This is a genomic window from Bordetella sp. 02P26C-1 (assembly GCF_009763255.1).
In the GTDB taxonomy this organism is placed as follows: domain Bacteria; phylum Pseudomonadota; class Gammaproteobacteria; order Burkholderiales; family Burkholderiaceae_B; genus Bordetella_A.
In genome coordinates this window covers 1-461,373 of record NZ_WSJB01000022.1, presented here as the reverse complement: position 1 = coordinate 461,373, position 461,373 = coordinate 1, and the positions used below count along the sequence as shown (strand labels likewise).

Genomic DNA, 461,373 nt, shown 5'->3' with positions numbered 1-461,373 from the left:
GCATGACGCCGCCAAGCCTGAGGCCGTATGCCCGAATACTCCGTATAAAATTCGCCCTAAGGACTGACATTCCTTAGGGCGTTTCTGCATCGTCACCTGTCCTCAGGCAGGTTTCGCTTTTTTTTTCTTTGCAGTGCCGTTTGCCTGCAATACGTCAGCGAACTCTTGCCACGTGAAAGTTTTGTAGTTCACCTTGCCCGATTTATTCCACCATTCGACAGATCCTTGGCTAAACACCAGTTTGCCAATGCCTTGGATGGTGATTGTGCTATCGGCGCGCTCAATTTCGACAGGCTTACCGAGCTGAAGCTTGATTTGCGGCACGTGAAGGCTCCTCCAGAAGTTACGGAACTTAACGGTATCACGATTTTGATACAGGTGAGGGTGTGAAATCTGGAGCGCTTTCGGGGCGCGCAGTGACCGGACAGGCGCTCGGCATGAATATTCCTGCTACGACATTTGCTTTAGCCGCTCAACCGAAGCAGGTTCTGCTGAGCAATACCACGGCGGTATATCCGGGGGCGGGCCTTCGGAGGGCTAGCGGGTACGCGCGCCTTGGCATAGCGTCGGGCCGTGACTCTCGTGCATCGTCAAAGCGTATCCTGGATGCCCTTGTGGATACCGGGTCAATTCAGGTGAACAGTCGGGCGATGACGCATAGGGTCGTACTAAGAGAACCTCCCGCAGTTCCTTTGTGACAGGTTGACTGCCAAAATGTCCACCGTTTGATTTCTGTCGCTGGCCAACTTTTTCACTGTAATATCTGTGGAATGTGAATTGCGAGCGGACTAATGGCGAAGTTTCAAATTTACAACGTGCAGGTCTTGCCCATTAAGGATGGGGTTAAAGAGATTGGCGTAGCCGGTTATAAAAGACTTTTCCGTTTGCTCGAGTCTTTCAACTTCAAGCATTTGAAGTCAGGGTCCGAGGGCAGCATCCATTTCAGATTGTCCAGTGACGTGTTTATTGGGCCGGACAAAATTAAAACTGCAGCAGGTGTAGTCTACGGAAATTTCGTTCGCTATCGAAAGACGGAAAAGGTAAGAGAACTTGCCTCAAAGAGAACGCTCTATAAGGCAGGCGCAAAAACCGCAGTCTCCGATGCCAACGAATTGGCTTTTGTATTTGACCCACAAAACCATTTGCTTGCAATTGAGGTGGGCGGGAGATTCCCACCCGCAGAGAAATTTTCGGACTGGCTCGCGAACATTCTGACGGGTTCGGCTGGAGATAATTGGCCTGATCACGAGTTGACGGTCAATGTGGTCTCAAATAGTGCGGCGTTGGACGAAGTGTTCAAGACCGCCAAGGCATATAAATATGCTGACATCGAACTTACGTTCTTGAACGGCAGCGACGTCGAAGATATTTTGGACTCGATGAGAGCAGATAGGGTCAGAAAGCTCGAGCTTAAGGCATCAGCCGGGAAATCGGGGACCATGCCTGACCTGCCACCGCTTGTGAAGAGTTTTCTCAAGTATGCCGCAGAAGGTTTAGGAACTGCGATCGTAAGCTTTTTTGTTGAAAGCAAAGCTGGCGATGAGACCAAATTGAGAAAGAAAAAATACGACTCGCGGCAGTCCCCTCTGACCTTTCAAGTTAACAGAACCTCCGCTGACCAGGATCCGACTGACTTTGCCGAGCGAGTGAAGAAGAAGATGCGCTCGGTGTCATCGATTGCTATCCACACGGAGAACCCTTGAGCAACGAGAAAAAAAAATGTTTCAGCGCCTCCTGAGGGTACCGATTCTTAAGACGGTACTTAGAATCGCGAACGCCTATTTCCTTCGAGGTGATTTTGCTTCGAACAAGCGTTTTTCGGGCTTTCGAGCTATCGTCCGGGCGTTGTGGGTGCAAGTCCTTATCTGCGTGACGTTATCGTGTATCGTGAATTGGGACTATTTGCGGGCTCGTTACGACGGAGGTGCCGCAACATTCGTCAAAGAGTCGTTTAGCGCGAAACCCGGCGAACTAATCTTAACAGTGTTGCCTAGTCTACTCGGGTTTGGAATTGGCGTTTATGCTCTCGTGTTCGCACTTACAGCGAAGCTCGTGAGTGAGTTAGGGGCGCGGATTGAAGATGAGAAAAAGCGCGGGAAGTTGAGCTTTGGTTCCGCTTTAGCCCTCAATGCCGACCTAGCATATCCATTACTAGTCTTAGCTCTGACTATTGGCCTTGGAGTCGTCCAACGAGCCATTCCTGATTCCGGGGCTCTTATGCTAGCTTCTTGGATGATGTTCTGGTATTCGCTGATCATGTTGATCGAAATCATCGGCGTGCTTTTTGGGCTTGGCGAGAACTCGCTCTTGGACAAGATGCTCGAGTGTGAGGATGAGTCCACGTAATTCTTTGTGGGCACCTGCTTCAATCAGAATAGCAACCCTTGCGCGACCCGCGTTGCGTTTGCCCCGAAGCTGTGTCCCACTTACTGGGGCATGTCCATCAACAAGTGACAGGAGGTGGGCCAATACGCGCGGGCCATTGGGCCTTGATGAAATGCAGCCTGGTAGCCGGAAGGTCCGCAGGCTTTTATTTGGTATTACTCGGATATGTGCTGGTATTTCACTGAGCCGGGGTCTATGCCAAATGTTCGGAGGCGCGCATCGATATTTTCAAGCTCCCCATGAGGCTCATCAACAATTAGCAACTCAAGCTTGTATGCCAGTTCACGCTTGGCCTGAAGGTCGCTAGAAATCGAGCCGTTGACAAGAGCCATACCTTTATCGCCGTTTAGCTTTGTATAGCTGATTTGAGTCTTCACGTTTTCCTCCGGTTTTGCGGGAGATCCGCATTTCAAACGTAGCACATTCAGCTTTATAGGCTGGATCGATCGCTGCGCGCTGGCGTGTCGATTGCCCAGATCGGCCCACATCGGACATCCAAACCGCCAGGTCGCCGGCCACACCGTGCGCCACTGCCCAGTCAAGCCGGTAAGTCGCCTAGAGTACTCTGGTGGCGTTCCAAATCGTTGCCCATATCGCTGGAGGCTAACTCATGTTGATAAGGGCGTGCCCGAATTATCGATGTGAATCTCGGGGAGGTCGGGAAAAGTTGTCTTCGTGTGGCCGGGACCGCCCTGCGACATAAAACGCCTCTTGTTCATCACCGTCTCAGGGTATGCGGAGACGGGGGCAATGCCCGCCAGACTATTTGAGCAGGTCTGAAGGCCCAACCCGGTCAACCTAAGCATTTGCGTTGCGCCGATTTTTCGAGTTTTCTCAAGCCAACCCATCTTAAGCCAGTAGCCGACCGCACTTGGACTCATGAGTGCAGTTAGCACGTCTCGGCGCATTTCTGAGCCATCTAGGTTGTCTGTGTTTCCTTGAGCCAGATGAAACGCTGCAAGTGTGCGCGCTCTTCCATCGGGGGTCAGGTGCTTCTCGTACTTCCCGGGCATGAAAAAAGTCGGCATTAATCGCTCCTGAGGCGAGTCGGTAACGAGAACAATTTAGCCTAATTGGATTACTTATGGCGCTAAACAACAAACAGCGCCGTTTCGTGGAAGAGTATCTCGTTGATCTCAACGCCACGCAAGCGGCGATAAGGGCGGGGTATTCCCCTAAGACTGCGGGGCAAATCGGGGACGAAAACCTTAAAAAACCTCAGATTGCTGCCGCCGTCCAAGAAGCCCAGGCTGAGCGCTCGAAGCGCACCGAAATCACCCAGGACATGGTGTTGCGTGAGCTGGCCAAGATCGGCTTCAGCGATATCCGCAAACTAGTCCGGTGGGGGAAAACCGAGCTACGGGTGGCTGGCGCCGAGGAAGACGGAGCGACGGAGGTGCATCACGGGCTGGCGCTGGTCAGCGTTGACGATATAGACGACGACACAGCCGCCGCGATTGCCGAGATCTCCGAAGGGCGGGAAGGATTGAAGGTGAAGCTCCACGACAAGAAGGGCGCGCTGGTCGATATCGGACGCCACCTTGGCATGTTCAAGGATCGCATTGAGCATTCTGGCCCGAATGGAGGCCCGATTCCGATAGCAGAAATGACAGATGAGCAACTCGCAGCTATCGCCGCAGGAGGCCGCGCGTGAATTGTTGATTCGTAGGCGGGCGCGATCCAGCATCTTGGATTATGCGAACGCCATCGATGTCCCTGGCAAACCCGTCGACGGAGAGGACCCGGACACGGAGTTTTTCCGACCCATCGAAACGACGATGGCGGACCATCACCGTCTGCTGCTGACTAAGCTGAAAGAAACCAGCGAGCGCCGGCATGGTCGCATGATGGTTTTCATGCCGCCTGGCTCTGCTAAGAGCACCTATGCATCGGTCGTCTTCCCATCCGCCTTCCTAGGCGAGAAGGGCAACCGGCGGTTGATCCTGGCGAGCTATGGGGACGACCTCGCCCGCAAGATGGGCCGCCGCACGCGAGCGATCGTTAAGCAGCCGCGGTACCGAGGGATCTGGGGAGCAGGCCTGACGAGCGAGTCCTCGGCCGCCCAAGAGTTCGCCCTATCAAACGGTAGCGAGTACATCGCCTGCGGCATCTTGGGTGGCGTTACCGGCAACCGGGCCCACGGAATCATCATCGACGACCCGATCAAGGGCCGTGAGCAAGCTAACTCTGAGACGATCCGCAAAAAGACGTGGGATGCGTATGAGGACGACTTAAAGACGCGGCTGATTCCCGGCGGCTGGATCGTGATCATCCAAACCCGCTGGCACGAGGACGACCTTTCGGGGCGGATCTTGCCTGACGGCTGGGCAGGCGAGAGCGGTCTGATCCGCTGCAAAGACGGCAATGACTGGGAGGTCTTGTGCCTGCAGGCGCGCTGTGAGGTCGATTGTGACCCGCTTGGACGAAAAAGGGGTGAATACCTCTGGCCCGAATGGTTCGATCTCCAGCATTGGGCGCAGTTCGAGAGCAACGCGCGCACGTGGTCGTCGCTGTACCAACAGCGGCCGACGCCGCTAGACGGCGACCTCTTCAGGCCCGATCAGATACAGGTAATCGACGCGCTCCCCGCTGCTCGCATTGACTGGGTGCGCGGGTGGGACTTCGCCAGTACCGAGGGTGACGGCGATTACACCGCCGGCGCTAGGCTCGGGCGACTGCCGACGGGCCAGTACGTGATTGGCGATATGGTGCGCGGCCAGTGGGGGCCCGATCGCCGCGATAAGGCACTCGTGAACACCGCAGGGCTGGATGGCCGACAGGTGCGCATCAGCATCCCGCAAGACCCTGGGCAGGCCGGCAAGACACAGGCGCTGTACCTGACCCGGCAACTGGCCGGGTACCGCGTCCATACCTCGCCTGAATCGGGGGACAAGGTGACGCGCGCCGAGCCGTTCGCCGCGCAGGTGAACGTGGGCAACGTGCTCATGGTGCGCGGAGCGTGGAACAGCGCCCTGGTGGAAGAGCTGCGCACGTTCCCGAACGGCACGTTCGATGACCAAGTGGACGCGCTATCGCGCGCCTTTAGCGAACTGATAACCCGACCCTCTATGAAGATCAGCGCCAGTGCGCTGAGTAAAGCATGAGCAAACACACTACCGAACAATCCCCGGCGCACATGCGAATTTCGATGATGGCGCTGGCGCTGGCGGCGCAATCGGCTGGTGTCGATCTCATGCGCAAGGCGGCGCGCCCCAAGCTGCTGCCTGGGGTGGTGCCAGAGAGTGTCGCCATGGCTCAAGACACCGCGCTGTTGCCGGTCTACGACTACGCGAACACCGCCGGTTCTGGTGTGGGCTTCATCGGCTACCCGGAACTGTCAGCCCTGGCGCAGCGCCCAGAGTATCGCAAGATGTCGGAGGTCATCGCCAAGGAAATGACCCGCAAGTGGATCGTGCTGGAGTCCACCGGCGACGATGACAAATCGGACAAGATCAACGCGATCGAAGCCGAAATGCGCCGGTTGCGCCTGCGCCGCGTGTTCCGCGAGGCAGCCGAGTTGGATGGCCAATTCGGACGCGCCCAGGTGTACATCGAGGTCAAGAAGTCAGATGGCACCCTGGCCAGCACCGACCCGGCAGAGCTACAGGCGCCGCTGATCCGCTCCCCCGCCAAGATCGGCAAGGGCGCTCTGGTCGGCTTCAAGGTGATCGAACCCGTCTGGACATCCCCGAACGACTACAACACCGACAACCCCATGTCGGCGCACTTCTACCGGCCAACGTCTTGGTTCGTGCTGGGCAAGCTGGTCAACCATAGCCGTCTGCTCAACTTCGTCGGCCGGCAGGTGCCTGACCTGCTGAAGCCGGCCTACAACTTTGGCGGACTGTCTCTCACACAGATGGCCCTGCCGTATGTGGAGAACTGGTTGCGCACGCGGCAGAGCGTGAGCGATCTGATTGCTGGCTTCTCGGTGCCGGTGCTGAAGACCAACCTGACCTCCATCCTGGGTGGCGACGACGGTAGCGATGTTTTTCAGCGCCTGGAATTGTTCAACCGGATGCGCAACAACCGGGGCGCCTGGGCGATCGACAACGACACCGAGGAATTTAATTTCGAGAACGTTCCGCTGTCCGGGCTGGATGCGCTGCAGGCGCAATCGCAGGAGCAGATGGCGTCCGTGTCGGGCATTCCGCTGGTCAAACTGCTGGGGATCACCCCGGCGGGCCTGAACGCCAACAGTGATGGCGAAATTCGCGTCTTCTACGACTACATCGAAAGCCTGCAAGAAGATGTGTTCCGCGACAACTTGCAGACGTGCCTCGAAGTCATCCAGCTCTCGCTCTACGGCGAAATCGACCCAGACATCAGCTTTTCCTTCGCGCCGCTGTACCAGCTTTCCGATCTGGAGCGCGCGCAGGTGCGCAAGACCGACGCCGACACGGACGCCGTGTATGTCGGTGCCAACGTTCTCTCGCCCGATGAGGTGCGCGGTCGGCTGGTCAACGACCCCGGCAACAACTATCACTCGCTAGAGGATAACTCTGATTGCGATGACGAGGACGAAGAGGACGATGACCTACTCGACCTGAGCGACGCACGATGACCGAGCCACGCAAGCGCCTGACTTCACCGTCTGGCAAGGACATCGTGCTGACCGCGGTTCGACCCAATGCGGGGGTAGCGGCCCTGTACACAAAGCGTTTGACCAAGATGGTAGATGGCATGCACCGGGCCGTTTTACGCAGTGTGCGGGCCATCTACGAGGCTCTGCCACCCGAATTGGCCCAGGATGAAAGCCCGGCAATGGCCTTGGCCAACGAAATGCGCCGACTCGCTCGGAAATGGCTCGGGCGTTTTGAAGAGGAAGGCCCAAAGCAAGCACGGCGATTCGCCCGCGAGGCGCAGCGCAGCACCGACGCTTCCATGGCCGCACGGCTGCGCGATCAAGGCTTCTCGGTGCAGTTCAAGGTGACCGCCGAAATGAACGACGCCTATCAGGCGGTCGTCGCGGAGAACGTCGGGCTGATCCGATCCATCGCGGAGCAACACCTTCAGCGCGTCCAAGGCTCGGTCATGCGATCGGTGTCCACCGGGCGCGACCTGGAGACGCTGGCGAAGGACATCGAGAAGCGGTACCGACTGACGCGCAAGCGAGCCGGGTTCATCGCCAGGGATCAGAACAACAAGGCTACCGCTGTCATCACGCGAGTTCGGCAGGAGGGACTGGGGATCACCCATGCCCGATGGCGGCACTCACGCGCGGGCAAACAGCCGCGCAAATCCCATCTGCAAGCGGATGGGGAGATTTATGAGGTGGCTCGCGGCATGTTCCTTGATGGGAAGTGGATACGACCCGGCGAGGAACCAAACTGCCGCTGCGTTTCGCAAAGCATCATTCCAGGGTTCGAGTGAACATGAAGCATAAAAGCCAGGAGGGGTTGGCGTTTGACCGCGCGAGTGTTCGCACGGTCGATCAGGACGGGCGGCTGCATGTCGCCATCACCAACATCAGCAAGGCCACTGTTAACCCGTACCGCGGCAGTGAAATCCCTGACTGGGAGCAGTTGGGCCTGCATCCTGATCGCATTTATCAACTGCTGCGCGACCCGAAAGAACTGGAGGCCGCCGCCTCAACATTCAACAACATTCCGCTGTTGAACCGACACGTTCCAGTTTCGGTGGATGAGCCGCAACACGATCTGGTTGTCGGCTCCACAGGTACGGATGCGGTATTTGAAGCGCCATATCTGAAGAATTCCCTCGTCGTTTGGGACGCCGTAGCGATTGCCGGCATCGACACCGCGCAGCAAAAGGAACTGTCCTGCGCCTATCGGTACCGGGCCGACATGACCCCCGGCGTCTATGAGGGCACCCCTTATGACGGGGTGATGCGTGACCTTCGCGGCAACCACGTCGCGTTGGTTGAGGTGGGGCGAGCGGGCCCCGATGTCGTCGTCAGCGACAGCAATCCATTCCACAACTCGGAGTATCCGAACATGAAACACAGCAAGACAGCCATTGCAGTCGCTGGCGCACTTCGGGCCTACCTTCGCCCGAAGCTTGCTCAGGACGCAAAGATTGGCGACCTAGGCCCTATCGTTCGCGGATTGACACCCAAGAACATCAGCATCGAGAAGCCGCGCTTGCTCCGTGCAGTGCAGTCCCGTATGCAAGGCAAGTTGGCCCAAGACGCCGATCTCGAAGACTTGGCCCAGGTGATCGACACCTTCTGCGATGAGAAGGAAGACACGACCCTGGCCGGTGACGATGAGGCCGACGTCGATCCCGCCGACCCTCAAAAAGAAGCCCTGGCCACGGACGACGAGTTGATGGGCAAGCTGCGCGAACTGATCGCCGCCAAGCTAGGTGAGGAAGAAGCTGAGCGCGTGATGACCGCGCTGGGCGAACCCACCTCGGCCAATGACTCCGACCCCGACCCGGACAACCCGAAGGACCCTGAAATGGTATCCAAGACCGCCATGGACGCAGCCCTCAAGAAGGCTGCCGACGAGGCAACCGTCGCCGCTGTGCAGCGCCTGCAGGCCATGCACACCGCCGAGAAGGAAGTTCGCTCCCTGGTTGGTGAAGTCGCCGCCATGGACTCGGCTGAGGCCGTGTACAAGTTCGCACTGGACTCTCGGGGCGTCGATCTGACCGGCGTTCACCCCTCGGCTTTCCGTTCGCTGGTCAAGATGCTGGTCAGCCAGGAAAGCACCCCCTCTAAACCCGCTGTTGCCATGGACTCCGCTGTCGTGAAGACCTACGACGCGAAGTACAACGCCAACCGCCTGATTCGGAGCTAAGAACATGGGATTCCAACAAATCGTTTACGACGAACCGGCAGCCGCTGTTGAAGGCGACTTCGCAAGCAGCAACCCGCGCTTCGTGGCCTTGGCTGGCCCCGAGGGTTTCGTCTCGGGCGGCAACGCCGGCGGCGGTACCTCTGGCTGCGTGGTGGGCCGTTTCGCCTGGGCGAACGCCGCGGGCGTGGTCACCAATGGCGGTACCGGCGCACCGACTGGCTTCGTTCACCGGGAACAGCAAGCCGTGATTACGGCGTGGCTGAATGAATCCACGATGGTCATCCCAGCCGGTCTGCCGGTCACGGTCTACTCGGGCGGTGACTTCTGGGCCAAGACGGAGACAGTCGCCACTGTTGGCCAGAAGGTGTTTGCGTCCAACACGACGGGCGCCATCAAGACCGGAGCGGCTGGCGCAACCGTCTCCGGCCACACCGAAACTCGCTGGGTCGTCTGCACGGCAGGGGCAGCCAACTCCCTCATCAAGATTTCCTCGAACACGCAGGGGTAATACATGCGTAACCAAGAACTTTCTCTGCTGGAGCGCGACTTCGGCATCGTCCTCAATGGCGTCGTCGACTTCGTTCCTGAAGAAGTCCGTCGCGGCGGTCTGGCCATGGACGCGGCTGGCCCACTCGTTACGGTCAGCAACTCGGGCATTCCCGCGTATCTGGCCAACTACGTTGACCCGGAGCTGGTGCGCGTGTTGGTCACGCCCATGAAGGCTGCCGAAATCATCGGTGAGTCGAAGAAGGGCGACTGGACGACTCTGACTACGACTTTCCCTGTGGTCGAGTCCACCGGCGAAGTCAGCGGCTACGGCGACTACAACACCAACGGTCGCTCGGGTGCCAACCTGAACTTCCCGCAACGCCAGTCCTACCACTACCAGACCATCACCGAATGGGGCGAGCGTGAGTTGGAAATGGCAGGTCTGGCCCGCGTGAACTGGGCCGGCGAACTGAATGTGGCTTCGGCCCTGGTACTCAACAAGTTCCAGAATGCCAGCTACTTCTTCGGCATCGCGGGCTTGCAGAACTATGGCCTCCTGAACGACCCGAACCTGAACGCGGCGATTTCGCCGGACGCCGCCGGCACCAGCAACGGCACGACCTGGGCAACCAAGGACGCCACGGCGATCTTCGGTGATGTGAAGAAGCTGTTCGGCAAGCTTCAGACTCAAATGGGCGGCAACGTGGACATGCAAAGCAAGATGACGCTGTGCATGTCGCCCACGACCGAGGTTCACCTGACGACGACGAACCAATACAACGTCAACGTCTACGACCTGCTGAAGAAGAACTTCCCGAACCTGCGCATCGAAACCGCTGTTCAGTACAGCACCGCCAGCGGCGAACTGGTGCAGTTGATCGCTGACGAGGTGGACGGCACCACGACCGCCTTCGCGGCCTTCACCGAGAAGCTGCGCGCTCACGCCATCGTGCGCGAAACCAGCAGCTTCAAGCAGAAGAAGTCGCAAGGCACCTGGGGCGCGATCATCCGTCGCCCTGCCGCCATCGCCCAACTTCTCGGCGTCTAACCGCGGGGCAATACCCACAACACGGCCCGCTTCGGCGGGTCGTTTCATTTCAGGATCAAAGAATGGCTACCGTTAACGTCGCTTGCAAACTGCCCCACGGCCTGATTATCGAACTGCCGGGACACCCAGCCGTGGAACTGGCTGGGGCTAACTCGCGCTCCGCTGTTGCCGGCTTCGGCATGACGAAGGTGGACAAGGAATTCTTCGACCGCTGGGCCAAGGCATATGCCGACTTCCCGCCGGTCAAGCGCGGTCTGATCTTCGCTCAGGAGCGTGAGGAATCCGCACGCAAAGAGGCCGCCGAGAAGGAAAAGGAAAAATCCGGTTTCGAGGGCATTGATCCCGAGAGGCCCGCGCCCGGCATCAAGGCCGAGAACTACGAAGGCAAGAGCAAATAAGCTATGGCTATCGTCACATTCTCACCGGTGGATTTTCGTGCGGCGTATCCGGGCTTCGCCACGCTCTCTGATGCGCAGTTGAACAACGCTTTCCTGCTCTCGACGCTGTACCTGCGCAACACGGACAGCAGCCCGGTTTCGGATGTGACGATTCGCGCAACGCTGCTCAATCTTCTGACCGCGCACATTGCCGCGCTTAACTACGGCGAGAACGGGGCGCCGCCCAAAGACCTCGCGGGTCGCGTCAGTTCGGCGAGCCAGGGATCGGTAAGCGTAACCCTGGATCCGCTGCCTTCAAGCCCTGGAATCGGCTGGTTTTACCAAACCCGGTACGGCGCTCAGTACTGGGAGGCAACCGCGCCTTACCGCGTGGCCCGGTACGTGCCCGGGCGACTGACTCGGAGCTACTGACATGGCATCGTTTACCGGAGGCCGTGCGCTCGAAGCAAAGCTCGAGGAAATTGCGCGGAAGGTCAGCAGCGCCGGGACGCTGCGGGTGGGATTTCTGGAGGGGGCCACCTATCCAGACGGAACGCCCGTGCCGTACATCGCCGCGCTCAACGAGTTTGGTGACCTGGCACACAACCAGCCGCCGCGGCCATTCTTCCGGAACATGATTGAGGAAAAGTCCCGCAGCTGGGGCGGCGCGTTCGGCAAGATCGCCAAGGCGAGCGACTACGACATGGACGCGACCCTTGGCCAGATGGGCGAGGGCATCAAAGGACAGTTGCAACAGTCGATCACTGATCTGACGACGCCAGCCCTGGCACCCAGCACTGTCCGGGCCAAGGGCTTTGACAAGCCGCTGATCGACACCGGCCACATGCAGAACAGCGTCGATTATGAGGTGAACCAATGAACCTTCTCGGAGCGGCTTTCCCGCTGGTGTCGTTGGTCAACAGGCCGGTCACGGCAACGGTCAAGTACAGCACTGGCTATCGGATGGGGCCGGGCGCTCGGCAGGTGCCGGAGTACGCCACGGTCGAGGGCGTCCGGGTGGATGTCCAGCCGCTTTCCAGTAGCGACCTGAAGCTGTTGGATGGCCTGAATATCCAGGGCGTCCAGCGGGCGATCTATATGTATGGCGACACCCAAGGCGTTGACCGACCTGCCTCAAAGGGTGGCGACCTCATCGTGATCGGCGCGGATACGTGGAAAGTGGTGGCCGTGCTGGAAACCTGGGCCAACTGGTGCAAGGTCGGCGTGACTAAGCAGATGGATACCCCATGACGATCAGCGTCACCGAAGATCAGATGATGGATGCCCTCGCAGCCTTTCTGCGCGGCATCACAGGCCTGTCGGAGGGGCATGTCGTGCGGGGGTTGGCCAACAGGGTGGCAACACCCAAGGGCGACCACATCGTTGTCACACCGATCCGGGCCGATCAACTTTCTACAGCGCGAACGACCTACAACGACCCCTGGCCAGCCAGTGCGGGCACGATGACCGTGCATCGTCCCGTTCGATGGTCGGCCCAGGTGGATTGCTATGGGGTCGCCGCGCACGATCACGCTGTCGCGGCCGCGATGATGCTGCGAACGGACTACGCCTGTCAGCAGTTTGCATCGCTGGCCGCGCAGCCGCTGGACGCCTCCGATCCGCTCATGACGCCGTTTCAAAGTGGGGAGCATGAGCATGTGGAGCGGTGGACTTTCAACGCCACGTTCCAGGCAAATATGGCCCTGACAGTGGCGCAACAGTTTGCCGACACCCTGGCGGTGGGCGTCATCAACGTAGATGTCGCCCATCCGCCCGCTGCTTAACCCCTCCCATCCCATTCCGGTTCCACAGCCTGCCACCCAGCGGGCTGGGAACGCTCATGGAGCAATGTAATGTCTATCCCTGCCTCGCAAATCGTATCGGTCATCCCCGGCGTCATCGGTGCCGGTGGCATGGCCTTGGATATGAACGGCCTGATCCTGACCGGCAATACCGCCGTTCCTGTCGGGACTGTTCAGAAATTCTCCACGCCTGAAGATGTGGCCGACTTCTTCGGAGCGACTTCGGACGAAGCCGCCTTGGCCAACGTCTACTTCAATGGCTTCAACAACTCGACCAAGCGCCCTGGCGCTCTGCTGTTCGCTCAATACCCGGATGCCGCGGTAAGTGGCTATCTGCGCGGCGGCTCGCTGCGATCGATGACCCTGACCCAGTTGAAGGTGCTGACCGGCACACTGACGGTTTCTGTGGATGGCGCTTCTGTCACCTCCAGCACGATCAAGCTGACCTCGGCAACCAGCTTTTCGGCTGCGGCAACCGCGATTCAATCTGCCTTCTCGGGCAACGCGCTGACGGTGACGTACGACGCCCAGCGCGCGGCCTTCGTGATCGCATCCAAGACCACCGGCGCGGCGAGCTTGGTTTCCTTCGCTACGGGCACGCTGGCGGCGCAGCTGCGCTTGACGCAAGACACTGGCGCTGTGGTCTCGGCTGGTGCGCCCGCCGCGACGCCTGCCGCCGCGATGAATGCCATCGAACGCATTACTCAGAACTGGGTTGCATTCACCACGCTGTTCCCGCTGGACACGGCTGGCCACATGGGATTCTCCGAGTGGGTCAACGCGAAGGGCGACCGCTACGTGTACGCCGGCTGGGACAACGACATTCAGGCCGAGGCCCAAGGCAGCACGACCACCTGGGGCGCACAACTGAAGGCGGGCAAGTACAGCGGCTCGGTGCCGTGCTACTACCCGAACGCGCAACTCTCAGCCTTCGTACTGGGCGCGATCGCCAGTATCGACTTCATGCGCCGCAATGGTCGTATCACCCTGGCTTTCAAGGGGCAGGATGGCTTTGTGCCGAACGTGACCGACGCAACTGTGGCCACGACCCTGAAGGACAACGGCTACAACTTCTACGGCGACTACGCGACCGCGAACGACCAGTTCCAGTTCTTCTACCCCGGCCAGATCAGCGGCAAGTGGCAGTGGATCGACACCTACGTCAACCAAGTCTGGTTGAACAACGCGCTGCAACTGGCGCTGGTGTCGTTGCTGACGAGCGTGAACAGCATTCCGTACAACACCGAGGGCCGCGCGCTGATCGACGCTTCCTGCTTAGATCCGATTCAGGATGCCGTGAACTTCGGCGCGATGCGGGCAGGCGTGCGGCTGTCGAACTCGCAGAAGTCGCAGATCAACTCGGCTGCCGGCCTGGACATCTCCAACGTTCTCCAGACTCAGGGCTATTACCTGCAAGTGCTTGATGCCACGCCGCAGGTACGCGCTGCGCGAGGCACCCCGCCCATGACCCTCTGGTACATGGATGGCGGTTCCGTCCACAACATCAACCTGGCCTCTATCGCCGTTCAGTAAGGAAAGACCATGGCAACTATCACTAGCGCCAACTCGGTACTCATGCTTGCCATCAGCAGCGTGTACCCGGCACCTCAGAAGATAGAGGGCTATGCGACTGACGACGCCTTTGCTTCGGACGCCGTGACCCCGGCAGTTGCTGTTATGGGCGTGGACGGTCGCCTGTCGGCGGGCTACACCCCGGTACCGACCGTGCAGACGATCACGCTGCAAGCCGACTCGCCTTCGCTCTTTCTGTTTGAAACGTGGGCGTCAGCTATGGAGGCCGCGAAGGAAGTCTTCTTCGCCAGCGGCACCCTGTACCTGCCGTCGATTGACCGTAAGTTCACGCTCATCAACGGCGTTCTCACGCAGCTCCAGCGTTTCCCCTCGGCTCGCAAGACTCTCGAGCCGATGGCCTACCAAATCACCTGGGAAAGCGTGATCCCCACGCCTGCACAATAAGATGGCCCGCAAAGAACAGACCATAACCATCACAGCCGAAGGCAGGGACAAGGGTAAAACCTTCGTGATTACTGAGCTTTCGGCCTACGACGCAGAGGATTGGGCGGGCCGCGCATTGTTCACGCTGATGAATTCGGGGGTGGAGATCCCCGATTCGATCGCGTCTGCCGGCCTAGCCGGTGTCGCGGCGGTCGGCCTGAAGACGCTGGCCAAAGTCCCCTACGAAGCGGCTAAACCGCTGCTCGATCGAATGATGGACTGCATCGAAATCCAGCCAAGCCCCAAGGTGCGTCGCGCCTTGGTGCCGGACGACATTGAGGAAGTAGCCACGCTGCTCACGCTGCGCAAAGCTGTCCTGAGCCTGCACCTGGATTTTTTTACAGCCGCCGCCGGATCGACTTCGGAGTAAGGCCACCCCTGTCGGGCGGTGGCGGCCTCATCCAGTGCGCCAATGTCCCGGCGAGCATCGCGGCAGTCCTCATTCGACATCCCGCGATGCTCTACGACCTGCAAACCCGCTATGGCGCAGAGGATTTGTACAACCTGTTGGAAGTGATGTCCGTGGACGCTCACAACCAACGGGTCCTTCATGAGAGAAAACCTTAAATGGCGACCGTCATAGACGCGCTGGTTGTCACCCTCGGACTAGACGCCAAGGCATTCAAACAGGATCAGCGCGAAGCGACTGCATCCCTGAAGCACACCGCGACCGACGCGGCTAAGGCGGCCAGGGATATCGAGGCGCGTGGCAGGCAAGCCACGGCTACCTTCGGCTCCTGGCGCAGGGAAGTGGTAGGGCTGCTCGCGCTGTTTACGGCGGGCGTCGGCATCCAACAGTTCACTAAGAACACGTTGGCCAGCGCCATTTCGCTCGGGCGTATGTCCTCCAACCTGGGCGTGGGCGTCGACCAACTGCAGGCGTGGCAACGCGCCGCAGAGCGGGCGGGCCTGTCGGTTGGTGGGATGAACGCCTTGCTGCACGACACGGCCAGCGCGGTCAACCAGCTTCGGCTTGGCCAAGGTCTGAACGAGCAAGCGCGGCAATTCCTGCTGGCTGGTGGCTCGGTGGAGGATTTGCGCGACGCCAACGCCTACCTGACCGCCCGCGCCAAGATCGTTCGGGAGTTCTACCAGCGCGACCCATCCAAGGCGCTGTACGTCGCGCAGCAACTTGGCATCACCGAGGAACAGTTCAACCTGCTCAAGCAAGGGCCGAGCGCGATTCAGGCGCTGGTGGAGGCGCAGAAGCAGCGTTTAGCCATCACCCGCGAGGACGCCGAACAAGCCACACGGCTTAACAACCTGTGGCTCGACCTGCGCGACACCTATACGGCGGTCGGCACGAAGGTCGTGATCGCGCTGATCCCGGTCTTCGAGCGGCTGATCGAGAAGGGCAAGCAACTCGGGGACAAGGTGTTGGCCAACCGCGACGCCATCGTGGCCTGGGTGGATCGGGCGGTCGATGCGATCGGAAAATTCGTGACCATGGCCGACAGGGCTGCCGACTCGGTTGGCGGCTGGCAGAACGTGCTGATCGCGCTGGCTGGCCTAAAAATCCTGTCCATGGTCGGGCCTTTGCTGTCCGTCGCTGGCGCTTTGGCGCAGATCGGCGCGGCACTGGTCACGCTCGGCGGCTCAGCCGCGTCGGCGGGCATCGCGGCGCTGGGCGCGGCGGGCGCGGCTGTGGTGGGCGGCGTGGCACTGGCCACCTACAGCAGCAGCCTCAACGATGGCGAGAGCGAGACAGTCGCCGCGCTGAATGGTGGGGCCAACCCGAAAGGGGCCGACATGGTTCGCGCCATGGAGGGCATGGGCTACAAGCGCGAACATGCTGTTGGCATCGTGGCCAACCTAGTGGCTGAAAGCTCGCTGAACCCGGCGGCTGTTGGCGACGGTGGCCGTGCCTACGGCCTGGCGCAATGGCACCCTGACCGGCAGGCGAATTTCAAGCGCGTGTTCGGGAAGGACATCAAAGGCTCAACAGTGGAGGAACAACTCAAGTTCATCGACTGGGAGCTGCGCAACACCGAGCGCAAAGCCCGCGAGAAGCTGCTCGCGGCCACCACGCCGCAACAGGCAGCCGATGCCTTCCGCGTCCACTACGAGCGGCCCGACCCGAAGAATGCCGCGCGCGATGGAGCGATCCGACGCGGGCAGGCTGGCGCATTGCACAGCGAGCTATACCGCGACGATCTGGATCGGACAGGCAATTACACCGACCGGCTCACACCGACCTCGGGAATGATCCCGATTGGCCCGCCCACCACGACCAACACGACCAACACAGAGACCAACATTACCGGCCCCATCACGATCAACACGCAGGCGACCGATGCCCAAGGCATCATGCGCGACCTGCAAGTGATGATGCCGGGACGCAACCTCAACGCTGCGCAGGCAAACTCAGGCTTGCGATAAACCATGCCCCTGATTCAGTTTCCTGACGTTCCGAAAGTGCCGGGCGTCTCATCGGTGCTGCGTAGCGCAACCCTCGCTGTTGCTGCGACCGACCCGGCGGCTGCACTCGCGGCCATCGTTGACCTTGTGCTTGGTGGGCAGACCTGGGGCATCTTCGACCGGAACGGCCAAGTCGCGCTCGAGTTCGATTCGTTCCTGGACATCCGGCACCAAAGCTTTGCGCGGATCGCCACCCATCCGGTGGAGGACGGCGGTTTCGTCAGCTACAACAAGGTGTCGCTGCCGAGTCGGAACGGGGTGCGTATTTCGCACTCGGGAACCAAGTCGTCTCGCGAGGCGCTGCTGACCGCTGTTGATGCGCTGGTCAAGAGTGTTGAGCTCTATTCCATTGTCACCCCGGAAGTGACGTACGCCTCGGTCAACCTGACAGGCTACGCCTACGAGCGCACGACGCACAACGGCGTCAGCCTGTTGGTAATTGACCTGCATTTTGAGGAAGTCCGTACCGTGGCCTCGGCTCTGTTCACGCAGACCGTAGACCCGAGTGGCGCGAGGGAGGTGAGTAACGGTCAGGTTCAGGCGTTCCCGATTCCAGACAGCACGATCACGACGCGGGAGTTGCTATGAGACAGATTCCTCTCAGCCTGGATCCGAACCAATCCCTCGGCGTGGTGCTAGGCGGCCAAAACTGCAAGATTCGCCTCGCCCAGCGATCCACTGGGCTTTACCTCGACCTCTTCGTAAACGACGCGCCGGTGGTGCAGAGCGTCCTGTGTCGGGATCGGGTCAAAATCGTCCGTGGCGAGCATTTGGGCTTCGTTGGTGAATTGGTATTCATCGACCGATTTGGACGCTTAGACCCCGATTACTCAGGTCTTACGGGGCGCTTCGCGTTGGTTTATATCGAGGCGCATGAGCTATGACCACCCTGGAGAAGCGACGCATCCAAACGACGATCACCCTGGGCGAAGGCCAGTTCGGGGAGGGCAAAGGCAGCGAGGTCGTGCTGAGCGGGTACCGGGCGACTGTCTTGGTGGAGCAGATTTCCACCGACAAGCAGGCGTCCCTTCAGATGGTCATTTACGGCCTGCCTTTGGACATGATGAACCGGCTGACCTGCATCGGTCCAGTGATGTCCCAGGTTCGATTCAACGGGATCACTGTCACCGCCGGTACCGACGGTGCCATCCTTGGCACTGTCTACCAGGGCACCATCACGCAGGCGTGGGCCGATCTGTCCGCAATGCCGGATTCCAAGCTGAACATCGTGGCCCAGGCCGCGTACATCGACGCGATCAAGCCGGTACCAGCGTCCAGCTTCAAGGGTGCGGTTGCGGTTGATCAGATCATGTCCGGCCTTGCCGCGCAGATGGGGCTGGCCTTCGAGAACAACGGCGTCTCGGTCAAGCTGTCCAACCCGTATTTCCCCGGCACTGCCTACGATCAGGTTCGCGCCTGCGCCAAAGCTGCCGGGATCAGCTTCATCATCGACCGCGGCGTATTGGCCATCTGGCCGATGAACAGCGCCCGCGCAGAAGGCCCGATCCGCGTGGCGCCGGACACCAACCTTGTTGGCTTCCCGGCATTCACGGCCAGCGGCATCGTCCTGACCACCTTCTTCGAGCCAAACATCGCGGTAGGCAAGCGCGTCGAAGTCGATTCAGCGCTGCAAGTCGCTGCCGGCGAGTGGATTGTCTACAACTGTTACCACTACCTTGAATCGGAGACCCCGGGTGGGAAGTGGTTCACCCAAATGATCTGTCAGCGACCTTATGGCAAATGAACAATTCGGCTATGCGGGGCATCAGCAGCCATTCAGCGGAGCCGACGACTTCACGGCGATGATGTTCGTGATCTGGCAGCAGTTGTCGCGGGTGGGGACATCCATGCCCGTTCGAGTGGAGGCTGTCACCAACAGTGGCGGTCTGTCGCCGGTCGGCTTCGTGGACATCCTGCCCCTGGTTCATCAGGTGGATGGGGAGGGCAATGCCACACCGCACGGCACGATCCACCACGTTCCGTACCTGCGCGTCCAAGGCGGCACCGACGCCGTAATCATTGACCCGAAGGTGGGCGACCTCGGCATCGCCGTTTTCGCCAGCCGCGACATTTCATCGGTCAAGGCCAACAAAGGGCCGTCGACCCCTGGATCGCGGCGGCTGTTCGACATGGCCGATGGCATGTACCTGGGCGGCATCCTGAACGGGACACCCGCGCAGTACGTGCGCTTCCACAGCGGCGGCATAGAAGTCCACTCGCCATCGAAGGTGAGCGTCACCGCACCCACCATCGAACTGGTGGCGGATAACAAGGTTCTGCTGTCCGCGCCCATGGTGGAGATTGATGGCCAGCTCTCGCAAGGCAACGGCCCGAACGGCGGCGACGCTTCGATGAACGGCCCGCTGCGAGTGACCGAGGATGTCATCGCCAAGGGTGTCAGCACGGCGCACCACGATCACGGCGGCATTCAACCCGGCAGTAGCGACACCAACCCACCGAACCCGATATGAGAACCCTTCTACTAGACCGCACCGCCTGGGACTTGGTTTTGGATTCGTCGGGCAACATCGCCCTAGCGACCGAGCCATACGCCTGCGCTCAAGATGTCGCCAGTGCCATCCGACTGTTCGCCGGGGAAATGTATTACGACACCGCCAAAGGCGTCCCATATTGGATGGAGATTCTGGGGCACAGACCTTCCTTGTCGCTCGCGGCGGCGCACATCGTCAAGGCAGCCGAGGCTGTCCCTGGTGTGCGCTCGGCTGTTTGCACCTTCACCGAGTTTACGGATCGCGCCCTGAAGGGCCGTGTCGTAATAACCCTGGATGACGGGACGACGCAAGTTGTCTCGTTCTGAGTCATGACCACACAGGTACCTGCAATCCAATGGACAAACACCGGGCTGGTTCTCCCGTCCGAGGCTGAAATTTTGGCCGGCGTACAGGCCGATCAGGACAGAGCTTTCGGCGGCGGACTGAATCACGACCTTGAGACGCCCCAGGGCCAGCTTGCGACCAGCGCGGCAGCCATCATCGCGGCCAAGAACAGCGAAATCGCCAACCTTGCGAATCAGGTTGATCCAGCCAACGCCGCCGGTCGAATGCAAGACGGCATTGGGCGCATCTACTTTATCGAGCGCAAGGCCGGCACCCCGACAGTGGTGATGGCCTCCTGCGGCGGGTTGGAGGGCACCGTGATCCCACTGGGCGCGCGCGCTCAGGACACGGATGGCAACCTGTACCTATGCACCCAGCCGGGCACGATCCCCGCGTCGGGCTGCATTGATCTGCCGTTCGCTTGCTCCGTGCATGGGCCAACGCCCTGCGCACCGGGCGCGTTGAACCAGATTTATCAGGCGCTTCCTGGCTGGGAGTCGATCACCAACGCCAACGCGGGCACCCCCGGCAGCGATGTTGAGTCGCGGGCAGACTTCGAAGTGCGCCGGCGCGAGTCGGTCGCCAAGAACGGGCAGAGTCTCGTCGGGTCGATCTACGCCAACATCATGAGCATTGACGGCGTGACCGATGCGTATGTGACCGAGAACCCGACTTCGGCCTCCGTCACGACCGGCGGCTATACGCTGCTGCCCAACTCGCTGTACGTGGCTGTTATTGGCGGGACTGCCGATGAGATTGCCCGCGCCATCTGGAAAAAGAAATCTCTGGGTTGCAACTACAACGGCACGACCAGCTACACCATTCAGGACATCGAGAACTACCAGCCCCCATACCCGGCGTACACCGTGAAATGGGTGACGCCATCGGCCCTGGCAGTCAAGTTCAATGTCCAGATCGCAAGCAACCCCATCATGCCTGCCGACATCATGCCGCGGGTGAAGCAAGCAATCATCAGCGCGTTCAACGGCGCCGACGGTGGTTCAAGGGTGCGGATCGGCTCGACCGTCTACGCGAGCCGGTTTTATGCGCCCATTTCCAACATCAGCGACGCGGTTTCGATCCTCTCGCTCACGCTGGGGTCGTCGACTCCGAGCGGTACCAGCCTGTTCATCCCCATCAACCGCCGCCCGGTCGTGTCCGAGGCTGACATCACGGTGACGATCGTATGAACGAGGTGACTCCAAACTACGGCGTCCCGATGAGGACGATCATCAGCCAGTACCGGAACAGTCCGACACTGGTGGCGCTCATCAACAGCCTGGACGAGAGCGTATGCCCTCGCGCCGACCTGGAGCAGTTCATCGAACTGGTCTGGGACGTGCAGACCGCGAACGACTTCGGGCTGGAGATTTGGGGTCGAATTGTCGGAATCGGCCGTTACCTGACAGTCCCGGGCGAGCAGGTGTACCTGGGTTTTGCAGAGGCATACACCTACGAGCTGGACGACCGAGGCACACAGCCGTTCGGCTTCGGCCCGTTCTATGACGGAATTGTGGTCACGCAAACTTTCCGGATGGACACCGAAGCCTACCGGATGCTGATCTTGGCCAAGGCTGCGGCGAACATCTCCGATGGCACAGCGCCCAGCCTAAACAACATTCTCCTGACGCTATTCGGCACCTATGGCCGCTGCTATGTGGCCGACTGGAGCCAGATGCGGATGGGCCTGGTGTTCGAGTTTCAGCTTGAGCCGTGGCAGAGGGCAATCATCAAACAGTCGGATCTGATCCCTAGGCCCGCAGGCGTCCTGATGTCCCTGGCCGAAGTCCCTGCGGACTCCACCTTTGGGTTTGCCGAAGCTGGCGTCACCAGCTCCCCTTTTAGCAATGGATCGTTTTTCCCTGGAGTAGTCGATGCTTCTCAGTAACCTACCGTCCGTGTCACCCACAGTTTTTGCAACTGGCGGCACCCGTAACACCATCCCCAACACGCCGCCCAGCACTGTTGGCCGCGCTTCGTTCCAACAGGGTTTCCCTGCCGCCACCATGACGCCGCTCGCGTCCGGCGGTGTGCCGCCCAGCGGGGCAGACTTCAACGGCATCCTGCACTTCCTAAGCGACGCAGTACGCTGGAACCAGGCAGGCGGAAGCTATCCATTCAACGCAGCCTTCGCCTCGGCCATCGGCGGCTATCCCAAGGGTGCGACGATCCTCTCGGCTGACGGCTATGGCCACTGGATGAGTACGGTCGATGGCAACGCTTCCAACCCAGATAACGGAGGCCCCGGCTGGGTCTATGTCGATCCCACCAACGCCAGTTTCGTTTCCCGGTCGGAGTTCAATGGCCCTGGCCGGCAATTGCTTGGTGTCTCGGGCTACCAGCGTCTCCCCGGTGGGTTGGTTCTTCAGTGGGGACGAGGCGTGACCTCCACTGATACCGATTACACCTACGTCTACTGGCCGATCGCTTGGCCAACCGCAGCGTTTCAGGTGGTGGTTGGGGAGCAAAACGCTATCGGCTGGCTGATGCCGCCCAAGCCGACGGTGTACGCCCCTGTGGATATCGATCTAGGCGTGGATCGTTTCCGCATCTACGGCTGCCGGATCAACGGCGCTGTGCAGATGATGGAGGCAGGTCTTGCGTTCCGCTGGATCGCCATTGGCCACTAAGATTGGAGCAGGCATGAGCACGATTCTTTACTCTCCCAGCACTGGCGCGTTCTACGACACTGCCTTTAATTCGCCCGCACAGATTCCCGGCGACGTAAAACAGATCAGCCACGAAACCCACGCGGAGCTAATTAACGCTCAGGGTGACGGTTATCAGATCGTGCCCGGAGAGGACGGGCTACCCACGCTGCAGGCCCCAAAGCCGCCAAGCGAGGCAGAGTTGCGCCGCCGCGCGCTGTTCGAGCGTGATGGATATTTGCGCACTGCCACGCTGCGCATGGAACCGTTGCAGGACGCCATTGACCTGGGCGAAGCCACCAAGGCTGAGAAAGACGCCATGGTCGAATGGAAGCGGTACCGACTGGCACTGAATCGCATCGAGCAGGTGGAGGGCTTCCCCACGGATTTTGAGTGGCCGCAACCTCCCCAGGCATAACCCAGTCGCTTTGCACGCCCGCAATCGCGGGCTTTTTTATTGGAGCCGCGATTCCGGCGCACTCGTCTATAGCGGTGTCCCCTGAGTCAGCACAGCAATTCTTCCACACGGACATACCCCGGCTCCTCCGCTGTCACGCCACTTTACGGTGGCGTTTTTTATTTTGGGGAACACATGACTGAACCTTCAAGCGTAGCGGCGTCTGTTGCGACCTATAGCGGTGTCGCAATAGCGGCCGCCATGCCTGGTGTCAACGGCGACGCACTGATTGGCGCGTTCGCGGGCGCCGTGGTCTTTGCGATCCACGCGAAAGACCTCTCCATCGGCAAACGCGTGGCATACCTGATCGTGTCGATCCTGGTGGGCTACTTGGCCGAGGACGAGGTGACCCGGTGGACGCACATTCAGAACTCGGCGCTGGCCGCTTTCGTCGCCTCGGCCTTCGTCGTCACCGCGGCGCTGTCTGGCATCGACTGGCTGCGCAAGTTAGACATCACGTCTTTCATCAAGAGGTGATCGTATGGAAATGGCTATCCCTGTACTCACCGTCGTCGCCCATCTTCTAGCGACCGGCCGGTTGATCTGCTATCGGCGCGGGTGCGCTCGATATCGACCGTTCATGTCCGTCCTGGCGTATCTGCTCATCGTCTTCAGTGGCGGGCAAGCGCTGGACATCATCTTCAATGCTGCCCCGGTTACGCCCTGGGATGCAGGCTTATCAGTGGTGATCGCTGCCTTGGTGTGGCGCTCGCGCGGCAATGTCTCGGCGCTGTTGAGAGGGAAATATGCGTGACTTCATCAACCGCCTGCTGAATATCCTGCCCGCATTGAGACGGCCCAAACCGCAAGAGGTGAAGGCGTCCGATCCTGTTGCGATAACGATGGGCTCGGAAGGGCTCGCGGTGCTCAAACACTATGAAGGATGCAAGCTGACCGCCTACAGGGACTCGGTAGGGGTCTGGACGATCGGCTACGGTCACACTGGGCCAGAGGTGCGTGCCGGCCTTGTCTGGACACAGCAGCAAGCCGAGGACGCGTTGCGCGACCGGCTGGCTCGGGAGTTTGTGCCCGGCGTTCTGAAGGTGATCAAGCGCAGCATGCGTCAGTGCGAGCTCGATGCGATGGTTGACCTTGCCTACAACATTGGCGTCGGGGCATTCCATGGCTCGACCCTGGTCCGCCTGGTCAATGCGGGCGACACCGTAGGCGCGGCGGATGAGTTCCTGCGCTGGGTGAATGCCGGCGGCAAGCCGCTGCTGGGCCTTCGTCGGAGACGCACTGCGGATAGGGCGTTGTTCCTTGGCGCGACTGCGCAGGAGGCGATCAAGACCGGGAGTGCCGTGACATGAGCTGGCTGCAAACTCTCATCAGCCGCGTCTGGCCCTATCTGGCCGCCATTGGCGCCGCATTCGCCGCGGCGCTGGCTATCCGACAATCAGGAAAGGCGGCGGGCAAGCAGGAGGCCCGTATCGATCAAATGGAGGCCGACAGTTCGGCCAGAGAGGAAGCACGTGAAGCAGCTGCTGAAATTGAGCGTCTGGATGATGTTGCTGTTCGTGATCGGGCTCGCGAGCGGATGCGCCGGGACCAAGCCCGGTAACTACTGCCAGATTGCGCAGCGGCCGTTTGAGTGGCGGTCTGATGAGGAAATTAACGCCACACCTATAAGGCCCCTGAGGTGGATCGAGACCGAGGCGGCGACGTGGAAAAAATTGTGCCCGCGGTAACGAACAACCAAGCACGCATGGCTGGCGTGCAAAGAGCCTTATGTTGCTTGCACCTGCTTAGCAATCCTGTTTTTTCAGCGGTGTGAACGCGCCAACCGAAATTGACTACGCGAAGCTGTATATGGCTGCGCTGGATTGGATAGAAGCGGCAAGGGGGGAGAACCTCAACGGGCGGCGTGAAAATTTTAATTTTCTGACGAAGGAAGGCGCGCGGACCTTCAAGATTCTATTTGTCACCGCAACGGCGCTCCTGTCATTTGCGCTAAAAAATTCTGCAGGGAGCGTAGACGTGATCAGGCTTGGTTCGATTGTTGTGGCTGCGCATTTATATCTGGTATGCGGGTACATGGTGCGCCGAGTTCTGGATGCCATTGCTGTGCCTGCGATCTATAACGAGCCTAAAAACCTGATGTATCGGGGACACTCCCGATGCGAACTGCAGATAGCAGAACTGGATGCTATCAAACGCCGGATTATCAAAGCAACGAAACTCAATCGGGAGCGAGCGAGGTTTGTTCGACGTGCGAGGGTTGCGGCAATGTGCAGCCCCTTAATATCGGGATGGCACCGCTTGTCGGCTATTGCCAAGGACTGACGTGGGCATAGCCTATTCGCCAAGCTCATCTTCCGGTTGGTTAAGAACAGGGATCCTTAGTGGTCGGCGGCTTAGACTTTTCAGATCCGCCGGCATCTTCTTGGTTCTTTGTGGCCATTACGCTTATCATGCCCCCATATATAGGCGCAACGTAACCTGGGCGGGCTTGGGAACCAAGTTCAGGTGGAGTGGTGGGCGGCAGGATAGACGGACTGTTTGCCAGTGCTGCAGCTCAGCTAAGCGGTTGGTGCGCAAGCCGCCGGCCGGTCGGTAGGTCTTGAGTTCTGCACGCTGGCTAGGCTAATCTATGTGGATGAAGACGACCAGCTCACCGACCTGATGGTGCACGCCTTTCGTTGGAATTATATTTGCTGTTCCTATAGGTTGCGGGCGTTATGAGCACAAGAGCTTCGTCAAGCAAGAAAATTGTGCGCCGCGAAGGCCTGTGTAAGCTGACAGGGCGTTATGGTAGGTATGTAAACGCACATATTTATCCGCGCGCATTGACCTTCATAGGAGAGGGTGGAGGTAAAGTTCTCGAAATGAGGGTGGGCGGTCGCGTAATTTCTAGGCCGCCGACTTGGTACGACAATCAGCTAGTAATCCGAGAGGGGGAGAATATCCTCGAGGAAATTGATACGAAGGGCATTGAATCGCTCCGAAGGAATATGCTCGTTTGGAGCGCGTTTTCAGTTGATATGCCTTTCGCGGGACACGAGTTACTGCCGTTGGGACCCGACTTCGGCTATCGGAGAATAGCGGTCGGGAGCGCAAATGAACTCCGCCTGTTTTTTATCAGTGTCGTATGGCGCGCGGCGGCTTCAGATCGCCCCGAGTTTGCAGATGTCAATTTGCCACCCTTTATAACTGAGGATCTGCGGTCTCGCGTTCTGGCATCCGATCCTGGGGAAGCGTTCGATTTTCCGATAATACTCGACCAGATCGTGAAGAGAGGCGTTCGACTAAATCGAACTCCCTTTGTTGAAGAACTTATGATTCCTACAGAAGCGGGGGAGATGGCTCCAGCTCCATGTGTTCGAATGTACTTCGACGGACTTGTGGCTAAATGCATATTAGGGAGGATGGACTCCCTCTGGTCTGCACCTAATCTTGTTTTGGGCGCCTGCCCTGAGACGTGGGTGGCTGCTCGCGAGTACGAGGGGTCGCGGACGGCCGAGGATGCCGACGAGGTGATGCTAGATAATTGGCGACGCGGTTACCGCACCCCTTAAAACCACACAAGATTGACTGCGATAGTGTCTACTCCGCGCGTGTGGCTATGTATTGTTCTGCCACGTATCGGTGCCATCAGTGTAGCCATTGGGATCCCGGCCCTGGCGCCCACGCGGCAAGTGGCCACCTTTCTTCGAATCCACCCGTTGTAACCACTCCCACCCTGACCGCGCCGAGTAGCTGCAGCTGCTGTAGGTCCCCTGTTGCCTTGCGCGCCCATTGCTCGATCATGAACTCTGCCGACGGCTCGTTCACATGGTCGCCAAGCTCCGGTGCAATGTCCGTGAGGTACAGGAGTGCGACTACCCGGTCCTCGAGTATGGAAGCCACGGCCCACTCGGCACCATCGTGGCTGTCTTGAAGGTATTCGGGGATAGGGTAAATCGCCATGGCGAAATGATAACCAGGATTTCACCTGCTGGCTTGGTGTAAGCGACTTTCACTTGGGGCGGGGGCGGATGCAGTATCGACGCACCCCCATTCAGCCGTGGGGGTGTTTCGAGCCGGGAGCAGAAACTCACGTCCTGATTGGGCGCCGGTATGGCCTAATTTTCAGTCGTCAGTACGGCGTAGCCGGATTTCCCAGCGTAGAACTGGAAGCGCATGTTGTGCGTCAACGCCCAATCTTGGGCCGTCTTTTCATAGTTTGGGCCAAAGATGGCGAGTAGCTGGTCGAGGCCCACGCGCGCGCTTCCACCATCCATATTCTCAGCGATCATGTCGAGTACGGTCGTGTCCATCGATGTCTCTCTGTGTGTAAGTGGTTGAGCTTGCAGCGGCGCTTGGTCAGATCATACGCACAAGAGGGATCACACAGCAATTGCCCTGACTGCCACCCAAAACCAGTGGCTATGCTTGCCATGCTTAGCCCGCTGCCGCTTGTAATAGATCCGGACGCGCCCGGCGTGGCCAGCCTCGATTTCCACCGCGTGCTCGCCATCCTCGGCTAGCTCGGGCGGGGGTAGGGTATGTGAGGCTTGGGCCACGAATTGGCCGGGCACGCGGGCGAGGATTCCATTGTATTCTTCCATGGATTCGGTCTACGACGCCGCCCGCAGCGGTGTCACGTTCCACTCCTTGCCTGAAGAGCAGCTTTCGAGGAATGCGGCCCAATGTTCCAGCGCCGACCGTCGCTCGGGGATATCGTCACGGACGTCATAGATTGCCTCCATCCCCTTGAGCTTGTGGTTCAGCGCGAGTTCCGATATCTCATTGCTGACGCCCAGGTTTCGCATGTGACCTTTCGCTGTGCTCCGGGTGTCGTGCGGGGTGAACCGGCGGACGTCCAGATCGCCTCGGGCGAATGCACGTTGGATCGCAGCCCATAAGGTCGTCGACCCGACGGGGGCGTCTCCGCCAAGGTTGCGCCGGCGGCGCTCCTGGCGCGCGGGCAGGACCCACTGCGACGTGCCGGCGAGCACCTTCAACTGCCGGAACCACTCAGCTACAGTTGGCGTCAAGGGCACAGTAAAGCCCCTACGCACCTTTACATTTTCCTCGGGCACCCACCATGTTCCGCGCTCCAGATCGACATGCTCCCATCGAGCCTTCGCCAGTTCGACAGAACGCACGCAGGTGGCAAACAGGATACGCAGGGCTAGCGCATTTTCGGTCCCCAAGTCCTCTACATTCGTCAGCACGGTCCGCAATTCCTGCTCAGTTAGCATCACCCGACGCTTGATCGGCGGACGCGGCCCCATGAGCGCGACCAGATCCACGCCGTCCGCAGGGTTAACGTTGACCAGACGAAGGCCGCATGCGTGCGCAAATAATTGCCGCGCCGTCGTCAACACCCGCTTGGTGATCGTCCAAGAACGCTTGGCACCAAGGAGCGCGTGCACCACATCTGACGCCGCTACGTCTTCGACGGGCAGGGCGCCCAGCTTCGGTATCACTATCTTATCCAAATCCCAGTTGCGGTACCGCACCGTGGCGGGGGCGAGGCCAGTCAGTTTCTTAAGCCTGAAATCCTCCGCCAGCTGGCGAACCGTCGTGATCTTCTGGTCTCGGGCCCGGGCGCGCTTTTTCTCCACTGCCGGATCTTGGCCTCGGTCGATGGCGGCGCGCAGTTCTCGCGCAGCCTTCCTTGCGGCGGCTAACGAGATATCTGGGTAATTTCCTATCGTCACCTCTTTCTGCGGACCACCTTTGCGGTAACGCAGCACCCACGTTGCCGTACCCGCGGCCGACAGGGTGAAGGTAAGGCCATCGCCGTCGCTGCGCGCGAGCTTTTCGCCGGCGCTTATCCAGCGGCGGAGCTGGAGGTCATCCAATAGATTCTTGCCACGCTTGGCCACACATCTCTCCCAAAATGAGTAGCTAGCCACTCTAGCTACTCATCTAGCTACTCATTTACCTGTCGCTTGCAAGGTACTACAAGAATCGCCAGGAAACAAAAAGCCCGCATTTACGCGGGCTAGCGGGCAGGTCTTGGATCGTAAGGAAACAGCAAAGCACCCCTATTAAGCTTGCAGGTGGCTAACTTCATTCGTGCATTCTTCTTTTATCCGCGAATTGGCGTGATGTCTGACGCAGTGGGTCGACGGGCGACTCGATGGCCAGACGCCGCTCCGTCATGGATACGGTGGACCAAGTGAAGAGGGGATGATACCCCGCAAGACAGAATCATTCTCGGTCTCAGGCCAGGAACCCCGCCTAAGCCAAAAAACGAAGTTAGCCAGCGTCCTTTGCGTCGTCGCAGAGTCGGGGAATTCCCTAGGCCTGCAAGGCGTCGCCCGGCCCCAAAACCAATCAGGTTAACGCTTTGCGGCAGGCTTCCAATAAAGGCAACGATGTCTGAGAAATATTGATATGGATTGAACGCTCTTCGCCTACCTAGAATACCTGGCGACTCGCTCCACGTCGGGTGGTAGGGCAATTCGGGTGGCCGTCAGGAGGTTCTTCTGCCGCGCCTCGACTAGAAAAAAGGAAAACAATGCTTTCGTACGCATTGCGACGGCTTCTGATGACTTTTCCGGTCATGCTGGTCGTTGCGCTATTTGTGTTCGGCTTGCTGGACTTGGCACCAGGTGACCCTGCTGCCTTGCTGGCGGGAGAAGATGCGACGCCAGAAGACATTCTGCGCATCCGAGCCACATTGGGCTTAGATCAACCGTTCATGCAACGCTTTGGCGTCTGGAGCTGGAACGTGCTGCACGGAGATTTGGGCGTCTCCTTGTTCACCGGTCAGCCGGTGCAACACATGATCAGCCAGCGGCTTGCGCCGACGTTCTCGCTGATGGTGATGACCTTGATCGTTTCCGTTGTCATCGCTATTCCGATCGGCGCCTTGGCGGCATGGAAGCACAACCGCCTGCAGGATCGCACCATCATGGTCCTGGCAGTGTTCAGTTTCTCCGTGCCTTCGTTTGCCGTGGGTTACTTGCTGGCCTGGTATTTCGGACTGCAGCTGCGATGGTTCCCTGTGCAGGGCTATGTTCCGCTATCGCAAGGATTCTGGGCCTCCATACACACTTTGGTCTTACCGGCGTTAGCGTTAGGTAGTGTTTATGTCGCTTTGATCACTCGAATCACGCGCGCCACGCTGTTGGAAACCTTGAGCCAAGACTATGTTCGCACCGCTCGTGCGAAAGGGGTGAACAATCGCGGGCTGCTCTTTCGCCATGCATTGAAGAATGCCGCCGTCCCCATCGTCACGGTTATCGGCAGTGGGGTGGCGTTATTGATCAGCGGCACGGTGGTGATCGAAACCGTGTTTTCTATCCCAGGGCTGGGGCGACTGGTGGTCGACGCTATTCTGCGGCGCGACTACCCGATCATCCAGGGCGTCATTTTGCTCTTCAGTTTTATGTACGTATTGGTCAACCTGCTGGTCGACCTGCTGTATCGCGCCTTCGATCCGAGGATCAAGTACTAATGAATACGTTAATCGGTTTCTTGAAGCGGCATCCGACCACAGCCGTTGGTGGTCTGCTGCTATTAGGGCTCTTTTTCATCGCGATTTTTGCGCCTTATCTGGCGACGGTAGATCCCACGGCGCTATCACCCATTCATCGCACCAGGGCGCCCAGTGCACAGTTCTGGTTCGGCACCGATTTGCTGGGGCGTGATGTGTACTCTCGCGTGATCTATGGCGCGCGCATATCGTTGTTCGTCGGATTCACGGTCGCGGCGCTATCAACTTTGATTGGTGTCGTCATTGGCTTGGCAGCGGGATTCGTACGGTGGGTCGATGCCGTGGTGATGCGGATCATGGACGGACTCATGTCCATCCCTACCATTCTGTTGGCGATTGCCTTGATCGCGCTCACCCGCGCGTCGTTGCAGAACGTGATCATCGCGATCACGATCGCGGAAGTCCCGCGTGTCGTACGGTTAGTGCGGGGATTGGTGCTGTCGTTGCGTGAGCAGCCTTACGTAGAGGCTGCGGTAGCCGCCGGAGCGAGCCGGCTGCGTATCGTGTCGCGCCATATCTTTCCGAACACCTTGGCGGCGTTGATGGTGCAGGCGACCTATATCTGCGGCGTGGCTATTTTGGCTGAAGCCAGTCTGTCGTTTATTGGCGCGGGCGTCCCGCCTTCGCTTCCTTCGTGGGGCAACATCATGGCTGAGGGCCGTGCGCTGTGGCAGATCAAGCCGCACTTGATCGCTTTCCCAGCGATATTCCTTTCAATCACGATCCTCGCTATCAACATGCTGGGCGACGGACTGCGTGACGCGGTCGATCCGCGCATGGCCAAAAGGATTTGACGATGGATGCACGTACCTCAAAAAACCGACGCGTCCTCGAAGTCGAGGGCTTGTCGGTCGCCTTCGGCTCTGGCGAAAACACCTTCCGCGCCGTTAAGTCGCTCGACTTGCACGTGGATCGTGGCGAAACCTTGGCTATCGTGGGCGAATCCGGCTCCGGAAAGTCGGTCACGTCCTTGGCAGTGATGCGCTTGGTGGAGTTTGGTGGCGGGCGCATCGAAAGCGGTCGCATAACGCTTCATCGTGCTTCGGGCGAGGCCGTGGATATCGTGGCTGCGTCGGAAGACAGTATGCGGGCCATGCGGGGCAATGATCTTGGCATGATTTTCCAGGAGCCCATGACCTCGTTGAATCCCGTGTTCACGGTAGGGGCGCAGATCATAGAAGCCATACGACTGCATCAGCCAGGCGATGTGGCGACGGCTCGTGCGCAAGCCATCCGGATTTTGGATCAGGTTCGAATCCCAGGTGCCAGCGCCATGTTGGGCCGCTATCCCCATGAGTTGTCTGGGGGCATGCGCCAACGCGTCATGATCGCCATGGCATTGTCATGCAAGCCCACCTTGTTGATCGCGGATGAACCCACTACCGCGCTGGACGTCACGATTCAGGCGCAGATCCTGCAGCTTATTCGTGAGTTGCAGCACGAAATGGACATGGGGGTCATTTTTATTACCCACGATATGGGCGTTGTCGCGGAAGTCGCCGACAGGGTGATGGTGATGCGCAAGGGGGATGTGGTCGAGAACAATGATGTCCATGGCTTGTTCAAGGCCCCAAAGCATCCTTATACGAAAGCGCTGATGGCTGCGGTGCCGCGTCTGGGCGCGATGCGAGGAACCACCTTGCCCGCGCGGTTTCCGCTGTTGTCGGATACCGAACAGAAAGAGCCGCCGCCTGCAGTGGCGGCCAAACCAGACGTCGTGCTAAGTGTGCGCGACCTCACGACTAGGTTCGACGTGCGGGGCGGGATGTTCGCACGCGTCAAGAAACGCGTTCATGCTGTGGAACAGGTGAGCTTCGATCTGCACGCGGGTGAGACGCTGGCATTGGTGGGTGAGTCAGGTTGCGGCAAAACATCCACCGGTCGGTCGTTATTGCGTTTGGCCAAAACCACGCGAGGCACGATTGTTTTTGAGGGCAGAGCAGTCAATCCCGACGATGCCGCTGGGCTGCGGCTGCTACGCCGACATATGCAGTTCGTATTCCAGGATCCTTTTGCGTCCTTGAATCCGCGCATGCGTGTGGGCGATTGCGTGAAAGAGCCGATGATCATCCAGGGCCTATACCATGGGGCCGAGGCAGACCGTCGCGCGGCCGAGCTGTTCGAGCGGGTGGGGCTGGATGCGTCGATGCTACGCCGCTGGCCGCACGAATTCTCGGGTGGCCAACGGCAGCGCATTTGTATCGCTCGCGCATTGTCGGTGAACCCTAAGGTATTGATTGCTGACGAATCCGTGTCCGCATTGGATGTCTCTATCCAGGCGCAGATTGTGAATCTGCTCATTGATCTGCAGCGCGACCTCGGGATCAGCCTGCTGTTTATCTCCCATGACATGGCTGTGGTGGAACGCATCAGCCATCGCGTTGCCGTCATGTATTTGGGCCAGATCGTCGAGATCGGCCCCCGTCAGGCCATATTCGAGAATCCTCAGCATGCGTATACCCGCAAGCTGATGCAGGCGGTGCCTATCGCCGATCCTGGCGCACGTCGCGGCGGCAGCCTGGAATTAACCGAGTTGCCGAGCCCGGTGCGTGCCGTGGGCGACGAGCCCGAGGTGCTGCCCCTTGTACAGGTCGGCGAAGGTCATTTTGTTGCGAGGCACCGTATTGGCGGTGCGTACTGAGCGTTTGTCCTTTTGTTCTGGAGATCGAAATGGATCGTAGAAGTTTCCTCTTGGCCTCTTCGGCCTCGGCGTTTGCGTGGGCAATGCCTGGTATGTCATTCGCACAATCGGGCAAGCCCATTTTCCGGTGGGTGCCGCAAGCGGACCTGACCTTGCTGGACCCGGTGTTCACGACGGCAGCAGTCACACAACAGCATGGCCAATTGGTCTTCGACACCTTGTATGGCCTGGACAACGACTACCAGCCCAGCCCGCAAATGGTGGCCAGTCACGTCAGCGAGAACGACGGTTTGCTATGGCGGCTTACGCTGCGTGACGGCTTGGTGTTTCACGATGGATCACCGGTTCGTGCGCAGGATGCCGTAGCCAGTATCCTGCGTTGGGCCAAGAAAGATCTGATGGGAAGGTCCTTGATGCAGTCGACGGAATCGTTGAAGGCGTTGGACGACAAGACGATCGAATTCAAGCTGAGCAAACCCTTTCCCCTCATTCTGAATGCGCTCGGACGTCAATCGGGCAATATGGCTTGCATCATGCCGGAGCGTTTGGCGCAAACGTCCGAAACGGCAGCCATCAAGGAGGTGGTGGGGAGCGGCCCCTTCAAGTTCGTGCCCGAAAAATGGATGTCTGGCTCGCGCGTGGTCTACGAAAAATTCGCTGGCTATGTACCACGCGAGGATGATCGCAAGCCGGAGTTCACAGCGGGGCCCAAGGTGGCACACGTGAACGAAGTCCATTGGCACATCATTCCTGATCGAGCCACGGCGATTGCCGCGCTGCAGGCGGGCGAAGTCGATGGTGTCGAGATGGTCGACAACGATTTTCTGCCCATTCTGACGGCGGACCCCAACATCCATCTGGTCAAGCGCAGTCTGCCCACCATTGGCGTCATGCGTCTGAACCACTTGCACGCGCCCTTCGACAATCCTGCGATTCGCCGAGCCGTACTCAGTGCGGTGAACCAAACCGAGTACATGACGGCCATGAACGGCGCTGATTTTCCAGAATACTGGAGCGACAAATGCGGCGTTTTTGTGCCGGGCTCGCCCATGGACAGCGATGCCGGCATGGAAAAGCTCACTGGCAAGCGGGATATCGCTGGCGCTCGCGACGCAATCAAGGCGGCCGGTTATAAGGGTGAAAAAGTCGTGCTGCTGGATCCGGTGGATTTCCCCACCTGGCATGCCGCGGCGCTGGTGACTGCCGATCTGTTCAAACGGCTGGGGTTCAACGTCGACGTGCAGACGATGGATTGGGGCACGGCTGTGCAGCGCCGCAATAACCAGGATCCCCCTGACGCGGGCGGTTGGAGCGTCGCCTTCACGGGCAACACAGGTCCGAATAACCTGGATCCTGCAGGTCATCTGGCGCTGCGCGGCAATGGCAAACAAGCCTGGTTCGGGTGGCCGACCAGCGAACGCATCGAAAAACTGCGGCTGGATTGGTTTAATGCGCCGGACTTGGAAACGCAAAAGCAGATATGCCGCGAGATTCAGTTGCAGGTGTTTGAGGACGTGCCCTACATCCCGCTAGGCGCGAGCTATCCCGTAAGCGCGTTGCGCAAGGAATGGAAAGACTTCCAGCCTCAGATGTCCTTGTTCTACACCGTGCGCAACAGCTAGGGACAAGGAGGTCCATATGCGTAGCAATACACCGAAAGTGGCTGTACTAGGCTTTCATCTGGAGGCCAACGCTTTTTCTCCGCTTTCGGTAGAAGAAGACTTTCGCGCCCAATGTTGGGAAGAGGGTGACGTGATTACCGAACTGGCACGCGGCGTGAGCCGTTTGCCGAGTGAAGTGACGGGATTCTATGCCCGAATGGATGAGCTCGGGCCATGGCGGCCTGCGCCGTTGATCGTGGTCGGCGCGCCGCCGGGAGGACCTGCCTCTGTGGAGGTATGGTCCACTTTCCTGGCCGAGGTTGAACGGCGCCTGCGGGCCGCCATGCCAGTGGACGCCGTGTATGTGGCCAATCATGGCGCCTCGTCGGCGGATGGCGTAGACGATACCGAAGGCGTTTTGGCACAACGTCTACGCGAGATGGTAGGGCCAGACGTGCCCATCGTTGCGACGCATGACCTTCACTGCAATGTGTCAGAGCAAACGGTAGAAGCGCTGGACGCGATGATCGCTTACCGAACCAATCCGCATGTCGATCAGCGTGAGCGTGCTGCTGACGCAGCCGACCTGATTCTCGAGATGTTGGACGGAACGCGCATGGAAACGGCCTACATACGGCTTCCGTTGACGCCTCCCTCGGTCACGTTGTCGACAGCCAGCGGTCCCTACGCCGATATGGTCACGATGGGTACGAGTTTGATCGACAAGCGCGGTGAGGGGCCCATCGCCAACGTTTCTGTTTGCGCTGGCTTCGTGTTTTCCGACCTGCCTAAATGCGGCGTCACTGTCACCGTTACGTCACGCGGGGACCTGCATGCCGCACGCCGGGCGGCGCTTCGTGTGGCACGTGCAGGTTGGTCAGACCGGTGGCGTTACGTGGCCAACACCATCGATGTTGAGCGCGCCGTGGCTCTGGCGCGCGAGGCGTCTGAGCCGCTGTTGTTCGCCGATGTCGCAGACAATCCCGGAGGCGGGGGCCGAGGCAACACCTCCTGGCTGTTGAAGGCCTTCGACGAGGCACGTATCCCCAATGTGGTCCTTGGGGTTTTCGTCGATCCGCTCCTGGTCGCCGAAGCGGGCGCGTTGGGCGTCGGCGCGGAGTTTGACGCGGTGTTCAACCGTGAGGAAAGTGCTTATTCGAGGCGCTATACGTCGCGCGCCCGAGTGTTGAAACTGACGGACGGCGAGGGCATGGGCAGGCGCGGCATCCTGCGAGGGCGGCGGTTTTCATTGGGGCCCACCTGTCTTTTGCAGTTGGTCGAATCAGGGATGCTTGTGGTGGTAGGCTCCCTGCGGCGTCAGCTTGCCGAGCCAGCGATCCTGGAGATGCATGGCATAGACATCGCGCAAGCGGGTCATGTGATCGTCAAAAGCCGTGGACACTATCGAGCCGGATTTGATGAGTTCTTCCCGAACGAACGCATCCATGACGTCGATAGTCCCGGATTAACGACGCCCAATTTGAAACAGGTCGCCTTCAAGCGTCTGCCGCGTCCAGTATGGCCATTGGATGATGACGCCGTCTGGCATGAGCCTGCGTGGGCAGCAGATGTGATGGCCTAGCGATTCGTATCGCTTTGGATAGCGGCCATCTGCCATGCAGGATGGTTATAGGCCGCCTCCATGTGTTCGCGCAGCAAATTCAAGAAGCGGACCACGCTCACGGGCAGATGGCGGTCAGCCATGGTTTGAATATGGCAATTGCGTTGGTGCAGGCTGGGGTTAGATAACGGAACGGCGACAAGCTCGCCCCGTTCCGTGAGTCCCCGGACCGTCAGGTCACTGGAAAAGCCAATCGCCCCGCCGTCCATACAGCTGGTGTGTATGCCTTCTTGGTTGTTGCAGGTGAGCGCCACATTAAGCTTGATATTCTCATGCATGCAGCAGAGTTCGACCATAAAGCGTATGGTGCTTCCCGGCCCCATCAGCGCCACGGGGTAGTCCTTTATGTCGCTCAGTGACAGGACTTTGTGCTGCGCCAGGGGGTGAGAAGGGGACATGATGGCGAAGACGGGCATTTTTCGGGCGTATTGGACCGTGACCCCTTGCGGGGGCGAAAGGTTATAGCTGACACCGATATCGTCTTCGCCCTCGCGCACACGGCGATTGACCTCCAATGATTGCAGGCAGGTCAGCTCAAAACGCAGGGAGGGTTCGATGGAGAGTGACCGGGCAATGACCCGAGGTAGTAGTTCGCGGCCGAATGCCTGGTTGGCGGAAATTCGGATGAGCTTCTGCCCGACTTTGTTAAGTTCACGGATTTCTGCCCGGGCACGTTCCGACTCCAGGGTTGCACGGCGCGCGTAGGCTTTGAGCAGTTGCCCTGCCTCTGTCAACACCATGCCGCGAGCATGGCGCTCGAACAACAGCGTCTGGTGTTCTTCTTCCAGTTTACGGATCATGCGGCTGACAGCGGAGGGCGCGACATGCAAGGTCTGCGCCGCCCGTGTCAGTGAACCAGTATCTACGACTTCCAAGAAATACTGTAAAGCGGTGTTTAGCATGAGCTCGGGGCCAACAGCAGGGGGCGATCAATTGGTCAGGGCCTAATACTACTTCGACTGCATCAACCGCCGGTCGCGAGCTTCATCGCATTGGCGCAGCATCGCTCCATCGGGAGGCTCTCAGCTCTGCATTCGCGTCCGCGAACTGAGCCGTGAGTGGGTCGGAATACAGCTGTCCGAATTGCTCCAAGGGTACCGTACGGGTGATGCTCCTGTTGCCGATCCAAACCGTCACACCCGCGTATGCCGAATCGTCGCGAGCACTCTGAGTTTGATGGGCATGTACGTCCTCCGGCTGTTCGGACGTCGAGGGCTCATTTTGGTGAGGGCCGTTAGCTGAGGTATTCAAGGTGGTCATGCTGTCTCCTGATAGCATGGGCGCTGCACGACGCGATTGCACCCAATGCCGCATTGAGTGGGAGGAAACCGGTAGTGGTTCCCTTTTGTTGCAATTTCCCAGGGTCAGTACCAAGCTTTTACCGGTCTTTCTATGCGTTCATCTATGGCACATGGTGGCATCGGGTCAAGGTGGCGGGGTTAAGACGAGTCCGAAATGTGGAATTCGTAGTTGTGTTAATTAGTAACATCCATATACTTTGCTACGGTTGTAGAACATAGTGCGTGTAGAGGCACGTTGTCTCTACTATTACTAGGATCTACATTGAAGACAGAAATCGGTATCGTGAAGTGGTTCAACAACGACAAAGGCTTTGGCTTTATCATGCCGGAGCAGGGCGGTAAGGATCTCTTCGCGCACTACAGCGAAATTCAGGGCAGCGGCCACAAGTCTCTCGAAGAAAACCAACGAGTGTCGTTTGTGGCTGGTCAGGGCGCCAAGGGCCCCTGCGCCACGCAAATCACCGTGCTGTAAAGAGTCTGCGCGCCCGTAACCGGGCGTCTGCAGCACCGCACGCGAGGTCGGTTCCTCTGAAACAGAGGGCCGGCCTTTTTGTTTTGACCCTCGATACGCTCATGCCAGCTTTGTGCCGCCTCAGCGGACTGGGCACATAGACCGAACGCTGGCGTCGGTGTTACCGGATGCGCAGCAAACGCAGGCCGTTGGCCACGACCAGCAGGCTCGCGCCCACATCCGCGAAGACGGCCATCCACAGCGTGGCGTGGCCGGTAATAGCCAAAGCCAGGAAGACGGCTTTGATACCTAGCGCCAGGCCGATGTTCTGCATCAGGACGCGGTGAGTCGCGCGCGACAGCCCCACGAACTGTGCGATTTTTCGCAGGTCGTCATCCATCAGCGCCACATCCGCCGTTTCAATGGCAGTGCCCGTGCCGGCGGCACCCATGGCGAAGCCGATATCGGCGCGCGCGAGCGCTGGCGCATCGTTGATGCCATCGCCCACCATGCCGACTTGATCACGATCGCTCAGTTTCTCTTCGACGGCACGTTGTTTGTCCTCGGGCAGGAGCTCCCCGTGGGCCTCGTCGATCCCCGCCTGTTCGGCGATGGCGCGTGCCGCGCGGTTGTTGTCGCCCGTCAGCATCAGCGTGCGTACGCCGAGGCGGTGCAGGTCGGTGATGGCTTCGCGGGTGCTGGCTTTCAGCGTATCGGCCACGGCAGCGACAGCGAGTATCCGTGCGCCATCGGTCAGCGCGATCGCGGTCTTGCCCTCGGCTTCATAGCCTTCGATCTGCGCCTTTAAAGCGGGCGTGTCTACGCCCAGCTCGCGCATCAAGCGCAGATTGCCTAGATGCAGCTGCTGTTCATCTACACGACCCCGTACGCCCCGGCCGGGCAGGGCGGCAAAGTCCTGAACCTCCGGCAGGCCGACATTTGCCCGTCCCGCAGTGTACGCTTGGGCGACGGCTTTGGAGACCGGGTGATCGGAGCGTGCGGCCAAAGCGGCTGCCAGGAGCGCGGCGGGAGCGTTCAACGCGTCATCCAAGGAGGAACCGCCGTCGGCAGCCAGCCCATCGGTAAAGTCGGTGCACACCGGTTTGCCGTGCGTCAATGTCCCCGTTTTATCGAGTGCCAGCCAGGTCAGCTTGCGCCCTTGTTCCAGGTAAATCCCGCCTTTAATCAGAATGCCGCGACGCGCAGCGGCCGTCAGTCCGCTGACTACGGTGACTGGTGTGGAGATCACCAAAGCGCAGGGGCACGCGATGATTAACAGTGCCAGCGCGCGGTAGATCGCATCCATCCATGACTGGCCCCATAGCAGGGGCGGCACGACGGCCACCAGCACCGCCACCAACACAACCACTGGCGTATATACCCGCGAGAAGCGGTCGATGAATCGTTGCGTGGGTGCCCGCGCGCCTTGCGCCTGTTCGACCGCATGGATAATCCGGGCCAGCGTGCTGTCCCCCGAAGCGGCAGTGACGCGGTAGTCGAAGGCGCCGGTCGTGTTGACCGTCCCTGCGTACACGACGTCACCAACCGTCTTGTCCACGGGCAGACTTTCCCCGGTGATCGCCGATTGATCGATCGCGGACGTGCCCTCGGCGATAACGCCATCGGCGGCGATGCGTTCCCCGGGGCGCACGCGGACCCAGTCCTCGATACGCAGCTCGGAAACCGGTACGGTCTTCCAGGATCCGTCGGGCTGACGTGTGGTCGCGGTCTGGGGCGTCAACGCCAGCAGGTCACGAACCGCGTTACGGGCGCGATCCAGGGCGCGCGCTTCGATCAGCTCGGCGATATTGAATAGCACCATGACCATGGCCGCCTCGGGCCACTGGCCAATCAGCACCGCGCCGGTCACGGCAATGCTCATCAGCGCGTTAATGTTCAGATTGCCATTGCGCAGGGCGATCCAGCCTTTACGGTAGGTGCCCAGACCGCAAGTCAAAATGGCGGCCACGGCGAGTACAGCCGAGATGGCGACGGGCAAACTGGCAAAATGCGCGGCTTCCGACAACGCGGCCAATACGCCGCCCACGGCTAGCAGAATGCCGGTACGCGACGAAGGTGCTTCCTGCGGAGCAGGGCCGTCGGCGTCCTTGTCGGATAGCACCTCGGGCGTCATGTCCAGCGATTTGATCGCCGCAACGACGGGGTCCAACGCGCCATCGTCGTGAACAACGGTCAGGATGCGCTGCATGAGGTTGAAGTGCACCTCATGAACCCCCGACAGTTTGTCCAGCTTCCTGCGGATCAAGGTTTCCTCGGTAGGGCAATCCATTTGCCCGATGCGCAGACGAGTCAGTTGCTGGCCGGGGCCGGCGCGCAGCGTGGCGTTTTCAGCCGAGGGGAAGGGTGTGCAGCATTCCTGTTCCGCATGTTCGTGGGCGTGACCATGGTGATGCCCGGCGCAGGCATGCCCGTCGGCGTGTTCATGGTGATGCCCCTCGCGGACATGCGCGTCCAATGCCTCGTGGTCATGATGCGAGTGATCGTGGCCATTCTGCTCGCCATGGGCGTGGTCGGTATGCGCGTGGCCATCGGTTTGATTACGCAGCAGAGTCATAGGACGGAATCCCGCGATGTGGTGACAATGCGCGCATTTCACACCCTAGAGTTACTATAGGGTCAACCCCCCTTGCCAGATTTCGCGGCATGCCGCGCAGCGATTCGAGGAGAACGCCATGAAAATCGGTGAATTAGCCAAAACCGCCGGCACGACCGTCGAAACCGTGCGCTATTACGAAAAAGAAGGCCTGCTGCCCGAGCCTGAGCGTACCCTCAGCAACTACCGCAGTTACGGCGCGGCGCATCTGGAGCGTCTGCGCTTGATTCGCAATTGCCGCGCACTGGATATGACGCATGAAGAAATCCGCACCATTCTGCAGTTGGCGGACGACCATCAAGCCGGCTGCGGACCCATCAATGAACTCTTCGAGGCGCATATTGCCCACGTAGAGGTTCGAATCAAAGAGCTGACTCAATTAAAGACGCAGCTCACGGAGCTACGTCGCCGCTGTTTGTCGGCACGGGCTGATACCGATGACTGTGGCATTCTGCATGGGCTATCGGAGATGGAGGTCAATGACCGGCCGACGCGGCATACCCATTTGGGCTGAGGTGGAACTGCGAGGTTTAGTGGGGCGCTCAAGTATGATGAGAATGTTTCTCGAATGACTTTTATGAGATTGGTTTGCCCATGACTGCTGTTTCCCCTTTGCATGCGTTGGCCTCGCGCCGCTCGATGAAGTTCCTGCGTGCGCCCGCGCCAAAGCAGGAAGAGCTGGACGAGATCCTGCAAGCCGCGATGAGCGCGCCGGACCATGGAAAGCTGCGTCCCTGGCGCTTTGTGTTGATCCGTGGCGAGGCTATCGGCCGCCTGGCCGATTTGGCGCTCGACGCGGTCAAGCGTAGCGGCGACCCGCGCATGACTCCCGAAAAAGAAAAATCGGTGCGTCAGTGGATGAGCGAGGTGCCGCTGTTCATTGGTCTGGCTCATCAGATTCATCACGACAACCCCAAGGTGCCGGAGCAGGAACAGCTGCTGGCCACGGGCGCGGCCGTCATGAACATCTTGAACGGTGTCCACGCACTCGGCTACGGCGCGTTCTGGAGCACCGGCATGGGGACGTACCTCGAAGAGGTGCAAGAAGCCTTGGGCTTTGATCCGCTGGAGTATCGTTTCTTGGGATATTTGGCGGTGGGTACGCCGGGATGCGCGATTCCGCCGGTGGAACGTCCCGATTTCCGGCAATTCGTCACGGAATGGACGGGCGAGTAATCGTTCAGGGGTATCGTGCGAGACCTGCAGTCAGGGTGTAAAGCCTGACTGCAGGCCAGCATCAAGCGGCGCCGGGCACCGGCGCCGGATGCGACTTAGCTCTGCGCCGTTTCTTCGAGTACACGACGCGCCTCTTCCGCAACACGTTCCGGGGCGGTGCCGCCGATGTGATTACGCGCGGCCACCGAGCCTTCCAGGGTCAGCACCTGATGCACGTCATCGCCGATGCTGTCGTGGTAGGCCTTGAGCTCAGCCGTCGACAAATCCGCCAGATCGCAACCGCGCTGTTCGCAATCGCGCACGGCGTGCGCCACGACCTCGTGAGCATCACGGAACGGCACGCCGCGTTTGACCAGATAGTCGGCCAGGTCCGTTGCCGTGGCAAAGCCTTGCAGCGCGGCTGCACGCATGTTGTCGGCCTTGACCTTGATTCCGGCCGCCATGTCGGCAAAGATCGTCAGCGTGTCGCGCAGCGTGTCCACCGTGTCGAACAGGCCTTCTTTGTCTTCCTGATTGTCCTTGTTGTAGGCCAAGGGCTGGCCCTTCATCAGGGTCAGCAGCGCCATCAGGTGACCATTGACGCGGCCGGTCTTGCCACGGGCAAGCTCGGGCACGTCCGGGTTTTTCTTCTGCGGCATGATCGAACTGCCGGTGCAGAAACGGTCGGCCAGATCGATAAAGCCCACGCGCGGGCTCATCCAGAGGACGAGTTCCTCGGACAGACGCGATACGTGCGTCATGATGAGCGCTCCAGCGGCGCAGAATTCAATGGCGAAGTCGCGGTCGGAAACGGCATCGAGCGAGTTACGGCATACGCCGTCAAAGCCCAGCGTACGGGCCACGCGTTCGCGATCGATGGGATACGAGGTGCCAGCCAACGCAGCCGCGCCCAGCGGCAGACGGTTAACGCGACGGCGGCAGTCGGCCAGCCGCTCGGCATCGCGGCCGAACATTTCAGCGTAGGCCAACAGGTGGTGACCGAAGGTCACGGGCTGCGCCACCTGCAAATGTGTAAAGCCGGGCATGATCGTCCCGGCGTTTTCCAGGGCGACCGTGGCCAGCGCATGGCGCAGTTGGCGCAGCAAGTCGATCAGGTGATCGATCTCGGCGCGCAGCCACAGGCGGATATCGGTGGCCACCTGATCGTTACGCGAGCGGCCCGTGTGCAGGCGCTTGCCAGCATCGCCCACCAGCTCGACCAGACGCTTTTCGATATTAAGGTGCACGTCTTCCAGATCGAGCAGCCATTGGAATTGGCCGGCATCGATTTCGGACAGGATCTGCGCCATGCCGCGCTGAATATCGGATAGATCCGAGGCAGCAATGATGCCTTGCGCGGCTAGCATGTCGGCGTGCGCCAGCGAGCCCTGGATGTCGTATCGCGCCAGGCGCTTATCAAAATCGACGGACGCGGTATAGCGTTTGACGAGATCGGAAACCGGCTCGGAGAACCGGGCGGACCAGGCTTGCGCCTTATTGGCGAACTGGTTTTGATCGGAGGTGGAGTTTTTTGCCATGATGGCCGGGATTATAGAGCCCCGCCAACTGGTGGCGATACCCCCTGGGCAGTGCGCACATCGTAGATAATTGGCCGGCAGGGCGACGAGTGGGGATCTTGCCCCGGCAATACGACGGAGTCAGAGCTTGTTTATGGACTGGAATCGCTTGGTGGAGCAGTTCGGGGATTACGTCCCCCATGCGCCGTGGGCACAAACGTTGGTCGGCATTGGGATACTGCTGCTGGTCGCGTTGATTGCCCAGTGGGTGGGCGCGCGCATTGTGCTGTTCTGCGCGCACCGGCTTTTGATTCTGACGGGTCGGAAAAACTGGGACCATGCGCTGCGGCGCCGGCGGGCATATCAGAACCTTTGGTATGCCGTTCCATTCGCCATCGTTTCCATGGGCGTGGGCTTGGTGCCGCATATGGACCGCGTCGTCAGCGTTGTGGGGCGCATCGCCCATGGCGCGGCGTGGATCTGCGTGTTCACCGCCGTGGCCGGCATGCTCAACGCGTTACAGGACGCGTATGCGGCCACGCCGCGCGCGCAAACGCGCTCGATCAAGGGTTATATCCAGATCGGCAAGCTGATGCTTGTTGTGATCTGCACGGTGTTGGTGCTTTCCATCCTACTGGATCGGTCACCCCTGTGGATGATCTCCGGTCTGGGCGCGGTGTCCGCGATTTTGTTGTTGGTGTTCAAGGACACACTGCTGTCCTTCGTGGCCAGTACGCAGCTCACCTCGAACGATATGCTGCGCATTGGCGACTGGATCGAGATGCCTCAGGCGAACGCGGACGGGTTTGTACGCGATATCGCGCTGCACACCGTGAAGGTACAGAACTGGGACAACACAGTCACCACGGTTCCCACATACAAACTGTTTTCCGAGAGTTATCGCAATTACCGTCAGATGTTTGAATCGGGGGGGCGGCGGATCAAGCGCACCTTGCGCGTGGATGCCTCGACTGTGCGGTTTCTGTCGGATGACGAGGCGAAACAGCTGATGCGGTTTCGGCTGCTGCACGATTATCTGACGGCCAAGACCACGGTGTTACAGCAGGCCAATAGCCAATTAGGCGAAGACATCGCGCAGGTGCCGGCCAATCGCCGCCGCTTGACCAATATCGGAACATTGCGGGCCTACGCCTTGGCGTATTTGAAGCAAAATCCAGAAATCCGTCAGGACATGTCCATGATGGTGCGGATGATGGAGCCGCAGTCAGATGGGATCCCTATCGAGGTGTACTGTTTCGCGGCATTGACGGCTTGGGTGGAATACGAGCGCATTCAAGGCGATGTGTTCGACCATCTGTTGGCTATCCTGCCAGAACTGGGGTTGCGTCTTTATCAGCAGCCGTCGGGTGCCGATGTGGGCGCGGTCGGACAGGGGCTGGCCGGCGCTTTGCAGCGTGAATTGGCACGCGAGCGGGCCGCCTATGGCGATTCTGTGCAAACCGAGGTCGGCTGGGACCCGTCTGGCGATACAGGCGTGCGATAATTTTTGTTTCGTCGTCAACCGCCTGGGAAGTCCCATTTTGGAATTGTCGTCTAGCCGTGCCGTCCGCGTCGGGATCGCGCAAATCAATGCTCACGTGGGCGATCTCGCCGGCAATGCCGCCCGCGTCCTCCAAGCCGCCCGCTCGGCACACGAGCAAGGCGCCGATATTCTGGTCACGCCTGAACTCGCATTGACGGGTTATCCGCCCGAGGACCTGCTATTGCGCCCGTCGTTTGTGCAACGGCAGCAAGCCGTGCTGGATCAGCTGCGCGCTGACTGTGCCGGGTTGACTGGCTTGCACCTCATTGTGGGGCATGTGCTGGCCGATGAAGGACATCTCTATAACGCGGCCAGCGTGATTTGCGACGGCCGTGTGGTGGGCGTGTATCGGAAACGAGAACTTCCGAATTACTCTGTGTTCGATGAGCGTCGCTATTTCGCCTCGGCCGACCAAGCGCTGGTATTTGAGGTCAAAGGCGTGAAGTTCGGGGTCAATATCTGCGAAGACATCTGGTTCGAGCACGCCCCGCGTGCGGCTGCGCAGGCCGGCGCGCAGGTGCTGCTGGTACCCAATGCTTCGCCTTTTAGTGTCGGCAAACAGGAAGAACGTCTGGCCGTGGCACGTCGTTGCGTGCAAAACACCGGCTGTGCCGTCGTGTATGCGAACCTCGTGGGCGGCCAGGATGAGTTGATTTTCGACGGAGCTTCGTTTGCGTTGAACGCGCAAGGCGAATGCGCCGCGCGACTGGCCGACTATGTCGAGGGTGTGAGCCTGATCGATGTCGACGGCGAGGGATCCGTGCATCCAGAGACCGCGCAAGCCGACGCGAGCCCCGTTTGTCTCGAAGAGCAGGTATGGAACGCGCTGGTGTTGGGCGTGCGCGATTATCTGGGGAAAAACGGTTTTCCGGGCGCACTTATCGGGCTGTCTGGCGGGATCGATTCGGCGGTGGTGTTGGCGGTCGCCGTCGACGCCTTGGGCGCCGAGAACGTGCGCACCGTGATGATGCCCTCGCGTTACACCGCCGGCATTTCCCAGACGGATGCCACCGACATGGCGCAGCGTCTGGGCGTGCGTCATGACGAAATCGCCATCGCGCCGGCTTTCGAGGCCTTCGAGGGCATGCTCGCGCCGCAATTCGAGGGCTTGCCGGTCGATGCGACCGAAGAAAACATCCAGGCGCGCGTGCGCGGCACGCTCTTGATGGCGCTGTCGAACAAAACCGGCTATCTGGTGCTGACCACGGGTAATAAATCCGAACTGGCGACCGGCTACTGCACGCTGTACGGTGACATGGCAGGCGGCTTCGCGGTGATCAAAGACGTGCCGAAGACGCTCGTCTACCGTCTGGCTGAATGGCGTAACCGCGAAACCGAGGTGATTCCGCGCCGTATCATCACGCGCCCGCCCTCGGCCGAACTGCGGCCTGATCAGACCGATCAGGACAGCTTGCCACCGTATGACGTCCTCGATGGCATTATGGAGCGCCATCTCGAACACAACGAATCGGCCGCGCAGATCGTCGCGGCGGGCTATGCGCAGCCGGCCGTCGAGCAAATTCTGCGGCTCATCCGAATCAATGAATATAAACGCCGGCAGGCGCCTCCGGGACCGCGCATCACCACGCGCGCGTTCGGTCGGGATTGGCGCTATCCTGTCACCAACGGGTACCGGGAAACGGTTTAGTCTTTTATCAGGGTCAGAATAACGTGAAACAAGTCACCGCCATCATCAAACCGTTCAAGCTGGACGAAGTCCGTGAGGCGCTCGCCGAGGTGGGCGTCAGTGGCCTGACGGTGACCGAAGTCAAGGGCTTCGGTCGTCAAAAAGGGCATACGGAGCTATATCGTGGCGCCGAGTATGTCGTGGATTTCCTGCCGAAGATTCGCGTCGAGGTGGTCTTGCCCGAGGATATGGTAGACCCGGCCATCGAGGCGATCATCAAGGCGGCGCGTACTGGCAAGATTGGCGATGGAAAGATTTTCGTCACGCCGGTTGAACAGGCGATCCGCATTCGTACGGGCGAAAACGGCGATCAGGCGCTTTAAGCGCGGTGCAGTCGGACCGGAATCATCCGACAGTTTGTGCATGACCACGCGCTTGAAACAGCTCCAGGCACTGGGCGCAGATCTCGCGCGTGATCGTTTGACGGGCGTGGTCCCGGCGTTCGACCATGCCGATACTGCGGCTGGGCTGGCCGACTTCATCGGGTAAACGGATTATCCGCAGGTCGGGACTGCTTAGCCAGTTGGAGCCATTTAATAATGGCAATAGTGTGACGCCGACCTCCTGCCGCACTAGTTCCACCAGCGTTTCGATCGCGTTCAGCTCCAGAAACTCCTCTGGGTGCATGCCTAATCTTCTCAATACCCGGTCGATCTGCCGGCCGGTTCTCTGCGTACGATCGAATCGTAAAAAGGGGTTGGCCGATAGTACGGCCGCCGCCGATTGCGCTTTCACAGCAGCCGGGGCGACGACGACCAGCGGCTCCTGATATAGCGGTGTCCATTGCATGCTCGCCACCTTGCGCGTGCCTTCTACGACAAACGCCGCGTCCAGGTCGCCGGCTTCCACCTTGCTAGCCAGTTCGCTTGCCTTGCCCGACAACACGCGCACATCCAGTGACGGATGCTGTCGCTTGAGTTGAGAAACGACCTTCGATAGCGTTCCCATGCAGGACACGATGGCGCCGATGGATACCGCACCGGCCAACTCCCCGGGCGAAGTACGCGGCCGTTTTAGCCGGTCGTAGAACTCGACCAGCTGCTTGATCTCGGGCAGCAGTTCACGGCCTGCCGCATTCAAAATAGCCAGCCGCCCGGTACGATCGAATAATTCCCGCCCCAAATCGGTTTCCAGTGCGCGCATCTGAAAGCTGATGGCGGCTTGCGTCAGCGCCATATGTTCGGCCGCCTCGGAAAACGAGCCGTGATGGGCGACCGCCAGAAAGCTGCGTAGGAATCGAATACTACTCATAAAAATATTTTTTACGAGAAATCAATTATTCAAATTGATTTAATTAAAGCACAATAGTAAGTTGATCGGCTGTACAGAATTTTCTTTTCTGTTTCTCTTGAGCGTAGAGCTTTCATGAAAAATTTCGATTGGCACAACCCTTATCCCTCGCACCGCATTCCGCAGTTTGCTCGCAATGTCGTGTCGACCTCGCATCCGCTGGCGGCTCAGGCTGGCCTGCGCATGCTGCTCAAGGGAGGCAATGCCATTGACGCCGCGATTGCCGCCGCCGCCACGATTACCCTGGTTGAGCCCGTATCCTGCGGGCTGGGCAGTGACTGCTTTGCCATCCTTTGGGATGGCAAGGAGCTGCACGGTTTGAACTCCTCGGGCGTCGCGCCTGCGGCGTGGAACGTGGAGTATTTCAAGGCCAAATACGGCACCGACGCTAATGGCCTGGCAAATCAGCCCAAGCGCGGCTGGGACGCCGTGACCGTGCCTGGCGTGGTCGCTGGCTGGGCAGCCCTGCATGAGAAATTCGGCAAGCTGCCGTTTGCGGACCTGTTCGAGCCCGCCATCGAAATCGCCGAGCGTGGCTACGCCGTGCCGCCCGTCGTGGCGCACAAGTGGGCCGCCGCGATTGACGACCTGCGCGATCAGCCGGGCTACGCCCAAACGTTCATGCCGAATGGCCGCGCGCCCAAGCCGGGCGAGCACTTCCGTATTCCCGAGGCCGCCTACACGCTGCGTCGCATCGCCGCTACCGGTGGCCGCGACTACTACGAAGGCGAGATCGCCGAGAAGATCGTCGCCTTCGCCAAGGAATGCGGCGGCGCGATGACCCTGGACGATCTGCGCAACTACAAACCGGATTGGGTCAAGCCGATCTCCAAATCCTACGGCGGCTATGAGCTGCACGAGATCCCGCCGAACGGGCAGGGCATTGCCGCGCTGATGGCGCTGGGCATCTGCTCGCACTTCGATCTGGCCAACATGAAGGTCGATTCGATCGAGTCGCAGCACGTGCAAATCGAAGCCATGAAGCTGGCGTTCTCGGACCTGTACCGTTACGTGTCCGATCCGCGCACCATGGACGTCACGCCCGAGCAGATGCTGTCGGACGCCTATCTGCAAAGCCGCGCCAAGCTCATCCGTCTGGATCGCGCCACGCAGTTCGAGGCTGGCCGTCCGCATGCTGGCGGCACGATCTATCTGACCGCGGCCGACGAAAACGGCATGATGATCTCGTTTATCCAATCGAACTACATGGGCTTTGGCTCTGGCGTGGTCGTGCCGGGTACCGGTATCAGCCTGCAAAACCGTGGCGTGGGCTTCTCGATGGATCCCAAGTCGCCCAACGTCGTTCAAGGCGGCAAGCGTCCGTTCCATACGATCATCCCGGGCTTCCTGACCCGTGGCGGCAAGCCGGTGATGAGCTTTGGCGTGATGGGTGGCGATATGCAGCCGCAAGGGCACCTGCAGACCGTTATCCGGATGCTCGACTACCATCAGCAACCGCAGGCGGCTTGCGATGCGCCGCGTTGGAAGGTCAACCGCGATTTCACGCTGGATATCGAGTCCACCATGAACCGCGCGACGGTCGACGGCCTGCAAGCCTTGGGCCACAAGCTGAAGTCGGTTGACGATCCCTATATGGATTTCGGCGCCGGTCAGTTTATCTGGCGCATGCACGAAAGCGACAACGAGCTGGGCTACGTCGCAGCCAGCGATCCGCGTCGCGATGGTCAAGCGGTTGGTTTCTAAGCCACAATAGGTTCACGACCCGGCCCGGTCTCTCACCGACACGGGTCGGGCGTCTATTACATCGACAAGGGAAAAAACATGAAGCGTCAGGCATTTAAGCTGGGTGTATGCGCTGCGGTCTTCGCCGCAGCCGCGGGTAGTGCGTTCGCGCAAGAGATCCGCATCGGGTTGCAAGAGGATCCCGATGTCCTCGATCCGCATCGTGCTCGTACTTATGTTGGCCGCATTGTCTTTACGTCGTTGTGCGACAAGCTGATCGACGTTAATGACAAGCTGGAATTCGTGCCGCAGTTGGCCGAGTCCTGGTCATGGAATGACGACAATACCGAATTGACGTTCAAGCTGCGCAAGGATGCCGTCTTTCACGACGGCACGCCGTTCGATGCCGCTGCCGCCAAGGCTAATATCGAGCGTGCCATGAAGCTGCCCGACAGCATGCGCAAGAGCGAGCTCACCTCGGTGCAGGAAGTCTCCGCGCCGGATGCCGAGACCCTGGTATTGAAATTGAAGTCGCCCGACGCGACACTGCTTGCGTCCTTGTCAGATCGGTCGGGGATGATGCTGTCGCCCAAGACGTTTACCGACGATACAGCCGCGGTCGGTCGCAAGCCCATCTGCTCGGGTCCTTATCAGTTTGTCCAGCGCGTGCAGAACGATCGCATCGTGCTGGAGAAGTTCGACAAGCACTACAACGCCGGCGATTATGCCTTCAAACGCGTGACGTTCTTGCCGATTCCTGATTCGACCGTACGCTTGTCGAATCTGCGTGCTGGCGGCCTCGATATTCTGGAGCGCATGAATCCTTCGGACGCGCAACAGGTCAAAAGCGATCCTTCGCTGCAGTTCGCTAACGTTTCCGGTCTGGGATACCAGCAGTTCTACTTCAATGTAGGCAATGGCAAGCGCGCCGAGACGAACCCGTTCAAGGATGCCCGCGTACGTCGCGCCTTTGAGCTTTCGTTGGATCGTAATGTGATCAACGAGGTGGTCGGCGGTGGGATTTTCGAACCGGCGAATCAGCCGTTCCCGCCCGCGAGCCCCTATCACAGTAATAAATTTCCCATCCCCGCACGCGATGTGGCTAAGGCAAAGGCCTTGCTGAAAGAGGCCGGCAAGGAAACGGTCAAGGCTGAACTGGCCTTTGGCAACAACACCACGACATCCGCCATCGCGGAGATGGTGCAAGCCATGGCTGCCGAGGCTGGCTTTCAACTGAGCCTGCGTCCGACGGAATATGCGGCGCTGTTGAGCGAAGCGCAGGGCGGCAACTTTGAACTGCTCATGCGTGGCTGGTCGGGCCGCGTCGACCCGGATGGCAATATCCATCAGTTCGTCACTTGCAAGGGCGGCCAGAACGACGGCCGTTATTGCAACCCCGAGGTCGACAAGCTGCTTAATGAAGCGCGCAAGGTGCCCGACGTCGAGAAGCGTCGCGAGATCTACGATCAGGCGCAGAAGATCATGCAGGACGAAACGCAGGCAGTGTATTTGTACTATCAGCCCTGGCCCTTCGTCTTGTCCAAGAAGGTGAAGGGGTTTCATCCCTCGCCTGACGGCATGATTCGCCTCAAAGGCGTGAGTTTCGCGCAGTAAGCGCGCCTCGCCGGTCGCCAGCCAAACAACGGGCCGTGACATAAGCACGGCCCGTGCCTCCTTTTGTCGTTAGGCGTGGCGTCGGCGTTTTACGGGTTGTTCTATGTTCAAAATCATCTTGCGCCGCGTGCTCGTGGCCATACCGACACTGATCCTCGTGTCGATGATTGTTTTCCTTTTGCAAAAGCTCTTGCCGGGCGATGCCGTGCTGACCATGGCCGGTGAGGAACGCGATCCCGCCGTTATTGAGTTTTTGCGAGAGAAATACAAACTCAATGCTTCCTGGCCTGTTCAGTATTGGGCCTGGGTGACCAACGTCCTGCAGGGCGACCTGGGAAGCTCCCTGCGTACCGATGTGCCCGTCACTCAACTGATCGCGCAAAAACTTCCGGTCACGTTGCAACTGGCCCTCATGGCGATGTTCTTTGCCATTATCGTCGGCGTGCCCATGGGCATCATCGCCGCTGTGCGCAAGGGCACATTGACCGAGATGGGCGCCAACGTGGCGGCACTCTCGGGGATGTCGATTCCAAATTTCTGGCTGGGCATTCTGCTCATCATGTTGGTGTCCGTGCAATGGCGCCTGCTGCCCGCATCGGGGTATGTGTCGCCGTTCGAGGATTTCTGGCTGTCGATGAAGACGATGCTGATGCCGGCCTTGGTGCTCTCGACCGCGATTGCCGCCTACTTGATGCGTCATACGCGTTCCGCGATGCTGGAAGCGCTCAACGCTGACTACGTGCGTACCGCACGTGCGAAGGGTGTATCGGCGCGCCGCGTTGTGTTGCGCCACGCACTACGCAATGCCTTGATGCCTATCGTGACCCTGGTCACCTTGTTGTTCGGCGAGCTGATGGCCGGGGCCGTGCTGACCGAGCAAGTTTTCACCATTCCAGGATTCGGCAAGCTGATTGTCGACGCGGTGTTTACCCGCGACTACGCGGTGGTGCAGGGGGTGGTCCTGTGCGTCGCGGTCGGGTTCATTGTGATGAATCTCCTGGCCGACATTCTGTACATCCTGGTTAATCCACGTCTGAGGCACGCATGACTGCTACGACTGCTACGGCTGTTAATGCCGCACCGCCCCGCAGCCGCAATCGCGCCTGGGGTAAATTCAAACGTAATCGCGTCGCTCTGTTTGGCGCAGCCATTGTGCTGGCGATGGTCATCGTGGCGATCTTTGCCCCGATGCTGGCGACCTACGATCCTTTTCAAACCAGCTTCATGGCCATACGCAAGGCCCCGTCGGCGGCGCATTGGCTAGGCACCGACGAGTTGGGTCGCGATATCTACAGCCGCATGCTGTATGGCGCGCGTGCCTCGCTCATGGCCGGTGTCGTGTCCGTTGCCATTGCGGTGCTCATTGGCGTGCCCTTGGGGTTGATATCCGGGTACTTCGGTGGGTGGATCGACAGCGTGATCTCCCGGTTCACCGAGGCGCTGCTGGCCATTCCGTTTTTGATTTTGGCCATCGCACTGGCTGCCTTTCTGGAGCCTAGCCTGACCAACGCCATGATTGCCATTGGCGTGTCTGCCGCGCCGAAATTCGTGCGCCTGGCGCGCGGGCAGGTGCTGGCCGTGAAAAGCGAGGATTATGTGCAAAGTTCGCGCGCATTAGGTGCATCGGATGCACGCATCATTCTGCGCCATATCCTGCCCAACATCATGCCACCGCTCATCGTACAGGCAACCATCACGATTGCCACCGCCATCATCGCCGAGGCCAGCTTGTCGTTCTTGGGCTTGGGTTTGCAGCCGCCAAATCCCTCGTGGGGCTCCATGCTCAATACGGGCAAGAACTTTATGGTGCAGGCTCCGTGGATGTCGATTTTCCCCGGGACGGCAATTTTCCTGGTGGTGCTGGGCTTTAACCTGCTGGGCGACGGTTTGCGCGATGCGCTCGATCCGCGGCAAGACAAATGAGCGCGATGACAAACATGGATGCAAAACGAGTCGTAGAGGTCAGCGGGCTGACCGTGCAATTCAAAACGCCGGACCGTGTGGTTCAAGCCGTGCGCGATGTGTCGTTTCACGTCGATCGCGGCGAGACGCTGGCCATTGTCGGCGAATCGGGCTCCGGTAAATCGGTGACGTCACTAGCTATCATGCGGCTGGTCGAATTTGGTGGCGGCCGCATCGTCAACGGCGATATGCGTTTGCGTCGCCGGGACGGCAGCGTGCTGGATCTGCGCCAGGCAGACGAACGCGTCCTGGAACGCGTGCGCGGCGCCGATGTCGCAATGATCTTCCAAGAGCCGATGACCTCGCTCAATCCCAGTTTCACCGCTGGCGCGCAAATCGCCGAAGCGTTGCAGCTGCATCAGGGCCTGGATGGCAATGCCTCCCGCGCCGAGGCGCTGCGCATGCTGGAACGTGTGCGTATTCCCGATGCGCGGTCGATTCTGGATCGCTATCCGCATCAGCTCTCGGGCGGTATGCGCCAGCGCGTGATGATCGCGATGGCGCTGTCGTGCAAGCCCCAGCTGCTGATCGCCGACGAACCCACCACCGCGCTGGATGTGACGATTCAGGCGCAGATCTTGCAGCTTATCCGTCAGCTGCAGGAAGAAATGGACATGGGGGTGATCTTCATCACGCACGATATGGGCGTGGTTGCAGAGGTCGCCGACCGGGTTCTTGTCATGTATCGCGGCGACAAGGTAGAAGAGGGTGGGGCGGATGAGATTTTCGCCTCGCCGAAGCACCCCTATACGCGCGCGCTGCTCTCGGCCGTACCACGGCTGGGTGCCATGAAGGGCACCGATGAACCGGCGCCCTTTCCCTTGTTGAAGGTCAGTGAAGCCCAGGCCGAGAACACAACGGCTCATCTTGACGATCCCATCATGCTACCCAGTACGGTGCGTCGTGATCAGGGGCCGGTGTTGCGCGTCAAGGATCTGATCACGCGCTTCGACATCACGGGTGGCATCCTGGGGCGTGTGCAGAAACGCGTGCATGCTGTTGAACGCGTGAGCTTCGACCTATATCCGGGCGAAACCTTGTCGCTGGTGGGGGAGTCTGGCTGCGGCAAAACCACGACCGGCCGTTCCTTATTGCAGCTGGTCAAGAGCCAAGGCGGTAGCATCGAATTCGATGGGCAGAACATCGGCAGCCTGCGCGGTGCCGCCATGCAGACGCTGCGCCGCCATATCCAGTTCATCTTCCAGGATCCGTTCGCGTCCCTGGACCCGCGTATGACCGTGGGTCATTCCATTATGGAACCGCTCTTGATTCACAACGTGGCGCGGGGCGCGCAAGCTCAGGAGCGTGTGCGTTGGCTGATGGATAAATGTGGCCTGCTGCCGGAAATGGTAGACCGTTATCCCCACGAGTTCTCCGGAGGGCAGCGTCAGCGCATCTCCATTGCGCGCGCCCTCGCACTGAATCCCAAAGTGATTGTGGCCGACGAATCTGTCTCCGCACTCGACGTGTCGATTCAGGCGCAGATCGTGAACTTGCTTCTCGATTTGCAACGTGAGCTGGGCATTGCATTGCTGTTCATCTCGCACGATATGGCTGTGGTGGAACGCATCAGCCATCGCGTGGCGGTGATGTACCTGGGCCAGATCGTTGAAATAGGCCCAAGACGTGCCATTTTCGAGAATCCGCAACACCCGTATACCCGCAAGTTGATGGACGCTGTACCCATCGCCGATCCCCAGCGCAGACATCGCGCCAGGTCGCTGCTCGTCGATGAAATCCCCAGTCCTGTGCGCAAGGTGGGCGACGATCCGGTCGTCGCACCGCTAGTGCAGGTGGGCGAGGGTCATTTCGTCGCGCGTCATCCGGTGGGGGTGTACGCGGGGTAGCAGTCAGCTGGCTCTAACTCGGCCTGAGTTACGTGGCTCAACGCCACGAGGTCACTGGTCCGTAGTGGGAAGTCACAAAAAGGGAGCCGCTTGTCGGCTCCTTTTTTCATGGAAATTCTAGATTGAAGTGAAATCTAAAATTTCCTTTAGTCCGATATTTGCGACAAATGAGTTCTATAACTTCAATCTGAAATTTATTAATTCATCATGCCCGCGTTCTAGACCTTCATAGGAATGCGACAGCATGACCACGACGACTGTTACGGCGAAATCTGCCGGCCAGGCCTCTCCGCGCCGTTCATTCACATTTCCCGCCCGGTTCCCATACAAGACTTTTCGCGCGGCAATACTGGCGTTGGCTATTCCGTGTTCAGCGTCCGCCTATGCGCAGAATAAGACGCTCGCGCTGCGCCCTGCGGCGCTCCAGGAACAGACGACTACTGATGGCTGGTTCTCTTATTCCTCTCTCGCCAACACCGTCAATCAAGCGGCCAAGATGTCCTCGTCTGCTTGGTCCACTGTCGCCGCGGACGCTATTCCATATGGCCTGGGTGTAGTGACAGGGGGCGCCGTGGCGTGGGGCAAGGACAAACTCGGTAGCCTGATCAGCACAGCCGTGCAAGCCGATCCAGTGACCGCCGGCGTCTCCGCGCTGGTCGCAATCGCCGCTACTGCCGCCGCCCGCCAGTTTGAGCAGGGTGTCTACATCACCGATCAGATCGCCGCTCTGCCCGAAACGGTCACCGAGACCGTAAGTCAGTACATGCCGACGGCTTTTAATACGGGCGTCACGCACGGATATAACGCCGGGACCGTCGGTCTTTTTCTGAACGACTTAAATAATTTGCGTCTCGCTCACCATGCTCAGGCTGACGTGATAGCGGCACAGCAGGCTGCTGCCGCAGCCCAGGCGAAGCTCTTGAAAGACGTCGATAACGCCAATCTGAGGGGCACAATCGCAGCCGCTTTCGGTATGCAATTACCAAAAAATTTAGACCATGCCGAGCTGCAAAAGCACGTCGCCGAGTTGAAGTCTAAGATCGAGGGGCTCGATGCCTCGCAATTGAACAAGGCGTTGGCGCAACTGCAGCGCATGCACCACACCTGTGGTTGGATAGTCAGAGAGACTGTGCGACAGGTGGTCGATGCGAAATCCGCCACCGCGACGGCTGCGAAGGGCTACCGCGCTGTCATGAAATCCGATGAGGTCCAGGAGGCGGTCTCGCGCCTGTGGGACACGGCGTCGGAATATTGGGAGGGCGGGGAGCCGCAGGCCGAGCCGAATGGGGTTGGGGATATTGCATTCGAGAACGCCTCGATTGGGTACGCCGCTACTGCTAACGCGCCGGCCAAGAGCTCGGTTGGGCAACAGGTCACACCTTGGGTGAATCAGAATCCCGCGCCATTAGCCACTATAAAAGAGGAATCTGCTGATGTGGCCACCGGTAGCTGGTCCAGCGTTGCCACTGAAGCGCTTCCATATGGTCTAGGTGTCGTGACGGGGGGCGCCGTGGCGTGGGGTAAAGACAAACTCGATAACCTTATCGGTGCGGTCGCGGAAGCGGCTCCTGTGGCCGCTGGCGTCACTGCCCTTGCCGCGATCACTGCCACTGCCGCGGCACGCCGTTTTGAGCAAGGCGTCTACATTACCGATCAAATCGCCGCGCTGCCCGAAAAGCTCACGGAGACAGTAAGCCAGTACATGCCGGCGGCGTTTACCACCGGTTTAACGCACGGGCAGAGCGTCGCGACGGTTACCCTTTTTCTGAATGACTTGAACAATCTGCGTGTTACACGCGATGCTCAGGGTGACTTGGCAGCCGCCCAGCAGGCCGCAGCGGCTGCTCAGGCGAAGCTATTAACCGATGTCGATAACCCGAAGTTAAGGCCCACTATCGGAGCAGCGGTCGGTATGCCCGTACCGAAAAATCTACATCCAGCCGAGCTGCAAGATTTAGTTGGGGAAATGAAATCCAAGATTGAGGGGCTTGGTCCGTCGGAATTGAACAGTGCATTGAGGAATCTCCAACGCTTGAACCACCCCACGGGTCGGATGGTCAGGGAGGCTGTGCATCAGCTGGCCGATGCGAAATCGGCCGCCACAGTGGCTGCGAAGACGTACCGCACTGTTATGAAATCCGATGATGTCCAGGGGGCGGTCTCAAATTTATGGGATTCGGCGCTTGAATATTGGGATGGCGGGGGCTCGCAGGGGGGCTCGAACGGAATGTTGGATATGGCTTCCGATAGAGCCTCTATCGCACAGCAGGCCGTTGCGCCGAGGACCCGACCTGAGCTGGTAAGCACCACGGATAATCAATTGGTTGTTTGGAATTCGACAGGTTCGCAGCCCGCCGACCCGGTGGTTTCCAAGCGTTTGGCTCTACCCGATGCGCCAAGTCAGCCAAGCGCTGACCCCGGCATGAATGACCGGGCTCTTGTCGTATGGCAACCATCGGTCCAGTCCGTCGTTGCTGATGAATCATCAGGCAACCAGCTCGTGCCGTGGACGCCCGTCGAGCAGCCGTCCGACCCGGTCGTCCCCGTGAGCGGGCAGTTGGCTCTACCTGCTCCTGCTCAACAGGCGGCGCCTACCGGCACCTCCGCCGGCGAGCCTGGCGCTAATAGCCGAGCGCTCGTCGTCGCGAACGCCGCCGACGGGACTGATCCACAACAGGAACTTGCGCGGGCCCCGGTGTTGTCGTTGGACGCGGAATCGAAGCCCGCTCTCCCAGCGGTATCGGCGCCTGCGCCGGAACCCGGGATGGATCCATCGTCTTCTGAAATCCCAGAGTCCGCTGGTAAGTCGGAAATCTTCGTCATGGACGTGGCAGAAGAAGAGGAGCAGGAGGACGATGCTACGGAAAACGATGCTGCGGAGGACGATGCTGCGGAGGATGACATTGAAGCGGACGTCGACACGGAGCAATCCGATGAGGCCGAGACCCCTTTAGAACAGGTCGCACCGCCAGTCGTAACCATGCCCCCACCACCGAGCGCACAGGATATGGCTATACGCCCCGAGGCTGGTGCCTACAACGGCAATGCCCGCGCAGCGAATACGATGTTCCAGATGAGCTTGAGCGATCGCCTGGGTAGCTACAATCCCAACGCCGCTGGTTCCCAGCGCGGCAATGCCTGGGTTCGCTATAGCGGTTCGCGCAGTCAGTCGCAAGACAGCACCGGCCAGCTGAAAACCACGGGCGATCAGAACACGGTCATGATGGGCGTTGACATGCTCAAACAATCCAACCACACCGGCAATCAGTTCACCGCCGGAGTGATGGGCGGGTATGGCCACTATGCCGGTGAAACACGTTCGAATCGTCTGAACAGCTCGGCCTCGGGCAAGGTGGACGGTCATGGCTTTGGCCTGTATGGCACCTTTCAGCAGAACACGGGCGCTGGCCAAGGCATCTACGCAGACAGCTGGCTGATGTGGAACCGCTTCGACAACCGTGCGAAAGGCGCGAACGCGCCCGCGCAAAAGTACGACGCGCAAGGCGTCACGGGGTCGGTGGAGGTGGGCTACAACGTCAAATTGGCGGAGCGGGCCAATGTGAAGTACTTGATCCAGCCGCGCACGCAAGCCATTTATCAGAACGTGCGTTCAAAGAACCTGCATCAAGCTGATGGAACCAACGTCAAATTCGAAAACAGCTCACGCGTGCAAACGACGGTCGCCGTGCGCGCTGCGGCGCAAATCCGCACGGGTCTGACGACCATGGTTACGCCGCATATCGAAGCCAGCTGGTTACACACGAGCAAGGGCTACGGCGTGAAAACGGACGAGGCCAAAGTGAATACGAATAGCGGTCGCAAGGTCGGTCAGCTGAAGCTAGGCGTGCAAGGCGAGGTTAACCGCAACGTGTCCTTAAACGCGGGCTTGTTTCATAGCCGAGGCAATGACCGTTATCGCGAGACGGGCGGCAACGTATCACTGACGTATCGCTATTGAGGAATCTGCGGAAGCTCGGTTTCTCTGATTCGCCCGTCAGTTTGATCGGTCAGGCGAGTTCCACGCCAAAGCGCCGCACTGCGTTGCATGATGACTGGGTGAGCTTACGGCCGACCTCGGGGTCTCGGCCGCTGCGATACCAGAGCAGCATGTTACCGTCATGCCGGGCGATGTTGGCCAGGACCGTGGTCTCAATATCCAGCGTGCGAGAGAGCTCGCCTTTCTTCACGCCTTCGCTGAAGATTTCAGTCAATACCTCTGTCATGACACCGTAGTACGCGCGAACCGATTGCCTGGCCGGCGTGTCGGTTTCGCGGAACTGCAGACTGGTGAGGATCAGTATGACGAGGTCGTCGGGATTCTTGGCCGCCCAGATCGCCTGCTGCTGTACGAACGCCACCAGCTTGTCTACCGCAGTGCCGGTGTGCGCACGCAGATAATCTTGCGTGCGCAAAATGGAGCGTTCGCGGATGCGATCCAACAAGTACACCAGCAAGGCTTCTTTTGTTTTGAAGTAGTAGTAGACCGCGCCCTTGGTGAATCCGGCCTCGTCGGCCACCTGCTCGAGGCTGGTTTCCGTATAGCCATAGCGCGCGAACAACATCAAGGCCGCACGTTCAATTTTCTCTACGCTTGCTTCTTTGTCTTGCTTTTTCTTTGCCATTGCTCAACCAGTTGAAAAAATACCTGGGCGACGCGCCCTCATCCCACCTCTGTAGCCGGGGGGGATACCGCGAGATCGCGCAGCGCAACGCCGGCACGTTTACGATCCCATAGTTCGGTGCGGCAAGCCTGTTCCTTGACGAGGGCACGCTGTAGTTTTCCCGTGACAGTGCGCGGCATGGCCGGGAGCTGACACAGATAGCGCGGCATCATGAAATGGGGCAGCTCACGCATCAAAAAGCGCAGGAGCTCGATGTGGTTCAGCGCGGCGCCAGCCCGAGGGACAACGCAGAGCAATATATCATCATCGCCTTCATAGCCCGACTCCACGCCAACGGCGGCCGCTTCTTTGATATCCGGGTGCAGCAGCGCCGCAGCCTCGATATCACCTGCCGAGATGTTTTCGGCACGCCGGCGGATACGCTCTTTGGCGCGGTCCACGAAGTACACATAGCCGTCCTCATCAACATAGCCACAATCGCCGGTGTGGAACCAAAGATTGCGCCATGCCGCGACCGTTTTATCCGGCATACCGAGATAGCCCTGCATGACGATCCAAGGCTGGCGCGGACGTATCGCGAATTCGCCTATCTGGCCGGCGGGCAAAGCCTGGTCACGCGGGTCGAGCACGGCGAACTCAAAATGTTCCGTATCGACTTTGCCGCATGAACCCACGCGCAGGGGTTCACGATAATCTGTCCAGCAGGGGATGCCGATCTCCGTCAGGCCCCAGACCTCCATTCCGCGTACTCCAAAGCGGGCCTCGAATTGAGCCGCTATGCGCTTTGGAAAGGGTGCGGTTCGGATGAGCCGCAGCTGGTGCTGCCGATCGCCCGGGCCCGGCGGCTGCGCATAGACCATTTCAAGCATGGGCCCATGGGCGGCCGTCACCGTGGCGCCATAATCGCGAATACGAGTGAGCCATTGCGAGGGATCGAAACCGCTATCGAGCACCACCTTGCCGCCAGCCACCATGGTGGCAAGTACCGACATGAATTTGCCGGCCATGTGGTACATCGGGTAGAAAGAAAAGAAGACATCATCCTGCGTGAGGTCCATCTTCCGCGCGGCGCTTGTCGCCAGCAGCGCAATCTGCGCATGGGGAATCATCACACCCTTAGCCGGGCCGCTGGTCCCGGAGGTGTAGATGATCGAGCCAATGTCGGAGGGAGCGGCTGCGATAGAGTCGTCGCATGATCCGGATGTCACATCGGCACATCGCAGTACCTCCAGCTTACCTGTGTCCAGCGATCGGCTCGCCACACTGTCGTCGAGCAGCACGATGGTGCGCAAATGCGTGAGCTGTTCGCTTGACTGCAGAATCACCTCCAGATACGGGGCCGTGGTAAGCAGTATCCTGGCCTCGCTCAGATTCGCCGCGTGCTCGAGGCTTTTGCCCTTATATCCCGTGTTGATCCCGACATCGACCGCGTTGAGCCGATTGGTCGCTAACCAGGCGTGGACCGCGTGTAATGAATTGGGCAGCATGCTTAGCACGCGATCGCCGGGTCGTACGCCCAATCCAAACAGGCGGCCGGCCAGGTCCGCCACACGCTGGCCCATCTCGGCATAGGTTTCGCACACGTCGCCGGCGAGTTCCAGAAAGGGCCGCGATGCGAATTGGGCTACGGCCTGGGCCAGGATCGCGGGCACGGTCCATTGGTCCATGGCAGGGTCGGAAAAGGGCGCGCAGCCGGCTTGATTGTCTCTATCCACCATCATTTATTCGTATGAAAGCTTTGGGGAAGCGATAGTGTACGGGCCTGTCGCCGCCCCGGGAATGCGCGCGTGCCCTCAATCCCCGCTTTTTTCTATGATCTCCGTGCGGTGAGCATTTAGCGCCGGGGGACCACGTCTGACCGTTGCGGGGGTGCGAGATAGTTTGACGGGGCTACCAATAAAGCGCATGTCCTCCTGGCCGGACACGGGGACGGTGGCGATCAATTCATTCGCGGCGACTTGGGGATGTGCCAGCACCTGATTGAAATCCAGAATAGGTGCGGCGAGGACACCGGCGCCTTGAAGTTGTTCTACGCTCTGCGCGACTGTAAGCGGGAGAAAATGCGGGCGCAGGACTTCTGCAATGGCCTCTTTGTTAGCCGCCTGGCCGTGTTTGTCTGTCCATCCAGGCGTGGTCGATAAATCCTCGATACCCAGTCCCTTGCAGATAAGCTGCAGTGGGTTATCCCGAAAAAATCCGATGACGGTCAACCAGCCATCGCTGGCTTGCGCGGTGAAATTCAAGGCGCGCTCGAACCAGCGTGTCTCGTAGTCGTAATTCAAAGCGGTAGCGGCCTCCAGGCTTTGCATGGCGATCAGCGCATTGAAAAGCGAGACGTTCACCTGCTGGCCTAGGCCCGAGCGCTGGCGTTCAAGGATGGCGAGCAGAATGCCTTGGGCCAACAACAAGCCCGAGGTGTAGTCCGCGATAGGAACGTTGATGAACGTGGGTGCGTTAGCCGCCGCGGTGGTCTTCCACGCGATGCCGCTGATGGATTGAATCAGAAAGTCTTGTCCCGCCATGCCCGATAGCGGGCCGCTCTCGCCGAATCCGCTGGCCCCGGCATAGATGATGCGCGGATTGATCTTCTGCACTTCCGCATAGCTAAAGCCCATCCGCTCGAGTACGCCGGGCCGGTAGTTGTGCATCAGCACGTCTGCCTCTTGCAACAGGCGCCGGAAGTGTTCCTGGTCGTCCGGGCTTTTCAGGTCCAGACAGATCGATCGCTTATTGCGATTCACGGCGCCGAAGTAGCTGCCCATCTTGCCGTGAGCGTTGGCGACCGTATCGCTGTGGCGTAGCGAATCGCCACGCCCCGGGCGTTCGATCTTCAGCACATCGGCGCCAAAGTCGCCAAGGATCTGACCGGCCAGCGGCCCCTGAAAGACCTCGCATAACTCGAGAACTTTCACGCCTTCTAATACCGAGGACATGGTCTTCTCCTTAGCGCTTGTAGACATCTTTAGCGATCATCAGGCGCTGAATCTGGTTGGTGCCTTCCCAGATCTGCGTCACCTTGGCATCGCGCAGCATGCGCTCGACGGGGTAGTCCTTCAGGAACCCATAGCCGCCGTGTAGTTGCACCGCATCTGTCGCCACGGACATCGCCGCATCCGTGCAAAGCACCTTGGCCATAGAGGCATATTTCTTGGCGTCGGGCAGTTGGTTGACGACCAGCGTGGCGGCATGCATCAGCATCGTTCGGCCAGCCTCGACCTTCATCGCCATGTCAGCGACCATGCCCTTGATCATCTGAAAATCCGCGATGGGACGGCCGAACTGCTCGCGCTGTTGGGTATAAGCGATCGCTTCGTCCAGCGCGCCTTGTGCGATGCCCAAGCCATGCGCTGCGTATTTCAGCCGCGATGCCAGCAGGCCTGCGCGAATGTAATCGCCGCCTTTTGCCGGATCGCCGATGACACGGTCCAAAGGGATTTCGCAGTTCTCGAGGATGACATCGGAAGTAGGGCTGCCGCGCAGGCCCATCTTGCGTTCCGGCGCGCCAAATGACACGCCAGCGTCGTCTTTGCTGACCAGGAAGATGCCAAATTTATCGGCCTCTGTTCGCGCGAAGATCAAGTACCAGTCCGCCCAGCCCCCGTTGGTGATGAAGCGCTTGGTACCGTTAAGCAACCATCCGGTCTCGGTGCGCTTCGCGCTCGTCACCACGCCCATCAGATCAGAGCCGCCTTTAGGTTCCGTCAATCCCCAGGCTGAACGGTGTTCACCGCGAACCACGGGAGGGATGATCATCTCTTTTTGCGCGTCGGTGCCGAACCGTTGCACGAGCATCATGATCCAGCAGGTCGAAATGGTAGTGGCGGTCGATGCGCACACCCGGGCGAGCTCTTCTACCGTGATGATCTGGGTAAAGACGTCGCCTTCTTGTCCGCCAAACGCCTCGCTAAAGGGCAGGCCGGGCAAGCCCAGATCAAGGCTGGCCTGATATGCCTCAAGGGGAGGGCGGGCTTCGTCGTCCACCTTGGCGGCGAAGGGGGCGACTTTCTCCTTTGCGAAACGGCGTACCTGTTCGCGAAAACTCGCGTATGTATCGTCATACTGGGAAATCAGCATGTGAGTCTCCTGTCCACGCGATTCGCGCGATTATTCCGTTGCTGTCATCTTGGGCGGCCAGGTGCGCGACGGTATGCGGTTGCGCTCCGATTCCGGGCTGGCCAATGCGATCTCCTCGGCAGTCAATCCGACGGCGGCAAGGATCTCATCCGACCGATCGGTGGTATCGGTGGCGGGCGGGGTAAAGGGTTCCGCGCCAAAACGCGGGATGACGGGCACGCTTAAAGCGTTGGAAGTCGCATGACGCGCCGTGATATGAGGTTGATTCCAGACTTCCTCCGGGCTGAACACCGGCATGATGCAGGCGTCTTTGCCGATGAACATCTCGGCCCATTCGTCACGCGTCTTCTCCCGGAACCGGGCCGTGAATCGCTCGCGTATTTCTGGCCACAGACGCATGTCCATGTGGTCGGGAGGTTCGGTGTCGAACAACACCTTCCATAAGTTGACAAAGAACTGGTGTTCGAGCGCGCCAACGGACACATACTTGCCGTCCGCGCATTCATAACATCGATAGTAGGGCGCGCCGCCCGCCAACAGACCCTGGCCGCGCTCGGGCAATATCGGGGTCTGCCATACCGGCCAATGCATGGCCATCAATGATAAACAGCCGTCAATCATGGCGGCGTCGACGTATTGACCCTTGCCCGTGCGGGTCCGATCGAACAGCGCAGCCACGATGCCCAAGGCCGCTATAAAGCTGCCGGCGGCGAAATCGGCCAGCAGATTCAATGGCACAGAGGGTGGCCCATCTGCCGGACCGATGGCGCCGAGCACACCGGTCAAAGCCAGATACGAGATATCGTGGCCCGCCTCCTGAGCCAGCGGGCCCTTTTGCCCGTAGCCAGTGACGGAGCAGTAGACCAGACGGGGATTCTCTTTACTAAGGGCTTCGTAGCCTGCGCCTAGCCTGTCGCATACACCCGGGCGGAAACTCTCGACGAACACGTCCGCGGTCTGGCACAAGCGCTGCAGCGCGCGCTGTCCGGCTTCGGACTTCAGATCCAATTTGATGAAGTGTTTGCCGCGCGAGAAGGTGGCGATGGGGTTGCCCGCACGGCCACCGCCGACGACGATGACTTCGGCGCCTAAATCGGCCAGCAACATCGTGCAATAAGGGCCGGGCGCGAGCCGCGACATATCGATGATACGCACGCCCTCGAGGGGCTTGCGGGGCGCGGCGTTGGTGGAGCCAGTGGAGGCGTGATTGACCATGATCAAACCTCCATATCCGTCAAGTGCTCGCGCAGGGCATGCGCGGCCAACAGAAAAAAGCCCTGGCCAAAGAGCGTCCACCCAAAGGGCACACCGGGACCGCCGGGCACCATAGCGACGCCTGGCACCTTGCCATTGGGTTCAACGCTGCCCGCGGCCACAATAAAGGCCTTGAGTGCGCGTTCCCGCAACGCGTCAGCCGAGTGGCCCTCGACGCGGATACCGAGCTCGACGGCGCGCTGCGCGGCATAGGCATACATCAGCGTGGCCGAGGCCTCGAGGTTAGACAAGGGGTCATCGAGTACGTGAAAGAAGTAGCCCGAGGCATCCTGCATCGACGACATCGCGCCGAGCACACGCGCGTAGGTCTCGCGTACAAAGCCGGCTTCGGGATGCTCGGGCGCCAGCGTCAGCAGCTCCGCGCAGCACGCCAACAGCCAGCCGTTGCCGCGCGCCCAGAATGTGGATTGGGGAAAATGATTGGGCTTCTCGCACCAGGCGTGACGGGCCAGATGGAATTCGGGATCCACTAGTCGCCGTACATGGACTCGGAACTGCTTGAACGCCTCGTCCACCGGGCCGGAGTCGTTGGTAAGTTTGCCGTAGTGCGCCATGAATGGGCACATCAAATACGTGAAATCGATCCACAGCTCGGGCCCTTCACCACGCGACCAGATGCCTCCCTCACTGGTACGGGGCGCATCAAGCAGCGCCTGATATTGACGCGCCGCGCTCGCGAGATAGCGCTCATCGCGACTGCGTTCGAATAACTGCAGCATCGGCGCGCCCACCGCCGCAGTTTCGCTCGCCAGGGGGGTGAAGGAACGAATATGTCCGCCGCTGGATGTGTGCCAGTCGCCATAGCTCAGGTTGCCGTCGGACTTCTGCGTCGCCACGGCGCGGTCTATCCAACGCTTGGCCAGCGGTCGGAATGCTTCCTGATCCCATATCAGTAAACCCGACAGTGCCGGCGCTTTCTGCCAACAATCACGCTCGTTGGGGTTGTCCCGAATAAAGCCGCTCACGCGCTGAACCAACTCCTCCAAACCCATATTGACTTCTCCTTTTCGGATACATACTATGTGGCCGGTATGTTATGGACCGTGTGGGTGGCTGTCAAGCGAACAGGCAGGCTTGTCTGACCTCAGCGGACGCAAGGCATCCCGACTCAAAAATCTCAAAGGAGCTTCGCATGAATGGTTCGGAAGCAATGGTTCGCACCCTGCTCAACCATGGCGTTTCAGTCTGTTTTGCCAATCCCGGCACTTCGGAAATGCACTTTGTCTCGGCGCTCGATCGCCTGCCGCAAATGCGCTGTGTGTTGGGCTTGTTCGAAGGCGTTGTCACCGGCGCGGCCGATGGTTACTACCGGATGACGCGTCGGCCTGCGGCGACGCTGTTGCACCTGGGATCCGGGCTGGGTAACGGCATCGCGAACTTGCACAATGCCAAACGCGCGCGTTCGGGCATCGTCAATATCATCGGCGAGCATGCTCAGGACCATATTGCCAATGATGCGCCGTTGACGTCGGATATTCAGGCGCTGGCGCGCCCGGTATCGCATTGGGTACGTACTTGCGCTTCGGCTGTCACGGCTCCAGCCGACACGGCAGAGGCCGTGCGCGTGGCCAGCGGCTCGCCGGGCCGTGTAGCGTCGTTGATCTTGCCTGCCAACGCGTCGTGGGAAGACAGTCCCGCGGGCGCTGTTGAAAGGACTCACGGTACGCGTCCGTCGCCATGCACCGCGAGCAGCGTGGTGGACGATGTCGCCAAGGCCCTGCGCGCCGCACAGGTGCGGCCGGATCAGATGGCTTTGCTATTGGGCGGGCGCGCCATGTTGGGTGAAGGCCCGCGTTTGGCCGCGCAGATCGCCGCGCGTGTCGGTTGCAAGCTCTATGCGGAAACCAAGAATGCCCGTTCATTACGCGGCGCGGGCCGCGTCAATATTCCCCAGATTCCTTATCCCTTGAATGGCGCTTTGGAGGCGCTGGATGACATTCGCTTGTTGGTCTTGGTCGATGCCGTAGCGCCCGTCGCCTTCTTCGGCTACCCGGGCAAGCCACGTTTTCTGACACACCCCGGGTGCCGGATCGAAACCCTGGTGTCCGCAGAGGAGGATGTCGAGAGCGCATTGCAAGCCTTGAGCGATGCCGTCGGCGGCAAGCCTGGCGAGTTGGTGTATGTGAGCGACGGTACGCAGCGGCTTGCCTGGGACGCACAGGCTCGACCCAATTCACAGGATATGGGAAGAGTACTCGCCGCGCTGTTACCCGAGAACGCGATTGTGGTCGACGAAGCCATCACCACTGGCAGGCAACTGCAGTCAGGCGCGGCGGCCGGTCGGCCGCATGATTGGCTCGAGATCACCGGGGGCGCGATTGGATATGGGTTGCCGTGCGCCACGGGTGCAGCGGTCGCATCGCCCGGGCGAAAAGTTGTGGCCATCATCGGGGATGGCAGCGCGATGTACACGTTGCAGTCGCTGTGGACGATGGCACGGGAAGGCTTGGACGTCACCGTTGTGATCTGCGCGAACCGCAAATATCAGATCTTGCAAGGTGAACTCGCCGCCATGGGGGGGCCACCGCCTGCGGCCAACGCCACGCGCATGTTGTCACTCGAGCAGCCGCATCTGGACTGGGTCAAGCTGGCCGAGGGGCAGGGCGTAAGTGGTAAGCGCGTGGACAACATGGACGCGTTTGCAAAAGCCCTGGCGGCCGGGCTGGCGAGTGGGGGGCCGAATTTGATCGAAGTTTTGCTCTGAGTCGTGTAGCGGCCTCGGCCGCGCATGCTCATTCCAAAGACACCGCATAGGAAACCAACAGGAGACAATCATCGTGCTGAATAAAAATTCCTTGCTTCACGTCAAACGCATGCTGGGCGCTATGGTCGGCGTCGCCGCGGCGTGGGCACCCTTGTCGGCGAGTCAGGCCGCGTACCCGGATAAGCCCATCACCGTCGTCGTCCCTTTTGCGCCGGGTGGCTCTACCGATCAGATCGGCCGCATTGTGGCCGAGCATCTGCAAAAGCGCTTCAAGACACCTGTCGTGGTCGAGAACAAACCGGGCGCAAATGGCACGGTCGGGAACGCTTACGTCGCGCGCACCAAGGCTGACGGCTACACGCTGCTGATCGGCGGCACCGATATCGCGGCCAGTCCTTACCTCTATAAGAATCTGCCCTTCGATCCGAAGGACTTCATTCCCATCGGATTGGTCGCTGAGTTTCCGTTCGTGATGCTAACCAATAAGAGCAAGGGCTTCACCACGGTGCAGCAATTCGTGGACTACGCGAAGAAGAATCCGGACAAGGTCAGTTTCTCTTCCGCCGGCCTGGGCAATTCGACACACCTGGCGGGCGAAACCTTCAAGAAGGCCGCCGGTCTTGACGGCATGGTGCATGTGCCGTACAACGGCAGCGCGCCGGCGTTGGCGGCTGTACTGGGCAACCAGGTAGACACGGTGTTTGATACCGCAATCACTGCCGTGCCCTTGGCCACAGGCGGGCAAGCGACAGCGCTTGCCGTCATCGCGCAACAGCGTCTTGCGCAACTGCCCGATGTCCCGACCATGACCGAACTTAACTACAACGAATATTCAAAACTGGTGCCTTGGTCTTGGAAGGGCGTATTCGCGCCGGCTGGTACGCCGCCCGAGGTCGTTGCTACGCTGCGCTCATCATTGGCCGATCTGGCGTCAGACCCTGCCTTCAAGCAACGTATCGAAAACGCCGCCTCTCTGCCCGTACCGCCGAAAACCCCAGAGCAATTGGAGCAGTTCCTCGCTGATCAACGCGCGGGCTGGAAACGCGTGATCGAGGAGGCGCAAGTTCAACCGCAGTAACCCCAAGGGAATGATGTAGTAAGCAATGCCTGGCTGTTCATACTAATAAAGTGAAGGAGACTCACCCATGAAACGCAGAACTTTGCTGAGCGTAGCGCTAGCCGCCTGCGCGCTTTTCCCGCTCGGCGCCATGAGCGCCGAGCCAACCTGGCCGTCCAAGCCTGTCAAACTCATCGTCGCGTATCCACCCGGAGGGGCCACCGATACCCAGGCTCGCATCGTCGCCAAGCGCCTGTCGGAGAAGTGGGGACAACCGGTCATTGTTGAAAACAAACCCGGCGGCAACACCGTCATCGCGACCGACCCGGTGGCCAAGGCAAATCCGGATGGTTATACATTGCTGCTGACGGCGATGCCTGTGCTTCTGAATCCCATTCTGATGGAGAAGCTGCCGTACGACGCGGACAAGGATCTGGTGCCGGTAACCACGCTGACATCGATTTCAAATATCCTCGTCGCGGCGCCTGATTTTGGGGTCAAGAACGTGCCCGAACTCATCGCCAAAGTGAAGGCGAATCCGGGCTCCGTGTCCTTCGCCTCTGCTGGAGTCGCCACCTCCACGCATTTGTCCGCCGAACAGTTTGCGAGCATGACGGGCACCAAGATGACGCACGTTCCGTACAAAGGCAGCAGCCCCGCGCATCAGGATCTGATTTCCGGACGTGTGCAAATCATGTTTGATAACGGCGCGCTACAGCTGGTGAAGGCAGGCCGCGTCGTGCCGCTGGGCGTCACGTCGGCCAAGCGCCTGCCATGGTTGCCCGACGTGCCCACGATCGCGGAGCAGGGGGTGCCGGGCTACGAGGCATCCGCCTGGTACGGCATCTTCGCGCCGGGCGGCACGGACCCCCAAATCGTTGATAAGCTCGCGAAGGATATCACTGAGGTGGTCCGCGCTCCCGACCTGCAGCCGCAGTGGGAGGCCATGGGCGCGATGGCCGGGGGCGGAACGCCGCAGGAATTCCGCGATTATTTGAAGAAAGAAAAGGCGCGATGGGAAAAGGTTATCCGGGAGCAGAACATTAAGTACTGAAGTTGATGGCTGCGCGGCGTGGCGCCCGCCCGCGCCTCACGCCGTCTGCGCGGCAGCCATCCGTATTAAATGATCCAACAGCAGCTTGGACGCACCGGACAGCGTCTCCTTGCTACGCACACACAGCTTCAACTGCCGTTGCGCCCAAGCATCCGTGAGCGGAATAATCGCCAGATCTTCGACCACGTGCATCGACAATGCCTTGGTAGGCAGAATCCCCAACCCCAACCCCGCTCGCACCATGGCAACCAAGGCATCATACGAGGTGACTTGAAAGCGCAAGCGCAAGCTGCGGTTCATCCCTGCAGCTTCGCGCGTGAACAGATAGTTGGCAGCGCTGCCACGATGCATGCCTACGTGGTCATAGTCCAACGTCTCGGCAAAGTCCACTTGATCGCGGCCTGCCAATGCATGTCCCCGTGGCACCACCACCGACATCACGTCGCGATGGTAGGGGAATAGGTCCAGTCCTTGCTCGTCATCTGATTGGGTGTAGACGCCGATGTCGGCCGCATTGTCGAGCACCGCGCGCGTGACGCCCGCACTGACGGATTCTTCCAGATCGATTTGCACATTGGGGTGCTGATCCATGAAGCGACGCAGTTCGGTGGGAAGGAACTGCGCAATGGACGACAGGTTGGCGGCAACGCGCACCCGGCCACGCAGGCCCACGGAATACTCCCGGATTTCGGCCGCCAAATCCTGGGTCTGGTGCAACAGGGCCCGGGCCCGTCGCGCTAACGCACGCGCGGCGCTAGTGGGCTCGACGCCGCGCGCGTGGCGTTGAAACAGCGTCACGTCCAGCGTACGTTCCAAATCTGCTAATCGTTTCGACAACGCCGAAGGCGCAATGTGTTCGCGCGCGGAGGCGCTGGCAATGCTGCCTTCTTCCAGGACGGCGAGAAACACTTGCAGCGAGTACAAATCCAGGCGGGTCGTCATGCTCTCAGTGCGCTTTCAAAACCATTCCGATTAAGGCGGATAGCTTACTTCATAGACAGCTTGGAAAAGAGCGTCGCTTTGCGCCCGACCGTCTGCGCGAACGGCGGCGTCACGCCGGAAGCCATAACGATGTCCTCTACAATGCTGCGTTATGCCGCACTCGCAATGAGGTGGCCCGCAGCAAAGAGTAGTATGGCCAGCAAGAAGAAATCGACCTCCAGTAAGAAACGTTCCAGCTCCTCCAGCAAGGCTGCGTCCTCCAGCCGTTTCGCCAAGTTTTTAGGGACTTTTTTCGTCTTCGTGGCGACCGGTTTTGGTATCGGCACCTATGGGCTTAATCCGCAGTGGCGAATGCCCGACATGGCGAGCCTGCCGGTCTGGGCGCAGGATGTCGCGCAACGCCTGCAGGGCCTTTTGCCGTCGTTTTCTGGTGTTGACGGCTACGCGCCGTCCGTACATGCCACCGGCGAGACGGTCCAGACCCAATTCTTCGCCTGCCCGCAATTTTTTCCCGGTCAAGCGCCGGTCGTTCCCGCCACGCAGAAGCTGCGCGAGCTCTGTTTTTCGGGATTTGCGGTTCTGCATAGCGGACAGACCAAGACGCCTGTCTTTGTGGCTGAGCGCTTGAACAGGCAATTGCTCGCGCAAGGGCAGGGCTTGCAGCGCACCGACAAATTCTATGCAGACGCCCGCCTGCCCGCGACAGAACGGGCCGAGCTCGCCGACTACAAAGGATCGGGCTATTCGCGGGGGCACATGGCGCCGGCGGCGGACATGTACAACGCCGACGCCATGGCGCAAAGTTTTTCGCTGGCCAATATGGTGCCTCAAGACCAGACGCATAATGCGGGTCCCTGGAGCAAGATAGAACAGGACACGCGTAAATTTGTCGAGCGTGCCACTGGTGATGTGTATATCTTTACCGGTCCTGTCTACGACGAGCGGCCCAAAACCATCGGTAGCGGCGTGGCCGTGCCCAGTCATTTGTTCAAGCTGGTGTATGACGAGGCGACCGGCAGGGCGTGGGTACACTGGCAGGCCAACCGCGCTGAGACAAAAGTTGGTGCGCCAATCAGCTACGAGGAATTCGTTAAACGCACGGGCTTACGTCTTTTGCCCGCTGCGCGCTGATCTCGACGGAATCGCTGAGCCAGTGGGTCGCTACATCTCAGCGGACTTAGTCCGATTATGCAGTGCATGGCGACTTCCTCCACATCATCCAAGCGCACGCGATCTAAAGTGCTCGCGATGATCTTGTACTCGCTACGGCCCCCTGTCTTGTCAAACATTGCGTTTCGGACTGCTCACGGGCCGGTATCTCAAGGTCATCGTCCACCCAGCCCCCGTCCAACCATCGTTGTTCGGATTCACCCCTATTCGAGGAATCATGCGATCATTAATTGCAATAGAGTTGACCCATGTCGCGGCAGGCTTAGGTATGAATGACGGCGGCGTTTACTTGACCCACCCATCGGGTAAGACGTCTTGGTGTGGGCTTACCGGCCATGGGTACGGTTGCGACTTTGCTCGCTGGAGCGTTGGCCCGGTAGGAGGGACACTGATAAATAACCGCCTCCGGACTTCTGACAAAAAGAAAGATTGATCCCGAAAAACTTTGGAGTCTCCCCAGTAGGTGAATCCATACGTATGACGGCGCCCAAACTGGGCGCCGTTGCTTTTCAGGTCGAAGCGTGCTGCTTACTTTCCACCCGTGTTTGGCATTTTTGGCTCGTTCGTGCCCGGCTCAGCGCGGTTTGGCACCTGGTTCTCGGTCGTCGGCAGGCCCGTCTGACTACCGGGGGTGCCGGTGCTCGTGCCAGTAGCGTGATTCGGCTGCGAGCCCAGGGTGCCTTGGCTGCCTTGCGACGGATTGGTGTTCACCGGAGGCGGAATTTGTCCGGGAGGCACCGGGGTGTTGGGCGGCACTGCCGTGCCATCATTCGGAGTGGTCGAGGGCGACGTACTCGACGGCACGCCGGTATCCGGAGTGCTTTGGGCGTAAGCACCTCCAGCCAAAGCGCCCATTACAGTCATCGCGGCAGTCCAGGTCAGCAGTTCACGTTTCATGTCAGTCTCCAGGTGATGAGATATGGACTTACCCTTCAGCAACTGGCGTGCCTGGACTAGGGGTTACTCCTAGCCCCTAGAATTGACTGGTAGCGTGAGTATGACGCTAAGCCCCGGCTGCGCGTCGGAGAAAACGATGGTGCCGCCATGCAGTTCCACAATGCTCAATACGCTGGTCAGGCCAAGGCCGTGGCCTTCCAGGGAGGGGTCCAATCGATAAAAATGCTTGCCTAGGTGCTCATACTGGTCAGCGGGGACGCCCGGCCCATCGTCGCTGATCACGACGCGCCCGGATTGCCCGGAACGGAATACTGCTACGCGGATTTCTCGAGACGCATACTTGACAGCGTTGTCCACGAGATTCGCCAAAGCGCTGGCCAGCAGATTGGCATCGCCGTGAACGTTGACCGGCTCCGAGTGAGTCAATGTCATAGATACGTTTTTGTCTTCGGCCAGCGTGGTGTACATCTCCACGACATCGCCCACAATCGTATGCAGCTCGCACGCCTTGAATGAACGCCGCTGAATGCCTGCTTGCATCTCCGAGATCTGCAAAAGCTTTTCCAACATCACGCTCAGGCGCTCGATCTCTTCGACCGCACGCTGATTGGCCTGCAGTACCTGCTGCGGCGAGGCCGAGGGTTGCTGTGCCGCGCGTAGTCCTCCCACAATGCGGGTCAGTGGCGTACGCAAGTTATGGGCGATCGTGTCGGAGATATGCCGGGCGCTTTTCATCAAGAGCTCTATACGATCCAGCATCGAATTGATATCGCGATTGAGCAGAGCGAATTCGTCATCGCTTTCCGCCGTCGAGACGCGCTTCGATAATTGCCCTGCCGCGATCTGCTGCGTTGTACGGCGGATGTGGCTGACCCGATAGGCCAATTCGCCGCGGAAGATGTACGTGCCGATAATGACCAGCAAAGCCGCCAGAACAAAGGCCGCCACGATGGCCTGCCAGATCATCGCGCTAATGTCACCCATCTCGCTCAGATCGTGCCCGACCACTAGTGTTTCGCCACCCGCTAGCGTTTGGATCTGCAGATGGCCGCGCGTCGGGATACCGTCTTGAAGCACTTCGCCTTCGAATACCCCGACATAGGAATCGTGCGCAGCAGGAGGGCGGTCCAGATTGCCGGCAATCTTGTTGCCTTTTTCGTCCAGCAAAAGGTATATCTCGCGACCCGAATCGATACGGTCAGCCAAGGTCAGCTCCAGCGCGGCGGCTAGTGCGGTGCGCCCGCCTTCCTCATAGGCAGCAGACAAACGTTTCGCCGAAGCCGTGATCTGACGGGTGTACTCGGTCCGTAATGCGCCAATCACCTCGTAGTAAAGAAAAGCGATCAGAATGAGTGTCGTCAGGATCGCCAATATCCCGTAGTTCAATGTCAGGCGAAACGAGATCGAGCGCCAATGATTCCTCAGGAACGGCATCATAAGATCGCGGCGGCACCGTCCGGCTCGGGCAGATCGGCAAGCGTGTATCCGGCGCCACGTACGGTATGAATCAAAGGCCTGACTGCTCCCGCATCGATCTTGCGACGCAGTCGGCTGACTTGGACGTCAATCACATTCGATTGTGGATCGAAGTTGTAGCCCCAGATGGTCTCCAGCAGCATCGTACGGGTCACGGTTCTGCCCGTGTTCAGCATCAGATAGACCAATAGACGAAACTCCTGCGGCTGCAGCGTAATCGGCGTGCCAGCACGCTGAACCTTCTGAGTGGCGACGTTGACCGCCAGATCCGCGATACGCAGCTCCTTGATCTCCTGATTCGGGCGCATGCGTCGCACAAGCGCGTCCATCCGGGCAACAAGCTCCGAGAAGGAAAAGGGTTTTACGAGATAATCGTCTCCGCCGGCGCGCAATCCATCCACCCGATCATCCACGGCCGAAAGCGCACTCAATACCAGCACAGGCGTGGTCTTGCCCAGCGCACGAATCGTCGACAGAATCGACAGGCCATCGACATGGTTCGGCAAAATCCTATCCAGTACGATGATGTCCCAGTGCTCCTTCATCGCGCTATCCAGGCCCGTCACGCCGTCTGAGCAAACGTTCACTGCGTGACCCAATTCAGTCAAACCATTCGCAAGATAACGCGCGTTCTCTTTGTCGTCTTCAATAATCAAACACTGCCACATACCGGTACCTAAGCAAGTTCAGCGCGAACAGGGACCTGGTCAATATAGCCGACGAAAAACCTCGCTCGCACCAGAACCGGGCATTCTTACGAAATGGTAAGACTGTCGTAATACAGCCTCCAAACGATATGGCTAACATGTTTTCGGCTATGGCCAAGCGTGAAGCCATTTAGATTTGAGGTGTCGAATTGAGCATTTATCTCAGTCCCGATCTGGACCCGAACCAGCCCATTTGCAGATTGATCAGCTTCTACGACTTGGTCGAGCTTACGACGTGTGGCAAGCTGTTTTTTGACGAGCAAAGTGATGCCATGCCGGACTCGGTCGCTTTGCCGCGAAAGGCCGGGCAGGGGCAATACCTTGACGCGGGCCAGCAGGGGCGCACCGAGCGGTGGGCATTGGAAAGCATGCTACGACCGTCCCAGCGTGCCCCCGTGCGATATCAGTCGTGGTCGATAGTGGGCGATGACGCTTTTCTGAACTTTCCCGTACACGAGGTCGAATCTTCGTCATCGGTCTACGTATTCGCCAGCATTCAACGACTGGTCGACTCGTTATTTGTCAGGGATGACGTCGATGTGATCGTCAGCCCTTATGGAGAAAAGGGCCTGCAAAGTGATGTCCCAGACCGCGGCTCGTCGACGATCAAAAGCCTGATGGTGGCGTTACGCACCGCCGTGACTGGCTCCGATTACCGGCAAATCGCCCTGGATCTGAGAATGTTCCTATCGGGTGTCGTCGTGCCCCCGACCGCGTCAGCACGGTTTGTCAAAGTCGTCTCGGATCTCGTGCAACGAATAACCGATGCGCCCGTGTCACGTTTGGCGCTGCGCTGATGGATGCCCCTTGGTGGGGTAGAGCCGAAATCGTCGAGCAAAACAAAAGGCCCACAATTGCTTGTGGGCCTTGATATTCTTGGTGGCGCATCCCTGATTCGAACAGGGGACCTGCGGATTATGATTCGCTCGCCTAGGCGATAGTTTAGAGGGTAAACCTAAGAAAATCAATGGTTTATCATCATTGTGCATTAACTAAATCACTGTAAATAGTGTCGCTTCAAAAAAGAAGTGCCACCATTTTTGCCACTACTGCAATCCTGTTCTATTGAGAATAAATAGGCCTAGGGGCTCATTCTTCACAATGGGATCGTGGCTCTAGAATTATCATGAATATTTTGCGCTCTCGTAGCTTGAGGAAGTATCAACCACTGAATCCGTCGAGCCTGGCGCTCGAAATCATAGCCAGTTGCTGTCCACCGTAGCAGTGATGGCAAAAGGTGCGCATCGCGTTGTTCAGAGCTGCGGCGCTGTGAGTGTCTATTCGTCGAGCAATGTCGTTTGCTTCGGCTTCGCTTTTACCTTCGCCCCTTGCGGCAAGGAATACGTAGGCCTGAACAGCTTTTTTTCCTCTAGACATGGAAAAAAAGATCAGAGCGATAATTACGATCACGGTGAGGATAGCAATTTCCATATCGATCTCCGTATTAGATGCCTAGTTCGGCCCGGCGCCGTAGTTTCTGAGGTTTTAACGAGCTGTATAAGTGCAGGCTTGGTCAAACAACTCGGTCATCTTATCCTCTTCTTCCTGACCGACGTTCATGAGTAACTCTTGGTTCTTATAGTCTCCCCAAGCATATTTTCTTCCCGAAAGGTATTGGTTGTGAGAATAAGTATTTTGCGCTTCGAGATCTGGATATGTTGAATAGCGTTTATCCCGACAATTGATCATCACCGTTTTTACGTTCGGATCCTTGATGAGTTCTCCCGATTCGTCAAATGGAGTAACGTCTGTTGACGACCAGAACACATCCAGCGGGATTAAGTGCAACTCAACGGTGTTTCTACTTTTTGTCACTACACCAGCACTCAGGTAAGCGCTGCCTGAGGTGGAGCCTGCCGACCAGAATATAAGTTTGCCGAGAACATCGTTCAGGTTAGTTTCTTTTGCGTGAACAATGCCGCCCTCAGTAGCAATGCTCATGACGATGAAAATTGCGGGAAGTATCTTCTTTGTGAGCATAATTGGTAATAGAAACTGAGAATATTTAGTGCGACAAACCATTTGCTGTTACATGAAGTGACAGCCTTGTATTTGTCATTACGTTTATATCACGTCCGATATATATATGGGTGCGTAAGCGCACTGGCACTCCTGAGGCTCCTTCATGCGGCATCCATCAAAACAGGCTCCGCCGCACGTCAGGAGCCTTTACGTTTTTCAAGTTGTTGAAGGCCAGACGCGGAGTGAGCGGGTCGCGTTGCCAATCTCTATAGGGCCGGTAATTAAACGACCGATTTATTACCGTCGCTGGCACGTCTAGAATGATGGTAATAAAGCCATTGAATCTTATTGTTTACCACGGCATAATTCTTTCCACGATTATTTACCAGGAAGCATCATGCCGCGCCACTTTTTGTACGCCCGCGTCTCGACCGTGGACCAGACCACCGACAACCAAGTGCTTGAGGCTGCGCAAGCTGGATTCCAGTTCGAGCCGCGTCGAGTCGTTGCCGAGACCATCTCGGGCCGTGTTCCGGCTGCAAAACGTCCTGGGTTCGCCAAATTGCTGGACCGCCTAGAGCCTGGGGACACCCTGGTTGTGACCAAGCTCGATAGGCTTGGCCGCGACACGAGCGACGTGGTAGACACTGTAAGCAAGCTTGACTCAATGGGTGTACATGTGCATTGCTTGGCGCTGGCCGGTGCTGACCTGACCAGTGCGGCGGGAAAGTTGCACATGACCATCCTGGCCGCCGTTGCCTCGTTTGAAAGGGACATCCTGATTGAACGTACTCATGCGGGGCTCGCGAGGGCGAAGGCTGATGGCAAGCGTCTAGGCCGCAAGGCTAGCCTGACCGACGTCCAAGTGACCGAGATACGCGCCAAGTTGGCCGCTGGCGCAACGGCCAGGGGTTTGGCGAAAGAATATAAGGTGAGCCACCCAACTATCCTAAAGGCGGTTTCCGACTGCTGACCTGGGGTTAGCGTCTGGCAGGGAACCGCCAGCTTGCTGGTGGGGCTGGCAAGCCCGGGGGTCGGGTCGGCCCGGCCAGGGGGGCAGAGCCCCCGCCGACTGGTAAAAAGAAAGATGAGGCTCGCGTCTATTGCGGATGCGGGCCGTTTTTCTTTATTCCTGAAATTTCAGGAATTCGACGGCTGCGCGGATGTGGAAAAAAATCGGCTGGATGAGCATTAACGTGAATGAATGCCCCTCTGATGCCCGCCGCCCCTCACCGCGGAGTTCTCGATTCCGGCGGGATTTTTGCTGCAGAGCATAAGTGCGGTAATGCCAAAATTGAGCAAGATCGGGCCGAAGGTCGGTTGTCCTTGCCGGTGTCCATGAGCATGATCGACGGTTTTGCGCAATCCGGAACAAATAAAGATGCTGCCAATCATAACGGCGAAAACGCCACTGATGGGCGCAATATGGGATTACGCCGATGCTGTTAACTCGGCTGACACATCGCTTATTGAGTCCATTTCGGCATGTCGTTGTAATTGTTTAGTCAGCGTCGATCAGTTTGCTGCGACCATAGAACCTGTACAAAGGTCGGGAAGGCACCAACACCGGTGGTGCGTCCCGCCGAACCTCGTACGCAGGCGTCGGCGGGGGTAACTCGCGGGCCTCGCCCACGTCCCGGCCTCCGGCGTTTTTGGGTGAAAGTAGGTCGAGCGGATCGACAATATCCGTGGCTTCATAACCGGCAAGCGGCAGTCCGAGGAATTCGAGCGTCAGGAAAGCCTCCCGCCCGTTGCGCTCCATTGGTTGGGGGTCAGCACAGTTCCAAGTGTCGGCCAGCTTGTCCAGCAAGACTTGATCCGGCTGCGGAAGTGGGAACCCTCGGCCAAATTGAAGCCATACGCTCAAACGTGCAGCGCCTGCAATCGGGTCCGGATGCATGATCGATGCGCCCAACTCGATGACTTTTTGATGATCGTCCGTGTTTAATTTGCGGCCTGCATCAAGTCCTCCGGTAATCGGGAACAGACGCATTAACCTGAGCGTGAACGCGTCCCTACTGATAGTGCGTTGTGCCGGGGTGGATGCTGGCATCGGTGCTGCTGTCAGTGCCTGTTCGGGCGTTGGCGAGACAGCCCGCGGGCGTCGGTAAATCGTTACCATGATTAAGCCTCCTCCTGGGGGGAGCCGCCGCCGAGTGCATCAATGAGTCCGTGCAATTCCATCGTTGCTGTCACTTCCGGCTTCCGAGCAACGATCATTCGGTACTCACCTCCGGAATCCAGCGCGATGAATACAGTGCCGACACCATCGATAATGTCGAGATAAATTGAGTGGATGTTAGCGACATTGATCCATTCGTCATGTTGGCTTTCGTCTCTCCAGGCACGAAGAAACGAGTTGTGCAGAGCGGCTTCAAAAGTTTCGGGCATTTTCATAATGATCTCCAGATAAATAGATAAAGACGTGACGAAAAATTAGGGGCGATGCTTGCGGCGTTGGTGCCGCTGATTGCGGCGCTTCATGCCGCCGCTGCCGAGGCCCTGAATGCCTCTAATACCAGCCATTGGGGATACGAGTTTTGATGCTTTATCACCGATCGCTGGATCGATCTTGCTGCCAAAATGAACCGCCCGAGCGCCGCCTTCGATTGCTGCCGCGCCCGCGATGATGGCGACGGTGCCAGCCGTTTCTCCGCTTGTTTGGGAGTTGGGTTTTTGCTGCTGTGACTTTTTGAGGTGCCTAACCATGTTGTCACCCTCCCGCGATGTGGTGATGGAAACTGACGTATCTGATTCGAGCGGGCCGGGGAGTTTTAGACCGGCGGCTTCGCCGCTGGTGCCTGCGGCACTGGTAGCCGGGTCGAGAGCTGCTCCCATCGGGGCTGCTGAAGCGGCGTTTTTCAGGGCTTTGCCGGTGAGCCTTTCAAAGCGTTTTAGGCCTGCTGACACGGTCTGAGAGAGCATGTCTTGCGTCTGCCCAGGCGTCACGTCCAAGCCAGCGGTCTGGACGGCCTGGGCATATTGGTCGAAGGTCGGGCCTTCCTTGGAGGGGTAGCGGTGATATGTTGGCGGGTCGGTCCAATTGAATCGACGGCGAAGCTCGGGTAGCGATGCGCCCACGACCTTGCCCGCAACCTTAGGCCCACCTTGCATTTGCACACGCACGCCAGTAACCGGGGCGCCTTTGCCTCCCTTGGCACGTACCCACTCAATTGATAAAGAGTGGTCGCGGGCGAGCATGCGAATGGCTTCAGGGTCGTTGATGCCTGCACGTTTCGCGAGGGTCAGCACGCGATTAACGAGCGTGCGCGTCAAGGCTTCGGGGCCAAGCGTTCCCGCTTGTACATCTCTATTGTGTTGCTCAGCGGCGCGCCGTTGCTCGCTCTTGGATTTAGTGCGCCAAAGGTTGGTTGAATTGCCTTCTTTGCGCGTAGGGTCGCGACCATAGTTTTCAGCGACGAACAAGACGTCTCCCCGCGCCATAGCGGCATCGACTTGGGCGGGTAAAGTCTTGTTCCCGTGTCGCCAACGTTCGGCTAAATGATGGTCTACGCCAGCATCGCGGAGTGCATCTGCACAGAGCGCAGCAACCACTTCGCGCATATCTTTTATGAACGTTGGCCGGGGTGGCAATCCCGCATCTTTGCGCTGGTTATAGCGCTGGAAATCAGGCAGCTTATTGCCCAAACGAAAGCCGCCTTTACCATCGGTCAGAACCTCGCGCAATGGATACGATGGGTGGACATGCCAGTTTCGATTTCCGTCATGCGGTTCGTGGGTGGCTGTGTAGATTGGTACGCCGAGACGGTCACGATATGCATCGGCAATGTCGCGCACCAACTTGTGCCGTTGCTCTTTCGTGAGTTCGTGTGGTAGCGATATTTCACCGTGACCCATGATGTGAGCATTGTTGTTTGCTCGTTTGGCTAATGACCGCTCACATGCCTGGGCCATAAGTAATGGGTCAAGCGCATTTGTTGGCGTGCCGTCTGGGGCACTGACGTACACGTAATCTAAGCGCGATATCTCAGTTTCTTTGCGCTTGAGCTCGTAGTCATAGTTGACTTTATTGATTGCTGATTTTGGCGATTTGCGCGACCCGGCACGATTACTAAAGTTTGTATATGCGTGGTACTTCGAGGATGACGGCGGCGCCATTGGGATACGCCCGCGATTCTTGTTCTGCCCACGACCGATCGCCCGCGTTTTTTGGTCTGCTTCGCGACCGGCGCGATTCGCCTCGGCACGAACCCGTGATGCCACATACGTTATAGCGAGAGACGCGCCATTGCGGGCTGAGTCGGATGGTCGGCTCATGACGACTACTCGTTAAACGGGAACCGTCTGCGGAGCAGATGGGGCGAAGCCCACCGCCCAGGCGGTGTTAAGCTGGTCCAGGGCGCAGCACCGGCAAACGTTCCTCATCGTCCAGATGAGGTCAAGTGCGCCGTCCCGGAGCCCGTCAATCGCCCGGGAGGCTCTCCACACCAGTTTCATTGCTGCACCTGCTCGGACGGATGCGCACCTTGGACGCTGCCGCGCAACTCGTTCAGGAAGCCCGCGAGCACATCGGCATCCTGCTCGCGCAGATGCGTCTCGCCAATGCGGTTTAGCAGGGCGCGCTTGACCCGCTCATCGTCGCGCAGCCAGCTAATTAACAGGCCGCCGAGCACGATTTTCTGGCGCGTGTCGGTAGCGCGCTGACGCGCCTGGGCGCGGGCCAGCATTTGACGCGCTGCTTCGATTTGTTCGGCGGGGGATTTGCGATTTGCCATCTGATTTTCTCCTTAGCCAATTGATGGATAGGAGTAAATCAACAAGTGATTAAAAACTGCAACGTGGCGACAACGGGCGACAGTAGACGACAGCTTTTTTTGCCGTGCTGGTAGCTGGGTTTAACGGGGATTCGAAAACGAGAATTTTGGCCGATGCCGTCGCTTCGGCGGCGGGCCTGTCGCGGGTTCGGGCTGAGTTTCGGTCGCTGGTGTAGCTGAGTCCAGAGGAGTTGGATTTAGTGGATATATATGTACCCACCAGCACGAACCAACCGGTAGGGGGATCAGTGCTTGGAACTGCTCCACGTTGTTAATGCTGATCTGCAAGTTTCCATTTGGTTGAGAAAAGCAAACAAGATGGGTCATTGGGAAGTCCTGATTCTCACGACCAACCATTACCCGTAGGTGGACTGGCGTGGACGCATGAGTGATGCGCAGCCAGGAACGATAGTCACCGCTAGCTGCTGCACTCCAAGCTGCTTGCACCTCCTCCGGGTACGCGCCCACCTCCATTGTCTGAGGATGCAATCGACGGAACCGCTGCCATTTGCCACCATCGCGCAGGCCCCACAAGTCAAATTGTCGGATTCCCCCAAAGCTTGCACCATGAGCGATCATCGTGCGGCAAGACCGAGGCGCTCTCGTTTGGGAGTACGTTCTTCAGCGCATAACTCACAGCCTCGCCAATGTTGGTCACGGCCTGGGAAACGATGGATTGTTGAGTGACAGCAAAGCCCCCAGGCTGGCGCAGCAAGCGACCATAGCGAGCGGCTACGTGGGCATATGCCGCCCGTAGGGCTGCGTCGAATGCGTTAGCGTCTGCGTCAGAAGCAAATGCCAGTATGAGATTGATATGCGGGGTTCCCGATTCGTGAGCCTCCACAGTTTTAGGCCCGATCGGCGTGAGTCCCAGCCGTTGGCACTTACGGCGAGTGATCGACAGTAGGGTACGTAGGAAATTATTGGCGCGTGCGGGCGATGGTCGGCCTAATGAAATCCAAGCCGGGTTGATATCACCGCCGACGTGACATGCATGAAACGCCTGCGGGCAAGTAATGAACCATCGACGGCAAACGTATCCAAGGTCACTTACGGCCCACGTAATCGAGCCGTGAGCGCGAGCATGAAACGATCCAATGCTGGCACGCTCACTCGCTGCGGCCTTAGCCATCATCGAGCGCTGAAAGATTCCAACACGGGCGTTACGCAGTACGTTAGCAATGTGGGTCTCATGATGACGCCAAGCATCTTTTCCAAGCGCTGTAACGCGCTCCTGCCCTTTCAGTCGGTGAATCATCAGTTCTTGCCCCACGCACTCGATTGAGCGTGTGTGGAACTTGATCAGCCGCCCCAGGCTGGGCAGTCGCGAATGAAGTTCAGGATGTGCATAATAGGCACGTCGCAACTGTGCCAGACTGCTGCGCATATGCAGTCCCAGAGCCGGAACATACTTGCACCATTGCAGTGTTTTAAATAGGCGCTCCTGAAAACCCTGGATGCCGCCCCGGCGTAGTGCAGTTATTGCGATCTGCTTAGCCCGCGACCACCATTCATAGGGCAGATGGTCGAGCGCGCCGACAGCGGCATCCAGATCGCCCAGCGCAGCTATATGTGCAGGCAGGATTTCGCGTAACTCGTTGGCAAACGAGCGGCGACCCGATAAGTTCGGTAACTGGAAACCCATGTTGTACTCTGCCCCAAGCGGAACCCCGAAAGGCCCGCGTCTGCTACAACGTGGGCCATTGTTTTTTGGGTTGGATTAGTGCTTGACGATGGTTCTGTCGAACCGCGCTTCAGGCGCGTGCGTGTTGAGCCAATTAGTAAAGGTGCCAACGCGGTAGAAATTACGCCCGCGAATCTGGATCGGTTCTGGAAATTCTTCTTTGTGAATCCAGTCATAGAGAGTTGCTCGATGGATCCCCAGCATATCTGCTACTTGCTGGAATTTGAGCAGTCCATCGCCGGTCAGGTTGACGGCGGGGATGGCGGTATTCATGGCTGTCACCTCACGCGGACGTAACTTGTGACGCGGCTTTGCGTGGGCGGCCGCGACCGCGTTTGGCCGGGTTCGGCACCTGCTGGGCCAGGCGCTGTGATTGGTGCTCAGCAATCCATTTCTTGAACTCTCCAACCAGCACGCGTGGGCGGGAGTGTGGCGGCTGGAAAAAGGGGGGCAGACTGTTTGAAGGAATCCGGCCTTGTCTGATCAGGAATGCTCGTTGGTTCAAATTGCCTACGGTCGTCCCGAGCTGATTTGCGAGCCAGTTAAGGTCCATCAGGTCATAATCGTCGAGTTCGCTGAGCTTCACAATAATTTCTCCAAAAAATAATAAGACGATTAATGGTCTCATCGAAAATATTATTTGTGAAGGCAGAATGGGTGAAATTTCTATTTATTTTTCAAAGCGGTAGAAGTCGATGTGTCGTTCTACCTTATTGAGGTGTCTGATAATGATTTAAATTGATTTTGAATCAATTAAATAATGCTTAGATAATAAAAACCGCCGGTTTGATGGCGGCGGTGTCTGTGTTAAGCAACGAGTCGGAGGTGTGGCGACCGCGGTGTAGGTGGAGTGGCCGCTACGGTTGCCGGCGGCTGCTCTGGGAGCCCCTCCAATGCTGCGATTGCAGCTTGTTTGCGTGCCTCCGCTGCAGGTGCTGACTCAGGTACGGGCGGCGGGGGCGCGGCGCCGGTAGCTTCATCGCGCTCGAAACGATCATGGATTGAGTCCGTTGCGATGTGTGTGTAGCGTTTCAAAGAAAGAATGCTTTTGTGCCCAGACACTCGCTGAATTTGAAACACTGACCAGCCGAGGTCGGCGAGGCGAGAGCATGCCTCGTGCCGTAGGTCGTGCCAATGGAGGTTCGAGATGCCGAGCGCTGCGCATGCAGTCTGCAGCAGCCGCCCAGCGCGGTCGGCAAGCAAGGGACCGAACACTTTTTCATCTTGAGCCTCGCCAATGCGCGCAATAGGGCGTCCGTGTTCGTCCGTACCATTCAGTTCCAAGAATATGCGGCGCAGGCCCGGGGACGCTGCGAGGCGGCTAGGTACCCGCTTATTTTTAGGACCACGCAACTGGCTAGGAATTATGATGTCGGCTTTATGGTCCGGTCTCCAAAGTATCCACGACCACTGCATCTCGAACATTTTCTCCCGGCGCATCGCGGATTCAACGGCAGCCAGGAAGGCAGCTTTGATATATAGAAGCGATGAATGTGGAGGTACAAATAATGGTGACTTCCCGGGTATGTTGATTTCGATATGTTTTTTGCTGCCGGTGTCTTGAGCAGCTAACTGTCCGTCATGCATTTGAGTGAAAACGTCCAATAGCGCATTTTCTTCCCCCGGTTCGAGCCGGCGGTCGCGATCTTCTGACTGCTGCAATTCTCGTGCTTGGCAAGCGGCTTTGACCGGATTATCAATTGCCCAGCCCCATCCTGTGGGGGCATCCGGCAGGCTTGCGGCGCGGGCGTGCCGGAGCAGTCCATGCAGGTGGTAAAGTTTGGTCCTGATGGTCTGTTCTGCGTAATCCTGTTCTCGTTGCTCGTCGATGAATTGTTCCAGGGTCAGTTGCGTAACATCGCGCAGCAACATATCAGCGAGCCGGTGTCCGAGCCAAAATGTTTTAAGCGTTTTGTCTTTTTTTAGACGTCGCTTGAGTACCGCTCGGGCGTCAATGCTGCGCGATGAGTCGTCGTCATTCGCGTACTCTTCCATCGCGGTCCACCAGAGCTTGAGAGCTTCGCCCAATGTGATGTTGGTGGGGAGCATGCGGCCGTTTAGTTTTACGAGCTTGAGCTGATCTTCTGTGGTTGCAGCCCACTCCTTGGCCTCTTTCATGGTGTCGAAAGTGCGCGTGATACGTAAGGGCTTTTGCCCTTTTCGTTGTTGCCGGATCTCTGCCTTTACAGTACCGGCCTTCATGTGTGTGAATGTAGCCATGTGGGAAATTCTCTCCTTCAATTTGCGAAAAGTGAAGGCGAAACGACCCATATTGGGAATTTTCTTGATTTTCCCGTTACCGCTGGTGGGGTGGCACCTGCCATCATTTTTGCCACCAAAACCCAAAATATTCACATCATTTATTGGCTAGGCCGGAAATGAAAAACGCCGCAAACCCTTGAATTTACTGGGTTTGCGGCGTTTGAATCTTTGGTGGCGCATCCCTGATTCGAACAGGGGACCTGCGGATTATGATTCCGTCGCTCTAACCGGCTGAGCTAATGCGCCTAAACATCAACAAGCAAGCTTGTCTTTGTTTTTTGCTAGGGTGCGTTCCCTGGCAAGAACAAAATTCTAGCACGGTTTTTTTTCGCAATGCAAGCGTCCGGCGAAAATTTTTTAGCAAATATCTCGCGCCAACCGGATTCCCGAAAATTGCCAGCGTGCCTCGGGTGGGAAGAAATTGCGATAGGTCGCCCGGATATGGCTGGCAGGCGTGGCAAACGAGCCCCCTCGCAATACATACTGATTGCACATGAACTTCCCGTTGTACTCACCCACAGCCCCAGGCGGAGGTGTAAACCCGGGATAAGCCTCATATGGGCTGCAAGTCCATTCCCACGCATCGCCATAAAGCTGGAGCAGGCGAGGGGCCGTGCTGGATGGGGCCCGTGCCGCTAATGCGCTCAGGTGTCTTTGTTCGAGCATATTTGCATGCGCGGCAAGACGGCAATCGTCACCGGCGACTGCTCTTAACTGCCGCGCCGCATGCTCCCATTCCGCTTCGCGTGGCAAACGGGCGCCGGCCCACCGGGCGTAGGCATCGGCCTCGAAATAACTCACATGCGTCACCGGCGCATCCGGGTCTAACGGCTGCAACCCGTGCAAGGTGAAAACCTGCCACGTATCGTCGTCGCGTTCCCAATACAGCGGCGCTTGCCAATGCTCCGCGCAGACGCGATCCCAGCCCAAGGACAGCCATAGGTCTGGGCGTTCATAGCCTCCATCTTGCATGAACGCCAGATACTCCCCCTGAGTCACCAACCGGTTTGCAAGGCTGAAAGGCTGCAAAAGGACCTCGTGAGCCGGCCCTTCGTTGTCAAAGGCAAAAACATCATGAGAGTCATGTCCCAACCGGGTACGGCCCCCATCGTAATCCAGCCAGTTGAGTGCGATGGTTGCTACGGCATTCGACCGCGCATCCGAGGCATAGGCGGGCTTGATCGGATTCATCGACAAGGCATGCTTGATATCGGTGAGGATCAACTCCTGATGCTGTTGTTCATGATTGAGTCCAAGCTCCACCAGCTCCTCGAACGCACTATCCGAACCCGCAAGCCGCCCGATAAGCGCCAGCATGGCGGCATCGACCGCCTCGCGATAACGCCAGATGTCCGCAAGCGGCGGGCGAGACAACAGTCCTCGCTGAGGCCGGGGATGTCGGGCTCCTACCGCGTTGTAGTAGGAGTTGAACAGCATCCGATACTGGGGATGAAAGGGTTGCCATCCCGTATCGAACCGGCTCAACACAAAGGTCTCAAAAAACCAGGTCGTATGAGCCAGATGCCACTTGACCGGGCTGCAGTCGGGCATGGATTGCAGCTGGCAATCCTCGTCGCTCAGCGGCGCGGCAAGCGCGTGCGTCTGTTGACGCACCTCGCGAAAGCGTTGGCCCAGCGTCTCGGAGCGGGCTTTCGTAGACGGGTGCGTGAGCAGACAGACAGGATCCATGTGTGGTGCGCTCCGTGAAGGATTCGTTTAATGGCGCGATTCGGGCGAGCGTGCGCTGTAGACGGAAAACCAACCGCGGCTATCCGTCCAATGCTGAATCTGCGTAAAGCCCGCGCTCATCAGCAGCTGGGTGAAATTCTCGGGCGTGTATTTGTAGGAGTTCTCTGTGTGAATCCGTTCGCCTCGACTGAATGAGCGCTGGCCGCCCGGCCAGTTCACGACCACATCTGCCTGCGCCTGCAGGAACATCTGTATGCGCGAATGTGCCTCATCGTAGACCGCCACATGCTTCCAATCCTGCACGTCAAAGTCACTGCCCAACTGCAGATTGACGTGCCGTAAGAGATTCAAATTGAATGCGGCAGTCAGGTGCAAGGCATCATCGTAGGCAGGTTCCAGAATGTCGCGCGACTTGACACGGTCTACCCCGATGAGCAAGCCTCCGCCCGGACATAATGAACACACTTGCGAGAGGAGGAGTTGCGCCTGAGCAGGATCCAGATTACCGATGCTCGAGCCCGGGTAAAAGAACAACCTGCCGCGCGAGGCGATATGCTCTGGCAGACTCAGCGCCTGTTGATGAAAGTCTTGACCGACAGGATGTATCCGGATCGAGGGATGCCGATGACGCAAGCGTTCCACGGCCGCCAACAAGAAATCAACCGAGATGTCGATCGGCACGTAGCTTTCAGGACGCAGCAGCGGAAAGAGTTTTTCCGCCTTATCGCAGTCGCCCGCGCCTAGATCGATCAAGGCCTGCACCTGCCCCACATGTCGGGCGATCTCATCAGCATGATCTTGCAGGATTTCCGCCTCGCATCGCGTGGGGTAGTATTCCGGTAACTGCGTGATCGCGGTGAAGAGGCTCGAACCTAGCGTGTCGTAAAGATACTTTGGCACGATATGCGCGGGTTGATCTAACAGCCCCGCTTGAAGTGCATCGTCGAGATCGGCGGGCCTGTCCTCTTTATCGGACGCCAGCGCGTGTGGAGGTATAAGGGATTCCACCGGGGTGGAGGCGAGCATGCTGCGGGGCTGAACCATGGGCGGTTTCCTTGCAGATTTGCGTGGCACGGATCCTATTGTGGGCATTAGTGCCTTTGTGTTGTCAAGCGCGAAGAGCGCGGCGCGCAGGATCTGTAGCCGTGGCGAGGCAGATGCAACCGCGTGAGTGCAGGCTGCGACAAGAATGCAAATTTTGTTAACCAGACGCAGCGAATCATTAGAAATCGCGCTTTCTCGCTGCTAGCCGGAAATAACGCTTTACCGGTGGTTGCCAACCAGAGAGGACAAGCCGACACGCACCGCGCAGAATACGCTCGTGCTTCCTGTCTGGGTCCCTGTATGTCCCTCATGATTGTTGCGCGTTTTGATAGTCTTCCCTCGGCAAAGAGCGCAGCGCACGCTCTGGTCGCGGAGGGAATCCCTGAAGAGTCCGTACGCCTGTTTCGTCGCGCGCGGCAAACCGCGCGACCCACGCCATTTCGTCAATGGTCGACCCGCTTTCGGCTGGCTTGGCGCGCGGCGCTCTTGGCTGCTTTTGGAACGCTGGTCGCTACTTTCGTCGCGTTGGTAGCGGGCGGCACGGACGTTACGTTGGTGTTTGCCGCCGTCATAGGCGCCTGTATGGGCGCGTCGATGGGCGCTTGGTGGGCCGGAAGATGGTTGGCGGCATGGCGCATGGCGTGGCTGCAACGCGTGCGCGAGTCGGGGCAGGGGGCGCTACTAGCGGTGCAGGTCAGCCATGCGCGCGAGGATGCGGTGCTCGCATTGCTGCGCGACGCTGGCGGATTTCAAATCGATCTTGAATATGGCGCGTGGTGCGACGGGCGGTGGGTAGAGCGCGGCCCTGGACGACGCGAGAAGCCGCATCCGCGTGCTGCGGCCCCGCGCATGACTCAATGGCAGCTTTAATTTCGCCCGATTATGATCAGCTATCTGGCGCAGTTCAACTGGCCTGAGGCGCCACGGCGTGGAACCCTCCTGACTGTACCTTATGCAACGCGGCTAACGCGGTAGTCACATCCTGCAGAGGCTTAAACGAATCTGCACTCGCCATCGCCCATCCCACCTGATATAGATTGTGCCGGAACACGCCTTTGAGGAGCTCACCGGGTTCCAGTTGCGGATACAACGCGGATAACAGCCTGACTTCACTGGGTGAAATGCGGCGCGCAATATGATGCGGGCGCAATTGCCCGGGATGGGTCAGCCCGGCGGCTTGCAGGAGTTCCGCCAAGGCATGCAGCGTGTTGCGATGAAAGTTGGCGACGCGTTTCGCTTTATCCGGCACCACCAAGGCACGCTGGCGGCGTGGATCCTGCGTGGCTACACCAGTGGGGCATTTGTCGGTGTGACAAGCTTGTGCCTGAACGCAGCCCACGGCAAACATAAAGCCGCGCCCAGCGTTGCACCAATCAGCGCCCATCGCCATGGCGCGCGCCATATCGAAGGCCGTGATGATCTTGCCGGCCGCCCCGATCCGAATACGGTCGCGCAGATTGACGCCGATCAGTGTGTTATGAACCAGGCGCAAGGCTTCCCGCAATGGCGTGCCCACGTGATCGACAAACTCTACCGGTGCCGCACCTGTGCCGCCCTCGGCGCCATCCACCACGATGAAATCGGGCGTGATGCCGGTTTCGAGCATGGCCTTGACCATCGCGAACCATTCCCACGGGTGGCCCATACAGAACTTGAATCCTACCGGCTTACCGCCCGATAGCCTGCGCAGGCGAGCCACGAAATGCATGAGTCCGATAGGCGAGTCGAAGGCGCTGTGACTGGATGGCGAGTTGCAGTCTTTGCCCGGCGCGACCCCGCGCGCCTCCGCGATTTCCAGCGTTACCTTGGCGCCGGGCAAGATCCCGCCATGGCCGGGTTTTGCCCCTTGAGACAACTTGATTTCGATCATCTTGACCTGCGGTGTGCAGGCGTTGCGCACGAAGGCTTCCTCGGAAAAGGCGCCGTTCTCATCGCGACATCCAAAATAGCCCGAGCCGATATTCCAAACCAATGACCCGCCGGGCTCACGATGGTAGCGACTAATGCCGCCTTCGCCTGTGTCGTGAGCGAAGTTGCCTTGGCGCGCTCCCTCATTAAGTGCGAGCACGGCGTTAGCCGACAGCGCGCCGAAACTCATGGCCGAGATGTTAAACGCGGACATCGAATACGGCTGTGTACATTCCGGGCCGCCAACGGTCACGCGGAAGTCCGGATCGGCGATTTGAGAGGGCACCAATGAATGATTGATCCATTCATAGCGGTCGCCGTAGACGTCTTCCTGCGTGCCAAACGGCCGCTTGTCGATATCCTGTTTCGCGCGTTGATAGACGATCGATCGCTGCGCGCGGGAAAAGGGTGCGGCATTGGTGTCGTCTTCGAGGAAATATTGACGGATCTCGGGCCGAATGAATTCGAACAGATAGCGCAGATTCCCGATGACCGGATAATTGCGTCGTATCGAGTGGCGCGTCTGGATCAGGTCATAGACGCCCAGGATGGACAGCGCGATCAGCGGCACCGCCGCCCATAGCCACCTGAGCGTCTCCACGCGCGCCAGGACCAGCGCGGCGATGGCGGCGATGATAATCAATGCAAACGCCGTGTATCGGCCAAAAATCCAACTCATGCAGGCGTCTCCGGGAAAATCGATGGTGGGCAAACCATAGCAGGGTTCTACGCCGACACGCCAGTCACCGCGCGTAGGTCGCTTGAATTCTTTCTCCGCTGGCCGGCACCAACGCCTACTGTAGACGCCAAGCCAAGGCCGAGAGCGTCACGACTAGCACCGGCAATGTCAGAACAATGCCGACCTTGAAGTAATAGCCCCACGTGATCCGCAGACCCTTGCGCGCCAAAATATGCAGCCACAGCAATGTGGCGAGGCTGCCTATCGGCGTTATTTTCGGCCCGAGGTCCGTGCCGATGACATTCGCGTAAATCATCGCGTCCCGGATGACCTCTGTCGTCGATGTGTCGGCGATCGCAAGCGCACCTACCAGCACCGCCGGCAGATTGTTCAGTATCGATGCCAGGATGGCCATCACCAGACCCGTGCCGAGCGACGCGGCCCAAAGCCCCGCCTGCGCAAACATCTCCAGCGCCTGCGTCAGATATGCAGTCAGACCCGCGTTACGCAGGCCATAGACCACCAAATACATTCCTAGCGAAAACACCACGATATGCCATGGCGCTTCCCGCATCACGCGGCGCGTACCAATGATGTGTTGCTGGCCGGCGACCAGCAACAATACCGCCGCGCCCGCTGCCGCAATCGCACTGACGGGGATTCCCATTGGCTCGAGAATAAAAAACCCTGCCAAGAGCAGAATCAGTACGGCCATCCCGACCCTGAACGTGATCGGATCGACAATCGCCGAGCTGGGCGGCGGCAGCTGGGTGGCATCGTAGCGCGCAGGAATTTGCCGCCGGAAATACCAGAAGAGAATCGCCAACGACGCCGCCACCGCCGCCATATTCACTGGCACCATGACAGAGGCGTAACGGCCAAAGCCTATGTCAAAGAAGTCCGCCGAGACGATGTTGACCAGGTTGGAGACGACCAGCGGTGTACTTGCCGTATCCGCGATGAATCCTGCCGCCATCACAAAGGCCAGAGTTGCGCCTACGCCGAATCCCAGCGCCAGTAGCATTTCCATAACGATAGGCGTCAGAATCAGGGCCGCCCCATCATTGGCGAACAAGGCTGACACCGCCGCACCGAGCAAGACAATCAACGCAAATAGCCAATGACCCCGTCCGCCGCCCCAGCGAGCGACATGCAACGCCGCCCATTTAAAGAATCCGGCGGCGTCCAGAATCAGGCTGGTGATGATGATGGCGATAAAGGTCGCCGTGGCGTTCCATACGATGTCCCAGACAGCGACGACATCGCTCGGCTGCACGACGCCGGTTACGAGCGCCACCAGCGCACCCGCCGAGGCGCTCCAGCCTATATTCAGGCCGCGCGGCTGCCAGATGACGAATATCAGGGTGACGATAAAAATCGCGGCGGGCAGCAGCATGATGTTCTGATTGTTCTTTAAGACAGATGTTGTTGACCTATCCATGCCACGAGCATCGAAACCGTGACTGCGGACAAGAGGGTCGAAATCAAGATTGCGCGCGACGCCGTGCGAGCGTCGCGCCCATACAGTTGCGCCAGCATGAATGGCCCCGTCCCGATGGGCAATGCGCACATCAGCACCGCGGTCCAGGCCCATAGCGGCGGAGCCGGGAATACAACGAACACAAACAAGGCCGTTGAAGCGGGATGGAGCAGCAGCTTGCCGACGACAAGCCGGCCGACCGCCTTATGATCGCCGCCCGGTTCTGCTTGGGCGAGGAACAAGCCGATCGTGACCAGCGCGCAAGGGCTGGCAGACCCGCCCAACAGCTCGACATAACGGTCAATGCCCACGGGCACGGATATGCCCGAAAGCGAGCAAGCCAATCCCGCCAGCGGTGAAATTAAAAGTGGATTACGCAGGAGGGCCTTGACCACCTTGCCCAGCGTAGACGCGAGACTACGGTTGCGATGCTGATCGAACTCGATCAGTGCGATTGACGCACTAAACAGCACACACGCCGTCATTAGCGTGCAAATAATCGCCGGCGCGAGGCTGGCGGGCCCCAGCAGCGCGAGACATAAAGGGATGCCCATATATCCGGCGTTCGCGTACGAAGCCGCCAGGCCTTGAATGCTCAAATCCGTTAACCGCACGCCACGACGACGCGACAGCACCGCGCCCGCGATAAAGGTAATCGCCATGCCGCTTGCTATCGACAACACGAAATACCCGGACATCAAACTTAGATCCGCCGTGGCCATGGCGCGAAACAGCAAAGCGGGCAGCGACAGATAAGCGACGTAGCGATTCAGCGCATCGGTCGCAGTCGGCCCCAGCACGCCCCAACGCGCGGCCAGCCAGCCCGTCAAAATGAGGGCGAATACTGGCAGTGCGGTAGAGACAACGGCGTCCATGACGGGGGGCAATAGGAGGGAGCGCACATTCTACTGCGGCTGTACGATTGCACGGCCGTCAGCTCACTGGCTGACGCTTTGTCATGGATTCTTAGTGGGAGATCTACATGTCTGCATCAATGCCCGTTCGTATCGTCTTGGGATCCTGGGAGCAACTGCGCGATGACGCGTATCCCGTGCGGCATGAGGTGTTTGTGGTTGAACAGAACGTGCCCGTGGAATTGGAGCTCGACGATGACGATCCTGTGTCCTTGCACGCGGTGGCATATGGGCCGGATGGCACGGCGGTGGCGACGGGACGATTATTGCCGGACGGGCATATCGGTCGCATGGCCGTGCGTGAGGCTGCGCGAGGCAAGGGTGTGGGAGGGCAGGTGCTTGAGGCACTGGTTGAGCGCGGCCAAGCCGCTGGACACGCCGTGTTAGCACTGAACGCCCAGGTACATGCGCGCGGGTTCTACGAAGCGCATGGTTTTTCGGCCGAAGGTGCCGAATTCATGGATGCTGGCATTCTTCATGTTGCCATGCTCCGAGGGACACGTAGATAGGCTATGACGGCTCTCGAGCGTGGTCAGCCATCGGTTCTAGTTCGCCCGGCCGCTTACAGCGACTCTACTCACCACTAATGGAAATAAATAAAAATGTAGTGAAATAAAAATAAAAAATCACTATATTTGAGAGATATTCAGGCATCAGTTTCCGGGCGGGGACTGCTATGGATGGCTTTGGTCTCGCCCGGCTTGGATCTTCCAACACGCCGCCCCTGCCGGGCATCGATACATAGAGGGCATCAAAATGGCTGACTATGCGGATTTCGTGGTGCGCATTAACAGCGCAGTAGAGCAAATCACGCCGCACTCCGGGTTTCAAGAGGATCGGGGTGCGGTATCGGAATTGCATTCTGTTGTAGTTGAGGCTTCGGACTCCATGGATCCAGTGTGGAGCGCGTCGCTGATGGCGTACGCGCGGGACCAACTGGACAACATCACGGCACTTGTCGATGCGAAATACATCACGCAGGCGGCGGAGAGGCTCGAGTTGACCCGCTCGATCGCCGCTACTCGAGCGTTCATTGATTCCGGGGGGGCTCCTGTCTGCTTCACTCAAGGTACCTGTATCGATACGTCAAGTGGACCGGTTCCAATTGAGCAACTAACAGCGGGCGCGCAAGTTATGACGCCCGGCGGCGCACGCGCCGTGAAATGGATAGGCAGGCGAAATCTCAAAGCGTTGCAGCGCCTGCCGGAAGACGCCAGACGAACGCATTACCCCGTTCACTTCGCTGCGGGCGCGCTCGGCGGCGGTTTGCCCACGCAAAGATTGTCGGTATCCCCCGGGCATCACCTCTATATCGATGGTGTTCTGATTCGGGCGGTCGATTTAATCAACGGCGTCAGCATCTTTCAAGACCCTGTCGTTGACAGCGTGCAGTATCTGCATATCGAACTAGAGACCTTCGATGTGATCCGCGCGCATGGCGTGTACTCAGAGTCGTGGGCGGATGGCGGCAACCGCAGCTTTTTCGACAATGCCGATGTGGTATGTCTGCGACCACAAGATCTAAAGCGCCGACGCGCGCCTCGTCCTGGTTTCGAGGTCGTGCGTCCGACAGGCAAGGGCAGTGAAAAATTGCGTGCGATCCAACGTCGGCTTGCTGAGTTGGCTGGGACGCTTGATACAGCGCTGCTCAGAGCGGCCAGTACGGAGTTGACCGAAACGCCGATTGGCTCGCCTGCCATGAACGGCGAAGCCGCCGCAGCTTGACAGCTGGTTGCACGGTCAGCCTTGCCACTGGCACGCCACTGCTAATGCCGCTGAACGCTGGTTAAACACTGTCGACGCCATGGCGTCGGCAATAAACGCTGGCATTCAGCGCAGTTAAAAATAAAAAACCCCGAAGCTCTAGAGCAATCGGGGTTTTTCGGCGCACCGCGAAGGCAAGTCGCAGTGTAGTAATTGGTGCCCAGGAGAGGACTCGAACCTCCACACCTTGCGGCACATGGACCTGAACCATGCGCGTCTACCAATTCCGCCACCTGGGCATTGAGTCTTACGCGTTTATTTCTAAATGCGTTTGAACATCAGAGGACGCGAATTATGCACGCTTTTTTTGAAGTGTGCAAATCGGATATCAATTTAATGTAAAAATTGTGGGCTGGTCTGGCCAAGTCGGACGAACCACGTATTCATAGGCGCCGGTTTCATGGGAATTTCTTTTTCAAAAGCACGCGACGCAGACGCGCGTGATGCAACGGCAGCCAGTGGTCGTGCAGCGGGTGGCGATGCGGCGAGCAGTAATGACGCTAGCCGCGCCGCCACGGGCAACGTCGTCGTGCGCAAGCGCGTTATGTGCGAGCGCTGTCAACGGCCCGCAACCCACTGTCTATGTAGCTTGATCCCTGCGCTCGATAGCCGCACACGAGTCGTGGTGTTGCAGCATCCCGATGAATCGCGTCATGCCTTGAATACGGCACGACTCGCCGTCTTGGGATTAAAAAACGCGCAGCTGCATGTCGGGACGGAATTTGATTCAGCGTTGTGGCAAGTTGAGGGCTATTGCCCGCGCCTGCTGTTTCCTGGGGAAGCGGCCACCGTGTTGACCCGCGACTCGGCCATCGAGTACGCCTGCGACCCAACATTGCTTGTCGTGCCCGACGGGACTTGGCGTCATGCGCGGCAGTTGCTGTCACATCATCCGGCATTGGCGGCTTTGCCGCGTGTGACCTTGCCGGTGGGCACGCTGACGCGCTACCGGATACGTCATGCAGAGGACGCGAGCGCGCTGTCAACAATAGAGGCCATTGCGCTGTCCCTCAACGCACTCGAATCCACACAAAATTTTGATGCGCTCCTCGCGCCATTTGACGCGTTGATTGCCGCGCAAATCGCCGCGATGGGGCAAGAGCGTTATCTAAAGCATCACGTATTGCGCGAAGGGAGCAGGGCGCGCATCCAACACGAGGAGTGATCAATGAATCGCGCGCGCCAGTGGGCAAGCATTTCGGGAGGATGAGGAATAAGCGGGGGTCCTGTAAATTCAAGATCGCAATCTTGATCGCCAAACACCCGCCAACAAAAACAACCCCCCGGGAACCACGAAGGCTGCCGGGGGAGTGCGACGATCAGATCGTCTGAATTCCGTGGTGCCCAGGAGAGGACTCGAACCTCCACACCTTGCGGCACATGGACCTGAACCATGCGCGTCTACCAATTCCGCCACCTGGGCACTGCGCAAAACTAAGTGGGTTTGTATGATACGCTTCAAACAAATAGAGACGTATCAGAAGCCCAACCAAATTAGTACTTTGAGATACTGCTTAGGTTTGCTACAGTGATCAGCCTCGGGCAGACCACAGAAGCAAAAGATTATATACAGGATTTTTAATTTTGGCAAAACGATCGAAGAAAGACTCCAATAACAATTACAACGGCAGATCGGGACCCGCTTTGCCCGAAACGCCACCTGATTTCGATCCGGATGTGCCCAGTCGCGAGGCCATCCTTGATGCGCTGCGCTCGGCGGGCGCGCCTTTGTCGCCGGCCGAGCTAGCCGAGGGCATGGGGGTGGTACGCCCCGAAACGATGGTGGGTTTCGAACGTCGCTTGAACGCCATGGAGCGTGACGGCCAGCTCTTGCCTAATCGCAAAGGCGTGCTACTGCTGGCAACCAAGCTGGACTTTGTTGCAGGAAAGGTACACGGCCATCGCGATGGCTTCGGATTTTTGTTGCGCGACGATGGCGGCCAGGATCTGTTCTTGTCGCCGCGCGAAATGCTCAAGGTTCTGCATGGCGATCGGGTGCTGGTCAAGCCATCTGGCGAATACCGCGGCAAACCCGAGGGCGTGATCGTCGAAGTGCTGGAACGGCGCACCAACAAACTCGTTGGTCGATTTTTGCAGGAACACGGTTTGTCCATCGTGGTGCCCGAGGACCAGCGCATCAAGCACGACATCTTGATCCCTCCCGGCGACACGAACGGCGCCCAGCATGGGCAGGTCGTATCGGTCGAGATCATGGAACAGCCGACGCGCCATACCCAGCCCATGGGTCGCGTGTATGAAGTGTTGGGTGAAATCGACGACCCCGGTATGGAAATCGAGATCGCCGTGCGCAAGTTCGACGTGCCGGTGGAATTCTCCGAGGCTGCCGCCAAGCAAGCCAGCCGCTTGCCCGATGTGGTGCGCAAGGCGGATCTGAAAGAGCGCTTTGATTTGCGCGATGTGCCGTTCATCACGATCGATGGCGAAGACGCGCGTGACTTTGACGACGCGGTTTATTGCGAGCCTGTCGAGTTGGGCACCGGTCAACGCAAGCGTCCGGGCTGGCGCTTGTTGGTCGCGATCGCGGACGTTAGTCACTATGTGACGCCAAATAGCGCCTTGGATGAGGACGCGCTGGAGCGTGGCACCAGCGTGTATTTCCCGCGTCGCGTGATACCCATGCTGCCGGAGTCGTTATCGAACGGCTTGTGTTCGCTGAATCCCCACGTGGACCGGCTGGTGTTGGTTTGCGACATGGTGATCCCCGCCAGTGGCGCGAAGGCCGGCACCATTACGGCCTATCAGTTCTACAACGCCGTCATCCACTCGCACGCGCGCACGACTTACACCCAGATCTGGGAAGCGCTGCAGCAGCCGACGGGCCCCGTCGCGAACAGCCTCGGCGACATCATGCCGAACGTGCGGTATCTGCATGAGCTATATCAGTTGCTCGTGCAGCAGCGTAAAAAACGTGGGGCCATTGATTTCGACACGGTCGAAACCAAGATACTGTGCAACGAACTCGGCCGCATCGAGCAGATCGTGGGCGTGGTGCGCAACGATGCTCACAAGCTGATCGAGGAATGCATGCTGGCCGCAAACACCTGCGCGGCAGACTTCATGACCCGCAGCAAGCATCCGGGTTTGTATCGCATCCACGAGGGCCCTACGCCAGAGCGCCTGACATCGCTGCGCGAATTCTTGCGCACGCTGGGTCTGTCGCTCGGCGGCGGCGATGATCCCACGGCTAAAGACTATGGCGAATTCCTCGATTCCGTACGGGGACGGCCAGATTTTCAATTGCTTCAAACGATGTGCCTGCGTTCCATGCAGCAGGCCATCTACAGTCCCGAGAATGTCGGCCACTTTGGTCTGGCGTATCCCGGCTATAGCCATTTCACTTCGCCGATTCGTCGCTATCCCGATTTGCTCACGCATCGCGTGATCAAGGCGTTGTTGGCTGGCGAGCGTTATGTCCCCGGCCTGGAAGACCAGCCGCTGGTGATCGGACGCACTCAGCGTGAACATGAGCATGCGACCTGGGAAAAATTGGGTCTGCTCCTGTCGGCCAGTGAGCGTCGCGCCGACGAAGCCTCTCGCGATGTCGAGGCCTGGCTCAAATGCTGGTTCGTCAAAGAGCGCGTGGGCGAGGACTTCAGCGGTACCGTGACTGGCGTGGCGAGCTTTGGCATTTTCGTCACGCTCGACACGCTGCACGTCGAGGGGCTGGTGCACGTGTCCGAATTGGGAGGGGAGTACTTCCAATTTAACGAGGCACTGCATGAGCTGCGTGGCGAACGCACGGGCATGCGCTATCGCTTGACCGATAAGGTGCAAGTGCAGGTCGCGCGTGTGGACCTGGAAGCGCGCCGCATCGAGTTCCGCCTGGTGCAGGGTACGAGTTTCGATGCGCTGCGCAAGGCAGCCGCACGTAACCCGGACGAACCGCGCAAGTTCAAGAAAGCCGCCGCACCCAAGCCAGCCGCGCTCAAGGGACAGACATCCAAGCAGCGTCGCGCCGAGGCAAAACGGGCGGCCAAGGTTGCTACCCCGGCGAAAAAACGGTCTCCTGCGAAAAAAACGTCCCCTCGCGGCCGCCGCTAAACGGGGTCTCGCCTCGCACGAGGGCGGCTGGCGCAGTAACATGACGTCTGAGCCGGCAGTCGGGTGAACCGCTGCCGGCCGGCGGGCGCCTGATGTCCGCCGGTTTCTATGCAAAATAAGGTGATTTTTCATGGCGTCAGCCCAAGTTCTGGCGGGATTCCACGCGGTCGTCGCGCGACTGCGGCATGCGCCGGATTCCATTAAAGATATTTACGTCGAGGCGTCGCGCCGCGATAAGCGGATGCAAGGCCTCATCGAGCAGGCCGAGCGGGCGGGTCGCAAAGTCCATCCCGTCACCATGGAACGCCTGGACGGGCTGGCGCGTGGCACCCGGCATCAAGGCGTGGTCGCTCTGGCCGAAGAACGCTTGCTGGCCGTCGATGTGGATGAGGTGCTGGACACCATCGAAGGGCCTGCGTTGTTGCTCGTGCTCGATGGCGTCACCGACCCGCATAACCTGGGCGCATGTCTGCGCACGGCCGATGCGGCAGGCGTGCATGCCGTCATTGCGCCACGCGATCGCGCGGTAGGGCTCAATAGCACCGTGCAGCGTGTCGCTTGCGGGGCTGCCGATACGGTTCCCTACATCACGGTCACCAATCTGGCGCGCACCCTGCGCAAGTTGAAAGAGCGCGATGTGTGGCTGGTGGGCACGGATGATCAGGCCACGGAAAGCATGCACGCCGTGGATGCGCGCCGCTCGATGGCGTGGGTCATGGGCGCGGAAGGCGAGGGCATGCGCCGCTTGACCCGCGAGACCTGCGACCAATTGGTGACGATTCCCATGCTGGGTTCGGTCGAAAGCCTGAACGTCAGTGTGGCGAGCGCCGTGTGTCTTTATGAATCGGTGCGCCAGCGTCAAGCCTGACCGCGACGCGCTTGCGTTTAGTGCCCCGGCTGCGGCGATACAGGTCGCCAATCCGGCACGCTAAACGACCTAATTACTTATTCAGTTGCCCATCATGCACAAGAACGGCTTCACAACTACGATCCTCCATTCCGACCGCCATCAAACCGTCGAGCACGGCGCGGTGCATAAGCCCATCCATACCTCTTCCGAGTTCGCCTATGCGGACGCTCGTGAGCTGGCTGCCGTGTTTCAAGGCAAGGCAGGCTACACCTATGGCCGTCAGGGCACGCCGACGACGGCCGCGCTCGAAGCCAAGATCACTCAGATGGAAGGCGGTGTCGCCAGCGTGAGCTTCGCGACGGGGATGGCATCGCTGGCGGCGGTGTTTACGACGCTGTTGCGCAAGGGCGATCATTTGTTGTCGAGCCAGTATGTGTTCGGCAATACCAACAGCCTGTTCTTGACGCTGATGGAGCTCGGCGTGGAAGTCACCTACGTCGATCCGACCGATATAGAACAGGTTCGCGCGGCCGTGCAGCCCAATACGCGCATGGTCTTTACGGAAACCATCGCCAACCCCGGCACGCAGATCGCCGATCTCGCCGGCATCGGGGAGCTGTGCCGCGAGCGCGGGCTGGTGTATGTGATTGATAATACCTTGACCTCGCCGTGGTTGTTCCAAGGGCGCTCGGTGGGAGCGTCGCTGGTGATGAATTCGCTATCGAAGTATGTGAGTGGCCATGGCGATGCGCTGGGCGGCGCGATCACCGATACCGGTCTGTATGACTGGGCCAGCTACCCCAACATCTACGATAGCTATCGCAAGGGCGCGTCCACGGGCTGGGGTCTATTGCAGATCAAGAAGAAGGGCCTGCGCGATATGGGCGGCACGTTGTCAGCGGATGCCGCGCACCGTATCGCCGTCGGTGCCGAGACCTTGGCTCTGCGCATGGCGGCGCATTGCAGCAACGCGCTGGCTCTGGCGAAGATGCTCGATGCGCACCCGGGCGTGACCAAGGTACATTACCCCGGTCTGCCCACTCACCCCCAACACACGCGTGCCGCGCAGCTGTTTAACAATCGGTTCGGCGGTCTGCTGGGCATAGAGCTGGCCGATGGCATCGACTGCTTTGATTTTCTGAATCGATTGCAGATCGTGCTGATGGCGACGCACCTGGGAGACACCCGTAGTCTGGCATTGCCGGCGGCGCACACCATCTATTACGAAATGGGCGCGGAGCGGCGTGCGCAAATGGGGATTGCAGATAGTCTGATCCGCGTTTCGGTGGGTATCGAAGATCAGGCCGATTTGTTGCACGATTTCGATCAAGCGTTGCAAGGATGTCGTAGCTAGGTTCTTGTCGCCATTGATCTATTGCGATTCGTGGCGACGCGCCTGCCGGATTGTTGCGGAAATCCATCGTTGCGCCATCGGGCTGTGATGGCCCAAGAGCTAATATCCACGCGGGTTACAGGCCGGATGTCCTCTTGACGGCGTCGCGACCCGGGGCCTAATATGTTCTGGCGTCGCTGATGTGCGCGTGCCTTTTTCGGTACGGGCGCCTCCGCGACGTAGCAATTTCGCCCTGACGTCTGGCGGGGGCGCCGATATGCGCGGCACCCCAGATGGCGTATCTTCCTCGTGGCTGGCGCCCGGCTGTTCTGGTGTTAGCGCGCATCCAACAGAACCAATACCTTGTGAGGGGTAATCCTGAATGAACAAAACCGAACTCATCGATCATATCGCCAGCAAGGCCGACATCTCCAAGGCTGCTGCCGGCCGTTCGCTGGATGCGCTGATCGGTGCCGTCAAGACCACGCTCAAGAAGGGTGGCACGGTGACGCTGGTAGGCTTTGGCACGTTCGCGGTGTCGGCGCGCGCAGCCCGTACGGGCCGCAACCCCCGTACCGGTGAGACGATCAAGATCAAAAAGGCCAAAGTGCCGAAGTTCCGTCCGGGCAAGGCCCTGAAGGACGCCGTCAACTGATTGATGGTTGCGTATATAACAAAAAAGGCACCTGGATAATCCGGTGCCTTTTTTATTGGCCTTTACGCTAGAAGCGTAACGCTTGATTCGGGGTTTTGGTGGGTGCTACAGGGGTCGAACCTGTGACCTACGCCTTGTAAGGGCGCCGCTCTACCAGCTGAGCTAAGCACCCCCGAATGCTGCGTGATGTTTTGCATCACGATCAACGAGGACGGCAGTATACCCGAGCAATTCAGATGAGGCAAATGCCGTTAGTCGTTGTTCGTGATGCATGACATTCACGCCGACATTACATGCCCGGCATCATGTTCGCGTTCATGTTGTGCAGCACCCAGAGCGAGCCCAGCACGATGATCGCGATCACGAACAAAGCAAAGATGAACGACTGCAGATTGTCGCGTTGCGACTTGGACGTGCCCATGTGCAGGAAGAACACGAGCTGTACGAAGAGCTGCGCTACGCACAGAATCATGATGCCCGGAACGATCCACTGCCGGGGTACGCCTTCGACCATCAGCAAGCCGAACGATCCCAAGGTCAGGATGAGCGACAGGATGAAGCCAACGATGTAGGACTTCACCGAACCGTGGTTGGCGTGGTCATGGTCGTGATCATGACCATGGCCTGCGATAGAGGTCGTGTGGTGCGACATCAGAGCGCTCCCAGGAGATAGACGAAGGTAAACACGCAGATCCAGACGATGTCCAGGAAGTGCCAGAACAGGCTCAGGCACGCCATGCGACGCTTGGTGACCGGATTCAGGCCGTAGCGGCGCACCATGTCGATCATGACGATGATCCAGATCAGACCGAAGGTGACGTGCAGACCGTGCGTGCCGACCAGCGTGAAGAACGCCGACAGGAACGCGCTGCGATCCGGGCCAGCGCCGATGTGGATGAAATGGAGGAACTCATAGATTTCCATTCCAATAAACCCGGCGCCAAACAGACCCGTTACAACCAGCCAGCCGATCAGCTTGCCCTTGTTGCCGGCGTACATGTTCAGCATGGCGATGCCGAACGTGAAGCTACTGATCAACAGCAGCATGGTCTCGACCAGCACGAAGGGCAGTTCGAACAGGTCTTTGGCGGTCGGACCGCCGGCCGTGGCATTGCCCAGAACAGCGTAAGTGGCGAACAGCACCGCGAAGATGAGCAAATCGCTCATCAGGTAGATCCAGAACCCCATTGTGGTTTTGGATCCGTCATCGTGATGCTCGTCATGGTGTCCGGCGTGTGCGCCCGACCCGTGGGTATGAACAGTTGCAGCGTGACTCATGGCTCAGACGGCCTTTTGAACATTGGCGAAATGGGCGGATTCGATGCGCTCGACTTCCTTGGCGGGTACGTAGTAGTCCACGTCACGGTCATAGGCACGTGCGATGAACGAACCGATCATGCCGACGAAACCGACGATGGCCAACCACCAGATGTGCCACACCAGACCGAAGCTCATCACCAGGCCGAAGAAACCGATGAAGACGCCGGCGCCAGTGTTACGCGGCATATGGATGTCTTCGTAGTGCGTCGGACGCTGGTAGGCCTTGCCGGTTTCCTTGTCTTCCCACCACTGATCCAGGTGATCGACCTTGGGCAGATGGGCGAAGTTGTAGAAGGGCGCGGGCGAGGAAATCGACCACTCCAGCGTACGGCCACCCCAGGGGTCGCCAGTGAGGTCCATGTTCTGCTTGCGATCGCGGATACTGACAAAGATCTGCAGCAACAGGAAGCCAATACCAGCCGCGATAAAGCAGGCGCCGATGAAGGCCACGATCAGGTACGGCTGCCACGTCGGATCTTCGATGTGGTTCAGACGACGCGTCATGCCCTTCAGACCCATGATGTACAGCGGCATGAAGGCCAGGTAGAAGCCGATCAGCCAGCACCAGAACGAGTACTTGCCCAGACGCTCGTTCAGCTTGAACCCGAACGCTTTCGGGAACCAGTAGGTCATGGCGGCGATACAACCGAACACCACACCACCGATGATCACGTTGTGGAAGTGAGCAATCAGGAACACCGAGTTGTGCAGCACGAACGACACACCGGGGATAGCCATCATCACGCCGGTCATGCCGCCGATCACGAAGGTCACCATGAAACCGATGGTCCACAGCACGGGCGTGGTCATTTCGACGCGGCCGCGATACATGGTGAACAACCAGTTAAACACCTTGGCGCCAGTCGGGATCGAGATGATCATCGTGGCAATACCGAAGAATGCGTTGACGTCAGCGCCCGCGCCCATGGTGAAGAAGTGGTGCAGCCAGACCAGGAACGACAGGATACCGATGGCGGACGTGGCGTACACCATGGACTTGTAGCCGAACAGCGGCTTCTTCGAGAAGGTGGCGATGATTTCCGAGAACGCGCCGAACACGGGCAGGATCAGGATGTAAACCTCCGGGTGACCCCAGATCCAGATCAGGTTCACGTACATCATGACGTTGCCGCCAAGATCGTTCGTGAAGAAGTGCATGCCCAGGTAGCGGTCAGCGGTCAGCAGCGCGAGCGTAGCGGCCAGCACGGGGAAGGCAGCGACGATCAGGATGTTGGTGACCAGCGCGGTCCACGTGAAGACGGGCATCTTCATCAGCGTCATGCCCGGCGTACGCATACGCAGGATGGTGACGATGAAGTTGATACCGCTTAACGTTGTGCCGACCCCGGATATCTGGAGTGCCCAGATGTAGTAGTCAACCCCTACGCCCGGACTGCCTTCCAGCCCGGACAGCGGCGGATAAGCCAGCCAGCCGGTCGCGGCGAATTCACCGACGAACAGCGACAGCATCATCAACACGACGCCCACACAGAACAGCCAGAAGCTCAGCGAGTTCAGGAACGGGTAGGCCACGTCGCGCGCACCGATTTGCAGGGGCACGACGATGTTCATCAGGCCCGTGATGAAGGGCATCGCCATGAAGAAGATCATGATGACGCCGTGGGCCGTAAAGACCTGGTCGTAGTGGTGCGGCGGCAGGAAACCGGCCGAATCCGCCACCGCGACGGCTTGTTGGCCACGCATCATGATGGCGTCGGCAAAGCCGCGCAGCAGCATGACCAGCGCAACGATGATGTACATCACGCCAATGCGCTTATGGTCCACAGAGGTGAACCATTCGGTCCACAGGTATTTCCACTTTCCGAAGTAGGTGAGGGTGCCTAGTAGTGCGATACCGCCCAAGACCACCGCGCAAAACGTTCCCAGAATAATGGGATCGTGAAACGGAAAGGACTCAAGAGAGAGTTTGCCTAACATCAGTTATTTCCTGCGATCAAATTCTTGGACGTGGGCGTGCAGCTTGCCGGATCCACGCCAGCAATCTTGCTCATCGTGCTGTGCATGATGTTGTCGAACATGCCTGCAGGAGCGCTGGAGTAGAAGGTAACGGGCACGTTCTCGCTGGGCTTACGCAAGGCTTCGTACGTTTGGGGCGTGAGCGGGTTGTTGGTCGCGCGCGCCTTTTCGATCCATTCCTGGAAGCCTTCGTTGGTCGTGGCAATCGCTTTGAAGCGCATGCCCGAGAAGCCCGCGCCGCTGTAGTTGGCCGAGATGCCGGCGTAGGTGCCAGCTTCGGTCGCGTTCAGGTGCAGCTTGGTTTCCATGCCGGCCATCGAGTAGATCATGCTGCCGAGCTGGGGAATAAAGAACGCGTTCATCATGTCGGAGGACGTGATGCGGAAGTTCACGGGCGTATCGACCGGGAATGCGATCTCGTTAATGGTGGCGATGTCGTGATCGGGGTAGATGAACAGCCACTTCCAGTCCATCGAGACGACGTCGATATTGATCGGCTTGACCTCCGACTGGAGGGGACGATACGGATCCAGCGCGTGCGTAGAGCGATACGTCAGCACGGCCAGAATGGCCACGATGATCAGCGGAATGGTCCAGACCACCAATTCGATGCGCGTCGAGTGCGACCAGCGCGGCATATAGACCGCTTTCGTATTGGTCGACCGGTATTTCCAGGCGAAATACAGCGTCATGAATATGACGGGGACCACGACGAGCAGCATAAGTGCCGTGGCAGTGATCAACAGGGTCTTTTCTTGGGCTCCGATGTCGCCTTTGGGCGCAAGCACTTCCAACGTGCAACCGCTGAGCAGCATAAGCGCACCAATACCGAGCGTTCGCCCGACTGTGGTGAAGTGGGGGTGTTTCACGTACAACCTTGTGGGGTTAACTGCCGAAACCGGCAAGAAATGCAGCCTGCGTGGTGTGACGACGCAGGTTGCGGTGAAGCCGCAATGCTAGTCTTTTGATGCAACACAAAGGTGCGACTAAAGGTCGCATCGCGGAAAAAGCGGCGGTATTGTAAACGCCTGTGACCCTTAGGGGCCAGCCGAATTCATTGCGGCAAACCGGGTGCGACAATTCGTCGCAGGGTAATCAAAGCATTCGCTTTGAAAGGAGCCGAATGTGATGGAAAACGTCAACATTCGTCTTCCAACGCGTTCCGTGGCTTCGTGCGTGTGTGTCCGGCACGTGGACGCGGTCTGTGGCTTCAGGGTTCCTAGCATACAGCACTCGCCGCGTGAACGACAGCTTCAATCGACCAACATATCGCGTTCCGGTCCCGGCTTTTTCGCGAGCTTGCGTTGAAGAGAACGCCGGTGCATGCCAAGCAGACGCGCAGCCGCCGACACATTGCCGCCGCTTTCGTGCAACGCCTGTTGAATGTGTTCCCATTCCAGACGATGCAAGGGCGTCATCGTTGTTTCGATCGCGGCCGATTCCGGCTTGGTCAGGCCGAGCGCGCGCAAAATCATGGGCGCGGTAGCAGGCTTGGGTAAATAATCATCGGCACCGCGTTTGATGGCTTCTACCGCGGTGGCCACGCTGGCGTATCCGGTGACCAGCAGAATCCGCATATCCGCGCGCAAGGCGCGCAGCGGACGGATGAGCGTGAGGCCGGAATCTTCGCCCAGGCGCAAATCCACCAGCGCAAACGAGGGCAGGGTCTCTTCGGCGACGCGCAGCGCTTCGGCGATGCTGGTGGCGATACGCGTTTCCAGGTTGTGGCGCGCAAGGCTGCGCTGCAGCGTACGCAGATAGAGTTCGTCGTCATCGATCAGCAGACCGACTTCTGAGGTGTTCATGCAGTAACTCCGGTGCCCCGTGTCGCCAGCGGCGTCAGGGGCAGGTGAAAGCGGATACGCGTGCCGCCGCCTTCGGCAGGGGTCATGGTCATTTCACCGCCGAGCTGTTCGACGGTGGCGTGAGACAACGCCAGTCCCACACCCAGACCGCCCGGCTTCTCGCTATTGAACAGACTGGTCGCGGGCAAAAGTGAATGATCGGGATCGAATCCATGACCATGATCGCGCACTTCGCCTTCCAGTGCGCCGTCGCGATATTCCAGATGCAGGTCCACGCGCGGGTTGCCGGCGGCTTCGCCGGCATCGGCGGCGTTATTCAGCAATGCCTGTATTAAATGAGAGATAGCGGGCTCGATGCGCAGCGTGCTGGGCAAGTCGCCCGTGCGATTCAGTTCGATGGTCGGGCGCACGAGACGCCACTGGCTGACCTCGCGCACCAGATCGACTTCGGTGGGTACTGCCAGATTGCGTATACGTTCACGGCAAAGCGCGAGCAATTGGCCGAGCAGCTCGGCATCGGCGCGCAATTCGTCGGTCTCGACCTCGGCCGCGATTTCGTCAGCCAACAGCGTCATCGTGGCCAACGGGGTATTGAGTTCATGCGCCATGGCTGCAGCGTGCGTGGCCAGGGCGACGATGCCTTCGTTGCGGGTAAAGCGTTCACGCAGCGCCGCCAGCTCGCGTTCGCGGCTGCGCAGATCAGCGGCCAGACGCGTCGAAAAAACCAGCACGACCATCGCCGAGATCAGGAAACTGGCGGCGATGCCCGAGACGATAAGGGAATAGGGGTTGTGGTAGCCCACCAGAGGCTGACCGAACAGTCCCGAGATCAAATACCCCGTCAGGCAAGCCATGGCGGCCGCCAGGGCCCAGCCGCGCGGCAGCGCCAGTGCAGCCAGTGCGATCAGGATCAGGAACATCAGCCCAAACGGGTTGTGGATGCCGCCGCTCCAGCCGAGCATCCAGGCCAGCACCGAGATGTCAACCAGCAGATGGGCGAATGCAATGCCGGGGCTGACCTCGGCGCGATTACGATGCACCCGAAGCGTGGCGTAGAGATTGAACGTCACCAACACGCCGATGCCCGCCCATAATGGACCTTGCGGCAGGCTCAGATCCAACAGGTAGCTGGCGACCAGCACGGTCGCCGCCTGGCCGGCAATGGCGAGCCATCGCAGCATGCAGAGCGAACGCAGGAAAGAATTAGCGGAACTACCAGGCATGACAGCAAACAGGGCAGGGAATTGGCGCACTAGCCAAGCCCCCGGGGCGCGGCACAAGCGACGACGATGCGCCTCGACGGCGCAGAACGAATGTTCCCCAAACTGCCGGCGGAACGCTCTCTATTGTATTGTGATTCCGCTGCCGGTGCTGCGCTGCAAGATGCTGGGGTGGCCGATGGGGCAGGCGCGCGCGCGGGCCCGCTAATCATGATGCCGCGGGTCATCGATGCACCGCTGGCTAGGAGATTGACAACATGACGGATACGAATCGTCCTAAAGTGACTATTACTTATTGCACGCAGTGCCAGTGGCTGCTGCGGGCCGCGTGGATGGCGCAGGAGCTGCTATCTACCTTCAGTACCGATCTCGGTGGCGTGACGCTAGTGCCCGGCACGGGAGGCGTATTTCGCATTTACTGTGACGAGCGACTGATATGGGACCGCCAAAACGATGGAGGGTTCCCCGATGCCAAGGCATTGAAGCAACGGGTGCGCGACAGAATCGATCCGGGCCGGGATATGGGTCATATTGACCGCAAACACAAGAAGGACGATAACGAGGAATCGTAAGCGTTAGCGTGGGCGTGCGCTGACACGGTAGATGTCCATATTCAGAAACAAATGCCCAAAAGTATGTGCGAATCATTCGCATTTGCTATATGATGACGGACTTGGAATTTGCCGGTATCGGCGTTTCCGGCGTGGTGCCGGTGGCGTAGTCGGCGCACACTCTGACGCTTTTTGGCTGATTCATGCCTCGTCTTCAACACGGTTGGTCTTCTGGTCCGCAGTCCTCCACAGCTTTACGCATAGGCGCCGGTCTCACGGTGCTGGCAGTGCATATGGCGGTTCTGGGAGCGATATTTTGGATGCCAGAGGAGACGAAACCGGAGTTGACCGAACCTGAGACCATTATGGTCAGCGTGATCGAGGCGCCTGTGCCCGAAATCGCCAAGGCCGAGCCCGCCGAAGAGCCACAGCCAGAACCGCAGACGGAGCCCGTACCGCCCGAGCCGGAGCCCGAGGTGGTGCCGCCGGATCCCGAACCCGAGCCCATCGTCGAGCCGGAACCTGAGCCCGAACCCGTCGTCGAGCCCGAGCCAGAACCCGTGGTCGAGCCTGAACCGGAGCCGGAACCCGAGCCGGTCATTCCGCCGCCGCCTGTGCCGGAGCCCGCACCTAAGCCCAAGCCAAAGCCTCAGCCCAAGCCGAAGCCAAAGGTCGAGAAACCGGTAGAAAAACCGAAACCGCCAAAGCCTGCCCCTGCGCCGAAACCCGCGCCGACCCCGCCCGTGGCGCCGCCCTCCGGCACGCCCGAGGGTGGCAAGGTGAACCAGGCGCCGGTTCAAGGTCCGCCGCCGGATCAACCTATCATGGTCTCCAGCGTGGAATACGTGGGTCGTCGGCCAATGCCGGAGTACCCCAGCATGTCGCGTCGTTTCCGTGAAGAGGGGCGGGTGATTATTCTGGTGGAGATCAATACCAGCGGCATCGTGCAAAAAGCCACAATCGATAAGAGCTCGGGTTTCCCCCGTCTCGATGAGTCCGCGTTGACGGCCGCGCGTAAAGCGCGGTTCAAACCCTTGATGCGCAATGGCGTGGCGTACCCCGCCAAGGCCAAATTACCGTTCGATTTCGTGATGAGGAACTGAGATGTCCAACGCTATGCAAAACGCCATTCTGGTGGCGCAGGCGAGCACCACGCCGGCAGCGCCTGCTGCCTCCAGTGCCGCGCCAGCGGCAGGCGGGGCGATTGATTCTGCCGTGTCTAATGCGGCTGCCGGCACGCAGCTGGCCAGCGACGCGCTGCAGCAGTCCGGGCCTGCGTTGTCGCAGGCAGGCAATACCCTGCAGTCAGCGGCTGCCGGGATGCAGGGCGCGGCGCCGGATATGGGTTTTATGCACTTTATCGCGCAAAGCGATTTTGTCGGCAAAGGCCTGTTTTTTATCCTGATCGTCATGTCGCTGGTGACCTGGTACCTGATCCTGGTCAAGTTCATCAGCAATGTGCGCATGCGCCGCCGCTCGTACGAATTTCTGAACAAGTTTTGGAATTCCAGCTCGTTGGAGCAGGTTGAAAATGAAATCGTCACGCACGGCGCGAACGATCCTTTCTCGCATTTGACCAGTCATGCCATGCATGCGCAAAAGCATCATGCGAAGTTTGGCGCCACCAAGCTGGAAGAATCCGGCGGCAACGGCGAATTCGTTACCCGCACCATGCGCAAGGTCATCGACGAGGAAACGGCGAAACTCGAGAACGGCTTGACCGTTCTGGCCTCGGTGGGCTCGACTGCGCCGTTCGTTGGGTTGTTCGGTACGGTGTGGGGCGTGTATCACGCACTGGTGGGTATTGGTCTGGCCGATGGCGTGACGATTAATCGTATCGCGGGCCCGGTGGGCGAAGCGCTGATCATGACCGGCCTGGGCCTGGCCGTGGCCATCCCAGCGGTGCTGGCCTATAACGCCTTTGTTCGTAATAACCGTGTGTTCCTCTCGCGCTTGGACGCTTTCGCGCACGACCTGTTTGCCTTTTTGAGCACGGGTCAGCAGGTAGAGTTGTCGGATGGTAAGGTGCGTGCGCTGCGTCGCCACGCCCAAAATGGGAACGGCCGGGGAGCGCAATAATGGCTTTTGGCAGCTTCGACAGCAAGGGTCCCGGCGGCCACACCGTGTCGGAAATCAACATGGTGCCGCTGATCGACGTCATGCTGGTGCTGCTGGTGATTTTCATCATCACGGCGCCTTTGATGGCGCATTCGGTGCGCATCAATATGCCGCAGGTCAGCTCGGAGCCGATTGAGCAGGAGCCCAAGAGCGTGGATCTGGCGATCGATGCGGCGGGCGCCTTGTTCTGGGACGATCAGCCGGTGGCCATTGACGATCTGCCCAATCGATTCCTGACCATGGCGCAGAACAAGCCGCAACCTGAGCTGCGCATTCGCGCCGATCTGAATACGCGGTATGAGGTGTTGGCGAAAGTGATGGCTGCCGCGCGGCGGTCTGGCCTGGCCAAGATCGGTTTCATTACGACGCCGGCACCGGATGGCGGTGCGCCTGCGGCTGCCGCGGGTCAGCCCTCAGCGGTGACGCCGCCTGCCGCTCAGCCGGCCGCGCCTGCCCCGGCACAGTAAGGCCGCGAGGACCGGCTCCTCTGCATCACTACGCCAGCTGTGGTGCGCCATGTGCGTCGCCAGAGCTGGCGTAGTGCTTTTGTAGTGAGGCGGTGCGATCTTTTGGTTTCTTCCCTTTTCCCCTTCGCGCTAGAATGCCGCCATGCGAGTACTTGTTATTGAAGACGACACCACCCTGGGCCATGCGCTTCAGGAGTTCCTGGCCGATCAGGGGTATGCGGTCGACTGGCTGACGGACGGGGATAAGGTCATCGGCGCGCTCGCCGGACAGGCCTATGACCTGCTGTTGCTGGATTTGAACTTGCCCGGACGCAGTGGTCTGGATGTATTGCGGCAATTGCGACAGGACGGCAATCAGGTGCCGGTGTTGATCGTGACGGCGCGCGATGGTCTGGAAGACCGCGTCGCCGGGCTGGACGCCGGCGCGGACGACTACGTCACCAAGCCTTTTGACCTGCCTGAACTGGCCGCGCGCGTGCGCGTTTTTGGCCGTCGTAGGGCGGGGCAGGTACAGCCACTGATCGAAGTCGGTCCCTTGAGCTTCGATACCGTCGGGCGCGAGGTGCGCGCCAATGGGCAGCGTCTGTCGCTGTCGGTGCGTGAACTGTCGGTGCTGGAAATGTTGATGGCCCGCGCCGGCCGTGTAGTGACGAAGCGCCAGATCGTAAATTCCTTATCGGCGTGGGATGCCGACTTCAGCGAGAACGCAGTGGAGGTCTATGTGTACCGTCTGCGTAAACGTCTTGAGGGCACGGGCGCCAGTATTCTGACAGTGCGTGGCTTCGGTTATATGCTGGAGACGCAGTCCGCGTGAACATCTCGCGTCGGCCCGAGCCTCATGGTGCGAAAGTGCCACCTCAGTCGTCGGCCTCGAGTTCATCTCCTGGCAGTGCGCCGGGCAACGAGCGTTGGGCGTTTCCACGAGGGTCACTGGCGCGCTACCTGGTAAAACGGCTGCTGCCGCCTATCCTTGTCCTCGTCGTTCTGGATCTGATCGCTACCTGGGTCATCAGTCATAAGCTGGATATGGCCGGGTGGATGCTGGAGGACTTCTTTTGGCTGATGGTCGGCGGACAAGCTGTGCTGGTCGCCGTCTTTGCCTTTGTGATCGTGCAGGGCGTGCGCTCCGGCCTGCGGTCGGTCAACCATCTGTCCGAAGAAATCCGTCAGCGTTCGATCGACGATATGCAGCCCTTGGAAGTCGCTGGCGTGCCGGCGGAGATCGAGCCGCTCGTGCGGCATACCAATGACCTCTTGTTGAGGCTGGACGCATCGCTTGCCGCGCAACGTCGATTCATCGGCCACGCGGCCCATCAACTGCGCACCCCGTTAAGCGGGCTGCGCATGGAATCCGAGCTCATGCTCTCACGGCCGCTGCCCGACGATGTTCGCGTGCGCGCGCAGCGCATCAAGGCGGTCAGCGATCGCATGATCCGATTGGGTCAGCAGTTGCTGGTGTTGGCGCGCGCCGACCCCAATGCGCGCCCTCAGGATAGTTTTGTCCGTATCGATCTCTGCGATTGGGTGAGGGCGAGCGGCGCGGAATGGATCCCTCATGCCCACGCCGAGCATTTCGCAATCGATCTGGTAGCGCCTGATCATCCGGTGTGGATCGATGGCGATCCGTTGCTGTTGGACGAGTTGCTGGGCAATCTGATCGACAATGCCGTGCGCTACGGCAACGATACGGGCCGCATCACGCTGACCGTGGGCGAGAATCCGCCGACCTTGGTCGTCGAGGACGATGGCCCGGGCATACCGCCCGAGGAACGCGAGCGGGTCTTCGAGGCCTTTTATCGTTCGCCGGGCAATGGCGCGGGCGGGTCCGGACTGGGCCTGGCGATCGTGCGCGAGATCGCCCACGCCCATGGCGCCTGGTGGAAGCTGACAAGCCGGCCCGAGTACGCGGGCACGCGTTTATCCGTGGTGTTTCCGGGGCCCCGCAAAGGGGCGCAGTTGACTCGGCAGGATCGTACATCCTGAGCGATTGGAGGTCCGATGAGTTCGACTGGGCAGGATCCCGCGGTGTCCACCGCGCATGCGTCGACTAAGCACGCCGCGCTGATGCTGGGTGCGCTTGGCGTGGTTTATGGTGATATCGGCACCAGTCCACTCTATACCCTGCGCGCGTGTCTGGCCGGCTTCGATCGGGTCGAGCCACATCATGTACTCGGTGTGCTGTCGATCTTGTTCTGGCTGCTCATGCTGGTCGTGTCGTTCAAGTATGTGATGCTGGTGCTGCGAGCCGATAACCGGGGCGAAGGCGGCACCTTGGCGCTATTGGAGCTGGCGGTGCGTGGACGGGCAGGGCGCGCGCGTTTGCTGCTCGTGGTCTTGGGTATTTTTGGTGCGGCGCTGTTCTACGGCGACAGCATCATCACGCCGGCCATATCGGTGTTATCCGCACTGGAGGGCATAGGCGTCGTGTCGCACAGGCTGGATCCGTGGGTCGTGCCGCTAGCGTTGCTTGTGTTGCTGGTTTTATTTTTGATACAGCACCAAGGTACAGGTGCGATGGGGCGGCTGTTCGGGCCGGTGATGGCGGTGTGGTTCGCGACGATGGCTGCGCTGGGTCTGAGGCAAATTGTGCATGCCCCGCAGGTATTGGAAGCGTTGAATCCCCTGATCGGCCTGCAGTTCATTGCAGAGTTCCCAGGACGCAGCTTTGTGCTGCTCGGTGCCGTGGTGCTGGCCTTGACCGGCGCCGAAGCCTTGTACGCGGATATGGGTCATTTTGGCAGGCAGGCAATCCGACGCGCCTGGTTCTCGATGGTGTTGCCGGCGTTGGGGCTTTGCTATTTTGGGCAGGGCGCATTGCTGCTGCAGGACCCGACGGCGATACGCAATCCCTTTTTTCTGATGGCGCCGCAGTGGGCGTTGGTGCCCTTGGTGATGCTGGCGACGGTAGCCACCGTCGTCGCGGCGCAGGCGGTGATTTCCGGGGCGTTCTCGGTAACGCGTCAGGCGATCCAACTCGGGTATTGGCCACGCATGCAGATTCTGCACACCTCTGCCGCAGAGAAGGGGCAGATCTATCTGCCGCAAGTGAACGCGTGGCTCCTGGTGTCGGTGTTGATTCTTGTGCTGGTGTTCCAGAGTTCTGAAAATCTCGCCGCAGCCTATGGCTTTGCCGTGACCGGGACGATGCTCACGACTACCCTGCTGGCGTTTACGGTGTTGCCGCGCGGCTCGACTGGCATGCGACGCGCGTTGTGGCTGAGCGCGCTTGGCGTTTTCCTGCTGGTGGATCTATTGCTCTTCAGCGCGAATGCGGCAAAGATTCACGAAGGCGGATGGCTACCCTTGATGGTGGGCATCGTGATGTTTTCCTTGATGATGACCTGGCGCCGCGGGCGACAGCTTTTAGCCTTGCGACACCAGCGCGATCAGGAAGCGCTACCCGCGTTTCTGGAGCAGTTGCAGCAGCATCCGCCGGCGCGTGTACCAGGGACGGCAGTCTTCTTGACGATGACGCCTGGCAGGGTGCCCGCCGCCTTGCTGCATAATCTGAAGCACAACAAGGTGCTGCACGAATACACGGTATTTCTCACGCTGGAAGTCGTGGACGTGCCCTACGTGTCGGATGAAGAGCGATTCCTGGTCGAGCCTGTGGGCATGGATAGCTGGCAGATCGCCGTGCACTATGGCTTTAAGGAAGACCCGAACGTGCCGCATGTGCTCAGACTGATCTCCGAGGCGTATCCGGAAATCGACCTGGAGCCGATGCGTACCTCGTATTTCTTATCGCGCCAGACGATTGTGGCCGCGCGTCAGCCGGCCATGGGGCGCTGGCGCATGGGTGTATTCTCGTTCATGGCACGTAATGCCATGCGCAGCACACTGTTCTTCAAGATCCCGCCCAATCGCGTGGTGGAAATGGGCATGCAGGTTGAGATCTGAAGCGAGTCTGCGGGTAAGAGACCAACGATCGCCCTGACGCTGTAAAACAAACGGCCGCTCACCCGAAGGTGGCGGCCGTTATGTCTGCGCTTGTGAGCTTGCGCGTTTACTTCTTGCCAGAGTCCTTCAACTGAGGCAGCGCCGTGCCCGACGAGGCGAGCAAGCCAGTCTGCACGTACGTGAAGAGCTTGGCGCGCGTGTCGGTAATGTCCAGGTTACGCATCGTCAGCTGGCCGATACGGTCGGCCGGCGTGAAGGGTGCGTTCTCGACTTTTTCCATCGACAGGCGCTCGGGCGCGTAGGTCAGGTTGGGCGATTCGGTGTTCAACAACGAATAGTCGTTGCCCCGGCGCAGTTCCAGCGTGACTTCGCCCGTGACCGCGCGCGCGACCCAACGCTGAGCGGTTTCGCGCAGCATGATGGCTTGCGGATCGAACCAGCGGCCTTGGTACAGCAGACGGCCCAGCTTGCGGCCGTTGTCGCGGTATTGCTCGATGGTGTCTTCGTTATGGATGCCCGTGACCAAGCGCTCGTAGGCGATGAACAGCAGCGCCATGCCCGGGGCTTCGTAGATGCCGCGGCTCTTGGCTTCGATGATGCGGTTCTCGATCTGGTCGCTCATGCCCAGGCCATGACGGCCGCCGATGCGGTTGGCTTCGAGCATCAGTTCGACCGGGTCGGCGTATTCGACGCCGTTGAGGGCGACCGGTTGGCCTTCCTCGAAGCGGATGGTGACTTCCTCGGCCTTGACCTCGACGTCATCGCGCCAGAATGCCACGCCCATGATGGGCTTGACGATGCGGATGCCGGAGTTCAGGTGTTCTAGGTCCTTGGCTTCGTGGGTCGCGCCCAGCAGGTTCGAATCGGTCGAGTAGGCTTTTTCGGCCGACATCTTGTAGTCGAAGCCCGCCTGACGCATGTACTCGGACATCTCGGAACGGCCGCCGAGTTCGTCGATGAAGCGCTGGTCGAGCCAGGGCTTGTAGATCTGCAGGTTGGGGTTGGTGAGCAAACCGTAGCGATAGAAGCGCTCGATGTCGTTGCCCTTGAACGTGCTGCCGTCGCCCCAGATGTTGACGTCGTCTTCTTTCATGGCGGCCACGAGCATGGTGCCCGTGACGGCGCGGCCGATAGGCGTGGTGTTGAAGTACGTCAGGCCGCCGGTCGAGACGTGGAAGGCGCCTGCCTGCAAGGCGGCGATGCCTTCGGCCACGAGCTGTGCGCGGCAGTCGATCAAACGGGCTTTTTCAGCGCCGTAGGCCAGGGCCTTGCGCGGGATCTCGTCGTAATCGGATTCGTCAGGTTGACCGAGGTTGGCAGTGTAGGCGTAGGGGATGACGCCATTGTTGCGCATCCACAGCAGGGCCGCGCTGGTATCCAGGCCGCCCGAAAAGGCGATGCCGACTTTCTGGCCGAGGGGCAGATTGGGAAGAATTGTGGTCATGGTGTGATCTAAAGCGCCTACGGGGACGTATAGGACGAAACAAAAGGGCGACGGAGAGGCAAGGCCAGAGGCCCACGAAGGGCCGGGCATCGCTGCCGAATCGGCCATTTTAGCGCGTTTGCATGCGCATCGCGGGCACCGTCATGCCATGCCCGCGCGCTGCGTCGATTAATCGATCTTGCCGAGCAGCAAGAATTCCATGAGGGCTTTTTGCACGTGGAGGCGGTTTTCGGCTTCGTCCCAGACCACGCTTTGCGGGCCGTCGATGACTTCGCCGGTGACTTCTTCGCCGCGATGGGCGGGCAGGCAGTGCATGAATACCGCGCTCGGATCGGCCACGGCCATCATTTCGGCATCGACGCACCAGTCGGCGAAGGCCGCGCGGCGGGCTTCGTTTTCGGCTTCGTAGCCCATGCTGGTCCAGACGTCCGTCGTCACAAGATGCGCGCCACGGCAGGCCTCGACCGGGTCGGAGAACTGGCGCAGCACCGTTTCCGGCGGATTGCCGATACGGTTGGCCTCCAGCTCGTAGCCGGGCGGGGTGGAGACGTGCAGCGTAAAGCCCAACATCTCGGCTGCTTGCAGCCAGGTGTAGGACATGTTGTTGGCGTCACCGATCCATGCCACCGTCTTGCCGGCGATGGACCCGCGATGCTCGATAAACGTGAAAATATCGGCCAGGATCTGGCAGGGGTGGTACTCGTTGGTCAGGCCGTTGATGACCGGCACGCGCGAATGCGCGGCGAAACGCTCGATTCGGGTCTGCTCGAACGTGCGGATCATGACGATGTCGACCATGCGCGAGATCACGCGCGCCGTGTCTTCGATCGGCTCGGAGCGGCCCAACTGCGAGTCATTTGAGGTAAGGTTGATGACCGAGCCGCCCATTTGATACATGCCGGCCTCGAACGACACGCGGGTACGCGTGCTGGCTTTTTCGAACACCATCGCGAGGGTGCGATCGTGTAGCGGCATATGAGGCTCGTAGCGTTTGAACTTGTCCTTGATCAGGCGAGCGCGATCGAGCACATAGGCGATTTCGCTAGGGGAAAAATCCCGAAACTGCAGGAAGTGCCGCAAGGGGCCGGTCTGGTGCGAAGGCAATGTCATGGTGCAAGAGGGCAAGGCCAAAACATCAATCATATACAATTCGCGGCGCGGGTCACATCTTTGTCGTTAGTCCCATCTGATGCTGCACACGGGGTCCGCGGTGAAAAATTCATGACAGATCGCGTCAAACAATTCGTTATTCATGGCGTCACAGAGAGTGGCGCCCGTTTCCGACCCAGTGATTGGGCCGAGCGCCTGGCCGGCGTCATGGCCCAGTTTCGGCCGCCTGGCACGACCGGCAGTCACCTGACCTACTCGCCTTATGTGCTGCCAACCTTGATCGATGGGGTGCGGGGTATCGTGGTCGATCAGCGGCTGCGCGAACTGGAGCCGCTGGCATATAAATTCGTCGTGGACTTCGCTCGCGACAACAATCTGAAAACCGAAGAGCGCGAGGTCTGAGTTCCAGACGGGGCTCCTCGTCATTTGTTGCCCTGGGTGAGGGGCGCAGCGCACCTGCACGCCCTTGGCGAATGCGAATTTTTTCCGTGATGCGATAGCTCTTGGCGAGCTATCGCATGTCGTGGCAATTATTCGACCGGCGTGACCAGTTTGCCGCTCTGGAAGAATGACGCCAGGTTTTCCAGCATCAGGTCTTCCATCGCCATGCGGGTCTCGTAGCTTGCGCTGCCGATATGCGGCAAGAGCACCGTGTTATCGCTGTCGATGAGTGCTTCGGGCACGTTGGGCTCGAACTCGAATACGTCCAAGGCGGCGCCGCCGAGCTTGCCGCTTTCGAGTGCAGCGATCATCGCTTGTTCATCAATCACAGGACCGCGCGCGATATTGACGATGATGCCCTTGGGGCCTAGCGCTTCGAGGACGTCTTTGTTGACCAAGTGGCGGGTCTCGGGGCCGCCGACCGTGGCGACGACGAGGAAATCCGCCCATGCGGCGAGGTCAACCAGCGATGCCTCATAGCCGTAGGGCACGTCGGTGCGCTCGCGACGGTTGTGATAGCGCACGTCCATGTTGAACCCTTTGCCGCGTTCGGCAATGGCTTGGCCGATACGGCCCAGACCGACAATGCCCAGTTTCTTGCCGCTGACGCGGATGCCCAGCGGAATCGAGCCATGCACCTGGCCCCAGCGGCCCGCGCGCACGAAACGGTCGCCCTGACTCATGCGGCGGGCGCCCGCGATCATCAGACCCCAGGCGAGATCGGCCACGCAATCGGTCAACACGTCCGGCGTGTTGCTGACCACCACGCCACGCGCTTGCGCGGCCTTCAGGTCGATGGTCTCGTAGCCAACGCCCCAGCTGCAGATCGCCTTGAGATCGGGTAGCGCATTGATTAGCTCAGCGTTTGCGCCCATGTTGGCGGAGGTCACCATGGCGGTGATGCCCCGACCGTGCTCGGCCAGCGCGGCCAAGGCCGCGCTGCGATCGCCGTAGCTCCAAAACTCAAACACGTCGTAATCTTTGGCCAACCGTTGGTTGGCAGAGGGGGAGCCGGACAGAGAGCCGACCTGAAGAATGCGTGGCTTGGTGGTCATGTCGTTGCGGTTAAGGGTCGAAAAAGTCAATGCTACTGGATTATTGGCGCATTACTGCAATTCAATGCCGCCGTCTTTGATTACCTTTTTCCAGCGGGCGACTTCTTCTTTTTGGAAGGCGGCGAACTCCTCGGGGGTGTTCGCGACCACCTCAAAGCCCAGGCCTTGGAGCGTCTTGGTCACGCCGGGTTCTTGCAGCGTTTCGCGCAATGCGCTGGACAATTTGTTCACGACAGGTTCGGGCGTGTCCTTGGGCACGGCAAATCCTTGCCAGGAATAGACCACCATGTCTTTAACGCCAGCTTCCCCGAGGGTGGGCACGTCGGGCAGTTCGGGCGAGCGTTTTTCGCCGGTGATGGCCAATGCTTTGAGCTTGCCGGCCTGCACGTGTTTCTGGACCGCGCCCAAATTCTGGAACGACACGTTGACCTGTCCGCCCATCAGGTCGGCAATCGCCGCGCCGCCGCCGCGATAGGGCACGTCTACGCCAGTGGTGCCGGTGCGTTGACGGAAGAGGATGGCGGAAAGGTGATCCGATGAGCCGGTGCCCGAGGAGGCGTAGGAAACCGCCCCGGGATTTTTCTTGGCGTATTCGACTAGTTCGGCAACCGTGTTGGGAGGAAAGGAAGGCGGAGCAACAAGGATGTTGGGGTTGCGCACGGCCTGCGTGAGATACGTGAAGTCTTTGCTGGGGTTGTACGACAGCTCTTTGTAGAGGGCCTCGTTGATCGCGAACGTGCCGATAGAGCCCACCATCATGGTGTAGCCATCGGGCGTGGAACGCGCCAACGCCTGCGCGCCGATGGCGCTATTGGCCCCGGGCTTGTTCTCGGCGACAAAGGTCTGCCCCAGCCGTTTCTGCATGCCCGGCAATACCGCGCGGGCGGTAATGTCGGAAGAGCCGCCCGGCACGAATGGCACGATGACGGTGACGGGCTTATTGGGATAGTCGTCCGCGTGAACGGTGGCGGTGCCGAGCAGGGTGACGCCAGCCGTGGCCAGCGCGAGGATGGTTTTTTTCATAGTGTCTCCGGGAGCGCGCGCATTGCGCATCTTGTTAAACAAACACGATCATTGAAGGTATGCTTGTCAACCAAGTATACTTTTTTGATCGGATAACGTGGGCGTTGCGCGGTAGGATTTTGGCAGTACATACCCTAGTGTGAGTCGATACTCGCAACCGAATAACAATACGTGGAGACAGTGGGATGAAGACCAATTTTGGACAGGCGGATGCCAATTCGGCTCGCGAGCCAAGGGATCATGCCGATGCGGGTGTGATCGATCCGAATCGACGTAAATGGTTAGCAGGCGCGGGTGCCGTGGCGGTGACTTTTCCGACATTCGCGCGCGCCTGGCAGCCCGCGCAAGCGTATCCCGATCCCGCAATTGAAATACTGGACCCGGCATTTGAGTCCTATCGTCTCTTTAACGCGGGCATCGAGCGTATCGCCACGGGCATGCGTTGGAATGAGGGCCCGGTATGGTTCGGTGATGGACGTTTCCTGTTGTGGAGCGATATTCCGAACGATCGCATCATGAAGTGGGAAGCCTCCACGGGTGCGGTCAGCGAATTCCGCAAGCCTTCTAACTTCGCGAATGGGAATACGCGGGATCGTCAGGGTCGTCTGGTGACTTGCGAGCATCTGACCCGTCGCGTCACGCGTACGGAATACGACGGCTCGATCACAGTATTGATGGACAGCTATGACGGCAAGCCGCTGAATTCGCCCAACGACGTGATTTGTCATTCCGATGGATCAATCTGGTTCACGGACCCGCCATTCGGGATTGGCGGCTACTACGAGGGCCGCAAGGCGACAGCAGAATTGCCGCATTCGGTGTATCGCATCGACGCGGAAACGGGCAAGGGCGAGGCGATTATCACGGACCTGAAAGGGCCCAATGGATTATGTTTTTCGCCCGATGAGTCGTTGTTGTATGTGGTCGAAGGCCGCGCCACGCCGAATCGTTTGATTCACGTGTATGACGTGCTCGAAGGTGGTAAAAATCTGGGCAATCGTCGCGTCTTCCTTGACGCTCAGGGCGGCACGATAGACGGCATGCGTTGTGACGTGGATGGCAATTTATGGTTGGGCTGGGGCATGGGCGAGGGTAAAGACGGCGTGATGGTGGTATCGCCGCAGGGCAAACGCATCGGTCATATCCATCTGCCCGAGCGCTGCGCCAATCTGTGTTTTGGCGGCGAGCATCGCAATCGTTTATTCATGGCATCGTCGCATTCGATATATGCCTTATACGTGAACACGCAAGGCGTGGCGGGTGGCTGAAAAAACAATGTCGACCAAGCGCAAACCCACGCAAACCGCCGCTGACGCGGCCACGAAGCCGACGCAGGCCGATGCGGTAGTAGGCGTCGCGGCGCTCGATCGTGGCCACCGCGTGCGTTTGGCCGACCAGCTCTACGGCAGGATCTTCGAACAGATTGTCGAGGGCCATTTGAATGTGGGTGACAAGCTGCCCTCGGAACATGAAATCTGCGACCGGTTTAGCGTTTCGCGGCCGGTGGTGCGCGAGGCATTGCTACGGCTGCGCGCCGATGGCTTGATCACGGCGCATCAAGGACTGGGCACCTTCGTCAGTCATCAGCCGGCGCCGCGCCTGAAAACTTTTAGCGATGTGGGCAATGTCAGCGCGTATTTGCGCGCGCAGGAGATCCGTGTGGCGTTGGAGGGCGATGCTGCGCGGCTGGCGGCCTTGCGACGTACCGATGACGAACTGCACCACATTGCCGAGGCGCATGAGGCGTTTTTAGAAGAACTGGAGCATGGGCATGTGTCCGCGAGTACGGATCTGGCGTTTCATGCCAGCATCGCCCAAGCGACAGGCAACGATTATTACTTGGGCGTGCTCGTATCGATACACGAATCCATCAGCGGGTTCATGCGGCTGACGCTGAATCTCACGCGCACGGGGTCGCGCCAGCGTGCGCAACGGGTGGCCGACGAGCACAGCGCCATCCTTGCCGCGATACGCGAGCAGGACGGCGAGCGCGCGCGCATCGCGATGCAGTTCCATTTGGGGCAAGCGCGTCATCGGCTGGTGGATCGGGAGCGGGATCAATAATCAAGGCCGTGCGTGCAATCGCAGGTCGGCGTTTTAGACGACATAGAGCGGACGATGCGTCCGGAGGAGAGGAGTGTGCAGGTTGATAGTCGTCAGGTGAAGCATGTGCCGGTCGAGCGCGTGCGATTACAGATTTACCGCGTGCTGACACAGTGGGGCATGCCCGAGGATTTGGCCGGGACCACGGCCGATCTCATGGCGGAAACGGATTTGCTGGGGATAGATTCGCACGGCATTTCGATGTTGCCTGCGTATGAAAACAAGCTGCGCGCAGGCACCTTGCAGATTGGTTCGCGACCGCGTGTGGTGCGCGATAGTCTGTGCACGGCGGTGCTCGATGGTATGGCGGGTTTAGGCTATCCCGTATCTGCCCAAGCCATGAATCTCGCGGTCGACAAGGCGCTCGAACATGGCGTAGGCGCGGTCTCGGTGCGAAATTCTCATCACTTTGGCGCAGCGGGCGTCTATGCGCGCATCGCGGTGCGGCGGGGTGTCGTGGGTCTGGTGACCAGTAGCGCAACGACGCTCATCATGGTGCCGACGCATGGCGCGGCGCCCATGCTTGGCACCAACCCGATTGCGTTTGCCGCACCCACGGCGCGCCACGAGCCTTTCGTGCTCGACATGGCCACCACGACCGTGGCGGCCAACAAAGTGAAGGTCTACGATTTTCATGGCAAGACCTTGCCCGAGGGCTGGGCGGTGGACGACAAGGGGCGCAGCGTCACCAACGCGGCCGAAGCCATGGGCTATATCTTCGAGCAGCGCGGCGGCGGTTTGACGCCGCTGGGTGGCACGCCGGCGATGAGTAGTCATAAAGGCTATGGCTTGGCCATGATGGCGCAGATTCTTGGCGGCACGCTCAGCGGCAGCGCCTTGGCCGCTAGCCAAATGGCTACCCGCAAGCCTGGGGACCCGGACGACATAGGCCATTTTTTCCTGGCGCTCAATCCCGAGGCGTTCCGTGATTCCGGTTCCTTCACCGAGGAGCTTGACGACGCTATCGATACGCTGCACAAGACGCCGCGAGCCGATCCCGCCAAACCCGTGCAGGTGGCTGGTGAGGTCGAGGCGCAAGAGCGCGCGCGGCGCGAGAACGAGGGGATTCCGATTCCACCGGCGCTGGAGGCCAAGCTGCGCGCGATCTGCGAACGCAGTGGCGTGGAGTATGTGCTGTCGGGCGATTGATCGCCCCGGCCCCGACAACAACGAGGGCGAATCCAGCTCTCGATAATTAAGGAGATGACATCATGAAAATGAATAAGAAAGCGTTCCACCCGAGCCGTCGTGCGGCAATTTCCGTCATGGGACGTGGGCTGGGCGCAGCCGCCCTGGCGCTGTCGATGACGGCGCTGGGTACGGGTGCGGCATTCGCGCAGGACTGGCCGAACAAGCCCGTGCGCCTCGTCGTGCCATTCCCGGCTGGCGGCAGCACCGACGCGGTCGGCCGCCTGTTGGCCGCGGAGCTGGCGAAAGACCTCGGTCAGAACGTTATCGTGGAGAACAAAGGTGGCGCCAACGGAAACATCGGCTCGGATGCCGTGGCGAAATCCGAAGGCGATGGCTATACCCTGCTGCTCTCCGGCGTAGGCTCGAACGCCATCAATTATTCGATCTACAAGTCCATGCCGTATAGCGACAAGGACTTCAAGCACGTGTCCTTGCTGGCTCGCGGGCCTAATGTCTTGGTGGCAAATCCCGAGTTTCCGGCCAAGACGTTCAAGGAATTTATCGAGCTGGCCAAAGCCGAACCGGGTAAATACACGCACGCCAGCTCGGGCAGTGGCTCATCGGGTCACCTGGCGATGGAAATGCTCAAGCAAGCCGCCGGCATCGACTTGATGCACGTGCCATACAAGGGAGGCGCCGCCGCGATTACCGACACGATTGGGGGCCGCGTTTCGGTGCTGTTTTTGAACCAGGACAACCTGCTGCCGCAGGTGCAATCCGGCAAGCTGCGCGCCCTGGCGGTGGCCAGCGAGAAGCGCAACCCCGCCTATCCGGATACGCCCACCATCGCGGAATCGGGTTACCCGGGTTTCGCGGCGGAGTCCTGGTTTGGACTGTCTGCCCCGGCTGGTACGCCTGACGCGGTGGTCGACCGCTTGAATAAGGCGACCGTCAAAGCCTTGTCGAACCCGGAACTGCGTAACAAGCTCGAAAGCGTGGGCTTTGTCATCGTCGCCAGCAATCCGCAGGAATTTTCTACCTTTGTCTCGAACGAGATCGATAAATGGGGCAAGGCGGCCAAAGAATCGGGCGCAACGCTCGATTAACGCCAAGTCCAACCGTTTCAAGGAATCAACATGACTTCACCCGTGCCTAATCGTTTTCGCCAGCAAATCCTGGCGCGCGAGCGGCTGATCGGTTTTTGGATGTGTATGTCTAACCACCTGACCGCAGAGTTGGCGGGCCTGGCGGGTTACGACTGGCTGTTGGTGGATGGGGAACATTCACCTAACGAAATCTCGCTGATGATGCAGCAGTTGCAAGCGCTGCAGGGTAGTAACAGCGCAGCGGTCGGGCGGCCGTCGTGGAACGATCCGGTCGAGATCAAGCGGATGCTGGACATCGGGTTTTACAACCTGCTCATCCCCTTCATCGAGTCCGGCGACGATGCGCGCCGTGCCGTGGCCGCTACGCGCTACCCGCCGCAAGGTATGCGCGGTGTGGCGGGCATGCAGCGTAGCAACCGCTACGGCACGGTGCCTGATTATCTGCACACCATTAACGACAATATCTGCGTGCTGCTGCAGATCGAAAGCCGCGCTGGTGTCGAGGCGGTGGACGATATTGCATCGGTGGAAGGGGTGGATGGCGTCTTTATCGGCCCTTCGGACCTGGCCGCTGGTCTGGGGCATATCGGTAATCCGGGGCATCCAGAGGTTCAGGAGGCAATTCGCCATCTGTACGAGCGCATCACCGCCCATGGCAAGGCTGTGGGTACCTTGGCGCCAGTGCCGGCGGACGCCCGCCGCTACCTGGACATGGGTATGCACTTCGTGGCCGTAGGCACCGATCTGGGTGTGTTCAAGCAAGCCACGTTCGCATTACGCGAATCGTTCGCGAAGTAAGCGAGGACGCTCCCGGCTCATGTGGGCCGGGGGCGATAGGTCCTGGGCTCTGAAAGCCGCAAAAAAACCTACGCAGCAATAACAAAAGGATGCCCAAAGGCATCCTTTTGTTTTGCCGTATTCATGCAGCCCTGCGGAGCAGGGACAGCAGAATGGCTTAAGCCAGCGCCTTGATGGCAGCGGCCAGGCGGCTCTTGTGGCGAGCAGCCTTGTTCTTGTGGATGATGTTCTTGTCAGCCACGCGGTCGATCACGCTGGTGGCTTTCTGGAACACCTCACTAGCCGCCGCCTTGTCGCCGGCTTCGATCGATTGGCGTACGCGCTTGATGGCGGTGCGCAGCATCGAGCGCAGGCTGGAGTTGTGCTTGTTACGCTCGACGGATTGACGAGCGCGCTTGCGGGCTTGGGCGGTATTGGCCATGTGTGAATAAATTAAGTGAATTCGGCAAAGTCCAACATTTTAGCAACTTTACCGGGGATTGCAAGAGGGTTCACTCGGTCTAGGGCGTTTGGCGGCGCGACGAGCACTTTCGCGCGCGCTCAATAGACGCCATTAAGACGTCGACACCGAAATCGTCGTCAACCAGCGAGTGTAACGCTGTATTGAGATCGGAAGTTGCTCGGCCATCGTTTGTAGCGTCCCCTCGACGTCGTCCAACGAATACTCGCCGAACACCGGCAGTCCGCCCGCCGAGGTGGTGACGCGCAGCGCGCCGAAGTAGTAGGGACGTAGGGCGTTGAGGACTTCGCTTAAGGTCGCGCCTTGGGCGATGATTCGTCCTTGCTCCCAGGCGGCACGATTCGCCAGCTCGCGGCTCGGTTCGCCCAGGCGCTCGCTGTCGAACCGTATGCCCATCCCTGGCTCTAGCACAGTGCGCATGCCAGAAAGCGTCTCCACGGCTATCGGTGCATTGTGGGCGACCACCAGCGTGCGAAACGTCTGCTTGCGCACCATGTACCGGGCGCCTCCCGAGCGAATCATGCCCTCGGGCGTAATCGTGAGGAAGGGGCGCGCTTCATCGACCGCCGACACGGCGACCGCGCCGCTTTGCAAGGTCAGCTGCCGCAAAGACTGGGTGAAATTCAAATCGACCGCACTGCGTGCATCCAGGAGCAGATGGCTGCCGTCAGACAGCGTGTAGCGACGGCGTTCGCCAAAACCGGTAGAGGCGTCCGACAGCAAATTGCGCAACGGATAGATTTCGTTGCCCGCATAGGCGGCTGCCCCCACGACGGAGCAAGCGGCCGCGGCAGCAAGGAAACGACGGCGACTTCTCTCGGGGCGAACCGCGTCCGCCACGGAGCCGAAGCCGTCGTGGATCTGTTCGAAACTGGAGCCGTCCACGCGCATAGCCAGGTTTTTCCAGGCTTGCAGATGCGCGGGATCGGCATCACGCCATGCACGGAATGCCGCGTAGTCCTGCTCTGTAGCCTGACCCGAGCGCAGCAAAGAGAGCCAATGATTAGCTTGGTTCGCCAGCATGGATGTACTGCTAAAGGGAGGAGGAAGTCCCATAAGCGATCCGTAACTGGGGTTTATTCGTAAAATTTTGAAGCAGTTTACTCGGATTATGTACCAGAGTATGAATCCAGTTAGAAATATTTATTTTTGCGGTGTGGCGCGGCGTCGGGCGAAGTCACGCGGCCGGAATCCGCAGACAAATAGGGCACCGAAATAGGCGATGCCACTGGCGCCCAGCACCATGGCGAGCCACATTGCCCGCTGACCGGGCGCGGCTTGCAGCGCGATCCAATTGAGATGTTGATCGGCGTACCACAGGACGAGCGCCAGGGCGGCCAGTGCGGGTATCAGCCGCAGACCAAAGGCCGTCCAGCCGCTGCCTGGGCGATACGTGCCGCGCCGCAGCAATCCGATCAGCAATGCCAGTGCGTTGATGGTGGCGCCCAGCCCGATCGCCAGCGCCAGGCCGGCGTGAGCCAACACTGGTACCAGCACCAGGTTGAGCAACTGCGTCACGATCAGCACCATGATCGCGATCTTGACCGGTGTGCGGATGTCTTGTTGCGCGTAAAAACCCGGCGCCAAGATTTTGACACTCAAAATGCCGATCAAACCGACCGAGTACGCCATGACCGCCAGCCGCGTCTGCGCGACGTCCTGCGCCTGGAAAGCGCCGTAATGAAAGAGCGTGGCGACCAAGCCGTCGGACAACATGGCCAAGCCCACGGCAGCCGGCAGGCCCAGCAAAATGGTCAGGCGCAAGCCCCAATCCAACAACGCCGAATAGTGGGCTTGGTCCTTTTGCGCATGCGCGGCCGACAGGCTCGGTAACAGTACCGTGCCTAATGCGACGCCGAGCAGGGCGGTGGGAAACTCCATCAGGCGATCCGCGAACGACAGCCAGGTCACGCTGCCCGGGGTCAACCAGGTCGCGATGTTGGTGTTGATCAACAGCGAAATCTGCGCGACGGAAACACCCAGCGTCGCAGGCCCCATCTGTTTCAGGATACGGCGCACGGTGGCATCGCGCCATGCATCACGCAGATTCGTGCGCAAACGGGGAGTTAATCCCAGACGGGCGAGCGCCGCCCACTGTACCGCCAGCTGTGCAATGCCACCTGCCATGACCCCGATCGCCAGCGCGTAAATAGGCACTTCTACGCGCGGGCTCAGCCACAGGCAGGCGCTGATCATCGACACATTCAACAGCACGGGCGTGAACGCCGGCACGGCGAATCGGCGCCACGTATTAAGCACCCCGGAGGCGAAAGCGACAAGCGACATGCAGACGATGTACGGGAACATCACCCGCGTCATCCACACAGCGGCGTCAAATTCGGCAGCGCGGCTGGCGTCGCGCATGCCGCTGGCCATGGCGGTGACCACCCACGGCGCGGCAAGTATGCCTATCAACGTGACAGTCATCAGCGTCAGCGTCAGTAGCAGAGCGACCCGATCCAGCAAGGTACGTACTTCGTCTTCGCTGCGTTCCGTGCGGGCGGCGCCCAGGATCGGCACGAATGCCTGGGCGAAGGCGCCTTCGGCAAACAGGCGGCGCAGCAAATTAGGGATGCGAAAAGCCACCCAGAAAGCGTCGGTTAACGGCCCCGCGCCAAAAGCGCGCGCTACCAGAATATCGCGTACCAGACCCGTGATGCGCGACAACAGCGTAAAGGAACTGACGGTGGCGGCGGAACGAAACAGACTCATGGCTTCAGACAAAAAAGGCCCCAAAGCAAGGTGCTAGGGGCCGGGTAAACCTCAGGCAGTGCGAACCCGGCACGCAGTGTGCAGCCGAGGCGCGCGCGACGAGTTTACTTGGGCGGCATACGGATGGCGCCGTCCAGGCGGATGGTTTCACCGTTGAGCATCTCGTTGGTGACAATGCTGTAGACGAGCTTGGCGTAGTCTTCCGGACGACCCAGGCGGGCGGGGAAGGGGATGCTGGCAGCCAGTGAGTCCTGCACTTCTTGCGGCATACCGAAGATCATCGGCGTGCCGAAGATGCCCGGGGCAATCGTCATGCAGCGGATGCCGGTCTTGGCCAAATCGCGCGCGATGGGCAGCGTCATGCCGGCAACACCCGCCTTGGACGCCGAATAGGCCGCTTGGCCGATCTGGCCGTCGAAAGCAGCCACGGAAGCGGTGTTGATCAGCACACCACGCTCGCCGGTGGGCTCGGGCGTATTGGCGCTCATGGCCGCTGCGGCCAAACGCATCATGTTGAAGCTGCCGATCAGATTGATCGAGATGACCTTCTGGAACAGATCGAGAGGATGCGCGCCGTTTTTACCGACGATCTTGGCGGCGGGCGCGACACCCGCGCAGTTCACCAGGCCAAACAGGGCGCCGAGTTCTTGCGCGGCGGCGACGGCACGCTGGCCGTCGGCTTCCTGCGTGACATCGCAGTGCACGTAGCGCTGACCCAGCTCTTTAGCCAAGGCCTCGCCCGGCTCGTCCTGCACGTCTGCGATCACGACTTTCGCGCCATTCTCGACCAACATGCGCACAGTGCCAGCGCCCAGGCCGGACGCCCCGCCAGTCACAATGAATACCTTATTTGCGATTTCCATACGGCTTCAGAAAGGGTAAAGGTTCAATAGAAGCGCCGTGGCGAACCACGGCGCAGGGTGCGGAGTGTCCGCGTCAGCCCGATCAGCTGGCCAATGCCGCGAACAAGCGTTGTTTGATTTCGTCGACGGCGCCCACGCCTTCGATTTTGCGATACTTCGGCGCGTTCTGGTCGCCGGATTCGGCCCACGAGGAGTAGTAGTCAACCAGCGGACGAGTCTGGTTCTGATAGATCTCCAGACGGTTGCGTACCGTGGCTTCGCTATCATCATCACGTTGCACCAGGGGTTCGCCCGTCACGTCGTCCACGCCCGCGACTTTCGGCGGGTTGAAACGCACGTGGTAGCTACGGCCGCTGGGCGGATGCACGCGGCGACCGCTGATGCGTTCGATGATGTCTTGTTCAGGCACCACGATCTCGACGACGTAGTCCAAGGCGACGCCCGCGCTTTTCAGGGCGTCGGCTTGCGGGATCGTGCGGGGGAAACCGTCGAACAGGTAGCCGTTGGCGCAGTCGGGCTGCTTCAGACGGTCTTGAACGAGGCCAATAATGATGTCGTCGGAGACCAGTCCACCTGCGTCCATCACCTTCTTGGCTTCCAGGCCGAGAGGCGTGCCAGCTTTAACGGCCGCGCGCAGCATATCGCCCGTGGAAATCTGCGGGATGGAAAACTGCTGGGTGACGAAGGCAGCTTGTGTGCCTTTGCCGGCGCCGGGCGGACCGAGCAGAATGAGACGCATGGAAGGAACTCCTGAATGGAAAAATGAAATATTTACGACTGGGGTCGATTATGCCGCAACCCAATGTTGTACGTGGATAGCCGAATCAGGGAAAACCCGCTATTGCGGGTGATCGGCGTACCACGCGCGCACGCGCTCCAAGTCGGCTGGTGTGTCCACGCCCGCCATGGGCGGTCGCGAGGTTCGGTGTACGACGATATTGCATCCATGCTCTAGCGCGCGCAGTTGCTCTAATGCCTCAAAGCGCTCGAGAGTGCCCTGGGGCAAACGCGGGAAGCGGCGCAGAAAACTGACGCGATAGGCGTAGAGTCCGATGTGATGCAATGCTGGCAAACCCGGCGCTAACAGGCGCTCGCCGCCTGCCAGCGCGTCGCGTGCCCAGGGAATCGGCGCACGCGAAAAGTACAGCGCGCGATCGTCCGACCCGCAGACGACTTTGACGACGTTCGGGTTAAACAGCGATTCGGCGTCGGCGAGCGGGCAAGCGCAAGTCGCGATGTCGGCTTCCGGGTGACGTTTTAGCAAATCCGCGACCGCATCGATCAGCTCGGGGTCGATCAGCGGCTCGTCTCCCTGGACGTTAACGACAATGCCGTCGTCGGGGAGGTCGAGTTTTCCGGCCGCCTCGGACAGGCGATCCGTGCCGGTAGGGTGGTCGGCCCGGGTCAGGACGCAAGACACGCCATGTTCGGTGGCGGCCGCATGGACGCGCTCATCGTCCGTCGCGATGGTCACGCTCGCGGCCCCTGAGGCGGCGGCCCGGCGCGCGACGCGCACGACCATGGGCAGGCCCGCAATATCGGCCAACGGCTTGTTGGGCAGGCGCGTTGACGCCATGCGGGCCGGGATTAAGGCAATAAAGCTCACAGTGCAGCCGTGTCGGGACGCGGCGTGTCCATAGAGCGCGCCTCGGATTCAAGCATAACGGGGATGCCGTCGCGTACGGGGTAAGCGAGGCGGTCGGCGCGGCAGGTCAGTTCGGCCTGCTCGCGGTTGTAGTCGAGGCGGCCCTTGCAAAGGGGGCACACGAGCGTATCTAGTAGGCGGGATTCCATGGCGTCATTCTAAAGCAGTTGATGGCCCGGCGGGCGCGAAAACGCGCAACATTTGTTCCGATCAGTGCGGTCTTGGCGTTGCATCAACGCGTCGTGGCACGCCCTCGTAGCGCCACGTCGATCTGGTCGAAAAGGTTCGGATCGGAGAACCGCGCCTGCACGGGGACTTCCCATAGGCGTGTGTCCGGCGCACGACGACACTTGATGCCGTCCTTGGCGGTGATGAATATGACTTCCCCTGGCACCGTGTCGAACGGCGACTGGCGGTAGTCAAAGTGATCGGGAAGCGCCAGACAAGGGTCGGGGTTGATACCGGCGGCTCGCAGTGTCGAGAAAAACCGTTCGGGATTGCCTATGCCCGCAGCCGCCGCAATGCGGCGGGTCTGCTGTGCGCCGGCGAAATCGGTAAGCGGACGCTCGACGCCTGTGGCGAGGTGACGCGCCATATCGGGTTGCAGCCACATATCGACATGGTGCGCGCCGCGCGACGTTGGATTCGTGTTCGGCCGCTCGTCATTGGCACGATTGGTGATGACATAGTGCACGTTGTCCAGTCGGGACGCCGGCTCGCGCAACGGCCCGGCTGGCAGCAGTCGCCCGTTGCCTACCCCACGTCCGTCCTGGACGACGATTTCGATATCGCGGGCCAAGGCGAGATGCTGCAATCCGTCATCGGAGACGATGACATTCGTGTGCGGATATGCCTTTAGCAATGCCTCCACGGCCAGCGCGCGACGCGGATGCACCGCGACGGGCACCTGGGCGGTGTGCGCGATCAGGGCGGGCTCGTCGCCGAATGCCGCGGGATCCAGCTCACCCACGCCTACGCGTGGCTCGGCGCCGACCTTCACGCCATATCCCCTGCTGATGACACCCGGGGTCCAGCCTCGCGTGCGCAGTGCTTGGACGGTCGCGATAACCACGGGTGTCTTGCCTGTGCCGCCTACAAAGATATTTCCGATCACGATCACCGGGACGGGTGCGCGGTAAACGGGTTTTTCGCCCGCCGCATACTGTGCGCGTCGTCGGGCAACGTGTCTGGCCGTCAACGCCGCCAGTGGGCGCATGAAGGTGGCGAACCAGCCATCGTGCTGCCACTGACGCTGTAACCACGACGTCAGGGCAGCGCCGCGAGAACGAGATTGCGAGTCAGGGCGCGTCACGAGTCCCGCCTATCGCGCATTTTGCGCGGCGAAATTCACGCGGGAAATACCGGCCAGACGCGCCGCTTCCATCACGTTGACCACGGATTGGTGCGCGGCCTGCGCGTCCGCGTTGATCAAGATTATCGGGGCGTCTTTACCAGCGGCGGCCATGGACAGGTTGTCGGCCAGGTCGGCCGTGCTGGGCGCATCGATGAGGGTGCCGTTGATCGCGTAACGCCCGTCGCGGCTGATATCGATCGTGATTGCCGGCGGCGTGTCGCGTTCGATGGCGGCCTCGGGCAAAGTCACCTCGAGCTGGGTGTAACGCGCGAACGATGTCGTGGCCGCCAAGAATATCAGTATCACCAGCAGCACATCGATCAACGGAATCAGGTTGATCTCCAATTCCTCGCGGTCGGCGCGTCGATGTCGAAAATTCATGACGAGGCTCGGGACGGTACCGTCGGGCGCGTCAGTCGCGCCACGCGCGCGGCCGCTTGTTCCATCTCGTTCAACAAATTATCGGCCCGGCTGCGCAAGTATCGATGCGCGATCATGGCGGGAATGGCAATCAGAATCCCAAAAGCGGTGTTGTACAACGCGATAGAGATGCCATGAGCCAGCTGCGCGGGGTCACCACCGGCCGGCGTGTAAGACGCAAAAATTTCGATCATGCCCACCACGGTGCCAAACAAGCCGAGCAGGGGAGCCACCACGGCGACGGTGCCCAGCGCCGGGATAAAGCGATTCAGATCGTGGGCGACCGCACGACCGACGTCTTCGACGGCGGCGCGCTGGACTTCGCGTGGTTGGTTGCGGTGACGCAGCACCTCGGCGAGCACGCGTCCCATCGGGGAATGCTGCTCCAGGCGGCTAAGCGCCTCGGGACCGTCTTGCGCATTGCGCTGCATCTCTAGCACCTGGTCAGGCAAACCGGGCGGCACGATGAGCCGCCGCCGCAACGACAGCAGGCGCTCGACGATTAACGCCAGACCCAGGACAGAGGTAATCAGCAGCGGCCAAATCGGCCAGCCGGCTTCACGGATGATGGACAGCAAAAGAGTGGCTCCGGACGTGGCGGCAATGCGAAGAGGGCGATTTTAGCGCGGGCCGTGAGTCGGGAGGGCGGGGTGGCCGCGCCGACCGTCTCCGCGCAAAGCTATCCACAGAATCTGTGGATAATTCTGTGTAAAACTATGCGGAAATGCCTGGAAATGCAGGGTTTGAGCTGGGTTGCTCTTTTTCTTGTCATTTTGTTGAAGCAAAATAGTTCTTAAAGATCAATGGCTTGCTACGTATTTATTGGCGTTGCGGGCCGTTCTGCACGGATTTGCGACTTGATGTATCATCGCGGCCCTTCGGCCGCGTCCTGTGGACAGCCAACTCTCCGGAAAGCCTTATGACAGCTGAGTTTCCCGTCAAAGATGACCTATTTACGCGGGATATCCTGACAGTCGCGCAGCTAAACCAATCAGTAAGCCAGTTGCTGGAGCGCAGCGTTCCGGCGCTGTGGGTGCGAGGCGAGGTTTCGAATTTCACGCAGGCCGCTTCCGGGCATTGGTATTTCACGCTGAAGGACAGCCGCGCCGCCGTTCGGGCCGTCATGTTCCGTAGCCGGGCCAGTTCGGTCGGGTTCGTTCCCCGGGCGGGGGATCAGGTAGAGATTCGTGCTCGCGTGTCTTTGTACGAGCCCAGGGGCGACTTTCAGCTACAGGCCGACGCGATGCGCCGTGCCGGGCTGGGCAATTTGTACGAGGCCTTCCTGCGGTTAAAGACGCAGCTCGCCTCGGAAGGCTTGTTCGACGAGGATGCGAAACGGCGACCGGTGGCGTTGCCGCGCGCCATTGGCGTGGTGACCTCGTTGCACGCGGCCGCCTTGCGGGATGTGTTGTCGGCGCTGGCGCGTCGCGCGCCGCAGGTTCCGGTGATTATTTATCCCGCGCCGGTTCAAGGCGCGGACGCCGCCGCCAAACTCGCCGCCCAGGTGCTTTTAGCGAATGAGCGCCAGGAAGTCGATACGCTGTTGCTCGTGCGCGGCGGTGGCAGCATCGAAGACCTGTGGAGTTTCAACGACGAGGCGCTGGCTCGGGTCGTCGCCGCCAGCGCGATCCCGGTCATCAGCGGCGTCGGGCACGAAACGGATTTCACCATCGCGGATTTTGTTGCCGATGTGCGCGCGCCCACGCCTACCGCCGCGGCAGAGTTAGCCTGTGTGCCGCGCGCGGATCTGCTTGCCCGACTCGACCAAACGGCGCGCCGGCTCGTGCGCGCCCAGGAGCGCCGTATCGAGCAAGCGGCTCAGCGGCTGGATCGAGCTGCCGCGCAGCTCGTTTCGCCCGCGCGGCGGCTCGCTCATCAGGCGGAGCGGCTCAATACACTGCGGCATCGTCTGCTTGCCGCTTGGCAAGGCCCCCACGGCCGGCGCACGGCGCGGGTCGGCATGCTGACGCAAAGACTGAACCACGCCGCGCCGGATACGGGCCGCGCGCAAGAACGCGTGGCGGCCCTGGCGCGGCGGCTGCACCAATCGCACGAACGTCAGCTCGCCACGCGTCAGGCGCGTCTTGCCGCAGTCAGTACCCATCTGCGCGCGGTCAACCCGCAGCACACCCTTGAACGTGGGTATGCCATCGTGCGCGACGCCGAAGGCAATATCGTGCGCGATGCCGCGCGACTGCATGACGGGCAAGCGCTGGCGCTGACCTTTGCCAAGGGCGGGGCGCGTGTGGAGGTGTTCGATACTGGTGATGCGAGCTGAATGGCTCGCGCGTGGCGGCAGTCTGCTGCGTTGAAAAAGGAGGGCATTTCAGCCCCCAAGACGCGTTCTTAAGACTGATTCTCCTTTCGCGTAACCCCGCATTGCGCTGGGTTACCGCCAAGTTGGCCTCAAAGTGCCGATACAATCACTGTCGCTTGATTGTGCAATCAACCTAGAAGGAACTCACATGGCATTTACGCTTCCCCCCCTGCCTTACGCGCAAGACGCTCTGGCTCCGCACATCTCGAAAGAAACCCTCGAGTTTCACTACGGCAAGCACCATCAGACCTACGTCACGAACCTGAACAACCTGGTCGCCGGCACCGAATTCGAAAACGCTTCGCTCGAAGAAATCATCAAGAAGTCTTCGGGTGGTGTGTTCAACAACGCCGCTCAAGTCTGGAACCACACGTTCTACTGGAACAGCCTGGCTCCCAACGCCGGCGGCGCACCCTCGGGCGCGCTGGCTGACGCCATCAACGCCAAGTGGGGCAGCTTCGACGCGTTCAAAGAAGCGTTCAACAAGTCCGCCGCCGGTAACTTCGGTTCGGGCTGGACCTGGCTGGTCAAGAAGACCGACGGTTCGCTGGACATCGTGAACACCAGCAACGCCGCCACGCCGCTGACCACCGAAGACAAGCCGCTGTTGACCTGTGACGTGTGGGAACACGCCTACTACATCGACTACCGTAACGCCCGTCCGAAGTACCTGGAAAACTTCTGGGCGCTGGTGAACTGGGACTTCGCTGCGAAGAACTTCGCCTAAGTCTCAGCGATACGCCTGATTCGTCAGGATAAATAAAGCTCAGCCGCGGCTGAGCTTTTTTGTTGGGTGGCGCGCTCGGCTGTCGAGCCGGGCGCAGGTCGTCAAGCCAGTCCCGTGCGTTCTTCCGGGTTCACCGTTCTTGGCTTGACACCGCTTTGCGCGAGCGTACGTTCCAATAGCTGCTCGTAAATCGGCTTGCCGCCGATCCATTGCGCGGTCAGATTCGCAGCCAGGCAGGTGGCGATCAGCGGCATGGTCAAACCATGCGAGCCCGTGAGCTCGAGCGTCAGCACCACGCCCACGATGGGCGCTCGGACGCAGGCGGTAAACAGGCCGCCCATCGCGGCAATGGCAAACGCCAAAGACGCATCAGGCGCCTGCGGAATCATGCTGTCGAGCACACCGCCAAAGGCCAAGCCGACGCAGGTGGCCAGCGCCAGAATCGGTGCAAAAATCCCGCCAGGGACGCCGCTGGAGTAGCTACCCACCATGGTGATAAAGCGCAGACATGCCAGGCCCAGCAACACCAGCACAGCGGGATTCGCATTCGTCAATTGTTTGATGACCAGATCGCCGCCCGTAACTGCTTGGGGAACTAACGTGAACAAGGCGCCGACGATCAGCCCGATCAACGCCGGATAGACATAGGGCACGCGTGCATGCATACGCGTTGCCAGCGTACCGGCCGCCAGCAGGCTTTTGTTCAAGCCCACGCCAACGAATCCGAGCACGCAGCCCAATGCGACGAAAGCAGGCAATTGAGAAAGCGTAGGCGTGATAGAAGGCATCGACAAATCCGGCGCCGTCCCGCCAATGACCTGCGTCATCACAGTCGAGAGCAGGGCAGCGGCAATCACCCCCATATAGGTGCGCAGCGTATAGGGAAATTGCTTGTGCGTTTCCTCGATCACGAACAGCACCGCCGCCAGGGGCGCATTGAACGCGCAAGCCAGACCTGCCGCGGCACCGGCCGCGAGCAGCCCGCGACGTTCGGGAATGCTGTTCTTGAAAAAGTCGTTGATGGCCGCGCCAAGCGACGCGCCGATATGAATAGTGGGGCCTTCTCGTCCTAGCACCAGCCCCGAGGATATCGAGATGACGCCGGCGACAAGTTTCACCGGCAATACGCGGCGCCAGTGCACCGTGCGCAATCCTTCCATCGCGCCCTCGATTTCCTGCACGCCGCTGCCGCCCGCCTCGGGCGCGACACGCTTGACGATAAAGGCGCAGACGACGGTGCAGACCATGGTGATCAGCGCGACGACGACCACTAGCGGTGCGCCGCTCAGGCGCTGGGCAATCCACTGCGGCCAGCTGATGAGGGTATCGATCAGCATGTGAAAATAGGACCCGACTATGCCGGTCAATAACCCCGTGGCGCACGCCAGCGCGATGAAACGGGCCTGCGCTCGCCCATCACCGGCATTGCCCAGCAGCTTCACCACGTCGTCAAGTGGTGGTGGCGAAGGGTCGCCTTTACTCGCCTCGCCGGACAAAGCTTCCTTTTTATTCACTGCAACCCCTTCTTTTCCTTCGGCTTATAGGCAGCCGAATGGAGATAACTTTATTGATCGGCGCATGGGCCGGGTGTCGTAAGAAGTGTATCAATATTCATACCATCGCCCTTGCCAACATGGCAGTCCATCGGGCAGCGGCACGTCCAGCCAATGGACTGTGTCTACGAGATGGACGCTAACAAGACGCGGCGCTGTCAGAGCCGGGCGCGTTGTCGTAAGATCGACGGCGATTCATCTATCACCCATTCTACGAGCTACCATCCATGACCGTTCACGCTTACATTTGTGATGCCATTCGTACCCCTTTCGGCCGTTATGGCGGTGCCCTGGCATCCGTCCGGGCCGATGATCTCGCGGCATTGCCGATCAAGGCGCTGATGGCGCGCAACCCCGGCGTGAATTGGGAAGAGATCACGGATGTGATCATGGGCTGCGCCAACCAGGCCGGCGAAGACAACCGCAACGTCGCACGCATGGCGGCGCTGCTGGCCGGCTTGCCGGTCGAAGTTCCCGGTGGCACGGTGAACCGTCTGTGCGGTTCGGGCCTGGACGCGGTGGGTACGGCGGCGCGCGCCATTCGCGCAGGCGAGGCGGGCTTGATGTTGGCCGGCGGCGTCGAAAGCATGAGTCGTGCGCCCTTTGTCATGGGCAAGGCTGACACGGCTTTCTCGCGTAATGCCGCGATCTACGACACCACGATCGGCTGGCGTTTCGTCAACAAGCTGATGAAAACGCAGTACGGCGTGGACTCCATGCCCGAGACCGCTGAAAACGTCGCCGACGACTTCAAGATCAGCCGCGAGGACCAGGACAAGTTCGCCCTGGCCAGCCAGTCGAAAACCGCCCGCGCGCAGCGAGAAGGTTATTTCGACGCGGAAATCACGCCCGTCACGATTCCGCAACGTAAGGGCGATCCCATCATCGTCGACAAAGACGAACACCCGCGTGAAACCAGCCTGGAAGCGCTGGCACGCTTGAAGGGCGTCGTGCGCGAGGGCGGTTCGGTGACCGCGGGCAACGCCTCGGGCGTGAATGATGGCGCGGCCGCGCTGCTGCTGGCTGACGAAGCCAGCGCCGCGCGCCATGGCTTGACGCCACGCGCACGCGTGGTGGGCATGGCGACTGCTGGCGTGGCACCGCGCATCATGGGTATGGGCCCGGCACCGGCCACGCGCAAGGTGTTGCAGCTCACCGGTTTGACCTTGGATCAGATGGACGTGATCGAGCTGAACGAAGCGTTCGCCGCTCAGGGTCTGGCGGTACTTCGCGATCTGGGTATTGCCGATGACGATGCGCGCGTGAATCCGAACGGCGGCGCGATCGCGCTGGGTCATCCCTTGGGCGCCAGTGGCGCTCGTCTGGCGACCACGGCCGTGAATCAGTTGCACCGCACCAATGGCCGCTACGCGCTTTGCACGATGTGCATCGGTGTGGGCCAGGGTATCGCGGTCATCCTCGAGCGCGTGTAAATCACCGCCAAGTCTGCGCCGATCGCACGGGTGCATCGGCGCTGCTTTGTTGCGCGGCCAGCCTGTACTGATTAGAGGCGGACTTCATAGAGGCGGACTTCATCGACGTGTTGCGACGAGTCCCGCTTATTCAGTCTGGGGCCAAGGTTCCTACGAGCGTGCTCGCCCTTTATTAACGGGGTAACCCGGCGATGCGTTGCCCGGCTTGCACGCCGCGCATGTCGAACCAGCCCTGGGCCATTTCCAGCGCATAGCGTACCGGCTTTGCCGAACAATGCGTGTCGTCCGTTTGGGGCGCCATGTCGTCGATATTCACGATGGTTCCGTCATCGGCGATAAATGCGATTGATAAGGGCAGGGGCGTGTTCCGCATCCAGAAACATTGGACCTCCGGCGCGTCGAAGACGAACAGCATGCCATCGTTATCGGGCAGAGCATCGCGGAACATGAGCCCGGTGCGTCGGGTGGATTCGGTATCGGCCACCTCCGCGCGAATCACGTGGATGCCTGCGGTCAGCTTGGCCACAGGCAGGCCGGTCTGGGCGCTTGTGGTCGTTTGCGCATGCGCGGGAGCGGCCCAGACAAGCATCAGGGCTGCCAGCGATTGGCACGCGCGTTGCAGCGCACGGCGACGGGAAAACATCCCAGTCATGAGACGGCAAAACGAAATCGGACGGATGGACCGCAGAGCAAGACGAGTCAACATAAGGCGTAGCAAGCAGCAAACAACAATAAGGCGGGGCATTATGCCCCGCCAGACTACCACGCCGCCTTTGAAACAGATTGACCTGAGGTCGGGATCAGTTATTGTCCGGCGCAATCACCCCACTGATTATGCCGAGGTGATGTTTAATGCTTGTTTGCCTTTCGGTCCCTGTATTATTTCGAAAGCCACTTTTTGGCCTTCTTTCAGGGTCTTGAATCCGTTCATCTGGATCGACGAAAAATGTGCGAAGAGGTCTTCTCCGCCATCATCGGGTGTAATAAAGCCAAAACCCTTTGCGTCGTTGAACCATTTGACGGTGCCAGTCGATTTGGGATTATCCCCTTGGACGGCGGTTGCGCTCGTATCAGACATGCGGACTGCCTCATTTGAATCGTATGTTTGACAGAAAGCATTCGGCCATGCCGGTTGCCCTCCGGCTTCCGGAGGGGCTAACAAGTACTAGGCCGTCTCCGAATGCCCTGATAATGCGCTGCTTTCGTTTCGCCCGTCAAGTGTGGAAATTACCCATCCGCACGTGTAATGTTGAGCTAACTGCGGCTTGCCGCTTATTGTTTCAAATCGATTCCGCCATATGAGTTCGACCCCCGATACACAGCATGATCTTGTCGTCGAGAAAGAGACCGCCCGCACGGCTCCGCCTCCCATGTACCAGGTCGTGCTGCTCAATGACGATTACACGCCCATGGAATTCGTGGTGAAGGTGCTGCAGAAATTCTTCCGCAAAAACCAGGAAGAGGCTACGCGCATCATGCTGCAGGTCCATCACGAAGGGCGTGGCGTTTGCGGTGTATACCCACGCGATATCGCGGCGACACGTATTTCGCAGGTGGCCCAATACGCCCGCCAACGTCAGCATCCGTTGCAATGCATTATGGAACCCGCCTGATGCGATCCTGTCAGCGGTAAAGAATTGTAGGAAATAGCCCCGTCATACCCGCCCCCCGTCCATGGGCAAGGCTTCCCAAGTTAGGTATAGTCCCGGCGCGTCCGACAGCTTTTGCGGCGCTCGGGGCGCGACGTGCGCACCGGCAACGGTGGATGAGGCGGTGCTATGGGTAAAAAGGGCAGCGTGATCGGCATCGCGGCAGTCGTCATTGCCGCCGCGATTGGGGCAGGGGTGTGGCTGGCGCGCAGTAATGATGCGGATGGCGGTTCGGCTGCGGTCCAGGCGCCTGCGTCTGCCCCGGCGATTGCTACGACCACCAAGGGCAACAGCGCTCCGTCTACGAGCGCCCCGGGTGGCAGCCAGTCCGATTCCAATCTCCCGGACACGGCGCTCGTCGGGCAGGCCGATCCGTTCGGCATGCTGGACTGCAAACCCCGCCAATTCCAGGACGCCATGGCGCTGGCGATCACCTTTACCCAGCCGGTGGACCGGAAAAGCGATCTAAGCCGCTATATCACCGTGCTCGACCAGGGTCCGGCGCCGACCGAAGAAGGCGACGATGACGAACACAGTAACGCCAACGCGCATTCCAGCTCCAAGGCTGGCGATGAGCGTGCTGGCACCACGGCTGCCACGGGCAAAGTCGTAGAAGGCGCCTGGAGCATTGGCGAGAACCCGCGCATTGTCTATTTCCCCTATGTGCAGCCGCAGCGATCGTACGCTTTGCGCATGCGCGCCGATCTGCCCGGTGCGGGTGGCGCGACTTTAGGCGGCGATCGTGAATGCCAAGTCCATACCGAGGCCATGCCGCCTTCGTTCTACTTTGCCAGTCGCGGGGTGGTGCTGCCGGCCGGGCAAAACGGCGGGCTGCCTATTGCCACCGTCAACATGCCCGAGGTGGATGTGCAGTTCTTGCGCGTGCCGCCCGAGCAATTACCGGCGTTTTACGACAACGTGCTGGGTCTGGTGGGGACGTCGGTTTCAGACGAAGAGAACGAGTGGCGCTATGCGGATAACCGCAGCCTGAAGGGGCTTGTCAGCACCTGGGACCTGGACCGGCTGCATAGTCTGGCTAAAAGCGTTTACCAAGGCCGCTTCCTCACCGACGACAAACCCAACCGCCGTCACGTGACATTCCTGCCCGTCGAGAAGATCGCGGAGTTGCAACAACCCGGTATTTACGTCGCGATCATGAGCGAGCCCGGCCGGTTTCGCTATGAATATCAAGTGTCCTATTTCTACATCAGCGACATGGGCTTGCATGTGCGACGCTATAGCGATCGCACCGAGGCTTATGTGATCTCGCTGAAATCCGGTCAGCCGGTGGGCGAGGTGCAGGTCGAGCTGGTCGATGGCGCCGGAAAGGTGCTGGCCAAGGCGGCGACCGACAAAAACGGCCATGTGCGATTCGATGGAGACGCCTCGCGGGCACGCGTGATTCGCGCCGTGAGAGGTGGCGAGCTGACGCTGCTGTCCTTGGGGGAGCCGGCCTTGGATCTGTCCGAGTTTGATATTGGCGGACATGTCGCGCGGCCTAACAATTTATTCGTCTATGCCGGCCGGAATCTTTATCGTCCCGGCGAGACGTTCCAGGTCTCCGTGCTGCCGCGTGACCTCGACGGCAAACCCATTGCCGCCGTGCCGTTGACAGCGGTGTTAAAGCGCCCTGACGGGCGTGTGGTACGCAGCGAGTTATGGCAGCCCGATGAAAAGGTCGCGCACTACGTGCAGCACGCCATCAGTTTGCCGGTCGATGCGCAGACGGGGAAATGGCTGCTGGAGCTGCGCGTCGATCCCGCCTCCAAGCTGCCTGACGCGAGCTGGTGGTTCCAGACCGAAGAGTTTTTGCCGGAACGCATGAAACTGCATCTGGACACGGACCAGGCGACCTTGGCGCCGGACGATGATTGGACCGTGGACGTACAGGGCGATTATCTCTATGGCGCGCCCGCGGCCGGCAATCGCCTCTTGGCGAGCTTCCAGGTCAAGCGCGAGCGATACCCATTGGCGCAGCAATGGCCGGGCTTCGTCTTCGGTGATGTGGCCGATGACACGCTGCGTCATTACGAAGAGCTGCCCGAAACCACACTGGACGATAAAGGCATGGCTCGGCTGATCGTGGATCCGCAGTCCGCCGGTGCCGCGAAATCGCCGGTGAGCGTGCGTTTGTCGGCGAGCCTGCTGGAATCTGGCGGCCGCCCCGTGGTGCGTTCGCTTGAGCGCACGATATGGCCGGCGGACAAGCTCATCGCGGTGCGTCCACTATTCAACAATGACGTCACACACGAGGGGGCGCCGGCCGGTTTCGAACTCGTTCGTGTGAATACGAAGGGCGAAGTCGTGCCTCTGCCTGAGGCGCAGTTGCGACTGTTCCGCGAGCGGCGCGATTATTACTGGCGTTATGACGATCAGCGCGGTTGGAATAGCGGCTATACGGAAACCGAGGATCTGGAGGATTCTCGTACCGTGGCACTGCCCGATCGCACGTCGCTGACGCTGCCGGTAGACTGGGGCCGCTATCGCTTGGAAGTCACCGACCCGGAAACCGGCCAAGTCATGCGCTATCGGTTTTATGCGGGCTGGGACGCCCAAGATGCGGATACCATGGGCAATCGTCCTGATCGCGTCCAAATGAAGCTGGAAGGCGCACCCGCGCGTCCCGGGGATACCGTCAAACTCACGGTCACCCCGCCTCACGATGGTCAGGCGCTGATTGCGGTCGAAGGCGATCGCATGCTGTGGTCCAAGTGGGTCGCGGTCAAGGCGACCGGTACGCAGATCGACATCCCGGTGGATGCCTCCTGGAAACGCCACGATCTCTATGTGTCCGCCGTGGTGTTCAGACCCGGCAGTGCCGGCGAGCGTATTACACCCGCACGCGCGGTGGGGTTGACCTATCTGCCCATTGCTAACGCCGACCGTCGCCTGGATGTCTCGCTGTCGGCTCCGGCCAAAGTCGAACCGGAAAAGCCGACGACGGTGCGGGTCAAAGTCGAGGGCGCGCGGGACCAGGCTGCCCATGTGACGTTGTCTGCGGTGGATGTTGGGATTCTCAACATCAACCAGTACGCGACACCGGACCCGATGGATTTCTTTTTCGGCAAGCATCGTTATGACGCGGAACTGCGTGATATGTATGGCAAGCTGATCGAGAAAATGGACGGCACGCAGGGCCGCTTGAAGTGGGGCGGTGATGCCGCGATGCGCGGCGACAGCCGCAGCCTGCCGAAAAAGGTCAAGCTGGTAGATCTTTTCTCTGGTCCGGTCGTGTTGAATGACAAAGGCGAGGGCGAGATCACGCTGAATCTGCCGGATTTCAACGGAACCCTGCGCTTGATGGCCGTGGCGTTTACCGACGCAAATTATGGTCACGCCGAGCAGGAGATGGTGGTGGCCGCACCCATCGTCGCCGAGTTGAACATGCCGCGCTTCATCTCGCCGGGCGACCGTGCGACGGTGGCAGTCGATGTGGCGAATCTCAGCGGCGCGACTCAGCAAGTCAAGCTCAATCTGGATGCGCTGGACCCGCTGTCTATCGCCGATGGAGGCACGCGCACGCTGACGCTGCGAGACAAGCAGCGCACGACCGTACGATTTACGGCGACGCCGACGGGGTCTTACGGCCCGGGACTGATGCGTCTGACCGTGGAGGGTCAGGGCGGACCGAAGCCGATTCACATCGAACGCGAGGCGATGCTGCAAGTCCAGCCCGCGTACGCGGCAGAACAGATAGTGCGACGCGTGCGCCTGGATGCGGGTGAGACGTTCGCACCCGGCGAGCAGGCGACGACAGGCTATTACCCGGATTCGGTCACGGCCAACATTACCCTGTCGAATCGACCGCCGATCAACGTATCGCGCTTGGTCCAAGACCTGTTGCGTTATCCCTATGGCTGCACGGAACAGACCATTAGCGCCGTGATACCGTGGGTGTTGCTCGACGAGCAGGATGTTAAACGGTTCGGTTTGACGGTGCCGGACAAACAACAGCGGGCGGACAAGATCTCCGCTGCGATTAGTCGTCTGGCGGGAATGCGTTCGTCGGCCGGGGCCTATTCGCTCTGGGGTAACGAAGGTTCGGCCAGGGATGTGTGGCTGACCGCCTATGCGGTGGGCTTTTTGCAGGATGCGCGCGAGCAGGGCTTCGAGGTGCCCGAGACGGCTTTCGCGCGGTCGCGCCAGTGGCTGCAAGAACAGCTGCAGCAAAGCTTGGGTGCTTTTGGCACATGGCCAGAAGTGTTGCGTCGCTCGCTGCAAAACGGCAATGTCGATAGCAGCTATCTCGAACTGATGCGCAACGATCATCGCCGTTTCGCCGGTTATGCGTCGGCCGCGTTGGTGCTTGCCCGCGATAAGCAGGCCTCCCTTGCGACGCTGCGTCAGCTGTTTGACCGTTATCAGGAACGTGCGTTGTCGCCGTTGCCGCTGATTCAGATGGCCGCCGCTTTTGAGCTGATGGGCGATACCGCACGCATGAACAAGGCCATGGAACTCGCCTATGCGCGGCCCTATGGCTATCCCATACGGGGGCGCTATCAGCAAAACGCGTGGTTAGGCGACTATGGTAGCCCGGTGCGGGACTATGCGCTGGGATACGCCATCGCCAGCCAATACGGCCTGGCACCGGCACAGCGCGAGTCCCTGCTGTCGCAGCTGGATGGACTGCTGCGCGGCCGCGCGTATTTCTCCACTCAGGAGCAGATGGCCTTGGTGCTGGCCGCGCGTGCCGCCGGCGGCGACGCCGACAAGCCGTGGAATGCCAATATCCAGATGGCCACGGGTGGACGCGCTGTAAGCAAGGCCTCGGATGAAACGATCGCTTTGTCGGCAGATGTGCTGCCGACTCTGCAAGTCACCAATACCGGTGCGGCGCCCCTGTTCATCGAGTACGACATGCAGGGCACGCGCACGGAAGCGCCCGCGCCGCGCGGTGATGCGATTAAGCTGCAGCGTCGCTGGTACACCCCTGACGGCAAACCCTGGGATGGTGGCGTATTGCGCACCGGCGATATGCTGGTGGTGAGATTGACGGCGGCGGCCAACCAAACCATTCCGGACGCGCTGATCGTGGATCGCGTACCGGCCGGGCTGGAGATCGAGAACCTGAATCTTTCGCAAAGCCCCGAGATGCGCGATTGGGAAATCGACGGAGTCAACGTCGCTGACGCCATGTCGAATCCGGCGATCAAGCACCGCGAGTTCCGTGATGACCGTTACGTGGCTGCCACGGCGTTGGGCGGCGAAGCCATCGAGATCTTTTATATGGCGCGCGTCGTCACGCCGGGGCGCTATGTGGTGCCATCGACGGTGGCGGAAGATATGTATCGGCCCGAACTGCGAGGCGTAGGCGAGCGATGGAGCCCGATCGAGGTTCGCGACCGCGTGGCAGCGCGATAAGGCAGGCCGCGCGCGCAGTCGCGGGGCGGTTGGGGCGCAGTGCCGACGCCCCACGTAGCGGTACGACTGCTATCCGGTGGGCGAGGGCGATGCTCATCGCAGTCGCGCTGTTGGCCGCGATCGGCGTCACCTTGGATCGCCTGTTTCCACCGCCCACGCCGGGTGTTGGGGGCGCGTCCGTCGTCGTCGCGGCTGATGGCACCCTGCTGCGCTCTTATCCCAGCCGTGATGGCGTCTGGCGGTATCCGGTCACGCCCGATCAGGTGTCGCCGCATTATTTAGAGACGCTGCTCGGTTATGAAGATCGCTGGTTTTATTGGCACCCGGGGATCAACCCGGTAGCATTGACCCGGGCGGCGTGGCAATGGTTGGTGCACGGACGTATCGTGTCTGGGGGCTCCACCATCACGATGCAAGTCGCCCGTTTGCTTGATCCTCAACTGGCCGGGCAGCCTTCTCGCAGCTTGGCGGCCAAATTGCGCCAGATGGCGCGCGCATTGCAATTGGAGCTGCACTACACCAAGGACGAAATTCTAGGCCTGTATCTCACGCATGCGCCCATGGGCGGCATCGTGGAAGGCGTCGAGATGGCGTCGCGGATGTGGCTGGGTAAATCCGCAATGGACCTAAGCCCCGCCGAAGCCGCCCTGTTGACCGCGCTGCCGCAATCGCCTTCGCGCTTGCGTCCCGACCGCCATCCGCAAGCCGCCGAGCTTGCCCGCAATAAAGTGCTGGATCGCATGGCGGCGCTGGGCGTCTGGAGCGCTGATGCCGTGGCCGACGCCAAAATCGAAAATGTACTTGCTCCCCCCTTGCGCGCGCGATGGCTGGCGCCGTTAGCCGCAGAGCGCTTGCAGAGCGAGCAACGCCGTCGCGGCCAGCGTGCCACGATTGTGTCTTCCACGCTGGACGCGGAGATCCAGACGGTCGCCGAGCAAATGCTGCTCGATCGCATCGACGCGTTGCCGGCGCGTGTATCGATGGCCATCCTGGTGATGGACAACGATAGCCTGGAGATCAAGGCATATGCCGGCTCGGCCGACTTCTCCGACGAAAGCCGGTATGCCCATGTCGATATGGTGCGCGCCGTCCGTTCGCCGGGATCGACGCTTAAGCCATTCCTGTACGCGCAGGCACTGGAGGACGGGCTGATCCATTCGGAGAGCATGCTGCTCGATGCGCCACTGTCGTTTGGTGGCTATGCCCCTGGCAATTTTCAGGCGGCGTTTTCGGGGCCGGTGAGCGTGTCGCAAGCGTTGCAGCGGTCTTTGAACGTCCCGGCGGTCGATCTGCTCGACCGCGTCGGGCCCGCGCGTTTCGCCGGCCGGCTCGCCACGGGCGGCATCCATTTGCGCATGCCGGCTGGCGCGACGCCAAATTTAAGCTTGATTTTGGGCGGGGGCGGCACCACATTAGAAGAGCTGGTCGGTGCTTATCGCGCTTTTGCCCGCGATGGTGTCGCGGGCGTGCCCCGGCTCACACCGGATCAACCTCGGGTGGAATGGCGCATGATGAGTCCGGGCGCGGCCTGGATTGTGCGCGATATTCTCGAAGGTGGCGGCCATCCGGACCGGCCGTTGGAGCAAACGGGCCGTCGTCTCGCGTGGAAAACTGGCACAAGTTTTGGTTTTCGTGATGCCTGGGCCGTTGGCGTGACGGACACCTGGACCATCGGTGTGTGGGTGGGCCGCCCGGACGGTACGCCCAATCCCGGATTTTTCGGCGCCAACGTCGCCGCGCCTTTGCTTCAAGATCTAGTAGCCGTATTGCCTGCAGGGCCTTTTTCAGCGCGCAACCGTCCATTTAGTGTAAAACGGGTGGTGACGTGCTGGCCGCACGGTTGGGAACAGGGCAGTCGCCAAGCCCAGGCCTGCGACCAGCCACGGGCGGCGTGGGCGCTGGACGAAACGGTTCCCCCAACGTTCGCCGGTTATGCCGATCCAGCAGGTGCGCTGTTGCGGGTGCAAGGGCTGGCCGATGGCGCAGTATTGCGACCCGTACCCGGCAGTCGCGCGGTCGCCCTCGAAGTCAGTGCCCGTGGCGCGAGAGGTCAGGTATGGTGGTTGCTAGATGGGCAAGTGCGGCAACAGGGCGAGGCAACGGAATGGATGAAACTATCTTTAGTGCACAATGGTCGGTATACATTGACGGTCATGGACGAACAGGGCCGACACGACCGCGTAGTGTTTGAAATCGCTGGTGTTACGCCCTGATCGGCATAGAATATGAAACGTGTTTTTCGATCGCTTCAATGCGTTATGGAGGAAGCGTGATTTCCCAAGAGCTCGAAGTCAGCCTGCATATGGCCTTCGTCGAGGCCCGCTCGGCCCGACATGAATTTATAACCGTCGAGCATCTGCTTTTGTCGCTGCTCGACAATGCTTCCGCCGTCGAAGTCCTGCGTGCCTGCTCGACCAATCTGGACGAGTTGCGCCGCAACCTGCGCCAATTCGTCACAGAAAATACGCCGGTGATTCCCAATGGCGCGGAAGTCGACACGCAACCCACGCTGGGTTTCCAACGGGTGATTCAGCGCGCGATCATGCATGTGTCCGCCGGCGGGACTGGCAAAAAGCCGGTCACGGGTGCCAACGTGCTGGTAGCCATTTTTGGCGAAAAGGATTCGCACGCGGTCTACTACCTGCAGCAGCAAGGCGTGACGCGTTTGGACGTCGTTAACTATCTCTCCCACGGCATCACCAAGCAACCGCAGGATGAGGCAGCCGCCGCAATGCCCAAAGAACCGACGAGTTCCGAAGAGTCTGGCGAATCACGTCAATCCCCGCTCGATCAGTATGCGACCGATCTGAACGCCGCTGCGCTCGCGGGTCGTATCGATCCGCTGATCGGTCGTGAGCATGAGGTCGAACGCGTCATCCAGGTGCTGTGCCGTCGCCGCAAGAACAACCCCTTGTTGGTGGGCGAAGCCGGTGTCGGTAAAACCGCGATCGCCGAGGGCCTGGCATGGCGCATTACGCGCGGCGAAGTGCCCGAGGTCTTGCAGACCGCGCAGGTCTACGCCTTGGATATGGGCGCGCTCTTGGCTGGCACGAAATATCGTGGGGATTTCGAACAACGTCTAAAAGGCGTGTTGAAGCAGATTCGCGGCAATCCCGACGCTATCCTGTTCATCGATGAAATCCACACGCTGATCGGCGCGGGTTCCGCGTCGGGCGGCACGCTGGACGCATCGAATCTGCTCAAGCCGGCGTTGTCGTCGGGCCAACTGAAATGCATCGGGGCGACGACCTACACCGAGTTCCGTGGCGTCTTCGAAAAAGACCATGCGCTTTCGCGTCGATTCCAAAAAATCGACGTGCCCGAACCGAGCGTGGAGCAGACCGTGCAGATTTTGCGCGGACTCAAGAGCCGTTTCGAAGAGCATCATAGCGTGCGTTATTCCGCAGCGGCACTGACCGCGGCGGCGGAGTTGTCGGCTCGCTATATCAATGACCGTCATCTTCCTGACAAGGCAATCGATGTGATCGATGAGGCGGGCGCCGCTCAGCGTCTGTTGCCGCGTTCCCGGCAGAAGAAGGTCATCGGCAAGGTCGACATCGAGAACATCGTCTCCAAGATTGCGCGTATTCCGCCGCAGTCGGTGTCCAACGACGACCGCAGCAAGCTCGCCACGCTGGAGCGTGACCTGAAGACTGTCGTGTTCGGGCAGGATAACGCGATCGAAGCGCTTGCCGCGTCGATCAAGATGGCGCGTTCCGGCTTGGGCAAGCCCGATCGCCCGATTGGCTCGTTCCTGTTCTCTGGTCCCACGGGCGTTGGCAAAACCGAAGTCGCGCGTCAGCTGGCATTCACCTTGGGTGTGGAGCTGCTGCGCTTCGACATGTCGGAGTATATGGAACGCCATGCCGTATCGCGCCTGATCGGCGCGCCGCCGGGATATGTGGGCTTTGACCAGGGTGGTTTGCTGACGGAGGCTATCACCAAGCAACCGCACTGCGTGCTCCTGCTCGACGAAATCGAGAAGGCGCACCCGGATGTCTTCAACATCCTGCTGCAAGTGATGGACCATGGCACGCTGACCGACAACAACGGCCGAAAAGCGGACTTCCGTAATGTCATCATCATCATGACGACGAACGCGGGCGCCGAGGCCTTGAGTCGTCCCTCGATCGGCTTTGCCAATAGCAAGGTCGTGGGCGATGAAATGGCCGAGATCCGGCGGATGTTCACGCCGGAATTCCGCAACCGGCTCGACGCCATTATTCCGTTCTCGGCGTTGTCGCGCGAAATCATTCTGCGCGTGGTGGACAAGTTCCTCATGCAGCTGGAGGATCAGTTGCACGAACGCCGTGTCGAGGTGGTGTTCACGGAAGCGCTCCGCGCGCATCTCGCCAAAGAAGGCTTCGATCCGCTCATGGGTGCGCGGCCGATGCAACGCCTCATCCAGGACACGATTCGCCGTGCTCTGGCCGATGAGTTGCTGTTCGGTAAGCTCGCCGATGGGGGCACCGTGACCGTCGATTTGGATGCGGAGGGCAAGGTTCAGCTGACCTTCGATACTCCGGGCAAATCGTCGGATAGTGGCGCCAAGGACCGTCAGGAAGTTGAGTTGGTCGATTGAGCATCCCGCCCGAGCCGTTAATTGCGTGTGAGCACTGCGGCGCGATCTTCCGACGACACATGCTGCAGCGTGGTGAGCGGGCGCTATGCGACCGCTGTGGCACCACGCTGTGGCGCTATTCCGGCATCACGTTGTCAGGCTGGCTGGCGCTCTGTCTGGCAGCGTTGATATGCTTCACCGTCGCTAACATTTATCCCGTCGTGAGTATGTCGGTCGGGGGGATGACCCGACAGGCATCGATGCTCGATGCGGTTGGGATGACGTGGGATCAGGGCTATTACGCCACCGCGTTGATGACCGGGTTGTCGGGATTCGGCGTGCCGCTCGTGCAGTTGCTGCTGCTGTTGTGGGTGCTGGGCCCGCTCACCTTTGGCCGCGCGCCACCAGGGTTCGCAGGTGTGGTTCGCGCCTACGGACTACTGCGTCCGTGGAGCATGGTGTCAGTCTTTCTATTGGGCGTGCTCGTCGCGGTGGTGAAGCTGGCGGGCATGGCATCCGTCAGTCCAGAGCCAGGCCTTTTCGCGTTTGGTGCGCTGACGGTTCTTATCACCATGCTTGACCGTCTGTCGCCGCATGCATTGTGGAGATTCGCGGAGCATTCCGCGATTGTTCCCGTGCATGTACCCAAACATGTGCCGGGACGGGCGTTAACCGGCTGCCATGTGTGCGGCCAGGTGCAGGCGGTGCGTCCCAACCGCGCAACGCCAGGCAATATCGAAGAAGAAATCGACGAACTGCTGGACGACACGCCCCACTGTGTACGTTGCGATGCGGTCCTGCATGAACGCAAGCCTGCTAGCCTGACACGGACTTGGGCGCTGCTGATCGCCGCCGCCGCGCTGTACGTGCCCGCCAATGTGTTGCCGATCATGAATATCCGCTCGGTGATCTTCGGTGATAGCGGGCATACGATTTTGGGCGGCGTCGTGGAGTTATGGCAGACCGGATCCTGGGACATCGCCGTGATCGTGTTTGTCGCGAGTATCGTGGTGCCCCTGACCAAGATGTTGGCGCTGGCCGTGCTGGCCACCAGTCTGCAAAGCGGCAGCCAGTTCACGCTGCGCCAACGTACTCGCATGTACGAGATGATTGAGTTCATCGGCCAGTGGTCGATGCTGGACGTCTTTGTCGTGATTCTGTTGGCCGCATTGGCACAATTCGAAGGTTTTCTGCAAATTTCCGCGGGGCCGGCGGCAGGCTCTTTCGGGATGGTCGTCATCCTCACCATGCTATCGGCCATGAGTTTCGATCCCCGCATCGCGTGGGATAAAGAGCTGAGCCGAGAATCTGGTAATGTCTCGCCCGAGCCGCAGGCCCGTCGCTTGCGACAACCTGCGCCAGACGAATCACGCGATGGGGGCTCTGTCGCAGTTTCGACGAACTCCGTGCAAGACTCCGCATAGCAAAGACCCTACGCGCTTACCCTCGAACATGGCCGAAGAAAACATTTCATCCCGCGACGACAGCATCAACGCCCCGGCGGTGGTACGAAAAAAGGAGCGCCGCATCAGCTGGATCTGGCTGGTGCCGGTGCTCGCGGCGGTCGTTGCGGCATCGCTCGTCTTACGCACGTGGCTCCTGCAAGGGCCAGAAGTCTCCATCGTCTTCGACACCGCTGAAGGCTTGGAGGTGAAAAAGACCCAGGTTCGCTATAAAGACGTGGTTGTTGGCCTGGTTGATGACATCCACTTCAATGAAGACCGTTCCAAGGTGATCGTGGACGTGCGGCTGTCGCGAGATGCGGCCGGATTAGCCGCGCCTGGGACAAACTTCTGGGTCGTGCGCCCGCGTCTGGGCCTGAACGGCGTGTCGGGTCTAGGGACCTTGTTATCCGGCGCCTATATCGATGTGGATGCGCCGGATGGCGCGGGAGCAGAGACCAAGGCCACCCAGTTCGAGTTTGTCGGCCTCGAGACTCCGCCAGCCGTCACGCACGATCGCGCGGGCAAGCGTTATATGCTCAAGGCGCATGACTTGGGCTCTTTGGACATCGGTTCGCCGGTTTATTATCGACGCATCAACGTGGGCCGCGTGATCAGCTACGCGCTCGATGAAAGTGGGGATGCGGTCAACGTCGAAGTTTTCGTTGACGCTCCCAATGATCGATTCGTGACGGAGGGCACGCGCTTCTGGAACGCCAGCGGCATTGACGTCCAGGTCGATACCAATGGCCTGAAAGTCCATACCCAGTCGCTGGTGTCCCTGGCGATCGGCGGCGTCGCATTTGCCCACGTGAACCCCGGCCTGACGCAGGAAGCCAAAGCGGGCGCTACATTCGAGCTGTATCGCAGCGAGAGCGACGCAAAGGCGAACCCCGATGGCGATCCGTTCCATATCCGTATGCGCTTTGATCAATCGATCCGTGGCTTGGCGGTAGGCGCGACGGTCGATTTCCAAGGTATTACGTTGGGCGAGGTCACGAAGATCAGTATCGACTTCGACAACGAGAACAAACGCTTCTTTGCGTTGGTGGACGCCGTGCTGTATCCGGAGCGCCTGGGCCCCGTGTACGACAGGATGCGGGCGCGTGCCGAGGCCGAGCGCGACAACACTGGCGGCCGTTTGATCGCCACGATGATCCGGTACGGCCTCAGGGCGCAACTGCGCACCTCGAACCTGCTGACAGGACAACTTTATATCGTTCTGGAGAACTTCCCCAAAGCCAAGCCGGTCGATTTGGAGCCCTCCGAGCCGGTGATGATCCCCACCGTGCAGGGCAACCTGGAACAGCTTCAGCAGCAGATCACCAATATCGTCGATAAGATCGACAAGATCCCGTTCGACCAGATTGGCAAAGACTTGCGCGAAACCTTATCCTCGACCTCGCGTCTCTTGAAGAACCTCGACAAGAGCGTGGCGCCGGAAGTCAGCAAGACGTTGCAAGCGGCGCGTAAATCGTTGGATAACATCAATGAACTACTGGCTCGAGACGGCTCGTTGCCGGCCAATGCCGATCTCGCGCTGACCGAGCTGGGACGCGCGGCGCGGTCGCTGCGCAGTCTGGCCGATTACCTGCAAGTCCATCCCGAAGCCCTGATTCGCGGCCGAGGGGATGACCCGATTCCGGGCCAACTCAGGAAATAAGCTATGAGTGTCGTGTCACGCAAACTGATTCTTCCCGCGCTGGCCATGGCGGTCTTGCTGACGGGCTGCGGGGGTTCACCCAACGCTCGGTATTACACCTTGCAGTCCAGTTCGCAAGCGATACCCGCAGCGCCCGCGCGTATCGAATACCAGATCGAAGTAGCGCCAGTCTCCGTGCCCGAACAAGCCGATCAGCCGCAGCTGATGCTGCGCGATGGGCCGGGCGAGGGCGAGCTAATGCCCATGTATTCAGATCGTTGGAGCGCGCCGCTGGGCAACGAGATCCGCAGCGCGCTGGCTGACACGCTCACCGCGAAACTGGGGGCGCTAGATGTGAACTCGCTCGCACCGGCGAGAGATGTGCCCGTATGGCGCGTCCAAGCCAACGTACAACGATTCGACATGATCGTGGGCGGCCCGGTTCGATTGGATGCGACTTGGCGCGTGCGCCCCATCAAGGTGAGCGGAGCCGCTCCCTTGTTATGCAGAACGGTGATCGAATTGCCGGCGCAGGGCAATGCCGTGGTGGGTTCTCTGGTCGAGGCACAGCAACAAGCCGTGGCGCTACTTGGGCAGACCATCGCCTCTGCAATCGAGAGTGGTGGGGCACGAGCGCTGCCAGCTTCCGCCGACGTCCGGCTCCTAGGCTGCGCGTGATCAACGCGGCTGAAGTGACGAGTACTGAGGGTTAACCCCTAAAAGTTAACCCTAGTTTCAATGTTGGTGCAACTTCCTTAGTATTCGCGGTGATTGATCGCGGCCATCCCGTTCGCGGTCGTGCGCCTGCCGAATAGGAATTGCCCCACCATGAGCACCACCACACTGGGCGTCAAAGTAGACAACGCGCTGCGCGACCGGCTAAAGGCGGCCGCTCAGAAACTCAATTGCACGCCGCACTGGCTGCACAAGCAGGCGCTACTGGCTTACCTCGAACGCATTGAGCGCGGCCAATTGCCTGCTGAGATCGTTCATCTCGCGGGCGATGAAGCCATTGCATCCGAATCCTCGGCATCTCCGTTCGTACCGCCGTTTTTTGAATTCGGCCAGGAAGTGCAGCCTCAATCGGTCCTGCGGGCGGCAATCACGGCGGCCTATCGCCGTCCCGAACCCGAGTGCGTGCCATTGTTGTTGGGGCAAGCTCGCATGCCGCATCGAGACAAGATCCAAGACCTGGCCACGCGGCTGGTGCAAGCCTTGCGGGACAAGCGGGGCGGTGGCGGCGTCGAAGCCCTGATCCAGGAGTTTTCGCTGTCCAGCCAAGAAGGCGTGGCGCTGATGTGTCTGGCCGAGGCGTTGTTGCGCATCCCGGACCGTGCCACGCGCGACGCATTGATCCGCGACAAAATTTCCCGTGGCGATTGGCGCGCACATTTGGGCGGATCACAATCCCTGTTTGTGAACGCCGCGACGTGGGGCCTGATGCTTACGGGCAAACTCGTGGCCGTCAATAGCGAACAGTCCTTATCCAAGGCATTGACCCGTCTGATTGGCAAAGGTGGCGAGCCCCTGGTGCGCAGGGGCGTCAACATGGCGATGCGCATGATGGGTGAGCAGTTCGTGTCGGGCCAAACGATCTCCGAGGCGCTCGCGAATAACCGGAAATTGGAGGCCAAGGGCTTTCGTTATTCCTACGATATGCTGGGCGAGGCGGCGACCACCAGCGAGGATGCCGAGCGGTATTACGCCTCTTACGAGCAGGCTATTCATGCGATTGGCAAGGCGGCTCAAGGTGCCGGAATCTACGAGGGCCCTGGCATTTCGATCAAGCTGTCGGCGCTGCATCCGACCTACTCGCGCGCGCAGCGCGAACGCGTCATGCAGGAATTGCTGCCTCGCGTCCGAGCATTGACTATCTTGGCCCGACAATACGACATTGGTCTGAATATCGATGCCGAGGAAGCCGATCGTCTCGAGATTTCGCTGGATCTGCTTGAGTCGCTTTGCGTGACGCCTGAACTCGATGGCTGGAATGGCATCGGTTTTGTCGTGCAGGCATATCAAAAACGCGCGCCCTTTGTTCTCGATTACATCGTTGATCTGGCCCGCCGAACGCAGCATCGCATCATGGTACGGCTGGTCAAAGGCGCCTATTGGGACACCGAGATCAAGCGCGCGCAGGTCGATGGCCTGGAAGGCTATCCGGTCTATACGCGCAAGGTCTACACCGATGTATCGTACCTCGCGTGTGCGCGCAAGCTGCTCGCCGCGCCGGATGCCGTATATCCGCAATTCGCGACCCACAATGCCTACACGCTCGCGGCCGTCTATCATTTGGCCGGGCAGAACTATTATCCGGGTCAATACGAATTCCAATGCTTGCACGGCATGGGCGAGCCCTTGTACGAAGAGGTCGTTGGTTCTGTTTCGCAGGGCAAGTTAAACCGTCCCTGTCGGATCTATGCGCCGGTTGGTACCCATGAAACCTTGTTGGCTTATCTGGTGCGCCGCCTGCTGGAAAATGGGGCGAATACCTCATTCGTGAATTTAATCGGCGATAAGAGCGTCTCCATCGAGACCTTGGTCGCCGATCCTGTCGATGTCGCGATGCGCATTGCGCCGCTGGGCGCGCCGCACGAACAGATCCCCTTGCCCAGAGAGCTATACGGTTCGCCGTTCAAGGGCGCGCGACTGAACTCTGCTGGTCTGGATCTGAGCAACGAGCACCGACTGGGCTCACTTGCCGCTGCGCTGCTCAATACCGCCGCCACGCCGTGGCGTGCCATGCCGATGCTGGGGGAAGCGGAGCGGCCGTGGGATCCGGCGCGAGCCATTGATGTGCGCAATCCCGCCGATCACCGCGATGTCGTCGGGCAATTGCTCGAAGCGCAGACCGACGACGTCGAGCACGCCATACGCGTGGCAAAGAACGCCGCCCCCATCTGGCAATCCACCCCGGTTGCCGAGCGCGCGCACTGCCTGCGCCGCGCGGCCCAGATGTTAGAAGAAGGCATGCAGCCGCTGTTGGGATTGATCGTGCGCGAAGCGGGCAAATCTTTGCCCAACGCCATCGCGGAGGTGCGCGAAGCGGTGGACTTTTTGCGCTATTACGCCGATCAAGCTGAGCGAGAATTCAACAACGACACTCACCGCCCATTGGGTACGGTGCTATGCATCAGTCCGTGGAACTTTCCGCTCGCGATATTCATGGGGCAAGTCGCCGCCGCGCTGGTCACTGGCAATAGCGTCATCGCCAAGCCCGCTGAACAGACATGCCTGATCGCCGCGCAAGCCATACAGATCCTGCGCAATGCCGGCGTGCCGGCCGGTGCCGCGCAGCTTGTGCCCGGGCGAGGTGAAACGGTGGGTGCGCAATTGGTCCGGGATGCGTCCATCGACGGTGTGATGTTCACGGGATCGACGGATGTGGCACGCTTGATCGCGCGCACGCTAGCGAGGCGCTTGGATCGCCATGGCCATAGCATTCCCTTGATCGCGGAAACGGGCGGTCAGAACGCCATGATCGTCGATTCCTCCGCCCTGGCCGAACAGGTCGTCGCGGACGTCCTGAACTCGGCTTACGACTCCGCCGGTCAGCGTTGTTCCGCTTTGCGCGTCCTTTGTTTGCAGGAGGACAATGCGGACCACATCCTGCATATGCTACGTGGCGCAATGCGCGAATTGCGCGTCGGGAAGCCTGATCACCTGGCCACCAATGTCGGCCCGGTCATCGATGTCGAAGCCCGCGACAACATCACGCTTCATATCGATGCAATGCGTGAAGCCGGTCACCGTGTTCATCAAGTGGATCTACGGCAAGAGTGTCTATACGGCACCTATGTTTCGCCCACGCTCATCGAAATTGACGACATCGGTGCTTTGACGCGCGAGGTGTTCGGGCCCGTGCTGCATGTCGTACGCTACCGGCGCGACGATCTGGATAAACTCATTGAACAGATCAATGCGACCGGCTATGGCCTCACTTTCGGTGTGCATAGCCGTATTGATGAAACCATACGCTATGTCACGGACCGCGTGCATGCGGGCAATATGTACGTCAACCGCAACATCGTCGGCGCGGTGGTCGGCGTGCAGCCATTTGGCGGCGAGGGTCTTTCCGGCACGGGGCCAAAAGCGGGCGGGCCGCTTTATCTGTACCGACTGCTTGCTATGCGCCCGCCCGGCTTGCCCCCCGGTGTCGAAGGCGCGACCGTCCCTGGCGTCCTGATCCTGCCCGGGCCTACCGGTGAGCAAAACACATACCTCCTCCGTCCACGTGGCGCGTTGCTCTGCGTGGCTGCCACGGCCGCCGGTGCACGCGCACAATATGAGGTCGCGAAGTCTACGGGTAATAAGCCCTTGTTTCTGGACGGCCCGGCAGTACGCGAATGGCGCGAGAGCGTCGGGGCCGACCTGACCGTTCTTGGTAACGAAGATATCGACACTGCGGTCTTTGACGGCGTGCTTTTCGAAGGCGATGGCGATGATCTGCGCGCGTGGAACGAACGCATTGCCTCGCGCGATGGCCCGATAGTGATCGTGCAGGGCCTCACACCCGATGCCATAGCAACCGGTGCCACGTATGCGCCCGAGTTACTGCTGGCGGAACGCTCGGTCAGCGTGAATACGGCGGCAGCCGGAGGTAACGCCAGTTTGATGACGATTGCTTAAGCGAGGGCGATAACTTTCGATTTGGGTAACCCTCATGACTGCGCCTTCCCCGGCCGGTCATCGCGGCCACCTGGGCAGGTGATCCCTATTCTCGCGAGCGCCGCTGCGCCTCCGGGCGCGTCAGACACGTCTTGTTCTCCCTCCTTTGCGTCTCGAAAACCTCGATTCGCGGTCAAGCTCGGCTTTGATAACAACCGCCATGCCGGGGCCTCCGTGCCCTGTTGGCGGCCCTACGAAGCCCGACAGCCGGCCGCTTTCCTTATGGTTGGAGAACGAAGTAATGAAAAGATCAAGCAAGGTAGGATGGCGTGGCCAACGGAATGCCCGGATGAGCTTTAGGCCGCGCGGGCGCCGCGGTGGTGCGGGGCGGATGGTGGGTAGCGTGTGCGCGGGTGTCTTGATGCACGCCGCCGCGATGGGACAGGCGCCCACACCCCCCCGAGAAAACGGAAAACCTATTTACACGCTGAACACAAAGCAAGACGGGCGATCAGGGCAGCCGATGATCGACTTCGGCAATTCGAGCGTGATCGTCGAGACACACCTGTCAGAGTCGGGTCGGCCGGCCATCGCTACGCCCGGTATGCGTACCGCGGATCATTTCTTGGTGACTGAAGTGCGTTTACGTGCCGATGCCGGGGGTCAGCTTATCAAGCGGGGCGACGCTCCGCTACTGATCTCCAGGCCACAACCGGATTTCAAGGGCAGTGTTGTCGTCGAAGAGGGCTCGTTTCGGATCCATGACCTTGATGGTCCACAGTGGAACGAGGCAAAACAATTCACCGTCAAAAGCGGAGCGACTCTGATCGGTCACACGCGCGATGCGCCTGACCTGTCGGTTAAACCTGGCCGTCACACGCATATCCAGATCGAACCGCGAGGCACGTTGGCACTTGGCACGCCGCGCTCTTATCCCCATTACCTGCCCAGCGTGTTCGTCGTGCCGGGAGATCTGATCAGCGAGGGAACTGTGCGTGTACGCCGCAAGGGCATTAGCGGCAACACGCTATACGTATTGCGCGATTACCGTGCCGGTGTAGACAGCGCGCTACATCTATCTGCCGTGATTAACCCCGTCTCGGATAACACGGGTGGCTCCATCGCGGATAGCGTCAAGGTCGAGGGAGACCTCGTCGGATCGGCCACTGTCTCCATACGCCTGGTGGGGGAGGGAGCGCCACTTCCCTATACCGGGTCGCCACTCAAACTTATCGAAGTGGCCGGTGCTTCGGATGCGAAACTTACCCTCGTCGGGGACACTTCGTTAGGCGGTTTTGACTACTTCCTGGTGCAGGGCAATGAGAGTTTTGTCGACAAGGACGCCGTAAAGAATTGGTACTTGGTCTCGCTGCCGAAGTCGGGTGGTGCTTCGTCCATACTCGAAGAAAAGAACGATGCCCACGTACTGGAACTAAAACCAGAAATTGAAGAGATAACCGAGTATCTCTCGGCCGGGACACCGATCTCAATCTCGCAGCCTTCCCCGCCGGGCAATGACATCAAACCGGCCCCGCTCAACACGACCATCGAGATCAGGCAGTTCGTCTCGCCCTCGTCGATCGACAAGAATACACCACCGAAGCACGGCGTCCCGCCAACACCATCGCCAACGCCTCCGCCTTCGCCGCCGGTCGAGTCGCCGGTGTCTTTTTCGAGTTCCGCACCGCTCCCCCCGCGCAATCCTACGACGTCCCCGACGTCCGCGGATTCCAATAGCCCTTCGCATTCATCGACGCCACAGGGAAAATCGCAAACTGTCGCGGCCGAGGAGGTGACGATCACGACGAGCGGCCAGAACAATGAGTCCGCGGCTAGCCGCACAATAGTACCAACGCGAACGCCATTGCTCCCGTGGGAAACAACGCCCGTAAAGTTGAAGTCAGAGGCGGTGGTCGCCAAAACGCAAAGCCCGTCACACGTGTCGCATTCGCAGCGTCCCTCATCGAATGCACCAAATGAGGCTCTGAGCATCCCTGTGTCGACGTCATCTACCGTTCCGGCTCAGCCGTCGTCAAGCGTGTCCCCATCGGGGTCGGACAGCCTATCCGTATCGAGGTCGCCTAGCGTATCCGCATCGACGTCACCCGGCGCCTCCGTAACGACATTACAAAGCCAGCCTGTATCGCCGTCACCGAACACGCGCGTCCCTCCATCGCCGAGCCTTATTCCTCCAGCGGATGGCGAAGAATCGCATGCTTCCAATGGTGATGCAGCATCGGAATCTCAATCGGCCGTGACCGCCGATGATCATCTCAACGATGATTCAGATCCAGATCCCGGGTCAGATCCCGGGGCGGGCTCAGATCCCGAAGCGGGTCCAAATTCTGACCCTGGGGCGAACCTCGAAGTAAAACCAGAGCCGAAACCCTTAACTGTTCCTGTGTCGGACGAGCAGACAGCGGGCACTTCGCCGAACGAAGAGCCGCTCGAGCAAAATACCGATGATGAGGATGACAGCCAAGGAGCCACTAGCACACAGCAGCACGAATCCGAAACTGAGACCATCCAGGAGGAACCCTCGCTCATCGAGCATCGCCTGCCAGAGCTCCTGCATGCGAGAACCGCGATTCGGCCCGCGATCGGCTCATACCTGGCGAACGCCCATGCGGCGAATACGATGTTTCAGTTGACGCATAGCGACCGGGGCAATAGCTATGTCATGAATGAGGGGATAGCAGATTCGCCTACAGCGTGGATTCACTACAACGGATCGAAGTTGCATCTGAATGCCGCTGCGGGGCAATTACGTACACGCGGCGACAAGAACGTGGTCATCATGGGTGTTGATCTGGTCAGCCATGTGAATCGCCTTGACGAAAAGGTGGCGCTGGGGGTCATGTGGGGATATGGTCACTTCACCGGCCATACTCGGGCTCGGATGGCGGCTAACACGAGCATCGGCAGGGTCGACGGCCATGGCGTCGGTATCTATGGCACATACGGGCAAAGCCGCGGATCACAAAACGGGCTGTACGCGGATAGCTGGTTCCTATGGAATCACTTTAAGAACCGTGTCAGTGGCCCAAACTTCGGCTCCGATAAATATGATTCAAAGGGCATCACAGCGGCCGTTGAGCTTGGCTATGACGCCCCCCTCGGACAAGTCGGCCATGGCCAGTTCGTTCTGCAGCCGCATGCTCAAGTGATTTACCAAAACGTTCGATCGCCGAGCGGGCATCATGCGCACGACACGCAGATTGCATTGCAAAATCATGCGCGTACGCAATCCCTGCTGGGCCTGCGCGCGGCCTTGCGCATTCCCACTGGTGTCAGCTCCACGCTAAACCCGTATATCGAAGCGAACTGGGTCCATGCCAGCCGGGGTTATGCCGCGCGCGTGGACGATAAAACCGTCCACGCTAACAGCGGCCGCAGCGTCGGCCAATTAAAGCTCGGTATTGATGGCGCCCTTAATCCGCGTCTTTCCCTGAGCGCCGCGTTCTTTCATCAGAAGGGCAGCGGGGGATATCACGAAACGGGTGGCAACCTGGCTGTGCAGTATCGATACTAGGCGCCAATAAAAAACCACCGATGCTTGCGCATCGGTGGCTTCCCCTTGGGGTAGTTTGCTCATTCCGCGATGAGACACCGCGGTGGCAGCCCCTTTCGTTTTTAGCTGTGGTACGCCGATTCGCCGTGCGTCGTGACGTCCAGACCTTCGCGTTCCTGATCTTCCGGTACACGCAGGCCGCAGAGCATGTTGGCAATCTTGTAGGCGATCCAGGCCACCACGCCAGACCAGACGATCGTGATCAACACGCCTTCAAGCTGCACCCACACTTGGCCCAGGATCAAACCCGTGCTGTCGAGGCCGGGGCCGCCGAGCGCTTGTGCATTGAACACACCGGTCAGCAGGGCACCCACAATACCGCCCACACCGTGCACGCCGAATACGTCGAGCGAATCGTCAGCACGCAGCATACGCTTGAGACCATTCACACCCCACACGCAGATGCAGCCTGCAGCGATACCGATGATGAAGGCGCCGACGGGGCCGACCAGACCAGCGGCCGGGGTGATACCCACCAGACCCGCCACTGCACCCGATGCGGCACCCAGCATCGACGGCTTACCCTTGACGGCCCATTCGGTGATCATCCACGCCAACACAGCACCGGCGGTTGCAATCATGGTGTTGAAGAAAGCCAGGGTTGCATCGCCGTTAGCAGCCAGTGCGGAACCCGCGTTAAAGCCGAACCAACCCACCCACAGCAAGGCAGCACCGATAAAGGTCATCGGCAGGTTGTGCGGTTGCATGGCTTCACGGCCCCAGCCGACACGCTTGCCCACAACATAAGCACCGACCAGACCGGCCACACCGGCGTTGATGTGCACGACGGTACCACCAGCGAAGTCCAGCGCGCCGCGAGCATTCAGGAAGCCAGGGGCGACATCGGACGCGAACCAGACCATATGGGCGATCGGCAGATACGCAAACGTGAACCAGATGGCAGTAAAGACCAACACCGCCGAGAAACGAACACGTTCAGCGAAGCTGCCCACGATCAGTGCGCAGGTGATCCCCGCGAAAGTCGCTTGGAACGAGGCAAACAGCAGTTCCGTGATCGATCCGGACATAGCGTATTCACCGTCGGCCGGGGTGAACATGCCAGAGAAGAACGTGCGGGAGAAACCGCCGAAAAATGCGTTGCCTTCCGTGAATGCGAGCGAGTAACCGTAGATGAACCACAGCACCAAGCCCAGGGCAAATGTGCAAAGCACCTGCATCAACACCGACAGCACGTTCTTACTGCGAACCATGCCGCCGTAGAACAGGGCCAGACCCGGCACTGCCATCATCAGGACCAACAGGGTAGAGACAAGTAGCCAGGAAATATCCGCTTTATCCATTATTCATGCTCCCATGCATGCATTTTGTCGTTGTGTGTTTACAGTGCGGCTTCGCCAGATTCGCCGGTCCGGATGCGGACGACCTGTTCCAGCGGTGCGGTAAAGATCTTGCCGTCGCCGATCTTGCCGGTGCGGGCGGCTTGCTCGATGACTTCGACGACCTGGTCAACCAGGTGATCGGGCACTGCGGCTTCAACGCGCAGCTTGGGCAAAAAATCGACGGCGTATTCAGCGCCGCGATACAGTTCGGTATGTCCTTTCTGGCGTCCGAAGCCTTTGACTTCGGTCACGGTCAGGCCCTGAACGCCAATGCCGGACAGCGCTACCCGGACTTCGTCGAGCTTGAACGGCTTGATAATGGCGATAATCAGTTTCATGGCAGTTCCTATGAGGGTTGCATTCACGCCTGATCACTTAAGCAATAGGTGTGCCAACTTTTAGGCATGCTGGGGAACTCGAGTTTTTCCCCGTAGCAATGGGTTTGCGGCGTCTGGCAGCGAACGTGCATTGAGGCTTCGGCCCCAATGTGGTGCAACGCACCGAAATCGATCTGCCCCAAAGTGGTGCAACGCACCAGCGCGGCGCTTCTGAAACTAAATATGTGCGAAAGGGCTGTCTTGTATCGAATTGATGCGACTCTTTCGTCGCGTCTCAGCATTCCGTCAAATACTATGAAACTACGGTTTACATGACGTGCCTGTTCAGTTCCTTAGGCGTCAGAGAGAATGACTACGCCCGGATGCAAAACGATAGGCGCTCGCGAGAGGGCCGTGTTGCTAGGCAACGGGCGCGTTTCTATTTCTCCTGTGCTTTGAGGCGGTGCCGTTTCGGCCCGCCCATTTTTTTGTTGGCTACCGGAGGCCACCACGATTCATTCGCCGCGGTGGCCATCATTCCACCTGGTATCGAAGCGCGAAGCGGGTCATAACGGCGAACATCCTGGAATCCCAGACGGGTCCGATGGCCATTGCCCTTGAGGTCTATATCCAGACCCGTTAAAATCGATCTCAACACGGCCCACCCCTCTGCGTCGAAAGATGTACGGGTGGGTTTTCTTTTGTGCCGACCATGTCTACGTACAACAAGCCCTACCTCACCTGCGAGCAGCAGCTGTCCCTACTGAAGGACTGTGGTTTGGACGTTACCGACGAGGCCGCAGCGCTAGCGTGCTTGCGCCGCATTGGCTACTACCGGCTGAGTGCGTATTGGTATCCGCTGCGCCAGACTGTGCTGTTGCAAACTGCTGGGTCGCCGAAGGTTGCCGTGCAGCGGGCTGACGCGTTCCGCCCAGGCAGTAGCTTCGAGCAGGTCCTGGCCCTTTATGTCTTCGATAAACGACTTCGCCTGCTAGTCCTTGATGCTATCGAGCGCATCGAGGTGGCCTTGCGAGTGGATGTGTCTTACCGTCTGGGTGAACGTGACCCCTTCGCACATATGAACCCTGCCATGCTGCATGGGAACTTCGCCAAGAAAGTACATCCGGCAACGGGTCGCACAGCCCATCAAAATTGGTTGGATAAGCACCAACAGATGGTGGCGCGCTCACGGGAGGATTTCGTCAGGCACTATAAGCAAAAGTACGGCGAGCCATTTCCCGTCTGGGTAAGCGTTGAACTATGGGACTTCGGCATGTTGGCCACCTTTTACCAAGGCATGCGGGTGGATGATCGAGATGCGATCGCCGAGCGCTACGGCTTACCCGACGGCCAGCTTTTGCAAAGCTGGCTCAGAGCATTGAATTTCGTGCGCAATGTTGCGGCTCACCACAGCCGTTTGTGGAACAAGAATCTGGTGGATCAGCCGAAGTTGCCGCGTGCGGGGGTGATGCCGGCCTTCGACCTCGTGATCGGCCAGCCGGCCGTCGCCTCACGCTTGTTCGTGATGCTGTGCATTTTGCTGCACCTGATGCGCGTCGTCAGCCCGAATTCGACGTGGCCTGCGCGGTTGCGGCGATTGCTCGATGACTTCCCGGCGGTGTCCGGCTTGTCGGTGGCTGATATGGGGTTTACTCCAGGTTGGGAAAATCACCCGCTTTGGCAGGAGCGGCCGGAGACGTCTTGCTTCCATGTTCCTTAATTGGCATCGTCAATGCACTTATGCTAGTTCTGATGGCGAGTGTTACCTCCGAAAAACGCAATCCCATCGAGCTCGTAACTGGCTGTCCATAAATGCCTTTTAATTCACATCGAGCTTCATCAGAAATCGCAGGCCGACGTTTTTTATTTGCGCGGTAACGGTCTACACTGTGCATATCGAGAATCACCATGCGAGGACGTATGAACCGCAATCAGTGGATTGAAGATCTACAGAAGAATGTGTCGGACTTAATTGCGCGCAGCCCGGCGGCCGATCTTGAACGCAACGTCAAGGCCGTGATGAGCCAGGCGTTCACGCGCATGGATTTGATTACGCGCGAGGAGTTCGACGTCCAGACCGATCTGCTGGCCCGTGCGCGCGAGCGCGTCGACCAGTTGGCTGCACAAGTGCAACTGCTGGAGACCCGCATCGTGGCGCTTGAAAGCAAGTCCGCGCAGGGGCAAAGTACAACATCGACGCAAGGCGCCGTACAGACGCCAAGTTCAACCCCCACTCCAGGCCCGACGCCTGAGCAGCTATAAGCCTGCTCCGATGTGCCCGGCACCTTGCTTGATGCCGGGCGCGCGGCAACTGGCGCGCTGTCAATTTATGGCTCTCCGCCACTTTCCATCGCCACGCGAGACGGGTCGAGGCTTATCGAAGCAAATCGAATTCCAGCTTGACAAACTTCGTTGGGAATTCGAGGCGCGCGAAGTAAATCAGCCAATGTGCGTCGCAGGCATAGCGGCGCACCTCCGCCACGCTCTCACCGACATTCAAATTCAGCGCGCGGGCGGACTGAATCCCCGCGCCCGCGATGGTGATTTTCTGACGTGCCTCGTGCAGTGTCAGGTCGGGGATACGGGCGATCACCGATGCAGCGGCAGAGTTTAAGAATTCGCCGCGATGCGCGCTGAATAGTTCATCGTCAATATAGACTTCACTAAAGCAGTAAGGCACGTTGTCCTTGACATGCAGGCGGCATAAATAGCGATACGCGGGAGCGTACGCCCCCTCGTAGTGCATCCCCAGGTCCGGCAACTGTTCGACCGCGTCCTCGCGGTCCACGATGCTTTCCGTGCCGAGCACATCGCTTAACGCTACGGTCTCTTCCCAGTTCGACGGGATCTGCAATTCCGTCACGCTGGGAATTTTCGCTTCGACAAAGGTGCCGATCCCGCGGCCGCGACGGATATAGCCCTCGTCCTCGAGAATGCCAATCGCGTTGCGCAGCGTCATGCGCGCCACGCGATACTGCGCCATGAGCTCTTCCAGCGAGGGTATCTGCGCGCCCGGCGCCCACACCCCCTGCGCGATATTGCGACGGAACTCCGAGGCCAGTTGCAGATAAATCGGTTGTTTACTGCGCGAGAGCACCTCGGAAGCGTGCATTTTGGACAGGGTAGGGAGGCTAGGGCGTCGTGGCATAGGCGCGTATTCTACGATCGTCGGTTTAAAGTCCGTCCAACAGTTCCTGAGCGGCGCGTCGAAGTTCGTGCTTTTGCACTTTGTTCGAGTTGGCGCTTTGAACCGTCGGGAACTCGTCTACGAACACCACGCGTACCGGTACCTTGAACTTTGCCATCGAGCTTGCACATGCGGCGATGATGGCTTGCTCGGTCACGTCGCCATCCTGCGCGCGGATGACGAATGCCACGGGCACCGTTTTGCCGGCCTGTTCCGCGCCCACGATCTGAACGGCTTGTACGCCTTCCAGACCGCGGATGAATGACTCGATCTCCATCGGGTTGACCAGAAAGCCGGCTAAGCGCAGGTGCTCGCCATCTCTACCTTGGAAGATGAAGCTGTGCTCGTCCAGCGTATAGCCCAGATCGCCCGTGCAGAAATATCCATCGGGGCGCACCGCTTTGAGCGTGGCTTCCGGATTGTCCAGGTATTCCGACATCAGGCTGGGCGCTTTGATTTCGATCTGCCCGATGGCGCCGTGTGGCAGAATTTTGCCTGTGTCCGGATCGACGGCACGCACCCGGCCATCTGGCGAGGCCAGTGTCCCACCCGCGATGCGACGATGCTGCCATTCCGCGTCTAATCGGTGTCCCGCGACCAGCGCCTGCAACTCGCTGGATCCGTATAACCCGGCGATAGGGACCCCCGCAGCGCGCGCCCGCTCAGGCAAATCATCCAGCGATGGGGCGAAGCTTGCAAACCCTACATAGCGCAGGCTGGGAAACGGATTTGTCTGGGAGGGTGCTTCTTTCAGCACCAGGTCCAGCCATTCGTTGTTGGCATGCGTGTGCGTCACGCCGTGCTCAATGATTTGCCGACAGGTGGTTTTCGCATCGAACACCGCCAATGACACCAGCGTGGCGCCCGGCACCAGGCCGCTTAACATGGTCGAAAAGCCAAATGCTCCGCAAAGCGGCGCGGCAATCAGCACCACGCTGTGCTCGTCAACGCCATAGGCACGCGCCGCGATGGCGCCGTGCATGGTCAAGCCTTTTTGACGATGCAGTACCAGCTTGGGCGCCGACGTGGTGCCAGACGTGGTGTAGACCAGCGCGCCATCGTCTTGCTCGCCGGGTTCGGCGATTTCGTCTGACACGCTCGCTGCGTCGCCATAGGCGATGAGGTCGGCGCCGGACACGACATGACGCAGCTGTTCATTGACCGACGCATCGCCCGCTACGACCAACACGCCGCGTAGCTGGCCAAGTATGGCCGGCTGCACGCGGTTCAAGATATCGATGAAGGGCAAGCCCTTGAACCCTGGCCAGCAGGCCAGCCATTTGCAGCGCCCGCGTTCCAACAGCTGGCCGACTTCGTGCTCTTTAAACCGCGTGTTGACCGCGATGACCGTCATGCCGAGCCGTGCGCAGGCCAAAAACGTCGTCAACCACTCGACGCAGTTCGGCATCCACAGGGCGAGCCGGTCGCCGCGACGCGCACCGCGTGATTGCAATAGCGCCGCCAGGCGATCCACCTCGGCCAGCAGGTTAGCGTAGTCGACTGCCCGGTCCTTATCCTGAAAGGCGATGCGCTGCGGCGCGCTGCGGGCATGCTGAGTCAGCAGCGAGTAAAAATCCATGTGCCGCTCCTTAGATCGTGGCGATAGGCGTCACCGGTGATCCCACCGCGCCCGGCAGGCGCAGCGGCGGAGCGGTCAACAAGAACCGGTTGCGCTTGGCTGCATGCAGTGCTTCTGCCAGGTCTTTCAGATACCACAACTCGGCCAGCGGCAGGCCCAGCTTAAATAAGCAATGGTGGTGCAGTGGCAGCAGCGATTTCTTGCCTTCGCGATCGCGCGCCGGATAGGCTTCTACGGCGTAGTTATCAGCGCAGATCGCGACAATGCCGCTATCGGTGATCCATTGCTGTAGCTGCTCATCCGCACCATCCAGCACACTGCAGGCGCCGTGCAGGACTTCGGAATCGGGCTCGCCAGCCATTTCCATGATGAGTTCGGCAAAGCCGGTACGCAGCACCAGCATGTCGCCGCGTTCGACGATCACACCGTCTTTTTCCATGACCGACATCAGTTCCCGATAGCCGATCAATTGACGGTTGCGGCCATAGTGGCGTGTGAAATCCACCAGCACGCCGCGGCCTTGCATTCCCTTTACCGCAAAATTTTCGATTCCCAGCTTTTGCGCGCCCATCGCGTGCGTGCCGCTGCCGCAGCAATCGCCATGATCCTCGCCATGCGGGGCGTCGAGAATATCCTTGCCTGCTGCATAACCGTTGTAATAGACCTTGCGAAGCGTACCGTTGCCATCGGCATCAAACTGCGCGCCGACATGGGCCAGTGCATCCCATTGCGTCGAATACTGCAACGACATCAACACCTGATCGTCGCTCAGCACGTCGATGGACGACGCATCCAGGTTTTCCATGGGGAAATTCATGTAGGGTACGCCATCGCGTTCGGTGCCCGACAGGCGCGGCGGTTTACGACGCGGGTTCAACGCCATGCCGCCCGGCAGATCCAACGGCAGCGACAGGCAGAATGCGCGTCCTTCGCGTACCTCGCTCACGCCTTTCAGGATCTGCTCGGGGCCCAGCAGGTTAACGCGCCCGAGTTGATCGTCCTCGCCAAAGTCGCCCCAAGTCGAACCTTCGGGTCGTTTCGTCCAACGCTTCATATCGTGTCTCTTTTTAATTGATGGAATGTTGAAGAGGCAGGGCTTGATGTCTGCCGTATTCGTCTAGGGAATGGTTTGTACGTTGAGTCAGGCCGCGCCGATGGACACACCACCGCAGACCAGATGGGTTTGCCCGGTCACAAAGCTGCATCGCTCGTCGAGGAAATACGCGATCGCGTGCGCAACTTCCTCAGGCCGGCCCATGCGGCCGACGGGGATGCCTGACAGCAGTGACTGGGTGCGGGCGTCGTCGGGATCGTTCACGCCAGCAAAGAATTCGGTGGCGATAGGCCCCGGCGCCACGGCGTTTACCGTCACGCCGTAGGGGGCGAGTTCGAGCGCCCAGGTGCGCGTCATGCCGATCAACCCGGCCTTGGTCATGCTGTAGACCGTGCGCCCCGGTTTGCCGAGCGCGGCGCGCGAGGAGATATTGATAATGCGCCCTTGGCGTGCCGTCTTCATCCCGGGCGCCAGATGTTTCGTGAAGCGAAGCGCGACTTCGACATTGAGCTGTACCGCGCGATAGAGGTCCTCGATCTGGACGTCTTCCAGATTGTCCGTGGGCACGAGGCCCACGTTGTTGACCAGCCCGTAAAAAGGCTGATGCACGGCTAGCGCGAGAAAGGCCTCGACCGCCTTGGAATCCGCCAAATCCACCGTATGGAATTCCATGTCGGCTGGCAGGTCCGCGGGCCGCGTCCGCGCGACACCCACCACCGAGTAGCCATCCTCATGCAGGCGCTGGCATATCGCCCGGCCGATTCCTTTGCTGGCACCCGTGACCAGCACGCGCTTTGTACTCAATGTCGTCTCCTTCGCGGTCAGATTCAGTTTGGGCTGCAGCGTAGCGCATCGTGTCCAGCCAGATCTATTAGTACAAACATCTATATATGTGACTGTTTAGGTGTGCAAAATTACGGTCGTCCAATGGACGGCGGCCGGGTGAGTGAATGCCGGTCAGGCCGTAAGCAAACTACAAGGAGACACGTATGAAAATGGCATCCCTATGTCGTCTGGCGTTCGCGGTGAGCGCGACGCTTGGTGCAACCGCAGTGGCGCAGGCTGCTGACTACCCTCAGAATCCCATTTCCCTGGTCGTGGGCTACGGTGCCGGCGGCGGCACCGACGTCTGCAATCGCGCGCTCGCCGTCGATGTGGGCAAACGCCTTGGTCAGACGGTCGTGGTGGAAAACCGCCCGGGGGCAGGCTCTTCGTTGTCGGTCAGCTATATCATCCGTCAGCGCCCCGACGGCTATAACATCGCGTCGCTGTCGACTGGCGGACTACTGAATCAGGTTCTCACACCCAGCACCAAATATGACGTCACCACCGACCTGACGCCTGTCGCCATGGTGGCCCAGTATCAGGTCGGTCTGCTGGTGCGCGCCGACTCGCCCTACAAATCGGTAGAGGAGCTATTGAAAGCGGCACAGAAAAAGGGCGAGTTGAGCTACAGCACGGCCGGCGTTGGTACGCCTCAACACCTGACGTCCGAGCGCCTGGCGCAGGAAACCAAAACGCGCTTGACGCATATTCCCTACAAGAGCGGCCCCGAGGCGATTACGGCATTGCTGCGTGGCGATGTGGATTTCATGGCCCAGACCGCGGAATGGGTGCCCTACGTACGTGACGGCCGTCTGCGCCTGTTGGCCGTCTACACCGATGAGCGGATGAAGGGGTTCGATGCGCCTACGCTAAAGGAACTCGGCTACGACCTCGTCGCACCCAGCTTGCTCGGTATTGCCGGGCCGAAGGGCATGGACCCCGCAGTGGTCAGTAAGCTTCAAGACGCCTTTGAACAAGCCACCAAGACCCCCGAATTCGCGAACTGCTCGGATCAGTTCGGTCTGAAAGTGGATTTCAAGGGCTCCAAGGAATTCGGCGACTATCTCAAGAACACGTTGACGACCTGGCGCCCCTTGCTCGAACAGTACGCGGCAAAGGAGTAATGAAGGATGAGTTCGACCCATTCCCTATCTTGGCTCGAATGGCCGTTCCTGGACCACACGCATCGCGAGCTGGCGATACGGCTGCGCGACTGGTGCGGCGAGCGTGAACTTCCCAGCGAAGACGTTTCCCCGGAGCAAGCTTGCCGGGAATGGGTCGCGGCGTTAGGCGCGGCGGGCTGGCTGCGCTATAGCGTGCCAGCCGGCCCAGACGGGGCCTATGGCGGCGCGTTGGACGAATTGGATTCGCGCAGCCTTTGCATTTTGCGCGAGACGCTGGCTGGCCACCATGCCTTGGCCGATTTCGCTTTCGCCATGCAGGGTCTGGGCAGTGGCGCAATCTCGCTCGCGGGCAGCGACGCGCAAAAGCGCGCCTACCTGCCGGCCGTGGCGCGGGGAGAAAAAATCGCCGCGTTCGCGCTGTCGGAGCCCGAGGCCGGATCGGATGTCGCCGCCTTGTCTTGCGCCGCGGTAAAGGAGGGCGACGAGTACGTTCTGAATGGTGAAAAAACCTGGATATCCAATGGAGGCATCGCGGATTTTTATTGCGTCTTTGTTCGCACCGACCCCGATGCTGGCGCACGGGGCGTTTCCGCTTTTATCGTGGACACCGATACGCCGGGCCTCGAAATCGCAGAGATGATCGACGTCATTTCCCCGCACCCCTTGGCGACGCTGCGCTTTACCAACTGCCGCGTGCCGGCCAACCAGATGCTAGGTGGGTTGAATCAAGGCTTCAAGCTCGCGATGCAGACCTTGGATGTGTTTCGCACCTCCGTCGCCGCCGCCGCCGTGGGCTTTGCCCGCAAGGCATTGGATGCCGCTTTGCATCACGCCGCATCCCGGCGCATGTTTGGCGGCACGCTCGCCGATATGCAGCTTACCCAGGCCGCCCTGGGCGACGCGGCGACTGATATCGACCAAAGCGCCTTATTGACCTATCGCGCCGCCTGGGTGCGTGACGTTCAAAAACGTCCCCCGACCATTGAAACCGCGATGGCAAAAATGGCTGCCACCGAAAGTGCCCAACGTGTGATCGATCGTATGCAGCAAATGTTTGGCGGGCTGGGGGTCAAGCGCAATCATCCGCTGGAACAACTCTATCGGGACATCCGGGCGTTGCGCATTTACGAGGGCGCCACAGAAGTGCAAAAGCTGATCATCAGCCGCGGGTTATTGAAATCGCTGTCGTAGGCCAACGGACCTGACCCGGATATCGCGCAACGGGCGGGTACGTTAATCGACCGTCGTGGAGCGTGACATTATGGTCACGCTTTGACCCATTGCGAGTGGAGTCTTTGTTCATACTATTGCCTCCTATCTATTTGGGGGCGATATGACGCTCGCAATTCTCGCCAGCCGAGCGCTGGCGGGTGCCGATGCGCCCGCCGTGCGAGTCGAGACTCACCTGGGCGTCGGCTTGCCTGCTTTTACCGTAGTCGGCCTGCCAGATACCGAGGTGCGTGAAAGTCGTGAGCGCGTGCGCGCGGCGATCGTCAATAGCGGCTTTGAGTTCCCCAACGGCCGCATTACCGTCAATCTGTCGCCGGCTGACTTGCCAAAAGCCTCGGCCCGTTTCGATTTACCCATTGCGCTGAGCGTGCTACTGGCATCGGGCCAGATCGCGATTGACGATGGCAAGGGCGAGGTCGTCCCGTTAGCTTTGCAGAACATGGTGTTCGCCGGCGAGCTTTCCTTGACAGGAGCCCTGGTGCCGGTGAGGGCGGCTTTAGTGCTGGCAATGGCCGTGTCACGAGAGCAGCCCGGCGCTACCATGATTCTGCCCTCGGCGAACGCCGCGGAGGCCGCATGGGTGCCCGATTTGAATGTGCTGGCGGCCAATACACTGGCGGAAGTCGCCGCGCACCTTATGGGTAATGCCCGACTACCGAAGGGCGAGCCTCGGGCATGGAATCAGATGGACGCTCCCCCGTGTCTGTCCGATGTGCGCGGACAACCCATGGCGCGGCGCGCGCTGGAGGTAGCCGCCGCAGGTGGGCACAGCATGTTAATGGTCGGGCCGCCCGGCGCGGGCAAGAGTATGCTCGCTCAACGTTTGCCCGGGTTGCTGCCCCCGCTCACGCGGGTGCAAGCGCTGGAATCGGCCGCGATATCTAGCCTGACCGGTCAGCCGGCCACGGCCTTGCATCGTCAGCCTCCGTTTCGCGCGCCGCACCATGGGGCTTCCGCCGTGGCGTTGATTGGGGGTGGCGCCGTTCCCCGTCCGGGGGAAATCAGTCTTGCCCATCATGGCGTGCTGTTTCTGGACGAATTGCCGGAATTCACTCGAAAATCGCTGGAATCATTACGCGAACCGCTCGAGACGGGCAGGGTAGCGATTGCGCGCGCCCGACATGCCGTCGAGTATCCGGCACGGTTTCAGCTCATCTCGGCCATGAACCCTTGTCCCTGCGGCTGGCGCGGTCACCCCAAACGCCCCTGTGCCTGTACGCCTGACCAAGTGGCGAGATATGTCAGCCGCTTGTCGGGGCCGTTGTTGGATCGGCTGGATTTGCTGATTGAGCTGCCGGCGACCGGGACAGATTGCCTGGAACTGCCGCCGGGAGAGCCGTCCGAGGCCGTGCGAGAGCGCGTCGCGCGTTGCCGGGCATTGCAGCAAGAGAGGCAAGGGGGCGTCAATGCCAGACTAGAAGGCGCCGCTATCGATGCGCACTGTGAACTGGAAACGGACGCACAGCAACTGCTGGTCAAGGCGATCCAGCGCCTGCACGGTTCGGCCCGGGTCACGCACCGTGTGCTACGGGTTGCGCGTACGGTGGCGGATCTCGATGCCCAGCCGCGCATCCAGGCTCGTCATGTGGCCGAGGCCCTTCAGTATCGATGTCGGCTCGGATGAGCGACCGGGGGACGGGCTATCCCGGTTGGTGATAAGACGAGCGAGGGATTGGGTCGGACAGCAGCGTCGCGCAGTGTCCATTACCCATCCTCTTGTACGAAGTGGCAACCGAATTAGACAACCGGACCAAAATCACCATATAATCAAAGGCTTTCCTGGTTGCGCCAGGGAAAAACCAGAAGTGAATCCAGGTCCGGCAAGTCTTGCCGTGGCGGTAGGGCGGTAGCTCTTCCGTGCGACAGGCACCTGTGTATTCATATTAAATCAACATATGTAGGAATCATCATGCCCAAGATGAAGACCAAGAAAAGCGCTTCCAAGCGCTTTCAGGTTCGCGGCAGCGGATCCATCAAGCGTGGCCAGGCTTTCAAGCGCCACATCCTGACCAAGAAGACCACCAAGAACAAGCGCCAGCTGCGCGGTTCGGCGGCGGTTCATGAAACCAACGTGGCCTCCGTCAAGGCCATGATGCCTTTCGCTTGATAACGGAGATCTAATATGCCTCGCGTAAAACGCGGCGTTACCGCCCGCGCTCGTCACAAAAAAGTCATTGCCGCCGCCAAGGGTTACCGTGGCCGCCGCGGTAATGTATTCCGCATCGCCAAACAGGCGGTCATGCGTGCTGGTCAATATGCTTACCGCGACCGCCGCAACAAAAAGCGCACCTTCCGCGCTCTGTGGATCACGCGTATCAACGCAGCTGTGCGTGAGCATGGCATGAGCTACAGCGTGTTCATCGCTGGTCTGAAGAAGGCTTCGATCGAACTCGACCGCAAGGTTCTGTCCGATTTGGCCGTGCGCGACAAGGCTGGCTTTGCCGCCATCGTGCAACAGGCCAAGGCAGCACTGGCTGCCTAACGTGCGCTGATCGCATCGCGCATTACCGCAAACGGGGCTTTTTGGCCCCGTTTGCGTTTTGTTCGGGGCCGTTCCTGGTAGAACACCCAAGACAGAATTCGTGTCGGGACGACCTTGTGGTTCGGCCCGACAGCTCCCTAGGCAGACTTCCCTAGGGGGTTGCTCCGGTCCGAGCCCCTGGTGGGGACGGGCCGGGCAGCAGCCCGACTGGTGCGGCGTGGGGGTACTTTTTATGGCACTGATTCCATGACTTTAATGGCTGAAGACCTGGTCACCCAGGCCAAAGAACGATTCGCCGAGGCCACCGACGCCGCGGCGCTGGAGAATGCGAAGGCACGCTTTCTGGGTAAAGACGGCGCATTGACCGCGATGCTCAAAGGCTTGGGCAAACTCGATCCCGAGCAAAAACGCGAGATGGGCGGGCGCATCAACCAGGCCAAACAGCAGATCGAGGTCTTGCTGAATCAACGCCGCGCCGAACTGGCTCAGGCCGAGCTCGATGCTCGTCTGGCTGCCGAAACAATTGACGTGACCTTGCCCGGCCGTGGCCGCGCGATGGGCGGTATTCACCCCGTTGCCCGCAGCTGGGAACGCGTCGAGGAAATCTTCCGCTCTATCGGTTTCGATGTGGCCGACGGCCCCGAGATCGAAAACGACTGGACCAATTTCACCGCGCTGAACAATCCGCTGGATCACCCGGCGCGCTCCATGCAGGATACGTTTTACGTCGATCTAAAAGATGGCGACGGCCTGCCGCTTTTGCTGCGTACTCACACCAGCCCCATGCAGGTGCGTTACGCCCGCATGAACAAGCCGCCCATCAAGGTCATCGCCCCGGGTCGCACTTACCGCGTCGATAGCGACGCGACGCACTCGCCGATGTTCCATCAGGTCGAAGGCTTGTGGATCGCCGAGGACATCTCCTTTGCCGATCTGAAGGGCGTCTACACTGATTTTCTGCGTCGCTTCTTTGAAAGCGACGATCTGGTCGTGCGATTCCGTCCGTCGTTCTTCCCGTTTACCGAGCCCTCGGCCGAGATCGACATGATGTTTACGTCGGGCCCCAACCGTGGCCGCTGGCTGGAGATTTCCGGTTCTGGTCAAGTGCATCCTCAAGTGGTGCGCAACTTCGGCCTCGACCCCGAGCGTTACATCGGCTTTGCGTTCGGCTCCGGCCTGGAGCGCCTGACGATGTTGCGCTATGGCGTGAACGATTTGCGCCAATTCTACGAAGGTGACCTGCGTTTCCTGCGCCAGTTCAACGAATAACCGACGGCTGATCATGCAATTTCCTGAATCCTGGCTTCGTGCCCTGGTCAATCCCACGATCACTACTGACGAACTGGCGCATCGGCTCACCATGGCCGGCCTCGAAGTCGAAGAAACCGCGCCCGCCGCACCGCCTTTCTCGGGCGTAGTCGTCGCGCATATCGTCGACATCGCGCCGCACCCCGACGCCGACAAGCTGCGTGTGTGTCAGGTCGATGATGGCTCGGGCGAGCCGCTGCAGATTGTCTGCGGCGCACCCAATGCCGCGAAAGGACTGACGATTCCCTTGGCTCGCGTGGGCGCCGAACTGCCTGGCGGCATCAAGATCGGCGTGGCCAAAATGCGCGGCGTCGCGTCCTCGGGCATGCTGTGCTCGGCGCGCGAATTGGGTCTGTCGCAAGACCACGCCGGCCTGCTTGAACTGTCGAACGAACTCAAACCCGGCACGCCCATCCGCGAGGCGCTGGATCTGGACGACACGCTGTTCACGCTCAAACTCACGCCTAACCGTGCCGATTGTCTGTCGATCCTGGGTGTGGCGCGCGAAGTCGCTGCGCTTACGGGCGCGCCTTTGTCGGTACCGACGGCCGTCGCCGTCCCGGTCGCATTGCAAGACCGTTTACCCGTAAAGGTCTCCGCGCCGGATCTTTGCGGCCGATTCGCGGGCCGCGTCATTCGTGGCGTCAATGCGCGCGCAGCGACACCCGAGTGGATGAAAACGCGACTGGAGCGGGCAGGGCAGCGCTCGATCTCCGCACTGGTCGATATCTCCAACTACGTGATGCTGGAACTCGGCCGTCCCTCCCACATTTTCGATCTGGATAAGATCGGTGGCGACGTCGAGGTCCGCTGGGCATGCGAAGGCGAGACCCTGGAGTTGCTCAATGGACAGACGGTAGAACTCAATCCCAAGGTTGGCGTCGTAGCAGCCGGCGATCAGGTGGAAAGCCTGGCCGGCATCATGGGCGGCGAAGCGACCGCCGTGACGCTGGACACGACCAACATCTACGTGGAAGCCGCGTTCTGGTGGCCCGAAGCCATCGCTGGCCGCGCCCGCCGCTACAAGTTCAGCTCCGAAGCCAGCCATCGCTTCGAGCGCGGCGTGGATTACGCGAGCATCCCCGAACACTTGGAATTCATCTCGCGCCTGATCCTGGATATCTGCGGCGGTCAGGCAGGCCCCATCGACGATCAAGTCGTCAATCTGCCCGAGCGCAAGCCGGTGCGCATGCGCCTGTCGCGCTGCCACCGCGTGCTGGGTGTCGCGGTGTCGCAAGCCGATGTCGCGCAGATCTTTACGAACCTGGGTTTGTCTTTCAAGTTGGACGGCGAGGACTTCATTGTCGATCCGCCTTCCTACCGTTTCGACCTCGAAATCGAGGAAGACCTGATCGAGGAAGTCGCCCGCATCTACGGTTTCGAGCGTCTGCCCGACGTGCCGCCGGTTGCGCGCGCGCAGATGTTCTCGCAACCTGAAGTGCGTCGTGGCCCGCATACGCTGCGCCGTCTCGCGGCCGCTCAGGATTACCAGGAAGTCGTCAACTACAGCTTTGTGGAAGCCGACTGGGAACGCGATTACGCCGGCAACGACAATCCGGTGCGTCTGCTCAACCCCATCGCCAGCCATCTGTCGGTGATGCGTTCGAGCCTGATCGCCGGCCTCGTGGCGAACATCCGCTACAACGCCAACCGCAAGCAATCGCGGGTGCGCGTCTTTGAACTGGGTCGCGTATTCCTGCGCGATGAGGCGCAACAAGATGGCCCGCTGTCAGTGGCCGGTGTGAATCAACCTCTGCGTCTGGCTGGGGCCGCCTGGGGCCCAGCCGTCGAAGAACAGTGGGGTGTGAGCACGCGTCAGGTCGATTTCTACGATGTCAAAATGGATGTCGAGGCGCTATTCGGCGCGCGCGCCAAACAGCTGCGATTCGTCGTGGCGCAGCATCCTGCGCTGCACCCGGGACGCAGCGCGCGCATCGATCTAGACGGCCGCGCTGTCGGCTGGATCGGCGAACTCCACCCGCGCTGGGCGCAGCAATCCGATCTGGCGCATGCACCCGTCGTGTTCGAGCTGGATGTCGAAGCCTTGTCCGAAGGTCAGCTCCCGAAGGTGCGCGAATTGTCCCGCCAGCCGGTCGTGGTACGCGACCTGGCGCTTTGGGTCGATCTGCAAGTTTCCGCGCAGGCGATGCTGGACACCGTGGCGGCCGCCATCGCCGCGGATGCTACATTGTCGGTTGTGCAAGACGTCAGCCTCTTTGACGTCTGGCGCGATAAGGCTCAAGACGGCAAGCCCGTCACGGAGAAGAGCCTGGCGTTCCGCTTCTGGCTGCAGGACACGGAAGTTACACTGGATGAAGCCCGCGTGGCCGATTGTCTGGCCCGAATTACGCAAGCTCTGGTTAGCGCCCATGGCGCGCGCCAGCGTACTTGATCATGGGGATAGCTATGCTCGCCGAGCCGCGTACCTTAACCAAAGCCGAGCTGGCCGAAATGTTGTTCGAGCGGGTCGGCTTGAATAAGCGCGAGGCCAAGGATATCGTCGATACGTTTTTCGAAGAAATCCGCGACGCCCTCGCTCGCGGCGAGGCGGTGAAGCTCTCGGGCTTCGGGAATTTCCAGGTGCGTAACAAGCCGCCGCGTCCTGGACGCAATCCGAAGACCGGCGAGACGATTCCCATTGCCGCAAGGCGGGTGGTCACGTTTCATGCCAGCCAGAAGCTCAAGAGCATCGTCGAGAACGTCGAGCCCAACGGCCTCGACGAGAGCGAGGAGTGATACGCTTTGTCGGCAATTGTCATCGGCACCCCGATCATCACGGCTTAAAATTTACCCATGACTCGTCCTGAACCTGCTGTGGCGCTTCCGCCCATTCCCGCCAAACGCTACTTCACCATCGGTGAAGTCAGCGACCTGTGTCTCGTCAAGCCTCATGTGCTGCGGTATTGGGAACAAGAGTTCACGCAGCTCAGTCCGGTAAAGCGTCGTGGTAACCGTCGCTATTATCAGCACCACGAAGTCTTGCTGATCCGTCGCATCCGGTCGCTGCTGTATGAGCAAGGCTTCACGATCAGCGGTGCTCGCAACCGCTTGGGCGACAACCGCGATATGCCGCACGATCAGGATGCGGCTGTCCGGTTGAGCGGCGCGGAACTACAGGCCTTGCGTAGCGAGCTTGGGAATATCTCAGCCATGTTGGGCGAGGTGTTAAAGCCGGTCGTTGACGTAGCAACTAACGACGCGACTCGCGGCTAACGCGGGTCGATTCGGCTCAGTCTGACTATGCGCCAAAAAATTTTCGTGTTTTTATAAAAAAAGGCCTGCAATTCTCTGCAGGCCTTTTTTTCTCTGCTATAATCTTTTTCTCTTCGGGGCGTAGCGCAGCCTGGTAGCGCACTTGCATGGGGTGCAAGGGGTCGCGAGTTCGAATCCCGCCGTCCCGACCAGCAATACCAAAAGGGCTTACAGAGTCTTCTCTGTAAGCCCTTTTTCTTTTGTGCCTCGGCTTCGCCATCAGGTGGCGAGATTGCGCAAAGGTTCCGTAGTTCCGTCTTATTTTTTTTGTAAGACGAAACTATTCTGGGACAGAGGACATCATTGCGGGGTGTTTTAACTCTCCTTGCTTGTCCATCGTCGTTCAGACTGATGGACATGCCTTCCTGAGGAACGCATCTCCCTTTCCTCTGTCTTGTTTCACCTGATATGAACGTCGATTTTTTGTCCCGTACCTGGGCCGCTGCCTTGGCGCGAGACGCGCATTCCGCCTCAGACCCATTCACCCCACAATCCACTAAAGTCCCCGGCAGCACGCAGGCTACCGAAGCCGACTCTTGCCCAGATCGTGTGGCGCGATTGTTGCGTGAGGCAAAAGGAGACCTTGAGACTGCCTTGATTGAAGCCGCGCTACTGGGCGATGTAGAGTGCGTGAGGGCGCTTGTCCTAGCTGGTGCGGATCTGAACGCGGCGCTTTGTGGACTCGCACAACGCGAAGCCGTTGAGCCGGCGGGTCTGCTTATCAAGGTGGGGGCAGATCCTTCTGTCGCGCTGCTGGACGAAGTGAGTCGCCAGCTCCACACTGCTGAGCCATACTCTCATACCATCAAGGTGCTAGTATTTCTTGGAGCTAATCTTTCTGTCGCGCTCACATCGGCAGTGGCCAGTGATGCCACCGTGCAGGCGCGCGCACTGCTGCTAATGGGAGCAGATGGCGAGGCCGTCATGATGTCTGTATTGCAGAATAATGACGCAGCGGGGGCACGATGTTTGATCGACGCGGGCATGGATGTCACGGCAGCGTTGCAACGGCTGGCACAGCAGGGTGATGTCGCCCGCGTGAAGCTGTTGATTGGTGCACAGGCCAAGGCAACTCAGGCATTCGTTGCGCTGGCTGCCAGCGGCAACGTCAAGGCCGCCAGCGTGTTGCATGCTGCCGGAGCAAACGCGACGCCAGCGTATCAGCGTTTGCTCGGTGCGCGTGACGTGCGTGCCGTGAAATGTTTGGTCGAATCCGGCGCAGATACGTCAACGGTACTATGTGATTGTCTGTCGGCACGGGATCATGCAGCTTTAGCGTTGCTGATCGCAGTGGGCGCGAACGCAAAGACGGAACTCATCGCTGCCGCAGGTAGTGCACGTTGGCTGGATATGATCCAGTTGATTGTAGCCGGGGCGGATACTGGCACCAGGATGACGGCCACGAAGGGCAGCGCGATTTCTCAAAATCTGGATCGAGCTACCTTTGAGGCGGTGGAGCTGCTGTCGCGTTTGGGCGACGCAGCGGACGAGGACGTCATTGCCAGCGTGTTCAAGGTGGCCGATCGCCTGGTGCGTTTGGGCCCCGACGCCTGCCGTCGGATGATGTTCAGAATCAGACAGCCGGCTCCAAACGATTTCTTTGAGCTCTTCACGTTGCGTCTGAGCTCGCGAAACTGGTGCAACGCCAAGACGTTGATTGAGAAACCGCGCGGAGACGAGTCGGCGGGCATGCTGTTGACCATGGCGGTGAAACAGAACGACCGTGCGGCGCTGGAGCTGATTCTGGCCGCCGGCGCGAGTCCAGAGGTGCATTTCCAGGCGGCGCTTAATCGTGATGATTTGACGCAGGCAGCAATGCTGCTTCGCGCTGGCATGGATAAGGTTCAGGCGTTTCGGATGCTGGTTCTCAATGGCAAATTTGAGCTCCTGGGACGCCTGGTAGACATGGGGCGCTTGGATGAAATCGAGGTGTTGTGCGAGATGCAGCCAGACGAACTGGCTGATGTCCTCAAGATACTGATCCCCCGGGGGGGCGATGGCAGCAGTCTGTTATGTATGGCGTATGTCCGTGGAGAAAAGGCGCTCTTTAGCGCACTGCTCGCCGCGGGTGCTGACCGTTCCCGCGCGTTGGTGTACGCCATTGATGCCGCGGAAATCTCAACGACTCGTGCGTTAATCGACGCTGGGGTCAACCTGCATACTGCATTGATGCATGCAATCAACACGGACAGTCCCTCCGCGGCGACGTTGATATTACTCGGAGCCGACCCGTCGATAGCCCTTATGCAGGCTGTGGAAACCGGGCAGACCAAACTTGGCGCGCTGCGCGGGGGTGCGCGGGTTCCCGATACACGCGGCACGGGTGCCGCAAAGCCTACTAGTACAACTGCCAGCGCGCCGGTTAGCAATGCGCCGACGCGTGCGGTGTTGGAGAGCCTCGCAAAAGACGAAGAAGGCGTCGCTGTTTTGGCCTCCCTGATCGCGGGAGGGGTCTATACCGTGGACGCGCTCATCGACGTGGCAAAAGACGGCGACGTGCGGCTAGCCCGGACCTTAATCCAAGCAGGCGCGGATTCGGTCATGGCGCTCATGGATGCGGTGATCACCCGCAACCGTCAGGCTGCTGCGGTGTTGATTGCTGCGGGGGCTGAGGCCCACTTGGTCTTGAATGCAACCGCCCATAGAAAGCGGCGCGCTGCTCAAGCCTTTATAACTGAGGCTCAGCGCGAGGCGGCCAGCGTATTGCGGCGGGCGCACCATTATCCCGTTGACGCGTGAATGGACGACCCGCGATCCGCCTTCATGTTAAGACGCTTGATACGCGGGCATGGCGCGCCGCCCTAAGTAAAAACCCTAGGATCGTGCTATCGTATAGGTCTGCGTCACCATTCTTCAACGACGTCGCTATGCCACGTATCAATGTAAAGCAGGGCGAACTCGCTCATTGGCTGCAGCTTATCGCCGCCGAGCGCGACACCGGTCTGGCCCCGGATGCCGTTCCGTCCAACGTCCGGGAAGGCCTGATCCTCCTGTCATGTGTGACCGAAAGCGAACAGGGCAGGCTGATGGTCACCGAAAAAGGCAGGCTCTCATTGCGTATGGCGGGGCCTGACGCAATTCATTTGTCTTAGTTCGCGGACAACGCCGTCTTTATTAGTTCCATGCCCCGATATGACCGCTGATTCGATTCAGGTGGGATTGTCGGGTATTGCTCTGTCTTTAGCACACACCCGTCGCTGACTTGCCAGTACATACCAGCGCAGCAGTGTTGCAAGCCATTAGGGAATCTCCCAGCAGGTTTCGTCACGATTCCTTATGGTTTGAGCGCGGTCATGACCAACTTAACCGGTAAGATGAACTTGCGTGACTAAGACGAGTCCAATTTTTGTATGCCTGGATCCCGCCGAAGTCGCGCGTGGATTCACGCGTTTGGATAACCGACTGGGAGGAAGCATGCAGCATCATGACCAGGAAGTCCTGATCGACGTATCCACGGCAGCCATGGATACCGGCGGATATGGAGTACTGCTGACGGTAACGGCTGAGGGAGGCACCGAAGTGGATGCCGCCTTTTCCTATTTGGGCGACTGCGCATCGTTGCATGAAGCACGAGACCGCGCAGAGATTTTTGCCCAAGATTGGCTAGAAGAAAATCTGGTTCGTTAATGTAGGCATTCGGCAGGGGGCGGCTAGCACGCATAAGTAGTAGTGACTTTGAGTCTGACAACGTTGACTTGTGTGCATCTGAGTTATCGTTGCTACTTTGTGATTTATTGCGCGCGCAGCACGCACCCCTGGCCCGATGGTCAATTCCTTATCCGCAGAGCTTTCCCGTACGATGTCCTCGCTGCGTCGTCATTTCGACGACGTGATTCTGCCTATGTGGACGGGCTCTGGTTTCAATTCAAGTCTGGGGCTGCCCTACGAGTCGCTCAGCGGCGATGTGCGTGAGCCGTTGCCGGTGCAACGGTATCGGGCGATGGCATGTGCCAGACAGCTCTATGTGTACGCCACCGCGCGAGGTGAGGACTATCACGCGCATGCGGCGAGACTCTTCGACGCACTCTTGCATTATTTCCGCGACGTCAAGCACGGCGGCTGGCGATATAGCGTCGATGCCGAAGGACGTCCCTTGGACGAGAGGCAAGACCTCTACACACACGCGTTCATCGTATTTGCCTGCGCTGCGTATTTTGACCGCTGTCACCGCGCCGACGCGCGGCAAGTCATGCTGCAGACCGCGCAGCAGATCGAGGGCCAATTTCGCACGGCCGATGGCACTTATCAAGCGGCGATGTCGGCGGATTGGACACAAGTCATGGCCGGCCCGGCGCAGAATCCCATCATGCACTTGACCGAGGCCTATCTGGCTGCTGCAAGGGTTGCCGAACCGGCTTGGTTTGCTCAGAAACTGCGCAGAACCGCGCAAGAGGTGGCGGATACCTTTCTGCATGCCTCGGCCTTATGCATTACCGAAGCTCCAACACGAGCCGTCGATAATGCTATCGAACCCGGCCATCAGTTCGAATGGTATGCGCTTCTTGCGAACGCACCCGAAGTCTTCGCCGACCTCGTGTTGCCGGTGACACTGCCGCGTGGATGCATTTGGGCACGCGAGCGGGGCGTGATGCCTAAGAGTTCGGGCGTATGCGCGGCCCTGCGCGAAGACGGAAGCATTAGCGACCCAACACAACGAATCTGGGCACAGGCGGAATATGCGCGCTATCTGGCCGTGCTGGGTGATTGGTCGGCGCTGTCCATACACTTGACCCAATTCCAACAGCGTTTCCTGCATGCCGGCGGCTGGCATGAATGCCTGGACTCTGAGGGGCAACTCGTCCGTGCCGATATGCCTGCCACGACGCCTTATCACTTGGCGACGTGCTATGCGGCGCTGCCCGAATCGCAATGACGCCCGGCTAATAATCGACGGAACCTGTCAATAATTGGGAGGATCGCTTACACTTTGCCAATTACGGTAAAGAGGTTGGTATGAGCATTATGTGTCCAGCGTGCCAGGCGATTATGCCGGGCCTGTCCGGAATCAAACCACATGCCGATCTGGGGCATCAGGGCTTTATCTATTCTTCACAGCGAGGGCGTGAAGGCTGTCGGGAAGACCGTTATCGTTGCCTGGCCTGTGAATCCAAATGGCTGCGGGAAACCGATAAATGGGGTACGGACCTGGGGTTTAAACTCGCGCCTTGATGCGCGTGTGCGATCGCTCTGCTGGCGGAAACCACCAATAGCGAACAATCAACGCAAGTAGCGCGCTAAAGGATAGCCAAGACGCCCAGTGCCAGAGGCCTGTTCCCAATAAAGCCGCAAGCAGTCCAAAAATGCTGAGCAACCCCAACGCGATGGGCCATCCCCACACAAACCAAAATCGACGATGCGTACTCATGTGGCGGACGACTGCGCGGCAGTGAGTTGATGACGGCGGATCAGTTCGGCGACGCGGGCGTTATTCGCCTTGCGACGCGCGATCCAGAGGTAAAGACCGCTGCCGAGCACGACGATTGTGATCAGATCGAGCAACGCCCACAGAATTTTTAGCGGCATGCCGCCATAGTCGCCAAAGTGCAGCGGGCGTGATATCTCCAGTGCGGTCAGATACCAAGGCATGCGCGCGACCGCACTGAGTTCGCCATTGACGCCATCGACCAGCACGGGGGTGTTGAGTTTGGATGTCAGCGGCGTGTTGCCTTTGAGCCAAACCACGTAATGATGCGGGCTGCCATAGAGATTACCGGGATAAGCGATGAAGGACACTTCGCGACCGGGCAGCGCGGTTAATGCCGTATCGGCAGCGCTTTGCACCGATGCGACTTCCGTAGGTACGCTGCGGCCTTGATAGGGGGCAAGAATACGCGGCAGTTCTGTCGACTGCCACAGGCGGAATAACGGCGTGGACAGTTCGTTGATGACCCCGGTAAGCCCGACCACGAACGCCCACACCAGCGTGACGATGCCGAGCAGATTATGCAGGTCCAGCCACTTTAATCGGGTGGATCGCGCAGCCCGGACGGTCCCGAATTCCAACTTCTTCATGAACGGACCGTACAGCACGACGCCCGATACGATCGCGATCACAAAGAGCAGGCCCATGAATCCCAGGAACAGCTCGCCCGCCAGACCCGCATATAAATCCACATGCAGCGCGAGCATGATCCCCATAAAGGAGAAACGATCCTCGGAATAGGGCGGGGCGTCATGCAGCACCTCGGCCGTGCGGGCATCGACGCGCACGGCATGGCCCTTTTCCACGGCGGTCCCGAGTTCGGGCACAAAGCCCACCCAAACCTGCGGCTCGTGGTCGTCCAGGTAGACGTAATCCACATATTCCTTGGGATACAGCGCCCTGGCGGCTGTGACGACCTTATCCAGACTGGCGCGTGGCGTGTCGGCAGGCAGCTCGGCAACGGGCTTGCCATCGTCGAACAGATCCTCAATCTCGTGATGGAAAATCAGCGGCAGGCCGGTCAAACAAATGACCAGCAAGAACACCGTGCAGACGAGGCTGGTCCATTTGTGGATGAGGTACCAGGTTTTGATCGTGGCGGCGGCCGGCATGCGCGTTATGGTTCGTAGAGACCCAAAAACGCAAAGATAGCACGAATAATACTTATTCTTATCAAGACTCCGTCAGGGGTTGGTAACGGAATGCACAGGAGCGCCGCCTAGTTCATCGCGCCGGAGGAGGTGCCTGCGGAATGGGGATCGCCAAGGCTTCGTTCCGCACCCCTGGTGGAAGATGATTCTCGCGGCTTGGCTGGCTATCAGCGGGGGCGACCGGGGGGCTCGCGGGTGCCACAGCGACCGGCGCAGCGGGATGAACTTGCGCCGATGGAGGCTGCGGCACCGTGCCGGCAAGCGGCACTTGGTTCCCAGCGGAGGGCGGAGCGACCTGCGACATACCGTTTTCTCCGCCTTCCATTGGTCGAACCTGGGTGGGGCTATTGTCGGCAGGTCGCATGTTGTTCAGGAAATCCGTCAGTTGATCGCCCGTGGGCAGATCCAGAGCCGCAACGGCCTGTCCGGGAGGGAATTCGGTGAAATAGTATTCGCCATCTGCCACCAGTAGTCCGTCTGGACGGGCGCGGCGGGGTTGCTCTGGCATGTTTTTCAGTACGGGCTTGGAATAATCCAGCCATGTCGACAATGCCAGACCGCTCCCGAACGCGTTGCTGCCTAGCGACTTCGGTTGGTCGAATCCCATCCACACCGCGGTCGCCAGTTCGGGCGTATAGCCGGCGAACCAGACGTCCACAGCGTCGTTGGTGGTGCCTGTCTTGCCGCCTAGATCGCTGCGTTTTAGCGTGCGCCCCGCGCGCGCGCCGGTGCCTTTGCTCGCCACTCCGCGCAACATATCGTCCATCACCCAGGCCGTGCGTGGGTCGATTGCGCGCGCGGTTTCATCGCCCGCGGTGACGGGTTGCGCCTGCATCAATACATTGCCCGCACGGTCGGTCACTTTGGAGATCAGGTAGGGCGGCACATGGTAGCCCCCGTTGGCGAAGACCGCATAGGCATCAGCGACCTGCAGCGGGGTGGCCCCGCCCGCGCCCAGTGCCAGTGGCAACACGGCCGGCCAGCGATTTTTCTCGAATCCAAATCGGGTCAGATAATCTTGCGCATACTGCGGCGTGATGGCCTGCAAGATACGGATAGACACCATGTTCTTGGATCGATACAGCGCTTGGCGCAGCGTCTGCATGGGCTGATAGTCGTTGCCATCGTTCTTGGGCGCCCAGGTACGCGAGCCGTTCGTCAGGACAAAGGGCTGATCGGAGATCTGCGTCGCTGGCGTCAGCCCCCGCTCCAGGGCAGCGGCATAGACGAACGGCTTGATCGTGGAGCCCGGCTGACGAAACGCCTGCGTGGCACGGTTGAACGATCCGCTATAGAAGTCAAACCCCCCGATCATGGCGCGGATGGCGCCGTCTTGGGGAGCGAGCGAGACCAGTGCGGCCTGCACCGTGGGGGTATTGAGGATTTCCCAATGATCACCCGTCTGATGCAGACGCACGATGGACCCACGCTGAATCCGCAGTTGCTCTTTGGCGCGCGGCGAAAGCGCGCGGGCGATGACGGCCAAGGATTTCTTGTCGGAAACCTTGACGATGTCTTTGGCGCTACGCGCAACGACCACCTCACTGGGGCTGGCGGACAGAACGACGCCGGTGAGCAAATCGGCCCGGTCGGGGTGCTCGTCCTGCACATTGTCGAGCACCTCTTCGAATGCTTGCACATCTTCTTCAATGCCGGGCGGCAGCTCGACTTGCCCCTCGGGCCCGGGATACGCCGCGCGACGCGTATAGTCCAGCACGCCCTCACGTACAGCTTGATAGGCGGCGCGCTGGGCTTTGGAATCTATGGTCGTGTAGACGTCGATGCCTCGGGTATAGGCGCCGTCTTGAAACAGATCGTAGATAATCTGTCGGGCCAATTCAGCGGGATATTCGCCACGCGCGTTGAGTTCGTTGTCCCCGGCGCCCTCACTGCCACGGATCTTCAGCGGTTGCTCGCGCGCTTGCTGCGCTTGCTCGGGCGTCAGATAGCCTAACGCCTGCATGCGGCCCAGGACATAGTGTTGCCGGGTCACCGCGCGGTCCAGGTTCGTAATCGGGTTCGAGCGCGAAGGCGCCTTGGGGATGCCGGCCAACAATGCGGCTTCCGCGGGCGTTACTTCGGCCAGCGGCTTGCCCAGGTAAGTGCGAGAAGCAGCCTCAAATCCGTACGAACGATGCCCCAGGTAGATCTGGTTCATGTAGAGCTCCAGGATCTGGTCCTTGGTGAGCTCTGATTCAATCTTGAAAGTCAGCAGCAGTTCATAGAACTTGCGCAAATACGTCTTTTCGGAAGACAGATAAAAATTGCGCGCCGCCTGCATGGTGATGGTGCTGGCGCCCTGCGATTTGGACATGTGCAGCAAATTGGTCACCATGGCGCGCGCCATACCCATCCAGTCGATGCCGCCATGCTCGTAAAAATCGTCGTCTTCGGCCGCCAAAAGCGCGTGCTTCATGACGTCAGGGATTTCGTTGAACGGCACGACATTACGGTGCTCTTGGCCGAATTCGCCGATCAACTCGCCGTCGGCCGTGTAGATGCGCAGCGGCACGCTAGGACGGTAATCCGTCATCGCGTGCAACGCGGGCAGGTTGGGCCACGTGAGGGCCACAGCCAGACCGATCAATACCGCGCCGCACACGCACAAACCCGCCAAACCCACGGCGATCTGGGCCACGATGCGTTGGCGGAAAAATTGCTTGATGCCACGCCGAGGCGTGGGCTTGGAATTCTCAGGGGTAGTCATTGCTGCTGATTCTAGGCCAGAAGCCTATAGACACGTCCTTGCTCAGTTTGGTTTCCGTAACCAAACGTGGCAGGGCGGTCAGGCCCCGCTGGCGCTCTGGCCTGGCTCAGCTATTGTATGTCCGTGGCTGCGTCCCCACTTTCTGCGTGAAGCACGCTTTCGGTGTCTGGCTTGAGGTGCATGCGCAAGAATGCCTCCATCGCCGCATAGAACTCGAATCTGTTCTCTTCGTTTTGGAAGCCGTGACCCTCGTTGTCTTTGATCAGATATTGCACTTCGACACCTCGCGCGTTTAGCGCTTGCACCACCTGATCGCTTTCGGCTTTGTTTACCCGAGGATCGTTCGCGCCCTGCGCGATCAGCAATGGGGTGCGGATACGGTCCACATGCAACGCCGGCGAGGTGGCCGCCAGACGTTCCCGATCACGTTCCGGGTGTCCGACCATAACGTGCATTTTGTCCAGCATCGGCTTCCAGTAGGGAGGAATCGTGTTCATGAAGGTGAACAGATTGGATACGCCTACGTAGTCCACGGCTGCGGCGTACAGATCGGGGGTGAATGTAATCCCCGCCAGCGTGGCGTAGCCGCCGTAGCTGCCACCATAAATACCGATGCGAGCGGGGTCGGCGATGCCTTGATCGATCAACCAGCGCACGCCATCGGTGATGTCATCCTGCATCGCCCGGCCCCATTGGCCGAAACTGGCTTCCCAGAATTTGCGGCCGTAGCCGGTGGACCCGCGAAAATTCATCTGCAGCACGCAGAGCCCACGGTTGGCGAGGAACTGGACTTCGGCGTCATAGCCCCAGTAGTCACGCTCCCACGGGCCGCCATGCGGATGGATGACACACGGCAGGTTGCGCGGCGTGCGGCCCGCCGGCAAGGTGAGGTAGCCGTGAATATCCAGGCCGTCGCGGCTGACATAACGTATTGGCGCAACGGGCGCCATATCCACCTCGCGGATGGCCGGATTGATGTCACCAAGTTTGTACAGCGCGCCCGTAGTCGCCTGGAATACATAGCGCGCGCCGGGTGTGCGGTCGTTATAGGTGGCGACGATATAAGTATCTTCTTCGCGGTTCTCGCTGATCAGAGCGATATGGTAGCCAGGCAATTTTTGTTCTAGCTGCCGGTACTGCGACTCGGTCTCGTGGTCGACAAAGTGACGATGTGGTTTATCGGTGTGGTAGCTAACGTGGGTGAGCTTGCGCTGCTTGGGCGAATATCCCACCCCACCTAAGTCGACCTCGTCGATGGCAAAGACGATGGTTTCTTCCTCAGGCTGCGCGGGATCGATGATGACCAGCGCAAGCTTGTCGCGCCCGCGGTTGCTAAGCGCATAGAGCTTGCGATTATCAGGGGTGAACAGGTGGGGTTGGATGCTGGTGCGGTAATCGGTAGTGATCAGAGGGGTGAACTCAGTGGCTTCATCTTCTCGATAAAGCAAAGTGGTATTCAAACCATCGCTGGAAACTCCGGCGCGAACCTTGCCCGCATGGTCTGTGACCCAGCCGATGACATCGCCGGGATTTTGTGCCACGAGGTCAGAGGCACCGGTGTGGACGTTCACGCGGTAGACATCAAAAACTTGCGGATCGCGATGATTATGTTGGATCAACACATGGTCAGGGTGATCGGGCAGATCATCTATGATCACTGCGCTGGCGCCGTCATACGGCGTGAGGTCCTGCACCGCGCCACTGCGCACGTTGACCGCGACTACATGAAAGTTTTCGTCGCCGCCGAAGTCCTTTTGATAAAGGACTATATCGTTGCCTTTCCAGAAAAAGAAGCTGATATCGCGCGCCGTCTCGCTGGTGAGCCGGCGAGCCTCGCCAACCGGTTTTGCGTTTTCCAGTGCCTGAACGAAGATGTTCATCCTCGCTGGCTGCCCATCCAGTGACACGGGCTGCATGTATCCCAGCGTCTTGCCGTCGTCGGCCAGCTGGAAGAAGTCGCGCTCGGGATTGCGGAAAAAATCCTGTAGCGGGTAGATTTTGGGGACAGGCGCGCTGCCCGCCTCGTAGAGCGCGGCATCATGACCAGGCTCGCCCGGTCGTGGGTCCACCGCCGCGTGTAGCGTAGCTACATTGGCGCAAACAAGGACAGCACCCATCCCGATCCGGGCCGCAATGCGCCGACCCATCCATGAAGCGCTGCCACGCCTGGGCGTGGATTTAACATACTGAGACGTGGTCATCGATGCTTATTCCGTGGGAACCGTCAGGCCGGTTCAGGGCCTGAGGTGTGTGACAAAGAATGCTTCCATTGCTTCGTAGAACTCGAACTTGTTCTCGTCGTTATGGAAACCATGGCCCTCGTTTTCTTTAACGAGATACTGCACTTCGACACCGCGATCTCGCAGCGCCTGCACGACCTGATCGCTCTCGGCTTTGTTGACACGGGGGTCTTGCGCGCCTTGCGCAATCAGCAAAGGTGTACGGATCCGATCCACATGCAGGGCGGGCGAGGTCGCCTCCAGGCGCTCGCGATCGCGTTCGGGGTGCCCGACCATATCGTGCATTTTGTCCAGCAGCGGCTTCCAGTAGGGGGGAATCGTATTCATGAAGGTGAACAGATTCGATACGCCCACGTAGTCCACGGCTGCGGCATATAGATCGGGCGTGAACGTAATCCCCGCCAGCGTGGCGTAACCACCGTAGCTGCCGCCATAAATGCCGATGCGAGCCGGGTCGGCAATGCCTTGCTCGATCAACCAGCGCACGCCATCGGTGATGTCGTCCTGCATCGCCAGGCCCCACTGGCCAAAGCTCGCTTCCCAGAATTTGCGGCCGTAGCCGGTGGAGCCGCGAAAATTCATCTGCAGCACGGCAAAACCGCGATTCGCCAGGAACTGCACCTCCGGGTTATAGCCCCAGCCGTCGCGCGCCCAAGGGCCGCCGTGCGGATTAACGATGCACGGCAGATTGCGGGGTTCGCGTCCCGCGGGCAGCGTGAGATAACCGTTAATCTCCAGCCCGTCTCGGCTGACATAACGCACCGGCTGCACCGGCGACATATCCGCCTCGGGAATCGCCGGATTGATCTCAGCGAGTTTATGCAGCGCGCCCGTAGTGGCCTGGAATACATAGCGCGCGCCGGGTGTACGGTCGTTGTAGGCAGCCACGATAAAGGTGTCTTCCTCGCGGTTCATGCCCTGGATGGCCACATCGTAGCCGGGCAGTTTCGCTTCCAGTTGCCGGTACAGCGCTTCCGTTTCGGCGTCGAAATAGTGGCGTTTTGGCTTATCGGTCTGGTAGCCCGCGACCGTCAGCACGCGGCGTTTATGTGAATACCCCACAGCGTCCAGGTCCACCTCGTCGGTGGCAAAGACCACGGTTTCCTCGTCAGGCCGCGCCGGGTCGATGGTCACCAGCGCGAGCTTGTCGCGACCGCGATTGCTCAGCGCATAGAGCTTGCGATCATCGAAGGTGAACAATGCCGGGCTCACGCTGGTGCGATAGTCGGTCGTGATCAAAGGCACAAAATCAGACGATTCCTCGTCGCGGTAGAGCAGGGTCGTCTCCAATCCGTCGCTGGTAATGGCCGCGCGGACCTTGCCTGCATGGTCGGTTTGCCAGCCCACGACATTGCCGGGATTCTCCGCGACCAATTCGGACGCACCGGTGTGGACATTGACGCGGTAGACATCGAACACCTGCGGATCGCGGTGGTTATGGCTGATCAACACGTGGTCCGGGTCATCGGGCAGGTCGTCCTCGATGCCAGCGCGCACATGATCAAACAAGGTCAGATCACGCACCACGCCCGTACGAGCGTTGACGGCCAGGACGTGGAAATTTTCATCGCCGCCAAAGTCCTTCTGATAGAGGACGATGTCGTTGCCTTTCCAGAAAAAATTGCTGATATCCCGCGCGGTCTCGCTGGTCAGCCGGCGTGCCTCGCCAATGGGCTCGGCATCGTTCAGCGCCTGCACGAAAATATTCATACGCGCGGGCTGGCCATCCAGCGACACGGGTTGCATGAATCCCAAGGTTTTGCCGTCGTCAGCCAGGCGGAAAAAACCGCGTTCGGGGTTGCGGAAAAAGTCTTGCAACGGATACTTTTTCGGCACGCGCGGGGCCGATTCGACTTGCGCGTTGAAGGTTTGCTTGCGGGTGTTCGACAATTCGGATCTCCTGGTCGCCTGGGCCTAAACGGGACTGATCGATCATGCCATAGCCGGGCACAGGCGTCGAACTGGCGGGGAATGGGGCGATTGCGGGATAATCGCAGCCACGATATGGGAGCGATCATGATGAGATTTGCAGTAGCCGCATTGGCGGTGGCGACCCTTGCCGCTTGCTCGACCGGGCTTTCTTCCGGGGGCAATACGCCAAGCGACAGTGTGACGGTGCAGTCGGACTACCGTTCGGTGTATCAGGCCGTGACCGAGCAGGCGGAGCGTTGTCTACGGGGTAAAGGGCAAGCCTATACGGTGCATGGCACGGTGGACGACGCGAGCCGCACAGCCTTGGTCCGCGTCGAGGCGCCGTTTACGGGCGACGATGTCGCGCGGATGAACATCAAGGGCGAGGGCGACCGTCAGACGCGAGTCGATATCGCGATGTGGGGGCGCGGTATCTGGAATGCGGGCGCGGTGCGTGCCATGCGCGCCGCAGCGATCTATCAGGTGCCGTCGTGCTCGACTTACATGCCGAGCGACCCTGTGCCCGAAGAACGCTCGAAACGTTAGGCGGGTGCTCTAGGAGGCGACAATTCACAGGCAGCGGCCCCGCGAGGCCGCGCCTGTCGTGGGGAACGTTCAATCCCCACCCGGGTGACTTTTCAACACCTTGAAGGAAGCCGAAGCCTTGGCTACCAATTCGCCCGCGGTGTTGCGAATTTCGCCCTCGCAGAACGCAATCGACGCACCGACGCGCAACGCCCGGGCCTCGATGATGAGATCACCTTCGCCGGGCGCGAGAAAACTGGTGGTCATATCGATGGTGGCCATGCCCAGGTCCGGCTGATGCCCACGCGCGGCCGCGCTCATCGTGAAATCCAGCACGCTCATCATGGTGCCGCCGTGCACGACGCCCCGGCTGTTGGTCAGTTCCGGGCGCATCGGCAGGCGGGTACGGGCATGACCAGGCGCTATGGTTTCGGGGATCAACCCCATCAGTTCCATCAGCGGGATCGTAAAGCCAAAATAATCAGTTTTCTGTGCAGTCATGGTTCTTCGTTACGGATTTACTCTGACATCGTCAGGTCATGTGCATGATATTCTGATTTGCATATCCGTTTGCTGACCGCTTTATCGCTTTTGTCATGTCTTCCCCTACGCGCAAGATCGTCCACGTCGACATGGATGCGTTTTACGCGTCGGTCGAGCAGCGCGACAATCCCTCGCTCAAGGGTTTGCCGGTCGTGGTCGCCTGGAACGGGCCGCGCTCGGTGGTCTGCGCGGCATCCTACGAGGCGCGCAAATTTGGCGTGCATTCCGCGATGTCGGTGGCGCGCGCGCAGCGGCTGTGCCCGAATGCGGTCTACGTGCCGCCCGACTTCAATCGTTATCGCGAAGTCTCCCGCCAGGTGCGGCAGATATTCGCGCGTCACACGGAGTTGGTGGAGCCTCTGTCGCTTGACGAAGCCTATCTGGACGTCACGGAAAATAAGCTGGGGTTCCCGTCTGCCACCGAGGTGGCGCAGGCCATCCGCCGGGAGATTTTCGAGCAAACGCGGCTGACCGCCTCAGCCGGTGTGGCGCCGAACAAGTTTCTCGCCAAGATCGCCTCCGATTGGAATAAGCCCAATGGGCAGTTCGTGATCAAGCCATCCCAGGTGCTGGCATTTTTGCAGCCATTGCCGGTGCGCAAGGTGCCTGGCGTCGGCAAGGTCATGCAGACGAAGCTGGAGTCGATCGGCGTGCAGACCGTGGGCGACCTGACGCGTTTCAGCGCCGCCGAGCTGGAGCATCATTTCGGGCGCTATGGCGTGCGGCTGTACGAATTATCGCAAGGGATCGATGAACGACCGGTGCAGCCGGATGCACCCCGGCAGCAGATATCGGCCGAAACGACGTTGATGGTCGACCAGCATCTGGATCAGATGGGCGAGGTGCTGGACCGGCTGGCCGATAAGGTATGGGCCGAAGGCGTGAAGAAGGGCGCGATCGGCCGTACCGTGGTGCTGAAACTGAAAACCGATGGCTTCCGCATCCTGACGCGCACCTTGACGCTGGCGCGCATGCCTGCGTCCGCGCGCGATCTTGCCATCGTGGCCCGGCAACTATGCAGCCGGGTGGATCTGCCCGCATCGACCCTTTATCGTCTGGCGGGCATAGGCATGAGCAACTTCGAAGACGTCGCCGAACAGGCCCGGCAAGCCAGTCTGGACCTGTTCGATGACGAGGTGATGGCGGGGTCGAGCTGATGCCGGTTGTGGCGACACGCATCGCGTCCGGCAGCCGCGATGCGTGGGGCGTGTCGGTATGACGGGGTTTAGCCGTTCAGGCGCTCTTTGACCTGTTTGGACACTTCGGCCATGTCGGCGCGGCCCGCCAAGGCAGGCTTGAGGATCGCCATGATCTTGCCCATCGCGGCGCCACCAGAGAGACCTTGCCCCGTCACATCGGCAATCGCGGCGGCAATCGCGGCGTCCACTTCCTCGGGCGCGGCGGCCTGGGGCAGGAACTCGCGCAGCACTTCCAGTTCGGCCATCTCCTGCGCGGCGGTTTCGAGGCGACCTGCCTGCTCAAATGCGGCGATCGATTCGCGGCGCTGCTTGACCTGTTTTTCGATGATGGCCGTGACCTCGGCATCGCTCAGTTCTTTGCGTTCGTCGACTTCTTTCTGCTTGACGGCGGCGACCAGGAATCGCAGTGTGGCCAGACGGGCGGTATCGCGCGCACGCATGGCGTCTTTGACGGCGTCGGACAGGCGGGTTTTGAGCGTAGAAGTGCTCATGCTGAAACCTTTGTATGAGTACAGGAACAAACCTTAAGTGTAAACCTTGCGGTTTTGACTCAGACGGTCTGGCCCAGGCATAAACCTTAGGTTATGGTTGCCCGATAGCTTGATATTTGTCGGTAAAGGGTTCCGGTTTCAGAATAGAGCTTTCGATCGCTGTGTAATAAGGGTAGGTCCATGAAAGTATGCGTGATTGGCGCCGGTGTGATTGGCGTGACGTCGGCCTATTTTTTGGCAAGGCAGGGTCATGATGTCGTGCTGGTCGACAGCCGCGCGCAGCCGGCCATGGTGTCCAGTTATGCCAATGGCGGGCAGCTGAGCTATAGCTATGTGGCGCCTCTGGCCGGCCCCGGTGTGCTGCCGAGCGTGCCGGGTTGGCTGCTGCGCGCGGATTCGCCGCTGCGTTTTCACCCGCGTCTGGACCCGCATCAATGGCGTTGGTGCCTGGAGTTCGCGCTGGCTTGCCGCGCGTCGGTAGCGCAGACTTCGACCGCACAGCTGCAGTCCCTGTCGTATTTGAGCCGGGACGTGCTGCACCGCTTGCTGGCGGATGAGCCTATCGAGTTCGGTCACGTGCTTAATGGCAAACTGATCGCTTATCGCAGTCCGGAACTGCTGGAAAAAGCCCGTCGCCTGGTGGCCTATCAGGCCGAGTTGGGTGCCGAGCAGCGCGTGCTGGACGCGAGTGAAACGCTCGCGTTGGAGCCGGCGCTGGCCGGGCTGGGCAGCAATCTGGCGGGGGCGGTCTACACACCCAGCGAAGAGGCGGGCGATTGCCGTCAATTTACGGATGGCCTGTTTCAGCGCCTGAAAGCCCTGGGCAACGTCGAGGTGCAGATGTCGAACCCGGTACGGCGTTTACGCCGTCAGGGGCGCAAGATTGTGGCCGTGGAGACCGCCAAAGGCGATATCAAGGTCGATGCCGTCGTGCTGGCAGCGGGTGTGGGTTCGCGTGAACTCATCAAGCCGCTGGGCGGGGATGTGCCCTTGTATCCGCTCAAAGGGTATAGCCTGAGCGTGCCGATGGCCGAGGGCGACGAGACCGCGCCTCAGATCAGCGTCACGGATTATGAGCGTCGTATCGTGTATGCGCGCATTGGCAAGATTCTGCGCATCGCGGCGATGGTGGACATTGGCAGCCCCAACGCCGATATCGACCCGGCGCGTATCTCGTTGCTGAAGCAACAAGTCAATGAAGCCTTCCCGCAGCTGGATTTGTCAAAAGCCGAGCCTTGGGCGGGCCTGCGTCCGGCCACGCCGACGGGCAAGCCGCTGATTGGTGAAAGTCGGGTCGCGGATAACCTGTGGCTGAATCTGGGGCAGGGGGCGCTGGGCTTTACGCTGGCCTGTGGTAGTGCGGCACTGTTGACGGCTCAGATGTCCGGGTTGCCGTTGCCGATCGACGCAACGCCGTTCAGGCCTTGATGCGGCCGTAGTGCCGCGAATCGCCGGGATGATGTGGGTCGTTTGAGCCGCGCGTACCTGTCCTCAATGAAAATCCCGGCTGCGCGCGGCCAATCCGCCGAGTAAGGACGAAAGATCCACAAGTCTTTGCGCGATGAGATGGCGGATGCCTTGCACGTTCTGCCACGTGCCATATACCCCTAACAGCGTAGCGCCCAGCAATTCGCGGCGTTGACGCTCCATCAGTTCGGCCCGTACCACCACGTTGATCGGGCCGGTCTCGTCTTCCAGTGTCACGAATACCGTGCCCTTCGCCGTTTGGGGGCGCTGGCGCGTGGTCACCAGCCCGCAGGCGCGTGCCAATCGGCGATCGGGATAGGTGTTGAGTACTGCCGCGGTCTCAAAGCGCAGGCTTTGCAGATGTTGGCGCAGCAACGCCAGCGGATGACCGCGCAGGCTTAAGCGCAGGCTGCGATAGTCATCGATGATGGATTGCCCGTCGGTGGGTTCGGGTAGTGCTGGCGTGTCGGGTTCGATGATGTCGGCGTGCCGCAGCAAATCGCGGCTGGTGATGCTGGCGCTGGCCTCCCAGCTGGCCAGCCGGCGCGGACCCACCAGCGTGTGCAGCGCGTCGCCATGCGCCAGGGCGTCCATTTCATGACGATTGAGGTTTGCCCGGCGCGCGAGGTCCTGAGCATGCGCGAATGGCTCCATAGCCCGCGCCTGGACGATACGCCGGGCGGCCGCCTCGGATAAGCCCTGTATTTGATTGAATCCTAAACGAACGGCGGGGCGAGGCATGGTCTGGCTGTCGCGCGATGCCGTGGGTTCCGATGTTGGAGCGATCCCCTCGGCAGGCGATCCAGGTAGAGCCGATTCCAACGTAGCTTCCCAATCGCTCACCATCACATCGACGGGCAACACTTGCACCCCATGCCGGCGCGCGTCTTGCACCAGTTGTGCCGGGGCATAAAACCCCATGGGTTGAGAGTTGAGCAATGCCGCCAGAAATGCCTCGGGCTCATGACATTTCAGCCATGCGCTGTCATAGGCCAGGAGGGCAAAGCTCGCGGCATGGCTTTCCGGAAACCCGTATTCGCCAAAGCCCTCGATCTGTCGGATGATCGAGGCGGCGAACTCCTCGGTATAGCCATTGCGCAGCAAGCCATTGATAAGCTTTTGATTGAACTTGTCGATGCCCCCTTTACGGCGCCATGCCGCCATGGAACGCCGCAGTTCGTCGGCTTCACCCGGTGTGAAATCGGCCGCCACCATGGCGATCTGCATCACTTGCTCTTGAAAAATAGGCACGCCCATCGTGCGCTTGAGCACTTCGCGCACGGCTTCGCTGGGATAGCTCTCGGCCTCGAGACTCTGGCGCCGTCGCAGATAGGGATGCACCATGCCCCCCTGAATGGGGCCCGGGCGCACGATGGCGACTTGAACGACCAGATCGTAGTATTCGCGTGGCCTGAGTCTGGGCAGCATGCTCATCTGCGCACGCGATTCGATCTGAAATACGCCCACGGTATCGGCCGCGCAGATCATGTCATAGGTAGCGGGGTCTTCCTTGGGGATATCAGGCAGCGTCCATGTCTGTCCGCGCCGCAGGCTCACCAGATCGAGCGCGCGACGCAGCACGGACAACATGCCCAAGGCCAGCACATCGACCTTCAGCAAACCCAGCGCATCCAGATCGTCCTTGTCCCATTGCACCACGCTGCGATCGGGCATGGCGGCGTTTTCAATGGGTACCAGCCGCGCCAGATTGTCCCGCGCGATCACAAAGCCGCCCGGATGCTGAGACAAATGGCGAGGAAAGTTGATCAGCGTTTCGGCCAGGATGGCCCAGTGCTTGGCCACCGTCGATTCCGGATCCAGGCCACAGCCGCCCAGCGTGCGCAGCAAGCCTTTTTTGCTATCCCACCATTGGTGTGCACGCGCGACAGCATCGATCACACCCGGGTCGATTCCTAGCGCGCGTCCGGTATCACGCAGTACGCTGCGCGGTCGATAGGAAATAACCACGCCGGTCAACGCCGCGCGGCGCCGACCGTATTTGCGGTAGATGTACTGGATCACCTCTTCGCGGCGCTGATGTTCGAAATCAACGTCGATGTCGGGCGGCTCGTTGCGTTCTTTGCTGATGAACCGTTCAAACAAGGTCTGGCTACGTTCCGGGTCCACCGCGGTGATGCCCAGGTAATAGCACACGGCGGAGTTCGCAGCCGAGCCGCGCCCCTGACACAAAATATGATGATCGCGGGCATACCGTACGATGTCGTAGACGGTCAGGAAATAGGGCTCATACTGCATCTCGGCGATCAAGGACAATTCTTTTTCGATCTGATCGCGGATGGCGATAGGGATACCGTTGGGGAACCGACGCTTGGCACCCGCATACACCTCTTTACGCAGATAGCTGGTGGGCGTTTCTCCCTCGGATACGATCTCGTTCGGATACTCGTAGCGCAGCGAGCGCAGCGTAAACGTGCAGCGCCGCGCGATGGCCACGGTTTCGGTCAGCATCTCGGCGGGATAAAGCGAGGCCAATCGCAGGCGGCTGCGCAGATGTTGTTCGGCATTGGCCTGCAGGGCATAGCCGCATTGTGCGACCGTGCGTTTAAGTCGTATCGCGGTCAGCGTATCGTGCAGAGGTTTGCGTGAACGCACATGCATATGCACATGACCCAGCGCTGTGACCGGCAAACCGGTGCGCTGGGATGCCTGCTGCACCGCCTGACGATGCAGATCGTCGCGGGCTTCATGCAGCAATGTCAGGCCAAGCCAGGCGCGGCCCGGAAAAACCTCAGCGAGCCATTGCGCATGCCGTGCGATGCGTTCGGCGGGCGTCCCATGCTCGGGCGCCAGGATGGCCAGGCAATCGGGCATATTGCGTAAATGCGCATACTCGGGTCCCGGCGCGGTGATATCGTCCAGCAGCAATCGATACGAGCCCTTTTCAGCGCGGGAGCGGCCCAGCGTGATGAGCTCCGACAGGTTGCCATAGCCCTCGCGCGTCTGCGCCAGCAAGACCAGCGACAGGGTGGGAGCATGCGGCGAGGTGCCGGTTTGCAGGCGCAGCGTGCTGCCAACGATCAGCGGGATCTCTTGTTTTTCGGCTTCTATCAATGCGCGCACGACGCCTGCCACGGAGCACTCGTCCGTGATCGCAATCGCCGAATAGCCCAATTGTGCGGCCTGAGTGACCAGCTCCTCGGGGTGCGAGGCGCCTTGCAAAAAGGAAAAATTCGACAGGCACTGCAGCTCCGCATACGCGGGCAGTCCATACGTGGCTTCAACCATAGCGCCCATGCAAAAACCAGCGCGCGTTCTCCGTATCGCGCTCGCGATAAATCCAGTATCTGGCACCCGCCTCGTCTTCGGCCACGAAATAGTCGCGCAGCGTCAGTGCCGCATCCCACCAGCCGCTTTCGATGCGTTCCGGACCCCGCACCAGACGCAAAGTCTGGCCGGCATACACGGGGCGATGATGACGCACCTGGAGCGCGAGTGCGGGCTCTAACAGCCAGAACGGTCGATCCATCAGATCAAAGCGGGGTTGGGACGCGGTGGGCAGAGCGGCCCAGGTATCGATGTGGCCAAGAGGATGGTTGCTAGCCCGGGACACGCCGCCCGCGCCGATTATCGAGCGGCCGGGCGGTACGGGGGTTCCTCGCGCCGACTTCGCGGATACCCGTTTCTGGCGCGAGGCCGTAGCCGGGGCATCCGCTTCTTGCGCAGGCCCCCATCGATTCGCTACCTCCGGCCGATGGTCGGCGACCGGGCGTGGCTGCAGTACGCGCTCGCGCCCCAGGCGCGCGCTCAACAAATCCAGCAGGCGCGCATGATCGGCCAGCGAACCGCCGGGTTCCGGAAACAGGCTGGTGCTGGCCTCGGGCTGTTCCACGGTTTCGTCGACCTGCAGGCATAGCGCGATCGCGGGGGCCTCGAGAGGCAGCCGGCCCAATCGTTCGCGCAGCAGGTTCAACAAGTGATGCGCCTGCCATGCCGGTTGAGCGAGCCGGATAAGCAAGGCGGTGGGCGGCCGGGCGTGGCGGCCGCGTTCATGTTCGATCGACAGCGTGATGTGCTGTACCGCCAGGCGTCGCGCCGTGAGCCAGCCGCAGAGCGGCTCGATCAGTCTTTGTGCCCAGGACAATATCGCCTCGGCATGTTCGATGTAGTCGGGCAGCTCCAGTCGTTGCTGAAAACGCGCGGGGGGCGTGATCCAGAGATGGCATTCGGGTACGGCGCCGTAGGCGGTATCCATGGCCTGCATCAGCTCGGGCCCGCAACGCCGCTGCAACCCCGCGCGCGGCAAACGGCGCAGCGCTCCTAACGTGCGGCATCCGATACTGTGCAGCCATTCCAGCCGCGCTGCGGCGGATGGCAAGAGCGCGCAAGGCAAGGCATCGAGCTGACGCGTGAGCGTCGCGATGCGCAGCGCGCGACGCGGCCCCCGGGCACGCGGCTGCCGTGCCAATAACCAGGCGCCTTGAGCCGTGGGCGCCATGCCGAGTCGGGCATGCAGATTCATGCCGCGCAACGTCTCGGCAACGCGCCGTTGCAACCGGCGCGGTCCGCCGAAATACGTCAAACTGGCATCCACCTTTAGCAGCAAGGTATCGGGTTCGGCCACGGCGATCTCGGGGGTGTATTGCAGCAAGGCGAGCGCGGCTTCCTGCAGCAGTTGCTCCTCCGCGACCGGATCACGCGCCAGCAACGGTACGTCTGGCGCAATCGCCGCCGCACCCGCGCGACGCATGCCCGCTTGGATCCCGGCCTGCGCGGCCGCCGGCGTCAGTGCGAGCACCCGCATCTGATCCAAGACCGCGAAAGCCATATCAAGAGACCAGTGAGGGCGCGTCGCGTCTAAGGGCAGGCTGTGTAGATGGGTGGCGATCCACAGAGGCATGATCAGAGGACTCGAAAACCAAAAGCAGCGGTTGCGCCACGGCGGGGCCACGCCGTTTCAGAATCTGCACGGATAAACCGCCCGGCGCGGGCGATAGCGCCAGGCGCAAAGGCGCGGGCGAGGCTTGTTGTGCCGCCGTGGCCGGCCGCATGACAAAGCACAAGGTCTCGGCCGCCTGCGCGGCCAGATGCAGGCGGCGCAGCGACTCCACCCGCACGCGTGGCAACCAGCACAGCAGCGCGCCGCAACTGCCATGTTTAAGGATCTGCTCGGCCGCCCAGAGCGCATCCATCGGCCGCTCGGGCGCCACCCACAACAGCTGGGAAGGATTCAAGCGCCATCCCTGCCAGCAGGCCACATGCGGCATATGCGGCGGCTGCACCAGGGCGATAGGATGATCCCGGTCTAATTGCGCCAAAGCAGGCTGCAGCAGACGGATTTCGCCTATTCCCGCATGCGGCAGGAGCAATTCGATCAACGCGCCCGCAGGCCACCCGCCACCGGGCAATTGGGCCGACAGGGCCGCATAGCCGGTAGCCACGCCACGGGTGGCGCTGCGCGCCAGTTGCGTGGCGCGCCAGAGGGAAGGGTGGATGTGCTCGGGCGCTAACATGGTAATTCCAAAAGACTGTGTAAATATACAGTATTTTGGAATTGCCGCAGGAGCAGAACCCTTCGAAAAAAGCGCGTTCGTCATTAATGCAGTAGGCTTGCTCTGAGCCCCGGCATTAACGGGGCTGTCACAGATCACCTATTGCTGGAGCATATTTATGAGCGAGCCCGAAGGCCTGGAGTTTCTGCCCGAGGCGGACACCGACATCAAGCTGTTGTTTGTCCTGTTGCATGGCGTGGGCGGGACACCTCAGCATCTGGTGCCCCTGGCAGAGGCCTTGCGAGCCGCGTTTCCCGCAGCGGCCATTCTGGTGCCAGCCGGCTTTGAGCCGTATGACAGTGCGCCTTCGGGACGTCAGTGGTTTTCGGCGCGCGGCATCGACGAGGACAATCGCCCCGCGCGTGTCGCTCAGGCAATGCCTGCATTGGTGGAATACGTGCGCGCGGCACAAGCTCGCTTCGGGTTGCTGCAGTCCGACACCGCGTTGGCGGGCTTTTCGCAAGGCGCCATCATGGCGTTGGAAGCCGTGCAGGCGCACGATGGCCTGGCCGGGCGCGTACTGGCCTTTTCGGGCCGTTATGCACGTCTGCCCAAGGTCGCACCGCACTACACGACGATTCATCTGTTGCATGGCGCCGATGATGCGGTAATGAACGTGAGCTACGCGCAAACTGCACAGGCTTGGTTAGATTCCCTGCATGGCGATTGCACCATCGATGTGGCCAGCAAGGTCGGCCACGAACTGCACCCGGCGCTGGTGCAACGCGCGATCGAGCGGCTGCAGACTTGCGTGCCCTTGCGCAGCTGGGAAGCCGCGCTAGGCTTGAATCAAACGCCGCCTTCGGGCGAAACGCTCCATTGAGCCACGGTAGCAACCTTCTGCCAGCCGACGCGCGACCTCAGCCCTCGAAATCCGCCCAGCAGTTCGGCGTTTCGTACAGGCGCACCCGGCTCAGGCGCAGCGAGGCACCGTAATGCCCGTGATAGTGGGGCGCCAGGCTGCGGTAGATCACCTGGGCCAGGTTCTCGGCTGTGGGGATGCAGTCCAGCACCACGGTCTTGTGTCCTGGCAAGGTCTCCAGGAAACCGCGCACGGTCTCATCGCCGCGATACACCAGAAAGGCATGATCCCAAACATCGACGATATGCTGTTTGGCGATGGATTTGATTTCGGAGAAATCCATCACCATGCCGTTATCCGATTCACCGGGCGCATCGACGACGTCGCCCGTTAATGTGATTTCCAGGACATAACGGTGCCCATGCAAATTGCGGCACTGACTGCGGTGATCGGGGATGCGATGCCCGGCATCGAATTCCAGCTTGCGCGTCACGGAAATCATCGCGTGCCTCGCAAGGGGTGGGACGTCATCATTACGGAATGCCTATGTATTTATGAGTCTGCAGGCTCAAGCGCCATTGCGGATGCTGCAGGCAGTACTGCACGGCTTGCTCGGTATGGGCGGCGCGCGCTGGTCCATCCATGGGCTGCAGGAAAAAGTGTTCGAAATCGAGATGCGCGAATCGTTCGGGCAGCGCGTTGGTCTGGGGATAGACGAGCTTAAGCTCGCTGCCGCGCTCGATCACTACAGGCGCGGTTCCTTTGGGGCTGACGCATATCCAATCGATACCCGGGGGCGGCTTGAGTGTGCCATTGGTCTCGATCGCAATGGTAAAACCATGCGCGTGCACGGCCTCGATCAAGGCTTCATCGAGCTGCAGCAACGGCTCGCCGCCGGTAAAGACGACGTAACGGTTAGCCGTGTCGGCCCCCCACGTTTGGGCGATGGTGTCCGCCAGCAAGTCGGCGGTGGCGAACTTGCCCCCGCCCATACCGTCGACCCCGACAAAATCGGTGTCGCAAAATGTGCAGGCGGCACTCGCGCGATCGGCCTCGCGACCAGACCAGAGGTTGCACCCGGCAAAACGGCAGAACACAGCTGCGCGCCCAGCGTGCGCGCCTTCGCCTTGCAGGGTCTTGAAGATTTCTTTGGCGGAATAAGTCATGGAAAATGCGTTGCGCCATGGGGCGTTGCGCCATTCGGCGTGCCCCGGCAGGGGTGTTCCTGACGGGAATCGACTATTTTACCGGGATGTAGCCCCGAATCGGTGCGCGCGGGGTGTTTTCACAGTGTCGCAGCCCGCATAAGGTATCCTGCTCCATGCAGTGACCAACAAGGCGCCGTCACGGCGCGGCAGCTATGTACCATATCCAAAATGACCTCTACCTGGACGAGCAGGAGGTCGAATTCAGCATGATACGGGCGCAAGGCGCGGGCGGCCAGAACGTCAACAAAGTGTCCAGCGCCGTGCATCTGCGCTTCGACGTGCACGCCTCCAGCTTGCCGGAGGCCATCAAGACTGCGCTATGCGAGGCGTCCGATCGCCGCGTGTCCAAGGACGGCATCATCGTCATCAAGGCGCAGACCTACCGCAGCCAGGATAAAAACCGCGCCGAGGCGCTGGAACGTCTGGCCGAACTGATCCGTTCCGTCTCTAAACCCGTCAAACCCAGACGGCCAACACGCCCCACGCGCGCGTCGCAGCGGCGCCGGGTCGAAGGTAAAGTTCAACGGGGCGACACGAAACGGCTGCGCGGTAAGGTAGTCGCCGACTAAGGTGTGCCGTCACGCCCGCCACGCAAACGTCAAATCACTATCGCCGACTGCCTCCCCGGCAGCGTTGAATTGCCGCTCATGCAACTCGCCGCGTCCGTCCGCATGTAGCGCCAGTACGGTAGATGCTCTGGTGCCATAGTCCGGGCTGACGATGAACGGACTGCTCAGCAAGCGTTCGCGCGCGAGCGGGATGCCGGTACATGGCAGTTCCGAGTCTATAGCAGGCGTACGGTCGGCCAGCATGGCATACAGGCCCGTCAGATCCGGCTGAACGGTGCCCCCAAGCAGGCGCACGAATGCCGAGCGGGTTCGACGCAGTTTGGGCCAAGGGGTGTCCAGTAAATGATTCGATACCGCGTAAACGCCCGGCGGCAGCTGGCGTGGAATGCCTTCGTGATTACTGTAGTAAGCCGCCTGCTCCGGGTCGCCCACAATCAGGTTAAAGCCGTTGTAGCGCGCGCCGCGTGCGTGTACGTCGGCCAGATACGCCATGGGATCCAGATCGCCGCGCAAAAACGTTTCGACCAGTGCGCCCCGGGACGGGGCGTCGACCAGCAAGCGACGCGGGTCCCGGACGTTGGTGAGAATCGCATAGCGCCCGAATTCGTTGACGCCCATCCACGTGCCGCCGCCGCGTAAATCGCGTCCAGCGTAAAGACGTGGCTGCCCTGGCCAAGCCCCGGCCGCCTGCGCGGGCCGCGCATGAAACTCGTCCCGGTTGGCGGCGATCAGTACCGGCACACCGGGTACATGACGAACAGCGAATACAGCTAAACACATAAGTGATCCAAATCATCTTGCCGCGAGTCGCTACTTACACCTCAGTACGCTCAGTGCCGGCCAAACGAAAAATAAACCGCATCTTACGCCGTCACTGACTGAAGGAGCGCACCCTCCACGCGTTGCAAAATAATTGAGATTTAGAGGAACTAAGTGAAATTATAAGTCACAAAATGGAGGTTGAATAGCGCATTTTCTTTAAAGGAGTTGGCATGCTGACTAATGTGGACCCGCGTGCGGTCCTAAGGAAATTCGGTCAAGGCATCGGTCTCACCGACCTCGCACTTGACGCCGAGGGCCACTGCTACCTCAGCTTTGATGAGATGGTGGTTGAAATCAGGCTTCACGAGGAAGCAGGGCGCTTTACCGCCTCTTCTCAGATCGCAACCCTACCGCCGAAAGCCGGGGAACTCCTGTTGACGCGTTATCACGCGTTGAACTACCTGGGCCTTGTCATGGGTAGCGGCGCGATCGGCGCAGATCCCTCCACCCTCGCGGTCCATTATCTGCAGCACATTCCCCTGCGCGGTCTCGATGAAACCATCTTCAGCAAAGCAATGACCATGATGGTCAACCGCGTCGAAAAACTGACCCACTGGCTCGCAACGGAACCCCCGGAAGCAGCGGTATCCAGCGAAAACGAACGCATGAACGCTTTCATGCTGTCTCTACACGCTTAATCAAGCTAGGAACATGCCATGACAATTACCGTGCAGGCCTTTTGGGACGCGGCCAGAGGGACGTCCGGAGACATCTTACTCACCAAGGACAAGAGCGGGCTCCAAAGTCAATACTCCGGCTTCCTAGGAAGGATCGTATCCTGGTTCCGCGGCATCGGTGCCGAAGAACATCGTGCCGTGAGGGACCATTTTGCCGCCGCGCTGAAACGCGAATACGGCGAGCAGGTGATGGACCATCCGCAAGTGCAAGCTATGTTGGGCGGTACGAACTCCGACGGTAAGCCGCTGGCTGCTCGCGTCGTTCGAGATGTAACGCAGTTCGCCGATACGGAACGCAAGAGTAGATATAAACAACAAAATCTGGCGCTAGCGGCTCTTGGGAAAGGCGGTGAGTCGATAGAAGTGAGCGCGCCGTACAAGGACCTTCGCGCCCTCAAACAGGCGGCAGCGAACTTCAATCGCTACATCGACGCCGCAGGAAAAAGTTCGCGACTTATCAACGCTATGGCGGACTTTGTCAATAAGCCTGACTCTGAACCATTAAAAACGCTCGCGGGCGCAGACGGTACGGCATATGTAAATTTCGTCGACGCGTTCAGGTCCGCCGGTGGTGGCGAGGATGTCGCCAAGGCTGCGTCTAGCGAGCGACTACAAGCCAACTGCGCCAAGTACGCGCCGAACGATTCACCCACTACGATTCGCGATGCCGCGCAGTTTGCATCGTCGCAGGTGCTTAGTGAACTCAAGCAGCACTGCGATCAGTTGCTCTCGGCGAAGCCCGCCGAACTCGCCAGCGTTGCGAAGAATACAATCGCGCACACCCGGGACCGACAGGACGGTATGTTCGAGGCGTATCGAATGCTGTCGAAGCCGGGAATACTTGAGGGCCTTCCCCAATCGGATGTTGCCCTGTTGCGCGGGCTCAAAATGGATCTGGAGACTCGTCTGTTACAGATGAGGAACCCCGATGGGCCCTATCAGCAGCTCATTGCTTTTGCGGCCATGGCTGTCCAGGACCCCTCGAGGTTCCGATCCAGGCTAAATCCGCTGGCAGGCGGCAACATCCCCATACGGTTGCCTCGCGCGGGTAATGAAAACAACAAGCTGCTGGTTATCTCTTCTTCTTATCCAGACCTCGATTCGATGAAAGTGGCGGCTGGAAAATTCAGCCGTTTTATCGATTTTGCAGGCAAAAAGGCGCCGCTTGTCGCCGATATGACCAACTATATAAACCGGCCGGATGCGGACTTATTAAGCCGCTTGCGCGAGAGCGAGCCATCGCTAGGCCGTTTCGTGCAGGCGTTCGACGACGGTCTTAGCGACCCGCGCTTCTCGCAGGCGGCGCTAAATGACACCGTCAGGACGAACTGCATCAAATTGCGCATAGACCCGATGGGCGCGGCGGTTGAGAACGCCCTGGTGGCCGCTACGGTGCAAATCCCGACCCGTTTCAAAATGCTTTGTGACGAACTGATCGCGGCCGATCCGCAAAATACGGGATTCGCGCAGGGCAAGAGCGCCGAAATCCTCAGCGTCGCCGCTGCGCAGATAGCAACGATAGAAAACGGCATCAAAGTGCTTTCGAATCCGCGTGTCTATCAAGCGTTGCCCGATAACCGACTGCCGGCGGTATCCAACGCGGACCGCGCGATCCTGGCAGAGCTGAAGGGCGGGCTAGAGGAACGGCTTGAGCAGATGAAAGACCCCGAAGGGCCGTTTCAGCAATTCATCGCCTTTGCGGCGATGGTCGCTCAGGACCCGGCGGGCTATTTGTCATCTCTCCCCGCTGCGACAGAGACCACTGAAATTTAGTGGAACAAAAATCTTTTCTGTAGTCACTCATTGCGTGAGAGAGACATTAATCCTAAGGACTAACCATGCTGACACTTGCGAACCCTAATGACATATTGACCAACTTTGGCAAGAGCATTGGTATTGCGGATATCGCCTTCGACGAGGACGGCCATTGCTGTCTAGGATTCGACGATCTGGTCGTGGACATCGCGATTAGTGAAGACAACGAACACCTCATTATTTCATCAAAGATCGCGACCGTACCTGTTGACGCGCCTGTATCCGTACTGACGGGATATCTTTCGCTGAACTACATCGCGCTGTCGATGGGCATTGGCGCTATCGGTCTGGACATCACCAAGCGCATCGTTCGATATGTCGATCGCATCTCAATGCATGATCTGGATGACGAGGCCTTTCTCGGCGAGATGACGCGATTCGTTAATCGGACCGAGAAGCTGGTGTCGTGGTTGTCGGCGGAGCATTTCGATAATGCCGCGTCTAGCGGTGCGGAAAAGATCACCGACTTTATTAAGTCTCTCTGATATTAACAATACAGTATAGGGAGTCATCGAAATGGCTATCAGTTTGGAAGCTTTCCGCAACGTCGCGACTAACGACACGAACGTTCTTCAAATCAAAAACAACAATACGACGGTCCAAAAACAAGGGACCTTGTCAGCGTTGTTTGGGAAAGTGGTCTCGTGGCTGACGGGCTCCGACCAGCTTGCTGAGCATAAGGCCGTCAAGCAAGAGTTTGTCAATGCCCTGCGGAATCATTATGGTGCAAGGGTGCTGGAAACCGATGGGATGCGCAAGCTGTTGGAGCAATTGATGGCCCCCGACGACAAACCGTTGACCGCGTACAGAGCGCGTAACATCATGGCCAGTGCCGACTTCCATGCCAAACCCCTTCATCATCAGAAGCCGCTGTCAGTGATCAGCAGCACTCTCAAGGGAGCGTCGTCGTATGAGCACATCGGCGAATTGTACGAAGCGGCAACTCAATTTGGCGGCCAGGTCGATTTTCGGAACAAGAAGGCGCTGGTGCTCGAAGCTATCGCACAACACGTGGCGAACCCTGATCCCAAGGGGTTAAGAGAATTGAGCGAAGCTGCAGGACCGCACTATGCGCGTTTTGCGGGTATTTTCGGACGCAACGACATAAAGGAAGACGTGCTCAAGTCTCTTCAGAACAAACTGCTAAAAACCGATGACGCCGTGAAAGCCGAGGAGCATATCGCGGCTGTTATGAAGGCATATGGCAGGGCTAAAACTGACGTCGTGAAGAATATGTCGAATCTCACTAGTGAATTGCTTCAAGCAGAGAATCGCGGCGACGTCGAACTAGTGAGTGAACGACTTATGAGAACAATGACCCAACAATGCCAGGATATATGGGAAGGGGAGAAGGCGCTGAAGGAGCTGATTAATACAAAGGGGCTGCCGCAGCGTGACGTGCAGGCGCTCAGGGATTTGAAGAGTGCGCTGGTAAATCGGCTGGACGAAATTAGCCACCCCGAAGGGCCTTTCCAACAACTTATCGCGTTCGCCGCGATGGCGGCTCAAGCCCCTGAAGAATTCTTGGTTCCGTTGCATAGCGAGGCCCCGAAACCCATCGTACGCGGCACTGTCAGCTTAGAGGCCGGGGGCGCGGATGGTGATAGGACGGTGCGTTCGGCGTATGAAGATATCGACGCGCTAAGGACGGCGGCGGCCAATTTTCGTGAAAAAATTGGCTTTAAGAATGGGAAGTTCGAGGCGTTGAGCGACCTGTTGCAGTATATCAACCAGCCTGACGAAAAGGGCCTTAAGCGGTTGCGTCAGGTCGGTGGGGAAAAATTGGTGCAGCTCGGCGAAGCCTTCAAAGCACATGAAAACGATGGACGAAGGGTCGAGGTAGCGCAAAAAACGCGGGTAAAGGAAAACGCAGTTGCCTACTTGAACGGCTTGCGAGAAAAACCGAGCGAGTCGCCGGCCACAGTCTGGAGCACCTTTGTCGGCTCGGTCCCTCAAACGTTTGTACAACATCAAATAACGATAGCGGAATTACTCCGTGCGCGTGACGTGAAGACCGTCGAAAACATAAGTCGCGAGTTAGTAGGCAGAATGCAAAACCAAATGATCCGCACGCAGTACGGTGTCGCAGCACTCGCGGATGCCTCTTTATACGAGGGTCTTTCGCTGGACGATAAAGTACAACTTCGAGGCTTGCATAGCGCAATGGAGGGGCGACTGGAAGCGATGGGTGATCCCGAGGGGTTCTATCAGCAGCTTTTCGCTTATGCCGCCACGATCTTGGAGAACCCCGAAGCATTTTTCGCCCAACTCCCGGCCGCGGCTCCTCGCGAGGCCGAGGCCGCGCCTCGTCCTAATTAAAGCCCCTGGACTCAGGCGAGCCGGTAATGCGCAGCCGTCTTCTCGAAATCAGCGAGCGTGGCTCGTTGCCACTCCGCACCGAGGCTAAGTTCCTCCCCAAGGATGCGCGCTACCTCCGGGGCAGCAAGTATCGCCGCCTCGCTATCGAGAAACAGCGCCCGATTACGCCGTGCCAGCACATCCTCGACGCTGTGGGCCAGTTCATGTCGTGCAGCGTACCGCACGTGCGCTTCTGTCAGGCAACTGGCTTTGACCAGCACATGATCCAAGCCGGGTAGGGCACGCAAGGTCTCCAGGTCCGTGCCGTAGTAACTATCTGGCGTGCCGTGCGCGATCGCGCTTTTGGCAGCGTCTTTGGGTGCGCCATGCAATGCCAGATCCGCCGTGCGGCAATGCGCCTGTGGCAGTAGCTGGTTCTGGATGGCCGTGTCGATCACGTCCTGAGCCATCTTGCGATAAGTGGTCCACTTGCCGCCGGTTACCGTAACCAGGCCATGTTGCGACACCAGAATCGTATGCTCGCGCGACAGCGATTTCGTGGACGCGGCGCCCGTTGCTTTCACGAGCGGGCGTAACCCCGCCCAGACGCTGGTCACATCGGCACGCGTCGGTCTGCGGCTGAGATAACGGCCAGCGGTTTTCAGAATAAAGTCGATTTCGGCGTCGCCCGCGCGTGGGTCCATCGGGAGGTCATCGCGCGGTGTGTCGGTGGTGCCGACGATGGTATGTCCATTCCATGGCACGACAAACAGCACGCGTCCGTCATCGGTCTTTGGAATCAGGATGGCCTTGTCGCCCGGCAGGAATTCGCGTGGCAAGGTCAGGTGCACGCCTTGACTCGGCGCCACCATGGTGGGTGCTTGCGCATCCTCCATGCGTCGTACGCTGTCGACCCATACCCCCGTGGCATTGACCACGCAGCGACCCCGCACGGGGATTTCGGCGCCGCTCAGCACGTCCTGCATGACCACGCCTTCGATCGCGTCTTTGCCATTGTGCATGGTGGTGCCGCGCAGCAGGCCCGTGACGCGCGCGTAGTTGATCGCCGTGCCACCCAGGTCGAACAAAGTGCGCATCAAGGCCACCGCCAGCCGCGCATCGTCGAACTGGCCGTCGTAGTACAAGATCCCGCCACGCAGATTGCGTCCGCCGACCGACGGTGCCACGGTGCTGGCCTCGGCCAGCGTTTCACGTTTAGACAGCCAGCGGCTGGGCGACAAGTTCAGCTTGCCGGCCAGCATGTCATACATCTTCAGACCCACGCCATAGAAGGGCTGATCGAACATGCCATAAGCCGGCACCACAAACCCCAGCGGCCATACCAGATGGGGGGCGTTGCGATTGAGCACACCACGCTCGTGCAGGGCCTCGCGCACCAGACTGATATTGCCTTGGGCCAGATAGCGCACACCACCATGGACGAGCTTGGTGGCTTTACTCGATGTGCCTTTCGCGAAATCCTCGCCCTCCACAAGCAGCGTACGATAGCCGCGAGCGGCCGCATCTACCGCCGTTCCCAAGCCGGTGGCACCGCCACCGATCACGATCACATCCCAGGTCGTGTTGTCGTTTAGCGTGTGGAGCAGCGCGCTGCGGGTTGGGATCGCTGAGGCGGTAGAAGTTGAGGTCATGGCAAGTGGGGTAAAAATCCCTCGACGTATCGGTGCAGAGTCGTTCCAGCCCGATTACGGTCGCGAGAAAGGGTTAAATTCCGCCGCGGATTGGTGCGCAGCTTGCGGTTCCAGCCTCGTGTCGTCAGCATCCGGCGTCACCGCGGGCTCGGCCACCACACATCGCACGCCTGCATCTTGCAAGGCTTGTGCCAGGGGCGCCGGCGGCTGGGCGTCGGTAAAAAAGCGGTTGATCTGCGAGATATGCGCGAGTTCCACCATCGCCTGGCGCTCGAATTTGCTGCTGTCGGCGGCCAGCCAGACCTCGCGCGATTGTTCGATGATGCAGCGCGCGACGCGCACCTCGCGGAAATCGTAATCGCGCAGGGTGCCGTCGGTCTCGATGCCGGAAATACCGATCAGTCCGATGTCGACTTTGAATTGGCGGATAAAGTCGATCGTCGCTTCCCCGACAATGCCGCGATCGCGCGAACGCACGACGCCACCGGCCAGGATCACCTCGCAATCAGGGTTGTCGGCCAAAATGTCCGCGACATGCAGATTATTGGTAATCACGCGCAGCCCTCGGTGGCGCATCAACGCACGCGCGATGGCTTCAGTGGTCGTACCAATATTGAGAATGAGAGAGCAGCCATCAGGAACCGCGTCGGCGACGGCTTGGGCAATGCGCTGCTTGGCTTCGGCATGCAGACCTTGGCGCTTGCGGTAGGCGATGTTCTCGATTGTCGAGGATTCGATCCGTACTCCGCCATGAAAACGCGATAGCAATCCTGCGTCGGCAAGCAAATTGACGTCGCGTCGCACGGTCTGCAACGTGACATCGAAGTGGCGAGCCAAGGACTCGATACTGGCCGATCCCTGGGATCGGACCATTTCCACAAGTGCGCTTTGACGAGGGTTCAGGATCATATTAGTAGTTTAAAACAACAAAAGCGAAAAAAGAACGGATAGCCGTAAGTTTGTTTGTTTTCGTTTTGACTAAAAATCGCAAAGAGACGTCACCAGAGCGTTGCGTGCCTGGTGGCGCGATGGCGACAGAGCTAGAAACCGAGAAGAAGGCCGTAGCGTAATACCGTGCGGGTTACGCCCGGGCAGATGGCATCTGCAACTTGCTTATAACGGCTGACGTCTGAACAACTGGGCCAGGGATTCGGCGTCCATGACAGCGATTTTGTTCGCTTCGGCGTACGCGCGTGCCGCTGGCGACAGTTCACCGAGCGTGACATAAACCGCCTCGGTGGCTCCTGCCGCGGTGCGCGCGGATTGCAAGCGTTGCAGAGGTTCGACCCCGGTATGGGCCGCCTTCCAACGACGAGCGGATAGCACGGCGCGCCCGGCGCCCGGCCGGGCGAGGTCAAAGTCCGCCGCGCCGCCTGTGATGGGTTGGACCTGACAGCCATCCGCTTTTAGCGCCGTTTGTAAACGAGTGGCGAATTCAGACCAGGACAGCGCGGCCAGCGTTTGCGTGGTCCGTTCAACGCGCGCGGCGGAGGGGCGATTGCGCTGTTTCCATGCCGCGATCGCGGCGATCACCAAAAAAGGCACCGCGCCGAAGAGGGGAAATAGCGCATACGCGGGGGGCGTTACCGCGATGCCAATGAACACCAGCGCGGCAGCCACCAACAGACTCGCCCACCAGCGCGAGCGCAGCAGGATGCCGAAAAGGGAATTCCGAGCCATCAACTTCATACGATCCGCCGGTACTTATAAAGGTTTGTGGCCGTCTGCCGGTTCCCCGGTTGCAGGTGCCGAGGTCGATACAGGCGCGGCGGCCGATACTGAAGCGGAAGGCGCCGCCGCCGCGGAGGTGGAAATCGATACTGGCGCCGGAGCAGGCGTCGGAGTCTCCGTCGTATCCGGAGAGGAAGCAGGAGCCGCAGTCTCAGTGGGTTCCGGTGACGGAGCAGGGGCCGGGGGAGGGGTATAAGGTTCTCCCGGGGCGCGCGCCATCCACGCGATGAGCGAAGCCCGCATGGCTTCTTCCACCGACATATCGATGGGCTGCACCCATTCGGCCGGCACAAAGACGGTGTATCCACCAATCATGTAACCCATGGGCAGGTACACGGCCACTCGTTCGCCTTGCATAAACCCCTCGGGTAGCCCTTCGGTATTGCGTCGCGTGATCAGGCCGACGAGTTCAAGCGGCTGGCCAGGAATACGCAGCACCACCACATGCTGCGTGTCCGATTTTGCATTGGGCGTAAAGTAATCGGCGAAGCTCTTGAGCGAGGAATAAATGCTTTTCACGACGGGAATATTCGTGAAAGGCATCTCCAGGAAGTAAAAGATACGTTGAACGCGCTCTTTAGAGACCAAGTATCCGATCAACAGAATACCGAGCACTCCCAGCGCCAGCCCCATGCCCGGAATATAAAACCCGCCAATGAACGGACCCAAGAACGCCAAGGCCGCGCGCTCCGTCCAGGCCAGGAAAATAAACAGCACATACAGCGTCAGGACAATCGGCAGGGCCGTGATCAGGCCGAGGAAAAAATACCGCGACAACCGTGCCATAAAGGGATACTTTTTGGGTTGCATACAGGGGTGAGGCCTCTAGTGACCCGCCACAGGCAGGGATAAGGTTTCCTTGATCTCTTCCATGACCACATAGCTGTGGGACTCGGCCGAGGCAGGCAGTCGCTTCAGAATATCGCCGAGCAGGCGGCGATATTCGTTCATCTCTGTCAGACGCGCCTTGACCAGATAATCGAACTCGCCCGACACCAGATGGCATTCCATCACCTCTGGTACATAAAGCAGCTCTTGTTTGACCTTGTCGAAAACATCGCCCGATTTGGCCGATAGCCTGATCTCGAGAAACACCAGCAGATTCAGGCCCAGCGCCGAGGGATTGACGCGCGCATGATAGCCGGTAATGACACCCTCGCGCTCTAACCGCTTGACGCGTTCCGAACACGGCGTGGCCGACAGGCTGATGCGCTCGGCAAGCTCCGTGATGGAAATACGGCCCTCGCGCTGCAGAATATCCAGGATTTTCAGGTCAATACGATCGAGCTCGCGCATTTCACTTTAGGTGGGCTTAATTCCCTACCTGCCTTAGCAAAAACACCAAAATGGTCGCTGGATTTTAGTGCTTTTCACTAGCGCTGCACGCCTAGACTATGCGTTTGTTTATATGACACCTGTTATATAGGGGAAAACATGCACGTCATCGTCTTGGGTAGTGGCGTCATTGGCACCACGACGGCGTATTACCTCGCCCAACAGGGCGCGACAGTCACCGTGATTGACCGTCAGCCGACCAGCGCCGGCGAAACCAGTTACGGCAATGCGGGCCAAGTGTCACCGGGCTACTCTACACCCTGGGCTGCGCCGGGCATTCCGTTCAAGGCACTGAAGTGGATGTTTCAGAAAGAGCACGCGCCCCTGGCGATCCGGCCCGATGGCACGCTATATCAATGGCGTTGGCTCGCTGCCATGCTGGCCAATTGCTCCGCCAGCCGCTACGCCGTTAACAAGGCGCGCATGTTGCGCCTGGCCGAATACAGCCGCGATTGCCTGAAGGCCCTGCGCGAGGACACCGGCATCGTGTACGAGGCGCGCACGCGCGGGACGCTGCAGCTTTTTCGCACGCGCGACCAATATGAAGCGGCCCAGCGCGATATCGAGGTGTTGGAGTCCTGCGGCGTTCCCTACGAGTTGCTCGACAGCGCAAGCCTGCACAGCGCCGAACCGGCCCTGGCCAATGTGGCGCATAAACTGACCGGTGGCTTGCGCCTGCCTAATGACGAAACCGGCGACTGCCGCCTGTTTACCGAACGACTTGCGCAACTGGCCGCCTCTCAGGGTGTGCGGTTCCGCTATGGGCAGGTTGTCTCTGGCCTCAACTTTGCGCACGGGCAGATCACTGGCGTGCGGGTCGGCGAGGAGGTGTTGACCGCTGACCGGTATGTGGCGGCCTTTGGCAGCTATACGCGCGACTTCCTTGCGCCACTGGGGCTGGATCTGCCCGTGTATCCGGTCAAGGGTTATTCGTTGACCATCCCGTTGACCAACGAGCAGGCCGGCCCGGTGTCCACCGTATTGGACGAAACCTACAAGGTCGCCGTCACACGATTCGATGATCGTATCCGCGTCGGCGGCATGGCCGAGCTGGCAGGGTTTGACTTGCGGCTGAATCCCGAGCGGCGCCGCACGCTGGAATTCGTGGTCAACGATCTGTATCCCGGCTCGGGTGATGTGGCGAGCGCCGAATTTTGGACCGGACTGCGGCCGATGACGCCGGACGGTACACCGATTATCGGCGCGACGCGTTATTCGAACCTTTATCTCAATACGGGGCATGGCACGCTTGGCTGGACCATGTCTTGCGGATCAGCCAAGCTGCTGGCCGATCTGATTACCGGGCAGGCTCCGGCGATACGGGCCGACGATCTGGCCATATCGCGATATGCCAAGACGCGTTCGCCCGCATCAGGCACCCGGCTAGGTGAAGGGCAGCGTACCTCCGGCCAGCCCGCATCGAGTTAATAGACGTATCCTCGTTATCCCTGATGTTGTGCCACAATCCCGCCATGATGCAGGCACACTCAGGGATCTCGTGACACATATCATCCATACCGCCGACTGGCAGATCGGGCGGCAATACGGCCAGTTTGATGGGGACGATGCGGCCATGCTGGCCGAGGCGCGCTACGAGGTCGTCGGCCGGATCGCGACGCTGGCGGCCGAGCGACGCGCGGATGCCGTGCTGGTCGCGGGCGATGTGTTCGACACGCAGGCCGTGTCGGATCGAAGTATCCGGCGTGTGTTCGATGCCATGTCCGCGTATGCGGGGCCATGGGTCATGATCGCGGGTAATCATGACGCAGCGCTGATCGATAGCGTGTGGTCGCGTGCCCACCAGCTTGGGTGCATCGGGCATAACGTTCATATCCCGATGTGTCCGGGGGTGATCGACCTGCCACAACAGAATCTCGCGGTGTTGGCCGCGCCCCTTACGCAGCGTCATACCTATGACGACACCACGGCGGTCTTTGATGGCATGGAAACGCCGCCGGGTCGCGTTCGCGTTGGCTTGGCGCATGGCAGCGTGACAGGTCGTCTGCCAGACAGTATTGACTCCGCCAACCCCATCGCCGCCGATCGCGCCAGCCGCGCGCAGCTGCAGTATCTGGCCTTGGGCGATTGGCATGGCACGCTGCAAATCGATGCCCGTATCTGGTACGCCGGCACGCCGGAGCCAGATCGATTCCGGTCCAACGATAACGGCAATGTGCTGGATGTGCGGATACACGGTGTCGGCGCCGCACCCGAAGTACAGATTGTGCCCGTGGGGCGCTATCGGTGGTCGCTGTGGAGCGAGGCGTTGACTTTGGACTCGGATGCCGAAGTGCTTGCGCACCGATTGCAAGAGATCGGCGCTCAGGACGTCCTGCGTTTGGAATTGAGCGGCCATTTGCCGCTGCACGCCTGGGATGCGCTGCAAGAAGCCATCGAGCGCGCCGCCGCGCGCAGTCGTGCGGTGCTGCTCGACAGCGAACAGCTGTCGTTGATGCCCGGCGAGGCGGATTTATCGGCGTTGGGCGCGAGCGGCTATGTCGCCGAGGTGGCGGCTCAGCTGCAAGCCCTACAGGAAGATCCCGTGCAGGCGCACACCGCGCGGCATGCGTTAAGACTGCTGGTGCAGTTCCAGCGCGAGCATTCGGAGGCCGCATGAGGCTGCACCGAATCGCTATCGAGGAATTCCGCAAGTTTCGCGAGCCTGTCGTTCTGGACGATCTGGCCGAAGGCCTGAACGTCATTGCGGGTCCCAATGAGGCGGGCAAAAGCACATTTGCCACCGCCATCCGCGCCGCCTTTCTTGAACGTTATAAGACCACCAAGGTTGCGGATCTGGCGCCGTGGGGGTCAAGCGGGGCGCGTCCTTCCGTGGAAATTGCATTCGCCCATGATGGGCGTGAGTATGTGCTGCGCAAGACGTTCCTGAGCCGGGCGCGCTGCGAATTGCTGATCGATGGTGGCGCCGAGCGTCACGAGGGAGAATCCGCCGAGAATGCGTTGGCGGGGCTGTTGGGATTTGAATTTTCCGCCAAAGGCAATAGTCGGCCCGAGCACGGCGGCATCCCCGGTTTACTCTGGATTTCGCAGGGCGAGGGGCAGAACTTGCTGGATCCCGTCGCTCACGCACAACTGCATGTCAGAGAAGCGCTCACCCGGTTGACCGGCGAGTTGAGCGCGGTCGATGGCGATTCACTTTTCGCGCGGGTCGAGGCCGAGAGGGGCGCGCTGCGCGATGGGCGCAGTGGTCGTCCCAAGGGCGCGTACAAGGACGCGGAAGACGCGTTGGCGCGGGCCGAGCAATTGGTGCTCACGCTCACGGCGGACAAGCAGGCGCTCGATGCCGATGTCGATCGTCTGGCCGCGCTGCGGCGCGATTATGACAAGGCCGAGCAAGAACAGCCTTGGCTGGCGCTGGAGCGACGGGCGTCAGAGGCCCGCGCGCGATTGGCGGAAATCGGCCGGGAACGCGAGGCGTTGGCCACATTGCAGCGCGAGTTAGCCCAGGCCAACGATACGTTGACCTTGTTGCGCGAGCAGGTCGAGCGCGATCAACGGGATGAGGCTGCCTTGAAGGCACTGTGCGTCGAGGCCGAAGCGGCGGCGGCCGCTCTGGCTCCGACCGCAGAGCGTCTGGAACGGGCGTTGCGCGAGCAAGAAGTCGCGGCTGAACAACTAGCTCGGGCCCAGGCGCGCGTGGTCGCTGCCCAGCAGGTCGCGCAACGTCAAGAGTGCGCGACGCAGATCGCCTTTCTAGATAAGCAATCGAACACTGCCCGCGAGGCCATCGCGCAAGCCGAACGCTTGACGGAGCAGGTACAAGCGCTACAGGCGCAGGCCACGCAGGTTCATATCGACGACAAAGTCGTGCGTGCGCTGCGAGCCGTCGAACAGCGTCTTGCGCAACTGCATATCCAACGTAACGCGGGTGCAACCCGGGTCGTTCATCGACTGGCGCCGGGTCAAGCATTGCAGCTGGCGGGGCAGGAACGCACGGGCGAGGGCGAGGTGCTGATTAGCGAACCCGCCGACATACCCATCCCAGGCGTGGGGACGCTGCGCATCGAGCCCGGCGGTAGTGATTTGCCGGGGATTCTGGCCGCGATCGAGGGCACGGAGATCGAACGCAACGCCTTGTTGGCACAAGCGGGCGTGGAATCGCTGGCGCAGGCGGAGGTGCGCGCGGCGGCTTACGAACAAGTGCTACGCGATCTGGACATGGCCCGCCGCGCATTGCGCGTCCAGGCGCCGGATGGTGTGCAAAGCCTGCGTGATGACTTGGAGCAGACCCAAGATCGACTGGCTCAGCAGCGCGCACGGTTGGTCAGTTTGCCCGAGGATCAGGCGGATCTGGATTTGCCTGAAGCCCAGCGTAAGCTGCAAGCCGCTCAGGCCGAAGCCGAACACCTCACGCGCGCCGTCACGGCCGCGCGCACAGCGCGCGATACGCAGCAAGCACAGGCGCAGCTTTTGCAGTCGCAATACGAGGCCCGCCAGGCGGACTTCGACGCGCCCGCACGCGCCGAACAGCGCGGCCAGCGCGGCGCGCGGCTGGTCCAGGCGCTCGCGACGCGCGACACCTTGGCGCATCGGTGCGAGGCGGCGCAGGCAGCATTGCAGGCCTTGCAGCCGGACTTGATCGAACAGGACGCCCGCCGCTTCGAGCAGTCTGCCCGATTGTTGCGCGACGAGCAGCAGCGGCGCCATGGGGAACTGCTGCAACTGCAGGGAAAACTCGAACAGGCGCAAGCACACGGAGTAGGGGAGCGGCTCGCGCAAGCACAGGCCGAGGCGCAACGCCTGACGCGCCGGCGCGATGAGTTCGCTGCGCGGGCGCAAGCGTTGGACTTGCTCTGGCAATTATTGAGAGAGCGCCGCGACGATGCGACACGCCGTTTATTGGAGCCGTTGTCGCAACGTTTGCGCCATTACGTAGGTCTCTTGTTCCCGGGTGCGCAGTGGCGGCTGGACGACAGCCTGCGGCCAGACGCGCTGGTACGCGCAGCACACGCCGACGCTGCTCAACCATTGGACGCATTGAGCTTTGGCACGCGCGAACAGTTGGGCGTACTGGCCCGATTCGCGTATGCCGATCTGCTGCAGCAAGCCGGGCGTCCGACCTTATTGGTGTTGGACGACACCTTGGTCCACGCGGACTCTGAACGGCGCGATCTGATGAAGCGAGCCCTGTACGACGTTGCGTCTCGCCACCAAGTGCTGCTCTTTACCTGCCATCGCGAGGCATGGCAAGACATGGGAGTAGCGATACGAGATGTTCCGTTGGTACGGACGGCGTGACGTTCGGTTACCTCTAAACTGGTCCGAAATTCCGCCGAAATCTCCACTTTGGCGCTCAAATTCAGCAAAATTCGCTTATGTCGTCATGCGCAGATTACTAGAATCTGATATTTTTCCGGGTGGATGCGCGGTCGTGCGGCGAAGGCGGCCTCGACACGTCTCAAGGTGTCTTGCCATGCCCGTCCGATCCTGTATCTTCGTACTGTCTCTCCGGCTACAAATCTGGTGCGCGATTGCGAACCGGGCTGCCGGATCTCCCGGAACACCATGTCGCTGATTCTGATTCTCGCGCTACCTTTCGCAGGCAGCCTGTGTGCCGCGCTGTTGCCTGCTAACGCACGCAACGCCGAAGCCTGGCTCGCCGGTGCCACGGCGTTAGCCTCATTCCTCTTGGTCGCCAGCCTGTACCCTCAGGTCGCCGATGGCGGCGTGGTGCGTATGGATATGGCGTGGGCGCCGGCCTTGGGATTGCAGTTCGCGTTGCGCATGGACGGCTATGCTTGGCTGTTCGCGTTGATCGTTTCGGGCATGGGCGCGTTGGTGGTGCTGTACGCCCGGTATTACATGTCGCCGGAAGACCCCGTCCCGCGGTTTTTCTCGTTTTTCCAGGCCTTCATGGCCGCCATGCTGGGCGTGGTGCTGTCGGGCAATCTGATCCAGCTCGTGCTCTTCTGGGAAATGACGAGCCTCGCTTCCTTTATGTTGATTGCTTATTGGCATCACCGTCAGGATGCGCGACGCGGGGCGAGGATGGCGCTGACGATCACCGGCGCGGGCGGTCTCTGTTTGCTGGCCGGGGTGCTGATCCTCGGGCATATCGTCGGCAGCTACGACATGGACAAGGTCCTCGCGGCGGGCGATGTGGTCCGCGCCAATCCTTGGTATCCCGCGGTCCTGATATTGGTGGCATTGGGCGCGCTGACCAAGAGCGCGCAGTTCCCATTTCAATTCTGGTTGCCCAACGCGATGGCCGCGCCAACGCCGGTGTCGGCGTATTTGCACTCGGCCACGATGGTCAAGGCCGGGGTATTTTTGCTCGCGCGATTTTGGCCAGTGCTGGCTGGTACGGACGAATGGTTCTGGATTGTCGGTGGCCTTGGTCTGTGTTCGCTTGTGCTGGGGGCTTATGCGGCGATCTTCCAGCAGGACATGAAAGGCGTGCTGGCGTATTCGACGATCAGTCACCTGGGTCTGATCACGCTGCTGTTGGGGATGAATAGCTCGCTCGGTCTCGTGGCGGCCATCTTTCATATGGTCAACCACGCGACGTTCAAGGCCTCGCTGTTCATGGCTGCGGGCATTGTCGATCACGAGACCGGCACACGGGATCTGGGGCGTTTGAGCGGTTTGCGCCGCGCGATGCCGATCACCGCGACGCTGGCGGTGGTGGCGGCCGCGGCGATGGCGGGCGTGCCCCTGCTCAATGGCTTCTTGTCCAAGGAAATGTTCTTTGCCGAAACCACATTCGTGAGCGGCGATCCGATGATTCAATACGGCCTGCCCGCGATGGCGGTGGTGGCCAGCGCCTTTAGCGTGGCGTATTCCTTGCGCTTTATCTTGCAGGTATTTTTTGGACCTCCGGCCGAAGACTTGCCGCGTGCGCCGCATGAGCCGCCGCTCTTCATGCTGGTGCCTAGCGGGTTGTTGGTGCTGCTGTGCCTGTTGGTGGGTATCATCCCCGGGCTGACTGTGGGCCCGTTCCTGCATACAGCTGCTTTCAGTATTTTGGGCGCGGATATGCCCGAGTACAGCCTGTCAGTCTGGCACGGCGTGAATCTGCCGTTGGTGATGAGCGTGGTGGCGATGGTGGCGGGGATACTGCTGTATCTGGCGCTGCGCGCGCGTCAGCGCAGGCATCCCGGGCGTGTTCCGTTTATCTACCATTTTGACGGCCGGCGCACGTTTGAATTCCTGATCGATTATTCGTCGGTCGTCGCCAGCTGGGTCCTCGATCGCGTGTCCTCACCGCGGATGCAGGTGCAGATGGTGCTGATCGTGCTCGGCGCGCTGTTCGTAGCGTGGCTGCCGTTACATGGCGGGGAATGGAATGATGCGCCTTCGGCATTGACGCCGATTGACCCGGCGTTTGTGTTGCTGTGGATTGTCGGCGCGATCTGCGCGGTTGGCGCTGCGTATCAGGCGAAATTCCACCGTCTGGCGGCCTTGATCTTGTCCGGTGGCGCCGGCCTGGTGACGTGTCTGACGTTCGTATGGTTTTCGGCGCCGGACCTGGCGCTGACGCAGCTCGCCGTGGAGGTCGTCACGGTCGTGTTGCTGTTGCTCGGCCTGCGCTGGTTGCCGCGCCGTATCGAAGGTGGCGACAAGGATGGCAGTCTGCGCGCGCGCTCGCGGCGGGTGCGAGATCTGGCGATTGCCGCTGTCTCGGGCACCGCGCTGGCGGCGTTGGCATATGCGATCCTGACTAGACCCCCCGGTGAAACGGTCGCATCATTCTTCGTGGAAAAAGCGCTGCCCGAAGGCGGCGGCACCAACGTTGTTAACGTCATTTTGGTGGATTTCCGGGGCTTTGACACGATGGGTGAGATCACGGTCGTGGGTATCGTGGCGCTGACGGTGTATGCCTTGCTGCGTCGATTCCGTCCGCCAGCCGAGAGCATTGCCTTGCCGCGTCAGCAACGTGACCAGGACGAAGCCGTCGCCTCGCCCGATGTTCACGCGCTGTTGCCCGATAACGCCTTGGCCTTGCCCGCGGTGTTGGTGCGGTTCCTGTTGCCGATCGCCGGGCTGATTTCGATTTACTTGTTATTGCGGGGGCATAACTCTCCGGGCGGCGGCTTTGTCGGCGGGCTGGTGATGGCGACCGCCGTGATCTTGCAGTACATGGTCGGTGGCGTGTATTGGGTCGAGTCGCGCAGCCGCCTCAACCCGCAGCACTGGATCGCGCTCGGGCTATTGTGTGCGGGGCTGACGGCCTTGTCGGCTTGGTTTTTCGCGCGTCCGTTCCTCTCTGCGATCGCGTGGGACATTCATTTACCCGTCGTGGGCCATGTGCACTTATCCAGTGTGCTGTTCTTCGATCTCGGGGTCTATATGTTGGTGGTTGGCGGCACGGTGCTCATCTTGCTCGCGCTGGCTCACCAATCCTTGCGCGCGCAACGTAAAGCGGCCGCCGAAGCACAGGCAGCCGCCGAATCCGGGAGTCCTGCTTAATGGAAGTCATCTACGCCATCGCCATCGGCGTGTTGGCCGGATCGGGCGTGTGGCTGATCCTGCGCCCACGCACGTTCCAGGTCATCATGGGCCTGACCTTGATGTCTTATGCCGTGAACCTTTTCATCTTTGGCATGGGCCGTCTGACCGTGGGACGCCCGCCTGTCATTGATCCCTCGGTGACGCCTGACCCGGCCGCGATGGCAGACCCCGTGCCACAGGCACTGGTGTTGACCGCCATTGTGATTGGTTTTGCCACCACCGCTTTGTTTCTTGTCGTATTGCTGGCTTCTCGCGGGTTGACTGGCACCGACCACGTTGATGGCAGGGAGTCGGAATCTTGATCGATTGGTTGCAACATGCGCCCATGTATCCCATCGCCATCCCGCTTATCGCGGGGGCGGCGATGTTGTTATTGGCGGATAAGCGTCGATGGACGCGCGCGGGCATTGCTTTAGTTTCAAATATCGCGCAACTCGCGGCAGCCATTTTGCTGCTCGCGTTGGCCGACGGTGCCTGGGGGGTATGGCCCAACGGAGTGGGGGTCTATCTGGCGGGCGACTGGGCCGCGCCATTTGGCATCGTGCTGGCGGTCGACCGTCTGTCGGCCATTATGCTGACGCTGACGGCGGTGCTGGGGCTTGCCTCGTTGATTTACTCGTTAGCCCGCTGGGATCGACTCGGGGTGCATTTTCACTCACTGTTTCAGTTCCTGTTGATGGGTCTGAACGGCGCGTTTTTGACGGGTGATCTGTTTAACCTGTTTGTGTTTTTCGAGGTACTGCTGGCCGCGTCTTACGGGCTGATACTGCACGGTTCGGGTGTGGCGCGAGTCAGTGCGGGACTGCAGTACATCGCCGTTAACCTCGTGGCGTCGTTCCTGTTGCTGATCAGTATCGCGCTCATTTACGGTGTGACGGGGACGTTGAATCTTGCTGATCTGGCTGTCCGGGCAGGCACGCTGACGGGCAGTGGCCGGCTGTTGTTCGAGGCCGGAGCGGCAGTGCTGGGTCTGGCTTTCCTGGTCAAGGCCGGCGCATGGCCGTTGAACTTCTGGCTGGTGCGCGGGTATAGCGCTGCGAGTGCGCCGGTAGCAGCGGTGTTTTCCGTCATGACCAAGGTGGGCATCTATGCGCTGTTGCGCATCGGCTCCTTGCTGCTGCCTACCGGGGCACCGGCGGCCTTTAGTCTGGACTGGATGTTTGCTGCGGGGTTGGCAACATTGATTTTTGGCTCGATCGGGTTGGTGGCGACGCAGCGTTTGGATCAGCAGGTCAGCTATTGCGTCATCATCTCGGCGGGCACGCTGCTGACCGCGCTGGGCATGCCGGGTGTGCGGTTGACGGGGCCGGCGCTCTTTTATCTGATCAGCTCCGTGCTGACGACCGGAGCGTTCTTCATGCTGGTGGAGCTGGTCGAACGTACTCAGACTTTTGGGGCGAATGTGTTGGCGGTGACGCTGGACTTGTTCGATCTGGATGATCCCGAGACCCCGAATCGCTCGGACGACGTGGTCGGTGTGGCGATTCCCGCGGCGATGGCGTTCCTGGGGCTGGCGTTTGTGTCTTGTTCCTTGCTTGTGACCGGGCTGCCGCCATTGTCTGGCTTTGTCGCGAAATTCTCCTTGTTATCGGCCGCGGTGGCCGAGGCCAATAGCTCGCCGCAACCGGCGGATGCCTGGATACTGGTGGCGGCTGTGCTCGCTGCCGGACTGGCCGGGATCGTGGCATTGGGTCGCACCGGTATCCGGATTTTCTGGGGCAGCGACGAGCGCACGACGCCGCGCCTGCGCGTTTTGGAAGCTGGGCCCGTGGCGTTGTTGATCCTGCTGTGCGTGGCGCTGGTCGCGGCGGCTAACCCGGTGTCGGACTATCTGGATGACGCGGCACGCTCGCTGGACGAGCCTTCGCTCTATATCGACGCCGTCATGTCGGCCCAGCCGGCGCGCGCAGTAGGAGGCCACTGATGCGACGTTGGTACAAGGTTCTGCTGCCGACCGTATTGTTCGTCCTATGGCTATTGCTCAACGAGTCCATGTCGGCCGGGCAAGTCGTGGTGGGCCTGGTGTTGGCACTCTGGCTGGGCTATGCCTCCAGCCGCCTCCGGCCCTTGCGCAGCCGGCCTCATAAGCTGTGGCTCTTGTTTGGTCTGGCGCGCCGGGTGGTGGTCGACATCATTCGCTCGAATTTCGAGGTCGCTCGGCTGATACTGGCGCGTCGGCGTCCGTATACGCCGGGTTATGTGCACATTCCGCTTGATTTACACGACCCGCATGGCCGCGCCCTGTTGGGCTGCATTTTGACCTACACCCCCGGGACGGTGTGGGTGGACGTCTCGAACAACGTTTTAACGCTGCATGTGCTGGATTTGGAAAATGAAGAATTCTGGATCGAGCTGGTCAAGACGCGGTACGAGCGCACGCTGATGGAGGTTTTCCAATGAACCAGGTTTTGTATTGGGCGGCGAGCTTTGCGCTGCTGTGCTTTGTGTTGGGAATGGCTTGCGCGACGGTGCGCCTGGTACGCGGGCCGACGGCACAGGATCGTGTGCTTGCGCTGGATGCCTTTTATGTCAATGGCATGTTGACCATGCTGGCTTTCGGCATACGTTCGGGCACCTCGGTGTACTTTGACGTCGCGTTGTTGATTGCCTTGTTCGGCTTTGTCGGGTCCACGGCCATGTCGAAATTCCTGCTGCGCGGGGAGGTGATCGAGCCATGATGCCGGAAATCCCGTTGTGGGCCGCCGTCCCCGCCAGCTTGCTGCTGGTATTTGGCGCGGCAATTTCGCTGATCGGATCATTCGGGCTGCTGCGGTTCGAGGACTTTAAATCGCGCATTCATGCGCCGACCTTGGGTAATACGCTCGGGGCGGCTTGTGTGCTGGTGGCCTCGATACTGGTGTTTTCCGCTAGCCAGCATCGGTTTGTGATCCACGAGATTCTGATTACCTTGCTGCTTTTCACGTCCTCGCCCGTCACCGCGATGCTGCTGATGCGCGCCGCCATCTATCGTCGTCGCCGGGAACAGGGCGAATTCGATCGGAACTGAGGAATCGTATCGGGGTGCTACGTCACCCCGGGTTCATTAACCGCCAGATGGGTTTGTAACATTTGGGTCGCGCCTGGGGTCCAGCCTTTCGCATAAGGTAAAACCCTGACTGGGCATGCCACCGCCCAGCATAGCTGAAGGAGCGGAATATGAACCTACGACGTATGCAAAACCGGTATTGCACGCTGGCATTCGCCGCGTTGAGCGCCTGCGCAGGCTTGGGAGCTGTTTCTGCGGTCAGCGCTGCCCAAACCAAAACGCCGGCCGATATCCAGGCACAGTACGAGCGCGATGTCCAGCGCTGCAACAACGGCCAAACGCATCAAAGTCGCGACGTATGCCTGCAAGAGGCTGGCGCCGCGCGGGACGAAGCCCGTCGCCAACGTCTGGATGACGGCCAAGCGGGCAATTATGGCAATAACGCCATGGATCGCTGCAACAAGCTGCCTCAAGCGCAGCGCGAAGATTGCATGATTCAGATGCAGCAACCTTCCCAAGTTAGTGGTAGCGTCGAAGGCGGCGGCGTGTTGCGCGAGACCGTCATCCAGGTCCCGCCGGGGACGCCGGGCGCGACCACCACACCGGGAACGGTGCCGGGCGCTGCGACGCCCGCTGCACCAATGACGCCTCCGGTGGCGCCGGTGGCACCCGCCGTCACGCCCGGCACGCCGGTCTCTCCCGTGACGCCTGCGCCGTCGTCAACCATGCCGGCGCCCGCGGCCCCCGTGCCAGTGCGTTGATAAAGTCGGCAAGCGCCTAGCGCGAGCCGTTCACGGGCTGTGAACGGCTCGGCGCAGGGGGCTCACCCGGGGCCGGATTTGGGTCATCTGGGACCAGCCCCAGCGTTAACCGAAAGACGCCGCAGTCGGGATCAGGCAAAATGTCGCCTGTTCCCGACTTTTTGTCATTCCATGTCCGACGTCATCGCCCTCATATTCGATTTCGACGATACGCTGGCGCCTGACAGCACCTCCGGCTTTTTGACCAGCATCGGGGTGGACACGGCGGCCTTCTGGAAGGATAAGGTCGAGCCCCTGCTGGCACACGAAGACTGGGACCCGGTTCCCGCATATCTACACGAGATGATTCAGCTCTCTCGTGGCGGCGAACATGGCCTGATCACGCAGCAACGGTTGCAGCAATGGGGCGCAACCCTTCCGCTACACGACGGGGTGGCAACGTTGTTCCAACGCCTGCGTGCCGCGGTCAATGCCGAGCATCCTCAGGTGCGCCTGGAGTTCTATCTGATTTCCAGCGGCATTGGCGATGTCGTGCGTTCCACGCCAATCGCCCACGAATTCACCGAGATCTGGGCATCCGAGTTCGTGTATGGCGACGATGGCGGCATCGCGTTTCCCCGGCGCCTCGTGAGCTTCACCGACAAGACCCGTTATCTCTTCCATATTCAAAAAGGCATCATCGGGCGCGAGTTTCGCAATAAGCCTTTCGAAGTCAATCGCAAGGTGCCCGAGGACAAACTGCGCGTCCCGTTCGATCAGATGATCTTCGTGGGCGATGGCTATACCGATATTCCTTGTTTTTCCCTCATCCGGCGTGCCGGTGGCTATGCGTTTGGTGTGTGGGACCCAAAGCATCGTGACAAACGCAGCCGCGCGTGGGGGTTCATCGAAGAAGGCCGGGTGTCGAATTTGAATCAGGCACGCTATGGAGAAGATGCCGAACTCTATCAATGGCTGGAAGAGGCCGTGACCAGTCTCGCCGCGCGCGTGGCGTTGAAATCGCGGGTGTATCGTGGTTGACGAACTGTTGACCAGCGTGCCCCCCGACACCTATTTCATGTCCCTGGCGCTAGAGCAGGCCGAAGCCGCGTGGCGGCTGGGCGAAGTCCCCGTGGGCGCGGTGGTCGTCGATGCGCAAGGTCAGGTGTTGGGCGCCGGATGCAATCGCACCATCATCGACAGCGATCCCACCGCCCACGCAGAAATCGTCGCACTGCGCGCGGCCGCCAAACATCTGGAAAATTATCGTCTTCCTGGAATCACGCTGTACGTGACGCTCGAGCCTTGTGTCATGTGCATCGGTGCGATGCTGCATGCGCGTCTGGCCCGTGTGGTCTACGGCGCCAGTGATCCCAAGACAGGCGCCTGTGGCAGCGTGCTCAATGTCGGCGCGCTGGCGCAGTTAAATCACCACACGACAGTCACCGGTGGCGTTCTGGCGGAACCTTGCGGCGATGTGCTGCGCAGGTTTTTCCGTGAGCGTCGTCAAAAGGAAACCATTAAATGAAAAAATCCACCCAAGCCGCGCACGGTCACGCGGGCCATGATTGCGCCGAGGGGTGCGACCACGAGCATCACCATCACCATGCGCGGCCAGCGGCCGGGGGCATTTATTTGATCTCGCCTTCGTCAGCGGTACGCGACCCGGCCACTGTCGCGCTGGCATGCGAACGGTTGGAACAGGAAGGCTTCAAGACCAAGGTCGACCGTGCCGCGCTCGCCGTGAACCAGCGATTCGCGGGGACCGAAAAGCAACGCCTCGCGGGCATCGAACGCGCATTGAAGCAGAAATACCCCATCGTCATGGCGACGCGCGGCGGCTATGGCTTAAGCCGCCTCTTGCCGCTGATTGACTGGCGCGCGGTGGCCGATAGCGGCAAGCGCTTTGTCGGCCTGAGCGACTTCACGGCATTCAATCTGGCGCTGTTGGCGCAAACCGGCGCGGTCAGCTATTCCGGTCCCACCGCGGTCGCCGACTTCGGCGGCAAAAAAGTCGATGACCTCACCGCCGCATTGTTCTGCGAACTGATGCGCGGCGAACTGGAGATCCTGAGCTTTGAAACCTCGGATGCGGATCCGGTGGATGCGCGCGGTGTGCTGTGGGGCGGCAATCTGGCGACGATGATGTCGCTGCTGGGCACGCCCTATATGCCCAAGATTCGTGGTGGGATTCTGTTCCTGGAAGACGTGGCCGAACATCCTTACCGTGTGGAGCGTATGCTGGCCCAGCTGTGGCAGGCCGGGATTTTGCAAAAGCAGAAGGCCATCGTGTTCGGCCATTTCACCGAATACCGGCTCGCCCCGCATGACGCCGGCTACGACATGCCCGCCGTGATCAAATGGTTGCGCAGCGTGGTGAAAGTGCCGGTCATAACCGGATTGCCGTATGGGCATATCCGTAGCAAGGCGACGCTACCCATCGGCAAGAAGGTTGGCATCGCGACCGAGGCTGGCATGGTGCACCTCGTGATTGACGAGCACGAGCATTAATGAAGTGAGCCTGGGCCTGTCTTGCGGGAGAGGGTCTGGCGGCTTTGCCGTGACCATTTTGGTGCGCGAGGGCAAGGCCGGGCATCCGCAGCTGTTATTCGGCGGTCGGGGTCGCTACCCAAGCAGGCTTTCTTTTTTCCAAGAAGGCCGCGACACCTTCCTTGCCATCCGCGCTGGCTCGTAGTTGAGCGAGCCGCCGCGCGGTGTCGGCGAGCAGCGCGGCATCTATCGGCTGCCCGGCGACCTCGTGAATCAAGCGCTTGGATTCACGCAATGCATTGGGAGATCCCAGCAGCACATTTTCCAGGATGCCGTTGATATGCGTGTCGAGATCCTCCACCTCGCACACATCGTGGATCAGACCCATGCGCAATGCTTGGGCAGCGTCGAAGACTTCGGCAGTCAAGAACCATCTGCTCGCCTCACGCGGCCCGATCGCGCGCAATACATACGGCGAAATCATCGAGGGAATCAGGCCTAGTCGCGTTTCCGTCAGCGCGAATCGGGTGTCGCGGCTCGCGATAGCCACGTCGCACGCAGTCGCCAACCCCAGGCCACCCGCCATGCAGGCGCCATGCAGGCGCGCGATGGTGGGTTTGGGGCAGGTATAGATCGTATGGAGCAGGGTGGCCAGACGCATCGCATCGGTTTGGTTTTGCGCTTCGCTGGCTTGGGCGCTGGCGCGCATGGCGGTCAGGTCGGCCCCTGCGCAAAAGACCTTGCCACGCCCGGCCAGCACGATAGCGCGCACGTTGTCATCGGCCGCTAATGTTGTGAACGTTTCCATCAACTCATCGATCAAGCGCGCGTCGAGGGCATTGCGCACGTCGGGACGAGACAGCCAGACCACGGCAGTTTGCGATCCATAACCGACTTCCAGGGTTTGCAGCATGCGGGGCTTCCTTTAGGTCTACAGGGCAAGATCATGATGCGGCGCTACGCCCGACAAGCAGGAGCGTCCGAAATTGGCGTTCCCGCGCAGACGCGGCCGACGATCACGGTGTTCATATATAGCAGGAAAACACCCGTCCACGCGGCTCGCGCACACCGTCTCTGCCAGTCGCGCCCGGTCTTGGTACACTATCCGGTTTAGCCCCGCGCTTCTCGCGGGCGATCCCTGCCTATACATCGCCGTGATATCTACCGCCAATCTCACTATCCAGTTCGGTCCCAAACCTCTATTCGAAAACGTCAGCGTCAAGTTTGGAGAGGGCAACCGCTATGGTTTGATCGGGGCCAACGGCTCGGGCAAATCGACCTTCATGAAAATCATCGGCGGCGACCTCGAAGCCTCCGCCGGGAATGTATCGCTCGAGCCCGGCGTGCGCCTGGGTAAGTTGCGTCAGGACCAATTTGCGTTCGAGGACTACCGCGTGCTGGACGTGGTCATGATGGGCCACACCGAAATGTGGGCCGCGATGACCGAGCGCGACGCGATCTACGCGAACCCCGAAGCCACCGAAGACGACTACATGCGCGCCGCCGAACTCGAGGCGAAATTCGCCGAGTACGACGGTTATACCGCTGAAGCCCGTGCTGGCGAACTGCTGCTGGGCCTGGAATTCGCCGTGGATCAGCACCAGCTGCCCATGCGCGAAATCGCGCCGGGTTGGAAACTGCGCGTGCTGCTGGCGCAGGCCCTGTTCTCGAACCCCGATGTGCTGTTGCTGGACGAACCGACGAACAACCTCGACATCAACACCATCCGCTGGCTGGAGACCGTGCTCAACGGTTATCAGAGCACGATGATCATCATCAGCCACGATCGACACTTCTTGAACGAGGTGTGTACCCACATGGCTGACCTGGACTACGGCGAGATCCGTATTTATCCGGGCAACTATGATGATTACATGCTGGCCTCCACGCAGGCCCGCGAGCGTCTGGTGGCCAATAACGCCAAGGCCAAGGAACGCGTGGCCGAATTGCAGGACTTTGTGCGCCGTTTTGCCGCGAACAAATCCAAGTCGCGTCAGGCAACGTCGCGTCTGAAGCAGATCGATCGCATCAAGGCCGAGCAAGTCGTGGTCAAGCCTTCCTCGCGCCAGAACCCTTTTATCCGCTTCGAGCAGAACAAGGTCATGCACCGTCTGGCCATGACGGCGGAGAAGTTGTCCAAGTCCTACGATGCGCCGGTCATTCGCGATTTCTCGGCCATGATCGATGCGGGCGAGAAGATCGCCATCATCGGGGCGAACGGTGTGGGTAAGACGACGCTGTTGCGCATGTTGGCGGGCGACCTGGCGCCGGATTCCGGCAGCCTGAAATGGTCGGACAATGCCGATATGGGCTACATGGCCCAGGACGTCTCCGATCAGTTCCAGCAGACCGACGTGAATCTGTTCGACTGGATGAGCAACTATCGTCAGCCGGGCGACGACGATCAATCGATTCGTTCCGTGTTGGGTCGCCTGCTGTTCTCGGCGGACGATCTGCCCAAGGCGCCGAAGGTGCTGTCGGGCGGCGAGAAAAACCGCATGACCTTCGGTCGCTTGATGCTGGGTCGGCACAACGTACTGCTGCTGGACGAACCGACCAACCACTTGGACATGGAATCGATCGAGTCGCTGCAGTTTGCGCTTGAAAAATACCAGGGCACGCTGATTTTCGTGTCGCACGACCGCGAATTCGTTTCGGGTCTGGCCACGCGCGTGCTCGAGGTGCTGCCAGGCGGCGAGGTGGTTGACTATCGCGGTGGGTATGAGGACTATCTGGCTTCGCGCGGCATTGAGGGCTAATAGTAGATAGCGCACAACGACCACACAGCGCGGTCACCCTGCGGGGTGGCCCGCCAGGCGCGCAGACAGGCGACCGGGGCAACCCAGTCGCCTGTTTTATTTTCCAGCGCACGTTTTATATCTCTAAAAGTTATGTTGGAATTATTAAATAATAGTTGGTGATTATAAAGAGCGTTGGTAGATTGGATTCTGTCCTGAATCCCATGCCTGATTGCGCGCTCTATCATGAAGCTGACCTTTGAAAACGTCCACAAGACTTTCGGTGCCCTGAACGTGGTGGACGGGTTTTCGAGCGAATTCGACACAGGCGAGCTGGTCGCGCTGGTAGGCCCCTCGGGTTGCGGGAAATCGACACTATTGCACATGGCCGCTGGCCTGGAGTTTCCGACACAGGGTCGCGTCCTCGCCGATGGTCAGCCGGTGAAGGGGCCTCATCCCAGCCGCACGCTGGTTTTCCAGGAACATGCGCTGTACCCATGGTTGACCTTACGCGATAACGTATCGCTGGCCCTGGAATTTCAGAACGTTCCCAAGGCGCAGGCGCGCGAGAAAGCCGTAGCTTGGCTGGCGCGCGTGGGTCTCGCGGGATTCGAAAACTATTTTCCGCAGCAGGTATCGGGTGGCATGCGCCAACGCGCCGCGCTGGCGCGTGCCTTCATTGCGCAGCCCCAGACGATGTTGATGGATGAACCCTTCGGCGCGCTGGACGCGCTGACCCGGCTCAGCCTGCAAGATGTCTTGCTGCAGCTAATCAAGCAGGAACGGCCGACCGTGCTGCTGGTGACGCACGATGTGGACGAGGCATTGTTCCTCGCCGACCGGATCGTCGTCTTTAGCGCTCGCCCGGCACGGGTGCTACGCGAGTTCAACCTGACGCACAGGCGCAAGTCTCACGATCTGTCAGATCTGGCGGCCGAAAAACGCGAGATTCTGAGCTTGTTGGGCATCAATGTGGCAACCCACACGGACCAAGACACCACTGAAGTGACGGGCCAGCCCTGAAATCGGGCCGTTACACCTGAATCCGAAGACCGTCGGTCGCGGTTGCGAAAGCATTCTCACCCGCAGCGTCGCGCGCCCGACACCGAACGCTATCACTCATATAAAACGAATCTAGGAGCCTTTCATGAAACTGAAGCAATGGCTGTCTTTGCCGCTCGCAGCGGCGCTTATCGCCGCGGCGCCGGCCATGGCCGCGGAGAAATTCCGCGTCGGTTATCTGCGCGTGATGGACGACGCGCAGGCCATCGTCGCGCAGGAAGGCGATTACTACAAGAATGCCGGCCTGGACACCGAGCTGATCGAATTCAAGTCGGGCACCGACCTGATCAAGGCTATCGTTGGCGGTCAGGCCGACATCGGCGTGCTTGGCTTTACCAACGCGGTGGCCTGGGCATCCAAGGGCGCGGACCTGAAAGTCGTGGGCGGCGCGCAGCAGGGCTATCACTCGCTCGTCGTGCGCGATGACTCGGGTATCAACTCGATCGCCGATCTGAAAGGCAAGGTGCTGGCCTCGCAGCAAGAGGGCAGCACGGCCGATGTGGTGCTCAAGGGCGTCGTGCTCAAGGAAGGCAACCTGCAGCCGTCGGATGTCAACATCATGGGCGTGAGCCCGGCCGTGGCGGTGCAGTCGCTGGTGGGCAAGCGTGCGGACGCCGCTTTCCTGTTTGAGCCGTACGATCGCATCGCTCAGCTGGTCTCGCCGGTTAAACAGATCTACGAGGTGGGTCAGTCCTGGCCGTTCCCCTGCATGGTGGTGATCACCTCCGGCGAAGTGCTGGAAAAGCGCAAGAATGATGTCTGGGCCGCCCTGGACGCACAAAAAGAGGCCATCGATCTGCTCAAGAACGATCCCGAGAAGGCCTCCAAGCTCATCGCCTCCTACTTCATCGCGGAACCGACGCTCAAGACCTTAAAGCATGGCGAGATGCCGCGCGAGCAAGTCATTACCGACGCCATCAAGACGCAGGTCTTCACCGCCAAGCTGACCGACAAAGACGCGGCGCGCATGCAGGAAATCGCCGACATCTTGCAAGCGCAAGGCTCGCTCAAGACGCGCGATGGTAAGCCATACGATGTTTCCGGCATCATTGATTTGTCCTGGCAAGAGGCGCGTCAACTTTGAGTAACTCAACGCGTGTTACAGGGATGCGCAAGCACCTCGCCGGTGTGCTTGGCGTGGTGTTCATCCTGTTGTTGTGGCAGACGGCAGCCTGGGTATTGCCAGACTTTCTTATGCCGGGCGTGCCGGCAGTTTTAGAACGCTTGTATAGCGAGATTGGCGAGACCTCGTTTCACCAGGCGCTATTCGGTACGCTGAGCCGGCTGGGCGCAGGGTATGGCCTTGCATTGCTGGCCGGTGTGGGATTTGGCCTGGTCGCGGCGGTGTTGACCTTCTTCCGAGAAGTGTTGCGCAGCGCGATCGTGATTCTGCAGTCGATTCCGTCGATCGCCTGGGTGCCGTTGTTTCTGATCCTGATGGGCTTTGGTAGTACGCCCATCATCGTGGTCGTTGCGCTCTCGGCGTTTTTCCCGGCAGCGCTGAGCGTCATGAACGCGACGGAATCGGTGCAGCGGGTGCATGTGTCGGCGGCGCGGGTGATGGGCGCCACGCGTTGGGGCTTGATCAAACGCGTTTATCTGCCGGCCGTCATGCCCGAACTCATCACCGGCGCGCAGCTGGCCTTTGGCAACGCGTGGCGTGCTTTGATTTCGGCGGAGATGTTGATCGGGTTTGGCAAAGGCCTTGGTCGCTCGCTCGCCTATTCGGGCGAGATCGCGGATATGACCGGGGTCATGGCGAATATTCTGGTCATCGCTATCCTGGCTGCGCTGATCGATCAACTGATTCTAGAGAATCTCAAGCATCGGTTATTGCGTTATCAATACGTGTGAGTCCCAGGCGAGCGGCGCGTGGTGCGTTGCTTGCCGCTAACCTTGCGTTCATGATTGCTATGTTCCCCCAGTCCTGGCTCGCCGTTCTACGCATTGCGCTATGTGTTGCGCTGTCTGCCGGCATGTCGGTCAACGCTGCGCCCGCAGCGCAGGACAGCGGCGCGCCGACTGGCGTTTTTGCGCAAGCGCAAGCGCGTGGTGAGCTCATTGTGGGAATCCCGTATTTGCCTCCCGAGCCCGGTGCAGGAGCCAAGATTCGGTCGCCCGAACGCCTCGACGAGGCCATGGCACGGCGGCTTGGACAGCAGTTGAATCTGCCGGTGAAGTTGGTGCAGGTTGATCCGACAGGCCGCGCCGCGGCGCTCGCCAGCGGACGCGTTGATCTCGTGCTTGCCGATCGGTTGGCCGCACCGCCGGCAAATGCCTTGGTTCATGAGCAGGTGTTAACCGCAGCGGTTCCGGGGACGGTGGCAGTCGCTACCGGTTATCGCGCGCGTCCCAAGGCAGTGATCCGCAGCGACACCACGCTGCGCCATTGGCGCGATGTTCAAGGCAAGACTGTTTGCATGTCCACGGCGGCGTTTCAGGCGCAGGCGCTGGCTCGACAATGGGGAGCGGAGGTACGCACCTACCGCGTGCCCTCGGACGCACTGGTGGCGGTGCGCGAAGGCGATTGCGACGTCGGCGTGATCGACGACGTAACCTGGCAGCCTTTGATGGAATTCCCCGAATGGAAGAAATTTTCTTCCACCTTGGCACCCGAAGGCGCGCATAGCGAACGCGTGTGGCTCTTAGCGGAAAACTCGGCTACCCAGGCATGGCTGGACTCTGCCATGCAGCAATGGCGTCGGGCCAAAGTGGTGCCGGCCATGATCGATCAATGGGCGCGCGATGTCGCGTTCGACGTTTATCTGGATCAAGAAGTCCCCGACTGCCACGGCGGTTAAAACGCGCGTAGGGCACGACAATGCGGCCAAGTGAGTGCAGCCGATGATGCCAGCGCGAGGCGATACACAGACACCAATTACCGCGCTCGCCTACAATCACGGCCATGAGCGACACATTGAGCGCCCCGTGCGCCTACGAAGAAGAGATCAAGAAAAGCCGCTTTGCAGCCTATGCGGCCCCCGTGGCGACTATCGAGGAAGCCATGGCGTTTTTCGCCCGGCATAGTGATCCCACGGCGACTCACAATTGCTGGGCTTATCGTATCGGCCAGCTGTATCGCTTCAATGACGATGGCGAGCCCGGCGGGACTGCGGGCAGGCCAATACTACAGGCCATTGAGGGCCAGGATCTGGATCGCGTGGCGGTCCTGGTGGTGCGTTGGTTTGGTGGGGTCAAGCTCGGCGCGGGCGGCTTGGTCCGCGCCTATGGCGGCTGCGCCGCTCAGTGTCTGCGTCTGGGCCCACGTATGCCCATTATCGAGACGAGGCAGGTAATATGCCGATGCGCGTATAGCGAGTTGCCCCTCCTCAAGTCGCGTATTCAGCAAGCTGGAGCGTCCGTCGAAGCCGAGACATTCGACGGGGACGGAGCATGTTTGCAGTTACGTGTACCGTGCGCGGCGTTGAAATCCCTTGAGCGCACGGTGGCGGATATCACGCGCGGCCGCTCACCCTGGGACGTGAGTTAGGGTGTTTGGCAGGAGCTTCAGCGGCGCATCTACCCCTGCCATCCGGACATCATTCTTGCGCTTACACTGCAGTGTGCCATCGGTCAGTATCGATACGTCGCAACGATATTTCCGCCGGTTTCCTTGAACCCGCGCTGACCGATCATATGGAACGCCCCGAGGTCCACCGACAAGTTGCGTGTGAGTTGACCTTGGACGCCGAGCTTTAACTGAGCGATATTGCGGCCGCTGTTCATCTGAGTCGTTGCGTCTTCCATACGCACCCGGTAGCCTTTGGTGGTGTGCCAAAAGCTCGCCTCGACGTGAGGGGTCACGGCGATCGCATATCCAGTATGGACTCGTGCGGCGGCACGAACGGCGATCAGGGTTTGCCAGCGCGAGTCATTGTCGATCTCTACGGGGGTGCCGTCTGTGCCGTGCGTCCCCGGCGCGCGCACGTTTTGATAAATCAATTGCGCACGGGGCTGCAGCATAAAGCTCACGTTGTTGCGCTCTGCCAGCTTGATCCGCCAGCCTAGCTCGGTCGAGGCGGTGAATCCTTTCGAATGATAGCGATCCGAGATCGCGTCGCCACCGCGCACCCGATTGTCGAACCGGTTCCACAGGACCCAATTGTCCAGATACAGTCCGTGATGGGACGCAGGATTATTGACGTAGGCTGCATATGCACCCACACCGTGACCGTCTACACGTCCCCGACTGGTGTATGCGACATCGCTTGAGCGCGTCAGACCGTAATAATGACCGTACCCACCGAATAAACCCGCCTTGAACTGGCCGCCCGGCGTGTTGCGCGTCATCAGATCAAACCCCATTAACACCGACTTTTTGTCGCCTTGGGTCGCCAACTTGCCGGAATCGTCTCGAAGACGCCCACGTGAGCCCGCATACATCGCCCACGCGCCGTTCGATTGCCCGCCCAAGCTGCCCACACGTGCGGCTTCAGAGCGGCCGAGCAACGTCATTTGGAACATGGTGTTCGCGGCCCAGGCGTTGGAAACATACGTCCCGGCCTGCGGGTAGACGACAACGGGCCGCGAAGCGACCGGCGGCTCATTGGCCAGCAACGACGCGTGGGTTGGCTCGGCCTCGTATTGCGCGGTTTGTTCGGTTTCTTCGCTTGGGGGGACTGGTTCGCTTTGCTCGGCAAGGTCTTTGGACGTATCCGGGTCCTCTTCGTTTTCAGACGGCTTCAGGTTTTCTGTGACATGAGGGTACGCCTGCTGATTGGGTTGGCCAGCCTGATCCGATGTCGTGCCTGCACCAGCATCCGGATCCGGCTCTGAGCCAGCCTCGGAGCCGTCCTCGGGCAGACTGCCATCGTCTTCCGAAGGACTTATGTCGTCGTGCCCCGGCGGCATGGATGGCGGGGACGGCGGGGATGGATTCTGCGAAGCATTCGGCGATGGCGCGTCCGATGGGCCAGCGGGACAAGTGTCATTGCCCTGATCAAGGAACTGGGACAGATGCCTGGATTCCGCAAGCCTGATATGGGTACTGGGTGACATTGAAGGGTCGGGCGCATTATCTTGGGCCTGCGCTTGCGACTCCAACGGTTCGATGCTCTGCGGTGCCCCGTCCGATTCGGCGGCGGATGGCGTATCCTGCGGCGTCGTGTCCTTGATTCCCCCGGTCGCCGGTGAATTTACGGAGGGTGCCAACGGACTGTCCCATAAGCCCCGGGCTCTGGACCAGGCGTCCGAGGCGCCTTGGGCGATATAACCGCCCATGGACGTTTCGGTTGCCACCACATAAGCCGTGGTCAAGGCCGCGCCATAAACGAGCCATCGCTCTTGATTACCATGCGCTGCTGCCAACGCACCCAGGCTTCCCAGTATCCGGCCATTCAAGGCGCCGGCCGCGCCTCCCGCGCCGTTATCGACAGAGTCCATGGCGTGAGTTTGCTGATCGTTGACCATGCTGGGTTCGACATAGGGCGGGGCTTGTGCCGGGAGTGGAGAGTTATCGGCAACACCGGCATCGTCAGCGTCGTCATCCGGGCCGTCGGCGCCACGGTTGGGTCCGAATGGGCCCGCGCCCGTCAGCGCCGGCCCGGGTCCAGCGTCATCGGGTCCGGAGGCAGAGGTTGTGACTTCAATGGTGGGGCGTTGGGCAGCGACCGTCGCACGTATTGACGCTTCGGCGTCGGGCGGCGAGGCGTCGGGGTCGAGTATGTTATTAGACGCGAGTATCCGGTCTATTCGCTCCTGCAGTTCTGCTCGGCGCTTTGCTTGGTAGGCCAACTGCTCCTGTGTCAAGGTCGGAGGTTGCGGCGGGGGGCTTAAGAGTTGGCCCAGCTTGGCAAACATGTGGTGCTCTCGCGCCATCGCGTACTTCACGTGTGCGTCGATTCTCTGTTCGTCATTCGTAGTATTCGGCAAGGCGGCCGGGGAGTAAGGCATGGCAAGGTGGCGTGTGCTACGCTCCGCCTCACGAATCAGCGCGTCAAATGTCTTCGGCAGCTGCCCGTGCGTTTTAGTGGTATGGGTGCTTGACGGTGTAGAGACCTGGTGAGGCCGAGCCGCGGGGGGAGTTTGCGGAGACACGTGCGCCGCATCGGCTGTATCGGGTTCCGATGGTGAGGACCCAGATGTGGAAGGCGTAGCGATGAGGCTTTGCAGCGTAGAGAAAAGTCCGTGGTCGTGCGCTATCGCGTTGAGCGCGGGATCATCAGCGGCTGGTTGCTGAACACTCAAGTAACGCGGCAGCGGCTGGGCATCGTCCCGCCTTTCCGCTACGTCCGACAATGAAGGCAAGCTTCGTCCCGCATGGCGTTGCCGCTTTGCCTCGGGAAGTGGATCGGACGTCAAGTTACCCCGGGGAGAGGGTGTTGTCTCGCCTTCTGGCTCAGGATCGAGGAGGCCCCAGTCTCTATTCAGGCCTCCGCGTACTTCACGCAAGCGCCAGTGCAGCGGTGCGGACGAGGTATGAGCCGCAGGAGAGTCAGCAGGCTTGGATAGCTGTTCGATTTCTTCCTCTTTTTCGGGATTCCCGCCCATTGCGTTCGGCGGGAACGAAAGAGGCGCAAGCGCGCTGATCAAGACGGATATTGTCAATGGCGCGCGACGGCCCGCGCCTCTGCGGTCGACCGTTCTCGCGCCACGTCGCGCGCAAGCGGTGTGAGTCTTATGGTGCATGTTTGCTCCTCGCATCCAGTGCCTGGTAAGTACCGGGGGAGAGGAGAGCGTTCCTGTAAAACAGGGTCGTTACGTCCGATTCGGCGAGGCAAACAAAATCCCCGCTACATCAAAGCACCTTAGTGCTCATGCAGCGGGGATCGATGCGACTCCAGACTGCCGTAACACTCAGCGCGTCACGGTCTCGCCGGGCTTACTGTGCCTCGGCGCCGCCATTGCCAGCGCCTTGCGCGGCGGCGATTTCCTGGTGAACCTTTTCCATATCCAGGCCTTTTACCTTTTCCATCAGCTCGGACAGCTGGCCAGCCGACAGCGCGCCCGGTTGGGAAAAGAGCAGCACTTGTTCGCGGAACACCATGATGGTGGGAATGGAACGAATGCCCAACGCGCCGGCCAGCTCCTGCTCGACGTCGGTGTTGACCTTGGCAAACGTCACATCCGGATGCTCGGCTGCGACTTGCTCGAACACGGGAGCGAAGCCCTTGCAGGGGCCGCACCAGGGTGCCCAAAAATCGATGATGACGGTGTTGTCGGCCTTGATCGATTCCTGGAACGTGGCTTGGGTGAGTTCGACGATATTGCTCATATCGGTATCCTTTACAGTAGGGTTTCAGGAAGCGACGCTACCTGTTTTCAGTGAGGCCAGTATTTCGTAAGAGCGCAAACGGTCTTCATGCCGATAAAAATCGGACACGATCATGACCTCGTCAGCCTGAGTACGCGCAATTAAGGTTTCCAGCCCCTGTTTGACGGTCTCCGGACCGCCGACGATGGACGCGGCCAGTTTTTGGTGCACAGCCTGCCGCTCCCATTCGTTCCACAGACCGTCCATGCTTTCGACGGGCGGCTGCAGGGGCAGGCGGTTGCCGCGTATCAACGATAGAAATTTCATTTGCTGGGTCGTCGCCAGCATGCGAGCCCGTTCGTCAGTATCGGCCGCGATAATCGGTACGCCTATCATGGCATACGGCCGCGACAACGTGGCCGAAGGCTTGAACAGGTGCCGGTACAGGCGCATGGCTTCCATGCCCTCCGGCGAGAAATGCCCTGCAAAAGAGAAGGGCAGGCCCAGCTCTGCCGCGAGGCGAGCGCTGAAATCGCTCGATCCCAGCAACCAGATTGGAATATCCAGCCCCGCGCCGGGGATCGCCCGAACGGCTTGCTCCGGGCGCGCGGGAGCAAGGAATGCGCGCAGCTCGGCCAATAATTCCGGGAAATCATAGCCGCTGCGCGGGCCACGGCCCAGCGCGCGCTGGGTGGCGCCGTCGCTGCCCGGTGCGCGTCCCAGACCGAGATCGATACGACCGGGGAACAGACTTTCCAGCGTGCCGAACTGTTCGGCAATAATTAACGGCGCATGGTTAGGCAGCATCACCCCGCCAGAACCCACGCGCAGCGTTTTGGTGTGCGCGGCGACTTGGCCTATCAGCACCGCCGTGGCGCTACTGGCAATGCCAGTGATGTTGTGGTGTTCCGCTAACCAGAACCGGTTATAGCCCCAACCCTCGACATGTTGGGCCAGATCCACCGTATTGCGAAACGCACCAGCGGCGTCGCCCCCTTGAACAATCGGGGCAAGATCCAGAACGGAAAACGGCACGCGGGCCAGTTCACTCATACAGCGGTCTCCGGAAAACACTGCGCTAAAAAGGAAGCGATCTACAAATAGATCGCCATAGCCCAAGTGTATAGGCGAAATCAAAAGGGGGCGCGAGCAACCGTGTCGTCGATCAGGTTGATAGTCGGAATCAATGGCGATGGGCGCGCAAGCGTCGTGCCCGCTGCGGTTCATGCACTTTGTCCATCGCCATAAGGCGAGGGCCGGGACGGATGCGGCGCCGTCGTCGCGGCCATCGCCCTGACGGCTTGCCTTAACCCATCGCGGGCTTGAGCAGATCCCCAAGCAGCGCGTACGCGAACCCGAAATAGATGAACATGCCGAGCAAATCCATGATGGATGTGATCAGCGGCGAAGACAGCGTCGCGGGGTCAGTGCCGATACGGCGCGCGATAAAGGGCAAGAGCGCCCCGATCACGCCGCCGACAGCCGTACACGTGAACATGGACAGGCCCACCACCAGCAACACATCCATCCCGACACCTTTGGAAAAGTACGCCAGCACTGCCTCGAGAATCGCGATGGACACGCCCAGCATCACCGTCACGGGCAGCTCACGCTTGATGACGAACCACACGTCGCGCCAGCGCAGTTTCAAGTCGCCCAGCGCCATGGCGCGTATCACCAGGGCGGCAGACTGGCTTCCGGTGTTCCCGCCCATGTCGATGATGGGGGCGATAAAAGCCGCAAGCACGATGACCTCCGAGAGTATCTCCTCTTGCGCCGCCACAAAGGTACTGGTGATGATGCCAAAGATCGTCAGGATCGCCAGCCAGAACACACGCACCTTGAACATTTGCTTGAAGGGCGACGCGATCATGTCCAGGTCTGGACCGCCTAGCGACGACGTGCCGCCAAAGCGCGCGAGCTGCGTGGCATCCTGTTCGCGTTCAATATCCATCGCATCGTCCACAGTGACGATACCGATCATCCTTTCGCCGCCGTTGATGACGGGCAATGCCAACAGGTCATAGTCGCGGATCATCTCCGCGGCCTGCTCGCGTGGCCATTCGGCACGGGCGAACACCGGCTCGGCGCGCATCGTTGCGCTGATCAGGGCTTTTTCGTCGGCCAGCACTAATTCGCGCAGCGACACGGTACCGCATAGGCGTTGCTCGCTGTCGACCACGTAGATGACGTAAATCGTCTCTTTATTCGGGGCAGTGGCGCGCACATGCGCGAGCGCTTCGGCCACGCTCATGTCTGGCGATACGTATACATAGTCCGAGTTGGTGACCGAGCCCACCGTGCCTTCGTGATAGGACGCCAGCTTGAGAATGTCGTCGCGTTCGACCTTTGCCAGCGCCGGCAGGAGTTTCTGCTTGGCTTCTTCGCTCAGGCGGTTAAATAGGTCGGCGCGATCATCCGATGGCATCTGCTCGAAGAGCTGCACGATCGAATCCCGGGGCATCGCGCGCAGCAGGACATCCTGGCGGTGATCTGGGAAATGCGAAAACAGCTCGGCGCGATCTTGCGCGGGCAGCTTCATCAGCAGTTCGACGATTTCCTCGTTGGGGAGCACGTCCAGCGCTTCGACCAGATCCGTGGGGTGAGTGTGCCGAATGGTATCGACCAGCGCCGTCGCGTCGAGAGACTGGGCCAGAGTCTTTAGGGTCATCAGCAGTTTTTCGCGGTTCATTTTTTCTTCTCCTTTTCTGTGATGATGCGCATGCAAACGCAGGGGCAAGTACGAGGGTTGTCCTGCGTGGCCAAGCGAGACGCGGCTTCAACGTCTGGGTGCCGTGATTGCGGACCTACCGTTGACCGGACGCAAAAAGGAAAAGTTCCCGAAATTCTAAGGGTTAACCCGAAATTTTTGAAAAGGTACAACCCACCACGCCCGCTTTCGAAGCGGTGAGCGATCATGGAGGGGGTGGGGGAAGAAAAACGCGGCGCGGAAGAGGGGCGTTATGACCCATGCGCTGAGGAAGACGAGGAAAGCCAATGGAGGCGAAGCGCGCTCAGAGCTACGGCGAGCCTCCATGGCGGAGGCTGGGAGGCGTCACGACATTGCGTCGCGGGCGCCCCAGCCCAGGAGCCGTTAACCCGGGAAAAACGCGTAACGGATGACGAAGAGCGCGGCCACCAGCCAGGTCGCCGCGTGAATCATGCGGAACTTGCCCGTGAAGGTCTTGAGCACCACGTAGCTGATAAAGCCGAACGCCAGGCCATTGGCGATCGAGTACGTAAACGGCATGACCAGCGTGGTCAGCGCGGCCGGCGTCGCCTCGGACACGTCGTCCCAATTAATGTCGATCAGTTCGCGCATCATCAGGCCCGCGACATACAGCAGGGCAGGCGCAGTCGCATAAGCCGGCACCGAGCCCGCCAGGGGCGAAATAAACAGAGCGGCAAGAAAGAGGACACCGACCACCAAGGCCGTCATGCCGGTACGGCCGCCAGCCTGCACGCCCGAGGCGCTTTCAACATACGCCGTGGTGCTGCTCGTACCCAACATCGAGCCAGCCACAATCGCCGTGCTGTCGGCGAAAAGCGCACGTCCCAGGCGGCTAGGGCGATTTTCCTGCACAAGTCCGGCGCGCTTGGCCACACCCATCAAGGTCCCCGTCGCATCGAACACCTCCACCAGGACAAACACCAGAATCACATGCACGAAACCCGTGTGCAGCGCGCCCACGATGTCCATTTGCATGAACGTCGGCGCCAAGGTCGGCGGGGGCGAAATAATGCCGTGGAAGGAATTGTGACCCGTCAGCATCGACAGCACGGTAACGGCGATGATGCCGATCAAAATCGCCCCACGCACGCGCAAAGCGTCCAGCACCGCGATAATGAAAAACCCGAGGATGGCGAAGAGCGGCGCGGGCTCGCGCAGGTCGCCCAGCGTCACCATCGTCGCTGGATGCGGCACCACGATTTTGGCCGAGGACAGTGCGATGATGGCCAGGAACAGGCCGATGCCGGCAGCGATCGCGCTACGTAATGAATGCGGAATCCCCTTGATCAGCCATGCGCGGATACCGGTCATCGTCAGCACAAGGAAGATCACGCCGGAGATAAATACCGCGCCCAGCGCCTGCTGCCATGTATACCCCATGGTCTGAACGACGGTGAACGCGAAGAACGCGTTTAACCCCATGCCGGGCGCCATGCCGATGGGCCAGTTCGCCACGAAGGCCATGATGAACGAACCCAGCGCCGCCGCCAGACACGTCGCGACGAAAACCGCATCGCGATCCATCCCGGTAGAGGACAGAATATTGGGGTTGACGAAGATGATGTACGACATCGTCAAGAACGTCGTCAGGCCAGCGACGATCTCGGTACGCGCATTCGTACCGTGTTCGCGCAGGTTGAATAGCTTCTCCAGCATGGCAGGGGTTCCCGGTTAAGGTTTTTGTAGGATCAACAATCCGACATTTTCGCACCAGATGTAAACTCGCGACCATGATCATTCTAGGTTTTGAAAGCTCGTGCGATGAAACGGGGGTTGCAGCCGTATGCACCGAGCGCGGACTGCTTTCGCACGCCCTGCATTCGCAAATCGCCATGCACCAGGAGTATGGGGGCGTGGTGCCCGAGCTCGCATCGCGGGACCACATACGGCGCGCCGTGCCATTGGCGCGCCAGGTGTTGGAAGAAGCCGGCCTGACCCTCGACGATATCGACGCGGTGGCCTATACGGCAGGGCCGGGCTTGGCTGGCGCTCTGCTGGTTGGTGCGAGCGTCGCCCAGGCTTTCGCGTGGTCGCGCGGACTGCCAGCGATTCCGGTTCATCACCTGGAGGGGCATTTGCTCTCTCCCTTGCTGGACACGCCGCGGCCGGAGTTCCCGTTCGTCGCGCTCCTGGTTTCGGGTGGGCATACCCAGCTCATGCGCGTCGATGGCGTGGGCCGCTACGAATTATTGGGCGAGACGCTCGACGACGCGGCGGGCGAGGCCTTCGATAAATCGGCCAAGCTGTTGGGTCTGGGATACCCCGGCGGCCCAGCGTTGTCTCGCATGGCCGAGCAAGGCGATGTGCGGCGGTTTACCTTGCCGCGCCCCATGCTGCATAGCGGAGATCTGGATTTCAGCTTTAGCGGCCTGAAAACCGCTGTGCTGACCAAGGTCAAGGAAGCCGAACGGGCAGGGCAGTCGCTCGACGATCAAACCCGCGCCGATTTGGCTGCCGCGACGCAAGCCGCGATCGTTGACGTGCTGGTCGCGAAGGCGATCAAGGCATTGCGCAGAACGGGGCTCAAGCGTCTGGTCGTGGCCGGTGGCGTGGGCGCCAATCAGCTGTTGCGTGCGCAGTTGGCCGATGCCTTGCGTCCGTTGCGGGGCAAGGCGTATTTCCCGCCATTGGCCTTATGCACCGACAATGGTGCGATGATTGCCTTCGCCGCTGCCGAGCGCGTCAAGGCGGGCCTGGTGGATCTGAAAACCGGTGTTCATGCGTTTACCGTGCGCCCACGCTGGGATCTGGCCGACGTCTGCGTGCCATCCTGACGGATCGCCACGGTGCTTATTTCTTTTTAGACCCGATCCGGCTTTCCGTGCCTGACATCAAGCGGCCAATGTTGGCGCGGTGACGATAGAACAGCAACACGGTAATCAGAACCAACGCAGCGCCTACGGGCGCCTGCGCATACCAGGCTACGCCTGAGCCGAACACGTAGTAGACCGGCGCAAAGAATGCCGCCACCAGGGCCGCGAGCGAAGAATAGCGGCTGAACACCGCGACGATGATCCAGGTGGCCGCCGTGGCCAATGCCAGCATCGGGTGCACCGCCAGCAGCACACCCAGCGCTGTCGCGACGCCCTTGCCCCCCTTAAAGCCTAAAAAGATCGGGTACAGGTGCCCCAGGAAAACGGCCAGGGCCACCAGCGCGTACACCGTCCACGACAGTCCCGGCGCGAGCGTTTGCGCCAGCCAGAGCGCAAACCAGCCCTTTGCCGCATCACCGATTAACGTCAATGCCGCCGCTGCCTTGTTGCCAGAGCGCAATACATTGGTCGCGCCCGGATTGCCCGAGCCGTACTTGCGGGGGTCCTGCAGTCCCATGACTTTGCTTACCACCACGGCGAACGGAATCGAACCGATCAGGTAGGCCAGGCCAATCAACGCGGCGCAGAGCAGGGTGGAAGGGGCAGTGTGCACCATGAGAGAGCATCCGTTGCATAGAGTGTCGTGGCTGCGGATTCTACCGCGCGCGGCGTCTGGACGCGTCCCGGGTTATCCATGGGGCGCGGGATTTCGGATCATCGGCGGTACAATCGACCGCGTTTTCCTTGCTGTGTTAATTCTGGGTGCCCAATGCGAATACTGGTGTCGAACGACGATGGCTACACTGCTCCAGGCCTCGAAGCGCTGGTAGAAGCCCTGCAAGGGCTGGGCGACATCACCGTCGTGGCCCCAGAAACGAATCATAGTGGGGCGTCGAACTCGTTGACTCTGAACCGGCCGCTGACGGTGAGAACCGCCGCGAACGGCTTTGTGTGCGTGAATGGCACGCCCTCCGACTGCGTCCACGTGGCGCTCACCGGCTTGATGGAATCCCGCCCCGACTTGGTCGTGTCTGGCATCAATAATGGTGCCAATATGGGCGACGACACGCTGTATTCCGGCACGGTGGCCGCGGCTGCCGAAGCTTACTTGTTTGGAATCCCCGCGATTGCGTTTTCCCTGGTCGAAAAGGGCTGGGAACATATCGATGCCGCCGCGCGTATCGCCCGGCAGGTCGTCGAACGCCAGATCGCGCAGCCCCTGGCTCCCCCGGTCTTGCTGAACGTCAATATCCCTTGTCTGCCCTATGAGCAGATCGATGGGTGGCAAGTGACACGCCTGGGTAAGCGTCATCCTTCCGAGCCGGTTGTACGCTCCACCACGCCCTATGGCGACACGGTGTATTGGATCGGGCCGGTGGGGCTGGCCGCGGACGCTTCGCCGGGCACGGACTTTCATGCCATCTCGCAGCGCAAAGTCTCGCTTACGCCGTTGCGTCTCGATTTGACGCAGCACAGCCAGCTGGATGAATTGCGCGAATGGGCGGATCCATTATGCGCAAACCCGTAAATCCCTTTGGGTCCGTGCCTGCGCCGGACCGCCGCCGAACCTCGGGCGGCGTGACGTCCGTCGCAGGCTTTACGCCCACCAATAGCAATACCCGCATTTCGCCCGCGGTCCTCACGCGGCCGGCGCCAACCAGCATGCCGGCTAACCCCGCCGCGAATCCAGGCTTGAGTTCGGATCGTCTGCGGCAGGCTATGGTGCAGCGGCTGCGCACGCAGGGCATCAGCGACGAGCGAGTACTGGACGCGATGGCGGCGGTGCCGCGCCATTTGTTTGTGGACGAGGCACTGGCAAGTCGCGCTTATGAAGATGCGGCCCTGCCTATTGGGCATTCGCAGACGATCTCGCAGCCCTGGGTCGTGGCCCGTATGATTGCCGCCGTGTGCGAAGACCGCACGCCTGCGCGCGTGCTCGAAGTCGGCGCGGGCTGCGGCTATCAGGCTGCCGTGTTAGCTCAACTCATCCGCGAAGTGCATGCCATCGAGCGTATCCGCGGTTTGTTCGAAATGGCGCGCACGAACCTGCGCGCCTTACGTCTGGCGACCCGAGTACGGCTCATCCATGGCGATGGCATGGTAGGCTTGCCGAGTTTGGCGCCGTTCGATGCTATCGTTGTGGCTGCCGCTGGGCTGGCGATTCCGCAAGCACTGCTGGCGCAGTTAGCACCCGGCGGACGCTTGATCGCGCCCGAGGGCGACACGCATCAGCGTCTGGTATTGATCGAGCGCACCGGCGCTTCCAGTTGGAAGCGCACCGAATTAGAAGCAGTACGGTTCGTGCCTTTGCGAGCCGGCATTCAAACTTGAGCGACAGGAGAATTACATGCTCAACGGGCAGTTGCCACTGACCACGTTTGCTATACCCCGGATGTCGTCGTCCCGACGCGTTTTGTTGGTGTCCGGTGTCCTGGGTCTGGCACTGATCACCGGTTGCTCGTCGACGCCCAACAGCCGCGCGCCGGTGGTGGATTTGTCCAAGCAGCCGCCGACCAGCGGTACGGCCGCTCCTGGCGGTACGTATGTCGTCAAGCCTGGGGATACGCTTTTTCAGATCGCACGTAACCATGGCGTGAGCATTCAGAACTTGCGCCAATGGAACAACATCAGTGACGCCAATCAGCTGAACGTGGGACAAGTGCTCCGGCTGGGACCCGGCGCCAGCACCGGCACCGTCGCCGGCGCGACCTCCGGCGCGTCGACATCGGGCCCGGCGGCCACGCCATCGCCTGTCGTGCCGCCCACTACGCCGTCCACGGGCTCCGCGACCGATACGACGCCTCCTGCTGGCGGCACGACCGCACCGACCGGCAACACCGCCACGACGCCCACGGCGACCATTCCGGCGCCCGCGACACCGTCCAAGCCGCGCGCTGCCGACGCCAATCTCATTAGCTGGGGTTGGCCGGCCAACGGCCCGATTATTCAGACGTTCACCACGGCGAACAAAGGTATCGATATCGGTGGGGCGCTGGGCGCTCCGGTCGTCGCCGCCGCCGATGGCAAAGTCATGTATAGCGGCAATGGCGTGCGTGGCCTGGGCAACCTGATCATCGTGAATCACGATAACGGCTTTATCACGGCCTACGCGCATAACCAGACCTTGCTCGTAAAAACCGGTGAAGCGGTCAAGCGCGGCACCAAGATCGCCGAGATCGGCCAAAGCGACACCACCTCGCCACGGCTGCATTTCGAGATCCGCCGCCAAGGTACGCCTGTAGACCCGCTGCAGTATCTGCCTGCGCGATGACACCGACGCTGGTCTTTGACCTGGAAACGCTCCCCGATGTCGATGGGCTGCGCAAGCTCAACGGCTGGGGCGCGGACGTGCCCGATGTCGAGGTCGCGGAACGCGCGTTTCAAGCGCGCCGCGAGGCCGTCGGACATGATTTTCTGCCGCTGCATCTTCAGCGCATTGCCGTCATCGGTTGCGTGTTTCGGGATGAAAAAGGCTTTCGGGTGAAAACCTTGGGGCAGCCTGGCGATTCGGAAGCCACGCTGATTCACCAGTTTTTCAAGATCATCGATCACTACACACCGCGTCTGGTCAGCTGGAATGGATCGGGTTTTGATCTGCCCGTGTTGCACTATCGCAGCCTGATTCATGGTGTCGCGGCGCCCCGATATTGGGATCTCGGTGACGAAGACCGCGACTTCAAATACAACAACTACATCAGCCGCTATCACAATCGACATATCGATCTGATGGATTTGCTGGCCAAGTACAACGGGCGGGCCAATGCACCCTTGGACGAATTGGCCAAGCTCTGCGGTTTCCCGGGCAAACTGGGGATGGACGGTAGCCAAGTCTGGCCCGCATGGCAGCAAGGGCGCGCGGACGAAATCCGCGCGTATTGCGAGACCGATGTCGTCAACACCTGGTTGGTGTATTGCCGGTTTCGCTTGCTGCGCGGCGAATTGGACGCTGTCTCCTACCAGGCCGAGGTGGATCTGGTTCGCGAGACCTTATCTGCGAGTGACGCCGCGCATTGGCGGGAATACATGACCGCCTGGGACGCCTGATCGGCACGCAATCGACTGAAATATTCGCGGCGGATTCGAAATCGGCGCGTAACGGGTCTGAGCCGACAATGGCTTCGCGTTCACCTCATTAAGGAGACCAATATGTCCCGAATCGCGATCCGTTCTTCTCTGGCTGCCCTGGGTTTCATCGTTGCCGCCGCCGGTGTATCCGGCACGGCGATAGCGGCCCCCGATCCGCAGCCGACCACGGCACAGGCCAAACACCATGATGGCAAGCAAGCTGGCCAACATCGCCATGGGCATCACGGCAAGCATCATCATGGTCACGCCATGCGTGATGCGGTCATGGTTCCGGGCGTGGGTCCCTTGTCCAAGCAGCAAGTCGAGTCGCTGAAGCTCGATGCCAAGCAGCAAGCGGCCTTCGATGAAGCTAAGCAAGCCCAAGGCGATCTGTTCAAATCGATGCGCGAGAGCCGTGGCCAACGCCACCAATTGCTGGACAACCAGATCAAGAGCGGCAAGCTCGACCCGCGCGCCCTGGTCGCCGAGCAAGACTCTCAAAAGGCCGAATTCCACAAGCAATCCGAAACGGTGCGTGGTAAGTGGTTGGCTGCTTGGGATACCCTGAATGCCGACCAGCAGAAGCAGGTAACCGAGTGGGTCAAGGCTCGCCAGGAAAAGATGCAGGAGCTCAAGGCCAAGAAGCAAGAGCGTCAGGCAAAACGTGAGGCCGCGCGTAGCGGTCAAGCGGAAAGCGCGAAGCAGACTGCTCCCGCCACCCCGGCTAACTAAGGCCAACGTCGCGATGCGCGGCAGGGTGCAAGGCCCCGCCGCCGTCGGATTCGATCAACCACGCGAGGCGCGAGCCCGCGTGGTTTTTCTTTGCGCCGCAGGCGTGCTTGCCCGATGCCCCAAGGCAGGGCGTGGTCACAAACTGCGCATTGTTTTCGTGCGCCCGCCGGTGCGCTGCTGCACTGCTGTGGTGCTTGAGAGGTACCTTGTCCCAAGGACCGACACCCCACGCGCATGGCTTAAAAGTTGGCACGGATACTGCTTTAAGAGGCATACATCAGGATGCAGCATTCGATGCGCATCCCGGCGATTAGAAAAACGGCATCGCGCCGTCATCCCTTTTAAATGCGCACAGGATTCGCACCATGAAACGCACGCTGCTTGCCTTGCCCTTTGTGTTATCGGCCAGTTTTGCCTCGATTTCCCATGCAGAATCTACGGACCTGGGAGCGGGTTTCTCGCTGAGCGGTAACGCCGCGATTGTCAGTGACTACCGCTTCCGGGGCTACTCGCAGACGAACTTCCGGCCCGCCGCACAACTGGGTTTTGATCTGAGCCACACCTCGGGCTTCTATCTGGGTAACTGGAACTCCAACGTGTCCGATTACGTGTTCCCAGACGGCAACCTGGAAATGGACTTTTATGGTGGCTGGACGGGCGCGTTGGGTGACAGCGGCCTGGACCTGGATGTCGGCGTCCTCTACTACTACTATCCGGGCTCGAAGTCGCCCAAGGGCCATGCGTACAACAACACCGATCTTTATATCGGCTTGAGCCACGGCGGCTATTCGTTGAAGTATTCCTACACGCCCAGCGATTTCTTCAGCACCCCGGATAGCAAGGGTACCTGGTATCTGGACGGCACGGCCGAGTTCGATCTGGGCAATGGCTGGGGCCTGGTCGCGCACGTCGGCTATCAAAAGCTGAAAAAGCAAGTGGACATGGACGGCAACGACATCGGCCATTATGTGGACTACAAGCTCGGCGTGACCAAGGATCTGAATGGCTGGGTCGTGGGTCTGGCCGCGGTGGGGGCATCGAAGGACAACTGGCTGCCCACCAAGAATGGTCACCCGTCGGGACGCCTGGGCGCCGTCGCCTCGCTGTCGCGCGAGTTTTAATCCGGGTTTAAGCGCGGGGCGCGTTTAACGGGGACGCGCCAGACAGGCTTTGGCTTCCTCTTTTACAATGCCCGGTTGCCCAAATCAGCCTGGATTGCACTAGAAATGGCCGAAGTACTGAATATCGAGTCCCTGGACCTCGAGGCCCGGGGAATCGCGCGCCGCGACGGCAAGGTGGTTTTCGTCGAAGGCGCCTTGCCCAATGAACGCGTCACCGCCGATACGGTGCGGCGTAAACCGTCTTATGAAATCGCCCGCGTGGCGGAAATTCTGCGCCCCTCGGCGTTGCGCGTTGCGCCGCGCTGCCCACATTTCGGAGTGTGCGGTGGCTGTGCCATGCAGCACCTGGAGCCCACCGCCCAAGTCGCGATCAAACAACGTGCGCTGGAAGACGGATTCTGGCATGTGGGTAAACTGCGGCCGCAGCGCATGTTGCCGCCGCTGCATGGCCCGACTTGGGGCTACCGTTATCGCGCGCGCCTGTCGGTGCGCGTGGTGCCTAAAAAGGGCGGGGTGCTCGTCGGGTTTCACGAGCGCAAGAGCAGCTACGTGGCCGATATCCGTGAATGCCACGTGTTGCCCAAGCATGTCAGCGATCTGCTGTTGCCCTTGCGCGCGATGATCGGTTCCATGTCCAAACCCGATCGTATGCCGCAGATCGAAGTGGCGTTGGGCGAGGGCGTGACGGCACTGGTGCTGCGCCATCTGGAGCCGCTAACGGATGGTGACATCGCGATCTTGCGTGCCTTTGCGGCAAAGCATCAGGTGCAATGGTGGCTGCAACCGAAAGGCCCGGACACGGTGCATGCGCTCGAGCGTGCCGATGAAGACGCACTGGCCTATACGATGCCGCAGTTCGGCTTGCGCATGCCATATCGGCCAACGGATTTCACACAGGTCAATCACGCCATCAATCGCGCCATGGTCGCGCGTGCTTTGATGCTGTTAGAGGTGCAGCCCACCGACCGTGTCGCGGATTTGTTCTGTGGCCTGGGCAACTTCACCTTGCCCTTGGCCACGCAGTGCCGCGAGGCAGTGGGCGTGGAGGGCAGCAAGGCCCTGACCGATCGTGCGCTCGATGCCGCCTCGCGTCACGGACTCGCGGAACGTACCAGCTTCGCAACGCTGAACCTCTTTGAGGTGGATGTCGAATGGCTGCGCGGGCTTGGTTATTTCGATCGGATGCTTATCGACCCGCCACGCGAGGGTGCGCAAGCCGTGGCACAGGCCCTGGCGTTGCTCACGCCAGAAGAGCGGCCACGCCGTATCGTGTATGTGTCGTGCAACCCGGCTACGCTTGCTCGCGATGCCGCGATCATGGCGCATGAAGGGGGCTACGTCCTCAAGAGCGCGGGCGTGATCAACATGTTCCCGCATACGGGTCACGTAGAATCGATCGCGGTGTTCGAATCGCTGCCCGCCGAGGAAGTATTGGCCGTGCAAGAGCAGACGCGATTGAGAAAGGCGAAAGAGGCCGCCGACGCCGCGGCTGCGGCCTGACAGCGTCGGTCGATTACGCAGGCCACATCACGCTGAGAGCTTTCCTGTGACGGGATCGTAGGCGTCCTTGTCCAGGGGCTCCAGCGGGAACATGGGCTTTACGCGTTTCTTGAAGTCGAACAGTGCCCAGTCCGAGCTCGTCACGCCCGGGCTGTCGCATTCGATCAGTGCCGAGGAAATCGGCACGAATACCGGTCGGCAATACATGCGCGATTTCACGAGGATGAACTTGGCTTGGGTGGGCTCCAGGCCCATGCTGCGAAACACGCCCAGGTCCCACGGTTCATGGGTGCGTTCGGTCAACACAAGCTGCGCGGCGCCGATATCCAGCACTGCACTGCGGCCCATGCAGGCCAACTGTCCCGTGTAGGTCGGCCCAGTAATCACGTACTCGCCATTGCTCACGGCGCGCACGGTGCCGCGTAATGTGACAGGCGGCGTATCGCGGCCGATCTCTGCAATAGGGCGCTTGTTACCTACCGGTAATTCCACCGTGGCGCCGACGCCCGCATCGGCCAAGATCTGCACGGCCTCGGGATCGCAATACAGTCCCGCCTGAATGCCTGTCAAACCTGCATCCAGGGCCGCCATCAGGACGTCCATCGTGTCGCAGGTGCCGCCGCTCATGCAATTGTCGCCATGGTCCAGCAGTAATACCGGCTTGTCGGCGATTTCAGCCAGGGCTTTTGCGCGTGCCAGCGATTGCGACAGTGGCTCGCTGTTGTAGAGGAACCCTTCGCGGTTGTCCCAGATCGAGCGGGCGATCTCCGCCGCCACATGGTCCGCGGCGGCCATGTCGCCGTCACCCACTACCACCACACTGACGCAAGGGTTCGGAATGTCGGCCAAACCAAAGCCCGCCAGAATGGACACGCCCAGAGTACCGGCCGCTTCGGCCTCGCGTGCGGCCCGCACGGCGTCGCGCATGGCGCCTTCGGCGGTGTTGCTGCGCAGGGTGTGCGACACCAGCGGCAGGCTGCGCCAGGCAAGCACGGGCTGGCATTTGCCGTCGATGCTATCGAACAGCAGGCGGCCTGCATGCTCGCCGGTTTCGTACATGTCGATATGGGGATAGGTTTTAAAGCTGATGATGACGTTGGCGTGATCGATCATTTTTTGCGTCACGTTCGCATGCAGATCCAGCGCGACCGCGATGGGTGCGTCGGGCGCGGCGGCCCGTACGCGTTCGAGTAAATCGCCTTCGCCATCGTCAGTCGTTTCGACGGCCATTGCGCCATGCAGATCTAGCAGAATGGCGTCGCAGCCTGGCGCCTCCGCAACAATGCGGCTGCAGATCTGTTGATAGGCCTGCGCGTCTACCCGTCCACTGGGGTAGGCCGTCGCCGATACCGGCGTGACGATTTCCGCGCCACGAGCCTCGGCCAGATCGATGAACGCGGACATCGCCGTGCGCTTGCCCTTGTTCTCTGCGTAGGCCTCGGCGCCATAGGTCGGGCCATCGTTACCGAAGGACGATAGCGGCGTGGGGACCGGCGAGAACGTGTTGGTCTCGTGGTTCATGCGGGCGATCAGGACTTTCATTTACGGCGTCTCGGTTCGGTGTGGCGGGGATTGCAATTCTGGCGCTGCGCAGTTAATCGGCCGGGATTGCGGCTGGGCGACGCACCGCGCCGCAGCAGCGCAGCATGGCGTGGAGCAACACGTTGCAGCCCGCTTCCAGGTGATCGGGTTGTGCGTCTTCGATTTCGTTATGACTGATGCCATCTTTGCAGGGCACAAAGATCATGGCCGTCGGCGTCACACGCGCCATGTATACGGCATCATGCCCCGCGCCGCTGATTACATCCAGGTGGTCCAGGCCCAGTGTGGTTGCGCCATCGCGGATCGCCTGGATCAGGCGTGGCTCGAACGGTTGTGGGGGGAAGTAGACAACTTCTTTCGACTGGATGTTTATCTTGCCGGGTTCGCTCAAGTCCTTTACGGTCTGCTCCAATGCGGCGGCCATGCTGTCTAGCGTCGCGTCATCGGCCGCGCGCAGGTCGACCGTCAGGCTGACTCGTCCAGGGATGACGTTGCGCGAATTGGGAAAGTTGTCGATGCATCCCACGGTGCCCCGACCATGAGGGGCATGATCGAGCGCAATACGGTTCACCGCGCGGATCACATCGGCCGCCACCAACAATGCATCGCGGCGTAGCTCCATTGGTGTCGGGCCTGCATGCGCCTCCTGGCCGGTGATGACGACGTCGTACCACCGTTGACCCAACGCGCCCGCGACCGCGCCGATGGTGATGTTTTTGGCCTCGAGAATAGGGCCTTGCTCGATGTGGGCCTCGAAATAGGCAGCGACATCGCGCCCGCCTATGGGTTCCGGGCCGCTGTAGCCGATGTCATTCAATGCCTGCCGCACCGATATGCCTTCACGGTCCGTGGCGTTTAAGGCATGGTCCAGCGTGAACGCGCCGGCATAGACGCCCGAGCCCATCATGACCGGAACGAACCGCGATCCCTCTTCGTTGGTCCATACGACCACTTCGATGGGGGCCTCCGTCTCGATGCCATGGTCATGCAGCGTACGCAACACCTCAATGCCAGAGAGCACGCCATAATTCCCGTCGAATTTCCCACCTGTGGGTTGCGTATCGATGTGACTGCCTGTCATGACCGGCGGCAGATCGTCGCGCAATCCAGCGCGCCGCATGAAGATATTGCCGATAGCGTCCACCCGCACGGTGCATCCCAGTTCACGCGCCCAGGTCGAGACGCGGTCGCGCGCCTGGCGATCCAGATCGGTCAATGCCAGCCGGCAAACGCCTCCTTTGTCGGTGGCGCCGATCTGCGCCAGTTCCATCAGCGATTCCCACAGACGATCGCCATTGACGCGCAAGGCGCTGACGGATTCCAAAGTTGCCATTTTCATGATGATTTCCTTGTGGCGTGCGGCGGTCTATACGCCCACGCCCAGATAACGATCCTTGATGGCGTCATCGGCGAGAAAGGCAGCGTTGGTGCCTTCGTAGACAATGGCGCCTTGTTCAATGATGAAGTGATGATCCGCCAGTTGTGTGCAGACTTCCAGGTTTTGTTCGACCAGCAAAATCGTGACGCCGGCCTGCTTGATCAGTTTGATCTGCGCCACGATTTCTTCGACGATCACGGGCGCTAAACCCTCGACCGGCTCGTCCAGCATCAGCACCCGGGGGTGGTTCATCAATGCCCGACCGATGGCCAGCATCTGTTGTTCGCCGCCCGATAATTGGCCGCCGCCATTGCGCCGACGTTCTTTCAGGCGCGGAAAGATGCGGTAGATATCTTCCAGTTGCCATGGAGATTGACGGCGTGCGCCGAGTTTTAGGTTCTCCTCGACCGTGAGCAGCTTGAAAATGCCGCGATGCTCCGGCACCAGGCAAACGCCCATGGCAGCAATTTTATGCGCGGGCTGGCCGGTTATGTCGCGGGACTGGAGGCGGATGCTGCCCGCCTTGGGTGCAATCACGCCAGCGATCGATTTGAGCGTGGTGGATTTACCCGCGCCGTTACGGCCCAACAGCGTGACCACCGAGCCCTCCGGTACATTGAGCGATACCCCTTGCAGAATATGGCTTTTGCCGTAATAGCTGTGAATATTGTCGACTTGCAAGCTCATGCCCGGCCCCCCGTGATCATGTTGCCCAGGTAAGCCGCACGCACACGCTCATCATTGCGGATATCGTTCGGGCGGCCTTCGACCAAGACCCGGCCTTGCTGCATCACCGTGATCGTGTCAGAGATGTCCATCACGATGTTCATGTTGTGTTCGATCAAAACTACCGTGTGATCGTCGCGCAGGCCCCGAATCAGGTGCTTCATCTCGTCCAGGTCGTCCACACCCATGCCGGAGGTGGGTTCGTCCAGGAAAATGGCGCGCGGCCGGGCGGCGAGGGCCATGCCGACCTCAAGTCGCCGTTGCTGACCGTGTGACAAGGCCCCGGCGGCGACACCTGCCAGACGCGTCAGTCCCATGCGTTCCATCGCGGTATCCACGACCTCGGCATGAGAGCGAGCACCGGTTGGTGCGTGCCAGCAATCGAAAGCGCCCGAACGATGCACCCCTTGGGCCGCTAACCGCAGGTTCTCGCGGACCGACAGATTGGTAAACAGACTGGTGACCTGGAAGGAGCGCGCGATACCCCGCTGGACGCGTTGGTGATCGGCTTCCTGAGTTACCTCCTGCCCGTCGAACAGGATGCTGCCCTCGCTGGCCATGAGCGTGCCGGTCAGGGTGTGAAACAGCGTGGTCTTGCCCGCACCATTTGGACCGATCACGGAATGAACGGTGCGGGGATAGACTTGCAGGTCCACACCATGCAACGCGACAAACTTGCCGAATCGCTTGATGATGCCGCGAGCTTGCAAGAGCGGTTGTTCCGACGTGGTGGCGGAGACGCTTTGAGCCATATTGCCATCATGCGTGGTCATGTGCGTTTCTCCTCGGTGGCAGGGGTCGTAGCCGGACTGCGCTTTAGTGCTAGCCACACGCGCTCGCCCAGGCCCCAGAGCCCTTTTTGCATAAACAGGCTGACCGCTATCAGCAGAAAGCCTAGGAGCATGAGCCAACGCGGCCATAGCGTCGACAGCCAATCCGCAAACAGGACGTAGAACGCGGCGCCCAGTACGGAGGCGAACAGATTGCCGGTGCCGCCAATGACCGTCATGACAAGGATCATCTCGCTGGTGTGGTACTCGATGCTCGATAGCGGTGCGATGCCCGTCATCATGGCCAGGAATGCACCGGCCAGCGCGGTGACCGCACCCGATATCGCGAACGCCGCCAGCTTGAACATGCGCACGTTGTAGCCCACCGCCGCCGCGCGCGCTTCGTTGTCGCGGATGGCCAGTAACGTGCGTCCGAATACTGAATTCGTGATGCGCAGCAATATCCAGAACACAATCAAAAAGCAGACTGCCACAAAGGTATAAAACTGCCAGGGCGTGGTTAGCGACAGCAGTTCCGTGCCGGCCACGGACACAGCGGGACGAGGTACGTCCAGCAATCCGTTATCGCCGCCGGTCACATCAGGCAGGCTATAGGCCAGGAAATAAAACATCTGCGCAAAGGCTAGCGTCAGCATGACGAAATACGTGCCACGCTGCCGGATCGCGAACCACCCGACAAAGGCCGCCGCCAATGCGCCCACCCCCACGGCGGCCAACAAGGCCAGCGGCATAGGCAGCGCGAACCGCGTCAACAGAATCCCGACGGTATAACTGCCCAGGCCAAAGAAAATGCCCTGGCCGAATGACAACAGGCCGGTAAAGCCGAGCAGCAGATTGCAGCCAAGCACCGCCAGCGCATATATCAGCACTTCGGTGGCGAGCGAGCCGGACTGCATGCACAGAGGCAGTATCAGCGCGACCAGCAAGGCCAGCACCAACTGCATATGGGATTTCAAATGGGTCATCAGCCTCTCCCTAGCAGACCGTGCGGGCGCAACAGCAACACCGCGGCCATGGCGATATAAATCATCAGGCGTGCGCCTTCCGGCCAAAGCGTACTCATGACACTTTGCACGATGCCAATCAGCAATCCGCCCACCAGCGCGCCTGAAAAACTGCCCATGCCGCCCACGACCACGATGACGAACGCAATGCCCAGCGCCTCAATCCCCATAAAAGGTTCCACGCCACGTATGGGCGCGGCGAGCACGCCCGCCAGCGCGGCGGTCGCCGCGCCCAGTGCGAACACCAGACTAAACACGCGAAACACATTGATGCCGAGCAAGGACACCATCTCGGTCGATTCACTACCGGCGCGTACCGCGCTGCCCAGACGTGTGCCCTCAAGTACATACCAAAGCAGCAAGGCGAACACAGCCGTAAAGCCGATCACGAACAAGCGATATTTAGGATAGATAAAACTGCCCCACATCACGACGCCTTGCAGCGAAGCGGGCGCGGCGACGTTATCGCCCAATGGCCCCCAAATGATGATCACGGCTTCCTGCAGCACAAGCGCCAGACCCACGGTGATGAGGATATGGAATTCATGCGGCTGCGCATATACGTGCCGCAGCACGAGCTTTTCCACCAACCAGGCGCATGCGCCCACGATCAGCGGTACGATCGCCAGGGCTATCCAGAAATTGACGCCCCATTGAATGGCCTGGAAACAGAAGTAAGCGCCCAGCAAGTAGAACGCGCCATGCGCGAAGTTCACAAAGCGCAAGAGACCGAAAATGATGGACAAGCCGACTGCCAGCAGGAAGTACAGCATGCCCACTCCGATCCCATTGATGATCTGAAGCAGATAAACGTTCATGCGGAATGTGCGTTGAGAGAGGAGTGTCCGAGGACAGGATGTGCCGCGCCCAGCAGGGCGCGGCGTGCGCACATCACATCTTGCAGCCGGTCTCGGCCGGTGGCAGGAAAGATTGTCCGGAATGAACAATGGTCGCGTAATCGTCCTTGTTCTTCATCTCGGATTTCTTCTTGCCTTTTAGCAGGTAGTAGTTCTTGAGCACCTGATGGTCTTCCTTGCGGATCTCTTCAGTGCCTGTCAAGCCTTCGTAGCGCATGCCCTCCATCTGCGCGATGACTTTCTGCGGCTCAGCACTGTTGGCCTTGGCAATGGCGTCCAGCATGATGCGCGTGCAGATATACGATCCCGCCAAGCTGTAGTTGGGAGTCATCTTCAGCTTGGACTGCGTCAGTTCGACCAGCTCTTTATTCAGCGGAGAATCGATTTCGTGCCAATATTGCGCGCCAAAATACACGCCCTCGCATAGATCCGCGCCCAGGGCTTCGAATTGCTCCAGGCCCGACGCCCAGGCGATCAGAATCGTGCAATTCTGCTTCATGCCAAAGCTTGCCGCTTGACGCAGCGTGTCGGACGATTGCGAGCCAAAGTTCAGAATCAGCAAGATGTCGGGCTTGGCCGCCATGGCGTTGGTCAAATAGCCGCTGAATTCTTTCTCGGTCAACGAGTGATAGCTATTGCCTACGTGCTCGATGCCTTTTTCCTTCATGATCGCCTTGGCCGCGCTGAGCAGGCCTTCGCCGAACACGTACTGCGGCGTGATGGTGTAGACGCGCTTGGCCTCGGGCTTCTCGGCCAGCAGCGGACGCAGGGTTTCCTCGACCGCGCCAAAGGTCGGCACCGACCAGCGGAAAGTGGCGCGGTTGCAGTCCTTGCCGGTGATTTCATCGGCGCCCGCAGTGGTGATGAACACGGCGTCCGCTTTCTCGGCTTCTTTACCCATGGCCAGGGCTTCGGACGACAGAATGCCGCCGGCCCAGAACTTGGCGCCTTTCTGCTGAGCAATTTCTTGAACCTTGCGTACCGCCGTGGCGGGCTTGCCCTCAGTGTCCAACACGGTATAGGCCAAGGGGCGATCGAGCACCTTGCCGTATTGTTCCAAGGCGAGCTTCATCCCCAGGTCGGCGAACTTACCGTTGGCGGCGAATGCGCCCGACATAGGCACCGGACACGCGAACTGGATGGGGCCGGAGGATTGCGCGAGCGCGGAACGAGCAGCCCACAAAGAACCCGGCACTGCACCTAATGCGGCCATCTTCAAGAGGTTACGGCGATTCAAGATTTTCTCCTTGGCCGCGGCGCGCGTGGGCAGCGGCATTTAGCGTTATATGCGCGTCACGCGCGCATTCCGTGTACGGCTAACTCTGACTCGCTGTGGAAGGACTATTTCCACTGGTGCTGCACCTACGCTCCTATTTATCATGATAAATAGGATTAATATCATCATCGTGGAGAGCGGCAATCAGTGTCAAGAATGCAGATATCAGGTTTAACCCTGGGTCAGCGAGCGGCACCGATGACGATGCGAACGAGGACGAAGACATAAGAGGGGATGAGGATCGTTATGGAATTTGACAGTCAGGGCACACCGCTGATGGCCGCCGCGAGCCAACCGAAGCGCAGCGATCTCGTGGCCGAAGAAATCAAGCGACTGATCACCGCCAAGAACCTTTTGCCCGGCGACAAGCTGCCTCGCGAAAGCGAACTGCAAAGCATGTTCGCCGTGAGCAAAAGCACCATTCGTGAAGCCCTGAAGTCGCTGGAAGTGCAGGGGTTGTTGAAAGTCAGTACCGGCCCGGGCGGCGGCGGCATGGTGGTCGAGGTGCCGCTGGATCGCACATTTCAGTTGATGCAGAACTACCTGTTCTTCAAGGAAGTGCGCATCGAGGACATTTATCAGGTGCGCAAGCTGCTGGAACCCGAGCTGGCGGCCAGCGCCGTGCCCCATCTGACCGATGCGCATTTCGCCGCGCTGGAACACAACATCCAATGCTGTGATCCCATGGCCGAGCATGTCGAAGACCCGTTGGCGCAGCGCCAAGAGGAAATGAACTTCCACGACATCTTCGCCGACGCATGTCCAAATTCATTCTTGCGCTTCAGCTGTGAAATGATCAATCAAATGATCCGACAGCTGACCGTCTTCGACAATGAGATGCCATTAGAGGAACAAGCCAGGTTTGGCGTTTCCAACACCCAATTCCATAAACAGATTCTGCAAGCGGCTCGCGCTCGCGATGCGCAGCGCGTGCGCGAATTGATGAGTGAACACATGCATGACTGCATGCGATCGGTCACGCGCATGCATGGCAAGCTCAAAGGCCGCCTGATCCTCGATTCGGAAATCTCGCGGCGTACCGTCGCACGCAACGCGCGCAGGGCAGGGCGCAGGAAAGCTGAGGCTTAATAAGCGTCGTCTATGGCGCTTTGCCCGTGTCTACGCTACCGCCCAACTCGTCAATAATCGGGCATTCCGGGCGGTTGTTCCCCTTGCAGTGATCGGCGAGATGCCGCAGCGTATCGGCCATTTGCTGCAGCTCGGCGGCTTTGCGCTCCAGGCCTTCAACGTGCTGCAACGCGATGCGCTTGACCTCGGCACTGGCGCGATCTCGGTCACGCCAGAGAGCAAGCAGCTCCTGCATCTGAGCGACGGAAAATCCCAGGTCGCGAGCGCGACGGATGAATCGCAAGGTATGCAGTTCTTTATCGCCATAACTGCGATAACCCGATGCATTGCGCGCGGCCGGCTCCAACAGGCCAATGCTCTCGTAATAGCGAATCATCTTGGCCGAAATGCCGGTCATCGCGGCGGCTTGTCCAATATTCATGCAATCACGCCTTCGCTAAATCCGCAGCCGTTTGATGCACGGCACGCGTTGAACCCCCAAATCCACGCAAGCGCAGCGCATTTCCCACCACGAACACGCTGGACATCGCCATGGCCGCGGCAGCGAACATGGGCGAAAGCGAAATCCCCCATGCCGGATATAGCGCACCCGCGGCCAACGGAATCAGCGCAACGTTATAAGCGAATGCCCAGAACAAGTTCTGCCGGATGTTGGCCAGCGTGGCGCGACTGATCGCCACGGCGTTGGCTACGGCGTCCAAATCGCCCGACATCAGCACCACGGAGGCGGCTTCGATGGCCACGTCCGTACCGGTACCGATGGCGATGCCCACATCGGCGGCCGCCAACGCCGGAGCATCGTTGATGCCATCGCCAACGAATGCGACGCGGCGTCCATCGCCACGCAACGCCTCGATGGCGGCGACCTTGCCATCTGGCAGGATTTCGGCATGCACGTCCTGGATGCCAAGCTGGCTTGCGACCCCGCGCGCGGTACGAGTGTTGTCGCCCGTGATCATCGCGGTTTGGATGCCCAGTGCATGCAGATCCCGTATCGCCTGCGCAGCCGTAGGTTTAATCGGATCGCTAACTGCCGCCACTGCGGCCAGCTGCCCATCCACAGCAACATAGATCGGCGTTTTACCGGATTCGGCCCATGCGGTGACATGCGAGGACAGCATGCTGCGTGACGACCTTGCGCCAAGTTGGCCAGCAGACGCGTCAGTCGTAGGCAATGAAGCGCCTGCGTCGCACACATGCCTCGCGGAAACGTCCTCCTCAAGCAATACACCTTGTTCATCAAGCAAGCGGCGGTTTCCCGCAATGACATGACGACCGTTGACGACGGCGCGTACACCCGCGCCGGTGATCGCGGTGAAGTCTTGCGCCTCGGGCAGTGCCAGACCACGTTGATTCGCAGCATCGACTATCGCATGCGCGATAGGATGCTCGGACCGTTGCTGTACCGACGCCAACCATGTCAGCACGTCGTCGTGGTCATACCCTTTGGCGACTTCCATGTCGGTCAGCGTGGGCTTGCCCAGGGTCAAAGTGCCCGTTTTATCGAAAGCGACCACATTCACGTCGCGCAGTCCCTGCAAGGCATCGCCTTGCCGGAACAGAATGCCGAGATCCGCCGCGCGTCCGGTGCCGACCATGATCGAGGTCGGCGTCGCCAGACCCATCGCACACGGGCAAGCAATAATGAGCACGGCCACCGCGTGCACCAATGCCACGGGCAGTGCGGGTGCCGGCGCCAGCCACATCCATAAAACGAACGTCACGCAGGCGGCCGCCATGACCGCTGGTACAAACCACGCAGTCACTTGATCGACCACGGCTTGAATGGGTAAGCGGGCGCCTTGCGCGGCTTGCACCATGGCAATGATGCGTGCCAGCATGGTGTCAGCGCCAGTCTGCGTCACCCGCAGGGTAAAACTGCCAGCGGTGTTCATCGTGCCGCCCGTCGCATGCATGCCGACAGTCTTCTCAACCGGGACGGGTTCGCCCGTCAGCATGGACTCATCGACATAAGAACTGCCTTCGATGATCTCGCCATCGATAGGGATCTTTTCCCCAGGGCGCACCACAACCATGTCGCCCACACGGACCTCTTCGATCGGCACATCGCGCAACTGCCCATCGCGGCGCACACGCGCGGTACGGGATTGCAGTGTCAGTAAGCGTTGGATCGCCGCGCCGGTGCGGCCCTTGGCGCGAGCCTCCAGCATCCGGCCTAGCAGGATCAACGTGACAATGACCGCCGCTGCCTCGTAATACACATGGCGCGCATTCCCCGGCAGCCAATGCGGCATAAACGTCGCGACCGTCGAATACGTCCACGCCGCGCCAGCGCCCAGCGCGACGAGTGAATTCATCTCCGGCGCGCGGCGCCACAGAGCCAGCAAGCCTTTGGTAAAGAAAATGCGCCCCGGCCACGCCAATACCGCCGTTGTCAGCACGAACTGGATGAACCAGCTGTTTTGTTGGCCGACCGACGCTTGCACCCAATGGTGCATGGCCGGGAAGAGGTGGGATCCCATTTCGAGCACAAACACTGGTAGCGTCAACACCAGCGCGATGATGAACGAGCGGCGCAGCGCGGCAGCTTCGGCTTCTTGTGCCTGCGCATGTCGCACTTCATGGTCGTCGTGAGCGACGATGGGCTCGGCCTCATAGCCCATGCGTGCGACCGCGGCGACCAGATCTGCAGGCTTCGTAGCAGCGGGGTCGTAGGCCACCAGCGCCTTTTCGGTGGCCAGATTGACGCTGGCCTGCTGCACGCCGGTTACGCCAGTCAGCGCCTTCTCAACGCGCTTGACGCAGGAGGCGCAACTCATGCCGGTGATGGCAAGCTCAGTTTGAGTCGTTGATGGATTCATAGCGGGTTCCGTCGGGGACTACACTTCGATTGCCCGAGTTTGATCCTTCCCACGTTGGTAAGGTCAAGTGCCATTGTAGGACTTGACCTTACCAATATGGGAAGGTTTATGCTGTTTCTGTTTCCAAATCGATTTTCGCCGCCCGTGTCGGCCCCAAACTCAGCGAGGTATGCAATGTCCATCGAATTCACCGTCCCGGATATGACCTGCGGCCACTGCGTCGCGACTATCACCAAAGCCGTGCAGGGCGTAGCACCCCAAGCCACCGTCACAACCGAGCTCAGCAGCCACCGGGTGACCGTGGAGGGCACCAACGATGCTGATACGGTGCGTCGCGCGATTGTTGATGCGGGTTATGAGGTCGCGGCGTGACTTGATAGATCGCATGCTGGCCGCCGAGTCGCCCGCATGCGCGATAATTTCTGCCTTATCGAATCTTACGTGACTATTGAGTTTAGCTATTGATTAAGTAAAATAATTAAATTAGACCGATCGATAGCCGTAGTTTAATATCTCTTCATGGTCGCAACTGACCTACCCACCAACTGGAGAGAATTTAATGCTGCAAAACCGCGAAGGCCAACGAGTCCCCAACGTCACTTTCCCCGTCCGCGAAGGCAACGAATGGAAGCAAGTGACAAGCGACGACATCTTCAAGAACAAGACCGTAGTCGTCTTCTCGCTGCCTGGCGCTTTCACGCCGACCTGCTCGTCGACGCACCTGCCGCGCTATAACGAACTGGCGCCCGCTTTCTTCGCTGAAGGCGTGGACAGCATCGTCTGCGTGTCGGTCAACGACACGTTCGTCATGAACGAATGGGCGAAGGATCAGGAGTCGTCCAACATCACGCTGCTGCCCGATGGCAACGGCGACTTCACCGAAGGCATGGGCATGTTGGTCGATAAGCGCAATCTGGGCTTCGGCAAGCGCAGCTGGCGCTACTCGATGCTGGTGAAAGACGGCGTGATCGAAAAGATGTTTATCGAGCCTGAGAAAGACGGTGACCCGTTTGAAGTCTCCGACGCCGACACCATGCTCGCCTACTTTGCACCGAAGTGCAAAAAGCCGGACCAAGTTGTTGTGTTCTCCAAGCCGGGATGTCCCTTCTGCGTTGAAGCCAAGGCGTTGCTGGCCGACAAGGGCTATGACGCGGTCGAGATTCCGTTGGATAACAAGGTCCGCGGCCGAGTCATCGGCGCGTTGACGGGTAAATCGACGGCCCCTCAGATCTTCATCAACGGCCAGTTGATTGGCGGCCTGGAAGACCTGAAGGCGCATGTTGGCGCCTAAGGCCTAACGCCACACCGCCGGAGCCAGGCTCCGGCCACCCCCTGTAAGCCTCACGCTCGCGCTTGTCGTCAAGACGGCTGCGCGGGCGTTTCTTTTTCGGCGCGCCTGATTGCTGCAGTGAAGGCGCCGGTCTAGTAGGAAACACCATGAAGACTTTGCATACCGACGTCGCCGTGATCGGCGCTGGCACCGCCGGCCTGGCGGCTTATCGTGCGGCACGCGCCGCCGGAAAACGTGCCTTGATGATCGAGGGCGGGCCCTTTGGCACCACCTGCGCTCGCGTGGGCTGCATGCCCTCGAAATTATTGATCGCCGCTGCCGAGGCCGCGCATAGCGCCGCGCACACCGCGCCGTTTGGCGTGCATGTAGACGGCACCATACGCGTAAACGGCCGAGAGGTCATGGACCGCGTTCGTCGCGAGCGTGATCGCTTCGTTGGTTTCGTACTGGAAGGCGTGGAGAATATCCCGGCAGAGGACAAGATCCCCGGCTACGCCAAGTTCGTCTCGGACACCGTATTGCGCGTGGATGACGCCTACGAGATACAGGCATCCAGCATTGTGATCGCCACCGGCTCGCGTCCGTCCGTGCCGCCGCCGTTCCTTGCGTTGGGAGACCGTTTAGTCGTCAATGACGATGTCTTTAACTGGGAGGATCTGCCCAAGAGCGTCGCGGTGTTTGGTCCCGGCGTCATCGGACTGGAGCTCGGTCAGGCCTTGGCGCGTCTGGGCGTCACGGTCCGCGTATTCGGTGTCAGTGGCAGCCTGGGCGGTTTGAGCGATCCCGCCGTGCGTCAACGCGCGCGCCGCACGTTCCAGGAAGAGTTCTATCTGGACCCGGACGCACGCGTCTTGTCCACGACCCGCGTCGGAGATCAGGTCGAAGTCCGCTATGTTGCCCTCGACAATACCGAACGCACGGAAGTCTTTGACTATGCGCTGGTCGCGACAGGCCGCCGCCCGAATGTCGATCAGCTGGGCTTGGAAAACACCAGCGTGGTTCGTGATGCGCGTGGCGTGCCGGAATTCGACCGCCATACGATGCAGTCGGGCGCGTCGTCGATCTTTATCGCGGGCGACGCCAACGCCGATGTGCCGTTGTTGCATGAGGCCGCCGACGAAGGCCGCATCGCAGGCCGCAATGCCGCGCTGTTTCCGCAAATCGAGCCCGGCCTGCGCCGCGCGCAGTTAGGCGTGGTGTTTTCCGATCCGCAAATCGCGTTGGTTGGCGCTTCGTACGCACGCTTGCCGAAAAACGGCTACGTGACCGGCGAGGTGGACTTTGGCGATCAAGGGCGCTCGCGTGTCATGCTGAAAAATAAGGGCATGCTGCACGTTTACGCCGAGATCGGTACAGGGCGGTTCCTTGGCGCCGAGATGATCGGACCGGCCGCCGAGCATATCGGCCATCTGCTTGCCTGGGCCGTGCAGCAGGACCTGACCATCGCGCAAATGCTCGATATGCCTTTCTATCACCCCGTGGTGGAAGAGGGCCTGCGCACCGCCTTGCGCGACGCCGCGGCGCAACTCGAGCGCCACGGCAGTCAGGCCGCGCTGCGCACGGCCGCCTGACGTTAATCGATCAAGCCGCGCGTTTCTGCGCGGTCTCGCCCGCGAGCGCGTCCAATACGGCGCGCTCGAATTGCATCTGCGTACGCGGATGCTCCAGCGTCGAACCGGTGACAATGAACACGTCCTCGACCCGGTCGCCCAGCGTCATGATCTTGGCCATCAAGACCCCGACTTTATGCCGCGCAAACACACGAGTGAGGGCATACAACAGCCCCGGACGGTCGGTGGCCGTCACCGACAGACGCCACGACTGGCTGCGTTCGTCCGGTTGCAATTCGGCTTGCGGCAATACCGGGAAAGCCTTGGACAGGCGAGACTGGCGGCGCATCGGCGCGACAGCATAGATCTCGTCCAGCGGCACGCCGTCTTGCAGTTGCTTGAGCCGCTGCGTTAGCTCGTGTTCCACCAGCGTTGCCTGCGCACGCAAATCGGACGCGCCTTCCGGCGGCAGCACGATAAAGCTGTCAAGCGCCCAGCCATGACGCGTGGTATGAATCCGCGCATCCTGAATGCCCAAAGATTTGGCATCGAAATACGCGCAGATCGCCACCACGAGGTCAATCACATCACGCGTATAAACCATGATCTGCAGACCTTCGTTGCGTTCAGTGGGGCGCGCACGCACGATGGGCTCCTCGGGCGTGACTTGATAGTAAAGATGACGCGTATGCCAGGCGATGTCGGAAGCATCGTGGCGCAGGAAGTACGCCACATCGAGCTGCTTCCAAAACGCTTCGCGCGCATCGTCACGCAAGCCTGCCAGACGGGTCAACCGTGCGGCTTCAGCCTTGCGCTCGGCAAGTACGGTATGCGTATCAACAAACGACCCGCCCAGAGCGGCCAGCGTCAGATGATACAGATCCTCCAGCAGCTTGCCTTTCCATGCATTCCAGACCTTGGGGCTGGTGCCGCGTATATCGGCCACGGTCAGCAAATACAGCGCGGTCAAATGACGCTCGTCGCCCACTTTCTGGGCAAATTCGGCAATGACGGCCGGGTCGGACAGATCGCGCTTTTGCGCTACCGCCGACATGAGCAGATGGTTGCGAACCAGGAATTCAACGAGCTTCGCGTCCTCCCGGTCCAGGCCATGATCGAGCGCGAACTTGCGTACTTCGCGCGCGCCCAACTCGGAATGATCACCGCCGCGGCCCTTGGCGATATCGTGAAACAGCGCGGCGACATACAGTAGCCAGTGCCGGTCCAGCTCCGCGACCAGCTGACTCGCCAACGGATATTCCTGGGCGTGTTCCGGCATCGTGAAACGACGCAGATTGCGCACCACCGCCAGCGTATGCTGATCCACCGTGTAAGCATGGAACAAGTCATGCTGCATCTGGCCCACGATGCGCCGGAATGCCGGCAAATAGCGCGGCAGAATATTCAGCATCGTCATCCGGCGCAGCTCATGAACGATGCCGCGCGGCTGCTGCAGGATTTGCAGAAACAGCTTGCGATTGACCGGATTGCGCCGGAATTGCGCGTCAATACGATGGCGGGAATGCCAGATCGCGCGCAACGTGCGCGGCGTCATCCCGGTCAGCTCGGGATGTTGCTGCATGGTCAAGAACGCGCGTAGCAATAAAGGCGGCTTCCGTTCGAAACCATCGTCGCGCACGATGTCCAGCCGATTGCGGACCTTGCGGAAATCTTCGTCGATTTCCGTGGCTTCTGTCTCCGGGCCGGGGAACAACCGTTCCTCGATGCTCGGAACCAGAATCGCATTGAGCTGCGTCACCAGACGGGCTGCCCAGTAATACCGCTGCATCAACAACTCGCTGCTGCGGCGCGTGGCGGTCGATTGAATGCCGTACACCTCGGCCAGCGCCGGTTGCAGATCGAACAGCACGCGATCCTCGCGACGTCGGCTCAGCAGATGCAGCTCAATACGCAGCCGCTTGAAAGCCTGCTCCGCACGACGCAAATCGCGGGCTTCAGAGGGTGTCAATAACCCGGCCTGCGCAACCTCGCGCCACGTACGGCCGAACCCTGCCGCGCGCGCCATCCACAGAATCACCTGCAAATCGCGCAGGCCGCCCGGCGATTCTTTGCAGTTCGGCTCCAGTGCATACGGCGTCTCGTGATAGCGAGCATGGCGCTGCTGCATTTCCACGCGCTTGGCGAGGAAAAATGCCGGCGCGTCCATCTGTTCGCGCATGGTCGTCTCGAACTGCTTCATTAGCGAGCGGCTGCCTGCGAGCCAGCGCGATTCCAACAGCGCGGTCTGCACGGTGATATCGGCTTCGGCCTCGCGCATGCAGTCATCCAGCGTGCGCACGCTATGGCCGGGCTCCAGGCCCAGATCCCAAAGCGCCGCCACGAGGGCCTGAATCGCCTCTGCTTCCGTGTCGGAGGGCGCCGCCGGCAACAAAATCAGCAGGTCGACATCCGAATGGGGATACAGCTCGCCGCGTCCATAACCCCCCACTGCCGCCAGTGTGGCGCCCGCCGGCAGGGGATAGAGCTTGAGCAAATCCCGCAGCGCCTGATCCACCAGCCTGCGCAAATCGTTGAGGAGAATATCGGGCCGCCGATGTTGGCGAAACTGCTCGATAGCGGCCCCGCGGGCGCGCTTGAGCTCCTCGCGCAGATCCGAGAGCGATGACAAAGTGGCGTTCATGGCGCGTTGGGCGTCAGTGTGGCGAGGGGGTTCAGGCGGCAGCCGGCAACACGAGGCGTTCGGCGACGAACTCAGGCGGCTGGCGCACACCGGGCGACAGCGTCAGCACTTCGTATCCCGTGTCGGTTACGAGCACGGCGTGCTCCCATTGCGCGGACAGGCTATGGTCGCGCGTCACCACCGTCCAGCCATCGGCCAGCTGACGGATTTCGCGGCGGCCGGCGTTGATCATCGGCTCGATGGTGAAAATCATGCCCGTTTGCAGACGCACGCCCGTACCGGGCTTGCCGTAATGCAACACTTGCGGGTCTTGGTGGAACTGACGGCCCACACCGTGGCCGCAGTATTCGCGCACCACTGAATAGCCGTTGGCCTCAGCGTGCTTTTGAATCGCATGACCGATATCGCCCAGGGTCGCGCCATTGCGCACTTGCTGGATGCCTTTCCACATGCATTCGAACGTCACTTCGGCCAACCGGCGCGACTGAATGCTGGGCTCACCCACGTGATACATGCGGCTCGTGTCGCCGAACCAGCCATCCTTGATGATGGTCACGTCGATATTGAGCGAATCGCCGTTCTTCAGAACCTTGTCGCCGGGAATGCCGTGGCAGATTTGATGATTGACGGACGTGCAAATAGCGCCAGGGAAGGGCGGATATCCCGGCGGCGCGTAGCCGATGGTGGCGGACTTTACGTGCAGAACGTCCGTCATGTATTCCAGACACAGCCGGTCCAGCTCTCCGGTTGTCACACCGGGTTTGACATAAGGAGTAATGAAATCAAGAATTTGCGCGGCGGCCTGACAAGCAGCACGCATCTTGTCGAGGTCGGCGGGGTCGGTAACGAGGGCCATGAATGAAGGATTCTCTTGGCTTGAGTAAGAAGACGGAAAGATAGTAGAATTATAGGCTTGCCTAAAAAACCGGGGCAATGTCGGTGGCGGCTTGGATCACAAACACGCGTCACATTGGCTTTGGCTCAGGCTTACTATGTATAAAGCATTGTAGGCCTTTCGCTAGTACGATCGTCTGGGTTTGCTCTTTGTAGTGGGGTTACCGTAGTGGGTGGCCCGCGGCAAGAGATCGATCGTCCGGTTCTAAGGTCAGACATTTCTGTGGCCATGGTGGTCACACGAAAAATCGCGCGTTACGTCACCCAGGGTGCTAGCCGTGCCATGCACGGGCCGGTACAGACGTAATGCAAGAAACAACCCTCGGAGAATGTTATGTCCCTCATGCGCGAAATGCTCGAAGCTGGCGTCCACTTTGGCCACCAGACCCGTTACTGGAATCCCAAGATGGCTCCGTACATCTTCGGTCACCGTAACAAGATTCACATCATCAACCTCGAACAAACCGTGGCGAAGTACCAAGAAGCCACCAAGTTCGTGAAGCAATTGGCTGCCCGTGGCGGCAACATCCTGTTCGTCGGCACCAAGCGCGCTGCCCGTGAACTGGTCGCAGCCGAAGCCGCCCGTTGCGGCATGCCCTTCGTTGACGCCCGCTGGTTGGGCGGCATGCTGACCAATTTCAAGACGGTCAAGACCTCGGTCAAGCGTCTGAAGGACATGGAAGCTGTCGTCGCCGAAGGCGGCGCTGAGCGCATGATCAAGAAAGAAGGCCTCCTGTTCCAACGCGAACTGGAAAAGCTGAACAAGTCGATCGGCGGCATCAAGGACATGAACGGTCTGCCCGACGCGCTGTTCGTGATCGACGTGGGTTACCACAAAATCGCCATCGCCGAAGCCCGCACCCTGGGTATCCCGGTGGTTGCCGTGGTTGATACCAACCACTCGCCCGACGGCGTGGACTACGTGATCCCCGGTAACGACGACTCGGCCAAGGCCATCGCGCTGTACGCCAAGGGCATCGCCGACGCCGTGCTGGAAGGCCGCGAGCAAAACCTGAACGGTCTGGTCGAAGAAGCCACCGAAGGTTCGGAAGAGTTCGTCGAAGTGCAGGACAACCAGGCCTAATGCCTGACCCGGCCCGGGCCCTGTCGCCGCATGGCGACGCGGCCGGGCCGACCCGTTCGAGACGGGCTCCCGTCTCTGGCCCGCTCAATGCGGGCGTCTTGTCGAATCAAATCATGTGTCCCGGTCAGTCGGGGCATATCTAAGCGAAATTGGAGCAATCATGGCTGAAATTACCGCCGCCCTCGTTAAGGAACTGCGCGAGAAAACCGACGCGCCCATGATGGAGTGCAAGAAGGCCCTGACCGAAGCCGAAGGCGATCTGGCTCGCGCCGAGGAAATCCTGCGCGTCAAGTTGGGTAACAAGGCCAGCAAGGCCGCTTCGCGCGTGACCGCCGAAGGCCTGATCGGTCTGTACATCTCGGACGACGCAAAGCAAGGCGCCGTTATCGAAGTCAACTGCGAAACCGACTTCGTCGCCAAGAACGACGACTTCGTTGCTTTCGTCAACGACCTGGCCAAGCTCGTCACCACCCAGAAGCCCGCCGATGTGGCCGCGCTGTCGGCGCTGCCGATGGGCGAAGGCACGGTCGAGACGACCCGTACCGCCCTGGTTGGCAAGATCGGTGAAAACGTGTCCGTGCGCCGCTTCCAGCGCATCGAAACGCCCAACTCGCTGGCCAGCTACGTGCACAGCGGCAAGATCGGCGTGCTGGTTGAATTCGCCGGCGCCGAAGAAGTCGGCAAGGACCTGGCCATGCACATCGCTGCGACCAAGCCCAAGGCCCTGAACGCTGACGGCGTTGCCGCCGAAGACATCGCCGCCGAGCGCTCGGTTGCCGAGCAAAAGGCCGCCGAATCGGGCAAGCCCGCCGAAATCGTCGCCAAGATGGTCGAAGGTTCGGTGCAGAAGTTCCTGAAGGAAGTCACGCTGATGTCTCAGCCCTTCGTCAAGAACGACAAGCAATCCGTTGAGCAAATGCTCAAGGAAAAAGGCGCCTCGATCAGCCAGTTCGCCCTGTTCGTCGTGGGTGAAGGCATCGAGAAAAAGACCACCGACTTCGCCGCTGAAGTCGCCGCCGCCGCCGCGGGTCAAGCTTAAGTTATCGTAGTACTCTGGGCCGGCTAGATTATTATCTAGTCCGGCCCTATTCTCGTCTTACATTTTCGTCGGATTGTTCCTCGGGGACATCACCTATGAGCAGCAGATCATACAAACGGGTTCTTCTCAAACTTTCCGGCGAGGCGCTGATGGGCGACGATGCCTTTGGCATCAATCGCGCGACCATCGTGCGCATGACCGATGAAATTGCAGAAGTAGCGGCGCTGGGCGTCGAGTTGGCCATCGTCATTGGCGGCGGCAACATTTTCCGTGGCGTGGCGCCGGGTGCTCAAGGAATGGACCGCGCGACCGCCGACTATATGGGCATGATGGCCACCATCATGAATGCCCTGGCGCTGCAGGATGCGCTAAAGAACAAAGGCGTGGATGCCCGCGTGCAGTCCGCCTTGAATATCGACCAGGTGGTCGAGCCTTACATCCGCCCCAAAGCCTTGCGTTACCTCGAAGAGGGCAAGGTCGTGATTTTCGCGGCGGGTACGGGTAACCCATTTTTCACCACCGATACGGCTGCCGCGCTGCGTGGCGCTGAAATCGGTGCGGAGATCGTGCTGAAGGCCACCAAGGTGGATGGCATCTACAGCGCCGATCCCAACAAAGATCCGACGGCTACGCGCTATACCCGCATCAGCTTCGACGAAGCCATCGTGCGTCGTCTCGAGGTGATGGATGCCACGGCATTCGCGCTCTGCCGCGATCAAAAAATGCCTCTGAAAGTGTTTTCGATCAATAAGTCCGGCGCACTCAAACGTGTTGTCATGGGCGAAGACGAAGGCACGTTGGTACACGTTTAACAAAGGATATTTCCATGAGCGTCGCAGAAATCCGCAAATCGGCCGAAACTCGCATGGCCAAGTCGCTGGACACGCTGAAAACCAACCTGTCCAAGATCCGGACCGGTCGTGCTCATACGGGTATTCTGGACCACGTCCAGGTCGAGTACTACGGCTCGCCCGTGCCCGTGAGCCAGGTGGCGAACGTCAACCTGGTCGACGCGCGTACGATCAGCGTTCAGCCCTACGAAAAGCCCATGCTTTCGGTCATCGAAAAGGCCATCCGCGAATCGGATCTGGGCTTGAATCCCATCTCCATGGGCGAGACCATCCGCGTTCCCATGCCCGCGCTGACCGAAGAGCGCCGCCGTGATCTGACCAAAGTGGTCAAGAGCGAAGGCGAGGACGCCAAAGTGGCCGTGCGCAACCTGCGTCGCGAAGCCAACGAAGCGTTGAAAAAGCTGGTCAAGGAAAAGGAGATTTCCGAGGACGACGAGCGCCGCGCTTCCGATGAAGTGCAAAAGCTCACCGACCGTCACGTGGCCGAAATCGACAAGATCGTGGCCACCAAAGAAGCGGAGATCATGACCGTATAATCGCGGTCAGGTATTGTTCGCGCGCGCGCCGCTTGCGCCGTACCGTTGCTGTCTCACCGGCGCGGTGTCGGTGTGGCGGCGCAATGTTTTTCAGCCAGCCTTTATGGCCGTTCCCGTTTCCACATGGTAACTAGCTCGACCCAGGCGATCCCCGCCACCCACGCAGTGCCGCAGCACGTGGCCATCATCATGGACGGCAACGGTCGTTGGGCAACGCGCAGGCTTTTGCCGCGTACAGCAGGGCACGCCAAGGGCGTGCAGGCCGTGCGTCGCGTTGTCGAGGCTTGCGGGCGGCGAGGGGTGCGTTACCTCACGTTGTTTGCCTTCAGCTCGGAAAATTGGCGCCGACCCGCCGAAGAGGTCGGCCTGTTGATGCGGCTTTTTGTGCAGGCGCTCGAACGCGAGGTGGACAAGCTCAACGAGCAGGGCGTGCGGTTACGCGTGGTGGGCGATCTGTCGCATTTCGAGCCCAGGCTCCAGACCTTGATCGCCGATGCCCAGGCTCGCACGGCGCATAACGATCGTCTGCATCTGACCGTGGCGGCCAATTATGGCGGCCGCTGGGATGTGCTGCAGGCCACGCGCGCCATGCTCGCGCAGCGTCCCGAATTGGCACAAGACCCGCAACGCATCGACGAAGCGGCTCTCAGCGCGCATTTGTCCATGGCGTGGGCGCCGGAGCCGGATCTGTTCATCCGCACGGGTGGTGAGCAACGCATTTCCAATTTTCTGATCTGGCAGCTTGCATATACCGAGCTGTATTTCACCGACTTGTACTGGCCCGATTTCGGGATGGAAGAGCTCGACGCCGCGTTCGAGTGGTATCGCACGCGCGAACGTCGTTTCGGGCGCACCAGCGCGCAACTGCGCGAAGAGGCGGCACGCTGAGCTTTACGGAGACTTTCTGATGCTCGTTCAACGCGTTATTACTGCCGTGGTGCTGCTCATCGTGCTTGCGATGACGCTGGCCTCGGATAACCCGTGGCCATTCACCGCTTTGCTCGCGTTGGGCGCGGCTTGCGCCTGCTGGGAATGGTTGCGTCTGACCGTGCGTCAGCCGCCCTCGGGCGCAGTTTGCGTCGGCGTGGCGGTGCTCGCGTTTGTGCTGATGCTGGGGTCTGCATGGATGTGGTTGCAAGACGGTGGCGCCTCATGGCGGGATATCGTCGTGCAAATCCTGACGCCTATCGTGGCGCTGGTGTGGGCGTTCGGCGCGACGGGCGCCGTGGTACAGGGTCGTTCCAGTGCGCCACCGGCCAGCGTGATGTGGTCGCTTTTCAGCGTGCCGGCGATCTTTACCGCGTGGTCGCTTCTGGCGTTGGGTTTCATGCAGCGTGGCTGGTGGTTCGTCGTGTCGTTGCTGGCTTTGGTGTGGATCGCGGACATCGCCGCCTACTTTGCCGGCCGGGCTTTCGGCAAGCGCAAACTGGCACCGAAGGTCAGCCCAGGCAAAACCATTGCCGGCGCGGTGGCGGGCGTGCTGGGCGCCGTGGTCTGGGTTTGGGGATCGAGCTTTTGGGCCGGCAGCTTTGGCGAGTCGCTGTTCGCGCGTTTGGGTCTGCCGCTGGGATTGCTTGCCGCCGCCTTGCTTGGCGCGATTTCTATTGTCGGGGATCTGTTCGAGTCCCTGTTGAAACGCCGTGCGGGACGCAAAGATTCGAGCAATCTGTTACCCGGCCACGGTGGTGTGTATGACCGCATTGACGCGATACTGCCCGTCGCACCGTTTGCCTTTTTGCTGTCTGGAGTGTTGTCTTGAGCCGTTTTCAACGTGTTGCGATCCTGGGAGCCACGGGATCTATCGGTGAAAGCACCCTCGATGTGATTGCCCGTCATCCAGACAGGCTGGGCGTGTATGCGCTGTCGGCGCATAGCCGCATGGAGCGGCTGGCCGAGCAGGCTGCCGCGAGCAACGCCGCCGTGGTGGTCGTTCCCGATACCGCGGCGCGACAGTGTTTTCTCGCTGCCTGGCCGACCGGCCGGGCTATGCCGGAGATTCGCGTCGGCGCGCAAGCCTTGGCCGATACCGCTGCCGATCCTGCGTGCGATACCGTGATGGCGGCGATCGTGGGCGCGGCTGGCTTGCCGGGCGCGCTGGCGGCCGCTCAGGCGGGAAAACGGGTGCTGTTGGCCAATAAAGAGGCGCTGGTAGCCGCCGGCGCGCTGTTCATGCAGGCCGTGCGCGACAACGGCGCTGAATTGTTGCCGATCGATAGCGAACACAACGCGATTTTTCAATGCATGCCCCGAGGCGACCGCGCTGGCGCGCCGACCGAACCCGCTCGAGGCGTGCGGAGGTTGTTGCTGACCGCGTCTGGTGGTCCTTTCCGCCGGCACGATCCGCAGGATCTGCACGACGTCACCCCCGATCAGGCCTGTAAGCATCCGAACTGGAGTATGGGCCGCAAGATCTCCGTCGATTCCGCGACCATGCTCAACAAGGGGCTGGAGGTCATCGAGGCGCACTGGCTGTTCGCCATGCCGGCCGAACGGATCGAGGTACTGATACACCCGCAAAGCGTCGTGCATTCCTTGGTGGAGTACGACGACGGGTCGGTATTGGCGCAGCTCGGTCAACCGGATATGCGTACGCCGATCGCCTATGGACTGGGTTTTCCCGACCGCTTAGCCAGCGGCGTGAGTCCGTTGGATCTGGCCAAAGCCGGCTGTCTCGAATTCGATAAACCGGATTTGAATCGGTTTCCGTGCCTGGCGCTGGCGTTCGACGCGTTGCGTAGCGGGCAGGGCGCTTGTATTGCGCTGAACGCGGCCAATGAAGTGGCGGTGGCGGCATTCCTCGCGGGCCGGCTGCGCTATACCTGGATTCCCCGGGTCATTGCCGCTGCGCTGGAATGGCAGCAGCAACGGTCTTCTGTTACGCTCGACTCTCTCGCCGATGTGCTGGCCCTGGATGCGGAAACGCGGGCCTATACCGGTAACCTCGGCCTGGCCTGACAGAAGAACCCGCTCACCCCACCATGCTTTTCACTCTGCTCGCCTTTGCCGTTGCCCTGGGCATCCTCATCACGTTTCATGAGCTAGGCCACTATTGGGTCGCGCGGCTGTGCGGCGTGCGGGTACTGCGCTTTTCCGTGGGGTTTGGCAAAGTACTGGCGCAACGCACCGATAAACATGGCACAGAGTGGGCGTTGTCGGCCATCCCCTTGGGCGGCTACGTCAAAATGCAGGATGACCCGCCAGCGGGCGCCACGCGCGCCGAGGCCGCACGGTCATTTAATACTCAGCCCGTAGGCCGTCGTATCGCCATTGTGGCGGCTGGCCCGTTATTTAATCTGATTCTGGCTGTCGCCCTTTATACCGGCCTTAACCTCGCGGGCACCGAAGAGCCGGTAGCGCTGATCGGGCCGCCAGCCGCCGAGACCCCCGCGCAACTGGCGGGATTTCGTGGCGGGGATCAAATTCTGGCAATCGATGATAGTCCCGTGGAGTCGTGGACCGATGCGCGCTGGCGGCTGACGGATGTGTTGTCCACCGGGGGACGCGTGAACGTTCAGGTGCGCACGGCCGATGGCAAGACCGTTGAACGCAGCTTGCAAGTGCCACCCAATCAGATGGACCCGCAACGCGGCGATCCGCTGGCCGAGGTTGGTCTGCGGCTGGCTCAGCCCAAGCCGGTCGTGCGCGCCGTCATCGAGGGAGGCGAGGGCGCCCGTGCCGGATTGATCGATGGCGACCGCATCATCCGTGCGGGCGAGCTTATCGATCCCGATTCGACGCAGCTGGTTCAGACGATCCGAGAGCACGCAGGCTCCTCTTTGCCCCTGACCGTGCTGCGCAATGGCGCCGAGGTCTCTCTGTCCGTGATTCCTCGGGCCGAGACGGTCGATGGCAAGGTTGTCGGACGTATCGGGGTGCAATTGGGCGGTACCGTTCCCATGGTGACTGTGCGTCATGGCCTGATCGGCAGCGTAACGGACGGCGTCGTGCGCACCTGGGATACGGCCTGGTTGTCGCTACGCATGCTGGGGCGCATGGTCATCGGCGAGGTTTCCTGGCGCAATATCACGGGGCCGGTCACCATCGCGGACTACGCCGGTCAGACCGCCAGAATGGGCTTTGCGGCTTATATCGCGTACCTCGCGCTCATTAGTATCAGTATCGGTGTTTTGAACTTGTTGCCTATTCCCATGTTGGATGGAGGGCATCTGCTGTACTATTTCGTCGAAATCGTTCGCGGCAGTCCGCCGCCTGAGCGTTGGATCGATATGGGACAACGCGCGGGTATCGGAATATTAGCCAGTCTGATGGGCTTAGCTTTATTTAACGACTTCGCTCGCCTGTTCACGTAACAGACGATCGAATAAAATCTCACGCCATTTGCTCGACCTAGGATAGCCAAGCACATGTTTTCTCGGATGTTTCATCACAAAAAAGGCTTGATGCCGGGCTTGCTTGCCGCGCTGCTCTTGCCGGCGATTGCACATGCCTTCGAGCCTTTTGTCGTACGGGATATCCGTGTCGAAGGCATTCAGCGTACGGACGCCGGCACGATTTTCGGCTATCTGCCGGTCAAGGTAGGTGAGCGATTCACCGAATCCGAGGCAACGGAAGCCGTGCGCCGACTCTATGGCACGGGTTTCTTTAGCGACGTCAAGATCGAAACGAGCAACGACGAAGTCGTCGTCGTCGTGCAAGAACGGCCGACCATCGCGTCCGTCACGTTCAACGGCATGCGCGAATTCGACTCCGCCGCCATCACGAAATCGCTGCTGCAGGTGGGTTTTGGCGAAGGGCGGATCTTCGATCAATCCATGCTGGAACGCGCCGAGTACGAGCTGAAAGAGCAATATCTGGGCAAGGGCAAGTACGGCGTCGAGGTCACCGCCACCGTTACCCCGTTGCCGCGCAACCGCGTGGGCGTGAGCTTTGACGTGTTCGAAGGCGATGTCGCCAAGATCCGTCAGATCAGCGTCGTGGGCAACAAGGCTTTCTCCGAAAGCGAGCTGCTCGATCTGTTTCAGCTGACCACGCCGGGGTGGTTGACGTGGTATACGGGCACAGACAAGTATTCGCGCGAAAAGCTCGAGGGCGATATTGAACGCCTGCGTTCGTTCTACCTGGATCAAGGCTACCTGGAATTCTCGGTCGAGCCGCCGCAGGTCACGATTTCGCCGGATCGCAAAGACATCTACATCACCGTCACCATCCACGAAGGCGAGCCTTACAAGGTACGCAATGTGAAGCTGGCGGGTAACTTGCTCGGCCTGGATTCGGAAATCCAGAAGCTGGTGCAGGTCAAAGAGGGCGAGACCTTCAACGCAGCCGAGGTTAACGATTCCGCCAAGGCCATTACCGACTACCTGGGCGAACTCGGTTACGCATTCGCGAACGTCAACCCGAACCCGACGCTGGATCGTGCAAACCACGAGGCCGATCTGACGTTCTACATCGACCCGAGCCGTCGCGTTTACGTACGTCGCATTCAGATCGGCGGCAATACTCGCACCCGCGACGAGGTGGTGCGTCGCGAGATGCGTCAGCAAGAAGCCGCCTGGTATGACTCGGGCGATCTGAAGATCTCGCGCGATCGTATCGACCGTCTGGGCTATTTCAACGAGGTCAACGTCTCGACCGATCCGGTGCCAGGTTCGCCCGACCAGGTCGACGTCAACGTCGACGTGAAAGAAAAACCCACTGGGATGATCAACCTGGGCGTGGGCTACGGTTCCACGGAAAAGGCGATCTTCTCGGCCGGGATCAGCGAAGACAACGTTTTCGGTAGCGGCACGAACCTGACCTTGCAGTTCAACACCAGCAAGACCAACCGTGCCGTGGTGTTGTCGCACACCGATCCGTACTTCACCAAGGATGGCATCAGCCGCACGACTTCGGCTTACTATCGCGTGGTCGAACCGTTCAACAATAACGACGGCGACTATCGTGTGAAATCGCTGGGTCTGGGGATGAACTTCGGCGTGCCGATCTCGGAATACGACCGGATCTTCCTGGGTGGTACGTACGAGCGCAACAGCATCGACCTGTACAACAATTCGCCGCAAGCCTACCGTGATTTCGTCAAGCAATATGGCGATACGACGAATGCGTTTATCCTGAATGCTGGCTGGTCGAAAGACACGCGTGACAGCGCACTGGCGCCGACCAAGGGTTCCTACACCCGCCTGAAGGCCGACGTTTCCGCCGGGGATCTGCAGTACTACATGCTGACGGCTCAGCAGCAGTACTACGTTCCGCTTGGCCGTGCCTACACCCTAGCCTTGAATGGCATGGTGGATTACGGCGCGTCCTATAGCAACAAAGACTTCCCGGTGATCAAGAACGTTTACGCCGGCGGTATCGGTACGGTGCGCGGCTATGACGGTGCATCATTGGGTCCGCGCGATACGCTGACGAACGACTATCTGGGCGGCGCCCGTCGTATTGTGGCGAATGCGCAGTTGTATCTGCCGTTCCCGGGTGCGTCCAAGGATCGTACTTTGCGGTGGTTCCTGTTCACCGACGCGGGCCAAGTCAGTCCGGGCAACGGGATGAAGTGCACGACGGGTGAACCCGGGCATGGTGTGCAAGATCCTTGCGGCTGGCGCTTCTCGGCCGGTATCGGCTTGTCGTGGCAGTCGCCGCTGGGTCCCTTGCAGCTTTCCTATGCTCGTCCGCTTAACTCCAAATCGGGCGACGACCTGCAAGCATTCCAGTTCCAGATTGGTACCGGGTTCTAATTCTGCAAAAGACCATCCGGTTACGCCTGTACACACCGGCAAGAGGCCGCAACACGGCCTCTTGTTGGATTAGTGGCACAATAACGGCTTTGCTTTACCTCATTCGAAGGTGAGATTTTCATGACGTCTGATTACGCACTCAACACCTCGAGCCCGGCGCGTGCAACACGCGTTGGCAAACTGCGCGGGTCGCTGGCCCTGGCGGGTGCGCTGTTCCTCGGTTCCGCCGTGACGCTGCCGGCCCATGCGCAAGGCACCAAGATCGGTTTCGTGAACACGGAGCGCATCCTGCGTGAGTCCGGCCCGGCCAAGACCGCGCAGAGCAAGATCGAGACAGAATTCAAGAAACGTGACGACGAGCTGCAACGCCTGAGCAACAGCCTGCGCACGCAAGTCGAAAAATTCGACAAGGACGCGCCTGTCCTTTCGGAGACCGACCGCGTCAACCGTCAGCGCGATCTGGCCCGTTTGGATACGGACCTGCAGCGCAAGCGCCGTGAATTCCAGGAAGACTTCAATCGTCGCCGCAACGAGGAATTCTCCGCGATCGTGACCAAGGCCAACCAGGCCATCAAGAACATCGCCGAGAAAGAAAACTATGACCTCATCGTGCAAGACGCCGTGACGGTCAATCCTCGCATTGACATCACCGACAAGGTGATCCAGGCCCTCGGTCGTTAAGCCGAGGTCGCATGCCTGTCCTGCTGGATACCGCCCGCGCCCCGGCCCTGGATGCGCTGCTGGCGTCGGTGAACACCCAAGGGCTTGATCTGCGGATTGAGTCCGGTAAGGCCGGGGATGTGCGAAGTCTGGATCTTGCCGAGGCTGCCGCTACCGGCGCAGCCTCGGCGGGCGTGCCTATGCCCCAAATTCGAGGCATAGGCACGTTGGCGTCTGCCGGTCCGGAAGAAATCACATTCCTGAGCAATCCGCGTTATCAAGCACAGCTTGCCGGTACGCGGGCGGCTGCCGTGATTGTCACGCCCGACGTGGCGCAAGCCATGGCGGCCAACGCCGAGATGCCCGCCGCTTTGCGCGTGGTGTGTGCGCACCCGTACCTGCTTTACGCTCGGCTGGCCCAATGGTTCGACGCCGCGCGTCGCCCAAAACTGCCCGCCAGCGTGCATGCGCTGGCCGTGGTCGCTGCCGACGCCGTGATCGAGGACGATGTGCGCATCGGTCCGCACTGCGTGGTCGAGGCTGGTGCACGGATCTCGCGCGGCACGACGCTCGGCCCGGGCTGCGTCATCGGCGCCGGCTCGACTGTCGGTCCCGATTGCATGCTGCACGCCCGTGTCACGCTCTACGACAATGTGCACATTGGCGCACGCGCCATCGTCCATAGCGGCGCCGTGCTGGGCGCTGACGGCTTCGGTTTTGCGCCCGATCCGACCTTGGGCAAGGGCGCCTGGGGCAAAATCGCGCAACTTGGCGGCGTGCGTGTGGGCGATGATGTCGAGATCGGCGCGAACACCACGATCGACCGTGGCGCGCTGGAAGACACGGTGATTGGCGATGGCGTGAAGCTGGACAACCAGATCATGATCGCTCACAACGTCCGTATCGGGGCACATACCGCGATCGCCGCGTGCGTGGGGATTGCCGGGTCCACCGTTATTGGCTCACGTTGCACGATCGCGGGCGCCGCCATGCTGTCGGGTCATCTGACGCTCGCGGACGATGTGCATGTTTCCGGTGGGACGGCGGTGACGTCGAGCATTACCCAGCCGGGGCGTTACACTGGCGTGTATCCGTATGCGGAGCATGGCCAGTGGCAGCGCAATGCCGCTGTGATACAACAGCTGTCGCAGCTGCGCCGCCGGCTGCGCGCACTCGAGAAAGACTGACACGCCCTCGCGTTCGACGAGGGCGGCGCAACTATCAAATACGCTAGGAATTTTTAGAAATGGAACTCGACATCAAGGCGATCATGGAGCGTTTGCCGCATCGCTATCCGATGCTGCTCATCGACCGCGTTCTGGAGATCGTGCCGGGCAAATCCATCGTCGCCATCAAGAACGTGTCGATCAATGAACCGTTCTTCGAGGGACATTTCCCGCATCATCCGGTCATGCCGGGTGTGCTCATCACCGAAGCCATGGCGCAGGCGGCCGCGCTGTTTTCGTTCACGGACGAGGACGGTGGCCTGAAGTGCGACAGCGCCAAGACGGCGTATTACCTGGTGGGTATCGACGAGGCCCGTTTCCGTCGACCCGTGGTGCCGGGTGACCAGCTCCGTCTGGAAGTGCAAGCCGAGCGGCTTAGCCGCGCGATCTGTAAATATTCCGGGCGCGCCTTAGTGGACGGCCAAGTCGTGGCCGAAGCCAAGCTGATGTGCGCAATCCGTAGCTTGGAAGCTTAAATGTCTGGAAATATCCATCCCACAGCCTTGGTCGACCCGGCCGCCAAGCTCGACAGCAGCGTGCGCGTCGGGCCGTATTCGGTTATCGGCCCAGATGTCACCATCGATGCCGGGACGGAGATCGGGCCGCATTGCGTGATCGATGGTGTCACCACGATCGGGCGCGAGAACCGGATTTACCGTTATTGCTCTGTCGGCGGCATGCCGCAGGACAAGAAGTACGCGGGTGAACCCACGCGTCTGGTGATCGGTGACCGCAACACGATCCGTGAATTCACGACCTTCAATACCGGCACGGTCCAAGACGGTGGCCTGACCACGATCGGCAACGATAACTGGATCATGGCCTACGTGCACGTGGCGCATGATTGCCACGTGGGCAACAACACCATTTTGGCGAATTCGGTGCAATTGGGTGGGCATGTGCACGTCGGCGACTGGGCGATTGTCGGTGGACTCACGGGCGTGCACCAGTTCAGCAAGATCGGCGCCCACAGCATGACCGGCGGCAACAGCTCGCTCATGCAGGATATGCCGCCGTTTGTGTTGGGCGCGGGCAACCCCTGCCGTCCGGTCGGCATCAATGTCGAAGGCCTCAAGCGCCGGGGCTTCAGCGCCTCGGTGATCAGCAGCCTGCGCGAGGCGTACAAGATCGTGTTTCGCCGTGGCTTCTCGTTGGATGAGGCGCGCGCCGAGCTGCGTGCCCGCCAGCAATCGCATCCGGATGCCGCCGAAGCGCTGCAGGTTCTGATCGACTTTTTCGACGCCTCTACCCGGGGCATCATCCGTCCATGACCATCACTGTCGGCATGGTCGCGGGCGAGCCCTCGGGCGACCTGCTGGCCAGCCGTGTCATCAATGGCTTGCGCGCCGCGCAGGCCGATCTGCGTTGTCAGGGGATTGGCGGGCCAGCCATGGACTCGGCCGGTTTCGAAGCCTGGCATCCTATGCACGCGCTGACGGTGTTCGGCTATGTAGACGCGTTAAAGCGTCTGCCGAGCTTGCTGCGCACGTATGGCGATGTGAAACGCCGCTGGCTGGCGACGCCGCCCTCGGTCTTCGTGGGCGTGGACGCGCCTGACTTCAATCTGAAGCTCGAATTACAGCTTCGACAAGCCGGTATTCCCACGGTGCACTTCGTGGGGCCCTCTATCTGGGCTTGGCGTTACGAACGCATCCACAAGATTCGCGAAGCGGTCTCGCATATGCTCGTGCTGTTTCCTTTCGAGGAAGAGCTATACCGCAAAGAGCGGATTCCCGTCACGTACGTGGGCCATCCGCTAGCCGATGCCATCCCCATGGAGCCGGACCGCGCAGCGGCACGTCACCGCCTTGGCTTAGATGACAACGCCCGGGTGTTGGCGATTCTGCCGGGCAGCCGGTCCTCGGAGATTCGCATCCTGGCGCCGCGTTTTTTACAAGCGGCTCAGCAGCTGCGGAAACGTGATCCTGCACTGGTTTGCGTGGTCCCCATGGTCAACGCGCAACGTCGGCAAGAGTTTGAGGCGATCTTGGCACAGTATCCCGTGCCGGGGCTGCGGTGCATTACGGCCGACGATGTGCCGGCGGCAGACCGGATGCCGGTTGCGTGGACCGCTTTGGAAGCCAGCGATGCGGTGTTGGTGGCGAGCGGGACGGCGACCCTGGAAGCCGCGCTGTTTAAGCGGCCGATGGTGATTTCCTACTATTTGTCGCCTTGGATGCGGCGTATCATGGCCTGGAAATCGGGTCAGCAGCGCCCGTATCTGCCCTGGGTGGGGCTTCCGAATGTCCTGTTGCGCGACTTTGCCGTGCCCGAGCTCTTGCAGGATGACGCCACGCCGGACAAACTGGCGGCTGCAACCTGGGAAGCCCTGACTGACGAGGCGCATGCGGCGCGAGTGCAGTCGCGATTTACCCAGATGCATCATGATTTAACGCGCGATACGGCCACACTGGCTGCTCGCGCCATCCTCGACGTGGCTCATGGACCAGCATAGCCTTTTCAGCGACATTACCCCGGATTTCACGGGCATCACGATGGCCGGCGTGGACGAGGCCGGTCGTGGCCCGTTGGCCGGTGCGGTCTACGCGGCGGCAGTGATTTTGGACCCGTCACGGCCCGTTTTGGGTCTGGCAGACTCGAAAGTACTGACCGCGGGTCGCCGGGAAGAGCTGGCTTTTGATATCCGTGAGCGCGCGCTGAGCTGGTGCGTGGCCAGCGCCACGGTCGAGGAAATCGACACGCTGAACATCCTGCGCGCCACCATGTTGGCCATGCAGCGCGCGGTCGAAGGACTAGCGCAGTTTCCGCAGGTTGCGATGGTCGATGGCAATCAAGCGCCGTCGCTGCGTTGCACCGTACAGACCGTGATAAAGGGCGACGCGCTTGTGCCCGCGATTTCAGCGGCCTCGATTTTGGCCAAAACCGCGCGCGATGCCGATTTGCTGCGCCTGCACGAACAGTTCCCACAGTATGGTTTCGACCAGCACAAGGGATATGGCACGGCTCTGCATTTGACTCGCCTACGCGAGCATGGCCCGTGTCTGGAGCACCGTCGCAGTTTCGCGCCCGTGCGCCAGTTGCTCGCGGCGGCCGTCTAGGAATCGTTCGCCGCCACGTCGAATCGCGGCCTCATCGTCTGAAGGCGCCTAATATTCGCCTTTGGCAGATTCGCGCAACGCCTTTGTTGCCGCCTTAGTGTCTATCGCCCAAACTTCTCGTCATGAAACACATCGCCTCCCGCGACAACCCTCAGTTCAAACAGTTGCAGCGGCTGGCGCAGCATGCCGGACGACGCGGAGAGCGCGCCATTCTCGAAGGCGTGCATTTGTGCCAGTCGTGGCTGTCGCTCGCTGGCGCGCCCGCCTTGGCGGTATTCGCTGAAGAACGCCTAGAGCGGCCGGAACTCGCGGACCTACTGCGAGGCCTGAGCGACACCATGGCTGCGCGCGACATTCTCATCGTCCCCACGACACTCCTCAAGCATCTGGAAACCGTAGAGACAGGCCAGGGCGTCATTTTTGTTGTCGATCCGCCAGTGCCCACGCTACCAGAGCGATTCGATGAATCAACGGTGTGGCTGGATCGTGTCCAGGACCCAGGCAATGTCGGCACAATTCTGCGAGTGTGCGCGGCTGCAGGCGTAGGCCGCGTGTTGCTTTCCACGGGATGCGCCGCGGCATGGTCGCCCAAGGTCTTGCGTGGCGGACAGGGCGCGCATTTCGCGTTGAAGGTTCACGAACATGTGGATCTGATCTCCTGCGTCGAGCGCTTGGACGTGCCTCTAGCAGTCACGACGCTGGATCAGGCCGAAGACCTGTATTCGACTGCCTTGCCTTCCGCCTGCGCCTGGGTGCTTGGCCATGAAGGGCAGGGTGTGAGCGCCGAATTGCAGGCGCGTGCGAAATTGCGCGTGCGGATCGACCATTCGCCCAAGGTCGAGTCTCTGAACGTCGGCATCGCGACCGCACTGTGTCTGTTCGAGCAGCGCCGTCAAAACGCGCTTCGCTAGCGCCGCGCTTCTCGCTACACAAGGGCCGGACCCGCTACCCAACGGCGGCGCCTATATCCCGGCCCTGGTGAATGCCGATCAGTTAGACCGGTCCAGGCCCACTTCCTGCAGCACCGTCGTCGCGATTTCCTCGATCGACTTGGTGGTCGTCGATAGCCAGGAGATTCCTTCGCGCCGCATCATGCGCTCCGCCTCGGCGACTTCGTAGCGGCATTGTTCCAGATTCGCATAACGGCTGTTCGGCCGACGTTCGTTGCGCACCTCGGCCAGACGCTCGGGCTGAATCGACAAGCCAAACAGCTTCGAGCGATGCGGCACCACGGTCGAGGGCAACGTGCCGCGTTCGAAATCATCCGGCGTCAGCGGAAAGTTCGCGGCTTTAATGGCGTACTGCATCGCCAAATACAGGCTGGTGGGGGTCTTTCCGCAACGCGACACGCCCACGAGAATCACATCCGCCTGATCCAACTGATTGATGAACTGCCCGTCGTCGTGTGCCAGGCTGAAGTTGATCGCGTCGATCCGGCGCCGATATTCCTCCGAGTTCGCCGCCATGTGCGAACGGCCAATCGAGTGGCTGGATTTGATCCCCAAGGCCTGTTCGATGTGCCCCACGAATGTCGCAAAAAGATCCAAAAAAACGCCGTTCGCGCGGCGCACGACGTCCATACTAGCCGGGTCGACCAATGTGCTGAAGACAATGGGCGGAAAGCCGGTCTCGCGCGCGTTGCGGTTGATGCGCGCGGCGACTTCCTCGGCTTTCTCCAACGTGTCGATAAACGGTAGCCGGATCGCCTTGAACCGCACTTGGTCAAACTGGGACAGGACCGAATTGCTGAACGTTTCGGCGGTGATACCCGTACTGTCGGAGACGATGTAGACAGTACGTTCGATAGGGGAGGAAGCCATATGTAAAATTTTCCAACCAAGGGGGAGGGTAGGAGTATCCGACCGAGTACAATTTGCCCCCAATCAGTCACCCCAAAGAGCGGTCTCAGGCTGGTTTGGTCAGTGCATCACGGTGTGTTGACCAAACTCGCTTTCTCTATTGTAAAAGGTGACTTAAATGTCGTATGTCGTTTCGTTCGAGCAGCTCCGCATGACGGACGTGGACTCGGTAGGAGGTAAGAACGCATCGTTAGGTGAAATGATCAGTCAGCTGTCCGGCGCGGGTGTCCGCGTCCCGGGCGGCTTTGCCACGACTGCAGAGGCCTTCCGTGATTTCCTGAAGGCTTCTGGCCTGGACGAGCGTATTGCTACGCGCCTGAGCACGTTGAATCCCGAAGACGTGCGTGAACTGGCCGTGGCTGGCGCCGAGATCCGCCAATGGATCATCGATGCGCCGTTTTCCGCCGAATTCGAGCAGCAAATCCGTACCGCTTTCGCCGCGCTGGACGCCGATGGCAAGGGTTCCTTCGCCGTGCGTTCGTCGGCCACCGCCGAAGACTTGCCGGATGCCTCGTTTGCCGGTCAGCAAGAAACCTTTTTGAACGTAGTCGGCATCGAGGATGTGCTGGACAAGATCCGTCACGTCTTCGCCTCGCTGTATAACGACCGCGCGATTTCCTATCGCGTGCACAAGGGCTACGCCCACGCGGAAGTCGCTCTGTCGGCTGGCGTGCAACGCATGGTGCGCTCGGACAAGGGCAGCGCCGGCGTGATGTTCACCATCGATACCGAATCCGGCTTCCAAGATGTGGTGTTTATCACCTCGTCCTACGGCTTGGGCGAAACCGTGGTGCAAGGCGCGGTCAACCCGGACGAGTTCTACGTCTTCAAGCCGTCGCTGGAATCCGGCCACTATCCCATCGTCAGCCGCCGTATCGGTTCGAAGCTGATCAAGATGGAATTTGACCCCGAGCGTACCGAAGGCCGCGCCGTGCGCACGGTGGACGTGCCCGTGTCCGAACGCAACCGCTACTCGCTGACGGACGACGAAGTCGCCGAGCTGGCCCGCTACGCCGTCATCATCGAAAAACACTACGGCCGTCCGATGGACGTCGAGTGGGGCCGCGATGGCATCGATGGCAAGATCTATATCCTGCAAGCGCGTCCGGAAACGGTGAAGTCGCAACAGGGCGCCAACGATGTGCAACAGCGCTATCGCCTCAAGGCCACGGGTCAAGTTCTGATCACCGGCCGCGCCATTGGTCAGAAAATCGGCTCGGGCCCCGTTCGCGTGGTCGGCGATATCTCGGAAATGGACCGCGTCCAGCCGGGCGACATCCTGGTCACCGACATGACGGACCCCAACTGGGAACCGGTCATGAAGCGTGCCTCGGCCATCGTCACCAACCGTGGCGGCCGTACTTGCCACGCTGCGATCATCGCACGCGAGCTGGGTATTCCGGCTGTCGTGGGCTGCGGCGATGCCACCAGCATCCTGAAAGAAGGCCAATCGGTCACGGTATCGTGCGCCGAAGGCGACGAAGGCCGCATCTATGACGGCTTGATCGAGACCGAGGTCGAGGAAGTCCGCCGTGGCGAAATGCCGCCAATCGATGTCAAGATCATGATGAACGTGGGTAACCCCCAGCTGGCGTTTGATTTCGCGCAGATTCCGAACTCGGGCGTGGGTCTGGCCCGCCTGGAATTCATCATCAACAATAACATCGGCATTCACCCCAAGGCCGTGCTCGACTATCCGAATGTCGACGCCGAGCTGAAGAAAGCGGTGGAATCGGCCGCTCGCGGCTACGCCAGCCCACGTGCGTTCTTCGTCGAAAAGCTCGCCGAGGGCATCGCCACCATTGGCGCTGCGTTCTGGCCGAAGTCCGTCATCGTGCGTATGTCGGACTTCAAGTCGAACGAGTATCGCAAGCTGGTGGGCGGTTCGCGTTACGAGCCCGAGGAAGAGAACCCCATGCTGGGCTTCCGTGGCGCGTCGCGCTACATCGCTGAAGACTTCGCGGAATGCTTCCGTATGGAATGCGAGGCCTTGAAGAAGGTCCGCGATGTCATGGGTCTGACCAACGTCGAGATCATGGTGCCGTTCGTTCGTACGGTCAGCCAAGCCAAGCGCGTGGTCGATCTGTTGGCCACCAATGGTCTGAAGCGCGGCGAAAACGGCTTGCGCCTGATCATGATGTGCGAAGTGCCGTCCAACGCGATTTTGGCGGAGCAGTTCCTCGAGCATTTCGATGGCTTCTCCATCGGTTCGAACGACATGACGCAGCTCACGCTGGGTCTGGACCGCGATTCGGGCATGGAGCTGCTGGCAGCCGACTTCGACGAGCGCGATGACGCGGTTAAATTCATGCTGCGTCGTGCGATCAAGGCTTGCCTGGCGGCGGACAAATACGTGGGTATCTGCGGCCAAGGTCCCAGCGACCATCCGGATTTTGCCCAATGGCTCAAGGACGAAGGCATTCTGTCCATGTCCTTGAACCCGGATACGGTGGTCGACACGTGGCAGCGTCTGGCGAAGTAATTCGCTAAGTGCAAGCGGCGGCGCGGGATGGGCCGCCGCTTGATCCTCGCGTAGAGAAGTCTACACGCCTGACTTGATCAGGCGTCGCAATACATAAGCCCGGCCTTTCTAGCGAAAGCCGGGCTTTGTCGTGACGGGACGCGCGGTATCGCGATGTGTGCAGGTATCGGCCGTGCGCGTCATCGACATCGAGCGGCGCGCAAGCCGGCGGCGAGGAATCATCACTGCGCGTATTTGTCAGCCAGCTCCCGGCAGTCGGCGAGGAAATTTTGCGCGGCGGGCGTGAGCGCTCGCGACTTCAAATGCATCACACAGATGGATCGATGGATCTCTGGCGAGCCCAGTTCGATCATCTTCAATCCGCTGAAATTCAGCAGCGGCGTCAACGAAGCCGGCAAGATGCCGATGCCCAGCTCGTTCATGATAAACCCGATCAATGTACTGGCCTGTTCGACTTCGAATGCCGGTTGAAAGGCCGTGCCGTGCTGGGCGTATTCGGCTTCGAGTATGTGACGGACGTTACTCGTCGTCGCCAGCGACACCAGCCGGTAGGGCCAGAGTCGGGACCACGTGACCCGATTGAACTGCGCCAGCTCGTGGTCCGCCCGGCAAATCAATACCAGCCGATCCCGAAACAATGCATGCTGCACCAGCTCATCGTCGTGGGGCTTCGCGGGCGCGATAGCGATGTCGACCTGGCCGGTTTTTAGCGCTTGGATAGAGGCCTCCGAGAGCGCGTCACGGGCTTGCAGCGCCACGTTCGGATATTTCTCCTGATAGCGGCGCAAGACTTCCGGGAAAAAGGTGGCCGCCAATGACGGCACGGCCGAGACACTGAGGTGACCCGTTTTACCCTGGGCCAACGCGCTGACGTCTTCTAGCGCGTCGTCCAGGTCGTGCAGCAGGCGCGTGGTGACTTTCAGCAGCTCTTGACCGATGGAGGTGAGCCGGACCGAGCGCGTGGTGCGATCGACCAGCGGCGCCTCCACGATCTCTTCCATCTTGCGGATCGCATTGCTCAATGCTGGCTGGGATAGATGAACGGCCTTGGCCGCCTCGCTGAAGTTCAGCGTGTCGGCCAGTGCGCGGAATATCTCCAGCTGACGCAGTGTCAGTCTTATCTTCACAATGAATAATTATATGGAATAAATAAATTGGACCAATGAGTTCATCGTACTTATAGTTTCCTCGACCGGCAAGACCAACGTGAGGAGATTCAGGATGCAAGTCATAGAGCAAAAAAATGCCGTACACGTCCAACCATCGGGCGCGGCGCTCGGTGCCGATGTGGCCGGGGTCGATCTCTCGCAAGATCTGAGCGAAACCGAGCAAGAAATCATCAAGCAGGCCTGGGCCGATAACCTCGTGCTGCGATTCCGTCGGCAGCCTAAACTCGAGGTCGAGGACTTGGTGCGCTTTTCCCGTTATTTCGGCGATCTGGATAAAGCGCCGCCGGCCAGTACGCAAATGGGCGAGGATTTCGCTTGGCAGCACCCAGAGATCACCGTGATTTCCAATGTGGTGGCCAACGGCAAGCCCATCGGCGACCTCGGCTCCTCCGAGGCAGTCTGGCATTCCGATATGACCTATAACCCCAAGCCGCCGAAGGGCAGCGCGTTATATGCCATCGAGATCCCGCCCGCCGGTGGCAATACGCAGTTCGCCAATATGTACCTGGCCTACGAGACGTTGCCGGACCGTCTGAAGAGCAGAATCGCTGACCTGCGTTGCGTGCATGACGCCAGCCGAAATAGCGCCGGTGGCTTACGCAAGGGCTATGTCGACAATACCGACCCGCGCGAGACCGTGGGGGCCACGCATCCAATGGTTCGGGTGCATCCCGTGACGGGTAAGAAATGTCTGTTCCTTGGCCGGCGTCGCAAGGCGTATATCGTCGGACTTGAGCTTGAAGACAGCGAAGCTTTGCTCAATGAACTCTGGCAGCACGCGTGCCAGGATTCATTTGTCTGGACCCAGGAATGGCAGCTCGGCGATCTGGTGCTGTGGGATAACCGCTGCACGATGCACCGTCGAGATGCTTTTGACCCCAACACGCGCCGTTTGCTTTACCGCACGCAAGTCACCGGAGAAGAGGTTTTGGCAGCCGCAGAAGCGTGAGTGAGAACCCTATGTCCATTCGCCAAGCGATCGTGCGGCAGGTTTCGTGTCCGCTCACCACGCCTTATAAGCTGTCGTCGGGGGATCTGACTTCGTTTGACCCCTTCATCCTTCGACTCATTGACGATGAGGGTCGCATAGGATGGGGGGAATGCCTGATCATCCCCGGCTATACCGACGAATCCATCGAAGAGTCATGGGCCGCGGCCAATGAAGCCGCGCGGGCCCTGGTGGCATCCCAGAATGCCGACGTGGCCGCCATCATCGCGAAAGCGCAGCCGAAATGCCCCGGCATCGCCAGTACGATCGATACTGCTACCGAGATGCTCAAGGATGACGGTATTTACCGTCATGTTGACGAAGTCGTCATGCCGCTACTCGCGCCTTGCCAGGGGCATGAGCCTGAGGAAATCCGCCACGAAGTGGATTCACTTTTGGCGCAGGGTTACCGCACCTTGAAGGTCAAGGTCGGATTCGATTGGCGCGAGGATTTGGCGCGCATCGAGCATATTCAGTCGTGCCTTAATGGCCGTGGCAGCATACGCCTGGACGCGAATCGCGGATTCAATGAAGCGGATGGCCGGGCATTCGCCAGCCGGCTGGCGCCCGCCGGCATCGAGCTATTCGAGCAGCCGTGCGGTTCAGATGATTGGCAGGCCAATGCTCGTGTGGCCGAAGTCTCCACGGTGCCTGTCATGCTCGACGAATCCATCTATGGCCTGCCGGATATCGAACGCGCCGCCGCGATCTCCAACGTGGGATTCGTGAAGTTAAAGCTCAAAAAGCTTGGCGGTGCGAAAACGCTGGAGCAGGGTTTACGCCGCATCACCGCGTTGGGCATGACACCGATACTCGGCGATGGTGTGTCGATGGATCTGGGCTGCTGGTTCGAGACGGTGATCGGCCATCGCTGTGTGCAGACGGTGGGCGAGATGAACGGCTTTCTAAAAACGCGGTTCAGCCTGTTCTGCAATCCGATGCCTTTTCGACAAGGCGCCGTGCATCTACCGGCCGGATACTGGCCGGAGGTGGACGAAGACCGCATCGCGAGTTGTACGTTGCGCGAGCAACGATATTCCCGCCATTCTTAAAAAACAGGGTAGAGAGGGGACAAAAGCATGAGAGCTGATGCAGAGGCTTTAACCTGTCAAACACGTCGGCGCCTGATGGCGCTGGGCGCATTGACGGCATTCGCATTCGGTACGCCTGGCGTGGCCGCGACGACGGAGAGCGGCGCGTATCCGTCACGGCCGATCACCATCGTAGTGGGCGGACCGCCAGCGGGTGGCACCGACTTTATTGCAAGACTGGTCGCGGATAACTTGGCACGCGATCTTAAGCAAAGCGTGGTCGTGGAAAACCGGGCTGGCGCTTCGGGCCTTATCGGCGCCAAGCATGTGCAAAAAGCAGCGCCCGATGGCTATACCTTTCTGATGGGTCAGGCCGCCACGCACGCCATTTTGCCGGCGCTACAATCGCAGCCCGCCTATGACGCGGTGAAGGACTTCACGCCCATCAGTCTGGTCGCTACCGCGCCAGAAGTCTTAGTGGTCGCCAGCGACTCGCCTCTTAAAAGCGTGGCCGACTATATCGACTATGCAAAGCAGCACCCCGGCAAGGTGAGCTATGGCACCCCAGGCGTCGGCCAGCCGCAGCATATCCTGGGTGAACGGTTCGCCAAGGCAACCAGTACGGATCTCCTCCACGTGCCCTATAACGGCAGCGGTCCTGCTTTGACCGATCTGGTGGGCGGGCGTTTGGTGAGTATGTTCGTCACGCCGGGCGCGGTGATGCCTTTCATTCGGGATGGCAGAGTGCGTGCCTTGGCCGTCAGCTCTAAAGAACGCTCGGCGCTCATGCCCGATGTGCCCACGTTAGCCGAATCAGGAGTGCAGAACGCAGATCAAACGGGCTGGTTCGCACTGTTCGCGCCTGCCGGACTCGCGGACGACCGCAGGCTCGCGATGGAAAAGGCGGTGATGAAGGTCCTCGCCAATCCGGAAGTCAAACAGAAACTGACCGGTGCGTATGTCGAGCCTGGGACGATCAGCCCCGCCGATTTCGCCGCGTTTCACCAAGGCGAGGTCTCGGCGTTCAGCGATATCGTCGGGGGCTTGAAGCTCCAGCTCAATAATTAGATCAACAGACAGGAGACCACACGTGAGATTTCGTTTTCTGATCTGCGCACTTGCCGGTGGGTTTGCATTGGCGGCCGGGCACATCACCGCGCAGGCTTCTACCGATTATCCGAATAAACCCATCAGAATGATTGTTGCCTATCCGCCTGGTGGAGGCACCGACGCCCTGGCACGTTTGGTCGGCGCCGAACTGAGTAAGTCACTGGGTCAAAGCGTGATTGTGGTGAATCGGGCCGGTGCGTCCGGCGCGATCGGTACGCAAGCCGCCGCGCGCGCCGAGCCGGATGGCTACACCCTATTGATGGCGACCTCGAACGTCACCATCACACCGGCCATTGATGCCAAATCCCTGTTTCAGGTGTCTGACTTCCAGCCGGTTACCTTGTTGACCGAGTCCCCTTTTGCGCTCGTGGCGTCCAAGTCATTGCCGGTGAAATCGGTATCCGAGCTGATCGCCCATACCAAGCAGCATCCGAAGTCGATCAACTACGCCTCGACCGGCGTGGGTTCCCCCCAGCACCTGACCACGGAATCGTTCAAGCAACGCGAGGGGCTGGACTGGTTGCACGTGCCTTACCAAGGCGGAGGCCCGGCGCTGACAGCACTGGTGGAAGGACAGGTGCAGGTAATGTTCAGCAATGCACTGCCCGTCGTGCCGTTCGTGGAGTCAGGCCGGTTGGTGGCGCTGGCGCAGACTACCAAGGAAAGGCTGCCCGTGCTGCCTAACGTGCCTACGATGGAGGAGGCGGGGGTTAAAGACTTCGTAGTGGCGTTCTGGTCGGGCGTACTGGCGCCTAAAGGTACCCCGGACGCCGTTATTAACAAGCTCAACACTGCGCTACTTGAAGTCATACGCACGCCTGCCGTCCGTGACAAACTCGTCTCGCAGGGTACGATCGTCAATCCCGTCAGCGGAGAAGCCTTCGCCGAGTACATTAAGCAAGACGCGGCATACTGGAAGAAAATCGCCGATGCCGCGCCGACTCAATAACAACGTTGTTTGATCATCAACCTAGGGAGTTTGCAGATGAAATTGGTGCGTTATGGCGAAAGGGGAGAGGAGAAGCCCGGCATCATTGCCGAGGACGGATCCTTGCGAGATTTGTCCGGTGCATTGGCGGACATCACGCCAGATACGCTCAGCATCGAAGGCATCGATCGATTGCGCCAGCTTGACGCGACCACGTTGCCCGAGGTCAAACAACCCGTGCGATTTGGCGTACCGCTAAACGGCATCTCGAAGATCATCGCGGTTGGGCTGAACTATTCTGATCACGCGAAAGAAGCGGGGATGCCGATTCCTGTAGAGCCGATCCTGTTCACCAAAGCAATCACCAGCCTCAACGGCCCGGACGATGACGTGATTATTCCGAAGGCGTCCACCAAGGTCGATTGGGAGGTGGAGCTTGGCATCGTCATCGGCAAGCGCGCGAAGTCCGTCTCCGAGGCGCAGGCGATGGAACACGTCGCCGGCTACTGCCTGGTCAATGACGTGTCCGAACGCGAACTGCAATTGGAGCGCGGTGGCGGCCAGTGGGACAAGGGCAAGGGCCTGGACACGTTCTGCCCGGTCGGACCGTGGCTCGTGACGGCCGACGAGGTTGCCGATGTGCAGGCGTTGGATCTCTGGCTGGATGTAAACGGCGTGCGTCGTCAGACGGGCAACACGGCGACGATGATTTTCGGGGTGAAGTATCTGGTGCACTACATCAGCCAATATGTGACCCTGATGCCGGGCGATCTCATCATCACCGGTACGCCACCCGGCGTCGGCATGGGCATGAAACCGGCCGTGTTTCTGCAGCACGGCGACATGATGGAGCTCGGTATCGAGGGCCTGGGCGTGCAGCGGCAGAAGGTCGTGCGCGCGGCATAGCGGTCAAGCGCCGCGCAAGATCGCTAGGCGGTACGCGCGGCGCTTCGACTCGTGACTTTCAGGAAACGGCGCACCAGGTTGCCCGCCGTGGGCGTGGGCCCCAGACCTTGCACCAGTGCCGGGATATCCAGCCCCTCTTTCTTGTAATCCTCGGCATAGCGCTCGAGGTGGTCACGCATGAACTCGCAGCCGAATTCCGGGTGGAACTGCGCCGAATAAATAAATGGCGCCAAGCGCACCAATTGATGCGGATCCATGTCCGAACGAGCCAGTGCCACGGCACCAGGAGGCAGTTGCGTGACGCTCTGCGCATGCAGCAGTTGGGCGGGGAACCGCTCGGGCATACCCGTCATCAACGGATCGCCTACGGCAGCCGGCAAACATTCGACGATTTGCGTTCCCAGTTCCCGCCCGAGCGGGTTGTAGTCCACGCTGCCACCCAGCGCGTCGGCGAGCAGTTGATGACCATAACAAATGCCGAACATGGGCAGCCCAAAGGCAGCGGCCTCGCGGATCCAGTCCGCCGTGCGTTCGCTCCATGGTTCCCGATCCGTCACCATGGCGGGAGACCCGGTGATCAGCGCGGCGCGATAGGAGGAAGCTGGCTGCATCGTTTCCCCGTGATAGACCTTTATCACCTGGACCTCTTGCGGCAATAGGCCTGCGGCATGGCGCAACATTTCGGCGTAGTCGCCGTGCGAGCCGCGCAGCACTTTGTCGGGGTTGCCGGTATGAATAATGAGGACAGGTAGGTCGCGGGTGGCTTCGATGTTGCTCATGGCGGTATTCAGGTCAGTCAGGCACGAAAGTCGCGCGCATCAAGCGCTGATAGTAAATCGCCTTCGAACAGAAATCCGTACAATCGACTAGAACGCAGGGATAAATGCCCCTGATTCGCCCTGCGTTGCAGTCGACCGCCTGCGGGTTCGCAGCGGATTAGCGGGGCATTTACCAAAAGGCGCTGTCATGATGTGGATTTGGTTCGGGCTCGCGATAGCCGCGTTGATCGGCGAGCTGGCTAGCGGGACATTCTATCTGTTGCTGGTGGCTTTAGGGCTCGCCGCGGGCGGCGTGGCGGCCTGGATGGATGTCGGATTGCAGTGGCAGTTGATCGTATGCGCGGCAGTCGGCCTGGTCGGTTTGGGTATATTGCGCGCCACGCGCGTATTGAAAAAGCGCGAAGTCGATGACAGGCGCAATGCTGATGTGCATTTGGACATCGGCCAGACGGTCAATGTGGAAAGTTGGTCCGACGCCAGGCAAGCTCGCGTCTGGTATCGCGGCGCGCATTGGCAGGCCGAACTGGCTGCCGATCAGAGTCCTGAGCCGGGCCTCTACCAGATCTCTGCGATTCGCGGCACGCGACTGATTCTGAGTCGAAAGGTGTGACCATGGCGCGCGCGGTTTGCCAGTGCGGTACAGTGCAGGCATAGGCACCGGTCAGGCGTTACGCGCTTGAGCGGCTTTCATCATTCCCAGCAGGAACACCCTCTATGATGTTTGAAACTTCCACCCTAGTGCTCATCGTTCTGGTCGTCCTGGCGCTGCTGATCATCGTCAAGGCAATCGCTATCGTGCCCCAGCAACACGCCTGGGTCGTGGAACGCCTGGGCAAATTCGATCGCGTGCTCTCGCCCGGCGCCGGTTTTGTGATCCCGTTTATCGAGCGTGTGGCGTACAAGCACTCGCTCAAGGAGATCCCGCTCGATGTGCCCAGCCAGGTTTGCATCACGCGGGATAACACGCAACTTCAAGTTGATGGCGTGCTCTATTTTCAGGTGACCGACCCGATGCGCGCGTCGTACGGATCATCGAACTATATTTCCGCGATCACGCAGCTGGCACAGACCACGCTGCGGTCGGTCATCGGCAAAATGGAATTGGACCGCACGTTCGAAGAACGCGACTTCATCAACGCCACGATCGTCGCGTCGTTGGACGAGGCGGCGTTGAACTGGGGCGTGAAGGTACTGCGCTATGAGATCAAGGACCTGACGCCGCCGAACGAGATTCTGCGCGCCATGCAGGCCCAGATCACCGCCGAACGGGAAAAGCGTGCGCTGATCGCCGCCTCCGAAGGCCGCCGTCAGGAGCAGATCAACATCGCCACGGGCGAACGGGAGGCTGCTATCGCCCGATCCGAGGGCGAGAAACAGGCCCAGATCAACCAGGCGCAAGGCGAGGCGGCAGCGGTGCTGGCCATCGCCGAAGCCACCGCCAAGGCGATCACGCAGGTCGGCGATGCGGTACGCCAGCCTGGCGGCATGGAAGCCGTGAACTTAAAGGTCGCCGAGCGCTACGTCGATGCGTTCAGCAATGTGGCCAAGGAAGGCAATACCTTGATTCTGCCGTCGAATCTGGCCGACGTGGGCGGATTGATCGCCACCGCCATGACGATTGTCAAAAACGATAAATCGGTTTAATCCGAGGCGGATTTCCGGTAAATCCCCTCGGACTCGCGACTTGGGACCTGCGGGTTAAGCAGGGCCCAAGTACGGGCGATTAATGTGGTGGGCAAGCCACTTGCTCACCCATCGATGCGCCGGAAGTCAGGTCAATCGTCGCGACGCGAGTTGCGCGTGTCGTGCTTCATCATGCGTTCTTTTTCGCGTGCCCAGTCTTTTTCACGGGCCGTGTCGCGTTTGTCGTACAGTTTTTTACCTCGGCCCAGCGCGAAGTCGAGTTTGATTCGGCCGTTCTTGTAGTGCAGGTTCAAAGGGACGAGGGTATAGCCGCGCTGTTCGACCTTGCCGATCAGCTTGCTGATTTCCTCGGCCTTGAGCAGCAACTTACGGGTGCGCATGGCGTCGGGGTGTATGTGCGTCGACGCGGTGGGCAGGGGGCTGACGTGCATGCCAAGCAGGTAGAGCTCGCCGTCGCGCACGATCACGTAGCTCTCTTTGAGCTGCACGCGACCGTCACGAATGGCTTTGACCTCCCAGCCTTGCAGGACGAGCCCGGCCTCGAAGCGGTCTTCGATGAAGTAGTCGTGGGTTGCCTTGCGGTTGTCGATAATGCTCATAGAGGCTGTTGGGGCAGAATTCCGGCGAAAAAAGCGGCGGTAGCGGCGCTACCGTTAAAATCCAACCATTCTAGCGATTTGCGATAGCCGATGCATAAAGTACAGCGATCTGTCCTGGTTCCTTATAGCGCGCCCCAGATGTTCGAGTTGGTGGCCGACGTCGATAAGTATCCGGAATTCATGCCCTGGTGTGGCGGAACCGAGGTCCACTCGCGTGACGAACATGGGATGGAAGCCTCCGTGATCATCAGTTTCGCGGGGCTGCGCCAGAAGTTCACCACGCGCAATACTCACGAATATCCGAAGCGGATACAGCTGGAATTGGTCGATGGGCCGTTTTCCATGCTGGTGGGGAATTGGGAATTCCAGGCTCTGGCCGAGGACGCCTGCAAGGTGCTGTTCACCTTGGAGTATGCGTTTTCGAATCGCGCCCTGGAGATGGTGGTTGGGCCCGTGTTCAACCGAATCGCCACGAGTTTTATCGATTCGTTCACCAAACGCGCGCAGGCGATTTATGGCGAGTGAGCCTGATACCGTGCGTGTGCTGGTGTGTTATCCCACGCCGGATTCCGCGTGGGCGCGCGAGGTCACGCTGCCGGCTGGGGCGACCGTGCGGCAAGCGATGATAGAAAGCGGGTTTGCTCAGGCGTTTCCCACCTTGGATCCATGGAAACTGGGCGTCGGCATCTTCGGCAAGCAATGCCAGGCCGACACGCCATTGAGCGACGGCGACCGCGTCGAGGTCTATCGCGAACTGACGTTTGACCCTATGGTGTCGCGTCGTCGCCGAGCTGAGCATCGTCGCGCGCTGGCCGCTGCGCGCACCGGGCGGGAACGACCGGCTGGGTTGCTATAGCGGCGGGCTCGTTGGCGCGCGCCGACGCCCTGCCGAACCAAGCGCAGCGCCGCTAATCGGCGACCCCATCCTCACGCGCCTGCAATAAAAATATTCCGTAATTACGGCGTAAGATATTCCCACCGGTTTACGTTTACGTTAACGTCATAAACATCGACGCGAACGGGGTGGCTGTTCACAAGGCGGCATCCGGGTTCGACGGTTCGAAAAACGGGAGACAACGCTGTGGATCTGGAGCTGACTGACGAGCAACGTGCCTTTGCGCAAGCCGCGCGGGACTATGCCCAGGGGGAGCTCGCCCCAAATGCCGCGCGCTGGGATGCGCAAGCCATATTTCCGCGCGAGGCGTTCGCACGTGCCGGTGAACTGGGTTTTTGCGCGATCTATGCCTCGCCGGACATAGGCGGGCTGGGGCTGCCGCGGCTGGATGCCACGCTCGTGTTCGAGGAAATGGCCGCCGTGGACCCATCGACCACGGCCTTTCTCACGATACATAACATGGCGACCTGGATGGTCGGGCAGTGGGGGCAAGCTGAGATACGGGAGAGCTGGGGTCCACTCTTGGCGTCCGGGGAGAAGCTGGCTTCGTACTGTTTGACCGAGCCCAATGCCGGCTCGGATGCCGGCTCGCTCACCACGAGCGCGCGGCGCGATGGCGACCATTATGTGTTGAATGGCGCAAAGGCCTTTATCTCCGGCGGCGGTGAAACCGATCTGTTGGTCGTGATGGCGCGCACGGGCGGCGATGGCCCAGGCGGCGTCAGTGCCTTTGCGGTTCCGGCCGACACGCCGGGCATTTCCTACGGCCGTAAGGAAGAGAAGATGGGCTGGAATAGCCAGTCCACTCGGCCCATTACCTTCGAAGATGTGCGCGTGCCAGGGAACCATCTGCTAGGCGAGGAAGGCGAAGGCTTCAAAATCGCCATGAAGGGCCTGGATGGCGGTCGCATCAACATTGGTACCTGCTCGGTAGGCGCGGCCCAAGGCGCCCTGGATGCGGCCCGGCAATATATGACCGAGCGCCGGCAATTCGGGCGCACGCTCTCGGAATTTCAAGCCTTGCAGTTCAAGCTCGCCGATATGGCCACGCATCTGGTGGCCGCGCGTCAAATGGTGCGTTTGGCCGCGTGCAAGCTCGACGCGGGCGCGCCGGACGCGGGCACCTATTGCGCGATGGCCAAGCGTTTTGCCACGGACATGGGGTTCCAGATTTGTCTGGACGCACAACAGATCCACGGCGGCTACGGGTATTTGCGCGACTATCCGCTGGAGCGCCTGGTGCGAGATACTCGGGTGCATCAGATTTTGGAGGGGACCAACGAGATCATGCGTGTGATCGTGGCCCGACAATTGTTAGAAAAAGGAGCAGATGTTCGATGACCGCGCCCGTGTTGTTTGAAGAAAAACCTTGCGCTAATGGCACCCGGGTGGCGTTTGCCACGCTGAATTCGCCGCAGACCTTGAATGGCGTGTCGCTCGACATGGTGGATTTGCTCGCGGAACGCTTGTCTGCCTGGGCACAGGACGATGAGGTGGCGATAGTGGTGTTGCAGGGCGCGGGCGGCAAGGCGTTTAGCGCCGGCGGCGACTTGCACGGGCTCTATCACAGTATGAAGGAGCATGCGGGGCAGGGCGCGTGGGCCAATCCGTTGGCGCGGGCGTTTTTCGAGCGAGAGTACCGGCTCGATTATCAGATTCATACCTACCCGAAGCCGATTCTCTGCTGGGGCCATGGCATCGTCATGGGCGGTGGCGTGGGCCTCATGATGGGCGCGAGCCACCGCGTTGTGAGCGAAACCACGCGCCTGGCCATGCCCGAGATTTCGATCGGGCTGTTCCCGGATGTGGGCGGCACCTGGATGTTGAATCACATGCAAGGGCGGCTCGGGCTATTTCTGGCGCTGACGGGTGCGCAATTGAATGCATCGGATGCGCTGTTCGCGGGCGTCGCTGACTACCGGTTGCTGTCCGCGGATTGGCCCGTCTTTATCGAGGACTTGCTGCAAACGCCTTGGACGACAGCGCCTGACGAGAACGGGCAGGCCGCGACAGTTGTGAACGAAGCGCTGCTGCGTCGCCTGCTGCTGGCGCATGCGCCCGACGACGAGCTCGCACCCGGGCCCCTGCGCCAGCATGCGGCGCGGGTAGATGCGCTGTGCCGTGGCGAAGATCTGGCACGGATCTATCAAGATATCGCCGAGCTGAAATCAGATCCGGATCCCTGGCTCGCGCGCGCAGCCAATACCATGCTGGCGGGCGCTCCCGGGACGGCGCGTCTGGCGTTCACGCTGCTGCAAAAGACGCGATTGGATTCGCTGGCCGAGGTGTTCCGCACGGAATACATCGCCGCGCTGGTCTGCGCCGCCGAAGGCGATTTCTGCGAAGGCATTCGCGCGCTGCTGATCGATAAGGACAAGCAGCCCCACTGGAAACCCGCCACGCTCGAAGAGGCCTCGCCGGACTGGGTAGAACGCTTTTTCGTGCCGCCCTGGCCGGCTGGCGAGGCGCACCCGCTCGCCGACCTGGGTCGCCAACAGTAATCCGCATTTCCCAAAACAACGAGGAGACACCGACATGAGCCGTATCGCGTTTATTGGTCTGGGCAACATGGGCGCGCCGATGGCGCACAATTTACTCAAGGCTGGGCACGATCTGGCCGTGTACGACCTCGTGCCTGGGGCAGTCAACACGCTGGCCGACGCGGGAGCGCGGCCCGCCCCCTCGGCCGACGACGCGGCACAGGGCGCGGACGTCGTCATCACGATGCTGCCCGCCAGCAAGCATGTCGAGGCGCTTTACCTCGAATCCAACCTGCTGGCGTCCATCGATGGGGCGGCGCTGGTGATCGACTGCAGCACCATCGCTCCGGATTCCGCGCGCAAAGTCGCCGCAGCGGCGCGCGCGCGCGGGTTGACCATGGTGGATGCGCCGGTGTCGGGTGGCACGGCCGGCGCCGCGGCTGGCACGCTGACGTTTATCGTTGGCGGCGAGGCGGCGGCCTTCGAGCGCGCCAAGCCGATTTTGGAAGCCATGGGGAAAAACATCTTTCACGCCGGCCCGGCGGGCGCGGGGCAGGTGGCCAAGATCTGCAACAACATGCTGTTAGGCATTCTGATGGCCGGCACGTCCGAGGCATTGGCCCTGGGCGTGGCCAACGGGCTCGACCCCAAGGTCCTGTCGGACATCATCTCGAAAAGCTCCGGCCGCAACTGGGCGACCGAGCTGTACAACCCCTGGCCCGGCGTCATGGATAACACGCCGGCCGCCAAGGGCTATGCCGGCGGCTTTGGCGTGGATTTGATGCTGAAAGATCTGGGCTTGGCCGCCGAAGCGGCACTGTCAACGCGCAGTTCCATCCCGCTGGGGGAACTGGCGCGCAATCTTTATTCCCTGCACAGTGGCGACGGCAATGGCAAGTTGGACTTTTCCAGCATCGTCAATCTGTACACGCACAAGACCCAGGGATGATTTAGCGCTTATGGCCGCCGTCCGCCAAGTCATAGGGCAGGGGAGCCACGCTCAGCTTTGCCCCATCGGCGGCGCCCACCCGCAGATCACCCCCGTCCAGCGCCGCCAGCGCGATCTCGAATAGAGCCCCACCGCGTGCCGCGTTGACGACCCGGCCGCGCGGCTCGTCGGGGTGCTGGGCGTCGTAGATGTCCGTGCCGGGCGCGGGTGCTTGCGTCGAGGAATCGAGCTGGCCATACGCGGTGCGGCGTTTGACGGTTCCGCGATAGTGACTGCGCGCCACCACTTCCTGGCCGGGATAGCAGCCTTTGGTAAAGTTCACGCCCTCGATGAGGTCCAGGTTCAGGGTCTGCGGAATGAACAGATCCTGCGTCGCGGCACATACCCAGGGCAGGCCGGCAGCCAGATCGCCGGCTTGCCATGCGTCGGCATCGCCTGGCCGGCATAGGCTCGCCAGAGCCGCGGCCTGCTGCAGTTGTTCATCGGTCGCGATCCACCACCAACGCGGGCCTGTCACAGACGGTGCCGCGATCCAGGTGCCCGTGGGCAGCTCCGCACGTTGCCAAGGTGAGGTGGGCAGCGCACCGCCGGCAGCGGCTTCCAGGCTCGCTTCCTTACCCGCCATGGTCCAGACGCCCGCGACATGCAGGGGCGTGAGCGTGAGTTTTGCCTTGGCCCGGAGCACAAACATCGACAGGCGTTTGACCAAGGCTTCTGACAAGTCGCGACGCACCAGCGCGTATAACCGAGGATCAGTGGGCTTTGCCTCGTCGGCCTGGGTGGCTTGCGCCAGCCACATGACCATCGTCGCCAACAGGCGTCCTTTAGCCGTGCAATATCCCGCAAGGCGAGCCGCGTCCGGAGACAAACCCGTTACATCCTGGGTCAGTTGCCCGTGCAGGAAAGCCAACGCGTCGTCGCCCGACGCGGCGATGACGGCATAGTCCGACAACGGGGCGATGGTGTGCGAACCTTCGGTGTTCGGCGAAATCGAATCAAAAAAAGCAGACATGGTTTCCGATAGCAATGTAGTGCTGCGCCGCATCGGCGCCGGGATAGGTCCATGATACCCCTCCCGCACCCCTTCACGCACCGATGCCCCCACTGCGGCCAAGGCTGCCTGATCAAATGTCCGCGATCCTTTAAACTGCGCATCCTATGAAAAAGCTTTCTTATTACTTGCTGGCGGCGGCGCTTATCGTCCTGGTGCTGGTCGGGGCCGCGGCCGGTGGCGCGTGGTACTGGATGAACCGCGCCATTGCCTTGCCCGCCGAGCGGGTCGAGTTCATTGTGGCGCCCGGCAGCACGCCGCGCGCGATGGCGCGTGCCATGACCGAGGCCGGTATTCCCATCTGGGAGGAAGGCTTCGCGTGGCTGGCGCGCCTGACCGAGCAGGACAAGCGGATCAAGGCAGGAGGCTACGAAGCCCGCCAAGGCGATACGCCGCGCCAGCTGCTCGATCGCCTCGCCCGGGGCGAGATGGTGCAGCGGCAAATCACCCTGTTGGAAGGCTGGACCTATCGCCAGATGCGCGAGGCGCTGCGCGCGAATCCCGATATCAAGCAGACGCTGGGCGACATGAGCGACGAGGCCTTGTTGGAAAAGCTGGGCGCCACACACAAATCGCCAGAGGGGCTGTTCTTTCCGGATACTTATGTCTTCACACCGGGCACGACCGACTTTGACCTGTTGCGCCGTGCCTACCAGCATGGACAGGAGGTGCTGCAAAGCGTCTGGGCGCAGCGCCAGCCTGACTTGCCGCTCAAGTCGCCCTACGAAGCGCTGATCTTGGCCTCGATCGTGGAAAAGGAAACCGGGCATGGCCCGGAGCGCAACCGTGTCTCGGGGGTATTCGTCAATCGCCTCAAGCTTGGCATGATGCTGCAAACGGACCCCACGGTGATTTACGGCATGGGCGATCGCTATCAGGGCCGCATCCGCAAGGCGGACTTGCAGGCCGATACGCCATGGAATACCTACACACGCACCGGACTGCCGCCTACACCGATCGCCGCCGCGGGACGCGCGGCGCTCCTGGCGGCGGTGCAGCCAGAGCAGCATAACTATCTTTATTTTGTTTCGCGCGGCAACGGCACGAGCGAGTTTTCGGCTAACCTGACCGATCACAACCGTAACGTAGCACGCTATATCCTGGGCAAGACGCAATGACCGCACGTGGCCGTTTTATCACTCTGGAAGGCGTCGATGGCGCGGGCAAGAGCACGCATACCGACTGGATCGCCGACAAGCTCCGCTCACAGGGGCATCGCGTGGTCACCACACGCGAGCCGGGCGGCACGCCGCTGGGCGAGACCCTGCGGGGCCTGGTGCTCACCGAACCCATGACCTTGGAAACCGAGACGCTATTGATGTTCGCCGCCCGTTGCGAGCATGTGGCCCAGGTGATCGAACCCGCGCTCGCCGCCGGGGAATGGGTGGTCTGCGATCGCTACACCGACGCGACCTACGCCTATCAGGGCGGCGGGCGCCAGTTGGGTGTGGAACGCGTGGCTGTGCTGGAGCAATGGATGCAGCCGTCTTTACAGCCGGATTTGACCTTGCTTTTCGACGTGCCGCTTGAAATTGCACGTGCACGTTTGGCCGATGCGCGAGAACCCGACCGTTTTGAGCGCGAAGGCGCGGCTTTTTTTGAGCGCACTCGCGCCGCCTATCATGCGCGGGTCCAAGCGCAACCCCAGCGCGTGCGCGTGGTGGACTCCAGCCGCAGCATCGATGAGATCCGCGTACAGCTGGAAAACGAACTGCGGTCGCTCGCGGCCGTGCAGCCGGCATGAGTACCGCGCAGTTCCTTCCCTGGCAGCATCAAACCGCGCAAGACTGGTTGGCCCAGCGAGATCGCTTCGCTCATGCCTGGCTGATCCATGGCATGCCCGGAATAGGCAAACTGGAATTCGCTTCCGCCGCGGCCGCCAGCCTGCTTTGCGAATCGCCTGTTGATCAACTCGCCTGCGGACATTGCCCGGCTTGTACCTGGGTGGCCAGTGGCAATCACCCGGATTTGCGCCGCGTGCGCCCGGAGGCCGTGGCCGCTCAGGAAGGTGTGGCTTCCGCTGAAGATGACAACGCCGCGGCGGGCGAGGGCGGCAGCGCGAAACGCGCGCCCTCCAAGGAAATCCGGATCGATCAGATCCGAGCGCTGGAATCCTGGTTCAACACCGCCACTCATCGCGGCGGCTGGCGCGTCGCTCTTGTGTATCCCGGCGAGGCGCTGAACGTGATATCCGCCAACGCACTGCTGAAAGTGCTGGAAGAACCGCCACCCAATACGGTTTTTCTGCTCGTCGCCGATGCGCCCGATCGATTACTGCCGACCCTGGTGTCACGCTGTCGCAGACTGCCGTTGCCCGCGCCTGGCCCGGCGCAGTCGCTGCAATGGCTGCAAGAGCAGGGGGTTTCCGCCGCCCCGGACTGGTTAGCTGCGGCCGGTGGCGCGCCGCTTGCGGCACTACGGTTGGCTCAGAGCGGGGGCCAGGCCTGCCCGCCCTGGCTGGCGTCGCTACTTGAACCTCTGACGCGGGGCCAGGCGCCCGATATCGGTACACTGGCAGAAGGGCTCGAGAAAACCGCGCCAGCCGAGTGGATCGATACGCTGCAGCGCCTCTACACCGATCTAATGTTGGCAGCCGCGGGCGCGCCCGTGAGGTATTTTCCGTCGCTGGCACGCACGGTCGGGCAGGTCGCCTCGCGAGCCAACAGCGTACGCCTCGCGGAAGGTGCGCGCTGGCTGACGCAGCAGCGCAGGCTGGCTACGCATCCGCTCAGTCCCAAATTATTTGCCCACGCCACCCTGCAGCGCGTGGCGCATTCCTGTCTAGGTTGAAGTGTTTGTATGTACGTTGATTCGCATTGCCATCTGAATTTCCCCGACCTCGCCGCCGAGCTGCCCGACATTTTGCAGCGGATGCAGCAGAATCAGGTCACCCACGCGTTGGTGGTCAGCGTCAATATGCCGGATTGGCCGGGGCTGATCGATCTGGTTCAGCCGCATCGCAATCTGTGGGCATCCGTCGGGGTGCACCCAGATTACGAAGACACCATCGATCCTACGGAAGCCGAGTTGCTGGAACTCGCCCGCCACCCCAAAGTCGTCGCCATCGGGGAGACGGGCCTGGACTACTACCGCCTGAGCGAGCCGCTGGACTGGCAGCGTGACCGTTTCCGCCGGCATATCCGTGTGGCCAAGCAATCGAATCTGCCGCTGATTATTCATACCCGCGAATCGGTACAGGACACTTTGCGCCTCCTGCGTGAAGAAAACGCGGCCGAGGTGGGTGGCGTCATGCATTGCTTTACCGAATCTTGGGAACACGCCCAGGCCGCGATCGACCTGAATTTCTATATCTCGCTATCGGGCATTGTCACGTTCAAGAACGCTGGCATCGTGCACGAGGTAGCGACCAATATTCCCTTGGATCGGCTGCTGATCGAAACGGATTCCCCGTACCTGGCTCCCGTGCCTTACCGTGGCAAACGCAACGACCCTTCGAAGGTGATCCACGTGGCTGAGAAGATCGCTGAATTAAAAGGGATTCCGGTGGCTGACGTGGCACGAGCATCCAAAGAAAACTTCTTCAAATTATTCAACAAGATAGAGCGTTAATCTGATTTGAATTCTTTAAAGAGAATTCTTTAAAGGGAATTCTTTAAAGTCGCCTCCACCCTTAGGCAGTGCCATCCGCCCGCTACGGAGTCCAGCATGAATCGAGAGCCCAGCATCACTACCTATCTGCGCGCCTGCGCCGCCGCACTCGCGATCTCGGTCGCCCCGGTCGGGATGGCCCAGGCGGCCCAGCCGGACTCGGTGCCCGGTAATTGGTGGTTCTATATTCACAACGACAAGGCCTCGGACTTGCAGGCCCTGTTGCGCCAAGGCGCCAATCCGAACGTGCTCTACAAGAACGGCCAGCCGGCCCTTATGCGGGCCGTGGTGGATGGTGCTTGGAATGTGTTCGACGTGCTGGCAGCGGACCCGCGCACGGACCTCAATGCGGTGAATCCGGCTAACGAGACAGCTCTGATGTACCTCGCTGTCGCGGGCGACACGGAGCGTGCCCGTAAGCTGATCAACCGTGGGGCGCAGGTGAATCGCCTGGGCTGGACGCCTTTGCACTATGCGGCTTCCAAGGGCCATATCCAGACGGCAAAGCTGCTTCTGGCGCACAACGCCATGGTCAATGCGCCGTCGCCGGAGGGCACCACCCCCATCATGATGGCGGCATTGTCGGGCAACCGGGAAATGGTCAAGCTGCTGATGGACGCGGGCGCCGACGTGACCACGCGCAACCTGAAAGGCCAAAACGCAGCCGATTGGGCCTACACGGCCAAGCAAGGCAAGCTGGGAGACGAGCTGACCAAGCTGATCGCGCAGGTCGAGCGCGCACGGATGGCGCAACGGGGCGGCGCGCCCGCAGGGAACGAGCAAGCATCCTCGGGCGCGGCTGTCGCCCCGCGCCAGGTCCCGGCAGCGTCGTCGACTATGAACCCTGCGACCGAGGCCACCCAGGTGGAGGCGCCCAAATCCTCGTCCAACGCGGTGGGCGGCGTGACCGGCGTGCGATTAGGCACCTACGACTGATCGCCCGGCCCTCGTTGTAGCGCTTGATGTCCCGTCGGCCGCAGCCAGCAGGTTTTACCTGGCTGCCGGTCAACTGGGCAATAGGATCGAAGTGACTTTCTGAGTGTCGCGTCCTCGCACGGCAGCCTGCATCGCTATGCCGGGGCCTATGCGCACCTTGCGGTCGCCCGCCAGTCAATTGTTTCAAATATCCGCTTTCCCCGTTGCTTTCTTATACACCCCGCGAGTAGCCGCCATGGGAGGCGCACCGTAAGATAAAGGGAAAGGGATGGCCTGATAGCGAGCGCGAGCGACCATCCGACAGGCCGCAGAGACGCACAAACCGAAATATGTCCCTAATTTATTTTTTTAAAAATAATTAGGGACGGCTAAAAATTCGTCGCTACAATCCTGTGAACCCTTCCTCGTTCGGAGTTCCTCTATGTCAGATCAGCCCTCCCACACATTGCCGTCATACTTGCAAGCCGAGCATCTCGGGCCATGGGGTATTTACCTGCAGCAGGTAGACCGGGTCACCCCTTACCTGGGTCCCTTGGCACGCTGGGTAGAGACGCTCAAGCGTCCCAAGCGGGCGCTGATCGTGGATGTGCCGATCGAACTGGATAACGGCACGATTGCCCATTTCGAGGGATATCGCGTCCAGCACAATACCTCTCGCGGCCCTGGCAAGGGCGGGGTGCGATTTCACCAAGACGTGACGCTGTCGGAAGTCATGGCGCTGGCGGCCTGGATGTCGATCAAGAACGCAGCGGTCAATCTGCCCTACGGCGGCGCGAAAGGCGGGATTCGCGTCGACCCCCGAATGCTGTCCCAAGCCGAAATCGAGCGTATGACGCGCCGCTACACGTCGGAAATCGGCGTCATCATCGGGCCCTCGAAGGATATCCCCGCGCCGGACGTGAACACGAACGCCCAAACCATGGCGTGGATGATGGACACCTACTCCATGAACGAGGGCGCGACGGCGACGGGCGTGGTAACCGGCAAGCCCATCGCCTTGGGCGGTAGTCTGGGCCGGGTCGAGGCCACGGGCCGGGGCGTGTTCGTGATTGCGTGCGAAGCCGCGCGCGACCGCAATATCGACCTCAACGGCGCTCGCGTGATTGTGCAAGGCTTCGGTAACGTGGGCGGCACCGCCGCGCGCCTGTTCCATGAGGTAGGCGCGAAGGTCATCGCCGTGCAGGACCACACGGGCACCGTGTACAACCCGGCCGGCCTGGATGTGCACAAGCTGCTGAATCATGTGTCGCAAAAAGGCGGCGTGGGCGGCTTTAGCGCGGGCGAGGCGCTCGCCAATGAGCGATTCTGGGAGCTGGAAACCGAATTCCTCGTCCCCGCCGCACTCGAAGGCCAGATCAACGAGAACAACGCCAGCAAGATCCGCGCAAAAATCGTGGTGGAAGGTGCAAACGGCCCGACGACGCCAATTGCCGACGACATCTTGCATGACAACGGCGTATATGTGGTCCCCGACGTGCTCGCCAACGCCGGTGGCGTGACGGTCAGCTATTTCGAGTGGGTGCAGGATTTCTCGAGCTTCTTCTGGAGCGAGGACGAAATCAACAGCCGTCTTGAGCGCCTGATGCGCGAGGCCTATGCGGCCGTGGCGCAGGTCGCGAAAGAACACAAGGTGAGCCTGCGTACGGCCGCCTTTATCGTGGCGTGCACGCGGATTCTGCAAGCGCGTCAGGTGCGCGGCTTGTATCCCTGATCTGACGCGCTTGGGCCACGGCGACTAGGATAACTACCACCCGCCCATAAATTCTGGGCGCAGAATGCCATTAAGCTCCCCGTACGGTATGCGCAGTTCAGGTTGCCCATGCGAGTACGGGGCAATGGAGTAGGCGTCGTATTTCACGACCACACCGTCGCGCGTGAGCGCGAAATTGTCGCTTTCCTGGAATGGCCACATCCGGTTGTACGCCTGCGGGTCCTGCTGCGCGTCCGGGTTTTGCGCGAGCCAAGCTTGATGGGCGCGGCGCAACGCCTCGACGAACGCGGGATGTTGGCCCGGCAACAGCGCTTCATCTAGCGCGAGAACGCGTTCGCGGTCGCGCTGCCAGTTCAGGTATTGGGTCGCGGGGATGCCATGCGCCGCGCCGGTCAGGTATTGGCCAGTGTGCAGTTCGATGGCGATGATCTTGTCGCTGACGTCTTTGACCTCGGCTTTGAAGATCGTCACATCGCGCGGTTGTGCTGTCTGCCAGAAATACTGCGTGTATTCCGCCAGTGTCTGGTATGGGCGCGGGCGGTCTGGCTCAAGCCCTGTCATGTAGGCCAGCACATGGTCCACCAGTGGCGTGAGCTTCGGTATCTCCGGAAACGCCACGCTATCAATTTGGATAGTGGGACATTCCCCCTGGCAACCGGGCTTCGTGCCTTTCCACTCGATGCGTTCGACATTCAGGCCACTGACTTGTTGCTCGGCGCGGGCAGGCTCCGGGACGCCGGAAGGCAGGGAAATATTTGCCGGCGGCGAGCTCGCGCAGCCGGCGAGCAGCGCCAGAGCCAATATACCGGCGGGTGCGAGGAGACGATAGCGAAAAGGTGCAGTCATGGGCATAGGTCGTATCAGGGGACCTGAGCGGTCCATTGCTCGGTGGAAAACTTTTCCTCGGCCTGGGCCTGCGCTTTGGCCAGGGTGCTCGGCGATAGCGCAATGGGCGTCAGCGGCGCCAGGCTACGGAACGTCTGCAGCATGCGTTCAATAATTACGCTACGTTCCAATCCTGTCTGACTGCGCAGCGGATCGACGCGTTTTTTCGCGCTGGTGGTGCCTTTATCGGACAGTTTTTCCCGGCCAATACGCAGAACCTGCACCATTTTGTCGGCGTCAATGTCATAAGACATCGTGACATGATGGAGCACGGCGCCGGCACGGCGTGCCTGTGCCGCGCCGCCGATCTTGCCGCTCTCGGAAGCAATGTCGTTCAGCGGCTGATACCAGGCTTTGATCCCCAGGTCCTGCAGGGCCCGGATGACCCAGGCGTCGAGGTATTCATAGGATTCCTGGAACGTCATCCCTTGCACCAGCGCCTGCGGCACGCTCAGGGAATAGGTGATGGTATTACCCGGTTCGACGAACATCGCGCCACCGCCGCTGACCCGGCGTACTACCTTCACGCCATAGCGGGCGGCGCCTTCGGGATCGACTTCGTTCTTCAGTGATTGAAAACGGCCGATGATGACTGCGGGTTGCGACCATTCCCAGATGCGCAGGGTAGGGGGCCGCAATCCGGCGCCGACTTCGTCGGTGATGACCGCGTCCAGCGCCATGTGCAATTCAGGCGCCTGGGGCGCCTCGTGGATCAGTTCCCAGGGGTAATCGTTCCATGCAGTACGTTCGCTCATGCCAGCGCCCTCCGTACGGTGACGGCAACCGCCTCGGGTGAAAAGCCGAAGAGTTCGGCGCCGCTGGGCAAGGCCCGCGCCACGGCGGCAGCGATGCTGGTTTCATCGCTTTCAGCGGGCAAGCCGCACAAACTTGCGTTGATATCGTCCAGCGCCTCGGGCGGCTCCAGGAAAAAATCGCCGCTCAAGCGCACATCGGCAAGCAAGCCGTCTTTCACTTCCAGGTCGACAACAACCAATTTGCCGCCGGGGACTTTGTATTCACCATGCATGGCGAGGAGGACTCCAGATTAAAGACTGCCAAGCTCGAGCTTCATACCTTCGTGCGAGGCCGTGAAACCCAAAGATTCGTAAAAGCGACGGGCGTCGCCGCGTTTTTTGTCGGTCGTAAGTTGAACCAGCCCGCAGCCGCGTTCACGGCATTGCGCAATGGCCCACTCGAACATCAAACGGCCGATGCCGCTGCCACGTTCGCCCGAAGCGATGCGCACACTCTCAATCTGGCCACGCCAGAGCCCACGACGTGACAGGCCGGGGATGAAGCTCAGTTGAAGGCAGCCGATGATATGGCCATAGCGCTCGGCCACGGCCAAAAACTGGTTCGGGTCGCGGTCAATCGCTTCGAACGCCAAGACATAGCAGGACACGGCTGGCATCGAGGCATCCTCGCGCTCGCGGCCGAGGACGTCGTCGGCCAATAGGGTGACCAGCGTGTCCAAATCGTCGCGCCGAGCGCGTCGGAAGTGTAGGGGAGCGGTGTCGGGCATATCGGGAGACGTTAAAAAAATCATGACGGGACGCCCGGGATCAGCGCTGCCGAAGCGAGGGGTACGACAGCAAAGGGCGCAGCACGGGTTACTGCACCGGCTTACTCTGCGGCCTTGCAAGCGGCTAGTATGTCGCTTCTAAGCGATGCCGGCTTATCTGTTGGCGCATAGCGCTTGATCACTTGGCCATCCCGACCGACGAGGAATTTCGTGAAATTCCATTTGATCGCCTCGGTGCCGAGCACCCCCCGTTTTTCACCCTTTAACCAACGGTACAGGGGATGCGCGTTCGGCCCGTTCACTTCGATCTTCGCGTGCATGGGAAACGTGACGCCATACTGCGTGGAGCAGAACTGCTGGATTTGCGATTCGTCACCCGGCTCTTGATGACCGAATTGATCGCAGGGGAATCCCAGCACCGAAAATCCGTCAGCCCCCAGCTCGCGCTGCAATTCTTCCAAGCCGGCGTACTGAGGCGTAAACCCGCATTTAGACGCGACATTCACCACCAGCAGCACCTGGCCACGATACGCCTCAAGCGAGCGTTCATGGCCCTGAATGTCCGTGACGGAAAAGTCATAGATGTTGGTCATGGTGGGCTCCTGTGATGTCGCATACGGGGCGGTGTAAACCTCAAGGAGTGTAACGCTACCTGCATGTTCCCGTGGATGAATACGTGATTGAACGACCGTGCACACCGACGCGTCGCTACACCGCGCCCGATGAAACTAGGTAATCACCAGACACGCGGACATCCTCGTGGAACTAGCATGGCAGTCCACGCGCGAAATAAGGAGGTGGCGCGTTTCACCTATCCTTTGAGAGAATTGCTCATGTGTGCCCTTGGCTTTTGCTAGGGGCCGCCCGTAAAAGGAGACGTCGATGAGCCCGGAAGACCTATCAGGCGCCAACAACGCACAGAGCGTTTTACAGACGCTGTGGCGGGACATGGCACTGCCCGATGAGGCTTTAACGCACATCCAACTGACAGGCAAGGATCCGGTATTTCCTTCGTCTTTCGCGGTGGGGGCAGCTGCCCAGGTCACCATGGCAGCCGCGGCGCTGGCTGCGGCCGAAATCGGTTTTCTGCGCGGCGGCGCCAGACAGCGCGTCGCGGTCGATATGCTGGCTGCGGCGCAGGAGTGCCGCAGTTATTTCCGAATCGGCGGCGTCGAGCAGGAAATTCACGACAAAATTACCGGCGTCTACCGTTGTGGGGATGGCGGCTGGTTGCGTATCCATGCCAACTTTGCGCATCACCGGGACGGGGCGCTGGCTTTGCTGGGCTGTCCCACCGGGCCGGGCACCTCGAAAGAGGCGGTGACGCACGCGCTCGCGCGATGGACTGCCTTGGATTTCGAGCAGGCGGCAGCCGAAGCCGGCCTGGTCGTCGCGGCGATGCGCACGTTTGATGAATGGGACGCGCACCCGCAAGGCATCGCGCTGGCCAGTCAACCGCTGATATCGATCACCAAGATAGCGGATGCCGATCCGTTACCCTGGCCACAAGAAACGCCCGATACGCGCCCGTTGCAAGGCATCCGGGTGCTCGATTTAACGCGGATAATCGCCGGACCCGTCTGCGGGCGGGCGCTCGCGGCCTATGGTGCGGACGTCATGCTCGTCAATTCACCGCATCTGCCAAACATCGACACCATCGCGGAAACAAGCCGGGGCAAACTTTCGGTCCACGTGGATTTGCGTACCGGAACAGGTCAATCGACGTTACGCCAACTGCTCAAGGACGCGCGCGTGTTTGTGCAGGGTTACAGGCCCGGCGGACTCGAGGAGCTGGGTTTTGGCGCGGCCGAGGCGGCAAAACAACGTCCTGGCATTGTTTATGTGACGTTGTCCGCCTATGGCGAGCACGGCCCCTGGTCGGGACGGCGCGGATTCGATTCGCTGGTGCAGACGGCCTCGGGGTTTAACCACGCCGAGGGGCTGGCGGCAGGGATTGATGGTCCTCGCGCGCTGCCCATGCAGATTTTGGATCATGCCTCTGGCTACCTCATGGCTTTCGGGACTCAGGTTGCATTGATGCGCCAGGCGGCGCAGGGCGGTAGCTGGCATGTGCGTGTCTCGCTGGCGCGGACGGCACGCTGGCTGCGTTCGCTTGGTAGGGTCGAGGGCGGGCTCGCCTGCGCCATGCCCAGTGTGGACGACTATCTCGAAACGACGCCCTCAGGTTTCGGTGATTTGACTGCCGTGCGCCACGCGGCCCGGTTCGCGGACACGCCTGCCGCTTGGACGCGACCGTCGATGCCACCGGGGTCGCACCCGCCCGTGTGGCCAGAGTCCTGAGGATGGGACGAGCAGGTGTCACGCAAGGGCGCCGGTTGGTAGACTCTGGCTTTTGGTCTAGGAAGGAATTCGTATGTCAGCGACGATTTATCACAATCCGCGGTGCAGCACCTCTCGCAACGCGCTGCAGATGATCCGCGATGCCGGGATCGAGCCCACCGTGATCGAGTACCTGAAAGATCCGCCGTCGCGCGACACGCTCGCGGGCATGATCAAGCAGGCGGGCCTGAGCGTGCGTGAAGCGGTGCGTACGAAGGAATCGCTCTATCAGGAACTCGGGCTGGACGCGCCGGGCGTAACCGACGATCAGTTGCTGGATGCGATGATTGAAAACCCGATCCTGATCAACCGGCCTTTTGTGGTCACGGAGAAGGGCACGCGCCTCGGCAGGCCGGTGGAGGTGGTGAAAGACATTCTGCCCTGAACGACGACGGCCGCGTTCTGCGTGCCGTCGCGACGATGAGCGGGCCTGGCCCGCTACGTCCATTAATTCCAGCGACCGCTGGCACCGCCCAGACTAAAGCGGCCCGCGCCCATAAAGAGCACCGCCAGCGCGCTGAACAGGAACATGCCCTGTAGCTCCAGCGCCCAGCCCCCCTGGCCCGTCAGGCTGGTCAGTTGCCCCATATGCGCAAGCAGGATGGCAAAAATCATATTGACCACGATGATTAGCGCACCCAGGCGGCTGAACAGCCCCAATATAACGAGCAGCGGGCCCACAATTTCGCCGACGTAGGCGCCATAAGCCAGTACTGATGGCAGACCGTGCGAGCTCAACATGCCGGCGATGCCACCGACGCCGCTCGATAATTTGAACAGCCCGTGCATGAGCACCAGAATACCCACGCTAAGGCGCACAATCAGCTTGCCGGTGTCGTCAGATTTCATGTTGTCGGGCTCGGTGGAATTGTTGGAATGATCGCCCCGAAATCATCTAGGAGAGAGGCGACGAGTGCGGCCATTATTGCAAATTTTTCTCGTTTGACAATACAGGTTTCACCGCACGGCGGTCGCGAGGGCGTTGTGCGTGCTTGGCTCGGGGGCTGATCATGCCGCTTTAACACGGCTACCCAGCGAATCAGCACATCATGAGGTCGCCGGGAACATCAATATCCCGCAGAATGCCCGGATCGTCGCATTCGACTTCCTTGACGCCGTAGCGCTGCAGTAGGGCTTTGGCGCCCGCGTCGCCCTGCAGTTCAGCCAAATCAGAGAAGTAGCTCGCGCCAAACACGACGGGATGTCCGCGACGCCCCTGGTAGACCGGCACAACGATACGGGTTGCCTCGGCATGGTCTAGCAGCGTGCGAATGGTGTCAGTCCGCACCCAGGGCATATCTGCCAGCGCGACCACGCACGCCGAGATTTCGAGGCCATCCTTGTGCCGCGCTATCCAATGCGCGGCCGCCGCGGCGAGCGAAATGCCCATCCCGCGTGGCGAGTCGGCGACATGCACGAGCTCGCAGCCCAGTTCAGCGAGTAAGTCGGCCAGGCCAGCAGGCCGTCCAGCCACTACCGCGACGCTCTGCGGCACGGCACGCAGTAAAGACTGCGCGCTAGCCTGAGCGACACGCCGCCCGTCGGGCATAGCTGCCAGAAGCTTATGCGTCGTGGTGGGCAGCCGTCCTGTCGATGCCGCCGTAAATCGTTCGCCCAATCCGGCGGCAAGCAGGATTCCAACGAACATCGATTTAGCAGGCGCGGCGGTGAGTGTCATATCGGCAGCACTGAGCATGGGGCGCAAAGCTTAGGCGGCGGACCCAAACGCGTCAAGCACGCGCCGGGCAGCTTCTATCCGGCATGCGACTTGCTGAATGTCGGGAACGTCGCCAGCCGGCGCCGTCGCAACGGCAATAGCGCCACAGAACATCAGGAGATCGAAATCATGAACCGAATCGTACACAGTGGGTTGAGTGTGTTGTTGGCATTTGGCTTGGTCGGCGCTGCCAGTGCACAAACCACGCAAAGCGAAGCACCCGCCGGTGGCAAGACAGAGACGCCCACCGGTGCACAAACGGGTACGCTACCAGGTGGCCAGACGGGCGCTCAGCCCACCGGCGCGGCCGGCGCACAGACCCCGACGACCCCGCAGGCGAGCGAATCGGTGAGCAAATTGGACAGCGCCGACCGGCAATTTCTGAATGACGCCGCGCAATCCGGTGCGCTAGAGATCGAGGGCAGCAAGCTCGCCCTCGAAAAGAGCCAGAACGCCCAGGTCAAAGAGTTCGCGCAAAAGATGATCGACGACCATACCAAGGTTTCGCAAAAACTCGCGGAACTGGCTAAGAGCAAGGGCTATGAGCCGCCCAACGAGCCTTCGCTAATGCAGAAGGCTAAGCTCAAGGCGTTGAGCATGCGCGATGAAGGATTTGACGAAGCTTACGCCAATGAGATCGGCGTGGACGCGCATGAGGATGCGGTCAAACTGTTCGAAAAATCCGCGCAGGATGTCAAAGATCCCGAGGTCAAGCAATTTGCCACGGAGACGCTGCCTAGCCTGAAGATGCACTTGGAGGCGGCTCAAGCGCTGCAGAAAAGCGTAGTGCCGGCCAAGAAGCAGTAACGCTTAGGCGCCTGACGCACCCGCGGCTGATCTTACCGTGCTCGCTGACGCCAAGGGCTTAGTTGCCGTCATCTCTCCGCATCTGGACGACGCCGTGTTCAGTTGCGGAGATTTGCTCGCGCATACTGCGAACGCCACTGTCGTGACGGTATGCACGGGGCTACCCGACGATCCAATGCGCCTGACGGACTGGGATCGCAATTGTGGGTTTGCATCGGCCAGCGAGGCCATGGCAGAACGCTTGCAAGAGAACCGACGAGCGCTGGCGATTCTCGGGTGCGATGGGCAAGAGTTGGGGTTGCGAGACAGCCAGTATGTCAGCGATTGGCAGCCCCATATGGAACCATTGCGGCAGACGCTGATAGATGTGCTGCAAGCGCTGCAGCCCCAGCGCGTGGTCATGCCGCTAGGGTTATTTCATGACGATCATGTGCGGGTCTCCAATACCCTGTTGTCATTGATCGAAGCGTTTCCCGCCAGAGAGTGGCTGGCATATGAGGACATCCCGTATCGCGCGAGAGCCCGACTGGTCGAAGAGCGATTGTTCGAGATCCGGGCTCGCGGTGTGTACGTTCATCGTGGACCCGCGCCCGCGCGGTCCCAACAGAAGGTTGAAGCCGTCTTGGCTTATCGCAGCCAGCTCGCCGGATTTGGCCGACGACCCGACGACTTGGCGCGCCCTGAGGGCTATTGGGCACTGGCACTAAATGAGGAGGCCAAGTGATGCTTGCCGACGAAGCCTACGCGACCCGCGTGACCATAGTGGTACTGACCTATAACCGCAAGGAAGATCTCTGCGCCACGCTCGCGCGCCTGACACGGCTGCGTGATGGCGCATCGCTCCCTTATCGGATCATTGTGGTGGACAACGCCAGCACGGACGGAACCGGCGAGCGCGTCCATGCCGAATATCCTCATGTCGAAGTCGTGCGTGCGCCGAGCAACTTGGGCGCCGCCGGGCGAAACATGGGAGTGGCGCGCGTGCGCACTCCCTACGTCGCATTCTGCGACGACGACACGGCGTGGCAAGGCAGCTCGCTCAGCATTGCCGCACATATTCTGGACGCGCATCCCGTCATCACCGTATTGAACGCACGTATCGTGGTCGGAGAGGACGCGCGTAGCGATCCTGCCTGCGACATCATGGCGGCGAGTCCGCTACGCTCTTTTGAAGGGGTCGGCCCGGAGCTGATCGGCTTTATGGCCGGCGCATGCGTGATGCGTACCGAGGCATTTCGGAAGGCGGGAGGCTATTGGCCGCCGTTTTTTATCGGTGGCGAAGAAGCGCTGCTGGCGTTGGACATCATGGAGCAGGGCGGTCGCATCGTGTTCGCGCCAAACGTGGTGACGCACCATCGACCATCGCGTCTGCGCGACGCGCGCCAACGCCGCAGCCTCACGGCGAGAAACGATATTTGGACGGCATGGTTGAGATTTCCAGCGGGCATGGCGCTGCGCCGCAGTTTTCAAGTGTTCGCCAAGTGTGCGTCTTGGTTAGACCGTCTGCGGCTGGCGCGTGATGTCTTGGCGGGAGCGTGGCTGGTGGCGCGTTACCGGCAAGTCCTCTGCCAGCCGGTCTGCCGCAGTGTAGAAGAGGTGTGGAACGAAGAATCCGCGCCCACGCTGCGGCACACCGTGTACACGCGATGAATAGCCCGACGGATCCCGATGCAGGCGCCAAGAGCGCCGATGTCGGGTCTACCGGCTTTGCACGTAAAGAGGTGACGCGCACCATCTTGCGGGCGCTGTGGGAGTACCGGGCGCGCACTGGCGCGGCGGTGGCGCTCCTCGTGGTGGCCAAGCTGCTGATGGTGCTGGTGCCATTCCTGCTGAAGTCCATTGTCGATCAACTCAGTGAACCCGGCTTGCTGGTGCTGCCGGTGTTTTTGCTCTTGGGCTACGCGGTCATTCGCTTTGGGGGCAGCCTGTTTACCGAACTACGCGACGTCGTGTTCGCGCGCGTCGTGCAGCGCGCGGTGGCCGACTTTACGCTGCGCGTCTTCGAGCAGTTGCAACGGCTGGGTGCACGATTTCATGGCACGCGGCAAACGGGCAAGCTCGCGCGGGATGTGGAGCGCGGGACAGCGGGGATAGGCTTCTTGCTGGGCACGGCGCTGTTTACGTTGTTGCCCACGCTGGTCGAGATGGTATCGGTGGTGGTCATTCTGGTGCTGGGCTATAGCGCCTGGTTCGCCGCGGTGATGGCTGCGACCTTTGCCGGTTATTTCGCCTACACCGTCATCATGGTGCGTAAGCGCATCGTGTTTCAGCGGCAGATGAACGATCTGGACTCGCGAGCGAGCGGGCGCATCGTTGATAGCCTGTTGAACTACGAGGCCGTCAAACTCAATGCGAATGAAGCCCTCGAGACGCGCAGACTGGGTGGCGTACTGGGTCAGTGGGTAGACGTAGGCATTCGCAATCAGTTGGCGTTGTCGCGTCTGCATGTGGGCCAGAGCGCTGTGATCGCCTGCGGGGTTGCGACAGTCATGTTGCTAGCCGGGCAGCATGTGGTCGATGCGCGCATGACAGTAGGCGATTTGGTGCTGGTAAATGCCTACATCATCCAAGTGTGCTTGCCGCTAAACACCTTGGGCTTGATATTCCGCCAGGCAAAGGAGGCGTTCGTCAACGCGGAGCGGGTGTGCGATCTATTGCGCATGCCCGCCGAAACCGGCGACGACGAGGCCTTGCCTGCCTTGGACCCAGGCGCAGGCGAGATCCGTTTCGAAGGCGTGAACTTTGGCTATGAGCCCGGGCGACAAGTGCTATGGGATATAGACTTGACCGTGCCAGCAGGTTCCACCGTCGCGGTGGTGGGCGGCAGCGGTTCGGGCAAGTCCACACTGGCCCGCCTATTGTTTCGCTTCTACGACCCCACGGCGGGTTCCATCCGAATCAATGGTCAGGACCTGCGGCACGTGAATGTGCGCAGCATTCGCAAGTCCCTGGGCATCGTGCCGCAGGACACGGTCCTTTTTAACGAGACGATTGCGTACAACATCGCGTATAGCGCACCGGGCGCCACACGCGAGCAAATTATTCAGGCCGCTCGCGGTGCGCGCGTGGACGATTTCATTGAAAGTTTGCCGGCCGGCTACGAGACGCCGGTAGGCGAACGCGGGATCATGCTGTCTGGCGGCGAGCGGCAGCGCATCGCCATCGCGCGTGCGATTCTCAAGAACCCCGCGATCATGGTGTTTGACGAAGCGACCTCGGCGCTGGACACCCGAACCGAGCGCGCGATACAGGCGGAATTGGAACGTCTTTCGCGTGGCCGCACCACCTTGATTATTGCGCATCGGCTGTCGACCATTGTTCATGCCGACAATATCGTCGTGATGGATCGCGGCCGTATCGTCGAGCAGGGACGCCACGAGGATCTGCTCGAGCGCGACGGTATGTATGCGCAAATGTGGACCCTGCAGCGACGCCAATCCGAGCTGGAAGAGCGACAGGATCGTTATACCCGTCAGCCGGTCAACCTGGTCACGCTCGTGGCAGGCGTGCTCGATGCCATTCGCGAGCTGGCAGCAGAGTGCGGGGTTAATCTATATACGACGGTGGGCGCGGAGGCAGCGCGCATCACCGGCGACCCGAGCCGTTTACAACAGCTCGTCTGGGATTTATGCGCGCATGCCATCGCCGTCACGCCAGCGGGCGGCCGAATCGAAATCCGGTTACAGCGTCATGGACCGATGGCACATCTGGCGGTCACGGACGGCCGTAGTGACATGGCGTCAAGCCCGCCGTTACACGCGCCCGACGCGATCCAGCAGGCCGCTAACTTGGATCCCGCGCAACTCGCCGCGCAGGTCCAGCGTCAAGGGGGGACCTTCAATCTCGCCCCGGCTTCCGCGGGGGGAATGGTGCTGTCTGCGGACTTTCCGATCCGTGCGATCGAACCCCATCCCAAACGGCAGGATAGCCTCAGATCCGATTTGCAGGGTGTCAAAGTGATGTTGATCGACGACCAAGACGAAGCGCGCGAGGTCGTCGCGGAGGTGCTGCGCGATAGCGGCGCGACGATCGCAGCGTACGGCGGCGGCGCGCAGGCGCTGGCGGCGTTTCAGGCGATGCCCACGGATCAATGGCCGGATGTGTTGGTGTGCGATTTGTCGATGGCCGATATGGATGGCTACGAAGTCGTCGCAAGGTTGCGTGCGCTGGAAGCCGAACGCGGCGCGACGCTGGCCCACCGATTGCCCGCCATTGCGCTATCGGGCTTCGCAGAGCCGGAATTCCGACTTCGTACCTTGCTGGCGGGCTTTCAGGTGCACCTGGCCAAACCCGTGAACGCGCCCGAACTACTGACCACCATCAGCGCGCTCTTGCCGGGCGGATCGGCGGCGCGCTCGGATGTAACTAAGCATTAGAGCGGGGGATTGTTCATCCCGTCGTACTTACCGGAGAAGTAAGAAGTGCCGCATCACCCTTGAAAACGCAATGCCTCGCCCACGGCCGGCGCGGCACGCGACTTGCTTTGCATCAGGGCACCGGCGCATGTCACTTGCCACGCGCTAGGTCTAAACGGAGCTTTCTTATGAGAAAAATCGCCCTGATCAGCGAGCACGCGTCCCCGCTTGCTTGCGCCGGCAGCGTCGATAGCGGCGGACAAAACGTTTATGTGGCCCAAGTCGCGCGCCAACTGGCGCGCGCGGGCGTTCAGGTCGACGTCTTCACGCGCAAAGACAATCCTCTATTGCCCGAGGAGCAGCCTTGGGGCGATGGCATCAAGATCGTCCACGTCCCCGCCGGCCCGGCGTCTTTCCTTCCCAAAGAGCAGATGCTGCCCTACATGGAAGACTTCAGCACTTACATGCAGCGTTACTTTGCGCGGCAAGTGCGCTCGTACGACGTCATTCATGCGAATTTCTTTATGTCAGCGCTGGCCGCGCTGCCCGTGGCCCAGCGACATGGCGTCCCTCTGGTGGTGACGTTCCACGCCCTGGGCAAGGTCCGCCGCCAATACCAGCAAGAAGCGGATCAATTTCCAGACAGCCGTTTCGCCATCGAAGAGGAAATCGTCCGTCATGCAGACTGCATCATCGCCGAATGCCCGCAGGATCGTCGCGACCTGATCGACCTGTATGCCGCCGATCCGCGTCGTATCGAGATCGTGCCTTGTGGCTATGACGCCAGCGAAATGAAGCCACTGCCGAAACAAGCGATGCGCGCGCAGCTGGGATTGGATGATGATGTATTCACCATGCTGCAGCTCGGCCGCATGGTGCCTCGCAAAGGGGTCGATAACGTCATTCGCTCTCTGGCTCGGTTGCACCACGTGCATGGGATAAACGCCCGTCTGCTGGTCGTGGGTGGAAACTCGGAAGAGCCATGCGAGCGAGCCACCCCGGAGATCGGCCGTTTGCGTCGGATCGCCGAAGCCGAAGGCGTGACGCCTTGGGTGCAATTCGTCGGGCGCCGCAATCGCACGGATCTCTCCAAGTACTACAGCGCGAGCGATGTCTTCGTGACCACCCCCTGGTATGAGCCGTTTGGAATTACCCCCGTGGAAGCCATGGCGTGCGGACTGCCGGTGATCGGATCCGATACGGGTGGGATTCGTACGACAGTGGTCGACGGCAAGACGGGCTTCCTGGTCCCCGCGAAAGATCCCGATCGTCTGGGAGAAAAGCTCGCGCAGCTGGCCTCGAACCACGTCCTGCGTGAGCGCATGGGCAGAGCCGGGCGCTTGCGCGCGAAACGCCTCTACACCTGGCAGCGTGTGGGGCAGGATCTTCTGTCTGTCTATCAACGCATGGGGGTCGGCGTCACCAACGTGGCTCGCCCCTCCGCGCAAATCGCAGCTTAAAGGAGTCTCAACATGCACGATTTCGAAACGCTGGAAGGCCGGGTGGTGCTGGTGACGGGAGGCGGCAGCGGCCTGGGCGCGGCGATATGTGAAATGTTGGCAAAAGAGGGCGCCAAAGTCGCACTTGCCGACATCCATGAACAACGTGCACAAACCGCGGCGCAGCGTCTGCGCGACGAAGGCGCGAACATCATGCCTTGCAGTATGGACGTGGGCGTGGCCGACGATGTGCGCCGCACGATGGAAGCGGTCGTCGCGCAATTCGGCAAGCTCGATGCGATCGTCAACAATGCGGGCATCGATGTGACCGCGCCGATTGATGAACTCGACACCGACGTGTGGGAGCGTGTGCTGCGCACCAATCTCACGGGTCCGTTTCTGATGGCCAAGCTGGGTAAGGACCACCTCAGCCCCGGAGGCCATATCGTCAACATCGCCTCGACGGCTGCCCGTCGTGCGTGGCCCAACGCTAGCGCCTATCACGCCAGCAAGTGGGGATTGATGGGTCTGTCGCACGCGTTGCACGCGGAGCTACGGGGCAAGGGCCTGAAAGTCAGCGCCGTCGTGGCTGGGGGTATGCGCACGCCGTTTCTGCTCGATCGCTTCCCGGACATTGACGCCGGCACCCTGCAGGATCCGGCCAACGTAGCGCGCGCCGTGCGCTTTGTGCTGACGCAACCGCCCGAAACTGTCGTGCCGGAAGTCATGGTCTTACCCATGAAGGAGACATCATGGCCTTGAGGCCGGCCGTGTTTCTGGATAAGGACGGCACGATCTTGCGTGATGTTCCTTATAACGTGGACCCGGCGCGTATGGAGTATGCGCCCCATGCCCGTGACGCGTTGGCGTGCCTGGGCGCCGCGAACATCCCGCTCGTGGTGATCAGCAATCAAGCGGGCGTGGCACGCGGGTACTTCTCCGCTGATGCCTTAGGGCCAGTCCACGAGCGGCTGGGAGAGATGTTCACGCAAGCGGGCGCAAAGCTACACGGGTTTTATTGGTGTCCGCATGACCCCGCTGGCGTCGTGACCGAGTACGCCTTGAATTGTGATTGCCGCAAGCCGCAACCCGGTTTGTTCCTGCGCGCCGCTCGCGAATTGAACATCGATCTGGACGCGTCCTGGTTCATCGGTGACATCTTGGACGATGTGCAAGCCGGTCATCTGGCTGGTTGCCGCAGCGTGCTGCTGGACGTTGGCAACGAGACAGAGTGGCGCATGGGTCCGGGGCGCGAGCCAGACCGCTGTGCGGGCGATCTGCACACAGCGGCTCGAATGGTGCTCGCCGCGATGGCCGCCACGATAGCGGCGGAGGAAGCCTGAAGATGTCCTGGGACTGGAGCGAAGTTGAACATGTGCTTTGCATCCGGCTAGACAATATGGGGGATGTTTTGATGTGCACCCCCGCCATGCGTGCCTTGCGCGTGGCTGGCACGAAACACTTGACGCTATTGACATCAGAGGCCGGCGCCCGCCTAGCGCCTCATATCCCCGAGGTCGATACCGCCATCGCCTACGACCCGGCATGGGTAAAAAACACTTCGATCGGGAATCACGCCGACTTGGAAATCATCGAGCGCCTGCGCCGCGCACGTCCCGATGCCGCAGTCATTTTCACAACCTATAGTCAAAGTCCCTTGCCTGCGGCGCTGATGTGCCATCTAGCCGGCATACCGCGTGTGCTCGCGCACTGCCGCGAAAACCCTTATCGCCTTATCTCCGATTGGGTAAAGGAAACCGAACCTGCCACCGAGATCCGCCACGAAGTTCAGCGCCAACTAGACCTCGTGAATCATGTTGGGGCGCAGTGCGACGATACCCGGATGTCGTTCCATGTTGACGACGCGGATCGGATTTCCTTGCGGCGCAAATTGATATCGCGCGGCATCCACGAAACAGGCGGCTGGATTGGTGTGCATGCAGGCGCAACGGCCGCATCGCGCCGGTATCCGGCCGAAATGCTGATGCAAGCGCTGATTGGCCTGCGTGGGGAAGGGCGCCGCATACTGTTGTTAGGCGGGCACGAGGATCCTGCGCTGAGCCAGGCGTTAGAGCGCAGTCGTGCGATGCTGCCTGGGCTTACCGATTTATCCGGCCAACTCACTCTGGGTGAACTGGGTGCTGTGTTAGAAGCCGCCGGAGTCATGATCTGCAACAACAGCGGCCCGGCCCATCTGTCGGCTGCGCTCGGGGTGCCCGTGGTGGATATGTACGCGCTGACTAACCCGCAACACACGCCATGGCGAACGCAGGCGCGAGTTCTATATCAGGACGTCCCGTGCAAATACTGCTATCGCAGCGTATGCGAGCAAGGGCATCACGCATGCCTCACCGGCGTTGCGCCGCAACAAGTCACCGCTGCGGCACGGGAGTTGCTTAACTTGGACGGGCATTCGCCTGCCCAAGCACCCTGCCCACAGGAGATTTCATGCTTACCCTAGGAATCAATGCCGCCTATCATGATTGCGCGGCCGCGCTGGTGCGGGACGGGCACGTCATCGCTGCCGCCGAGGAAGAGCGATTTACCCGTATCAAACACGGTAAGCGTCCGGTTCCCTTCACGACCTGGCAGTTGCCGTACCATGCCATTGATTACTGTCTCGCTGAGGCGGGTGTGCGCATGCGCGATGTAGACCATATCGTCTACTCGTATAACCCCAAACTCCTCATGCCGGCGGGCAATATGGAGCCGGAGGTCGTACTGCCACTCGAGCCCTCCAAGGCCGGTTTCGGCCCGAACGGGGAGTCGCCTTGGGACGCGTTATTTTTATCCTACCTGGTGAATGCGCCGCGGCAGCTGCTGGATGGCTTGCCGCATCATTTGACCTCTGCCAGATGGGACGGGTTGTCGCTGCAACACATCACGGACCGATGGGTCAATCTCGATCACCATCTGTCGCACGAGGCCAGCGCATTCCTCGCCGCTCCTTTCGAAGACACGGCGGTGCTCACGCTCGATGGACGCGGTGAACGGACTACCACCAGCTACGGCCACTTTCACGAGGGCCGGTATCAACGCATCAAGCAGATCGATCTGCCGCATTCACTCGGGTTGCTTTACGAGGAGGTCACGCGGTATCTGGGCTTTCTGCATTCTTCGGACGAATACAAGGTCATGGCGTTGGCCTCCTATGGCAAGCCGATCTATCGCGATCAGTTCCGCGAGATTTTGACCTTGGACGAAGAAGGCGGGTACGCGTTGCATCCCGCAAAGCTGATAGAACGTTTCGGTCCAGGGCGTCGGCGTGGCGAACCCTTTACCGAGCAACATCAAAACATCGCAAGCTCGTTGCAGTATGTGCTGGAAGAGACCGCCTTGCATATGGCCCAATGGCTGCATCGTCAAACCGGCTCGTCCAACCTGTCGATGGCGGGCGGGGTAGCATTGAACTGCGTGATGAACGCCAGAATCGCGCGCGATGGGCCGTTTGAAAAAGTCTGGGTGCAGCCGGCGGCCGGCGATGCAGGCACCGCGCTAGGCGCGGCGCTCTATGTCGACTATCAACGCCGTGCGGGCCCACGCAACTGGACGATGGAACATGCTTATCTGGGCCCCGCATTCTCTGACGAGGAAATCGAACGCTTCCTCGATCAATCGCACCTGAACTATCGCAAACTCGAGAACGTGGCCGACGAGGCGGCGGAGTTATTGGCCGATAACAAGGTCCTGGGGTGGTTCCAAGGACGTATGGAGTTTGGACCGCGTGCGCTGGGCGCGCGCTCGATCTTGGCCTCCCCCATCGACAGCTCCATGCAAGCGCGGCTGAACGGCCTGAAAGACCGCGAAGATTTCCGCCCGGTCGCGCCGGTGGTGATGGAGGAGCGCGCGGTGCAATGGTTCGATGGACGCGGGGCGGCCTCGATCTGTGCGCCGTTCATGCTGTTTGTCTACGACGTATTGCCGCATCGCGCGCAGCAGATCCCGGCCGTGCGCCATATCGACGGCACCGCTCGCGTGCAAACGATCCGCCGCGATCAGAACGAACGCTATTACGACCTGCTCGCCGCGTTCGAGCAGCGTACTGGCGTACCCGTCTTGGTGAACACCTCGTTCAACACGCGTGGCGAACCGGTCGTATGTACGCCCCGCGATGCGGTCGAGAGTTTCTGGAGTTCGCCGTTAGACGCGCTCGTGATTGGCTCTTATTTGGTTGAAAAGCCGCGATGAACGCTGTGCCCGTGCCTCTCGTTTCCGTGGTGGTGCCGACCTATCGGCGCATGGATCTCCTGACGCGCTGTCTGGAGGCACTTTCTGCGCAGCACTTTCCACGCGACAGTTTCGAGATCATCGTCTGTGACGACGGCTGCCACGACACCACGCGGCGGCTCGTCGATGAGTGGCCCCGGCACCACCCGAGTGCACCACGCATGCGCTACATTGCGGTAGCGGATACACAGGGGCCCGCGGGTGCGCGAAACCGCGGCTGGCAGGCCGCACACGGCGAGATCATCGCGTTCACTGACGACGACACCATCCCAGCTCCCGACTGGCTTGGACAGGGGCTGCAGGCCATGACCGCCGGCGTGGCCGCTGTGACGGGCGTCACCGAGATGCCGTTGCCGAATCCGCCCACCGATTATGAGCGTGACGCGGCTGGCCTGACGCGATCGGAATTCATCACCGCCAACCTGTTCGTGCGCCGCTCCGCGTTAGTCGATGTGGGCGGCTTCGACACGCGCTACACGATGGCGTGGCGCGAGGATTCGGACCTGCACTTCGCCTTGCTGAAGCACGGCTATCGCATCGAGCGGGCACCGGCGGCGCGCGTGCTGCATCCCGTGCGGCCGTTCGGCTTTGCAGCAGGGCTCGGCATGCAGAAGAAGGTGATGTTCGACATGTTGCTGCGTCGCAAATATCCGGATTTGTACCACGCGCATATTCGCAAACACTTGCCGCGCTTTTACTTGTGCGTGACGGCAGCCTTTGTCTCGGCAGTATTGCTGGCGCTGCTAGGGCATCTGCGTATCGCCAGCATTGCGGGAGGAATCTGGGCGGTACTGACCGGATGGTTTTTCTATAAACGGCTGCAGGGCACCCGGCATACCCTGCGCGACGTGGCGGACTTGCTCATTACTTCGGTGTGCATACCGGTGCTATCGATCACCTGGCGCGTCGTCGGCCTCATTCGATTCCAGCGAGGCACAGTATGACCGCCGTGCTCGATCCGGCTCGTCCGCCCGAGCGCATCGCGGTGTTTCGGGCATTACAACTTGGCGACATGCTTTGCTCGGTGCCGGCGTTTCGTGCCTTGCGTCGGGCGTTTCCCCAAGCTCGTATCGCTTTAGTGGGGCTAGCGGGAGCGAGGGAATTCGTTCAACGGTTTAGCGCCTATATCGATGAGCTGCTGGAATTCCCTGGCATCTCTGCCTTTCCAGAGCAGGCGGCGAATGAGGCCGCCTTGCCCGAGTTCTACCGACGCATGCGCGATTGGCGGGCGGATGTCGCCATCCAACTGCATGGGAGCGGCCAGCAATCGAACCCGATCGTGGAGCAGTTCGGTGCGGATCGTTGGGTGGGTTTCGTGCCGCGGGCGTCTGATGAGATGCCCGGCGCACGTATGCTTTGGCCGGACACGCTGCCAGAGATCGAACGCTATCTCGCTCTATTGCGATACGCAGGTTTGGACGATGCGAACGAGTCGGGCTTGGAGTTTCCGTGCAGCGAGGCCGACCAAGCCGAAGCGACGCGTCTGCTAGACGAACACAGCCTCGATCCAGATAAGATCGTGTTGATTCACGCAGGGGCGCGGCTCGCATCCCGCCGTTGGCCCATCAGCCGGTTTTCCGCCGTCGCACGAGGTCTTTATCAAGAAGGTTGGCGCGTGGCTTTGACCGGCACAGCCGGCGAGCGAGACATGGTACATGCGCTGCGGCAGCAGGCCGCGGTACCGGTCGCGGACTTGTCGGGTCGCACCCACTTGGGCAGCATGGCCGCGCTGGTGCGAACCAGCCGTCTTCTTGTCTGCAATGACACAGGCGTCTCTCACATCGCCGCCGCCATGAAAACCCCCAGCGTGGTCGTGGCCTGCGGGAGTGATACGCGACGTTGGGCCCCGCTCGATCGCCGCCGTCATCGGGTGTTGGCCGCCGAGGTTCCCTGTCGGCCCTGCGCCTACGAGACCTGCCCGTTTGGCCATCCTTGTGCACTCGCCGTGTCGGCCGCAGAAGTCCACGCAGCCGCGCGCGCCCAGTTGCAATTCATCGAGAGGACAGCATGAATGCGCAACCCGATGTCCCTCAGCCCGCGCGCCGGCTACGCGTTCTGACTTGGCATGTCCACGGCAACTATCTATATGCCCTGCATCATGTGCCTCACGACTTCATCGTCCCGGGCCTATCCCATTCGGCTCCCGGATACGGTGCGCTGGGCCGGCGCATTCCATGGGCCCCTAATCTGACCCAGGTGCCGGCCAGCTCACTGGCCGAGATGGAGTTCGACTGCGTCCTGTATCAGCACAAACAAAACCTCGCGGACGCCCAATTACTGCTGACAGATCGTCAACGCGCGCTGCCCAGCATTTACCTCGAACACAATCCCCCCGAGCCGCACCCCACCGATACTCGGCATCCGTTCACCCATTCGCGTGGCTTGCTCGTGCATGTGACGCCCTTTAATGCAGTGATGTGGGACAGTGGCGATATGCCCGTGCGTGTCGTCGAACACGGCGTGCCCGTTCCGCAAGCGCGTTACGACGGAAGCCTGCAGCGCGGCATTGTGGTAGCCAATCATCTCGCGCGACGCGGGCGCCGCATCGGCCGCGATATTTTCGAGCAGGTCAGGCGCAAGACGCCGCTGGACTTGATCGGCATGGACGCGGAAAGCCTGGGCGGCATCGGCGAGATCCCAAACATGGAAGTCGCTGCCTTTATCTCGCGTTACCGATACTTCTTCAGCCCCATTCGGTACGCGAGCCTGGGCTTGTCCTTAATCGAGGCCATGCTTTCCGGCTTGCCTATCGTAGGCTTTGGCACCACTGAGCTACCCACCGTCATCACCAATGGAAAGGAAGGGTACGTAGATACCCGAGTAGAGCGCCTGATCGAAGTCGCACGCCAGCTTAACGAAGAACCCGCGCTAGCACGCGCATGGGGCGAGGCCGCGCGCGAAACGGCGCTGCGACGTTTTGGAATGGACCGGTTCGTCAGAGACTGGATCAATGTGTTCGACACACTAATGGAGCAGGCATGATGGACAGCATACATAGCGATGACAAGGCAGGGCGCGCGCTGGTTGCGGGCGGGGCTGGCTTTTTAGGCTCCCACCTCTGCGCGCGCTTACTGCGGGACGGATGGGAAGTCATCTGCCTCGACAACTTTCAGACAGGCCGCGCCAGCAATCTCGCTACGCTGGCATCGCACCCGATGCTTACCGTCATGCGTCATGACGTGGTGGACCCGATCCCAGACCTTCAGGTATCACGCATCTATCATCTGGCTTGCCCGGCATCGCCCGTACATTATCAAGCCGACCCGCTGCGTACGCTGCGTACCTGCGTGCTGGGCACTATTCAAATGCTGGAGCTGGCGGAACGCGTCGGCGCGCGCCTGCTACAGGCATCCACTAGTGAAGTCTACGGTGATCCTCTGCAGCATCCGCAACAAGAACAGTACTGGGGTCATGTGAACCCTGTCGGCCCACGAGCCTGCTACGACGAAGGCAAGCGCTGTGCGGAAACGATCTGCACCGAGTACGCGCACACCGAGGGCGTAGAGGTGAAAATCGCGCGCATCTTTAACACCTATGGTCCAAACATGTCGCCCAACGACGGGCGGGTCGTATCGAACTTTATTGTCCAAGCGCTGGCGGGTCAGCCACTGACCGTCTACGGCGACGGCACACAGACCCGTTCGTTCTGTTATGTCGATGACCTGATTGACGGCCTGGTGCGGCTCATGGAAAGCCCTTCGGCCATGACGCAGCCCATTAACCTTGGCAATCCGGCCGAGCTATCGATGTTGGAGATAGCCGATCTGGTGCGGGCTTGCACCGGGGCGCAAGTTCCCATAGTTTTCCGTGATCTGCCCGTGGACGATCCTGCCCATCGCTGCCCCGATATTTCGTTGGCCCAACAATACCTGGACTGGACGCCGAAGGTGCCGCCAAGAGAGGGCATTGCTCGTACGGCGGAATATTTCGCACAGGAATCCCAGGCCAGTCCCGAGCGCGAGTCACAGGCAATGGCCGCGTTCATGCAGACAAAGAGGGGCGGAAGAAGGCAGGGCAGGGCGCGGGTGGTCTAGCGCCTCGATAGGCTGCACCACTGCACGCAAGGCACCGGTTGCGGCTCGATCCGCAAACTACGCATGTCTGCGGTGATTGGAGCGAGACGCCCGCTATGCCCAGTGCGTTTGCCAGGATTAACGAAAGCGCAGATTCTCTCGCGACAGCTCGGACACAGACCTGCAGCCCATAAGCTTCATCGCCCGCTCGATTTCATTGCGCAGTTGGCCCAGGGCGCGCTCCACACCCGGCTGGCCCGCGGCGGCAAGGGGGAATAGATAGTATCGGCCAACACCCACCGCCTTCGCGCCAAGCGATAACGCTTTCAGGACATGCGTGCCGCGCTGAATGCCTCCGTCCATCATGACGTCGATACGGTCACCGACCGCGTCGACAATTTCCGCGAGTTGGTCGAACCCGGATCGGGAACCATCGAGCTGCCGGCCGCCATGGTTGGACAGTATGATCCCGGTACATCCGATATCCACCGCCCGGCGTGCATCTTCAACAGACATGATGCCTTTCAAGCAGAACTGTCCGTCCCATTCTCGAACCATTTGCGCGACATCGTCCCAGGTCATTGCGGGGTCGAGCATTTCAGTGAAATAGCGGCCGATGGACATCGCGCTGCCGCTCATATCCACATGCTCCTCCAGTTGCGGCAGACGGAAGCGCTCGTGCGTCACGTAGTTCCATGCCCACGATGGCTTCATCGCGAACTGCGTCAACCCCGCCACGTTCAGCCGGAACGGGATCGAAAAGCCCGTGCGTAAATCGCGCTCACGGTTGCCGCCTGTGATGCTGTCTACGGTCAGCATCATGACATTCACGCCAGCCGTCTTGGCGCGTTGCATCATCGCGCGGTTCAGGCCCCGATCCTTATGGAAATAAAACTGATAGACCTGCGGCCCGGAATATTGCTTGCGGATCGCTTCCAGGCTGACCGTACCAAGCGAGGACACACCGAACATCGTCCCGAACTTCGTAGCCGCCGCGGCGACAGCATGCTCGCCCTGATGGTGAAACAGTCGCTGCAGCGCCGTTGGCGAGCAGTACACCGGCATGGCGAGTTTCTGCCCCATGACGGTGACCGACAAATCTACATCCTGCACACCGCGCAACACGTTGGGCACAAGGTCGCAACGCTCGAAACTTTCCGCATTGCGCCTCAACGTGACTTCGTCATCGGCGGCGCCGTCGATGTAGTTGAAAATCGGCCCCGGCAGCCGGCGTTTTGCCAGCGTGCGGAAGTCATGAAAATTCAGGCAGTTTTTCAGACGCATGTTGGGGGATGTCTCCAGCGGCCGGCTTACGGGCTCACACTTTGTCTTTACGCATCCGCGCGAGGAATCGATCCAAACGCCCGATGGCGTCGGTCAAATCGTCGGCATTTGGCAAAAATACCATACGGAAGTGGTCATGATTGGGCCAATTAAAGCCCGTTCCCTGCACGATCAGGACACGTTCCTGATCCAGCAGGCTATACGCGAACTGCTGATCGTCGGTAATGGGATACACCGCCGGGTCCAGGCGCGGGAACAAATACAGCGCGCCCTTGGGCTTCATGACGCTCACGCCGGGAATCTGGGTCAGCAGATCGTAAGCCAGATCGCGTTGACGGCGCAGCCGGCCGTTAGGGCCGACGAGCTCGTTAATACTCTGGTACCCACCCAGCGCGGTCTGGATCGCCAATTGACCCGGCGTGTTCGAACACAGACGCAACGACGCGAGCATGTTCAGCCCTTCGATATAACCCTGTGCCAGCCGTTTGTCGCCCGTCACCACCATCCAGCCCGCGCGGTATCCGCAAGAGCGATAGTTCTTCGAAAGGCCATTGAACGTCAAAATCAGCACATCGTCAGCCAGCGAGGCCATGCTGACGTGGACATGATCGTCATAAATCGTTTTGTCGTAAATCTCATCCGACAAAATCACGAGATTGTGTTCACGCGCTACCTGAATGATGTCCAGCAGTACCTCGCGCGGATAGAGCGCACCGGTCGGATTATTCGGGTTGATCACGACGATACCGCGCGTGCGCGGCGTGATCTTGGCACGGATATCCTCGATGTCCGGCATCCAGTCCGAGCCTTCGTCACACAGGTAATGTACCGGACGCCCGCCAGACAGCCCGGTGACGGCCGTGTACAGCGGGAAATCAGGGGAGGGGATCAACAGCTCGTCGCCGTCGTTGAGCAGGGCGTTGATGCTCATCGAAATAAGCTCGGACGCGCCATTGCCCAGATAGACGTCATTGACATCGACGCCCATGACACCTTTGCTCTGCATGTAATGCACGACGGCCTTGCGCGGTGCGAACAGGCCCTTGCTATCCGTATAGCCCGCCACGTCGGCAACATTACGAATGATGTCCTGAATAATCTCGTCGGGCGGTTGAATTCCGAAGGCCGCCACGTTACCGATATTGAGCTTGATGATGCGCTGGCCGGCTTCCTCCATCTCGCGCGCTCGGTCCAGGACGGGACCACGAATGTCGTATGCAACATTATTGAGCTTGGAGGATTTGTCGATGGTTTTCACGCGGATGATTCCAGAGAGAGACTCGCGCGAAATCATACACCTTTGGCTGGCGAGACCGAATTCGCAGAGGCGAACTTGGAGAGACGCTCGTCAGTGCCTCAATACCAAAGAAGAGGGGACAAATCAGAAGGTAAAAAACCCCAACCCCGGCGGTCAGCCAGGGTTGGGGCGGAGTCATAACGGCCCGTGAGACAACCGGGTCCGCCGGTGCTTATGCTTAGAAGCCGACTTTCATAAACACCGATCCGTAGTTGTCGGTCAGACCCTTGGCGAACTGGCCGTTATAGCTCAGTCCTACCGTGGTGTTCTTCCCGACTTCCGCACCCAGCTCCAGGTTGAGCGTGGCGACATCCCGAGCGATAGAGGCACCGGTAACGCTGAACGAAGCGCCATTGCCGTTCACGAACGCCAACGAGCGGCTGGGGTTAACGTCACCGTTGGTATGGCGCCAGCCCAGACCACCGCGCACGAACGCATGTGCGGCTCCAATATCAAAGTCGGTTTTACCCCGGATACCGAGCGTCGTCGCGAGGGTGTGATCATGATCCGCTTTGCCGCGCAAAGCAGCCGAACCACCGGTTTCCTTGAAACCGGAAGACTTAAGGTCCGTCCAGGCCAGGCCGACATAGGGCCCCACCACTGTCTTGGCGCCAACTTGGGCTCCGTAACCGGCTTCTGCGAAGAGTTGCGTGCTCTTGGCATCGTACGAACTCTTCAAGTTCTGATCACTGCCGAGCGTTACCCGACGACGCGTATCGATATTGTGATGGGTGTAAGCGGCACCGGCTAGCAGATCGTACTGGCCATTGGCGGTCTGCAGGCTTTTAGCACCATACAGCGCAGCGGTGTAGCTATTGACGTCGGCCTTTGATCCGCCACGATTCTCTAGCTTGATCGCGCTATCGTTGTAGCCTAAGGCCGCGCCCAGGCGCCAATCCCCGCCCACGCTGCCTTCGCCGCCGACGAAGATGCCACCGCCTTGTGAACTGGTCTTGGTGGCGTTGCCGTCGCCCTTCAAACTGAATTTGCCACCCGTCACTTGCACCCATACCGGCACATCGGATTGGGGCGTCGAAGCGTTGCCGCCATTGCGGCGAGGGCCGCTCACGCGGTCTGAAATCACTGCGCGCACCTGGTTGCCTGAATAGAGCAGGGCGGACTGCGTCCCGGCGTGTACTTCACCCAATAGTTGATCGAGTGCCACTTGCGTGTTGGTGGAAAGCAGCGCTGCATCCGCCCACGCCTGCGCACCGGCCTGCGCCGCCACTGCGTACAAAGCACCGGCTTGGTTCTTGGGCAGCTCCTTCGTTTTTTGGACGACCTTTTTCTCATCCGGTGCCAGACGAATCTGCACGTCCTGCGCGTGGTAGGCGACGGGCTCCAAGTGCACCAGAGTGCCTTGGAAGGTATCGTCAAGTTTGGAACTGGCGAATTCGCCCACGATTTTGCCCGTCTCCGCACTCAAGATCGTGTAGTCATGGTTAAGACGGAATCCGCCATCGCCATTTTCTTGCGAAACGGTCAAATGTGTTTTTGAAACGTCGATCTCACCAGTTCGCGCGACGACGAGATCCGCGCGACCTGCAGCATTGATGTCGACAATATAGGACGGACCCATTTGACGGATCGAACCGAAGGTTTGCTTACCAATGGAGTTACCCGGGCTCAAAACCCCACCGACGGATTCCAAGGTGCCCTCAACGTCGAGATTGCCGCCAAGGACAGAATTTTCATAGACCCTTACATCACCGGAGATCTTAATGGGGTTTTCCATCGATCCACCCGATAGGCGGCTGCCGTCGGTCAACGTAACCGAGCCACCGATGCTGGCGTCCTTCGCACGATTAAACTCGAACCGAGTCGCGCCGCCGGAGAGGTGGCCCCCGATCTTGGTCGACCCGTCAAATCGCACCGTCGTATTTCGAGCATGTAAATCCTTGGCGATACGCGTGTCGTCCAGGAATTCGGCCCCTGCGGTCGACAGCAACCTGACGGATCCTCCGATGTTGGCGCCCCGATTAAAGGTCAACGACGCGCCCCTTGCACCCGTGACGTCGCCCGCGATGGGTTTACCACCGTGCTCGACGATCGTTCCGTTCCTGCCTACGTGAAGCTGCTGGAGGCCATGGTGGGAACCTTCCCAGCGCGCCCCGTCACTGACCTCAAAGCGGACCTGACCCGCTGCGTGTCGTTTGCCATTGGCGTCCAAGCCATCCGTATCGAGAATATCGCCTTTGGCCGATACGGCACCCCGCAAGGCAAAATGGACGACACCCCCCATGCCGTCGCCGGTACGGTTTACGCTCAGCAGAACGCCATTGTTCTGCTCAATGACAGTATTGCCGGTAAGCTGAATCAGTTGCTTGTCGCTCGATCTGGTCAGACTCGAAACGAACGAAGGTCCTCCAGACGTTAAGTTGATGTTATCAAGTGATGCCTGGCCGTCAGCATGCACAACGAAGCCGGGATGGTCGCCAGTTGCTTGAACCTTTCCGTTTTGGAGTTCAAGCGTGCCGCTACGATGGATCTCAGAGATCGGACCATTCGGGATGATCCAATCCACACCGGTGTGCTTTTGCAGATCGCGCCCACCCGGAATATCCGGTGTGTTCGAACCCCAGCCGACGCTGAGCGTGTGCGTACGCTGTGAAGACACCTTCACATCCTTAGGACGAGGCGACTCTACTGTGTCAGAGAATACTTGGTCAGTGCCGTTCAAAAGAATACTTGTCGCGCGTGTTGTAGGTACATCGACTTTCTTGCCCGCGGCGCCTGCCTCCACTGCCTCCAGTGCCTCCACTGCCTCGACACTCTCGACACTCTCGTCGCCCTCTGTGAACTCGTCGCCCGGGAGGTACTCCACTTCCTCTCCATCCTCTCCGACAAGGACGTACTCCACTTCCTCTCCATCCTCTTCGACAAGGACGTACTCCACTTCCTCTCCATCCTCCTCGCCAAATTCGTACTCTATGTCCTCGTAGAGGCCGTCAGACTCAACGTCCTCACCATCCACGAACTCGGCATCCTCTGTCTCGTCATCTTCCCGGTCGATCACCAATAAGTCGGTCACAGGCTCCCCGCCGATTGTCTTGAAGTACACAGGACTTGGCGTATCTTCGCCGGGTAGCGTGATGAAATCTCCGACGTATTCCTGAAAATACAAAGGCTCACCATTCTGTTCTATGTCGATGGCGTGCAAAAGATAGAGTTTTTCGTCGTCCAACAGGACGGAAAAAGGCTCCGGAGTGTTGTCCACATTCAAAAGACGGAGGTCATCCCATTTTTCGCCGCGCCTTACACTAACCGATTCGATTTCGGCGCCTTCGCCGTTGTCTGGTCCGTAAACCACCCTATAGTCGGTCTTAACGCCATCGCGGCCTATGACAGACCTTACGACCTCACGCGCATTGCGTTCGGTATAGCTCGTGCCTTCGGTGCCGGCATCTTTATTTAAATTGGTCTCGTTGTGGTGGCCGGCAGCGTAGACTAGGGCGCCTTGACTACACGCGGCCATAATGGCAATCGCAAGAGCGGTTTTTCGAATCTCGTTTCTCCGAGTGCGGTTATTCACGGAAACATCTCCAAGTAGGTTTGGTTGCGCGCATAAGCAAAGGCGACGGCATGCGCGTCGCATTAACTGATGCGTTGGATAAAGCGTGGGGCTCGTACCGAGCAGACGAACAATCAGGACGGCTCTCACTGGTGAGCGAGCAAGACCGTCATTCGCGGACATAAAGTGCTGAAGCCAATCTAAGGAGAAGACGGCATCCAGATGTGCATGCGCAGGTCGTGTACTGCTCGGGCGTAGTCAAACCCGGGCTTCGTCGGAAATAGTAATTACGCGTGTGACCATGGATATCGACCAAGCTCGGAAATCGGACATGGAGAAACGATCCAGTTCGTTGGCCGCTCGCCACATTCAAAGCTGGATTTACCCATGCCATCGAATCCGCTAATGTGTATTATGTAAAGTAATGAAGATGAGTGTCGAGCCCACTGCCGCCATGGACGCCGGCGACCTAAGGACCCGGGAATCAAATTGTGGGCTGTTACGCGTCGGCCGTATCACCGCACGCGCCCTCTTCACTGTAATTTGCAGGTACACCCCTTGCGGCGGTATTCCTTCTTTTTAACGGGAGACCGCTATGCAAAAACTGCACTTGAAACCGCTGGCCCAGCAAGTCATCGTCATTACGGGAGGCAGCAGCGGCATCGGCGCGGCGACGGCGCGGGCGGCGGCCCGTGCTGGTGCTCGGGTGGTGATCGCCGCGCGCGATGCCGGTGAACTGGAAAAAGTTGCCGGCTCCATTCGCGAGTCCGGTGGCGCGGTGACGACTTGCGCGATGGACGTGGGTCACGAAGAAGACCATCAAAAACTGCTTCAGACAGCGCTGGATACGTATGGCCGCGTTGATACCTGGGTGAACAACGCGGGCGTGACAATTTTTGGCTCCTTATCGACCGTACCCGTCGCCGATCAGCGTCAACTCTTTGAAACCGATTACTGGAGCGTGGTCTACGGCTCGCTCACCGCAACTGCGTACCTGCGCGAGCGTGGCGGCGCGCTGATCAATGTGGGCAGCGAGGTGTCGGATCGCGCGATACCCTTGCAAGGCGCTTATTCCGCTGCGAAGCATGCGGTGAAAGGGTTTACCGACGCATTGCGCATGGAGCTCATGCAGGATGGCGCGCCCGTCAGCGTCACGCTGATCAAGCCAGCGTCCATTGATACCGATTACACGCGCCGTGCCCGCAACTATATGGAGGTTGAGCCCACGCTGCCGCCGCCCATCTATGCAGCGGATTTGGTGGCCGACGCGATTCTTCAGGCCGCGCAATCCCCGCAGCGGGATCTGTATGTGGGGTCCGTATCCAAGCTGATTTCCACCATGGGTCAACGGGCGCCCGGGCTCTCGGACAAGATGGCGGGATGGCTGACGCGTAATCAGCGCAGTGACGTGCCAGCCTCCGAGGATATCGACGGACTGTACGATCCCGGTGTGCGTCAACGTACGCCCTCCCCTAAAAATGTGCGTCGTCACAGCCTCTATAAGCATGTGAATACGAATGCCAAAGGTCTGGTATGGCTGGGCACCGGGATGTTGTTCGTTGTGGGCGCTGCCCTTACCCGGCGTCGCTGATGTTTAACGGGCGCTAGTCTGGACGCTCAATGTTTGCTTTTTGCGAGATCCAGAGAGCTCAAGATAATCTCGAGACACAAAAAAGGGCGCGCTATAAGCGCGCCCTACTCTCCGTTCCGCTAAGCGTGCCAACCGCTCTAGCCCGAAAGATCAGTGCGCCAGTGCCGCATTGCTTTCGACCGGCGCGTCCACGCCTAACGCGGATTCGAGCAACTGCGCCAGGTCTCGCAGGCCGGTGGCAACGCTGCCCGTGAACCACACTGCCGCGCAATGGCGACCACGGGCGCGCAATTCGGCGATATCGGCTTGTGCCTGCGCCGACTGGCAACGGCCCAGTTCGTTGCCATGGCAATCATGACGGCCGATAAAGAGATATGAACCCCCTGCCGGGCCGCCCTTGTGCAATTGACCGCTCGCGTGCAGGTATCGCGGACCATAGCCTGACGTCGCCGCCGCGCCATACATATCCCGCAACCGCCCTTGCCAGTGCGTCAGCCAAGCGCGAGTGTCGTCATTGGAGGGCAAATAGGCCAGCAGCGAGAAATAATCGGCCGGATGCGCCCGCAACCAGTCGCCCAAATCGGCGTGTTCGCCGATATCGACGACCAGACTTCCTAGACTGACACCCGCTGGCTGGACAATGGGCGCGGCCAAAACCTGGCGAGTGCGGACTTTACTGGCTTCGACGTCGGGCTGGTCAAAGGGGTTGATCTCGAGGATCGAACCTGCCACGGCGGTCGCAAACTGCCATCGATAAAATTCCTGAGCTAGCAAGGCGCCCTCACCTACCTCGATATCAATCACGGCATGACCCGCCGCGCGCAACTGTTCGGTCTGGCGCTTCATAGCCGGGCCGCGGCGCAGAATCACGAACAGGCGGTCAGAGGGATAGCGATGAACTTCGGTTTCCGGTTCCTGAGTGACGGGGATCATGCCACGGCCGTGTTTTCCGGTAGACTCCGCAATCAGCTGCTCTAGCCAGTCGCCAAAACAAGCCAATTTCGGGTCCGTCCAGATGGTGACTTTGTCGCGCCCGCTTAACGCTGCCTCGCCCAACACCGCACCGAGAATTGCACCGGGGTTCTTATCCATCGGCGCGCGCGGGCCACATTGGTTGCGCGCCACGCTGGCCTGATTGAGGTAGGCCATCGGGTCGTGCCCCATGAGCGCGAGCGGTACCAAGCCGAACGGCGACAACACAGAATAGCGACCACCGATTTGACTGTCGCCAGTGAACACCGCTGCGTAGCCCAGTTCCTCGGCCATCTTTTGCAAGGGCGTGTCCAGATCGGTGATGGCACAGAAATGACGACCGGCGCTTTCGCCTAGCGCTGCGCGGGCGCGCTGATAAAAGTGGCGAGCCAGCAACGTGGATTCCATGGTTGTGCCCGATTTGCTCGCCACGATATACAGGCATTTGTCCAGAGGCAGGCGGCGCTCCAGCGCTTGCACTTGGTCGGGATCGATGGAATCGAGCACATGCAGCTTCAGGCCGCCGGGACTAGAACCCAGCGCGCTTTGGAGTACCTGCGCGCCCACGCTCGCGCCACCCATGCCAATTAGCACAGCATGTTCATAGAGACCATCGCGCAGTCTGGCGCACATGCCGAGATAGCGTCGCATGATGGCTTGCTGCTGAGCGGGATTGACCCAGCCGGTCCACTGGTCCTCGTCGGTGCCTGTCCAGAGGGTTGCGTCGCCCGCCCAGAGTCTCGACACCCAGCGTTGTTCCCTCATGGCTTTTAGACGGCTGATCACACGGTCTTTCAGCTCTACCGGGAGATGGACTTGCTGCCGGTGAATCGCCGTGTTGGCAGCGCTGCGGCGCAAGACAGGCCCGAACGGTTGTACTGACGGCTGAACTGAGGTCTGGGCGAGGGACTCGAGCATTTGGTTTTTCTCCACTGCAGTTGGATTTGAACGACCCGGTGCCTACCGCAAGAACTGTTCCCGCGTAGCCAGTGGGAACGGCCCTTGCTGCGCCCTGAGTCCCGCTGCCTATTTGGCGCGCTCACGCGTTATCCCAACCTTCTGATCTATAGACAGGACGCTCCATGACTGAAATCGAGAACGTGGCCACGTATATGCGCCGGCACAGCCTGATGTTGGCCACTGCGGAGAGTTGTACGGCCGGACTCATCGCATCGCATCGCAGATGGCGGACTTACCCGGCGCCGGTAGCTTGTTGGAATGCGCGTTCGTGGTGTATTCGCCTTCGGCCAAGCAGCGTTGTCTGGGGATCTCCGACGAAATATTGGCTCGCTACAACCTCACCAGCGAGGAAGTGGCAAGCGCCATGGTGCAGGGCGCAGCGCTGCGGCGCGCCCGTGGTCATTGCGAATACGGGTGTCGCCGATGATGGTGGTGACGGCGTAGCCGCGGGCACGCAGTGTTTTGCGTGGCTATTACGCGCGCCGGGATGCAAGGACGGTCTTTATACGGAAACGCGCCAGTTTTCCGGGGACAGAAACACCGTACGTGAGGCGGCGGCGCAATATGCATTGGAACGCGTGCCGCACTATCACGCGCTATGGACGCGTTAATAGTTTCGTTGATTCGCCCCTTAACATGGAGATGACCTGATGAGTAGTTTGCCCGAGCTATATTCGCGCTATGGCGCATTGTGGGGTGCCTGGCTTGGCACCATCATCCTGGCCATCGTGCTTTATATCGGGATTGTTTCCGCGTTGAATCTGTTCCGCAGGCAGGCCACGGCGCGCGTGGCCGCCGGAACGCATCCCTATGCGTCGGTGGTGTTGGCCGTCGTGGCTCGCAGCAGTCGCGTCATCATCGCCATACTGGCGCTGTTGCTGGGGCTGCGTCTGACGCAGGCCGTCTTTCCTTGGCAGAGTTGGATTTCCGATCACTTATGGTTCGTGCTGCTCGCCATGCAACTGGCGCTGTGGCTCGATGTGGCTTGCGTCAGCATATTGTCTCTGGTGGCGGCCCGGGCACGTGCGAGCGTGGTGACGACGACACTGCTCGCGTACTTATTGCGCACTGTCATTTGGGTGGTAACCCTGCTGGCCATCCTGGACAATTTGGGGGTAAACATCACCGCGTTGGTGACCAGCCTGGGCATAGGCGGTGTGGCCGTTGCGCTGGCTGTCCAGACGGTGTTAAGCGATCTGTTCGCCTCGATCTCGATTGGTTTGGACAAGCCATTTGAAGTCGGCGACTTCGTGGTGTTTGGTTCCGTGGCCGGCTCGATCGAGCATATTGGGCTAAAGACAACGCGCATCCGCAGCTTGGGCGGCGAACAAATCGTCTGCTCCAACACCGAATTGTTGAAACAAACTATCCAAAATTACAAAAGGATGGAACAACGTCGCGTAGTTTTTACACTCCGTGTGCCCTATGACACGCCGGTGTCCACCTTGTCGGAGTTGCCCGGCGACGTCAAGGCACAGATCGAAGCGCAAGCGGCGACGCGATTCGACCGGGCCCATATCGCTACCTTCGGTGACCATGGCTTGGAAATCGAAGCTGTCTACTATGTGATGAGCGCCGATTACAACCGCTATATGGATACGCAGCAGGCAATCAACCTCGGTATTTTGCGGGCGTTCGCGGCGCGAAACGTAACGTTGAGACCGCAAGAAAGAATGCTGCATTTACGGGAAGATCCCGCCGCGGAATCGGTCGAATGATCAGGCACGCTGCTTGCTCTGCTCCAAGAAGACCGGACAAATCGTCCACAATCGGGGAGCTAATATGTCGAGCACGGTTTTGCTTGTTGCGGGTGAGGCCTATCCACTGGTGAAGACTGGAGGCCTGGCGGATGCCGTTACGGGTCTAGTCCAGGCGCTGGAGCAGGCGGGGGTGCAGGTACGCTTGTTGGTGCCTGCTTATCGTGGTGTGCTGGAAAAGGTACGCGTCGATACGACGTGGCCCCTACCCGACTTGCCTCAAGGGCCGGCGCGGCTGGTCGCTGGCCGGTGTCGGACGACCGGGATGTCCTATCTCCTCCTCGACCACCCTGCTCTCTTTGACCGCCCCGGTTGTTATGTGGACGAGAACGGGCAAGATTATGCCGATAACGCCAGCAGGTTCGCGGCACTCGCCCATGCCGCGGCGGAAGTCGCGCGCGGTTTGCCCGGCTTGGAACGTCCGACGATCGTGCACGCCCATGATTGGCATGCCGGCCTGGTACCGCTGCTGATCAAGGCCGCCGAACTGCCTTCGGTAAAAACCGTACTCACTATCCACAACTTGGCCTTTCAAGGCGTATTTGACCCGGCATGTATTGATCAACTTGGGTTACCCGAGAGCGCGCGCCATGCGGAGGGTTTGTACGCCTGGGACCGCTTGAACTTCCTGCAGGCGGGGATTCTCCATGCGGATCGGGTCACCACGGTCAGCCATACCTATGCACGTGAAATTCTGACGCCAGAATTTGGATGTGGCTTGGAAGGCGCGCTGCGTTATCGCGGCGAGGCGCTGGTGGCGCTGCCTAATGGGATCGACGATGAGCTGTGGAACCCGGCGACGAACGTGCACTTGCAACCAAACGGTTTCAGCGCCAGCAACCTGGGCAATAAGGCCCGGTGGAAAGAGCATATTCAACGGGCCTTTGGGCTGACAGTCGATCCAGGCTCACTGCTGGTGGTCTCGTGCTGCCGCTTGACCGAGCAAAAGATGACCGATCTCACGGTGGAGGCGTTGCCGCGTGCACTCGCCGAGCATCCACGCCTGCAGTTTGCGATGTTGGGCAAAGGGGATCGCCGGTTTGAGGAAGCCTTTACACGTATCGCGGCCGAACATCCGGGACGTTGCGGGGTACGGATAGGCTATGACGAACCGACCGCGCATCGCCTTCAGGCCGGCGCGGATATGCTGTGGCATCCCAGCCGGTTTGAGCCATTTGGCCTGACCCCGTTGTATTCCATGCGGTACGGCACCCTACCTATCGTCACAGCCGTCGGTGGGTTGGCGGATTCTATTAAGGATCCGGGCTCGCATGCCGGCGAAGCGGCCATGATGCGCGCCAATGGCCTGTTCCTCGAATATCATGATGTCGATGGTGTGGTGGCAGTGCTGGCGCGGGCGCTTCAGCTGCGCTCGCGAGAAGCGGTGTGGCGCGCGATGCGTCGTAATGCCATGAACGGCGCGTATGGATGGAATCAGCGCGTGACGTCTTACTTGGATTTGTTCGAAACGCTTTCCGGCGATGGCATGTTGCGCGATCCAAGCGGTACGCGCTCGCGCACGCAGGTGCCGCCGTCGGCTGCTTCGGCATAAGGAGGACGCGGTGACCCCCTCCCCCGCTTTGCGGCTCTTGCGAGCCGGCGCCGTTGTGCGCGAAGCCTTGGTGCCATGGGTCCGCGCTGGGATTAACGGTGTTCTGCTTCCCGTGCCTTGGCGAACTGCGGGCGACCCGGCCGTGCCGCTGGATGCGGACATCGCCGCTGATGAGAACACGCCCGTCGTGGAAATGGTGCGCTCACAGGCGCAGCAGCTGCGTGGCCTGGGTGTGCGATGCTTCTTCGACATCGCGCTTGATCGCGTGGCACGCGATGCGGCGCCCACTACATGCCGCGTGGAATGGCTACAGACGGAAGGTGATTTGCCGGAACTGGATCCCCGCCTGCCGGTCGAGGCGCTACAAACGCGCACGGTGCGCGGAGATACCGATGCATTCGTGGATAGTTGGGTCCAGCGTTTGACGGCATGGGTAGACGCAGGCGTTGATGGGTTTTACCTGCAACGCCCGCAAGGGTTGCCAGCTAAGACTTTGCGCGAGCTGTTCACGCGTTTACGCCAACAGGCCCCGGAGGTCGCATTTATCGCGGCGACCCAAGGCATGCGGCCGGAGGAAATACGGCAGCGCGCATCGGTAGGCTTTGACTGGTCCGTCAACTCCCTGCCTTGGTGGGACGGTCGCGCGGACTGGCTTGCGGACGAGGATTGGCGCTTGCGCGAGATGGCGCCCGTGTTGGCACCGGTCGCGGTTGACGCGGATGCCCGTGCGGCGTGGTTGGCCGCTTTTTGCGGCGACGGCCTTTTGATTGAAGGCGACCCCGCCTCGGGTCCGTCCGAGAGCGTCGCTCAGGCAGTGGAATGGCACACGCGGGCAAGGCATCATGGACCACTGACCGTGGTAGGCGGACAGGCGGGTCGCGCGACGGTGCTGTTGCGCAGGAGCGCACAAGACGAAACGGTGGCGTTGGCCATCAGCCCCGCGGGAGAAAGTAGCTGCAAGATTGATATCCCCCCTCTCGCTGGATTGCTGACGCCTGGACCGCTTTCTCATTTGGATGGCCCTGAGGCTCTGCGACCGCGAGCGGGAAGCCTGGGCGACAGTCAATGCGCCCTATTGATTTGGCGCGGGCCCATGGAGGTCAAGCCCGGCGAGCGGCTGCCCCGCGACGAACGCTCTCCCCAGGCGCCCCGCCTGGCGATAGAGAACGTTGAACCCACGCTCGAAGTGGAAGGGTTGCCCGTCAAATGCATTGCGCATGAGCCATTGACCGTTCGCGCCACCATCATCATGGATGGACACGATAAGTTGGCGGCCGATCTATGCTGGCGGCCTTGCGATGGCAATTCGTGGCAGCGTGTGCCGATGCGCTTGCTAGGCAATGATCGGTGGGAAGCGGCCTTTGTCCCAGAACGCATCGGCGCGCATGAGTATCGTATCCAGGCCTGGCAGGATATATGGGCCGGGTATTGTCATGAATGGCATAGTAAGCACGACGCCGGCCAATCCATTATCACGCCATTGCATGAAGGTCTGGCCTGGCTGGAGCGGACCGTGGCGCAGGCCGAACGGCTGGGTGCCAAAGCCGAGCATCTGGGACGCCTGAAACGCGCGGTCAAAGCGGTACGTCAGGTACTCGATGGCAAGGCGGATGTGGGCGAAGTCCTGAAACAGCTGTGCGAACCATCGCTGTTGCAAATTATCCGTGACACCGCCGAACGCCCACACGCGCGGTCGAGCAATATTTATGCACTACGCGTCGATCGCAATCGCGCGCGTTACGCGAATTGGTACGAGCTCTTTCCTCGTTCGCAGGCCCAAGATCGCCATGGTCGTTTCGATGATGTGGTCGAACGCTTGCCGGATATCCGAGCGATGGGCTTCGACGTGCTGTACCTGACGCCCATCCACCCGATAGGCGAGCGTAACCGTAAGGGCCGCAACAATAGTTTGAAAGCGGAACCTGGCGACGTGGGCAGCCCCTACGCGATAGGCTCGGCGCACGGCGGGCATGACGCGGTGGCGCCCGAGTTGGGAACCCTGGAGGACTTCGAAAGACTGGTGCATGCCGCGCAGGCGCATGGCATGGAGGTGGCCTTGGATTTTGCGATCCAGTGTTCGCCCGATCACCCGTGGCTCAAGCGCCATCCAAACTGGTTTTCGTGGCAGGCCGATGGCAGCCTGCGCTATGCCGAGAATCCGCCCAAGCGCTACGAGGACATCGTCAATGTAGCGTTCTATGAGGGCCCGCCTCAGTGGCGGCGCAAGACGGCATTGTGGCGCGCATTGCGTGACATCGTGCTGTTTTGGGCCGAGCGAGGCGTGCGGATCTTCCGCGTCGACAATCCTCATACCAAACCTTTGCCGTTCTGGCAGTGGTTGATTGCCGAGGTGCATCTGCAGTATCCCGACACCGTGTTTCTGGCGGAGGCCTTTACGCGTCCTGCCATGATGTACCGGCTGGCCAAGGTCGGCTTCACGCAGTCATATACCTACTTCACATGGCGCAATCATCGACAGGAACTGGTGGACTATTTCACGGAGTTGTCCAGCGAGCCCGTCGCGAGCTTTTACCGGCCGCATTTCTTTGTAAATACGCCGGACATTAACCCCTATTACCTGCAATCGCATGGCCGGCCGGGTTTCCTGGCGCGAGCTGCACTGGCGGCGACGGGATCTGGGCTATGGGGGATTTACAGCGGGTTTGAATTATGTGAGTCGGCGGCGTTGACGGGGCGCGAGGAGTATCTCGATTCCGAGAAGTACGAGTTACGGCCGCGCGACTGGCATCAGCCGGGCAACATCCGCTCGGAAATCACCAAACTGAACGCGATTCGCCGCGCTAACCCTGCCCTGCAATCGCATCGCGGCTTTGATCCGCTGACCGCGTGGCCGGAATCCGTCATCGCGTACCTCAAGCGGGCCCCGGGCGGCGCGAATGTCGTCCTGATCGTCATCAATCTGGACCCGCAGCAAGCGCTGGAGGCCGTAGTGCGCATGCCCTCGTCCCATGGCGAAGCCGAGGATCTCCTCACGGGCACGCGCACTGGCTGGGGTGATGGGATGGCTCGTTTTCGGCTGACGCCTGAAGCGCCCTACGCGATCTGGCGGCTGCCGGCCGACCCAATCGGAGCATAAGGAATGACCCAGACATTTAATGATGATCCGCTCTGGTTCAAAGATGCTGTGGTGTACCAGCTGCACGTAAAGTCGTTCTTCGATGCGAATAACGATGGAATCGGCGACCTGCCAGGCTTGCTGGCGAAGTTGGACTACATCGCCAGCCTAGGCGTGACGGCGATATGGTTATTGCCGTTTTACCCTTCACCGCGTCGTGACGATGGCTACGACATCGCCGACTATCGCAGCGTGCACACCGACTACGGCACGGTGAGCGATTTGCGACGGCTCATCCGCGCCGCCCACGCGCGCGGTCTGCGTGTCATCACGGAGCTTGTGGTGAACCACACCTCGGATCAGCATCCGTGGTTCCAACGCGCGCGGCGCGCCAAGCCGGGTTCCGTGGCGCGTAACTATTACGTGTGGTCGGATACCGACCGCGCCTATGACGGCACCCGCATCATTTTCTGCGATACCGAGACGTCAAATTGGACGTGGGATCCTGTGGCCAATGCGTACTACTGGCATCGCTTCTATAGCCACCAGCCCGATTTGAATTATGACAATCCCCATGTGCTGCGAGAAGTGCTGGGGGTGATGCGCTATTGGCTGGATATGGGGGTCGATGGTTTGCGCCTGGACGCTGTGCCGTATCTGGTGGAGCGCGAGGGCACGAATAACGAGAACCTGCCTGAAACGCACGCGGTATTGAAGAAAATCCGCGCGGTGGTGGAACGCGAATATCCAGGCCGCATGTTGCTGGCCGAGGCGAATCAATGGCCGGAAGATGCCCAGGAATATTTCGGGCAAGGCGACGAGTGCCATATGTCGTTCCATTTCCCGCTGATGCCGCGTATGTATATGGCCATCGCGCAAGAGGATCGCTTTCCCATCCTGGACATCATGCGGCAAACGCCGGATATCCCGGAGAACTGCCAATGGGCGATCTTTCTGCGCAACCATGATGAGTTGACGCTGGAAATGGTCACCAGCCGGGAACGCGACTACCTCTGGAAGGTGTATGCGGCGGACACCCGCGCGCGCATTAACCTGGGGATCCGCAGACGCCTGGGCCCGCTGTTAGAGCGCGACCGCCGTCGGGTGGAGTTGATGAACAGTCTGCTCCTGTCAATGCCAGGCACGCCGGTGCTGTATTACGGTGATGAAATCGGCATGGGCGACAACATTCATCTCGGCGACCGCGATGGCGTGCGCACACCCATGCAGTGGTCGGCCGATCGCAACGGTGGGTTCTCGCGTGCCGATCCGGAGCGGCTCCAGCTGCCGCCCATCATGAGTCCGTTGTATGGCTACGAAGCCATCAACGTCGAGGCGCAACAGCGCGATCCACATTCCTTGCTTAATTGGACACGCCGCATGCTGGCGCAGCGTGGCCAGACGCAAGCGTTTGGCCGCGGCACGCTGAAGTTTCTGTCCCCCGGCAACCGCAAGATCCTGGCGTATCTGCGGCAGTGGCAGGACACGACGATTCTATGCGTGGCGAATCTGTCGGCATCCGCCCAACCCGTCGAGCTGCCGCTGCAGCAGTATGCCGGGGCGGTGCCCGTGGAAATGTTGGGCGGATCGGTATTTCCGGCCATTGGCGAGTTGCCCTACCTGCTGACACTACCGCCTTATGGTTTTTATTGGTTCACATTAAGCCGCGAGGCCAGCGCGCCTTCGTGGCATACCCAAACGCCGGAACAAATGCCTGAACTTGTTACGCTTGTATTGAAGCCGCGTGGCGATTTGGCGCTGACCGAAGGCGCCCGTCGCGTGCTCGAGAACGAAGTGCTGCCCGAGTACCTGGCGCGTCAGCGTTGGTATCCCGGCAGCGCGCCACAGGATCTGAAATTAGGAGAAGTAATTCCCCTGCCCGGTCATGTGGGTCGCTACTACTGGGTCTCCATTCAGCATGCGGCTGACAAACCGCCGCTACAGATGCCGGTCGCGCTGGTCTGGGGCGAGCAAGCCGAGGTGCACTATCCCGCGGCGCGGCTGCGTCGGGGTGCGGAACTGGGCTTCCTCGCTGATGGGTGCCTACAAGAATCGTTTATCCGTGCGTTGGTCGATGGGCTACGTCAGGGTGCCAGCGATGCGCGGTTGGTGTTCCGACCCGAGCCGGGTGCGCGGGAGATCACCGAGGTCGAGTCGCCATCGGTGCGGTGGCTCGGTGCAGAGCAGAGCAACAGCTCGGCCATTGTCGATGATCATGTGATGGTGAAGGTGCTGCGTTCGCCATCGCCCGGGCCATCTTGGGAAGCCGAAATGGGCCGGCGCTTGACGGCGGCCGGGTTTACCAACACCCCTGCATTGCTCGGCACGCTGGAACGCAAGCACGATAACGGCAGCACCACGCTCGCGCTGTTCCATCAGTTCGTCGCCAACGAGGGAGACGCCTGGGGTTGGACCCTGGATTATCTGCGTCGGGTACTGGACCCGGCGCTGGTTGCCGGCGAAGAGGCCGAAGCTTTCGAAGAACGCCTCGCGGGATACATGGCGTTTGTACGGATCGTGGGGCAACGTTTGGCCCAGATGCATGCAGCGCTCTTCGATGTGGACGCCGAACCCGGCGACCCCGAAGAGACTGTCAATCGAATCAATGGACAGCTGCGTGATGCCTTGGCCGCGTTGAAAAAACACCGGGCGGATCTGCCACCAGCCCTGCAAGCCAGCGCGCAATGGCTGGAAGAACACGCCCCGCGTCTGGAAACCCGAATCCGCGACATCGCGGCGCTTGAACAGAACGTGCCGCGTCAGCCGGTGCATGGAGATTTCCATTTGGGACAAGTTTTGGTCGTACAAACCGATGCGTATCTGATCGATTTCGAAGGCGAGCCCTTGCGCGATGCGGATGCGCGCCAAGCGCCGGATACGGTCTATAAAGACCTGGCCGGCCTGTTGCGCTCGTTCGACTATGCGGCCAGTGTCGGGGCCCGCACGACCGCGCTCGCGCCCGCAGCGCCCGAGACCACGGGCGCACCGCCGGCCGATGCGCTGGCGGGAACCATGACGAGTCGGCACGATGCCTTGTTGTGCCGGTTCCGCACGTTGGCATCCGAGGCCTTTCTGCAAGGCTATCGCGAAGCCCGTACGCCTACGGCCGAGATCTCGGCTCAAGACGAGGCCGCCTTGTTATCGTTGGCCCAGCTCGAGAAAGCCGCCTACGAGGTTTGCTACGAGGCCGCGCATCGGCCGACCTGGATTCCCGTACCGCTGGCTGCATTGGCTGAGCTGGGTCGAGAGCTCCTGCTTTCGGCAGCTGTGCGTGACGACAGCGCCGCCGGAGGTCAAGTATGAGTTTCGCGCGCTTGTCGGATGCGGAACGCCGCGCGTTGGTAGACGGTTCACATGGCGATCCATTTTCCGTGCTGGGTCCGCATGGCGAAGATCTGCGTGTGCTGATGCCTGGCGCGCTCGAAGTACGCGCGCGGCTAGCGGATGGGACAGAGGTCATGCTGGACGGCCAGGATGGCTTGTTTCACGCAGTGATTCCAGACCTGCGTGGCAAAGGCCCGCAAGCCTATACCCTCGTGGTGCGATGGGCTGACGGTGAGCAGGAACTCGCCGACCCGTATGCCTTTGATTCGTGGTTGTCGGACGAGACTCTCACGGCATTTACCAATAGCGATTGGAAAGCGGTGCTGCAAATGCTGCCCCGTTTGGAGGACCACCAAGGCGTGCCCGGCCTGCGCTGCACGGTCTGGGCTCCGAATGCGCGCCGGGTGTCGATCGCCGGGGACTTTAACGGTTGGGACGCACGCCGCCACGGGATGCGCTTGCGTCATCGCGCGGGGGTGTGGGAGTTTTTCCTGCCGCACGCCGTGGCGGGTCAGCGCTATAAGTTCGCGATTCTGGATCATGAGGGCCAGTTGCGCTGGAAAGCCGATCCCTTGGCGCAGCAAGCCGAACTGCCGCCGAACACGGCCTCCATCATTGCCGATACGCAGCCTTATGCGTGGCAGGACGACGCGTGGATGCGGGATCGCGATGCATCGGTGGACCGGCCTGTTTCGGTCTACGAGGTGCATGCGGGGTCTTGGAGCAGCGCGAACGATTGGGAGGAGCTTTCCCAGCGTTTGCCCGAGTACGCCAGGGCAATGGGCTTTACCCACATCGAGCTGATGCCGGTTGCGGAGTATCCCTTTGGCGGATCGTGGGGCTACCAGCCACTGGGCCAGTTCGCGCCTACCTCGCGTTACGGCTCGCCCGAGGCATTCGCGCGATTCGTGGATCGCTGCCATGCCGCGGGCATCGGGGTGATCATGGACTGGGTCCCCGCACACTTCCCGGATGACCCGCACGGTCTCGCACTGTTCGATGGCACGGCGTTGTATGAGTACGCCGATCCGCGCGAAGGCTATCACCCTGACTGGCATAGCTGCGTGTATAACCTGGGCCGCAACGAAGTCCGCGCGATGCTGCTGGCCAGCGCGCATCAGTGGCTAAATCGTTTTCACGTCGATGGGCTGCGCGTCGACGCGGTGGCATCGATGTTGTATCGGGATTACAGCCGCAAAGCTGGCGAATGGATACCCAATCGCTACGGCGGCCGGGAGAATCTCGAAGCGATCGAATTTCTGCGCGCGTTGAACGACAGCGTGCATGAACGCGAGGACGGTGCAATCACCATCGCCGAGGAATCGACCTCATGGCCGGGGGTAACGCGGGCCACGACCAGTGGAGGCTTGGGCTTCGACTACAAGTGGAACATGGGGTGGATGAATGACACCCTGCGTTATATGAAGGAAGACCCGGTGCATCGGCGTTATCACCACCGGGACATGACGTTCGGGATGGTGTATGCGCATTCTGAACACTTCATTTTGCCGCTTTCGCACGACGAGGTCGTGCACGGCAAGGGTTCCTTATATGGCCGCATGCCGGGCGATCAAGAAACCCGCATCGCCAATCTGCGCGCGTACTTCGGCTTCATGTGGCTCCATCCGGGCAAGAAATTGCTCTTTATGGGCGGCGAAATCGCGCAACCGCATGAGTGGCACCATGACCATGTCCTCGCCTGGGATCTGCTCGATCATCCTGCCCATCGCGGTGTGCAGCGCCTGGTTCGCGCCCTCAACCAACTTTATTGCAACGAGCCTCTGCTGTATCGGGGCGACAGCGACCCCGCAGGCTTTGCCTGGACCATAGGCGACGACGCCAACAACAGCGTTCTCGCGTTTGAACGTCGTCATGGCGATGCCCCACCTTTGCTGGTGGTTTGCAATCTGACGCCCGTGACGCGTTCGGACTATCGCATCGGCGTATCGCGCGGCGGCGAATGGCGCTTGCGTTTGAATACCAGCGATGCGAGCTACGGTGGCCACGCGCAACCCGTCGATCAAACCTGTACGGCCGAGGGTATCGCGGCTCACGGCCATGAGCAGAGCTTGAGTCTCACACTACCGGGCTTGACCACATTAGTGCTTAAGCCTGCCGATCCTTCCCATCCTTGAGAACCCTCCAACATGGACGCAACTTTATCGGCACCCCTGGAACCTGGTCTGCCTTATCCCCTGGGAGCGACCAGCGACGGGCTCGGCGTAAACTTCGCGGTGTTTTCGGCCAATGCCACCAGCATTGATCTTTGTCTGTTTGATCCCAAGGGACGCAAGGAGCTGCGGCGCGTGCCCTTGCCGGAATGCACCGATGAAATCTGGCACGGGTATTTGCCGGATGCCGAGCCTGGGCTGCTTTATGGCTATCGGGCTTACGGGCCGTTCGACCCGGTTCATGGGCACAGATTCAACCCGAACAAGCTGCTGCTCGATCCGTATGCGCGCCAGTTGAATGCGCCGCTGCGTTGGGGCGATGGATTGTTCGGTTATCGCCTCGGCCATTCAAAAGGTGATCTGACGTTGGATCGTCGCGATAGCGCGCCCTTGATGCCCAAGGGTATCGTGACGGCGGACGCCCCATTCAACTGGGGTAACTCACGCCCACCCAGCGTGAGCTGGGAAGACACGGTGGTCTACGAAGTCCACGTGCGCGGCGCCTCGATGCAGCGCGAGGACCTGCGAGCCCCATTGCGCGGCACCGCCGCCGCTTTAGGCGACCCTAAGTTCATCGACCACCTTATGCGCCTGGGCGTGACGACGGTCGAAATCATGCCGGTCCATGCCTTTCTGCAAGACCGATTCCTGATTGAGCGCGATTTGCGCAACTATTGGGGCTACAGCTCCCTTTCCTTTTTTGCGCCGGAACCCGCGTATACGCCTCAAGGCCCCAACGAGTTGCGTCAAGCGATCCGCCGCCTGCATGCGGCGGGCATCCAAGTGTGGCTGGACGTCGTCTACAACCATACTTGCGAGGGTAACGAGTGGGGCCCGACCTTGTCATGGCGGGGCCTGGATAACGCTAGCTACTACCGTCTGATCCCTGGCGAGGAGCGTTACTACATCAACGACACGGGTTGCGGCAATACGCTCAATATTTCGCATCCACGGGTGCTGCAAATGGTCATGGACTCGCTGCGCTATTGGGCGCAGTCCTATGGGGTGGATGGATTCCGCTTCGATCTGGGCGTGACCCTGGGTCGCGAGGGCACGGGCTTTGACCAGGGCTCGGGGTTTTTTGATGCCATTTTGCAAGATCCCGTCTTGGCGAAATGCAAGCTCATCTCTGAACCCTGGGATATCGGCCCGGATGGGTATCAGCTGGGCAATCACCCGCCCGGATTCGCGGAATGGAATGGCGCATTCCGCGATAACGCGCGGCGGTACTGGCGTGGCGATGAAGGCCAACGCGGCGCGATCATGGATGCGCTCACGGGGTCTCGATCGCTATTCGATCGACGCCACCGTCGGCCATGGGCGAGCGTCAACTTCATCACTGCCCATGATGGATTCACCCTCGCCGACTTGGTCAGCTATAACGAACGCCACAACGAGGCCAACGGCGAAGACGGTCAGGATGGCCATTCGGATAATCTGAGCAATAACTGGGGCGTGGAAGGCCCGACTGATGACGTCGCGATCCTAGAAACCCGCACGCGTGTCGCGCGCTCGTTGCTTGCGACGCTCTATTTCTCCGATGGCACACCGATGATGTTGGCCGGCGATGAATTCGGCAACACGCAATCCGGCAACAACAATGCCTATTGCCAGGATAACGCCTTGTCGTGGCTGGATTGGAACCAGGCGCAAAGTCCGGAGGGTCGAGAGCTAAGCGCTTATGTGGGCCGTTTAACCGAGCTGCGACGTGCGCATCCCAGCCTGCATGCGCAGCGTTATCTGGATCCCGCCCAGGAACTGGCGCCAGGCATGCGGCGTGTCGAATGGTTCGAGCCAGACGGCCAGCCGTTGACGCAGCCGGAAACGGGCGCGGCGCTGGGCCTGCGACGCGCGACACACGGGCGCAACAACGAACTCGACATCACGCTATTGCTGTTGAATCCCACCGCGGATCCGGTGACGTTCACCGTGCCTGGACCAGAACTGTCATGGCAACGCGCCCTGGATTCGGCCGACCTGTCCGTCTCCGACGCGTTGCAGGAGTCCACGGTCGAGGTTCAAGCGCATAGCGTGGTTTTACTCGCCACGACCTTTTCGGCCGGAGATGCACAATGAGCCCCTTTTTTGGCGCCACGCCCAATCCTGACGGCAGCGCGCTTTTCCGCCTATGGGCGCCCTCGGCGCAGCCAGGCCTGCGCCTGGAAATCGCCGGCCGTGCGCCCTTGGAACTGACTCCCGGACCGGATGGGTTGGTGGAGATCGAGGTGCCCCAATGTCCGCCCGGGACGCGCTACGCCTATCGTTTGGGCGACGGCACACGCATCCCAGATCCTGCTTCGCGCCTGCAAGATGGGGATGTGCATGATGAAAGCGTCGTAGTTGGTGACGAGTACGTCTGGCGCAATACGCGCTGGCAGGCTCCGCCTTGGGAACAGGCCGTAATCTACGAAGTGCATGCCGGCGCAGCGGGCGGATTTGACGGACTGCGCGAACGCTTGCCGGAACTCGCCGCACTAGGCGTCAATGTGGTGGAGCTAATGCCTATCGCCGATTTCCCGGGCCCGCGCAATTGGGGCTACGACGGCGTGCTGCCATATGCACCGGACACCGCGTATGGCTCGCCGGACGCGTTAAAACACTTGATCGATTGCGCCCACGGATTGGGCATTGCCGTGATGCTCGACGTGGTCTACAACCATTTCGGGCCAGATGGCAACTACCTGCCGCAGATAGCCAAGCCGTTCTTTCGCGAGGATATTTCCACCCCCTGGGGCGCAGCGATCGACTTCCGCCGACCGGAGGTGCGACGCTACTTTGAAGACAACGCCTGCTATTGGCTCGACGAATATCGCTTCGACGGCCTGCGTCTGGATGCCGTGCATGCGATCGAGGCCGATGACTGGCTACGCGAATTTCCTCAACGCGTGCGCGAGCGCCTGGGTTCGCGCCGCGTGTATCTCGTCATCGAAGACGATAAAAATCGTGCCAGTCTTTTGCGTGCGGGTTTTGACGCACAATGGAATGATGACGGCCACCATGTGCTTCATCATCTACTGACCGGAGAAAAGACCAGCTACTACAGCGACTATGCCGAGGAACCCGCGCAAATCCTGAGTCGCTGCCTGCAACAGGGATGGCATTATCAAGGGCAGGCGTCGGTGTTTCGCGGCGGCGAATGCCGGGGCGAGCCGAGCGATGACTTGCCGCCCTCTTCCTTCATCTGGTTTTTGCAGAACCATGATCAGACCGGCAATCGCGCGCTGGGCGAGCGGCTGCGTCAGCTTTGCGATGAACGCGCGCTTTGCGCGGCTATCGCCATGCATCTGCTCTCGCCCGGGATTCCGATGATTTTCATGGGCGAGGAAGTCGGTTCCACCGCGCCATTTCTCTACTTCACCAGCCATACCGACGAAGCATTGGCCGAGGCGGTGCGCCAGGGTCGCGCACGCGAGTTCTCTGAACTAGCCAAGCACGCCGATCTGCCCGACCCCAACGCGCCGGAAACGTTCGAGCGCAGCCTGCCCTGGGGGGGCAACGGCGTACGACGCGCTTGGATTGCCTACTACACGTTCCTGTTGGATTTGCGTCAGCGGTACCTCAAGCACCGTCTCGCCGGGGCCCGTAGCGAACCGGGTCGCGTGTTGGGTCCGGCCGCCGTGCAAGCGCATTGGCGCCTGGGCGATGGCAGCCGCCTGATCATTCTGTCCAACCTTGGACCGGAGCCGGTGGAGGTGCCCGAGCCGATCCCGGTCACGCCCTATCAGTCACTTCAGTATGAATGCCAAAGCGGCGGCTTGGCCCAACTGGTGGGTGGCGTGTTGCTCCCGTTTTGTACGCTGTGCTTGATCGAGGAACGGCCATGACGAACGGCGCCCGGGATCTTTCTGCACTGGCGCAACGCGCGGGTCTGCAGGAACGTTGGATCGATGCGCACAAAAACACGCAGCGCGTGGAGGCTGCGTCCTTACGGGTTCTCCTGAAGGCGTTGGGGCTGCCAGCCGATAACGATGACGATGTCGCCGCCAGCCATGCGGCGCTGGACGCCGAAGCTCGCGCCCAGGATCCGCTGCAGGTGCAGCGCGCGGGCAGCGTGGCCGTGCTGTCCGGCTGGCGAGAGGGTGCGGGAGAGCTGATCGCTGAAGATGGCGGCGAGATGTACGCCGTCACCCTTGAATCTTATGATGGCGGCGCGTGCTTGCGTTTAAGTGCGCCACCCGGCTATTACACCCTGCGCCAGGCGGGCCAGGAACCCCAGCGATTGGCGATAACCCCGCGAGCGCCGGACATGGCCGCCCTGCTTGGACGCGACGCGCCGCGTAGTTGGGGTCTGATGGCGCAGGTGTATAGCCTGCGTCGCAGCGACCCGAACCCGGTGCGAGGTACCTGGGGCTATGGCGATCTGGGCACGGTAGCTGAACTTTCGCAGCGTCTGGGCGCAGCCGGCGCGGATGTACTGGCGTTGAATCCCCTACACGCCATGTTCAGCGCGCTTCCGGGGTCATGCAGCCCCTACTCACCGTCGAATCGTTTCTTTCTGAACGTGCTGTATGCCGCTCCCGCCATGGTGCTGGGCGAAGACGCGGTGCGTGAGTCGCTTAGCGCGATGCCTCAAACGGACTTGGCCGCCTTGGACAGCGCGTGCGTCATCGACTGGCCTCGTGCCGCGGCCACTCGGATGCAAATATTGCGCGAGCTGCACGGGCGTTTTGGTCAGTTGGATGCCAAGCACCAACGAGACTATCGTGCGTATTGTGAACGCCACGGCCAACGCCTGCGTGATCACGCGGTATTCGAAGCCTTGCACGGTAGCCAAGGCGATCCTTCGACGCTCTGGACAGGCTGGCAAACCGGATGGCAAGACCCCCGCTCCGCGTCGGTACGCGAATTCGCGAGACAGCACGCGCGCGAGATCGATTTCCATTGTTTTGCTCAGTGGCTGACGGCGGCCAGCCTCGCGCGCGCCCAGTCAGCTGCGATTGACTCCGGAATGTGTATCGGATTGCTTAGCGACTTGGCCGTGGGAGTCAGCCCAGGAGGCAGCCAGGTCTGGAGCGATTCAGAAAGCTTCCTGCAAGGCGTGTCGGTCGGCGCTCCGCCGGACCTCTATCAGCCGCGCGGGCAATCCTGGGGCTTGGCGGCATTGTCGCCGCGCGCGCTGCAGCAGCGTGGCTACGAGCCGTTCATTGGCGTTTTGCGCGCGGCGCTGGCCCAGACGGGCGGCACGCGCATCGACCATATCCTCGGTATGGAGCGCCTATGGCTGGTTCCCGAAGGCGGCACGCCCGCCGAGGGAGCATATTTGAATCTGCCGAGCGAAGCTTTGATGGGCCTCATCGCCCTGGAGGCATGGCGCCATCGCGGTCTGGTGATCGGTGAAAACCTGGGGACGGTGCCTCCGGGCTTTGACGAGAGAATGGCCGAACACGGCATCGCGGGCATGAACGTCTTATGGTTCATGCGCGAACCGACCTCCACGCGTCCCGCTTTCCTGGGCACCGAAGATTGGCCGGTCGAAGCGGCGGCGCTGACGACGACCCACGATCTGCCGACCCTGTCAGGTTGGTGGAAAGGCACCGACATCTTGCAACGCGAGCAAGCCGGACGTCTGCGCGACGATGAGTCGGCGGCTTCACTGCTCCAAGAGAGGCAATCCGAGAAGCAGGCGCTTTGGGACACCATGCAGGAAGAGGCCACGCTGCCAGACGCTGCGCCGGCCGAGGCGCTCCTGAATTTCGTGGCGAGCACGCCCTGCGAGCTCGTACTGGCGGGCATGGAGGACATTGCCGGTATCGACGAGGCACCCAATGTTCCGGGCACAGTGACTGAGTTTCCAAACTGGCAGAGACGATTACCCGGTGACACGCTTGCGCAATTCGATTCCCCAGAATGGCAATCCCGCCTGGAAGCCCTGCGCCAGGGACGGAGAACCCTATGACGCTGAACCTCGCAACCCGGGTCGCCGATACATCTCCCACGCCGCGCGCCAAGCCCCGCTCGACCGCGCAAAAGCGGCGCCCGAACGCGACGAAACGCACGACTACGCCAGCGGACAAAACCGCTACTGCACCCCCATGCGAATCCATCAAGGGCCTGGTGTATTGCGACGATCGCGGCCCCGGCCTGCGACGCGTGCGCGGCAAGGATGGCGAATTCCAATATGTCGATGCCGACGGACGACGCGTGCATGATGAAGCCACGTTGGCCCGCATACGCGCATTAGCCATCCCGCCCGCCTACGAAGACGTCTGGATATGTCCCATGGAAAACGGACACATTCAGGCGACGGCGCGAGATGCTCGCGGGCGCAAACAGTATCGCTATCACCCGGAATGGACCGCGAACCGCAACGCCAACAAGTTCCAACAGTTGGCGCTATTCGGCGCGTCGCTGCCGCGCATCCGTCGCCGGGTACAGCAGGATCTCGCCCGGCCCGGGTTACCGCCCGAGCGGGTCCTGGCGTTAGTAGTCACGCTATTGGAGCGCACCCTCATCCGTATTGGATCTGACGAATATGCGCGCCAGAATCGATCTTATGGCTTGACGACGCTCTCGCGACGCCACACCAAGGTGGATGGCAGCCAAATCCGTCTCACCTTTACCGGCAAGAGCGGCGTCGCGCACGACATTACCGTGCGCGACCGACGCTTGGCGCGGCTGGTGCGGCAGTGCATGGAAATCCCGGGCCAACGTCTCTTTCAGTATCGGGACGAATCGGGACAACGCCGGGCGGTCGATTCCAGTATGGTCAATGATTATCTGCGCGCTGCCTGCGCGCAGGATTTCACGGCCAAACATTATCGAACCTGGGCAGCATCGGTGTATGCGTTCGATTTGCTGCGCAGCAACCCCCAGGCCTCGGTGCCAGAGGTGATTAAAACGGTTGCCAGTCGCTTGGCGAACACCCCCAGCGTCTGCCGCAACTGTTATGTCCACCCCTCGGTGCTAGAGGCCCATGCCGCCGCCGCGCTGCCCTGCAAAGGCTCAGCCCCTCGGTCTCCCAAGGGGCTGAGCGTGGCCGAGCGCCGGTTTTTGGCGTTTCTGGCAAATCAGACTTTTTCCGGCTCCGGATCCGGCATGACCACGTAGCCTTCGGCGGCGTAGGCCATCAAGCGGTTGTACAGGGTTTTGGGACTCACGCCCAGCAAGGTAGCCGCCTGCTTTTTCACCCCGGCGCACCGTTCTAACGTGGCCAGAATCAGCTTGCGCTCTGCGTCCGCCAGCGTGGTATCCACCGGTACATCAATGCAATCCCCACTGGCCGGCTTTTTACCGATCTGCATCCGGCGCTTGACCGGCGCGTTCAGCGTGTCGCCATCGGCCATGACGTAGGCCCGTTGCACATAGTTTCGCAACTCGCGGACGTTGCCAGGCCAGTTATGGGTCAGCAGTTGTTCGTACACCTCGGGGGAAAACACCCGTTGAGTACCATGCATTTCATTAAGATCCGCGAGGAATCGATCCGCCAGCAATTGAGGGTCGGATTCGCGTGCGCGCAAGGGCGGCAACTCTAGCGGGAACACGGCCAGGCGGTAATACAGATCCTCGCGCAGGCGCCCATCGCGTACGGCTTGCTCCGGACTACGGTTAGTCGCCGCGACGACCCGCACGTCACATTTTTGGATCTTGTGACTGCCCACGCGCATGAACTCGTGGCTTTCCAAGACGCGCAGCAGCTTGACCTGCAGCTCCAACGGCATTTCCGTCACTTCGTCGAGGAATAAGGTCCCGCCATCGGCCTGCTCGAAATAGCCCTTATGTTGCCGGTCCGCCCCGGTGAAGCTGCCCCGCTCGTGGCCGAACAGCTCGCTTTCCATCAGGTTGGGCGAGATCGCGCCGCAGTTGACGGCGATATACGGCTTGTCGGCGCGCTTGCTGGCCTTGTGAATGGCTTCCGCGGCGAGCTCTTTGCCCGTGCCGCTCTCGCCAATCAGCATGACCGTGGTGTTGGTGGGTCCCACCCGGGCAATGCTGCGGTAGACCTCCTGTATCCCGGCGGACTCGCCGACCATGCGGCCGCGAAAACCCTCTGCCGGGATGTGTTCGGCCGTACTGGCAATCCGATCCAGAATGCTTTGCAGGCGATCCATGCAGATGGGTTTGCGCAGGAAATCGCGCACTCCTAGACGCATGGCTTCGACGGCATAATCGACCGAGCTATAGCCCGTCATCACGACGACTTCGCTGCCCAGCGCACTGGCGTTGCGGCACACTTCCAGGCCATCGCCGCCCTTGACGCGGATGTCCGCCAACAGCAGTTGGGGCGGACGCAAAGTAAGTTGTTCTAGCGCTTCGCTGACCGAAGCAGCTTCCCCGACGGAAAAACCGCTATCGCGCGCGACTTCTGATAGCGTGTCGCGTATCAGATCGTCGTCGTCGAGGATCAATAAGTGAGGCATAGCATCATCTCCTAGCGCCAATCTTGAATGTTGGGTAGACCTTTCGTGACACTTGCCTCCCGACTTCAATTACGGGAGAGCCGACACTATGCCTGAAACATCATGACCAGACTGTTACTTTGTGCGGTCGTTTGCTCTTTCTTGCAATTACATACGAATTGCGCGGAACCCTGACCGTTTCAGGCATGAGTCTTGCGGGAAAAGGTTGAAATTTAAGGAGTCCTTTTCATGAACGCAAGCGTCTCAAACAACCCTGATCCTTTTGGTCCTAGCGATTCCTCGGACAGCGCGAGCGACCGGCCAGGACATCCCGCCGATAGCGATGCCCCCGGCACTGGCGAGCGTGCCTCCGCGGACCTCCCGACAGCTCAGCCCGAGGACGCTCAGGATATCGATATCGATCAAGAAGTCAATGCGGACGACGCGGGCCTGGCCCGCACGCCGCCCGACCCGGAACGTAATGGGGGTTTGCCTCCCGCCTCGGGTCATTCCTTGGGCGGAGAAATCGAGGATTAATCCCTCGACGACGTCCGGTTTTGCAATTGTCGGGCCCCGCTAAGTCGGGGCCCGTTTCGTAAAGAGTTAATGGCTGCACGTCCCTATACCGCCCCGGCTGACCGGTCGCGCCTACGCAGCGCCGGACTTGCTGCCGCAAGCACGCTCTTGTGCGAGTGTCACTAACAAGCGTTCCAACGCGTCGAAGTTCATCGGCTTGACCAAGTGATGGTCGAACCCCGCTTCCTTGGAACGGCGACGGTCGTCTTCTTGCCCCCATCCGGTCATGGCTACGAGCGTCGCGGTACAACCGGCTTCGCGCACGCGGCGCGCAACCTCGTACCCGTTCATCCCTGGCATGCCGATATCCAGCATGATCACTTCCGGCTGGAAAGCATCCAACATCGCCAACGCGCTCGGCCCATCGGCGGCAACCTGAACCTGTGCCCCGAAGGATTCCAGCACGAGCGACGTGGTCTCGGCAGAATCGCGGTTGTCATCGACCACAAGAATCCGCCCTAGACCCTGCGCCGCTTGCATCGGCATGGTCGGGGCAGCCGCCCTGGGTGGCGCGGGCGGCATGGGCAGGCGCAGGACAAACTCGCTGCCCTGATTATGCCCACCGCTATGAACATCGACACGCCCGCCATGCAGCTCGACCAGCGTACGGACGAGCGTCAGGCCGATCCCTAAGCCCCCCTGCCCTCGCGCGCCATCCAACTGTGTAAACAGATCGAATACGTGCGATATCTGGTCGGCGGGAATCCCTACTCCGTTGTCGGTGACCGAAATCACAGCCGCGTCGGCCTCGCAGCGTACGCGTAGACGGATGTGCCCGCCATTGTTGGTGTATTTCGCCGCGTTGGTCAGCACATTCGAAATGACCTGAGCGAGCCGCACCGGATCCGCCTCCAAGACGATCGGGGATTCGGGTAGATCCAGGGTCAGAGTATGTTCCCCGGCTTCAATGGCCGCGCGGCACGTCTCCAACGCGTTGCGCACCACATCGGCGATTTCGACGGGTTCCTTGCGCAGTGAAATTCTGCCGTTATTGATCCGGGCGATCTCCAGCAAATCGTCCACCAGTCGGTGCATATGCGCGACTTGCCGCTGCAGCATGTCGTGGATGCGTGCCGTCTCCTCGGGACTCGCCCCCTGCTTGAGCAGGTAGAGTCCGTTGTGCATGGGCGATAAGGGATTACGCAGCTCGTGCGCCAGCGTGGCGAGAAACTCGTCCTTGCGGCGATGGGCTTCTAACAGTTCTTGCTCGACGCGTTTGAGCTCGGTGATGTCTTGCAGCACCAGGCATGCACCGATAAGGCTGCGGTCGTCGGTGCGCAAAGGCGTAGCGGTCGAGCGTAACCAGTACTCGCGCCCATCCGGGGCGGTGTATTGCATTTCCATGCCCTGGGTGACGACTTCACCACGCAACGCGCGCTGGCCGGGCCAGTCTTCCACAGGCACCGGCTTCTCATTCTCGTCCCAGGCACGCCATCGGCTATGCTCCGCGGGGACGGTGGTTGGCATGGCCATCGGCGCATAACCGCTCATCATGGAATTGGTCAGGATCCATCGCCCCGTGACGTCCGCGACCCCCAGGCCCACGGGGAGCTGTTCGATGATCGTGCGTAGCCGAACTTCGTTGGCGCGCAGTGTGCGCAAGGTCTCCTGCCGCAACCGCGACAAACGCAGATGGGCACTGACGCGTGCCACGAGCTCGCGGGCGGAAAAGGGTTTGACCAGATAGTCGTCGGCGCCGGCCTCCATGCCTTCCACACGGGCTTCCTCGCCCGCTTTCGCCGACAACAGAATGACCGGCAAAGCCCGCGTGACCGCGTCGCTGCGCACCGCGCGCAATAGCGACAGCCCGTCCAAGCCGGGCATCATCACGTCGGCAATCAGCAAATCCGGCGGGGACTTTCGTATGCTGGCCAGCGCCGAGGCGCCATCGGTCGCGGCGCGCACCTCATATCGGGTTGCCAATAAACGGCCCAAGTAGTCGCGCATGTCCGCGTTATCGTCTACATAGAGAACCACGGGGCGCGAGCGCGTGGCCTCGTGCACGGCGATGGGCGCCGCGTCTTCGGTGAGCCATTGCGCGGCCTCTAATGTATAAGGCCCGCTGAGATTACGCGTCTTGGGCGGTGCGGCGCGGTTGATATCCTCGGCCCGCAAATGTGCCGTGCCCTTGGGCAGCCTCACGGTGAAAGCGCTCCCCGCGCCCGGCTGGCTGTCGACGCGGATGCTGCCCCCATGCAGTTTGACGAGTTCGCGCACCAAAGTCAGCCCAATTCCCGTGCCTTCGTGGGTGCGCGACGGGACGCCCTCGACGCGATGGAATCGCTCGAAAATAGCCTGGTGCTCGGCACCGGCAATACCGATCCCGGTGTCGGACACGCAAAGCTCGACTTGCGTACCGAGATCGCGCAGGGTTACCGCGATTTCGCCTCTCGGGGTGTACTTGAACGCATTGGATAGCAAATTGAGGAGGATTTTCTCGTACAGATCGCGCGCGACATAAACCTCGACGCTATCGCAGTCGACCCGCAGGCGCAGCCCCGCCGCCTCGATAGCCGAGCGGAATGCGCTGACATGCTCGGCCGTGACACGGCCCAGATTGACGGGCTCGAAGCAGGCCTGCAATTGTCCCGCTTCGATACGCGAGAAATCGAGCAGCGTGTTAACCAGCTTTTGCAGCCGCAGTGCGTTGCGATGCAACATATGCAGTTGCTTGCGGTCCAGCGGGTTACTCGGGTTCTCCAGTGCTTCTTCCACTGGCCCAAGTATCAGGGTCAGGGGTGTGCGGAATTCATGGCTGACATTAGAGAAAAACGCCGTCTTTGCGCGATCCAGTTCAGCCAACGCCTGAGCGCGACGGCTTTCCAGCTCAAAGGTAGCGGCACTGTTCAACGCACTGGCGCTATGGCTTGCCACCAACGCGAGAAAATCGCGGTAGGGTTCATCGAGCGGCCGGCGCGGGCTGACCCCCAGCACCATCACGCCGTTGACGGCCCCATCAGGCAACCAGTCCAGCGGAACCAGCCGGGCGAATCGCGCGGGCTCCGGCCAAGCGCCCTGCTCCATCTGCACGTCCAGGGCGCTCAACTCCACGGTCATTGACTGGCCACTAGATGCGACCTCCTGTAGTGGCCACGAAATCGCTTCAGCGTCGGACACCACCAAGCCCGTGCTGGCCAACATCTTGGCGTGCTCGCCCTCAATGCTATAAATCGCGGCGAAGGGCACGTCCTCCTTGCTAGTGCTCAGTTCGGCACAGATATTGACCGCGGCGGCGGGGATACCGCCGTCAGGCAGACGGCGCGTGCTGAGCTGGCGCAGTACGTTCAGCCGGCGCGTACTCAGAATTTTTTCCGTGGTCTCGGTACACGGACAGAATATCCCTTCGACCGTCACCCCGTCCGACGCCAGAATCGGCCCATAGGTGAACGTGAAGTACACCTCTTCACGCGGCAACGCACGTTCAAAGAAAAACTGATGGTCGCTGCGCCAAGTGGCCTCTCCCATGGCATAAACACTTGAGAGCATCGGGCCAATCTCGTCCCAGATCTCTGGCCAAGCCTCGGAAGCCCGCTTCCATAGCGCCCCGGGATGCTTGTGGGGCCCGAGGAAGGGAATGTACGCGTCGTTATAGAACATTCGCATATCCGGGCCCCACCACAGCACGATGGGGAAGCGCGAACTCAAGCACAGGCTTAATGCGCTACGCAAACGCTCGGGCCAAGTATCCGGAGGACCGATAGATGTATCGGCCCAGGAAAATGCCCGTATCTGTTGGGCCATTTCACCCTGTGCGGGGAGGAATCCAAAGGATGATTGCGCTGTCGATGCCACGTCGCGGTTCTATCTAAATTTATAAGCGGCTAGAACTACACAGTCGCGTGCCCCGCCGCGTGAGCTACATTACCCAACTTCCTCCGACCTACACCGACGAGGAAGCAACAATTTATCATTGCGAGTAACGAAATATTATTAAAGTTCAAAGTGCACGGTGATAGATCAAGCGAGCTCATCTCCCCCAGCACTCTCGCACTACGTCCTCACCAAGGCACAACAGAAATCAGCACCGCGAAGATAACGGCAACGGCCGCGATAGTGAGAAGTCGTGTTGTCTTGGGGCTCATAGCTGTCCTTTCGCTGTGGATATTTAAAGGCGGTCCGCGTGATACAGACAGGCGGGCCGCCCGATTACTGTCATTTCCTGCTACCAAGCAAATTTCATGCCCGAGATTGGCCGTTGCCGAGCCGGCCGCCTTGACGATCTCAGGAAAAGTCTCCGGCTCCCAATTGAATTGACCCCTCGGCAGGCACTGATCGAACACGCTGCGCGGCATCTCGGACGGAATCGGCTCCGGATTCGAAGGCTTTGAGCAGTTCTACAGCGGTATCGTCCGCCGCCCCGAACCGGCGGCGCAGCACATCCCCTGAAATCTCAAACTGTCTCACCACCCCGTTGAGCTCCATGTTGAACACAATTGCGTCGCCCTGCGTTTTGGCTTCCGTCGCTTTAGTGAACTTCATCTCAGTTACTCCTAGGTAAGCGGTCCGTCATATTGGCTAAAGCCGTGGCGTTTTAGCCATCTCTCAGCACCCCTCCCGCAAGTCATATGCCCCGATGGCGCGTCAGCCCAGAGCCGAGGGATCGAACTTCATTTTCTTCATTGCCTGCGTCAGGCCTTGGGGTGTGTAGTCATCCCAGGGCGAATTGCCCACCCCCAGGCGCTCCTCGATATTGGCGATCGTCCACTGTGACGAACTGGTCAGCGCTTCCAACTCATCCCAGGTCACCGGCACGGAAACCCCCATGCCAGGTCGCGCACGCGCCGACCAGGCAGCCACCGTGGTCGCTCCAAACCCATTTCGCAGATAATCCGCGAATATCTTCCCTACCCGATTACGTGGGCCGCTTTTCGCGACAAACAGCTGTGGCAGGGTGCGCGCTAGATGGCGCACGATCGCGGCGGAAAACGCCTTTACCGTATCCCAGTCGTATTGACGGCGCACCGGCACCACCACGTGCAGCCCTTTTCCGCCGCTGGTTTTGAGCCAGCTTTGCAGGCCGATCTCTTCGAGCAATACCCGCACCAGGCTCGCGCCGCGTTGCAACTCGGGCCAGTCCACCCCTTCGCCGGAATCGAGGTCGAAAATCATCCTATCGGGCTTGGCGATGGCGGTCTTGACACCGTTCCACGTATGAAACTCCACCACATTCAGCTGCGCGGCGGCCAGCAAGCCTTCAGCACTGGCCACCTCCATCAACGACGCGTGGCCGGGATCCAGCCGCTTGGGCAAGGCCGTCACACCGGGAATGTCGGTTTCGGAGTGCTTCTGGAAAAAGTGCTCGCCGGTGATCCCCGCCGGCGCGCGCACGAATGACACCGGACGCCCCTTCAAATGCTCCAGCATCAGAGGCGCTACCTGCGCGTAGTAACGCGCCAGGTCGAGCTTGGTGAACCCGCTCGATGGGTCAATGACTCTGCCTGGATTCGAGAGCTTCAGACTCGCCTTGCCACGCCCTCGCCCCTCGGTGGAAACTGTGGCGCGTTTCTTCGAGGACGACTTGCTGTCGGGATTCGTGCCGGATTGGGACTTCCGAGTTTTCGACTTGGTATTTTTGGCGGATTCCAGCTCGTCGGCAGGGACGGCGTCCTCCCGCGTAATGGCTGTAGCGCTCTTGTCGGTACGCAATCCCTTGAACGTGGCGTGGCGAACATGGCCGCCATTGGTCCATTCCGCGAAGGACACTTCAGCGACCAAATCGGGTTTTACCCACTGAATGTCGCGTGCCCTGGGCACCTGCCCCGCCGTCACTGCGCTGTTTTCCTGCACCCGGGCGCTTAATTGCGCGTGCAGGGACTGGAGCAGCTGATCGTTGAACCCCGTGCCCACTTTGCCTGCATAGCGCAAATTGCCGTCTTGCTCGTGCACCGCCAACAGCAGCGCGCCAAAGCCTACGCGTTCCCCCTTGGGCGCGGTGAACCCGACGATCACGAACTCTTGCCGACGGCCGCATTTGAGCTTGACCCAGTCGTCCGAGCGGCGCTGGACATACGGCGCGGAAGGCCGTTTGCCAATAAAGCCTTCGAGCCCCAGCTTGCACGCAGAGCTAACGAGGTCGGCTATCGGCTGGTCGAAGGCTTCGCTTAGTCGCAAGTGCGAACAATCGTAGCGTTCCAGCACCTGCTTGAGCAGATCGCGGCGTACGGTCAGCGGTTCGTCGCGGATATCCCGACCGGCGATGTAGGGCAGATCGAATAGGTAGTAGACGATGTCCTTCGTGCGGCGAACGTCGAACGCATTTTGCAGCGCCTGAAAGCTGGGAACGCCTTCGCTGGACAGCACGACAATCTCGCCATCCAGCCACGCGTTTTCGATATCGAAGGTCTTGAGCTGCTCGACCAGATGCGGCAGCTTGTCGCTCCAGTCGTGACCGTTACGGGTGTAGAGCTTGACGTCTCCTTGATCCAGCCGCGCCAGGATGCGGTAGCCGTCATACTTCATCTCGTAGACCCAGTCATGAACTCCCGGCGGAATACCTTCCACCAAGGTCGCCAACTGAGGTTTCATTTGCTCAGGTAACGGCGCCTCTTTACCAGGCAGGCGGCGCTGTGCGGCCTCGGTGGATTTCTTCTTACGTAATGGCACGACGCTATCCGGCAGCTCGTCCACCACACTGAAATCGGCTGCATCCCGCGCAAACTCATCCCGGTCCTTGATCAGCAGCCAGGGCGGTTGACGCTCATCGCGCTTGGTCTTCATCCGTACGAGCGCCCAGCGGCCTTGCATCTTGGACCCGTGCATGTCGAGCTTCAGATGGCCGTCCCGATAGCCCTGGTGGGGATCGCCCACGGGCACCCAGGAACCCTCATCCCAAATGATGACCTCGCCCGCCCCGTACTCCCCTTTCGGGATAGTGCCTTCGAATTTGTTGTAGGCGATGGGGTGGTCTTCGACCTGTACGGCCATGCGCTTGACCGACGGGTCATAGGACGGGCCTTTGGGCACGGCCCAGCTTTTCATCGCGCCGTCGAGTTCGAGCCGGAAATCGTAGTGCAGGCGCCGCGCCCAATGCTTTTGGATCACAAAGGCGCGTTGATCTTCGTTGGCTTCGCCGCCTTCGGCCGGCTCCGGCGTGACAGCGAAATTCCGCTTCTCGCGATATTTTTTCAGGCTATCCACCATGGTCAGGCCGCCTTACGTGCGCGTGCCGCCGTTTTCGTCGCCTTCTTCGTAGTGGTTTTCTTGCTGGCGGTCTTGCGAGCAGCGGTTTTCTTGGCGGCCTTGGCGGTTTTGCTCGATTTCGAGCTCGATTTCGATTCAGACTTGCCGCCATCCGACTTCTTGGACCCGCCTCGCAGACTGCGTTGCAGCAACTCCGTCAGATCGATCACATTATCCGTATAGGCGGGGGATTCTTCCTGAGGCTCGATCACCACCTCGGTCTTGCCGGCCTTGACCTTTTGCTCGACCAGATCCATGACCGCGGCCTTGAACTCGTCCTGATACTGCATCGGATCCCAGTCCGCCGACATCTCTTTGACCAGCATCTTGGCCATTTTCAGCTCCGACGCGCTGGGCGACATATTCTTGGCGCCCGCCTTGGGCAGATCCAGGCCATCCATGGCTTTCACCTCGTCACCCCAGCGCATCAAGTTCAGCACCAGCGCGTCGCCCATGGGAATCAGGGCGGCTAAATGTTGCTTTGTCTGAATCACCACCTTGGCGATCCCGATCTTTCCCGAATCGGTCAGGGTGTCCCGCAGTAGCGCGTAGACCTTATGCCCCTTGTTGATGGGCGCCACATAATAGGGCCGCTCCAAATACACGAACGACACTTCGCTGGCTTCGACAAACTGTTGAATTTCAATGGTTTGCGTTGTCCGGGGGTAGGCCTCGGCAATTTCCTCTGGCGACACCACCACATATTGGCCGTCCTCGACCTCGACGCCTTTGACGATATTTTTCGAGTCGATTTCCTTTCCCGTGCGTTTATTGATCCGCTTATAGCCGACAGGGTCCATCGAACGCTTGTCCAGCCAGTCAAAATCAACACCGGATTCGGTGGTCGCGGTATGCAATCCGACGGGGATGTGGACCAGACCGAATGTGATAGCCCCCTTCCAGATGGTGCGCATGGCCATGAGCGTTCCTCCCAGGCAGTTTATTGTTAAGCCTCTTATGGACCCGAGGGAGGTCCCCCGGGGCAAGACAGGCTGCGAGCAAGTCTCATGCCGCGCAACCATGCATTCATGTCTTATATAAGACTCCAATCAAAAAATTGCTCAGTCTTCTATAAGAGTTCCCCATTTTCTCCGGCAGCAAGATACAATGGTCGCACCATGACGGTGACACCGGCCCGGTGCGAATACAGAGGCAGGGTCGCCGACGTGATGGTCAGGCACGCGTGCCGGCCAACTCACCCACCCTACGTTGACATCGGCGACGATGTCCGGCTAAGCAAGTCCGGATTTGCGCTAGCGCCCGGGCAACTACGAAGACTATGGCTCAAACTCCGAAGATTATCTATACCCTCACCGACGAAGCCCCGGCACTGGCTACTCGTTCGCTGCTGCCGATCATTCAGTCGTTTACCAAATCGGCTGGCATCACGGTCGAGACCCGCGATATTTCGCTGGCCGGACGCATCATCGCCGTCTTCCCCGACTACCTGGACGAAAGCCAGCGCATTGGCGACGCCCTCGCCGAGCTGGGCGCCATGTGCGTTACGCCCGATGCCAACATCATCAAGCTGCCGAACATCAGCGCCTCGATGCCGCAGCTCAAGGCCGCTATCAAGGAACTGCAAGCCAAGGGCTACAAGCTGCCCGACTATCCGGACGAGCCCAAGACCGACGCCGAGCGCGACATCAAGGCCCGTTACGACAAGGTCAAGGGCAGCGCCGTGAACCCGGTTCTGCGCGAAGGCAACTCCGACCGCCGCGCGCCGCTGTCGGTCAAGAACTACGCCCGCAAGCACCCCCACAAAATGGGTGCCTGGTCGGCCGATTCCAAGTCGCACGTCGCCTCGATGGACGGCGGTGACTTCTACGGCAGCGAAAAGTCGACCACGGTCGCTGAAGCCGGTGATCTGAAGATCGAACTGACCGCCAACGACGGCACCAAGACGGTTCTGAAAGACAAGACCCCGGTCAAGGCTGGCGAAATCATCGACGCCGCCGTGCTGTCGGCCGCCAAGCTGCGCAGCTTCCTGAAGGCCCAAATCGCTGACGCGAAAGCCCAGGGCGTGCTGTTCTCGGTGCACCTGAAGGCCACCATGATGAAGGTCTCCGACCCGGTGATCTTCGGCCACGTCGTGTCCGTGTTCTACGAAGACGTGCTGGCCCGCCACGCCGACGCTCTCAAGCAAGTCGGCTTCGATCCCAACAACGGTATCGGCGACCTGTACGCCAAGATCGGCGCCCTGCCCGCCGAGCAACAAGCCGCGATCAAGGCTGACATCGAAGCCGCCTACAAAGAGCTGCCCGCGCTGGCCATGGTGAACTCCGACAAGGGCATCACCAACCTGCACGTGCCAAGCGACGTGATTGTCGACGCCTCCATGCCCGCCATGATCCGTGACTCGGGCAAGATGTGGAACGCCGCCGGCCAGCTGCAAGACGCCAAGGCCGTGATCCCCGATCGCTGCTACGCCGGTGTCTACCAGGCCGTGATCGAGGACTGCAAGGCCAATGGCGCCTTCGATCCCGTCACCATGGGTAGCGTGCCGAACGTTGGCCTGATGGCTCAAGCTGCCGAAGAATACGGTTCGCACAACAAGACGTTCATCATCCCGACCGACGGTGTGGTTCGTGTGACCGACGCCGCTGGCAACGTGCTGCTCGAGCAGCCTGTACAGACCGGCGACATCTGGCGCATGTGCCAGACCAAGGACGCCGCGGTTCAGGACTGGGTCAAGCTCGCCGTCACCCGCGCCCGTCTGACTAACACGCCGGCCGTCTTCTGGCTCGACGAAAACCGTGCCCACGACGCGCAGATCATCACCAAGGTCAAGAAGTACCTGGCCGACCACGACACCAACGGTCTCGAACTGCACATCTTCGATCCGGTCAAGGCTACCAAGTTCTCGCTGGAACGCATCCGCGCCGGCAAGGACACCATCTCGGTGACTGGCAACGTGCTGCGCGACTACCTGACCGACCTGTTCCCCATCATGGAACTGGGCACCAGCGCCAAGATGCTGTCGATCGTGCCGCTGATGGTCGGTGGCCAGCTGTTCGAAACTGGCGCCGGCGGTTCGGCTCCGAAGCACGTGCAACAGTTTGTCGAAGAAGGCTTCCTGCGCTGGGATTCGCTGGGCGAATTCCTGGCCTTGGCGGAGTCCCTGGCACACCTGGGCCGTGCGTACAACAACGCCCGTGCCAGCGTGTTGGCCAAGACGCTCGACCAAGCCACGTCGAAGTTCCTCGACAACAACAAGTCGCCCGAGCGCAAGGTCGGCGGTTTGGATAACCGTGGCAGCCATTTCTACCTGGCCATGTACTGGGCAGAAGCCTTGGCCGCGCAAACCGACGACGCCGAACTGGCCAAGCAATTCCAGGGTGTCGCCGCCGCTTTTGCCGAGTCCGAGACGAAGATCCTGGACGAACTGAAAGCCGCGCAAGGCAAGCCTGTCGACATCGGCGGCTACTACCAGCCCGAAGAAGCCAAGGCCAGCGCAGCCATGCGCCCGAGCGCTACGCTGAATCAGTTGGTGGGTTCGATCGCCTGAGTTGGGTGATTGAGGGGCGCTAAAGCGCTCCATCAAGCGGGTCAGTGTCCAACCGTCCTGCTTATACAGTAATGAAAGTCAATAAGGCCTGAACCCGGTGTGAACCGGATTCAGGCCTTTTTTTGTATGGCTCGTTGTCCGAACGGTCCGATTTTTCCTACGTATCCGACCTGATGTAATCGCAGAGCTGCGCCAAACCTATAGTGTGAACCGGAGACCTGCAGGGGCTCGACATCGCGGATCAGTGCGCTGAATTTTATATCCATGCATGTATGAAGTTCCCGAGATTTCCTTCCGTTCCTCCCCTTTATAGGTGTCGTCGTTGCTCCACTTTCTTAAGGAAAACTTATGAAGTCGATTCGCATGTCGCAGCTATCCATCGTGGCTGGAGGTGAGTTACAGCAATACTTTGAGCACCGGGAGCGTCACCGCGAACCTCGGTTCAGTATAGGAGCTCACGGCAACCGTGACGGATCAACCGATTTTTATGTGAAAGATCAATCCGGCAACACGATTCTGACAAAGAACTCCGGTGTCGCTCTGGGCTGTTATATGGTGGGTACCGGTGTAGGAACGGCCACCACAATATTCAGTGGCAATCCAATCGCGGGCGGAGTCGCGGGATTCGCCGCTGGGCACAGTTGCAACGCGCTCGGTCATTCATCACGCGCCAACCGTTAAGTTGCCAGGATCGGACACACCGTTTATGCAAGTCATGGCGGCTGCTAAACGACTGCCCCCTGACTGGCCCGGCCGAACGATTCGTTGACTTCGAGACATGAGCAACTATCGCGTTCGTATCAACTCCCCCGCGAAAAATCTGAAAGGAGCACTGCCTTGAGTCCTCCCCGCGACACGCGGGTCGCCTACCGTGAAAGACTCATCGCCTACTCAGTGGGCGCGATCATCTATTTTTCGTTGCCATATACCCACGTTGCGCCAGTAATTCTGACAGCCATGCCGGCAATTTCATCGTGGATATTGGTAAGCGCCACCAACCATGTCTGGGCACATCTCACACAAATTTGGAAAGACCCCATCACGAGCTTTATGGGCATTCCCAACCGCGTAGTTCAAGCTGTTTTAGTTGTAGGCGGTTGCGTTTTAATCAGCGTAGCCTCGTGGCGTCGCGCGTACGGCCTCGGGACATGGGGGTTCATATTGCTAGCGTTTGCACTGGAGGTCAGAATCACCGAGCGCGAGAGTTGGCGCAGGTACCGGGCTAAACAGGCGCGCGAGGACGAAGATTCCATTTGAGACGCGCTCATCGAAACGGCCTCAAAGTGCTATAGCCGGAGCGACACGATAAAGCCGGTGCGCAGGGATGGATCCCTGCCGTGAACGGATATCGAGGCCAGTCTCATTTCATCTTCGAGCCTACGCCTACACCCATGGAGCCTGCAGACCTTCGTTGCGCAGCGCGCGCTGCACGGCCGGACGAGCCAACACGCGGTCCAGATACGCTCCAATATGCGGCAAGTCGCGAGCCGGCCGCTTGAACACTCTTGTCCAGCGGCAAAGCATCATGACGTACGGATCAAGGATAGAAAATTGCTCTCCCAAGAACCACGGGTCGCTAGTAGTGCTCAAATGCGCCTCGATCTGGTCAACCAGGCCATTGATCTTGGCTTCCGCATGGGCTTTGACCTGGGCAGCGCCCTCCGTGTTTCCAGCATCGACCCAGCGATCCGGGTAGTAGTACATCAGGATCGTGCTTTGGAAAGTGTTGGTGCACCACATCAGCCATTTGTAGCACTGCGCACGCTCTGGCGTGCCAAGCGCGGGTGCTAGCTGTTTCTCGGGATACTTATCCGCCAGATACAGCGCGATGGCGGCGGTTTCGTACAGCACAAGATCGCCATCGACCAACGCGGGGATCACTCCATTCGGATTCAGCTTCAGATACTCCGGTGCTTTATGCGCATTCGTCGTACGATCGACCAGCGATAATTCAAAAAGCTCGCCGATTTCTTCGAGCAAACAGTGCGGGGTCATGCTGGCGTTGCCGGGAAAATAGTAGAGCTTCATCTGCGCGTATTTCTCCAGGGTCAGTGCGCGTCTCGCGGACCGCATAGTGGGCTCACCCGCATGCCGATACGAGCAATACAGGTAGTGTCTGCCATATTACCGCCACGAGGGACAAACCGCAGAGAGTCCTGCCAACCGTAGTTAAGAAGCTGGACCGCCCACCAGGAAAGCCCCTTCTCGGCGCACGCAGAATCAGCCATACCAATGCCGCGCATCCCAGCACACTGGTTGCGAGGGTGATCCACGTCGATGCCGGCTGGCCGAGCCAAATCAATTTCGCCAGCCAGGGCACACGTGCGCACAACAAGGCGTTTGTTCCATATACAAGGAAGAAATGCACAGCCCAGATCACCGGCCCGGCGAATAGATAGACCATTTCCACGCTAGAACGGGATCGCATACTCAGCCTCCCACCAGACGCGGAAACTGATGCACAAGCACAAGGCCCACCAACCCTTGAACTACCGTGTAGTGCCACATCGTCTGCGTCGCCTGAAGGCAAGACTGGTGTTGGAGATTCAGCTTATTGGCCATGCTACGCGCCAAGGTGAACACGCCCATGATCGCCACGATGATCGCGAAAAACGCTTGATGGCCCGCCACGGCGTAGACGACGGCATCATACGCCCCCCGTTGCGGCCGCAATCCGGTTTGCCAATGCTGCACGAGTTCGAAGGCGCTTGCCGCAAGCAGTACACAGATGCCCAGCAACATCCGTCCACGCAAAGCCCAGGGTCGATGGTGTACCAGCGAGCGGCCGGGTCTGATCAGCAATATGCTGGCCCCCAGCATCAGACCAGCGCTGATCAGCCAGACACCATTACCGCTGCTCGGCGTCTGCGCCCCCCACGATTCGCCGGACGACGCGAGCCACAGAAAGAAATACGCGAACACCAACGCGCCGAAAATACTGACGCAGACCACAAGCAACATCGCCATGGCCCAGCTGGCGTGCGAGCGGAGTCCCGATCCGCGCCAGGGCACGCACAGGCCGCCGCCAATATCCACCGTCGCTATCTCCGGGCCGGCATCGGACTGCCATAGCCAGTACCAGATCGCCACGATCGCTAAGACGCCGCAAGCGCCGGCAGGAATAAAGAGTTTGAAAGTGAGCAACAGGAAAAAACCCGCCGTCCCTAGTGCCGCCAACAAAGGAGACCACCCCGGCCCCGGCAATGGCAGCACATACTCCGGGCGCGCATCCACCGCACTGGTAACCAGCGTGGACCGCACATTCCCCGGCGCATCGGGCAAGTAATACCTACCGGCCGCCACGTTCTCGGCAAGTCCCGGCTGATCCCACAAGGGCTCGCGACTTACCACCACGGGAATGCTGCGCAGGCCAAAGTCACCGCTGGGCAGCCATTCCAGCGTACCCGCTTGCCAGACATTGCCCGCGGTACGCACACTGTCGGGACGGAAATTCCGCGCCAAATCCCACAGAAAGACGAGCACCCCACAGGCAATTAGGTAAGCGCCCATGGTCGACACCAGATTCACGGCGCCCCAACCCTGGCTTTCCGCATAGGTATAGACCCGTCGCGGCATTCCCGCCAATCCCACCGCATGCAAGGGAAAAAACGTCACATTAAAGCCGACAAACATTAACCAGAACGCCCACCGCCCCAGACGTTCGGACAGTGCGCGGCGACTCATGAGCGGCGTCCAGTAGTAAAACGCCGCGAAGAGCGGAAACACCATCCCGCCAAAAAGCACATAGTGCAGGTGGGCGACAACAAAGTAGGTATCGTGGGCCTGTAAATCGAAAGGAATGACCGCCACCATCACGCCCGTCAAACCACCGAGCGTGAAGATAAAAAAGAAGCCCAGGATAAACAGCATGGGCGTCTTGATGGGCCGCAGGCGTACGGCCGCGGCAATCGTCGCGATCCACGCGAATACCTGTATCGCGGTAGGCACCGACACCGCCATGCTGGCCGCCGACGCGAAGCTCGATGACAACGGCGGAATCCCCGTGGCGAACATATGATGCACCCACAGGCCAAAGCTAAGAAACGCGGTCCCGATGATCGCCATCACCACATAGCGGTAGCCGATCAATGGCGTGCCCGTCATGGCGGGAACGATCATCGACACCATGCCCGCGGCTGGCAGAAAGATGATGTACACCTCCGGATGCCCGAAAAACCAGAATAGATGCTGCCATAGCAGCGGGTCCCCGCCACGGTCCACGATAAAGAACGGCATATCGAAGGCGCGTTCCAATTCCAATAGCGCCGTCGCCACGATCACGGCCGGAAACGCCACGATCACCATGCCGCTGAATATCAGCATCACCCACGCGAAGACCGGCATCTTATCCAGCGACATCCCCGGTGCACGCGTGCGCAAGATCCCCACTGCCAACTCAATCGCCCCGGCAATGGCGGAGATCTCGATAAAGCCTATGCCAAGCAACCACAGATCCGCGTTCAAGGCGGGCGAGTACTCGGTGCTGGTCAGCGGCGGATACATGAACCATCCCCCATCGGGCGCCAGCCGCGCAAACAAACTGCAGAAAAAAACAATGCCGCCCACGGCGTACGCCCAATACGCATAGGCCGACAGCCTCGGAAAAGGCAGGTCGCGGGCACCCAGCATATTGGGCAACAGCAGCACGGCCACGGCCTCGACGGCCGGCACGGCGAACAGAAACATCATTACCGTGCCGTGCATGGTAAAGAGCTGGTTATACAGGTCGTGGCTAATCAGCGGGTTGTCCGGTACGGCTAGCTGCGTGCGCATCATCAGCGCCAATATCCCGGCCAGCAGGAAGAACAACAGCGCGGTCGCGATATACAAGATACCGATATAGGTGTTATTGACGACCGTCAGGGCGCGGAACCCGCTCGGGCGCTGCCAGACGCGTTCCAAGGCCGCCTCTTCTCCCTCGGGTCGCGGCAGCGGATTCGGTAGCGCCGACTGCGCATGAACACTGAGATGATCATTCGTCACTTCAGGCTATCCATATAGCGGGCCACGGCCAGCAGCTCGACCCCGGACCAATCACGAAAAGCCGGCATGGGGTTGCCGGGCTTCAGATCCTGGTTGCCTGCGATCCAGCCTGCCATGGCCCCCAAGTTATTGCGCAACACCCCTGCGCCCAGCGTCATGCGCCCGCCAACATGCGTCAGATCCGGCCCCGAAGTCCCGCGTGCCTCGGTACCTCGCACTGTATGGCAACGCGAACAAGCCTGCTGGAATAGCTGCGCTCCTGTACGTAGCCGGCCGTCGGCGGCAGCGGCCGGTCGCATCTGCTGTCCTACCCAATCGTTGAACGCCTCTGGCGCCACGGCCTGGACCATGAACGCCATCTTCGTATGCTGAGCGCCACAATATTCGGCACACTGTCCACGGTAGACGCCGGGCGCTTGCGCGCGGATACGCAGGCGGTTGGTATGGCCTGGGATCATGTCGAGCTTGCCCGTCAATTCCGGCACCCAAAAGCTATGGATGACGTTATCCGAGGTCAGCACGATCTCGACGGATTTCCCCGTCGGGATATGGATTTCGTTCGCGGTGTCAAACAGCACGCCGCCCTCTGCATCGAGGTAGCTCACGCGCCACCACCAAAGTTCGCCCACCACGTGAATACGCACCGCCGGTTGTTCCGACGCCTCGGACGATGTCAGATTGAAGGAATACAGCAGCAGCCCAGTCAGCACCGCGAGGGGAAACACAATGCCTGCCCCCACGATCAACACAGGGCGCGCCAAGCCCGCGCGAAAACGCGGTGGCCCCCAGATAGCCAGCACGACCACGCACGCCACTGCGACAAAGATCACGGCGCCACCAGTGAACAACAGAAAATTCAGATCCGTCATCTGCCCCGACGATGGTGTCGGCGTGACAGGCGCGGAACTCACCTCGGCCTGCGCGCGCCGGCCCCCTGCGAGGTGTAGCAAGACGACAGGAAGCAAAGGCGCATATGGGATGCGGAGCATGGATACCTGAGCGTTGGCAACAACGGGGTAATGAAGCAAACGATTACGTCAGCAACTCACGTGCCCCGGCTCGAAAGGCACGGAATTTGCACTGCCGTCGCAACGAGGAGATTCGTCCCATTGCACCGATCGACCTTCACTCTTTACCCTTGCTCAGTCGTTGTCGTCCTGGCCAGCCTGGCCGGGTGCGACCCGTCGGGGCCATCTCAGGGTGGCGAAAAGGCGACAGCTGACTTGCTCACTCGGGCCGACCCCAGCCGTGGACGGACGCTCATCGTCGAGAAAGGCTGCGTAGCCTGCCACGTCGTACCGGGTGTGCGCGCCCCGGTGTCCTTCGTGGGTCCCCCGCTGGACGGCCTGCGTCAACAAGCCTATGTCGCGGGGCGATGGCCGAATAATGTCGAGACCCTGGTACGCTGGTTGCAGGATCCGCCCGCCATGAATCCCGAAACGGCAATGCCGAATGTCGGACTGACGAGCGAGGAGGCGGAACACATAACGGCTTATCTCGTCACCCTGCCCTGACCCGATGGAGGCGCGACATCATGAGTCGATGCAAGCTCGTCCTACTCGGCAGCCTCGCCGCCCTCGCGGTGACAGCGGCGGCCGTCGGCGTGGTGGCGATCCGCAACGGCTGGTATGACGTCAGCGCGACGCATAGTCATACGGCGCCTATTTATCGCGTGGTGGGTTATGCGCTGGATCGGTCCGTATCCGCCCGGGCCGCAGCCATCGAGATACCGGATTTGGCCGAGCCGGGCCGGGCGAAGCGCGGGCTGCAGATTTACGAAGCCCATTGCGTGCAATGTCATGGCGCGCCGGGCGTGGCGCCGCAGCCCTTTGCCATGGGGCTCAATCCGGCCCCCCCGCCCCTGGTGGCAAGCGCGCGGGAAAGGCCAGCGAATGAGATTTTCTGGATGATTCGTGAAGGCATCAAGATGACCGGCATGCCGGCATGGCGATATCGCCTGAGCGACGAGCGCATCTGGGATGTCGTGGCGTTTATGCGTACGCTGCCGGATCTTTCCCCTATGGCGTATCAAAGCACAGTCAACCAAACTCCCGAGTGGACACTGGCGGACGCTACGTCTGCGTCGAACACGGCAGGTAGAACAGCGGAAGACGAAGCGGGGGTGCGCGCGATGCAGCAGTACCTGTGTCTGACATGTCATATCGTCCCCGGGGGCACCGGACCGAGGCTACACGTCGGGCCCTCGCTGGAGGGAATGGCCGACCGCGCCTATATCGCGGGAACGCTACCCAACACCTTACCCAACATGCAGCGGTGGTTGCGCGAGCCGGAGAAGATCAAGCCCGGTACCGCCATGCCGAATCTGCACGTTACCGACCAAGACGCGCATGATATGGCCGAATATTTGATGTCGCTGAAGTCGGCCGATTGAACGCGGTCTGACTCATACCATGACTCACACTGGTTGGGCGCGGAAAAGATAAAGGCGCCGTTCCTGTGACGGAAACGACGCCTGACACAAGCCTCAGCGCTTTAATGCCGACTAACCGCGACGTGCGCCGCCGCCACGTTGGCGTTGGCTCTGCTGGTCCTGGCCGGTTCCGATCTGCGAAGTGTGGCCGTCTTTCTTGCTTCGGTTCTGATTGTCGTTGTGACTCGCCTGCTGTTCGCGAGGCGTGTCGTCCGAAGTGGGCGCGGGTTTGCTCTGCGGTTCTTTCATGATGCTTCCTCCGAGTGTAGGCCCTAACGAGACGGCAACTGCCGTGCCCGAGCATGAGGAAAGCGGTACGAGCGGGGGAATAGGATGTTCGGAGGAAATCGCGTTAACGATCCCGAAACTGCTCATCGCATCGCCCTTGCACTACGGCCTTGAATAACGCTGCGATGGCACGTGCAAAGGCCTCGTCGAACCACGAGTTGGTGCCACTGTTTCCGGCTAACTTCGTCTTATTCTTTCCCAAAACGTCGGGCATTCTGACGCAACTTTCGGCATTGCCCTAGAGTCAATGGGGACAATGATCTAAAGGCAAAGTTTCCGATCGACGCCGCCTTGAGGGGCCTAGGGGCGACTGAGCGCCGAGGTCATCACGTCAAATCTTAAGCCAGTTATGCCATTCGACTTCAACTTGCGGAGAAAACGTATGCGTGCGGTCAGCACTCCTGAACTGAACAATGCCACCGGGGGAGAGTTACAGCAATACTTCGCCCCCCCCCCCGGCTGAATAATGGCGCGGGATACCATTTTGATTTCGTTCGCCAGCCCGACAGCTCCACTGACATTCACTTGAGAAATCGTGATGGCGAATCGGTATGGCGTCAGAACTCAGGTGTGGGTTTGGGCTGCCATATGATCGCTGCAGGCGTTGGCGCGACCGTCGGTGCGTTATCTAGAAACCCGCGCGCCGGGGCCGCTGTCAACGCATCCATCGATGAGGGGTGCAATCGCCTCGGTCATGCTTTCCGCGACCGCCGTTGATCATTTACGTTGTCGCCGAATCATCTCAGGAGGAAGATCAATGAGCAGTCCGAGGGACTTTATCTTTGTCTATCGGGAACGGCTCATTGCCTATGCAATCGGCGGGTTTGTCATCGTCGCCCTACTACCGTTTAGCAGCCATGCAGCGGTAAAACCTGTGATCTCAGCGATTCTAAGGTGGGCCTGCGCCACTACTGTGATACAGGTCTGGATGAGCTTGATAAAAGTTTGGGATGACCCCAGCCTGACGTTTCTCGGGATATCAAATCGTCGGTTAGACTTCATTATCCTAGTGGCAGGCATTGTCATGACCGCTGTTGCATGCGTCCGGGGATCGCAGACTATGGGAACCTGGGGATGCCTTGTCTTACTTTTCTCGCTGGAAGGCAGGCTTTGTGAGCACGAGAGTGGGCGTCGATTCAAGTTGAAGCAACGTGTCCAATAGTGATCAACAAACACGCGTCGCTCGCAATGCGAGGGACGCGTCATCCGCCGGGGGCTCAGCTTTCTAACGATCCCGAAACTCCTCGTCGCATCGCCCTTGCACCACGGCCTTGAATAACGCTGCGACGGCACGCGCAAAGGCCTCGTCGAACCACGGGTTTGCGCCACTGACGCCCACCACGATTCCATCCTGGCAAACACTGCCCCAGACTGGCGCGTCCTTGGCATGTAAAAGATGCGGTTTTAGGGCCAAGATCTCGTGGCTGGACAGCCCAGTCCGCCAACTCAATCGCGCCTTGCCGCGTGCGTAAGCGCCATAGTCCGCATCCCATTCCTCCGGATTACCAATGCTTTCTTCATAGAGGATCGCATTGGCGAAATCACAATCGGCGGGCGTGGCAAGCGGGTTCATGATCACCACGTGCAGAAATCCGCTTTCACACACGCTTTTGATCGATAGGGAATTCTCAAGCATCGGCCGCGCCAACTGCACGGCTTGGACAGCCGCCTCGCGGTCCCAGAAAGCGGCGATAGGTACGGTGGGCATGGGTAGGTTCCTTAACGCAAAGCAAATACGGAGCCTGCGCCGTAGCAAGGCGCGTACCTATCGCGACTGCTCCGCGTGCCGGCGCGAAAGTCCCCCTTCGGTTCGAGCAACATACCCGGCCGCTCGTCCAATCGCGTATGAAAGAGAGGCGTGTCGCGCCCTGGTAGCGCTCAAGCGCTCTCTTCGCCTTCGTCCTTTTTTCGACGGGTGCGGGTGGCGGTTTTGCGCGCCGTTTTGCTGGCGCGCTTGGCGGGCGCGGATGGCGCTTCACTGGCCTCCGTTTCCGGAACAGACGACGTCGTAGGTATGCTGTCCTGCGCCGCACTACGCGCTACTTTCGTGGATGCCGACGCACGCTTACGTGCGCGCGGGCTCTTCGTCGGGGCGGCAGGTGCGGCGGACTCGTTGGACAGTGCCTCGGGATTACGCGTGCTCGCAATCGAACCCATCACGGTAGGCGCAGCCACTGGAATCAAGCTTGGGGCGGCAGAGCCGGGAGAGCCAGATGCCGCTGGGGGCAGCACTGCGGAAGCGCGGGGAGATCCGGATACCGTGGGTGGTACCGGTGCGGCAGCGGTGGACGGGATTTCCATTGGAGCGGGTGCGGGGGTTCCATGGGGTGCGGTTCCGACACGATCCTCGGCTCCAACTCCATCTGAAGAGTCAACGGAATCCGACGCTGGTGCCCCTGCCAAGGCGTCAGAACGCTCGTCCACTACCGCCGACCGTCCCGATGCATCGTTTCGCGAACGGCGCCGACCCCGTGAACTCGACTTGCGTGGGGTCTCGGAGCCATCCGGACTTTCCGAGCGTTGATCTGCGGTCTCTTCGACCGTTGCTTTAGAGGCGGCTTCGGCGATCGGCGCGGGAATCGCGACCGGGCCGTCAAACTGATCGACTGGTGCGCGCTCCGAAGCCCGCGCTTCCCTGCCTTCACGGCCAGAGGCCCCAGACCTGCGGCCCGAGCCGCGCCGGGATTCTTGACGTGAATGATTGTCTCGGCCTCCGTGTGCCGTTACCGGCGCCGAGTCCCCACCGGATTCCTCGGTCGAAGGCGATCCATTACGGGTCACATACGTGCTCGAATTTTCAGCCCGGCCGACTTCGAGCAGCCCGCGAGACTGGGCTTCCTCGAGCAGATTGCCGAATGCACGAAAACCGTAGTAAGCCTCGTTGAAGTCCGGTCTGCGGCGTTTGAGCGCATCTTTGAGCACGGAGGCCCAGATTTTTCCGCTGTCGCCACGCTCGCCCATGAGCGCCTCGAACGTTTCAGCGACCATTTCCACCGCCTGTGTCTTGCGGTGTTCCAACTCTTCCTTGCGCACGCGCTCTTCGTCCGGGCTGCGGCGCTGACCCGAATTGGCGGAGCCGCGATTGTCGCGTCGCGATTCGCTGGCGCGCTGCATTTCGCGAGCCAGATCGTCGTAGAAAATAAACTCGTCGCAGTTGGCGACCAGCAGATCCGAGGTGGATTGCTTTACGCCCACGCCGATGACGGTTTTATTGTTCTCGCGCAGTTTGGACACCAGCGGAGAAAAATCCGAGTCGCCACTGATGATGACAAAGGTGTTGACGTGCGATTTGGTGTAGCAAAAATCCAGGGCGTCCACGACCAAGCGGATATCGGCGGAATTTTTTCCGGACTGGCGTACATGCGGAATCTCGATCAGCTCAAAGTTCGCCTCGTGCATAGGCGCCTTGAAATCTTTATAGCGTTCCCAGTCGCAATACGCTTTCTTGACGACGATGCTGCCCTTGAGTAGCAGTCGCTCCAGCACAGGGCGAATATCGAATTTTTGATATTTCGTGTCGCGCACACCGAGCGCCACGTTTTCGAAATCGCAAAATAACGCCATGCTGACGTGTTCGCTGGAATTGCCCATGAGATCTCCAAGTGCACCTCATGACGGACTGCTGAGGTATATAGGCGCTATTTTGACACGTGTGAGCAATGCAGGCTGGATAACGCCAGGGCGGCCATGACTATTCAGCCGCTTTTTCCGCCGGTTTGTGCTGCAAAGCTTGCAACGCGTCTAACAGTTGCAACTGCAGCCGGCTCAGCGCATCGGTTTGCGCGGCGATCTGTTGGTCTTTAACACGCATCTGTTCGCCCTGCTCCGCCACGCGCTGGTTAAGCTCGGCGAGCCTCTCCTGCAGATTCTGCTGAATCGTAGCGGCGGCGAGTTCTGTGCGCGCCTGTTGCGCTTCCAACGCTTTGAGCGTGTTCTCTTGTGCGGTGATTTGCTGTCGCGCGCGGGCCAAGTCTTGACGCGATTCGTGCAGCTGCGCCTCGCTCTGGCGGTTGGAATCGGCGGCTTGGGCGAGTGCGGCGGCATGCTCCTCCTCGCGCTGCGACGCCAGCTTGCGCGCCTCTTCGAGCTCGTCCTGGAGTTTGCGGGCGGTCTGGCGCTGCGCGTCCAAGTCGGTCAACCAACGGCGCTCATGGCTGGCATGGCGTTCCTCGGCCGCACGTAACTCGTCTCGATGGCGGCCTTGTAGCTGGTGCAGTTGTTCTTGCAGCGCGCGCTCGCGGTCAGCGGCTTCGGTCAAGCGTGTCTCTAGCGCCTGAGCTCTGGCTTCGCTTTGGGACAACTGAGCCGCCAAGGCCTGCGCACGATCCTGCGCAGCGGCGGCTTGTTCGCGCGCGCTGTAAATGGCGGCCTTCAGGTCGGTTTCACGCTGCTCGAGCCGTTTTTGCTCCGCTGCCAAATGGGCTTGCTCATTAGCCAGCGCCTCTTGTTCCTTGGAGAGTGCCTCACGTTCTTGAGCAATCGCCTCCTGCCATTGGGTACGCGCTTCGTTCATGGCCAAATCCCAGAAATGCTGCGCGGCCTGCGCGATGCTGTCTGGGATGGGTGCAGAGATGGATGTCGGCGCGCCGGTCAGTCGCTCGCCAAGCGTGCGAAACCAGGCCTTTAAATGCGGGCCCACGGTATTTGGCGAGCCACGACCCATATGCAGTCGCACCCGTTCGATGGTGGGCTGCTCGCCGGCTTTGAGCAGCGCGTCGGCCGCTTCCCACACATCTGATTGCTGAACGCCTATGGCCATGGTGACTTTCCAGATTCTCGTTGCGGTGGTGAACTAGAGGTTTAGGGCGGATAATTAAAAGTTATCCGATCTAAAACACGAAGTTCGTTATATTTATTACGTCTTATGTATTTTATAATACATATGGCAAACTTGTCCTGCTATGTATGAACAACAACCCTACTTTTGGCCTTCTATCGCCCGGGAAAAATCCGGAGCCGGCGGTTCTTTATGAGGATCTTGGCCCCAGCGAGGCCTCGATCCGAGCGCTGCTGCGCGAGGGAAGTTCAGACAACACCCTCGCCTCTTATCGGTCAGCCATTCAGTACTGGATGTCGTGGCATGCGCTGCGCATGGGCGGACCTATGCAGCTACCCGTGCCGGTCAACACCGTGCTCCAGTTCATTGCTGACCATGTGGAGCACATGGGCCCCGACGGCTTGCAACACGACCTGCCGCCCGAGGTAGACGCGGCGCTGGTTCGAGCGAAGGTCAAACAGAAACTCGGCCCTTTCAAGCTGGCCACTGTCCGGCATCGCCTCGCCGTCCTTTCCGAAGCACACGAGACGCAACAACTGCCGAACCCCTGCCGTCATCGCGCGGTACAGACGTTGTTGGATCGAGTACGCACCGCATACGCGAAACGCGGCCTGCGGCCAGCCCGCAAGGATGCGCTGACGAAAGCGCCTCTAGAACAAATCCTCGCTACCTGCGACGACTCGCTGATCGGGCTGCGTGACCGCGCCATGCTGCTATTCGCCTGGGCCAGTGGCGGCCGCCGCCGTTCCGAAGTGGTGCGCGCGACCATCGAGAACACGCGCCGGGTGCCAGAGGGATTTCTGTACACGCTCGGCTATTCAAAAACCAATCAAGAAGGAGCAGAACGCGCGGACAGCTACAAGCCCGTCGTGGGCAAGGCCGCGGCGGCATTGGAGGCGTGGCTTGCTGCTTCGGGCATTACCAGCGGACCAATATTCCGGCGCGTGCGTCGTGGCGGATTGATTGGCGAAGGCTTAAGCGCCGAGGCCGTGCGTCGCATCGTCAAGGCGCGGGCGGCGTTGGCGGGGCTGGAGGGCGACTACACCGCGCATAGCCTGCGATCAGGCTTTGTCACCGAAGCTGGGCGCCAAGGCAGACCACTTGGCGAAATCATGGCGATGACGAATCATGCCAGTGTGGCCAGCGTGGTTGGCTATCACCGAGCCGGTGCCGCGCTATCGTCCAAGGCGGGATATCTGCTCGATGAAGAATAGTCATGTGCGATAGATGGCAAGCAGGTCAAAAAGAAGCCGCCAAACTGCTGAAAGAAACGATGGCGGAAGAGAAAGCCACAGATGAAAAACTGAGCATGCTGGCGTTGAGCCAGACCAACGCGAAGGCGGTCAAGCAGGCGGCCAAATAAAAAGAGGGGCTGGTCATCTATTCGATGATCGGCAGAGCCCAGCCGGTTTGCCTATGCGCTAGCCGGCTGTTCGCTATGCAGAGTAGAAAGTCCGAGCGGCATCCGTGCAATCCTGATCCAAACGACTGTCTCCTCTGCACAAGAATAAGCCCAGACTCCAACTAGCGAGTCTGGGCTTTTTTATATCACCGTAATATGAGCTGGCCCGGGGCCGACAGTTCAGCCTGTCATCGCGTCCTTACGCCCACTGCCGTTACGCCGGGTGCGAGCTGCCGGGCCACACCTCATCTCAATACCGACGCTTATTCCGCGTGAGCAGGCAGGCGGTGACCACCGCGCCGACGAGCGCAGCGATACCGATCGATTCCCACGCATGCCGATGCGCGCACTTGTCAGCGGCGCGCGACAGATTTCGTAAGCCCGTGCCCGCGGCTTCCTGCCAATCGGACGCGCTTGAGCTGACTTCGTTCCAATGCCGCTTGAGGCTGTCGCGTTTGGCCTCGATCTCGGCGCCGCCCACCGAGGCGGTACGGCGCAGCAATTCTTCCGTGGATTGCACCAGCCTGCTCAATGTGCCCTCGTGGTCTTTGTCGTGGTGTCTGTGCATATAGCCTCCAGCGTTGTCGCGACACGCGCAAAATGCGGTGCTCGCCACGAGGCCGCAAGCTGCGTGCCCGGCCGCGAACACCGCTTCCCCGCCTCGCGAGTTTCGCCACGGGAAAAGCTTCCCGACTAACCAGCCCACCATTGTTTGAGCGTGGCGCGCAACGCGGCCCCACCGGCGGCATCCTTCCTCAATGCCTTGATATATGCGCTGAACTGCTTGGGCGTGATGTGCGGAGGTAAAGGCGGAATTTCGGGGTCGGACACGACTTCGACCAAGGCGGGCCGATCGGCGGCAAAGGCGCGATCCAGCGCAGCCGCGACCTGATCCGTATCGGTGACACGGATACCCTCCAGCCCCAGCAGCTTCGCATACTCCGCATAGGAAAAGTCCGGCAGACACTGAGAATCCGCAAAGCGCGGGTCGCCGCCCATGATGCGCTGTTCCCAAGTCACGAGGTTGAGATCGCCGTTATTGACAACGAGCACAACGAATCGGGGGTCATCCCAGTCTCGCCAACGCGACGACACGGTGATCAATACGTTGATTCCGTTCATTTGCATCGCACCATCGCCCACCAAGGCTACGGCGGGTCGCTGCGGATACGCTAGCTTGCCTGCCAACGCGTATGGCACGGCGCAGCCCATGGTCGCTAGTCCGCCCGAGACGGAGCCCAGCATGCCGGGACGCACATCCACATCCCGCGCATACCAATTGGTTGCCGAGCCGGAGTCGCAGGAGACGATGCAGTTCTCCGGCAGCCGTTTGGATAATTCCATGAATGGCAACTGCGGGTTGATGCGATCGCCCCGCGTCTGCGCGCGCGCCGTGACAACCTCCCGCCAGTGGGCGACTTCTTTCTCGATGCCGTGGCGCCAGTCCAGGTCGGTTTGTTGTTTCAGCAACGGCAGCAATGCGGCCAAGGTTTGCTTCGCATCACCGACTAGTCCGACCTCCACCGGATACCGCAGGCCGATCGAGCGGCCGTCCCGGTCGATCTGAACGCCAGCGGCCTGCCCTTCTGGAGGTAAAAATTCCGTGTATGGAAAAGTTGTACCGACAAGCAGCAAGGTGTCGCAGTCTTGCATCAAGCGCCAGCTGGGTACGGTGCCCAACAGGCCGATGCTGCCTGTCACGTAGGGCAGATTGTCAGACAGGGCTGCCTTGCCCAAGAGGGCTTTTGCCACGCCGGCGCCCAGGCGTTGCGCCACCGCGGCCAGCTCGTCCGATGCGCCCAGCGCCCCTGCGCCGGCGAGGATCGCAACTTTTTTGCCGCGATTGAGCACGGCCGCCGCGTTGTGCAAGGCGTCCTCGTTCGGCACATGCGAATGCGAGATCGCCCCAATGCCCGTGTGCATCATGCCTTTTTTGTGAGGTGGAGCCGGGACGGCCGGCAAGTCCTGCACATCGTTGGGAATCACGATACAAGTGACCGCGCGTTGCTCAAGCGCAATGCGCATGGCCCGGTCGATGAGATGACGCGCCTGCTCCGCGGTGGTCATGACCTGCACGAAATCACGCGCGACGTCTTTAAATAAGGCGGTCAGATCGACTTCCTGCTGATAATCGCCACCCAGACTAGTCCGTGCCTGTTGCCCGACAATAGCGACCACTGGCTGATGATCCAGTTTGGCGTCGTAGAGGCCATTCAATAAGTGAATCGCGCCCGGGCCGGAGGTGGCCAGGCACACACCTACTTGGCCCGTATATTTGGCGTGGCCGCATGCCATGAAGGCCGACTCCTCCTCATGGCGCGACTGGATAAAGCGGATGCCGTGATCGCCGCGTTCGAACGCGCCCATGAGTCCGTTGATGCCATCACCCGGGTAGCCGAAGATTCGTTGAATCCCCCACTCCGCCAGTCTGTCCAGCACGAAATCTGCTACGGTTTTAGCCATCTGAGCCCCCATGAGCGAATTGCGAGATGTTCAGGGGCCGCAACTTGTGTACCTAGGGAAGCGCTATGCGCGGCCTCCGCCCCGAATGGATGCGGCGGGCGCCAGGTTGCGGGCCGGCCCGGACATTTGCCCGGTACAAGCTAGCCACGGCGCTCCACCCCACATATTGGCCTCGTTTCCTCCGGGCACGCAGCTTGCTCTGCATGGTGCGCGATCAAACCAGGAGACAGCATGCAACCACAGCGCGACGCCAGCGGTTTCACACTGAGGCTGCTGACAGTCAACACGCACAAGGGGTTTACTAGTTTCAATCGGCGGTTCATGTTGCACGACCTCAGAGAGGCCCTGCGCGAAGCCTCGCCGGACATCGTGTTTCTGCAAGAGATTGTCGGCGCGCACGAAGGCCACGCGGGCAGATTGCCTGACTGGCCCGCGCAATCGCAATATGAATATCTGGCGGATACGCTGTGGTCGGATTTCGCTTACGGACGCAATGCGGTTTATCCGGAGGGTCATCACGGCAACGCGATTCTTTCGCGCTACCCAATTGAGAGTTGGAACAACCACGACGTCAGCGTCTCTGGCAAAGAGCCTCGCGGCGTCCTGCACTGCGTCTTGCGTCCACCGGAATTGCAGCAGCCTCTGCACGCAGTCTGCGTCCATCTGGGACTGCGCGAAGACCATCGTCAGCGGCAGCTCCAACAGCTGTGCGAATTGACCCAGCTGCATGTACCCAACGACGAGCCGCTGGTGATCGCGGGCGACTTTAACGATTGGCGCCGACGTGCCGACCGAGCGCTGGCTCGCTGCCATGTTCGTGAGGTGTTCACGATGCACTATGGCCGCCCTGCCCGGTCGTACCCCGCCATCTGCCCGGTATTGCGTCTAGATCGGATTTACGTACGAGGCGTGCGTGCCTCGCGCCCGGAGCCCCAGACCTCGCGCGTCTGGGCCCGGCTCTCGGACCATGTTCCGCTGACTGCGGAGATCTCGTTATGAATACAGGTTGGTACACAGGAAACACATTTGATCTGCTTGAAAATGGCAACGCGTTCTATCCGGCTGTCGAGGCCGCGATCGACCAGGCTCAGCGCGAAGTATTACTAGAGACGTTCATCCTCTATGACGACCCTGTCGGACGTTCGCTGCAGAAAAAGCTGGTTGCCGCGGCGCAGCGCGGTGTGAAGGTCGTGATCTTGATCGATGGTTATGGCAGCGACCCGCTGACGAAAGAGTTCATCGACGAGCTTGTCGGGGTGGGCGTACGTGTTCACGTATTCGATCCCCGGCCACGGTTGATGGGCATGCGCGTGCATCTGTTTCGCCGCATGCATCGCAAGCTGGTGGTCATCGATGACGAGCTATCGTTCGTTGGAGGAATTAATTTTTCCGAAGACCATTTGGTCGAATATGGAGACCAAGCCAAGCAGGATTATGCGGTCCGCATTCGCGGGCCCTTAAGTCAAAACATTGCGGCCTTTATGCGCGCCACGGTACAGGGCAAACGCCTGCCTATCGCGCGCGGGCTGGGTCCCCTGCCGACGGAAGACGGAGCCGGACGGCTGGTCGTGCGCGATAACCAAAAGCATCGCAAGGATATCGAGCGGATGTATCGCACCTGCTTGCGTGGCGCGCGTAGCGATGTGCTGATCGCCAATGCCTATTTCTTCCCCGGCTATCGATTGTTGCGCGAATTGGCCAAAGCCGCTCGCCGGGGGGTGCGTGTGCGCCTCGTTTTACAAGGCGAGCCGGACATGCGCATCGCGCGGTTCGCGGCCACCATGCTTTACGACTACTTGATCGACTCCGGGGTGGAAATCTATGAGTATTGCCGCCGCCCGCTGCACGCGAAAGTCGCCTGCTTCGATGACGACTGGGTAACTGTCGGATCGAGCAACCTCGATCCATTCAGCTTGGCCTTGAACCTTGAGGCGAATGTGGTGGTGCGGGATCGCAAACTCAATACCGCGTTACGGCAGCGCGTCGACCGGTTGATGCAGGAAGACTGCTCGTTGATTCCCCGCGCCGCGATGGCGACGCGCCGGCTACGACGCATGTGGGTGGGCGTGGTGGTCTTTCACATTCTCAGGCGGTTCCCCGCCTGGGTAGGCAGTCTGCCGGCCCACAAGCCGAAACTGCAGCGCGTCAGGCCCATGCCCGTCGAGACCGTGCAAGAAACAGTACAAGAATAAAGGATTTTCCATGCAAGCACTCACGATGAACAATGTCGGGCGACGCTGGTCACAGCTGCCCAAACGGACGCGCCGGTTAGTGCGGCGTGGACTGGCGCTTTGCCTGCTGGCTGTCGTAGTGGGGCTGCTTTATTTCTTGGCGCGCGATGTGGACTGGCCGGACGTCCGGCGCGCCGTGCGCGAGATGCCCAAAAGCCTCATCGCACTCGCGCTGGGCGTCGCCGTCGCGGCCTATTTCGCCTATGCCAGTATGGACCTGCTGGGCAAACGCTATGTCAAGCATGACATGCCCAACCGTAAGGTGCTGGGTTTTGCGATGCTGAGCTACGCGCTGAACATCAACCTGGGCACGATCATCGGAGGCTTTGGCGCGCGGTTGCGCTTTTATTTGCGCCTCGGTTATCGCAAATCCGTGCCGACGCGGGTAGCCCTGTTTTCGGCGATTTCAAACTGGCTGGGTTTTGGGTGGTTGGCTGGCGCCGTGTTTCTTAGCGGCCTTGTGCCTTTGCCTGCCGGTACTCCTGGGGGTCAGGCTGGGCTACGTATCGTCGGCGTGATACTCCTGGCGGTATCCGCGTTTTATGTTTGGGCGTGCTGGCGCCATCCCGGTCGCGCCTGGACGATCAAGCGCTGGCGCGTCGTGCTGCCGACGGTGAAGATGGCGGCGGGACAATGTATCGCGTCCGCCATGTCATGGGGTCTGATGGGCTTGGTTTTTTATGTGGTGTTGCAAGGCAAAATCCCGTATGCCGCCGTCCTGGGGGTACTGCTGTACTGCAGCGTCGCCGCCCTGATTGTTCGCGTACCCGGAGGGCTGGGCACCACGGAAGCGCTCACCGCGGCCGCGTTGAGCAAATTCATGCCCGCCTCGGAAGTGATCGCGGCCGTGCTCGTTTATCGCGCCGTGTATTTTCTCATTCCTCTGGTCATCGCCTTGATTGCCTATGGGGTGCTCGAAATGAAATGGAGCGCTCAGAAGGCCCGATCGCGTCGCGCTGTCGGCTGATCTAAACAGGCATAGGCCTTGCTATGGGGAGTGTCATGACACCTACACTCAAACAATCTCCCGCCTGCGTGCTCGCCTATCCGCGACGTGCCGAAGCCTCCGAACATGAGGTCGCCTCACAGTCGCGCATGGCCTCACTGCTTGCATCGCTACTAGGCTGCGCTGTACGCGAGTCGGCGGAGCCTGCATTGACGGACTCTACCTACTACGTGCCTGACCATACCCTGGTCGCCAACATCGACGATGTGGAGATAACCGATGAATCCCGGCTTTTTGGCGGGATCGTTCCACACGGTTTTGTCGCGACAAAGGCAGTAACGCATGGATTGTGGCAAGCGTCGTCGCAGGCCCCGGAGGGATGGAATGCGGTTCTTGGTGGGGACTTGGGCGATGCCGTTTTGACCGGCTACACGGTCTTTACTCGAGACGACGCGCTCTCGGCCGGACGCGCGCTAATGCAGCGCGGACCGGTCCGGCTAAAGCCCATCTATGCGAACGCGGGCCGCGGGCAGTGTGTGGTGGAGGACGCGACCGCTCTGCAGCGTGCCATTGAAACGTCGGACGCTGAAGGCGGCCTCGTGCTCGAAGAGAATTTGACAGACGTGCGCACGTTCAGCGTCGGCTGGTGCCGCGTCGGGCCACACCATATCGCGTATACCGGTACGCAGTGCCTGACGCCGGACAATCAGGGCGAACTTGTCTATGGCGGGTCGTCGCTGCGATGTGTACGAGGCGACGTACACACGCTCGCAGGCATGGCGACCGATGCGGACATGCGTCGCGCCGCGCAACTGGCCGTGCAATACGATGCGGCCGTTAACCGGGCCTATCCAGCCCTGATTGCTTCTCGCCGGAATTATGACGTGGTGATCGGGCGCGATTATGATGGCCAAACGCGCCTCGGGGTGTTGGAGCAATCGTGGCGCGCCGGCGGCGCGAGTATCGCCGAGCTCTCCGCGATGTTGTACTTCGCCCAAAATGCCTCAGCGAGCGAGGTCGATGCCTATACGTGCGAGGTATACGGACGACATCCGCGCCCGTTTGAGGAGTCGCATCTGGTTTATTCGGGCGAGGATAGCCGCGCGGGCTGGATCACAAAAACCGGCGGAATTGGTAAAGGGGGCAGCGATGGCGCACAGTGATGTAATCCAAATCCCGGTGGCCGATGAGCGGCTCGATGCCACCCTGCTCACGCCCAGCAGCAAAATCCCGGGGGTGCTATTCATTCATGGCTGGGGTGGCAGTCAGACTTTTGACCTCAAGCGCGCGGCCGGTATTGCGGGGCTGGGCTGCGTTTGCTTGACCTTCGACCTGCGGGGCCATGCGGCTACTGAAGACAAGCGCGAACTCGTTTCGCGCGACGACAATCTCCACGACATCATGGCCGCGTACGATCGCCTCGCGGCACACCCGGCCGTCGAGAACGGTGAAATCGCCGTGGTTGGCAGCAGCTATGGCGCGTACTTGGGGGCCATCCTCACGGGTTTGCGTAAAGTGCGGTGGCTGGCCCTGCATGTGCCCGCACTGTATCGCGACGACGAATGGTTCAAGCCCAAACATCAGCTTAATCGCGAGGTGTTACGCAGCTATCGCAGCAGCTACGTCAGCCCCGAGGAAAATCGCGCGCTGGCGGCATGCGCCACGTTTGCGGGCGACGTACTCATTGTCGAGTCAGAGAAAGATGACTTTATCCCCCATTCGACCATCATGAGCTATCGCTCGGCGTTCCGGCGCGCGCATTCCATGACGCATCGAATCATCGACGGCGCCGATCACGCCCTGACTGAAAAAACTGCGCAACGCGCCTATACCTCGGTGCTGGTCAACTGGATTACCGAAATGGTGATGGGCGCACGGTCGGGGCAAAGCCCCGTCCTGCGCGTCAGCCTTTGAACCCTTGCCTTGATATCAACCACCATGACACCACGCGCTACCGCCAGATTACAGCTCCATGCCGATTTCCCCTTGGACGCGGCACGCGCGCAGATCGATTACTTCGCCGCCTTGGGCATCAGCCATTTGTACCTGTCCCCGGTCACGCAGGCGCGCCCCGGGTCCAACCATGGCTACGACGTGCTGGATCCCACATGCGTCAGTCCCGAACTCGGCGGCCACGCCGCGTTGCAACGCCTGGCCGAAGCCGCGCGCGCGCGGCGTATGGGGCTGATACTGGATATCGTCCCTAATCATATGGCTGCCGACGCCCGCAATCCATGGTGGCGCGATGTATTGCGCCATGGCCGTGGTAGCGCGTATGCCGCTTTCTTCGATATCGATTGGTCTGTGTATTCAGGCAAGGTGCTACTGCCGATTTTGGGCCAGCCATATGAAGACGCACTGCGCGCGGGTGAAATTCGCCTGGGCAAACAAGATGGCGTGCCGGTCGTACTGGCGGGGGGGCAAGCGCTGCCTGTCTCCGGAATGCCAGACCCCTTGGAACTGGTGCGCTATACCAGCGCGCCCGATAGTCCGGAGAGTTTCGCATTCCTCGATGCGTTGCTACAGCAACAACATTATGAACTCGCCTATTGGCGTCGGGCGGCGGCCGAACTCAACTGGCGTCGTTTTTTCGAAGTGACCGAACTCGTGGGCCTGCGGGTCGAAGATCCCACGGTCTTCAAAGCCGTCCATGCCTTGCCCCTTTCGCTCTACAAACAAGGCATGGTGGACGGCCTGCGCATTGATCATGTGGACGGGTTAGCCGAACCGGGCGCCTATTTGCGGCAGTTGCGTGACGCGATGCGCGAGGCCGTATTTGATCGCGAACCGTATATCGTGGTGGAAAAAATCCTCGCGCCGCAGGAAGCGGTCGACCATCGCTGGCCTGTGGAGGGGACTTCAGGTTATGACTTCATGGACGATGTGGGCGCGCTGCTGCACAACCCGGCTGCCTGCCGGCCGTTGCAGGCGCAATGGCAGCGATATGGCGGAGATTCCACGCGCCTGAAACGCCAATTACAGGACATCCGCGCGCATCTGCTTAGCCACAATCTCGTGAGCGAGCGGCGCACCTTGATGCGCGCATGGAACCGCCTGACATCCCTGTCCAGCGCTGACGACGCCGTCTGGGACCGTGTGATCGGAGCCTGGCTCGCCGCATTTCCTGTCTATCGCAGCTACGCTGAGGACGGCGGTGCAAGCACATCTGATCACAGCTACTGGGATGAAGCCGCCCGCAGCGCGCGCGCCCTGCTGCCCGAATCCGATCATCCTAAACTGGCGCAGTTCTTGTCCTGGCTTGCTAGCCCGCCCGCTCCGGACGGACGCAGCGCGCTCAAACGGCTGCAACAAGTCACGCCAGCACTCGCCGCGAAATCACTCGAAGACACCCTGTGGTATCGCCATGGCGCCCTGCTCTCGCGTAACGAAGTCGGGGCATGGCCGCAACGATTTGCGCTAGGAGCAACCGGCTTTCACGCGCGCAATCGTTGGCGCGCGCGACATACGCCATTGACCATGCTGGCGACAGCCACCCACGACCATAAACGCGGCGAGGATGCGCGCGCGAGACTCGCGGTGATCACCGAGGTCCCGCAACACTGGCACGCCGCAGCGGACGCGTTCCTGGCTCTACTGCCAGAGAACGCCTATACGCAAGCGGATCGCTACATGCTGCTTCAGACCTTGGTGGGCGCATGGCCGGCTCACTGGGCCAGCAAAGACATCGACAGCATCGATCCGCAAGAGCTCGACGAATGGTTGACTCGTGTGCGCGCTTGGCAGCGTAAGGCGCTGCGAGAAGCAAAACAGCACACCACGTGGACCGATCCGGACAACGAATACGAAGCGGCCGCACAGGCCTGCATCGACATCCTGGACCCTGGTTCCGGTGATCCCGAGGCGCTTCGCGCCCTCGCGCGCGTGGCCACTTCGTTGATCGCGCCCGGCCATATCAACAGCATGGCCCAGACGCTACTGCGAAACACCACGCCCGGCGTCCCCGACCTGTATCAAGGAACGGAACTATGGGACTACAGCATGGTGGATCCCGATAACCGCCGACCAGTCGATTACGGGCTACGCCGCGCTTTGCTCACCACCGAGAATCTCACGGAACCCGCGCCACGGCATTGGCAGACGGGCGCGGTCAAGCAGGCGTTGATTCACCGGGCCTTACAACTGCGTGCGGCGGATCCCGCCATTTTCCGGGGGCCCTATCGCCCGCTATGCGCCGTAGGCCCCCGCGCGGCGCACGTGGTGGCGTTCTTGCGCGGATCGGGGCGGCACGTGGCGCTCGCCGTCGCTCCCCGCCTTTGCGCCTGGCAAATCGCGGGCTACGCACGCGGCGATGCGCAGGCGGCGCGACGTTTCTGGGAAGGAACGAGTCTGCGATTGCCCCATTTACCGGGGATGGTATGGCACGATTTGTTGGCGGAACGGGGACTGTCCCTTGAACAAGACGGTCAAATCGCGCTGGCGGATCTGCTGGAAAATTGGCCGGTGGCGCTATGCGCCACCAGCGAAGCAATCAGCGCTATATCCCGCCCGTCACGAGCATAACGATCAGAATGATCAGCAGCACGCCCACGACGCCGCTGGGATAGTAGCCCCAGCTGCGGCTGTAGGGCCACGCGGGAATGGCGCCAACCAAGAGCAAAATCAAGAGCACTAGCAATATCGTAGACATGATGTTTTCTTCTCCTTCGAATCAATCCGACCGCGTCGGACTCGTCCGACGTTTAGCAATCTGCATGCCTGAGCCTGCGCAGCATTAGGAACAGCAGTTGCTGAACCGAGGAGCCCAGCTCGCGTTCGCTTGCGCGGGCGCTTCGCGATACGTTGAGGAGAATCCGATGACCGACCGATCTCATGAACAGCAGGCCGATGCCACCACCGCCCGACAAAAGGAAATCCAACGCGAGCAAGATCGTAAAGATGCCCAGCAGTCCGAGCAAAAGAAGTCCAAGTCCGCGGTGCAGGCCGGCGACCGTCAGCAGCCTGAACCCCCGCAGCCTCCCCAGCATCAAGAAAAGCCCGGCATTGAAGCCGACCTCGACCCCGCACCGCGCTACAGCGCCCCGGGCTATCGGGGCAGCGACAAGCTAAAAGACAAAGTCGCGCTCATTACGGGTGGCGATTCCGGTATTGGACGAGCCGTCGCCGTGCTCTATGGTCGCGAGGGCGCCGATGTGGCTATCGTATATCTCAGCGAAGACCAGGACGCGCGCGATACAAAGAAAGCGGTCGAGGCCGAGGGCGCCCGCTGCATTACACTCAGCGGCGACGTGCGCGATCCGGCGTTCTGCAATCAAGCCGTCGAAGACACCGTGAAGGCGTTCGGCAAGCTCGATATCCTGGTGAATAACGCCGCGTTTCAGGAGCATGCTGCGTCTATCGAGGACATCACCGACGAACGGCTCGACGAGACGCTACGCACGAATATTTACGGCTACTTTTACATAGCCCGCGCCGCGGTGCCCCACTTGCCCGAGGGCGGCTGCATCATTAACACGGGATCCGTGACAGGTCTTCGTGGCAGCCCACAATTGCTCGATTATTCGTCCACCAAAGGCGCCATCCACGCATTCACGCGATCGCTTGCGTCGAATCTGATCGATAAAGGGATACGCGTGAACGCCGTGGCCCCGGGGCCGGTATGGACGCCGTTAAATCCGGCGGACCGGCCGGCCGAGGGCGTGAAGAAGTTCGGCGCGCAAACGCAGATGGGCCGCGCAGCGCAGCCGGAAGAGCTCTCGCCCGCCTATGTGTTTCTGGCCGCGCCTTGCTGCTCCAGCTATATCACGGGGATCGTGCTGCCCATCACTGGCAACGCGGGCGATTGAACGGCCGAGGTCGCCGCGAGTACACATAGGACAGGCCCCTACCCGAGGCATGCGGGGACAGGGCCTGGCCTGTTTTGCTGGAAGGCAGGGATTACGCCTATAGCGCCAACACGATCTTCCTCTGTCCGCACGCACGCGAGCAGCAGCTCATCATTTTTGTATTAGCTTCACGTTCGGCTCGTGTTAGAACCAGGTCACGATGATCGATGTCACCGGCGAGCACAGCAACTTCGCACGATCCGCAGAGTCCTTCTTCACAGTCGCTTTGAACGTCGATATTCGCCGCGCGCAAGGCCGCGAGCAGCGTTTGGTCTGCCGGAACGTTAATCACCATCCCTGAGTCTTTCAGTTCGACAACGAATGGCTGTTCTTTTGTCGGGTCGAGCGTGGCCAGCGTCGAATGAAAATGTTCGACGCGCAACGCATCCTCGGGCCAATGCGCGCACGCCTCTTTCAGTGCGTCGAGCATGCGCTGCGGCCCACAGGCATAAACCTGGGTGTCACCGTCCGCTTGCGCGAGCAAGGCAGCGAAGTCATTACGCACGCCCTCTTCGCTGACATACACCCGTAAGCGTTCGCCATGCAACGCCTGCAACTCCGCCAGTAACGCCATGCACGCGCGCGAGCGGCCGCTATAGTGCAGCTCGTAGTCGATCCCGATATCACGCGCCCGGCGCGCCATCGCGGAGATCGGCGTAATGCCGATCCCACCCGCGACGAAAATCGCGCGGCGCGCGCTTTCATCGAAACGAAAATGAGTACGCGGCCCGCGTATGCGCAAACGCAGTCCGACCTGCACCGCGCCATGTACCCATGCAGAGCCGCCCCGGCTTTCCGGTTCACGCAACACCGCGATCTGCAAATGATGTCGATCGTCGGGATCGCCGCACAGAGAGTACTGTCGCGATAACCCCGTATCGCCGCATTCAACATCAATATGCGCGCCAGGTGTCCAACGGGGGAATGGCTTACCGTCCAGGGATCGTAATGTAATTCGAACAATGCCCTCGGCCGCCGCATCCACGCGCTCGACTTCGACGCTGCGCGTCATGGCATGCGTAGACGGCTCTCCAACGCGCACGGGTTGACGCAGGTGAAGAATTTCGGGCCGAGCACGCTCCGGATTCTGGCTAGGATCCCACTCGACCCACAGGTGCTCCGGCCCTCGGAACGAGGTATTCGGCACATAGGTAAAGACCTGATCTGCGAGCCGCATATGCGGTAGGCGACGTGTGAACTCCTCCAGGAAGATCTGCATCTCCATGCGCGCCAGATTCTTGCCCATGCATTGATGCGACCCATAGCCAAAGGTCAGCTGATCGCTAGCGTTTTCGCGGCGGATGTCGAACAAGTCGGCATCGGCGAAGTGACGCTCGTCATGGTTGGCAGATGCGCTGACAATGAGCAGCTTTGATCCGGCCGGAATCGGCACCCCAGCAATTTCGGTATCACGCGTCGCAAGCCGGCGCCATGCGGCAACTGATCCGTTATGGCGCAGACATTCCTCGACCGCATTGGGAATCAGTGAAGGGTCCTCGCAGATCTCGCGCCAGGCGTCGGGATGTTGCAACAGCAACTTCATCGCGTTCGCCGACGCATTCGCGGTGGTCTCGTGCGCGGCCACAATCCCTGCCATCATCATCGAGTGCAGATACGAATCGGTGACGACATCGGGATGCGTTTTTTGCTTGCGCAGCCCGTACTGCATCCATCCGGGCTGATCCGGGTCCTGACGCATTTTCTCCAGGATCTTGCCCGCCAACTGCCAAAAATTACCCACGGCGTGCGCGACGGCGACTTGCTCCTCTGGCTTGGGCCGGCCCCACGTATTGACCGTATGCGCGATCGAATACTGGCGCAGCAGGTCCATGTCTTCTTCGGGCACGCCCAAAAAATGCAACGCCACCGTCAACGGTACTTCCCACAAGATCTGATCCACCAGATCCGCGCGCCCGTCGTTGATGAAACGGTCTACATACTCACGGGTCAACCGCCTCACCATGGGCTCGTGCTGTTTCAGCGCCTCTGGCGTGAACGGCTCCATCAGCAAGCGCCGTCGCGGCATATGGGCCGGCTCGTCCTCGTTGACCAAGGTGCGGTTCATCGCATAGCCATAAGACTCCAGCACCGCGTTGGCTTCCGGACCCGTCGGAGTGATCTTTTCCAACGCAATCGACGGGCTGAACGTGATGTTGTCGCGGAAAATCGCCTTGATGTCGTCGTAACGCGTCACCACCCAATAACCGAGCTTGGGGCTGTAGAAAACGGGCTCCTGCTCGCGCGCCCACCGCACGTACTCTGGAGGATCTTGCTGATAGCCGTCGCCGAACGGGTCGAACTCGGCAGCACGCGCGCTGACATGCACGGGACGGCCGGCGCTAGCGGCATGATGCGCGACCGGGCAGCCCGTGGATGGTGAGGATTGGGTGGGTGATGACATGACGTCGCTCCGTTACGCCAGGGGCGAGGCGTTTAATCCAGCTTGATGTTCAGATCTTTAATGAGCTTGTGCCAGCGGCTACGCTCATCGTTGAGCAAGGCCGCGTATTGCTCGGGGGTATCGCCCACGGGGTCGATACCGAAGTCCACCAGCTTCTGGCGTATCTCTTTGTCCTGGAGCGTGGCCACCAAATCGCGATTCAAGGTGTCGATGACACCCTTGGGCGTACCGGCCGGCACGACCACGCCGACCAGGGCGGCGGCTTCGACGTTCTTGTAGCCCAGCTCCGCGAATGTTGGCACGTCCGGGAGCTGCGGCAAGCGCGTGGGATGCGCCACCGCGAGCGGACGCACCTTGTTGCCCTTGATGAAACCGGCACCTGCGGCGAGATCCACCATCATCACTGGCACTTGCCCGCCCGCGACATCCGCCAGCGAGGGCGCGGCACCCCTATACGGGACATGAACCAGGTTCGCGCCCGTCTCGACCTTGAGCAGTTCCATGGCCAGATGATGCGGGCTGCCCGCGCCGGCCGACCCATAGTCCAGCCCCTTGCCGCTGGCCTTCGCCTCTTCGAGGAAACCCTTTACATCGTTAGCCTTCAACCTAGGACCGGCCACCAGGATCATGGGAAAGCGGCCCAACAGCGTCACGGGCGCCAGATCCTTGACCGGGTCGTAAGACAGAGTTTGATAAAGCGCGGGGTTGAACACCAGCGTGCCGTTATCGGCCGACAACATGGTGTAGCCATCGGGAGCCGAGCGCGCCGTTTCGGATGCGCCAATGGCGGTGTTTCCCCCGGGCTTGTTGTCCACCACGATGGTTTGCCCCATCCGTCCGGACAGGCCCTGACTGATTGTGCGTGCCAGGAAATCCGAACCGCCGCCAGCGGCATAGGGCACGATCCAGCGCAGAGGCTTGGTGGGGTAGTTATCGGCCAATGCCGGCGTCGCGGCTGTCAGGGCGAAAAGCGCGCAGGTAATCGCGCGGGTAAAGCGTCGGATCGTCATGGTTGTCTCCATCAAGATTGCCGGTGGCCGGCTTGTCGTCTGGTTTATTTTGCGTAAATTCTATACGCTATGCGTAATTCAGCAATGGGTTTTTCTACGGAATTTGTAAATGCCTTCGCCTCGCGACCCCGATATTTCTCCCGAACCCTCAGGGCGCGGACGCCGCCAGCGTGTCCAAGCCGCTGAAACAGGCACGGCCATTTTGAAAGCCCTCGGGGAACTGGGTGGACGGGCCAGTCTGACGCTTATTGCGACCCACATCGGCGAAAGTCCCGCCAAAGTCCATCGTTATCTGGCCAGCTTGATCGCCGGCGGTTTAGTCGATCAGGATGCCGTGACTCAACAATATTTCCTCGGCCTGGAAACGCTGTTGCTTGGTCTGGCAGCGATGCGGCAAGCGGATCCGATTCGGCTGGCGGAGGCCTCCCTCATACGCCTGCGCGAAGAACTAGAGGTCACCTGCTTTATCGCGGTCATGGGTAATAAAGGCCCGACCATCGTGCGATTCGAAGAACCCGCGCTGCCGGTCACTGTGAACGTGCGCGTGGGGTCCGTGTTGCCGCTGCTCTGGTCGGCAACGGGTCGCGCTTTGCTGGCTGCACTCGACGACAAGCGAATGCTCGCCATGGCTGAGCACGAAGTCGTGAATGCCACGCCGACACAACGCGCCATGCTCGAATCGCAGGACCCTATAGGACATATCCGCGATTCCGTGCGCAGCGCCGGTTGTGCTTCGGTGCGAGATACCAATCTACCGGGCATCAGCGCCGTCGCTGCGCCATTGCTCGATTACACGGGACGGCCACGCGCGGTGCTGACAGCGCTAGGCGCTTCCGGCGGGTTCGACCCGTCGCCGAGCGGCGCAATCGCACAGGCGGTGTGCCGCGAAGCGCGGGCGATCAGCCAGCAAATGGGTTACGTGAGATAACGGAGGAGCCCTCGCAGACCGGCGCTCTGGACGCCCGGGAGCGTGCGCAGGATGGCGCATCGGGATCGGGCGGGTCCATTTATTGCTCGACACGGGATTTCACCCCATTGAGGCCCCTGTCATGGATTTGGATTGGTCATCGATCTTCAGCCCCGAAGTCGAGCCGCTGGAAATCTTTCTGCGCGGCACATTCATGTACTGGTTTATTTTCATCGCATTGCGGCTCGCAGGCCGGCGCGATGTCGGGTCGCTAGGTGTTGCCGATATGCTGGTCCTGGTGCTGGTGGCCGATGCGGCCGGCAATGGCATGTCCGGAGAGTACAAGTCGTTGACCAATGGGGCCGTACTGGTAGCCACCCTGATTGGGTGGACAGTCGCGATAGACCGTATCGCTTATTTCTGCAAACCGGTGGGTCGGTGGTTGACGGCGGACCGCGTGTGCCTGGTGGCCGACGGCCAGATGTGCCGCCGCAATATGCGCAAGGAATATATTTCGAAAGACGAGCTGATGAGCGAACTACGCCAACAAGGTATCGAAGACATTGGTGAAGTCCGCCGGGCTTATATTGAATCGGACGGCAACATCAGCGTCATTAAACGGGCGTAACGCGCGCCCGTCCCTACGCGTTTCCGTCAAGCGTTCAAATGTCGGCTGGGCGGGATGCCCTCGGCATGCACCCATAACGTGGCCCGCGTCCCTCCTCCCACGATTCGGTAAATACGGCCCCCGGCCTGCACCGTGCGTTGCGGTATCGGGGGAGAATCCGGAGGCAGATCGATCTCCGGGCCGACATCCGGGCTGCCCGGCGGCTGAGTCGGAGGCTCCTGGGGCGGGATGGTAGGCGGTTCTTCAGGCGGGGTGACGGGCGGCTCTTGCGGGGGCACATCAGGAGGCACGACAGGCTGTCCGGGTTGGCCCGGCTCACCCGGCGTAGGATGCGGCGGCGGATTCACATGCAAGCGCATGGTCATGTTGTTTCTCCTCGAATTCATAGTCGTAGTACTGACTGGGGTCATTCCTGCCCATTGCGTGGCCTCTGCACCCAGCTCGCTGTCGGCCCTTAACCAATTACGCGATATGGACGTGCGCGGGCTCCGTCACGCTTACCGGCTGCGGCGGCTTCAGCGGATCAAAATCGCGCCAGCGCCCGCCTTCCCATCTGCCATTGGCGCGCTCGACGTCATACCCGCCTGTCTCCCGCAACAGCCGAATGGCTTCGCCTTCTTGTTCCGGCGTCACTTGCAAGGCCAACAACACGCCGGCGAGTCGGATCGCGGGATGGCCCTCAGAATTCAAACGTTCCTCGGGCGCTGACGAGGCTGCGTGGCGACGCCTGCGGCCCACAGCCAGCATCGCGCCTGCCAACGCACCAACATAGGCTCCAACGCCACCGGCCGCGATGACGATCAGGCTGGAATACTCGAACCGGTTAACAGTGAGCATCGCCACGGCCGCCGCTACCAGCCCCAAGGCCGCAGCGCCGCCCAACACGCCGCCCACGCCGCCCCGGGCATCCGGGTCATTACGTCGGTCGCCACCCACCGGATAGCGATCGTGCGCCCCGGCGGAATTCACATAAAAGTTATGAACCCGATCCTCGGTAAACCCATGACGCGCCAGATACTGGGTAGCCGCCCCGGCATCATCGAACGTGTCATACCGCGCTGCGACAATCAAAGACATGATGCTTCCTCCAAAATAGGATGGAGCGGATCAGGACTTGTTAACCTGCTGCCGCTGAAAGCCAGGATCTTCGTTCTTGAAACCCCCGTAGCTGCTTTGCCCAGGGTCGTCGCTGCGGCTTTTCACCGATTCGCCTTCAGCCGTGTCACGCGTGCCTGGGTAACGCCCGCCTTCCTCATACTGCGGGCCTTTTTCGTTCGGCTCGCCCTTAGGCTCGGTCTCGGGACGAGCGCCACGCGGGCGCCCATAATCAGCTTCGTCGGCCCCCATACGGCCAGTGTCGCGAGAATTCTCGTCGCGGCTCTTGCCTTCATTGGCTTTTTCTTTCGCGGAGCCCTCTGGCGCGCGCGCGCCGGGCATGCCTTGCTGGTTGCGCTGTTCCTGTTCTGACATATGCTGTCCTCCCTGAATCCATCGCCAGGTGGACGCCGCACCGATGCCGGCGTATCCGCATCGGTAATTCGGCCTTCCGTTCAAACCTGCGCGACGATATGCCGAAGGGAGGACGCAAGTGTCATGCCCGAAATCAGTTGGTGTCGGCTGCCTCGGACGCCGGGCTGTTGCCGGGCACGTGATAGCCCGCGGCCGCGTATTCTTCGAGCTTGTTGTAGAGCGTCTTGGCGCTGATGCCCAGCACCGCGGCGGTTTGCTTGCGAACGCCATTGCAGCGTTCCAAGGTTGCCAGAATCAATTGGCGATCCGCATCGGCCAGCGACATCCCAACTGACAGCTGGGTCAATGTCGCACGGTTGTCACTCGAGACCCCCGCCGTGGTACGCAAGAGCGGCGCTCCATTGACCACATTACCCTCAGCCAGAATAAACGCGCGCCGCACGAAGTTCTTGAGTTCGCGCACATTGCCGGGCCAGTGATACTCGCGCATGGCCTGGCGCGTTTGCGCGCTAAACGCCTTCTGCGTGTTGTATTCCGCATTCAAGCCGGCCAGGAACCGGTCGGCCAAGATAAGGACGTCATCGCCACGCTCGCGTAGCGCCGGCAATTCCACGGTGAAAACCCCCAGCCGGTAGTAAAGATCCTGCCGCAGCTTGGCATCCTCGACGGCTTGGTCTGGATTGCGGTTCGTGGCGGCGACGATGCGCACGTCGCAACTCTGCGTTTGATGTGAACCCACGCGCATGAACGTGCCCGACTCCAGCACGCGCAGCAGTTTCACCTGCATGTCGATTGGCATCTCGGTGACTTCATCGAGAAACAAGGTGCCGCCATCGGCCTGCTCGAAATAGCCCTTGTGCATGCGGTCAGCGCCCGTGAAACTGCCCTTCTCGTGACCGAACAGCTCGCTCTCGATGAGATTCGGCGCAATGGCGCCGCAATTGACCACGATGAACGGCTTGTCGCGTCGCGCGCTGAGTTGATGGACCGCGTGCGCAGCCAGCTCTTTACCCGTGCCGCTTTCGCCAACCAGTAATGTACTCAGGTTAGTCGGAGCCACCCGGGAAATCTGATCGTAGAGCTGACGCATGGGCTCGCAGTTGCCCACCATCTTGCCCAGCCGCCCTTCTTCCTTGAAAGGCTTGCCCTGCTCTACACCCGCAGTTGCGTCACTGAATCGCGCCAGGATGCGCTCAAGGCGATCCATGCTGATAGGCTTGACAAGATAGTCCGCAGCCCCCAACCTGAGGGCCTCGATCACGGAATCCATCGTTCCATAACCGCTGATCACAATGACTTCCGTACGGTCGATGGCAACCTTTTCAAACAGGTCCATCCCGCTGCCTTCGGGCAGTCGCACATCAAGGAAAACGAGATCGGGAACATGACGCTCCCACTCGATAATGGCGTTTTTGATGCTGCTCGCCTGAGAAACCGTATATCCGCAGTCCTTGGCAATTTCGGCAAGCGTACTACGCACTGCGTCGTCATCATCGACGACTAGTAAATGGGGCATGCTGATAATCCAGAATTATCGTGATATCCAGAGAAGAATACCCGATTCAACAAAACCCGGGCGAAATGCTGCGATAAGTTATTCCTAAGTATTACACACTATATCAATTATCGGAATGTATGCCGCATACCGATACACCCAGGTAAAGTTTACCTCTCGAAAGGGTTAAAAATCGCCACGAACCCAGTCTGACTGTTCGCTACACCTACGCAACGCCCGGCAAACGCAATTGGCATGATCTTTGCTTAACTAGTTCGGATAACCCATTCGCCCCAAGGCGATTGAACACCTACGAGGAGAATGCGAGTGTCTTACGCTGCGACGGAATTGCGTATACGTCAAACCGCCACGCTGGCGCCCAGAATGCAACAATCTGTGCAACTGCTGCAGATGTCAGCGCTGGAATTCAGTGTGGCCATACAAAACGCACTAAATACCAACCCCTTTCTTGAAGACGACAGCACGCACGTGGACGATGGCGATGCTGTGGCACACGAGGGGCAAACGGCTGAAGCGCCCGTGATGGGTGCAACCGAGCCGTCGCTGCAAGAGTACAGTATGCATCCTTCTTCGGGCGAATCCCTGTCGTATTCCGGGGATTATCCGACGCGTCGAGCCGCTTTATCCGACGGCGGCGATCACGATGTCGCGCATTGGGTGGCGGCCCAGCAAACCCTGCAGTCGCGACTGCGCGAAGCGTTGTGCTCCTACCCCCTAAGCGACCGCGATGAATTACTGGCTGAATACATCATCGATGCGCTGGATGAGGACGGCTACCTGCGCACCTCGCTGGATTCGCTGGCGGGTCAGCATGACTTTGACCCCACCCCGCAAGCGTCCGAGTGGACTGCGGCGCTGCGCTTGGTTCAGAACCTTCTGGCACCCGGCATCGGTGCGCGCGATCTCAGCGAATGCCTGGAACTGCAGTTGCGCGCGGCCGACGACGACGAGCCGGAGGTCACTCAGCTCGCATTAACCATCGTGCGTTCGCATCTGGACCTGTTGGCCCGCAATGATTGGAATGCGCTGCTGCGCGTGACACAAAGCACCGCGGCGCTGCTACGCGAGGCCTGCGACCGCATCCGCGCGCTGGACCCACGTCCGGGCCGTCGCTACGATCAAGAAGCCCCGATGTACGTCATCCCCGACGTCATCGTGCGCAAGGACCAGGGCCGCTGGCTGGTCATCCCCAACCGCGACGCCATGCCCCGCGCGCGGCTGGATCGTGTGTATGCGGACCTGTTTCGCCACGCCCGTCACGACGACCGTGGCCCGCTGGCCCAGGAACTGCAAGAAGCGCGCTGGCTCGTGCGTAACGTCGAACAGCGCTACAGCACCATTCAGCGGGTGGCCGAGGCAATCGTACAGCGTCAACAACGATTCTTCGAATATGGCGAGGTGGCGCTACGGCCATTGCTCCTGCGCGAAATCGCCGATGCGTTGGAGATACACGAATCGACCGTATCGCGCGCCACAGCGAATAAATACATGATCACGCCACGAGGCTTGTACGAATTCCGTCACTTCTTTTCGCGTGAACTGGCCACCGCCTCAGGTGGCTCCTGCTCCGCAGCCTCGGTACAAGCCTTGATCCGCGAATGGATCGCCGAGGAAGATCCGCGCGATCCCCTGTCGGATGTAGCCCTCGCCGAGCGCCTTGCGGCCGATGGCATCGTGGTGGCACGTCGTACCGTGTCTAAATATCGTGCGCAACTGAAATTGCCCTCGGCGGAGCTACGCCGCCGGCATTGAGTCACGCGCTTGAATTCGGGCGCTGGGCGTGATGGAGGAGACTGCCGACCGGCGTCCCTTCAATTCTTAACCCGTGGAAATGGGTACGAGGCCGCTCTTCGCATATCCGCCCATAGCTGGGCGCCTAAATCGCCAATATCCGCCGCACGCGCTCGATCAACACTTCGAGACGGAAAGGTTTGACGATCAGCTCCATCCCCTCGCTGAGAAAGCCTTCACCGGCGATGGCGTTTTGCGCATAGCCCGTCATAAACAGGACCTTCAGGTTCGGGTGCGTACGGCGCGCCGCATCCGCGAGCTCGCGGCCGTTGAGACCTGGCAACCCTACATCGGTTAACAGCAAATCAATACGCCGCGCCTCGCCCACGAGCTCCCGACCGCTCAAGCCGTCGCTAGCGGTGAGCACTTCCAAGCGCAATTGTTTAAGGGTTTCTGACACCATCTGGCGCACTGCGGCGTCATCTTCAACCAACGCGACCACGAAATTGGGCAGGCTTTCCTCAGTGATCGAGGGCAGAAGTCGCGCATCGGTCTCCATCGGTGGCACCGAACCGACATAACGCGGCAGGAACAGACGCACGCGCGTGCCCTCGCCCTCCTTGCTTTCCAGGCAAACCAGGCCGCCTGCTTGTTGCGCAAAACCGTAGATCATCGACAGGCCCAGGCCGCTGCCCTCGCCGATTGCCTTGGTGGTGAAAAACGGCTCGAACGCCCGGCTCATCACTTCTTCGGACATGCCACAGCCCGTGTCCGACACCGTGATCTCGACGAAGTCACCGGGCTTCACATGCGGATACTGGCGCAATGCCGCCGCGTCCAGTTGCGTATTGGTCGCGCGCAGATCCAGCTGGCCACCATCGGGCATGGCATCGCGCGCATTGATCACCATGTTCAAGAGCGCATTTTCCAGCTGGTTCGCATCGCATGACACCGGCCAAGAAACCTGCTCGGAATGTACGACCAGCTTCACATGCTCGCCCGTGTAGCGGCGAAACAGGTCCTCCATGGACTGTAAGACCCGCACTGGGCATAGGGGCACCGGCGCGATGGGCTGGCGGCGCGCAAACGCCAACAGGCGTTGAGTAAGCCGCGCCGCACGCTCCGTCGATTCCATCGCGGTATCGATGAAACGCTCTGCCGATGCCGCATCGCCAGCGGCGAGTTTGCGGCGTATCAGATACAAAGCGCCCGAGATGCTTTGCAGCATGTTGTTGAAATCGTGGGCGATGCCGCCCGTCAGCTGGCCTACCGCTTCCATTTTCTGCGACTGGCGCAGAGCCTCTTCAGCTTGGCGCAAAGCCTCGGCTTGCGCGCGCAAATCCGTGTCGTCGCGCCCGGCGAGATACACATCCCCTTCCGACCGGGAAATGCTCCATGTGATCCAGCTGTACGTCCCGTTGCGATGCCGCATACGGTTTTCCAGATGTCGCACACCGCCTTGACCAGTCGGGACAAAGGCCTGCACGCTAATCGCGTAATCTTCGGGATGCACCTGGTCGGCGAGCGACATGGACAGGAATTCCTCGGGCGTCCACCCGAGTATTTCCTTCACCGCGGGGTTGACGCTGACGTAACGACCCTCGGCATTGACCACGGCCAATAGCTCTGGCGACAGACGCCAGATGCGATCACGCTCGGCGATGGCGAGCTCCACCCGCTTTTCCAGTTCCCGATCGTATTGCCAACGCTCGATCGCCAGTGCGGCCGTGCGCGTGACCAGCGCAATCGCGTCGATGTCCTGCGGCGATGGCAGGCGGGTCGTCGCGTAGTAGTTCGAAAACACACCCAGCACCTGACCGTCGGTGCCTTTGATGGGCGTAGACCAGCATGCGCGGATGCCTTGCTCGACGGCGAACTCGCGCCAGTCGACCCAGTTCGGATCGGTCATGACGTCATTGACGTACACCGCCGTGCCGAAATACGCGGCCGCGCCCCACGAGCCGACGTTAGGGCCAATGGGAACGCCATTGATGGCACGTCGATACGATTCCGAAAAACTCGGTGCCGCGCCGTGGACCAGGCACTTTTTACCCTCGTCCACAAAGGCAATGGCCGTACGCAACGGGACGCTCGATTGAGCCTCCACGGCGTGCAAGACGTACAACAGCACATCCGCCAACGGGACGCCCGCGGCGATGCGTTGCAGCATCACACGCTCGTCTTCCAGGCGCGCAAGGGTATCGGTCCAGGGGTTTCGAACTCGTTCTTTGTTACTGAGCATCTGACGTCACGGTGGGGCGCGGGCGGGTTCTTTCGCGCATTCTAATGATGTTTCTACCGATTGGCGGGAATATCTACGTCTGCTTCGCGTGCAGTGGACATTCCGGTCACAATCGCCTGGAGATCTAAGGTAGCGCGCCCCAACGTGTGAAAAATCGTCTCGATCTCACTCAGGAAGTGATCAGTGCGGGGGGAAAGCTCATGGCCCACGCCGAGATCGGCGTGAGCGAAGTGTGTGGCAATGCGGTCTGACATGTCCGATTCCTGAGGATACGCGCCGACGCAGTTATCGTCTGCGTCACCTGCCCGGAACCAGAGCAAGTTGCGTGCCCAAGACTCGATCGATCAGAGCATCTGCCCAAGAAACGCCCGCGCACGCTCATGCTTGGGCGATTGAAAGAACGCGGCGGATGGGGCTTCTTCCACAATGCGCCCTTGGTCCATGAACACCACGCGATCAGCCGCCTCGCGAGCAAAGCCCATTTCGTGCGTCACCACGAGCATGGTCATGCGCTCGTCGGCCAGCTGCTTCATCGTACGCAGGACCTCGCCCGTCAGCTCGGGATCCAATGCCGACGTCGGCTCATCGAACAGCATGATATCCGGCTCCATCGCCAGCGCGCGCGCAATGGCCACGCGCTGCTTTTGACCGCCGGACAAGCGCGTCGGATAGTTATCACGCTTATTGAGCAAGCCGACCTTCTGCAGCAGGCTTTCCGCCTTGGCGATGGCCTGATCGCGCGACACACCCTTGACGGTAATCGGCGCCTCAATGATGTTTTCGAGCACCGTTTTATGGGGGAACAAGTTAAACGACTGAAACACCATCCCCATTTTGCGGCAGATGCGCCGCACCTCGGCATCGCGCGGATAGCGGCTCGCACCACCCGTGACTGCCTCCGCGAGGGGCTCGCCTTCGATATCGATACTGCCTTCGTCGATGGTTTCCAGGTGGATCAGGCAGCGCAAAAACGTGCTTTTGCCCGAGCCCGAGGGGCCGATGACTGCCACCACCTCGCCCTTGCGCAACGTCAGCGACACATCGTCGAGCACGCGCACGCCGTTGAACGACTTGCCCACGTGGTGCGCGGCGATCATCACTGCCCGGGCATTGGCGACTGCGGATTCGCCTAGTTCCGCCGGATTACTGATCGTACTTGGCATAGCGCTTTTCCATATATTGGAACAACCACGTCAACACCAGCGTCATCACCAGGTAAAACGCCGCCGCCACGATAAAGGGCGTGGTGGTGAAGTCACGTTGAACGATGCCACGTGCCGTGCGCAGGATGTCATTGAGCGCCAAGACATAAATCAACGACGTGTCCTTGACCAGGGTGATCGTTTCATTGCTCATGGGCGGCAATACCCGCTGCACCATCTGCGGCAGCACGATGCGCCGCAGCGTCTGCAGGTAGGTCATGCCCAGCACCTTGCTTCCCTCGTATTGCCCGCGATCCACCGACTGGATGCCGGCGCGAAAGATCTCGGCGAAATAGGCAGCGTAGTTCAGGGTAAAGGCCACAACCGCAGCCGGAAAATCCGGCAACCGCACCCCGATCACGGGTACGAACGGCAAGGCGAAATAGATGAACAGCATCTGCAGCATCAGCGGGGTGCCCCGCATCAGCCAGATATACGCATTCACCAGCTGACTGAGCACCCGCCAATGCGAGATGCGCGCCAGCGCCAGCACCAGCCCCAGGGGCACGGCCAGAACAAAGGTCACGAAGAACAGCGACAGCGTTGTTTTCGCGCCCTCTGCCATCGGCCCCAGCAGGGAGAGGATGTAATCCATGCGGTGCTCTCGTCAGCTCGCCAGTTCAGCGTCGATTATTTGATGATATTGGCGCCGAACCATTGTTGGGCGATGCGGGCGGCCGAGCCGTCTTGCTTCATGGCGTTGAGCGTGTCGTTCAACTTCTTGAGCAATTCCGTGTCTTCCTTGCGCACGCCCACGCCATAGTCCTCGGTGCCGAAGTTTTCTTCCAGCACGCGGTATTGACCCTCGCGCTTGCTAGCCAGATAACGGCCCACCACTTCGTCCACGACGACGGCGTCCAGACGGCCGGCCGACAGGTCCATCAATGCGGTGACGTTATCGCCAAACAGCTTCATTTCCTTCAGGCTGGCCGCGACGGGTTCGTCTTTTTTGATGGCGTCGACCGCGCTGCTGCCGTCCTGAGCGCCCACGACGCGCCCGGCCAGATCGGCCTTGGTCTGGATCGGCGAGGATGCCGCCACCAGGATGATCTGATGATTGGCCATGTACGGATCGGTGAAAGCGATGTTTTTCTTGCGCTCTTCGGTGATGGTCAGACCGTTCCACAGGGCATCGACGCGCTTGCCATTCAGCTCGGCTTCCTTGGCGCTCCAGTCGATGGGCTTGAATTCGACCACGATACCCATGCGCTTGCCGGCCTCGCGAGCCATATCGATATCGAAGCCCACCAGCGTGTTCTTGTCGTCACGGAAACCCATGGGCGGGAAATTGTCGTCCAAGCCGACCACCACGGTCGTCGGCGCCGCGGACGACGCCGCCTGAGATGCCGGTTCGTCTTGTTGACCGCAAGCAGCGAGCAAGGACGTGGCGCAGACCAAGAGTACAGCGGACAGAGATTTCATATCGATTCAGGCGCAGCGAGGCGCACACAAAGAGAGAATGAGAGACAGCCCTGACAAGAGGGCAAGCCTGCGATTATAGCCAAGGATGCTAGGTGCCCCTGCGCGTCAGCATGAGTCAGAACTGCGCTACAGCCCCCTACAGCCTCGCGAAGTCAGCGCTGTAGCCTGCTCGGCGGCGTTTGTTAAGGCTTGCGTCACCTCTTTGTCGATGCTCAGCATCATAGCGGTACGCCCCGCGTGATCGACAGCCAGGACGTTCGCACGAAACGCCAACAGCGCCTTCACGGTATAGATATCGCCGGCCTCGGCTGCCAGCATCAATGCCGTCTTGCCCCGGCTGTTCGCCAGGTTAACGTCCGCGCCGCCGCGCAGCAAAAGACTCACGGCGGGAAAGACGCGCCTTTGCGCGCAAATCAGCAACGCCGTATCCCCCGCATGATTTTGCGCATCCACGTTGGCTCCTTGAGCTAGCAGCCGCTGCACCATACCGCGGGAACCGCGCGCCGCCGCGTGCATGAGCGCGGTATGCCCCGTTGCCTCGCTTGCTCTATCAACCTGCGCCCCGTATGACAGCAGCACCGCTACCGCCGATTCCAATCCGGCCTGCGCGGCTAGCGACAACACCGGGATGCCTTCATGAACGGTATTTACATCGGCGCCCGCGTGCGCCAGCGCTTCCACGGCATCCCCATGGCCCAGATAGGCCGCGATGCCCAATGCCGTGTACCCGTCATACACCGCGTTGACATCGGCGCCCGCCTCGATCAACGCATGCAGCATAGCGATATCGTACGCACGCGCCGCACACATCAACGCCGTGCCGGCCGGCGACACAGCATTGACAAAACCATATTCGTTATTCGCGGCCAACAACAATTGGACGGCCTCACTGCAACCTGCATCGATCGCCACGTGCAAAAGCGAATGCTGCTCAGCCTCGTGCGCCGTAATATCCGCGAGAGGATGCGCGATGGCATCCCTGATTCGTTCTATATCTCCGTCTCGAATCGCCTGCGCCAGATCAGCGTACGAGACGGGACCTTCAAGATTGCCCGAATCATGAGGCGTCGACAAAACCGACGTGCTCACGCTCGCGCCGAACAACACATTGCCCATGCAAAAAACATCGCGCGAAAAAAGGTCTAGGGGGCGCGCGAGCCTGAAACCTCAACTAGATTTAGCAGGTAGCGCGTCGGAAAAGCGCGCTATTCTGGCACGACTTGCCGAAAAACCGCCGCGACGGAGAGGCGCGGTTTCAATGCAATTTCGGATTCCTTTGCTGCCTTGTTTATCACGCGTCCAAAACGCCCTGCGCTAATTTTATCTGGCGTCGACCGCCGCGAGGATTTTTGCGAACAGCGTATCGGCATGCGCGGCGTTCAACCATCGCACGATCACCACCGTACGACGCTCGGGCTCGACCCAGGTAAACGAGCTGCCCGCGCCCACGCCAAAGTAGCTGGACGCCGGCAAACTCGGGAACATCCGACGCCGTTCGTTCAACCAAATCAGATAACCATAGTATGGCGCCAGGGCGCACGGCTCGCGCATTGCGCGTACCCAGGATTGCGAGATGATCTGTTTACCCTCGCGCGACCGGCCCTCATTGAGGAGCATCTGCCCGATCAACGCCTGATCTAGGCTGCTGATCGACATGCCGCCACCCCAGTGCGAACCACCCGGCACCGAGGGCATCATCTCGCCATCGATATTGACCCATGCGTTGTCATAAGACACCCAGCTCCAGCTATCGCTAGCGCCGATCGGGTCCATCACCGCTTCTCGGAACACTTCGGGCAAGGGCTTGCGAAACAGATGCAGCAAGGCATAGGACAGCTGGTTGATCCGGACGTCGTTGTATTCCCAATAGGTGCCGGGAGCTTGCAGCGGACGGCGTTCCCCCTTGACGCCCGCGGGCGGTGCGCCAAAGGTCACGGCGCGATAATGATCCGCCTGATCCGGCACGCCGAAACGTTCGCCCTCCCATTCGCTGGTCTGCTGCAGCAAATGCCTCCACGTGATCAGCGCATTATTGCCGCTGTCAAAGCCAATGCCAGGCACCCGTGCGCGCACGGGCTCATCCACATCGGGCAGCAGGCCTCGGTCATGGGCGACACCCGCCACCAGCGCCAAGTACATCTTGGCCACGCTGAACGTCAAATCCGCCCGCTCGGGCTCGCCCCACGAGGCAACAGTCTCACCATCGACGACCACGACGCCCGTGACCGGACCGCGATCGCGCAAGGGGCCCAGGAGCCGGTTCCAGGGTGCCGGGTCCTGCTGGTGTACGCCAAACACCCCATCGACCGAACGGTCCCACAGGGTTTCGTGTTCTTGGGCGTACTGTATCGCCTGCTGCATTAATGCGTCTTGCATGACTTCCCCTACGATTGTCGGTCGTTGCGCGGCTGCGCTGCCATGGCGGTTACAGGTGCCTCCGCATCGGCGTCTGGCTCCACCACGCGCTCCAGTTCATTACCCAGCACATCCTCGGATGCCTCGCCCTGCTCGCGCGAAAGGTGGCGCGGCGTATGGCCAGGAGCAAACGCTTTGCCCGTGCGCTGTGCGCTCTCGGTTTGCATGAACACATTCGCCGGCGGTGCATAGCCGTTCTTGTCCTGACCGAAGTACAGCACGGTATGCGGGTACGGCAGCTCGATGCCCGCGGCGTTGAAGTGCTTTTTAACCAGACGGTTATAACCACGCTGCACCGCCCACTGCATACCAGGGGTGGTTTTGATCAGCACGCGTATGGTCACGCCCTTCTCGTTCAACGCGGTCACGCCCGGAATACTGATTTCTTCCAATACTTCTGGCGCCAGGACTTCGTCCTGCATCAATTCGTCAAACGCACGACGCAGGTGTTCCACGGCATCGTCCACGCTTTCGCGATGGGAGATCGTGTATTCGCCCAGGTGATAAGAAAAATCGCGCATGTGGTTCGACACCACATCCACCGAGGAGAACGGAATCAAATGATAACCACCGTCCAGCGTCCGTATCCCGACCGATCGGATGGTGATCTTCTCCACGGTGCCGAAGATACCCGCGACCTGCACCACGTCATTCTGATTCATCCCGTTTTCAAGCTGGATAAAGATACCCGTGATGATGTCTTGCACCAATTTCTGCGAGCCGAAACCGATGGCCAGGCCCACCACCCCGGCGCCCGCGATCAAGGGCGCGATATCCACCCCGATCTGAGACAGCACCACCATCACCGTCATCGTGACGATGACAATCAATACCGCGTTACGAAACAGCGATAGCAAGGTACGCTCGCGCGCCGTGGGCATGCCGCGCCCTTCGCGCAAGCTGAGACGGTGCTCGATGATGCTCGCGATGATCGTCCAGACCACCGCCGCGACGAACAGCACGATGATCACATTGACCACCACGCGCACCGCGGCTGTCCCAGCATCGGACACGATCCAACTCGACAAGTCAAAGACGCGCCACGCATCGAGGACAAACAGCGCCACCATGATGCGCACGAGCAATCCCAACCCTCGCAGGCCCGCGGGGACGTAAGCGTTGACGCGATCCTCCAGCATGGGCAGCTTGCGGCGCAAATCCTCGGGCAGACGAATGCGTCGCGAGAGTGCCGACTCTAGCAACAGGCTGACCAAGGAACCCACTGCCAAGGCCGCCAGCGACTGCATCGTCGCCATCATCATAAAAGGCAGCGCGCGTTGATTGTCGATCTGGCTGACCACCAACAGCACCGTGAAATACCCTATAGCGAGGAAATGCCAGGTGCGGGCAAGCAGGCGCAATGCCGTCCCAAAAGAACCTATCGTGGCGCGCTCGGCGCGTGTCTTTAGATGCGCACCCACGCGCGCGCGATTGCGCCAGATAATGCGTACCGCATAAAGATAGGCCATCAACATGATGATGAAACCTAGCAGTTCGCCCAGCGCAGGCGACAGCAGCGACTGCGCCAAAGGCTCAATGAGCAGCAGCGCATATCCGATTACGGCGGCGATATGTCCCAGCCGCGCATTCCAGTAGCGCGCCCCGTCGTCCGCCATCGTGAACAGGCGCAAGGTAGGGTAGCGCGTGGCAAACACGCCGCGAATCGCCGCGCGCGTCAAGCCCACGGCGACGAAAGCATTCACGAACAAGGACTGCGCCGTCGTGACATTTCCATATGGCTGGGTCGCATACATGGCTGTTGCATAGCCCGCTGCACCAGCCAACGCCACCAACCCCAGGTCAATCAGCAGTGCGCTCACAATCGCACCGGCACGACGCAACAGCATGGCCCGCGCGGCCGAGCGCAGTGGACCCGCCGCCGACAACACGGGACGAGCCGCCCAAAGATCGATGCGAGCATAGGCAAACGACGCAAGCAGCCGCAGCAGCCAGAAAACGAGCCAGGTCGCCGCCGCGACAACCGCCAAGCCGGTCAGCGTGTCGATGACCAACGCGCGGCGCTCCGGCGTCATCCCATGCCGCTCGATCGCGGCGCTCACCTCGTCGACCGCCGTCTCCGCGTTGGCGCTCATATTGGCCAAGAAACGCTGCGCACCGGCGGCGATACGCGTGGGCAATGAGGGTTCGGCATCCTGGGGCTCCGCCTTGGGCGCGGCCGAGCCTTCACTGCCTTGGGTGTGCGCGCGCAATGCTTCGACGAGCTTGTCGCGCGTCGCGGGGTCCTCTAGCAGGTCGGCGAGTTTTGCCGGCGTGAAGTCGGTCGCGGCGCTGCTCTCGGCAGCAGGCGCCGCAGTGCTTGCATTCAGGCCGGGCAGCCCCACCGCGTGCGCCAACGTGCTGAACGTCAACATCGCCCACACCACGAGAACGCCCCATAGCGCCCTGCACCGCAACAGAAGCCTGAGCGTTGACAACGCCCCAGAAGGATTCGTCATATGCGGGTGGTTGACGGAACAATTCAGCAAAGCCACGTAGCGGCCTCCTTGACAGCACGGGGGTCGGCCCTGAACGCGCGGACCTCGACAACGCAACGCCCCGACAGACGGGGCGTTGTCGCCATGATATAGGCCATCCGGCGTAAAGGACAACCGCTATGCCTGACTGGGCGCGGGCAACCGCCCGCCTGGCGCGTGTCCAGCCAGCCCACGCAGATCGGCGTAGCCACCAAGCCGCGCGTTTTTTGGGCAAAACCCTTGACAGTACGTGCGCCCGTCGGCCCGGTCAATTACGGTGTAGGCATGAACAAATAGGTATATCGATAGCGTCGATTCACGGCATTTTGAGCACATAAAAATATGAAAATTAATGCGTTTGAGGTCTACGTTTCATTGGCCAGAATGATCCGGATGTCGCGCGATAGTGAAGGCGCCCACCACACGCCACAGCGAATCCTCTTTCGATCCAGGAGCTTTTTAAGATGACCTTGCTATCCTTGCGCTCACCCTTATTGCGCACCGTACGTGCCGCGCAGTGGCTGGGTGTTGTCGCGCTGTGCGGCTTTGCACACAGTGCCGCTGCCGCACCTGCGTCGGATATCCCCGACACCGTCCCACCCGGTACCGTACTACGCGTTGGCGACCCGAAGACGCAACGTGCGCTGGAGCTATCGGGCGAGCTCGCCAAGCTGCCTTTCAAAGTCGAATGGGCCAACATCAGTGGTGGCCCGCGCACCACCGAAGCGTTCCGCTCGAGGGCGTTGGATTTAGGCGCGGTCGCGGACATCCCGCCTATACATGCGACGTGGACGGGACTGCCCGTCAAGATCGTCGCGGCGGGCTTCCGAAAGGACCCCATCGATCATCCCATCTATAAGCTCGGTATCGCACCGGGTGCGGCGATCGACTCCATCGACGACCTGCGCGGCAAGAAAATCGCCTACAGCCCCGGCCAAGCGCAAGGCGCGCTGGTGCTACGCGTGCTGCAAAAGGCAGGGCTCACCCAAAAAGACGTGACGCTGGTGGAAATGCCGAGCACAGGCGACGTCTACGTAAGCGCGCTAGCCAGCCGCCTGGTCGATGCCGCACCCATCGCCGAAGCCAATCAGCCACGTTATCTCCTCAACTACGGCAAGGACGGGGCAAAGCTCATCTCGCACGGTCTACGCGATGACCCGTGGTACATCTACGGCCTTCAATCGGTGCTGGATGACCCCGCCAAGGCCGCGGCAGTGCGCGAGTACGTAAAGGCCTGGGCTCGTGCGTCGCGTTGGATTTACGAGCACCCGCAGGAGTGGATAGCCGGCTACTTCGTGGAACAACAGGGTTTATCCGCAGACGACGGCAAACATCTGGTGAAATCCGCTGGCGAACCCGACATTCCAGCCGATTGGAACGATGCGATTGCGCGCCAACAGGCCACCATTGATTTGCTGGCCGCGGAAACCGGCAAGCCGCGCTTGAGAGCCGAGGATCTGTTCGATCGTCGTTATGAAAACGTCGCCGCCCAGGCGCTGGAGACACCATGAGCTAAACCCGCACCCTGTCTGCTGCTTCATTGGATACGGATCTGCAGCGACTCGCATCCACGACGCCACGCCAATTCGTGACTGCACCCACTGCGGTCGCGGTCGATTCAGAAGCCGCGCAACAACGCACAAACCGCCCACGCTTAGGCCTGGGCAGACATTGGCGCTACGGCCCGACAATTGGCCCGCTGCTGTTGTTGGCGTTATGGGCGTTCGGCTCCTACATTGGTCTGATCGATCATCGCACCTTGTCGCCGCCCTGGGTCGTGGTCACTACCGCCACTGATCTCATCACCTCCGGGCGGCTGTGGAGCAACTTTGAAACCTCGCTTTGGCGCGCGGTACAGGGGCTCTTCTGGGGCGTACTCACTGGCGGGGCGCTAGGCGTCGTCGCGGGCTTGAGCCGCGTTGCTGAATACCTTATCGACGGCCCTGTCCAGATCAAGCGCGCCATTCCGAGCCTCGCGCTCGTGCCCTTGCTCATGCTCTGGCTCGGGATCGGCGAAGGGATGAAGGTCACGGCAATTGCCTTGATTGTTTTCGTGCCGATTTATATCCAGACGCACGATTGCCTGCGCGGCATCGACAATCGTTACCTCGAGCTTGCGCAGACCCTGGATGTCACACGATGGCAGTTCATCCGCCACGTCATCATCCCAGGTGCATTGCCGGGCTTCTTGCTGGGACTTCGGTTCGCGGTGACGTATTCCTGGCTGGCGCTCGTTGTCGTCGAACAGGTGAATTCGACCAGCGGGATCGGCTACATGATCGAGCTTGCCCGCACCTATGGCCAAACCGAGATCATCATCGTGTGCTTGGCGCTGTACGCCCTGCTGGGCCTGAGCTCCGACGCGCTGGTGCGACTGCTACAGAAAAAGGTATTTAAATGGCGAAAAACGATCGACAACTAAGCTCTCTTACATCCGATGCGGTCGTGTCGATACGCGGCCTCACGCGCAGGTTCGGTCGACGCAGCGTGCTTGATGGTGTGGATCTGGATATCCCAGACGGCCAGTTCGTCGCATTCCTCGGCCGCAGCGGCTCGGGCAAGAGCACATTCCTGCGCGCGCTGGCCGGACTAGACCCGGACGGTTTCACGGCCACTCGCCTGCGCGTGCCACAACGGCTTTCGGTTGTGTTTCAAGACGCACGCCTGCTGCCCTGGAAGTCGCTGATCGACAACGTCACTTTCGGCCTAAGCGTCCCTGACCCGGTCAAGCGCGCCACCGATATCTTGACCGAAGTCGGGCTGGGCGGTCGCGAGAAATCCTGGCCTGGAGAACTGTCGGGCGGAGAGCAGCAACGCGTCGCCCTCGCCCGTGCCCTCGCGCGTGATCCACAACTGCTTCTCGCCGATGAACCGTTCGGCGCCCTGGATGCGTTGACGCGCCTGCGTATGCATACCCTTCTGCGCCGCCTGTGCGAACGACATCGTCCTGCGGTGTTGATGGTGACTCACGACGTCGATGAAGCCATTCATCTGGCCCAGCGTATTCTGGTGTTAGATCAGGGCCGTTTGGTGGTCGATCTCTATGTGGACCTGCCCGATAGTCATCCCGCGCGCGAAACCCGCGCGGCGGAACTGCGCGCCTACTTACTCGCGAGTCTGGGGGTAGAAAGCGACGATCCCATGGAGATCCCAGTGCCGCAAGCGCATGCACTGCCTGCATGACTGCCACCGATGACGGTTTGCGCTAAAGGCCATTGCGTCATTGACGCAATGGCCTTTAGCCTCGAGCCAGCTTTTCGGCACTTGCTGCTCAGTGCACGCGACCGATTACGTTTTCGCCCACGCGCCACGCTTCTTCCAGATTTGGATAGCCCGACAGGATGAACGTATCGATCCCCAAATCCCGGTATTCGCTCAGGCGGTCCGCCACCTGTTGATAGCTGCCTACGAGCGCCGTGCCCGCACCGCCCCTGACCAGGCCGACACCCGCCCAAAGATTCGGCGCGATTTCCAAATCCCGAACCTGCTGTACGGTCTTGCCTGCGTTCAAACCCAGCATGCGCGCCTGACCCACGGACTGGCTGGCACTCAATGCCGTGCGCGCGCGTTCGATTGTCTGCGGCGTCAATGCGCGCCACAGTCGGTCAGCCTCTGCCCATGCCTCGCCATCCGTAGGGCGGGCAATAATATGTAAACGAATACCGTAACGCAGGCTGCGCCCGTGCGCCTTTGCCAATGCTTGCATGCGCGCCAAACGCTCGCGCACCATCTCAGGCGTCTCGCCCCACAAGAGATACACATCGGCATGCTGCGCCGCGACCTGTTCAGCCGCCGCAGATGCCCCGCCAAAGTACACCGCCGGCGTGACGTTCAAGGGCTCACGCAACCCACCATTTTCGAGCCGAAAATACTGCCCGTCATAATGCTGTCCCGGCCCTTGCCACGCGCGATGCGCGACATTCAGAAATTCCGCCGTGCGCGCGTAACGCGTATCGTGATCCAGAAAATCCCCGTAGGCCTCTTGCTGGTCCTGGTCGCCACCGGTGACCACGTTTAGCAACACACGACCCGCCGTGAATTCCTGCAAGCTCGCGACTTTCTGAGCAGCGTAGGCCGGCAACTCCAGCCCAGGCCGAAACGCCACAAGAAATTTTAACCATTGTGTCTCTTGCGCCAATGCTGCAGCCGTCAACCACCCATCTTCACACGCCGCACCCGTCGGAATCAATGCAGCATGGAACCCCACTGCTTCTGCCGCGCGCGCTATCTGCACGAGATAATCCGGCGTGGGTTCGCGACGCGCGTGATCCCTCACGCCCGCAATACTGGTGTTGTCCTTCAGATGACGTCCATCGCCGCTGGTCGGCAAAAACCAATTAAATTCAACCGTCATAAGCGAATCCTCCGGTGGGAAACAGTGAAATCTCAGGCGCCGACCGCGCGCAGCGCCGCTGAGTTGGCCGAATTCGCCTGGTTCAGCAAAGGCAAGACCTCTTCGCCAACACGCAGCGCCTCTTCCAGATTGGGGTAGCCGGAAAAGATGAAGCTATCCACGCCCAGTTCATGCAGTTCCTGAATGCGTTCAGCCACCTGCTCGTGACTGCCGACTAAAGCGGTGCCCGCGCCACCTCGCACCAATCCCACACCCGCCCACAAATTGGGCGAGACTTCCAGATCGCGCACGGTGTTGATCGTCCTGCCGGCGTGCAGGCTAGTCATGCGCGCCTGCCCCGTGGATTCGCTGAGCGCGAATTGCTGTCGAGCTTTCTCAATGTCCGCCTTCGGCACCTCACGCAGCAGCCGGTCGGCTTCGGCCCAGGCCTGCTCCTCGGTATCGCGCGCGATAACGTGGACGCGATAGCCATAGCGCAGACGACGCCCATGCGCGCCCGCCAATGCGTCGGCTCGCGCGATACGTTCACGCACCATGTCTGGCGTTTCGCCCCAGACGAGATACGTGTCGCTATGACGTGCCGCGACGGCTTCGGCTGACGCAGAGGCACCCCCGAAATAAATCGGTGGGGCTGATTGCTCAACGCGCCGAAGGCGCGCATTGCGCAGGCGATAGTAGTCGCCGTCATAAGAAAATTGCTCTCCCGACCACAGGCGACGCACGATGTCGAGGAACTCGTCCGTGCGCGCATAGCGTTGTGCATGATCCAGAAAATCACCATATCCGCGTTGCTCGGTCGAGCTTCCCCCCGTGACTACGTTGAGCAACAGTCGCCCTCCAGTGATACGCTGCAATGACTGTGCGGTCTGCGCTGCCACCGCCGGCAACACGAACCCCGGCCGAAACGCGACGAGAAACTTCAACCGAGTGGTCGCGCGAGACAACGCCGCAGCCACCACCCACGCATCATGACAACTGGGACCGGTAGGAATCAAAATCGCATTAAACCCTGCATACTCGATAGCGCGGGCCACGTCCGACAGATAGGCCGGACGGTTCGTGCGCGCAAAGGTCCGCGAACTCCCTACCTGATTATTCGCGAGACCATGAAAATCGCCGTGCGACGGCAGATACCAGTTCAGTTCGATGCTCATGCGACGGCTCCACGTCTAGAGTTTTGCCACCGAAACTTCGGTAGCCTTTACGAACGCCAGCACCTCTGTGCCGACTTGTAGATCCAGTTCTTTCACCGACCGCGTTGTGATTACCGAGGTCACTATGCCCGCTGGTGTGTCCACATCGACTTCGGAAACCACCGGTCCAAGAATGATCTCTTTGATCCGGCCACGGAACTGATTGCGGGCGTTGATGGAGGGAATGGTCATACGGGTGCTCCTGATAGAAATGCGGATGGCATCACACGCTGAACCGTGCGTTAAGTGCCAGATAACCCAAGTCGTAGCCTTGTGAGAGCGGCGTCGCATAAAGATGGCGCACCAAACTTTCGACCGCTGCATCCAAGCGTTCGCGTACGTCTGCGTCGATGCGGACCTCGACCTCGCCCATCCAAACCTGTCGATCCGTGGCATACACGCCAGCCAGAATGTGACGTGCACCCAAAGCAGAAAGAACCGGCTTTAAGCTGTATTCGAGCGCCAACAAGTGCGCGGTGCTGCCGCCAGTGGCGACAGGCAACACGATCTTGTCAGTCAGGGCCTTTTGGTCGAGTAAATCCAGGATGGCTTTCAGTCCGCCTGCGAACGAAGCCTTATAGACAGGCGTGGCGATGATGAGCGCTTGCGCGCCAGCTACACGCGCGCGCAACGCACGCGCTGCGGATCCGTCGAAATGACCTTCGATCAGATCAATTGCGGGCAGATCCCGCAGGCCAAGCTCGTCGCTGTTTAGTCCGCGAGCCGCGAGACGCATCGCGGCATAACGTAATAAGGCCGTGGAACGCGAGTGCTGCGAAGGACTGCCGGCCAGGGTCAGGATGCTCATGGTGAGGCGTGGCTTCCATTTGAATGAACCCGGTCATTCTGTCTGCCCGCCCAGCATCTGAAAAATACTTACTTGATATGAAGTTATGCGGGGATCGCGGGCACCCACGCCCACGTCACCCTCTTGCCGTCTAAGACTGCCGAAACCAGTCGATCAGGCACGCATTGATCTCATCGGCCTTTTCATATTGCACCCAATGGCCTGCGCGCGGCACACTGTGCCATTGCCTGTCTGGATGTCCTTGGATCAGGGCAGAGGCAGCTTGCGCAGGCTCGGCCGTGACGTCCTCCTCGCCCCATACCAACAGGACCGGCACATTCAAGCTCTGCATTGCCTTGGCTAAGCGTTGATCGCGCGAAATCGCTTTACTGCGAAAACGCGTGCGCTCGCAAGACCGCGTATGGATACGCAGCGCCAACGGATCGATGGCCTCGCGCGAGGACAACATAAACACGCCCAGATTCTGCGCCAGCGCTTCCTGGCGTTCGCGGCCGGTCACCGCGCGCCAATCCAACAGCCGCTCCTTTTCACGCCGCGCCGTGCCATGACCGCCGCTACCCAGCAACACCAGCCGCTGCAAATGCGGCAGCCGCGGCGCGAGCGTCCCGGCGACCACGCCCCCGAAAGAAAAGCCCACCAGCCCGAGCGGCGCATCTCCCACCAGCTGCTCCACGCCCATTTTCAAGCTATCCAGCAGGCGTTCCCACCGCATCGGATCATGGGGTGCGCAATCGAAATCGTCGGAATCGTCGAACCCCGCCATATTCGGCGCGAGCACGCGAAAGTGCCGCGCCAGCGGTTCGACGTTCTTTGCCCAATGCATCCATGAGCCATGTCCGCCGTGAATCAACACAAGCGCGGGCCCACTGCCCCACTCGCGCCATACGAACGTTCGACCATCCATCCGGACGGCATGATGGCGCGCGCTGGCGTCCAGCCGGGCCAATTCCGCATCCGCGTTTTCCAGCACTTCCGATGAATATTCCTGCATGCTGCGACAACCGCCTACTAGGTAAAGGTGCACGTTCTTGAATACCCGGCCGTGTCGAAAAGGCACTGCATGAGGCACGGCCAAGACGCTTCTGCCTTGCAGGTAGCAAAAAGGGCCTCGGAACAAACCGAGACCCCTTGATGGTCCAGAATGGCGTAGCCGCTACGCTTTCCCATGCTGGCCTCCGGCAGTCGCGTGCATCTTAACCGCAATAACACGCGATGCGCACACCACATTACATGGGCACAGGCCAGGGAATGAAAGCTGACGCGCACTGTGCGAATCCGCGCGCGTCAGCTTAGTCGTTGCGTTGTGCCAATCAGCCTTGACGCACGACCTCTTGCGACGCCGCGGCCGGCTTGCGGCGAGCAGCGATCATGCGACCCAAACCCACCACCAGCAGCGCGCCGATGATTTCAGCCGCGATCTTCACCGTACCCGACACCTCGCCGAAATGCTCAACCACGACGACATCGGTCACGAGCATGCCACCGGCGATCCAGCCCAGCAACGCAGCGCCAAACGTGACCACCAGCGGGAAACGGTCGATCAGCTTCAGCACCAACGTACTACCCCAGATAATGATGGGCACGCTCACCACCAGGCCGAAAATCACCAAGCCGATCTGATGCGAGGGATCCGCCATCTGCGCAGCGCCCGCAATCGCGATCACGTTATCCAGGCTCATGACAAAGTCGGCCACGATGATGGTCTTTACCGCGGACCATATCGATACCGCGCCCTTGATGTTGCCATGCGCGTCTTCCTCGGGAATGAGCAGCTTCACGCCCACCCACAACAGCAACAACGCCCCCACGATCTTGAGATAGGGGATGGTCAACAGCGTCAGCGCAAACGCAATCAGCAACACGCGCAGGCCGATGGCGCCCGCCGTGCCCCAGAGAATCCCCTGCATGCGCTGCTTGGCCGGCAGGTTCCGGCAGGCCAATGCGATGACCACGGCATTGTCCCCACCAAGCAGGATGTCGATAAGAATGATCTGAAATACCGCGGCCCAGCTAAGGGTCTGCAAAAACTCGAGCATGCAATCTCCGTATAAACGAAATACCGAAGCCGCTGTTTTAGCATTTCTTACAGAAACCTGAACGCCTTTCAGCCGAATACTTACAAAAAACTTAAAATTCGGTAACTTGTATGATCACTAAACCGTGGTTACCCTAGCGGCGCCGCGAGCAGGTCTTGCCACCCAACATCCGCCGCCGTGCCGTCTCGGGCCCCCATCAGGGCCCCGAGGCGAGGCACGGAGGCTTTCTTAGCGAAACTGAACAGATGACTATCGGGAAAGACACTATTGGCATGATTGGCGTTGGCCTCATGGGCCACGGCATTGCCAGCAACATCGTCAAACACGGCTATCCGCTTGTGTTGCTCGACCACCCGGGCAACCAGCCCGTGGACAGCCTGCTCGCCGCAGGCGCCGCGAAAGTTGCCAGCCCCGCCCAAGTGGCGCGTCAGGCCAATATCATCATCCTCTGCGTGACCGGCACGCCGCAGGTCGAAGACGTGCTATTTAGCCCCAATGGCCTGTTGCAAGGGCTACGCCCCGGCACCGTCGTCATCGACTGCTCCACGGCAATTCCATCGTCGACCGTGCGCATCGCCCAGGCCGTCACCGAGGCCGGGGGCCAGTTTCTCGATGCCCCCATGACGCGTACGCCTAAAGAGGCCGCCGAGGGCCGGCTGAATCTGCTCGTGGGTGGCGAACGCGAACTGTTCGAGCGCTGCCAGCCGCTGCTACGCTGCTACGCCGAAAACATCACCTACGTCGGCCCCATCGGCTCCGGACACCGCATGAAGCTGCTGCACAACTACGTCTCGCTCGGATGCGCGGCCGTCATCGCCGAGGCGGCCGCCTGCGCGCAGCGCGCCGGCATTGACGCCTCGGTGCTGGTCGACGTGCTCGCCAACGGCGGTGGCGGCGGTGTTGCGCTCGAACGCCTGCGTCCTTTCATCCAATCAGGCGACGATTCGGGCTTGCGCTTCTCGCTATCGAATGCGCATAAAGACCTGGGCTACTACACCACCATGGCCGAGGAAACCGGTGCGACCCACATCGCCGCGGACGGCATCGAGCAGCTGTTCAAGCGCGGCGCCAAGGAAGCCGCCCCCAACACCACGCTACCGCATCTGGTGGCGCTGTTGGCCAACGATAAAACCTGAGTTCGCGCGAGGGATCCTCGCCTGCTCGGCGTCCACCTGCGGCACAATGGTGGTTTTGCCTTTGCCACGGGTGGAACGATCGCGATGAACCGTCTTCTGAAACTGTCTCTGGCCGGCGTGATGACCCTGCTCACGCTCGCCGCTGTCTTGCCCGGCGCCGCGCATGCGGCCCAGGACAAGCCTTTGCGTATCGGTGTGATCCCCAGCGTGGCCAATCAGGCTACCGAGATCGCCATCGCCGAAGCCGCAAAGCGGGGATTGAAGGTCGAGCTGGTGGAATTCAGCGACTGGGTGATGCCCAATACCGGCGTGGCCGAGGGCGCGCTAGATGCGAATTTCTTCCAGCACGAGCCCTTTTTGCAGCTCTTTAACCAAAGCCGCGGCACACGGCTGCAGCCCATTGCGTACGGCTATTCCACGACGATTGGGCTGTTTTCGAAAAAGCTCAAGCGGGGTGACGCCATCCCTGATGGCGCGACCGTTGCGATTCCTAACGACCCGGTCAACGCGGGCCGGGCGTTACTCCTGCTCAACGCGATGGGCTTGATCCAGCTGCGCGACGGCGCCGATCACCGTGCATCGATCCAAGACATCGTCGCCAACCCCAGAAACATCAAACTCATCCAGGTCGAGGGCTCCCAATCGGCGCGCACCTTTGACGACGTGACCGCCTCCATCACCTACACCACCTTTGCCAAGCATGCGGGCATCGATGAAAAAGACGGTCTGGCGTTTGACAATACCGACCCGGAAAACGTGCGCCGGTACGCCATCCGCTGGGTGACGACCCCCGACCATGCGCGGGATCCGCGCCTGCTCGAATTCATCCAGATCTATCAACAGTCGCCCGAGGTCAAGGCAAAACTGCGCGCGCTCTACGGCGACTTGATCGATTTTCCTTGGTGACCGACTGCGGTAATCGGCGCTGTCCCTAAGCCGGCAGCGCCATCAACTCGCCCATACGCACCGGCCCACGCACGGAAGGCGTATCCGTCCAGCGCACGCGATCCGGCCCAAACAGCACGATCACGGTCGACCCCAACAGGAACCGGCCCATTTCCGCGCCCTTTTCCAGATGGATCGGCGCGCGCGAGGCCGCGTCATAGCGCGTCGAACGTACTTGCCGCTTGTGCGGCGTGACCAGGCCCGCCCAAACCGTCTCGATGGACGCGACAATCATCGCCCCCACCAGCACCAACGCCATCGGGCCAAATTCGGTATCGAAGATACACACCACGCGTTCGTTACGCGCGAACAGCTCGGGCACATGCGTGGCCGTCAACGGATTGACCGAAAACAACCGCCCCGGCACATGCACCATCTCGCGCAACGTCCCCGCGCACGGCATGTGCACACGGTGATAATCGCGCGGCGACAAATACACCGTCGCGAATTCGCCATCGACGAAGGGGTCCGCGCGATGCGCATCCCCACCCAGCAATGCCGTCAGGCCATATGAATGCCCTTTGGCCTGGAACACACGACCCTGCTCGATACGACCCAACTGGCTGATCGCCCCATCCGCGGGACACAGAATGCCTTGCGGTTCCGTATCCAACGGGCGTGCATCGGCCTTCAACGCGCGTGTAAAAAACTGATTGAACGTCGGGTACGCCAGCGGGTCCTCGAGCAGCGCCTCGGTCATATTTACCCCATAGCGGCGCACAAAACGCGAGATCATCCAGTTCTTCACCGCTGGCGTGCGGCAATCTGCAGCCAAACCCATTAACCTTGACACTAAATGATGAGGTGCAAGGTATTGGCTGGCTAAGAAGAGCTGGTCTTTAAAGTGCATGGGGTCCGGAGAAATACGACGTGACTCGGCGCAGGGCCGTGAAGGGATACGGATGTTACTTGTTCTAGGAGTGTAGCGCCAGCAAGCCCCGCAGTACTGGGATAATGCCACTTTCCATGAATCTGCCATGAGGACCCCCATGACCGACCGCCACCTCATCGTGCTGGCTGCTTTGAACATGATCGCCGCCGTAGGCGCCGGCGCTTTCGGCGCCCACGGCCTGAAGCAATCCCTCACCAGCGACATGCTGGCCGTATGGCAAACAGGCGTGCTTTATCACCTGGTACATGCCTTGGGCCTTTTCATCATCGCGCTACTCGCCGCCAGATACGGCGCCGGCATGAGCACTGCCGGGCTGATCATGTTTGCAGGCATTATCCTGTTTAGCGGCAGCCTATATCTGCTGGCCGTGACAGGAATCCGTTGGCTCGGCGCCATCACGCCTATCGGCGGCGTGGCGTTTTTGGTGGCCTGGGCATGGGTAGCGTGGACAGCCTGGCGCGCCGCGTGATCGCGCGTCGTCGCCCACTCTCACTCGGGGGTCACGCGCAGCAGCCTGCCGTTACCCTCATCCGTCAACACATAAATCGCCCCATCGGGTCCCAGCCGTACATCGCGAATACGGGCGTTCAGATCCGACAACAACCGCTCCTCGCTCACGACTTTGCCGTTTTCCAGCGAGAGTCGAATCAACACCTGAGCCGCTAACGCTCCAATGAACAGCGAATCCTTCCACTGTGGGTATGCATCGCTGTCATAGAACGCCATGCCGCTGATCGCCGGAGATTTCTTCCACCAATACAGCGGCCCTTGCCCACCTTTGAGCGTATCGCCCTTGGCCTCTGGAATCGGCAAACCGGAATAATTAATCCCATACGTCGCCAGCGGCCAACCATAGTTGCGCCCCGGGTAGATGATGTTCACCTCATCCCCACCGCGCGGCCCATGCTCGTGTTCCCAGAGTTCACCCGTCCAAGGATTCAGAGCCAGTCCTTGAGGATTGCGCATCCCATACGTCCAGATCTCCGGCCGCGCGTTACCCTCGCCCACAAACGGATTGTCCCCAGGCAGCGAGCCATCCGCACCGACCCGCACGATCTTGCCTTGCAGCTTATCCAGATCCTGCGAAGTCGGTCGTTGATTGTTTTCCCCCAGGGCGATAAACAAATCACCCTGACGGTCAAAAACCATCCGCCCACCAAAGTGATTCCCCGTCGAGAGCTTCGGCTCCTGCCGGAAAATCACCCTGAAATCTTCAAGCCCCTGCCCATCCTCGGACAAGCGCCCAACACCTACCGCAGTCCCGGCCTTTCCATCGCCACCCCGTTCCGCATACGACAAATAAACCCGCCGATCCTGCGCGAACCCCGGTGACAACACCACATCCAACAATCCCCCCTGCCCCTGCGCGAACACCTCAGGCACACCACGTATAGGCGCAGACACCCGCCCCTGAGCATCGACTCTGCGCAAGCGCCCCGGCCGCTCAGTAATCAGCATGTCGCCATCAGGCAAAAAGGCAAGCGACCACGGGTGCTCCAATCCATCAGCGATCTTATCGACCTTTGCGCGGCCTTCGCTAAAGGCCCCCGCTTGCATAGGCGGAGCTTGCAAAGCGACCGCATCCGCATCAGCAGACCTCGCCCCGGTAACCTTATCCGCCGCCTGAGCCACGGCCCCGGCCGCGCCGAATCCCATCGCAGTACCCAGCGCCACGACCAACGGCAACGCCCTAACTTTTAACCCTAGTTGTCGCATGCAAGCTCCCAGTACGCACACCCCGCAAACCGGCGTACCATAACCAGTTGATATAAACACCTGCCTGTTTATTGTTATGGAGACCAAGCAATAATGAAACTCTACTACATGCCCGGCGCCTGCTCCCTGGCCACGCACATCGTGCTGGAATGGATCGGCAAGCCCTACGAAGCCGAAGCCGTGGCCCGCGACGCGCTCAAGCAACCCGAATTCTTGAAAATCAACCCGCTGGGCGCCGTTCCCGCGCTCACCGATGACGGCCTGACGCTCACGCAAAACGCCGCGATCCTGGAGTACCTGGCCGAAAAAGCCCCCGAACTCAATCTGCTTGGCGACGGCAGCGCCGCCTCGCGCGCCGAAGTCCGTCGCTGGCTCGGATTCATCAACTCCGACCTGCACAAAACCTTCTCGTTGATTTTCGGCGCACCGCGATACGTCCCCGACGAATCCGCGCAGGAGGCCCTACGCAACTCCGCCGCCGGCATGCTGCGCAACCTCTTCGGCATCCTAGACAAACAGCTAGCCGACAAACCCTACCTGGCTGGCGCCAAACCATCCCTAGCCGACCCGTACCTATTCGTCGTCCTACGCTGGGCCAAAGCCAAAAACATCGACCTATCCGGCATGGACAACCTATCCCAGTTCGCCACCCGCATGGAAGCCGACCCAGCCGTACAAGCCGCTCTAAAAGCCGAAGGCCTGTAAAGCCTCAGTTCCAGAGAACAGAGAGCTAAGAGCTAAGAGCAAAGAGCAAAGAGCAACAATCTAAACCTAATCGCCCAAACCAGACGCAAAAAAGGGGCAACGCAAAAGCGAGCCCCTGACAATGCGCCTCTTCCCGTTCAGGCCGCGCGCCTCAGCAGACCCTCTCAAGCCCCCAAATAAGCCTTCCTAACATCCGCATTAACAAGCAAGTTAGCCCCCGTATCCTGCAACACCACCCGCCCGTTCTCCAACACATACCCCCGATCCGCCACCTGCAACGCCTTATTCGCGTTCTGCTCGACCAGGAACACCGTCACCCCTTCCTCCCGGATCTGCCGGATAATCTCAAAGATCTGCGCAATGATCAGCGGCGCCAACCCCAGCGTAGGCTCATCCAGCAACAACAGCTTAGGCCGCGTCATCAACGCCCGCCCGATCGCCAGCATCTGCTGCTCGCCCCCCGACATCGTGCCTGCCCGCTGCGCCGCCCGCTCCTTAAGCCGCGGAAACAGCTTGTAGACATGCTCAAGCCCCGCCTCAATCTGCTGACGGTCGCTAAAAAAGCCCCCCATCATCAGATTCTCCGCCACCGTCAGATCCTTAAACACCCGACGCCCTTCCGGCGAAATCGCAATCCCACTACGCATGATGTGATGCGTGTCCACGTGCGTGATGTCCTCGCCCATGAACGTGATCGTCCCCGACTTCGCTCGCGGATTGCCGCAAACCGTCATCAACAGCGTCGTCTTACCCGCGCCGTTCGCCCCAATCAGCGTCACGATCTCGCCTTGATTGACCTCGACCGACACGCCATTAAGCGCCTGAATCGCACCGTAATAGGTATGAATATTGTCCAGCTTCAGCATCATTCTTCCCCCAGGTACGCCTTAATCACGCGCTCATCACTACGCACCTGTTCCGGCGTCCCGGTCATGATCGGCTTGCCATGCTCCATCACCAGGATGCGATCCGAAATCCCCATGATCAGGCTCATATCGTGCTCAATCAACAACACCGCCACGCCAAACTCCCGCCGCAGCTGATCAATCAGCCCCTGCAAATCGCGCTTCTCCTGAGGATTCAACCCCGCCGCCGGCTCATCCAGCATCAATAGACGCGGCTTCGTGATCATGCACCGCGCGATCTCCAAGCGCCGTTGATGCCCATAAGCCAGATTCCCCGCCTCACGATTGGCATACTCGCGCAGCCCCATGAAATCCAGCCATTGCGCCGCCCGTTGCAACGCCTCCGCCTCCGACTGGCGATAAGACTTCAGCTTCAACAACCCCGGCAACAGGCGCGATTCCACCTGCGTATGCTGGGCCACCAGCAGATTTTCCAAGACGGTGAGTTGCTTGAACAACCGCACGTTCTGAAAAGTCCGCACCAACCCATGCTGCGCCACCTTATGGCTAGGCAACCCCGTGATGGACTGCCCGTCCATGACGATCTCGCCACCCGTGGGCTTATAAAACCCACCGACGCAGTTAAACACGGTCGTCTTCCCCGCCCCGTTCGGCCCGATGATCGCAAACACCTCATCGCGCTTGACTTCGAACGCCACGCTATCGACAGCCAACAAACCGCCGAACCGCATGGTCAGGCCCGACACCTTCAACAACGTTTCGCTCATGGCTTCAGCTCCACATGGGGACGCTTCATGGGCAACAACCCTTGCGGACGCCACATCATCATCAACACCATCACCAGACCAAACATCAGCATGCGATATTCGGCGAATTCACGCGCCACCTCAGGCAGCACTGTTAACAAAATCGCCGCCAGAATCACGCCCACCTGCGAGCCCATGCCGCCCAGCACCACGATGGCCAGGATCAGCGCCGACTCGATAAACGTAAAGGACTCCGGGTTCACCATGCCCTGACGCGCGGCAAAAAACGCCCCGCCAAAGCCCGCGAACATCGCGCCCAGCGTGAACGCCGACAACTTGATGCGCGTGGGATTCAGCCCCAACGAACGGCACGCGATCTCGTCCTCGCGCAAAGCTTCCCAGGCACGCCCCACCGGCATACGAATCAACCGCGACGACACGAACAACGTGATCAACGCCAAGGCCAATGCCATCAGATACAGGTAGTTGACCATGTGTTGGTTATCGAACGTCCAACCCATCAATTGATGGAACGTCTCCGTGCCCTCCTGACTAGGACGACGCGTCATCTCATAGCCGAACACGGTGGGCTTTGGAATACCCGAGATACCGTCCGGGCCACCCGTAAAGGTGTTCAAGTTGATCAGCAGCAAACGGATGATCTCCCCGAACCCCAGCGTCACGATTGCCAGATAATCCCCACGCAGACGCAGCACCGGAAAGCCGAGCAGGAAACCAAATATCGCCGCCATCAAGCCCGAGAACGGCAAGGCCTCCCAGAACCCCCAACCCGCCCAGTGATACAACAAGGCATAGGTATAGGCACCCACCGCATAAAAGCCCACGAAGCCCAAATCCAGCAGACCCGCAAAGCCCACCACGATATTCAGCCCCAGGCCCAGCATCACATAGATCAACACCAGCGTTGCGATATCGACCGTGCTACGTCCCGCGAAGAACGGCCAGATGATCGCGGCCGCGACCAGCAGCACAACCACCCACTTGCGCCCCTTCGTAGGCGCGGCGGGCAGTTCCGGCACACTGGTCTTGAGTCGACGAAACGGTATCGCCAACCACGGCCGCACCAGCTGAAATACAAACACCACGGCCGCCGACCAGGCCACCAGATCCCAGCGCGGCTCCAGATACGTCGTCGCGCCTTGACGCAACAACTGCACGCCAAACACCGGCATCACAATGATCGCCGTCAGCACGGCTGCAATGACGGCGCCTTTCACATTACTCGCGGCCATTACACTTTCTCCACTTCAGGTTTGCCGAGCAGCCCGGTCGGACGGAACAGCAGAATCAACACCAGCAGCGAAAAGGCCACAATATCCTTGTATTGCGACGAGATGTACGCCGCCGCCAACGTCTCCGCCAGGCCCAGCAGCACGCCACCCAGCATCGCGCCCGGTATGCTGCCGATACCGCCCAGCACCGCTGCCGTAAACGCCTTGATGCCCGCGATAAAGCCGATAAACGGATTGAGCTTGCCCACCGTGATGGCGATCAGCACGCCGCCCACGGCCGCCAGCATCGCACCGAGCACAAAGGTAAACGAGATCACCCGGTTCGTATCGATACCGAGCAGATTCGCCATGTGCATATCCTGCGAGCACGCGCGCGACGCCCGGCCCATGCGCGAATACTTGATGAACAATGACAACGCCACCATCAGCAGCACGGTCACCACAATGATCATGATGCGCGAATACGGCAGCGTCACATCGAAATCCGAACCCATGTGAAACTGCACCGAGCCCGAGATCAAGGACGGCACGGCCATATCACGCGCACCTTGCCCCAGGGCCACCCAGTTCTGCAAAAAGATTGACATCCCGATGGCCGAGATCAGCGCGACCAGCCTCTGGCTGCCTCGCACCGGCCGATACGCCACGCGCTCGACACTAAAGCCATACACCCCTGTCACAAGAATCGCCACGACCAGCATCGCGGCCACGACAAAGGGCAGCGGCATGCCACTACCTGTGCCGATGGCCGTCAAGGTCACCAGCCCCACATAAGCGCCGATCATGTAGATCTCGCCGTGGGCAAAGTTAATCATTCCGATGATGCCGTAGACCATTGTGTAGCCAATGGCAATCAACGCGTAAATCGCACCCAACGACAGACCGTTAAAGATCTGCTGGGTCAATTGAGGGATAAGGTCAGACATGAGATTTACCTATGCTCCAAATAGCACCGGCCCCGGTAACAACAACCCGGAGCCGGAAACCTGGGCGTACGTGCTGGCCCCGACCGGTAGATCGGGGCATCGCTTGTTTACAGCTGGGTTTTCTTACCGTCCTTGTCCCATTTGAAAACGGCGAACTCGAAGTCCTTCAAGTCGCCCTTGGCGTCGTACTCGACTTTGCCGATACCGGTGTCGAACGTATTGCTGTGCATGTAGTCGGCCACCTTGGCGGGGTCTTCGCCCACCGCATCGATGCTCTTGGCCAGGATTTGCACGGCCGCATACGCGGGCATTTGGAATGCGCCATCCGGATCACGCTTGGCGTCGTGGAAAGCCTTCACAATGCCTTCGTTGCCAGGCATCTTGGTGAAGTCGGCCGGCAGCGTCACCAGCAGACCCTCGATGGCCGGGCCTGCGATCGCCACCAGATCCTGGTTAGCCGTGCCTTCCGGGCCCATGAACTGCACGTTCAGCCCCTGCTCGCGCGACTGACGCAGCAGCAGACCCAGTTCCGGGTGATAGCCGCCGAAATACACCAGATCCACGCCCGAGGACTTCAGCTTCGTAATCACGGCCGAATAGTCGCTGTCGCCGACGTTGATGCCTTCGTACAGCGCCACGTTCACGCCTTCTTTTTCCAGGCTGTTCTTGACCTGCGAGGCCACGCCCGAGCCATAGGTCTGCTTATCGTGCAGTACCGCGACTTTCTTGGGCTTCAAGGTCTTGGCGATATAGTTCGCGGCGAACGGTCCTTGCTGGTCGTCGCGCCCGATCGTGCGGAAGAAGAAATGCGGCTTGGTCGTATCCGTCACCAGCGGCGAGGTCGCGCCCGGGGTGATCGCGACAATGCCCTCTTGCTCATAGACATTCACGGCCGGCACCGTCACGCCGGAGCAGGCGTGCGCCACGGCAAACTTCGCACCGGAGTTCACCACTCGGTTCGCGGCCGGCACGGCCTGCTTGGGCTCGCAGCCGTCATCAATCAGGATGGGTTCGAGCTTTTTACCCTTGACACCCCCTTGGGCATTGATCGTCTCGATCGCAGTCAGCGCGCCCGCTTGGATCTGCGTCCCATACTGAGTATTGGGACCAGTCATGGGCTGGGGAATACCGATCTTGATGGTATCGGCGGCATGAGCCGCGCCGACCAGCAACATCGAGCCCAGAGCCAGGGCGATGGGATTAATGCGGTGCAGAAGCTTCATTGAAATTTCTCCGGCTATAGGGATGGACAGCTTTGTGCGCTTTGAAATCCGGTCGAAGGGTATCCGATGGCCAAACGCGCGCATTGCCGGCTTCTTGAGCAAACGTAGAACGTCGGCGGTATTCTGGAAGCTGCCAGTGACCCTGTCACTGCGTGTAATCCCCAATGATGGGATAGCTGCTCTCAACCGCTGAGGCAGCACACGGGTAACGCGTGCGCAGACCTGCGCGCACGTTTTCCTCAATTTGCTTCCATGACCGCTTTTGTTCGGTTTGGTAGGCACAAACGCGGCGCAAGTATTCCTTTCCTTGCTTACACGAGGCTTGCATTCGCGAATTGTGCGAACGAACATGTAACCGCGCGACGAGCCTCGCCACACAGGGCTACAATCGCGCCATGAATCAACATCTCTCCATTGCATTTATCGGCGGCGGCAACATGGCGTCGGCGTTGGCCAGCGGACTTTCGGGAAAGATTTGCCCGGCTGGCAATCTTCATGTTGTGGATCCCAGCACAGACGTTCAAGAAGCTTGGCGTCAGCGAGGATGCACCGCGGCGAGCGCACCCGACGAAACGCTGCGTCGCTGTAACGTTTGGCTGTATGCGGTCAAGCCTCAGCAACTGCGTGAAGCCGTCGCGGCCACGCGTCCCTGGCTGCAACCAGACACGCTTATCATCAGCGTCGCCGCTGGCATACGTGCCGATACCTTGGCCAACTGGCTGGGCGAACCCGGCGCACCGTGGCAAAACCTCGTGCGTTGTATGCCGAACACCCCTGCCCTGGTCGGCGCTGGTGTCACTGGCCTGATCGCGATGCCGGGCGTCGACGCCGCAGGCCGCGAGCTCGCAGAAAGCCTGCTGGCTAGCGTCGGACAAGTGGTTTGGGTCGCGGACGACGCCGCTCTGGATGCGGTCACCGCACTCTCGGGCAGCGGCCCGGCTTATGTGTTTTTATTCTTGGAATCCCTTATCGCGGGTGGCCTGTCGGTCGGCCTCACCGAAGAGCAAGCCAAGCAGCTTGCGCTAGGTACCTTGGCCGGCGCCACCCGCCTTGCCGAACAGGCCACGGAATCCCCTGCCGTACTACGGGAGCGGGTGACTTCCAAAGGCGGTACGACGGCGGCCGCGCTACAGATATTCGATCAAGCCAATCTGCGCGACACGGTGCGTGACGCGATGCAAGCCGCCGCACAGCGATCGCGCGAGCTGGCTGACGAGTTCGGCAGGTCATGATGATGCGAACCGCTCAGCCTCGCACTGAGCGATCGCCCGATCCCGCGCTACGCATGCCCCACCGTTTTCAGCCCATGACCGCCGGCCATTTCGCCGTCGCGGTCTTCTGTATGGGCCTGATCGTCGTGGGCTCGAATATCCTGGTTCAGTTCCCGATCAACGACTGGTTGACCTGGGGTGGCCTCTCCTATCCGGTCGCCTTCCTCGTCACCGACGTACTGAACCGGCGTTTCGGGCCGCATGCGGCGCGCCGCGTGGCATGGGTTGGTTTTGCCCTGGCGCTACTTGTTTCCGTCTGGGTGGCTTCGCCGCGTATTGCACTGGCATCGGGGCTGGCCTACATCTGTGCGCAGCTTGCTGACATCCGTGTGTTCGACCGCCTGCGTGATAAACGCTGGTGGCTCGCGCCACTGATGTCGGGCACGGTCGGCGCGCTGCTTGATACAGCGGTGTTTTTCAGCGTGGCTTTCGCCGCCACCGGCACGCCGTGGGTGACATGGATGCTCGGCGATCTTGCGATCAAGCTCGTCGTCAATCTCACCATGCTCGCACCGTTCCGCGCGCTGATGTGGAATATCGCGCGCCCGCCGGACACCGCACACTCGCCTCGCGATCAACAACCATAACGGTAAAGATACACATAAGCCGTCACAACCACTCACGCATTGTTTTTACTTAACCGCTTTTCGTTCGAACTGTGCTGTTAAAACGTCAGTTGTCAATGTGATTTGACAGTGCAGTCCGTCGGTGCAAAAGTTCACACCTCTGTCATAAGCCATACATAAGGTGTCGTGTTCACTGCGGCCATTACCGTGGCCCTTATTACGCACGCAAACCGGAGAATCCAAACATGAGACAGCAACGTCTTGCTTTTACCCTGGCCGCCATTTTCACGGCGTTTGCCCCCACGTCGGCCAACGCCGCCACCGAGATCCAGTTCTGGCACTCCATGGAAGGCGCCCTGGGCGAACGCGTTAACGAGCTGGTCGAGGAATTCAACAAATCGAATCCCGACTATCGCGTCAACGCCGTCTATAAAGGCAACTACGGCGAATCCATGAACGCCGGTATCGCCGCCTTCCGGGCCGGAAACGCGCCGGATATTCTGCAAGTGTTCGAGGTCGGCACGGCGACGATGATGCACGCCAAGGGCGCCGTCAAACCCGTGCAGGAAATGAGCGAAGAAGCCGGCAAGCCGATCGATCCCAAGGCTTTCATCGGCGCGGTGGCGGGCTACTATTCGTCGCAAGACGGCAAGCTGATCTCCATGCCGTTTAACAGCTCGACGGTGGTCTTCTACTACAACAAGGACGCCTTTAAAAAGGCGGGTCTCGACCCCGAAAAGCCGCCCAAGACCTGGGAAGAGCTGGCTCAAGCTGGTCAAAAGCTCAAGGAAGCTGGCCAGGAATGCGGCTACACGACGTCCTGGCCGTCGTGGTCGCAGCTCGAAACGTTCTCCTCTTGGCATAACGTGCCGTACGCCACCGAGGACAATGGCTTCGGCGGTCTCGGTGCGCGGCTTGCTATCGATACGCCGTTGCACAAGCGCCACCTGGAGAACCTGGCCAATATGGCCAAAGATGGGATCTTTATGTACGGTGGCCGTGGCGACCAGCCCAATGCGCTTTTCACCAGCGGCAAATGCGCGATGATCACCGGCTCGAGCGGCATGCGCGCCAACATCGCCAAGAACGCCAAGTTCGAATTCGGCGTATCGAGCCTGCCCTACTATGCCGACGTCAAGGGTGCGCCGCAAAACACCATCATCGGTGGCGCATCGCTGTGGGTCTTCGCCAAGAAATCGCCTGAAGTCTATAAAGGCGTGACCGAGTTCTTCCACTTCCTGGCCAAGCCTGAAATCGCCGCGCGCTGGCACCAGCAAACCGGCTATGTGCCGGTGACCATTGCCGCCTACGACGAGACCAAGAAGTCGGGCTTCTATGACAAGAACCCCGGCACTGAAGTCGCCGTTGAACAGCTCAACGTAGAAACCACCTCGAATTCGCGCGGCCTGCGCCTGGGCTTCCTGCCGCAGATCCGCGAGATCGAGGATCAAGAGATGGAACGCATCGTCTCCGGCAAGACCAGTGCCGAAGATGGCCTGAAGACCATGGTCAAGCGCGGTAACGAACTCCTCGAGAAATTCGAGAAGAGCGCCAAGTAAGTCCTAGACCGGCGGTTTTCCGATGATTCGCGAAAACCGCCGGATGTTCTGTCCTTAGCTTTCATCTGCTCGATCGCTTCCGGGTGCTGCATTGCCGCCGCCGCGTGCCGCACACCGCCGCCCAGTCCGGGGCCCCTCACGCCGAGCCTGTTTGATCTCCATGCCTTTACGCGCACCTTTCCGTAACGTTTTGTCGGCGCCCGCGCGCGCCCTTTCAACCTTTTAACCGGGTCTTGCCTCATGGAAAAACGCGTCGTCTTCCGTCACAAGTCCCTGCCTTACCTGCTGTTGGCCCCGCAGGTATTCATCACGCTGGTGTTCTTCTTCTGGCCCGCGGGCCAGGCTGTCTGGCAATCCACGCAACTGCAAGATGTTTTTGGTCTGTCCAGCGAGTTCGTGGGGTTTGACAACTTTATTGACCTCTTCCAGCAAGAGGCCTATCTGGATTCCTTCCGCGTCACTGCGGTGTTTTCGGTGCTGGTTGCTTTTGTAGGCCTGGCGGTTTCGCTTCTGCTGGCGGTCATGGCCGATCGTGTCATCCGTGGCGCGGGCCTCTATAAAACGCTACTGATCTGGCCGTATGCCGTGGCTCCCGCCGTGGTGGGCGTGCTGTGGCTCTTCCTGTTTTCCCCCTCGGTGGGGATTCTGGCGGTAGCCTTGACCGAGATAGGCGTCAGCTGGAACCCGCGCCTGGATGGTAATCAAGCCATGATCCTGGTGCTGATCGCGGCCGTATGGAAACAGATTTCGTATAACTTCCTGTTCTTCCTGGCTGGCCTGCAATCGATCCCGCGCTCGCTGATCGAGGCCGCCGCGATCGATGGCGCTTCACCCACCCGCCGGTTCTGGACCATCGTGTTCCCGCTGCTGTCGCCGACGACGTTCTTCCTGCTCGTTGTCAACGTCATCTACGCGTTCTTCGATACCTTTGCCGTGATCGATACCACCACCCAAGGTGGTCCGGGCACCGCGACCTCGATTCTGGTCTACAAGGTCTATAGCGATGCGTTCAAGGGCCTGGACCTGGGCTCCTCCGCCGCGCAATCCGTCGTGCTGATGTTCATCGTCGTCGCGCTCACGGTTGTGCAGTTCCGTTATATCGACCGCAAAGTCCAGTACTGATCCAAAAGGCTACGCATCATGGTTGAACGCCGTCCCTGGCTAGACATCTTCGCTCACGTCATTCTGATCTGCGGGGTCGCATTGGTGGCCTTTCCGCTGTATGTGACGTTTGTCGCCTCCACACAAACCGCCCAAGAGGTCGCTTCCGCGCCCATGTCGCTGCTGCCCGGCGCGCACTTCCTCGAGAACTACACCCGGGCACTGACCAACGCCGGCGTGGGCAATATGCTCTACGTCAGCCTCGTCATGGCGCTGGCGATCTCGATCGGCAAAATCGCGATTTCGCTCTTATCCGCGTTCGCGGTGGTCTACTTCCGCTTTCCCGGGCGGATGTTCTTTTTCTGGATGATCTTCGTCACGCTGATGCTGCCCGTGGAAGTCCGGATCGCGCCGACCTACAAAGTCGTCGCGGACCTGGGCATGCTCGACAGCTACGCGGGCCTGACACTGCCGCTCATCGCATCGGCCACGGCCACCTTCCTGTTCCGTCAGTTCTTCCTGACGGTGCCCGACGAGCTGGTCGAGGCTGCGCGCATCGATGGCGCCGGACCGCTGCGATTCTTCCGCGACGTGCTGCTGCCCCTGTCGCGCACCAGCATCGCGGCGCTCTTCGTGATCCAGTTCATTTATGGCTGGAACCAGTATCTCTGGCCGCTCTTGATCACCACTAAAGAAGACATGTACCCCGTGGTCATTGGCATCAAGCGCATGATCAGCGGCGGCGACAGCGTCACGGAATGGAACATCACCATGGCTACCGCGCTGCTCGCGATGATTCCGCCCGTGCTGGTCGTGATCTTTATGCAGAAGTGGTTCGTCAAAGGTCTGGTCGATACCGAAAAATAACCGTGCTGTCTCCCAAGCAGACAGCCGCTTACGCAGAATACATCTCATGGCAACCCTGAGCTTTCGCAACGTCAAGAAAACCTACGCCGGCAACGTCCCCGTCATTCATGGCATTGATATGGACGTCAAAGACGGTGAATTCATCGTTATCGTCGGCCCCTCTGGCTGCGGCAAATCCACGCTGATGCGCATGGTCGCCGGCCTGGAGACCGTCACCAGCGGCGAGATCCTGATCGACGACAAGGTCGTCAATCAACTCGAACCCGCCGAGCGCGACATCGCCATGGTGTTTCAGAACTATGCGCTTTATCCGCACATGAGCGTGTTCGACAACATGGCTTATGGCTTGAAAATCCGTAAGTTCTCGCAAGACGAGATCCGCCAGCGCGTCGAGGCCGCGGCCAAGATCCTGGAACTGGAAAAGTTGCTCGACCGTCGGCCGCGCCAGCTCTCCGGCGGCCAGCGTCAGCGCGTGGCCATGGGCCGCGCCATTGTGCGCGAGCCCAAGGTGTTTCTGTTCGATGAACCGCTATCGAACCTGGACGCCAAGCTGCGCGTGGCCATGCGTCTGGAAATCATGAAGCTGCATCGCCGCTTGGGCACCACCAGCCTGTATGTGACCCATGATCAGGTGGAAGCGATGACGCTGGCTCATCGCATGATTGTGATGAACCAAGGTGTGCCCGAGCAGATCGGCACCCCGATGGAAGTCTTCGAAAAGCCCGCTTCGATCTTCGTGGCTGGCTTCATTGGCTCGCCGCCGATGAACCTGATCAACGTCGTCACCTCGGCAGACGGCGTCATCACCACCGAGGACGGTATTGCCTTGCAAATCGGCGCTGAACAAGTGCCGGCCCGCGTACGCGGCCGCAAGGTGATCCTGGGCCTGCGTCCCGAACATATCGTGCTCAACCAGCCCGGCATCACCGCCGAAGTCGAAATGGTGGAAACGCTGGGGTCCGAGCAATTGCTGCACGCGCGCTGTGGCCAGTCGTCACTAGTGGTGCGTTGCTCGACGCATTTGCTCGCCAATCGCGGTGTTACACCGGGCGCGCAGATCCAATTGGGCCCGGACAGCCGCCATGCGCTGCACTGGTTCGATCAGGATACCGGCCGACGCATCGACGACTAAGTCGGCGCGGTTTGTCTTCGGCGCGCCAGCGTGCCGAAGACACCCCCAGCCCTACGGCAGGCTCACGACTTCCTGCACCTTTGCCACGCGGGGCAATGGCGCGTTTACCCTCCACACCGCCCGGCGGCGCAATGCCGCCAGTATCTTTAAGCCTTGCTGCCAGTCGCCAAAGCCGCTCTCCGCGTTGATATGTCCGGCGCCTTTCAATATTTCCAACCGACTACCCCAGGCGTGCGCGAACTCCCGCGCCCGCGCGAGCGCACAATACGGATCGTCATCGCTCGCCACCACGACGGATTGAAACGGTAGCGAATGCAGGGGGACCGGGCCAAAGTCGCGTATGCAAGGCGCAGCAGTCGGACGCTCTACATCGGGTGGCGCCACCAATAGCGCACCCGCCACCTTGGCGCGCAGCGGCACGGGCAATGACACCGCCGCCAGACAACCCAGGCTGTGCGCGACCAGCAGTACCGGGCACTCCGCTTGATCGACATAGCGCGCCACCGTCGCATGCCACGTCGCCGGTTCCGGATACACCCAATCCGGCTGCTCGACGCGGTGCGCATGCTGCAGGCATTGCGCCCACCGTGTTTGCCAATGACCGGGACCCGAATTTTTCCAGCCCGGCACGATAATCGGTTGGAATTTCATGTCGTTCATCATGCCGCGCGCACTAAAGACCGTAAACGAATAAATTGCCTTTTGTTTATACGGAATTCGATATAAAACTAGGCAACGGCGGTGTCCCGGCCGCGCTGCACACCGACCCGCGCCACTTTATCGCCGCTAAACGCGCGCAACAGGTCGTAGAGCCGTGGTGTTAGTACCAATCCGATGAGCCGCTGGCTCAAGCGGCGTGAGGTTTCGGGTATCCTTGCTTTCAAGCAGCGGTACACATCCGTCTGACTACGATTGTTGAATTGAGGGAGTTCCACCATGAAACACGTATTTCGTCTGAGCCCTGTGCTGAGCGCGCTCACGCTGGCCGCCGGTATCGCCGCATCGGCGGGCGCGTATGCAGAAAGCATCAAAATCGGCGTCGTCGGACCGACAACGGGCCCCGTGACGCAATACGGCGCCATGGTCCGCGAAGGCGTTGATACTGCAATCGAGATGATCAATGCCGCGGGCGGCGTGGACGGCAAAAAGCTCGAAGCCGTGGTGATCGACGACGGCTGCGAGCCCAAGCAAGGTCCCGTCGCCGCGAATCGCGTGGTCAATGACGACATCGGGTTTGTGGTTGGCCATGTATGCTCAGGCGCGACTATCGCTGCAGCCGACGTCTATAACAATGAAGGCGTCGTTATGGTGACGCCCTCGGCAACCGCGCCCGCGTTGACCGATGGAAAGAACTACGAGTTTATATTCCGCACGATCGGCCGCGACGACCAGCAAGGGCCGGCAGCCGCGAAATTTATTCTAGAAAAAATCAAACCGACCACCGTCGCGGTTCTGCACGATAAACAATCGTACGGTCAGGGCATCGCCACCGCCGTTAAGAACGACCTGGAAAAGGCCGGCACGAAAGTCGTGGTTTTCGAGGGGATTAACGCCGGCGATAGCGATTATTCCGCCGTCATTACTAAGTTGAAATCCAATAACGTGGATTTTGTCTATTACGGCGGTTATCACCCCGAAATGGGCTTGCTTTTGCGCCAGGCGGCCGAGCAAGGCGTCAAGGCAAAATTCATGGGACCCGAGGGTGTAGGCAATCCGGACATCAACGCCATTGCTGGCCCCGCCGCCGAGGGCATGCTGCTCACGCTGCCGGCCGATTTCACGCAAAACCCGGCCAACGCCGAAATCGTCAAAGCCTTTGAAAGCAAAAAACGCAATGCCAGCGGCGCCTTCCAATTAACCTCCTACGCCGCCACACAGGTCATTGCCGACGCCATCAAGGGTGCGGGTACCACCGACCCCACCAAGGTCGCACAGTATTTGCACGCCAATTCGTTCGATACGCCGATCGGAAAAACCTCGTGGAATAAACAAGGCGATCTGAACGATTTTGAATTCCAAGTATTTACTTGGCACAAGGACGGTAGCAAGACGCTGTATAAATAATTGCTGATTGGCTAGCCTAAAGTAAGCGAGATCCGCTTCCCTTTTCGCATTTTCGAACTGGGGAACGGATCTCCTACACGGCATAGACGACAAGGCTGATCGCGCGGCGCACGGTCTTTTTCTAGTTAGCGTATGCCACGGTCGTTACTGCCCGTCACTGGAATTGCTGCGCTGTGCCCTTACCGAGTCCTCGGGGCTCAAATTCCCACACAATTCTCGTCGGCTTTCGCGCGTAAGATTCCATCAAGACGATGCAGCTGCTAATATCCGGGCTTTGTATCTATTTATTACAAACGGGTGATCTGCAATCACCTATTAACAACCACACAGTAGAATCTCGAACTCGCTATCCACGCTTATCATTTCATAATGGTCGATCTACGTTCGCAAACCCTAGTTACGTATTTTCTGTCGAACCGCGCTTGCCATAGTCGTTTGACTGCTTTTGCGGATTTACGTCGCCAATATTGAATTGAGTCGGGCTGGGATGTTCGGCGTTGCTTTAACCTCGGCGCAACGACCCTATCCCAGTTGCGCGGCCAACCCCGCCGCGAAGCCTGTAACCATCAAAGTAACCAGCTTTTCGAGCAGCTGTCGAAGGAAAAACATTTATGGCAAAGCGTGTTGCCGTCGTAGGGCTCTCATTCCGCTTTCCGCAAACGGATTTTGGATCGTTCTGGACGGATCTGCTTGCCGGACGCGATCTGGTCACGCAGGTCGACCCGAGCCGGTGGCAACAAGACGCTTACCTTCATCCCGCCAAGGATCACCCAGGCACCGCCTATACCTTTTCCGCGGGTTCTTTAGGCGACGTTTCCGGGTTTGATGCTCAATTTTTTGGCATCTCGCCGCGCGAAGCCGCGCTGATGGACCCGCAGCAGCGCATGCTGCTCGAATTGTGCTGGGAAGCCATGGAAAACGCCGGCATTGCGCCCTCGCGGCTGCGTGGCAGCGATTGCGGCGTTTATATCGGAATTTCCAGCGCCGATTATTCGTACCGGATGTCCGACGACATGGGGGCCGTGGATGCCTCCATGGCCACGGGCAACACCTCCAGCATCGCGGCCAACCGGCTCTCGTACGTATTCGATTTGCACGGGCCGAGCATGGCGGTGGACACGGCGTGTTCCTCGGCCTTGGTCGCGGTGCATCAGGCCTGCCGCGCCATCATGACGGGTGAAACCACCCAGGCCATCGCAGGCGGCATCAGCCTGCACCTGCATCCCTACGGCTTCATCACGTTCTCCAAGGCGTCGATGCTCTCACCGGAAGGCCGATGCAAGGTGTTCGACGCCTCCGGCGACGGCTATGTGCGTTCGGAAGGCGGCGGCCTGTTTTTACTGAAAGACTACGATCAAGCCGTCGCCGACGGGGACCATATCCTCGCCGTCATCGCCGGTAGCGCGGTCAACACCGATGGGCGCAAATCCGGCTTGACCGTGCCGAACGCGGACGCCCAGATTTCCCTGATGCGCCAGGCGTACGAACGCGCGGGCGTCTCGGTCGATGAAATCGATTACCTCGAAGCGCACGGCACCGGCACCGCGGTCGGCGACCCGATCGAAACCCGTGCGATTGGCGAGGCCTTGGGCCGCCCACGCGGCACGGACGCTCCGCTGCTGATCGGCTCGATCAAGAGCAATGTCGGCCACCTCGAAGCCGCCTCGGGCGTCGCGGGCCTCGTCAAAGCCATCTACTGTCTGCAACATCGCACGGTGCCCGCCACCATCGGGATTAAAACGCTCAATCCGGCGATCAAGTTCGATGAGTGGAATATCTCGGTCGCCACGCAGAATCACCGGTTGCGCCCTAACGGTACCTTGACGATCGGGGTGAACTCGTTCGGCTTTGGCGGCGCCAATGCCCACGTCATCTTGCAGAGCCCGCCCGCGATTAATAACGACCCGGCCGACAAGCTCGCCAACACGGCACCCGTGCCCGTTATCGTCTCCGGCAAAACCACCGATGCGCTTGCGGCGGCGGCACGCAATACGGCCGAGTTTCTGCAACAGCAGCCGCCGCGCGCGTTGTATGACATTGCCTACCACTCCGTCATGCGACGCGAATGGCACGCCGAACGTGCGGTGGTATATGGGAACGATAGCGAGCAGATTGCTCAGGCTCTGTTGGCCTTCGCCGACGGCACTGCCCCGCGCTATAGCGTGGCTTCCGGCAGCGCGGTCCCGGCTGCGCAAGGGCCAGTCTTCGTCTTCTCTGGCAACGGTTCACAGTGGGAGGGCATGGGCCGTCAACTGCTAGCCGACCCCGTCTTTGCCGAGGCCGTGCACGAGGTCGATACCCTCTTCTCGCCCCTGGCTGGCTATACGCTCGGCGAGGAACTTGCCCGCAGCGATAACCCCAACCGCTACGCGCGCACCGAGATCGCGCAGCCCGCCTTATTCGCGATTCAGGTGGGTGTCACCCGCATGCTCGCACAGCGCGGCATCGTGCCAACGGCGGTGATTGGACATAGCGTAGGCGAAGTCGCCGCGGCTTGGGCATGCGGCGCGTTGACGCTTGCCGATGCGGTCAATGTCATCTTCCACCGCAGCCGCCTGCAGGGCATGACCAAAGGCCAGGGTTGCATGACCGCGGTCGGCATCGACGGCGGCGAGGCCTTGGCCCTGCTCACCGAACTGCAGCTAGCCGACGCCGTTTGCGTGGCCGGCTACAACAGTGCACGCGGCGCGACCCTCGCTGGCGATCCGAACGCCATGGCGACGGTGGAAGCCGAACTCGCAAATCGTCAGGTGTTTTATAAACGCCTGGATCTGGATTACGCCTTTCATAGCAACGCGATGGACGGCATCGAGGGCGAGTTGCGCGTTGCGCTTGCCTCCCTTGCCCCCGTCGCCAGCCGCATACCCTTTATTTCGTCGGTGGACGGCAAAGCGTTGTCCGGCGACCAACTCGATGCGGACTACTGGTGGCGCAACGTGCGAGAACCGGTGCGTTTCCATCAAGCCATCGACTCACTCGTCGCGGACGGCGCGAACGTATACATCGAAGTCGGGCCGCATCCCGTCCTGCGCTCCTACGTCAACGATGGCCTTAACGCAGCTGGCATCAAGGGCCGCGTATTAATGACGGCCAGCCGCGGTAATGATGACCCGGCTCGCATCCATGACGTGGCCGGCCAGGCGTTGCTCAGCGGCGCTCAGGTGGTCTGGAACAGTCTGTTCCCCTGGGCCGGGCGCCATGTCGCCTTGCCAGCGTATCCTTGGCAGCGCGAACGCTACTGGCACCCTGTCACCGCCGAGTCGCTGGGTCAGCTACAGCGCGCGAAGGTGCACCCGCTGTTGGGTTACCCGCTAAGCCAACACGAAGGCATTTGGGAAAACCAGCTCGACACGCATCTGTACCCCTGGCTCGCCGATCACGTGGTGGGCGACGCCACTGTGTTTCCCGGCAGCGGTTTCGCCGAGATCGCATTGGCGGCGGCAGAACAGTGGCAGCCCGGAGAATGGCTCGAAATCGAAGAGCTGGAAATCCGTGCCCCCCTGCTAGTCGGCCCCTCCCCGGCCAAGCGCACCCGCATCACCATAGACAGCGCCGACGGCGCGGTACGCATTCAAGCGAAAGACCTGGGCAGTACTGAGCCCTGGACCTTGCACGCTAACGCGCGCATCCTGCGCGAAGCCAGCGATGCGCTGCTGGTGGACGGCGCCCTCAGCCTGCCGGAACGCGCTTACGATTTCACCACCGATAGCCATGCGCTGCTGACTGAAGCAGTCGGGTTGGATTATGGCTCGGCGTTTCGAGCCGTGCAGCACGGCTGGAGAGAATCGGATGACACGGTGCTGGCCGTCTTGAACCCGGCCGCATCGTTACAGGACCATTTGGCGCAAACGCATCTGCATCCCGCGCTGCTGGACTGCACGTTTCAGCTCATCATCCAGTTGCTGCGCGATGACCCGGCGATGAAGCTGGGTGTGGCCTTCGTCCCTGCCAAGATCGGCCGACTCGCCGTACGCGCCTCGGGCGGCGTCCCGCACTACGCGCGCGCCCGCCTGCTGCGGCGTACGCCCCACTCCATCACCGCGGAGTTCGCGATATACAACGCCGATGGTGAGCAAATCGCCGCGGTGCGCGAGGCACGCTTCAAGAGCATTCGCCTTTCCAAGACGGCTGCCGAAGCGCTGGACTTTGTTGCCGACAGCGGTGTGCCCAGCCCCCATCCCATGGACCCGCGCCGCCATATCAGCGCGCTGGATTCCACGGCCGTGCGCACGGCTTTCAGCGCGTTGGCTGAGACGCTGGCAGCGGAACAGACCCATGCACGCTACGCATTGGAAATCGAGCCTTTGCTCGACAGCCTGTGCGACCACTTCGCCGTGCGCGCACTGAGCAGCCTGGCAGTGAATGGGCGTCATCTATACAACGAGGCGATCGAACGGTTGCGCCAGACCTCGCCCGAGACGGCGCCGCTGCTCGATCACGTGTTGGCGCGCGCCACGGACACCGGCTTGCTGCAGCGTGGCCCGTCCGGATGGACGATTTCCGAACACGATGATAACGATCCCGATGTCATCGATATCTGGAATAGTTTGCTGCGCGAGTACCCTGACTACGCGCAGATCGTGCACGCCGTTGGGCGAGTCGGTCTACATCTGTCGCAGCTGCTTCAAGGGCAGGTGTCGTTGGACGACGTCTCCCCTGCCGAGGCCTCCCTGGGGGCATTGGCGCGCCAGATTCTAGGCGCGCACACCCGCGAGCATATGGGCGCCTCCTTGCAGACGCTATTGGCACGCGCACAAGAAGAGCTTCCCCCAGGCGCGCGTTTGAACGTGCTGGAAATCAGCGCGGTAGCCCCGGCTTTCGCGGTACACGCGTGCACGTCATTGAACTTCGACGTGTCGGATTATCGATTCGTCTCGACACAATCCGCCGCTGTAGAACAGGCAGAGCGCCTGTTAGATGGCTATCCCGACGCCTCCTGTGGCGCGCTCGAAGAGTCTGCGGACTTGCAGCGCCATGTCGACTTGGTGATCCTGCACGCTGACGAATGCAATCCCGATGACGCGTTACGTGTGCAGGAATACGTACGCGCGCGTCTCAAGCAAAACGGGTCACTGCTCGTGATTGGCCATCATCCCGCTGCGTGGCTGGACTTTGTCGCCGGTGGCCGGGCCTCATGGTGGGTAGCGACTGATGCCGACGGTCACCCTGCTTCGTGCCAGTATTCCGCCGACCTGTGGCGTGACATGCTGACGCAGCAGGGGTACGACTGCGGTCCTGTCGTGGACTTTGTTGCTGAATCCTTGAGCGGGCCCTATCTGTTGACCGCCGTCGCTGCGGAAACGGATGCGCCACAAGCCTGCGCATTGCCTAGCACTTCGCCCACGCCGGAAGATTCGCCTGCTTGGCTAGTGCTTTCCGGCGCGAGCGACGCCAGCCATGCGCTCCTACAGCGCCTTTGCGCCTCGCTGTCCGCCGCCGGTCATCGCGTCCTCGTACACAACGACACTGCCCCAGCAGAGATCGACACTGTACTTGCCCAGGCCAATGCGGAACTCGGTCATCTGCATGGCATCCTGCATCTGGACGGTCTCTTTACCGAGGACGACGACGCGGCAACCATGCTGCAAACCCAGGTCCGCCGATGCGCCATCGCCGCCGCCGTAGCGCAGGGCTTGGAACGCAGCCACAGCAAAGCCACGCTCTGGCTCCTGACTGCAGGCGCCGCACAGACGCTGGCGCGCACCGACACCACGACGACCGGCATGTTGAAAGATGCGCCGCTGTGGGGCTACGGGCGCACCATGATGAACGAGGCCGCCCAGTTTGGCGTGCGTCTCCTGGATCTACCGCATACCGAACCGAACGACACGCTGCTAGATGCTCTCGTGCGTGAACTACAGCATCCCGACGCCGAGCACGAAGCAGCGCTCACGGCAGACGGGCATCGTTACGCGCCACGTCTACGTACCGTAGCGCGCCCAGCCGCGCCCACGAACGTGGCGTCACGCGCGGAACATATCAGCTTAGGCTTCGAGTTCCCGGGACAGCTGCGCAACCTTCGCTGGCAGGCATCTGCGGCCACGGAGCCCGCCGACGACCAGTTAGAGATTGAAGTCCGCGCCACGGGCCTGAATTTCCGCGACGTAATGTATGCCCTCGGCCTCTTGTCAGACGAAGCCATCGAAAACGGCTTCGCCGGCCCGACGCTAGGTTTGGAATTCGCCGGCATCGTCAAACGCGTTGGACCCAATGCAGAAGGCGACTATCAACCGGGCGACGCCGTGGTGGGCTTTGGCCCGGCCAGCTTCTCGAACCGGGTTCTGACCAAGGCCAGCGCTATCGCGCCTATTCCCGAAGGAATCTCATTCGAAGCGGCGGCCACGATCCCAAGCACCTTCTTCACGGTGTACTACGCGCTGCATCACCTGGCGCAATTGGAAGAAGGCGAGAAGATACTCATCCACGGCGCCGCAGGTGGCGTAGGGATCGCTGCGATCCAATTTGCCCAAGCGCGTGGCGCCGAGATCTACGCGACTGCCGGTTCGGAAGAGAAACGCGATTTCCTGCGCCTCATGGGCGTTCAGCACATCTACGACTCCCGATCCCTGGCGTATGCGGACGAGATTCTCGCCGATACCGGCGGGAAAGGCGTGGACGTCGTACTGAACTCACTCGCTGGCGAAGCGGTCAACCGCAACCTGCGCGTACTCAAGCCCTTTGGCCGATTCCTCGAATTGGGCAAGCGCGACTTCTACGAGAACACCCGTATCGGCTTGCGCCCCTTCCGCAACAACATCAGCTATTTCGGCATTGATGCCGACCAGCTGATGCAGGAGCGCCCCGCGCTGACACGTCGATTGTTCGGCGAGATGATGGAGCTGTTCAAACAAGGCGTGCTGCATCCTCTGCCGTATCAAGAGTTCGATGCCAACAACGTGGTCGATGCTTTCCGCTACATGCAGCAGGCGCGCCAGATCGGGAAGATCGTCATCACCTATCGCAACGGCATTCGTCACGTACACCATGCTGTTGCTGCGACGTCTCCCCATGGCTTGGCGTTGCCGGCAGAAGCTACTTACCTCGTCACCGGCGGGCTTAGCGGCTTTGGGTTACGCACGGCGCAATGGCTCGCGGAACAAGGCGCCCGCCATCTGGTGCTCGTCAGCCGCAGTGGCCCTGCTTCCGACACGGCACAAGCAGCGATCGCGCAGCTTCAGCACCAAGGCGTAAACGTTTATGCGACCGCCTGCGACGTCACAGATGCGCATGCGGTACGCGACCTGATGCAGTATATCCGGGCCAATATGCCGCCCCTACGCGGCGTCGTCCACGCAGCCATGGTGATCGACGACTGCCTGGTGCGCAACGCGACCGCCGAACAAATCGAACGCGTGCTGGCGCCCAAAGTTGTAGGTGGGAAGAATCTCGACGACGCTACCCGCGACTTGAGCCTCGATTTCTTCATTCTCTACTCGTCGGGCACGACGCTTTTTGGCAACCCAGGTCAAGCGAACTATGTCGCCGCGAACATGTGGCTTGAGGCGTTGGCCCAACAGCGGCGCGCGCATGGTCTACCCGCTACCTGCGTACGTTGGGGCGCCATTGACGACGTGGGCTATCTGGCCCGCAACACTAAGATCAAGGATGCACTGCAAAGCCGCATGGGCGGCGCGGCGCTCGCCTCGGGTGCCGCGTTGGATGTGCTGGAAGCCATGGTGCAAGCAAACGCCAGCGGTCTGGGCGTACTGGAGCTCGACTGGCGCGCCCTGCGCAGATTCCTGCCCAGCGCCAATTCGCCGAAGTTCAGTCTGCTAGCGCGTCGGTACAGCGACGGCGGCGACGATGATGGTGACGCGCGCGATGTTGCGCATCTGTTGGCCACCATGGATGACGAAGCCTTGCATCCCATCTTCGTGGACATGATCAAAGCGGAAGTCAGCGAGATCCTGCGCGTATCGCCTGACAAGATCCACCCCGAGGTGTCCGTCTACGACATGGGGCTGGATTCGTTGATGGGGGTGGAACTCGTCGTAGCGCTTGAGAACCGGTTTGGCATCCGCCTACCCGTCATGGCGTTAAACGAAAGCCCCACCCTATCCCGCCTGGCTGCCAAGCTCATTCAAATGCTGCGCGGGGATGGTGATCACGCCACTCAGGACGCAGTGCTGGCTCAGGTCGAGCAAGTCGTCTCACAGCATACCGATGAGGTCCCTGCCGAGGCCATGGCCAAGTTTGCCGATGAACTAAAATCAGGGAACCTCAACAATAAACGGATGATTCACTGATTGTGAGCAGTAGCAAAAAAGGCCTGCCCGGTTTATCGGCCAGCATCAAAGACAAGCTCATCCAGCAGGCCCTGGAGCGCAAGCTGCGTCAAGCCGGACAGGCGTCGTCCCCGCGGACAATGCTCCAATCGTCTGCGCGGAAGAACGCCATCCCCGAAGAGTTCTACCGCTTCGATCTGCACCCAGGCTATCGCCAGCTGCAAATCATGAATGAAGGCGCCGCCCGCATGGGCGTGCGCAGCCCGTTTTTCAAACTGCATGAAGGCGCCGCAGGCGCCGAGACGCAAATCGGCGGCAAGTCCTACATCAACTTCGCCAGCTATAACTATCTGGGCATGTCCGACGACCCCGTCGTTCAGGCCGCCGCACGCGAGGCGATGGAGCGCTACGGCACGTCCGTATCTGCCAGCCGCCTTGTGTCTGGCGAACGCCCCATCCATCGCGAACTAGAGCGCGCGATTGCCGACCTGTATGAAGTCGATGACGCCATTGCATTCGTCAGCGGACACGCGACGAACGTATCCACGATCGGCTACCTGTTCGGCCCGCGCGACCTGATCGTGCATGACGAGCTGATTCACAACAGCATTCTGCAAGGCGCCCAGCTATCCGGCGCGCGCCGTTTATCATTCGCCCATAACGACTGGGCCGCGCTGGACGCTATCCTCGCGGAACAGCGCCATCAATTCGAACGCGTGCTGATTGTGCTCGAAGGCATCTACAGCATGGACGGCGATTTTCCGGACCTTCCGCGGTTTGTCGAGATCAAGCGACGGCATAAGGCTTTCCTGATGGTCGATGAGGCGCACTCGCTAGGCGTTATGGGCAAGCGTGGGTACGGCATTCGCGAGCACTTCGGGCTGGCCGGCACGGACGTCGATATATGGATGGGCACGCTGAGTAAGACGTTTGCGGGATGTGGCGGCTACATCGCGGGCGAGACGGCGTTGATTGAACATCTGAAGTTCTTGGCACCGGGTTTTCTGTATAGCGTGGGGATGCCGCCTGCCGTGGCGGGCGCCTCTCTGGCCGCGTTGCGACGTATGCTTGAGCTTCCCGAGCGAGTCACTACGCTGCAAGCTCGCGGGAAGTATTTCTTGGAATCGGCTCGAGCCGCCGGTATCGACACCGGGTCAAGTACCGGTTACGCCGTCGTGCCAGCGATTATTGCCAGTTCTCTTAAAGCCGCGCGGCTATCGGCTGCGCTGTTCGAGCAAGGCATCAATGTGCAGCCGATTCTTTATCCGGCAGTTCCGGAAAAATCGGCCAGGCTGCGTTTTTTCGTCTCTTGCATGCACACCGAAGAGCAGTTGCGCCGCACGGTATCGGCGCTAAGCGAGTTGCTATAAAAAACGGCAGGTGATGCGCGAGTTCGCGCTATCCTCACCTGCCGTACCAGCCGTGAAGACACGGCTTTCCTCTCTGCATTCACTTGCGCGAAGGCGCGAAACGCTCCAGCCAGTATTGCGTCGACGGGTCGTGGCTCGACACGGCATCACATTTGCCCTCAGACATCGATTCCCAATCCTTTCGAATGCGGGCGGTAAGGGTCTTGCCCAACTCAACACCCCATTGATCGAACGGATTAATGCCCCAGATAAGCGCCTGCACGAATACCTTATGCTCGTACAGGGCAATTAAAGCGCCCAGCGTATAAGGACTCAGACGCGGCAAGACGATCAGGTTCGACGGACGACCACCCGGATATACCTTGTGCTTGGCCAACCACTTTACGTGCTCGGGATCACCCGTGCCCTCCATTTCCGCAAGCACTTCTTCATACGACTTCCCACGCAATAGCGCCTCGCGCTGTGCCAGGCAGTTGGCGATAAGCTGCTGATGATGCTCGGGCCAGCGATGATCGGCTTGCTGGCACACGATGAAGTCAACGGCAGCGCCATCGCCTTGGTGCAGCCATTGGAAGAACGTATGCTGCGCGTCTGTGCCCGGCATGCCCCACACGGCGGGTCCGGTTGGCACACCTACCGGTTCGCCAGCAATCGTGACCGACTTGCCCAGCGATTCCATCTCCAGCTGCTGCAGATAAGGCACCAAGTGGAACAAGCGTGAGTCGTATACCGAGATATTTAAAGAGCTCAGCCCCAGGACGCTGCGATTTGCGACGCCGGCCAGTGCCAGTTGTACCGGCGCATTGCGCTCGATCGGCGCGGTGCGGAAGTGCTCATCCATCGCATGCGCACCAGCCAGCATCCCGGCCATAACGTCAGTCCCGACGGTCAGCGCGGTTGAGACGCAGACCGACGACCAAAACGAGAATCGACCACCGACCCAGTCCCAGAATGGGAAGATTTGATCTTCGGGCACGCCGAATTCGCGCGCCAGGGCGGGACGAGCGGTGACGGCAACGAGCTGGCGTTCAGGACATTTCACGCCTGAAGCGCGTAGCCATTCCAAAGCGCGGCGCGCGTTCTCCAGGGTCTCTGCCGTCGCGAATGATTTGGAGGCGATTACGACGACGGTCTCGTGCGGATTCAACCCCGCAATCCCGCCTTCGATTGCGTGACCATCAATGTTGGCCACAAAACGAATATCGCGCCAGGTTCCCGTGTATCCGAACGCTGCGACCGTTAAACGCAAGCCCCAGTCGCTCCCCCCGATGCCGATGTGCAACACGTGGCGCCAGCGCCGTTCATTGTCTGCGCGTTGGACGAACTGGAGCAGGCGATTGCGCTCGTGGGCGACTTCAGGCGTGGGCGAAGGCTCGCGCAGCATTGAATGCCAAGCTGCTCGGTCTTCGGTGGGGTTTACCACCCCGCCTTCCAATAATCGCCGGCGCATGCGGGTGAAATCTCGCACCCTTAACAGCGCATCTGAAGCTTTGTTTAGTTCCTCTGAACCCGGCTGAGCACTGAGGTCCACGCAAAGCCCGGCCGCATCGATAACGCGTAACCTCTCCCCTCTACAATCCGCCCGCTGTGTCGCTTCTTCAAATTTCGACCATTCATCCAACTCGGTCACAGATGGTACGTCGGAAGAGCTGGCGTGGAGCATAGGAGGAGCTGAATCTTTCATGTACGAGCAAACGGAGATAGGCGTTCATCGACTTCAGAACCGTGCGCACTGAAAGCGTCGAAGCCTGAAACTTGGAATTTGACGGCTAGAGCGAAGCGAGTCGGCGTGTGGCGTCGCCATCATGCAGCACTCCGATTATGCCGCACGCGCGCGCGCTTGTGTCGATAATTCGAGACGACCCGAGGGAAATCGCACTCAGAAGACTGACCAGAAGGTCTTCCGATTATTTAATTCAGCAACTTTCTGCAATACATACTGCTATAGATCGGCCTGCTGCCCACCGGTACAATCTTGGCACTTTGCAGACAACGGGGTCCGAGCAGTAGGCATGGAAGCTGACACGAAGCGAAACATTCTCTTTTTACAAGGCCCACCGTCAACATTTTGGTGCCAGCTTGCCGACCAATTTAAGGCCGCAGGAGCACAGGTGCGTCGGATAAATCTCTCCATGGGAGACTGGGTTTATTGGCGAAGGAGGGGCGCGGACAACTATCGAGGTCGCTTTAGCCGTTGGGGTGAATACCTCCGGCAATATCTTCTAGAGAATCGCATCACCGATATTCTCTACTACGCTGATCGCCTGCCATATCACGCAGTCGCACGAGAAATCGCCGCATCTCTCGGCGTAGATACTTATGCTGTTGAATTCGGGTATCTGAGGCCTGACTGGGTGACGTTGGAACGCGGAGGGATGGGCGCACTCTCGCACTTTCCAAATGACCCTACGTTGGTGCGAAAGATAGCCCAACGAGTGCCCCCATTTGAACAGCCAACAGAGCACTTCACCCACCGGTTTGGTGTTGAGGCAACCAACGAGGTTACATACAACCTGTTGACGGCCCTGCTGCCCTACGCATATCCATTCTATCGGGCAGATAAGTACTACCACCCGCTTGTGGATTATCTAGCGTGGGTACCAAATGCGCTGTACAAGTTCATGACTGAGCGCAGGCGCTCACAAGCGGTCGAACGCCTCAGCCGAGGGCGCAGACGCTACTGGATGCTAGCACTGCAACTACAAGCAGACTATCAATTACGCTGCAATTCGCACTATCGCCATCAAGCCGACATGATCGAGGAAGTAATCGCATCATTTTCACGAAACGCGCCCCGCACGGGGCATCTCGTCGTCAAGCTTCACCCACTCGACAACGGCATTGAGCGCTGGGAACGCAGAGTCGCGAACGTTGCGGAACGTCACGGAGTAGCAGACCGAGTCCTTGCGGTAAGTAAATGTAATTTGAAGAGGACGATACGGCGGAGCCAAGGCGTAATAACAATAAATTCTACTGTGGGCTTACACAGTCTGCGAGCAGGCACCCCCGTGAAGGTCTTGGGAATAGCTGTCTACGACATCCTCGGACTTACACACCAAGATTCACTCGACACATTCTGGGAGCATCCTGCTCCTATAGATGTTACGCTCCGCGATGCGTTGTTGAGCGCACTTGCCGCGACTATACAAATACACGGCTCGTTCTATCACCCCCGAGGACGCCGCGCAGCCTGTGACGAGATAGTCCGGCGAGTTATGCATAAGGGAGTAAATAACGCCGAGGCATATATTGATCCGCCGCCCAGATTACAATCCGCTCGTGACCGTAACGCACCCATTTTTTCTCCTCTTAAGGGGAGTAATGTCACGCCTTGGACGCGAAAAATCCAATGACCATAGAAGTATTAAATTCTCGCCTATATAGCAATCCTTACCAACGACTTTTGTATTCTGCAATCACTCATAGGTACCGGCCGGCGCTCGGGTCAACAGGAAAGGCTTTGTCACGTCAACGGTCGGGGAAATGCCCCATTTTTCACGTCCACTGGGAGGAGTCAATTTTCTCAGACTGCCGGAATGCAGTGCAGGCAGCAGAGGTACGTCGCAACTATATAAAGCGACTACAGGCCTATCGCGACGTTGGAGGCAAAATTGTCTGGACGTTTCACAATCTTATCCCGCACGAATGCAATTTCCGGCAAACCGTACGCAGACTTCGCAAGGAGTTAGGGCAGCTTTCCGATTTAGTCTTAGTGCACAACGTCGCGTCAATTGCCGAAATATTAAACCAAACGGAGCTAGCCGACACTAGCAGAATAAGAGTTTTGCCTCATCCAGCGTATCTCGACGTATATGAACCAGCAGAAAAAACGATTTCCTTAGCTGGATCGACGCCCGCTCTACCTCGCACTTTAGTTTGCTTTGGTATGGTTCGCGAGTACAAGAATTTACCTAAATTGTTCGACAAGCTACCGCACGATTTCATGCATGCGAATACGCTAGCGCTGCATGTAATGGGCCAGCCGATTCGCACAGCAAGCCTTGGCGACCAATTGCTTACCCTTGCTCAAAATCGCGAAGAAATCCAACTGTTTCTGACGTCGACTCCACAAAACAAAGTAGCGGATACACTTCGCTCATACGCCGGCGTATTGTTGCCATACCACAGGATATTGGCATCCGGAGTAGCAGTGTTGGCATTAAGTTTGGGCATCCCAGTTATTGCCCCGAGGATACCCGCAATGGAAGAATTATTTCCATCATGCGCGCATTCTCTTTTGTACAACCCCAACTCCGACAAAGACCTGAGACGGGCAGTGCTACATCTGGGAGAAATGACCACAGAGACCCGACGTCATATCGCAAAGGCATATTTAAGCCGAGCATATTCGCAACATCCGCAGTTGATAAGCTGCTCTCTCGGCAGTCTATACGACGAAATTCTAACTTAGGTGCCCCCCCCTGTGATCGATCCACCCGGAGATGGGCCGAGGAGGTGGAATGGTAATCCCCCCATTTTTAAACGTCTCGGAAGGTAGAAGCTATGCCGCGATGGCGAGTTTCTGCTTCGGGGTAATCCCGCCGAGCGCCATGTTGGGGCGTT

Annotated in this window: 400 protein-coding genes, 5 tRNA genes and 2 pseudogenes; 242 read left to right on the top strand and 165 right to left on the bottom strand. The window is 60.3% G+C overall.

Annotated elements, in window-relative coordinates:
* Positions 1-102: 102 nt before the first annotated feature.
* Positions 103-324: a hypothetical protein gene (locus GOQ28_RS14795; protein WP_160356991.1), complete on the bottom strand. Its 222-nt coding sequence runs from the start codon at positions 322-324 to the stop codon at positions 103-105.
* A 467-nt stretch (positions 325-791) separates the two neighbouring features.
* Here GOQ28_RS14795 and GOQ28_RS14790 point away from each other — a divergent pair, with 467 nt between their 5' ends.
* Together GOQ28_RS14790 and GOQ28_RS14785 are read left to right on the top strand one after the other, a co-directional pair.
* Entirely contained in the window at positions 792-1,703 is a 912-nt protein-coding gene (locus GOQ28_RS14790) for a DUF4747 family protein (RefSeq protein ID WP_160356990.1), read from the top strand.
* Between the two features lie 16 nt (positions 1,704-1,719).
* Positions 1,720-2,346 (top strand): hypothetical protein, encoded by a 627-nt coding sequence (locus GOQ28_RS14785; RefSeq protein WP_160356989.1) that lies wholly within the window; start codon positions 1,720-1,722, stop codon positions 2,344-2,346.
* A gap of 194 nt (positions 2,347-2,540) precedes the next feature.
* Here GOQ28_RS14785 and GOQ28_RS14780 read toward each other — a convergent pair whose 3' ends face one another.
* Positions 2,541-2,873: a hypothetical protein gene (locus tag GOQ28_RS14780; RefSeq protein ID WP_202109742.1), complete on the bottom strand. Its 333-nt coding sequence runs from the start codon at positions 2,871-2,873 to the stop codon at positions 2,541-2,543.
* A gap of 120 nt (positions 2,874-2,993) precedes the next feature.
* Entirely contained in the window at positions 2,994-3,413 is a 420-nt protein-coding gene (locus GOQ28_RS14775) for a hypothetical protein (RefSeq protein WP_160356988.1), read from the bottom strand.
* A 56-nt stretch (positions 3,414-3,469) separates the two neighbouring features.
* On the opposite strand from GOQ28_RS14775, the gene GOQ28_RS14770 reads away from it, so the two are divergent.
* The 30 genes from GOQ28_RS14770 (at position 3,470) to GOQ28_RS14625 (ending at position 25,524) form a co-directional block, all read left to right on the top strand.
* Entirely contained in the window at positions 3,470-4,039 is a 570-nt protein-coding gene (locus GOQ28_RS14770; RefSeq protein WP_160356987.1) for a terminase small subunit, read from the top strand.
* Entirely contained in the window at positions 3,999-5,489 is a 1,491-nt protein-coding gene (gene terL / locus GOQ28_RS14765) for a phage terminase large subunit (protein WP_160356986.1), read from the top strand. Before GOQ28_RS14770 ends, terL begins: the two co-directional genes overlap by 41 nt.
* Before the next feature lie 44 nt (positions 5,490-5,533).
* Positions 5,534-6,949 (top strand): DUF1073 domain-containing protein, encoded by a 1,416-nt coding sequence (locus GOQ28_RS14760; protein ID WP_160356985.1) that lies wholly within the window; start codon positions 5,534-5,536, stop codon positions 6,947-6,949.
* Positions 6,946-7,758, top strand: coding sequence for a phage head morphogenesis protein (locus tag GOQ28_RS14755; protein WP_202109727.1), 813 nt, complete (start codon positions 6,946-6,948; stop codon positions 7,756-7,758). The genes GOQ28_RS14760 and GOQ28_RS14755 overlap by 4 nt, the downstream gene beginning before the upstream one ends.
* A 2-nt stretch (positions 7,759-7,760) precedes the next feature.
* Positions 7,761-9,149 carry a DUF2213 domain-containing protein gene (locus GOQ28_RS14750; RefSeq protein ID WP_160356984.1) on the top strand — a complete coding sequence of 463 codons (1,389 nt, stop codon included), beginning with the start codon at positions 7,761-7,763 and terminating at the stop codon, positions 9,147-9,149.
* Between the two features lie 4 nt (positions 9,150-9,153).
* A complete protein-coding gene (locus GOQ28_RS14745; RefSeq protein WP_160356983.1) occupies positions 9,154-9,657 on the top strand; it encodes a structural cement protein Gp24 in 504 nt (167 codons plus the stop codon).
* Between the two features lie 3 nt (positions 9,658-9,660).
* Positions 9,661-10,686 (top strand): major capsid family protein, encoded by a 1,026-nt coding sequence (locus GOQ28_RS14740; protein ID WP_160356982.1) that lies wholly within the window; start codon positions 9,661-9,663, stop codon positions 10,684-10,686.
* 62 nt (positions 10,687-10,748) lie between these two features.
* Complete coding sequence (locus tag GOQ28_RS14735) at positions 10,749-11,084, top strand: hypothetical protein (protein ID WP_160356981.1); 336 nt, start codon at positions 10,749-10,751, stop codon at positions 11,082-11,084.
* 3 nt (positions 11,085-11,087) lie between these two features.
* Entirely contained in the window at positions 11,088-11,495 is a 408-nt protein-coding gene (locus tag GOQ28_RS14730) for a DUF4054 domain-containing protein (RefSeq protein WP_160356980.1), read from the top strand.
* Between the two features lies 1 nt (position 11,496).
* Positions 11,497-11,943, top strand: a complete 447-nt coding sequence (locus tag GOQ28_RS14725) for a hypothetical protein (RefSeq protein WP_160356979.1) — start codon at positions 11,497-11,499, stop codon at positions 11,941-11,943.
* Positions 11,940-12,314: a hypothetical protein gene (locus GOQ28_RS14720; RefSeq protein WP_160356978.1), complete on the top strand. Its 375-nt coding sequence runs from the start codon at positions 11,940-11,942 to the stop codon at positions 12,312-12,314. The genes GOQ28_RS14725 and GOQ28_RS14720 overlap by 4 nt, the downstream gene beginning before the upstream one ends.
* On the top strand, positions 12,311-12,847 hold the full coding sequence (locus tag GOQ28_RS14715; RefSeq protein ID WP_160356977.1) for a phage neck terminator protein: 537 nt from the start codon (positions 12,311-12,313) through the stop codon (positions 12,845-12,847). Before GOQ28_RS14720 ends, GOQ28_RS14715 begins: the two co-directional genes overlap by 4 nt.
* Before the next feature lie 69 nt (positions 12,848-12,916).
* Positions 12,917-14,398, top strand: coding sequence for a DUF3383 domain-containing protein (locus GOQ28_RS14710; RefSeq protein WP_160356976.1), 1,482 nt, complete (start codon positions 12,917-12,919; stop codon positions 14,396-14,398).
* 9 nt (positions 14,399-14,407) lie between these two features.
* Positions 14,408-14,842 (top strand): phage tail fiber protein, encoded by a 435-nt coding sequence (locus GOQ28_RS14705; RefSeq protein ID WP_160356975.1) that lies wholly within the window; start codon positions 14,408-14,410, stop codon positions 14,840-14,842.
* 1 nt (position 14,843) lies between these two features.
* Positions 14,844-15,251 (top strand): hypothetical protein, encoded by a 408-nt coding sequence (locus GOQ28_RS14700; RefSeq protein WP_160356974.1) that lies wholly within the window; start codon positions 14,844-14,846, stop codon positions 15,249-15,251.
* Between the two features lie 197 nt (positions 15,252-15,448).
* Positions 15,449-17,260, top strand: coding sequence for a phage tail tip lysozyme (locus GOQ28_RS14695; RefSeq protein ID WP_160356973.1), 1,812 nt, complete (start codon positions 15,449-15,451; stop codon positions 17,258-17,260).
* Positions 17,261-17,263: 3 nt separating this feature from the next.
* Positions 17,264-17,887: a phage baseplate protein gene (locus tag GOQ28_RS14690; RefSeq protein WP_160356972.1), complete on the top strand. Its 624-nt coding sequence runs from the start codon at positions 17,264-17,266 to the stop codon at positions 17,885-17,887.
* Positions 17,884-18,183, top strand: a complete 300-nt coding sequence (locus GOQ28_RS14685) for a phage baseplate plug family protein (protein WP_160356971.1) — start codon at positions 17,884-17,886, stop codon at positions 18,181-18,183. Before GOQ28_RS14690 ends, GOQ28_RS14685 begins: the two co-directional genes overlap by 4 nt.
* Positions 18,180-19,043, top strand: a complete 864-nt coding sequence (locus GOQ28_RS14680; protein ID WP_160356970.1) for a baseplate hub protein — start codon at positions 18,180-18,182, stop codon at positions 19,041-19,043. The genes GOQ28_RS14685 and GOQ28_RS14680 overlap by 4 nt, the downstream gene beginning before the upstream one ends.
* Positions 19,033-19,770 carry a Gp138 family membrane-puncturing spike protein gene (locus GOQ28_RS14675; protein ID WP_160356969.1) on the top strand — a complete coding sequence of 246 codons (738 nt, stop codon included), beginning with the start codon at positions 19,033-19,035 and terminating at the stop codon, positions 19,768-19,770. The genes GOQ28_RS14680 and GOQ28_RS14675 overlap by 11 nt, the downstream gene beginning before the upstream one ends.
* Entirely contained in the window at positions 19,767-20,117 is a 351-nt protein-coding gene (locus tag GOQ28_RS14670; protein ID WP_160356968.1) for a hypothetical protein, read from the top strand. Before GOQ28_RS14675 ends, GOQ28_RS14670 begins: the two co-directional genes overlap by 4 nt.
* Before the next feature lie 3 nt (positions 20,118-20,120).
* Positions 20,121-21,326 carry a baseplate J/gp47 family protein gene (locus GOQ28_RS14665; RefSeq protein WP_160356967.1) on the top strand — a complete coding sequence of 402 codons (1,206 nt, stop codon included), beginning with the start codon at positions 20,121-20,123 and terminating at the stop codon, positions 21,324-21,326.
* On the top strand, positions 21,323-22,024 hold the full coding sequence (locus tag GOQ28_RS14660; protein ID WP_160356966.1) for a DUF2612 domain-containing protein: 702 nt from the start codon (positions 21,323-21,325) through the stop codon (positions 22,022-22,024). Before GOQ28_RS14665 ends, GOQ28_RS14660 begins: the two co-directional genes overlap by 4 nt.
* Entirely contained in the window at positions 22,011-22,766 is a 756-nt protein-coding gene (locus tag GOQ28_RS14655; RefSeq protein WP_160356965.1) for a gp53-like domain-containing protein, read from the top strand. Before GOQ28_RS14660 ends, GOQ28_RS14655 begins: the two co-directional genes overlap by 14 nt.
* Positions 22,767-22,779: 13 nt before the next feature.
* Entirely contained in the window at positions 22,780-23,202 is a 423-nt protein-coding gene (locus tag GOQ28_RS14650) for a tail fiber assembly protein (protein ID WP_160356964.1), read from the top strand.
* Between the two features lie 174 nt (positions 23,203-23,376).
* Complete coding sequence (locus GOQ28_RS14645) at positions 23,377-23,718, top strand: putative holin (protein WP_160356963.1); 342 nt, start codon at positions 23,377-23,379, stop codon at positions 23,716-23,718.
* Between the two features lie 4 nt (positions 23,719-23,722).
* Positions 23,723-23,995 carry a phage holin family protein gene (locus GOQ28_RS14640; RefSeq protein ID WP_336603784.1) on the top strand — a complete coding sequence of 91 codons (273 nt, stop codon included), beginning with the start codon at positions 23,723-23,725 and terminating at the stop codon, positions 23,993-23,995.
* Positions 23,988-24,551, top strand: a complete 564-nt coding sequence (locus GOQ28_RS14635; protein WP_202109726.1) for a lysozyme — start codon at positions 23,988-23,990, stop codon at positions 24,549-24,551. Before GOQ28_RS14640 ends, GOQ28_RS14635 begins: the two co-directional genes overlap by 8 nt.
* A complete protein-coding gene (locus GOQ28_RS14630; RefSeq protein WP_160356961.1) occupies positions 24,548-24,802 on the top strand; it encodes a hypothetical protein in 255 nt (84 codons plus the stop codon). The genes GOQ28_RS14635 and GOQ28_RS14630 overlap by 4 nt, the downstream gene beginning before the upstream one ends.
* A 248-nt stretch (positions 24,803-25,050) precedes the next feature.
* Positions 25,051-25,524, top strand: a complete 474-nt coding sequence (locus tag GOQ28_RS14625; RefSeq protein WP_160356960.1) for a hypothetical protein — start codon at positions 25,051-25,053, stop codon at positions 25,522-25,524.
* A gap of 1,308 nt (positions 25,525-26,832) precedes the next feature.
* Here GOQ28_RS14625 and GOQ28_RS14620 read toward each other — a convergent pair.
* From GOQ28_RS14620 to GOQ28_RS14605, 4 genes are all read right to left on the bottom strand, one after another.
* Positions 26,833-27,147: a hypothetical protein gene (locus GOQ28_RS14620; protein ID WP_160356959.1), complete on the bottom strand. Its 315-nt coding sequence runs from the start codon at positions 27,145-27,147 to the stop codon at positions 26,833-26,835.
* Between the two features lie 155 nt (positions 27,148-27,302).
* On the bottom strand, positions 27,303-27,497 hold the full coding sequence (locus tag GOQ28_RS14615; RefSeq protein WP_160356958.1) for a hypothetical protein: 195 nt from the start codon (positions 27,495-27,497) through the stop codon (positions 27,303-27,305).
* 69 nt (positions 27,498-27,566) lie between these two features.
* Complete coding sequence (locus GOQ28_RS14610) at positions 27,567-27,788, bottom strand: hypothetical protein (protein WP_160356957.1); 222 nt, start codon at positions 27,786-27,788, stop codon at positions 27,567-27,569.
* A gap of 9 nt (positions 27,789-27,797) precedes the next feature.
* Positions 27,798-29,054, bottom strand: coding sequence for an integrase arm-type DNA-binding domain-containing protein (locus GOQ28_RS14605; RefSeq protein ID WP_160356956.1), 1,257 nt, complete (start codon positions 29,052-29,054; stop codon positions 27,798-27,800).
* 638 nt (positions 29,055-29,692) lie between these two features.
* On the opposite strand from GOQ28_RS14605, the gene GOQ28_RS14600 reads away from it, so the two are divergent.
* From GOQ28_RS14600 to GOQ28_RS14580, 5 genes are read left to right on the top strand one after another with little or no spacing between them, the layout of a single operon-like run.
* Positions 29,693-30,634, top strand: coding sequence for an ABC transporter permease (locus GOQ28_RS14600; RefSeq protein ID WP_160351408.1), 942 nt, complete (start codon positions 29,693-29,695; stop codon positions 30,632-30,634).
* Positions 30,634-31,467: an ABC transporter permease gene (locus tag GOQ28_RS14595; protein ID WP_160351407.1), complete on the top strand. Its 834-nt coding sequence runs from the start codon at positions 30,634-30,636 to the stop codon at positions 31,465-31,467. The genes GOQ28_RS14600 and GOQ28_RS14595 overlap by 1 nt, the downstream gene beginning before the upstream one ends.
* A 2-nt stretch (positions 31,468-31,469) precedes the next feature.
* The gene (locus tag GOQ28_RS14590) at positions 31,470-33,314 is read left to right on the top strand and encodes a dipeptide ABC transporter ATP-binding protein (RefSeq protein ID WP_160356955.1); all 1,845 of its coding nucleotides are present in this window, start codon (positions 31,470-31,472) and stop codon (positions 33,312-33,314) included.
* Between the two features lie 29 nt (positions 33,315-33,343).
* Complete coding sequence (locus tag GOQ28_RS14585) at positions 33,344-34,936, top strand: ABC transporter substrate-binding protein (RefSeq protein ID WP_160356954.1); 1,593 nt, start codon at positions 33,344-33,346, stop codon at positions 34,934-34,936.
* 16 nt (positions 34,937-34,952) lie between these two features.
* Positions 34,953-36,497, top strand: coding sequence for a M81 family metallopeptidase (locus GOQ28_RS14580; protein ID WP_160356953.1), 1,545 nt, complete (start codon positions 34,953-34,955; stop codon positions 36,495-36,497).
* Here GOQ28_RS14580 and GOQ28_RS14575 read toward each other — a convergent pair.
* On the bottom strand, positions 36,494-37,438 hold the full coding sequence (locus GOQ28_RS14575) for a LysR family transcriptional regulator (protein WP_160351403.1): 945 nt from the start codon (positions 37,436-37,438) through the stop codon (positions 36,494-36,496). The two genes, GOQ28_RS14580 and GOQ28_RS14575, sit on opposite strands and share 4 nt — an antisense overlap.
* 661 nt (positions 37,439-38,099) lie before the next feature.
* On the opposite strand from GOQ28_RS14575, the gene GOQ28_RS14570 reads away from it, so the two are divergent.
* Positions 38,100-38,309, top strand: coding sequence for a cold-shock protein (locus GOQ28_RS14570; RefSeq protein WP_160351402.1), 210 nt, complete (start codon positions 38,100-38,102; stop codon positions 38,307-38,309).
* A gap of 160 nt (positions 38,310-38,469) precedes the next feature.
* Here GOQ28_RS14570 and GOQ28_RS14565 read toward each other — a convergent pair whose 3' ends face one another.
* Positions 38,470-40,863, bottom strand: coding sequence for a heavy metal translocating P-type ATPase (locus GOQ28_RS14565; protein WP_202109725.1), 2,394 nt, complete (start codon positions 40,861-40,863; stop codon positions 38,470-38,472).
* A gap of 118 nt (positions 40,864-40,981) precedes the next feature.
* Between GOQ28_RS14565 and cadR the strand changes: the two genes are divergently transcribed.
* Both cadR and GOQ28_RS14555 read left to right on the top strand, forming a co-directional pair.
* Complete coding sequence (gene cadR / locus GOQ28_RS14560) at positions 40,982-41,416, top strand: Cd(II)/Pb(II)-responsive transcriptional regulator (protein WP_160351401.1); 435 nt, start codon at positions 40,982-40,984, stop codon at positions 41,414-41,416.
* Between the two features lie 80 nt (positions 41,417-41,496).
* Positions 41,497-42,078 carry a nitroreductase family protein gene (locus tag GOQ28_RS14555; protein WP_160356952.1) on the top strand — a complete coding sequence of 194 codons (582 nt, stop codon included), beginning with the start codon at positions 41,497-41,499 and terminating at the stop codon, positions 42,076-42,078.
* 95 nt (positions 42,079-42,173) lie between these two features.
* Here GOQ28_RS14555 and argH read toward each other — a convergent pair whose 3' ends face one another.
* Entirely contained in the window at positions 42,174-43,595 is a 1,422-nt protein-coding gene (gene argH, locus GOQ28_RS14550) for an argininosuccinate lyase (protein WP_160356951.1), read from the bottom strand.
* Between the two features lie 133 nt (positions 43,596-43,728).
* Between argH and GOQ28_RS14545 the strand changes: the two genes are divergently transcribed.
* Genes GOQ28_RS14545 through GOQ28_RS14535 form a run of 3 tightly spaced genes read left to right on the top strand, consistent with a single transcriptional unit; the run spans position 43,729 to position 47,127 of the window.
* On the top strand, positions 43,729-45,078 hold the full coding sequence (locus GOQ28_RS14545; protein ID WP_160356950.1) for a mechanosensitive ion channel family protein: 1,350 nt from the start codon (positions 43,729-43,731) through the stop codon (positions 45,076-45,078).
* Between the two features lie 43 nt (positions 45,079-45,121).
* Positions 45,122-46,765: an NAD+ synthase gene (locus GOQ28_RS14540; protein ID WP_236844375.1), complete on the top strand. Its 1,644-nt coding sequence runs from the start codon at positions 45,122-45,124 to the stop codon at positions 46,763-46,765.
* 23 nt (positions 46,766-46,788) lie between these two features.
* Complete coding sequence (locus GOQ28_RS14535) at positions 46,789-47,127, top strand: P-II family nitrogen regulator (protein ID WP_160351396.1); 339 nt, start codon at positions 46,789-46,791, stop codon at positions 47,125-47,127.
* 22 nt (positions 47,128-47,149) lie between these two features.
* Here the strand turns inward: GOQ28_RS14535 and GOQ28_RS14530 are convergent, their stop codons facing one another.
* Entirely contained in the window at positions 47,150-48,055 is a 906-nt protein-coding gene (locus GOQ28_RS14530; protein WP_160351395.1) for a LysR family transcriptional regulator, read from the bottom strand.
* Between the two features lie 114 nt (positions 48,056-48,169).
* Between GOQ28_RS14530 and ggt the strand changes: the two genes are divergently transcribed.
* From ggt to GOQ28_RS14500, 6 genes are all read left to right on the top strand, one after another.
* Positions 48,170-49,798, top strand: coding sequence for a gamma-glutamyltransferase (gene ggt, locus GOQ28_RS14525; RefSeq protein ID WP_160351394.1), 1,629 nt, complete (start codon positions 48,170-48,172; stop codon positions 49,796-49,798).
* Between the two features lie 78 nt (positions 49,799-49,876).
* Positions 49,877-51,391, top strand: coding sequence for an ABC transporter substrate-binding protein (locus GOQ28_RS14520; protein WP_160356948.1), 1,515 nt, complete (start codon positions 49,877-49,879; stop codon positions 51,389-51,391).
* A gap of 103 nt (positions 51,392-51,494) precedes the next feature.
* Positions 51,495-52,439 carry an ABC transporter permease gene (locus GOQ28_RS14515; protein WP_160351392.1) on the top strand — a complete coding sequence of 315 codons (945 nt, stop codon included), beginning with the start codon at positions 51,495-51,497 and terminating at the stop codon, positions 52,437-52,439.
* Positions 52,436-53,314, top strand: coding sequence for a nickel transporter permease (nikC, locus tag GOQ28_RS14510; RefSeq protein ID WP_160356947.1), 879 nt, complete (start codon positions 52,436-52,438; stop codon positions 53,312-53,314). Before GOQ28_RS14515 ends, nikC begins: the two co-directional genes overlap by 4 nt.
* A 14-nt stretch (positions 53,315-53,328) precedes the next feature.
* Positions 53,329-55,200, top strand: coding sequence for a dipeptide ABC transporter ATP-binding protein (locus GOQ28_RS14505; RefSeq protein ID WP_236844374.1), 1,872 nt, complete (start codon positions 53,329-53,331; stop codon positions 55,198-55,200).
* 244 nt (positions 55,201-55,444) lie between these two features.
* Positions 55,445-59,158, top strand: coding sequence for an autotransporter family protein (locus GOQ28_RS14500; RefSeq protein WP_160356946.1), 3,714 nt, complete (start codon positions 55,445-55,447; stop codon positions 59,156-59,158).
* Positions 59,159-59,207: 49 nt separating this feature from the next.
* Here GOQ28_RS14500 and GOQ28_RS14495 read toward each other — a convergent pair whose 3' ends face one another.
* The 6 genes from GOQ28_RS14495 to GOQ28_RS14470 all read right to left on the bottom strand — a co-directional run bounded on the left by GOQ28_RS14495 (position 59,208) and on the right by GOQ28_RS14470 (position 66,163).
* Positions 59,208-59,822, bottom strand: a complete 615-nt coding sequence (locus GOQ28_RS14495; protein ID WP_160351389.1) for a TetR/AcrR family transcriptional regulator — start codon at positions 59,820-59,822, stop codon at positions 59,208-59,210.
* Positions 59,823-59,860: 38 nt separating this feature from the next.
* Positions 59,861-61,489, bottom strand: coding sequence for an AMP-binding protein (locus tag GOQ28_RS14490; RefSeq protein ID WP_236844355.1), 1,629 nt, complete (start codon positions 61,487-61,489; stop codon positions 59,861-59,863).
* Between the two features lie 126 nt (positions 61,490-61,615).
* The gene (locus tag GOQ28_RS14485; protein ID WP_160356944.1) at positions 61,616-62,755 is read right to left on the bottom strand and encodes a CaiB/BaiF CoA transferase family protein; all 1,140 of its coding nucleotides are present in this window, start codon (positions 62,753-62,755) and stop codon (positions 61,616-61,618) included.
* A 10-nt stretch (positions 62,756-62,765) separates the two neighbouring features.
* On the bottom strand, positions 62,766-63,896 hold the full coding sequence (locus tag GOQ28_RS14480; RefSeq protein ID WP_160356943.1) for an acyl-CoA dehydrogenase family protein: 1,131 nt from the start codon (positions 63,894-63,896) through the stop codon (positions 62,766-62,768).
* A 30-nt stretch (positions 63,897-63,926) separates the two neighbouring features.
* On the bottom strand, positions 63,927-65,111 hold the full coding sequence (locus tag GOQ28_RS14475) for a CaiB/BaiF CoA transferase family protein (protein WP_160356942.1): 1,185 nt from the start codon (positions 65,109-65,111) through the stop codon (positions 63,927-63,929).
* A gap of 2 nt (positions 65,112-65,113) precedes the next feature.
* Complete coding sequence (locus tag GOQ28_RS14470; RefSeq protein WP_160356941.1) at positions 65,114-66,163, bottom strand: glycoside hydrolase family 88 protein; 1,050 nt, start codon at positions 66,161-66,163, stop codon at positions 65,114-65,116.
* 140 nt (positions 66,164-66,303) lie between these two features.
* Between GOQ28_RS14470 and GOQ28_RS14465 the strand changes: the two genes are divergently transcribed.
* From GOQ28_RS14465 to GOQ28_RS14455, 3 genes are all read left to right on the top strand, one after another.
* On the top strand, positions 66,304-67,875 hold the full coding sequence (locus GOQ28_RS14465; protein WP_160356940.1) for an acetolactate synthase large subunit: 1,572 nt from the start codon (positions 66,304-66,306) through the stop codon (positions 67,873-67,875).
* 73 nt (positions 67,876-67,948) lie between these two features.
* The gene (locus GOQ28_RS14460; RefSeq protein WP_336603783.1) at positions 67,949-68,953 is read left to right on the top strand and encodes a Bug family tripartite tricarboxylate transporter substrate binding protein; all 1,005 of its coding nucleotides are present in this window, start codon (positions 67,949-67,951) and stop codon (positions 68,951-68,953) included.
* Positions 68,954-69,020: 67 nt separating this feature from the next.
* Positions 69,021-69,986, top strand: coding sequence for a Bug family tripartite tricarboxylate transporter substrate binding protein (locus GOQ28_RS14455; RefSeq protein ID WP_160356939.1), 966 nt, complete (start codon positions 69,021-69,023; stop codon positions 69,984-69,986).
* A gap of 36 nt (positions 69,987-70,022) precedes the next feature.
* On the opposite strand, the gene GOQ28_RS14450 is transcribed toward GOQ28_RS14455, so the two are convergent.
* On the bottom strand, positions 70,023-70,928 hold the full coding sequence (locus tag GOQ28_RS14450) for a LysR family transcriptional regulator (RefSeq protein WP_160356938.1): 906 nt from the start codon (positions 70,926-70,928) through the stop codon (positions 70,023-70,025).
* Positions 70,929-71,120: 192 nt separating this feature from the next.
* Between GOQ28_RS14450 and GOQ28_RS14445 the strand changes: the two genes are divergently transcribed.
* Positions 71,121-72,059, top strand: a complete 939-nt coding sequence (locus GOQ28_RS14445) for a DNA/RNA non-specific endonuclease (RefSeq protein WP_160357030.1) — start codon at positions 71,121-71,123, stop codon at positions 72,057-72,059.
* A 567-nt stretch (positions 72,060-72,626) separates the two neighbouring features.
* Here the strand turns inward: GOQ28_RS14445 and GOQ28_RS18540 are convergent.
* The 3 genes from GOQ28_RS18540 to GOQ28_RS14430 all read right to left on the bottom strand — a co-directional run bounded on the left by GOQ28_RS18540 (position 72,627) and on the right by GOQ28_RS14430 (position 75,139).
* A complete protein-coding gene (locus tag GOQ28_RS18540; protein WP_202109741.1) occupies positions 72,627-72,995 on the bottom strand; it encodes a hypothetical protein in 369 nt (122 codons plus the stop codon).
* Between the two features lie 69 nt (positions 72,996-73,064).
* Positions 73,065-74,432: a sensor histidine kinase gene (locus tag GOQ28_RS14435; protein ID WP_160356937.1), complete on the bottom strand. Its 1,368-nt coding sequence runs from the start codon at positions 74,430-74,432 to the stop codon at positions 73,065-73,067.
* A complete protein-coding gene (locus tag GOQ28_RS14430) occupies positions 74,429-75,139 on the bottom strand; it encodes a response regulator transcription factor (RefSeq protein WP_160356936.1) in 711 nt (236 codons plus the stop codon). Before GOQ28_RS14430 ends, GOQ28_RS14435 begins: the two co-directional genes overlap by 4 nt.
* Positions 75,140-75,327: 188 nt before the next feature.
* Between GOQ28_RS14430 and GOQ28_RS14425 the strand changes: the two genes are divergently transcribed.
* Positions 75,328-75,975 carry a hypothetical protein gene (locus GOQ28_RS14425; protein WP_160356935.1) on the top strand — a complete coding sequence of 216 codons (648 nt, stop codon included), beginning with the start codon at positions 75,328-75,330 and terminating at the stop codon, positions 75,973-75,975.
* Between the two features lie 364 nt (positions 75,976-76,339).
* Here GOQ28_RS14425 and GOQ28_RS14420 read toward each other — a convergent pair whose 3' ends face one another.
* The gene (locus GOQ28_RS14420) at positions 76,340-76,609 is read right to left on the bottom strand and encodes a hypothetical protein (RefSeq protein WP_160356934.1); all 270 of its coding nucleotides are present in this window, start codon (positions 76,607-76,609) and stop codon (positions 76,340-76,342) included.
* Positions 76,610-76,663: 54 nt separating this feature from the next.
* Positions 76,664-77,119, bottom strand: a complete 456-nt coding sequence (locus GOQ28_RS14415) for a hypothetical protein (RefSeq protein WP_160356933.1) — start codon at positions 77,117-77,119, stop codon at positions 76,664-76,666.
* A gap of 418 nt (positions 77,120-77,537) precedes the next feature.
* Here GOQ28_RS14415 and GOQ28_RS14410 point away from each other — a divergent pair, with 418 nt between their 5' ends.
* Positions 77,538-78,113: a recombinase family protein gene (locus GOQ28_RS14410; protein ID WP_160356932.1), complete on the top strand. Its 576-nt coding sequence runs from the start codon at positions 77,538-77,540 to the stop codon at positions 78,111-78,113.
* A gap of 227 nt (positions 78,114-78,340) precedes the next feature.
* Complete coding sequence (locus tag GOQ28_RS14405; protein WP_160356931.1) at positions 78,341-78,589, top strand: hypothetical protein; 249 nt, start codon at positions 78,341-78,343, stop codon at positions 78,587-78,589.
* 52 nt (positions 78,590-78,641) lie between these two features.
* Here the strand turns inward: GOQ28_RS14405 and GOQ28_RS14400 are convergent, their stop codons facing one another.
* The 11 genes from GOQ28_RS14400 to egtD all read right to left on the bottom strand — a co-directional run bounded on the left by GOQ28_RS14400 (position 78,642) and on the right by egtD (position 88,594).
* Positions 78,642-79,262, bottom strand: a complete 621-nt coding sequence (locus tag GOQ28_RS14400; protein WP_160356930.1) for a hypothetical protein — start codon at positions 79,260-79,262, stop codon at positions 78,642-78,644.
* 2 nt (positions 79,263-79,264) lie between these two features.
* Positions 79,265-79,537 (bottom strand): hypothetical protein, encoded by a 273-nt coding sequence (locus tag GOQ28_RS14395; RefSeq protein WP_160356929.1) that lies wholly within the window; start codon positions 79,535-79,537, stop codon positions 79,265-79,267.
* A gap of 39 nt (positions 79,538-79,576) precedes the next feature.
* The gene (locus tag GOQ28_RS14390; protein ID WP_160356928.1) at positions 79,577-81,418 is read right to left on the bottom strand and encodes a MobA/MobL family protein; all 1,842 of its coding nucleotides are present in this window, start codon (positions 81,416-81,418) and stop codon (positions 79,577-79,579) included.
* A gap of 176 nt (positions 81,419-81,594) precedes the next feature.
* Complete coding sequence (locus GOQ28_RS14385; RefSeq protein WP_160356927.1) at positions 81,595-81,876, bottom strand: mobilization protein; 282 nt, start codon at positions 81,874-81,876, stop codon at positions 81,595-81,597.
* Positions 81,877-82,450: 574 nt separating this feature from the next.
* Entirely contained in the window at positions 82,451-83,560 is a 1,110-nt protein-coding gene (locus tag GOQ28_RS14380) for a replication endonuclease (protein WP_160356926.1), read from the bottom strand.
* A gap of 75 nt (positions 83,561-83,635) precedes the next feature.
* Positions 83,636-83,872 carry a helix-turn-helix transcriptional regulator gene (locus tag GOQ28_RS14375; RefSeq protein WP_160356925.1) on the bottom strand — a complete coding sequence of 79 codons (237 nt, stop codon included), beginning with the start codon at positions 83,870-83,872 and terminating at the stop codon, positions 83,636-83,638.
* Between the two features lie 10 nt (positions 83,873-83,882).
* Positions 83,883-84,227, bottom strand: coding sequence for a hypothetical protein (locus GOQ28_RS14370; protein WP_160356924.1), 345 nt, complete (start codon positions 84,225-84,227; stop codon positions 83,883-83,885).
* Between the two features lie 179 nt (positions 84,228-84,406).
* Positions 84,407-85,954: a tyrosine-type recombinase/integrase gene (locus tag GOQ28_RS14365; protein WP_160356923.1), complete on the bottom strand. Its 1,548-nt coding sequence runs from the start codon at positions 85,952-85,954 to the stop codon at positions 84,407-84,409.
* A 76-nt stretch (positions 85,955-86,030) separates the two neighbouring features.
* Positions 86,031-86,107, bottom strand: a tRNA-Met gene (locus tag GOQ28_RS14360).
* 111 nt (positions 86,108-86,218) lie between these two features.
* Entirely contained in the window at positions 86,219-87,550 is a 1,332-nt protein-coding gene (gene egtB, locus GOQ28_RS14355; protein ID WP_160356922.1) for an ergothioneine biosynthesis protein EgtB, read from the bottom strand.
* A 27-nt stretch (positions 87,551-87,577) separates the two neighbouring features.
* Positions 87,578-88,594 carry an L-histidine N(alpha)-methyltransferase gene (egtD, locus tag GOQ28_RS14350; protein ID WP_160356921.1) on the bottom strand — a complete coding sequence of 339 codons (1,017 nt, stop codon included), beginning with the start codon at positions 88,592-88,594 and terminating at the stop codon, positions 87,578-87,580.
* A 300-nt stretch (positions 88,595-88,894) separates the two neighbouring features.
* On the opposite strand from egtD, the gene GOQ28_RS14345 reads away from it, so the two are divergent.
* Positions 88,895-89,464 carry a hypothetical protein gene (locus GOQ28_RS14345; protein ID WP_160356920.1) on the top strand — a complete coding sequence of 190 codons (570 nt, stop codon included), beginning with the start codon at positions 88,895-88,897 and terminating at the stop codon, positions 89,462-89,464.
* Between the two features lie 34 nt (positions 89,465-89,498).
* On the opposite strand, the gene GOQ28_RS14340 is transcribed toward GOQ28_RS14345, so the two are convergent.
* From GOQ28_RS14340 to GOQ28_RS14330, 3 genes are all read right to left on the bottom strand, one after another.
* Positions 89,499-91,181, bottom strand: a complete 1,683-nt coding sequence (locus GOQ28_RS14340; protein ID WP_160351315.1) for an FMN-binding glutamate synthase family protein — start codon at positions 91,179-91,181, stop codon at positions 89,499-89,501.
* 115 nt (positions 91,182-91,296) lie between these two features.
* The gene (locus GOQ28_RS14335) at positions 91,297-92,577 is read right to left on the bottom strand and encodes an arsenic transporter (protein WP_160356919.1); all 1,281 of its coding nucleotides are present in this window, start codon (positions 92,575-92,577) and stop codon (positions 91,297-91,299) included.
* A 17-nt stretch (positions 92,578-92,594) separates the two neighbouring features.
* Complete coding sequence (locus tag GOQ28_RS14330; protein WP_160357029.1) at positions 92,595-93,536, bottom strand: AEC family transporter; 942 nt, start codon at positions 93,534-93,536, stop codon at positions 92,595-92,597.
* Positions 93,537-93,643: 107 nt separating this feature from the next.
* Here GOQ28_RS14330 and GOQ28_RS14325 point away from each other — a divergent pair, with 107 nt between their 5' ends.
* Positions 93,644-94,084, top strand: a complete 441-nt coding sequence (locus GOQ28_RS14325; RefSeq protein ID WP_160356918.1) for a GNAT family N-acetyltransferase — start codon at positions 93,644-93,646, stop codon at positions 94,082-94,084.
* Positions 94,085-94,331: 247 nt separating this feature from the next.
* Complete coding sequence (locus tag GOQ28_RS14320; RefSeq protein WP_160356917.1) at positions 94,332-95,300, top strand: Hint domain-containing protein; 969 nt, start codon at positions 94,332-94,334, stop codon at positions 95,298-95,300.
* 193 nt (positions 95,301-95,493) lie between these two features.
* Here the strand turns inward: GOQ28_RS14320 and GOQ28_RS14315 are convergent.
* Positions 95,494-95,578 (bottom strand) — tRNA-Leu (locus GOQ28_RS14315).
* 305 nt (positions 95,579-95,883) lie between these two features.
* Here GOQ28_RS14315 and GOQ28_RS14310 point away from each other — a divergent pair.
* Positions 95,884-96,504, top strand: coding sequence for a tRNA-uridine aminocarboxypropyltransferase (locus tag GOQ28_RS14310; protein ID WP_160357028.1), 621 nt, complete (start codon positions 95,884-95,886; stop codon positions 96,502-96,504).
* 173 nt (positions 96,505-96,677) lie between these two features.
* Here GOQ28_RS14310 and GOQ28_RS14305 read toward each other — a convergent pair.
* Positions 96,678-96,762 (bottom strand) — tRNA-Leu (locus tag GOQ28_RS14305).
* A gap of 161 nt (positions 96,763-96,923) precedes the next feature.
* On the opposite strand from GOQ28_RS14305, the gene rnr reads away from it, so the two are divergent.
* The 4 genes from rnr to GOQ28_RS14285 all read left to right on the top strand — a co-directional run bounded on the left by rnr (position 96,924) and on the right by GOQ28_RS14285 (position 102,239).
* The gene (gene rnr / locus GOQ28_RS14300) at positions 96,924-99,401 is read left to right on the top strand and encodes a ribonuclease R (protein WP_202109724.1); all 2,478 of its coding nucleotides are present in this window, start codon (positions 96,924-96,926) and stop codon (positions 99,399-99,401) included.
* Between the two features lie 130 nt (positions 99,402-99,531).
* Positions 99,532-100,269, top strand: coding sequence for a 23S rRNA (guanosine(2251)-2'-O)-methyltransferase RlmB (gene rlmB, locus GOQ28_RS14295; protein WP_160356916.1), 738 nt, complete (start codon positions 99,532-99,534; stop codon positions 100,267-100,269).
* Between the two features lie 94 nt (positions 100,270-100,363).
* Positions 100,364-101,605, top strand: coding sequence for a cystathionine gamma-synthase family protein (locus GOQ28_RS14290; RefSeq protein ID WP_160356915.1), 1,242 nt, complete (start codon positions 100,364-100,366; stop codon positions 101,603-101,605).
* Positions 101,606-101,966: 361 nt separating this feature from the next.
* Positions 101,967-102,239, top strand: a complete 273-nt coding sequence (locus GOQ28_RS14285; RefSeq protein WP_003812968.1) for an HU family DNA-binding protein — start codon at positions 101,967-101,969, stop codon at positions 102,237-102,239.
* 96 nt (positions 102,240-102,335) lie between these two features.
* On the opposite strand, the gene GOQ28_RS14280 is transcribed toward GOQ28_RS14285, so the two are convergent.
* From GOQ28_RS14280 to GOQ28_RS14250, 7 genes are all read right to left on the bottom strand, one after another.
* A tRNA-Val gene (locus GOQ28_RS14280) sits at positions 102,336-102,411 on the bottom strand.
* A gap of 117 nt (positions 102,412-102,528) precedes the next feature.
* Positions 102,529-102,891 carry a cytochrome o ubiquinol oxidase subunit IV gene (gene cyoD, locus GOQ28_RS14275; protein ID WP_160351309.1) on the bottom strand — a complete coding sequence of 121 codons (363 nt, stop codon included), beginning with the start codon at positions 102,889-102,891 and terminating at the stop codon, positions 102,529-102,531.
* On the bottom strand, positions 102,891-103,517 hold the full coding sequence (gene cyoC, locus GOQ28_RS14270) for a cytochrome o ubiquinol oxidase subunit III (RefSeq protein WP_160351308.1): 627 nt from the start codon (positions 103,515-103,517) through the stop codon (positions 102,891-102,893). Before cyoC ends, cyoD begins: the two co-directional genes overlap by 1 nt.
* Positions 103,518-103,520: 3 nt before the next feature.
* On the bottom strand, positions 103,521-105,497 hold the full coding sequence (gene cyoB / locus GOQ28_RS14265) for a cytochrome o ubiquinol oxidase subunit I (protein ID WP_160356914.1): 1,977 nt from the start codon (positions 105,495-105,497) through the stop codon (positions 103,521-103,523).
* Entirely contained in the window at positions 105,497-106,405 is a 909-nt protein-coding gene (cyoA, locus tag GOQ28_RS14260) for a ubiquinol oxidase subunit II (RefSeq protein WP_160356913.1), read from the bottom strand. Before cyoA ends, cyoB begins: the two co-directional genes overlap by 1 nt.
* Positions 106,406-106,789: 384 nt before the next feature.
* Complete coding sequence (locus tag GOQ28_RS14255; protein ID WP_160351305.1) at positions 106,790-107,341, bottom strand: response regulator transcription factor; 552 nt, start codon at positions 107,339-107,341, stop codon at positions 106,790-106,792.
* Positions 107,338-108,564 (bottom strand): ATP-binding protein, encoded by a 1,227-nt coding sequence (locus tag GOQ28_RS14250; RefSeq protein WP_160351304.1) that lies wholly within the window; start codon positions 108,562-108,564, stop codon positions 107,338-107,340. Before GOQ28_RS14250 ends, GOQ28_RS14255 begins: the two co-directional genes overlap by 4 nt.
* Before the next feature lie 254 nt (positions 108,565-108,818).
* On the opposite strand from GOQ28_RS14250, the gene GOQ28_RS14245 reads away from it, so the two are divergent.
* The 7 genes from GOQ28_RS14245 (at position 108,819) to GOQ28_RS14215 (ending at position 115,597) form a co-directional block, all read left to right on the top strand.
* Positions 108,819-109,133 (top strand): SelT/SelW/SelH family protein, encoded by a 315-nt coding sequence (locus GOQ28_RS14245; RefSeq protein WP_160356912.1) that lies wholly within the window; start codon positions 108,819-108,821, stop codon positions 109,131-109,133.
* 182 nt (positions 109,134-109,315) lie between these two features.
* On the top strand, positions 109,316-110,215 hold the full coding sequence (locus GOQ28_RS14240) for an energy transducer TonB (protein WP_160356911.1): 900 nt from the start codon (positions 109,316-109,318) through the stop codon (positions 110,213-110,215).
* A 1-nt stretch (position 110,216) separates the two neighbouring features.
* The gene (locus tag GOQ28_RS14235; protein WP_160349111.1) at positions 110,217-111,191 is read left to right on the top strand and encodes a MotA/TolQ/ExbB proton channel family protein; all 975 of its coding nucleotides are present in this window, start codon (positions 110,217-110,219) and stop codon (positions 111,189-111,191) included.
* Positions 111,191-111,697 (top strand): ExbD/TolR family protein, encoded by a 507-nt coding sequence (locus GOQ28_RS14230; protein WP_160349110.1) that lies wholly within the window; start codon positions 111,191-111,193, stop codon positions 111,695-111,697. The genes GOQ28_RS14235 and GOQ28_RS14230 overlap by 1 nt, the downstream gene beginning before the upstream one ends.
* Positions 111,698-111,839: 142 nt before the next feature.
* Entirely contained in the window at positions 111,840-112,511 is a 672-nt protein-coding gene (locus GOQ28_RS14225; protein WP_160356910.1) for a response regulator transcription factor, read from the top strand.
* A gap of 143 nt (positions 112,512-112,654) precedes the next feature.
* Positions 112,655-113,680 (top strand): ATP-binding protein, encoded by a 1,026-nt coding sequence (locus GOQ28_RS14220; protein WP_160349120.1) that lies wholly within the window; start codon positions 112,655-112,657, stop codon positions 113,678-113,680.
* Positions 113,681-113,695: 15 nt separating this feature from the next.
* A complete protein-coding gene (locus GOQ28_RS14215; RefSeq protein WP_160356909.1) occupies positions 113,696-115,597 on the top strand; it encodes a potassium transporter Kup in 1,902 nt (633 codons plus the stop codon).
* Positions 115,598-115,703: 106 nt separating this feature from the next.
* Here GOQ28_RS14215 and argG read toward each other — a convergent pair whose 3' ends face one another.
* Positions 115,704-117,041, bottom strand: a complete 1,338-nt coding sequence (gene argG, locus GOQ28_RS14210) for an argininosuccinate synthase (protein WP_160349107.1) — start codon at positions 117,039-117,041, stop codon at positions 115,704-115,706.
* A 168-nt stretch (positions 117,042-117,209) separates the two neighbouring features.
* The gene (gene argF, locus GOQ28_RS14205; protein WP_160349119.1) at positions 117,210-118,151 is read right to left on the bottom strand and encodes an ornithine carbamoyltransferase; all 942 of its coding nucleotides are present in this window, start codon (positions 118,149-118,151) and stop codon (positions 117,210-117,212) included.
* 111 nt (positions 118,152-118,262) lie between these two features.
* Here argF and GOQ28_RS14200 point away from each other — a divergent pair, with 111 nt between their 5' ends.
* On the top strand, positions 118,263-118,553 hold the full coding sequence (locus tag GOQ28_RS14200; protein WP_160349106.1) for a DUF3579 domain-containing protein: 291 nt from the start codon (positions 118,263-118,265) through the stop codon (positions 118,551-118,553).
* Between the two features lie 128 nt (positions 118,554-118,681).
* Here GOQ28_RS14200 and GOQ28_RS14195 read toward each other — a convergent pair whose 3' ends face one another.
* Entirely contained in the window at positions 118,682-119,647 is a 966-nt protein-coding gene (locus tag GOQ28_RS14195) for a 2-hydroxyacid dehydrogenase (RefSeq protein WP_160349105.1), read from the bottom strand.
* 51 nt (positions 119,648-119,698) lie between these two features.
* Positions 119,699-120,670, bottom strand: a complete 972-nt coding sequence (locus tag GOQ28_RS14190) for a Bug family tripartite tricarboxylate transporter substrate binding protein (RefSeq protein ID WP_160356908.1) — start codon at positions 120,668-120,670, stop codon at positions 119,699-119,701.
* Between the two features lie 185 nt (positions 120,671-120,855).
* Here GOQ28_RS14190 and GOQ28_RS14185 point away from each other — a divergent pair, with 185 nt between their 5' ends.
* The 5 genes from GOQ28_RS14185 (at position 120,856) to garL (ending at position 125,808) form a co-directional block, all read left to right on the top strand.
* The gene (locus GOQ28_RS14185) at positions 120,856-121,938 is read left to right on the top strand and encodes an SMP-30/gluconolactonase/LRE family protein (protein WP_160356907.1); all 1,083 of its coding nucleotides are present in this window, start codon (positions 120,856-120,858) and stop codon (positions 121,936-121,938) included.
* Positions 121,939-121,945: 7 nt separating this feature from the next.
* A complete protein-coding gene (locus GOQ28_RS14180) occupies positions 121,946-122,734 on the top strand; it encodes a FadR/GntR family transcriptional regulator (RefSeq protein ID WP_160356906.1) in 789 nt (262 codons plus the stop codon).
* Positions 122,735-122,809: 75 nt separating this feature from the next.
* Positions 122,810-123,922, top strand: a complete 1,113-nt coding sequence (locus GOQ28_RS14175; RefSeq protein ID WP_336603781.1) for an Ldh family oxidoreductase — start codon at positions 122,810-122,812, stop codon at positions 123,920-123,922.
* A gap of 116 nt (positions 123,923-124,038) precedes the next feature.
* Positions 124,039-125,010: a Bug family tripartite tricarboxylate transporter substrate binding protein gene (locus GOQ28_RS14170; RefSeq protein ID WP_160349117.1), complete on the top strand. Its 972-nt coding sequence runs from the start codon at positions 124,039-124,041 to the stop codon at positions 125,008-125,010.
* 30 nt (positions 125,011-125,040) lie between these two features.
* Positions 125,041-125,808 (top strand): 2-dehydro-3-deoxyglucarate aldolase, encoded by a 768-nt coding sequence (gene garL, locus GOQ28_RS14165; protein ID WP_160349101.1) that lies wholly within the window; start codon positions 125,041-125,043, stop codon positions 125,806-125,808.
* A 157-nt stretch (positions 125,809-125,965) separates the two neighbouring features.
* On the opposite strand, the gene rpsT is transcribed toward garL, so the two are convergent.
* The 10 genes from rpsT to GOQ28_RS14115 form a co-directional block, all read right to left on the bottom strand.
* The gene (gene rpsT, locus GOQ28_RS14160) at positions 125,966-126,229 is read right to left on the bottom strand and encodes a 30S ribosomal protein S20 (protein ID WP_094821746.1); all 264 of its coding nucleotides are present in this window, start codon (positions 126,227-126,229) and stop codon (positions 125,966-125,968) included.
* 132 nt (positions 126,230-126,361) lie between these two features.
* Positions 126,362-127,291: a DUF4880 domain-containing protein gene (locus GOQ28_RS14155; protein ID WP_336603780.1), complete on the bottom strand. Its 930-nt coding sequence runs from the start codon at positions 127,289-127,291 to the stop codon at positions 126,362-126,364.
* 120 nt (positions 127,292-127,411) lie between these two features.
* Positions 127,412-128,980: a murein biosynthesis integral membrane protein MurJ gene (gene murJ / locus GOQ28_RS14150; protein WP_160356904.1), complete on the bottom strand. Its 1,569-nt coding sequence runs from the start codon at positions 128,978-128,980 to the stop codon at positions 127,412-127,414.
* Between the two features lie 104 nt (positions 128,981-129,084).
* Positions 129,085-129,843, bottom strand: a complete 759-nt coding sequence (locus GOQ28_RS14145; protein WP_160349099.1) for a 3-hydroxyacyl-CoA dehydrogenase — start codon at positions 129,841-129,843, stop codon at positions 129,085-129,087.
* An 82-nt stretch (positions 129,844-129,925) separates the two neighbouring features.
* Positions 129,926-130,582 (bottom strand): adenylate kinase, encoded by a 657-nt coding sequence (adk, locus tag GOQ28_RS14140; RefSeq protein ID WP_160349098.1) that lies wholly within the window; start codon positions 130,580-130,582, stop codon positions 129,926-129,928.
* Positions 130,583-130,681: 99 nt separating this feature from the next.
* The gene (gene kdsB / locus GOQ28_RS14135) at positions 130,682-131,449 is read right to left on the bottom strand and encodes a 3-deoxy-manno-octulosonate cytidylyltransferase (RefSeq protein WP_160356903.1); all 768 of its coding nucleotides are present in this window, start codon (positions 131,447-131,449) and stop codon (positions 130,682-130,684) included.
* On the bottom strand, positions 131,446-131,637 hold the full coding sequence (locus GOQ28_RS14130; protein ID WP_160356902.1) for a Trm112 family protein: 192 nt from the start codon (positions 131,635-131,637) through the stop codon (positions 131,446-131,448). The genes kdsB and GOQ28_RS14130 overlap by 4 nt, the downstream gene beginning before the upstream one ends.
* 83 nt (positions 131,638-131,720) lie before the next feature.
* Positions 131,721-132,704: a tetraacyldisaccharide 4'-kinase gene (gene lpxK / locus GOQ28_RS14125; RefSeq protein ID WP_236844369.1), complete on the bottom strand. Its 984-nt coding sequence runs from the start codon at positions 132,702-132,704 to the stop codon at positions 131,721-131,723.
* Positions 132,705-132,809: 105 nt separating this feature from the next.
* Complete coding sequence (locus GOQ28_RS14120) at positions 132,810-133,223, bottom strand: ExbD/TolR family protein (protein WP_160356901.1); 414 nt, start codon at positions 133,221-133,223, stop codon at positions 132,810-132,812.
* Complete coding sequence (locus GOQ28_RS14115) at positions 133,220-133,840, bottom strand: MotA/TolQ/ExbB proton channel family protein (protein WP_160356900.1); 621 nt, start codon at positions 133,838-133,840, stop codon at positions 133,220-133,222. The genes GOQ28_RS14120 and GOQ28_RS14115 overlap by 4 nt, the downstream gene beginning before the upstream one ends.
* A 341-nt stretch (positions 133,841-134,181) precedes the next feature.
* On the opposite strand from GOQ28_RS14115, the gene xseA reads away from it, so the two are divergent.
* Both xseA and sodB read left to right on the top strand, forming a co-directional pair.
* Positions 134,182-135,540, top strand: coding sequence for an exodeoxyribonuclease VII large subunit (xseA, locus tag GOQ28_RS14110; RefSeq protein ID WP_160349093.1), 1,359 nt, complete (start codon positions 134,182-134,184; stop codon positions 135,538-135,540).
* A gap of 187 nt (positions 135,541-135,727) precedes the next feature.
* Positions 135,728-136,306, top strand: coding sequence for a superoxide dismutase [Fe] (gene sodB, locus GOQ28_RS14105; RefSeq protein WP_160349092.1), 579 nt, complete (start codon positions 135,728-135,730; stop codon positions 136,304-136,306).
* Positions 136,307-136,407: 101 nt separating this feature from the next.
* Here the strand turns inward: sodB and clcA are convergent, their stop codons facing one another.
* The gene (clcA, locus tag GOQ28_RS14100) at positions 136,408-137,820 is read right to left on the bottom strand and encodes a H(+)/Cl(-) exchange transporter ClcA (protein ID WP_202109722.1); all 1,413 of its coding nucleotides are present in this window, start codon (positions 137,818-137,820) and stop codon (positions 136,408-136,410) included.
* 266 nt (positions 137,821-138,086) lie between these two features.
* Between clcA and pcaF the strand changes: the two genes are divergently transcribed.
* Entirely contained in the window at positions 138,087-139,292 is a 1,206-nt protein-coding gene (gene pcaF, locus GOQ28_RS14095) for a 3-oxoadipyl-CoA thiolase (RefSeq protein ID WP_160356899.1), read from the top strand.
* Positions 139,293-139,464: 172 nt separating this feature from the next.
* Here pcaF and GOQ28_RS14090 read toward each other — a convergent pair whose 3' ends face one another.
* Positions 139,465-139,944, bottom strand: a complete 480-nt coding sequence (locus tag GOQ28_RS14090) for a DUF192 domain-containing protein (RefSeq protein WP_202109721.1) — start codon at positions 139,942-139,944, stop codon at positions 139,465-139,467.
* A 180-nt stretch (positions 139,945-140,124) separates the two neighbouring features.
* Positions 140,125-140,370, bottom strand: coding sequence for a cold-shock protein (locus GOQ28_RS14085; RefSeq protein ID WP_160349090.1), 246 nt, complete (start codon positions 140,368-140,370; stop codon positions 140,125-140,127).
* Between the two features lie 220 nt (positions 140,371-140,590).
* Here GOQ28_RS14085 and clpS point away from each other — a divergent pair, with 220 nt between their 5' ends.
* The 9 genes from clpS (at position 140,591) to GOQ28_RS14040 (ending at position 162,087) form a co-directional block, all read left to right on the top strand.
* A complete protein-coding gene (gene clpS, locus GOQ28_RS14080; RefSeq protein WP_160356897.1) occupies positions 140,591-140,905 on the top strand; it encodes an ATP-dependent Clp protease adapter ClpS in 315 nt (104 codons plus the stop codon).
* A gap of 165 nt (positions 140,906-141,070) precedes the next feature.
* A complete protein-coding gene (locus GOQ28_RS14075; protein ID WP_160356896.1) occupies positions 141,071-146,302 on the top strand; it encodes an alpha-2-macroglobulin family protein in 5,232 nt (1,743 codons plus the stop codon).
* A gap of 89 nt (positions 146,303-146,391) precedes the next feature.
* The gene (gene pbpC / locus GOQ28_RS14070) at positions 146,392-148,515 is read left to right on the top strand and encodes a penicillin-binding protein 1C (RefSeq protein WP_236844354.1); all 2,124 of its coding nucleotides are present in this window, start codon (positions 146,392-146,394) and stop codon (positions 148,513-148,515) included.
* 56 nt (positions 148,516-148,571) lie between these two features.
* Positions 148,572-150,884 (top strand): ATP-dependent Clp protease ATP-binding subunit ClpA, encoded by a 2,313-nt coding sequence (gene clpA / locus GOQ28_RS14065; RefSeq protein WP_160356894.1) that lies wholly within the window; start codon positions 148,572-148,574, stop codon positions 150,882-150,884.
* 2 nt (positions 150,885-150,886) lie between these two features.
* Positions 150,887-152,287, top strand: a complete 1,401-nt coding sequence (locus GOQ28_RS14060) for a PqiA/YebS family transporter subunit (RefSeq protein WP_160357023.1) — start codon at positions 150,887-150,889, stop codon at positions 152,285-152,287.
* Positions 152,288-152,315: 28 nt separating this feature from the next.
* Positions 152,316-153,968: a PqiB family protein gene (locus GOQ28_RS14055; RefSeq protein WP_160356893.1), complete on the top strand. Its 1,653-nt coding sequence runs from the start codon at positions 152,316-152,318 to the stop codon at positions 153,966-153,968.
* 3 nt (positions 153,969-153,971) lie between these two features.
* Positions 153,972-154,625, top strand: a complete 654-nt coding sequence (locus GOQ28_RS14050) for a PqiC family protein (protein ID WP_160356892.1) — start codon at positions 153,972-153,974, stop codon at positions 154,623-154,625.
* Positions 154,626-154,775: 150 nt separating this feature from the next.
* Positions 154,776-158,576, top strand: a complete 3,801-nt coding sequence (gene putA / locus GOQ28_RS14045; RefSeq protein WP_160356891.1) for a trifunctional transcriptional regulator/proline dehydrogenase/L-glutamate gamma-semialdehyde dehydrogenase — start codon at positions 154,776-154,778, stop codon at positions 158,574-158,576.
* A 400-nt stretch (positions 158,577-158,976) separates the two neighbouring features.
* Entirely contained in the window at positions 158,977-162,087 is a 3,111-nt protein-coding gene (locus GOQ28_RS14040) for an autotransporter outer membrane beta-barrel domain-containing protein (protein ID WP_160356890.1), read from the top strand.
* A 101-nt stretch (positions 162,088-162,188) separates the two neighbouring features.
* On the opposite strand, the gene amt is transcribed toward GOQ28_RS14040, so the two are convergent.
* Together amt and GOQ28_RS14030 are read right to left on the bottom strand one after the other, a co-directional pair.
* Positions 162,189-163,427, bottom strand: a complete 1,239-nt coding sequence (gene amt / locus GOQ28_RS14035) for an ammonium transporter (protein WP_160356889.1) — start codon at positions 163,425-163,427, stop codon at positions 162,189-162,191.
* A gap of 38 nt (positions 163,428-163,465) precedes the next feature.
* Positions 163,466-163,804 (bottom strand): P-II family nitrogen regulator, encoded by a 339-nt coding sequence (locus GOQ28_RS14030; RefSeq protein ID WP_160349079.1) that lies wholly within the window; start codon positions 163,802-163,804, stop codon positions 163,466-163,468.
* Between the two features lie 691 nt (positions 163,805-164,495).
* Here GOQ28_RS14030 and GOQ28_RS14025 point away from each other — a divergent pair.
* Both GOQ28_RS14025 and GOQ28_RS14020 read left to right on the top strand, forming a co-directional pair.
* The gene (locus tag GOQ28_RS14025; protein ID WP_160356888.1) at positions 164,496-165,503 is read left to right on the top strand and encodes an Abi family protein; all 1,008 of its coding nucleotides are present in this window, start codon (positions 164,496-164,498) and stop codon (positions 165,501-165,503) included.
* Positions 165,504-165,703: 200 nt separating this feature from the next.
* On the top strand, positions 165,704-166,045 hold the full coding sequence (locus GOQ28_RS14020) for an accessory factor UbiK family protein (RefSeq protein WP_160349077.1): 342 nt from the start codon (positions 165,704-165,706) through the stop codon (positions 166,043-166,045).
* Positions 166,046-166,157: 112 nt separating this feature from the next.
* Here GOQ28_RS14020 and GOQ28_RS14015 read toward each other — a convergent pair whose 3' ends face one another.
* The 4 genes from GOQ28_RS14015 to GOQ28_RS14000 all read right to left on the bottom strand — a co-directional run bounded on the left by GOQ28_RS14015 (position 166,158) and on the right by GOQ28_RS14000 (position 170,407).
* Positions 166,158-166,931 carry a GntR family transcriptional regulator gene (locus tag GOQ28_RS14015; RefSeq protein WP_160349076.1) on the bottom strand — a complete coding sequence of 258 codons (774 nt, stop codon included), beginning with the start codon at positions 166,929-166,931 and terminating at the stop codon, positions 166,158-166,160.
* Between the two features lie 25 nt (positions 166,932-166,956).
* Positions 166,957-168,549 (bottom strand): AMP-binding protein, encoded by a 1,593-nt coding sequence (locus GOQ28_RS14010; protein ID WP_160356887.1) that lies wholly within the window; start codon positions 168,547-168,549, stop codon positions 166,957-166,959.
* Positions 168,550-168,559: 10 nt separating this feature from the next.
* Entirely contained in the window at positions 168,560-169,603 is a 1,044-nt protein-coding gene (locus GOQ28_RS14005; RefSeq protein ID WP_160356886.1) for a cyclase family protein, read from the bottom strand.
* 87 nt (positions 169,604-169,690) lie between these two features.
* Positions 169,691-170,407 (bottom strand): SDR family oxidoreductase, encoded by a 717-nt coding sequence (locus GOQ28_RS14000; RefSeq protein WP_160356885.1) that lies wholly within the window; start codon positions 170,405-170,407, stop codon positions 169,691-169,693.
* Positions 170,408-170,592: 185 nt separating this feature from the next.
* Between GOQ28_RS14000 and GOQ28_RS13995 the strand changes: the two genes are divergently transcribed.
* The 15 genes from GOQ28_RS13995 to GOQ28_RS18775 all read left to right on the top strand — a co-directional run bounded on the left by GOQ28_RS13995 (position 170,593) and on the right by GOQ28_RS18775 (position 184,993).
* Positions 170,593-171,552: a tripartite tricarboxylate transporter substrate binding protein gene (locus GOQ28_RS13995; RefSeq protein ID WP_160349072.1), complete on the top strand. Its 960-nt coding sequence runs from the start codon at positions 170,593-170,595 to the stop codon at positions 171,550-171,552.
* Between the two features lie 6 nt (positions 171,553-171,558).
* Positions 171,559-172,743, top strand: coding sequence for an acyl-CoA dehydrogenase family protein (locus tag GOQ28_RS13990; RefSeq protein WP_160356884.1), 1,185 nt, complete (start codon positions 171,559-171,561; stop codon positions 172,741-172,743).
* 142 nt (positions 172,744-172,885) lie between these two features.
* A complete protein-coding gene (locus tag GOQ28_RS13985; protein ID WP_160356883.1) occupies positions 172,886-174,406 on the top strand; it encodes a YifB family Mg chelatase-like AAA ATPase in 1,521 nt (506 codons plus the stop codon).
* 285 nt (positions 174,407-174,691) lie between these two features.
* Complete coding sequence (rpmI, locus tag GOQ28_RS13980; RefSeq protein WP_012249552.1) at positions 174,692-174,889, top strand: 50S ribosomal protein L35; 198 nt, start codon at positions 174,692-174,694, stop codon at positions 174,887-174,889.
* Between the two features lie 15 nt (positions 174,890-174,904).
* Positions 174,905-175,264 (top strand): 50S ribosomal protein L20, encoded by a 360-nt coding sequence (gene rplT, locus GOQ28_RS13975; protein WP_160349069.1) that lies wholly within the window; start codon positions 174,905-174,907, stop codon positions 175,262-175,264.
* Between the two features lie 246 nt (positions 175,265-175,510).
* Entirely contained in the window at positions 175,511-176,533 is a 1,023-nt protein-coding gene (gene pheS / locus GOQ28_RS13970) for a phenylalanine--tRNA ligase subunit alpha (RefSeq protein WP_160356882.1), read from the top strand.
* A gap of 13 nt (positions 176,534-176,546) precedes the next feature.
* Positions 176,547-178,964 carry a phenylalanine--tRNA ligase subunit beta gene (pheT, locus tag GOQ28_RS13965; RefSeq protein WP_160356881.1) on the top strand — a complete coding sequence of 806 codons (2,418 nt, stop codon included), beginning with the start codon at positions 176,547-176,549 and terminating at the stop codon, positions 178,962-178,964.
* A gap of 2 nt (positions 178,965-178,966) precedes the next feature.
* Positions 178,967-179,308, top strand: a complete 342-nt coding sequence (locus tag GOQ28_RS13960; protein WP_160349066.1) for an integration host factor subunit alpha — start codon at positions 178,967-178,969, stop codon at positions 179,306-179,308.
* A 57-nt stretch (positions 179,309-179,365) separates the two neighbouring features.
* Positions 179,366-179,785, top strand: a complete 420-nt coding sequence (locus GOQ28_RS13955) for a MerR family transcriptional regulator (RefSeq protein WP_160349065.1) — start codon at positions 179,366-179,368, stop codon at positions 179,783-179,785.
* A 114-nt stretch (positions 179,786-179,899) separates the two neighbouring features.
* Positions 179,900-179,976 (top strand) — tRNA-Pro (locus tag GOQ28_RS13950).
* A 256-nt stretch (positions 179,977-180,232) separates the two neighbouring features.
* Complete coding sequence (locus GOQ28_RS13945) at positions 180,233-182,563, top strand: hypothetical protein (RefSeq protein ID WP_160356880.1); 2,331 nt, start codon at positions 180,233-180,235, stop codon at positions 182,561-182,563.
* A 128-nt stretch (positions 182,564-182,691) separates the two neighbouring features.
* Complete coding sequence (locus GOQ28_RS13940) at positions 182,692-182,916, top strand: hypothetical protein (RefSeq protein WP_160356879.1); 225 nt, start codon at positions 182,692-182,694, stop codon at positions 182,914-182,916.
* Between the two features lie 322 nt (positions 182,917-183,238).
* Entirely contained in the window at positions 183,239-183,451 is a 213-nt protein-coding gene (locus GOQ28_RS13935; RefSeq protein ID WP_160349469.1) for a hypothetical protein, read from the top strand.
* A 172-nt stretch (positions 183,452-183,623) separates the two neighbouring features.
* Positions 183,624-184,697 carry an AGE family epimerase/isomerase gene (locus GOQ28_RS13930; protein ID WP_236844352.1) on the top strand — a complete coding sequence of 358 codons (1,074 nt, stop codon included), beginning with the start codon at positions 183,624-183,626 and terminating at the stop codon, positions 184,695-184,697.
* Between the two features lie 80 nt (positions 184,698-184,777).
* Entirely contained in the window at positions 184,778-184,993 is a 216-nt protein-coding gene (locus GOQ28_RS18775; protein ID WP_336603779.1) for a hypothetical protein, read from the top strand.
* On the opposite strand, the gene GOQ28_RS18660 is transcribed toward GOQ28_RS18775, so the two are convergent.
* The 5 genes from GOQ28_RS18660 to GOQ28_RS13910 form a co-directional block, all read right to left on the bottom strand.
* A complete protein-coding gene (locus GOQ28_RS18660; protein WP_236844351.1) occupies positions 184,977-185,189 on the bottom strand; it encodes a hypothetical protein in 213 nt (70 codons plus the stop codon). The genes GOQ28_RS18775 and GOQ28_RS18660 overlap by 17 nt on opposite strands.
* Positions 185,186-186,358, bottom strand: a complete 1,173-nt coding sequence (locus GOQ28_RS13925) for a PepSY-associated TM helix domain-containing protein (protein ID WP_160349441.1) — start codon at positions 186,356-186,358, stop codon at positions 185,186-185,188. The genes GOQ28_RS18660 and GOQ28_RS13925 overlap by 4 nt, the downstream gene beginning before the upstream one ends.
* A 112-nt stretch (positions 186,359-186,470) precedes the next feature.
* On the bottom strand, positions 186,471-189,104 hold the full coding sequence (locus GOQ28_RS13920; RefSeq protein WP_160356877.1) for a penicillin-binding protein 1A: 2,634 nt from the start codon (positions 189,102-189,104) through the stop codon (positions 186,471-186,473).
* Positions 189,105-189,214: 110 nt separating this feature from the next.
* Complete coding sequence (locus GOQ28_RS13915) at positions 189,215-191,305, bottom strand: alpha/beta hydrolase family protein (protein WP_236844350.1); 2,091 nt, start codon at positions 191,303-191,305, stop codon at positions 189,215-189,217.
* Between the two features lie 33 nt (positions 191,306-191,338).
* Positions 191,339-193,234, bottom strand: a complete 1,896-nt coding sequence (locus tag GOQ28_RS13910; protein ID WP_160356876.1) for a S9 family peptidase — start codon at positions 193,232-193,234, stop codon at positions 191,339-191,341.
* Between the two features lie 126 nt (positions 193,235-193,360).
* Between GOQ28_RS13910 and GOQ28_RS13905 the strand changes: the two genes are divergently transcribed.
* Complete coding sequence (locus tag GOQ28_RS13905; protein ID WP_160349438.1) at positions 193,361-193,801, top strand: BPTD_2524 family lipoprotein; 441 nt, start codon at positions 193,361-193,363, stop codon at positions 193,799-193,801.
* Between the two features lie 69 nt (positions 193,802-193,870).
* On the opposite strand, the gene GOQ28_RS13900 is transcribed toward GOQ28_RS13905, so the two are convergent.
* Positions 193,871-194,281, bottom strand: a complete 411-nt coding sequence (locus GOQ28_RS13900; RefSeq protein ID WP_160356875.1) for a PaaI family thioesterase — start codon at positions 194,279-194,281, stop codon at positions 193,871-193,873.
* 95 nt (positions 194,282-194,376) lie between these two features.
* Here GOQ28_RS13900 and dinB point away from each other — a divergent pair, with 95 nt between their 5' ends.
* Positions 194,377-195,480, top strand: coding sequence for a DNA polymerase IV (dinB, locus tag GOQ28_RS13895; protein ID WP_160349436.1), 1,104 nt, complete (start codon positions 194,377-194,379; stop codon positions 195,478-195,480).
* 68 nt (positions 195,481-195,548) lie between these two features.
* On the opposite strand, the gene GOQ28_RS13890 is transcribed toward dinB, so the two are convergent.
* Positions 195,549-196,013, bottom strand: a complete 465-nt coding sequence (locus tag GOQ28_RS13890) for a GatB/YqeY domain-containing protein (RefSeq protein ID WP_160349435.1) — start codon at positions 196,011-196,013, stop codon at positions 195,549-195,551.
* A 180-nt stretch (positions 196,014-196,193) separates the two neighbouring features.
* Here GOQ28_RS13890 and GOQ28_RS13885 point away from each other — a divergent pair, with 180 nt between their 5' ends.
* On the top strand, positions 196,194-197,441 hold the full coding sequence (locus GOQ28_RS13885) for a D-amino acid dehydrogenase (protein WP_160356874.1): 1,248 nt from the start codon (positions 196,194-196,196) through the stop codon (positions 197,439-197,441).
* Between the two features lie 63 nt (positions 197,442-197,504).
* Here GOQ28_RS13885 and GOQ28_RS13880 read toward each other — a convergent pair whose 3' ends face one another.
* Genes GOQ28_RS13880 through imuA form a run of 3 tightly spaced genes read right to left on the bottom strand, consistent with a single transcriptional unit; the run spans position 197,505 to position 202,951 of the window.
* Positions 197,505-200,735: an error-prone DNA polymerase gene (locus tag GOQ28_RS13880; RefSeq protein ID WP_272898849.1), complete on the bottom strand. Its 3,231-nt coding sequence runs from the start codon at positions 200,733-200,735 to the stop codon at positions 197,505-197,507.
* On the bottom strand, positions 200,719-202,338 hold the full coding sequence (locus GOQ28_RS13875; protein WP_236844349.1) for a Y-family DNA polymerase: 1,620 nt from the start codon (positions 202,336-202,338) through the stop codon (positions 200,719-200,721). Before GOQ28_RS13875 ends, GOQ28_RS13880 begins: the two co-directional genes overlap by 17 nt.
* Positions 202,268-202,951 carry a translesion DNA synthesis-associated protein ImuA gene (gene imuA, locus GOQ28_RS13870; protein ID WP_160356873.1) on the bottom strand — a complete coding sequence of 228 codons (684 nt, stop codon included), beginning with the start codon at positions 202,949-202,951 and terminating at the stop codon, positions 202,268-202,270. Before imuA ends, GOQ28_RS13875 begins: the two co-directional genes overlap by 71 nt.
* 157 nt (positions 202,952-203,108) lie before the next feature.
* On the opposite strand from imuA, the gene ypfH reads away from it, so the two are divergent.
* Positions 203,109-203,813 carry an esterase gene (ypfH, locus tag GOQ28_RS13865; RefSeq protein WP_160356872.1) on the top strand — a complete coding sequence of 235 codons (705 nt, stop codon included), beginning with the start codon at positions 203,109-203,111 and terminating at the stop codon, positions 203,811-203,813.
* A 37-nt stretch (positions 203,814-203,850) separates the two neighbouring features.
* Here ypfH and queD read toward each other — a convergent pair whose 3' ends face one another.
* Both queD and queE read right to left on the bottom strand, forming a co-directional pair.
* Positions 203,851-204,294, bottom strand: coding sequence for a 6-carboxytetrahydropterin synthase QueD (gene queD / locus GOQ28_RS13860; RefSeq protein WP_160349430.1), 444 nt, complete (start codon positions 204,292-204,294; stop codon positions 203,851-203,853).
* A 31-nt stretch (positions 204,295-204,325) separates the two neighbouring features.
* Positions 204,326-204,958: a 7-carboxy-7-deazaguanine synthase gene (gene queE, locus GOQ28_RS13855; protein ID WP_160356871.1), complete on the bottom strand. Its 633-nt coding sequence runs from the start codon at positions 204,956-204,958 to the stop codon at positions 204,326-204,328.
* 194 nt (positions 204,959-205,152) lie between these two features.
* Here queE and arfB point away from each other — a divergent pair, with 194 nt between their 5' ends.
* Entirely contained in the window at positions 205,153-205,569 is a 417-nt protein-coding gene (arfB, locus tag GOQ28_RS13850) for an alternative ribosome rescue aminoacyl-tRNA hydrolase ArfB (protein ID WP_160356870.1), read from the top strand.
* A gap of 9 nt (positions 205,570-205,578) precedes the next feature.
* On the opposite strand, the gene GOQ28_RS13845 is transcribed toward arfB, so the two are convergent.
* Positions 205,579-206,349 carry an NRDE family protein gene (locus tag GOQ28_RS13845; RefSeq protein WP_160356869.1) on the bottom strand — a complete coding sequence of 257 codons (771 nt, stop codon included), beginning with the start codon at positions 206,347-206,349 and terminating at the stop codon, positions 205,579-205,581.
* A 212-nt stretch (positions 206,350-206,561) separates the two neighbouring features.
* On the opposite strand from GOQ28_RS13845, the gene GOQ28_RS13840 reads away from it, so the two are divergent.
* From GOQ28_RS13840 to GOQ28_RS13825, 4 genes are all read left to right on the top strand, one after another.
* Positions 206,562-207,029: a type III secretion system chaperone gene (locus tag GOQ28_RS13840; RefSeq protein WP_160356868.1), complete on the top strand. Its 468-nt coding sequence runs from the start codon at positions 206,562-206,564 to the stop codon at positions 207,027-207,029.
* 18 nt (positions 207,030-207,047) lie between these two features.
* The gene (locus GOQ28_RS13835) at positions 207,048-208,841 is read left to right on the top strand and encodes a hypothetical protein (protein WP_160356867.1); all 1,794 of its coding nucleotides are present in this window, start codon (positions 207,048-207,050) and stop codon (positions 208,839-208,841) included.
* A 65-nt stretch (positions 208,842-208,906) separates the two neighbouring features.
* A complete protein-coding gene (locus GOQ28_RS13830) occupies positions 208,907-209,368 on the top strand; it encodes a type III secretion system chaperone (RefSeq protein ID WP_160356866.1) in 462 nt (153 codons plus the stop codon).
* A gap of 31 nt (positions 209,369-209,399) precedes the next feature.
* Positions 209,400-211,202: a hypothetical protein gene (locus tag GOQ28_RS13825; protein ID WP_160356865.1), complete on the top strand. Its 1,803-nt coding sequence runs from the start codon at positions 209,400-209,402 to the stop codon at positions 211,200-211,202.
* A gap of 11 nt (positions 211,203-211,213) precedes the next feature.
* Here GOQ28_RS13825 and GOQ28_RS13820 read toward each other — a convergent pair whose 3' ends face one another.
* From GOQ28_RS13820 to GOQ28_RS13800, 5 genes and pseudogenes are all read right to left on the bottom strand, one after another.
* Positions 211,214-212,833 (bottom strand): glycerol-3-phosphate dehydrogenase/oxidase, encoded by a 1,620-nt coding sequence (locus tag GOQ28_RS13820; RefSeq protein WP_160356864.1) that lies wholly within the window; start codon positions 212,831-212,833, stop codon positions 211,214-211,216.
* Between the two features lie 54 nt (positions 212,834-212,887).
* Positions 212,888-213,742, bottom strand: a complete 855-nt coding sequence (locus GOQ28_RS13815) for a DeoR/GlpR family DNA-binding transcription regulator (RefSeq protein ID WP_160351862.1) — start codon at positions 213,740-213,742, stop codon at positions 212,888-212,890.
* A 204-nt stretch (positions 213,743-213,946) separates the two neighbouring features.
* A complete protein-coding gene (locus GOQ28_RS13810) occupies positions 213,947-214,513 on the bottom strand; it encodes a restriction endonuclease (protein ID WP_236844348.1) in 567 nt (188 codons plus the stop codon).
* A 189-nt stretch (positions 214,514-214,702) separates the two neighbouring features.
* Positions 214,703-215,350, bottom strand: a pseudogene (locus tag GOQ28_RS13805) (DUF502 domain-containing protein); the annotation flags it as partial.
* A gap of 39 nt (positions 215,351-215,389) precedes the next feature.
* A complete protein-coding gene (locus tag GOQ28_RS13800; protein ID WP_160356863.1) occupies positions 215,390-215,860 on the bottom strand; it encodes a winged helix-turn-helix transcriptional regulator in 471 nt (156 codons plus the stop codon).
* 138 nt (positions 215,861-215,998) lie between these two features.
* Between GOQ28_RS13800 and GOQ28_RS13795 the strand changes: the two genes are divergently transcribed.
* From GOQ28_RS13795 to GOQ28_RS13735, 13 genes are all read left to right on the top strand, one after another.
* Positions 215,999-217,327 carry a D-amino acid dehydrogenase gene (locus GOQ28_RS13795; RefSeq protein WP_160356862.1) on the top strand — a complete coding sequence of 443 codons (1,329 nt, stop codon included), beginning with the start codon at positions 215,999-216,001 and terminating at the stop codon, positions 217,325-217,327.
* Between the two features lie 70 nt (positions 217,328-217,397).
* Entirely contained in the window at positions 217,398-218,516 is a 1,119-nt protein-coding gene (locus tag GOQ28_RS13790) for a metallophosphoesterase (RefSeq protein ID WP_160356861.1), read from the top strand.
* Positions 218,513-221,155, top strand: a complete 2,643-nt coding sequence (locus GOQ28_RS13785) for an AAA family ATPase (protein ID WP_160356860.1) — start codon at positions 218,513-218,515, stop codon at positions 221,153-221,155. Before GOQ28_RS13790 ends, GOQ28_RS13785 begins: the two co-directional genes overlap by 4 nt.
* 267 nt (positions 221,156-221,422) lie before the next feature.
* Complete coding sequence (locus tag GOQ28_RS13780) at positions 221,423-224,326, top strand: monovalent cation/H+ antiporter subunit A (protein WP_160356859.1); 2,904 nt, start codon at positions 221,423-221,425, stop codon at positions 224,324-224,326.
* Complete coding sequence (locus GOQ28_RS13775; RefSeq protein ID WP_160351532.1) at positions 224,326-224,670, top strand: Na+/H+ antiporter subunit C; 345 nt, start codon at positions 224,326-224,328, stop codon at positions 224,668-224,670. Before GOQ28_RS13780 ends, GOQ28_RS13775 begins: the two co-directional genes overlap by 1 nt.
* The gene (locus tag GOQ28_RS13770) at positions 224,667-226,292 is read left to right on the top strand and encodes a monovalent cation/H+ antiporter subunit D (RefSeq protein WP_160356858.1); all 1,626 of its coding nucleotides are present in this window, start codon (positions 224,667-224,669) and stop codon (positions 226,290-226,292) included. The genes GOQ28_RS13775 and GOQ28_RS13770 overlap by 4 nt, the downstream gene beginning before the upstream one ends.
* Positions 226,292-226,768 (top strand): Na+/H+ antiporter subunit E, encoded by a 477-nt coding sequence (locus GOQ28_RS13765; RefSeq protein ID WP_160356857.1) that lies wholly within the window; start codon positions 226,292-226,294, stop codon positions 226,766-226,768. The genes GOQ28_RS13770 and GOQ28_RS13765 overlap by 1 nt, the downstream gene beginning before the upstream one ends.
* Positions 226,765-227,046 (top strand): K+/H+ antiporter subunit F, encoded by a 282-nt coding sequence (locus GOQ28_RS13760; protein ID WP_160356856.1) that lies wholly within the window; start codon positions 226,765-226,767, stop codon positions 227,044-227,046. Before GOQ28_RS13765 ends, GOQ28_RS13760 begins: the two co-directional genes overlap by 4 nt.
* Positions 227,043-227,375 carry a monovalent cation/H(+) antiporter subunit G gene (gene mnhG / locus GOQ28_RS13755; RefSeq protein ID WP_160356855.1) on the top strand — a complete coding sequence of 111 codons (333 nt, stop codon included), beginning with the start codon at positions 227,043-227,045 and terminating at the stop codon, positions 227,373-227,375. Before GOQ28_RS13760 ends, mnhG begins: the two co-directional genes overlap by 4 nt.
* A 149-nt stretch (positions 227,376-227,524) precedes the next feature.
* Positions 227,525-228,115, top strand: coding sequence for a hypothetical protein (locus GOQ28_RS13750; RefSeq protein WP_202109513.1), 591 nt, complete (start codon positions 227,525-227,527; stop codon positions 228,113-228,115).
* A 171-nt stretch (positions 228,116-228,286) separates the two neighbouring features.
* Positions 228,287-229,135, top strand: coding sequence for an HAD family hydrolase (locus GOQ28_RS13745; protein ID WP_160351537.1), 849 nt, complete (start codon positions 228,287-228,289; stop codon positions 229,133-229,135).
* Between the two features lie 37 nt (positions 229,136-229,172).
* Positions 229,173-229,622 (top strand): tRNA adenosine(34) deaminase TadA, encoded by a 450-nt coding sequence (tadA, locus tag GOQ28_RS13740; protein ID WP_160351761.1) that lies wholly within the window; start codon positions 229,173-229,175, stop codon positions 229,620-229,622.
* Positions 229,619-230,605: an LD-carboxypeptidase gene (locus tag GOQ28_RS13735; protein WP_160356854.1), complete on the top strand. Its 987-nt coding sequence runs from the start codon at positions 229,619-229,621 to the stop codon at positions 230,603-230,605. Before tadA ends, GOQ28_RS13735 begins: the two co-directional genes overlap by 4 nt.
* A gap of 94 nt (positions 230,606-230,699) precedes the next feature.
* On the opposite strand, the gene GOQ28_RS13730 is transcribed toward GOQ28_RS13735, so the two are convergent.
* A complete protein-coding gene (locus tag GOQ28_RS13730) occupies positions 230,700-231,497 on the bottom strand; it encodes an enoyl-CoA hydratase/isomerase family protein (RefSeq protein WP_160356853.1) in 798 nt (265 codons plus the stop codon).
* 241 nt (positions 231,498-231,738) lie between these two features.
* Here GOQ28_RS13730 and GOQ28_RS13725 point away from each other — a divergent pair, with 241 nt between their 5' ends.
* From GOQ28_RS13725 to GOQ28_RS13700, 6 genes are all read left to right on the top strand, one after another.
* Positions 231,739-233,343 carry an ABC-F family ATPase gene (locus GOQ28_RS13725; protein WP_160351540.1) on the top strand — a complete coding sequence of 535 codons (1,605 nt, stop codon included), beginning with the start codon at positions 231,739-231,741 and terminating at the stop codon, positions 233,341-233,343.
* A 225-nt stretch (positions 233,344-233,568) separates the two neighbouring features.
* Positions 233,569-234,345: an ABC transporter ATP-binding protein gene (locus GOQ28_RS13720; RefSeq protein WP_160356852.1), complete on the top strand. Its 777-nt coding sequence runs from the start codon at positions 233,569-233,571 to the stop codon at positions 234,343-234,345.
* A 124-nt stretch (positions 234,346-234,469) separates the two neighbouring features.
* Positions 234,470-235,468 (top strand): ABC transporter substrate-binding protein, encoded by a 999-nt coding sequence (locus GOQ28_RS13715; RefSeq protein WP_160356851.1) that lies wholly within the window; start codon positions 234,470-234,472, stop codon positions 235,466-235,468.
* A complete protein-coding gene (locus GOQ28_RS13710; protein ID WP_160351543.1) occupies positions 235,465-236,238 on the top strand; it encodes an ABC transporter permease in 774 nt (257 codons plus the stop codon). Before GOQ28_RS13715 ends, GOQ28_RS13710 begins: the two co-directional genes overlap by 4 nt.
* Before the next feature lie 50 nt (positions 236,239-236,288).
* Complete coding sequence (locus tag GOQ28_RS13705) at positions 236,289-237,185, top strand: PhnD/SsuA/transferrin family substrate-binding protein (RefSeq protein ID WP_442862108.1); 897 nt, start codon at positions 236,289-236,291, stop codon at positions 237,183-237,185.
* 104 nt (positions 237,186-237,289) lie between these two features.
* Positions 237,290-237,874, top strand: a complete 585-nt coding sequence (locus GOQ28_RS13700; protein WP_160356849.1) for an IMPACT family protein — start codon at positions 237,290-237,292, stop codon at positions 237,872-237,874.
* Between the two features lie 83 nt (positions 237,875-237,957).
* Here GOQ28_RS13700 and GOQ28_RS13695 read toward each other — a convergent pair whose 3' ends face one another.
* From GOQ28_RS13695 to GOQ28_RS13675, 5 genes are all read right to left on the bottom strand, one after another.
* Complete coding sequence (locus GOQ28_RS13695; protein WP_160356848.1) at positions 237,958-240,276, bottom strand: autotransporter family protein; 2,319 nt, start codon at positions 240,274-240,276, stop codon at positions 237,958-237,960.
* Between the two features lie 928 nt (positions 240,277-241,204).
* Entirely contained in the window at positions 241,205-241,597 is a 393-nt protein-coding gene (trxA, locus tag GOQ28_RS13690; protein ID WP_160351547.1) for a thioredoxin, read from the bottom strand.
* A 24-nt stretch (positions 241,598-241,621) separates the two neighbouring features.
* Positions 241,622-242,629: an LLM class flavin-dependent oxidoreductase gene (locus tag GOQ28_RS13685; RefSeq protein WP_160356847.1), complete on the bottom strand. Its 1,008-nt coding sequence runs from the start codon at positions 242,627-242,629 to the stop codon at positions 241,622-241,624.
* 253 nt (positions 242,630-242,882) lie between these two features.
* On the bottom strand, positions 242,883-244,268 hold the full coding sequence (gene mgtE / locus GOQ28_RS13680) for a magnesium transporter (protein ID WP_160356846.1): 1,386 nt from the start codon (positions 244,266-244,268) through the stop codon (positions 242,883-242,885).
* A gap of 402 nt (positions 244,269-244,670) precedes the next feature.
* Positions 244,671-245,963 (bottom strand): NCS2 family permease, encoded by a 1,293-nt coding sequence (locus tag GOQ28_RS13675; RefSeq protein WP_160351550.1) that lies wholly within the window; start codon positions 245,961-245,963, stop codon positions 244,671-244,673.
* Positions 245,964-246,037: 74 nt separating this feature from the next.
* On the opposite strand from GOQ28_RS13675, the gene tsaD reads away from it, so the two are divergent.
* Positions 246,038-247,081, top strand: a complete 1,044-nt coding sequence (gene tsaD / locus GOQ28_RS13670; RefSeq protein WP_160356845.1) for a tRNA (adenosine(37)-N6)-threonylcarbamoyltransferase complex transferase subunit TsaD — start codon at positions 246,038-246,040, stop codon at positions 247,079-247,081.
* Positions 247,082-247,097: 16 nt separating this feature from the next.
* Here the strand turns inward: tsaD and plsY are convergent, their stop codons facing one another.
* Positions 247,098-247,736, bottom strand: a complete 639-nt coding sequence (gene plsY / locus GOQ28_RS13665; RefSeq protein WP_160351552.1) for a glycerol-3-phosphate 1-O-acyltransferase PlsY — start codon at positions 247,734-247,736, stop codon at positions 247,098-247,100.
* Positions 247,737-247,889: 153 nt separating this feature from the next.
* Here plsY and surE point away from each other — a divergent pair, with 153 nt between their 5' ends.
* From surE to rlmD, 7 genes are all read left to right on the top strand, one after another.
* Positions 247,890-248,648 carry a 5'/3'-nucleotidase SurE gene (surE, locus tag GOQ28_RS13660; RefSeq protein ID WP_160351553.1) on the top strand — a complete coding sequence of 253 codons (759 nt, stop codon included), beginning with the start codon at positions 247,890-247,892 and terminating at the stop codon, positions 248,646-248,648.
* Positions 248,633-249,451, top strand: a complete 819-nt coding sequence (locus GOQ28_RS13655) for a protein-L-isoaspartate(D-aspartate) O-methyltransferase (protein ID WP_160356844.1) — start codon at positions 248,633-248,635, stop codon at positions 249,449-249,451. The genes surE and GOQ28_RS13655 overlap by 16 nt, the downstream gene beginning before the upstream one ends.
* Before the next feature lie 16 nt (positions 249,452-249,467).
* A complete protein-coding gene (locus GOQ28_RS13650) occupies positions 249,468-250,391 on the top strand; it encodes a peptidoglycan DD-metalloendopeptidase family protein (protein ID WP_160356843.1) in 924 nt (307 codons plus the stop codon).
* Positions 250,388-251,164: a 3'-5' exonuclease gene (locus GOQ28_RS13645; protein WP_160356842.1), complete on the top strand. Its 777-nt coding sequence runs from the start codon at positions 250,388-250,390 to the stop codon at positions 251,162-251,164. Before GOQ28_RS13650 ends, GOQ28_RS13645 begins: the two co-directional genes overlap by 4 nt.
* Before the next feature lie 102 nt (positions 251,165-251,266).
* Complete coding sequence (locus tag GOQ28_RS13640; RefSeq protein WP_160356841.1) at positions 251,267-251,917, top strand: hypothetical protein; 651 nt, start codon at positions 251,267-251,269, stop codon at positions 251,915-251,917.
* Positions 251,918-252,282: 365 nt separating this feature from the next.
* A complete protein-coding gene (locus tag GOQ28_RS13635; RefSeq protein ID WP_160351558.1) occupies positions 252,283-253,038 on the top strand; it encodes a TorF family putative porin in 756 nt (251 codons plus the stop codon).
* 105 nt (positions 253,039-253,143) lie between these two features.
* Positions 253,144-254,538, top strand: coding sequence for a 23S rRNA (uracil(1939)-C(5))-methyltransferase RlmD (gene rlmD / locus GOQ28_RS13630; protein ID WP_160356840.1), 1,395 nt, complete (start codon positions 253,144-253,146; stop codon positions 254,536-254,538).
* 27 nt (positions 254,539-254,565) lie between these two features.
* Here the strand turns inward: rlmD and GOQ28_RS13625 are convergent, their stop codons facing one another.
* The 7 genes from GOQ28_RS13625 to GOQ28_RS13595 form a co-directional block, all read right to left on the bottom strand.
* Entirely contained in the window at positions 254,566-256,080 is a 1,515-nt protein-coding gene (locus GOQ28_RS13625; RefSeq protein WP_160356839.1) for a M81 family metallopeptidase, read from the bottom strand.
* 52 nt (positions 256,081-256,132) lie between these two features.
* Complete coding sequence (locus GOQ28_RS13620) at positions 256,133-257,419, bottom strand: Zn-dependent hydrolase (RefSeq protein ID WP_160356838.1); 1,287 nt, start codon at positions 257,417-257,419, stop codon at positions 256,133-256,135.
* Between the two features lie 27 nt (positions 257,420-257,446).
* On the bottom strand, positions 257,447-258,145 hold the full coding sequence (locus GOQ28_RS13615) for an ABC transporter ATP-binding protein (RefSeq protein WP_160356837.1): 699 nt from the start codon (positions 258,143-258,145) through the stop codon (positions 257,447-257,449).
* Positions 258,142-258,936, bottom strand: a complete 795-nt coding sequence (locus tag GOQ28_RS13610) for an ABC transporter ATP-binding protein (protein WP_160357018.1) — start codon at positions 258,934-258,936, stop codon at positions 258,142-258,144. Before GOQ28_RS13610 ends, GOQ28_RS13615 begins: the two co-directional genes overlap by 4 nt.
* A 17-nt stretch (positions 258,937-258,953) precedes the next feature.
* Positions 258,954-259,940: a branched-chain amino acid ABC transporter permease gene (locus GOQ28_RS13605; RefSeq protein WP_160356836.1), complete on the bottom strand. Its 987-nt coding sequence runs from the start codon at positions 259,938-259,940 to the stop codon at positions 258,954-258,956.
* The gene (locus GOQ28_RS13600) at positions 259,940-260,797 is read right to left on the bottom strand and encodes a branched-chain amino acid ABC transporter permease (RefSeq protein ID WP_160356835.1); all 858 of its coding nucleotides are present in this window, start codon (positions 260,795-260,797) and stop codon (positions 259,940-259,942) included. The genes GOQ28_RS13605 and GOQ28_RS13600 overlap by 1 nt, the downstream gene beginning before the upstream one ends.
* A gap of 73 nt (positions 260,798-260,870) precedes the next feature.
* On the bottom strand, positions 260,871-262,073 hold the full coding sequence (locus tag GOQ28_RS13595) for an ABC transporter substrate-binding protein (protein ID WP_160351565.1): 1,203 nt from the start codon (positions 262,071-262,073) through the stop codon (positions 260,871-260,873).
* A 285-nt stretch (positions 262,074-262,358) separates the two neighbouring features.
* On the opposite strand from GOQ28_RS13595, the gene GOQ28_RS13590 reads away from it, so the two are divergent.
* The gene (locus GOQ28_RS13590; RefSeq protein WP_160351566.1) at positions 262,359-263,201 is read left to right on the top strand and encodes a FadR/GntR family transcriptional regulator; all 843 of its coding nucleotides are present in this window, start codon (positions 262,359-262,361) and stop codon (positions 263,199-263,201) included.
* A 10-nt stretch (positions 263,202-263,211) separates the two neighbouring features.
* On the opposite strand, the gene cueR is transcribed toward GOQ28_RS13590, so the two are convergent.
* Complete coding sequence (gene cueR, locus GOQ28_RS13585; RefSeq protein WP_160356834.1) at positions 263,212-263,622, bottom strand: Cu(I)-responsive transcriptional regulator; 411 nt, start codon at positions 263,620-263,622, stop codon at positions 263,212-263,214.
* 4 nt (positions 263,623-263,626) lie between these two features.
* On the bottom strand, positions 263,627-266,023 hold the full coding sequence (locus tag GOQ28_RS13580; RefSeq protein WP_160356833.1) for a heavy metal translocating P-type ATPase: 2,397 nt from the start codon (positions 266,021-266,023) through the stop codon (positions 263,627-263,629).
* A 174-nt stretch (positions 266,024-266,197) separates the two neighbouring features.
* Here GOQ28_RS13580 and GOQ28_RS13575 point away from each other — a divergent pair, with 174 nt between their 5' ends.
* The 3 genes from GOQ28_RS13575 (at position 266,198) to GOQ28_RS13565 (ending at position 268,885) form a co-directional block, all read left to right on the top strand.
* Positions 266,198-266,395: a heavy-metal-associated domain-containing protein gene (locus tag GOQ28_RS13575; RefSeq protein ID WP_160356832.1), complete on the top strand. Its 198-nt coding sequence runs from the start codon at positions 266,198-266,200 to the stop codon at positions 266,393-266,395.
* A gap of 187 nt (positions 266,396-266,582) precedes the next feature.
* A complete protein-coding gene (locus GOQ28_RS13570; protein WP_160351570.1) occupies positions 266,583-267,314 on the top strand; it encodes a glutathione peroxidase in 732 nt (243 codons plus the stop codon).
* Positions 267,315-267,460: 146 nt separating this feature from the next.
* A complete protein-coding gene (locus GOQ28_RS13565) occupies positions 267,461-268,885 on the top strand; it encodes a dihydrolipoyl dehydrogenase (protein WP_160356831.1) in 1,425 nt (474 codons plus the stop codon).
* Positions 268,886-268,895: 10 nt separating this feature from the next.
* Here GOQ28_RS13565 and GOQ28_RS13560 read toward each other — a convergent pair whose 3' ends face one another.
* Both GOQ28_RS13560 and map read right to left on the bottom strand, forming a co-directional pair.
* Positions 268,896-271,505 carry a [protein-PII] uridylyltransferase gene (locus GOQ28_RS13560; RefSeq protein WP_160356830.1) on the bottom strand — a complete coding sequence of 870 codons (2,610 nt, stop codon included), beginning with the start codon at positions 271,503-271,505 and terminating at the stop codon, positions 268,896-268,898.
* 31 nt (positions 271,506-271,536) lie between these two features.
* Entirely contained in the window at positions 271,537-272,361 is an 825-nt protein-coding gene (gene map / locus GOQ28_RS13555) for a type I methionyl aminopeptidase (protein WP_160351573.1), read from the bottom strand.
* A gap of 372 nt (positions 272,362-272,733) precedes the next feature.
* Between map and rpsB the strand changes: the two genes are divergently transcribed.
* From rpsB to GOQ28_RS13475, 16 genes are all read left to right on the top strand, one after another.
* Positions 272,734-273,483, top strand: coding sequence for a 30S ribosomal protein S2 (rpsB, locus tag GOQ28_RS13550; protein ID WP_160351574.1), 750 nt, complete (start codon positions 272,734-272,736; stop codon positions 273,481-273,483).
* A 160-nt stretch (positions 273,484-273,643) separates the two neighbouring features.
* Positions 273,644-274,522: a translation elongation factor Ts gene (gene tsf, locus GOQ28_RS13545; RefSeq protein WP_160351575.1), complete on the top strand. Its 879-nt coding sequence runs from the start codon at positions 273,644-273,646 to the stop codon at positions 274,520-274,522.
* Positions 274,523-274,617: 95 nt separating this feature from the next.
* The gene (pyrH, locus tag GOQ28_RS13540) at positions 274,618-275,334 is read left to right on the top strand and encodes a UMP kinase (protein WP_160351576.1); all 717 of its coding nucleotides are present in this window, start codon (positions 274,618-274,620) and stop codon (positions 275,332-275,334) included.
* A 14-nt stretch (positions 275,335-275,348) separates the two neighbouring features.
* On the top strand, positions 275,349-275,909 hold the full coding sequence (frr, locus tag GOQ28_RS13535) for a ribosome recycling factor (RefSeq protein ID WP_160351577.1): 561 nt from the start codon (positions 275,349-275,351) through the stop codon (positions 275,907-275,909).
* 123 nt (positions 275,910-276,032) lie between these two features.
* Positions 276,033-276,797, top strand: a complete 765-nt coding sequence (gene uppS, locus GOQ28_RS13530; protein ID WP_160356829.1) for a polyprenyl diphosphate synthase — start codon at positions 276,033-276,035, stop codon at positions 276,795-276,797.
* Positions 276,798-276,816: 19 nt separating this feature from the next.
* Positions 276,817-277,668, top strand: a complete 852-nt coding sequence (locus tag GOQ28_RS13525; RefSeq protein WP_160356828.1) for a phosphatidate cytidylyltransferase — start codon at positions 276,817-276,819, stop codon at positions 277,666-277,668.
* Entirely contained in the window at positions 277,665-278,864 is a 1,200-nt protein-coding gene (locus GOQ28_RS13520) for a 1-deoxy-D-xylulose-5-phosphate reductoisomerase (RefSeq protein WP_160356827.1), read from the top strand. Before GOQ28_RS13525 ends, GOQ28_RS13520 begins: the two co-directional genes overlap by 4 nt.
* Positions 278,865-278,887: 23 nt before the next feature.
* Positions 278,888-280,219 carry an RIP metalloprotease RseP gene (gene rseP / locus GOQ28_RS13515; RefSeq protein ID WP_160356826.1) on the top strand — a complete coding sequence of 444 codons (1,332 nt, stop codon included), beginning with the start codon at positions 278,888-278,890 and terminating at the stop codon, positions 280,217-280,219.
* Positions 280,220-280,273: 54 nt separating this feature from the next.
* Entirely contained in the window at positions 280,274-282,604 is a 2,331-nt protein-coding gene (bamA, locus tag GOQ28_RS13510) for an outer membrane protein assembly factor BamA (RefSeq protein WP_160356825.1), read from the top strand.
* Between the two features lie 120 nt (positions 282,605-282,724).
* Positions 282,725-283,285, top strand: a complete 561-nt coding sequence (locus GOQ28_RS13505) for an OmpH family outer membrane protein (protein WP_160351583.1) — start codon at positions 282,725-282,727, stop codon at positions 283,283-283,285.
* Between the two features lie 11 nt (positions 283,286-283,296).
* Positions 283,297-284,451 carry a UDP-3-O-(3-hydroxymyristoyl)glucosamine N-acyltransferase gene (gene lpxD / locus GOQ28_RS13500; RefSeq protein WP_160356824.1) on the top strand — a complete coding sequence of 385 codons (1,155 nt, stop codon included), beginning with the start codon at positions 283,297-283,299 and terminating at the stop codon, positions 284,449-284,451.
* A 59-nt stretch (positions 284,452-284,510) separates the two neighbouring features.
* On the top strand, positions 284,511-284,966 hold the full coding sequence (gene fabZ, locus GOQ28_RS13495) for a 3-hydroxyacyl-ACP dehydratase FabZ (RefSeq protein WP_160351585.1): 456 nt from the start codon (positions 284,511-284,513) through the stop codon (positions 284,964-284,966).
* A complete protein-coding gene (gene lpxA / locus GOQ28_RS13490) occupies positions 284,967-285,761 on the top strand; it encodes an acyl-ACP--UDP-N-acetylglucosamine O-acyltransferase (RefSeq protein WP_160356823.1) in 795 nt (264 codons plus the stop codon).
* Complete coding sequence (gene lpxB / locus GOQ28_RS13485; RefSeq protein WP_160356822.1) at positions 285,758-286,945, top strand: lipid-A-disaccharide synthase; 1,188 nt, start codon at positions 285,758-285,760, stop codon at positions 286,943-286,945. The genes lpxA and lpxB overlap by 4 nt, the downstream gene beginning before the upstream one ends.
* A complete protein-coding gene (rnhB, locus tag GOQ28_RS13480; RefSeq protein WP_160356821.1) occupies positions 286,932-287,549 on the top strand; it encodes a ribonuclease HII in 618 nt (205 codons plus the stop codon). Before lpxB ends, rnhB begins: the two co-directional genes overlap by 14 nt.
* Before the next feature lie 122 nt (positions 287,550-287,671).
* Positions 287,672-288,460: a TrmH family RNA methyltransferase gene (locus GOQ28_RS13475; RefSeq protein WP_160356820.1), complete on the top strand. Its 789-nt coding sequence runs from the start codon at positions 287,672-287,674 to the stop codon at positions 288,458-288,460.
* A gap of 78 nt (positions 288,461-288,538) precedes the next feature.
* On the opposite strand, the gene ppsR is transcribed toward GOQ28_RS13475, so the two are convergent.
* Positions 288,539-289,369, bottom strand: a complete 831-nt coding sequence (gene ppsR / locus GOQ28_RS13470; RefSeq protein ID WP_160351590.1) for a posphoenolpyruvate synthetase regulatory kinase/phosphorylase PpsR — start codon at positions 289,367-289,369, stop codon at positions 288,539-288,541.
* 157 nt (positions 289,370-289,526) lie between these two features.
* Here ppsR and ppsA point away from each other — a divergent pair, with 157 nt between their 5' ends.
* Positions 289,527-291,890 carry a phosphoenolpyruvate synthase gene (gene ppsA / locus GOQ28_RS13465; protein WP_160356819.1) on the top strand — a complete coding sequence of 788 codons (2,364 nt, stop codon included), beginning with the start codon at positions 289,527-289,529 and terminating at the stop codon, positions 291,888-291,890.
* A 221-nt stretch (positions 291,891-292,111) separates the two neighbouring features.
* On the opposite strand, the gene GOQ28_RS13460 is transcribed toward ppsA, so the two are convergent.
* Positions 292,112-293,017, bottom strand: a complete 906-nt coding sequence (locus tag GOQ28_RS13460) for a LysR substrate-binding domain-containing protein (RefSeq protein WP_160356818.1) — start codon at positions 293,015-293,017, stop codon at positions 292,112-292,114.
* 94 nt (positions 293,018-293,111) lie between these two features.
* Here GOQ28_RS13460 and GOQ28_RS13455 point away from each other — a divergent pair, with 94 nt between their 5' ends.
* The 5 genes from GOQ28_RS13455 to GOQ28_RS13435 are packed head-to-tail and all read left to right on the top strand — an operon-like array spanning position 293,112 to position 298,022.
* A complete protein-coding gene (locus GOQ28_RS13455; protein ID WP_160356817.1) occupies positions 293,112-294,008 on the top strand; it encodes a TauD/TfdA dioxygenase family protein in 897 nt (298 codons plus the stop codon).
* Positions 294,009-294,019: 11 nt separating this feature from the next.
* Positions 294,020-295,099 (top strand): mandelate racemase/muconate lactonizing enzyme family protein, encoded by a 1,080-nt coding sequence (locus GOQ28_RS13450; protein ID WP_160356816.1) that lies wholly within the window; start codon positions 294,020-294,022, stop codon positions 295,097-295,099.
* Between the two features lie 27 nt (positions 295,100-295,126).
* Positions 295,127-296,146 carry a Bug family tripartite tricarboxylate transporter substrate binding protein gene (locus GOQ28_RS13445; protein WP_160356815.1) on the top strand — a complete coding sequence of 340 codons (1,020 nt, stop codon included), beginning with the start codon at positions 295,127-295,129 and terminating at the stop codon, positions 296,144-296,146.
* Positions 296,147-296,168: 22 nt separating this feature from the next.
* Positions 296,169-297,137: a tripartite tricarboxylate transporter substrate-binding protein gene (locus GOQ28_RS13440; RefSeq protein ID WP_160356814.1), complete on the top strand. Its 969-nt coding sequence runs from the start codon at positions 296,169-296,171 to the stop codon at positions 297,135-297,137.
* Between the two features lie 36 nt (positions 297,138-297,173).
* Positions 297,174-298,022 carry a fumarylacetoacetate hydrolase family protein gene (locus tag GOQ28_RS13435; protein WP_160356813.1) on the top strand — a complete coding sequence of 283 codons (849 nt, stop codon included), beginning with the start codon at positions 297,174-297,176 and terminating at the stop codon, positions 298,020-298,022.
* Positions 298,023-298,045: 23 nt separating this feature from the next.
* On the opposite strand, the gene GOQ28_RS13430 is transcribed toward GOQ28_RS13435, so the two are convergent.
* Positions 298,046-298,801 (bottom strand): glutamine amidotransferase, encoded by a 756-nt coding sequence (locus GOQ28_RS13430; RefSeq protein WP_160356812.1) that lies wholly within the window; start codon positions 298,799-298,801, stop codon positions 298,046-298,048.
* Between the two features lie 190 nt (positions 298,802-298,991).
* Between GOQ28_RS13430 and GOQ28_RS13425 the strand changes: the two genes are divergently transcribed.
* Together GOQ28_RS13425 and GOQ28_RS13420 are read left to right on the top strand one after the other, a co-directional pair.
* Positions 298,992-299,411, top strand: a complete 420-nt coding sequence (locus GOQ28_RS13425; RefSeq protein WP_160357017.1) for an NfeD family protein — start codon at positions 298,992-298,994, stop codon at positions 299,409-299,411.
* 107 nt (positions 299,412-299,518) lie between these two features.
* A complete protein-coding gene (locus GOQ28_RS13420) occupies positions 299,519-300,445 on the top strand; it encodes an SPFH domain-containing protein (RefSeq protein WP_160351764.1) in 927 nt (308 codons plus the stop codon).
* A 131-nt stretch (positions 300,446-300,576) separates the two neighbouring features.
* Here the strand turns inward: GOQ28_RS13420 and smpB are convergent, their stop codons facing one another.
* The gene (smpB, locus tag GOQ28_RS13415) at positions 300,577-301,044 is read right to left on the bottom strand and encodes an SsrA-binding protein SmpB (RefSeq protein ID WP_160351599.1); all 468 of its coding nucleotides are present in this window, start codon (positions 301,042-301,044) and stop codon (positions 300,577-300,579) included.
* Between the two features lie 90 nt (positions 301,045-301,134).
* Here smpB and GOQ28_RS13410 point away from each other — a divergent pair, with 90 nt between their 5' ends.
* From GOQ28_RS13410 to mmsB, 5 genes are all read left to right on the top strand, one after another.
* A complete protein-coding gene (locus GOQ28_RS13410; RefSeq protein WP_160351600.1) occupies positions 301,135-301,569 on the top strand; it encodes a type II toxin-antitoxin system RatA family toxin in 435 nt (144 codons plus the stop codon).
* Positions 301,559-301,900: an RnfH family protein gene (locus GOQ28_RS13405; protein ID WP_160356811.1), complete on the top strand. Its 342-nt coding sequence runs from the start codon at positions 301,559-301,561 to the stop codon at positions 301,898-301,900. Before GOQ28_RS13410 ends, GOQ28_RS13405 begins: the two co-directional genes overlap by 11 nt.
* Before the next feature lie 225 nt (positions 301,901-302,125).
* Positions 302,126-303,280 (top strand): acyl-CoA dehydrogenase family protein, encoded by a 1,155-nt coding sequence (locus GOQ28_RS13400; RefSeq protein ID WP_160351602.1) that lies wholly within the window; start codon positions 302,126-302,128, stop codon positions 303,278-303,280.
* Complete coding sequence (locus GOQ28_RS13395; RefSeq protein WP_160356810.1) at positions 303,277-304,440, top strand: enoyl-CoA hydratase/isomerase family protein; 1,164 nt, start codon at positions 303,277-303,279, stop codon at positions 304,438-304,440. The genes GOQ28_RS13400 and GOQ28_RS13395 overlap by 4 nt, the downstream gene beginning before the upstream one ends.
* Positions 304,397-305,368 carry a 3-hydroxyisobutyrate dehydrogenase gene (mmsB, locus tag GOQ28_RS13390; RefSeq protein WP_236844364.1) on the top strand — a complete coding sequence of 324 codons (972 nt, stop codon included), beginning with the start codon at positions 304,397-304,399 and terminating at the stop codon, positions 305,366-305,368. Before GOQ28_RS13395 ends, mmsB begins: the two co-directional genes overlap by 44 nt.
* 1 nt (position 305,369) lies before the next feature.
* On the opposite strand, the gene ygfZ is transcribed toward mmsB, so the two are convergent.
* On the bottom strand, positions 305,370-306,380 hold the full coding sequence (ygfZ, locus tag GOQ28_RS13385; protein WP_160356808.1) for a CAF17-like 4Fe-4S cluster assembly/insertion protein YgfZ: 1,011 nt from the start codon (positions 306,378-306,380) through the stop codon (positions 305,370-305,372).
* Between the two features lie 146 nt (positions 306,381-306,526).
* On the opposite strand from ygfZ, the gene mltG reads away from it, so the two are divergent.
* The 6 genes from mltG (at position 306,527) to GOQ28_RS13355 (ending at position 312,675) form a co-directional block, all read left to right on the top strand.
* Positions 306,527-307,537 carry an endolytic transglycosylase MltG gene (mltG, locus tag GOQ28_RS13380; RefSeq protein ID WP_160356807.1) on the top strand — a complete coding sequence of 337 codons (1,011 nt, stop codon included), beginning with the start codon at positions 306,527-306,529 and terminating at the stop codon, positions 307,535-307,537.
* Positions 307,534-308,163 carry a dTMP kinase gene (gene tmk / locus GOQ28_RS13375; protein ID WP_160356806.1) on the top strand — a complete coding sequence of 210 codons (630 nt, stop codon included), beginning with the start codon at positions 307,534-307,536 and terminating at the stop codon, positions 308,161-308,163. The genes mltG and tmk overlap by 4 nt, the downstream gene beginning before the upstream one ends.
* Positions 308,160-309,209: a DNA polymerase III subunit delta' gene (gene holB, locus GOQ28_RS13370; RefSeq protein ID WP_160356805.1), complete on the top strand. Its 1,050-nt coding sequence runs from the start codon at positions 308,160-308,162 to the stop codon at positions 309,207-309,209. Before tmk ends, holB begins: the two co-directional genes overlap by 4 nt.
* A gap of 9 nt (positions 309,210-309,218) precedes the next feature.
* Positions 309,219-309,989 (top strand): TatD family hydrolase, encoded by a 771-nt coding sequence (locus GOQ28_RS13365; protein ID WP_160356804.1) that lies wholly within the window; start codon positions 309,219-309,221, stop codon positions 309,987-309,989.
* 96 nt (positions 309,990-310,085) lie between these two features.
* Complete coding sequence (locus tag GOQ28_RS13360; RefSeq protein ID WP_442862107.1) at positions 310,086-310,964, top strand: ankyrin repeat domain-containing protein; 879 nt, start codon at positions 310,086-310,088, stop codon at positions 310,962-310,964.
* Positions 310,965-311,385: 421 nt separating this feature from the next.
* Positions 311,386-312,675, top strand: coding sequence for a Glu/Leu/Phe/Val family dehydrogenase (locus GOQ28_RS13355; protein WP_160356803.1), 1,290 nt, complete (start codon positions 311,386-311,388; stop codon positions 312,673-312,675).
* Between the two features lie 33 nt (positions 312,676-312,708).
* On the opposite strand, the gene GOQ28_RS13350 is transcribed toward GOQ28_RS13355, so the two are convergent.
* The 5 genes from GOQ28_RS13350 to GOQ28_RS13330 form a co-directional block, all read right to left on the bottom strand.
* Positions 312,709-313,521 (bottom strand): RsiV family protein, encoded by an 813-nt coding sequence (locus GOQ28_RS13350; protein WP_160351611.1) that lies wholly within the window; start codon positions 313,519-313,521, stop codon positions 312,709-312,711.
* Positions 313,522-313,535: 14 nt separating this feature from the next.
* Positions 313,536-314,315 carry a lipoate--protein ligase family protein gene (locus GOQ28_RS13345; RefSeq protein ID WP_160351612.1) on the bottom strand — a complete coding sequence of 260 codons (780 nt, stop codon included), beginning with the start codon at positions 314,313-314,315 and terminating at the stop codon, positions 313,536-313,538.
* Positions 314,312-314,587 (bottom strand): lipoate protein ligase C-terminal domain-containing protein, encoded by a 276-nt coding sequence (locus tag GOQ28_RS13340; RefSeq protein WP_160351613.1) that lies wholly within the window; start codon positions 314,585-314,587, stop codon positions 314,312-314,314. The genes GOQ28_RS13345 and GOQ28_RS13340 overlap by 4 nt, the downstream gene beginning before the upstream one ends.
* A gap of 18 nt (positions 314,588-314,605) precedes the next feature.
* Positions 314,606-315,082, bottom strand: coding sequence for a GNAT family N-acetyltransferase (locus GOQ28_RS13335; protein ID WP_160351766.1), 477 nt, complete (start codon positions 315,080-315,082; stop codon positions 314,606-314,608).
* A gap of 101 nt (positions 315,083-315,183) precedes the next feature.
* Positions 315,184-315,675, bottom strand: a complete 492-nt coding sequence (locus GOQ28_RS13330) for a glutathione peroxidase (RefSeq protein WP_160356802.1) — start codon at positions 315,673-315,675, stop codon at positions 315,184-315,186.
* 289 nt (positions 315,676-315,964) lie between these two features.
* On the opposite strand from GOQ28_RS13330, the gene GOQ28_RS13325 reads away from it, so the two are divergent.
* Positions 315,965-317,383 carry a CoA transferase gene (locus GOQ28_RS13325; RefSeq protein WP_160356801.1) on the top strand — a complete coding sequence of 473 codons (1,419 nt, stop codon included), beginning with the start codon at positions 315,965-315,967 and terminating at the stop codon, positions 317,381-317,383.
* Positions 317,384-317,456: 73 nt separating this feature from the next.
* Entirely contained in the window at positions 317,457-317,807 is a 351-nt protein-coding gene (gene arsC, locus GOQ28_RS13320) for an arsenate reductase (glutaredoxin) (RefSeq protein ID WP_160351616.1), read from the top strand.
* Positions 317,808-317,869: 62 nt separating this feature from the next.
* Here the strand turns inward: arsC and GOQ28_RS13315 are convergent, their stop codons facing one another.
* A complete protein-coding gene (locus GOQ28_RS13315) occupies positions 317,870-318,271 on the bottom strand; it encodes a DoxX family protein (RefSeq protein WP_160351617.1) in 402 nt (133 codons plus the stop codon).
* Positions 318,272-318,461: 190 nt separating this feature from the next.
* Positions 318,462-319,100 (bottom strand): nucleotidyltransferase family protein, encoded by a 639-nt coding sequence (locus tag GOQ28_RS13310; RefSeq protein ID WP_160351618.1) that lies wholly within the window; start codon positions 319,098-319,100, stop codon positions 318,462-318,464.
* 168 nt (positions 319,101-319,268) lie between these two features.
* Here GOQ28_RS13310 and GOQ28_RS13305 point away from each other — a divergent pair, with 168 nt between their 5' ends.
* From GOQ28_RS13305 to GOQ28_RS13245, 13 genes are all read left to right on the top strand, one after another.
* Positions 319,269-319,946: a DUF4142 domain-containing protein gene (locus GOQ28_RS13305; protein ID WP_160356800.1), complete on the top strand. Its 678-nt coding sequence runs from the start codon at positions 319,269-319,271 to the stop codon at positions 319,944-319,946.
* Between the two features lie 37 nt (positions 319,947-319,983).
* Positions 319,984-320,670 carry a PIG-L family deacetylase gene (locus tag GOQ28_RS13300; protein ID WP_160356799.1) on the top strand — a complete coding sequence of 229 codons (687 nt, stop codon included), beginning with the start codon at positions 319,984-319,986 and terminating at the stop codon, positions 320,668-320,670.
* Positions 320,670-321,596: a glycosyltransferase family 2 protein gene (locus GOQ28_RS13295; RefSeq protein ID WP_160356798.1), complete on the top strand. Its 927-nt coding sequence runs from the start codon at positions 320,670-320,672 to the stop codon at positions 321,594-321,596. Before GOQ28_RS13300 ends, GOQ28_RS13295 begins: the two co-directional genes overlap by 1 nt.
* On the top strand, positions 321,593-324,322 hold the full coding sequence (locus GOQ28_RS13290; protein WP_160356797.1) for an ATP-binding cassette domain-containing protein: 2,730 nt from the start codon (positions 321,593-321,595) through the stop codon (positions 324,320-324,322). Before GOQ28_RS13295 ends, GOQ28_RS13290 begins: the two co-directional genes overlap by 4 nt.
* Before the next feature lie 167 nt (positions 324,323-324,489).
* Positions 324,490-325,761 carry a glycosyltransferase family 4 protein gene (locus GOQ28_RS13285; RefSeq protein WP_160356796.1) on the top strand — a complete coding sequence of 424 codons (1,272 nt, stop codon included), beginning with the start codon at positions 324,490-324,492 and terminating at the stop codon, positions 325,759-325,761.
* A 12-nt stretch (positions 325,762-325,773) separates the two neighbouring features.
* Positions 325,774-326,502 carry an SDR family oxidoreductase gene (locus GOQ28_RS13280; protein ID WP_160356795.1) on the top strand — a complete coding sequence of 243 codons (729 nt, stop codon included), beginning with the start codon at positions 325,774-325,776 and terminating at the stop codon, positions 326,500-326,502.
* A complete protein-coding gene (locus GOQ28_RS13275; RefSeq protein WP_160356794.1) occupies positions 326,493-327,083 on the top strand; it encodes a D-glycero-alpha-D-manno-heptose-1,7-bisphosphate 7-phosphatase in 591 nt (196 codons plus the stop codon). The genes GOQ28_RS13280 and GOQ28_RS13275 overlap by 10 nt, the downstream gene beginning before the upstream one ends.
* A 2-nt stretch (positions 327,084-327,085) precedes the next feature.
* Positions 327,086-328,201, top strand: a complete 1,116-nt coding sequence (locus tag GOQ28_RS13270; protein WP_160356793.1) for a glycosyltransferase family 9 protein — start codon at positions 327,086-327,088, stop codon at positions 328,199-328,201.
* Positions 328,189-329,928: a carbamoyltransferase family protein gene (locus tag GOQ28_RS13265; protein WP_160356792.1), complete on the top strand. Its 1,740-nt coding sequence runs from the start codon at positions 328,189-328,191 to the stop codon at positions 329,926-329,928. Before GOQ28_RS13270 ends, GOQ28_RS13265 begins: the two co-directional genes overlap by 13 nt.
* On the top strand, positions 329,925-330,911 hold the full coding sequence (locus GOQ28_RS13260) for a glycosyltransferase (RefSeq protein ID WP_160351627.1): 987 nt from the start codon (positions 329,925-329,927) through the stop codon (positions 330,909-330,911). The genes GOQ28_RS13265 and GOQ28_RS13260 overlap by 4 nt, the downstream gene beginning before the upstream one ends.
* Positions 330,908-331,978 carry a glycosyltransferase family 9 protein gene (locus tag GOQ28_RS13255; RefSeq protein ID WP_160351628.1) on the top strand — a complete coding sequence of 357 codons (1,071 nt, stop codon included), beginning with the start codon at positions 330,908-330,910 and terminating at the stop codon, positions 331,976-331,978. Before GOQ28_RS13260 ends, GOQ28_RS13255 begins: the two co-directional genes overlap by 4 nt.
* A complete protein-coding gene (locus GOQ28_RS13250; RefSeq protein ID WP_160356791.1) occupies positions 331,975-332,949 on the top strand; it encodes a glycosyltransferase in 975 nt (324 codons plus the stop codon). The genes GOQ28_RS13255 and GOQ28_RS13250 overlap by 4 nt, the downstream gene beginning before the upstream one ends.
* Entirely contained in the window at positions 332,946-334,001 is a 1,056-nt protein-coding gene (locus GOQ28_RS13245) for a UDP-glucuronic acid decarboxylase family protein (protein WP_160356790.1), read from the top strand. The genes GOQ28_RS13250 and GOQ28_RS13245 overlap by 4 nt, the downstream gene beginning before the upstream one ends.
* 117 nt (positions 334,002-334,118) lie before the next feature.
* Here GOQ28_RS13245 and GOQ28_RS13240 read toward each other — a convergent pair whose 3' ends face one another.
* The 3 genes from GOQ28_RS13240 to GOQ28_RS18770 all read right to left on the bottom strand — a co-directional run bounded on the left by GOQ28_RS13240 (position 334,119) and on the right by GOQ28_RS18770 (position 340,093).
* Complete coding sequence (locus tag GOQ28_RS13240) at positions 334,119-335,264, bottom strand: alpha-hydroxy acid oxidase (protein WP_160351631.1); 1,146 nt, start codon at positions 335,262-335,264, stop codon at positions 334,119-334,121.
* Between the two features lie 34 nt (positions 335,265-335,298).
* Entirely contained in the window at positions 335,299-336,522 is a 1,224-nt protein-coding gene (locus GOQ28_RS13235; RefSeq protein WP_160356789.1) for an aminotransferase class I/II-fold pyridoxal phosphate-dependent enzyme, read from the bottom strand.
* Between the two features lie 217 nt (positions 336,523-336,739).
* Complete coding sequence (locus GOQ28_RS18770) at positions 336,740-340,093, bottom strand: autotransporter domain-containing protein (RefSeq protein WP_160356788.1); 3,354 nt, start codon at positions 340,091-340,093, stop codon at positions 336,740-336,742.
* 574 nt (positions 340,094-340,667) lie between these two features.
* Between GOQ28_RS18770 and GOQ28_RS13225 the strand changes: the two genes are divergently transcribed.
* Positions 340,668-341,663, top strand: coding sequence for an SDR family oxidoreductase (locus tag GOQ28_RS13225; RefSeq protein WP_160356787.1), 996 nt, complete (start codon positions 340,668-340,670; stop codon positions 341,661-341,663).
* A gap of 150 nt (positions 341,664-341,813) precedes the next feature.
* Here the strand turns inward: GOQ28_RS13225 and GOQ28_RS13220 are convergent, their stop codons facing one another.
* Complete coding sequence (locus GOQ28_RS13220; RefSeq protein ID WP_160356786.1) at positions 341,814-343,553, bottom strand: transaldolase; 1,740 nt, start codon at positions 343,551-343,553, stop codon at positions 341,814-341,816.
* Between the two features lie 265 nt (positions 343,554-343,818).
* On the opposite strand from GOQ28_RS13220, the pseudogene GOQ28_RS13215 reads away from it, so the two are divergent.
* The 10 genes and pseudogenes from GOQ28_RS13215 (at position 343,819) to GOQ28_RS13170 (ending at position 362,522) form a co-directional block, all read left to right on the top strand.
* A pseudogene (locus tag GOQ28_RS13215) lies at positions 343,819-344,206 on the top strand (CinA family protein).
* A 39-nt stretch (positions 344,207-344,245) separates the two neighbouring features.
* Positions 344,246-345,313 carry a mechanosensitive ion channel family protein gene (locus GOQ28_RS13210; protein ID WP_160356785.1) on the top strand — a complete coding sequence of 356 codons (1,068 nt, stop codon included), beginning with the start codon at positions 344,246-344,248 and terminating at the stop codon, positions 345,311-345,313.
* A gap of 64 nt (positions 345,314-345,377) precedes the next feature.
* Entirely contained in the window at positions 345,378-346,904 is a 1,527-nt protein-coding gene (gene glgA, locus GOQ28_RS13205) for a glycogen synthase GlgA (RefSeq protein ID WP_160356784.1), read from the top strand.
* Between the two features lie 10 nt (positions 346,905-346,914).
* The gene (locus GOQ28_RS18765; protein ID WP_160356783.1) at positions 346,915-350,001 is read left to right on the top strand and encodes a maltotransferase domain-containing protein; all 3,087 of its coding nucleotides are present in this window, start codon (positions 346,915-346,917) and stop codon (positions 349,999-350,001) included.
* 3 nt (positions 350,002-350,004) lie between these two features.
* Complete coding sequence (gene treS / locus GOQ28_RS13195) at positions 350,005-353,283, top strand: maltose alpha-D-glucosyltransferase (protein WP_160356782.1); 3,279 nt, start codon at positions 350,005-350,007, stop codon at positions 353,281-353,283.
* Positions 353,280-355,439 carry a 1,4-alpha-glucan branching protein GlgB gene (gene glgB, locus GOQ28_RS13190; RefSeq protein ID WP_160356781.1) on the top strand — a complete coding sequence of 720 codons (2,160 nt, stop codon included), beginning with the start codon at positions 353,280-353,282 and terminating at the stop codon, positions 355,437-355,439. Before treS ends, glgB begins: the two co-directional genes overlap by 4 nt.
* 12 nt (positions 355,440-355,451) lie before the next feature.
* Entirely contained in the window at positions 355,452-357,551 is a 2,100-nt protein-coding gene (gene glgX / locus GOQ28_RS13185) for a glycogen debranching protein GlgX (RefSeq protein ID WP_160356780.1), read from the top strand.
* Positions 357,548-359,299 (top strand): malto-oligosyltrehalose trehalohydrolase, encoded by a 1,752-nt coding sequence (gene treZ / locus GOQ28_RS13180; RefSeq protein WP_160356779.1) that lies wholly within the window; start codon positions 357,548-357,550, stop codon positions 359,297-359,299. The genes glgX and treZ overlap by 4 nt, the downstream gene beginning before the upstream one ends.
* Positions 359,296-361,371, top strand: a complete 2,076-nt coding sequence (gene malQ, locus GOQ28_RS13175) for a 4-alpha-glucanotransferase (protein ID WP_160356778.1) — start codon at positions 359,296-359,298, stop codon at positions 361,369-361,371. The genes treZ and malQ overlap by 4 nt, the downstream gene beginning before the upstream one ends.
* Positions 361,368-362,522 (top strand): DNA topoisomerase IB, encoded by a 1,155-nt coding sequence (locus GOQ28_RS13170; protein WP_160356777.1) that lies wholly within the window; start codon positions 361,368-361,370, stop codon positions 362,520-362,522. The genes malQ and GOQ28_RS13170 overlap by 4 nt, the downstream gene beginning before the upstream one ends.
* On the opposite strand, the gene GOQ28_RS13165 is transcribed toward GOQ28_RS13170, so the two are convergent.
* A complete protein-coding gene (locus GOQ28_RS13165; RefSeq protein ID WP_160356776.1) occupies positions 362,483-363,832 on the bottom strand; it encodes a sigma-54-dependent transcriptional regulator in 1,350 nt (449 codons plus the stop codon). The genes GOQ28_RS13170 and GOQ28_RS13165 overlap by 40 nt on opposite strands.
* 228 nt (positions 363,833-364,060) lie before the next feature.
* On the opposite strand from GOQ28_RS13165, the gene GOQ28_RS13160 reads away from it, so the two are divergent.
* Entirely contained in the window at positions 364,061-364,348 is a 288-nt protein-coding gene (locus GOQ28_RS13160; RefSeq protein WP_160356775.1) for a MatE family transporter, read from the top strand.
* A 111-nt stretch (positions 364,349-364,459) separates the two neighbouring features.
* Here GOQ28_RS13160 and GOQ28_RS13155 read toward each other — a convergent pair whose 3' ends face one another.
* From GOQ28_RS13155 to ku, 4 genes are all read right to left on the bottom strand, one after another.
* The gene (locus GOQ28_RS13155; RefSeq protein WP_160356774.1) at positions 364,460-368,128 is read right to left on the bottom strand and encodes an ATP-binding protein; all 3,669 of its coding nucleotides are present in this window, start codon (positions 368,126-368,128) and stop codon (positions 364,460-364,462) included.
* A 480-nt stretch (positions 368,129-368,608) separates the two neighbouring features.
* Positions 368,609-368,866 (bottom strand): DUF1488 family protein, encoded by a 258-nt coding sequence (locus GOQ28_RS13150; protein WP_160351649.1) that lies wholly within the window; start codon positions 368,864-368,866, stop codon positions 368,609-368,611.
* Positions 368,867-368,968: 102 nt separating this feature from the next.
* A complete protein-coding gene (gene ligD / locus GOQ28_RS13145) occupies positions 368,969-371,527 on the bottom strand; it encodes a DNA ligase D (protein WP_160356773.1) in 2,559 nt (852 codons plus the stop codon).
* Positions 371,528-371,529: 2 nt separating this feature from the next.
* Positions 371,530-372,486, bottom strand: coding sequence for a non-homologous end joining protein Ku (gene ku, locus GOQ28_RS13140; protein ID WP_160356772.1), 957 nt, complete (start codon positions 372,484-372,486; stop codon positions 371,530-371,532).
* Positions 372,487-372,845: 359 nt separating this feature from the next.
* Between ku and GOQ28_RS13135 the strand changes: the two genes are divergently transcribed.
* Together GOQ28_RS13135 and GOQ28_RS13130 are read left to right on the top strand one after the other, a co-directional pair.
* A complete protein-coding gene (locus GOQ28_RS13135; protein WP_160356771.1) occupies positions 372,846-375,074 on the top strand; it encodes an NADP-dependent isocitrate dehydrogenase in 2,229 nt (742 codons plus the stop codon).
* A 348-nt stretch (positions 375,075-375,422) separates the two neighbouring features.
* Positions 375,423-375,755 (top strand): hypothetical protein, encoded by a 333-nt coding sequence (locus tag GOQ28_RS13130; RefSeq protein ID WP_160356770.1) that lies wholly within the window; start codon positions 375,423-375,425, stop codon positions 375,753-375,755.
* Positions 375,756-376,457: 702 nt separating this feature from the next.
* Here the strand turns inward: GOQ28_RS13130 and GOQ28_RS13125 are convergent.
* From GOQ28_RS13125 to coxB, 3 genes are all read right to left on the bottom strand, one after another.
* A complete protein-coding gene (locus GOQ28_RS13125; protein ID WP_236844346.1) occupies positions 376,458-377,147 on the bottom strand; it encodes a glutathione S-transferase family protein in 690 nt (229 codons plus the stop codon).
* Between the two features lie 357 nt (positions 377,148-377,504).
* Positions 377,505-380,057, bottom strand: coding sequence for a cbb3-type cytochrome c oxidase subunit I (locus tag GOQ28_RS13120; protein ID WP_160356769.1), 2,553 nt, complete (start codon positions 380,055-380,057; stop codon positions 377,505-377,507).
* Entirely contained in the window at positions 380,054-381,046 is a 993-nt protein-coding gene (gene coxB, locus GOQ28_RS13115) for a cytochrome c oxidase subunit II (protein WP_236844345.1), read from the bottom strand. The genes GOQ28_RS13120 and coxB overlap by 4 nt, the downstream gene beginning before the upstream one ends.
* A 234-nt stretch (positions 381,047-381,280) precedes the next feature.
* Here coxB and GOQ28_RS18645 point away from each other — a divergent pair, with 234 nt between their 5' ends.
* Positions 381,281-381,571: a c-type cytochrome gene (locus tag GOQ28_RS18645; protein WP_236844344.1), complete on the top strand. Its 291-nt coding sequence runs from the start codon at positions 381,281-381,283 to the stop codon at positions 381,569-381,571.
* Positions 381,572-381,591: 20 nt separating this feature from the next.
* Positions 381,592-382,449 (top strand): c-type cytochrome, encoded by an 858-nt coding sequence (locus GOQ28_RS13105; protein ID WP_160356767.1) that lies wholly within the window; start codon positions 381,592-381,594, stop codon positions 382,447-382,449.
* Positions 382,450-382,560: 111 nt separating this feature from the next.
* Here GOQ28_RS13105 and GOQ28_RS18535 read toward each other — a convergent pair whose 3' ends face one another.
* From GOQ28_RS18535 to GOQ28_RS13090, 4 genes are all read right to left on the bottom strand, one after another.
* Positions 382,561-382,737, bottom strand: coding sequence for a hypothetical protein (locus GOQ28_RS18535; protein ID WP_202109516.1), 177 nt, complete (start codon positions 382,735-382,737; stop codon positions 382,561-382,563).
* A gap of 1,264 nt (positions 382,738-384,001) precedes the next feature.
* Positions 384,002-384,484 carry a hypothetical protein gene (locus tag GOQ28_RS13100; RefSeq protein WP_160356766.1) on the bottom strand — a complete coding sequence of 161 codons (483 nt, stop codon included), beginning with the start codon at positions 384,482-384,484 and terminating at the stop codon, positions 384,002-384,004.
* Positions 384,485-384,654: 170 nt separating this feature from the next.
* Entirely contained in the window at positions 384,655-386,367 is a 1,713-nt protein-coding gene (locus tag GOQ28_RS13095) for an NYN domain-containing protein (RefSeq protein ID WP_202109717.1), read from the bottom strand.
* 100 nt (positions 386,368-386,467) lie between these two features.
* Positions 386,468-387,535 carry a DNA-binding protein gene (locus tag GOQ28_RS13090; RefSeq protein ID WP_160356765.1) on the bottom strand — a complete coding sequence of 356 codons (1,068 nt, stop codon included), beginning with the start codon at positions 387,533-387,535 and terminating at the stop codon, positions 386,468-386,470.
* A 248-nt stretch (positions 387,536-387,783) separates the two neighbouring features.
* Here GOQ28_RS13090 and GOQ28_RS13085 point away from each other — a divergent pair, with 248 nt between their 5' ends.
* Both GOQ28_RS13085 and GOQ28_RS13080 read left to right on the top strand, forming a co-directional pair.
* On the top strand, positions 387,784-388,767 hold the full coding sequence (locus GOQ28_RS13085; RefSeq protein WP_160351771.1) for a site-specific integrase: 984 nt from the start codon (positions 387,784-387,786) through the stop codon (positions 388,765-388,767).
* Between the two features lie 2 nt (positions 388,768-388,769).
* The gene (locus GOQ28_RS13080; protein ID WP_160356764.1) at positions 388,770-388,916 is read left to right on the top strand and encodes a DUF892 family protein; all 147 of its coding nucleotides are present in this window, start codon (positions 388,770-388,772) and stop codon (positions 388,914-388,916) included.
* A 289-nt stretch (positions 388,917-389,205) separates the two neighbouring features.
* Here GOQ28_RS13080 and GOQ28_RS13075 read toward each other — a convergent pair whose 3' ends face one another.
* Both GOQ28_RS13075 and GOQ28_RS13070 read right to left on the bottom strand, forming a co-directional pair.
* Positions 389,206-389,523 carry a DUF883 family protein gene (locus GOQ28_RS13075; RefSeq protein ID WP_160351661.1) on the bottom strand — a complete coding sequence of 106 codons (318 nt, stop codon included), beginning with the start codon at positions 389,521-389,523 and terminating at the stop codon, positions 389,206-389,208.
* 125 nt (positions 389,524-389,648) lie between these two features.
* On the bottom strand, positions 389,649-391,418 hold the full coding sequence (locus GOQ28_RS13070) for a thiamine pyrophosphate-requiring protein (RefSeq protein WP_160356763.1): 1,770 nt from the start codon (positions 391,416-391,418) through the stop codon (positions 389,649-389,651).
* Between the two features lie 231 nt (positions 391,419-391,649).
* On the opposite strand from GOQ28_RS13070, the gene GOQ28_RS13065 reads away from it, so the two are divergent.
* The 6 genes from GOQ28_RS13065 to treY are packed head-to-tail and all read left to right on the top strand — an operon-like array spanning position 391,650 to position 399,116.
* Positions 391,650-392,417, top strand: a complete 768-nt coding sequence (locus GOQ28_RS13065) for an endonuclease/exonuclease/phosphatase family protein (RefSeq protein ID WP_160356762.1) — start codon at positions 391,650-391,652, stop codon at positions 392,415-392,417.
* Positions 392,414-393,610 carry a cardiolipin synthase ClsB gene (gene clsB, locus GOQ28_RS13060; RefSeq protein ID WP_160356761.1) on the top strand — a complete coding sequence of 399 codons (1,197 nt, stop codon included), beginning with the start codon at positions 392,414-392,416 and terminating at the stop codon, positions 393,608-393,610. The genes GOQ28_RS13065 and clsB overlap by 4 nt, the downstream gene beginning before the upstream one ends.
* 10 nt (positions 393,611-393,620) lie before the next feature.
* A complete protein-coding gene (locus tag GOQ28_RS13055) occupies positions 393,621-394,616 on the top strand; it encodes a lysylphosphatidylglycerol synthase domain-containing protein (protein ID WP_236844343.1) in 996 nt (331 codons plus the stop codon).
* A 35-nt stretch (positions 394,617-394,651) separates the two neighbouring features.
* Positions 394,652-395,758 carry a DUF3182 family protein gene (locus GOQ28_RS13050; RefSeq protein WP_160356760.1) on the top strand — a complete coding sequence of 369 codons (1,107 nt, stop codon included), beginning with the start codon at positions 394,652-394,654 and terminating at the stop codon, positions 395,756-395,758.
* Positions 395,745-396,509 carry an alpha/beta hydrolase family protein gene (locus tag GOQ28_RS13045; protein WP_160351666.1) on the top strand — a complete coding sequence of 255 codons (765 nt, stop codon included), beginning with the start codon at positions 395,745-395,747 and terminating at the stop codon, positions 396,507-396,509. The genes GOQ28_RS13050 and GOQ28_RS13045 overlap by 14 nt, the downstream gene beginning before the upstream one ends.
* A 24-nt stretch (positions 396,510-396,533) precedes the next feature.
* The gene (gene treY, locus GOQ28_RS13040; RefSeq protein WP_160356759.1) at positions 396,534-399,116 is read left to right on the top strand and encodes a malto-oligosyltrehalose synthase; all 2,583 of its coding nucleotides are present in this window, start codon (positions 396,534-396,536) and stop codon (positions 399,114-399,116) included.
* Here the strand turns inward: treY and GOQ28_RS13035 are convergent.
* Complete coding sequence (locus GOQ28_RS13035; RefSeq protein WP_160351668.1) at positions 399,091-399,243, bottom strand: DUF3309 domain-containing protein; 153 nt, start codon at positions 399,241-399,243, stop codon at positions 399,091-399,093. The genes treY and GOQ28_RS13035 overlap by 26 nt on opposite strands.
* Before the next feature lie 166 nt (positions 399,244-399,409).
* Between GOQ28_RS13035 and GOQ28_RS13030 the strand changes: the two genes are divergently transcribed.
* Complete coding sequence (locus GOQ28_RS13030; protein WP_160356758.1) at positions 399,410-400,399, top strand: SDR family oxidoreductase; 990 nt, start codon at positions 399,410-399,412, stop codon at positions 400,397-400,399.
* A gap of 97 nt (positions 400,400-400,496) precedes the next feature.
* Here GOQ28_RS13030 and GOQ28_RS13025 read toward each other — a convergent pair whose 3' ends face one another.
* The gene (locus tag GOQ28_RS13025) at positions 400,497-402,839 is read right to left on the bottom strand and encodes a cytochrome P450/oxidoreductase (protein WP_160356757.1); all 2,343 of its coding nucleotides are present in this window, start codon (positions 402,837-402,839) and stop codon (positions 400,497-400,499) included.
* A 32-nt stretch (positions 402,840-402,871) separates the two neighbouring features.
* Positions 402,872-403,849, bottom strand: a complete 978-nt coding sequence (locus tag GOQ28_RS13020) for a Bug family tripartite tricarboxylate transporter substrate binding protein (RefSeq protein ID WP_160356756.1) — start codon at positions 403,847-403,849, stop codon at positions 402,872-402,874.
* Between the two features lie 109 nt (positions 403,850-403,958).
* On the opposite strand from GOQ28_RS13020, the gene GOQ28_RS13015 reads away from it, so the two are divergent.
* Both GOQ28_RS13015 and GOQ28_RS13010 read left to right on the top strand, forming a co-directional pair.
* On the top strand, positions 403,959-404,777 hold the full coding sequence (locus GOQ28_RS13015; protein WP_160356755.1) for an IclR family transcriptional regulator: 819 nt from the start codon (positions 403,959-403,961) through the stop codon (positions 404,775-404,777).
* Positions 404,778-404,898: 121 nt separating this feature from the next.
* The gene (locus GOQ28_RS13010; RefSeq protein WP_160356754.1) at positions 404,899-405,384 is read left to right on the top strand and encodes a DUF421 domain-containing protein; all 486 of its coding nucleotides are present in this window, start codon (positions 404,899-404,901) and stop codon (positions 405,382-405,384) included.
* Between the two features lie 26 nt (positions 405,385-405,410).
* On the opposite strand, the gene GOQ28_RS13005 is transcribed toward GOQ28_RS13010, so the two are convergent.
* The 4 genes from GOQ28_RS13005 to GOQ28_RS12990 all read right to left on the bottom strand — a co-directional run bounded on the left by GOQ28_RS13005 (position 405,411) and on the right by GOQ28_RS12990 (position 408,370).
* Entirely contained in the window at positions 405,411-405,749 is a 339-nt protein-coding gene (locus GOQ28_RS13005) for a hypothetical protein (RefSeq protein ID WP_160356753.1), read from the bottom strand.
* 97 nt (positions 405,750-405,846) lie between these two features.
* Complete coding sequence (locus tag GOQ28_RS13000; protein WP_160356752.1) at positions 405,847-406,461, bottom strand: hypothetical protein; 615 nt, start codon at positions 406,459-406,461, stop codon at positions 405,847-405,849.
* A 30-nt stretch (positions 406,462-406,491) separates the two neighbouring features.
* Positions 406,492-406,854, bottom strand: a complete 363-nt coding sequence (locus GOQ28_RS12995; protein WP_160356751.1) for a hypothetical protein — start codon at positions 406,852-406,854, stop codon at positions 406,492-406,494.
* Positions 406,855-406,987: 133 nt separating this feature from the next.
* On the bottom strand, positions 406,988-408,370 hold the full coding sequence (locus GOQ28_RS12990; RefSeq protein WP_160356750.1) for a sigma-54-dependent transcriptional regulator: 1,383 nt from the start codon (positions 408,368-408,370) through the stop codon (positions 406,988-406,990).
* A 300-nt stretch (positions 408,371-408,670) separates the two neighbouring features.
* Between GOQ28_RS12990 and GOQ28_RS12985 the strand changes: the two genes are divergently transcribed.
* A complete protein-coding gene (locus GOQ28_RS12985) occupies positions 408,671-410,122 on the top strand; it encodes an RNA polymerase factor sigma-54 (RefSeq protein WP_160356749.1) in 1,452 nt (483 codons plus the stop codon).
* Between the two features lie 124 nt (positions 410,123-410,246).
* Here GOQ28_RS12985 and GOQ28_RS12980 read toward each other — a convergent pair whose 3' ends face one another.
* The 8 genes from GOQ28_RS12980 to GOQ28_RS12945 all read right to left on the bottom strand — a co-directional run bounded on the left by GOQ28_RS12980 (position 410,247) and on the right by GOQ28_RS12945 (position 419,754).
* Positions 410,247-412,343 carry an ATP-binding protein gene (locus GOQ28_RS12980; RefSeq protein WP_160356748.1) on the bottom strand — a complete coding sequence of 699 codons (2,097 nt, stop codon included), beginning with the start codon at positions 412,341-412,343 and terminating at the stop codon, positions 410,247-410,249.
* A gap of 53 nt (positions 412,344-412,396) precedes the next feature.
* Complete coding sequence (locus GOQ28_RS12975; protein WP_160356747.1) at positions 412,397-412,597, bottom strand: hypothetical protein; 201 nt, start codon at positions 412,595-412,597, stop codon at positions 412,397-412,399.
* Between the two features lie 90 nt (positions 412,598-412,687).
* Positions 412,688-413,440, bottom strand: coding sequence for an amino acid ABC transporter ATP-binding protein (locus GOQ28_RS12970; protein WP_160357011.1), 753 nt, complete (start codon positions 413,438-413,440; stop codon positions 412,688-412,690).
* Between the two features lie 46 nt (positions 413,441-413,486).
* Positions 413,487-414,140, bottom strand: coding sequence for an amino acid ABC transporter permease (locus tag GOQ28_RS12965; protein ID WP_160351680.1), 654 nt, complete (start codon positions 414,138-414,140; stop codon positions 413,487-413,489).
* A gap of 35 nt (positions 414,141-414,175) precedes the next feature.
* Positions 414,176-414,967, bottom strand: a complete 792-nt coding sequence (locus GOQ28_RS12960) for an amino acid ABC transporter substrate-binding protein (protein WP_160356746.1) — start codon at positions 414,965-414,967, stop codon at positions 414,176-414,178.
* 126 nt (positions 414,968-415,093) lie between these two features.
* Entirely contained in the window at positions 415,094-416,056 is a 963-nt protein-coding gene (locus GOQ28_RS12955) for an ankyrin repeat domain-containing protein (protein WP_160356745.1), read from the bottom strand.
* A gap of 231 nt (positions 416,057-416,287) precedes the next feature.
* On the bottom strand, positions 416,288-417,343 hold the full coding sequence (locus GOQ28_RS12950) for a serine hydrolase domain-containing protein (RefSeq protein WP_236844340.1): 1,056 nt from the start codon (positions 417,341-417,343) through the stop codon (positions 416,288-416,290).
* Between the two features lie 8 nt (positions 417,344-417,351).
* On the bottom strand, positions 417,352-419,754 hold the full coding sequence (locus GOQ28_RS12945) for a mechanosensitive ion channel domain-containing protein (RefSeq protein ID WP_160356744.1): 2,403 nt from the start codon (positions 419,752-419,754) through the stop codon (positions 417,352-417,354).
* 566 nt (positions 419,755-420,320) lie between these two features.
* Between GOQ28_RS12945 and GOQ28_RS12940 the strand changes: the two genes are divergently transcribed.
* The 3 genes from GOQ28_RS12940 to GOQ28_RS12930 all read left to right on the top strand — a co-directional run bounded on the left by GOQ28_RS12940 (position 420,321) and on the right by GOQ28_RS12930 (position 423,039).
* Complete coding sequence (locus tag GOQ28_RS12940; protein ID WP_160356743.1) at positions 420,321-421,367, top strand: ABC transporter substrate-binding protein; 1,047 nt, start codon at positions 420,321-420,323, stop codon at positions 421,365-421,367.
* Between the two features lie 77 nt (positions 421,368-421,444).
* Positions 421,445-422,278, top strand: a complete 834-nt coding sequence (locus GOQ28_RS18640; protein WP_336603775.1) for an ABC transporter permease — start codon at positions 421,445-421,447, stop codon at positions 422,276-422,278.
* A gap of 23 nt (positions 422,279-422,301) precedes the next feature.
* Positions 422,302-423,039 (top strand): ABC transporter ATP-binding protein, encoded by a 738-nt coding sequence (locus GOQ28_RS12930; RefSeq protein ID WP_442862106.1) that lies wholly within the window; start codon positions 422,302-422,304, stop codon positions 423,037-423,039.
* An 88-nt stretch (positions 423,040-423,127) separates the two neighbouring features.
* Here the strand turns inward: GOQ28_RS12930 and GOQ28_RS12925 are convergent, their stop codons facing one another.
* From GOQ28_RS12925 to GOQ28_RS12900, 6 genes are all read right to left on the bottom strand, one after another.
* Entirely contained in the window at positions 423,128-424,210 is a 1,083-nt protein-coding gene (locus GOQ28_RS12925) for an LLM class flavin-dependent oxidoreductase (protein ID WP_160356740.1), read from the bottom strand.
* A gap of 32 nt (positions 424,211-424,242) precedes the next feature.
* Positions 424,243-425,364: an LLM class flavin-dependent oxidoreductase gene (locus GOQ28_RS12920; protein WP_160356739.1), complete on the bottom strand. Its 1,122-nt coding sequence runs from the start codon at positions 425,362-425,364 to the stop codon at positions 424,243-424,245.
* Positions 425,365-425,379: 15 nt separating this feature from the next.
* Entirely contained in the window at positions 425,380-425,595 is a 216-nt protein-coding gene (locus tag GOQ28_RS12915) for a TOBE domain-containing protein (protein ID WP_160351690.1), read from the bottom strand.
* A gap of 31 nt (positions 425,596-425,626) precedes the next feature.
* On the bottom strand, positions 425,627-426,211 hold the full coding sequence (gene ssuE / locus GOQ28_RS12910; RefSeq protein ID WP_160356738.1) for an NADPH-dependent FMN reductase: 585 nt from the start codon (positions 426,209-426,211) through the stop codon (positions 425,627-425,629).
* A gap of 130 nt (positions 426,212-426,341) precedes the next feature.
* On the bottom strand, positions 426,342-427,202 hold the full coding sequence (locus GOQ28_RS12905) for an alpha/beta fold hydrolase (RefSeq protein ID WP_160356737.1): 861 nt from the start codon (positions 427,200-427,202) through the stop codon (positions 426,342-426,344).
* Between the two features lie 319 nt (positions 427,203-427,521).
* Positions 427,522-428,247 carry a TerC family protein gene (locus GOQ28_RS12900; protein ID WP_160351693.1) on the bottom strand — a complete coding sequence of 242 codons (726 nt, stop codon included), beginning with the start codon at positions 428,245-428,247 and terminating at the stop codon, positions 427,522-427,524.
* A 245-nt stretch (positions 428,248-428,492) separates the two neighbouring features.
* Between GOQ28_RS12900 and GOQ28_RS12895 the strand changes: the two genes are divergently transcribed.
* The gene (locus tag GOQ28_RS12895; protein WP_160356736.1) at positions 428,493-429,383 is read left to right on the top strand and encodes an NAD(P)-dependent oxidoreductase; all 891 of its coding nucleotides are present in this window, start codon (positions 428,493-428,495) and stop codon (positions 429,381-429,383) included.
* A gap of 120 nt (positions 429,384-429,503) precedes the next feature.
* A complete protein-coding gene (locus GOQ28_RS12890; RefSeq protein WP_160357009.1) occupies positions 429,504-430,289 on the top strand; it encodes a MetQ/NlpA family ABC transporter substrate-binding protein in 786 nt (261 codons plus the stop codon).
* A gap of 25 nt (positions 430,290-430,314) precedes the next feature.
* Here GOQ28_RS12890 and asd read toward each other — a convergent pair whose 3' ends face one another.
* Complete coding sequence (asd, locus tag GOQ28_RS12885; RefSeq protein ID WP_160356735.1) at positions 430,315-431,178, bottom strand: archaetidylserine decarboxylase; 864 nt, start codon at positions 431,176-431,178, stop codon at positions 430,315-430,317.
* Positions 431,179-431,317: 139 nt separating this feature from the next.
* Between asd and GOQ28_RS12880 the strand changes: the two genes are divergently transcribed.
* Positions 431,318-431,689, top strand: coding sequence for a DUF423 domain-containing protein (locus GOQ28_RS12880; protein WP_160351696.1), 372 nt, complete (start codon positions 431,318-431,320; stop codon positions 431,687-431,689).
* Between the two features lie 20 nt (positions 431,690-431,709).
* On the opposite strand, the gene GOQ28_RS12875 is transcribed toward GOQ28_RS12880, so the two are convergent.
* Positions 431,710-432,936: a PQQ-dependent sugar dehydrogenase gene (locus GOQ28_RS12875; RefSeq protein ID WP_442862105.1), complete on the bottom strand. Its 1,227-nt coding sequence runs from the start codon at positions 432,934-432,936 to the stop codon at positions 431,710-431,712.
* 93 nt (positions 432,937-433,029) lie between these two features.
* Between GOQ28_RS12875 and GOQ28_RS12870 the strand changes: the two genes are divergently transcribed.
* The gene (locus tag GOQ28_RS12870; protein WP_160351697.1) at positions 433,030-433,641 is read left to right on the top strand and encodes a glutathione S-transferase family protein; all 612 of its coding nucleotides are present in this window, start codon (positions 433,030-433,032) and stop codon (positions 433,639-433,641) included.
* A 164-nt stretch (positions 433,642-433,805) separates the two neighbouring features.
* On the opposite strand, the gene GOQ28_RS12865 is transcribed toward GOQ28_RS12870, so the two are convergent.
* The 5 genes from GOQ28_RS12865 to GOQ28_RS12845 form a co-directional block, all read right to left on the bottom strand.
* Complete coding sequence (locus GOQ28_RS12865; protein ID WP_160351777.1) at positions 433,806-434,507, bottom strand: ABC transporter ATP-binding protein; 702 nt, start codon at positions 434,505-434,507, stop codon at positions 433,806-433,808.
* Positions 434,507-435,274 carry a high-affinity branched-chain amino acid ABC transporter ATP-binding protein LivG gene (gene livG, locus GOQ28_RS12860; protein ID WP_160351698.1) on the bottom strand — a complete coding sequence of 256 codons (768 nt, stop codon included), beginning with the start codon at positions 435,272-435,274 and terminating at the stop codon, positions 434,507-434,509. The genes GOQ28_RS12865 and livG overlap by 1 nt, the downstream gene beginning before the upstream one ends.
* On the bottom strand, positions 435,271-436,506 hold the full coding sequence (locus GOQ28_RS12855; protein WP_160351699.1) for a high-affinity branched-chain amino acid ABC transporter permease LivM: 1,236 nt from the start codon (positions 436,504-436,506) through the stop codon (positions 435,271-435,273). The genes livG and GOQ28_RS12855 overlap by 4 nt, the downstream gene beginning before the upstream one ends.
* Positions 436,506-437,432: a high-affinity branched-chain amino acid ABC transporter permease LivH gene (livH, locus tag GOQ28_RS12850; protein ID WP_160351700.1), complete on the bottom strand. Its 927-nt coding sequence runs from the start codon at positions 437,430-437,432 to the stop codon at positions 436,506-436,508. The genes GOQ28_RS12855 and livH overlap by 1 nt, the downstream gene beginning before the upstream one ends.
* Before the next feature lie 107 nt (positions 437,433-437,539).
* Entirely contained in the window at positions 437,540-438,655 is a 1,116-nt protein-coding gene (locus GOQ28_RS12845) for a branched-chain amino acid ABC transporter substrate-binding protein (protein ID WP_160351701.1), read from the bottom strand.
* Positions 438,656-439,050: 395 nt separating this feature from the next.
* Between GOQ28_RS12845 and proC the strand changes: the two genes are divergently transcribed.
* The 6 genes from proC (at position 439,051) to GOQ28_RS12815 (ending at position 445,151) form a co-directional block, all read left to right on the top strand.
* Complete coding sequence (gene proC, locus GOQ28_RS12840) at positions 439,051-439,887, top strand: pyrroline-5-carboxylate reductase (RefSeq protein ID WP_160351702.1); 837 nt, start codon at positions 439,051-439,053, stop codon at positions 439,885-439,887.
* Positions 439,888-439,961: 74 nt separating this feature from the next.
* Complete coding sequence (locus GOQ28_RS12835) at positions 439,962-440,513, top strand: queuosine precursor transporter (RefSeq protein ID WP_442862104.1); 552 nt, start codon at positions 439,962-439,964, stop codon at positions 440,511-440,513.
* A gap of 224 nt (positions 440,514-440,737) precedes the next feature.
* Positions 440,738-442,051, top strand: a complete 1,314-nt coding sequence (gene ugpB, locus GOQ28_RS12830; protein WP_160356733.1) for a sn-glycerol-3-phosphate ABC transporter substrate-binding protein UgpB — start codon at positions 440,738-440,740, stop codon at positions 442,049-442,051.
* Between the two features lie 240 nt (positions 442,052-442,291).
* Entirely contained in the window at positions 442,292-443,173 is an 882-nt protein-coding gene (gene ugpA, locus GOQ28_RS12825) for a sn-glycerol-3-phosphate ABC transporter permease UgpA (RefSeq protein WP_160351705.1), read from the top strand.
* Between the two features lie 18 nt (positions 443,174-443,191).
* Entirely contained in the window at positions 443,192-444,019 is an 828-nt protein-coding gene (ugpE, locus tag GOQ28_RS12820) for a sn-glycerol-3-phosphate ABC transporter permease UgpE (protein ID WP_160356732.1), read from the top strand.
* Positions 444,020-444,065: 46 nt separating this feature from the next.
* Positions 444,066-445,151, top strand: coding sequence for a sn-glycerol-3-phosphate import ATP-binding protein UgpC (locus GOQ28_RS12815; protein ID WP_160356731.1), 1,086 nt, complete (start codon positions 444,066-444,068; stop codon positions 445,149-445,151).
* Between the two features lie 51 nt (positions 445,152-445,202).
* On the opposite strand, the gene GOQ28_RS12810 is transcribed toward GOQ28_RS12815, so the two are convergent.
* Positions 445,203-445,802, bottom strand: a complete 600-nt coding sequence (locus GOQ28_RS12810) for an RBBP9/YdeN family alpha/beta hydrolase (protein WP_160356730.1) — start codon at positions 445,800-445,802, stop codon at positions 445,203-445,205.
* Positions 445,803-446,087: 285 nt separating this feature from the next.
* Between GOQ28_RS12810 and GOQ28_RS12805 the strand changes: the two genes are divergently transcribed.
* The 3 genes from GOQ28_RS12805 (at position 446,088) to GOQ28_RS12795 (ending at position 456,810) form a co-directional block, all read left to right on the top strand.
* Positions 446,088-447,215 (top strand): branched-chain amino acid ABC transporter substrate-binding protein, encoded by a 1,128-nt coding sequence (locus GOQ28_RS12805; RefSeq protein ID WP_160356729.1) that lies wholly within the window; start codon positions 446,088-446,090, stop codon positions 447,213-447,215.
* Positions 447,216-447,826: 611 nt separating this feature from the next.
* Positions 447,827-455,461 carry a type I polyketide synthase gene (locus GOQ28_RS12800; RefSeq protein ID WP_160356728.1) on the top strand — a complete coding sequence of 2,545 codons (7,635 nt, stop codon included), beginning with the start codon at positions 447,827-447,829 and terminating at the stop codon, positions 455,459-455,461.
* 2 nt (positions 455,462-455,463) lie between these two features.
* Positions 455,464-456,810 (top strand): aminotransferase class I/II-fold pyridoxal phosphate-dependent enzyme, encoded by a 1,347-nt coding sequence (locus GOQ28_RS12795; protein ID WP_160356727.1) that lies wholly within the window; start codon positions 455,464-455,466, stop codon positions 456,808-456,810.
* Positions 456,811-456,889: 79 nt separating this feature from the next.
* Here GOQ28_RS12795 and pgi read toward each other — a convergent pair whose 3' ends face one another.
* A complete protein-coding gene (gene pgi / locus GOQ28_RS12790) occupies positions 456,890-458,473 on the bottom strand; it encodes a glucose-6-phosphate isomerase (RefSeq protein WP_160356726.1) in 1,584 nt (527 codons plus the stop codon).
* A 142-nt stretch (positions 458,474-458,615) separates the two neighbouring features.
* Between pgi and GOQ28_RS12785 the strand changes: the two genes are divergently transcribed.
* Both GOQ28_RS12785 and GOQ28_RS12780 read left to right on the top strand, forming a co-directional pair.
* Positions 458,616-460,163 (top strand): capsule biosynthesis protein, encoded by a 1,548-nt coding sequence (locus GOQ28_RS12785; RefSeq protein WP_336603774.1) that lies wholly within the window; start codon positions 458,616-458,618, stop codon positions 460,161-460,163.
* Positions 460,164-460,351: 188 nt separating this feature from the next.
* The gene (locus tag GOQ28_RS12780) at positions 460,352-461,221 is read left to right on the top strand and encodes a glycosyltransferase (protein ID WP_160356724.1); all 870 of its coding nucleotides are present in this window, start codon (positions 460,352-460,354) and stop codon (positions 461,219-461,221) included.
* The last annotated feature ends 152 nt before the right edge of the window (positions 461,222-461,373 follow it).

Bases quoted from the DNA above. Each gene is read 5' to 3' on its own strand.
- GOQ28_RS14790 (WP_160356990.1), top strand. From the start codon at position 792: ATGGCGAAGTTTCAAATTTACAACGTGCAGGTCTTGCCCATTAAGGAT.
- GOQ28_RS14785 (WP_160356989.1), top strand. From the start codon at position 1,720: ATGTTTCAGCGCCTCCTGAGGGTACCGATTCTTAAGACGGTACTTAGA.
- GOQ28_RS14780 (WP_202109742.1), bottom strand. From the start codon at position 2,873: ATGTGGGCCGATCTGGGCAATCGACACGCCAGCGCGCAGCGATCGATC.
- GOQ28_RS14775 (WP_160356988.1), bottom strand. From the start codon at position 3,413: ATGCCGACTTTTTTCATGCCCGGGAAGTACGAGAAGCACCTGACCCCC.
- GOQ28_RS14770 (WP_160356987.1), top strand. From the start codon at position 3,470: ATGGCGCTAAACAACAAACAGCGCCGTTTCGTGGAAGAGTATCTCGTT.
- terL (WP_160356986.1), top strand. From the start codon at position 3,999: ATGAGCAACTCGCAGCTATCGCCGCAGGAGGCCGCGCGTGAATTGTTG.
- GOQ28_RS14760 (WP_160356985.1), top strand. From the start codon at position 5,534: ATGATGGCGCTGGCGCTGGCGGCGCAATCGGCTGGTGTCGATCTCATG.
- GOQ28_RS14755 (WP_202109727.1), top strand. From the start codon at position 6,946: ATGACCGAGCCACGCAAGCGCCTGACTTCACCGTCTGGCAAGGACATC.
- GOQ28_RS14750 (WP_160356984.1), top strand. From the start codon at position 7,761: ATGAAGCATAAAAGCCAGGAGGGGTTGGCGTTTGACCGCGCGAGTGTT.
- GOQ28_RS14745 (WP_160356983.1), top strand. From the start codon at position 9,154: ATGGGATTCCAACAAATCGTTTACGACGAACCGGCAGCCGCTGTTGAA.
- GOQ28_RS14740 (WP_160356982.1), top strand. From the start codon at position 9,661: ATGCGTAACCAAGAACTTTCTCTGCTGGAGCGCGACTTCGGCATCGTC.
- GOQ28_RS14735 (WP_160356981.1), top strand. From the start codon at position 10,749: ATGGCTACCGTTAACGTCGCTTGCAAACTGCCCCACGGCCTGATTATC.
- GOQ28_RS14730 (WP_160356980.1), top strand. From the start codon at position 11,088: ATGGCTATCGTCACATTCTCACCGGTGGATTTTCGTGCGGCGTATCCG.
- GOQ28_RS14725 (WP_160356979.1), top strand. From the start codon at position 11,497: ATGGCATCGTTTACCGGAGGCCGTGCGCTCGAAGCAAAGCTCGAGGAA.
- GOQ28_RS14720 (WP_160356978.1), top strand. From the start codon at position 11,940: ATGAACCTTCTCGGAGCGGCTTTCCCGCTGGTGTCGTTGGTCAACAGG.
- GOQ28_RS14715 (WP_160356977.1), top strand. From the start codon at position 12,311: ATGACGATCAGCGTCACCGAAGATCAGATGATGGATGCCCTCGCAGCC.
- GOQ28_RS14710 (WP_160356976.1), top strand. From the start codon at position 12,917: ATGTCTATCCCTGCCTCGCAAATCGTATCGGTCATCCCCGGCGTCATC.
- GOQ28_RS14705 (WP_160356975.1), top strand. From the start codon at position 14,408: ATGGCAACTATCACTAGCGCCAACTCGGTACTCATGCTTGCCATCAGC.
- GOQ28_RS14700 (WP_160356974.1), top strand. From the start codon at position 14,844: ATGGCCCGCAAAGAACAGACCATAACCATCACAGCCGAAGGCAGGGAC.
- GOQ28_RS14695 (WP_160356973.1), top strand. From the start codon at position 15,449: ATGGCGACCGTCATAGACGCGCTGGTTGTCACCCTCGGACTAGACGCC.
- GOQ28_RS14690 (WP_160356972.1), top strand. From the start codon at position 17,264: ATGCCCCTGATTCAGTTTCCTGACGTTCCGAAAGTGCCGGGCGTCTCA.
- GOQ28_RS14685 (WP_160356971.1), top strand. From the start codon at position 17,884: ATGAGACAGATTCCTCTCAGCCTGGATCCGAACCAATCCCTCGGCGTG.
- GOQ28_RS14680 (WP_160356970.1), top strand. From the start codon at position 18,180: ATGACCACCCTGGAGAAGCGACGCATCCAAACGACGATCACCCTGGGC.
- GOQ28_RS14675 (WP_160356969.1), top strand. From the start codon at position 19,033: ATGGCAAATGAACAATTCGGCTATGCGGGGCATCAGCAGCCATTCAGC.
- GOQ28_RS14670 (WP_160356968.1), top strand. From the start codon at position 19,767: ATGAGAACCCTTCTACTAGACCGCACCGCCTGGGACTTGGTTTTGGAT.
- GOQ28_RS14665 (WP_160356967.1), top strand. From the start codon at position 20,121: ATGACCACACAGGTACCTGCAATCCAATGGACAAACACCGGGCTGGTT.
- GOQ28_RS14660 (WP_160356966.1), top strand. From the start codon at position 21,323: ATGAACGAGGTGACTCCAAACTACGGCGTCCCGATGAGGACGATCATC.
- GOQ28_RS14655 (WP_160356965.1), top strand. From the start codon at position 22,011: ATGCTTCTCAGTAACCTACCGTCCGTGTCACCCACAGTTTTTGCAACT.
- GOQ28_RS14650 (WP_160356964.1), top strand. From the start codon at position 22,780: ATGAGCACGATTCTTTACTCTCCCAGCACTGGCGCGTTCTACGACACT.
- GOQ28_RS14645 (WP_160356963.1), top strand. From the start codon at position 23,377: ATGACTGAACCTTCAAGCGTAGCGGCGTCTGTTGCGACCTATAGCGGT.
- GOQ28_RS14640 (WP_336603784.1), top strand. From the start codon at position 23,723: ATGGAAATGGCTATCCCTGTACTCACCGTCGTCGCCCATCTTCTAGCG.
- GOQ28_RS14635 (WP_202109726.1), top strand. From the start codon at position 23,988: ATGCGTGACTTCATCAACCGCCTGCTGAATATCCTGCCCGCATTGAGA.
- GOQ28_RS14630 (WP_160356961.1), top strand. From the start codon at position 24,548: ATGAGCTGGCTGCAAACTCTCATCAGCCGCGTCTGGCCCTATCTGGCC.
- GOQ28_RS14625 (WP_160356960.1), top strand. From the start codon at position 25,051: ATGGCTGCGCTGGATTGGATAGAAGCGGCAAGGGGGGAGAACCTCAAC.
- GOQ28_RS14620 (WP_160356959.1), bottom strand. From the start codon at position 27,147: ATGGCGATTTACCCTATCCCCGAATACCTTCAAGACAGCCACGATGGT.
- GOQ28_RS14615 (WP_160356958.1), bottom strand. From the start codon at position 27,497: ATGGACACGACCGTACTCGACATGATCGCTGAGAATATGGATGGTGGA.
- GOQ28_RS14610 (WP_160356957.1), bottom strand. From the start codon at position 27,788: ATGGAAGAATACAATGGAATCCTCGCCCGCGTGCCCGGCCAATTCGTG.
- GOQ28_RS14600 (WP_160351408.1), top strand. From the start codon at position 29,693: ATGCTTTCGTACGCATTGCGACGGCTTCTGATGACTTTTCCGGTCATG.
- GOQ28_RS14595 (WP_160351407.1), top strand. From the start codon at position 30,634: ATGAATACGTTAATCGGTTTCTTGAAGCGGCATCCGACCACAGCCGTT.
- GOQ28_RS14590 (WP_160356955.1), top strand. From the start codon at position 31,470: ATGGATGCACGTACCTCAAAAAACCGACGCGTCCTCGAAGTCGAGGGC.
- GOQ28_RS14585 (WP_160356954.1), top strand. From the start codon at position 33,344: ATGGATCGTAGAAGTTTCCTCTTGGCCTCTTCGGCCTCGGCGTTTGCG.
- GOQ28_RS14580 (WP_160356953.1), top strand. From the start codon at position 34,953: ATGCGTAGCAATACACCGAAAGTGGCTGTACTAGGCTTTCATCTGGAG.
- GOQ28_RS14575 (WP_160351403.1), bottom strand. From the start codon at position 37,438: ATGCTAAACACCGCTTTACAGTATTTCTTGGAAGTCGTAGATACTGGT.
- GOQ28_RS14565 (WP_202109725.1), bottom strand. From the start codon at position 40,863: ATGACTCTGCTGCGTAATCAAACCGATGGCCACGCGCATACCGACCAC.
- cadR (WP_160351401.1), top strand. From the start codon at position 40,982: ATGAAAATCGGTGAATTAGCCAAAACCGCCGGCACGACCGTCGAAACC.
- GOQ28_RS14555 (WP_160356952.1), top strand. From the start codon at position 41,497: ATGACTGCTGTTTCCCCTTTGCATGCGTTGGCCTCGCGCCGCTCGATG.
- argH (WP_160356951.1), bottom strand. From the start codon at position 43,595: ATGGCAAAAAACTCCACCTCCGATCAAAACCAGTTCGCCAATAAGGCG.
- GOQ28_RS14545 (WP_160356950.1), top strand. From the start codon at position 43,729: ATGGACTGGAATCGCTTGGTGGAGCAGTTCGGGGATTACGTCCCCCAT.
- GOQ28_RS14530 (WP_160351395.1), bottom strand. From the start codon at position 48,055: ATGAGTAGTATTCGATTCCTACGCAGCTTTCTGGCGGTCGCCCATCAC.
- ggt (WP_160351394.1), top strand. From the start codon at position 48,170: ATGAAAAATTTCGATTGGCACAACCCTTATCCCTCGCACCGCATTCCG.
- GOQ28_RS14520 (WP_160356948.1), top strand. From the start codon at position 49,877: ATGAAGCGTCAGGCATTTAAGCTGGGTGTATGCGCTGCGGTCTTCGCC.
- GOQ28_RS14515 (WP_160351392.1), top strand. From the start codon at position 51,495: ATGTTCAAAATCATCTTGCGCCGCGTGCTCGTGGCCATACCGACACTG.
- nikC (WP_160356947.1), top strand. From the start codon at position 52,436: ATGACTGCTACGACTGCTACGGCTGTTAATGCCGCACCGCCCCGCAGC.
- GOQ28_RS14505 (WP_236844374.1), top strand. From the start codon at position 53,329: ATGGATGCAAAACGAGTCGTAGAGGTCAGCGGGCTGACCGTGCAATTC.
- GOQ28_RS14500 (WP_160356946.1), top strand. From the start codon at position 55,445: ATGACCACGACGACTGTTACGGCGAAATCTGCCGGCCAGGCCTCTCCG.
- GOQ28_RS14495 (WP_160351389.1), bottom strand. From the start codon at position 59,822: ATGGCAAAGAAAAAGCAAGACAAAGAAGCAAGCGTAGAGAAAATTGAA.
- GOQ28_RS14490 (WP_236844355.1), bottom strand. From the start codon at position 61,489: ATGGACCAATGGACCGTGCCCGCGATCCTGGCCCAGGCCGTAGCCCAA.
- GOQ28_RS14485 (WP_160356944.1), bottom strand. From the start codon at position 62,755: ATGTCCTCGGTATTAGAAGGCGTGAAAGTTCTCGAGTTATGCGAGGTC.
- GOQ28_RS14480 (WP_160356943.1), bottom strand. From the start codon at position 63,896: ATGCTGATTTCCCAGTATGACGATACATACGCGAGTTTTCGCGAACAG.
- GOQ28_RS14475 (WP_160356942.1), bottom strand. From the start codon at position 65,111: ATGGTCAATCACGCCTCCACTGGCTCCACCAACGCCGCGCCCCGCAAG.
- GOQ28_RS14470 (WP_160356941.1), bottom strand. From the start codon at position 66,163: ATGGGTTTGGAGGAGTTGGTTCAGCGCGTGAGCGGCTTTATTCGGGAC.
- GOQ28_RS14465 (WP_160356940.1), top strand. From the start codon at position 66,304: ATGAATGGTTCGGAAGCAATGGTTCGCACCCTGCTCAACCATGGCGTT.
- GOQ28_RS14455 (WP_160356939.1), top strand. From the start codon at position 69,021: ATGAAACGCAGAACTTTGCTGAGCGTAGCGCTAGCCGCCTGCGCGCTT.
- GOQ28_RS14450 (WP_160356938.1), bottom strand. From the start codon at position 70,928: ATGACGACCCGCCTGGATTTGTACTCGCTGCAAGTGTTTCTCGCCGTC.
- GOQ28_RS14445 (WP_160357030.1), top strand. From the start codon at position 71,121: ATGGCCAGCAAGAAGAAATCGACCTCCAGTAAGAAACGTTCCAGCTCC.
- GOQ28_RS18540 (WP_202109741.1), bottom strand. From the start codon at position 72,995: ATGAAACGTGAACTGCTGACCTGGACTGCCGCGATGACTGTAATGGGC.
- GOQ28_RS14435 (WP_160356937.1), bottom strand. From the start codon at position 74,432: ATGATGCCGTTCCTGAGGAATCATTGGCGCTCGATCTCGTTTCGCCTG.
- GOQ28_RS14430 (WP_160356936.1), bottom strand. From the start codon at position 75,139: ATGTGGCAGTGTTTGATTATTGAAGACGACAAAGAGAACGCGCGTTAT.
- GOQ28_RS14420 (WP_160356934.1), bottom strand. From the start codon at position 76,609: ATGGAAATTGCTATCCTCACCGTGATCGTAATTATCGCTCTGATCTTT.
- GOQ28_RS14415 (WP_160356933.1), bottom strand. From the start codon at position 77,119: ATGAGCATTGCTACTGAGGGCGGCATTGTTCACGCAAAAGAAACTAAC.
- GOQ28_RS14410 (WP_160356932.1), top strand. From the start codon at position 77,538: ATGCCGCGCCACTTTTTGTACGCCCGCGTCTCGACCGTGGACCAGACC.
- GOQ28_RS14405 (WP_160356931.1), top strand. From the start codon at position 78,341: ATGAATGCCCCTCTGATGCCCGCCGCCCCTCACCGCGGAGTTCTCGAT.
- GOQ28_RS14400 (WP_160356930.1), bottom strand. From the start codon at position 79,262: ATGGTAACGATTTACCGACGCCCGCGGGCTGTCTCGCCAACGCCCGAA.
- GOQ28_RS14395 (WP_160356929.1), bottom strand. From the start codon at position 79,537: ATGAAAATGCCCGAAACTTTTGAAGCCGCTCTGCACAACTCGTTTCTT.
- GOQ28_RS14390 (WP_160356928.1), bottom strand. From the start codon at position 81,418: ATGAGCCGACCATCCGACTCAGCCCGCAATGGCGCGTCTCTCGCTATA.
- GOQ28_RS14385 (WP_160356927.1), bottom strand. From the start codon at position 81,876: ATGGCAAATCGCAAATCCCCCGCCGAACAAATCGAAGCAGCGCGTCAA.
- GOQ28_RS14380 (WP_160356926.1), bottom strand. From the start codon at position 83,560: ATGGGTTTCCAGTTACCGAACTTATCGGGTCGCCGCTCGTTTGCCAAC.
- GOQ28_RS14375 (WP_160356925.1), bottom strand. From the start codon at position 83,872: ATGAATACCGCCATCCCCGCCGTCAACCTGACCGGCGATGGACTGCTC.
- GOQ28_RS14370 (WP_160356924.1), bottom strand. From the start codon at position 84,227: ATGAGACCATTAATCGTCTTATTATTTTTTGGAGAAATTATTGTGAAG.
- egtB (WP_160356922.1), bottom strand. From the start codon at position 87,550: ATGGATCCTGTCTGTCTGCTCACGCACCCGTCTACGAAAGCCCGCTCC.
- egtD (WP_160356921.1), bottom strand. From the start codon at position 88,594: ATGGTTCAGCCCCGCAGCATGCTCGCCTCCACCCCGGTGGAATCCCTT.
- GOQ28_RS14345 (WP_160356920.1), top strand. From the start codon at position 88,895: ATGTCCCTCATGATTGTTGCGCGTTTTGATAGTCTTCCCTCGGCAAAG.
- GOQ28_RS14340 (WP_160351315.1), bottom strand. From the start codon at position 91,181: ATGAGTTGGATTTTTGGCCGATACACGGCGTTTGCATTGATTATCATC.
- GOQ28_RS14335 (WP_160356919.1), bottom strand. From the start codon at position 92,577: ATGCTGCTGCCCGCCGCGATTTTTATCGTCACCCTGATATTCGTCATC.
- GOQ28_RS14330 (WP_160357029.1), bottom strand. From the start codon at position 93,536: ATGGACGCCGTTGTCTCTACCGCACTGCCAGTATTCGCCCTCATTTTG.
- GOQ28_RS14325 (WP_160356918.1), top strand. From the start codon at position 93,644: ATGTCTGCATCAATGCCCGTTCGTATCGTCTTGGGATCCTGGGAGCAA.
- GOQ28_RS14320 (WP_160356917.1), top strand. From the start codon at position 94,332: ATGGCTGACTATGCGGATTTCGTGGTGCGCATTAACAGCGCAGTAGAG.
- GOQ28_RS14310 (WP_160357028.1), top strand. From the start codon at position 95,884: ATGTGCGAGCGCTGTCAACGGCCCGCAACCCACTGTCTATGTAGCTTG.
- rlmB (WP_160356916.1), top strand. From the start codon at position 99,532: ATGGCGTCAGCCCAAGTTCTGGCGGGATTCCACGCGGTCGTCGCGCGA.
- GOQ28_RS14290 (WP_160356915.1), top strand. From the start codon at position 100,364: ATGCACAAGAACGGCTTCACAACTACGATCCTCCATTCCGACCGCCAT.
- GOQ28_RS14285 (WP_003812968.1), top strand. From the start codon at position 101,967: ATGAACAAAACCGAACTCATCGATCATATCGCCAGCAAGGCCGACATC.
- cyoD (WP_160351309.1), bottom strand. From the start codon at position 102,891: ATGTCGCACCACACGACCTCTATCGCAGGCCATGGTCATGATCACGAC.
- cyoC (WP_160351308.1), bottom strand. From the start codon at position 103,517: ATGAGTCACGCTGCAACTGTTCATACCCACGGGTCGGGCGCACACGCC.
- cyoB (WP_160356914.1), bottom strand. From the start codon at position 105,497: ATGTTAGGCAAACTCTCTCTTGAGTCCTTTCCGTTTCACGATCCCATT.
- GOQ28_RS14255 (WP_160351305.1), bottom strand. From the start codon at position 107,341: ATGAACACCTCAGAAGTCGGTCTGCTGATCGATGACGACGAACTCTAT.
- GOQ28_RS14250 (WP_160351304.1), bottom strand. From the start codon at position 108,564: ATGCCTGGTAGTTCCGCTAATTCTTTCCTGCGTTCGCTCTGCATGCTG.
- GOQ28_RS14245 (WP_160356912.1), top strand. From the start codon at position 108,819: ATGACGGATACGAATCGTCCTAAAGTGACTATTACTTATTGCACGCAG.
- GOQ28_RS14240 (WP_160356911.1), top strand. From the start codon at position 109,316: ATGCCTCGTCTTCAACACGGTTGGTCTTCTGGTCCGCAGTCCTCCACA.
- GOQ28_RS14235 (WP_160349111.1), top strand. From the start codon at position 110,217: ATGTCCAACGCTATGCAAAACGCCATTCTGGTGGCGCAGGCGAGCACC.
- GOQ28_RS14230 (WP_160349110.1), top strand. From the start codon at position 111,191: ATGGCTTTTGGCAGCTTCGACAGCAAGGGTCCCGGCGGCCACACCGTG.
- GOQ28_RS14225 (WP_160356910.1), top strand. From the start codon at position 111,840: ATGCGAGTACTTGTTATTGAAGACGACACCACCCTGGGCCATGCGCTT.
- GOQ28_RS14215 (WP_160356909.1), top strand. From the start codon at position 113,696: ATGAGTTCGACTGGGCAGGATCCCGCGGTGTCCACCGCGCATGCGTCG.
- argG (WP_160349107.1), bottom strand. From the start codon at position 117,041: ATGACCACAATTCTTCCCAATCTGCCCCTCGGCCAGAAAGTCGGCATC.
- argF (WP_160349119.1), bottom strand. From the start codon at position 118,151: ATGACATTGCCTTCGCACCAGACCGGCCCCTTGCGGCACTTCCTGCAG.
- GOQ28_RS14200 (WP_160349106.1), top strand. From the start codon at position 118,263: ATGACAGATCGCGTCAAACAATTCGTTATTCATGGCGTCACAGAGAGT.
- GOQ28_RS14195 (WP_160349105.1), bottom strand. From the start codon at position 119,647: ATGACCACCAAGCCACGCATTCTTCAGGTCGGCTCTCTGTCCGGCTCC.
- GOQ28_RS14190 (WP_160356908.1), bottom strand. From the start codon at position 120,670: ATGAAAAAAACCATCCTCGCGCTGGCCACGGCTGGCGTCACCCTGCTC.
- GOQ28_RS14185 (WP_160356907.1), top strand. From the start codon at position 120,856: ATGAAGACCAATTTTGGACAGGCGGATGCCAATTCGGCTCGCGAGCCA.
- GOQ28_RS14180 (WP_160356906.1), top strand. From the start codon at position 121,946: ATGTCGACCAAGCGCAAACCCACGCAAACCGCCGCTGACGCGGCCACG.
- GOQ28_RS14170 (WP_160349117.1), top strand. From the start codon at position 124,039: ATGGGACGTGGGCTGGGCGCAGCCGCCCTGGCGCTGTCGATGACGGCG.
- garL (WP_160349101.1), top strand. From the start codon at position 125,041: ATGACTTCACCCGTGCCTAATCGTTTTCGCCAGCAAATCCTGGCGCGC.
- rpsT (WP_094821746.1), bottom strand. From the start codon at position 126,229: ATGGCCAATACCGCCCAAGCCCGCAAGCGCGCTCGTCAATCCGTCGAG.
- GOQ28_RS14155 (WP_336603780.1), bottom strand. From the start codon at position 127,291: ATGCTGGCGAACCAAGCTAATCATTGGCTCTCTTTGCTGCGCTCGGGT.
- murJ (WP_160356904.1), bottom strand. From the start codon at position 128,980: ATGAGTCTGTTTCGTTCCGCCGCCACCGTCAGTTCCTTTACGCTGTTG.
- GOQ28_RS14145 (WP_160349099.1), bottom strand. From the start codon at position 129,843: ATGGAAATCGCAAATAAGGTATTCATTGTGACTGGCGGGGCGTCCGGC.
- adk (WP_160349098.1), bottom strand. From the start codon at position 130,582: ATGCGTCTCATTCTGCTCGGTCCGCCCGGCGCCGGCAAAGGCACACAA.
- GOQ28_RS14130 (WP_160356902.1), bottom strand. From the start codon at position 131,637: ATGGAATCCCGCCTACTAGATACGCTCGTGTGCCCCCTTTGCAAGGGC.
- lpxK (WP_236844369.1), bottom strand. From the start codon at position 132,704: ATGCGCCCACTGGCGGCGTTGACGGCCAGACACGTTGCCCGACGACGC.
- GOQ28_RS14120 (WP_160356901.1), bottom strand. From the start codon at position 133,223: ATGAATTTTCGACATCGACGCGCCGACCGCGAGGAATTGGAGATCAAC.
- xseA (WP_160349093.1), top strand. From the start codon at position 134,182: ATGACAGCTGAGTTTCCCGTCAAAGATGACCTATTTACGCGGGATATC.
- sodB (WP_160349092.1), top strand. From the start codon at position 135,728: ATGGCATTTACGCTTCCCCCCCTGCCTTACGCGCAAGACGCTCTGGCT.
- pcaF (WP_160356899.1), top strand. From the start codon at position 138,087: ATGACCGTTCACGCTTACATTTGTGATGCCATTCGTACCCCTTTCGGC.
- GOQ28_RS14090 (WP_202109721.1), bottom strand. From the start codon at position 139,944: ATGACTGGGATGTTTTCCCGTCGCCGTGCGCTGCAACGCGCGTGCCAA.
- GOQ28_RS14085 (WP_160349090.1), bottom strand. From the start codon at position 140,370: ATGTCTGATACGAGCGCAACCGCCGTCCAAGGGGATAATCCCAAATCG.
- clpS (WP_160356897.1), top strand. From the start codon at position 140,591: ATGAGTTCGACCCCCGATACACAGCATGATCTTGTCGTCGAGAAAGAG.
- GOQ28_RS14075 (WP_160356896.1), top strand. From the start codon at position 141,071: ATGGGTAAAAAGGGCAGCGTGATCGGCATCGCGGCAGTCGTCATTGCC.
- pbpC (WP_236844354.1), top strand. From the start codon at position 146,392: ATGCTCATCGCAGTCGCGCTGTTGGCCGCGATCGGCGTCACCTTGGAT.
- GOQ28_RS14055 (WP_160356893.1), top strand. From the start codon at position 152,316: ATGGCCGAAGAAAACATTTCATCCCGCGACGACAGCATCAACGCCCCG.
- GOQ28_RS14050 (WP_160356892.1), top strand. From the start codon at position 153,972: ATGAGTGTCGTGTCACGCAAACTGATTCTTCCCGCGCTGGCCATGGCG.
- putA (WP_160356891.1), top strand. From the start codon at position 154,776: ATGAGCACCACCACACTGGGCGTCAAAGTAGACAACGCGCTGCGCGAC.
- GOQ28_RS14040 (WP_160356890.1), top strand. From the start codon at position 158,977: ATGCACGCCGCCGCGATGGGACAGGCGCCCACACCCCCCCGAGAAAAC.
- amt (WP_160356889.1), bottom strand. From the start codon at position 163,427: ATGGATAAAGCGGATATTTCCTGGCTACTTGTCTCTACCCTGTTGGTC.
- GOQ28_RS14030 (WP_160349079.1), bottom strand. From the start codon at position 163,804: ATGAAACTGATTATCGCCATTATCAAGCCGTTCAAGCTCGACGAAGTC.
- GOQ28_RS14025 (WP_160356888.1), top strand. From the start codon at position 164,496: ATGTCTACGTACAACAAGCCCTACCTCACCTGCGAGCAGCAGCTGTCC.
- GOQ28_RS14020 (WP_160349077.1), top strand. From the start codon at position 165,704: ATGAACCGCAATCAGTGGATTGAAGATCTACAGAAGAATGTGTCGGAC.
- GOQ28_RS14015 (WP_160349076.1), bottom strand. From the start codon at position 166,931: ATGCCACGACGCCCTAGCCTCCCTACCCTGTCCAAAATGCACGCTTCC.
- GOQ28_RS14010 (WP_160356887.1), bottom strand. From the start codon at position 168,549: ATGGATTTTTACTCGCTGCTGACTCAGCATGCCCGCAGCGCGCCGCAG.
- GOQ28_RS14005 (WP_160356886.1), bottom strand. From the start codon at position 169,603: ATGAAGCGTTGGACGAAACGACCCGAAGGTTCGACTTGGGGCGACTTT.
- GOQ28_RS13995 (WP_160349072.1), top strand. From the start codon at position 170,593: ATGAAAATGGCATCCCTATGTCGTCTGGCGTTCGCGGTGAGCGCGACG.
- GOQ28_RS13990 (WP_160356884.1), top strand. From the start codon at position 171,559: ATGAGTTCGACCCATTCCCTATCTTGGCTCGAATGGCCGTTCCTGGAC.
- GOQ28_RS13985 (WP_160356883.1), top strand. From the start codon at position 172,886: ATGACGCTCGCAATTCTCGCCAGCCGAGCGCTGGCGGGTGCCGATGCG.
- rpmI (WP_012249552.1), top strand. From the start codon at position 174,692: ATGCCCAAGATGAAGACCAAGAAAAGCGCTTCCAAGCGCTTTCAGGTT.
- rplT (WP_160349069.1), top strand. From the start codon at position 174,905: ATGCCTCGCGTAAAACGCGGCGTTACCGCCCGCGCTCGTCACAAAAAA.
- pheS (WP_160356882.1), top strand. From the start codon at position 175,511: ATGACTTTAATGGCTGAAGACCTGGTCACCCAGGCCAAAGAACGATTC.
- pheT (WP_160356881.1), top strand. From the start codon at position 176,547: ATGCAATTTCCTGAATCCTGGCTTCGTGCCCTGGTCAATCCCACGATC.
- GOQ28_RS13960 (WP_160349066.1), top strand. From the start codon at position 178,967: ATGGGGATAGCTATGCTCGCCGAGCCGCGTACCTTAACCAAAGCCGAG.
- GOQ28_RS13955 (WP_160349065.1), top strand. From the start codon at position 179,366: ATGACTCGTCCTGAACCTGCTGTGGCGCTTCCGCCCATTCCCGCCAAA.
- GOQ28_RS13945 (WP_160356880.1), top strand. From the start codon at position 180,233: ATGAACGTCGATTTTTTGTCCCGTACCTGGGCCGCTGCCTTGGCGCGA.
- GOQ28_RS13940 (WP_160356879.1), top strand. From the start codon at position 182,692: ATGCCACGTATCAATGTAAAGCAGGGCGAACTCGCTCATTGGCTGCAG.
- GOQ28_RS13935 (WP_160349469.1), top strand. From the start codon at position 183,239: ATGCAGCATCATGACCAGGAAGTCCTGATCGACGTATCCACGGCAGCC.
- GOQ28_RS13930 (WP_236844352.1), top strand. From the start codon at position 183,624: ATGTCCTCGCTGCGTCGTCATTTCGACGACGTGATTCTGCCTATGTGG.
- GOQ28_RS18775 (WP_336603779.1), top strand. From the start codon at position 184,778: ATGAGCATTATGTGTCCAGCGTGCCAGGCGATTATGCCGGGCCTGTCC.
- GOQ28_RS18660 (WP_236844351.1), bottom strand. From the start codon at position 185,189: ATGAGTACGCATCGTCGATTTTGGTTTGTGTGGGGATGGCCCATCGCG.
- GOQ28_RS13925 (WP_160349441.1), bottom strand. From the start codon at position 186,358: ATGCCGGCCGCCGCCACGATCAAAACCTGGTACCTCATCCACAAATGG.
- GOQ28_RS13920 (WP_160356877.1), bottom strand. From the start codon at position 189,104: ATGACTACCCCTGAGAATTCCAAGCCCACGCCTCGGCGTGGCATCAAG.
- GOQ28_RS13915 (WP_236844350.1), bottom strand. From the start codon at position 191,305: ATGACCACGTCTCAGTATGTTAAATCCACGCCCAGGCGTGGCAGCGCT.
- GOQ28_RS13905 (WP_160349438.1), top strand. From the start codon at position 193,361: ATGATGAGATTTGCAGTAGCCGCATTGGCGGTGGCGACCCTTGCCGCT.
- GOQ28_RS13900 (WP_160356875.1), bottom strand. From the start codon at position 194,281: ATGACTGCACAGAAAACTGATTATTTTGGCTTTACGATCCCGCTGATG.
- dinB (WP_160349436.1), top strand. From the start codon at position 194,377: ATGTCTTCCCCTACGCGCAAGATCGTCCACGTCGACATGGATGCGTTT.
- GOQ28_RS13890 (WP_160349435.1), bottom strand. From the start codon at position 196,013: ATGAGCACTTCTACGCTCAAAACCCGCCTGTCCGACGCCGTCAAAGAC.
- GOQ28_RS13885 (WP_160356874.1), top strand. From the start codon at position 196,194: ATGAAAGTATGCGTGATTGGCGCCGGTGTGATTGGCGTGACGTCGGCC.
- GOQ28_RS13880 (WP_272898849.1), bottom strand. From the start codon at position 200,735: ATGGGCGCTATGGTTGAAGCCACGTATGGACTGCCCGCGTATGCGGAG.
- GOQ28_RS13875 (WP_236844349.1), bottom strand. From the start codon at position 202,338: ATGCCTCTGTGGATCGCCACCCATCTACACAGCCTGCCCTTAGACGCG.
- imuA (WP_160356873.1), bottom strand. From the start codon at position 202,951: ATGTTAGCGCCCGAGCACATCCACCCTTCCCTCTGGCGCGCCACGCAA.
- ypfH (WP_160356872.1), top strand. From the start codon at position 203,109: ATGAGCGAGCCCGAAGGCCTGGAGTTTCTGCCCGAGGCGGACACCGAC.
- queD (WP_160349430.1), bottom strand. From the start codon at position 204,294: ATGATTTCCGTGACGCGCAAGCTGGAATTCGATGCCGGGCATCGCATC.
- queE (WP_160356871.1), bottom strand. From the start codon at position 204,958: ATGACTTATTCCGCCAAAGAAATCTTCAAGACCCTGCAAGGCGAAGGC.
- arfB (WP_160356870.1), top strand. From the start codon at position 205,153: ATGTACCATATCCAAAATGACCTCTACCTGGACGAGCAGGAGGTCGAA.
- GOQ28_RS13845 (WP_160356869.1), bottom strand. From the start codon at position 206,349: ATGTGTTTAGCTGTATTCGCTGTTCGTCATGTACCCGGTGTGCCGGTA.
- GOQ28_RS13840 (WP_160356868.1), top strand. From the start codon at position 206,562: ATGCTGACTAATGTGGACCCGCGTGCGGTCCTAAGGAAATTCGGTCAA.
- GOQ28_RS13835 (WP_160356867.1), top strand. From the start codon at position 207,048: ATGACAATTACCGTGCAGGCCTTTTGGGACGCGGCCAGAGGGACGTCC.
- GOQ28_RS13830 (WP_160356866.1), top strand. From the start codon at position 208,907: ATGCTGACACTTGCGAACCCTAATGACATATTGACCAACTTTGGCAAG.
- GOQ28_RS13825 (WP_160356865.1), top strand. From the start codon at position 209,400: ATGGCTATCAGTTTGGAAGCTTTCCGCAACGTCGCGACTAACGACACG.
- GOQ28_RS13820 (WP_160356864.1), bottom strand. From the start codon at position 212,833: ATGACCTCAACTTCTACCGCCTCAGCGATCCCAACCCGCAGCGCGCTG.
- GOQ28_RS13815 (WP_160351862.1), bottom strand. From the start codon at position 213,742: ATGATCCTGAACCCTCGTCAAAGCGCACTTGTGGAAATGGTCCGATCC.
- GOQ28_RS13810 (WP_236844348.1), bottom strand. From the start codon at position 214,513: ATGGCTCGGAATTCCCTTTTCGGCATCCTGCTGCGCTCGCGCTGGTGG.
- GOQ28_RS13800 (WP_160356863.1), bottom strand. From the start codon at position 215,860: ATGCGCGAGCTCGATCGTATTGACCTGAAAATCCTGGATATTCTGCAG.
- GOQ28_RS13795 (WP_160356862.1), top strand. From the start codon at position 215,999: ATGCACGTCATCGTCTTGGGTAGTGGCGTCATTGGCACCACGACGGCG.
- GOQ28_RS13785 (WP_160356860.1), top strand. From the start codon at position 218,513: ATGAGGCTGCACCGAATCGCTATCGAGGAATTCCGCAAGTTTCGCGAG.
- GOQ28_RS13780 (WP_160356859.1), top strand. From the start codon at position 221,423: ATGTCGCTGATTCTGATTCTCGCGCTACCTTTCGCAGGCAGCCTGTGT.
- GOQ28_RS13775 (WP_160351532.1), top strand. From the start codon at position 224,326: ATGGAAGTCATCTACGCCATCGCCATCGGCGTGTTGGCCGGATCGGGC.
- GOQ28_RS13765 (WP_160356857.1), top strand. From the start codon at position 226,292: ATGCGACGTTGGTACAAGGTTCTGCTGCCGACCGTATTGTTCGTCCTA.
- GOQ28_RS13760 (WP_160356856.1), top strand. From the start codon at position 226,765: ATGAACCAGGTTTTGTATTGGGCGGCGAGCTTTGCGCTGCTGTGCTTT.
- mnhG (WP_160356855.1), top strand. From the start codon at position 227,043: ATGATGCCGGAAATCCCGTTGTGGGCCGCCGTCCCCGCCAGCTTGCTG.
- GOQ28_RS13750 (WP_202109513.1), top strand. From the start codon at position 227,525: ATGAACCTACGACGTATGCAAAACCGGTATTGCACGCTGGCATTCGCC.
- GOQ28_RS13745 (WP_160351537.1), top strand. From the start codon at position 228,287: ATGTCCGACGTCATCGCCCTCATATTCGATTTCGACGATACGCTGGCG.
- tadA (WP_160351761.1), top strand. From the start codon at position 229,173: ATGTCCCTGGCGCTAGAGCAGGCCGAAGCCGCGTGGCGGCTGGGCGAA.
- GOQ28_RS13735 (WP_160356854.1), top strand. From the start codon at position 229,619: ATGAAAAAATCCACCCAAGCCGCGCACGGTCACGCGGGCCATGATTGC.
- GOQ28_RS13730 (WP_160356853.1), bottom strand. From the start codon at position 231,497: ATGCTGCAAACCCTGGAAGTCGGTTATGGATCGCAAACTGCCGTGGTC.
- GOQ28_RS13720 (WP_160356852.1), top strand. From the start codon at position 233,569: ATGAAGCTGACCTTTGAAAACGTCCACAAGACTTTCGGTGCCCTGAAC.
- GOQ28_RS13715 (WP_160356851.1), top strand. From the start codon at position 234,470: ATGAAACTGAAGCAATGGCTGTCTTTGCCGCTCGCAGCGGCGCTTATC.
- GOQ28_RS13705 (WP_442862108.1), top strand. From the start codon at position 236,289: ATGATTGCTATGTTCCCCCAGTCCTGGCTCGCCGTTCTACGCATTGCG.
- GOQ28_RS13700 (WP_160356849.1), top strand. From the start codon at position 237,290: ATGAGCGACACATTGAGCGCCCCGTGCGCCTACGAAGAAGAGATCAAG.
- GOQ28_RS13695 (WP_160356848.1), bottom strand. From the start codon at position 240,276: ATGCCTTACTCCCCGGCCGCCTTGCCGAATACTACGAATGACGAACAG.
- trxA (WP_160351547.1), bottom strand. From the start codon at position 241,597: ATGAGCAATATCGTCGAACTCACCCAAGCCACGTTCCAGGAATCGATC.
- GOQ28_RS13685 (WP_160356847.1), bottom strand. From the start codon at position 242,629: ATGAGTGAACTGGCCCGCGTGCCGTTTTCCGTTCTGGATCTTGCCCCG.
- mgtE (WP_160356846.1), bottom strand. From the start codon at position 244,268: ATGAACCGCGAAAAACTGCTGATGACCCTAAAGACTCTGGCCCAGTCT.
- GOQ28_RS13675 (WP_160351550.1), bottom strand. From the start codon at position 245,963: ATGCTGGAGAAGCTATTCAACCTGCGCGAACACGGTACGAATGCGCGT.
- tsaD (WP_160356845.1), top strand. From the start codon at position 246,038: ATGATCATTCTAGGTTTTGAAAGCTCGTGCGATGAAACGGGGGTTGCA.
- plsY (WP_160351552.1), bottom strand. From the start codon at position 247,736: ATGGTGCACACTGCCCCTTCCACCCTGCTCTGCGCCGCGTTGATTGGC.
- surE (WP_160351553.1), top strand. From the start codon at position 247,890: ATGCGAATACTGGTGTCGAACGACGATGGCTACACTGCTCCAGGCCTC.
- GOQ28_RS13655 (WP_160356844.1), top strand. From the start codon at position 248,633: ATGCGCAAACCCGTAAATCCCTTTGGGTCCGTGCCTGCGCCGGACCGC.
- GOQ28_RS13650 (WP_160356843.1), top strand. From the start codon at position 249,468: ATGCTCAACGGGCAGTTGCCACTGACCACGTTTGCTATACCCCGGATG.
- GOQ28_RS13645 (WP_160356842.1), top strand. From the start codon at position 250,388: ATGACACCGACGCTGGTCTTTGACCTGGAAACGCTCCCCGATGTCGAT.
- GOQ28_RS13640 (WP_160356841.1), top strand. From the start codon at position 251,267: ATGTCCCGAATCGCGATCCGTTCTTCTCTGGCTGCCCTGGGTTTCATC.
- GOQ28_RS13635 (WP_160351558.1), top strand. From the start codon at position 252,283: ATGAAACGCACGCTGCTTGCCTTGCCCTTTGTGTTATCGGCCAGTTTT.
- rlmD (WP_160356840.1), top strand. From the start codon at position 253,144: ATGGCCGAAGTACTGAATATCGAGTCCCTGGACCTCGAGGCCCGGGGA.
- GOQ28_RS13625 (WP_160356839.1), bottom strand. From the start codon at position 256,080: ATGAAAGTCCTGATCGCCCGCATGAACCACGAGACCAACACGTTCTCG.
- GOQ28_RS13620 (WP_160356838.1), bottom strand. From the start codon at position 257,419: ATGAAAATGGCAACTTTGGAATCCGTCAGCGCCTTGCGCGTCAATGGC.
- GOQ28_RS13615 (WP_160356837.1), bottom strand. From the start codon at position 258,145: ATGAGCTTGCAAGTCGACAATATTCACAGCTATTACGGCAAAAGCCAT.
- GOQ28_RS13610 (WP_160357018.1), bottom strand. From the start codon at position 258,936: ATGGCTCAAAGCGTCTCCGCCACCACGTCGGAACAACCGCTCTTGCAA.
- GOQ28_RS13605 (WP_160356836.1), bottom strand. From the start codon at position 259,940: ATGACCCATTTGAAATCCCATATGCAGTTGGTGCTGGCCTTGCTGGTC.
- GOQ28_RS13600 (WP_160356835.1), bottom strand. From the start codon at position 260,797: ATGAACGTTTATCTGCTTCAGATCATCAATGGGATCGGAGTGGGCATG.
- GOQ28_RS13590 (WP_160351566.1), top strand. From the start codon at position 262,359: ATGGAATTTGACAGTCAGGGCACACCGCTGATGGCCGCCGCGAGCCAA.
- cueR (WP_160356834.1), bottom strand. From the start codon at position 263,622: ATGAATATTGGACAAGCCGCCGCGATGACCGGCATTTCGGCCAAGATG.
- GOQ28_RS13580 (WP_160356833.1), bottom strand. From the start codon at position 266,023: ATGAATCCATCAACGACTCAAACTGAGCTTGCCATCACCGGCATGAGT.
- GOQ28_RS13575 (WP_160356832.1), top strand. From the start codon at position 266,198: ATGTCCATCGAATTCACCGTCCCGGATATGACCTGCGGCCACTGCGTC.
- GOQ28_RS13570 (WP_160351570.1), top strand. From the start codon at position 266,583: ATGCTGCAAAACCGCGAAGGCCAACGAGTCCCCAACGTCACTTTCCCC.
- GOQ28_RS13565 (WP_160356831.1), top strand. From the start codon at position 267,461: ATGAAGACTTTGCATACCGACGTCGCCGTGATCGGCGCTGGCACCGCC.
- GOQ28_RS13560 (WP_160356830.1), bottom strand. From the start codon at position 271,505: ATGAACGCCACTTTGTCATCGCTCTCGGATCTGCGCGAGGAGCTCAAG.
- map (WP_160351573.1), bottom strand. From the start codon at position 272,361: ATGGCCCTCGTTACCGACCCCGCCGACCTCGACAAGATGCGTGCTGCT.
- rpsB (WP_160351574.1), top strand. From the start codon at position 272,734: ATGTCCCTCATGCGCGAAATGCTCGAAGCTGGCGTCCACTTTGGCCAC.
- tsf (WP_160351575.1), top strand. From the start codon at position 273,644: ATGGCTGAAATTACCGCCGCCCTCGTTAAGGAACTGCGCGAGAAAACC.
- pyrH (WP_160351576.1), top strand. From the start codon at position 274,618: ATGAGCAGCAGATCATACAAACGGGTTCTTCTCAAACTTTCCGGCGAG.
- frr (WP_160351577.1), top strand. From the start codon at position 275,349: ATGAGCGTCGCAGAAATCCGCAAATCGGCCGAAACTCGCATGGCCAAG.
- uppS (WP_160356829.1), top strand. From the start codon at position 276,033: ATGGTAACTAGCTCGACCCAGGCGATCCCCGCCACCCACGCAGTGCCG.
- GOQ28_RS13525 (WP_160356828.1), top strand. From the start codon at position 276,817: ATGCTCGTTCAACGCGTTATTACTGCCGTGGTGCTGCTCATCGTGCTT.
- rseP (WP_160356826.1), top strand. From the start codon at position 278,888: ATGCTTTTCACTCTGCTCGCCTTTGCCGTTGCCCTGGGCATCCTCATC.
- bamA (WP_160356825.1), top strand. From the start codon at position 280,274: ATGTTTTCTCGGATGTTTCATCACAAAAAAGGCTTGATGCCGGGCTTG.
- GOQ28_RS13505 (WP_160351583.1), top strand. From the start codon at position 282,725: ATGACGTCTGATTACGCACTCAACACCTCGAGCCCGGCGCGTGCAACA.
- lpxD (WP_160356824.1), top strand. From the start codon at position 283,297: ATGCCTGTCCTGCTGGATACCGCCCGCGCCCCGGCCCTGGATGCGCTG.
- fabZ (WP_160351585.1), top strand. From the start codon at position 284,511: ATGGAACTCGACATCAAGGCGATCATGGAGCGTTTGCCGCATCGCTAT.
- lpxA (WP_160356823.1), top strand. From the start codon at position 284,967: ATGTCTGGAAATATCCATCCCACAGCCTTGGTCGACCCGGCCGCCAAG.
- lpxB (WP_160356822.1), top strand. From the start codon at position 285,758: ATGACCATCACTGTCGGCATGGTCGCGGGCGAGCCCTCGGGCGACCTG.
- rnhB (WP_160356821.1), top strand. From the start codon at position 286,932: ATGGACCAGCATAGCCTTTTCAGCGACATTACCCCGGATTTCACGGGC.
- GOQ28_RS13475 (WP_160356820.1), top strand. From the start codon at position 287,672: ATGAAACACATCGCCTCCCGCGACAACCCTCAGTTCAAACAGTTGCAG.
- ppsR (WP_160351590.1), bottom strand. From the start codon at position 289,369: ATGGCTTCCTCCCCTATCGAACGTACTGTCTACATCGTCTCCGACAGT.
- ppsA (WP_160356819.1), top strand. From the start codon at position 289,527: ATGTCGTATGTCGTTTCGTTCGAGCAGCTCCGCATGACGGACGTGGAC.
- GOQ28_RS13455 (WP_160356817.1), top strand. From the start codon at position 293,112: ATGCAAGTCATAGAGCAAAAAAATGCCGTACACGTCCAACCATCGGGC.
- GOQ28_RS13450 (WP_160356816.1), top strand. From the start codon at position 294,020: ATGTCCATTCGCCAAGCGATCGTGCGGCAGGTTTCGTGTCCGCTCACC.
- GOQ28_RS13445 (WP_160356815.1), top strand. From the start codon at position 295,127: ATGAGAGCTGATGCAGAGGCTTTAACCTGTCAAACACGTCGGCGCCTG.
- GOQ28_RS13435 (WP_160356813.1), top strand. From the start codon at position 297,174: ATGAAATTGGTGCGTTATGGCGAAAGGGGAGAGGAGAAGCCCGGCATC.
- GOQ28_RS13430 (WP_160356812.1), bottom strand. From the start codon at position 298,801: ATGAGCAACATCGAAGCCACCCGCGACCTACCTGTCCTCATTATTCAT.
- GOQ28_RS13425 (WP_160357017.1), top strand. From the start codon at position 298,992: ATGTGGATTTGGTTCGGGCTCGCGATAGCCGCGTTGATCGGCGAGCTG.
- GOQ28_RS13420 (WP_160351764.1), top strand. From the start codon at position 299,519: ATGTTTGAAACTTCCACCCTAGTGCTCATCGTTCTGGTCGTCCTGGCG.
- smpB (WP_160351599.1), bottom strand. From the start codon at position 301,044: ATGAGCATTATCGACAACCGCAAGGCAACCCACGACTACTTCATCGAA.
- GOQ28_RS13410 (WP_160351600.1), top strand. From the start codon at position 301,135: ATGCATAAAGTACAGCGATCTGTCCTGGTTCCTTATAGCGCGCCCCAG.
- GOQ28_RS13405 (WP_160356811.1), top strand. From the start codon at position 301,559: ATGGCGAGTGAGCCTGATACCGTGCGTGTGCTGGTGTGTTATCCCACG.
- GOQ28_RS13395 (WP_160356810.1), top strand. From the start codon at position 303,277: ATGACCGCGCCCGTGTTGTTTGAAGAAAAACCTTGCGCTAATGGCACC.
- ygfZ (WP_160356808.1), bottom strand. From the start codon at position 306,380: ATGTCTGCTTTTTTTGATTCGATTTCGCCGAACACCGAAGGTTCGCAC.
- mltG (WP_160356807.1), top strand. From the start codon at position 306,527: ATGAAAAAGCTTTCTTATTACTTGCTGGCGGCGGCGCTTATCGTCCTG.
- tmk (WP_160356806.1), top strand. From the start codon at position 307,534: ATGACCGCACGTGGCCGTTTTATCACTCTGGAAGGCGTCGATGGCGCG.
- holB (WP_160356805.1), top strand. From the start codon at position 308,160: ATGAGTACCGCGCAGTTCCTTCCCTGGCAGCATCAAACCGCGCAAGAC.
- GOQ28_RS13365 (WP_160356804.1), top strand. From the start codon at position 309,219: ATGTACGTTGATTCGCATTGCCATCTGAATTTCCCCGACCTCGCCGCC.
- GOQ28_RS13360 (WP_442862107.1), top strand. From the start codon at position 310,086: ATGAATCGAGAGCCCAGCATCACTACCTATCTGCGCGCCTGCGCCGCC.
- GOQ28_RS13355 (WP_160356803.1), top strand. From the start codon at position 311,386: ATGTCAGATCAGCCCTCCCACACATTGCCGTCATACTTGCAAGCCGAG.
- GOQ28_RS13350 (WP_160351611.1), bottom strand. From the start codon at position 313,521: ATGACTGCACCTTTTCGCTATCGTCTCCTCGCACCCGCCGGTATATTG.
- GOQ28_RS13345 (WP_160351612.1), bottom strand. From the start codon at position 314,315: ATGAGCGAACGTACTGCATGGAACGATTACCCCTGGGAACTGATCCAC.
- GOQ28_RS13340 (WP_160351613.1), bottom strand. From the start codon at position 314,587: ATGCATGGTGAATACAAAGTCCCCGGCGGCAAATTGGTTGTTGTCGAC.
- GOQ28_RS13335 (WP_160351766.1), bottom strand. From the start codon at position 315,082: ATGCCCGACACCGCTCCCCTACACTTCCGACGCGCTCGGCGCGACGAT.
- GOQ28_RS13330 (WP_160356802.1), bottom strand. From the start codon at position 315,675: ATGACCAACATCTATGACTTTTCCGTCACGGACATTCAGGGCCATGAA.
- GOQ28_RS13325 (WP_160356801.1), top strand. From the start codon at position 315,965: ATGAGCCCGGAAGACCTATCAGGCGCCAACAACGCACAGAGCGTTTTA.
- arsC (WP_160351616.1), top strand. From the start codon at position 317,457: ATGTCAGCGACGATTTATCACAATCCGCGGTGCAGCACCTCTCGCAAC.
- GOQ28_RS13315 (WP_160351617.1), bottom strand. From the start codon at position 318,271: ATGAAATCTGACGACACCGGCAAGCTGATTGTGCGCCTTAGCGTGGGT.
- GOQ28_RS13310 (WP_160351618.1), bottom strand. From the start codon at position 319,100: ATGACACTCACCGCCGCGCCTGCTAAATCGATGTTCGTTGGAATCCTG.
- GOQ28_RS13305 (WP_160356800.1), top strand. From the start codon at position 319,269: ATGAACCGAATCGTACACAGTGGGTTGAGTGTGTTGTTGGCATTTGGC.
- GOQ28_RS13295 (WP_160356798.1), top strand. From the start codon at position 320,670: ATGCTTGCCGACGAAGCCTACGCGACCCGCGTGACCATAGTGGTACTG.
- GOQ28_RS13290 (WP_160356797.1), top strand. From the start codon at position 321,593: ATGAATAGCCCGACGGATCCCGATGCAGGCGCCAAGAGCGCCGATGTC.
- GOQ28_RS13285 (WP_160356796.1), top strand. From the start codon at position 324,490: ATGAGAAAAATCGCCCTGATCAGCGAGCACGCGTCCCCGCTTGCTTGC.
- GOQ28_RS13280 (WP_160356795.1), top strand. From the start codon at position 325,774: ATGCACGATTTCGAAACGCTGGAAGGCCGGGTGGTGCTGGTGACGGGA.
- GOQ28_RS13275 (WP_160356794.1), top strand. From the start codon at position 326,493: ATGGCCTTGAGGCCGGCCGTGTTTCTGGATAAGGACGGCACGATCTTG.
- GOQ28_RS13270 (WP_160356793.1), top strand. From the start codon at position 327,086: ATGTCCTGGGACTGGAGCGAAGTTGAACATGTGCTTTGCATCCGGCTA.
- GOQ28_RS13265 (WP_160356792.1), top strand. From the start codon at position 328,189: ATGCTTACCCTAGGAATCAATGCCGCCTATCATGATTGCGCGGCCGCG.
- GOQ28_RS13260 (WP_160351627.1), top strand. From the start codon at position 329,925: ATGAACGCTGTGCCCGTGCCTCTCGTTTCCGTGGTGGTGCCGACCTAT.
- GOQ28_RS13255 (WP_160351628.1), top strand. From the start codon at position 330,908: ATGACCGCCGTGCTCGATCCGGCTCGTCCGCCCGAGCGCATCGCGGTG.
- GOQ28_RS13250 (WP_160356791.1), top strand. From the start codon at position 331,975: ATGAATGCGCAACCCGATGTCCCTCAGCCCGCGCGCCGGCTACGCGTT.
- GOQ28_RS13245 (WP_160356790.1), top strand. From the start codon at position 332,946: ATGATGGACAGCATACATAGCGATGACAAGGCAGGGCGCGCGCTGGTT.
- GOQ28_RS13240 (WP_160351631.1), bottom strand. From the start codon at position 335,264: ATGCGTCTGAAAAACTGCCTGAATTTTCATGACTTCCGCACGCTGGCA.
- GOQ28_RS13225 (WP_160356787.1), top strand. From the start codon at position 340,668: ATGCAAAAACTGCACTTGAAACCGCTGGCCCAGCAAGTCATCGTCATT.
- GOQ28_RS13220 (WP_160356786.1), bottom strand. From the start codon at position 343,553: ATGCTCGAGTCCCTCGCCCAGACCTCAGTTCAGCCGTCAGTACAACCG.
- GOQ28_RS13210 (WP_160356785.1), top strand. From the start codon at position 344,246: ATGAGTAGTTTGCCCGAGCTATATTCGCGCTATGGCGCATTGTGGGGT.
- glgA (WP_160356784.1), top strand. From the start codon at position 345,378: ATGTCGAGCACGGTTTTGCTTGTTGCGGGTGAGGCCTATCCACTGGTG.
- treS (WP_160356782.1), top strand. From the start codon at position 350,005: ATGACCCAGACATTTAATGATGATCCGCTCTGGTTCAAAGATGCTGTG.
- glgB (WP_160356781.1), top strand. From the start codon at position 353,280: ATGAGTTTCGCGCGCTTGTCGGATGCGGAACGCCGCGCGTTGGTAGAC.
- glgX (WP_160356780.1), top strand. From the start codon at position 355,452: ATGGACGCAACTTTATCGGCACCCCTGGAACCTGGTCTGCCTTATCCC.
- treZ (WP_160356779.1), top strand. From the start codon at position 357,548: ATGAGCCCCTTTTTTGGCGCCACGCCCAATCCTGACGGCAGCGCGCTT.
- malQ (WP_160356778.1), top strand. From the start codon at position 359,296: ATGACGAACGGCGCCCGGGATCTTTCTGCACTGGCGCAACGCGCGGGT.
- GOQ28_RS13170 (WP_160356777.1), top strand. From the start codon at position 361,368: ATGACGCTGAACCTCGCAACCCGGGTCGCCGATACATCTCCCACGCCG.
- GOQ28_RS13165 (WP_160356776.1), bottom strand. From the start codon at position 363,832: ATGCCTCACTTATTGATCCTCGACGACGACGATCTGATACGCGACACG.
- GOQ28_RS13160 (WP_160356775.1), top strand. From the start codon at position 364,061: ATGAACGCAAGCGTCTCAAACAACCCTGATCCTTTTGGTCCTAGCGAT.
- GOQ28_RS13155 (WP_160356774.1), bottom strand. From the start codon at position 368,128: ATGGCCCAACAGATACGGGCATTTTCCTGGGCCGATACATCTATCGGT.
- GOQ28_RS13150 (WP_160351649.1), bottom strand. From the start codon at position 368,866: ATGAAGTTCACTAAAGCGACGGAAGCCAAAACGCAGGGCGACGCAATT.
- ligD (WP_160356773.1), bottom strand. From the start codon at position 371,527: ATGGTGGATAGCCTGAAAAAATATCGCGAGAAGCGGAATTTCGCTGTC.
- ku (WP_160356772.1), bottom strand. From the start codon at position 372,486: ATGGCCATGCGCACCATCTGGAAGGGGGCTATCACATTCGGTCTGGTC.
- GOQ28_RS13135 (WP_160356771.1), top strand. From the start codon at position 372,846: ATGGCTCAAACTCCGAAGATTATCTATACCCTCACCGACGAAGCCCCG.
- GOQ28_RS13130 (WP_160356770.1), top strand. From the start codon at position 375,423: ATGAAGTCGATTCGCATGTCGCAGCTATCCATCGTGGCTGGAGGTGAG.
- GOQ28_RS13125 (WP_236844346.1), bottom strand. From the start codon at position 377,147: ATGCGGTCCGCGAGACGCGCACTGACCCTGGAGAAATACGCGCAGATG.
- coxB (WP_236844345.1), bottom strand. From the start codon at position 381,046: ATGCTCCGCATCCCATATGCGCCTTTGCTTCCTGTCGTCTTGCTACAC.
- GOQ28_RS13105 (WP_160356767.1), top strand. From the start codon at position 381,592: ATGAGTCGATGCAAGCTCGTCCTACTCGGCAGCCTCGCCGCCCTCGCG.
- GOQ28_RS18535 (WP_202109516.1), bottom strand. From the start codon at position 382,737: ATGAAAGAACCGCAGAGCAAACCCGCGCCCACTTCGGACGACACGCCT.
- GOQ28_RS13100 (WP_160356766.1), bottom strand. From the start codon at position 384,484: ATGCCCACCGTACCTATCGCCGCTTTCTGGGACCGCGAGGCGGCTGTC.
- GOQ28_RS13095 (WP_202109717.1), bottom strand. From the start codon at position 386,367: ATGGGCAATTCCAGCGAACACGTCAGCATGGCGTTATTTTGCGATTTC.
- GOQ28_RS13090 (WP_160356765.1), bottom strand. From the start codon at position 387,535: ATGGCCATAGGCGTTCAGCAATCAGATGTGTGGGAAGCGGCCGACGCG.
- GOQ28_RS13080 (WP_160356764.1), top strand. From the start codon at position 388,770: ATGTGCGATAGATGGCAAGCAGGTCAAAAAGAAGCCGCCAAACTGCTG.
- GOQ28_RS13075 (WP_160351661.1), bottom strand. From the start codon at position 389,523: ATGCACAGACACCACGACAAAGACCACGAGGGCACATTGAGCAGGCTG.
- GOQ28_RS13070 (WP_160356763.1), bottom strand. From the start codon at position 391,418: ATGGCTAAAACCGTAGCAGATTTCGTGCTGGACAGACTGGCGGAGTGG.
- GOQ28_RS13065 (WP_160356762.1), top strand. From the start codon at position 391,650: ATGCAACCACAGCGCGACGCCAGCGGTTTCACACTGAGGCTGCTGACA.
- clsB (WP_160356761.1), top strand. From the start codon at position 392,414: ATGAATACAGGTTGGTACACAGGAAACACATTTGATCTGCTTGAAAAT.
- GOQ28_RS13055 (WP_236844343.1), top strand. From the start codon at position 393,621: ATGCAAGCACTCACGATGAACAATGTCGGGCGACGCTGGTCACAGCTG.
- GOQ28_RS13050 (WP_160356760.1), top strand. From the start codon at position 394,652: ATGACACCTACACTCAAACAATCTCCCGCCTGCGTGCTCGCCTATCCG.
- GOQ28_RS13045 (WP_160351666.1), top strand. From the start codon at position 395,745: ATGGCGCACAGTGATGTAATCCAAATCCCGGTGGCCGATGAGCGGCTC.
- treY (WP_160356759.1), top strand. From the start codon at position 396,534: ATGACACCACGCGCTACCGCCAGATTACAGCTCCATGCCGATTTCCCC.
- GOQ28_RS13035 (WP_160351668.1), bottom strand. From the start codon at position 399,243: ATGTCTACGATATTGCTAGTGCTCTTGATTTTGCTCTTGGTTGGCGCC.
- GOQ28_RS13030 (WP_160356758.1), top strand. From the start codon at position 399,410: ATGACCGACCGATCTCATGAACAGCAGGCCGATGCCACCACCGCCCGA.
- GOQ28_RS13025 (WP_160356757.1), bottom strand. From the start codon at position 402,839: ATGTCATCACCCACCCAATCCTCACCATCCACGGGCTGCCCGGTCGCG.
- GOQ28_RS13020 (WP_160356756.1), bottom strand. From the start codon at position 403,849: ATGACGATCCGACGCTTTACCCGCGCGATTACCTGCGCGCTTTTCGCC.
- GOQ28_RS13015 (WP_160356755.1), top strand. From the start codon at position 403,959: ATGCCTTCGCCTCGCGACCCCGATATTTCTCCCGAACCCTCAGGGCGC.
- GOQ28_RS13010 (WP_160356754.1), top strand. From the start codon at position 404,899: ATGGATTTGGATTGGTCATCGATCTTCAGCCCCGAAGTCGAGCCGCTG.
- GOQ28_RS13005 (WP_160356753.1), bottom strand. From the start codon at position 405,749: ATGACCATGCGCTTGCATGTGAATCCGCCGCCGCATCCTACGCCGGGT.
- GOQ28_RS13000 (WP_160356752.1), bottom strand. From the start codon at position 406,461: ATGTCTTTGATTGTCGCAGCGCGGTATGACACGTTCGATGATGCCGGG.
- GOQ28_RS12995 (WP_160356751.1), bottom strand. From the start codon at position 406,854: ATGTCAGAACAGGAACAGCGCAACCAGCAAGGCATGCCCGGCGCGCGC.
- GOQ28_RS12990 (WP_160356750.1), bottom strand. From the start codon at position 408,370: ATGCCCCATTTACTAGTCGTCGATGATGACGACGCAGTGCGTAGTACG.
- GOQ28_RS12985 (WP_160356749.1), top strand. From the start codon at position 408,671: ATGCGAGTGTCTTACGCTGCGACGGAATTGCGTATACGTCAAACCGCC.
- GOQ28_RS12980 (WP_160356748.1), bottom strand. From the start codon at position 412,343: ATGCTCAGTAACAAAGAACGAGTTCGAAACCCCTGGACCGATACCCTT.
- GOQ28_RS12975 (WP_160356747.1), bottom strand. From the start codon at position 412,597: ATGTCAGACCGCATTGCCACACACTTCGCTCACGCCGATCTCGGCGTG.
- GOQ28_RS12970 (WP_160357011.1), bottom strand. From the start codon at position 413,440: ATGATCGCCGCGCACCACGTGGGCAAGTCGTTCAACGGCGTGCGCGTG.
- GOQ28_RS12965 (WP_160351680.1), bottom strand. From the start codon at position 414,140: ATGGATTACATCCTCTCCCTGCTGGGGCCGATGGCAGAGGGCGCGAAA.
- GOQ28_RS12960 (WP_160356746.1), bottom strand. From the start codon at position 414,967: ATGAAATCTCTGTCCGCTGTACTCTTGGTCTGCGCCACGTCCTTGCTC.
- GOQ28_RS12950 (WP_236844340.1), bottom strand. From the start codon at position 417,343: ATGCAAGACGCATTAATGCAGCAGGCGATACAGTACGCCCAAGAACAC.
- GOQ28_RS12945 (WP_160356744.1), bottom strand. From the start codon at position 419,754: ATGTTGACGTTCAGCACGTTGGCGCACGCGGTGGGGCTGCCCGGCCTG.
- GOQ28_RS12940 (WP_160356743.1), top strand. From the start codon at position 420,321: ATGACCTTGCTATCCTTGCGCTCACCCTTATTGCGCACCGTACGTGCC.
- GOQ28_RS12925 (WP_160356740.1), bottom strand. From the start codon at position 424,210: ATGACGGTTGAATTTAATTGGTTTTTGCCGACCAGCGGCGATGGACGT.
- GOQ28_RS12920 (WP_160356739.1), bottom strand. From the start codon at position 425,364: ATGAGCATCGAACTGAACTGGTATCTGCCGTCGCACGGCGATTTTCAT.
- GOQ28_RS12915 (WP_160351690.1), bottom strand. From the start codon at position 425,595: ATGACCATTCCCTCCATCAACGCCCGCAATCAGTTCCGTGGCCGGATC.
- ssuE (WP_160356738.1), bottom strand. From the start codon at position 426,211: ATGAGCATCCTGACCCTGGCCGGCAGTCCTTCGCAGCACTCGCGTTCC.
- GOQ28_RS12905 (WP_160356737.1), bottom strand. From the start codon at position 427,202: ATGCAGGAATATTCATCGGAAGTGCTGGAAAACGCGGATGCGGAATTG.
- GOQ28_RS12900 (WP_160351693.1), bottom strand. From the start codon at position 428,247: ATGCTCGAGTTTTTGCAGACCCTTAGCTGGGCCGCGGTATTTCAGATC.
- GOQ28_RS12895 (WP_160356736.1), top strand. From the start codon at position 428,493: ATGACTATCGGGAAAGACACTATTGGCATGATTGGCGTTGGCCTCATG.
- GOQ28_RS12890 (WP_160357009.1), top strand. From the start codon at position 429,504: ATGACCCTGCTCACGCTCGCCGCTGTCTTGCCCGGCGCCGCGCATGCG.
- asd (WP_160356735.1), bottom strand. From the start codon at position 431,178: ATGCACTTTAAAGACCAGCTCTTCTTAGCCAGCCAATACCTTGCACCT.
- GOQ28_RS12880 (WP_160351696.1), top strand. From the start codon at position 431,318: ATGACCGACCGCCACCTCATCGTGCTGGCTGCTTTGAACATGATCGCC.
- GOQ28_RS12875 (WP_442862105.1), bottom strand. From the start codon at position 432,936: ATGCGACAACTAGGGTTAAAAGTTAGGGCGTTGCCGTTGGTCGTGGCG.
- GOQ28_RS12870 (WP_160351697.1), top strand. From the start codon at position 433,030: ATGAAACTCTACTACATGCCCGGCGCCTGCTCCCTGGCCACGCACATC.
- GOQ28_RS12865 (WP_160351777.1), bottom strand. From the start codon at position 434,507: ATGCTGAAGCTGGACAATATTCATACCTATTACGGTGCGATTCAGGCG.
- livG (WP_160351698.1), bottom strand. From the start codon at position 435,274: ATGAGCGAAACGTTGTTGAAGGTGTCGGGCCTGACCATGCGGTTCGGC.
- GOQ28_RS12855 (WP_160351699.1), bottom strand. From the start codon at position 436,506: ATGGCCGCGAGTAATGTGAAAGGCGCCGTCATTGCAGCCGTGCTGACG.
- livH (WP_160351700.1), bottom strand. From the start codon at position 437,432: ATGTCTGACCTTATCCCTCAATTGACCCAGCAGATCTTTAACGGTCTG.
- GOQ28_RS12845 (WP_160351701.1), bottom strand. From the start codon at position 438,655: ATGAAGCTTCTGCACCGCATTAATCCCATCGCCCTGGCTCTGGGCTCG.
- proC (WP_160351702.1), top strand. From the start codon at position 439,051: ATGAATCAACATCTCTCCATTGCATTTATCGGCGGCGGCAACATGGCG.
- GOQ28_RS12835 (WP_442862104.1), top strand. From the start codon at position 439,962: ATGACCGCCGGCCATTTCGCCGTCGCGGTCTTCTGTATGGGCCTGATC.
- ugpB (WP_160356733.1), top strand. From the start codon at position 440,738: ATGAGACAGCAACGTCTTGCTTTTACCCTGGCCGCCATTTTCACGGCG.
- ugpA (WP_160351705.1), top strand. From the start codon at position 442,292: ATGGAAAAACGCGTCGTCTTCCGTCACAAGTCCCTGCCTTACCTGCTG.
- ugpE (WP_160356732.1), top strand. From the start codon at position 443,192: ATGGTTGAACGCCGTCCCTGGCTAGACATCTTCGCTCACGTCATTCTG.
- GOQ28_RS12815 (WP_160356731.1), top strand. From the start codon at position 444,066: ATGGCAACCCTGAGCTTTCGCAACGTCAAGAAAACCTACGCCGGCAAC.
- GOQ28_RS12810 (WP_160356730.1), bottom strand. From the start codon at position 445,802: ATGAAATTCCAACCGATTATCGTGCCGGGCTGGAAAAATTCGGGTCCC.
- GOQ28_RS12805 (WP_160356729.1), top strand. From the start codon at position 446,088: ATGAAACACGTATTTCGTCTGAGCCCTGTGCTGAGCGCGCTCACGCTG.
- GOQ28_RS12800 (WP_160356728.1), top strand. From the start codon at position 447,827: ATGGCAAAGCGTGTTGCCGTCGTAGGGCTCTCATTCCGCTTTCCGCAA.
- pgi (WP_160356726.1), bottom strand. From the start codon at position 458,473: ATGCTCCACGCCAGCTCTTCCGACGTACCATCTGTGACCGAGTTGGAT.
- GOQ28_RS12785 (WP_336603774.1), top strand. From the start codon at position 458,616: ATGCAGCACTCCGATTATGCCGCACGCGCGCGCGCTTGTGTCGATAAT.